The sequence below is a fragment of the Streptomyces sp. NPDC047886 genome, from assembly GCF_043204435.1.
Lineage (GTDB): Bacteria > Actinomycetota > Actinomycetes > Streptomycetales > Streptomycetaceae > Streptomyces.
The window spans coordinates 366155-782095 of the sequence record NZ_JBIDCF010000001.1 but is presented as its reverse complement, the minus strand read 5'-3'; the positions used below and the strand labels follow the sequence as shown (position 1 = coordinate 782095).

The 415941-nt window shown below is 72.8% G+C and carries 363 protein-coding genes, 4 tRNA genes, 1 other RNA gene, 5 pseudogenes and 2 riboswitches (1 of these 375 running past the window's edge); of the genes and pseudogenes, 187 read left to right on the top strand and 186 right to left on the bottom strand.

Translation table 11 applies throughout. The annotated features are described in order from the left end of the window. Window positions 1–250: 250 nt before the first annotated feature. The 3 genes from ACGF5U_RS03500 to era are packed head-to-tail and all read left to right on the top strand — an operon-like array spanning window position 251 to window position 3538. On the top strand, window positions 251–1576 hold the full coding sequence (locus ACGF5U_RS03500) for a beta-xylosidase (protein ID WP_392714727.1): 1326 nt from the start codon (window positions 251–253) through the stop codon (window positions 1574–1576). Window positions 1577–1632: 56 nt separating this feature from the next. Then, a complete protein-coding gene (locus ACGF5U_RS03495; protein WP_392714728.1) occupies window positions 1633–2610 on the top strand; it encodes a WxL protein peptidoglycan domain-containing protein in 978 nt (325 codons plus the stop codon). Then, window positions 2588–3538: a GTPase Era gene (gene era / locus ACGF5U_RS03490; protein ID WP_392714729.1), complete on the top strand. Its 951-nt coding sequence runs from the start codon at window positions 2588–2590 to the stop codon at window positions 3536–3538. The genes ACGF5U_RS03495 and era overlap by 23 nt, the downstream gene beginning before the upstream one ends. Before the next feature lie 292 nt (window positions 3539–3830). Here the strand turns inward: era and ACGF5U_RS03485 are convergent, their stop codons facing one another. Next, entirely contained in the window at window positions 3831–4097 is a 267-nt protein-coding gene (locus ACGF5U_RS03485; RefSeq protein WP_392714730.1) for a protealysin inhibitor emfourin, read from the bottom strand. Between the two features lie 9 nt (window positions 4098–4106). After that, on the bottom strand, window positions 4107–5210 hold the full coding sequence (locus tag ACGF5U_RS03480; protein WP_392714975.1) for a M4 family metallopeptidase: 1104 nt from the start codon (window positions 5208–5210) through the stop codon (window positions 4107–4109). A gap of 313 nt (window positions 5211–5523) precedes the next feature. On the opposite strand from ACGF5U_RS03480, the gene leuA reads away from it, so the two are divergent. Together leuA and ACGF5U_RS03470 are read left to right on the top strand one after the other, a co-directional pair. Next, entirely contained in the window at window positions 5524–7281 is a 1758-nt protein-coding gene (gene leuA / locus ACGF5U_RS03475; protein ID WP_392714731.1) for a 2-isopropylmalate synthase, read from the top strand. 199 nt (window positions 7282–7480) lie between these two features. After that, window positions 7481–8176 carry a TerB family tellurite resistance protein gene (locus ACGF5U_RS03470; RefSeq protein WP_392714732.1) on the top strand — a complete coding sequence of 232 codons (696 nt, stop codon included), beginning with the start codon at window positions 7481–7483 and terminating at the stop codon, window positions 8174–8176. Between the two features lie 163 nt (window positions 8177–8339). Here ACGF5U_RS03470 and ACGF5U_RS03465 read toward each other — a convergent pair whose 3' ends face one another. Both ACGF5U_RS03465 and ACGF5U_RS03460 read right to left on the bottom strand, forming a co-directional pair. Next, window positions 8340–9707, bottom strand: coding sequence for an FAD-dependent oxidoreductase (locus tag ACGF5U_RS03465; RefSeq protein WP_392714733.1), 1368 nt, complete (start codon window positions 9705–9707; stop codon window positions 8340–8342). A gap of 140 nt (window positions 9708–9847) precedes the next feature. Further along, the gene (locus ACGF5U_RS03460) at window positions 9848–10210 is read right to left on the bottom strand and encodes a DUF1304 domain-containing protein (protein WP_392714734.1); all 363 of its coding nucleotides are present in this window, start codon (window positions 10208–10210) and stop codon (window positions 9848–9850) included. 131 nt (window positions 10211–10341) lie between these two features. Between ACGF5U_RS03460 and recO the strand changes: the two genes are divergently transcribed. The 3 genes from recO to ACGF5U_RS03445 all read left to right on the top strand — a co-directional run bounded on the left by recO (window position 10342) and on the right by ACGF5U_RS03445 (window position 12564). Beyond that, window positions 10342–11088: a DNA repair protein RecO gene (recO, locus tag ACGF5U_RS03455; protein ID WP_392714735.1), complete on the top strand. Its 747-nt coding sequence runs from the start codon at window positions 10342–10344 to the stop codon at window positions 11086–11088. Window positions 11089–11116: 28 nt separating this feature from the next. Then, window positions 11117–11974: an isoprenyl transferase gene (locus ACGF5U_RS03450; protein WP_392714976.1), complete on the top strand. Its 858-nt coding sequence runs from the start codon at window positions 11117–11119 to the stop codon at window positions 11972–11974. A gap of 116 nt (window positions 11975–12090) precedes the next feature. Then, complete coding sequence (locus ACGF5U_RS03445) at window positions 12091–12564, top strand: YcxB family protein (RefSeq protein ID WP_392714736.1); 474 nt, start codon at window positions 12091–12093, stop codon at window positions 12562–12564. Between the two features lie 31 nt (window positions 12565–12595). On the opposite strand, the gene ACGF5U_RS03440 is transcribed toward ACGF5U_RS03445, so the two are convergent. The 4 genes from ACGF5U_RS03440 to ACGF5U_RS03425 all read right to left on the bottom strand — a co-directional run bounded on the left by ACGF5U_RS03440 (window position 12596) and on the right by ACGF5U_RS03425 (window position 15793). Further along, window positions 12596–13018 carry a Fur family transcriptional regulator gene (locus tag ACGF5U_RS03440; RefSeq protein ID WP_392714737.1) on the bottom strand — a complete coding sequence of 141 codons (423 nt, stop codon included), beginning with the start codon at window positions 13016–13018 and terminating at the stop codon, window positions 12596–12598. Window positions 13019–13101: 83 nt separating this feature from the next. Continuing rightward, window positions 13102–13992, bottom strand: a complete 891-nt coding sequence (locus tag ACGF5U_RS03435; RefSeq protein WP_392714738.1) for a metal ABC transporter permease — start codon at window positions 13990–13992, stop codon at window positions 13102–13104. Between the two features lie 2 nt (window positions 13993–13994). After that, window positions 13995–14804, bottom strand: a complete 810-nt coding sequence (locus tag ACGF5U_RS03430; protein ID WP_392818314.1) for a metal ABC transporter ATP-binding protein — start codon at window positions 14802–14804, stop codon at window positions 13995–13997. Next, the gene (locus tag ACGF5U_RS03425; RefSeq protein WP_392714739.1) at window positions 14801–15793 is read right to left on the bottom strand and encodes a metal ABC transporter substrate-binding protein; all 993 of its coding nucleotides are present in this window, start codon (window positions 15791–15793) and stop codon (window positions 14801–14803) included. Before ACGF5U_RS03425 ends, ACGF5U_RS03430 begins: the two co-directional genes overlap by 4 nt. A gap of 230 nt (window positions 15794–16023) precedes the next feature. Between ACGF5U_RS03425 and ACGF5U_RS03420 the strand changes: the two genes are divergently transcribed. Next, on the top strand, window positions 16024–17406 hold the full coding sequence (locus ACGF5U_RS03420; RefSeq protein WP_392714740.1) for a glycine--tRNA ligase: 1383 nt from the start codon (window positions 16024–16026) through the stop codon (window positions 17404–17406). 254 nt (window positions 17407–17660) lie between these two features. Here the strand turns inward: ACGF5U_RS03420 and ACGF5U_RS03415 are convergent, their stop codons facing one another. Then, window positions 17661–18245 carry a TetR family transcriptional regulator gene (locus ACGF5U_RS03415; RefSeq protein WP_392714741.1) on the bottom strand — a complete coding sequence of 195 codons (585 nt, stop codon included), beginning with the start codon at window positions 18243–18245 and terminating at the stop codon, window positions 17661–17663. 32 nt (window positions 18246–18277) lie between these two features. After that, window positions 18278–19297 (bottom strand): aldo/keto reductase, encoded by a 1020-nt coding sequence (locus ACGF5U_RS03410; RefSeq protein ID WP_392714978.1) that lies wholly within the window; start codon window positions 19295–19297, stop codon window positions 18278–18280. A 244-nt stretch (window positions 19298–19541) separates the two neighbouring features. Between ACGF5U_RS03410 and ACGF5U_RS03405 the strand changes: the two genes are divergently transcribed. From ACGF5U_RS03405 to ACGF5U_RS03390, 4 genes are all read left to right on the top strand, one after another. Continuing rightward, the gene (locus tag ACGF5U_RS03405; RefSeq protein WP_392714742.1) at window positions 19542–19736 is read left to right on the top strand and encodes a DUF6243 family protein; all 195 of its coding nucleotides are present in this window, start codon (window positions 19542–19544) and stop codon (window positions 19734–19736) included. Window positions 19737–19886: 150 nt separating this feature from the next. Beyond that, entirely contained in the window at window positions 19887–21071 is a 1185-nt protein-coding gene (gene dusB, locus ACGF5U_RS03400) for a tRNA dihydrouridine synthase DusB (RefSeq protein WP_392714743.1), read from the top strand. Window positions 21072–21470: 399 nt separating this feature from the next. After that, window positions 21471–24182, top strand: coding sequence for a pyruvate, phosphate dikinase (gene ppdK / locus ACGF5U_RS03395; RefSeq protein WP_392714744.1), 2712 nt, complete (start codon window positions 21471–21473; stop codon window positions 24180–24182). A gap of 712 nt (window positions 24183–24894) precedes the next feature. Further along, on the top strand, window positions 24895–25914 hold the full coding sequence (locus ACGF5U_RS03390; RefSeq protein ID WP_392714745.1) for an ArsR/SmtB family transcription factor: 1020 nt from the start codon (window positions 24895–24897) through the stop codon (window positions 25912–25914). Here the strand turns inward: ACGF5U_RS03390 and ACGF5U_RS03385 are convergent. Further along, window positions 25884–27044, bottom strand: coding sequence for an alkaline phosphatase PhoX (locus ACGF5U_RS03385; RefSeq protein WP_392714746.1), 1161 nt, complete (start codon window positions 27042–27044; stop codon window positions 25884–25886). The genes ACGF5U_RS03390 and ACGF5U_RS03385 overlap by 31 nt on opposite strands. Window positions 27045–27428: 384 nt before the next feature. Here ACGF5U_RS03385 and ACGF5U_RS03380 point away from each other — a divergent pair, with 384 nt between their 5' ends. Then, entirely contained in the window at window positions 27429–27836 is a 408-nt protein-coding gene (locus ACGF5U_RS03380) for a VOC family protein (protein WP_392714747.1), read from the top strand. A 268-nt stretch (window positions 27837–28104) separates the two neighbouring features. Here ACGF5U_RS03380 and nirD read toward each other — a convergent pair whose 3' ends face one another. From nirD to ACGF5U_RS03365, 3 genes are all read right to left on the bottom strand, one after another. Beyond that, window positions 28105–28395: a nitrite reductase small subunit NirD gene (gene nirD, locus ACGF5U_RS03375; RefSeq protein WP_392714979.1), complete on the bottom strand. Its 291-nt coding sequence runs from the start codon at window positions 28393–28395 to the stop codon at window positions 28105–28107. Window positions 28396–28466: 71 nt separating this feature from the next. Beyond that, on the bottom strand, window positions 28467–30989 hold the full coding sequence (gene nirB / locus ACGF5U_RS03370) for a nitrite reductase large subunit NirB (RefSeq protein WP_392714748.1): 2523 nt from the start codon (window positions 30987–30989) through the stop codon (window positions 28467–28469). Window position 30990: 1 nt separating this feature from the next. Continuing rightward, window positions 30991–32262, bottom strand: coding sequence for an NAD(P)/FAD-dependent oxidoreductase (locus ACGF5U_RS03365; RefSeq protein ID WP_392714749.1), 1272 nt, complete (start codon window positions 32260–32262; stop codon window positions 30991–30993). A 236-nt stretch (window positions 32263–32498) separates the two neighbouring features. Between ACGF5U_RS03365 and ACGF5U_RS03360 the strand changes: the two genes are divergently transcribed. The 4 genes from ACGF5U_RS03360 to ACGF5U_RS03345 all read left to right on the top strand — a co-directional run bounded on the left by ACGF5U_RS03360 (window position 32499) and on the right by ACGF5U_RS03345 (window position 35714). Next, the gene (locus ACGF5U_RS03360) at window positions 32499–32969 is read left to right on the top strand and encodes a hypothetical protein (RefSeq protein ID WP_392714750.1); all 471 of its coding nucleotides are present in this window, start codon (window positions 32499–32501) and stop codon (window positions 32967–32969) included. Window positions 32970–32979: 10 nt separating this feature from the next. Next, on the top strand, window positions 32980–34188 hold the full coding sequence (locus ACGF5U_RS03355; protein WP_392714751.1) for a sensor histidine kinase: 1209 nt from the start codon (window positions 32980–32982) through the stop codon (window positions 34186–34188). A gap of 11 nt (window positions 34189–34199) precedes the next feature. Continuing rightward, on the top strand, window positions 34200–34871 hold the full coding sequence (locus ACGF5U_RS03350) for a response regulator transcription factor (protein WP_392714752.1): 672 nt from the start codon (window positions 34200–34202) through the stop codon (window positions 34869–34871). 63 nt (window positions 34872–34934) lie between these two features. After that, window positions 34935–35714 carry a TSUP family transporter gene (locus ACGF5U_RS03345; RefSeq protein WP_392714753.1) on the top strand — a complete coding sequence of 260 codons (780 nt, stop codon included), beginning with the start codon at window positions 34935–34937 and terminating at the stop codon, window positions 35712–35714. Between the two features lie 15 nt (window positions 35715–35729). Here ACGF5U_RS03345 and ACGF5U_RS03340 read toward each other — a convergent pair whose 3' ends face one another. Continuing rightward, window positions 35730–36377, bottom strand: a complete 648-nt coding sequence (locus tag ACGF5U_RS03340) for a class F sortase (RefSeq protein WP_392714754.1) — start codon at window positions 36375–36377, stop codon at window positions 35730–35732. 168 nt (window positions 36378–36545) lie between these two features. Next, the gene (locus ACGF5U_RS03335) at window positions 36546–37076 is read right to left on the bottom strand and encodes a hypothetical protein (RefSeq protein WP_392714755.1); all 531 of its coding nucleotides are present in this window, start codon (window positions 37074–37076) and stop codon (window positions 36546–36548) included. Window positions 37077–37325: 249 nt separating this feature from the next. Here ACGF5U_RS03335 and ACGF5U_RS03330 point away from each other — a divergent pair, with 249 nt between their 5' ends. The 4 genes from ACGF5U_RS03330 (at window position 37326) to ACGF5U_RS03315 (ending at window position 40899) form a co-directional block, all read left to right on the top strand. After that, a complete protein-coding gene (locus ACGF5U_RS03330) occupies window positions 37326–37934 on the top strand; it encodes an NADPH-dependent FMN reductase (RefSeq protein ID WP_392714756.1) in 609 nt (202 codons plus the stop codon). A gap of 226 nt (window positions 37935–38160) precedes the next feature. Further along, window positions 38161–40062, top strand: a complete 1902-nt coding sequence (locus tag ACGF5U_RS03325; RefSeq protein ID WP_392714757.1) for an FHA domain-containing protein — start codon at window positions 38161–38163, stop codon at window positions 40060–40062. A 106-nt stretch (window positions 40063–40168) separates the two neighbouring features. Next, window positions 40169–40474: a divalent-cation tolerance protein CutA gene (gene cutA, locus ACGF5U_RS03320; protein WP_392714980.1), complete on the top strand. Its 306-nt coding sequence runs from the start codon at window positions 40169–40171 to the stop codon at window positions 40472–40474. Then, complete coding sequence (locus ACGF5U_RS03315) at window positions 40474–40899, top strand: gamma-glutamylcyclotransferase family protein (RefSeq protein WP_392714981.1); 426 nt, start codon at window positions 40474–40476, stop codon at window positions 40897–40899. Before cutA ends, ACGF5U_RS03315 begins: the two co-directional genes overlap by 1 nt. On the opposite strand, the gene ACGF5U_RS03310 is transcribed toward ACGF5U_RS03315, so the two are convergent. From ACGF5U_RS03310 to ACGF5U_RS03300, 3 genes are all read right to left on the bottom strand, one after another. Beyond that, entirely contained in the window at window positions 40859–42955 is a 2097-nt protein-coding gene (locus ACGF5U_RS03310) for a molybdopterin oxidoreductase family protein (RefSeq protein ID WP_392714758.1), read from the bottom strand. The two genes, ACGF5U_RS03315 and ACGF5U_RS03310, sit on opposite strands and share 41 nt — an antisense overlap. A gap of 164 nt (window positions 42956–43119) precedes the next feature. Beyond that, the gene (locus ACGF5U_RS03305; RefSeq protein WP_392714759.1) at window positions 43120–43809 is read right to left on the bottom strand and encodes a vancomycin high temperature exclusion protein; all 690 of its coding nucleotides are present in this window, start codon (window positions 43807–43809) and stop codon (window positions 43120–43122) included. A gap of 60 nt (window positions 43810–43869) precedes the next feature. Then, window positions 43870–44586 (bottom strand): aquaporin, encoded by a 717-nt coding sequence (locus tag ACGF5U_RS03300; protein ID WP_392714760.1) that lies wholly within the window; start codon window positions 44584–44586, stop codon window positions 43870–43872. A 179-nt stretch (window positions 44587–44765) separates the two neighbouring features. Between ACGF5U_RS03300 and ACGF5U_RS03295 the strand changes: the two genes are divergently transcribed. The 4 genes from ACGF5U_RS03295 to dnaG all read left to right on the top strand — a co-directional run bounded on the left by ACGF5U_RS03295 (window position 44766) and on the right by dnaG (window position 50471). Next, window positions 44766–45674: a sirohydrochlorin chelatase gene (locus ACGF5U_RS03295; RefSeq protein ID WP_392714761.1), complete on the top strand. Its 909-nt coding sequence runs from the start codon at window positions 44766–44768 to the stop codon at window positions 45672–45674. 45 nt (window positions 45675–45719) lie between these two features. Beyond that, window positions 45720–47057 (top strand): deoxyguanosinetriphosphate triphosphohydrolase, encoded by a 1338-nt coding sequence (locus ACGF5U_RS03290; RefSeq protein ID WP_392714763.1) that lies wholly within the window; start codon window positions 45720–45722, stop codon window positions 47055–47057. A 213-nt stretch (window positions 47058–47270) separates the two neighbouring features. After that, window positions 47271–48539 (top strand): NAD(P)/FAD-dependent oxidoreductase, encoded by a 1269-nt coding sequence (locus ACGF5U_RS03285; protein ID WP_392714764.1) that lies wholly within the window; start codon window positions 47271–47273, stop codon window positions 48537–48539. Between the two features lie 18 nt (window positions 48540–48557). Beyond that, entirely contained in the window at window positions 48558–50471 is a 1914-nt protein-coding gene (dnaG, locus tag ACGF5U_RS03280; protein WP_392714765.1) for a DNA primase, read from the top strand. 31 nt (window positions 50472–50502) lie between these two features. On the opposite strand, the gene ACGF5U_RS03275 is transcribed toward dnaG, so the two are convergent. After that, window positions 50503–51570, bottom strand: coding sequence for a hypothetical protein (locus tag ACGF5U_RS03275; protein WP_392714766.1), 1068 nt, complete (start codon window positions 51568–51570; stop codon window positions 50503–50505). Between the two features lie 294 nt (window positions 51571–51864). Here ACGF5U_RS03275 and ACGF5U_RS03270 point away from each other — a divergent pair, with 294 nt between their 5' ends. Next, the gene (locus ACGF5U_RS03270) at window positions 51865–53049 is read left to right on the top strand and encodes an RNA polymerase sigma factor (protein WP_392714982.1); all 1185 of its coding nucleotides are present in this window, start codon (window positions 51865–51867) and stop codon (window positions 53047–53049) included. 375 nt (window positions 53050–53424) lie between these two features. Here ACGF5U_RS03270 and ACGF5U_RS03265 read toward each other — a convergent pair whose 3' ends face one another. From ACGF5U_RS03265 to ACGF5U_RS03250, 4 genes are all read right to left on the bottom strand, one after another. Next, window positions 53425–55356 carry an ABC transporter ATP-binding protein gene (locus ACGF5U_RS03265; protein ID WP_392714768.1) on the bottom strand — a complete coding sequence of 644 codons (1932 nt, stop codon included), beginning with the start codon at window positions 55354–55356 and terminating at the stop codon, window positions 53425–53427. Further along, window positions 55356–57089, bottom strand: a complete 1734-nt coding sequence (locus tag ACGF5U_RS03260) for an ABC transporter ATP-binding protein (protein ID WP_392714769.1) — start codon at window positions 57087–57089, stop codon at window positions 55356–55358. Before ACGF5U_RS03260 ends, ACGF5U_RS03265 begins: the two co-directional genes overlap by 1 nt. A 67-nt stretch (window positions 57090–57156) precedes the next feature. After that, window positions 57157–58596 (bottom strand): FGGY family carbohydrate kinase, encoded by a 1440-nt coding sequence (locus tag ACGF5U_RS03255; protein WP_392714770.1) that lies wholly within the window; start codon window positions 58594–58596, stop codon window positions 57157–57159. A gap of 145 nt (window positions 58597–58741) precedes the next feature. Further along, window positions 58742–59041: a YtxH domain-containing protein gene (locus ACGF5U_RS03250; RefSeq protein ID WP_392714771.1), complete on the bottom strand. Its 300-nt coding sequence runs from the start codon at window positions 59039–59041 to the stop codon at window positions 58742–58744. A gap of 192 nt (window positions 59042–59233) precedes the next feature. On the opposite strand from ACGF5U_RS03250, the gene ACGF5U_RS03245 reads away from it, so the two are divergent. The 5 genes from ACGF5U_RS03245 to istB all read left to right on the top strand — a co-directional run bounded on the left by ACGF5U_RS03245 (window position 59234) and on the right by istB (window position 62697). Further along, window positions 59234–59306, top strand: a tRNA-Asn gene (locus tag ACGF5U_RS03245). A 5-nt stretch (window positions 59307–59311) separates the two neighbouring features. Next, window positions 59312–59384 (top strand) — tRNA-Asn (locus ACGF5U_RS03240). Window positions 59385–59559: 175 nt separating this feature from the next. Next, a tRNA-Ile gene (locus ACGF5U_RS03235) sits at window positions 59560–59633 on the top strand. A 361-nt stretch (window positions 59634–59994) separates the two neighbouring features. Continuing rightward, on the top strand, window positions 59995–61218 hold the full coding sequence (locus ACGF5U_RS03230; protein WP_392714772.1) for a cytochrome P450: 1224 nt from the start codon (window positions 59995–59997) through the stop codon (window positions 61216–61218). 267 nt (window positions 61219–61485) lie between these two features. Beyond that, entirely contained in the window at window positions 61486–62697 is a 1212-nt protein-coding gene (gene istB, locus ACGF5U_RS03225; RefSeq protein WP_392714773.1) for an IS21-like element helper ATPase IstB, read from the top strand. A 280-nt stretch (window positions 62698–62977) separates the two neighbouring features. Here the strand turns inward: istB and ACGF5U_RS03220 are convergent, their stop codons facing one another. Further along, on the bottom strand, window positions 62978–63391 hold the full coding sequence (locus ACGF5U_RS03220; RefSeq protein WP_392714774.1) for an organic hydroperoxide resistance protein: 414 nt from the start codon (window positions 63389–63391) through the stop codon (window positions 62978–62980). A 114-nt stretch (window positions 63392–63505) separates the two neighbouring features. Here ACGF5U_RS03220 and ACGF5U_RS03215 point away from each other — a divergent pair, with 114 nt between their 5' ends. After that, entirely contained in the window at window positions 63506–64015 is a 510-nt protein-coding gene (locus tag ACGF5U_RS03215; protein WP_392714775.1) for a MarR family winged helix-turn-helix transcriptional regulator, read from the top strand. Between the two features lie 52 nt (window positions 64016–64067). On the opposite strand, the gene ACGF5U_RS03210 is transcribed toward ACGF5U_RS03215, so the two are convergent. From ACGF5U_RS03210 to ACGF5U_RS03195, 4 genes are all read right to left on the bottom strand, one after another. After that, complete coding sequence (locus tag ACGF5U_RS03210) at window positions 64068–65381, bottom strand: carboxyl transferase domain-containing protein (RefSeq protein WP_392714983.1); 1314 nt, start codon at window positions 65379–65381, stop codon at window positions 64068–64070. Between the two features lie 25 nt (window positions 65382–65406). Continuing rightward, window positions 65407–66885, bottom strand: a complete 1479-nt coding sequence (locus ACGF5U_RS03205; protein ID WP_392714777.1) for an acyl-CoA synthetase — start codon at window positions 66883–66885, stop codon at window positions 65407–65409. Between the two features lie 221 nt (window positions 66886–67106). Then, window positions 67107–67730 carry a lysine transporter LysE gene (locus ACGF5U_RS03200; protein ID WP_392714778.1) on the bottom strand — a complete coding sequence of 208 codons (624 nt, stop codon included), beginning with the start codon at window positions 67728–67730 and terminating at the stop codon, window positions 67107–67109. Window positions 67731–68086: 356 nt separating this feature from the next. Continuing rightward, the gene (locus ACGF5U_RS03195) at window positions 68087–69130 is read right to left on the bottom strand and encodes a rod shape-determining protein (protein WP_392714779.1); all 1044 of its coding nucleotides are present in this window, start codon (window positions 69128–69130) and stop codon (window positions 68087–68089) included. 250 nt (window positions 69131–69380) lie between these two features. On the opposite strand from ACGF5U_RS03195, the gene ACGF5U_RS03190 reads away from it, so the two are divergent. Further along, window positions 69381–69629 (top strand): SCO4226 family nickel-binding protein, encoded by a 249-nt coding sequence (locus ACGF5U_RS03190; RefSeq protein ID WP_392714780.1) that lies wholly within the window; start codon window positions 69381–69383, stop codon window positions 69627–69629. 167 nt (window positions 69630–69796) lie between these two features. On the opposite strand, the gene ACGF5U_RS03185 is transcribed toward ACGF5U_RS03190, so the two are convergent. Beyond that, window positions 69797–70372 (bottom strand): hypothetical protein, encoded by a 576-nt coding sequence (locus tag ACGF5U_RS03185; protein ID WP_392714781.1) that lies wholly within the window; start codon window positions 70370–70372, stop codon window positions 69797–69799. 165 nt (window positions 70373–70537) lie between these two features. Between ACGF5U_RS03185 and ACGF5U_RS03180 the strand changes: the two genes are divergently transcribed. Continuing rightward, the gene (locus tag ACGF5U_RS03180; RefSeq protein ID WP_392714782.1) at window positions 70538–71314 is read left to right on the top strand and encodes a hypothetical protein; all 777 of its coding nucleotides are present in this window, start codon (window positions 70538–70540) and stop codon (window positions 71312–71314) included. Between the two features lie 401 nt (window positions 71315–71715). Here the strand turns inward: ACGF5U_RS03180 and ACGF5U_RS03175 are convergent, their stop codons facing one another. Next, the gene (locus tag ACGF5U_RS03175) at window positions 71716–72162 is read right to left on the bottom strand and encodes a MarR family winged helix-turn-helix transcriptional regulator (protein ID WP_392714784.1); all 447 of its coding nucleotides are present in this window, start codon (window positions 72160–72162) and stop codon (window positions 71716–71718) included. A 108-nt stretch (window positions 72163–72270) separates the two neighbouring features. Here ACGF5U_RS03175 and ACGF5U_RS03170 point away from each other — a divergent pair, with 108 nt between their 5' ends. Both ACGF5U_RS03170 and ACGF5U_RS03165 read left to right on the top strand, forming a co-directional pair. Then, a complete protein-coding gene (locus ACGF5U_RS03170) occupies window positions 72271–73290 on the top strand; it encodes an NADP-dependent oxidoreductase (protein ID WP_392714786.1) in 1020 nt (339 codons plus the stop codon). 64 nt (window positions 73291–73354) lie between these two features. Then, on the top strand, window positions 73355–73777 hold the full coding sequence (locus ACGF5U_RS03165; RefSeq protein WP_392714788.1) for an organic hydroperoxide resistance protein: 423 nt from the start codon (window positions 73355–73357) through the stop codon (window positions 73775–73777). 267 nt (window positions 73778–74044) lie between these two features. Here ACGF5U_RS03165 and ACGF5U_RS03160 read toward each other — a convergent pair whose 3' ends face one another. After that, window positions 74045–75184 carry a serine hydrolase domain-containing protein gene (locus tag ACGF5U_RS03160; RefSeq protein ID WP_392714984.1) on the bottom strand — a complete coding sequence of 380 codons (1140 nt, stop codon included), beginning with the start codon at window positions 75182–75184 and terminating at the stop codon, window positions 74045–74047. A gap of 84 nt (window positions 75185–75268) precedes the next feature. On the opposite strand from ACGF5U_RS03160, the gene ACGF5U_RS03155 reads away from it, so the two are divergent. Then, window positions 75269–76042 (top strand): EI24 domain-containing protein, encoded by a 774-nt coding sequence (locus ACGF5U_RS03155; RefSeq protein ID WP_392714789.1) that lies wholly within the window; start codon window positions 75269–75271, stop codon window positions 76040–76042. 20 nt (window positions 76043–76062) lie between these two features. Here the strand turns inward: ACGF5U_RS03155 and ACGF5U_RS03150 are convergent, their stop codons facing one another. After that, window positions 76063–76824 (bottom strand): carbon-nitrogen hydrolase family protein, encoded by a 762-nt coding sequence (locus ACGF5U_RS03150; protein WP_392714790.1) that lies wholly within the window; start codon window positions 76822–76824, stop codon window positions 76063–76065. Between the two features lie 49 nt (window positions 76825–76873). Between ACGF5U_RS03150 and ACGF5U_RS03145 the strand changes: the two genes are divergently transcribed. Continuing rightward, window positions 76874–77485 (top strand): LysE family transporter, encoded by a 612-nt coding sequence (locus ACGF5U_RS03145; protein WP_392714791.1) that lies wholly within the window; start codon window positions 76874–76876, stop codon window positions 77483–77485. 3 nt (window positions 77486–77488) lie between these two features. Here ACGF5U_RS03145 and ACGF5U_RS03140 read toward each other — a convergent pair whose 3' ends face one another. Next, window positions 77489–78793 carry a pyroglutamyl peptidase gene (locus tag ACGF5U_RS03140; RefSeq protein ID WP_392714792.1) on the bottom strand — a complete coding sequence of 435 codons (1305 nt, stop codon included), beginning with the start codon at window positions 78791–78793 and terminating at the stop codon, window positions 77489–77491. 82 nt (window positions 78794–78875) lie between these two features. Next, window positions 78876–79481, bottom strand: coding sequence for a TetR/AcrR family transcriptional regulator (locus ACGF5U_RS03135; RefSeq protein ID WP_392714793.1), 606 nt, complete (start codon window positions 79479–79481; stop codon window positions 78876–78878). Window positions 79482–79585: 104 nt separating this feature from the next. Between ACGF5U_RS03135 and ACGF5U_RS03130 the strand changes: the two genes are divergently transcribed. Continuing rightward, entirely contained in the window at window positions 79586–82156 is a 2571-nt protein-coding gene (locus ACGF5U_RS03130; protein WP_392714794.1) for a beta-glucosidase, read from the top strand. On the opposite strand, the gene ACGF5U_RS03125 is transcribed toward ACGF5U_RS03130, so the two are convergent. The 4 genes from ACGF5U_RS03125 to ACGF5U_RS03110 form a co-directional block, all read right to left on the bottom strand. After that, window positions 82136–84991: an AAA family ATPase gene (locus tag ACGF5U_RS03125; RefSeq protein WP_392714985.1), complete on the bottom strand. Its 2856-nt coding sequence runs from the start codon at window positions 84989–84991 to the stop codon at window positions 82136–82138. The two genes, ACGF5U_RS03130 and ACGF5U_RS03125, sit on opposite strands and share 21 nt — an antisense overlap. Before the next feature lie 229 nt (window positions 84992–85220). Beyond that, window positions 85221–87035 (bottom strand): S8 family serine peptidase, encoded by a 1815-nt coding sequence (locus ACGF5U_RS03120; protein ID WP_392714986.1) that lies wholly within the window; start codon window positions 87033–87035, stop codon window positions 85221–85223. Between the two features lie 520 nt (window positions 87036–87555). Then, entirely contained in the window at window positions 87556–88500 is a 945-nt protein-coding gene (locus ACGF5U_RS03115; protein WP_392714795.1) for an aldose epimerase family protein, read from the bottom strand. An 11-nt stretch (window positions 88501–88511) separates the two neighbouring features. Next, the gene (locus ACGF5U_RS03110) at window positions 88512–89426 is read right to left on the bottom strand and encodes an SGNH/GDSL hydrolase family protein (RefSeq protein ID WP_392714796.1); all 915 of its coding nucleotides are present in this window, start codon (window positions 89424–89426) and stop codon (window positions 88512–88514) included. Window positions 89427–89679: 253 nt separating this feature from the next. On the opposite strand from ACGF5U_RS03110, the gene ACGF5U_RS03105 reads away from it, so the two are divergent. After that, the gene (locus tag ACGF5U_RS03105; protein WP_392714797.1) at window positions 89680–90174 is read left to right on the top strand and encodes a DUF3145 domain-containing protein; all 495 of its coding nucleotides are present in this window, start codon (window positions 89680–89682) and stop codon (window positions 90172–90174) included. A gap of 126 nt (window positions 90175–90300) precedes the next feature. On the opposite strand, the gene fabF is transcribed toward ACGF5U_RS03105, so the two are convergent. The 5 genes from fabF to ACGF5U_RS03080 all read right to left on the bottom strand — a co-directional run bounded on the left by fabF (window position 90301) and on the right by ACGF5U_RS03080 (window position 95159). Beyond that, window positions 90301–91563 (bottom strand): beta-ketoacyl-ACP synthase II, encoded by a 1263-nt coding sequence (gene fabF / locus ACGF5U_RS03100; protein ID WP_392714798.1) that lies wholly within the window; start codon window positions 91561–91563, stop codon window positions 90301–90303. 67 nt (window positions 91564–91630) lie between these two features. Next, window positions 91631–91879, bottom strand: coding sequence for an acyl carrier protein (locus ACGF5U_RS03095; protein ID WP_392714799.1), 249 nt, complete (start codon window positions 91877–91879; stop codon window positions 91631–91633). 67 nt (window positions 91880–91946) lie between these two features. Then, window positions 91947–92948, bottom strand: a complete 1002-nt coding sequence (locus ACGF5U_RS03090; protein WP_392714800.1) for a ketoacyl-ACP synthase III — start codon at window positions 92946–92948, stop codon at window positions 91947–91949. A gap of 16 nt (window positions 92949–92964) precedes the next feature. Continuing rightward, complete coding sequence (locus ACGF5U_RS03085; protein WP_392714801.1) at window positions 92965–93882, bottom strand: ACP S-malonyltransferase; 918 nt, start codon at window positions 93880–93882, stop codon at window positions 92965–92967. An 89-nt stretch (window positions 93883–93971) separates the two neighbouring features. Further along, a complete protein-coding gene (locus tag ACGF5U_RS03080; RefSeq protein WP_392714802.1) occupies window positions 93972–95159 on the bottom strand; it encodes a PucR family transcriptional regulator in 1188 nt (395 codons plus the stop codon). Window positions 95160–95236: 77 nt separating this feature from the next. On the opposite strand from ACGF5U_RS03080, the gene ACGF5U_RS03075 reads away from it, so the two are divergent. Continuing rightward, window positions 95237–95893 (top strand): pirin family protein, encoded by a 657-nt coding sequence (locus ACGF5U_RS03075; RefSeq protein WP_392714803.1) that lies wholly within the window; start codon window positions 95237–95239, stop codon window positions 95891–95893. A gap of 168 nt (window positions 95894–96061) precedes the next feature. On the opposite strand, the gene ACGF5U_RS03070 is transcribed toward ACGF5U_RS03075, so the two are convergent. After that, window positions 96062–97309 carry an Ig-like domain-containing protein gene (locus ACGF5U_RS03070; protein WP_392714987.1) on the bottom strand — a complete coding sequence of 416 codons (1248 nt, stop codon included), beginning with the start codon at window positions 97307–97309 and terminating at the stop codon, window positions 96062–96064. Window positions 97310–97537: 228 nt separating this feature from the next. On the opposite strand from ACGF5U_RS03070, the gene ACGF5U_RS03065 reads away from it, so the two are divergent. Genes ACGF5U_RS03065 through ACGF5U_RS03045 form a run of 5 tightly spaced genes read left to right on the top strand, consistent with a single transcriptional unit; the run spans window position 97538 to window position 103789 of the window. Beyond that, window positions 97538–98830 carry a lipid II:glycine glycyltransferase FemX gene (locus ACGF5U_RS03065; RefSeq protein ID WP_392714804.1) on the top strand — a complete coding sequence of 431 codons (1293 nt, stop codon included), beginning with the start codon at window positions 97538–97540 and terminating at the stop codon, window positions 98828–98830. After that, window positions 98827–100770 carry a murein biosynthesis integral membrane protein MurJ gene (gene murJ / locus ACGF5U_RS03060; RefSeq protein WP_392714805.1) on the top strand — a complete coding sequence of 648 codons (1944 nt, stop codon included), beginning with the start codon at window positions 98827–98829 and terminating at the stop codon, window positions 100768–100770. The genes ACGF5U_RS03065 and murJ overlap by 4 nt, the downstream gene beginning before the upstream one ends. Window positions 100771–100794: 24 nt before the next feature. Next, window positions 100795–101475: a response regulator gene (locus ACGF5U_RS03055; protein WP_392714806.1), complete on the top strand. Its 681-nt coding sequence runs from the start codon at window positions 100795–100797 to the stop codon at window positions 101473–101475. Between the two features lie 47 nt (window positions 101476–101522). After that, a complete protein-coding gene (locus ACGF5U_RS03050) occupies window positions 101523–103085 on the top strand; it encodes an ATP-binding protein (protein WP_392714807.1) in 1563 nt (520 codons plus the stop codon). Continuing rightward, on the top strand, window positions 103082–103789 hold the full coding sequence (locus ACGF5U_RS03045) for a hypothetical protein (protein WP_392714808.1): 708 nt from the start codon (window positions 103082–103084) through the stop codon (window positions 103787–103789). Before ACGF5U_RS03050 ends, ACGF5U_RS03045 begins: the two co-directional genes overlap by 4 nt. A gap of 50 nt (window positions 103790–103839) precedes the next feature. Here ACGF5U_RS03045 and ACGF5U_RS03040 read toward each other — a convergent pair whose 3' ends face one another. Beyond that, complete coding sequence (locus tag ACGF5U_RS03040; protein WP_392714809.1) at window positions 103840–104655, bottom strand: serine hydrolase domain-containing protein; 816 nt, start codon at window positions 104653–104655, stop codon at window positions 103840–103842. Between the two features lie 70 nt (window positions 104656–104725). Between ACGF5U_RS03040 and ACGF5U_RS03035 the strand changes: the two genes are divergently transcribed. Both ACGF5U_RS03035 and ACGF5U_RS03030 read left to right on the top strand, forming a co-directional pair. Continuing rightward, window positions 104726–105205: a MerR family transcriptional regulator gene (locus ACGF5U_RS03035; RefSeq protein ID WP_392714810.1), complete on the top strand. Its 480-nt coding sequence runs from the start codon at window positions 104726–104728 to the stop codon at window positions 105203–105205. Window positions 105206–105212: 7 nt separating this feature from the next. Beyond that, on the top strand, window positions 105213–106328 hold the full coding sequence (locus ACGF5U_RS03030; protein WP_392714811.1) for an aldo/keto reductase: 1116 nt from the start codon (window positions 105213–105215) through the stop codon (window positions 106326–106328). A 211-nt stretch (window positions 106329–106539) separates the two neighbouring features. On the opposite strand, the gene ACGF5U_RS03025 is transcribed toward ACGF5U_RS03030, so the two are convergent. From ACGF5U_RS03025 to ACGF5U_RS03015, 3 genes are all read right to left on the bottom strand, one after another. Next, a complete protein-coding gene (locus tag ACGF5U_RS03025; protein ID WP_392714812.1) occupies window positions 106540–107400 on the bottom strand; it encodes a DUF4429 domain-containing protein in 861 nt (286 codons plus the stop codon). An 86-nt stretch (window positions 107401–107486) separates the two neighbouring features. Beyond that, window positions 107487–108698, bottom strand: a complete 1212-nt coding sequence (locus ACGF5U_RS03020) for an alpha/beta hydrolase (protein WP_392714813.1) — start codon at window positions 108696–108698, stop codon at window positions 107487–107489. A 107-nt stretch (window positions 108699–108805) separates the two neighbouring features. Then, on the bottom strand, window positions 108806–109453 hold the full coding sequence (locus ACGF5U_RS03015) for a TetR/AcrR family transcriptional regulator (protein ID WP_392714988.1): 648 nt from the start codon (window positions 109451–109453) through the stop codon (window positions 108806–108808). 336 nt (window positions 109454–109789) lie between these two features. Here ACGF5U_RS03015 and ACGF5U_RS03010 point away from each other — a divergent pair, with 336 nt between their 5' ends. Further along, on the top strand, window positions 109790–111283 hold the full coding sequence (locus ACGF5U_RS03010; RefSeq protein ID WP_392714989.1) for an MFS transporter: 1494 nt from the start codon (window positions 109790–109792) through the stop codon (window positions 111281–111283). 313 nt (window positions 111284–111596) lie between these two features. Continuing rightward, window positions 111597–111998, top strand: coding sequence for a peptidase inhibitor family I36 protein (locus ACGF5U_RS03005; RefSeq protein WP_392714990.1), 402 nt, complete (start codon window positions 111597–111599; stop codon window positions 111996–111998). Here ACGF5U_RS03005 and ACGF5U_RS03000 read toward each other — a convergent pair. After that, window positions 111979–112809 (bottom strand): potassium channel family protein, encoded by an 831-nt coding sequence (locus tag ACGF5U_RS03000; protein WP_392714814.1) that lies wholly within the window; start codon window positions 112807–112809, stop codon window positions 111979–111981. The genes ACGF5U_RS03005 and ACGF5U_RS03000 overlap by 20 nt on opposite strands. Window positions 112810–112883: 74 nt before the next feature. Beyond that, window positions 112884–115631 carry a pyruvate dehydrogenase (acetyl-transferring), homodimeric type gene (gene aceE / locus ACGF5U_RS02995; protein WP_392714815.1) on the bottom strand — a complete coding sequence of 916 codons (2748 nt, stop codon included), beginning with the start codon at window positions 115629–115631 and terminating at the stop codon, window positions 112884–112886. Between the two features lie 517 nt (window positions 115632–116148). Here aceE (ACGF5U_RS02995) and ACGF5U_RS02990 point away from each other — a divergent pair. The 6 genes from ACGF5U_RS02990 (at window position 116149) to ACGF5U_RS02965 (ending at window position 120749) form a co-directional block, all read left to right on the top strand. After that, entirely contained in the window at window positions 116149–116586 is a 438-nt protein-coding gene (locus tag ACGF5U_RS02990) for a DUF3052 domain-containing protein (protein WP_392714816.1), read from the top strand. 141 nt (window positions 116587–116727) lie between these two features. Beyond that, on the top strand, window positions 116728–117186 hold the full coding sequence (locus tag ACGF5U_RS02985) for a peroxiredoxin (protein ID WP_392714817.1): 459 nt from the start codon (window positions 116728–116730) through the stop codon (window positions 117184–117186). Between the two features lie 181 nt (window positions 117187–117367). Beyond that, a complete protein-coding gene (locus tag ACGF5U_RS02980; RefSeq protein ID WP_392714818.1) occupies window positions 117368–117943 on the top strand; it encodes a TerD family protein in 576 nt (191 codons plus the stop codon). A gap of 118 nt (window positions 117944–118061) precedes the next feature. After that, window positions 118062–118637, top strand: coding sequence for a TerD family protein (locus ACGF5U_RS02975; RefSeq protein ID WP_392714819.1), 576 nt, complete (start codon window positions 118062–118064; stop codon window positions 118635–118637). Between the two features lie 100 nt (window positions 118638–118737). After that, window positions 118738–119883 (top strand): DUF475 domain-containing protein, encoded by a 1146-nt coding sequence (locus ACGF5U_RS02970; protein ID WP_392714820.1) that lies wholly within the window; start codon window positions 118738–118740, stop codon window positions 119881–119883. A 125-nt stretch (window positions 119884–120008) separates the two neighbouring features. Further along, the gene (locus tag ACGF5U_RS02965; protein ID WP_392714991.1) at window positions 120009–120749 is read left to right on the top strand and encodes a Tellurium resistance; all 741 of its coding nucleotides are present in this window, start codon (window positions 120009–120011) and stop codon (window positions 120747–120749) included. A gap of 4 nt (window positions 120750–120753) precedes the next feature. Here ACGF5U_RS02965 and ACGF5U_RS02960 read toward each other — a convergent pair whose 3' ends face one another. Next, window positions 120754–121866, bottom strand: a complete 1113-nt coding sequence (locus tag ACGF5U_RS02960; RefSeq protein ID WP_392714821.1) for a TerD family protein — start codon at window positions 121864–121866, stop codon at window positions 120754–120756. A gap of 185 nt (window positions 121867–122051) precedes the next feature. Here ACGF5U_RS02960 and ACGF5U_RS02955 point away from each other — a divergent pair, with 185 nt between their 5' ends. The 3 genes from ACGF5U_RS02955 (at window position 122052) to ACGF5U_RS02945 (ending at window position 127107) form a co-directional block, all read left to right on the top strand. Continuing rightward, window positions 122052–123251: an HpcH/HpaI aldolase/citrate lyase family protein gene (locus ACGF5U_RS02955; protein ID WP_392714822.1), complete on the top strand. Its 1200-nt coding sequence runs from the start codon at window positions 122052–122054 to the stop codon at window positions 123249–123251. A 323-nt stretch (window positions 123252–123574) separates the two neighbouring features. After that, window positions 123575–126247, top strand: a complete 2673-nt coding sequence (locus tag ACGF5U_RS02950) for a phosphoribosyltransferase (protein WP_392714992.1) — start codon at window positions 123575–123577, stop codon at window positions 126245–126247. Continuing rightward, a complete protein-coding gene (locus ACGF5U_RS02945; protein WP_392714823.1) occupies window positions 126244–127107 on the top strand; it encodes an HAD family hydrolase in 864 nt (287 codons plus the stop codon). The genes ACGF5U_RS02950 and ACGF5U_RS02945 overlap by 4 nt, the downstream gene beginning before the upstream one ends. 34 nt (window positions 127108–127141) lie before the next feature. On the opposite strand, the gene ACGF5U_RS02940 is transcribed toward ACGF5U_RS02945, so the two are convergent. The 4 genes from ACGF5U_RS02940 to ACGF5U_RS02925 form a co-directional block, all read right to left on the bottom strand. Beyond that, window positions 127142–127363: a zinc ribbon domain-containing protein gene (locus tag ACGF5U_RS02940; protein ID WP_392714824.1), complete on the bottom strand. Its 222-nt coding sequence runs from the start codon at window positions 127361–127363 to the stop codon at window positions 127142–127144. Between the two features lie 9 nt (window positions 127364–127372). Continuing rightward, on the bottom strand, window positions 127373–127813 hold the full coding sequence (locus ACGF5U_RS02935) for a DUF4383 domain-containing protein (protein ID WP_392714825.1): 441 nt from the start codon (window positions 127811–127813) through the stop codon (window positions 127373–127375). 225 nt (window positions 127814–128038) lie between these two features. Next, complete coding sequence (locus tag ACGF5U_RS02930; RefSeq protein WP_392714826.1) at window positions 128039–129394, bottom strand: hypothetical protein; 1356 nt, start codon at window positions 129392–129394, stop codon at window positions 128039–128041. Between the two features lie 72 nt (window positions 129395–129466). Beyond that, window positions 129467–130258, bottom strand: coding sequence for a DUF4097 family beta strand repeat-containing protein (locus ACGF5U_RS02925; protein ID WP_392714827.1), 792 nt, complete (start codon window positions 130256–130258; stop codon window positions 129467–129469). A 167-nt stretch (window positions 130259–130425) separates the two neighbouring features. Here ACGF5U_RS02925 and ACGF5U_RS02920 point away from each other — a divergent pair. Further along, window positions 130426–130500: transfer RNA gene (locus ACGF5U_RS02920), tRNA-Val, on the top strand. Between the two features lie 63 nt (window positions 130501–130563). On the opposite strand, the pseudogene ACGF5U_RS02915 reads toward ACGF5U_RS02920, so the two are convergent. Continuing rightward, window positions 130564–131164 (bottom strand): annotated as a pseudogene (locus ACGF5U_RS02915) (tyrosine-type recombinase/integrase); the annotation flags it as partial. A gap of 310 nt (window positions 131165–131474) precedes the next feature. On the opposite strand from ACGF5U_RS02915, the gene ACGF5U_RS02910 reads away from it, so the two are divergent. The 5 genes from ACGF5U_RS02910 (at window position 131475) to ACGF5U_RS02890 (ending at window position 134740) form a co-directional block, all read left to right on the top strand. Next, the gene (locus tag ACGF5U_RS02910) at window positions 131475–131723 is read left to right on the top strand and encodes a hypothetical protein (protein ID WP_392714828.1); all 249 of its coding nucleotides are present in this window, start codon (window positions 131475–131477) and stop codon (window positions 131721–131723) included. Then, window positions 131720–132121, top strand: coding sequence for a DNA-binding protein (locus tag ACGF5U_RS02905; protein ID WP_392714829.1), 402 nt, complete (start codon window positions 131720–131722; stop codon window positions 132119–132121). The genes ACGF5U_RS02910 and ACGF5U_RS02905 overlap by 4 nt, the downstream gene beginning before the upstream one ends. Before the next feature lie 285 nt (window positions 132122–132406). Beyond that, on the top strand, window positions 132407–132841 hold the full coding sequence (locus ACGF5U_RS02900; protein ID WP_392714830.1) for a hypothetical protein: 435 nt from the start codon (window positions 132407–132409) through the stop codon (window positions 132839–132841). Window positions 132842–133154: 313 nt separating this feature from the next. Then, the gene (locus tag ACGF5U_RS02895; protein ID WP_392714831.1) at window positions 133155–133442 is read left to right on the top strand and encodes a hypothetical protein; all 288 of its coding nucleotides are present in this window, start codon (window positions 133155–133157) and stop codon (window positions 133440–133442) included. A gap of 266 nt (window positions 133443–133708) precedes the next feature. Beyond that, window positions 133709–134740, top strand: coding sequence for a hypothetical protein (locus tag ACGF5U_RS02890; RefSeq protein ID WP_392818311.1), 1032 nt, complete (start codon window positions 133709–133711; stop codon window positions 134738–134740). A 15-nt stretch (window positions 134741–134755) separates the two neighbouring features. On the opposite strand, the gene ACGF5U_RS02885 is transcribed toward ACGF5U_RS02890, so the two are convergent. Together ACGF5U_RS02885 and ACGF5U_RS02880 are read right to left on the bottom strand one after the other, a co-directional pair. Beyond that, window positions 134756–135106: a winged helix-turn-helix domain-containing protein gene (locus tag ACGF5U_RS02885; protein WP_392714833.1), complete on the bottom strand. Its 351-nt coding sequence runs from the start codon at window positions 135104–135106 to the stop codon at window positions 134756–134758. Beyond that, window positions 135103–136095: a hypothetical protein gene (locus ACGF5U_RS02880; RefSeq protein WP_392714834.1), complete on the bottom strand. Its 993-nt coding sequence runs from the start codon at window positions 136093–136095 to the stop codon at window positions 135103–135105. Before ACGF5U_RS02880 ends, ACGF5U_RS02885 begins: the two co-directional genes overlap by 4 nt. A 234-nt stretch (window positions 136096–136329) precedes the next feature. Here ACGF5U_RS02880 and ACGF5U_RS02875 point away from each other — a divergent pair, with 234 nt between their 5' ends. Continuing rightward, entirely contained in the window at window positions 136330–136926 is a 597-nt protein-coding gene (locus ACGF5U_RS02875) for a dihydrofolate reductase family protein (RefSeq protein WP_392714835.1), read from the top strand. Window positions 136927–137070: 144 nt separating this feature from the next. Here the strand turns inward: ACGF5U_RS02875 and ACGF5U_RS02870 are convergent, their stop codons facing one another. Beyond that, on the bottom strand, window positions 137071–137703 hold the full coding sequence (locus tag ACGF5U_RS02870; protein ID WP_392714836.1) for a DUF4232 domain-containing protein: 633 nt from the start codon (window positions 137701–137703) through the stop codon (window positions 137071–137073). A gap of 203 nt (window positions 137704–137906) precedes the next feature. On the opposite strand from ACGF5U_RS02870, the gene ACGF5U_RS02865 reads away from it, so the two are divergent. Next, complete coding sequence (locus ACGF5U_RS02865) at window positions 137907–138128, top strand: hypothetical protein (RefSeq protein WP_392714837.1); 222 nt, start codon at window positions 137907–137909, stop codon at window positions 138126–138128. Between the two features lie 112 nt (window positions 138129–138240). Here the strand turns inward: ACGF5U_RS02865 and ACGF5U_RS02860 are convergent. Beyond that, window positions 138241–138339, bottom strand: a pseudogene (locus ACGF5U_RS02860) (DUF2087 domain-containing protein); the annotation flags it as partial. Between the two features lie 17 nt (window positions 138340–138356). After that, on the bottom strand, window positions 138357–138989 hold the full coding sequence (locus ACGF5U_RS02855; protein WP_392714838.1) for a hypothetical protein: 633 nt from the start codon (window positions 138987–138989) through the stop codon (window positions 138357–138359). A gap of 457 nt (window positions 138990–139446) precedes the next feature. Here ACGF5U_RS02855 and ACGF5U_RS02850 point away from each other — a divergent pair, with 457 nt between their 5' ends. Then, window positions 139447–139701, top strand: a complete 255-nt coding sequence (locus ACGF5U_RS02850) for a DUF2277 domain-containing protein (protein ID WP_392714839.1) — start codon at window positions 139447–139449, stop codon at window positions 139699–139701. On the opposite strand, the gene ACGF5U_RS02845 is transcribed toward ACGF5U_RS02850, so the two are convergent. From ACGF5U_RS02845 to ACGF5U_RS02825, 5 genes are all read right to left on the bottom strand, one after another. Continuing rightward, on the bottom strand, window positions 139658–140269 hold the full coding sequence (locus ACGF5U_RS02845; RefSeq protein ID WP_392714840.1) for a DedA family protein: 612 nt from the start codon (window positions 140267–140269) through the stop codon (window positions 139658–139660). The genes ACGF5U_RS02850 and ACGF5U_RS02845 overlap by 44 nt on opposite strands. Before the next feature lie 366 nt (window positions 140270–140635). Beyond that, window positions 140636–141091: a DoxX family protein gene (locus tag ACGF5U_RS02840; protein ID WP_392714841.1), complete on the bottom strand. Its 456-nt coding sequence runs from the start codon at window positions 141089–141091 to the stop codon at window positions 140636–140638. A gap of 41 nt (window positions 141092–141132) precedes the next feature. Further along, entirely contained in the window at window positions 141133–143163 is a 2031-nt protein-coding gene (locus ACGF5U_RS02835; RefSeq protein ID WP_392714842.1) for an FAD/NAD(P)-binding protein, read from the bottom strand. A gap of 271 nt (window positions 143164–143434) precedes the next feature. Continuing rightward, window positions 143435–145174, bottom strand: a complete 1740-nt coding sequence (locus tag ACGF5U_RS02830) for an alkaline phosphatase D family protein (protein ID WP_392714843.1) — start codon at window positions 145172–145174, stop codon at window positions 143435–143437. Window positions 145175–145275: 101 nt separating this feature from the next. Next, complete coding sequence (locus tag ACGF5U_RS02825; RefSeq protein ID WP_392714844.1) at window positions 145276–145932, bottom strand: HNH endonuclease family protein; 657 nt, start codon at window positions 145930–145932, stop codon at window positions 145276–145278. 189 nt (window positions 145933–146121) lie between these two features. On the opposite strand from ACGF5U_RS02825, the gene ACGF5U_RS02820 reads away from it, so the two are divergent. Together ACGF5U_RS02820 and ACGF5U_RS02815 are read left to right on the top strand one after the other, a co-directional pair. Further along, a complete protein-coding gene (locus ACGF5U_RS02820; protein ID WP_392714845.1) occupies window positions 146122–146913 on the top strand; it encodes an ABC transporter permease in 792 nt (263 codons plus the stop codon). Window positions 146914–147146: 233 nt separating this feature from the next. Then, window positions 147147–147731: a TMEM165/GDT1 family protein gene (locus tag ACGF5U_RS02815; RefSeq protein ID WP_392714846.1), complete on the top strand. Its 585-nt coding sequence runs from the start codon at window positions 147147–147149 to the stop codon at window positions 147729–147731. Window positions 147732–147854: 123 nt separating this feature from the next. Here the strand turns inward: ACGF5U_RS02815 and ACGF5U_RS02810 are convergent, their stop codons facing one another. Both ACGF5U_RS02810 and ACGF5U_RS02805 read right to left on the bottom strand, forming a co-directional pair. Then, window positions 147855–148529 (bottom strand): HAD-IA family hydrolase, encoded by a 675-nt coding sequence (locus ACGF5U_RS02810; RefSeq protein WP_392714847.1) that lies wholly within the window; start codon window positions 148527–148529, stop codon window positions 147855–147857. A gap of 302 nt (window positions 148530–148831) precedes the next feature. Then, complete coding sequence (locus ACGF5U_RS02805; RefSeq protein WP_392714848.1) at window positions 148832–149911, bottom strand: peptidoglycan-binding protein; 1080 nt, start codon at window positions 149909–149911, stop codon at window positions 148832–148834. Window positions 149912–150131: 220 nt separating this feature from the next. Here ACGF5U_RS02805 and ACGF5U_RS02800 point away from each other — a divergent pair, with 220 nt between their 5' ends. Continuing rightward, window positions 150132–152180: a DHA2 family efflux MFS transporter permease subunit gene (locus ACGF5U_RS02800; protein ID WP_392714849.1), complete on the top strand. Its 2049-nt coding sequence runs from the start codon at window positions 150132–150134 to the stop codon at window positions 152178–152180. A gap of 96 nt (window positions 152181–152276) precedes the next feature. Here ACGF5U_RS02800 and ACGF5U_RS02795 read toward each other — a convergent pair whose 3' ends face one another. The 3 genes from ACGF5U_RS02795 to ACGF5U_RS02785 are packed head-to-tail and all read right to left on the bottom strand — an operon-like array spanning window position 152277 to window position 154768. Further along, the gene (locus tag ACGF5U_RS02795; protein ID WP_392714850.1) at window positions 152277–152768 is read right to left on the bottom strand and encodes a GNAT family N-acetyltransferase; all 492 of its coding nucleotides are present in this window, start codon (window positions 152766–152768) and stop codon (window positions 152277–152279) included. 47 nt (window positions 152769–152815) lie between these two features. After that, window positions 152816–153484 carry an O-methyltransferase gene (locus ACGF5U_RS02790; protein WP_392714851.1) on the bottom strand — a complete coding sequence of 223 codons (669 nt, stop codon included), beginning with the start codon at window positions 153482–153484 and terminating at the stop codon, window positions 152816–152818. Between the two features lie 24 nt (window positions 153485–153508). Beyond that, window positions 153509–154768, bottom strand: a complete 1260-nt coding sequence (locus ACGF5U_RS02785; RefSeq protein WP_392714852.1) for a cytochrome P450 — start codon at window positions 154766–154768, stop codon at window positions 153509–153511. Between the two features lie 305 nt (window positions 154769–155073). Here ACGF5U_RS02785 and ACGF5U_RS02780 point away from each other — a divergent pair, with 305 nt between their 5' ends. Next, the gene (locus tag ACGF5U_RS02780; RefSeq protein ID WP_392714853.1) at window positions 155074–156243 is read left to right on the top strand and encodes a steroid 3-ketoacyl-CoA thiolase; all 1170 of its coding nucleotides are present in this window, start codon (window positions 155074–155076) and stop codon (window positions 156241–156243) included. 186 nt (window positions 156244–156429) lie between these two features. On the opposite strand, the gene ACGF5U_RS02775 is transcribed toward ACGF5U_RS02780, so the two are convergent. From ACGF5U_RS02775 to ACGF5U_RS02745, 7 genes are all read right to left on the bottom strand, one after another. Then, complete coding sequence (locus tag ACGF5U_RS02775; protein WP_392714854.1) at window positions 156430–156873, bottom strand: transglycosylase SLT domain-containing protein; 444 nt, start codon at window positions 156871–156873, stop codon at window positions 156430–156432. Between the two features lie 170 nt (window positions 156874–157043). Further along, window positions 157044–157979, bottom strand: coding sequence for an ECF transporter S component (locus ACGF5U_RS02770; RefSeq protein ID WP_392714855.1), 936 nt, complete (start codon window positions 157977–157979; stop codon window positions 157044–157046). Further along, a complete protein-coding gene (locus ACGF5U_RS02765) occupies window positions 157976–159952 on the bottom strand; it encodes an ABC transporter ATP-binding protein (RefSeq protein ID WP_392714856.1) in 1977 nt (658 codons plus the stop codon). Before ACGF5U_RS02765 ends, ACGF5U_RS02770 begins: the two co-directional genes overlap by 4 nt. Next, window positions 159949–161067, bottom strand: a complete 1119-nt coding sequence (locus ACGF5U_RS02760) for an energy-coupling factor transporter transmembrane component T (protein ID WP_392714857.1) — start codon at window positions 161065–161067, stop codon at window positions 159949–159951. Before ACGF5U_RS02760 ends, ACGF5U_RS02765 begins: the two co-directional genes overlap by 4 nt. Continuing rightward, window positions 161064–161834 carry an SCO2322 family protein gene (locus ACGF5U_RS02755; RefSeq protein WP_392714858.1) on the bottom strand — a complete coding sequence of 257 codons (771 nt, stop codon included), beginning with the start codon at window positions 161832–161834 and terminating at the stop codon, window positions 161064–161066. Before ACGF5U_RS02755 ends, ACGF5U_RS02760 begins: the two co-directional genes overlap by 4 nt. Continuing rightward, window positions 161831–163135, bottom strand: a complete 1305-nt coding sequence (locus ACGF5U_RS02750) for a prenyltransferase/squalene oxidase repeat-containing protein (protein WP_392714859.1) — start codon at window positions 163133–163135, stop codon at window positions 161831–161833. The genes ACGF5U_RS02755 and ACGF5U_RS02750 overlap by 4 nt, the downstream gene beginning before the upstream one ends. 107 nt (window positions 163136–163242) lie before the next feature. Beyond that, window positions 163243–163372: riboswitch (cobalamin riboswitch) on the bottom strand. 49 nt (window positions 163373–163421) lie between these two features. Further along, window positions 163422–164513, bottom strand: coding sequence for an MBL fold metallo-hydrolase (locus ACGF5U_RS02745; RefSeq protein WP_392714860.1), 1092 nt, complete (start codon window positions 164511–164513; stop codon window positions 163422–163424). A gap of 142 nt (window positions 164514–164655) precedes the next feature. On the opposite strand from ACGF5U_RS02745, the gene ACGF5U_RS02740 reads away from it, so the two are divergent. Together ACGF5U_RS02740 and ACGF5U_RS02735 are read left to right on the top strand one after the other, a co-directional pair. Beyond that, window positions 164656–166128 carry an aldehyde dehydrogenase gene (locus ACGF5U_RS02740; RefSeq protein ID WP_392714861.1) on the top strand — a complete coding sequence of 491 codons (1473 nt, stop codon included), beginning with the start codon at window positions 164656–164658 and terminating at the stop codon, window positions 166126–166128. Further along, a complete protein-coding gene (locus tag ACGF5U_RS02735) occupies window positions 166128–166361 on the top strand; it encodes a ferredoxin (RefSeq protein ID WP_392714862.1) in 234 nt (77 codons plus the stop codon). Before ACGF5U_RS02740 ends, ACGF5U_RS02735 begins: the two co-directional genes overlap by 1 nt. Window positions 166362–166878: 517 nt before the next feature. On the opposite strand, the gene ACGF5U_RS02730 is transcribed toward ACGF5U_RS02735, so the two are convergent. Then, window positions 166879–167496: a TetR family transcriptional regulator gene (locus ACGF5U_RS02730; RefSeq protein ID WP_392714863.1), complete on the bottom strand. Its 618-nt coding sequence runs from the start codon at window positions 167494–167496 to the stop codon at window positions 166879–166881. A gap of 300 nt (window positions 167497–167796) precedes the next feature. Here ACGF5U_RS02730 and ACGF5U_RS02725 point away from each other — a divergent pair, with 300 nt between their 5' ends. The 3 genes from ACGF5U_RS02725 to ACGF5U_RS02715 all read left to right on the top strand — a co-directional run bounded on the left by ACGF5U_RS02725 (window position 167797) and on the right by ACGF5U_RS02715 (window position 171213). Next, complete coding sequence (locus tag ACGF5U_RS02725; protein WP_392714864.1) at window positions 167797–169146, top strand: glycosyltransferase family 4 protein; 1350 nt, start codon at window positions 167797–167799, stop codon at window positions 169144–169146. A 229-nt stretch (window positions 169147–169375) separates the two neighbouring features. Then, window positions 169376–170116 (top strand): class I SAM-dependent methyltransferase, encoded by a 741-nt coding sequence (locus ACGF5U_RS02720; protein WP_392714865.1) that lies wholly within the window; start codon window positions 169376–169378, stop codon window positions 170114–170116. Beyond that, window positions 170113–171213 carry a prenyltransferase gene (locus ACGF5U_RS02715; protein WP_392714866.1) on the top strand — a complete coding sequence of 367 codons (1101 nt, stop codon included), beginning with the start codon at window positions 170113–170115 and terminating at the stop codon, window positions 171211–171213. The genes ACGF5U_RS02720 and ACGF5U_RS02715 overlap by 4 nt, the downstream gene beginning before the upstream one ends. Window positions 171214–171250: 37 nt before the next feature. Here ACGF5U_RS02715 and ACGF5U_RS02710 read toward each other — a convergent pair whose 3' ends face one another. From ACGF5U_RS02710 to ACGF5U_RS02695, 4 genes are all read right to left on the bottom strand, one after another. After that, window positions 171251–172261: an LLM class F420-dependent oxidoreductase gene (locus ACGF5U_RS02710; RefSeq protein ID WP_392714867.1), complete on the bottom strand. Its 1011-nt coding sequence runs from the start codon at window positions 172259–172261 to the stop codon at window positions 171251–171253. 108 nt (window positions 172262–172369) lie between these two features. Beyond that, entirely contained in the window at window positions 172370–173191 is an 822-nt protein-coding gene (locus tag ACGF5U_RS02705; protein ID WP_392714868.1) for a DUF5336 domain-containing protein, read from the bottom strand. Window positions 173192–173285: 94 nt separating this feature from the next. After that, window positions 173286–174125, bottom strand: coding sequence for an N-acetylmuramoyl-L-alanine amidase (locus tag ACGF5U_RS02700; protein ID WP_392714993.1), 840 nt, complete (start codon window positions 174123–174125; stop codon window positions 173286–173288). 136 nt (window positions 174126–174261) lie between these two features. Next, the gene (locus ACGF5U_RS02695) at window positions 174262–174915 is read right to left on the bottom strand and encodes a class I SAM-dependent methyltransferase (RefSeq protein WP_392714869.1); all 654 of its coding nucleotides are present in this window, start codon (window positions 174913–174915) and stop codon (window positions 174262–174264) included. A gap of 161 nt (window positions 174916–175076) precedes the next feature. On the opposite strand from ACGF5U_RS02695, the gene ACGF5U_RS02690 reads away from it, so the two are divergent. Next, window positions 175077–175292 (top strand): hypothetical protein, encoded by a 216-nt coding sequence (locus ACGF5U_RS02690; RefSeq protein ID WP_392714870.1) that lies wholly within the window; start codon window positions 175077–175079, stop codon window positions 175290–175292. Between the two features lie 32 nt (window positions 175293–175324). Here ACGF5U_RS02690 and ACGF5U_RS02685 read toward each other — a convergent pair whose 3' ends face one another. After that, window positions 175325–175744 carry an ATP-binding protein gene (locus ACGF5U_RS02685; protein ID WP_392714871.1) on the bottom strand — a complete coding sequence of 140 codons (420 nt, stop codon included), beginning with the start codon at window positions 175742–175744 and terminating at the stop codon, window positions 175325–175327. Window positions 175745–175828: 84 nt separating this feature from the next. Between ACGF5U_RS02685 and ACGF5U_RS02680 the strand changes: the two genes are divergently transcribed. Both ACGF5U_RS02680 and ACGF5U_RS02675 read left to right on the top strand, forming a co-directional pair. After that, a complete protein-coding gene (locus tag ACGF5U_RS02680; RefSeq protein ID WP_392714872.1) occupies window positions 175829–176677 on the top strand; it encodes a helix-turn-helix domain-containing protein in 849 nt (282 codons plus the stop codon). Next, complete coding sequence (locus ACGF5U_RS02675; protein ID WP_392714873.1) at window positions 176637–176918, top strand: DUF397 domain-containing protein; 282 nt, start codon at window positions 176637–176639, stop codon at window positions 176916–176918. The genes ACGF5U_RS02680 and ACGF5U_RS02675 overlap by 41 nt, the downstream gene beginning before the upstream one ends. A 98-nt stretch (window positions 176919–177016) precedes the next feature. Here the strand turns inward: ACGF5U_RS02675 and ACGF5U_RS02670 are convergent, their stop codons facing one another. Further along, the gene (locus ACGF5U_RS02670) at window positions 177017–177358 is read right to left on the bottom strand and encodes a hypothetical protein (protein ID WP_392714874.1); all 342 of its coding nucleotides are present in this window, start codon (window positions 177356–177358) and stop codon (window positions 177017–177019) included. 188 nt (window positions 177359–177546) lie between these two features. Here ACGF5U_RS02670 and ACGF5U_RS02665 point away from each other — a divergent pair, with 188 nt between their 5' ends. The 7 genes from ACGF5U_RS02665 to ACGF5U_RS02635 all read left to right on the top strand — a co-directional run bounded on the left by ACGF5U_RS02665 (window position 177547) and on the right by ACGF5U_RS02635 (window position 186071). Further along, window positions 177547–178584: a hypothetical protein gene (locus ACGF5U_RS02665; RefSeq protein WP_392714875.1), complete on the top strand. Its 1038-nt coding sequence runs from the start codon at window positions 177547–177549 to the stop codon at window positions 178582–178584. Continuing rightward, the gene (locus tag ACGF5U_RS02660; RefSeq protein WP_392714876.1) at window positions 178584–179996 is read left to right on the top strand and encodes a hypothetical protein; all 1413 of its coding nucleotides are present in this window, start codon (window positions 178584–178586) and stop codon (window positions 179994–179996) included. Before ACGF5U_RS02665 ends, ACGF5U_RS02660 begins: the two co-directional genes overlap by 1 nt. A gap of 79 nt (window positions 179997–180075) precedes the next feature. Next, entirely contained in the window at window positions 180076–181287 is a 1212-nt protein-coding gene (locus ACGF5U_RS02655; protein ID WP_392714877.1) for a beta-ketoacyl synthase N-terminal-like domain-containing protein, read from the top strand. A 94-nt stretch (window positions 181288–181381) separates the two neighbouring features. Then, a complete protein-coding gene (locus ACGF5U_RS02650; RefSeq protein ID WP_392714878.1) occupies window positions 181382–182866 on the top strand; it encodes an MFS transporter in 1485 nt (494 codons plus the stop codon). A 168-nt stretch (window positions 182867–183034) separates the two neighbouring features. Continuing rightward, window positions 183035–183889: a MaoC/PaaZ C-terminal domain-containing protein gene (locus tag ACGF5U_RS02645; protein WP_392714994.1), complete on the top strand. Its 855-nt coding sequence runs from the start codon at window positions 183035–183037 to the stop codon at window positions 183887–183889. Window positions 183890–184055: 166 nt separating this feature from the next. Beyond that, window positions 184056–185132, top strand: a complete 1077-nt coding sequence (locus ACGF5U_RS02640; RefSeq protein WP_392714879.1) for a Zn-dependent alcohol dehydrogenase — start codon at window positions 184056–184058, stop codon at window positions 185130–185132. A gap of 18 nt (window positions 185133–185150) precedes the next feature. Further along, window positions 185151–186071: a 3-oxoacyl-ACP reductase gene (locus tag ACGF5U_RS02635; RefSeq protein WP_392714880.1), complete on the top strand. Its 921-nt coding sequence runs from the start codon at window positions 185151–185153 to the stop codon at window positions 186069–186071. A 293-nt stretch (window positions 186072–186364) separates the two neighbouring features. Here ACGF5U_RS02635 and ACGF5U_RS02630 read toward each other — a convergent pair whose 3' ends face one another. Next, window positions 186365–187522, bottom strand: coding sequence for a hypothetical protein (locus ACGF5U_RS02630; protein ID WP_392714881.1), 1158 nt, complete (start codon window positions 187520–187522; stop codon window positions 186365–186367). Between the two features lie 217 nt (window positions 187523–187739). On the opposite strand from ACGF5U_RS02630, the gene ACGF5U_RS02625 reads away from it, so the two are divergent. The 4 genes from ACGF5U_RS02625 (at window position 187740) to ACGF5U_RS02610 (ending at window position 192116) form a co-directional block, all read left to right on the top strand. After that, a complete protein-coding gene (locus tag ACGF5U_RS02625) occupies window positions 187740–188771 on the top strand; it encodes an ABC transporter substrate-binding protein (protein ID WP_392714882.1) in 1032 nt (343 codons plus the stop codon). A gap of 464 nt (window positions 188772–189235) precedes the next feature. Next, the gene (locus tag ACGF5U_RS02620; RefSeq protein WP_392714883.1) at window positions 189236–190075 is read left to right on the top strand and encodes a Nif3-like dinuclear metal center hexameric protein; all 840 of its coding nucleotides are present in this window, start codon (window positions 189236–189238) and stop codon (window positions 190073–190075) included. Beyond that, the gene (locus tag ACGF5U_RS02615) at window positions 190072–190815 is read left to right on the top strand and encodes a zinc ribbon domain-containing protein (RefSeq protein WP_392714995.1); all 744 of its coding nucleotides are present in this window, start codon (window positions 190072–190074) and stop codon (window positions 190813–190815) included. The genes ACGF5U_RS02620 and ACGF5U_RS02615 overlap by 4 nt, the downstream gene beginning before the upstream one ends. Continuing rightward, window positions 190815–192116: a bifunctional RNase H/acid phosphatase gene (locus ACGF5U_RS02610; RefSeq protein WP_392714884.1), complete on the top strand. Its 1302-nt coding sequence runs from the start codon at window positions 190815–190817 to the stop codon at window positions 192114–192116. The genes ACGF5U_RS02615 and ACGF5U_RS02610 overlap by 1 nt, the downstream gene beginning before the upstream one ends. A 212-nt stretch (window positions 192117–192328) precedes the next feature. Here ACGF5U_RS02610 and eda read toward each other — a convergent pair whose 3' ends face one another. The 3 genes and pseudogenes from eda to yaaA all read right to left on the bottom strand — a co-directional run bounded on the left by eda (window position 192329) and on the right by yaaA (window position 193848). Next, window positions 192329–192979: a bifunctional 4-hydroxy-2-oxoglutarate aldolase/2-dehydro-3-deoxy-phosphogluconate aldolase gene (gene eda / locus ACGF5U_RS02605; RefSeq protein ID WP_392714885.1), complete on the bottom strand. Its 651-nt coding sequence runs from the start codon at window positions 192977–192979 to the stop codon at window positions 192329–192331. A gap of 26 nt (window positions 192980–193005) precedes the next feature. Next, a pseudogene (locus tag ACGF5U_RS02600) lies at window positions 193006–193059 on the bottom strand (hypothetical protein); the annotation flags it as partial. Window positions 193060–193065: 6 nt separating this feature from the next. Continuing rightward, window positions 193066–193848 carry a peroxide stress protein YaaA gene (gene yaaA, locus ACGF5U_RS02595; RefSeq protein WP_392714886.1) on the bottom strand — a complete coding sequence of 261 codons (783 nt, stop codon included), beginning with the start codon at window positions 193846–193848 and terminating at the stop codon, window positions 193066–193068. A 290-nt stretch (window positions 193849–194138) separates the two neighbouring features. On the opposite strand from yaaA, the gene ACGF5U_RS02590 reads away from it, so the two are divergent. Continuing rightward, a complete protein-coding gene (locus ACGF5U_RS02590) occupies window positions 194139–195584 on the top strand; it encodes an RNB domain-containing ribonuclease (RefSeq protein WP_392714887.1) in 1446 nt (481 codons plus the stop codon). Here the strand turns inward: ACGF5U_RS02590 and ACGF5U_RS02585 are convergent. Together ACGF5U_RS02585 and ACGF5U_RS02580 are read right to left on the bottom strand one after the other, a co-directional pair. Next, window positions 195535–196356 (bottom strand): hypothetical protein, encoded by an 822-nt coding sequence (locus tag ACGF5U_RS02585; RefSeq protein WP_392714888.1) that lies wholly within the window; start codon window positions 196354–196356, stop codon window positions 195535–195537. The two genes, ACGF5U_RS02590 and ACGF5U_RS02585, sit on opposite strands and share 50 nt — an antisense overlap. After that, window positions 196353–197135, bottom strand: a complete 783-nt coding sequence (locus ACGF5U_RS02580) for a MerR family transcriptional regulator (protein WP_392714889.1) — start codon at window positions 197133–197135, stop codon at window positions 196353–196355. Before ACGF5U_RS02580 ends, ACGF5U_RS02585 begins: the two co-directional genes overlap by 4 nt. A 303-nt stretch (window positions 197136–197438) precedes the next feature. Here ACGF5U_RS02580 and rnpB point away from each other — a divergent pair. Beyond that, window positions 197439–197839: RNase P RNA component class A (gene rnpB / locus ACGF5U_RS02575), an RNA gene on the top strand. Between the two features lie 95 nt (window positions 197840–197934). Here rnpB and ACGF5U_RS02570 read toward each other — a convergent pair. The 5 genes from ACGF5U_RS02570 to tgmA form a co-directional block, all read right to left on the bottom strand. Continuing rightward, complete coding sequence (locus ACGF5U_RS02570; protein WP_392714890.1) at window positions 197935–198429, bottom strand: hypothetical protein; 495 nt, start codon at window positions 198427–198429, stop codon at window positions 197935–197937. An 81-nt stretch (window positions 198430–198510) separates the two neighbouring features. Continuing rightward, complete coding sequence (locus ACGF5U_RS02565) at window positions 198511–198804, bottom strand: DUF6087 family protein (protein ID WP_392714891.1); 294 nt, start codon at window positions 198802–198804, stop codon at window positions 198511–198513. A gap of 17 nt (window positions 198805–198821) precedes the next feature. Next, window positions 198822–199985: an ATP-grasp peptide maturase system methyltransferase gene (tgmC, locus tag ACGF5U_RS02560; RefSeq protein ID WP_392714892.1), complete on the bottom strand. Its 1164-nt coding sequence runs from the start codon at window positions 199983–199985 to the stop codon at window positions 198822–198824. Continuing rightward, entirely contained in the window at window positions 199982–200947 is a 966-nt protein-coding gene (gene tgmB / locus ACGF5U_RS02555; RefSeq protein WP_392714893.1) for an ATP-grasp ribosomal peptide maturase, read from the bottom strand. Before tgmB ends, tgmC begins: the two co-directional genes overlap by 4 nt. Further along, window positions 200947–201204, bottom strand: coding sequence for a putative ATP-grasp-modified RiPP (gene tgmA, locus ACGF5U_RS02550; protein WP_392714894.1), 258 nt, complete (start codon window positions 201202–201204; stop codon window positions 200947–200949). Before tgmA ends, tgmB begins: the two co-directional genes overlap by 1 nt. A gap of 414 nt (window positions 201205–201618) precedes the next feature. Here tgmA and ACGF5U_RS02545 point away from each other — a divergent pair, with 414 nt between their 5' ends. From ACGF5U_RS02545 to ACGF5U_RS02535, 3 genes are all read left to right on the top strand, one after another. Further along, entirely contained in the window at window positions 201619–202875 is a 1257-nt protein-coding gene (locus ACGF5U_RS02545; protein WP_392714895.1) for a multiprotein-bridging factor 1 family protein, read from the top strand. A 16-nt stretch (window positions 202876–202891) separates the two neighbouring features. Beyond that, window positions 202892–203245, top strand: coding sequence for a hypothetical protein (locus ACGF5U_RS02540; RefSeq protein WP_392714896.1), 354 nt, complete (start codon window positions 202892–202894; stop codon window positions 203243–203245). A gap of 271 nt (window positions 203246–203516) precedes the next feature. Further along, on the top strand, window positions 203517–203840 hold the full coding sequence (locus ACGF5U_RS02535; protein ID WP_392714897.1) for a nuclear transport factor 2 family protein: 324 nt from the start codon (window positions 203517–203519) through the stop codon (window positions 203838–203840). Between the two features lie 85 nt (window positions 203841–203925). On the opposite strand, the gene ACGF5U_RS02530 is transcribed toward ACGF5U_RS02535, so the two are convergent. The 3 genes from ACGF5U_RS02530 to ACGF5U_RS02520 form a co-directional block, all read right to left on the bottom strand. Continuing rightward, window positions 203926–204801, bottom strand: a complete 876-nt coding sequence (locus ACGF5U_RS02530) for a PhzF family phenazine biosynthesis protein (RefSeq protein WP_392714898.1) — start codon at window positions 204799–204801, stop codon at window positions 203926–203928. 76 nt (window positions 204802–204877) lie between these two features. Further along, a complete protein-coding gene (locus ACGF5U_RS02525) occupies window positions 204878–205675 on the bottom strand; it encodes an SDR family oxidoreductase (protein WP_392714899.1) in 798 nt (265 codons plus the stop codon). Between the two features lie 178 nt (window positions 205676–205853). After that, window positions 205854–206837 carry a Gfo/Idh/MocA family protein gene (locus tag ACGF5U_RS02520; protein ID WP_392714900.1) on the bottom strand — a complete coding sequence of 328 codons (984 nt, stop codon included), beginning with the start codon at window positions 206835–206837 and terminating at the stop codon, window positions 205854–205856. A gap of 102 nt (window positions 206838–206939) precedes the next feature. On the opposite strand from ACGF5U_RS02520, the gene ACGF5U_RS02515 reads away from it, so the two are divergent. Beyond that, window positions 206940–208424 (top strand): Bcr/CflA family multidrug efflux MFS transporter, encoded by a 1485-nt coding sequence (locus ACGF5U_RS02515; RefSeq protein WP_392714901.1) that lies wholly within the window; start codon window positions 206940–206942, stop codon window positions 208422–208424. Here the strand turns inward: ACGF5U_RS02515 and ACGF5U_RS02510 are convergent. Beyond that, a complete protein-coding gene (locus tag ACGF5U_RS02510; RefSeq protein ID WP_392714902.1) occupies window positions 208421–209770 on the bottom strand; it encodes a hypothetical protein in 1350 nt (449 codons plus the stop codon). The two genes, ACGF5U_RS02515 and ACGF5U_RS02510, sit on opposite strands and share 4 nt — an antisense overlap. A 193-nt stretch (window positions 209771–209963) precedes the next feature. Here ACGF5U_RS02510 and ACGF5U_RS02505 point away from each other — a divergent pair, with 193 nt between their 5' ends. Together ACGF5U_RS02505 and ACGF5U_RS02500 are read left to right on the top strand one after the other, a co-directional pair. After that, window positions 209964–210962: a small ribosomal subunit Rsm22 family protein gene (locus ACGF5U_RS02505; RefSeq protein ID WP_392714903.1), complete on the top strand. Its 999-nt coding sequence runs from the start codon at window positions 209964–209966 to the stop codon at window positions 210960–210962. 508 nt (window positions 210963–211470) lie between these two features. After that, window positions 211471–211971, top strand: coding sequence for a hypothetical protein (locus ACGF5U_RS02500; protein WP_392714904.1), 501 nt, complete (start codon window positions 211471–211473; stop codon window positions 211969–211971). 55 nt (window positions 211972–212026) lie between these two features. Here ACGF5U_RS02500 and ddaH read toward each other — a convergent pair whose 3' ends face one another. Continuing rightward, window positions 212027–212872, bottom strand: a complete 846-nt coding sequence (gene ddaH / locus ACGF5U_RS02495; protein ID WP_392714905.1) for a dimethylargininase — start codon at window positions 212870–212872, stop codon at window positions 212027–212029. 174 nt (window positions 212873–213046) lie between these two features. Between ddaH and ACGF5U_RS02490 the strand changes: the two genes are divergently transcribed. Next, the gene (locus ACGF5U_RS02490; RefSeq protein WP_392714906.1) at window positions 213047–213667 is read left to right on the top strand and encodes a TetR/AcrR family transcriptional regulator; all 621 of its coding nucleotides are present in this window, start codon (window positions 213047–213049) and stop codon (window positions 213665–213667) included. 216 nt (window positions 213668–213883) lie between these two features. After that, the gene (locus tag ACGF5U_RS02485) at window positions 213884–214633 is read left to right on the top strand and encodes a bifunctional DNA primase/polymerase (RefSeq protein WP_392714907.1); all 750 of its coding nucleotides are present in this window, start codon (window positions 213884–213886) and stop codon (window positions 214631–214633) included. Between the two features lie 34 nt (window positions 214634–214667). Here ACGF5U_RS02485 and ACGF5U_RS02480 read toward each other — a convergent pair whose 3' ends face one another. The 5 genes from ACGF5U_RS02480 to ACGF5U_RS02460 all read right to left on the bottom strand — a co-directional run bounded on the left by ACGF5U_RS02480 (window position 214668) and on the right by ACGF5U_RS02460 (window position 219651). Continuing rightward, a complete protein-coding gene (locus ACGF5U_RS02480; RefSeq protein WP_392714908.1) occupies window positions 214668–215648 on the bottom strand; it encodes a hypothetical protein in 981 nt (326 codons plus the stop codon). Continuing rightward, window positions 215536–216504 (bottom strand): FTR1 family protein, encoded by a 969-nt coding sequence (locus tag ACGF5U_RS02475; RefSeq protein ID WP_392714909.1) that lies wholly within the window; start codon window positions 216502–216504, stop codon window positions 215536–215538. The genes ACGF5U_RS02480 and ACGF5U_RS02475 overlap by 113 nt, the downstream gene beginning before the upstream one ends. A 33-nt stretch (window positions 216505–216537) precedes the next feature. Next, a complete protein-coding gene (locus ACGF5U_RS02470; protein WP_392714996.1) occupies window positions 216538–217425 on the bottom strand; it encodes a heme ABC transporter ATP-binding protein in 888 nt (295 codons plus the stop codon). A gap of 160 nt (window positions 217426–217585) precedes the next feature. Then, window positions 217586–218617, bottom strand: coding sequence for a FecCD family ABC transporter permease (locus tag ACGF5U_RS02465; RefSeq protein WP_392714910.1), 1032 nt, complete (start codon window positions 218615–218617; stop codon window positions 217586–217588). Continuing rightward, window positions 218614–219651 (bottom strand): hemin ABC transporter substrate-binding protein, encoded by a 1038-nt coding sequence (locus ACGF5U_RS02460; RefSeq protein ID WP_392714911.1) that lies wholly within the window; start codon window positions 219649–219651, stop codon window positions 218614–218616. Before ACGF5U_RS02460 ends, ACGF5U_RS02465 begins: the two co-directional genes overlap by 4 nt. Before the next feature lie 122 nt (window positions 219652–219773). Here ACGF5U_RS02460 and ACGF5U_RS02455 point away from each other — a divergent pair, with 122 nt between their 5' ends. The 4 genes from ACGF5U_RS02455 to ACGF5U_RS02440 all read left to right on the top strand — a co-directional run bounded on the left by ACGF5U_RS02455 (window position 219774) and on the right by ACGF5U_RS02440 (window position 224143). Further along, the gene (locus ACGF5U_RS02455) at window positions 219774–221234 is read left to right on the top strand and encodes an HtaA domain-containing protein (RefSeq protein WP_392714912.1); all 1461 of its coding nucleotides are present in this window, start codon (window positions 219774–219776) and stop codon (window positions 221232–221234) included. Window positions 221235–221305: 71 nt separating this feature from the next. After that, window positions 221306–222883, top strand: a complete 1578-nt coding sequence (locus tag ACGF5U_RS02450) for an HtaA domain-containing protein (RefSeq protein ID WP_392714913.1) — start codon at window positions 221306–221308, stop codon at window positions 222881–222883. Window positions 222884–222992: 109 nt separating this feature from the next. Continuing rightward, window positions 222993–223409 (top strand): hypothetical protein, encoded by a 417-nt coding sequence (locus ACGF5U_RS02445; protein WP_392714914.1) that lies wholly within the window; start codon window positions 222993–222995, stop codon window positions 223407–223409. Window positions 223410–223453: 44 nt separating this feature from the next. Beyond that, a complete protein-coding gene (locus tag ACGF5U_RS02440) occupies window positions 223454–224143 on the top strand; it encodes a PhzF family phenazine biosynthesis protein (protein ID WP_392714915.1) in 690 nt (229 codons plus the stop codon). A 61-nt stretch (window positions 224144–224204) separates the two neighbouring features. Here the strand turns inward: ACGF5U_RS02440 and ACGF5U_RS02435 are convergent, their stop codons facing one another. Beyond that, complete coding sequence (locus ACGF5U_RS02435) at window positions 224205–224870, bottom strand: heme oxygenase (biliverdin-producing) (RefSeq protein ID WP_392714916.1); 666 nt, start codon at window positions 224868–224870, stop codon at window positions 224205–224207. Between the two features lie 144 nt (window positions 224871–225014). After that, window positions 225015–225872: a type I methionyl aminopeptidase gene (gene map / locus ACGF5U_RS02430; protein WP_392714917.1), complete on the bottom strand. Its 858-nt coding sequence runs from the start codon at window positions 225870–225872 to the stop codon at window positions 225015–225017. Between the two features lie 58 nt (window positions 225873–225930). Between map and ACGF5U_RS02425 the strand changes: the two genes are divergently transcribed. Next, complete coding sequence (locus tag ACGF5U_RS02425) at window positions 225931–226173, top strand: hypothetical protein (RefSeq protein WP_392714918.1); 243 nt, start codon at window positions 225931–225933, stop codon at window positions 226171–226173. A 111-nt stretch (window positions 226174–226284) separates the two neighbouring features. Here ACGF5U_RS02425 and ACGF5U_RS02420 read toward each other — a convergent pair whose 3' ends face one another. Beyond that, window positions 226285–226932 (bottom strand): hypothetical protein, encoded by a 648-nt coding sequence (locus ACGF5U_RS02420; RefSeq protein WP_392714919.1) that lies wholly within the window; start codon window positions 226930–226932, stop codon window positions 226285–226287. Window positions 226933–227022: 90 nt separating this feature from the next. Between ACGF5U_RS02420 and npdG the strand changes: the two genes are divergently transcribed. Continuing rightward, window positions 227023–227724, top strand: a complete 702-nt coding sequence (gene npdG / locus ACGF5U_RS02415; protein ID WP_392714920.1) for an NADPH-dependent F420 reductase — start codon at window positions 227023–227025, stop codon at window positions 227722–227724. 65 nt (window positions 227725–227789) lie between these two features. After that, window positions 227790–227981 (top strand): hypothetical protein, encoded by a 192-nt coding sequence (locus ACGF5U_RS02410; protein ID WP_392714921.1) that lies wholly within the window; start codon window positions 227790–227792, stop codon window positions 227979–227981. A gap of 67 nt (window positions 227982–228048) precedes the next feature. Here ACGF5U_RS02410 and ACGF5U_RS02405 read toward each other — a convergent pair whose 3' ends face one another. Continuing rightward, on the bottom strand, window positions 228049–228861 hold the full coding sequence (locus ACGF5U_RS02405; protein WP_392714922.1) for a site-2 protease family protein: 813 nt from the start codon (window positions 228859–228861) through the stop codon (window positions 228049–228051). 235 nt (window positions 228862–229096) lie between these two features. Here ACGF5U_RS02405 and ACGF5U_RS02400 point away from each other — a divergent pair, with 235 nt between their 5' ends. Beyond that, the gene (locus ACGF5U_RS02400; RefSeq protein WP_392714923.1) at window positions 229097–232663 is read left to right on the top strand and encodes a BTAD domain-containing putative transcriptional regulator; all 3567 of its coding nucleotides are present in this window, start codon (window positions 229097–229099) and stop codon (window positions 232661–232663) included. Here the strand turns inward: ACGF5U_RS02400 and ACGF5U_RS02395 are convergent. From ACGF5U_RS02395 to panB, 3 genes are all read right to left on the bottom strand, one after another. Further along, window positions 232620–233390 (bottom strand): ABC transporter permease, encoded by a 771-nt coding sequence (locus ACGF5U_RS02395; protein ID WP_392714997.1) that lies wholly within the window; start codon window positions 233388–233390, stop codon window positions 232620–232622. The genes ACGF5U_RS02400 and ACGF5U_RS02395 overlap by 44 nt on opposite strands. Before the next feature lie 158 nt (window positions 233391–233548). Then, window positions 233549–234541, bottom strand: coding sequence for an ATP-binding cassette domain-containing protein (locus tag ACGF5U_RS02390; protein WP_392714924.1), 993 nt, complete (start codon window positions 234539–234541; stop codon window positions 233549–233551). Window positions 234542–234773: 232 nt separating this feature from the next. Beyond that, window positions 234774–235637, bottom strand: coding sequence for a 3-methyl-2-oxobutanoate hydroxymethyltransferase (gene panB, locus ACGF5U_RS02385; protein WP_392714925.1), 864 nt, complete (start codon window positions 235635–235637; stop codon window positions 234774–234776). A gap of 170 nt (window positions 235638–235807) precedes the next feature. Here panB and ACGF5U_RS02380 point away from each other — a divergent pair, with 170 nt between their 5' ends. The 3 genes from ACGF5U_RS02380 to ACGF5U_RS02370 all read left to right on the top strand — a co-directional run bounded on the left by ACGF5U_RS02380 (window position 235808) and on the right by ACGF5U_RS02370 (window position 239288). Then, entirely contained in the window at window positions 235808–237424 is a 1617-nt protein-coding gene (locus ACGF5U_RS02380) for an MFS transporter (RefSeq protein WP_392714926.1), read from the top strand. Next, window positions 237421–238104 (top strand): TetR/AcrR family transcriptional regulator, encoded by a 684-nt coding sequence (locus ACGF5U_RS02375; protein ID WP_392714927.1) that lies wholly within the window; start codon window positions 237421–237423, stop codon window positions 238102–238104. The genes ACGF5U_RS02380 and ACGF5U_RS02375 overlap by 4 nt, the downstream gene beginning before the upstream one ends. A gap of 158 nt (window positions 238105–238262) precedes the next feature. Beyond that, window positions 238263–239288 (top strand): endonuclease/exonuclease/phosphatase family protein, encoded by a 1026-nt coding sequence (locus ACGF5U_RS02370; RefSeq protein ID WP_392714928.1) that lies wholly within the window; start codon window positions 238263–238265, stop codon window positions 239286–239288. A 110-nt stretch (window positions 239289–239398) separates the two neighbouring features. Here the strand turns inward: ACGF5U_RS02370 and ACGF5U_RS02365 are convergent, their stop codons facing one another. From ACGF5U_RS02365 to ACGF5U_RS02350, 4 genes are all read right to left on the bottom strand, one after another. Next, a complete protein-coding gene (locus tag ACGF5U_RS02365; protein WP_392714929.1) occupies window positions 239399–241171 on the bottom strand; it encodes an NAD+ synthase in 1773 nt (590 codons plus the stop codon). Window positions 241172–241326: 155 nt separating this feature from the next. Then, entirely contained in the window at window positions 241327–242211 is an 885-nt protein-coding gene (locus tag ACGF5U_RS02360) for a DUF4352 domain-containing protein (protein ID WP_392714930.1), read from the bottom strand. Window positions 242212–242346: 135 nt separating this feature from the next. After that, window positions 242347–243942, bottom strand: a complete 1596-nt coding sequence (locus tag ACGF5U_RS02355; RefSeq protein ID WP_392714931.1) for a multicopper oxidase family protein — start codon at window positions 243940–243942, stop codon at window positions 242347–242349. 84 nt (window positions 243943–244026) lie between these two features. Next, entirely contained in the window at window positions 244027–244617 is a 591-nt protein-coding gene (locus ACGF5U_RS02350; protein ID WP_392714932.1) for a hypothetical protein, read from the bottom strand. Window positions 244618–244683: 66 nt separating this feature from the next. Here ACGF5U_RS02350 and ACGF5U_RS02345 point away from each other — a divergent pair, with 66 nt between their 5' ends. Beyond that, window positions 244684–245472 carry a DUF998 domain-containing protein gene (locus ACGF5U_RS02345; protein WP_392714933.1) on the top strand — a complete coding sequence of 263 codons (789 nt, stop codon included), beginning with the start codon at window positions 244684–244686 and terminating at the stop codon, window positions 245470–245472. Further along, entirely contained in the window at window positions 245469–246302 is an 834-nt protein-coding gene (locus ACGF5U_RS02340) for an alpha/beta fold hydrolase (RefSeq protein ID WP_392714934.1), read from the top strand. The genes ACGF5U_RS02345 and ACGF5U_RS02340 overlap by 4 nt, the downstream gene beginning before the upstream one ends. A gap of 424 nt (window positions 246303–246726) precedes the next feature. Here the strand turns inward: ACGF5U_RS02340 and ACGF5U_RS02335 are convergent, their stop codons facing one another. The 5 genes from ACGF5U_RS02335 to ACGF5U_RS02315 all read right to left on the bottom strand — a co-directional run bounded on the left by ACGF5U_RS02335 (window position 246727) and on the right by ACGF5U_RS02315 (window position 250400). After that, window positions 246727–247146, bottom strand: a complete 420-nt coding sequence (locus ACGF5U_RS02335) for a CBS domain-containing protein (protein WP_392714935.1) — start codon at window positions 247144–247146, stop codon at window positions 246727–246729. A 146-nt stretch (window positions 247147–247292) separates the two neighbouring features. Then, window positions 247293–248057: a DUF305 domain-containing protein gene (locus tag ACGF5U_RS02330; protein WP_392714936.1), complete on the bottom strand. Its 765-nt coding sequence runs from the start codon at window positions 248055–248057 to the stop codon at window positions 247293–247295. Beyond that, entirely contained in the window at window positions 248057–248704 is a 648-nt protein-coding gene (locus ACGF5U_RS02325) for a DUF3105 domain-containing protein (protein ID WP_392714937.1), read from the bottom strand. Before ACGF5U_RS02325 ends, ACGF5U_RS02330 begins: the two co-directional genes overlap by 1 nt. Window positions 248705–248774: 70 nt before the next feature. Next, the gene (locus tag ACGF5U_RS02320) at window positions 248775–249107 is read right to left on the bottom strand and encodes a hypothetical protein (protein ID WP_392714938.1); all 333 of its coding nucleotides are present in this window, start codon (window positions 249105–249107) and stop codon (window positions 248775–248777) included. Between the two features lie 135 nt (window positions 249108–249242). Next, window positions 249243–250400, bottom strand: a complete 1158-nt coding sequence (locus tag ACGF5U_RS02315) for a PP2C family protein-serine/threonine phosphatase (protein ID WP_392714939.1) — start codon at window positions 250398–250400, stop codon at window positions 249243–249245. Window positions 250401–250548: 148 nt separating this feature from the next. On the opposite strand from ACGF5U_RS02315, the gene ACGF5U_RS02310 reads away from it, so the two are divergent. From ACGF5U_RS02310 to ACGF5U_RS02295, 4 genes are all read left to right on the top strand, one after another. After that, window positions 250549–251910, top strand: a complete 1362-nt coding sequence (locus ACGF5U_RS02310; protein ID WP_392714940.1) for a glutamine synthetase family protein — start codon at window positions 250549–250551, stop codon at window positions 251908–251910. 293 nt (window positions 251911–252203) lie between these two features. Beyond that, entirely contained in the window at window positions 252204–258491 is a 6288-nt protein-coding gene (locus ACGF5U_RS02305) for a DNRLRE domain-containing protein (protein WP_392714941.1), read from the top strand. Beyond that, window positions 258491–258931 carry a hypothetical protein gene (locus tag ACGF5U_RS02300; protein ID WP_392714942.1) on the top strand — a complete coding sequence of 147 codons (441 nt, stop codon included), beginning with the start codon at window positions 258491–258493 and terminating at the stop codon, window positions 258929–258931. The genes ACGF5U_RS02305 and ACGF5U_RS02300 overlap by 1 nt, the downstream gene beginning before the upstream one ends. Before the next feature lie 179 nt (window positions 258932–259110). Further along, window positions 259111–259728: a dihydrofolate reductase family protein gene (locus ACGF5U_RS02295; protein ID WP_392714943.1), complete on the top strand. Its 618-nt coding sequence runs from the start codon at window positions 259111–259113 to the stop codon at window positions 259726–259728. Window positions 259729–259741: 13 nt separating this feature from the next. Here ACGF5U_RS02295 and ACGF5U_RS02290 read toward each other — a convergent pair whose 3' ends face one another. Together ACGF5U_RS02290 and ACGF5U_RS02285 are read right to left on the bottom strand one after the other, a co-directional pair. After that, on the bottom strand, window positions 259742–260173 hold the full coding sequence (locus ACGF5U_RS02290; protein ID WP_392714944.1) for a VOC family protein: 432 nt from the start codon (window positions 260171–260173) through the stop codon (window positions 259742–259744). Between the two features lie 45 nt (window positions 260174–260218). Next, window positions 260219–262219: a PIG-L family deacetylase gene (locus ACGF5U_RS02285; protein ID WP_392714945.1), complete on the bottom strand. Its 2001-nt coding sequence runs from the start codon at window positions 262217–262219 to the stop codon at window positions 260219–260221. A gap of 298 nt (window positions 262220–262517) precedes the next feature. Between ACGF5U_RS02285 and ACGF5U_RS02280 the strand changes: the two genes are divergently transcribed. Continuing rightward, on the top strand, window positions 262518–265511 hold the full coding sequence (locus ACGF5U_RS02280) for a bifunctional [glutamine synthetase] adenylyltransferase/[glutamine synthetase]-adenylyl-L-tyrosine phosphorylase (RefSeq protein ID WP_392714946.1): 2994 nt from the start codon (window positions 262518–262520) through the stop codon (window positions 265509–265511). Window positions 265512–265552: 41 nt separating this feature from the next. Here ACGF5U_RS02280 and ACGF5U_RS02275 read toward each other — a convergent pair whose 3' ends face one another. The 3 genes from ACGF5U_RS02275 to ACGF5U_RS02265 are packed head-to-tail and all read right to left on the bottom strand — an operon-like array spanning window position 265553 to window position 269498. Continuing rightward, complete coding sequence (locus ACGF5U_RS02275) at window positions 265553–266473, bottom strand: phosphatase PAP2 family protein (RefSeq protein WP_392714947.1); 921 nt, start codon at window positions 266471–266473, stop codon at window positions 265553–265555. Between the two features lie 36 nt (window positions 266474–266509). Continuing rightward, complete coding sequence (locus ACGF5U_RS02270; protein ID WP_392714948.1) at window positions 266510–267580, bottom strand: LacI family DNA-binding transcriptional regulator; 1071 nt, start codon at window positions 267578–267580, stop codon at window positions 266510–266512. A gap of 25 nt (window positions 267581–267605) precedes the next feature. Further along, on the bottom strand, window positions 267606–269498 hold the full coding sequence (locus tag ACGF5U_RS02265) for an alpha-amylase family glycosyl hydrolase (protein WP_392714949.1): 1893 nt from the start codon (window positions 269496–269498) through the stop codon (window positions 267606–267608). Between the two features lie 337 nt (window positions 269499–269835). Between ACGF5U_RS02265 and ACGF5U_RS02260 the strand changes: the two genes are divergently transcribed. The 8 genes from ACGF5U_RS02260 (at window position 269836) to ACGF5U_RS02225 (ending at window position 284169) form a co-directional block, all read left to right on the top strand. After that, window positions 269836–271107 carry an extracellular solute-binding protein gene (locus tag ACGF5U_RS02260; protein ID WP_392714950.1) on the top strand — a complete coding sequence of 424 codons (1272 nt, stop codon included), beginning with the start codon at window positions 269836–269838 and terminating at the stop codon, window positions 271105–271107. Window positions 271108–271131: 24 nt separating this feature from the next. Beyond that, window positions 271132–272145, top strand: coding sequence for a carbohydrate ABC transporter permease (locus ACGF5U_RS02255; RefSeq protein WP_392714951.1), 1014 nt, complete (start codon window positions 271132–271134; stop codon window positions 272143–272145). Then, window positions 272139–273056, top strand: coding sequence for a sugar ABC transporter permease (locus ACGF5U_RS02250; protein WP_392714952.1), 918 nt, complete (start codon window positions 272139–272141; stop codon window positions 273054–273056). Before ACGF5U_RS02255 ends, ACGF5U_RS02250 begins: the two co-directional genes overlap by 7 nt. 176 nt (window positions 273057–273232) lie before the next feature. After that, window positions 273233–274900: a glycoside hydrolase family 13 protein gene (locus tag ACGF5U_RS02245; RefSeq protein WP_392714953.1), complete on the top strand. Its 1668-nt coding sequence runs from the start codon at window positions 273233–273235 to the stop codon at window positions 274898–274900. Then, window positions 274888–275961 (top strand): LacI family DNA-binding transcriptional regulator, encoded by a 1074-nt coding sequence (locus ACGF5U_RS02240; RefSeq protein WP_392714954.1) that lies wholly within the window; start codon window positions 274888–274890, stop codon window positions 275959–275961. The genes ACGF5U_RS02245 and ACGF5U_RS02240 overlap by 13 nt, the downstream gene beginning before the upstream one ends. 557 nt (window positions 275962–276518) lie before the next feature. Continuing rightward, on the top strand, window positions 276519–278219 hold the full coding sequence (locus ACGF5U_RS02235; RefSeq protein ID WP_392714955.1) for a carbohydrate-binding module family 20 domain-containing protein: 1701 nt from the start codon (window positions 276519–276521) through the stop codon (window positions 278217–278219). Between the two features lie 78 nt (window positions 278220–278297). Continuing rightward, complete coding sequence (gene pulA / locus ACGF5U_RS02230; RefSeq protein ID WP_392714956.1) at window positions 278298–283694, top strand: pullulanase-type alpha-1,6-glucosidase; 5397 nt, start codon at window positions 278298–278300, stop codon at window positions 283692–283694. A gap of 124 nt (window positions 283695–283818) precedes the next feature. Then, window positions 283819–284169 (top strand): 5-carboxymethyl-2-hydroxymuconate Delta-isomerase, encoded by a 351-nt coding sequence (locus ACGF5U_RS02225; RefSeq protein ID WP_392714957.1) that lies wholly within the window; start codon window positions 283819–283821, stop codon window positions 284167–284169. Here the strand turns inward: ACGF5U_RS02225 and ACGF5U_RS02220 are convergent. Continuing rightward, the gene (locus ACGF5U_RS02220; protein ID WP_392714958.1) at window positions 284154–284876 is read right to left on the bottom strand and encodes a TetR/AcrR family transcriptional regulator; all 723 of its coding nucleotides are present in this window, start codon (window positions 284874–284876) and stop codon (window positions 284154–284156) included. The two genes, ACGF5U_RS02225 and ACGF5U_RS02220, sit on opposite strands and share 16 nt — an antisense overlap. A gap of 64 nt (window positions 284877–284940) precedes the next feature. Between ACGF5U_RS02220 and ACGF5U_RS02215 the strand changes: the two genes are divergently transcribed. Then, window positions 284941–285351, top strand: coding sequence for a hypothetical protein (locus ACGF5U_RS02215; RefSeq protein ID WP_392714959.1), 411 nt, complete (start codon window positions 284941–284943; stop codon window positions 285349–285351). Window positions 285352–285399: 48 nt separating this feature from the next. Here the strand turns inward: ACGF5U_RS02215 and ACGF5U_RS02210 are convergent, their stop codons facing one another. The 4 genes from ACGF5U_RS02210 to ACGF5U_RS02195 all read right to left on the bottom strand — a co-directional run bounded on the left by ACGF5U_RS02210 (window position 285400) and on the right by ACGF5U_RS02195 (window position 292661). After that, the gene (locus tag ACGF5U_RS02210) at window positions 285400–286476 is read right to left on the bottom strand and encodes a PDR/VanB family oxidoreductase (RefSeq protein WP_392714960.1); all 1077 of its coding nucleotides are present in this window, start codon (window positions 286474–286476) and stop codon (window positions 285400–285402) included. A gap of 2 nt (window positions 286477–286478) precedes the next feature. Further along, window positions 286479–287363 (bottom strand): metal-dependent hydrolase, encoded by an 885-nt coding sequence (locus ACGF5U_RS02205; RefSeq protein WP_392714961.1) that lies wholly within the window; start codon window positions 287361–287363, stop codon window positions 286479–286481. 145 nt (window positions 287364–287508) lie between these two features. Next, complete coding sequence (locus ACGF5U_RS02200) at window positions 287509–289485, bottom strand: hypothetical protein (protein WP_392714998.1); 1977 nt, start codon at window positions 289483–289485, stop codon at window positions 287509–287511. A 59-nt stretch (window positions 289486–289544) separates the two neighbouring features. Next, the gene (locus tag ACGF5U_RS02195; protein WP_392714962.1) at window positions 289545–292661 is read right to left on the bottom strand and encodes an alpha-N-acetylglucosaminidase; all 3117 of its coding nucleotides are present in this window, start codon (window positions 292659–292661) and stop codon (window positions 289545–289547) included. A gap of 61 nt (window positions 292662–292722) precedes the next feature. On the opposite strand from ACGF5U_RS02195, the gene ACGF5U_RS02190 reads away from it, so the two are divergent. Beyond that, on the top strand, window positions 292723–293187 hold the full coding sequence (locus ACGF5U_RS02190; RefSeq protein WP_392714963.1) for a hypothetical protein: 465 nt from the start codon (window positions 292723–292725) through the stop codon (window positions 293185–293187). 77 nt (window positions 293188–293264) lie between these two features. Here the strand turns inward: ACGF5U_RS02190 and ACGF5U_RS02185 are convergent, their stop codons facing one another. Both ACGF5U_RS02185 and ACGF5U_RS02180 read right to left on the bottom strand, forming a co-directional pair. Beyond that, the gene (locus ACGF5U_RS02185) at window positions 293265–294782 is read right to left on the bottom strand and encodes a DUF1996 domain-containing protein (protein ID WP_392714964.1); all 1518 of its coding nucleotides are present in this window, start codon (window positions 294780–294782) and stop codon (window positions 293265–293267) included. A gap of 88 nt (window positions 294783–294870) precedes the next feature. Further along, the gene (locus tag ACGF5U_RS02180; protein ID WP_392714965.1) at window positions 294871–295887 is read right to left on the bottom strand and encodes an NAD-dependent epimerase/dehydratase family protein; all 1017 of its coding nucleotides are present in this window, start codon (window positions 295885–295887) and stop codon (window positions 294871–294873) included. A gap of 206 nt (window positions 295888–296093) precedes the next feature. Here ACGF5U_RS02180 and ACGF5U_RS02175 point away from each other — a divergent pair, with 206 nt between their 5' ends. Continuing rightward, window positions 296094–296669, top strand: a complete 576-nt coding sequence (locus ACGF5U_RS02175; RefSeq protein ID WP_392714966.1) for a hypothetical protein — start codon at window positions 296094–296096, stop codon at window positions 296667–296669. A 75-nt stretch (window positions 296670–296744) separates the two neighbouring features. Beyond that, entirely contained in the window at window positions 296745–298148 is a 1404-nt protein-coding gene (locus ACGF5U_RS02170) for a PepSY-associated TM helix domain-containing protein (RefSeq protein ID WP_392714967.1), read from the top strand. 145 nt (window positions 298149–298293) lie between these two features. Here ACGF5U_RS02170 and glnII read toward each other — a convergent pair whose 3' ends face one another. Beyond that, window positions 298294–299328: a glutamine synthetase gene (gene glnII / locus ACGF5U_RS02165; protein WP_392714968.1), complete on the bottom strand. Its 1035-nt coding sequence runs from the start codon at window positions 299326–299328 to the stop codon at window positions 298294–298296. A 420-nt stretch (window positions 299329–299748) separates the two neighbouring features. Here glnII and ACGF5U_RS02160 point away from each other — a divergent pair, with 420 nt between their 5' ends. Further along, entirely contained in the window at window positions 299749–300672 is a 924-nt protein-coding gene (locus tag ACGF5U_RS02160) for a Gfo/Idh/MocA family protein (protein ID WP_392714999.1), read from the top strand. 33 nt (window positions 300673–300705) lie between these two features. On the opposite strand, the gene ACGF5U_RS02155 is transcribed toward ACGF5U_RS02160, so the two are convergent. After that, window positions 300706–301404, bottom strand: coding sequence for a hypothetical protein (locus tag ACGF5U_RS02155; RefSeq protein WP_392714969.1), 699 nt, complete (start codon window positions 301402–301404; stop codon window positions 300706–300708). Window positions 301405–301527: 123 nt separating this feature from the next. After that, entirely contained in the window at window positions 301528–301890 is a 363-nt protein-coding gene (locus ACGF5U_RS02150; RefSeq protein WP_392714970.1) for an arsenate reductase family protein, read from the bottom strand. Between the two features lie 133 nt (window positions 301891–302023). Here ACGF5U_RS02150 and ACGF5U_RS02145 point away from each other — a divergent pair, with 133 nt between their 5' ends. Continuing rightward, on the top strand, window positions 302024–302293 hold the full coding sequence (locus ACGF5U_RS02145; protein WP_392714971.1) for a hypothetical protein: 270 nt from the start codon (window positions 302024–302026) through the stop codon (window positions 302291–302293). Between the two features lie 225 nt (window positions 302294–302518). Further along, window positions 302519–303685 carry a winged helix DNA-binding domain-containing protein gene (locus ACGF5U_RS02140; protein ID WP_392715000.1) on the top strand — a complete coding sequence of 389 codons (1167 nt, stop codon included), beginning with the start codon at window positions 302519–302521 and terminating at the stop codon, window positions 303683–303685. Between the two features lie 215 nt (window positions 303686–303900). Here the strand turns inward: ACGF5U_RS02140 and ACGF5U_RS02135 are convergent, their stop codons facing one another. The 3 genes from ACGF5U_RS02135 to ACGF5U_RS02125 all read right to left on the bottom strand — a co-directional run bounded on the left by ACGF5U_RS02135 (window position 303901) and on the right by ACGF5U_RS02125 (window position 306454). Then, window positions 303901–305241, bottom strand: coding sequence for a hypothetical protein (locus ACGF5U_RS02135; RefSeq protein WP_392714972.1), 1341 nt, complete (start codon window positions 305239–305241; stop codon window positions 303901–303903). 99 nt (window positions 305242–305340) lie between these two features. Continuing rightward, window positions 305341–305847: a GNAT family N-acetyltransferase gene (locus tag ACGF5U_RS02130; protein ID WP_392714973.1), complete on the bottom strand. Its 507-nt coding sequence runs from the start codon at window positions 305845–305847 to the stop codon at window positions 305341–305343. A gap of 139 nt (window positions 305848–305986) precedes the next feature. Further along, the gene (locus ACGF5U_RS02125; RefSeq protein ID WP_392714974.1) at window positions 305987–306454 is read right to left on the bottom strand and encodes a hypothetical protein; all 468 of its coding nucleotides are present in this window, start codon (window positions 306452–306454) and stop codon (window positions 305987–305989) included. Window positions 306455–307230: 776 nt separating this feature from the next. On the opposite strand from ACGF5U_RS02125, the gene ACGF5U_RS02120 reads away from it, so the two are divergent. Together ACGF5U_RS02120 and ACGF5U_RS02115 are read left to right on the top strand one after the other, a co-directional pair. Then, window positions 307231–307776, top strand: coding sequence for a hypothetical protein (locus ACGF5U_RS02120; protein WP_392718984.1), 546 nt, complete (start codon window positions 307231–307233; stop codon window positions 307774–307776). Continuing rightward, the gene (locus tag ACGF5U_RS02115; protein ID WP_392718982.1) at window positions 307776–308018 is read left to right on the top strand and encodes a hypothetical protein; all 243 of its coding nucleotides are present in this window, start codon (window positions 307776–307778) and stop codon (window positions 308016–308018) included. Before ACGF5U_RS02120 ends, ACGF5U_RS02115 begins: the two co-directional genes overlap by 1 nt. Window positions 308019–308450: 432 nt before the next feature. Here the strand turns inward: ACGF5U_RS02115 and ACGF5U_RS02110 are convergent, their stop codons facing one another. Both ACGF5U_RS02110 and ACGF5U_RS02105 read right to left on the bottom strand, forming a co-directional pair. Continuing rightward, window positions 308451–308720, bottom strand: coding sequence for a hypothetical protein (locus ACGF5U_RS02110; protein WP_392718980.1), 270 nt, complete (start codon window positions 308718–308720; stop codon window positions 308451–308453). Between the two features lie 117 nt (window positions 308721–308837). After that, the gene (locus tag ACGF5U_RS02105; RefSeq protein ID WP_392718978.1) at window positions 308838–309176 is read right to left on the bottom strand and encodes a hypothetical protein; all 339 of its coding nucleotides are present in this window, start codon (window positions 309174–309176) and stop codon (window positions 308838–308840) included. Window positions 309177–309315: 139 nt separating this feature from the next. Between ACGF5U_RS02105 and ACGF5U_RS02100 the strand changes: the two genes are divergently transcribed. Then, window positions 309316–310572: a helix-turn-helix domain-containing protein gene (locus tag ACGF5U_RS02100; protein WP_392718976.1), complete on the top strand. Its 1257-nt coding sequence runs from the start codon at window positions 309316–309318 to the stop codon at window positions 310570–310572. 232 nt (window positions 310573–310804) lie between these two features. Here ACGF5U_RS02100 and glnA read toward each other — a convergent pair whose 3' ends face one another. After that, window positions 310805–312214 carry a type I glutamate--ammonia ligase gene (gene glnA, locus ACGF5U_RS02095; protein WP_392718974.1) on the bottom strand — a complete coding sequence of 470 codons (1410 nt, stop codon included), beginning with the start codon at window positions 312212–312214 and terminating at the stop codon, window positions 310805–310807. Window positions 312215–312436: 222 nt separating this feature from the next. On the opposite strand from glnA, the gene ACGF5U_RS02090 reads away from it, so the two are divergent. Beyond that, window positions 312437–312904, top strand: a complete 468-nt coding sequence (locus tag ACGF5U_RS02090) for an RDD family protein (RefSeq protein WP_392718971.1) — start codon at window positions 312437–312439, stop codon at window positions 312902–312904. Between the two features lie 233 nt (window positions 312905–313137). On the opposite strand, the gene ACGF5U_RS02085 is transcribed toward ACGF5U_RS02090, so the two are convergent. The 4 genes and pseudogenes from ACGF5U_RS02085 to lipB all read right to left on the bottom strand — a co-directional run. Then, the gene (locus ACGF5U_RS02085) at window positions 313138–313845 is read right to left on the bottom strand and encodes a DUF4191 domain-containing protein (protein WP_392713758.1); all 708 of its coding nucleotides are present in this window, start codon (window positions 313843–313845) and stop codon (window positions 313138–313140) included. A gap of 9 nt (window positions 313846–313854) precedes the next feature. Then, window positions 313855–314070, bottom strand: coding sequence for a hypothetical protein (locus ACGF5U_RS02080; protein WP_392713760.1), 216 nt, complete (start codon window positions 314068–314070; stop codon window positions 313855–313857). Window positions 314071–314350: 280 nt separating this feature from the next. After that, window positions 314351–315322 (bottom strand): lipoyl synthase, encoded by a 972-nt coding sequence (lipA, locus tag ACGF5U_RS02075; protein WP_392713762.1) that lies wholly within the window; start codon window positions 315320–315322, stop codon window positions 314351–314353. Window positions 315323–315637: 315 nt separating this feature from the next. Beyond that, window positions 315638–316444, bottom strand: a pseudogene (gene lipB / locus ACGF5U_RS02070) (lipoyl(octanoyl) transferase LipB); the annotation flags it as partial. 243 nt (window positions 316445–316687) lie between these two features. Between lipB and ACGF5U_RS02065 the strand changes: the two are divergent. Then, window positions 316688–318208: a regulator gene (locus ACGF5U_RS02065; RefSeq protein WP_392713764.1), complete on the top strand. Its 1521-nt coding sequence runs from the start codon at window positions 316688–316690 to the stop codon at window positions 318206–318208. 425 nt (window positions 318209–318633) lie between these two features. Here the strand turns inward: ACGF5U_RS02065 and ACGF5U_RS02060 are convergent, their stop codons facing one another. Together ACGF5U_RS02060 and ACGF5U_RS02055 are read right to left on the bottom strand one after the other, a co-directional pair. Beyond that, complete coding sequence (locus ACGF5U_RS02060) at window positions 318634–319923, bottom strand: NAD(P)/FAD-dependent oxidoreductase (RefSeq protein ID WP_392713766.1); 1290 nt, start codon at window positions 319921–319923, stop codon at window positions 318634–318636. Window positions 319924–320492: 569 nt separating this feature from the next. Continuing rightward, a complete protein-coding gene (locus ACGF5U_RS02055) occupies window positions 320493–321461 on the bottom strand; it encodes a TIGR01777 family oxidoreductase (protein ID WP_392713768.1) in 969 nt (322 codons plus the stop codon). Window positions 321462–321496: 35 nt separating this feature from the next. Here ACGF5U_RS02055 and ACGF5U_RS02050 point away from each other — a divergent pair, with 35 nt between their 5' ends. Continuing rightward, on the top strand, window positions 321497–322045 hold the full coding sequence (locus ACGF5U_RS02050) for a GNAT family N-acetyltransferase (protein WP_392713770.1): 549 nt from the start codon (window positions 321497–321499) through the stop codon (window positions 322043–322045). Here ACGF5U_RS02050 and ACGF5U_RS02045 read toward each other — a convergent pair. Then, window positions 321984–322658, bottom strand: coding sequence for a TetR family transcriptional regulator (locus tag ACGF5U_RS02045; protein ID WP_392713772.1), 675 nt, complete (start codon window positions 322656–322658; stop codon window positions 321984–321986). The two genes, ACGF5U_RS02050 and ACGF5U_RS02045, sit on opposite strands and share 62 nt — an antisense overlap. A gap of 91 nt (window positions 322659–322749) precedes the next feature. Between ACGF5U_RS02045 and ACGF5U_RS02040 the strand changes: the two genes are divergently transcribed. Beyond that, complete coding sequence (locus ACGF5U_RS02040; RefSeq protein ID WP_392713774.1) at window positions 322750–323535, top strand: SDR family NAD(P)-dependent oxidoreductase; 786 nt, start codon at window positions 322750–322752, stop codon at window positions 323533–323535. An 85-nt stretch (window positions 323536–323620) separates the two neighbouring features. Here ACGF5U_RS02040 and ACGF5U_RS02035 read toward each other — a convergent pair whose 3' ends face one another. Next, window positions 323621–324139 carry a DUF4240 domain-containing protein gene (locus ACGF5U_RS02035; RefSeq protein WP_392714388.1) on the bottom strand — a complete coding sequence of 173 codons (519 nt, stop codon included), beginning with the start codon at window positions 324137–324139 and terminating at the stop codon, window positions 323621–323623. A 98-nt stretch (window positions 324140–324237) separates the two neighbouring features. Between ACGF5U_RS02035 and ACGF5U_RS02030 the strand changes: the two genes are divergently transcribed. Beyond that, a complete protein-coding gene (locus tag ACGF5U_RS02030; RefSeq protein ID WP_392713776.1) occupies window positions 324238–325332 on the top strand; it encodes an SDR family oxidoreductase in 1095 nt (364 codons plus the stop codon). Here the strand turns inward: ACGF5U_RS02030 and ACGF5U_RS02025 are convergent. The 6 genes from ACGF5U_RS02025 to ACGF5U_RS02000 form a co-directional block, all read right to left on the bottom strand. Further along, on the bottom strand, window positions 325323–326303 hold the full coding sequence (locus ACGF5U_RS02025) for a helix-turn-helix transcriptional regulator (protein WP_392713778.1): 981 nt from the start codon (window positions 326301–326303) through the stop codon (window positions 325323–325325). The two genes, ACGF5U_RS02030 and ACGF5U_RS02025, sit on opposite strands and share 10 nt — an antisense overlap. A gap of 80 nt (window positions 326304–326383) precedes the next feature. Further along, window positions 326384–329071, bottom strand: a complete 2688-nt coding sequence (gene aceE, locus ACGF5U_RS02020) for a pyruvate dehydrogenase (acetyl-transferring), homodimeric type (RefSeq protein WP_392713780.1) — start codon at window positions 329069–329071, stop codon at window positions 326384–326386. Between the two features lie 611 nt (window positions 329072–329682). Then, window positions 329683–330309, bottom strand: coding sequence for a GntR family transcriptional regulator (locus ACGF5U_RS02015; RefSeq protein ID WP_392713782.1), 627 nt, complete (start codon window positions 330307–330309; stop codon window positions 329683–329685). A 130-nt stretch (window positions 330310–330439) separates the two neighbouring features. After that, window positions 330440–332275, bottom strand: a complete 1836-nt coding sequence (gene sucB, locus ACGF5U_RS02010) for a 2-oxoglutarate dehydrogenase, E2 component, dihydrolipoamide succinyltransferase (protein WP_392713784.1) — start codon at window positions 332273–332275, stop codon at window positions 330440–330442. 54 nt (window positions 332276–332329) lie between these two features. Next, window positions 332330–333718, bottom strand: a complete 1389-nt coding sequence (gene lpdA / locus ACGF5U_RS02005) for a dihydrolipoyl dehydrogenase (RefSeq protein ID WP_392713786.1) — start codon at window positions 333716–333718, stop codon at window positions 332330–332332. Between the two features lie 301 nt (window positions 333719–334019). Beyond that, window positions 334020–335540 (bottom strand): leucyl aminopeptidase, encoded by a 1521-nt coding sequence (locus ACGF5U_RS02000; protein ID WP_392713788.1) that lies wholly within the window; start codon window positions 335538–335540, stop codon window positions 334020–334022. A 313-nt stretch (window positions 335541–335853) separates the two neighbouring features. On the opposite strand from ACGF5U_RS02000, the gene ACGF5U_RS01995 reads away from it, so the two are divergent. The 5 genes from ACGF5U_RS01995 to ACGF5U_RS01975 all read left to right on the top strand — a co-directional run bounded on the left by ACGF5U_RS01995 (window position 335854) and on the right by ACGF5U_RS01975 (window position 343019). Continuing rightward, entirely contained in the window at window positions 335854–337893 is a 2040-nt protein-coding gene (locus ACGF5U_RS01995; RefSeq protein ID WP_392713790.1) for a hypothetical protein, read from the top strand. Between the two features lie 105 nt (window positions 337894–337998). After that, entirely contained in the window at window positions 337999–339540 is a 1542-nt protein-coding gene (gene pelF, locus ACGF5U_RS01990) for a GT4 family glycosyltransferase PelF (RefSeq protein ID WP_392713791.1), read from the top strand. After that, window positions 339540–341423 (top strand): hypothetical protein, encoded by a 1884-nt coding sequence (locus tag ACGF5U_RS01985; protein WP_392713793.1) that lies wholly within the window; start codon window positions 339540–339542, stop codon window positions 341421–341423. Before pelF ends, ACGF5U_RS01985 begins: the two co-directional genes overlap by 1 nt. 112 nt (window positions 341424–341535) lie before the next feature. After that, the gene (locus ACGF5U_RS01980; protein ID WP_392713795.1) at window positions 341536–342189 is read left to right on the top strand and encodes a spherulation-specific family 4 protein; all 654 of its coding nucleotides are present in this window, start codon (window positions 341536–341538) and stop codon (window positions 342187–342189) included. Next, complete coding sequence (locus ACGF5U_RS01975) at window positions 342189–343019, top strand: endo alpha-1,4 polygalactosaminidase (RefSeq protein WP_392713796.1); 831 nt, start codon at window positions 342189–342191, stop codon at window positions 343017–343019. Before ACGF5U_RS01980 ends, ACGF5U_RS01975 begins: the two co-directional genes overlap by 1 nt. Before the next feature lie 45 nt (window positions 343020–343064). Here the strand turns inward: ACGF5U_RS01975 and ACGF5U_RS01970 are convergent, their stop codons facing one another. After that, a complete protein-coding gene (locus ACGF5U_RS01970) occupies window positions 343065–343868 on the bottom strand; it encodes an adenosylcobinamide-GDP ribazoletransferase (protein ID WP_392713798.1) in 804 nt (267 codons plus the stop codon). Between the two features lie 70 nt (window positions 343869–343938). Between ACGF5U_RS01970 and ACGF5U_RS01965 the strand changes: the two genes are divergently transcribed. Beyond that, window positions 343939–344715 (top strand): hypothetical protein, encoded by a 777-nt coding sequence (locus ACGF5U_RS01965; protein ID WP_392713799.1) that lies wholly within the window; start codon window positions 343939–343941, stop codon window positions 344713–344715. Here the strand turns inward: ACGF5U_RS01965 and ACGF5U_RS01960 are convergent. The 4 genes from ACGF5U_RS01960 to ACGF5U_RS01945 all read right to left on the bottom strand — a co-directional run bounded on the left by ACGF5U_RS01960 (window position 344643) and on the right by ACGF5U_RS01945 (window position 349726). Next, on the bottom strand, window positions 344643–345440 hold the full coding sequence (locus tag ACGF5U_RS01960) for a hypothetical protein (protein ID WP_392713801.1): 798 nt from the start codon (window positions 345438–345440) through the stop codon (window positions 344643–344645). The genes ACGF5U_RS01965 and ACGF5U_RS01960 overlap by 73 nt on opposite strands. Then, window positions 345437–347242 carry a phosphatidylglycerol lysyltransferase domain-containing protein gene (locus ACGF5U_RS01955; protein WP_392713803.1) on the bottom strand — a complete coding sequence of 602 codons (1806 nt, stop codon included), beginning with the start codon at window positions 347240–347242 and terminating at the stop codon, window positions 345437–345439. Before ACGF5U_RS01955 ends, ACGF5U_RS01960 begins: the two co-directional genes overlap by 4 nt. An 84-nt stretch (window positions 347243–347326) precedes the next feature. Beyond that, the gene (gene cobT / locus ACGF5U_RS01950; RefSeq protein WP_392713805.1) at window positions 347327–348409 is read right to left on the bottom strand and encodes a nicotinate-nucleotide--dimethylbenzimidazole phosphoribosyltransferase; all 1083 of its coding nucleotides are present in this window, start codon (window positions 348407–348409) and stop codon (window positions 347327–347329) included. Between the two features lie 117 nt (window positions 348410–348526). Then, window positions 348527–349726, bottom strand: a complete 1200-nt coding sequence (locus ACGF5U_RS01945; RefSeq protein WP_392713806.1) for a bifunctional adenosylcobinamide kinase/adenosylcobinamide-phosphate guanylyltransferase — start codon at window positions 349724–349726, stop codon at window positions 348527–348529. Between the two features lie 92 nt (window positions 349727–349818). Between ACGF5U_RS01945 and ACGF5U_RS01940 the strand changes: the two genes are divergently transcribed. Next, a complete protein-coding gene (locus ACGF5U_RS01940; RefSeq protein ID WP_392713807.1) occupies window positions 349819–350028 on the top strand; it encodes a hypothetical protein in 210 nt (69 codons plus the stop codon). Between the two features lie 352 nt (window positions 350029–350380). On the opposite strand, the gene ACGF5U_RS01935 is transcribed toward ACGF5U_RS01940, so the two are convergent. The 4 genes from ACGF5U_RS01935 to ACGF5U_RS01920 form a co-directional block, all read right to left on the bottom strand. After that, the gene (locus ACGF5U_RS01935; protein WP_392713808.1) at window positions 350381–351481 is read right to left on the bottom strand and encodes a S1C family serine protease; all 1101 of its coding nucleotides are present in this window, start codon (window positions 351479–351481) and stop codon (window positions 350381–350383) included. Window positions 351482–351532: 51 nt separating this feature from the next. Further along, window positions 351533–353296, bottom strand: coding sequence for an ABC transporter ATP-binding protein (locus ACGF5U_RS01930; RefSeq protein ID WP_392713810.1), 1764 nt, complete (start codon window positions 353294–353296; stop codon window positions 351533–351535). Between the two features lie 80 nt (window positions 353297–353376). Then, on the bottom strand, window positions 353377–354120 hold the full coding sequence (locus ACGF5U_RS01925; protein ID WP_392714390.1) for a class I SAM-dependent methyltransferase: 744 nt from the start codon (window positions 354118–354120) through the stop codon (window positions 353377–353379). Window positions 354121–354170: 50 nt separating this feature from the next. Beyond that, window positions 354171–354767: a DUF3043 domain-containing protein gene (locus tag ACGF5U_RS01920; RefSeq protein ID WP_392713811.1), complete on the bottom strand. Its 597-nt coding sequence runs from the start codon at window positions 354765–354767 to the stop codon at window positions 354171–354173. A gap of 261 nt (window positions 354768–355028) precedes the next feature. Between ACGF5U_RS01920 and ACGF5U_RS01915 the strand changes: the two genes are divergently transcribed. From ACGF5U_RS01915 to ACGF5U_RS01895, 5 genes are all read left to right on the top strand, one after another. Beyond that, the gene (locus ACGF5U_RS01915) at window positions 355029–355817 is read left to right on the top strand and encodes a PspA/IM30 family protein (RefSeq protein WP_392713813.1); all 789 of its coding nucleotides are present in this window, start codon (window positions 355029–355031) and stop codon (window positions 355815–355817) included. A gap of 7 nt (window positions 355818–355824) precedes the next feature. Further along, window positions 355825–356106, top strand: coding sequence for a hypothetical protein (locus ACGF5U_RS01910; protein ID WP_392713814.1), 282 nt, complete (start codon window positions 355825–355827; stop codon window positions 356104–356106). Window positions 356107–356364: 258 nt separating this feature from the next. Continuing rightward, window positions 356365–357744, top strand: coding sequence for a sensor histidine kinase (locus ACGF5U_RS01905; protein WP_392713816.1), 1380 nt, complete (start codon window positions 356365–356367; stop codon window positions 357742–357744). Further along, the gene (locus ACGF5U_RS01900; RefSeq protein ID WP_392713818.1) at window positions 357741–358445 is read left to right on the top strand and encodes a response regulator; all 705 of its coding nucleotides are present in this window, start codon (window positions 357741–357743) and stop codon (window positions 358443–358445) included. Before ACGF5U_RS01905 ends, ACGF5U_RS01900 begins: the two co-directional genes overlap by 4 nt. 149 nt (window positions 358446–358594) lie before the next feature. Beyond that, window positions 358595–361783, top strand: coding sequence for an efflux RND transporter permease subunit (locus tag ACGF5U_RS01895; RefSeq protein WP_392713820.1), 3189 nt, complete (start codon window positions 358595–358597; stop codon window positions 361781–361783). Between the two features lie 86 nt (window positions 361784–361869). On the opposite strand, the gene nadA is transcribed toward ACGF5U_RS01895, so the two are convergent. After that, on the bottom strand, window positions 361870–363057 hold the full coding sequence (gene nadA, locus ACGF5U_RS01890; protein WP_392713821.1) for a quinolinate synthase NadA: 1188 nt from the start codon (window positions 363055–363057) through the stop codon (window positions 361870–361872). Window positions 363058–363310: 253 nt separating this feature from the next. On the opposite strand from nadA, the gene ACGF5U_RS01885 reads away from it, so the two are divergent. After that, window positions 363311–363667, top strand: coding sequence for an iron-sulfur cluster assembly accessory protein (locus ACGF5U_RS01885; RefSeq protein WP_019885637.1), 357 nt, complete (start codon window positions 363311–363313; stop codon window positions 363665–363667). 290 nt (window positions 363668–363957) lie between these two features. Here ACGF5U_RS01885 and ACGF5U_RS01880 read toward each other — a convergent pair whose 3' ends face one another. Further along, entirely contained in the window at window positions 363958–365427 is a 1470-nt protein-coding gene (locus tag ACGF5U_RS01880) for a hypothetical protein (protein WP_392713822.1), read from the bottom strand. A gap of 108 nt (window positions 365428–365535) precedes the next feature. After that, window positions 365536–365742, bottom strand: coding sequence for a hypothetical protein (locus ACGF5U_RS01875; RefSeq protein WP_392713823.1), 207 nt, complete (start codon window positions 365740–365742; stop codon window positions 365536–365538). 130 nt (window positions 365743–365872) lie between these two features. Here ACGF5U_RS01875 and ACGF5U_RS01870 point away from each other — a divergent pair, with 130 nt between their 5' ends. After that, window positions 365873–366847: a carbohydrate kinase family protein gene (locus ACGF5U_RS01870; protein WP_392713824.1), complete on the top strand. Its 975-nt coding sequence runs from the start codon at window positions 365873–365875 to the stop codon at window positions 366845–366847. 179 nt (window positions 366848–367026) lie between these two features. Here ACGF5U_RS01870 and ACGF5U_RS01865 read toward each other — a convergent pair whose 3' ends face one another. Beyond that, a complete protein-coding gene (locus tag ACGF5U_RS01865; RefSeq protein WP_392713825.1) occupies window positions 367027–368412 on the bottom strand; it encodes a cysteine desulfurase/sulfurtransferase TusA family protein in 1386 nt (461 codons plus the stop codon). Between the two features lie 315 nt (window positions 368413–368727). Between ACGF5U_RS01865 and coxB the strand changes: the two genes are divergently transcribed. From coxB to ACGF5U_RS01845, 4 genes are all read left to right on the top strand, one after another. Continuing rightward, on the top strand, window positions 368728–369699 hold the full coding sequence (gene coxB / locus ACGF5U_RS01860; protein ID WP_392713827.1) for a cytochrome c oxidase subunit II: 972 nt from the start codon (window positions 368728–368730) through the stop codon (window positions 369697–369699). Further along, entirely contained in the window at window positions 369696–371444 is a 1749-nt protein-coding gene (ctaD, locus tag ACGF5U_RS01855) for a cytochrome c oxidase subunit I (protein ID WP_392713829.1), read from the top strand. The genes coxB and ctaD overlap by 4 nt, the downstream gene beginning before the upstream one ends. After that, window positions 371441–371839 (top strand): cytochrome c oxidase subunit 4, encoded by a 399-nt coding sequence (locus tag ACGF5U_RS01850; RefSeq protein WP_392713830.1) that lies wholly within the window; start codon window positions 371441–371443, stop codon window positions 371837–371839. Before ctaD ends, ACGF5U_RS01850 begins: the two co-directional genes overlap by 4 nt. A gap of 110 nt (window positions 371840–371949) precedes the next feature. Further along, window positions 371950–373203 carry an Ig-like domain-containing protein gene (locus ACGF5U_RS01845; RefSeq protein ID WP_392713832.1) on the top strand — a complete coding sequence of 418 codons (1254 nt, stop codon included), beginning with the start codon at window positions 371950–371952 and terminating at the stop codon, window positions 373201–373203. A gap of 24 nt (window positions 373204–373227) precedes the next feature. Here the strand turns inward: ACGF5U_RS01845 and ACGF5U_RS01840 are convergent, their stop codons facing one another. Then, window positions 373228–373629 carry a hypothetical protein gene (locus ACGF5U_RS01840; RefSeq protein ID WP_392713834.1) on the bottom strand — a complete coding sequence of 134 codons (402 nt, stop codon included), beginning with the start codon at window positions 373627–373629 and terminating at the stop codon, window positions 373228–373230. 191 nt (window positions 373630–373820) lie between these two features. Between ACGF5U_RS01840 and ACGF5U_RS01835 the strand changes: the two genes are divergently transcribed. The 6 genes from ACGF5U_RS01835 (at window position 373821) to ACGF5U_RS01810 (ending at window position 381100) form a co-directional block, all read left to right on the top strand. Further along, window positions 373821–374441: a heme-copper oxidase subunit III gene (locus tag ACGF5U_RS01835; RefSeq protein ID WP_392713836.1), complete on the top strand. Its 621-nt coding sequence runs from the start codon at window positions 373821–373823 to the stop codon at window positions 374439–374441. A 63-nt stretch (window positions 374442–374504) separates the two neighbouring features. After that, window positions 374505–375314 (top strand): c-type cytochrome, encoded by an 810-nt coding sequence (locus tag ACGF5U_RS01830; protein WP_392713838.1) that lies wholly within the window; start codon window positions 374505–374507, stop codon window positions 375312–375314. Beyond that, on the top strand, window positions 375311–376360 hold the full coding sequence (locus ACGF5U_RS01825) for a Rieske 2Fe-2S domain-containing protein (RefSeq protein WP_392713839.1): 1050 nt from the start codon (window positions 375311–375313) through the stop codon (window positions 376358–376360). Before ACGF5U_RS01830 ends, ACGF5U_RS01825 begins: the two co-directional genes overlap by 4 nt. Then, on the top strand, window positions 376357–377988 hold the full coding sequence (locus ACGF5U_RS01820) for a cytochrome bc complex cytochrome b subunit (protein ID WP_392713841.1): 1632 nt from the start codon (window positions 376357–376359) through the stop codon (window positions 377986–377988). Before ACGF5U_RS01825 ends, ACGF5U_RS01820 begins: the two co-directional genes overlap by 4 nt. Before the next feature lie 121 nt (window positions 377989–378109). After that, window positions 378110–379174, top strand: a complete 1065-nt coding sequence (trpD, locus tag ACGF5U_RS01815) for an anthranilate phosphoribosyltransferase (RefSeq protein ID WP_392713843.1) — start codon at window positions 378110–378112, stop codon at window positions 379172–379174. Between the two features lie 84 nt (window positions 379175–379258). Next, window positions 379259–379376, top strand: a riboswitch (SAM riboswitch). Window positions 379377–379597: 221 nt separating this feature from the next. Next, on the top strand, window positions 379598–381100 hold the full coding sequence (locus ACGF5U_RS01810; protein WP_392713845.1) for an aminotransferase class V-fold PLP-dependent enzyme: 1503 nt from the start codon (window positions 379598–379600) through the stop codon (window positions 381098–381100). On the opposite strand, the pseudogene ACGF5U_RS01805 reads toward ACGF5U_RS01810, so the two are convergent. The 7 genes and pseudogenes from ACGF5U_RS01805 to ACGF5U_RS01775 all read right to left on the bottom strand — a co-directional run. Then, window positions 381084–382268: pseudogene (locus tag ACGF5U_RS01805) on the bottom strand (glycerate kinase); the annotation flags it as partial. The gene ACGF5U_RS01810 and the pseudogene ACGF5U_RS01805 overlap by 17 nt on opposite strands. Then, window positions 382265–383695 (bottom strand): SLC13 family permease, encoded by a 1431-nt coding sequence (locus tag ACGF5U_RS01800; protein WP_392713846.1) that lies wholly within the window; start codon window positions 383693–383695, stop codon window positions 382265–382267. The gene ACGF5U_RS01800 and the pseudogene ACGF5U_RS01805, both read right to left, overlap by 4 nt. Window positions 383696–383917: 222 nt before the next feature. Further along, window positions 383918–384577 carry a response regulator transcription factor gene (locus tag ACGF5U_RS01795; protein WP_392713848.1) on the bottom strand — a complete coding sequence of 220 codons (660 nt, stop codon included), beginning with the start codon at window positions 384575–384577 and terminating at the stop codon, window positions 383918–383920. Beyond that, on the bottom strand, window positions 384574–386025 hold the full coding sequence (locus ACGF5U_RS01790; protein WP_392713850.1) for a sensor histidine kinase: 1452 nt from the start codon (window positions 386023–386025) through the stop codon (window positions 384574–384576). The genes ACGF5U_RS01795 and ACGF5U_RS01790 overlap by 4 nt, the downstream gene beginning before the upstream one ends. Next, window positions 386006–386437, bottom strand: a complete 432-nt coding sequence (locus ACGF5U_RS01785) for a small hydrophilic protein (protein WP_392713852.1) — start codon at window positions 386435–386437, stop codon at window positions 386006–386008. The genes ACGF5U_RS01790 and ACGF5U_RS01785 overlap by 20 nt, the downstream gene beginning before the upstream one ends. Before the next feature lie 143 nt (window positions 386438–386580). Beyond that, a complete protein-coding gene (locus ACGF5U_RS01780; protein ID WP_126882976.1) occupies window positions 386581–386862 on the bottom strand; it encodes an Lrp/AsnC family transcriptional regulator in 282 nt (93 codons plus the stop codon). Window positions 386863–386926: 64 nt separating this feature from the next. Continuing rightward, the gene (locus ACGF5U_RS01775; RefSeq protein ID WP_392713854.1) at window positions 386927–387622 is read right to left on the bottom strand and encodes a rhomboid family intramembrane serine protease; all 696 of its coding nucleotides are present in this window, start codon (window positions 387620–387622) and stop codon (window positions 386927–386929) included. Window positions 387623–387824: 202 nt separating this feature from the next. Between ACGF5U_RS01775 and ACGF5U_RS01770 the strand changes: the two genes are divergently transcribed. The 5 genes from ACGF5U_RS01770 (at window position 387825) to ACGF5U_RS01750 (ending at window position 393460) form a co-directional block, all read left to right on the top strand. Further along, entirely contained in the window at window positions 387825–388067 is a 243-nt protein-coding gene (locus ACGF5U_RS01770) for a hypothetical protein (protein ID WP_392713855.1), read from the top strand. A 50-nt stretch (window positions 388068–388117) separates the two neighbouring features. After that, window positions 388118–389482, top strand: coding sequence for an NYN domain-containing protein (locus ACGF5U_RS01765; RefSeq protein ID WP_392713857.1), 1365 nt, complete (start codon window positions 388118–388120; stop codon window positions 389480–389482). Window positions 389483–389804: 322 nt separating this feature from the next. After that, entirely contained in the window at window positions 389805–390830 is a 1026-nt protein-coding gene (locus tag ACGF5U_RS01760; RefSeq protein ID WP_392713859.1) for an NlpC/P60 family protein, read from the top strand. A 261-nt stretch (window positions 390831–391091) separates the two neighbouring features. Continuing rightward, the gene (locus ACGF5U_RS01755) at window positions 391092–392126 is read left to right on the top strand and encodes an NlpC/P60 family protein (RefSeq protein ID WP_392713861.1); all 1035 of its coding nucleotides are present in this window, start codon (window positions 391092–391094) and stop codon (window positions 392124–392126) included. 56 nt (window positions 392127–392182) lie between these two features. Continuing rightward, entirely contained in the window at window positions 392183–393460 is a 1278-nt protein-coding gene (locus ACGF5U_RS01750) for a hypothetical protein (protein ID WP_392713862.1), read from the top strand. Here the strand turns inward: ACGF5U_RS01750 and ACGF5U_RS01745 are convergent. Beyond that, entirely contained in the window at window positions 393417–394718 is a 1302-nt protein-coding gene (locus tag ACGF5U_RS01745) for a glycosyltransferase 87 family protein (protein WP_392713864.1), read from the bottom strand. The genes ACGF5U_RS01750 and ACGF5U_RS01745 overlap by 44 nt on opposite strands. A gap of 122 nt (window positions 394719–394840) precedes the next feature. Between ACGF5U_RS01745 and ACGF5U_RS01740 the strand changes: the two genes are divergently transcribed. Further along, on the top strand, window positions 394841–395983 hold the full coding sequence (locus ACGF5U_RS01740; RefSeq protein ID WP_392713865.1) for a glycosyltransferase family 4 protein: 1143 nt from the start codon (window positions 394841–394843) through the stop codon (window positions 395981–395983). Window positions 395984–396184: 201 nt separating this feature from the next. Then, entirely contained in the window at window positions 396185–397849 is a 1665-nt protein-coding gene (locus ACGF5U_RS01735; protein WP_392713866.1) for a GMC oxidoreductase, read from the top strand. Between the two features lie 121 nt (window positions 397850–397970). On the opposite strand, the gene ACGF5U_RS01730 is transcribed toward ACGF5U_RS01735, so the two are convergent. Continuing rightward, window positions 397971–399767, bottom strand: a complete 1797-nt coding sequence (locus ACGF5U_RS01730) for an AMP-dependent synthetase/ligase (protein WP_392713867.1) — start codon at window positions 399765–399767, stop codon at window positions 397971–397973. Between the two features lie 281 nt (window positions 399768–400048). Here ACGF5U_RS01730 and ACGF5U_RS01725 point away from each other — a divergent pair, with 281 nt between their 5' ends. From ACGF5U_RS01725 to ACGF5U_RS01700, 6 genes are all read left to right on the top strand, one after another. Next, window positions 400049–400825 carry a metallophosphoesterase gene (locus tag ACGF5U_RS01725; RefSeq protein WP_392713868.1) on the top strand — a complete coding sequence of 259 codons (777 nt, stop codon included), beginning with the start codon at window positions 400049–400051 and terminating at the stop codon, window positions 400823–400825. A gap of 59 nt (window positions 400826–400884) precedes the next feature. Then, a complete protein-coding gene (locus ACGF5U_RS01720) occupies window positions 400885–401331 on the top strand; it encodes an SRPBCC family protein (RefSeq protein WP_392713869.1) in 447 nt (148 codons plus the stop codon). Between the two features lie 486 nt (window positions 401332–401817). Then, window positions 401818–402945 (top strand): ArsA family ATPase, encoded by a 1128-nt coding sequence (locus ACGF5U_RS01715; protein WP_392713870.1) that lies wholly within the window; start codon window positions 401818–401820, stop codon window positions 402943–402945. A gap of 32 nt (window positions 402946–402977) precedes the next feature. Beyond that, complete coding sequence (locus ACGF5U_RS01710; RefSeq protein WP_392713871.1) at window positions 402978–403403, top strand: DUF5304 domain-containing protein; 426 nt, start codon at window positions 402978–402980, stop codon at window positions 403401–403403. A gap of 75 nt (window positions 403404–403478) precedes the next feature. Further along, window positions 403479–404420, top strand: coding sequence for an ROK family glucokinase (locus tag ACGF5U_RS01705; RefSeq protein ID WP_392713873.1), 942 nt, complete (start codon window positions 403479–403481; stop codon window positions 404418–404420). A gap of 66 nt (window positions 404421–404486) precedes the next feature. Next, window positions 404487–405239: an endonuclease/exonuclease/phosphatase family protein gene (locus tag ACGF5U_RS01700; RefSeq protein ID WP_392713874.1), complete on the top strand. Its 753-nt coding sequence runs from the start codon at window positions 404487–404489 to the stop codon at window positions 405237–405239. 9 nt (window positions 405240–405248) lie between these two features. On the opposite strand, the gene ACGF5U_RS01695 is transcribed toward ACGF5U_RS01700, so the two are convergent. Both ACGF5U_RS01695 and ACGF5U_RS01690 read right to left on the bottom strand, forming a co-directional pair. Beyond that, the gene (locus ACGF5U_RS01695) at window positions 405249–406058 is read right to left on the bottom strand and encodes a hypothetical protein (protein WP_392713876.1); all 810 of its coding nucleotides are present in this window, start codon (window positions 406056–406058) and stop codon (window positions 405249–405251) included. Continuing rightward, window positions 406051–406830 (bottom strand): alpha/beta hydrolase, encoded by a 780-nt coding sequence (locus ACGF5U_RS01690; RefSeq protein WP_392713878.1) that lies wholly within the window; start codon window positions 406828–406830, stop codon window positions 406051–406053. The genes ACGF5U_RS01695 and ACGF5U_RS01690 overlap by 8 nt, the downstream gene beginning before the upstream one ends. A 183-nt stretch (window positions 406831–407013) precedes the next feature. Here ACGF5U_RS01690 and ACGF5U_RS01685 point away from each other — a divergent pair, with 183 nt between their 5' ends. From ACGF5U_RS01685 to ACGF5U_RS01670, 4 genes are all read left to right on the top strand, one after another. Continuing rightward, window positions 407014–407766, top strand: a complete 753-nt coding sequence (locus tag ACGF5U_RS01685; protein ID WP_392714392.1) for a lysophospholipid acyltransferase family protein — start codon at window positions 407014–407016, stop codon at window positions 407764–407766. A gap of 27 nt (window positions 407767–407793) precedes the next feature. After that, window positions 407794–409020, top strand: a complete 1227-nt coding sequence (macS, locus tag ACGF5U_RS01680) for a MacS family sensor histidine kinase (RefSeq protein ID WP_392713880.1) — start codon at window positions 407794–407796, stop codon at window positions 409018–409020. Then, on the top strand, window positions 409017–409688 hold the full coding sequence (locus ACGF5U_RS01675) for a response regulator (protein WP_392713882.1): 672 nt from the start codon (window positions 409017–409019) through the stop codon (window positions 409686–409688). Before macS ends, ACGF5U_RS01675 begins: the two co-directional genes overlap by 4 nt. A 131-nt stretch (window positions 409689–409819) precedes the next feature. Next, window positions 409820–410842 (top strand): 2-hydroxyacid dehydrogenase, encoded by a 1023-nt coding sequence (locus ACGF5U_RS01670; protein ID WP_392713884.1) that lies wholly within the window; start codon window positions 409820–409822, stop codon window positions 410840–410842. Here ACGF5U_RS01670 and ACGF5U_RS01665 read toward each other — a convergent pair. After that, on the bottom strand, window positions 410767–412815 hold the full coding sequence (locus ACGF5U_RS01665) for an anthranilate synthase family protein (protein WP_392713885.1): 2049 nt from the start codon (window positions 412813–412815) through the stop codon (window positions 410767–410769). The two genes, ACGF5U_RS01670 and ACGF5U_RS01665, sit on opposite strands and share 76 nt — an antisense overlap. 110 nt (window positions 412816–412925) lie before the next feature. Continuing rightward, window positions 412926–412982, bottom strand: a complete 57-nt coding sequence (locus ACGF5U_RS01660; RefSeq protein WP_392714394.1) for a trp operon leader peptide — start codon at window positions 412980–412982, stop codon at window positions 412926–412928. A gap of 118 nt (window positions 412983–413100) precedes the next feature. On the opposite strand from ACGF5U_RS01660, the gene ACGF5U_RS01655 reads away from it, so the two are divergent. Both ACGF5U_RS01655 and ACGF5U_RS01650 read left to right on the top strand, forming a co-directional pair. Then, window positions 413101–414456 (top strand): class II 3-deoxy-7-phosphoheptulonate synthase, encoded by a 1356-nt coding sequence (locus tag ACGF5U_RS01655; protein WP_392713886.1) that lies wholly within the window; start codon window positions 413101–413103, stop codon window positions 414454–414456. Window positions 414457–414671: 215 nt separating this feature from the next. After that, window positions 414672–414905 (top strand): bacterioferritin-associated ferredoxin, encoded by a 234-nt coding sequence (locus ACGF5U_RS01650; RefSeq protein WP_392713888.1) that lies wholly within the window; start codon window positions 414672–414674, stop codon window positions 414903–414905. Window positions 414906–415064: 159 nt separating this feature from the next. Here ACGF5U_RS01650 and bfr read toward each other — a convergent pair whose 3' ends face one another. After that, window positions 415065–415544, bottom strand: a complete 480-nt coding sequence (bfr, locus tag ACGF5U_RS01645) for a bacterioferritin (protein ID WP_392713890.1) — start codon at window positions 415542–415544, stop codon at window positions 415065–415067. Window positions 415545–415699: 155 nt separating this feature from the next. Here bfr and ACGF5U_RS01640 point away from each other — a divergent pair, with 155 nt between their 5' ends. After that, window positions 415700–415941 carry the 5' end (the start) of a sulfite oxidase-like oxidoreductase gene (locus ACGF5U_RS01640; RefSeq protein ID WP_392713892.1) on the top strand. Its footprint extends 391 nt past the window's final position, so only the first 242 of its 633 coding nucleotides appear in the window; its start codon is at window positions 415700–415702; its stop codon lies beyond the right edge, outside the window.

The following is a 415941-nucleotide window of genomic DNA, read 5'->3' as shown; positions in this document are numbered from 1 at the left end:
CGCGCCCGCGGGCGCGGCGCCGCCCCCCGCCCCCCCCCCGCCCGGGGGGCGGCGCCCCCCCCCCCCCCCCCCCGCGCCCCCCCCCCGGCCCCGTGCTGCTGCCCGCGCCCGTTCGTATGGCGTCCGACCTGCGGAAACGAGATCTTGCCAGTACCTGATGGGTCATCAGGCGGCGTCGTCCACCGTCCTTGACTTCTCTTCCCGACCGCTCGTCAATGGCGCCCTCCCGACACCCTCAGGAGGGGCACACATGGCATCCCTGCGAAGACGACACCGGGCGGCACTCGCCGGTGTCACCGTCCTCGTGGTCGCCGCCGGGGGCATGTCCGCCGCCCCGGCCGGCGCCGTCTCCACCGCCTCCCAGGCAGTGGACTTCCCCACCCACTGCGTACCGCCGCCGATCGCGGGCATCCCGCCCATCGACGGCACGACCACCGCCGAGATCACCGTCGACAACGCGGCGCCCAGGGTCGGAGACACCGTCACCGTCACCTACACCGTCACCAAGCCCGCCGCGAGCAACCCCGTCGACCTCGCGCTCCCCGCCGACATCATGACCCCCAGCGGCAAGGTCGCCCTCGGCGGCGCCCAGACCGGCGCCGTCACGGTCACCGGCCCCAGGAAGAACCCGCCCGTCCCCGGCAAGGGCGTCTTCCCGCCCTTCTCCATGACGGGCACCTTCACCGTCACCGCCGCCGGCGCGATCACCCTCTCGCCCGGCGACTACAACATCCACACCAGCTACCTCATGGAGCTGGACACCCCCTGTACGGTCACGAACCCGCCGGCACCCGTCTCCGAGACGGTCACCGCGACCGACCAGCCGGGCGCCAACGAGCGGACCGTCCAGCTCGCCACCGCCTCCGGCAAACCCGGCGACCGCGTCGTGGCCACCGGCAGCCGGTTCACCCCGCTCGCCGACATCACCGTCGCCGGACGGGCCGGAGCCGCCGAGACCGCCGACCGCATGACCCTCAAGGCGAACAGCTCCGGAGGCTTCACCGCGGCCCTCCGCGTCAACGACCCGGCGACCACCGGCATCGTCGCGTACGAGGGCGACGCCTGGAGCACCGACAAGGGCGCGGGACCCGCCGCATACACCGTCGTCGACGACACCCCACTCCCCGAGGGCAGCCAGCGGATCAGCACCACCGTCGCGGCCGGCACCCTCTCCATGAGCCAGGCCGGGGACGCCGTCGCGCTGACGTCCGTCGACTTCGGCAGGGGCGGCGCCGCGACGGGCGACCTGCGCACGGTCACCGTCAAGGACTTCCGGGGCGGCCCCGCCGGCTGGTCGCTGACCGGCAGGGTCACCGACTTCACCGGACCCGGCGGCACCATCGACGCCGGCCGGCTCGCCTGGACGCCCGCCTGCGCCACCAGGCCCGGAAGCCCCAGCACCTGCGCGGCCGGCTCGCCGGGCCCCGTCGGCGCCGCCGGCGCCACCCTGGCGTCCACACCCGGCGGAACGGTCACCGGCGGTGAGTTCACCGTCGACGCGAAGGTCTCGCTGGACGTCCCCGCGTTCACCGCGCCCGGCACGTACGCAGGAGTGCTCACCCTCACCCTGACCTGACCACCGGCGGGCCGGGCGCGCACCCGGCCGGCCCGCCCCGACCCTCCGGAGGCCCGGTGCGCACGCTGTACGTCCTCCTCCTCACGGCCCTGACCCTCCTGGCCGCACCGGTGGCGGGCGCCGGGACCGCGTACGCCGCCGAGAACGGCGAGTGGGCCGTCCAGCCCGCCGCGTCCCGCCTCGGCGGCAGGCCGTACTTCTACCTGTCCGCCGACCCCGGCGCCACGCTCACCGACCGGGTCGTCATCACCAACAAGACTTCGGCGCCGCTCACCTTCCGTCTCTACGCCGCCGACGCGTACAACACGGCACGCGACGGCGGTTTCGCCGTACGCACCGCCGACGAGCCCCAGCACGGCGTCGGCGCCTGGGCCAGGCCCGACCGGACACGCGTCACCGTCCCGCCGCACGGCCGGGTCACCGTCCCGTACACCCTCACCGTCCCGGACGACGCCGAACCCGGCGACCACGCGGGCGCCCTGGTCGCCCTCGACGAACGCGTCGCCCCCGCGCCCGGCGGCGGACCGGTCGCGATGGGCGTCCAGCGGGCCGTGGGCGCCCGCGTCCACCTGCGCGTCACGGGACCCGCCGCGCCCGCGCTGGCCGTCGACGACCTCACGCTCACCCACGACCGGCCCCTGGTGCCCGGCACCGGCGAGAGCACCGCACGCGTCTCGTACACCCTGCACAACCAGGGCAACGTGACCCTCCACCCCAAGGTCGCCCTCCGTGCCGACGGCCTCTTCGGGCGCACCCTGCTCGCCCGCGACCTGGACCACGTCCCCTCCGTGCTGCTGCCCCGCCAGAAGATCCGCCTGACCGAGACCTGGACCGGCGCACCCCAGCTGGAGTGGGGCGACATCACCGTGACCGCGACCGCCGGGGCCGTCGAGGAGACGGCCCGCGCGCCCTTCCTCGCCCTGCCGTGGCTCCCGCTCGCCGTGCTCCTCGCGGCGTGCGCGGCCGCCACCGCGCGACTGCGGTACGTCAGGCGCGCCCGCATCGGGGAGAATGGCCCCCATGAGCGCTCGTAACCCAGAATCCGAAGCCGTCCACCGGGCCGGTTTCGCCTGCTTCGTCGGCCGCCCCAACGCGGGCAAGTCCACCCTCACGAACGCTCTGGTCGGACAGAAGGTGGCCATCACCTCCAACCGTCCCCAGACCACTCGGCACACGGTCCGCGGCATCGTGCACCGCGCGGACGCCCAGCTGATCCTGGTCGACACCCCCGGCCTGCACAAACCGCGCACCCTGCTCGGCGAGCGGCTCAACGACGTCGTACGGACGACCTGGGCCGAGGTCGACGTCATCGGCTTCTGCCTGCCCGCCAACGAGAAGCTGGGCCCCGGCGACCGGTTCATCGCCAAGGAACTCGCCGAGATCAAGAAGACCCCGAAGGTCGCCATCGTCACCAAGACGGACCTGGTGGACTCCAAGACCCTCGCCGAGCAGCTCATCGCCATCGACCGGCTCGGCCGGGAGCTCGGCATCGAGTGGGCCGAGATCGTCCCGGTCTCGGCGGTCGGCGACAAGCAGGTACGGCTGGTCGCGGACCTGCTCATCCCGCTCCTGCCCGAGGGCCCGCCGCTCTACCCGGAGGGCGACCTCACCGACGAGCCGGAGCAGGTCATGGTCGCCGAGCTGATCCGCGAGGCCGCGCTGGAAGGCGTACGGGACGAGCTGCCGCACTCGATCGCGGTGGTCGTGGAGGAGATGCTGCCCCGCGAGAACCGCCCCGCCGACCGGCCGCTGCTGGACATCCACGCCAACGTCTACATCGAGCGCCCCAGCCAGAAGGGCATCATCATCGGCCCCAAGGGCAAGCGCCTGAAGGAGGTCGGCATCAAGTCCCGCAAGCACATCGAGGCCCTGCTCGGCACGCCGGTCTTCCTCGACCTCCATGTGAAGGTCGCCAAGGACTGGCAGCGCGACCCCAAGCAGCTCCGCAAGCTCGGCTTCTGACCCCCGCCCCCGGGCTGTCCCGCCCCGGCACAGAGCGCCCCGGCGCGGGCCACCGGGTCGGCGGCGGGGCCGCCGCAGCCGGTCGACGCCGGTGAGGCCCCCAGGGGCCGAGGCGTGCGAGGGCGGCGGTGGGAAGGGGTCCCGAAGCAGCTCCGCGAGCTCGGCTTCCGACCCCCGCCCCCCGGGCCGTCCGGCCCCGGGCTGTCCCGCCCCGGCACAGAGCGCCCCGGCGCGGGCCCGTACCCGGACCGGCGGGCGGGGCCGCCGCAGCGGGCGTGCGGGATCGTCGCCGTCAGGCGCCCTCCTTCAGCACCCGGGCGATCAGGTCGCGCTGGGCCTGGGTGAGGCGGGGGTCGGCGCAGTAGACCGTGCGCCCGTCGACGGTGATCTCGTAGCTGAACCCGTCCGGGACGCCGGGCGGGGGAGTGCCCCGGGCATCGGCGACGGCCGCCTCGGCCAGGGCCCGCCACGCGGCGGCGTCCGGCAGCCCCGAGGTGTCGACCTCGGCCCGGCGCCGGATGCCCCCGAACCCGCCCGTACGTGTCACGCGAATACGCATGACGCCTGTCTACTCCGTCGGCACCCCCACCGTCGACCAGCCCTTCACCACCGCCTCCACCTCCGGGCCCGACTCGCCGAACCGCTCGCGGGCCGCGGCGACCGTGAGCCGGGCGAAGGCCGCGAAGTCGGCCGTCTCGGTGAGCTCGCCGCCGGTCAGCACGTCGTACCAGATCTGCCCTGCCCGCTCCCAGGCGTGCCCGCCGAGCGCGGTGGCCGCCAGGTAGAACGCGTGGTTCGGGATGCCCGAGTTGATGTGCACGCCGCCGTTGTCGCTGCCCGTCTGGACGTAGTCGTCCATCGTCGCGGGCTGCGGGTCCTTGCCGAGGACGTCGTCGTCGTACGCCGTGCCCGGTGCCTTCATGGAGCGCAGGGCCACCCCTTGGACCTCGTCCGTCAGGAGGCCCGCGCCGATCAGCCAGTCGGCCTGGTCGGCGGTCTGGCCCAGCGCGTACTGCTTGACCAGCGAGCCGAAGACGTCGGACATCGACTCGTTGAGCGCGCCCGGCTGGCTGAAGTAGGCGAGGTTGGCCGTGTACTGGGTGACGCCGTGCGCCAGTTCGTGCCCGATGACGTCGACCGGGATCGTGAAGTCGCGGAAGACCTGGCCGTCACCGTCGCCGAACACCATCCGCTCGCCGTCCCAGAACGCGTTGCCGTAGTCCCGGTCGTAGTGGACCGTCGCGTCCAGCGGCAGCCCCGACCCGTCGATGGAGTCACGGCCGTAGACCTCGTGGAACAGCGCGAACGTCGCGCCGAGCCCCGCGTACGCGCGGTTGACCGTGGCGTCCCGGGTCGGCTCGTCGCCCTCGGCGCGGACCTTCCTGCCCGGCAGCCGCCGCTTGTGCTCGGCGTCGTGGATCGTCCGGTTCGGCCGGCCCGCGGCGGCCTCCGGCGCCCCCGCCGCCACCGTGCGCACACCGGTGACCGTGGTGAGCCGGCGGCCGGTGCGGTGGGCGGCGTCCGCGACGAGGGTGCGGCGCGCTGCCTCGGCGATCGCCGGGTCGGCCGACCGGGCCAGCCGGTCGAGGAGGTGGGGCGGCACGATCGCGCAGAACACGGGAGGGGAGGAGGGCACGGAGGAGGAGAAGGGCCCGGGAGAGGAGAAGGGCATGGGAGAGGAGAAGGCCGTCATGGCAGCAATGTGGCACTGGGTCATCACGGTGTCACCCCCTGCGACCATGATTGACGAAAAGGAGTGACACATCACTTTTCGGGGGTTACCGGTCAGGAATCCCGCATACTGAAACGGCACCCGCGCTCCCCTGTGACTGGGCTACGCTGCTGCGCATCATGCGTTTCGGGCTGCTTCTCCTTAGCTGCCGCGGCGAGGGCCTGTAGTCGTAGGCCGACCCCCTCCCCGCGGAGTCTGGTGCTGCTTCGACTCAGTCGGCCTCCCCCCTGTCGGACCCGAGGAGCCCTACGCAATGTCTCAGCCCGTTGGCCGCCCCACCCCGATCACCAACGCGACGCACACGCAGCAGGCGTCCGGGATGCCCCTCCACAAGTACGGCCAGTACGAGGCCGTCGACATCCCCGACCGCACCTGGCCCGACGCCCGTATCACCAAGGCGCCGCGCTGGCTGTCCACCGATCTGAGGGACGGCAACCAGGCCCTGATCGACCCGATGTCCCCCGCCCGCAAGCGCGCGATGTTCGACCTGCTGGTGCGCATGGGCTACAAGGAGATCGAGGTCGGCTTCCCGTCGTCCGGCGAGACCGACTTCGCGTTCGTGCGCTCGATCATCGAAGAGGGCGCGATCCCCGAGGACGTCACCATCTCCGTGCTGACCCAGGCCCGCGAGGACCTGATCGAGCGGACCGTGGAGTCCCTGCGCGGCGCGCACCGGGCGACCGTGCACATGTACAACGCGACGGCGCCGGTCTTCCGCCGGGTCGTCTTCCGCGGCTCCAAGGACGACATCAAGCAGATCGCCGTCGACGGCACCCGCCTGGTGATGGAGTACGCGGACAAGATCCTGGGCGACGAGACGGCCTTCGGCTACCAGTACAGCCCCGAGATCTTCACCGACACCGAGCTGGACTTCGCACTGGAGGTCTGCGAGGGCGTCATGGACGTCTGGCAGCCGGAGGCCGGCCGGGAGATCATCCTCAACCTGCCCGCGACAGTGGAGCGTTCGACGCCGTCGACCCACGCGGACCGGTTCGAGTGGATGTCCCGCAACCTGTCCCGCAGGGAGCACGTCTGCCTGTCCGTCCACCCGCACAACGACCGGGGGACGGCGGTGGCCGCCGCCGAACTGGCGATCATGGCGGGTGCCGACCGGATCGAGGGCTGCCTGTTCGGGCAGGGCGAGCGCACCGGCAACGTCGACCTGGTGACCCTGGGCATGAACCTGTTCAGCCAGGGCGTCGACCCGCAGATCGACTTCTCGCAGATCGACGAGGTCCGCAGGACGTCCGAGTACTGCAACCAGATGGAGGTCCACCCTCGGCACCCGTACGCGGGCGACCTCGTCTACACCGCCTTCTCCGGCTCCCACCAGGACGCCATCAAGAAGGGCTTCGACGCGATGGAGGCCGACGCGGCCGCCGCCGGCAAGACCGTCGACGACATCGAGTGGGCCGTGCCGTACCTGCCGATCGACCCGAAGGACGTCGGCCGGTCGTACGAGGCGGTCATCCGGGTCAACTCGCAGTCCGGCAAGGGCGGTGTCGCGTACGTCCTGAAGAACGACCACAAGCTGGACCTGCCGCGCCGGATGCAGATCGAGTTCTCGCGGATCATCCAGGCGAAGACCGACGCCGAGGGCGGCGAGGTCACCCCGAAGGACATCTGGGCGGTCTTCCAGGACGAGTACCTGCCGAACCCGGAGAACCCGTGGGGACGGATCCAGTTGCGTTCCGGCCAGACCACCACCGACAAGGACGGCACGGACACGCTGACCGTCGAAGCGGTCGTGGACGGCTCCGAGACCGTGCTGACCGGCGTCGGCAACGGTCCGATCTCGGCGTTCTTCGACGCGCTGAACACCATCGGTGTCGACGCCCGGCTGCTGGACTACCAGGAGCACACGATGAGCGAGGGCGCGTCCGCGCAGGCCGCGTCGTACATCGAGTGCGCCATCGACGGAAAGGTGCTGTGGGGCATCGGCATCGACGCCAACACCACCCGCGCCTCGCTGAAGGCCGTCATCTCGGCGGTCAACCGCTCCGCACGCTGAGCCACCCGGCCGGACCGACCGGAACCGGCCGCGACCGGTGGCCGGAACCGGCCGAAAGGCGACGAACCCCGCCCGTCTCGCGCGGGCGGGGTTCGGCCATGTCGTGGCGTTCTCACGACGGAGTGCTGACGCCACATCACGGATGTGGCTAACATCACGTGAACGCGGCAAGGTGGCCGAGGCGTCATGGAGGTGCGACGTGCAGCCAGCACGAGGATCACGCGGCCGAAAACTCCGCTTCTGTTCCGTTCACACCTCGTGGACCACCATCGGCGACGGTGAGTTCTTCTGTCCGGATTGCGGTGGTGACCGCAACTACCGCCGCCGTACCGGCCGTCGCCGCTTCACCCTTTTCGGTGTTCCGCTGCTGCCGCGCGGAGTGACCGGTCCGGTCGTCGCCTGCTCCGCCTGCCACGGCCACTTCGGCGCGGACGTCCTCGACCACCCGACGACCGCGCGGTTCTCCGCGATGCTCCGCGACGCCGTGCACACGGTCGCGCTCGCCGTCCTCGCCGCCGGCGGTACCTCCTCGCACACGGTCGTGAGGACCGCCGTCAGCACGGTGCGCGCCGCTGGGTACGAGGAGTGCACCGCCGACAGCCTCACCACCCTGATCGAGGCGCTCGCCGCAGACACCGGCCGGTTCGTCGCCGACACCGGCGGTCCCTGCGGCGCCGCCCTCGCCATCGAGCTGCACGAGGCCCTGGAGCCGCTCACGCCGCACCTGGCGCCCGCAGGGCGGGAATCGATCCTGTTCCAGGGCGCCCGCATCGCGCTCGCGGACGGGGGGTACACACAGGCCGAGCGCGAGGTGCTCACGACGGTGGGCGCCGCGCTCCAGCTATGCGCGGACGACACGGTCCGGCTGATGGAAGCGGCGCGCGCGCCGTTCTGATAGCCGAACGGTCACCCGGTTCTGAGAAGGGTCACCCCGTTCTGAGCGGAACGGTCACCCTGAGCGGAACGGTCACCCCGTTCTGAGTGGGTCACCTGAGCAGAACGGGGTGACCCTGAGCAGAGCGGTCACGCGCGCCGGAATCCGGGGGCGGGGCCGCCGGTCAGATCTCGACGCCGCTCGCGCGCAGCATCTCCGCACGCTCCACGATCTTCACCCGCTCGCGGCCCTCCGCCTCGCCGAGCGCCCGCTCCGCCGCGTCCAGCCGGTACCAGCCGTCCCAGGTCGTGTACGCGACGCCCCTGCTCTCCAGGAACTCCACCACGGCGTCCGCGCCGGGCGCCGACGGCGTGCTCAGCCGGCCCTCGCGGTGGTCCTCCAGGAGGTTCGCGACGGTCTCGTTGGCATCGCCCTTGGTGTGGCCGATGAGGCCGACGGGGCCGCGCCTGATCCAGCCCGTCACATACGTGGAGCGCAGGTGCTCGTCGCCCTGCATGACCCGGCCGCCCTCGTCGGGGACGGTGCCGGAGGCGGTGTCCCAGGGCAGCTTGGGGAGCTCGTCCGACAGATAGCCGACGGCCCGGTACACGGCCTGGACGTCCCAGTCCGTGGTCTCGCCGGTGCTCTCGACGTTGCCGGTGCCGTCGAGGCGGGTGCGCTCGGTGCGGAGCCCGACGACCTTGCCGTCCTCGCCGATGATCTCGACCGGCGACTCGAAGAAGTGCAGGAACAGCTTGTGCGGCCGGTCGCCGACGTCCCGGATCGCCCAGTTCTCCAACGTCTTGGCGACCATGTCGACCTGCTTGTTGGAGCGCCGCGCGTCGATCGAGCCGTCGTCGTAGTCGATGTCCTCGGGGTTGACGATGACCTCGATGTTCGGCGAGTGGTCGAGTTCGCGCAGCTCCATGGGGCTGAACTTCGCCTGCGCGGGGCCGCGCCGGCCGAACACATGGATCTCCAGGGCCTTGTTGGCCTTGAGGCCCTCGTACACGTTCGCCGGGATCTCCGTCGGCAGCAGCTCGTCCGCCGTCTTGGCGAGGACGCGGGCCACGTCGAGTGCCACGTTGCCGACGCCCAGCACCGCCACCTTCTCGGCGTGCAGGGGCCAGGTGCGCGGCACGTCCGGGTGACCGTCGTACCAGGAGACGAAGTCGGCGGCGCCGTAGGAGCCGTCCAGCTCGATGCCGGGGATGCTCAGCGCCCGGTCGGCCGTCGCGCCCGTGGAGAAGATCACCGCGTCGTAGAACGCGTGCAGATCGTCCAGCGTGATGTCGGACGGGTAGTCGACGTTGCCGAAGAGGCGTATCTGCGGCTTGTCCAGGACCTGGTGGAGCGCCGTGACGATGCCCTTGATGCGCGGGTGGTCCGGGGCGACGCCGTAGCGGATCAGCCCGAACGGCGCCGGCATCCGCTCGAAGAGGTCGATGGAGACCCCCGGGTCGGTGGCGGTCTCGGACTTCAGCAGCGCGTCGGCGGCGTAGATCCCGGCCGGACCGGCACCGACGATCGCGACCCGGAGGGGGCGGGGCATGGTGGGTTCCCTTCGACAGGCACTCTGGCGACACTCGTCTTGTTAGGTCACCCTTACAAGATCTCTCGCGCTACGGTACCCGGTCCCGATCTATGACCTCATAAGCTTGCCTTATGGGCTGTCGAAGCGGGTGCTGGGGTTCAGTGCGCCGCCAGCACGAACGCCAGGGCGATTGCGGCGGGCGCGGTCTGTACGAAGACGATCTTGCGGCTCGCGGTCGCCGCACCGTACACGCCCGCCACCGCGACGCACACCAGGAAGAAGACCTTCGCCTGGAACCCGACCGGGTCGTCCGCCACCGCGCCCCACACCAGGCCGGCCGCGAGGAAGCCGTTGTAGAGCCCCTGGTTCCCGGCGAGCGCCTTCGTCTGCTCCGCGAACTCCGGCGTCGTGCCGAAGGCGCCGCGGGCCCTCGGGCCGGTCCACAGGAACATCTCCAGGACCAGGATGTACAGGTGCAGCGCGGCGATGAGGAGGACCAGAACGGTCGCGGTGATCGACATGGCACCAAGGATGGCAGCAACCGCTGTCGCACCCGGAGGCCCACCGGGTGTGCCGCGCCCCTGGAACCGGCGTCGGACCGCGACCCCGGAACCGGCGCCGAGCCCGCCGCGCCGTACGGGAGAATGGCCGCATGAGTCTGTTCCGTGACGACGGCGTCGTGCTGCGCACCCAGAAGCTGGGTGAGGCCGACCGCATCATCACGATCCTCACCCGCGGCCACGGACGGGTGCGCGCCGTCGCCCGCGGGGTGCGGCGGACCAAGTCCAAGTTCGGCGCGCGCCTCGAACCGTTCTCCCACGTGGACGTGCAGTTCTTCGCCCGGGGCGCGGATCTGGTCGGGCGCGGCCTGCCACTGTGCACGCAGAGCGAGACCATCGCCGCCTACGGCAGCGGCATCGTCACCGACTACGCCCGCTACACCGCCGGTACGGCCATGCTGGAGACCGCCGAGCGGTTCACCGACCACGAGGGCGAACCGGCCGTACAGCAGTACCTGCTGCTCGTCGGCGGACTGCGCACCCTCGCGCGCGGGGAGCACGCCCCGAACCTGGTCCTCGACGCCTTCCTGCTGCGGTCGCTCGCCGTCAACGGCTACGCGCCCTCCTTCGAGGACTGCGCCCGCTGCGGCATCCACGGGCCGAACCGGTTCTTCTCGGTCGCGGCGGGCGGCGTCATATGCGCCGACTGCCGGGTGCCCGGTAGCGTCGTACCCTCTGCGGAGGCCGTCGGTCTGCTCAGCGCGCTGCTGACCGGCGACTGGGAGACGGCGGACGCGTGCGAAGCGCGCCACGTCAGGGAGGGCAGCGGACTGGTGTCCGCCTATCTGCACTGGCATCTGGAGCGCGGCCTGCGCTCGCTCCGGTACGTAGAGAAGTAGACACATGGGAGATGTGAGCCGCATGGCCATGGCACGACGCGGAATCCTCGGACGGTCCAGGCGCGAGTACCAGGACCCCGAACCGCACCCGTCCGGCGCGCGTCCGCCGAAGCTCCCGGGCGAGATGGTGCCGAACCACGTGGCGATCGTCATGGACGGCAACGGCCGCTGGGCCAAGGACCGCGGTCTGCCCCGCACCGAGGGCCACAAGGTCGGCGCCGAGCGGGTGCTGGACGTTCTGCAGGGCGCGATCGAGATGGGCGTCGGCAGCATCTCCCTGTACGCCTTCTCCACCGAGAACTGGCGGCGCTCGCCGGACGAGGTGCGCTTCCTGATGAACTTCAACCGGGACTTCATCCGCAAGACCCGTGACCAGCTCGACGAACTGGGCATCCGGGTGCGCTGGGTGGGCCGGATGCCCAAGCTGTGGAAGTCGGTCGCCCAGGAGCTCCAGGTCGCCCAGGAGCAGACCAAGGACAACGACCGGCTCACCCTGTACTTCTGCATGAACTACGGCGGCCGCGCCGAGATCGCGGACGCCGCGCAGGCCCTGGCCGAGGACGTCAGAGCGGGGAAGCTGGACCCGGCGAAGGTCACCGAGAAGACCTTCGCCAAGTACCTGTACTACGCGGACATGCCGGACGTGGACCTGTTCCTGCGGCCGAGCGGCGAGCAGCGCACCTCCAACTACCTGCTCTGGCAGAGCGCCTACGCCGAGATGGTGTTCCAGGACGTGCTGTGGCCCGACTTCGACCGCCGCGACCTGTGGCGGGCCTGCCTGGAGTACGCCCAGCGCGACCGCCGCTTCGGCGGCGCCGTGCCCAACGAGCGGCTCCTCGAGATGGAGGCCGCGATGAAGGGCCGTCCCGACGCCACCGCGGACTGATCACCGCGGACTCGTCGTCGCGGACCGATCACCGCGGACCGATCACCGCGTGCTGATCATCGCGTCATGCCCACCCCGTTACGATCACGGCTGGTTTTTCGTCACCGGGAGGGGTCATGACAACCGAGGCGCGTACGGACGGCCGGGCGGTGGAGCGGGTCGAGCTGGTGTACCTGCCCACCGCCACCGATATGCGCACCGCCCTGCGCGCCCGGATGCGCGGCACGCCGTCCGGCCGCAGGACACGGCGGCTGCTCCTGGCGGGCGGCACGCTGGGCGTCCTCCTGCTCGCGGTCCTGCTCGCACTCCCCGGGGAGCCCCGTACGTCGTCCCTGCTGCTCACCGGCGGGCTGGCCGTCTGGTCCTACGCGGCCCCGCCGCTCATCGTCCGGGTCCAGGCCCGCCAGGTGCAGCGGATGGTCGAGCCGCAGGGCGAGCACCGGGCGGTAGCGGACGACTCCGGCGTGCGCTGGACGACCCGGGACCAGGACGTGTCGATCACCTGGCGGGCGCTGCCCCGGTTCATCGAGACGCCCGGACTCTTCGTTCTGCTCACCCGCTGCCTCGACCGCGACAGGGGCGTCCGCTAGCCGAGCCGAGCCGCACCGCTCGGCCGGCCCGTCAGTCCCCGGCCGCCGCCGCGCACTCCGCGCACGTACCGAAGATCTCCACGGTGTGCGCCACGTTCACGAACCCGTGCTCCGCCGCGATGGTCTCGGCCCACTGTTCGACCGCCGGGCCCTCGACCTCGACCGCCTTGCCGCAGGCACGGCACACCAGGTGGTGGTGGTGCTCGCCCGTGGAGCAGCGGCGGTAGACCGCCTCGCCGTCGCTGGTGCGCAGCACGTCCACCTCGCCGGCGTCGGCCAGCGACTGGAGCGTCCGGTAGACCGTCGTCAGCCCCACCGAGTCACCCCGGTGCTTGAGCATGTCGTGCAGTTCCTGCGCGCTGCGGAACTCGTCCACCTCGTTCAGCGCCGCCGACACGGCGGCGCGCTGCCGCGTCGACCGGCCGCGTACGCCGGGGGGTCCAGCCGTCGCCACAGGTGCCTCCTCGCCCTCGGCCCGCTCACATGTACGTCGGGCCATTCTGCCAGGCCGTTCCCGCGGCCCCGGCAGCCGTTCCCTCAGACCTTCACGTCGTCCGCCGGGCCGTGGGCGCCCCGGGCGTCGACGCCGCGTGCCATCGCCGCCTCCGCCACCCGGGCACGGCGCCGGGCCAGCGGCGCGGCGAGCGCGGCCAGCACGATGAACACCGCGATCGCCAGCAGCACGATCGTCGCGCCGGGCGGTACCTCGTAGTAGTACGTCGTGACGGTGCCGGCCAGGGTCACCCCCGTGCCGATCAGCACGGCGACCGCGAACGTCGCGCGGAAGCTCCGCGACAGCTGCTGCGCCGCCGCGACCGGCACCACCATCAGCGCGCTGACCAGCAGCAGACCGACGACCCGCATCGCGACCGTCACGGTCACGGCCGCGGTCACCGAGACGAGCAGGTTCAGCGCGCGCACCGGCAGACCGGTCACCCGCGCGAACTCCTCGTCCTGGCTGATCGCGAACAGCTGGCGGCGCAGCCCCAGGGTGACCAGCAGCACGAACGCGGCCAGCACGCAGATCGCGGTGATGTCCTCGTCCGAGACCGTCGACAGCGAACCGAAGAGGTAGGAGGTGAGGTTGGCGTTGGAGCCGGTCGGCGACAGGTTGATCAGCATCACGCCGCCCGCCATGCCGCCGTAGAACAGCAGCGCCAGCGCGATGTCGCCGCGCGCGCGGCCCGACGACCGGATGAGTTCCATCGCGATGGCGCCGACGATCGCGACCAGCGTGGCCATCCACACCGGGTTGGTGGACATCAGGAAGCCGAGCCCGACACCGGTCAGCGCCACGTGTCCGATGCCGTCGCCCATCAGGGCCTGCCTGCGCTGCACCAGGTGGATGCCGACGGCGGGCGCCGTGACACCGACCAGAAGGGCCGCGAGGAGCGCCCGCTGCATGAACGCTTGGTCGAGGATTTCCATGATCAGGTCAGCAGTCCCGTGCGGAGCGGCTCGTCCGCCGCGTGCGGATGTACGTGGTCGTGGCCCGGCAGCGCGTGCTGCCCGACGGCCTCCGGCGGCGGCCCGTCATGGACGACGCACCCGTCGCGCAGGACGACCGCGCGGTCGATCAGCGGCTCCAGCGGGCCCAGCTCGTGCAGGACGAGCAGCACGGTCGTCCCGCCCGCTACCTGCTCCCGCAGCGTGGCCGCCAGGACCTCCTGGCTGGCCAGGTCGACGCCCGCCATCGGCTCGTCCATGATCAGCAGTTCGGGGTCCGAGGCGAGCGCGCGGGCGATCAGCACCCGCTGGTGCTGCCCGCCGGAGAGCGCCTCGACGGCGTCCTTGGCCCGGTCGGCGAGCCCGACGAGCTCGATGGCCCGCTCCACGGCGGCGCGGTCGGCCCGCGACGGCCACCTCAGCTTCGTACGGGACAGCCGGCCCGACGCCACGACCTCGCGGACCGTGGCGGGCACCCCGCTGGCGGCGGTCGTGCGCTGCGGTACGTAGCCGACGCGCGCCCAGTCGCGGAAGCGCCGCAGCTCCGTGCCGAACAGGGATATCTCGCCGCCGGTCAGCGGCACCTGCCCGATCACGGAGCGTACGGCGGTCGACTTGCCCGAGCCGTTGGCGCCGAGCAGGGCGACGACCTCACCGCGGTGCACGGTGAGGTCGATGCCCCGGAGCACGGGGCGTGAGCCGAGCGCGGCGGTCGCCGCTCGGACGGATATGACGGGCTCGCTGCTCACGCTCACCAGTGCCTCCAGGGGATCGTTCCCGGTGAAGAGCGTCACCGGGCGCCGAGGGCCTTCTTCAGCGCGTCGAGGTTCGCTGTCATGACCTCGATGTAGTCAGCGCCCCGGGACTTGTCCGTGATTCCCTCCAGCGGGTCCAGGACGTCCGTCTTGAGGCCGGTGTCCTTCGCCAGGGTCTTCGCGGTCTTGTCGCTGGCCAGGGTCTCGAAGAAGACGGTGGTGACCTTCTCCCTCTTCGCGGTGTCCTGGAGCTCCTTGATCCGGGCCGGGCTGGGCTCGGACTCGGGGTCCATGCCGGCGATGCCCTCCTGGTCCAGCCCGTACCGCTCGGCGAGATAGCCGAACGCGGTGTGGGTGGTGATGAAGGTCTTGGTGGCGGTGTTCTTCAGGCCCTGCTGGAACGAGGTATCGAGGGCGGAGAGCTTCTTCACCAGCTCGTCGGTGTTCTTCGCGTAGTCCGCGGCGTTGTCGGGGTCGGCCTTGGTGAGGGAGGCGCCGACGCCCTTGGCGACCTCGGCGTACTTCACCGGGTCCAGCCAGATGTGCGGGTCGGCGCCGGACTCCTCCGCGCCGTGCTCGTCCGCGTGTTCGCCGCCGTGCTCGTCCCCGTGCTCCTCCTCGCCGTGGCCGTGCTCGGTCCCGGAACCGAACGCCTGGAGGGTGGTGAGGGTGGCGGCGTCGACCGTGTTCTCGACGTTCGCCTGCTGGATCGCGTCGTCGACGGCGGGCTGGATACCCTTGAGGTAGAGGATGTAGTCCGCCTCGCCGAGTTCGCCGATCTGCTTCGGCTTCAGCTCCAGGTCGTGCGGCTCGACGCCCGGCGCCGTGAGGGTGTTGACCGAGACATGGTCCCGGCCGATGTTCTCGACCAGGAACTGCATCGGGTAGAACGACGCCACCACGTCCAGTTTGCCGTCCTTGTTCTTCTCCTTGGCGCCGGTGGAGCCCGCGCAGGCGGAGAGCGTGACCAGGCCGAGGACAGCGGCACCGGCGACGGCGGTGGTGGATATGGAGCGTCGTACGTTCATGACACTCATTTTCAACAATGCTGGAAACGATTGTCAACAAAGCGTCTCAGTGGCCCCTGTCACCCACCGATTTGATCCCAGGGGTGCGCGCGCCGCTAATCTGAAGCATTGGCCCGCCCATCACCTGAGCACCACCTCGTTTCGAGGCGCTGTGCGCCGCCGCAGTTCCACCCCGCGAGGCGCCTCGCGCCGCCCCACGTCCCATTCGTCGTCGTAATGAAGAGAGCACCGTGGCCGCCGACAAGATCGACACCATCGTCAACCTGAGCAAGCGCCGTGGCTTTGTCTACCCGTGCAGCGAGATCTACGGCGGACAGCGTGCCGCCTGGGACTACGGGCCGCTGGGTGTCGAGCTCAAGGAGAACATCAAGCGCCAGTGGTGGCGCTACATGGTCACCTCGCGCGAGGACGTCGTCGGTATCGACTCGTCGGTGATCCTGGCGACCGAGGTCTGGGAGGCCTCCGGCCACGTCGCGACGTTCACGGACCCGCTCACCGAGTGCACCTCCTGCCACAAGCGGTTCCGCGCGGACCACCTGGAGGAGGCATACGAGGAGAAGCACGGCCGGCTCCCCGAGAACGGCCTCGCCGACCTGAACTGCCCCAACTGCGGCAACAAGGGCCAGTTCACCGAGCCCAAGCAGTTCTCGGGCCTGCTCTCGACCCACCTCGGCCCCACCCAGGACTCCGGCTCCGTCGCCTACCTGCGCCCGGAGACCGCCCAGGGCATCTTCACCAACTTCGGCCAGGTGCAGCAGACTTCGCGCAAGAAGCCGCCGTTCGGTATCGCCCAGATGGGCAAGTCGTTCCGGAACGAGATCACCCCGGGCAACTTCATCTTCCGCACCCGCGAGTTCGAGCAGATGGAGATGGAGTTCTTCGTCAAGCCGGGCGAGGACGAGCAGTGGCACGAGTACTGGATGGAGCAGCGCTGGAACTGGTACCGCGACCTTGGTCTCCGTGAGGAGAACATGCGCTGGTACGAGCACCCGAAGGAGAAGCTCTCCCACTACTCGAAGCGCACGGCGGACATCGAGTACCGCTTCCAGTTCGGCGGCAGCGAGTGGGGCGAGCTGGAGGGCGTCGCCAACCGCACCGACTACGACCTCTCGGCGCACGCCAAGGCGTCCGGCACCGACCTGTCGTACTTCGACCAGGAGGCCGGCGAGCGCTGGACCCCGTTCGTCATCGAGCCGGCCGCCGGTGTCGGCCGCACCATGCTGGCGTTCCTGCTCGACGCGTACAACGAGGACGAGGCGCCCAACGCCAAGGGCGTCATGGAGAAGCGCACCGTGATGCGCCTCGACCCGCGCCTCGCGCCGGTCAAGGTCGCGGTGCTCCCGCTGTCCCGCAACCCGCAGCTGTCGCCGAAGGCCAAGGGGCTCGCCGCCGACCTGCGCAAGAACTGGAACATCGAGTTCGACGACGCCGGCGCCATCGGCCGCCGCTACCGCCGCCAGGACGAGATCGGCACGCCGTTCTGTGTCACCGTCGACTTCGACACCCTGGACGACAACGCGGTGACCGTGCGCGAGCGCGACACCATGAAGCAGGAGCGCGTCTCCCTGGACCAGATCCAGGGCTACCTGGGCAGCCGTCTGCTCGGCTGCTGACGCTCGGCTCGGCACGCACACGCGGAAGCCCCCGGTTCCTCATGGGGACCGGGGGCTTCGGCGTACTGTCCCCAGGCGCGCCCGATGCGCCCGATGCGCCCGGCCGCCTGACGCGCCCGCGGCCTGCTCACCGGCCCGCATGCCTGCCTGCGCGCCTGTGTGGGCCGGGCCGGATCGGACCGGACCGGGGTGGCCGGGGTGGCCGGGCGGAGGGTCGGGTCGGGGACGGGGTGGCGGAGCGGAGGGTCGGGGGTTCAGGCGCGCAGGCCGCGCAGGACCAGGTCCACGACCGCGTCGAACTCGGCGTCGATCGTGGGGCGCCGCCACTCCGACGCGTGGACCGGGTCATGGAAGCGGGACATCGCGTCGAAGAGCGCGCGGGCCGTCGACGCGGGGTCGGGGGCGGTGAACTCGCCCTCCCGGACGCCCTCCTCGACGATCGTGCGGATCTGATCGACCAGTACGTCGAGATGGTGCTCGACCACGCCGCTGCTGCCCTCGATCAGCACCCCGAAGGTGGCGAACAGCTCCGGGTCGTCCCCCGCCTTGCGCCGCTTGGCGTCGAACAGATCGGTGAACCAGGCGCGGAGCTTCCGCGGCGCGGGCTCGTCCGAAGCCGCGATCATCTCCGCGAGGGCGACCTCCGCCCGCGACAGCCAGCGCTGCGTGACCGCCTCGCGCAGCGCGGCCTTCGTACGGAAGTGGCGGTAGACGCTGCCGTGGCTGACGCCCAGCACCCGGGCCACGTCGACGACCGTCGCCTTCGCCGGCCCGTAGCGCCGCAGCACCTCCTCGGTGGCTTCGAGGATGCGCTCTGCTGTCAGGGTCTCGGTCGGCATGGAATGACAGTACCTGTCATCCGATCACCGGTTCAGTGCTCGCTGTCCAGGTGCGCCATCTGCGCCTCCGGGTAGCGCGCGCCGGCCGCCGCGTCGGCGGGGACGGCCTTCTCGATGGCGGCGAGGTCGTCGGCGTCCAGAGTCACGTCGACCGCGCCGAGCGCCTCGGCCAGCCGGTCACGGCGGCGCGCGCCGACCAGCGGGACGATGTCGTCGCCGCGCGAGAGCACCCACGCGATCGCGATCTGGGCGACCGTGACGCCCTTCTCCTCGGCGACCTCGCGCAGCCGCTCCACCAGCCGCAGGTTGTGGTCGAGGTTCTCGCCCCGGAAGCGCGGGCTCATGCCCCGGAAGTCGTCGGCGGCCAGCTCCCGGTCCCGGCTGAAGTGGCCGCTGATGAGGCCCCGGGACAGCACGCCGTACGCGGTGACGCCGATGCCGAGCTCGCGCGCGGTCGGCAGGATCTCGTCCTCGATGGAGCGCGATATCAGCGAGTACTCGATCTGGAGGTCGGCGATCGGGGCGACCGCCGCCGCCCGGCGCAGGGTGTCCGCGCCGACCTCGGAGAGCCCGATGTGCCGCACGTGCCCGGCCCGTACCAGATCGGCGATCGCGCCGACCGTCTCCTCGATCGGTACGTCCGGGTCGACGCGGGCGATCCGGTAGATGTCGATGTGGTCGGTGCCGAGACGCCGCAGCGAGTACGCGGCGAAGTTCCGCACCGCTTCCGGACGGCCGTCGTAGCCGGTGAAGTCGCCCTCCACCGTGCGCAGCGCGCCGAACTTCACGCTGGTCAGCACCTGCTCGCGGACAGCGGCCGGGGCCGTGCGCAGCGCCTCCTCGATCAGCAGCTCGTTGTGGCCCATGCCGTAGAAGTCGCCGGTGTCGAGCAGCGTGACGCCCGCGTCGAGCGCGGCGTGGAGGGTGGCGATGGACTCGGCGCGGTCGGCTTCGCCGTACAGCGCGGACATGCCCATGCAGCCGAGACCGAGCGCGGACACCCGGGGGCCGGTCGCGCCGAGCGTGCGGGTGGGGAACGGGGTGGTGGTCATGGAGGTCATGCGGACAACTATGGCATGACGGATGACAGATTTCAATATCTGTCAGCTGTTCGGCTGGTCGGTCGTCCAGGGCTGGTGTGCTGGGAAAAGGCGGTGCCGGGGCTCCGTGCGGGCCGGTACCTTTACCCGCATGTCTTCTTTCCTCCCGATCTACGAGTGAGAGTGCGGTCGGCCCCGCGCCGCCGCCCCACCAGACACATTCCGGATCACTTCTCACCTCGCATGGGAGGCCCTCGTGGCCAAGAGTCGAAACAACCTGCTCGGCGTCGGCGGACAGCGCAAGAAGCTGTCCCGCGCGGACCAGCAGGCCTCAGCCCCCGCCCGTGCCGCACACCGCAAGGCCGCGGCCGACCAGAAGCAGGAACTGGTCCGCAAGATGCGCGAGCGCGCACAGGGCGGTGCCGCTGCCCAGGACGACACACAGAGCTGACCCCCTGACGCGCACGGTGGACCGGGCCACAGCACGTGGCCCGGTCCTCTGTGTCCCGGCCCCCGCATCGGGCCGGCCCCCGCATCGGGCCCGGACGGCGATTCCCGGATGCCGGAGGAGTCCGGCGCGCGGTACGGGACAATGGGGGGCATGACCGCGTTCAGCCCCCTCGCCATCGGCCCGCACACCGTGCGGCCGCCGGTGGTGCTCGCCCCGATGGCCGGCATCACCAACGCCCCGTTCCGCACCCTCTGCCGCGAATTCGCCAACGGCGAGCGGGGCTTCGGGGGCCGCCCCCCGAGGGCCGCGGACGGTGAAGGCAAGGGGCTGTTCGTCAGCGAGATGATCACCACCCGGGCGCTGGTCGAACGCAACGAGAAGACCATGCAGCTCATCCACTTCGACGCGACCGAGACGCCGCGCTCGATCCAGCTGTACGGAGTGGACCCGGTCACCGTCGGCAAGGCGGTCCGCATGATCGTGGACGAGGACCTCGCCGACCACATCGACCTGAACTTCGGCTGCCCGGTCCCCAAGGTCACCCGCAAGGGCGGCGGCTCCGCCCTCCCGTACAAGCGGCCGCTGCTGCGGGCGATCCTGAACGAGGCGGTCTCCAACGCCGGCGACCTGCCGGTCACGATGAAGATGCGCAAGGGCATCGACGACGACCACATCACCTACCTCGACGCCGGGCGGATAGCGGTCGAGGAGGGCGTGACGGCGATCGCCCTGCACGGTCGCACCGCCGCCCAGCACTACGGCGGCACGGCCGACTGGGACGCCATCGCCCGTCTCAAGGAGCACGTCCCGGAGATCCCCGTACTCGGCAACGGCGACATCTGGTCGGCGGACGACGCGGTGCGGATGATGCGCGAGACCGGCTGCGACGGTGTGGTCGTGGGCCGTGGCTGCCTCGGCCGCCCCTGGCTCTTCGGCGACCTGGTGGCCGCCTTCGAGGGCACCGGTACGGCCGCGACGCCGACGCTGCGCGAGGTCGCGGACGTCATGGTGCGGCACGCCCGGCTGCTGGGCGAGTGGATCGGCGACGAGACGCGCGGGGTCATCGACTTCCGTAAGCACGTCGCCTGGTACCTGAAGGGCTTCGCGGTCGGTTCGGAGATGCGGAAGCGGCTGGCGGTCACCTCGTCCCTGGACGAGCTGAGCGCTCAGCTGAGCGAGCTCGACCTGGACCAGTCGTGGCCGGCCGGCGCGGACGGACCGCGTGGGCGCACGTCGGGCAACAACCGCGTGGTGCTGCCCGACGGCTGGCTGAAGGACCCCTACGACTGCGCTTCGGTCGCCGCGGAGGCCGAACTCGACACGTCCGGCGGGTGAACGAACGGCGTCGCGGGACCGTCCGGATCGTGGGATCAAGGGTGGTCCGGAGGCGTGATTCTCGCCACCCCTGATAGGGGTTGCGCTCAGATGAGCGCGTTAACGCTGGCTGTACTTCTCAAAGGGTGGCACTGAGTGCCACCCTTTGTGTGTTCAAGACTTGAAGTCAGATGTTCTGGTCGCCGCTCACCTGAGCTCCTTTTCGCTCATCGTGGGGGGGAACGCTTCAAGGGGTGAATCTTCTCGGGTTAACGAGGCAACCCAGCCGTAACTTTCGATCTGCTGGCGGACGGGTGGTTAAGGCCGTACGACGGGTAGGCGTACCTCCCCAGAAGCCTTCGATCTGGGTATGTTCCTCGCCGTCAGGGCAGCCACCGCGTCCTCGAGGAGTCGAGACCCGTGTCGGAAAACAAAGATCAGAAGTTCGTGTACGACTTCACCGAGGGCAACAAGGACCTGAAGGACCTCCTCGGTGGCAAGGGCGCGAACCTCGCCGAGATGACCAACCTCGGCCTGCCGGTTCCTCCCGGCTTCACGATCACCACCGAGGCGTGCAAGGTCTACCTCGACAGCGGCGACGAGCCGGCCGCGCTCCGCGACGAGGTGAGTGCGCACCTCGACGCGCTCGAGCAGAAGATGGGCAAGAAGCTCGGCCAGGCCGACAACCCGCTGCTCGTCTCGGTCCGTTCCGGCGCCAAGTTCTCCATGCCGGGCATGATGGACACGGTCCTCAACATCGGCCTCTCCGACAAGTCCGTCGACGGCCTGGCCAAGCAGGCCGGGGACGAGCGGTTCGCGTGGGACTCCTACCGCCGGCTCATCCAGATGTTCGGCAAGACCGTCCTCGGCGTCGACGGCGAGCTCTTCGAAGAGGCCCTGGACGAGGCCAAGGCCGCCAAGAAGATCACGGTCGACACCGACCTCGAGGCCGCCGACCTCAAGAAGCTCGTCCGGCAGTTCAAGAAGATCGTCAAGGCCCAGGCGGGCCGCGACTTCCCGCAGGACCCGCGCGAGCAGATGGACCTGGCCATCAAGGCCGTCTTCGACTCCTGGAACGGCGACCGCGCCAAGCTGTACCGCCGTCAGGAGCGCATCCCGCACGACCTCGGCACCGCCGTCAACGTCTGCTCGATGGTCTTCGGCAACCTCGGACCGGACTCGGGCACCGGCGTCGCCTTCACCCGCGACCCCGCCTCCGGCCACCAGGGCGTCTACGGCGACTACCTCCAGAACGCGCAGGGCGAGGACGTCGTCGCCGGCATCCGTAACACCGTGCCGCTCGCCGACCTGGAGTCGATCGACAAGAAGTCGTACGACCAGCTGATGCAGATCATGGAGACGCTGGAGAACCACTACAAGGACCTCTGCGACATCGAGTTCACGATCGAGCGCGGTCAGCTGTGGATGCTCCAGACCCGGGTCGGCAAGCGCACCGCCGCCGCGGCGTTCCGGATCGCCACCCAGCTGGTCGACCAGGGCCTCATCGACGAGGCCGAGGCGCTCCAGCGGGTCAACGGCGCGCAGCTGGCGCAGCTGATGTTCCCGAGGTTCGACACCGACGCCGAGGTGAAGCAGGTCGGCCGCGGTATCGCCGCGTCGCCGGGCGCGGCGGTCGGCAAGGCCGTCTTCGACTCGTACACCGCGGTCAAGTGGTCCCGGTCCGGTGAGAAGGTCATCCTCATCCGCCGCGAGACCAACCCCGACGACCTGGACGGCATGATCGCCGCCGAGGGCATCCTCACCTCGCGCGGCGGCAAGACCTCGCACGCCGCCGTCGTCGCGCGCGGCATGGGCAAGACCTGTGTCTGCGGCGCCGAGGAGCTGGAGGTCGACACCAAGCGCCGCCGGATGACCGTGCCCGGCGGGCACGTGGTCGAGGAGGGCGACGTCGTCTCCATCGACGGCTCCACCGGCAAGGTGTACCTGGGCGAGGTGCCCGTCGTACCGTCCCCGGTCGTCGAGTACTTCGAGGGCCGGATGCACGCCGGCGCCGACGACGCCGACGAGCTGGTCGAGTCCGTGCACCGCATGATGGCCTACGCCGACCGGCGCCGCCGCCTGCGCGTGAGGGCCAACGCCGACAACGCCGAGGACGCGCTGCGCGCCCGCCGCTTCGGCGCCCAGGGCATCGGCCTGTGCCGCACCGAGCACATGTTCCTCGGTGACCGCCGCCAGTACGTCGAGCGGCTCATCCTCGCCGACACCGACGAGGAGCGCGAGGAGTCCCTCAAGGCGCTGCTGCCGCTCCAGAAGAAGGACTTCATCGAGCTGTTCGAGGCGATGGACGGCCTGCCCGTCACCGTCCGTCTGCTCGACCCGCCGCTGCACGAGTTCCTGCCCGACATCACCGAGCTGTCGGTGCGCGTCGCCCTCGCCGAGGCCCGCAAGGACCACAACGAGAACGATCTGCGCCTGCTGCAGGCCGTGCACCGGCTGCACGAGCAGAACCCGATGCTGGGTCTGCGCGGCGTACGCCTCGGGCTGGTCATCCCGGGCCTGTTCACCATGCAGGTACGGGCGATCGCCGAGGCCGCGGCCGAGCGCGTCGAGGCCAAGGGCGACCCGCGCGCCGAGATCATGATCCCGCTGGTCGGCACGGTGCAGGAGCTGGAGCTCGTCCGCGACGAGGCCGAGCAGGTCATCGCCGAGGTACGGCAGAGGACCGGCGTGGACCTGAAGCTGGCGCTGGGCACGATGATCGAGCTGCCGCGCGCCGCCGTGACCGCCGGCCAGATCGCCGAGGCCGCCGAGTTCTTCTCGTTCGGCACGAACGACCTCACCCAGACGGTGTGGGGCTTCTCCCGGGACGACGTGGAGGCCAGCTTCTTCACCGCGTACCTGGAGAAGGGCATCTTCGGGGTGTCGCCGTTCGAGACGATCGACAAGGACGGCGTGGGCTCGCTCGTACGGAGCGCCGTGGAGGCCGGCCGGGCCACCCGCCCGGACATCAAGCTCGGCGTGTGCGGTGAGCACGGCGGCGACCCGGAGTCGGTGCACTTCTTCCACGAGGTGGGCCTGGACTACGTCTCCTGCTCGCCGTTCCGTATCCCCGTCGCCCGGCTTGAGGCGGGACGCGCGGCGGCTCAGTCCTCCGGGAGCGACAGCCGCTGACGCCATGACCCCCTGAACCGCCGGAGCCGCCGTCTGTCACCCGACCCTCACCGATCGGCGGCGGCTCCGGCATCCAAGAGGCAGGGCCGGACACCTTGTGCGGAGGTGTCCGGCCCTGTCGTATGTCCGCGCCACGGGCGCTCCGTGTGCCCCGGTGCTCTGTGCGTGTGTGCGCTCCGTGCGCTCCGGCGCTCCGTGCGGTGCGTGCCGGGTGGGTGTGGCGTCCCCTGGGCGGCGTGGGCCGCCGTGGGTCGTGTGGGGCGGGTGGTGCAAACGCCGGCATGTCGACGGGGAGAAAAGTGTGTTCCTGTTGCATTGCGGCCGGTTGAATTCCGGTCGGTTGAAGTCCGGTCAGTTGAAGTCCGGACCTTTATGGCGGTTTGACATCGGGTCAATTTCCGCCATTCGCCCCGCAAAGAACGGGCGGAGCGCGGCCACCGGATCCCCACCCGCCGACCGCGCCCCATTACCCCTGCCAGACAGGAGAGCCGCAACCTTTCAGGTCCGCCGCCGGACGTGCGAAGCCCCCCACGGTCTTCTGCCACGCCACCTCGGTCCTGAAGGTTTCCTGCCCGACGCCGTACAGCTTTTCGGTTCGACCCCACCCCTGGCGATGCGTTTCAAGTGTGGCTGAAATGCCGTGGTGACGTGCTGTGATGGTATGCATACTCATTGGTGGGGGGTGATTGCGGATGCAACAGGTGGGGGTTCAGTGCTGCGTATTCATTTCAACGGGGCAGATCTTGCCGGGGTGCGGATGGCCGCCCGGCCGGACGTGCTGTGGGAAACGATTCTCAGCTTTCACCGTTTGCGGGACCGGCGCGGCGCCCTCCTCTACGGGGAATGGCGCTCGGAAACCCGGACCCGCCTGAACGGCGAAACGCGCCTCCTGGGCGCGCTCGTCCCGCCGAGGGGGTATTTCCCCGACTTCCTGACCCCTCCCGAGGGGCTCCACGGCCTCGACACGGCCCTGGAGGCCGTCCGGGGCACTCCACCCGCCCGGCTCCACACCGAACTCGCCCTGCTGGGCTCCTCGCGCTCAGCGGCGGCTCCGCTGCCCGGCTGGGCGGCCCAGCTCGCCGAGGGGCGGCCGGCACCCTTCGGCAAGCTCATCGGGGCGCTGCGCGCCTACCACCGGGCGGCCGTCGAACCGTACTGGACGTACGTACAGGCCCGGGTGGAGGCCGACCGCGCCGTGCGGGGCAGGGCCCTGCTGGACGGCGGCGCCGACGAACTGCTCGCCTCGCTGCCGCCGATGCTCCGCTGGCGCTCGCCCGTGCTGGAGGCCGACTACCCCGTCGACCGGGACGTCCACCTGGGCGGGCGGGGGCTGCTGCTGCAGCCGTCGTACTTCTGCCGGGGCACCGCGGTCATGTACCGCGACCCGGACCTCCCGCCGGTCCTCGTCTACCCCGTGACGCACACGGACGCCCCGGCGTCCGGCGACCCCGGCGGCCCGTCCCTCGGCCGGCTGGTCGGCCATACGCGCTCCGCCGTCCTGAAGGCCATAGGGCACGGCGGTACGACCAGTGAACTCGCCCGCAGGGCCGGGGTGTCCCTGGCGTCCGCGAGCCAGCACGCGGGCGTGCTGCGCGAGGCCGGCCTCGTGGTGACCCTGCGCCAGGGCAGCTCCGTGCTGCACACCCTGACGCCACTGGGCGCCGCCCTGCTGCACGGCGGCGCCCAGCCGGAGAGGCGTCGTTACGCCCGGAAGGGGCCCGTCACCTCGTAGGTGATGCCGCCGGACGAGCTGCCGCTCGTACCGCGCTGGCTGGAGAAGTAGAAGCGCCGGCCGTTCGGGGAGAAGGCCGGGCCGCAGATCTCGGAGCCGGAGTGGCCGTTGATCCGCAGGAACGGCGCCACCACGTCGTCGGGGGTGATGACGCAGATCTCCATGTTGCCGCCGTCCTCCGCGACGAACAGGTCGCCGGAGGACGCGCCGGTGATGTTGTCGACGCCGGTCAGCGGGGCGCCGCCGCCCGCCACGAGCGAGTCGTCGTAGGCCAGCTCGTACGTGTTGGCGACGAGGTTCAGCTGCCACACGCGGCCGTCGCCCTTGGTGGTGAACCACACGGTGTCGTTGGCGTAGTGGCAGCCCTCGCCGCCGTTGAACCGCTTCGCGCCCGACACCTGGTTGCGGGTCGCGGTGGGGGAGCCGTCGGGGTCGGGCACGGTGGCCCAGGTGAAGCCGCCGGAGGTGGCGGTACCGGCCTTGAGGACCTGGAGCGTGCCCGAGGACAGGTTGCCCCAGGTGTTCGGGACGAACCGGTAGAAGCAGCCGTCCGACGCGTCCTCCGTCAGATAGACGACCTTGCGGACCGGGTCGGCGGCGGCGGCCTCGTGGTTGAACCGGCCCATCGCGGCGCGGCGGACGGCGGCGTTCACGCCCCACGGGTCGGTCTCGTAGACGTAGCCGGTGCTGACCTCCTCGCAGGACAGCCAGGTGTTCCACGGGGTGGCGCCGCCCGCGCAGTTGCGGTTGGTGTTGGACAGGATGCGGTACGCCCCGGTGATCGTGCCCGAGGAGTCGAACTTCACCGCGCCGGCGCCGCCCGTGGTGGATATCTCCGAGTTGGAGACGTAGATCCAGCCGGTGCCGTCGGCGAAGCAGGCACCGCCGTCGGGGGCGTTGTGCCAGGTGTAGGAGGTGGAGCCGACCTTCTGCCCGGAGCGGGCGATGACCCGGCTCGTGAAGCCGCTGGGCAGCTGGATGCCGTTGGCGTCCGCCGGGCCGAGCGGCCCGTAGGGGCCGGGTCCGGGCTGGGCCGGAGCCGCGTAGGCGGCGCCCTGCATCAGCGTGTATCCGAAGGCCGCTGCGGTGCCGCCGGCGACCGCTCCGCGCAGGAAACTGCGACGTTCCACTTGTCACTCCAGGGGGATCGTGACCGCCCCGCCGCACCGGTCGGGCGGCGGGTTCACGCGCTTCGGGAACCTAGAAGTCCTGGATTGACGGTGCATCAACAACTGATGAAGCGGAAGCGTCGGGTGTCGGTTCGGTCAGCGGCTCGCGGCTCGGGGCCCGGGGCTCGCAGTTCGCAGTTCGTGGTTCGCGGCTCGCCGCGGCGGCTCGCGGTCCGTCGCCGGGGTGGCGCTCCGTCCCCGCGCGGGAAGATCCGGAAAAAATTCGCCCGACGGCGATGAGTTCCGCCGGGACCCCCGGTCTACCCCTTCGAAAGCGACGCACCCGTCACCACAGACACCAGAGACACCACAGACAAAGGGAGAGACCGGACCATGGCCGCTCAGATGATCTTTGTGAACCTGCCCGTGAAGGACCTGGAGGCGTCCAAGGCCTTCTGGACCAAGCTCGGCTACTCCTTCAACCCGCAGTTCACCGACGAGAACGCCGCCTGCCTGGTCTTCAGCGACACGATCTTCGCGATGCTGCTGACCGAGCCGCGCTTCAAGGACTTCACGAAGAAGGAGATCGCCGACGCGTCGACCAGCATCGAGGCCATCCTCGCGCTGAGCGCCGAGAGCCGTGCCAAGGTCGACGAGCTGGTGGACACCGCCCTGGCCTCCGGCGGCTCCCCGGCCAACGAGACGCAGGAGATGGGCGACTTCATGTACGGCCGTTCGTTCCAGGACCCGGACCACCACACCTGGGAGGTCGTCTGGATGGACGTCGAGAAGATGGAGCAGTCCGAGGGCTGAGCCACGCCGAAGGGGTCCGTGGTCACCACGGACCCCGCGTCGGCCCCGCATCGCCTCCGTACGAGGCCGCACCGGACCGCACGGGGCTGCACAGGCGGTTGTACGCGGCCGTACAGGCGGTTGTACGAGGCCGTACAGGGCCGTACGAGGCCGTACGGCGTCGTACCAGGCCATGGGCGTGACGACCCCGGCGGCGGCCGGGCCGCACCGCCCGCCAGCGGCCGGGACCGCCCGCGTGCGGCCGGGTAGGGCCGGGTACGGCCCGTCGTCAGGCCGTACGGACCGGGTACACCGCCACCGACACGTCGTCGTCGTCCAGGCAGCGGCCCGTCTCCAGGTCGAACCGCTGCTTCAGCAGCGGCGACGCCACGAAGGTCCGGCCGCCCGCCGAGCCGACCAGGCCCCGCGACAGGACCTGCGCGCCCGTGAACGGGTCCCGGTTGTCGATCGCGTACAGCCGCCCGGCCCTGTCCCGGAACAGCGCCGCCTGCCGGCCGTCCGGCAGGAGGGCCGCCATGCCGCGGCCCGGTGTCAGCACCGAGAGGTCGCAGACCGTCATCCAGTCGCCGTCACCTTCGGCGCCCCTGTTTTCCGCGCCTTCGCCGTGGCCCACGGGGGAGAGTTCGAGCTTCATCGGGCGGTCACACCTTCCAGGGTCAGGACCGTCAGGTCCGGCTTGATCTGGTCCCGCTCCGGCACGAACCGCACCGACGGGTCCGGCGCGTCCGGGGCGTTCACGAAGGAGACGAACCGGTTCAGCCGCTCCGGGTCCTGGAGCGTCTCGGCCCACTCGTCCCGGTAGTTCGACACATGGCGGGCCATCAGCGCGTCCAGCTCGTCGCCGATGCCCAGCGAGTCCTCGACCACGACCTCGCGCACATGGTCGAGTCCGATCCGCTCCACCCACGGCGCCGTGCGCTCCAGCCGCTCGGCCGTGCGGATGTAGTACATGAGGAACCGGTCGATCAGCCTGATCAGTTCGGCGTCGGACAGGTCCTTGGCCAGCAGGTCCGCGTGGCGCGGCGTCGCACCGCCGTTGCCGCCGACGTACAGGTTCCAGCCGTTGGCGGTGGCGATGACGCCGAAGTCCTTCGACTGGGCCTCCGCGCACTCCCGCTGGCAGCCGGACACCGCCGACTTCAGCTTGTGCGGCGCCCGCAGGCCCCGGTAGCGCAGCTCCAGGTCGATCGCCATGCGCACCGAGTCCTGGACGCCGTAGCGGCACCAGGTCTGCCCCACACAGGACTTCACCGTCCGCAGCGCCTTGCCGTACGCGTGCCCCGACTCGAAGCCCGCGTCCACCAGCCGTGCCCAGATCACCGGGAGCTGTTCCACGCGCGCCCCGAACAGGTCGATGCGCTGGCCGCCCGTGATCTTCGTGTAGAGCCCGAAGTCCCGGGCGACCTCACCGATGACGATCAGCTTCTCCGGGGTGATCTCGCCCCCCGGGATGCGCGGCACGATCGAGTACGAGCCGTTGCGCTGCATGTTGGCGAGGAAGTGGTCGTTGGTGTCCTGGAGGGCGGCCTGCTCGCCGTCGAGGATGTAGCCGTTGGACAGGGAGGCCAGGATCGAGCCCACGACCGGCTTGCAGATCTCGCAGCCGTCGCCGCCCTTCGCCTCCTCGCGCCCGTACCGGTCGAGGAGATCGGCGAACGAGGCGATCCGCAGCACCTGCACGATCTCGTACAGCTCCTGGCGGGTCTTCCCGAAGCAGCCGCACAGACCCCCGTCACCGGTCTTCGGCAGCAGCTGCTGGAGGACCTTCACGCAACTGCCGCAGCCCGTGCCCGCCTTGGTGCACTTCTTCACCTCCGGCAGGGTCGTGTGCTCGCAGATCGCGCCCTTGGAGACGTTGTGGCAGGAGCAGATCACCGCGTCGTCCGGCAGCGACTCCGGGCCCAGCGCGACCGGCGCGCCCGCCCCGGCCGGCAGGACCAGCTGCTCGGGCGGGACCGGCGGCACCGAACCGGTCAGCGGCCGCAGCATCCCGTACGCGTCGGCGTCGCCGACGAGGATGCCGCCCAGCAGCACACCGTCGGACGACACCACCAGCTTCTTGTAGACCCCGGAGCGCGAGTCGGAGTAGACGACGTCCAGGCAGTCGTCCGCCGTGCCGTGTGCGTCACCGAACGACGCCACGTCCACACCGAGCAGCTTCAGCTTGGTCGACAGGTCCGCCCCGGTGAACGCCGACTGCCGCTCCGTGATCGCGTCGGCGGCCGTCAGCGCCATCTCGTAGCCGGGCGCGACGAGCCCGTACACCCGGCCGTCCGCCGCGAGCGCGCACTCGCCGATCGCGAACACGGCCGGGTCGGAGGTACGGCACTGCTCGTCGACCGTGATGCCGCCGCGCTCGCCGACCGTCAGCCCGCACTCCCGGGCGAGCTGGTCGCGGGGGCGGACACCGGCCGAGAACACCACCAGGTCGGTGGCGAGTTCGGAGCCGTCCGACAGCTTCATCCCGGTGACGGTGCCGTCGGCGCCGGCGACGACCTCCTGGGTGCCGACGCCCGTGTGGACGCCGAGCCCCATGCCCTCGATCGTGCGCAGCAGCGCCGCGCCGCCGCCCTCGTCCACCTGCACCGGCATCAGCCGGGGCGCGAACTCCACGATGTGGGTGTCCAGGCCGAGGCCCTTGAGCGCGCCGGCCGCCTCCAGGCCCAGCAGACCGCCGCCGACGACCGCGCCGGTCCTCGCCGTCTTCGCGTACTCCTCGATCGCGAGCAGGTCCTCGATGGTGCGGTAGACGAAGCAGCCCGTCGCGTCCTTCCCGGGGACCGGCGGCACGAACGGGTACGAGCCGGTGGCCAGGACCAGCGTGTCGTACGTGACGGTCATCCCGGACCGGGCGGTGACCGTGCGGGTCTCCCGGTCGACGGAGACCGCCGGGTCGTCGGTGTGCAGCTCGATGCCGTGCTCCGCCATGAAGCCCTCGGGGACCATCGACAGGTCGTCGGGCGTCTTGCCGGAGAAGTACGAGGTCAGCTGGACCCGGTCGTACGCGGGGCGGGGCTCCTCGCACAGGACGACCACGCGGGACCGCCCGGTCACACCGCGCTCGGCGAGCGCCTCCAGGAAGCGCTGGCCGACCATGCCGTGGCCGACGAGGACGATGGTGGGCGTGTTCGCAGCCCCGGGCGTGTTCGGCATGTCAGGAGCCTCCGTCATGGGTGAGCAGGTGGAGCAGGGGCGCGTCCGGAAGGGCCTCGTCGCCCTCCCACGCCCGGGCGAGGGTGCCGACCGCGCCCAGATCGCCGAGCAGGACGCCACCGACCAGCCGGTCGCCGCGCACGACGACCTTCCGGTAGGCGCTGCGGGTGGCGTCGGTCAGCCGCACGGTGTCGTCGCCGGGCTGCGGGACCGCCTCGCCGAACGCCGCCAGTTCGAGGGCGTCCATGCTGAGCCGGGTCAGCGCGCGGGTGCCCCGGTAGGCGGCGGTGACGGTTCCGGTGGCGGCCGTGCTGCCGGTGGTGCTGATGTTTCCGGTGCCGCCGGTGCCGCCGGTGGCTTCGGTGGCTTCGGTGGCTTCGGTGGTGCCGGTGAGCACGTCCGTGAGGACGTCGGCCTGTTCCAGGGCCGCCCCGGCCAGGCCGTAGATCCGGCCGTCGTGCTCGGCGCAGTCGCCGATGGCGTGGATGTACGGGTCGGACGTGCGCAGCTGGTCGTCCACGACGATCCCGCGCCGCACGTCAAGGCCGGCCTCGACGGCGAGGCCGATACGCGGCCGGACCCCGCAGGCCAGCACCACGACGTCCGCGTCCAGCACGAACCCGTCCGCCAGCTCCACCGCGTCCACCGCCCCGGAGGCGACCCGCAGACCGCGCACCCGGCACTCGGTGTGGACCTCCACACCCAGCGACACCAGATGATCGCGCAGCAGCTCCGAGGCCTCGGCGTCCAGCTGGCGCTCCATGAGGTGCTCGCCCTGCTGGGCCAGCATCACCTCCGCGCCCCTGGCGGCCAGCGCCCGGGCCGCCGAGACGCCCAGCAGCCCACCCCCGATCACCACGGCCCGTACGCCGGGGCGGACCAGGCCGTCCAGCGCCAGGCAGTCGTCGAGCGTCCGGAACGCGTGGACGCCGGCCGGCAGCCGGCCGTTGCCCAGGCCGCGCAGCGGCGGCAGCACCGGGTTGGAGCCGGTCGCCAGGACCAGCCGGTCGTATGCGACCGTGCTGCCGTCGTCGCAGCGCACCAGCCGGGCCGCCCGGTCGATGCCGGTCACCCGCACCCCCCGCCGTACCGGCTCGCCCGCCGGCTGCGGCAGGGCGATCACCTCGGGCCCGTACCGGCCGGCCAGGACGTCCGCCAGCAGCACCCGGTTGTACGGGGTGTGCGGCTCCTCGCCGAGCAGGGTGACGGGCAGCCGCTCGGCGAGGCGTGCCCCCGCCGTACCACCGCCGACCACCACGATCCGTGAACTCATGCTCAGCAGCGTGCGTCGGCGGTGTTTCCCGGCCGCATCCCGTTTGTTTCACGCGCGGAAAGCTGACCTCAGCGGCACCGCGCCCCGGCCGTGAGGCCACGCGCCCTCAGCCCCGGGGGAAAGTCCGGCGTGGGGACGGGACGGGACGGTGGGGTACAGGGGGTGGGGGAAACCGAACCCTCCGCCTCCGTGCCCGCACGGTCGTGCCGGGCCGGGCCCGCCGGGAGGCTGGAGGCATGGACACCGCACCGGCGACCGTACGCACGGTCCTCACCGAGCCGTTCCGCGCCTCGACCTGGAAACGGGTCGCCCACCTGCTGCTCGCCCCGGCCGCCGCGCTGCTGGGCGTTCCGCACCGCCTCGCCCGGCGACTGCTCGGCGTGGAGATCGCCGACCCCGCCCCCGTACGGCTCCTGCTGTACGCCGTCCTGGCCACGCCGCTGAACCTGCTCGCGGCCTTCATCACCGTCTACGGCTGGTCGGTCGTCCCCATGAACCTCGGGTGGCCCCTGCGGGCCTCCGACCCGGCCGGAGCCTGGGGCGGACCGACCTTCGCCGGGGCGTGGGCCTTCCACGCCGTCGTGGGCGGCGTCGGCTTCCTCCTGCTGATGCCGTGGATCGGCCGGGGCCTCACCGCCCTGCAGACGCGGCTGGCCGGCCGGCTCCTGCGGGACGCGTCCCAGGACCGACCGGCCCACACCACCTAGGTTCGGGGCCATGATCCTGCTCCGTACCGTGCTGTGCGCGGCGCTGTACGCGGTCGTCGCCCTCCCGCTCGCGGTGGCCGGGTTCGTCCTGGTCGTCGTCGGTCTCGTCGTCGGCGGAGTCCTGTCGGTGACCCCGCTCGGCCCGTGGCTGATCGCCCTGACCGTGCGCGGCGCCCTCGCGCTCGGCGCGCTCCACCGCCTGCTCGCCCGCGTCCTGCTCGGCCTGTCGGTGGAGCCGCCGGTGCGGCGCACCCGCCCCGGCGCCTTCGGGTGGCGGCGCGCCGTGCTCGGCGACCGGGCCGGGTGGCGCGCCGTCGGCTGGGCGCTGGCGGCCCCGCTCACCGCCGTCCCGCCGCTGGGAGCGGTGCTGGCCGGTGGTGTGTACGGAACGCTGTTCACCCTGCATCCCGTGCTGGGGCGCTGGAACTCGCTGCAGGTCGCGGGCGTCCGGTTCGACACCTGGCCCCGCTGGACGGTGCCGTTCGCGCTCGGGCTGGTCCTCCTCGCCCTCACACCGGGGCTGCTGCGCCGGGCCCTCGTACCGCACCGGGCACTGCTGGCCGCGCTGCTCGGCGAGAGCGCCGCCGACCGGCGCATCCGGACGCTGGAGGAGACCCGGGCGCTGGCGGTCGAGGACGCGGCCGCCACCCTGCGGCGCATCGAACGCGATCTGCACGACGGCACCCAGGCCCGGCTGGTGGCCCTCGGCATGCACCTCACGCTCATCCGCGAGCTGATCGCGGCGGACGCGGGCCGGGACCGGCTGCTCACCGTCGTGGAGACCGCGCGGGGCAACGCCACACAGGCCGTCGCCGAACTGCGCGCCCTGGTCAAGGGCATCCACCCGCCCGCGCTCGACCAGGGCCTCTCCACCGCCCTCGCCACGCTCGCCTCGGACACGGCACTGCCCGTCGCGGCGACGGTGGAGCTGACCCGCCGCCCGCCCCCGGCGGTCGAGGCCATCGCGTACTTCTGCGCCGCCGAGCTCCTCGCCAACGCGGCCAAGCACAGTGGCGCCCCCGCTGCCCGCGTGGACGTCCGCGACCTGGACGGCGCCCTGTGGCTGACCGTCTCGGACGACGGCCGGGGCGGCGCCGCCGTGGGCTCCGGCAGCGGGCTGACCGGCCTGCTGGCCCGCGTCCGTGCCGTGGACGGGACGCTCACCTGCGACAGCCCGCCCGGGGGCCCTACGGTGGTCACCGTCGTTCTCCCGTACTGAAGGGCCCGTGGATGCGTGTCGTCATCGCCGAGGACTCCGTGATCCTGCGTGAGGGCCTGGTCCAGCTCCTCGCCCTGCGCGGCGTCGAGGTCTGCGCGGCCGTCGGTGACGCGCGGGCCCTGCTCGCCGCCGTCGCCGAGCACCGCCCGGACGCCGCCGTCATCGACATCCGGCTGCCGCCGACGCACACCGACGAGGGGCTGCGGGCGGCCGTCGCCCTGCGCCGCGCCGCGCCCGCGCCCGGCGTGCTGATCTTCTCCCAGTACGTGGAGACCCGGTACGCCGAGCAGCTGCTCGGCGACGGCGGCGCGGGCGTCGGCTATCTGCTGAAGGAGCGGGTCGTCGACATCGCCGAGTTCGTGTCGGCGCTGGAACGGGTCGCGGCCGGCGGAACGGCCCTCGACCCCGAGGTGGTGCGCCGGCTGTTCGGCGCGAGCCGCCGCACCTCCGCCCTCGACCGGCTCACGCCCCGCGAGCGCGAGGTGCTGGGCCTGATGGCGGAGGGCCGCACCAACCAGTCGATCGCCGAGCGGTTCGTCGTCTCCGAGCGGGCGGTCGAGAAGCACGTCGCGAACATCTTCACCAAGCTCGACCTGCCCGTGGGGGAGGGCGGACACCGCCGCGTCCTGGCCGTGCTCCGGTATCTGGAGGCCCCGGACCCGCACCCGGGCCCGAACCTCTGAGGAAGCTCAAGAGTTCCGTGATCGATGGGCAGGCCATCTACCGGTCTTTGTACAGTCGAACTCATGCCCGACATCTCGATGACCACCGTTGTCTTCCTCTGCGCGGCCGCGCTCGTGGCCGGGTGGATCGACGCCGTGGTCGGCGGTGGCGGCCTGCTGCTCCTGCCGGCCCTCCTGATCGGGCTGCCCCACCTCCCGGCACCGCAGAGCCTGGGCACCAACAAGGCGGTCGCCATCGTCGGCACGACGGGCGCCGCGCTCACCTACGTACGCAAGGCGCCCGTCAACGTGAAGACGGCCGTACGGGTCGGCCTGGCCGCGCTCGCGGGCTCGGCGGGCGGGGCGTCGTTCGCCAAGGCCATCGACAGCGACGTGCTGCGGCCCGTCATCCTGGTCGTGCTGGTCGCCGTCGCGGCGTTCGTGATCCTCCGCCCGTCCTTCGGGACGACCGACGCCCCCGCGGGCCCGGTGCGGCGGGCCCGGGTCGTCACCGCGATCGTGCTCGTCGGCGGCGGCATCGGGTTCTACGACGGGCTCTTCGGGCCGGGCACGGGCACGTTCCTGGTGCTGGCGCTGACCGCCGTCCTCCATCTCGACCTGGTGACCGCGTCCGCGACCGCCAAGATCGTCAACGTCTGCACCAACGCCGGGGCGCTCGCCATGTTCGCCTACCAGGGGAACGTGCTGTGGCGGCTCGCGGCGCTCATGGCCGTGTTCAACCTGGCCGGCGCGATGCTGGGTGCCCGGATGGCCCTGCGGAAGGGCGCGGAGTTCGTCCGTGGAGTGCTGCTGGTCGTGGTGTTCTCGCTGGTCGCGAAGTTGGCGTTCGACCAGTGGGGCTGACCCGGGCCGCGCGGCTCAGCGCACGCCGATCAGGTGCGCGTACGCCACCACGTTCCCCCGGTAGCCGGTCCGCTGGGAGAAGCCGCCACCGCAGGTGATGACGCGTAGCTCGGCACGGTCCGCCCGCCCGTACACCTTGCGGTCGGGGAAGGCGTCGTTGTCGTACACCTCGATGGCGTCGACCGTGAACACGGCGGTCCGCCCGTCCATCCGGTCCACCTCCACGCGATGGCCCTTCTTCAGCGCGCCGAGCGCGTAGAAGACAGCGGGGCCGTGCGCGTTGTCCACATGGCCCGCCATGATCGCGGTGCCCTCGGCGCCGGGCGGGGTGCCGTCCTTGAACCAGCCGGCCACATTGCGGTTCCCCGCCGGCGGTACGTCCAGGCTGCCGTCCGGGCCGAGACCGAGGCGCATCACGGGCGCGTCGACGTCGATGGCCGGGATCCGGACGCGGACCGGGGCGGACGGGGGCAGCGGCTCGGCGGCCGCGTCGGTGTGCCGGTGCGGGCCCGCCGCGAACGCCTCGGCGGCGGACGGGAGCGGCGGGGTCACGTCCGCGGAGCCGTTCTGGACGAGCCACAGCCCGACGCAGACCGCGACCGCGACGCCCCATGCCTTGCCCTTGGCGGGCCCCTGGCCCGTCGTGGCGGTGGGGCTGCTCATGCGGTGGGTCCTCCGGTGACGGACCCCCCGTCCCCGCCGCGGTCTCGGGGCCACGCGGCAGGGACGGGGAGACTGGGGGTGGGGCGGTGTCCGGTGCGGACGTCCGTTTCCGGGTGGTGGCCGGATCGCGCCGTAGTGGTCGGTTCGCGCTGGTTCGCGGCTCGTTCCTCAGGCCCCTCGGCGGCGCAGGAGCCAGAGGCCCGCGCCCGCGGCGGCCGTGAGCACCGCGACGCCCGCCGCGATCTGCGGGGTGTCCGGGCCGACGCTGCCGCCCACGCCTGTGCGCACATGGCCGCTGGGGGCCGTGTGGTGGTCGGACGGCGGGGTGTGGTGGTCGGTCGGGCCGCCGCCGTGCGTGACGGTCACGTTCCCCGTGGCGGTCTTGCCGTTGTCGCAGGCGACACCGATGCCGTAGGTACCCGGCTTGGCGTGGGCGGGGATCCTGAACTGGCCCACCACGACCTCCTTGTGGGTGCCGGGGGACAGCTTGAACTCACCGGCGCCCAGCGACTGCGCGTCGCCCACGCCCCGGCCGTTCGGGCCGCAGGCGGTCGTGTTCACCGTGACGGTCGCGCCCGGGGCCGCCGTCGACGGGTTCACCTCCAGCCGCTCGAAGTCCCCGGCGTACGCGGGGGAGGCGACGCCGAGGGCGAGGACCGCCAGCGCGGTACCAGTGAGCAGGCGGGCAGTGGTGCGCATGGGGGTCCTCCGGGCAGCGCTACGGGCGGGTGTCCTGTTCTTCGAGGTAAGGCCCCGCGCGTCGGCGGCGCATGCTGATGGGGTATCAGTTTTCCTCCGTTCGTGTCGGCGTGCCGCCCTGGACGGTGGGTGTCATCGCAGGTCAGTGGCTTGTTGGTGGTCTTGTGGGAGGAGGTGTGTCGAACGGGTGACGGGCCGTCGGCTGCGAGGCTTGACCTCAATCAAGGTTGAGGTACCACGCTTCTCGGTATGGAACTCACCACGCGGGAAAACCCGTCCCTGTCCACGCTCCGCCTCGCGCTCATCGTCGGCAGCGATCGTGAGGGCCGCTTCGGCCCGGTCGTCGCCGACTGGTTCCTCTCCCTCGCCCGCGAGCGGACCGACTTCACCGTCGACGTCGTGGACGTCGCCGACTCCCGGCTGCCGACCGCCCTGTCGTTCAACCCCGGCCCCGACGTCCGTACCGAACTGGACAAGGTCAGCCCCCGGCTCGCCGAGGCCGACGCGTTCGCCGTCCTCACGCCCGAGTACAACCACTCCTACCCGGCCTCGCTGAAGCGCCTGATCGACTGGCACTACGCCGAATGGCAGGCCAAGCCGGTCGGGTTCCTCTCCTACGGCGGAGTCTCCGGCGGCCTGCGCGCCGTGGAGCACCTGCGGCAGGTCTTCGCCGAACTGCACGCGGTCACCGTCCGCGACACGGTCTCCTTCCACCACGCGCACGGCCTCTTCGACGACGAGGGCGCGCCCAAGGACCCGGCCGGGCCGGAAGCCGCCGTGAAGAAGATGCTGGACCAGCTCGCCTGGTGGGCGCACGCCCTCCGGGACGCCAAGGCCGTCCGCCCCTACACGGCCTGACGTCAAGAGCGCGAGGGGGCGAAAGGGGCGGGTACGTAGGGCCGTCGGCGCGTGTGATGGCATATTCCCTGATTCACCGCCTGTGTGATGACAGGTCAGGACGAATGTCTTCTCATCGCACCTGGGGGCGCCCTAAGATTGCGGTCCGTGCCGGTCGGCTCGCACCCTGTGACGCGGTGCGGGCCGCTCGGCGCCCGTATCCGTGGTTCAGGGAAATGGGTGACCCATGCCTCCTCGCCTCGTCGGCCAGCAAGGCTCTCTCGCGGGAAAGCAGTTCCCGATCGGCGCCACCCCGGTGACCCTGGGCCGCAACAGTGACAACGACGTGGTCATCACCCGGGAGAACGTCTCCCGCTTTCACGCCGAGGTGCGCCGCGAGGGCCACGGATTCGTGTTGTACGACAGTGGCAGCAGCAATGGGACCATGGTCAACGGGCAGCGGGTGACCTCGCACGTACTGCAACCCGGAGACCTCATCGAGATCGGGGGCGAAACCCTTCGTTTCGAGGCGGCCGACGCGCTGGAGACCATCATCGACCTCTCCGTGCTGCGGCCCCTCGGTCCTACGGCGACGACGGTCACGACGGGGCCGGTACTGCGCGTCACGGTCTCCGGCGGCGGCCCTGTCGGACTCGCCTTCGCCCTGCTCCTCGAACACCTCATGGGGCGGCGCGTGGCCGTCACGGTGTACGACGGCCGCTGGACACAGGAGGGGACGAGGGTCGTATGGCGCGACGAAGGACAGGGCAACGTCCGGCGGCAGCAGGTCGTCACGGTGCAGAGCCGCCAGTACCTCAACCTGCCCGACGAGGTGCGGCGACGGCTGTTCCGGGGTGACGCGTACTCCGAGATGTGGCCGGTCGGCCCCGACTCGATCGGGGGCCACAACCCGAGGAACCTCCGCATCGCCTACATCGAGGACACCCTGCTGGAGCTGGCCAACGAGAAGGCGGACCGCATCCGGCTCGTCCCCGCCGCCTTCGACCCGGCGGAGCAGCGGGAGGCGGTGGCCAAGGACCATGTGCTCGCCGTGTGCGAGGGCGGCCGCTCCCGGACCCGGGAGTACTTCACCGACAAATTCGGCAACGCCGACAAGTCCATCTACTCACTGCACGGTCAGCACGTCCAGGACGTGGTTCTGGGACTGCGCGTGAAGTCCACCCTGACCGATCCCATGACCGTCCTGCTGACCGTCGCGCAGAACCGCTTCCTGCTGAATTCCCTGCGCGGTCAGGGATTCCTGAACATGCGGCTCACCGACGCGGAGGCCGCGGAAGTGGTCGGAATCGACCCGGTCCGGCATGTGTTCGAGGAGTGCATCGCCTCACGGCCGTGCGTGATGGGCCGCGACGACCACGGCGATTTCCAGTGCTCGACACACAGCACCCTTTTCCTGCCGGCCATGGTCAAGGGTTCGGTGCTGTGGAAAAGGGTGCTGGAGGGGCTGGTGCTCTTCGGGGTCGCCGAACGCGATCTGAGGGCGGTCACCGCGTTCCGTCTCGACATGGTGCAGCGGCCCCGGTTCACCACCCGGCTCTACTCCGCCACGTCGACCACCCAGGGCACCTACGGGTTCCTGCTCGGTGACGCCGCCAACGCCATCCACTTCTGGCCGGGCCGCGGCCTCAACAGCGGGCTGGCGTCCGCGATCTCGCTGGCCAGGTCCCTCGACGGCGCCTGGACGGGCAGGCCGTTCCGGGACGCCGACTTCGCCCGCCACGAGGCGGCCATGTCGATGCTCCAGTACCGCCACAAGAGCCGCGCCTGGAACACGATGATCACCACCGACGAGGACGGCGTCAGCCGGCCGATCAAGGAGAAGATCGCCCAGAGCATCGAGGAGTCGGCGGACAAGGGCACGGACAGGGAGGCCGACACCGAGGCGCTGCTGGAACGACTGCGGCAGATCCGCGGCCGTCTGGCGTCCCGCGTCCCCGGCATGCCCGACGACGCGACGCTCCGGGACCACCTGCGGGCCCTGCGCCCCGAGACCCTGCACACCCTGCTGGAGAGCGGGGCGTGGGACACGCTGATCGTCGGCGGTGAAGAGGTGGACATCGACATCTTCTACCGGCAGGGAGGGAAGCCCGCCGCGCCCGATCCCAGGACCGCGCGGGCCGCCACCTGACCCCGCGCCCCCCGTTCCGCGATCCGGGCTCCGGATGTGATCCTGGCGTCGAGGGGGCCGTCCGTCACCGGCCCCGTGACGAAGGAGCGCGCGCGTGACCCCGGCCATGACCGTCCTGACCACCACCGACAGCGCGGCGAAGGCCGAGGAGCTGGCCCGTGGCGCGGTGGAGGCGCGGCTCGCCGCCTGCGCCCAGATCTCCGGTCCCGTGACCTCGGTGTACCGCTGGCAGGGCGCGGTCGAGACCGCCCCGGAGTGGCAGGTGCTGTTCAAGACGGCGGAGACGACGTACGACGCGCTGGAGGCGTACATCCTGCGGGTCCACGACTACGACACGCCGGAGATCATCGCCACGCCGGTGGTGCGGGGCAGCGCCGCCTACCTGGAGTGGGTCGCCCGGGAGACCGCGTGATCGAGCTGCCGTTCTTCGTGTACGGGACGCTGCGGCCCGGCGCGCACAACCACGCCCTGTACCTCCGGGGACGCACGGCGGTCGAGGAGCCCGCCCGGCTGCCGGGCGCCGTCCTCCGGGAAGGGCCCGGCTACCCGTACGCGGTGCGCGGCCCGGGTGACGTGGTCGGCGACCTGGTGCACGCCGTGCCCGGCGCGTACCGCGCGCTGCTGTCCGTGCTCGACCGGTTGGAGGGGTTCTACGGGCCCGGCCATCCGCTGAACCTGTACGAGCGGGAGCCGTGCGACGTCGTCCGGGGACGGGACGGGGCCTTCGTACGGGCCTGGGTGTACGTCGCCGCGGCCCGCACCGAGCCGGGCCCGCCGATCGAGGGCGGCGACTGGTTCAGTCGCGGGCCGGCTCCAGACGTACCGCGCACACCTTGAACTCGGGCATCCGGGACGTCGGGTCGAGGGCCGGGTTGGTCAGCGTGTTGGCCCGGCCCTCGCCCGGCCAGTGGAACGGCATGAACACGGTGTCCGGCCGGATGGCCGTCGTGATGCGGGCCGGGGCGACCGCGCGCCCGCGCCGTGACACCACCGCGACCGGCTCGCCCTCCGCGACGCCCACCCTCTCGGCGAGCCTCGGGTGCAGCTCCACGAAGGGTCCCGGCGCCGCGGCGTTCAGCTCGGCCACCCGACGCGTCTGCGCGCCCGACTGGTACTGGGCCACGACCCGCCCCGTCGTCAGGACGACCGGATACGCCTCGTCCGTCTCCTCGGCCGCCGCCCGGTGCGTGACCGGGACGAACCTGGCCCGCCCGTCCGGGGTCGCGAACCCGTCGAGGAAGAGGCGGGGCGTGCCCGGGTGTTCGGGGTCGGGGCAGGGCCAGAAGACGCCGTCCTCCTCCGCGATCCGCCGGTAGCTGATGCCGGAGTAGTCGGCGGCGCCGCCGGCCGACGCGCGGCGCAGCTCGTCGAAGACCTCCTCCGGGTCGGTGGCGAAGCCCTTCTCCCAGCCGAGCAGCCCGGCGAGCCCGTTCAGGACCTCCAGGTCGGTGCGGACGCCGTCCGGCGGGGTGATCGCCCGGCGGCGGAGCAGGACCCGTCCTTCCAGGTTGGTGGTGGTGCCGGTCTCCTCGGCCCACTGCGTCACGGGCAGGACGACATCGGCGAGCGCCGCCGTCTCGGACAGCACGACATCGGCGACGGCCAGGAAGTCCAGGGACCGGATCCGCTCCTCGACGTGCGCGGCCCGGGGTGCCGACACCACCGGGTTGGACCCCATCAGCAGCAGCGCCTTCACGTCCTGGCCGAGCGCGTCGAGGAGTTCGTAGGCGCTGCGCCCGGGGCCGGGCAGGATGTCGGGGTCGACGCCCCACACCCCGGCGACATGGGCGCGGGCCGCCGGGTCGTCCAGCTTGCGGTAGCCGGGCAGCTGGTCGGCCTTCTGGCCGTGCTCGCGGCCGCCCTGGCCGTTGCCCTGGCCGGTGAGGCAGCCGTACCCGGAGAGCGGGCGGCCGGCCCGGCCGGTGGCGAGGCACAGGTTGATCCAGGCGCCGACCGTGTCGGTGCCCTTGGACTGCTGCTCGGGCCCGCGCGCGGTGAGGACCATGGAGTTCTCGGCGTCGCAGAACAGCCGGACGGTCTCGCGCAGTTGCGGCACGGGCACGCCGGTGATCCGCTCCACGAGCGCCGGCCAGTGCGACATGGCGGCGGCACGGGCGTCGGCCCAGCCGGTCGTACGGCTCTCGATGAAGTCCTGGTCGGTACGGCCCTCGGCGACCACCAGGTGCAGCAGCCCGAGCGCGAGGGCGAGGTCGGTGCCGGGGCGCGGCGCCAGGTGCAGATCGGCCTGTTCGGCGGTGCGGGTGCGGCGCGGGTCGACGACGATCAGCTTGCCGCCGTTCTCCCGCAGCTCCGTGAGGTAGCGCAGCGCGGGCGGCATGGTCTCCGCGATGTTGGAGCCGACCAGGATGACGCAGCCGGTGCGCGGGATGTCCTCCAGCGGGAACGGCAGGCCCCGGTCCACGCCGAACGCCCTGATGTGCGCGGCGGCGGCCGACGACATGCAGAAGCGGCCGTTGTAGTCGATCTGGGAGGTGCCGAGGACGAGCCGGGCGAACTTGCCGAGTGTGTACGCCTTCTCGTTGGTGAGCCCGCCGCCGCCGAAGACGCCCACGCCGTCGGGGCCGTGGCTCTCGCGGGTGCGCCGCAGTCCGTCCGCGACGGCCCGCAGGGCCTCCTCCCAGGTCGCGGGTGTGAGCCTGCCTGTGGCGGGGCGTCGGATCAGCGGCCCGGTCAGCCGTACCCGGGAGGAGAGCACCGCCGGCGCGGTGCGTCCCTTGCCGCACAGAGCGCCCCGGTTGACGGGGAAGTCGGTGCGCTCCACGACGTCGACGACCGGGGCGTCGTCGGCGGTGCCGTCGGCGGCCCGGAGGTTCATCCCGCACTGAAGGGCGCAGTACGGGCAGTGCGTGGAGGTGGTGGTGGCGGCGAGCATGCCATCGAGCGTGCGACGGCCGTGTTACGTCGGCCGTCCTGCGGTGTAACGCACGCGGTACGTCGCGCTCCGGCCGTGGCCGGCCGTGCGGTGAGGGCCGCGGTCCGGGGTGACGGGCCGCGCGTGCCGGAGGGGCCGCGTGTGCGCCCGGTGCCCGGCCGGGGTCAGCCCGCCGACGCCAGCGCCTCGGTGACCCCGGTCTCCTGGCGGCCGAGGAACGTCGGATCGGGCTGGAAGGCCGCGTCCAGCGCGGCCTTCCCGGCCGCCGCGAGCTCCCGTACACCGCCGTAGTACCAGACCGAGTCGTGCGGCTCGGCGACCCCGACACCGTACGACTCGACCCCGGCCGCCTGGCAGAGGGCGACGGCCCGGCGGATGTGGAAGCCCTGGGTCACCAGCACGGCCCGGTCGACGCCGAAGATCTTCCTCGCCCTGACGCAGGAGTCCCAGGTGTCGAACCCGGCGTAGTCGCTGACGATCCGGGTGTCCGGCACGCCGCGCTCGGTCAGGTACGCGCGCATGGCGTCGGGCTCGTCGTATTCGACCCGGCTGTTGTCCCCCGTGACGAGGACGACCTTCACCTTCCCGTCCCGGTACAGCGCGGCGGCCGTGTCGAGCCGGTGCGCCAGGTACGGCGTGGGGCGGCCGTTCCACAGTCCGGCGCCGAAGACGACGGCGACGTCCCGGGCGGGCACGTCGGCGACGGTACGCAGCCGGCTGTCGGCGGCGGCGTGCATCCAGGTCGCGGGCGCGAGGGCCAGGACGCAGCCGAGCATCACGCCCTGCACCAGCCGCCGCTGCCCGCGCCGCCCCCGTAGGCCCGCCGGTACCAGCCGTCGTATCCCGCCCCGCATCGATGGACCTCCTCGTAACGTCGTCTCCGTTCCCTTCGACGCCGTCGGCGGGTGCGCGGTTCAGCGGGACGGCTGTGACGTACGGGACGGGGGCCCGCCGTACAGGAGGGCGGCGAGGCCCGCGCCGACGGCGGCACCGAGGAGCTGGGCGGCGATGAAGCCCGGCAGTGAGACGGGCGCGATCCCGGTGAACGAGTCGGTGAACGACCGGCCGACCGTGGCGGCCGGATTGGCGAACGAGCCCGACGAGGTGAACCAGATCGCGGCGGCGATGTAGGCGGCGACCGCGAGCGGCGTCAGCCCGGCCCGTCCGGCGCGTTCCAGGCCGACGATCAGCAGGACCAGCCCGGCGGTGGCGACCGTCTCGCCGAGCAGCAGATGGCCGTCCGACCTGACCTGCGTGGACCACCCGCCGGCGGTCCGGCCGAACATCGCCTCGGCGAGCAGTGCCCCGGCCACCGCCCCGGCGAGCTGGGCGCCGATGTAGCAGGCGACGTCGCGCGCGGGGGTCCGGCCGCCGGCGCGGCGCCTGGCCCACCACGCGCACAGCGTGACGACCGGGTTGATGTGGCCGCCCGAGACCGGCCCGAGCAGGGCGATCAGCAGTCCGAGGCCGATCGCGGACGCCAGCGAGTTCGCCAGTAGCCGGACGCCGACGTCGTCGCTGAGCCCGGCGGCCTGGATGCCGGAGCCGACGACCACGGCGACCAGGGCCGCCGTGCCGACGAACTCGGCGACGACCCTGCGCGGCAGCGGCCCTTCCACAGCCGGAGCCATGGCCCTCCCCACATGATCCACCCGATGACGATGCTGCAACGGAAAATATATTCCGTGTTTCGGAAAGTTGGTACCGGGTAGGAGCGCGCACTTTGGCGTGAACCGTTCCGTGAGCCGCCGGAAAACACCCGTCACCCTCATGCAACGGCCCGGCAACCTGCGCCCGGCAGGATCGCTCCATGACGGAGCCGTACCCGAAACGCCCGAGCGAGCCCCCCGCCGTGGACGGCGGCTTCCCCACGACCGCCCAGCTGCTCACCCGCATCACCGCACAGCTCGGCACCCAGCTCGACCACCTCCACCTCGACGGAACGCGCAGGCCGCCCATGACCGCACCCGACCGGCCCACCCTCGTCGCCGTCGCCCACGGCAGCCGGGACCCCCGGGCCGTGCCCGCCGTGACCGCGCTGCTCGACCGGGTGCGCGAGCTGCGCCCCGGCCTGCCCGTCCGGCTCGGCCACATAGAACTGAACGCGCCCCTCCTCACCGACACCCTCGACGCCCTGCCCGACGGCGGCGACGCCATCGCCGTACCCCTCCTCTTCGGGCGCGGCTACCACGTCAAGCACGACCTGCCCGCCGCGGCCGCCGCCGCCGCGCCCCGGCTGCGCGTCCGCGTCGCCGACCCGCTCGGCCCGCACCCGCTGCTGGTCGAAGCGCTCCACGACCGGCTCGCCGAGGCCGGCTGGCGCCCCGGCCACGCCGCGCGCCCCGGCACCGGCGTCGTCCTCGCCGCCGCCGGCTCCCGCGACCCCGACTCCGCCGCCGGCACCCGCCGGCTGGCCGCCCTGCTCTCCGCACGGCTCGGCGGGGTCCCCGTCGTCGCCGCCTACGCGTCCGCCGCCACGCCCACCGTCCCCGAAGCCGTCCGCGCGCTCGCCGCCCGGGGCCGCCACCGGGTCGCCGTCGCCTCCTGCTTCACCGCGCCCGGCCTGTTCGCCACCCGCGCCGCGGCCGCCGCGCCCTGGATCGCCGCCGCCCCCATCGGCCCCCACCCGGCCCTCGCCCGGCTCGTCCTGCACCGCTACGACCGGGCCGTCGCCGCCCTCGCCGGCACCGGCCGGGCACGGGAGTTCGCCCCCGTCTGACGCACCCCGTGCTTCACCGCGGTCGCCTGCGGTTACCTTCAGTGCATGAACGGCATGGAAGGTACGCATTCCGCCTACGACGAGACGGCGACCGAACGGTGGGCCGGCGAGCCCGACAAACGGCCGGGCCGCACCGCCTTCCAGCGGGACCGCGCCCGGGTCCTGCACTCGGCCGCGCTGCGCCGCCTGGCCGGCAAGACCCAGGTCGTCACGCCCGGCACCATCCCCCACGCCCCCGAGTCCGGTCGAGCGGGGGCGACCTCCGTCCCCGCGTGGGACGCCAGCCCCCGCACCCGGCTCACCCACTCCCTGGAGTGCGCCCAGGTCGGCCGCGAACTGGGCGCCGCACTCGGCTGCGACCCCGACCTCGTCGAAGCCGCCTGCCTCTCCCACGACATGGGCCACCCGCCGTTCGGCCACAACGGCGAACAGGCACTCAACGAGTTCGCCAAGGACTGCGGCGGCTTCGAGGGCAACGCCCAGTCGCTGCGCCTGCTCACCCGGATCGAACCCAAGCGGTTCGTCCAGGACCCCGGGACCGGCGAACTCGTCAGCGTCGGCCTCAACCTCACCCGCGCCGCCCTCGACGCCGCCACCAAGTACCCCTGGCCGCGCGGCGCCCACCCCACCGACCCGCACTCGCCCAAGTTCGGCGTGTACGAGGACGACCTGCCCGTCTTCGAGTGGGCCCGCCAGGGCGCACCCGCGCACCGCAAGTGCTTCGAGGCGCAGGTCATGGACTGGTCCGACGACGTGGCGTACTCGGTGCACGACTTCGAGGACGGCCTGCACGCCGGCCACCTCGACCCCAACGTGCTCCTCGCCGAACCCGAACGCGCCGAGGTCTTCGCCGTCGCCATCGGCCGGTACGTCCCCCACGACACCGACCCGCAGGAGCTCGCCGACGCCCTCGACCGGCTCATCGACCAGGACTGGTGGCCGCACGGCTACGACGGAACGGCCCTCGCCCAGGCCAGGTTGAAGGACGCCACCAGCCAGCTCATCGGCCGGTTCTGCCTCGCCGCCGAGGGCGCGACCCGCCAGGCGTACGGATCGGGCCGCCTCACCCGGTACGGCGCCGAACTCGTCGTACCCCGCGAGACCCGCAACGAGTGCGCGGTGCTCAAGGCCGTCGCCGACCGCTACGTCATACAGCGCGCCGAGCAGGAGGCCCTCCGCGCCGACCAGCGCGTCGTCATCGCCGAACTCGCCGAGGCCATGATGAACCAGGCCCCCTACGGCCTCGACCCGCAGTTCCGCGCCCTGTTCGACACGGCACCCGACGACCGCGCCCGGCAGCGTGTCGTCGTCGACCAGATCGCCTCCTTCACCGACGCGTCCGCCCGCACCCTGCACGCCCGGCTCACCGGCCGGTGCGGCTGAGCAGCCGACCACCCACCGTGGGCGCGGGTTCACCGGCGTCCGCCGTCCGGCCGCCCACCCCGCCCCGCCCGCACCGGACCGCGCCCGGCCGTCCCTCTTCCGCGACCACGCTCCGTGCGGGACCCTCCCTCAATGGCGCCGCGACCGGGAGCGCGGCGGCGCGGCGTAGCGTGGACATGGACGTACTGTGTCTTTCCGGGTAGGAGGCAACAAGTGGTCGACGCAGATCAGACCTTCGTCATCGTCGGCGGGGGACTGGCCGGGGCAAAGGCGGCGGAGACGCTCCGCTCCGAGGGGTTCAACGGCCGTGTGATCCTCATCGGTGACGAACGCGACCACCCCTACGAACGCCCGCCGCTGTCCAAGGGCTACCTGTCCGGCAAGGAGGAACGCGACAGCGTCTTCGTGCACGAACCCGCCTGGTACGCCCAGGCCGACATCGAGCTCCACCTCGGGCAGCCCGTCACCTCCGTCGACCGCGAGAGCCGGACGGTACACCTCGGCGACGGCACCACCATCCGCTACGACAAGCTGCTCCTCGCGACCGGTGCCGAACCGCGCCGCCTCGACGTCCCCGGCACCGACCTGGCCGGAGTGCACCATCTGCGCAGGCTCGCCCACGCCGACCGGCTCCAGGGCGTCCTCGCGGCCCTCGGCCGCGACAACGGCCACCTGGTCATCGCCGGAGCCGGCTGGATCGGCCTGGAGGTCGCCGCCGCCGCCCGCGGATACGGCGCCGAGGTCACCGTCGTGGAGCCCGAGCCCACCCCGCTCCACCAGGTGCTCGGCCCCGAGCTCGGCCAGCTCTTCACCGACCTGCACACCGAGCACGGCGTCCGCTTCCGGTTCGGCACCCGCCTCACCGAGATCGTCGGCCAGGACGGCATGGTCCTCGCCGCCCGCACCGACGACGGCGACGAGCACCCCGCGCACGCCGTGCTCGCCGCGGTCGGCGCCGCCCCGCGCACCACGCTCGCCGAGACCGCGGGACTCGCCCTCGTCGACCGCGCCCACGGCGGCGGTGTCGCCGTCGACGCCTCCCTGCGCACCTCCGACCCCGACATCTACGCGGCCGGTGACGTGGCCGCCGCCCACCACCCGCTCCTCGGCGTCCGGCTGCGCGTCGAGCACTGGGCCAACGCCCTCAACGGCGGGCCCGCCGCCGCCCGCGCCATGCTCGGCCGGGACGTCTCGTACGACCGGATCCCGTACTTCTTCTCCGACCAGTACGACCTGGGCATGGAGTACTCCGGCTGGGCGCCGCCCGGCACGTACGACCAGGTCGTGCTGCGCGGCGACGCGGGCAAGCGGCAGTTCATCGCCTTCTGGCTGAAGGAGCGGCGCGTGCTCGCCGGGATGAACGTCAATGTGTGGGACGTCACAGGCCCGATCCAGGACCTCATCCGCTCCGGCGCCCCCGTGGACACCGACGCCCTGGCGGACCCGTCGACCCCGCTCACCGAGGTCCTGCCGCGCGGCTGACCGCCGTAGACTCGCTGCGTGGCAGGCAGGATCAACGATGACGACGTGAAGGCGGTACGGGACGCTGTCCCGATCGATGCCGTCGTGTCCGAGTACCTCCAGCTGCGCAACGCCGGCGGCGGCAACCTCAAGGGCCTGTGCCCCTTCCACGACGAGAAGTCCCCCTCCTTCCAGGTCAGCCCCAGCAAGGGCCTCTTCCACTGCTTCGGCTGCCAGGAAGGCGGGGACACCATCGCCTTCGTGATGAAGATCGACCACCTCTCCTTCTCGGAGACGGTCGAACGCCTCGCCGCCAAGGCGGGCATCACCCTGCGGTACGAGGAGGGCGGCTACAACCCGTCCCACCAGCGCGGCGAGCGGATCCGGCTGATCGAGGCCCACCAGGCGGCCGCCCTGTTCTACGTCGACCAGCTCGACAGCGCCGAGGCCGAGATCGGCCGGAAGTTCCTCGCCGAGCGCGGCTTCGACCAGGGCGCCGCCCAGCACTTCGGCGTCGGCTACGCCCCGGCGGGCTGGGACCACCTCACCCGCTTCCTGCGCGGCAAGGGCTTCTCCGACAGGGAGCTCATCGTCTCCGGCCTCTCCCAGGACGGCCGCCGCGGCCCCATCGACCGCTTCCGAGGCCGGCTGATGTGGCCCATCCGCGATGTCGGCGGCGACGTCGTCGGCTTCGGCGCGCGCAAGCTCCGCGACGACGACAACGGGCCCAAGTACCTGAACACGCCCGAGACCCCCGTCTACAAGAAGTCGCAGGTGCTGTACGGCATCGACCTGGCCAAGAAGGACATCGCCAAGTCCAGCCGGGCCGTCGTCGTCGAGGGCTACACCGACGTGATGGCCTGCCACCTCGCCGGGGTCACCACCGCCATCGCCACCTGTGGCACCGCCTTCGGCGGCGATCACATCAAGATCCTGCGCCGGCTGCTGATGGACAACGGCTCCGCCCGGGTGATCTTCACCTTCGACGGTGACGCCGCCGGCCAGAAAGCCGCGCTCCGCGCCTTCGAGGACGACCAGAAGTTCGCCGCCGAGACGTACATCGCCATCGCCCCGGACGGCATGGACCCCTGCGAGCTGCGCCTCGCCAAGGGCGACGAGGCCGTGCGGGAGCTGGTCGAGCCCCGCACCCCGCTGTTCGAGTTCGCCCTGCGACAGATCGTGCGGCGCTACGACCTGGAGACCCCGGCCGGACGCGCCGCCGCGCTGGACGAGGCGGCGCCGGTCGTCGCCCGCATCAAGAACGTCGCGTCACAGCACGAGGTGGCCGTCGAACTCGCGGGCATGCTCGGCATCCTCGACACGCAGTTCGTCGTCCGGCGCGTCGCCCAGGTCGCCCGCTGGGCCAAGGAGCGCGGCGGCCGGGGCCCGGCACCGGCACGGCCGGGCGGCCCGGCGTACCACGAGCAGCAGCACCAGCGGTCGCAGGCCACGGCCCCGTCCGGTCCGGCGCTCAACCTGCGCAGCCCGGCGCACCGCACGGAACGGGAGCTGCTGAAGCTGGCGCTGCAGTACCCCGCCCTGGTGTCACCGGCGTTCGACGCGTACGGCGCCGACGAGTTCACGGCCCCGCCGTACGCCGCCGTGCGCCAGACCATCGCCCAGGCGGGCGGCGCCGAGCAGGGTGTCCGGGACGCCGCCGACTATCTGGCCCGCGTCCGGGAAGCCGCACCCGACGACACGGTGCGTGCCCTGATCACCGAACTCGCCGTCGAGGCCGTCCACGCCCGCACGGTCGACGAGGCGTACGCGGGCGACCAGCTCGTCCAGGTCAGACTGCGCGCCGTCGACCGCCGCGTCCGCGACGTCCAGGGGTCCCTGGCACGCCTCGGCGCACACGGCGACCCCGAGCACCTCGCGGCCGTCCAGAACGAGCTGTGGGTGCTCCAGCAGTACGGCCAGTCGCTCCGCAACCACGGGGCCGCCGCGCTGTGACGTGCCACGGGGCCGCCGCGCTGTGACGCGGTCACGCCCGGGGGGCGGGTCGCGGCTCGGCTTCCGGTTCGCGCCCCGGCCCGGCGAGGTCCCGCGCCCTGCGGCGCACCAGCACCGCCCCGCTCAGCACGGCGCAGATCGCCGCGGTGGTCAGCGCCACGCCGACGGGCCCGGTCAGGGCGGGACCCGAACGGCTCACCAGCCCGTCGAGCGCGCCGGCCCCGGCCAGCAGCTGCAGCGCGACGACGCCGACGCCCGTGGCGGCGGCGGCCGTCCAGACACGCACACTGTCCCGTACGGCCAGCCAGACGCCCATGACGCAGCACAGCGCCGTGACCGCCAGGGCCAGCACGTCGACATAGCCGCCGGCCCTGTAGCCGCCGAGGCCCCCGGGCAGATGCACGAACCCGCAGATCAGCAGGGTGAGGGCGACGGGCAGGCGCAGGGGGGAGCGCAGCGGCGCGGTCGTGCCGGCGCCGCCACCGGACGATCCGCCGTCCGGTTCCAGGACGGGCGCCGGGCCGCGAGCGGCCTTCGCACCGCCGGAGCCGGAGCCGGAGCCGGAGCCGGTACCGGTACCGGTTCCCGAACCCGCGCCGGTGCCCGCCCCGGGGGGCGTCACGGGGCTGGTGTCGGGCCCGGCGCTGGGCCAGCTCTGCGCGCCGTCGGCGCCGAGGATGTCCACGAGTTGGGCGACGTCCTCGATCGGCCGTCCCACGGCGGCCGCCCGCAGTGCGGTGTCGGCCTCCTCCAGCTTGTGACCCGACTCGGTCAGCAGGGTGACGAGCTGCCGTACCTCTTCCAGCGGCCGGGCCACGGCCGCCGCGCGCAGTGCCTCGTCCCCCGGGTTGTGGACGGCCTTGGTCTGCTTGAGCAGGGTGACGAGCGCGGCCACCTCCTCCAGCGGTCGGTGCGTGGCCGCGGTCCAGAGCAAGGTGCGTATCGTCTGCTCGTTCAGGTCGGAGGGGTCGGAGGGAAGGGCATCGGCCACGGGCCCCGGCTCGGCCGTGCGGGGGGCGAGGGTCGCGGTGTCCTCCGCCGGCCCCGGCGCGTTGTGGAGGTCGATGCCGGGGGAGCTGGTCTGGTCGTCCGTTGTCATGGCACGGCTCCGTTCGCCGAAGGGGGATCGGCACACACGGTGTCGGTCGTCGTGCGTCGGCGCGACGCACCTGTGTCCTCATCTAATCGGCGGACCGCCGGAGCGGCCATTCGGATTGGGCGAAACGGGGACTGCGCGTCACGTGCCGGACGCAAAAAGTGGCCGCACGCCCCTCGTGGCGGTGATGTGTCGTACCCCACACTGGGGGGCGGTGTCCGAGCCCGGGACGGAGTACATCGGTCGCGTGCGCCGCCGTCCCGCTGCCGCCATGCCCCCGTAACCGGCAGCGATCACCTGGAGGTCGCCCCCGTGCAGACCCAGACCGTGAGTGACGTCGTCCCCGTGCAGGGCCTGCCCCCGCGCCACCCGGAGGCCCTGCCCGACCCGGCCGTCCTGGACGCCCTGTCCGAGCCGCCGGACACACCCGAGGCCCCGGAGTCCCTGGAGGCCCCGTTGTCGCTCGAGCTCCCGGAGCCCCCGGAGGTGCCTGACGTCCCTGAGGCGCCCGAGGCCCAGGAGTCGCCCGAGCCGTCCGTGCCGCGCGCCGGGCGTGCGGACACCGGGGCCGGCCCCTCGTCGGACCTGTTCCGCCAGTACCTGCGGGAGATCGGCCGGATACCGCTGCTCACCGCCGCCGAGGAGGTCGAACTGGCCCGCCGGGTGGAGGCCGGCCTGTTCGCCGAGGAGAAACTCGCCCGCACCCCCGACCTCGACACCCAGCTCGCCGTCGACCTCGACAGGCTCGTCGTCATGGGCCGGATGGCCAAGCGCCGTCTCATCGAGGCGAACCTGCGGCTCGTGGTCTCGGTCGCCAAGCGGTACGTCGGCCGGGGCCTGACCATGCTGGACCTGGTCCAGGAGGGCAATCTCGGCCTGATCCGGGCCGTGGAGAAGTTCGACTACGCGCGCGGCTACAAGTTCTCGACGTACGCCACCTGGTGGATCCGCCAGGCGATGTCCCGGGCCCTCGCCGACCAGGCCCGGACCATCCGCGTCCCCGTGCACGTCGTCGAGCTGATCAACCGGGTCGTACGGGTCCAGCGCCGGATGCTCCAGGAACGCGGCCAGGAACCGACGGCCGAGGAGGTCGCGGCCCAGCTGGAGCTGCCGCCCGAGCGGGTCGGCGAGGTGCTGCGCCTGGCGCAGGAGCCGGTGTCCCTGCACGCCCCGGTCGGTGAGGAGGACGATGTCGCGCTCGGCGACCTCATCGAGGACGGCGACGCCGCGTCGCCCGTCGAGTCGGCCGCGTTCCTGCTGCTGCGCGAGCACCTGGACGCGGTCCTGTCCACGCTCGGCGAGCGCGAACGCAAGGTGGTCCAGCTCCGTTACGGCCTGGACGACGGCAGGCCCCGCACCCTGGAGGAGATCGGACGTCTCTTCGGCGTGACGCGCGAACGCATCCGCCAGATCGAGTCCAAGACCCTCGGCAAGCTGCGGGACCATGCCTTCGCGGACCAGCTCCGCGGCTACCTGGACTGATCGCCGCCGCGCCGCCTGCCGTAGGCGGCACCGAGCGCGACACCGATGCCCGTGCCCAGCGCGACGCCCGCGGCCAGGTCGCCGAGCAGCGGGCCGGTCGAGGCGCCCGGCGTCAGTCCGAGCGACAGGCCGAGCGCGATGCCCCGGCCGCCCCGTCCCGCCGCGCCCCGCCCGGCGGTCGTCCCGCCGTCCCCCGCGTCCCCCGCGTCCCCCGTGCTCCCGCGTCCCCCGTGCTCCCGCTGTTCCCCGTGTTCCCGAGTCGCCCGTACCGGCCGGGCACCCCGCGTCGTCCGTGTTCCCGCTGTTCCGCCTGTTCGCCGTGTTCCCCGTGTTCCCCCTGTTCCCCGTCATGTCTTCCCCTCGTCTCCCCGTGGGTCAGTCGACCTCGGCGACGGCCTGCGCGAACTGCGCCGCGTACAGGCGCGCGTAGGCGCCCTCGGCCGCCAACAGCTCGTCGTGCGTGCCCTGTTCGACGATCGAACCGTCCTCCATCACCAGGATCACATCGGCGTCGCGGATCGTGGACAGCCGGTGCGCGATGACGAAGCTCGTCCGACCGTGGGCCAGCCGCGCCATCGCCTTCTGGATCAGGACCTCGGTCCTCGTGTCGACCGAGCTGGTCGCCTCGTCCAGGACCAGGATCACCGGGTCCGAGAGGAACGCCCGCGCGATGGTGATGAGCTGCTTCTCACCGGCGCTGACGCCCGCGCCCTCGTCGTCGATGACGGTGTCGTAGCCGTCGGGCAGCGTACGGATGAACCGGTCGGCGTGCGCCGCCCGTGCCGCCTCCTCGATCTCCGCCCGCGTCACCTCGCGCGTCGCGGCCGCGCCGTACGCGATGTTGTCGGCGATCGTGCCGCCGAACAGCCAGGTGTCCTGGAGGACCATGCCGATCGAGGACCGCAGCTCCTCGCGGGACATCCGGGCCACATCGACTCCGTCCAGCAGGATCCGACCGCCCGTCACCTCGTAGAACCGCATCAGCAGATTCACGAGCGTCGTCTTGCCGGCGCCCGTCGGGCCGACGATGGCGACCGTCTGGCCGGGCTCCACCGCCAGTGACAGGCCCTCGATGAGCGGCTTCTCCGGCTCGTAGCGGAAGGACACCTTCTCCAGCGAGACGGCGCCCCGCACCCGCTCCGGCCGCTCCAGGGCGGGGGAGCCCGGCTGTTCGTCGGCGTCCAGCAGTTCGAAGATCCGCTCGGCGGACGCGACACCGGACTGCACCAGGTTCGCCATCGACGCCACCTGCGTCAGCGGCATCGAGAACTGCCGCGAGTACTGGATGAACGCCTGGACGTCACCGATCGACAGCGTGCCGGACGCGACCCGCAGTCCACCGACGACCGCCACCAGCACATAGTTCAGGTTGGAGACGAAGAACATCAGCGGCTGCATGATCCCGCTGTTGAACTGCGCCTTGAAACCGGCCTCGTACAGCGCCTCGTTCTGCTCGTGGAAGTCCCGTGCCGACTCCTCCTGCCGGCCGAAGACCTTCACCAGGGCGTGCCCCGAGTACATCTCCTCGACATGCGCGTTGAGTCTGCCCGTCGCACGCCACTGCCGCACGAACTGCGGCTGCGACCGCTTGCCGACCCGGGTCGCGACGACCACCGACAGCGGTACCGTCACCAGCGCGACCAGCGCCAGCAGCGGCGAGATCCAGAACATCATCACGAGCACACCGATGATGGTCAGCGCCGAGTTGATCAGCTGCCCCATCGTCTGCTGCATGGTCTGCCCGATGTTGTCGATGTCGTTCGTCGCCCGGCTCAGCACCTCTCCGCGCTTGGCCCGGTCGAAGTACGACAGCGGCAGCCGCTCCAGTTTCGCCTGGATGTCCTCCCGCATCCGGTACACGGTCCGGTTGATCACCCGGATCGACAACCGCGTCGACACCAGCATCAGCAGCCCCGCCGCCACGTACACCGCGAGCACCAGCAGCAGGACGTCGCCGACGGCACCGAAGTCGATGCCGTGCCCCGGCGTGAAGTCGACCCCGGACAGCATGTCCGCGAGCCCGTCGTCGCCCTTGGCGCGCAGCGCGTCGACGGCCTGCTCCTTCGACGTGCCCTCCGGCATGCCGCGGCCGACGACACCCGCGAACACGAGGTCCGTCGCCCAGCCGAGGATCATCGGCCCGACGACGGACAGGGCGACGCTCAGCACACCGGCCGCGAGCATCACCCACAGCGTCGCCTTCTCCGGCGCGAGCTGCCGCAGCAGCCGCTTGCCCGAGCCCTTGAAGTCCATCGACCGTTCGTCGGGGCCGCCACCGGCCATCATCCGTCCACCAGGACCGGCCATCAGGCAGCCTCCGCCTCGGTCAGCTGGGAGAGCACGATCTCCCGGTACGTCTCGTTGCCCGCCATGAGTTCGTGGTGGCGCCCGGTCCCCACGACCCGTCCCTCGTCCAGGACCACGATCCGGTCGGCGTCGCGGATGGTCGACACCCGCTGGGCGACGATCACCACGGTCGCCGCGGCCGTCTCACGGGCCAGCGCCGCGCGCAGCATGGCGTCGGTCGTGTAGTCCAGCGCGGAGAACGAGTCGTCGAAGAGGTAGATCTCCGGCTGCCGCACCAGCGTCCGGGCGATCGCCAGCCGCTGCCGCTGACCGCCGGACACGTTGGTGCCGCCCTGCGCGATCGGCGCGTCCAGCCCGCCGTCCAGCTCCCGTACGAACTCGGCGGCCTGGGCCACCTCCAGGGCGTGCCACAGCTCCTCGTCGGTCGCGTCGGGCCGCCCGTACCGCAGGTTCGTGGCGACCGTCCCGGAGAACAGGTACGGCTTCTGCGGGACGAGGCCGACCGTCCGCGCCATCAGGTCGGGGTCCAGCTCCCGTACGTCCACGCCGTCGACCAGCACCTGTCCGCCCGTCGCGTCGAACAGCCGTGGCACGAGGCCGAGCAGCGTCGACTTGCCGCTGCCCGTCGAGCCGATGACCGCCGTGGTCTCGCCCGGCCGGGCCACCAGGTCGACGCCGCGCAGCACCGGCTCCTCGGCGCCCGGGTAGCGGAAGTCCGCGCCGCGGATCTCCAGATGGCCGTGACGGGTCAGTTCCCGCACCGGCGCCGCGGGCGGCAGCACGCTCGTCTCGGTACGCAGCACCTCTTCGATGCGCTCGGCGCACACCTCGGCGCGCGGCACCATCATGAACATGAACGTGGCCATCATCACGGCCATCACGATCTGCATCAGATACGCCAGGAACGCCGTCAGCGCCCCGATCTGCATGGCGCCGCTGTCGATCCGGTGCGCGCCGAACCAGACGACGGCGACGCTGGACACGTTCACGACGGTCATCACCGTCGGGAACATCAGCGCCATCAGCCGGCCGGTCGCCATCGACACATCGGTCAGTTCCGTGTTGGCGCCCTTGAAGCGCTCCCGCTCGTAGCCGTCCCGGACGAACGCCCGGATGACCCGGTTTCCGGTGATCTGCTCGCGCAGCACCCGGTTCACCGTGTCCAGCCGCTCCTGCATCGTGCGGAACAGCGGCCGCATCCGCTTCACGATCAGCGAGACGGAGATCCCGAGCACCGGCACGACGGCCAGCAGCACCGCCGACAGCGGTACGTCCAGACCGAGCGCCATGACGATCCCGCCGACGCACATGATCGGCGCCGACACCATCAGCGTGAACGCCATCAGCACCAGCATCTGGACCTGCTGGACGTCATTGGTGGTCCGCGTGATCAGGGACGGCGCCCCGAACTGGCCGACCTCACGCGCCGAGAACGACTGCACCCGCGCGAAGACGGCCGCCCGGACGTCCCGCCCGAGCGCCGCCGCGGTCCGCGCGCCGTAGTAGACGGCGCCGATGTTGCCCGCGACCTGCACCACGGACACGGCGATCATCAGAGCGCCGAACCGCAGGATGTAACCGGTGTCACCGGTGACGACACCGTTGTCAATGATGTCCGCGTTCAGCGTGGGCAGATAAAGGGTGGCGCAGGTCTGCAGGAGTTGGAGCGCCACCAGCAAGGCTATGGGCCGTTTGTACGGCCCCAGATAATTCCGTAGAAGTTGTCTGAGCACGGTCTCCACTATCGCCCGCGCCCGCCGGACGTTACGACCGAGTTTCCGATCGCCCCGCCGCCCTCCGCTACGAGCTGAACGCCCCCGGGTGCAACTGCTCGCGCGTCGCCGCGTACTGCTGGCGCACGGCCTGCCCCACCGCGGTCTCCTCGCCCGGCTCCAGCACCTGCGCCGCCGCACCCCGCCACGCCGGCGGCGCCTGCGGCGACAGCGTGCCCTGGCTCACGCCCAGCGCCCACGCGGCCTGCCGGGCCGCGCCCAGCGCCGCGTAGTCCGCCGGCTGCGGTACGACGACCTGCGCGCCGAACACCGCGGGCGCCACCGCCTGTACGGCCGCCAGCTCGGCCGCCGCGCCCAGCAGGAACACCCGGCGCACCTCGACGCCCCGCCCGCGCAGCACGTCCATCGCGTCGGCCAGCGAGCACAGCATGCCCTCGAACGCCGCCCGCGCCAGGTGCTCCGGCTTCATCGACTCGCGCCGCAGTCCGCTCAGCGTCCCGGCCGTGTGCGGCAGCCGAGGCGTCCGCTCGCCCTCCAGGTACGGCAGCAGCACCAGCCCGGACGCGCCGGGCGTCGACTTCAGCGCCAGCGCGGAGAGCTCCTCCAGGCTGTCCACGCCCAGCATCTCGGCGGTGCCGCGCAGCGCCCGGACCGCGTTCGACGTGTGGACGACCGGCAGGTGCATCCCGGTCGCGTCGGCCAGCGAGGTGATCATGCCGTGCGGGTCGGCCAGCGCCCCGTGGTGGACCGCCATCACCGAGCCGGACGCCCCGAGCGACACCACCGCGTCGCCGGCGCCGAGGCCGAGGCCCAGCGCGGCGGCCATGGTCTCGCCGGTCCCGGCCGAGATCAGCAGCCCCTCGGGCGTCGTCCCGGCGGCCTCGGACGGCGCCAGCACCTCCGGCAGCGCGGCCGGATGCCCCAGCGCCAGCTCCACCAGGTCGGGCCGGTACGCCCCGGTGGCCGCCGACCAGTACCCCGTGCCCGACGCGCCGCCCCGGTCGGTGGTCCGGCGGACCGGGCGGCCCAGCAGCTGCCACACCAGCCAGTCGTGCGGCTGCATCAGCACCGCCACGTGCCGCGCCGCCTCCGGTTCGGCCCGCGCGAGCCAGCGCAGCTTCGCCACCGGCTGCGCCGCCTGCGGGACGCACCCGACCGCCTCGGCCCAGGCGTGCCGGCCGCCGAGCGCCTCGATCAGGTCCGCGGCGGCGACCTGTGCCCGCCGGTCGTTGCCGACCAGCGCCGCCCGTACCGGGGAGCCCTGCCGGTCCAGCGGCACCAGCGCCTGCTGCTGGGCGGACACCCCGATGGCCTGGACGCCTTCGAGCAGCCCGCCGGACGCGGCCTCGCCGAGCGACAGCAGCCACGCCTGCGGATCGACCTCCGTCGCCTTCGGGTCGACGGGATGCGCGGCGTAGCCCTGCCGCAGTACGGCACCCGTGTCCGTGTCGCAGACGACGATGCGCGTGAAACCAGACGAACTGTCCAACCCGGCGACTATCCCCATGCAGACGATTCTGCCGCACTCGGGCCGGAAGCCGCCCCGTCCGGACGCCCCGGTTCAGGACGGCCACCAGGTCACCGGCCACCAGGTCACCGGCGCCGGGGGCGAACCCGGTCACCGGTGCCGGGCGGCGAGCCGGGCCGTCGGCTCAGGTGTTGCTGGTGCCCCAGTCGTCCTCGCCGCCCTGCCCGCGCTCCCGCAGCGAACGCACCCGTTCGGCGACGGCCTCGGGCATCCGGTCGCCCATCTTGTCGCTCACCACGTGGTACGCGCGGCCCGCCACCTCCCGGCCGGTCTGGGCCGCCGACTCGGCGGCGTTGCGCACGGCCGGGTTCTGCGAGAACTGGCGCGCCGACTGCCGCAGCTGCTCGTACCGCTCACGGCCTGCCCGGGTCCCGAGGACGTACCCGAGGGCCAGTCCCAGCATGAACGAGACCTTGTAGCGCATGGCTGCCACCTTCCGTAGCGTCGGTGTCGGCCGCCTACCCGTGACGGCCGCAGATCACCCGGGCATGCGTGGCCGGGCCCCGGGGCGATACCGATTGGCGGAGCACCCCCCTGCTTGCGCTAATGTATGTGTCGCAGCGAGCGCGCGCCGCCCGGAACATCCCCGGTAGGTACGTTCGGTGCAACGCAGCAATCCCCTGTAGCTCAATTGGCAGAGCAGCCGGCTGTTAACCGGCAGGTTACTGGTTCGAGTCCAGTCGGGGGAGCGCGATCCCCTGTAGCTCAATTGGCAGAGCATTCGGCTGTTAACCGGAGGGTTGCTGGTTCGAGTCCAGCCGGGGGAGCGGACGAAAGAGGACCCTCCGGGTCCTCTTTCTTGTTTATCCGACCTGTTCCGGAACCGCGCAGGCCCCAGCGCAGTCCTCAAGGACGTGCGTTGCCGACCATCCGGAGCAGGAGATCGTATGAGCGGCTATGCTGCGGCAGACGGCGCGCACAAATGTGCGCGACGCGCCGTAAGGGGCGGTAGCTCAGCCGGTTAGAGCAGCGGACTCATAATCCGTCGGCCGTGGGTTCGAGTCCCACCCGCCCCACTCCGCGCCAAGCACGCAGAAACGTTACGACCGGCGTCTTCGCTGGTCGAACCGAGTACGCGGCCGTATGCGGCCCTTCATCCGGTCCCCTGGAGAGCACTCCGGGGGACCGTCGCGCAGGCGGGCACGGACATCCGTATGGACGGTCACCCGCTCGGCGCGTTTCGGCACCGGCGGCGAACCGGGTGGTGTCCGTCACGGCCGATTCCTTGGGGCTTCTTGGAGTAGTCCGGCGCGAGCTCCCGCCGCGGGCGGGCGATCGTGAGGTCGACCGGCATCCGCCACGGCGGCCGGTGTCTGCCCACGACGGCAGGCGCACCGGCCGCGACGACCGGCACCCGCCATCGAAAGGGACCGCCGCATGATCGAGGACACCACGACCCGGACCCCCCTGGAACCGCCGCCCGTACGGGACTGGCCCGCGCAGGACCTGACCGGCACGGAGTTCGACCCCGTCCTGGCCGAGCTGATGCGCGCCGGGCCCGTCACCCGGATCCGGCTCCCGCACGGCGAGGGCTGGGCCTGGCTGATCACCCGCTACGACGACGTCAAGGCGGTCACGAACGACCCCCGGTTCAGCCGCGCGCCCGTCGTGGACCGGCAGGTCACCCGGGTCGCCCCGCACTTCGCGCCCCGCCCCGGCTCGCTGGCCTTCGCCGAGCAGCCCGACCACAACCGGCTGCGGCGCGCCGTGGCCGCCGCGTTCACCGCGCCCGGCATGGAGCGGTTGCGCGGCAGGGCGCGGGCGATGCTGGACGAGCGGGTCGACGCCCTGCTGCGGGACGGCCCGCCCGCGGACCTCACCGCACGCGTCCTCGGGCCGTTCCCCACGGCCGTCATCTGCGAGGTGATGGGCGTGCCGACCGCCGACCGGCCCCGGCTGCTGGACTGGACGCACCGGATCGTCTTCCCCGAGCGTGGCGCAGGAGACACGGCGGAGGCCAAGGACGGTCTGTACGGCTGGCTCCGGGAGGCCGTCAGGGAGCGCGCAGGCTCCCCGGGCGAGGACGTCCTCTCGCTGCTGGGCGCCGCCGTCGGCAGGGGGGACGTCAGCGAGGACGAGGCCGTCGGTGTCGCGGGACCCCTCCAGATCGGCGGCGAGGCCGTCACCAACAACGTGGGCAACATGCTCTACACCCTGCTGACCCGCCCGGAGCTGTTCGAGCGGATGCGGGACGAGCCGGCGATCCGGCCACGGGCCGTCGAGGAGCTGCTGCGCTGGATCCCGCACCGCAGCTCGGTCGGGCTGGCCAGGATCGCCCTGGAGGACGTGGAGATCCGCGGCTTCCGGATCGCCGCGGGCGACGCCGTCTACGTCTCGTACCTGGCCGCCAACCGCGACCCGGACGTGTTCCCCGACCCGGACCGGATCGACTTCGACCGGCACCCCAATCCGCATGTGTCCCTCGGGCACGGCACGCACTACTGCGCCGGGGGACTGCTCGCCCGGCTGCAGATCGACCTGCTGGTCGACACGCTCCTCGACCGGCTCCCCGGGATGCGCCTCGCCGTCCCCGCCGGGGACATCCCCTGGCGCCGGGCCGCGCTGATCCGGGGACCGGAGGCGCTGCCCGTCACCTGGTGACCCACGGCACGCCACGGCACCCGTGCCCGGCACGCCACGGCCGGGTGGGCGGCACGGGGTGCGACCGGTGGCGCGGGGCCGGTGGCGCGGGGCCGGACGGATCACGTGTCCGTCCGCTCCGGCGCCCCTGCCACCCCCTGTGCTACAGGAATTCTATTCATCCCAACGGGTGGCGCGAATTCAGATTTTCGGCGGCGGCGCACAAGAATGACGAATCCCCTGTCGCCGGAGGTTCCGTTGTCCCGCTCCGACCCGTCCGCCTCGACCATGACGACTCTCGGGTACGCGCTGTTCGCCACCCGGTGGCTCCAAGCCCCGCTGTATTTCGGGCTGGTGGCCGCGCAGGGCGTGTACGTCTACAAGTTCTTCAATGAGTTGTGGAAGCTCATCGACCACGTCATCAGCGGGCAGGCGGACGAGACGCACGTCATGCTCGCGGTGCTCAAGCTGGTCGATGTGGTGATGATCGCCAATCTGCTGATCATGGTGATCGTCGGCGGGTACGAGACGTTCGTCTCGCGCATCGGCCTCCAGGGCCACCGCGACCAGCCGGAGTGGCTCTCGCACGTCAACTCCAACGTGCTGAAGGTGAAACTGGCCACCGCCATCGTGGGCATCTCGTCCGTGCACCTGCTCCAGATGTTCGTCGACGTCCACCACACGCCCCGGCACGACCTGCTCTGGGGCACGGTGATCCACATGGCGTTCATCGTCTCCGCCGCGATCCTCGCCTACATGTCGGGGCCCATGGCGGCCCACGCCGACAGGGACCCCGCCGAGCCGGCCGCTCCGCATGCCGTCCTGCCCAGCCAGCGGACGGGCGGTGACTCCGTCGCGGGAGGCGGGCAGACCGGGCCGGACGAGGCGGACACGGGCGCCGAGTACCGCATCACGGCCGCCGGGTTCCCGTCGCGCAAGCGGCTTGAGGCGTTCGACGCGGGTCGTCTGCGGGCGCCCGACCCGCAGACCCTCCACCAGCTCGGGAAGCTGGACTTCCTGCACCGCGGCGGCAACGTGGTCTTCCTGGGCGGCCCCGGAACCGGCAAGACGCACCTGGCGGTCGCGCTCGGCGTACGGGCCTGCCAGGACGGGCACGCGGTGCTCTTCGCCACGGCCGCCGAGTGGGCCGTACGGCTCGGTGAGGCCAAGGCCGCGGGGCGGCTGACACAGGAGCTGGCCGCCCTCGACGCGTATCCGCTGCTGATCGTGGACGAGCTCGGCTACGTGCCGTTCGACGCCGAGGTGGCGAACCTGTTCTTCCGACTGGTCTCGCACCGCTACGAACGGGCCTCGCTGGTCGTCACCAGCGACCGGCCGTTCGCGCGCTGGGCGGAGATCTTCGGCGACGGCGGCATCGCGTCGGCGACGGTCGACCGGCTCGTCCACCACGCGGAGGTCGTCACCCTGGAGGGTGAGAGTTATCGCAGCCGCAGGCTGGAGGGCGCCGCCGTCACGGGGTGGGACACCCCGGCTTTCTGACACGGCCGAAAGGGGGCCTCGGACTGATGTCCGAGGCCCCCTTCTCCGTATATCCGGTTCCCGTATCCCCGTATCCCCGTATCCCCGTATCCCGGATCGCCGGATCCCGTAGTCCCGGGTCGCCGGTTCCCGTATCCCGGTTCCCGCTTCTCCGTGCGTTTCGCGCGTTCAGCTTCCGGTGTTCTCAGTGTTGCGGGTGCTTCCGGGGTGTCGGGTGTTCCCGGTGTTCCTGGTGTGCGCGTCGGCGCGTTTCGCCGTCGGTCGCCCGACCGCGACCCCGTTACTCGACGACGATCTCCACGGCTATGTTGCCGCGGGTCGCCTTGGAGTACGGGCAGTACGCGTGGGTCTTCTCCAGCAGCTCGCGGCCCGCCTCGCCCTGGAGGTGCTCCGGGAGCTCGACGCGCATGACGACCGCCAGGCCGAAGCCGCCGTCGGTGTCCTTGCCGATGCTCACCTCGGCGGTGACCGAGGCGTCCTTGACGTCGATCTTCTCCTGCCGGCCGATGGCGCCCATGGCGCTGGCGAAGCACGCGGCGTAGCCGGCGGCGAAGAGCTGCTCGGGGTTGGTGCCCTGGCCGTTGCCGCCGAGTGCCTGGGGGTGCGCGAGCGGCAGGTCGATCCGGCCGTCGGAGCTGACGGCGCGGCCCTCGCGGCCGTTGGCGGTGGCGACGGCGGTGTACAGCGCGTTCATGGGTTGACAGGTCCTCTCGTCGGTTCGTCCGTCGGACGTGACTCCATTTGTAGCGCACTATTCAGTTGTGCACAACTTAATGGCGTCACGGGCAGGTCGCGCTAGCCTGGAGCCATGGACACGCTCGACACGGTGAGGGACGAGGACTTCCTCCGCCTCGACCACCAGATCTGCTTCTCGCTGCACGCCGCCACCCGCGCGTTCAACGGGGTGTACCGCCTCGTGCTGAAGGATCTCGGGCTGACCTACCCCCAGTACCTGGTCATGCTGGTGCTCTGGGAGCACGGGGAACTGCCCGTCAAACGGATCGGAGAACACCTGCGGCTCGACTCGGGCACCCTGTCGCCGCTGCTCAAGCGGCTGGAGGCGGCCGGATACATCGAGCGGCGGCGCAGCGCCGAGGACGAGCGGTCCGTCACCGCCCGGCCCACCCCGGAGGGCCTGGCCCTGCGCGAGCGGGCACGCGGGGTGCCGCGCAGGATCGCCGCCGCGACCGGTATGCCCCTGGACGAGCTGCGCGAGCTGCGCGCCCGCCTCAACGCCCTGACCACCGTGCTCGACGGGGTGGACGCCACCCTCGTGGACGACGTGCCGGGGGCCGGCCAGGACCACACGGCCCGGTAGGAGCGGGATCGAGCCGGCGCAGCCCGGTGAGGGGCGGGCGCCGGCCGGTCGGTCAGGAGCTGACGACGCCCCGTACGACGCCGAGTTCCACCAGGTCCTGCGGGCGGAGCCGCAGCTGTTCCGCCGTGTGCGGGGCGTCGTCCGGCGGGCGCTTGAGTATCGCGGCGGCGAGCTCAGGGGCGATCACCGAGAAGTAACTGTCCGGTGTGGCCCACGTGTTGTCCGGCGCAGCCAGCGCCAGCGCCCCGCCCGAGCCGCCCTCGCCGATCAGCAGCGATGTCACCGGCACCCGCGCCGCCGCGACCGCCGCGAAGACCTCCGCGATCGCGGGGCCCGCGCCCGCCCGCTCGGCCTCGGCGTCATTGGCCGCGCCCGGCGTGTCGATGAGCGTCAGCACCGGGATGCCGAGCCGGTCGGCGAGCCGGATCACGCGCGCCGCCGTACGGAACCCGGCGGGGCGGGTCGCGGTGCCGCACTGCGCCGCGTACACGACGGGCCGCCCGTCGCGCAGCCCCACCCCGCACAGCATGCCGGGGTCCGTGCCGCCGCAGCGATCGCCGCTGAGCGGCAGCCGCCGCGTGAAGTACCGGTCGAGATACGCCTCGGCGCGCGGCCGCCCAGGGGCGCGGGCCTGCCGTACCGCGTCCCAGCCGGTCTCCGGCAGCGGCGTGTCCGACAGGGCGCCCGGCGGCGGCACGGGCTCGGCCGCGCCGGGCCCGCCCAGCGCGGCCACCCACCGCGTGAGCGTCTCCCGCAGCTCCCCGCGGGCCACGACCGCGTCGATGTGCCCTGCCGCCAGCTGGCCTTCGGCCGTGTACGCCGAGGGGTCCGCGTCCGCCGGCCGCACCCGCGACCCGGCGAACCCGATCTGTGCCCCGGGCAGCGCCAGGATCACATCGGCGCCCGCGCCGACCGTCGCCCAGCCGCCGCCCGTCGCCGGGTCGCGCAGCACCGCGAGGTGCGCCACGCCCGCCTCCCGCAGCAGCACCGACTCACGGGCCACCCGCTGGAGCTGGGTCAGCGCGACCATGCCCTCCTGCATCCGGCTGCCGCCCGTCGCCACCAGCGACACCAGCGGGTACCGGTGTTCCCGCGCCAGCCGGTAGGCCGCCTCCAGCCGGTCGCCGGTGCGCTCGCCCAGGGATCCGCCGAGGAACCCGAACTCGAAGGCCAGCAGCGCGCACCGGCGGCCGCCGAGCGACGCGACGCCGTACACGACGGACTCGTCCTCGCCGGTGCGCTCCGCGGCACGGGCGCGGGAGGCGCCGTACCCCTCCCACGACAGCGGACCGTCGGCCGAGCCGTCGCCGGGGGGCGGCCCGTGGCCCGTCGCGTCGGCGAAGTCGTCGGTGACCAGGGCGATCATCTCGCGGGCGGTCGCCCTCGGCGTGTCAGTCACGCAGGGCCCGCTTCATGATCTTCCCCATGTCGTTGCGGGGCAGCACGTCGACGTAGCGGACGGCGCGCGGCCGCTTGTGCGGGGCGAGCTGCGCCGCCACATGGTCCGCGAGCTCGTCCGCGCGCGGCGGCGCGCCGGGATCGGCGGGCACCACCCAGGCCACGATCCGTTCCCCGAGGTCGGGGTCCGGTTCCCCGGTCACGGCGGCCTCCCGCACCCCGGGGTGGTCGAGCAGCGCGTTCTCGATCTCCCCGGCGCCGATCTTGTACCCGCCGCTCTTGATCAGGTCGGTGGCCTTGCGCCCCACGATCCGCACCGAACCGTCCTCCTCCCTGATCGCCATGTCGCCGGTACGGAACCAGTCGCCGTCGAACGCGGCGGCCGTGGCGTCGGGACGGTTCAGATACGCGGTGAACAGGTTCGGGCCGCGCACCTGGATCTCGCCGACCGTCTCCCCGTCGTACGCGGTGATCGGCGTCCCGTCCTCCTCGACCAGGCGCAGTTCGACGCCGGGCAGCGGGACCCCGACCGTGCCGGGCCGCTCCTGGCCCGCGTCCGGCCGGACGCTGTCGGGGGCGAGGGGGTGTACCCGCACCGAGCACAGCATCAGGGTCTCGGTCATGCCGTACCGCTCGATCACCCGCCGCCCGGTCGCCGCGGCGATGCGCTCGTGGTCGTGGAGCGGCAGCGCCGCCGAGCCGGAGACCAGCAGCCGCGCGCCCGCCAGCGCCTTCGCCGACTCCGCGTCCCCGTCCAGGACTTCGGCCAGCCGGTGGTACATGGTCGGCACGCCGAACAGCATCGTCCCGCCGGAGGCGAGCTCGCGCGTCACGCCCTCCACCGAGAACCTGCCCAGGTGGCGGACGGAGCCGCCCCGGCGCAGCGGGCCGAGGACGCCCAGGACCAGGCCGTGGACGTGGAACAGCGGCAGGGCGTGCACCAGCACGTCGTCGGCGGTCCAGGCCCAGGCGTCCGCCACGGCGTCGAGGGTCGCGGCGACCGCCCGGCGGGGGAGGACGGCGCCCTTGGGCGGGCCCGTCGTACCGGACGTGTAGACGATGAGAGCCGGCGCCTCGGGGCCGGGCTCCTCCGGCCGGCCGGTCAGCGGGCCGGTGCCCCTGGCCGGGACGTCGAGGCGCGCCACCCCGGCCAGGGGCGCGGGCAGTTCGTCGCCGGGCGCGGCCAGCACCAGGTCGGGCCGGCTGTCGCCGACGATGTGGGCGAGCTCGCGCTCGCCCGTCCTCGGGTTGAGCGGCACGGCCGGGACGCCCGCGAGGAGGGCCGCGACCACCGCGACGGCCGTCTCCGGGGTGGGCGTGGCCCAGACGGCGACCCGCCCGGCGCCCGCGAGCCGTCCGGCCAGGTGCCCGGCGACGGCGCGCAGTTCGCCGTAGGTGAGGGAACGCTCGCCGAAGCGCAGCGCGGGCCGGTCGTCCGATCCGGCGGCCAGGGCCGGAAAGAGGGCACTCACGGTCGTCCTCCTCGCATCCCCGTGGGTACGGGGCCGTTCATCCGCGGGCTCGGGCCCCACCATTCTCCCCACCGCGACCGCCGGAGGGGCCCACCGTGCCGTTTCACGCGGTGAGACGCGTACCACTCCCCAGTCAAGGCCTGGCCACGGCGGGCGGCGCGGGGGAGTGAGCCGTACGGCGTAGCTCCGCCGCAGGGGTGCGTGGGCGCGCGTCCGGGGCTTCAGGGAAGGGGCAGCGCGACCTTCACCGCGTACACCGCCACCAGCCCGTAGCCCACCCGGAACGTCCACCTGCGGGCGGTGTCGGAGATCCGCGCCCCGGCGAAGCCGCTCGCCGCCACCAGGAACTGCTGCCAGCCGAGCGACGCCAGGAACACCGCGCCCACGAACACCGCCCCGGCCGTCCCGCCGCCGAGCGCGGCACCCTGCGCGGTGGTGAGTGCCGCGAAGTACAGCGCCGTCGTCGGATTGACGAGCGTCAGCGCCGCGAACCGTACGAACGTGCGCGCCGCACCCCCGCCGACCCGTGCGCCCGGGTGCGCGGGAGCCTGCTCCCGGCGCGACCGCCACAACCCGTGCCCCGCGATGGCCAGCAGCACCGACGCCGCCACCAGCCGCACCCATGCCTCGACCCCGGACAGCGCGGCCGCGACCAGGGGGCCGAGCGCCGTCGCCACCGCCGCGTACGCCCCGTCCACCACGGCGACCGCGGCCCCGGCCGCCATCGCGCCACGCCGGTTCCGCATACCTTCCTGGACCAGCAGCACACCGATCGCGCCGACCGGCACGGCGACCCCGAGACCGGCGGCGGCCCCGGCCAGCGCGGTCGTCCACATCTCGCTCATCCGCCCACTGTGGTGGCCGCCCGGCCCGTGCCGCGACCGGTTTTCGCCGTACCCGGGGCTCCCCGCCCCGGGCCCGCCACGACGGCCCTCACGGGGCGAGTCCAGGTCAGCGCCGTACCCCGGGCGCCGTGCGGGCCGGGTCCCCCGGGGGAAGCGGGTCCCTCGCCCGTCCGCCGCCCGGCCCCGCCCGCGTCGGGCGCGTGCGTGGTGCCGCCGCCACCCGCGCCGAGCGCGTGCGTGGTGTCCTCGCCGCCGCCCGCGTACCTCTCGCCCGCCGTGGACAGCCCGCCGCACGTGCCGTTGCCGGTGCCGGGACGGAGCCGCCGGCGCCCGTACCGGACCGTGTCGCCCCCGTGTCAGTCCGCCTCGGCCAGCGGGTTCAGCGTCAGCGGCTGGATCCGGCCCTCCAGCATCTCGCCGAGCCCCAGCACCGCGCAGATGTCGGGGCGTTCCGCGATGTGCACCGGCATTCCCGTCGCGTCGCGCAGCATCTGGTCGAGCCCCGGCAGCCGGGCGCTGCCGCCGACCATCATGACCCCGCGGTCGACCAGGTCGGCCACCAGATCGGGCGGGCAGTCCCGCAGCACCTTGCCGATGCCGTCCAGGACGGCCGTCAGCGGCGTGTGGATCGCCTGGCGCACGGCGGCGGTGTCCACGAGCACCGAACGGGCCAGTCCCGTCGCGACGTCCCGGCCGTGGATCTCCGTGGCGGCCGGGCCCTTCGTCGTCAGGCCGTTGCCGTGCAGCGCCAGTTGGAGGGGGCGTACCGACTGGCTGGGCAGCATCAGTTCGTGCTGGTGGCGCAGGTACTGGATGACCGCGTGGTCGATGGCGTTGCCCCCGACGGGGATGCGCTCGGCCGTGACGATCGACCCCAGGGACAGCACGGCCACCTGGGTCGTGGCCGCCCCGCACACCAGGATCATCGTGGCGGTCGGCTGCTCCACGGGCAGGCCGCAGCCCACGGCCGCCGCGATCAGCGTGTCGACCAGTTCCACACGGCGGGCGCCGAGACCGACCATCGTCTCGATGGTGGCGCGCTGCGCCAGCGGGTCGCTGCCGTGCGGGGTGCAGGCGGCCGCCCGCAGCATCGGCTTGCGGCGCAGCTGGCGGCGGAGCTTCTCGCCGAGGAGGTGACGCAGCATGCGCTGGGCCATGTCGATGTCGACCACGCTGCCGCCCGAGATGGGCCGGGCGACCCGGATGTAGTCCGGGGTGCGGCCGGTCATCTTCTCGGCGAACTCGCCGACGGCGATGAGCGCGCCGGTGCGGATGTTGACGGCGGCGACGCTCGGCTCGTCCACGACGAGCCCGACACCCTTGACGAAGACCCGGGTCCTGGCGGCCCCCAGATCGACGGCGACGTGGCAGCGGCGCAACTGCTCAAGACTGACGGTCACGGCGGATCCTCCCGAGAGCGGTACGTCTTCGCATCGTGCGATCGCCGCACGCGCGGCGCGCGCCGGACTGCGCCGGTCGGGGGGTGGCGGCTGACGGGGTGCCAGCCGATGGGTGAACGGGTCGCGGCCGCGCGGGATCGGTACCCCAGGGCGGTACGGGCCCCGCCCGCCCCCGGTTCACCATGCCGCCGGGCTGTCCCGGGCGCACCATGGAGGAGGGGCACACAGAACACCCCGGAGGTGTGGAGTCATGGCGACGTTCATGGATGTCCACCACGGTATGAAGGGCATCACGACGGAGAAGCTCCGCGAGGCGCACGAGGCGGACCTCGCCCTGGAGAAGGAGGAAGGGGTCCACTTCGAGCGGGCGTGGGCCGACCCCGAGTCCGGCACCGTGTACTGCCTGTCGGAGGGGCCGTCCGCCGATGCGGTGCAGCGGGTGCACGAGAAGGCCGGGCACCTGGCCGACGAGATCCACCCGGTACCGGTCACCGTCTGACCGGTCACTGTTTCACCGGTTGCCGTCTGACCGGTTGCCGTCTGACCGGTCACCGTCTGACCGGTCACCGTCTGACCGGTCACTGTTTGACCGGTCACCGTCCGACCGGTTGCCTTCCGACGGCCACGGTCCGGTCGTCCGGCCGCGTCACTGTCCGTCTGGCCGCGTCACGGTCCGTCCGGCGCCTGGACGAGCCGCTGGAGCAGCCCCCAGGTGAACTCCGCGACCGCCGAGCCCCCGCCGGGCGGCGTGAACGCCAGGCGCCACCGGGTGGGCGCGCTGCCCTCCAGCGGCCTGGCCGGCGGGAAGGCGCGGGCCACCTCGTCGACGGTGCAGGCCCAGGGCCGCAGGTCGGCGACCGTACGCAGATCCGGCCTGGTGGCCCCGACCGCCCTGACCAGCCACTCGTTCCACACCGAGCGCCCGTCGGGTGCGGTCAGCACCTCGAAGCGGAGGTCGGGCCAGAGCGGTACGGGCCACTGGACGGCCTCGCAGTCCAGGTCGCCGATGCGGCGGCGGACGCGCGACTCGGGCTCGCCGAGCACGGAGCGGTAACGCGCGAGGGCCCCGCGCGCCCGTGGGGAGCGGACCATGGCCTGCCAGCGGCGGTTCGCCTCGCGCATGTCGCCGATCGAGACGCCCAGCTCACGGCGGGCGTCCTCCACGAGCCCCGGCTGGTGATCGGCCATGCGGCGCAGCAGGACGAGCTGGAAGTCGAGCGGACCGAACGGCGCGGAGTTCATGCCGTCATCCTGCCCCTGTTCGGCCCGATGGGTTCCGGGCGTACCCGTTCACCGGGTTCCGTGGGGTATGGGCGAGGCGCCACACGGGTTTGAGCGTTTTCTGCACAAGATCCTCACAGTGCCGCCTGTCTCGCGTGCGTCACCGCCGCATAACCTGCGGGCGCCATGGATTACTGCCACCAGTGCCGACGGCACCTCAACGGGGCGCTCGCCTGTGCCGGGTGCGGCACCCCCGCCGAGGAACTCCGGCACGACGCCCCCCACGCGGCGGCGGAGTTCGTCGTCGAGCTGTCCCGGGACGAGGACCAGCCGGCCGCGGGTCACCGCCGCGCCCAGCCCGCGCCACGACGGGCCGCCCGGTCGGGTCGGCGCGCCCGCAGGCGCCGGGGGCGCAAGGTGCTGATCGGGATCGGCGCACTGGTACTGGCGGCCGGCGCACTGAGCCTGGCCGAGCTGGCGAGCGAGTTCCCGGGTGACGGGGACGCGGCCGGTGTCGTACGCGAGGACCTCTCCGCTTCGGTGCCCGCGCCGCTGCCGACGGGCGGCACGGAGCTGCCGGATAACCCGGACGCCGTGGACGAGCCCACCGCCTCCGCCTCCGTGACGGGCGACCCTTCGCCCTCGTCCGACGACCCCGCACCGGGTGCGTCGGGGGAGCCCGCGGCGACGGCTCCCGGCGACGGCTCGGGCTCGGGCCCGGGTGGCGGCGCCACGGCGTCCGTCCCGGCCTCCTACAGCGGCGGCACCCGCCCGGGCAACGGCAACGGGGGCGGCAGCGGCGGCGGTGGCGGCGACGACAAGCCGGACGAGCCCGGGTCGGGCGACCCCAGCGCCATCCCGTCGCCGTCCGCGTCGGTGTCGGACGGGCCCACGCCTTCGGCGCCCGCCCCGGAGCCCTCGCCGACGCAGACCTGCACCCCGTGGCTGTGGTGGTGCTTCTAGGCCGTGTCCGGCGGGCCGTGCTGGGGCCGTCTGCTCCGGCACGCGCGACTGCGGCGTTGTCGTCGGTCGCCGGTGCGCTGCGGTGGCTCGCTCCTCCGCCGTGCGTCCGCACGCACCGGACCCCGTTCACCAGCGGGAGAGCGCATCCGGCTCCGATGCGACCCTGATCCGCCGGACACCCCCTGGCGGAGCCCACGCCCGCGTTTCCACCGGCCGATCCGGTGCCCGTGCGCCGACCGGTCCGCCAGTCTGCGGGTCGACCGGTTCGCCAGTCTGCGGGCCGACCGGTTCGAGAGCCTGTGCGCCGACCCGTCCGCGAGTCCGTGCGTCCGCCCGGGCTGCGAGCCCGCCCGGCCGCGCCGGCCGTGAGTCCGTTCGGCCGCCCCGGTCGGCGGGAGGGCTCAGCCCTCGGCCGGGGGCCGCTCCTCGCCCAGCATCCGCAGGAGCAGATCCCGCAGTACGGCGCGCTCGGCGACCGAGAGGCCGGCCAGCGGCTCGCGGGCGAAGTCCAGCGCGTCACCGAGGCGTCGTGCCGTCGCGCGGCCCTCCTCGGTCGGGGCGGCCAGCTTCACCCGGCGGTCCGCCGGGTCGGGGCGCCGCTCCACCAGGCCGCGCGCCTCCAGCCGGTCCACGATGCCCGTCACGTTGGACGGCTCGCAGCGCAGCGAGCGGGCGATCCGGCGCATCGGCAGCGGATCCAGGGTGAGCAGGCTGAGGACCCTGGCCTGCGCGCCGGTCAGCGAGTGCTGGGCGGCGGCCTGCTCGTACTCCGCGTGGTAGCGGGCCACCACCGTGCCGATGAGCTCCACGACTTCGAGGGTGAGCGCGTCTGTACGTCTGCTGGCCATGGCCTCAGGATACCCGTTTACTTGACAACCTGAAATATCGAGGCGCATGGTTGTTTCAGGTCATGAAACATTGTCCGGCCCATGGAACGTCTCAGGAGGCACCGCACCATGTCCGCTCTTCCCTCGTCCGGCCGTGAATGGCACCTCGTCGCCCGCCCGCACGGCTGGCCCAAGCCGGAGGACTTCGCCCTGCGCGAGGTTCCCGTCGCGGCGCCGGGCGAGGGCCGGATCCTGGTCCGCAACCTGCACTTCTCCGTCGACCCGTACATGCGCGGCCGGATGAACGACGTCAAGTCGTACGTGGCGCCGTTCGCGCTCGACCGGCCCATGGACGGCGGCGCGGTCGGTGAGGTCATCGCCTCCGGCGCCGAGGGCTTCGCGGTGGGCGACCACGTCCTGCACGGGCTCGGCTGGCGGGAGTACGCCGACCTGGACGCGAAGCACGCGACCAAGGTGGACGCCTCTCTCGCCCCGCTCTCCGCGTACCTCGGCGTGCTCGGCATGACGGGCCTCACGGCCTACGCGGGCCTCTTCGAGACCGCCTCCTTCAAGGAGGGCGACACGGTCTTCGTCTCCGGTGCCGCCGGTGCCGTCGGCAGCCAGGTCGGCCAGCTGGCCAGGCTCCGGGGCGCCTCGCGGGTGATCGGCTCCGCCGGCTCCGACGAGAAGGTCGAGCTGCTGACCGGGAAGTACGGTTTCGACGCCGCCTTCAACTACAAGAACGGCCCCGTGGCCGAGCAGCTGAAGGCCGCCGCCCCCGACGGCGTCGACGTCTACTTCGACAACGTCGGCGGCGAGCACCTCGAAGCGGCGATCTCGCGGATGAACGTGCACGGCCGCATCGCGATCTGCGGCATGATCGCCGGCTACAACGACACCGAGCCCGCGCCCGGCCCGCGCAACATGGCCATGATCATCGGCAAGCGGCTCCGCCTGGAGGGCCTGATGGTCCGCGACCACGCGGCGCTCCAGCCCCGGTTCGTCCAGGACGTCGCCGGCTGGCTGCGCTCCGGCGAGCTGACGTACGACGAGACCGTCGTCGAGGGCGTCGAGAACGGCGTCGAGGCGTTCCTCGGCATGCTGCGCGGTGAGAACACCGGAAAGATGATCGTTTCACTCACCCGCTAGGCTCACCTCCAGGCCGTCGCGATCGTGGGCGCGAGTCGCGGCGCATCACAGGAGGAACCCCTACATGTCCATCCAGCAGTCCGACGTCCTGTACACCGCCGTCGCCACCGCCGAGAACGGCCGGGACGGGCGGGTCGCCACGGACGACGGCGCGCTCGACGTGGTCGTCAACCCGCCCAAGGCCATGGGCGGCTCCGGCGCGGGCACCAACCCGGAGCAGCTCTTCGCCGCCGGTTACAGCGCCTGCTTCCAGGGCGCGCTCGGTGTGGTGAGCCGCCAGGAGAACGCCGACATCTCCGGCTCGAAGGTCACCGCCGAGGTCGGCATAGGCAAGAACGACGACGGTTTCGGGATCATCGTCAGGATCTCGGCGCACATCCCGAACGTGGACGTCGAGACGGCCAAGAGCCTGATCGAGAAGGCGCACCAGGTCTGCCCGTACTCCAAGGCGACCCGGGGCAACATCACGGTCGAGCTGGCCGTCTGACCGGTCGACCCGACCGGCACCACGAGGGCCGTACCCCGGCGGGGTGCGGCCCTTCGCCGTGCCCGGCGCGGCGGCTCGGGGCATCATTCCCCGCCGTGAGCCGCCTCGCCGCGTGAGCCGCCTCGCCGCGTGACCCGCCCCGCCGCCGTGACCCGCCCCGCCGCCGTGACCCGTCTCGCCGTGAGCCGCCCCGCCGCGCCCCGTCCCGCCGCCGTGACCCGCCCCTATGTGACCCGCCCCGCCGGAGCCGCCCCGGCGGCTCGCGGCTCAGCGGGTCGCCGCGCGGTGTGCCGCCAGCACCAGCCGCTCGTTCTCCGGCGCCGCCCCACCGGGGAACGCGAACCGGCGGCGCGTGTACCCGTAGGCCAGCCCCGCCCTCGGATCGGCGAACGCCTGCGAGCCGCCCGCCCCGCTGTGCCCGAACGACCCCGCGCCCAGCCACGGGTAGACGTCGGCGGTGTTCTGGAAGCCGAGCGCCAGCGACTTGTGCGCGCGGGCCACCAGATCCATGCCGTGCGAGTGGATCTGCCCGAACTCGGCGACCGTGTCCGGCTTCAGCAGCGGCGCGTGGCCCTCCAGCGCTCCGATGGCCGCCGCGTACAGCCCCGCCAGCCCGCGCGCCGACGCGACCCCGCCCACCGAAGCGGGGCCCTTGGCGCGGACCCGCCGCGTGTTGGGCAGGGACTCCAGATCGGTCGGGTGCTCCCCGTTCCTGTTGAAGGCGATCACCCCGAGGGACCCGGTCCCGTCCGCCGGCCCGGCGTCCAGCAGCGCACGCTGCTCCGGTGTCGGGTCCATGGGAAGCACGGAACGGAACCGCGGCTCGTGCTCCTCCGGCAGGCCCAGGTGGAAGTCGAGCCCGTACGGGGCGCGCACCCGCGTCTCGTACACCTCGTGCAGGGTGTGGCCGGTCGCCCGGAACACCACCTCGCCGGTCAGCGCGCCGATGTTCAGCGCGTGGTAGCCGAAGGCGGTGCCGGGGCGCCAGTACGGGCGCTGCCCGGCCACCCGCTCGGCGACGACCCGGTCGTCGGCGAGCTCTTCGGGCGTCAGCCCGGCGTCGGCGCCCACCACGCCCGCTCGATGGGCGAGCAGATCCCGCAGGGTCACACCGCCCTTGCCGCCCGCCGCGAACTCCGGCCAGTAGTGCGCCACGGCCCGGTCCAGTTCCAGGACGCCGTCCTGCACGAGCAGGGCGACGACCAGATGTGCGGCGCCCTTGGTGGAGGAGTAGACGCCGAACAGGGTGTCGCCGTCCGTGTCCGGCCCCGCCCACAGGTCCACGACGTTCCGCCCGTGCGCATGGACGGCCAACTGGCCCGCGTAGTCAGGCCGTTCCCCCGCCACCACGGCGGCGAACTCGTCCCGTACCTCCTCGAACCCCGCGGCGACGAAGCCTCGCACCATGTTCGATATCCCGGTCACGCGTGTTCCCTCCCAACCGACGACGTGGCCCGAGACTAGCGACCGTCCCTCGATAGGGTGACCTCCATGCGTGATCTCGGCAGGGGCTTCGGCTACCTCGTGAAAGGCCAGCGGTGGGTCGGCCGGCACGGCCGCTGGTTCGGCTTCGGGCTGCTGCCCGGCCTCGTCACCCTGGTCCTGTACGCCGGTGCCCTGGTCGGCCTCGGATACGGCGCTGACGACCTGACCGCCTGGGCCACGCCGTTCGCCGACGACTGGACCTCGCCGTGGCAGGGCCTGTTCCGCGGCTTCCTCACCGCGCTCGTCTTCGCCCTCGGGCTGTTCCTGGCGGTGGTCACCTTCACCGCCGTGACGCTGCTGATCGGCCAGCCCTTCTACGAGGCGCTCTCCGCGGAGGTCGAGCGCTCCGAAGGCGGTGACATCCCCACGTCCGGGCTGCCGCTCTGGCGTGAGCTGTGGATCTCCGCCTGCGACAGCCTGCGGATCCTGGGGCGGGTGGTCCTGTACGGGGTGCTGCTCTTCGCGCTCGGCTTCGTCCCCGTCCTGGGCCAGACCGTCGTCCCCGTGCTCGGCCTGTGCGTCTCCGGCTTCTTCCTGACCGAGGAGCTCACGGCGGTGGCGCTCCAGCGGCGCCGCGTCCCCCTCAAGAGCCGGCTCGCCCTGCTGCGCGGCAGCCGCATGCTGACGCTCGGCTTCGGCGCCCCGCTGGCGCTGTCCTTCCTGGTTCCGTTCGTCGCCGTCTTCCTGATGCCGGGTGCGGTCGCGGGCGCGACCCTCATGGCCCGTGAACTGGCCCCGCGTCCCGAGCAGGCCCCGCCCCTCGCCTTCCGGAAGGACTGAGGCGCGCCCACCCGAGGGTGCTACGGGATCTCGGCGCGCGCGAGCCCCGGCTCGGCCGGGCCCGCCTCCGCCAGCAGTTCGCCGTCCGGGCCCCACACCGCGCTGCGTCCGCAGCCCGTCCAGGGCCCTGCGGGACCCACGTGGTTGGCCAGCACGACGAACAGTCCTTCGCGGCGGGCGATGGCCGGATACACCGTCGCCCGCTCCTGGACGCCGCCCCCGGTCCCGTACAGCGAACTGGCCAGATGGACCCGGCAGCCGTCCGCCGCCGCGCGCTCGCCGAGTTCCGCGAAGTGGTTGTCGAAGCAGGTGGCCAGCGAGAAGCGGTGGCCGTCGAGCGTGAAACGGCCGTCCCGGTCACCGGCCGCGAAGACCTCCGCCTCCGCCTCGTACAGATGCCGCTTGTCGTACCGGGTGAGGGTCTGCCCGTCGGGGCCGATCACGTACGAGGTGATGAACGGCCGTCCTCCGCCGGGCCGTCGCTCGCCGGGCCGTCCTCCGCCGCCGGGCCGTCCTCCCGGCCGGGGCGGGCCCGGCGCGTTCACGACGGCCGCGCTGCCGGCCGCCCGGCACGCCTCGCGCAGCGGGTCGAGCCGAGGGTCGTCCGCCGCGACCCACAGGCCCGGGTCCCGGGCTATGCGGTCCGGTTCGTAGCCGGTCAGGGCGAGTTCGGCGAAGACGACGAGCCGCGCCCCCGCCTCGCGCACGAGCGCGCCCATGGTGCGGACGTTGGTGTCGATCCGGGCGGGCACGGAGCCGAACTGGGCCGCTGCGACGATCATGAGTCGATTCTGCCTTGTCATGACCGCCGCCCGTGGTGAGCATGGGCGGATGACCGAAGTGATCGCCGTCGCCGTCATCACCGTCCTGGCCGTCATCAGCCCGGGCGCCGACTTCGCCATGACCGTACGCAACAGCTATCTGTACGGCCGTACGACCGGCCTGCTCGCCGCCGTCGGCGTCGCCGCCGGCGTCCTCGTGCACGTCGCCTACACGATGCTCGGCGTCGGCCTGCTGATCGCCGCGAACACGGCGCTGTTCACGGCGATCAAGCTCGCGGGCGCGGCGTACCTCGTCTACATCGGGCTGCGCACGTTCTTCGCCCGCGCGGACCTGACCGTGGACCTGGAGTCCGGCCCCGGGCTGACGCCGTGGGGCGCGCTGCGCGCCGGTTTCCTCACCAACGTCCTCAACCCCAAGACGACCCTGTTCGTCGTCTCCACCTTCACCCAGGTCGTCGGCCCTGACACCGTGCTGTGGCAGCAGGCGGGCTACGGACTGTTCATGTCCTTCGCCCACCTGGCCTGGTTCGGTCTCGTGGCGCTGTTCTTCTCCCACGCCCGGCTGCGCGACGCGATGCTCCGCGCCCAGAAGGCCCTGAACCGGGTCATCGGCGGAACGCTGGTCGGACTGGGGGCGGCACTCGGCGTCAGCTCGGCCTGACCGTCAGCCCCGCGCGGCGGACCCGGGCGACGCGGTCGCGGCGACCGCGATGATCGCGCGGACCTGCGCCGTGATCGCCGCCCTGTTCCGCAGGTACTCCGGGTCCTGCACCGCGTCCGTGTTGCCGTCGCCGAAGCGCAGTACGGGCGTGTGCACATGACCGCCGGGCAGCCCGGACAGCCCCAGCCGGTCCCGCAGCAGGGTGGCCCGGTAGGCGATCTCGTTGGACAGGTAGTCGCCGCCGCCGCCCGCGCGGGCCGCCGAACCGGGCGTCGGCCCGTCCGGCCGGACCACCGGGTCCGCCGCGCCCGCCGGGACCTCGGTCACCCGCGTGTTGTCGTACACCGGGAAGCCGCCCGTGTCCGCGGCGACGATCTCCCGGTACGGCAGCGTCGTCGCCGTCCACTGCGGCTGCCCCGCCGGGTCGTCGACGGGCACGGTCCCGGTCACGGAGACGTTCTCGTTGTCCGGGAACCCGCCCCGCCACGCCCCGTTGAACCGCTCGATGTCGAAGCGCCCCACCCGGCCCTGGCTCACCGTGGTGAAGAGGTCCACGCGGGGCAGCTGCCGGCGCAGGGTCCGCTCCACCGTGCCGTCGGCGAAGTCCTGCCAGCGCACCGGGAAGACGGCCGCCTCGACCCGGGCCAGGGAGCCGTCCGCCGTCCGGATCAGCGTCCCGTCCAGCGCGAGCGCCGCCGCGCCCGACGGGTTGCCGATCCGGATGTCCCGGTCCAGCGTGAACGGGTCGAAGCCGGTCATCAGCACGCGCTTGATCCCCCGGCCCGCCGGGAACCGGAGGGAGTCCTGGCCGCGCGACGCCGACTCCAGCCGGCCGAGCAGCCGCGCCCGCGCCTCGTCCGTCAGCCCGAACCCCGGCTTCCAGCCGCGCAGTTCCCGCGTCATGGCCAGGCGGGCCCAGTACAGCGGCCGGTCGTCGTCACGGGCCAGGTCCCCGGGCGCGGCGCCCCGCCCCTGCGCCCGGTCCACGGCCCGCTGCCACACCCGCGACCCGTGCCGTACGACGGCATGCTCGGCCCGCGCGTACGATCCGGCCGCCGCGAGCGCCGACGCGAACTCCGGTGCCACCGTGTCGAATCCGCTGCGACGCAGGATCTCCCGGGGCACCTCCCGGTCGAGCCGCGCCTCCTCCACGGTGGGCCCGGCCGCCGTCGGCGCGGGACCGGCGGCGGACGAGGGACCGGCGGCGGACGAGGGACCGGCGGCGGACGCCGGAGCGGTGCCGAGTGCGGCGAGTGCGGCGGTGGTGAGGGCGAGAGCGAGGCCGAGCGTGGTGCGTATCGGTGACACGGGAGTCCTTCCGTCCGTCAGGTCTCGTCAGGCCCCGGAAGTATCCCGGCACACCCGCAACTCCCGCCACGGGGCGTCCGGTTCAGTCGGACGGCGGCGCGGTGCCCAGCAGACGCAGGAAGTCGCGGAAAGCCGCCGGCATGTCCACCGACTCCGGGTCCAGCAGCCACTGGTACTGCAGCCCGTCCAGGACGGCGGTCAGCAGCGGTGCCGCCCGCTCGGGTGTCAGACCGCCCGGCAGCCGGTCGCCGTACTCGGCCCGCAGCAGCGCCGCCAGGTCCTCCCGCACCTGTGTGTAGCGCCGGGTGAAGAACGCGCGGGCCGGATGCCCGTCCGTGACGCTCTCGCCGAGCAGGGCGGAGAAGGTCTGCACGACGCCGGGCCGCATGGCGTTGTACTCGACCAGGAGCGGCAGCAGGCCGAGCCTGCGGTCATCCGGGCCCCCGCTGCCCGCGCCACCCGTGTCCCACTGGTCCCGTTCCTCCAGGACCGCGACGAGCAGCGCCTCCTTGTTGGGGAAGTGGTGCAGCAGCCCCTGCTGGGTGAGGCCGACGCGCTCGGCGACCGCCGCCAGGGAGGCGCCCCGGTAGCCGCGCTCGGCGATCACGTCAAGGGCCGCGCGCACGATCTCCGCTCGCCGCCGCTCGCCGCGCGCCCTCCCGGTCGCCCGCACGCCGGACGCCTCCATCGCACCCTCCCGCAATCATCACGAACACATAACGAAGCCGACCTGTCGCTCGGCGGTGGGGTCAGTATGGACCCCCTCTCCCGACGACGACGAGGAGGTCCGCCGTGGCGGACGACGCGAAAGCCGTGGAGGCCGCGCTCCACGCACTCGACCTGGACACCAAGACCCGGCTCCTCGCCGGGCAGGACCTCTGGACCCTGCCGGCCGTCCCGGAGATCGGCCTGCGCTCCCTGGTCATGTCCGACGGGCCGGTAGGGGTGCGCGGAGTGCGCTGGACCGCCGACGACCCGTCCGTCGCGCTGCCCTCCCCGACCGCGCTCGCCGCGAGCTGGGACCCCGGACTCGCCCGCCGCGCGGGCCGCCTGCTCGCCCAGGAGGCGCGCCGCAAGGGCGTCCACGTCCTGCTGGCCCCCACGGTCAACCTGCACCGGTCCCCGCTCGGCGGCCGGCACTTCGAGGCGTACAGCGAGGACCCGTACCTCACCGGCGTGATCGGCACCGGCTATGTGCGCGGCGTCCAGGACGGCGGCGTCGCGGCCACGGTGAAGCACTTCGTCGCCAACGACGCGGAGACCGACCGCTTCACCGTCGACAACATCGTCGCCCCGCGCCCGCTGCGCGAGCTCTACCTCGCCCCCTTCGAGGCGATCGTCGAAGGCGCCGGCCCCTGGGCCGTCATGGCCGCCTACAACCAGGTCAACGGCGTCACCATGACCGCCCACGACCACCTCCAGAACGGTGTCCTGCGCGGCGAGTGGGGCTTCGACGGCGTCATCGTCTCCGACTGGCTGGCCGCCCGCGACACCAGGGCCGCCATCGAGGGCGGCCTCGACCTCGCCATGCCCGGCCCCGCCACCGTGTACGGCGAGGCGCTCGCCGCCGCCGTACGCTCCGGCGAGGTCGCGGAGCCCGCCGTGGACGAGGCCGTACGGCGGGTGCTGCGCCTCGCGGCGCGCGTCGGCGCCCTGGACGGCGTCCCGCCCGCCGTCCCCGAACCGCCCGCCAACGTGGACGGCCGGGCGCTGGCCCGCGAGATCGCCCGGCGCTCCTTCGTGCTCGTACGCAACGAACCGGTACGGGTCCGCACCGGGCCCACCGGACCCGCACGCGCCGATGCCTCCGCCCTGCCGTTCGCCGATGCCTCCGCCCGGCCGTTCGCCGACGCCCCCGCCCTGCCGCTCGACCCCGCACGCGTCCGTACGGTCGCCCTCGTCGGCGCGGCCGCCCGTGACGCCCGGATCCTCGGCGGCGGCTCCGCCCACGTCTTCCCCGACCGGGTGGTCTCCCCGCTGGACGGGCTCACCGCGGCGCTGCCGCCCGGTTCCGTCACGTACGCGGTCGGCGCCGACCCGAGCGACGAACCCGCTCCCGCCGCGCAGGGGTTCGCCCTGCGCGCGATCTGCCGCGACGGCGCGGGGCGGGTCGTCGGGGAGGCCGCCCTGCCGAGCGGTCAGGTCCAGTGGATCGGCGACGACCTGCCCGCCGGCGTCACCCACGAGAGCCTGCGGAGCGTCGAGGTGACCGGCACGTTCACCCCGCGCGAGAGCGGCGCCCATGTCTTCGGCACCCGGGGCGTCGGCCGCTTCACGCTCACCGTCGCGGGCGTCACCCTGTACGACGGCGTCCAGGAGACGGGCGACGAGACCGACCCGTTCGAGGCGTTCTTCGGAGCCCCCGCCGAGCGCGGCACCGCGCACCTGGAGGAGGGCGTCCCCGTCGAGGTGTCCCTGCTCCACCCGGTCGCCGCGGCGGCCGCCGCGCCGCTGCCCGCGGTCGCGTTCGCGCTGCTGCACCTGGGCCCGCGCCGCGATCCCGACGCGCTCATCGCGGAGGCCGCCGACACGGCCCGCGCCGCCGACGCCGCCGTCGTCGTGGTCGCCACCACCGAACGCGTCGAGTCCGAGGGGTTCGACCGCGCCGACCTGAGGCTGCCCGGCCGCCAGGACGACCTCGTCCGGGCCGTCGCCGCCGCCAACCCGCGCACGGTCGTGGTCGTCAACGCCGGGGCGCCCGTCGAGATGCCCTGGCGCGACGACGTCGCCGCCGTCCTGCTCGGCTGGTTCCCCGGCCAGGAGGGCGGCGCCGCGCTCGCCGACGTCCTCATCGGCGCCGACGAGCCGGGCGGGCGGCTGCCCACCACCTGGCCGGCCCGGCTCGCCGACGCCCCGGTCACCGACGTCACCCCCACGAACGGGAAACTCCCCTACGACGAGGGCCTGTTCGTCGGCTACCGCGCCTGGGACAGGACCGCGACCGCCCCCGCGTACCCCTTCGGGCACGGCCTCGGCTACACCACCTGGGAGTACGAGTCCCTGGAGGTCACCCCGACGGCCGCCAGGGTCCGCGTCCGCAACACCGGGTCCCGGGCGGGCCGCGAGGTCGTCCAGGTGTACCTGGCCCCGACCCCGGAGCTCGCCGCCGACACCGTGGAACGCCCCGCGCGGATCCTCGCCGGGTTCGCGAGCGTGGCCGCCGGCCCCGGCGAGGCCGTCGACGCCGACATCGTGCTGCCGCGCCGGGCGTTCGAGGTCTGGGACGAGGCCGCCCACAGCTGGACGGCCGTCCCCGGCGCGTACGAGATCAGGGCGGGCCGCTCGCTGACCGACTGCCGCCTGAGCGTGACACTGGACTGGTCGGCCCCCGGCACCCCGGCGTCACCCCGGGGCGGGGCGTGACGCGTTGAGGGCCGTCGCCAGCTGCGACCGGGAGCGGACGTCGAGCTTCTGGTAGATCCGGGTCAGCCGCGCCTCGACCGTCTTCACGCTCAGGAACAGCCGGGCCGCCGCCTCCTGGTTGCTCGCGCCCTGCCCCACGAGCCGGGCCAGCCGCAGCTCCGCGTCCGTGAGCCGGGCCAGCGCACCGCCCCCGGCCGGTGCCGGCTCGGCCCGCGACGGGCTCTCCGCGGCGAGTTCCAGCCATGGCAGGGCACCCGCCCGTTCGAACACGCCGGCCGCCGCCTGGAGCGCCTGCTGCGCGGCCGACCGCCTGCGCCGCCGGCGCTCCACCCTGGCCAGCGCGATCAGACAGCGCCCCTGCTCCAGGACGAGCCCGTGCCCGGCGAACCGGTCGGCGGTCTCCACGAGCAGGGCCACCGCCTCGTCGACCTTGCCGCCCGCCGCGAGGCACAGCGCGTACACGCGGTCGCAGCCGAGGAGGACCGTGGCGCGGCCGAGCCGCTCCGCCACCGGGCCGACATCGGCGAGGAGCTCCTCCGCCTCCTCGCGGGCGTCCCCGGCGAGCAGCGCCTCGGCCAGCTCCTCGTGCCAGCGCAGCATGGACGGGTCGACGGCGCACTGCGCGTTCTCCTCGTCCTGGACGCGGCGCAGCGTCTCCAGCGCCCCGGCCACGTCGCCGGTGATCAGCTGGACCCGGCCGAGGGCGTACAGGCTGCGGGCGAGGAAGACGTGGTCGCCCTCCTCCTCCGACGCCTGGACGCTGCGCCGGGCGTAGCTGACGGCCCGCGCGAAGCTGCCGCCCGCCGTCTCGGCCAGCGCGAGCGCGAACCAGGCGGGTCCTGGCGACAGCCCCGCCTCCAGGGTCAGGGCGAGCGACCGCCCCGCGTGCGCGAGGGCGGCGGCGCACTGGCCGCGCCGGGACTCGATCTCGGCGAGCGTACGGAACAGCTCGATGGCGTCCTCGACGGGCCCGCGCCGCTCGACCAGCGGGAGCAGCGCGTGGAGCTGGTCCCGGGCCTCGGTGAGCCGGTCGTCGAACAGGGCGTGCCGGATCGTCAGTATCTGGGCCGCGTTGTGGACACCCAGCGGCCGGTCGGCCATCTCCAGGGCACGGGCCTCGGTGAGGACCCGCTCGGCGTCCGGCGAGCCCAGCACCCGGTCCATCCGGGCCTGCTGGGTGAGCGCCTGTGCCGCCGTGTGCCGGTCGCCCACGGACGAGGCGAGCGCGGCGGACTCGACGGCCGCGGTCCTGGACCGTACCGGGTCGCCGTCCGCGAGGACGTACTTCACGGCGAGCCTCAGCTGCACGGCCGCGCGCAGCGCCGGTTCGCCCTCGGAGTCCTCCATGGCGTGCACGTACAGCTCGTCGAGGTCGGTGAGCCCCTGCCCCGCGGTGTCCAGCACGGCGAGCCTGGCCCGTACCCGCTGGGCGGGTGTGGCGTCCCGGGCGAGCAGGTCGGCGGCGGCGCGCACCGCGAGGTCGGCGCGGGCCGCGCGGGCGGCCTCCTCGGCGGCGTCCACCAGCCGGGCGGGCCGCCGTTCCGCCGGCGCGGCGGGCTCGGGGGGCGTCGACTCGGCGGCCAGCAGGGCCAGTTCGGCGGCGAGGGCGCTGTCGCCGCGCCTGCGGGCGGTCTCGGCGGCCGACGCGACCTCGGCGGCGAGCGCCTCGTCGGGCACGTCGGTGGCGAGCGCCCGGTGCCGTACCGCCTCGACGGGGTCGTCCGCGACCCGGGCGAGCGCGGCGTGGCCCCGGCTCCGCTCGGTCCAGCAGGTGTCGTGGACGAGCGTGGAGGGCAGCAGTCCGGCCGTGAACGCGACCGTGCCGTCCTCGCCGAGCGAGATGAGGCCCGCGCGTTCGGCGGCGGCGAGGTCGGCCTCGGCGGCGGGCCGCCCGGCGCGGCGGATCAGCGCGGCCGTCGGGCGCAGGGCCAGCGCCGCGAGCAGCAGCGTGGCGCGTACGGCGGGCGAGGCAGGCGCGAGCATGCGGCGGGCCAGGTCGCGGGCCCGGCCGGACAGGGGCAGGGCCTCCGTGTGGTGGACGGGGACGCGCGCGTCGGCGAGGGTGCGGCCGACCGCGAGCGCGAGCCGGGGGTTGCCGCCGCTGGCGCGGTGGATGCGCCCGGCCATCCGGGACGGCAGCCGGTGGTGGACGAGGAGCTCGGCTATCTCGTCGGCGTGCAGGGGCGGTACGAGCAGCACGTCGGCCTCGGACGCCACCCACAGGGACCGGGCGGCGGTGTCGCCCGCCTCCCCGTCGCCGCGGTCGCCGTCGGGGCCGTCGCCCGGCCCGTAGGGGGCGGGGGTCTCCACGGCGAGGACCCGCAGCGCGGCCGGGGCGAGGTGGAGCGCGAAGCGGAGCAGGTCGGCGCTGTCGGCGTCGATGCGCTGGGCGTCGTCGACGACGAGGAGGACGGGTTCCCGCTCGGCGAGGGTGCGCAGGATCCGGGCGACGCCAAGCCGGAGGGCGATCGGGTCCCAGCCGGCCTCGGGGGCCGCGGCCTCGCGGCAGAGCACCGCGACGGCGCTCCGCTGCGGGCCGGGGAGCCCCTCCAGGGCGTGGGCGGGCACGGACGCGACGAGCGCCGCGGCGGCCGCCCCCGCCATGTCGCGGTCCGAGGGCTGCGGGGCGAGCCAGAGGACGGTCTCGCCGCGGGCCGCTGCCCGCGCGGCGGCCGCCTGCGCGACCTCGGTCTTGCCGATGCCCGCGGGGCCGGTGAGCAGGGCGCGGCCCCGGGTGCCCAGGACCCGGTCGAGCCGGGCGAGGAGATCGGCGCGGCCGACGGGCGCTGTGCCGCCGCCCGGCGGGACGAGACCGGTGGGCGCTGGCCCGTCCACCGGCGTGGAGAGGTACGGCGTCGACCTCACGTGCCACCACCCTCCGGCGTGCGAGCGGACCCCCTGCCCGCGAGCAGAGAATACGAACTCGGCCACCGGAGTCCATGCCCCTTGTCCGGCATGTGGACGGTACAGCGGCGGGGCGTGCCCCCGGCAGGTTGCCGCGAGCACGCCCCATTTTCCCCTGCTAACCGCTTTGACCTGCGGTTATGTGAGTAAAGCCGTTGTTTCAGAAGGTCAGGCCCCAGGAGTCGATGTAGCCGGTGTCACCAGCGGCCACATCGCGGACCTGAAGCTTCCAGACGCCGTTGGCCGATTCAGACGAGGCGTCGACCGTGTACGTGGCGAGGACGTTGTCGGCGGAGTCGCTGCCGCTGGAGTTCTTCAGCCGGTAGGCGGTGCCGTCCGGGGCGATCAGGTCGATGACCAGGTCGCCGCGCCAGGTGTGCTTGATGTCGACGTTCACCTTGAGGGCGGACGGCGCGTTGCCCGTGAGGCCGGTGACCGAGATGGACGAGGTGACGGTCGTGTTGTCCGAGATCGTCACGTTGTTCGTGTTGGTGAAGGTGCCGGCGCCGGGCGTGGTGGGCGTGCCGCCGGTGACGGCCGCGACCGTCTTGGCCGCGTCGGCGATGCCGGCGCCGCAGCCGCCGGAGCAGGTGCCGGGCAGCGGACGGGCGTTGGCCTTGATGGCGGCCTCGATGTCGGCCGGGGTCAGGGTCGACTTGGCGGCCTTCATCAGCGCGGCGAGACCGGCGATGTGGGGGGCGGCCATCGAGGTGCCCTGGTACGGCTTGTAGTTCTCCGTCGACTGGACGGTGGAGCCCGAGTTCAGCGTGGAGAGGATGCCGTTCTCGGGGGTGGTGACGGTGCCCGGCGTGTCGGTGGCGCGGCGGGTCTCACCACCGGGGGCCGAGACGTCGATGATGCTGCCGTAGTTCGAGTAGTACGAGCGGTTGCCCTCGCGGCTGGTCGACGCGACGGTGATGACGCCCGCGCAGTTGGCGGGGGTGAAGCCGGACGCGTTGGCGTTGCTGTTGCCCGCCGCCACGACGACGGTGCTGCCGCGCGAGACGGCGCCGTTGATGGCGTTGCGGTACACGGTCGGGCAGGTCGAGCTGGCGCCGCCGAGGCTCATGTTGATGACCTTGGCCGGGTTCGGGTTCGCCGGGATGCCCGGGACGCTGCCGCCGGAGGCCCAGGTGATCGCGTCGGCGATGTCGGCGGACGAGCCGCCGCACTTGCCGAGCACCCGGACGTGCTGGACCTTCGAGCCGTACGCGATGCCCGCGATGCCCTTGGTGTTGTGCGTGGCAGCGGCGATGGTGCCCGCGACGTGCGTGCCGTGCCAGGACGAACTGCTCGCCCGGGAGCCGGTGCCGCACTCGCCGTCGGTGGCGTTCCAGTCGCCCTCGTCCTTGGGGTCGCTGTCGCGGCCGTTGCCGTCGCGGGCGTCGGCGGATGAGGAGATGAAGTCGTAGCCGGCGATGGTGTTCGCGGCGAGGTCCGAGTGGGCGGCGTAGCCCGTGTCGATGACGGCGACGGTGACGCCGCTGCCGGTGGTGGTGTCCCAGGCGCCCGGTACGTTCATGCCGCCGGTGGCCTCGAAGAGGTCCCACTGCTTGGCGTAGTCGGTGTCGTTGGGGGTGACCGCCATGGCGTAGGCGCGGACGTCGGGCTCGACGGACGCGACGGCCGGGTCGGCGCGGAAGGCGGCCATGACCTCGGTGACGTCCTGCCCGGTGGCGGCGGAGCCGAGGTCCACGAGGGCGGCGCCGTCGGCGAGGCGGCGCTCGAAGGAGAGCTTCTCACCGGTCTGGGCGGCCTTGTCGGCCGCGTCGCTCTTCGCGGCGGCGTTCGAGGTGGCCTCGGCGGTGCGCGCCTTGTAGGTCACGATGACCTTCTCGACGGGCGCGGTCGGCGTGGCGTTGGCGGTCATGGCCTGCGAAGCCGGACCGGCCGGCTTCGGGGAGGGGGTGGCCTGAGCGGCGAGGGCCACCGAGGAGGTGGCCGCGACGCCGAGGATCGTGGCGCTCGCCGCCACGATCGATATCAGTCTCCGCCTGGAACCGTTCAAGGTGTTCCCTTTCAGGGCGGCTCCGGCGACTCCCGGAGCGCTGACAGTGCGGAGCGCGGGCGGGCGGCGCCGGGAGCGCGGGCGGGTGTGGGGTCCGTCCGCGCTCCCTGTGGGTTGGGTAAGCCCGTGCGCCGCCGCCGGCGCGCCGGCCCCTGGGGAGGGGCCGACATCGGCGGACCTCAGACGTCCCGCGGCAGGGGGGTGAGCATGTGAGTTACATGCACCTGACAGGGACGGGGCTGAGAACCACCGGTGCGGCAGACAGTAGGGAAACCCCGGATGAACCCGATACGGGGAAAACCCTTGTCACCCCCCGTGCGGAGCCCCCGCACGGCAGGGGCGCACCGCGCCGGAACGCGAACGGCCGGGCGCCGCACGGAGGTACGGCGTCATAGAGCCGTACGTACCGGATGATGACGCCCCATCATGGACAAGTCACACCCAACCACCCCCGAGGCCGAGCCCCGGACGCCCCGCGCGGACGGCGTCAGCGCGCCGGACGGAGCCCGAAGCCGTACCGCGTCCACGACGCGTACACCTCGCCCGGCCGGAGCACCGTGCTCGGAAACGCCGGCCGGTTGGGCGAGTCGGGGAACGCCTGCGTCTCCAGCGCCACCCCGCCGATACGGTCGTCCGCGTACACCTGGAGCCCCGGCTCCGACGTCGACACCGTCAGCAGCCGCCCGCTCTCCGGCGCGTACAGCTCGGCCGCCGGGCCGCTCCCCCCGCCGTCCAGGACGAAGTTGTGGTCCAGGCCCGTGCCCACCGGGCGCGCCGTGCGGAAGTCCAGCCGCGTGCCGTCCACCGGATCGATCGCCCCGGTCGGGATCCCGGTGCCATCCACCGGCGTGTAACGCCCCGCGGCCAGCCGCAGTTCCTGCGCGCCGCCGAGGTCCCAGTACGCGTGGTTCGTCAGGCTCACCACGGTCGGCGCGTCCGTCACCGCCTCGTACGCGATCCGCAGCGCCCCCCGCTCGTCCAGGGTGTACGTCGCGGAGACCTCCAGGCGCCCCGGGAACCCCTCCTCGCCGTCCGGGCTGACCCGGGACAGCCGCACGCCGTCCGCGGTCTCCCGCGCCTCCCACACCCGCTTGTCGAAACCGAGTTCGCCGCCGTGCAGACTGTGCGGCCCGCCGTTGCGCGCCAGCCGGTACGTCCGGCCGTCCAGCGCGAACACCCCGCCCGCGATCCGGTTCGCGTACCGCCCCACCAGCGCGCCGTGGTACGGCCCCGGACGGGCGACGTACCCGTCGAGCGAGCCGTGGCCGAGCACCACGTTCGCCACGGTCCCGTCCCGGTCGGGTATCTCCACCGACTGCACGATGCCGCCGTACGTCAGGACGGCCACGCGCGTACCCGCGCGCTCCAGCGTCCAGCGGTGCACCGCGCGGCCCTCGGCCGTACGGCCCCACTCCTCCACCTTGGTGATCATGATCGCCGAGCCTACGCGGGCGGCCGCCGCGCCGTCACCGTGCGGTAGGCGATCTCCGCCAGCCGCTCCTGCCCGTTCAGACTCGGATGGAACAGGTCCCACGGGCTCAACTGCGCCCCGGTGAACCGGTACGCGAACACCGCCCCGCCGTCGTACCGGCACAGCGCGTCCTTCGCGCACACGTCCCTGAGCGTGTCGTTGTACGCCACCACCCGCTCGTGCACCAGCGCCCGCCGCCGCTCGGCCGCCTCGCCCAGGTCCTGCGCGTCGGCCAGCATCGACGCGCAGATCCCGAGCTGCCACACCTGCTGGCCCAGCGGATGATCACGCCCCGTGGACCACAGCCGCTTCAGGTCCGGCACGCTCGACACGTACACCTGCGCCTTCGGCGCCCTCTCGCGCAGCCGTGCCATCGCCGCCTCGAACGACGCCCGGAAGTCGGCGACCGGCGTCATCAGCGCGGTCGTGTCGCGGCACGCGTCGTTGGCGCCCACCATCACCGTCACGAGGCCCGGCTCGTGCGCGGCCGCACGCGCCATCTGTTCCGGCAGCTCCGCCATCCTGGCCCCGGACCTGGCCAGGTTCCAGCTCCGCGACGGCAGCGCGGAAGGCCCGAGCAGCCGCAGCGCCAGACTCTTCACGCGGGTGTCCGAGCCGGTCGCCCACGACACCTCGGGGCAGTCCTCCAGCACCCCGCACGCGTCGAACCCGCGCGTCACCGAGTCGCCCACGGCCGCGACCGACGCGGGGCGCGGGTTCCACACCGGGCCCCGCGAAGGGCTCGGGCTCGCCGCCGGCCGCCGTGCCGCGTCCTCCCCGGGGCCGTCCCCCGACGAAGAGGCCACGCAGCCGGAGAGTACGGCGCCCGACAGCACGGCCGCCGCCGTCCAGAGGGCGACGGCGGCACGTCGGTGAACCCCGCGCATCCTGTCGGGCCTCCTGTCGGCGTCCTGGCGAGTGAAAGCTTCGTGTCGACGGCCCACGGGACCGACCGTACGTCATCCCAAGCGCCCCGGCGCACGGTAGCTTTTTCCCCGTCGAACCGTCAGGCGCCTACGCCCATCGGCTCCGGTAAATTACATCACGTCACAAGCTGTCCGTTTTGCGGAGTTTCGCTCCCGATGCTGTTTACTGAGGCCGCTGGGAAAAGGCGAACCTCGTCCCACACTGGAGGTCCCGGTGACGACACGTGGAGTCCTGTACGTACACTCCGCACCGCGCGCGCTGTGTCCGCACGTCGAATGGGCGGTGGCGGGAGTGCTCGGTGCGAGGGTCCAGCTCGACTGGATCCGGCAGCCGGCCTCGCCGGGCACCTGGAGAGCGGAGTTCTCCTGGCAGGGCGAACCGGGCACCGCGTCCAAGCTGGCCTCCGCGCTGCGCGGCTGGCAGCTCCTCCGCTTCGAGGTGACCGCCGAACCCTGCCCCACGGCCGAGGGCGAGCGCTACAGCGCCACGCCCGAGCTGGGCATCTTCCACGCGGTCATCGGCATCCACGGCGACATCATGATCCCCGAGGACCGGCTCCGCGCCGCCCTGGCCCGCTCGGCGCAGGGTGAGACCGACCTGGAGGCCGAGATCGCCAAGCTGCTCGGCAAGCCGTGGGACGATGAACTGGAACCCTTCCGCTACGCGGGCGAAGGCGCGCCCGTCCGCTGGCTCCACCAGGTGGTCTAGCGGTACAGCGGTGCAGCGGTTCGATGGGGGCGACGTGCCCGACGGGTTCGACACGCCGTACGTACGGGAAGGCCCCCACCGCCTGGTGGGGGCCTTCCCGTACGAGCGACGCTACGCGCCCGGCCGTCAGACCGTGCGGAACGCGAGCACCACGTTGTGGCCGCCGAAGCCGAACGAGTTGTTGATCGCCGCGATGGTGCCCTCGGGCAGCGCGCGGGGCTCGTCGCGGACGACGTCCGCGTCGACCTCCTCGTCCAGGTCCTCGACGTTGATGGTCGGCGGGGCCATGCGGTGGTGCAGCGCCAGGACCGTCGCGACGGTCTCGATACCGCCCGCGCCGCCCAGCAGGTGACCCGTCATCGACTTGGTGGCCGAGATGGCGACGTGGTCGAGGTCGTCACCGAGCACCTTCCGCAGCGCCTTCACCTCGGCGACGTCGCCCTGCGGCGTCGACGTGGCGTGCGCGTTCAGGTGCACGACCTCCGACGGCTTCAGGTCCGTGCCGTCCAGCAGGTTCTGCAGGGCGGCGGCGATGCCGCGGCCGGTCGGCTCGGGCTGCGCGATGTGGTGGCTGTCGGCGGACAGGCCCTGGCCGAGCGCCTCGCAGTACACGCGGGCGCCGCGCGCGGCGGCGTGCTCCGCGGACTCCAGGACGACGACACCGGCGCCCTCACCGAGGACGAAGCCGTCACGGCCCTTGTCGTACGGCCGGGACGCCTTCTCCGGCTCGTCGTTGTTCTTGGACATCGCCATCATGTTGGCGAACGCGGCGATGGGCAGCGGGTGGATGGCCGCCTCGGTGCCGCCCGCGACGACCACGTCGGCGCGGCCGGTGCGGATCATCTCGATGGCGTAGCCGATCGCCTCGGCGCCCGACGCGCACGCCGACACCGGGGTGTGGACGCCCGCCTGGGCGTTCACCTCCAGGCCGACGTTGGCGGAGGGGCTGTTGGGCATGAGCATGGGCACGGTGTGCGGGGAGACCCGCCGCGCGCCCTTGTCCTTCAGTACGTCGTACTGGTCGAGCAGGGTGGTCACGCCGCCGATGCCGGAGGCGATGACCGAGCCGAGCCGCTCCGGGCGGATCTTCTCGTCCTCACCGGCCGGACCGGTGTAACCGGCGTCCGCCCACGCCTCACGCGCCGCGACGACCGCGAACTGGGCCGAGCGGTCCAGCTTGCGGGCCAGCGGCCGGGGCAGGACCTCGCCCGGGTCGACGGCCACGGGCGCGGCGATCTGGACGGACAGTTCGGCGAAGCGTTCGCCTTCGAGGGGCTTCACCCCGGAACGTCCCGCCATCAGACCCTCCCAGGTCGAGGCGGAGTCGCCACCCAGCGGTGTGGTTGCGCCGATACCGGTGACGACCACGGTGCGATTGGTCGAGCTCACAGGAATTCTTTCTCCACGTGTATGAGGAATGCGTGAATGCGGCGCCACCGCCGGGTGGCGAACCGGATCAGGCCTGGTGCTTGAGGATGTAGTCGGCAGCGTCGCCGACCGTCTTGAGGCCCTTGACGTCCTCGTCCGGGATCTTCACGTCGAAACGCTCTTCGGCGGCGACGACGACCTCGACCATGGACAGCGAGTCGACGTCCAGGTCGTCGGTGAAGGACTTGTCCAGCTGGACGTCCTCGGCCGGGATACCGGCGATCTCGTTCACGATCTCCGCGAGACCTGCGACGATGTCTTCCTGCGTGGCGGCCATGTCGGCGCTCCTTCGGTATGTGTCTGAGAGGGTGTGCGGCTTGTCGTCCGGAGGATTCCGTACGTGCCTAGGGGAGGGTAACGACCGTCGCGGCGTAGACGAGACCCGCCCCGAAGCCGATGACGAGCGCGGTGTCGCCGCTCTTCGCCTGACCGGTCGCCAGAAGCCGCTCCATAGCGAGCGGAATCGAGGCGGCCGAGGTGTTGCCGGTGGTTTCGACGTCACGGGCGACCGTGACGTGCTCCGGCAGCTTCAGCGTCTTCACCATCGAGTCGATGATCCGCATGTTCGCCTGGTGCGGAATGAAGACGTCCAGGTCGGCCGCGCTGATGCCGGCGGCGTCCAGCGCCTGCTGGGCGACCTTCGCCATCTCGAAGACGGCCCAGCGGAACACCGCCTGGCCCTCCTGCGTGATGGCCGGAAACTTGTCGACCTCGCCGTCACGGTAGTCCGTCCACGGCACGGTCTGCTTGATCGTCTCGGACTTGTCGCCCTCGGAGCCCCACACGGTCGGGCCGATCGCCGGCTCCTTGGCCGGGCCGACGACGACGGCGCCCGCGCCGTCACCGAACAGGAAGGCCGTCGCGCGGTCCTCCAGGTCGGTCAGGTCGCTGAGCCGCTCCACCCCGATCACGAGGACGTACTCGGCGGAGCCCTCGACGATCATGCCCTTGGCGAGGGTGAGGCCGTAGCCGAAGCCCGCGCAGCCCGCGGAGATGTCGAACGCGGCCGGCTTCGTCGCGCCGATCTTGTCCGCGATCTCGGTGGCGACGGCCGGGGTCTGCTTGAAGTGCGACACCGTGGAGACGATCACGCCACCGATCTGCTGCGGGGTGATCCCGGCGTCCGCGATGGCCTTGCCCGCCGCCTCGACCGACATCGCGGTGACGGTCTCCTCGGGCGACGCCCAGTGCCGGGTGGCGATGCCGGAGCGGGAGCGGATCCACTCGTCGGACGAGTCGATCGTCTCCAGGATGACGTCGTTCGGCACGACACGGGTCGGCCGGTAGCCGCCCACGCCCATGATGCGCGCGTACGGGGCACCCTGGCTGGGCTTGATCTTCGCCATGCTCTACGGCTCCTTGTCAGGCGGCAGCGTGCTCGGCGATGAGCGCGCGAGCCGCCTCGAGGTCGTCGGGGGTCTTCAGAGCGAGCGTCGTGACCCCGGGAAGGGCGCGCTTGGCGATACCGGTCAGGGTGCCGCCCGGGCACACCTCGACCAGGGCGGTCGCGCCGAGCCGCTGGAACGTCTCCATGCACAGGTCCCAGCGGACGGGGTTGGCGACCTGGCCCACCAGCCGGGCGACGACATCGGCGCCGGTGGCGACGGTCCGGCCGTCCTTGTTGGACACGTACGGCACGGCCGGGTCGGCGACGGTGAGCGCCTCGGCGGCCTCCTGGAGCTTCGCCACGGCGGGCGCCATGTGGCGCGTGTGGAACGCGCCCGCCACCTTGAGCGGCACCACGCGGCGTACGCCATCGGGCTTGTCCGCCTCCAGCGCGGCCAGCTCCTCCATCGTGCCGGCGGCGACGATCTGCCCCGCGCCGTTCACGTTCGCCGGGGTCAGCCCCAGCTTCTCCAGATGCGGAACGGTGACCTCGGGGTCGCCGCCCAGCAGCGCCGACATACCGGTCTCGGTGACGGCGGCGGCCTCGGCCATCGCCAGTCCGCGCGTGCGGACGAAACCGAGCGCCGCCGTGTCGTCGAGGACACCCGCGAACGCGGCGGCGGTGATCTCGCCGACACTGTGACCGGCGACGGCGCCGGGCGTCACGTCACCGAGCGCGGCGGCGGACAGCAGGCCCGCCGCGACGAGCAGGGGCTGGGCGACCGCCGTGTCGCGGATCTCCTCCGCGTCGGCCTTCGTGCCGTAGTGGACAAGGTCGAGCCCGATGGCCTCGGACCACGCGCCGACGCGCTCGGAGGCGCCGGGAAGGTCGAGCCAGGGGGTCAGGAAGCCGGGCGTCTGAGCGCCTTGGCCGGGAGCGACGAGTACGAGCACCCTCACACTCTCTCTTGTGGACGGTTCCAAGCGCCCGTGGGGACAAGGACGAAGAACCGTCGGGGGAATTGTTGGTGTTCCACAAAAGCCTAGGACGGGGAGTCCATGTCGGCCAGACGCCCGAGGATCAGCGCGATCCGCAGCGTGAACGCCGAGCGGACATCCGACGGCGACCAGCCGGTGACGTCCGTCACACGTCGGAGCCGGTAGCGCACGGTGTTGGGATGCACGAACAGCATCCGGGCCGCGCCCTCCAGACTGCTCGCCTGCTCCAGATACACACTCAGCGTCTCCAGGAGCGCCGAGCCCGCCTCCTCCAGTGGTCTGTAGATCTCCTCCACCAGCTGTTCGCGCGCCGACGGGTCACCGGCGATCGCGCGCTCCGGCAGGAGATCGTCCGCGAGGACCGGCCGGGGCGCGTCCTGCCAGGCGAGGCAGGCCTTCAGACCGGCCGCCGCCGCCTGCGCGGACCGGGTCGCCGCCAGCAGGTCCGGCACGATCGGCCCCGCCACGACCGGGCCCGCCGCATACGGGCCGATCAGCGACTTCGCGACGGCCAGCGGATTGTCGCTGCCGCCCGCGATCACCACGAGCCGGTCGCCGAGCACCCCGGTCAGCACCTGGAGCTTGGCGTGCCGGGCCGCCCGCCTGATCGCCTCCACCGTCAGCTCGCTGTCCCCGTCGGGGGCGGTGCCGAGGAGCACGCAGACGTGCTCGGGTGAGTTCCAGCCGAGCGCCGCCGCCCGGGACACGGCGCCCTCGTCGGCCTCGCCGGACAGCACGGCGTTCACGACCAGGGACTCCAGCCGGGCGTCCCACGCGCCGCGTGCCTCGGCGGCCTGCGCGTACACCTGCGCCGTGGCGAAGGCGATCTCCCGGGCGTAGACGAGCAGCGCCTCACGGAGCACCGACTCGTCACCGGGCGCGGCGACCTCCTCGATCGCCGACTCCATCACCTCGATGGTGGTGCGCACCATCTCGACGGTCTGGCGCAGGGTGATCGCCCGGGTCAGCTCGCGCGGAGCCGTGCCGAAGACGTCCGTGGAGATCGCCTGCGGCGCCTCCGGGTGCCGGAACCACTCCGTGAACGCGGCGATGCCCGCCTGCGCGACCAGCCCGATCCACGACCGGTTCTCCGGGGGCATCGCCCGGTACCAGGGCAGCGTCTCGTCCATGCGGGCGATGGCACTCGCGGCGAGCCGCCCGGAGGACTGCTCCAGGCGCTTCAGGGTCGCTGTGTGCGGATGGGGCCGGTTCGCTGCTGCTGGTTCAGGCACGGGGACAAGAGTGCCTTATCGGGACGGGGGCATGGCCAGCCGGGCCGGTTTCCCGCCGCGCACCCTAGGGTGGACACGTGATCGATGTACGGCGGTCGGGCGACCGCTATCGCGGCGGTGATCCCGCCACCGGGATCGAAACCCTGCACGCCTTCTCCTTCGGGAGCCACTACGACCCGGACAACGTCCGGTTCGGCGCGCTCATCGCGTGCAACGAGGAGCGGTTGGAGCCCGGTGCCGGGTTCGACGAGCACCCGCACAGCCATACCGAGATCGTCACCTGGGTCGTGGAGGGCGAGCTGACGCACCGCGACTCCGCCGGGCACGCCACCGTCGTCCGCCCCGGCGACGTTCAGCGGCTCGGCTCGGCGGCCGGGGTGCGGCACAGCGAGCGCAACGAGGGCACCGTACCGCTGCGGTTCGTGCAGATGTGGCTGGCCCCGGCCGAGCCCGGCGGCGAGCCGTCGTACGAGCTCGTCCAGGGCATCGCCGACGCGACGCCGTTCGCGGTGCCGGCCGCCGGGGCGCTGCTGCACGTCCGGCGTGCGGGACCGGGCGACCGCACCGCCGTCCCCGACGCGCCCTTCGTCCACGCGCACGTCGTACGCGGCCGGGTCAGGCTCGGCGACCACGAGCTGGGACCCGGCGACGCGGCCAGGATCACCGACACGAAGGGGCTCGACCTCACCGCCGTCACGGCGGCCGAGGTCCTGGTCTGGGAGATGTCCGGCTGACCCGCGCGGGGTCGTGACGTGCCCCGGGTCGTGACGTGCTCCGGGCTGTGACGTGCTCCGGGCTGTGACGTGCTCCGGGCTGTGACGTGCTCCGGGCCGTGACGTACTCCGGGTGCTCCGCGGTACGACGCCCTACGCGGTGCCACGCGCTCCGGACGCGCGCGGGGGTCAGGCGGCCGGTCCGCTCCCGCCCCCGGCCAGCGCGCTCTTCGCCCGCCACTGCTCCCACGGCACGTTCCACGCCCCGTACCCGTTGCCGGGGGCGACCGTGCCCTTGGTGTCGGCCCCCTTGATCTCGAAGGGGTCGCCGACCCGCACCTGGCGGTAGAAGTCCGCCGCGTCGGCGTCGCTCATCCCGATGCAGCCTGAGCTCATGTTGGCCCTGCCGAACCAGCGGGCGTTCCACGGCGCCGCGTGCGCGTACATCCCGGACCAGGTCAGCCGCATCGAGTGGTCGACCATCTTGTCGTAGGCGTCACGCAGGCCCACGGTCTCGGAGTTCATGCGGATCGTGCCCTCCTTCGACATCAGCACGGCGGTGCCGCGCCAGGACCGCTTCTCGCCGCCGGGCGTACCGCCGGAGACGGCGACCCGCCGGATCTCGCGCCCGTCCCGTTCCAGGGTGAGCCGCTTGGCGTCGAGGTCGACCCGGACGATCTGCCGCGCCCCGACGGTGAACGTGGTGCGGTAGTCCCGGACGAACCAGCCGCCGTCCCCGGAGTCCGTGCCGTTCAGCGCGGCGTCGAGGGTCACCTTCGTGCCGGGCTTCCAGTACTCCCGGGGCCGCCAGTCGGCCCTGTCGTTGCCCGACCAGTCCTTCAGCCAGCCCCACGACCCTTCCGTGGGCCGCGACGTGGTCACCTTCAGCTGCCTCTCGACCGCCGCCTTGTCGGTGACCGGGTGGTCGAAGACGATCGACAGCGGCTGGGCCACGCCCACCGTGGTGTCCTTGCCCGGCGCCAGCGTCAGCTTGTTCACCCGGTCCGCCGCCTCGGTGGTGAACGACGTCCGCGTGCCCGCCTCACGGCCGCCGGCGTCACGGGTCTTCGTCACGACCGTGTACGCGGTGCCTGGCGCGGCCTTCCGGTCCGACGTCCAGGACCTGCCGTCGGCCGATACCCGTCCGGTGAGGACGCCGCCGTCCGGTGCGGTGACCGTCACCGCGACCAGGGTGCCGCCCGTCGCGGTCACCACGACCGGGCGGCCCGCGGCGGCCTTCGCGCCGCTCGGCGTCACGGAGACGGAGACGGCGCGGACCGCAGCCCCGCCCTTCGCGTCCGGGGTCGCGGACGCCCGCCCGGCCGGGCCGTCCTGGGCGCCGGAACAGGCGCCGAGCGCGGTGCTGAGCAGGGCGGCGGCCACGGCGGCGGGAACGGCCGCACGGATGCCGGGACGCGTACGCGGGGCACGTATCAGGGGCACGGAAACCTCCGGAAGGTGGTGGGATGCCCGGACTCTAGGCCGGGCGCCGCCCCCTGGAACGGCCTTCCGGCGCATGTGACGGCGGCTGCGCCGGAACGGTCATCGTCCGGTCACATTCACCGCGCGGCACGGTCACGGACGCTTGTGAACCTCCTGAGTGCCCCACCGGAGAGCCACCGGAGAGACCTCCGGCCGAGCGGGGCGGAACAGGAGGCGCACACCGTGTCAGCGCTGCTCGCGACAGCCGCTCCCCCCGGCGGGGACATCTGGCTGGGTCCCGTCCGGCCCGAGGCGTACCGGGGGTTCCTCACGTCCCGCGCCGCCCTCCCCGACGGACCGAGCTTCCTCCAGTGCCCGTCCTGGGCCGACGTCAAGGAGGGGTGGCGTTCCGAACTCATCGGCTGGTACTCCCCGTCCACCGGGCCCGGCTCGCCGTCCCCGTCCCCGTCCCCGTCCTCGTCCCCGTTCCCGTCCTCGTCCCCGTCCTCGCCCTCGTCCTCCTCCCCGCCCCCTTCCGCGTCGGGCGGCGGGCTGGAGGGTGTCGCCCTGGTGCTGCTGCGCCCCTTCCCCGGCACCCGGAAGTTCTTCGCGTACCTGCCCGAGGGCCCCGTCGCCGACTGGACCGACCCGGACCTGGACCGCTGGCTCACCCCGCTGCTGCGCCATCTGCGCCGGGCGGGGGCCTTCGCCGTACGGATCGGTCCCTCGCCCGCGTACCGGCGGTGGGACGCCGCCCGGCTGAAGGCTGCCACCGGGCCCGGCCGCCGCGTCGGCGACGTGATCGCGACCGAGGCGGACCCCGTCGGCACCGCCGTCGCCGAACGGCTCAGGGCACGCGGCTGGCGGCGCTGCGGCGGTGACGGCGCGGCCGGCGGCGGGGACGGCGACGCACAGCCGCGCCTGGTGTTCCGGGTGCCGCTCGCCGGGCGCACCCCCGACGACCTGTGGAGCGGCCTCAACCAGGAATGGCGCCGCAATGTCCGCCGCGCCCGCAAGGAGGGCGTCGAGGTCGTCGTCGGCAGCGCCGCCGACCTGCCCGACTTCCACCGGCTGCTGCGGATCACCGAAGAGCGCGACGGGTTCCGGCTCGGCCGCTCCCTGGCGTACTACCAGCGGCAGTACGAGGCCCTCAACGCCGAGGAGCCGGGCCGGATGAAGCTGTACCTGGCGCGCCACGGGGGCGAGACCCTGGCCGCGCACACCATGGTCACGGTCGGCCGCCGCGTCTGGTACCAGACCGGTGCCTCCGCCGACCACCGCCGTGAGGTGCGGCCCTCCAACGCCCTCCAGTGGCGGATGCTGCTCGACGCCCACGCGATCGGCGCCGACGTCTACGACATGCGCGGGGTACCCTCCACTCTCGATCCCGGTGACCGCGCGCACGGCCTCCTGCGCTGGAAGCTGGGGACCGGGGGAGACGTCGTAGAAACGCTGGGGGAGTGGGAAACACCCATGAGCGGCACCGCCAACCACGCGCTGTACCGGGCGTTCCAGACGTATCTGGCCCGCCGATGAGCCGTTCAGCGACGGCGACGGCGACGGCGACGGCAACGGCGACGGCGACGGCGACGGCAACGGCGACTGCGACGGCCGGGCCGCCCGTCCCCACCGAGGGGCCGTCGGCGCCGCGCTCCCCGTCCGTGCTGCGCGGCGGCGCCGTCATGGCCGCCGGGTCGCTGGTCTCACGGGCGACCGGTTTCATCAGGTCCGCCATGGTCGCGGCGGCGCTCGGCACCGGACTCGTCGCCGACGGGTACGCCGTCGGCAACTCCGTCCCCACCATCGTCTACATGCTGCTGATCGGCGGCGCCCTCAACGCCGTCTTCGTCCCCGAGCTGGTCAAGGCGGCCAAGGAGCACGACGACGGCGGCGCCGCCTACACCGACCGGCTCCTGACGGTGTGCGCGCTGGCCCTTCTGGCGCTCACCGCCGGTGCCGTCCTGGGCGCGCCCGCGCTCGTCGACGCGTACACCGACTACACCGGTGAACAGGCCGCCATGACGGTCGCCTTCGCCCGCTACTGCCTGCCGCAGATCTTCTTCCTCGGGCTGTTCACGCTGCTGGGCCAGGTGCTCAACGCACGCGGCCGGTTCGGCGCCATGATGTGGACGCCGGTCCTCAACAACCTCGTCGTCATCGCCGTGTTCGGTGTCTACCTCACGGTGGCCGCCACCCACACCGGCGCCCTCACCGCCCGTGAGACCGCCCTGCTCGGCTGGGGCACGACGGCCGGTATCGCCGTCCAGGCCCTCGCCCTCGTCCCGTCGCTGCGCGCCGCCGGATTCCGCTGGCGGCCCCGCCTCGACGTACGGGGCAGCGGACTGGGCGCACCCCTGCGCTCGGCCGGCTGGCTCGTCCTGCTCGTCCTCACGAACCAGCTCGCGTACTGGGTCGTGACCTGGCTCGCCACGGCGGCAGGCGCCCGCGCGGCCGCCCAGGGCGTCGACGGCGGCGCCGGGTTCAGCGCGTACAACAACGCCTATCTGCTGTGGGCCGTTCCGCACGGCATCGTCACCGTCTCCCTGGTCACCGCCCTGATGCCCCGCATGAGCGGGGCGGCCGCCGACGGCGACACGGCCGGTGTGCGCCGCGACGTCTCGTACGCGCTGCGCGCGAGCGCGTCCGCCGTCGTACCCGCGGCCTGCGCGCTCCTCGCGCTCGCCGTGCCGCTGATGGCCCTGGTGTTCCAGTACGGCAGGACCGACGCGGACGACATCGCGGGGATGGCCGCGATCCTGATGGCGTTCGCGCCCGGACTCGTCGCGTTCTCCGGGCAGTACGTGCTGACGCGCGGCTTCTACGCGCTGCGCGACACCCGCACCCCGTTCCTGCTGAACCTGGTGATCGTCGCGCTGAACGCGGGCCTGTCCACCGCCGCGTACCTCCTGCTGCCCGCCCGCTGGGCGGTCACGGGCATGGCCGGGGCGTACTCGGTGGCCCTGTGGGCGGGCTGGGCGCTCACCGCGTACGCCCTGGCGCGGCGCCTGCCCCGCGAGGGCGGGGCGGCGGCGCCTCCCGCGACGTCCCCGCCGACGCCGACCGCCGGGACGGCCACCGCGGTGACGCCGACCGTCGGGGCGGCCACTGCCGTGACGCCGACCGTCGGGGCGGCCACTGCCGTGACGCCGACCGTCGGGGCGGCCAGCGCCTCGACGGCCACGCCCGCCAGGTCCGTCTCGACTGCCACGCCCGCCGGGTCCGCCGGGGCGCCCACGGCGCCCACGGCGACCGCGCGGCCCGCCGTCGCCCGGCTGCTGCTCGCCGCGCTGCCCGCAGGCGCGCTGGGCCACGCGGCCGGCGCCTGGGCGACGGGCGGCGCGGGGCCCCTGGGCGGCGCGGCCGCGGGCGGCGCGGTCATCCTCGCCGTGTTCGCGCTGCTGGCCAGGCCCCTGCGGCTGACCGAGCTCGACGCCCTGCTCACCGGTGCGCTGCGGCGGCTGCGCCGCCGCCCCTGACGGCTCTGCGAAGGGTTTCCACCGATGCCACGCGTCCTGTTGATCGAGGACGACCCGTCCGTACGCGAAGGGGTCGCCCTCGGCCTGCGCCGTCGCGGCCACGACGTCCGCACGGCGCCCACGGGCGAGGAGGGGCTCGCCGCGCTCACCGCGTTCCGCCCCGACCTGCTCCTGCTGGACCTGATGCTGCCGGGCATGACCGGCGTCCAGGTGTGCCGCCGCGTCCGCGAGCGCAGCCAGCTGCCGGTCATCATGCTCACCGCCAGGGGCGACGACTTCGACGTCGTCATCGGGCTGGAGGCGGGCGCCGACGACTACATCGTCAAACCGGCCCGTACCGACGTCATCGACGCACGCATCCGGGCCGTCCTGCGCCGCATCGACGTACCCGGCGGTCGGCCGGACATCGAGCTCCACGGCGAACTGGCCGTCGACCGGGCCGGACTGACCGTCGCCAAGAACGGCGACCCGATCGCGCTCGCCCCCTCCGAACTCAAGCTGCTGCTCCATCTCTCCGCCTCGCCCGAGCAGGTCTTCAGCCGTCAGCAGCTCCTGGAGCACGTGTGGGAGCACAGCTACCACGGTGACGCGCGGCTGGTCGACGCCTGTGTGCGGCGCCTGCGCAACAAGATCGAGGACGTGCCAGGCAGCCCCCGCTACGTCCAGACCCTGCGCGGCTTCGGCTACCGGTTCGGCCCGCTGTGACCGGCGGAACGCCCGGGATCACGGGGGCAACGGAGGCCACGGGGGCAATGGGGGCAGCGGATGCCACGGGGGCAGCGGATGCCACGGGGGCCACCCGGGCCACGGGAGCCACGGGCGCCGCCGGCGCGAGGCCCGCGCGTCGCAGGCGGTTCGCCCGGTTCGGGCTGCGCACCCGCCTCGTGCTCGCCTTCCTCCTCGTCGCCGCCGTCAGCGCCGGAGCCACCGCGACCCTGACCTACCGCGAGGCCCGCAACGCGATCCTGGAACAGACCCAGAACACCGCTGTCACCGCCTTCCGCGACCAGGTCCGCCTCCTCGGAATGTCCCTGCCCGTGCGGCACGAGGGGCTCCAGGACCTGCTGCGCGACATCGCCCGCCAGGGCCGCCCCCGACCCTGGCACGTCTTCGCCGAGTACGGAACGGTCCGCGCCTCGTCCGGCACCCGCGACACGTCCACCGTCATCACCCCCGAACTGCGCCGCGCCGCCCACACCGACCCGCACGGCAGCTTCCAGCGGGTCGTCCAGGGCGACAGGGTCTGGCTGACCATCGCCGTCCCGGCCGTCTTCAAGCTGGGCGACCACACCCGCCCCACGGGGCTCGTCCTGTACGCGGTGATGCCGCTGGAGGAGGAAGAGGCCAACATCCAGGCCATGGTCGTCGCCGCCCGCGACGGCGCCGTGCCCGCGCTCGGCGTCGCCCTCGTCCCCGCGCTGCTGGCCTCCCGCAGCGTGCTGCGCCCGGTACGCGACCTGCGGCGCGCCGCCCGCAGCATGGGCCGGGGCAGGCTGGACACCCGCATCCAGGTCAAGGGCGGGGACGAACTCGCCGACCTGGCCCGTACGTTCAACGAGTCGGCGAGCGCGCTCGAACGGTCCGTACAGGAGCTGCGTGCCGCCGAGGCACGGGCCCGCCGTTTCGCCTCCGACGTCTCCCACGAGCTGCGCACCCCGCTCGCCGGGATGCTCGCGGTCACCGAGGTGCTCGACGAGGACGCGTCCGGCCTCGACCCCGACACGGCCGCGGCCGTCCGGCTCATCAGCGCCGAGACCGGAAAGCTCGCCGTGCTGGTCGAGGACCTGATGGAGATCTCCCGCTTCGACGCCCGCGCGGCCGCGCTGAACACCGACGAGGTCGACGTGGCCGAGACCGTGCGCCGCACGCTCCAGTCCCGGCGGTGGACGGATACCGGCCAGGTCGTCACCGCGCTGCCCGACGGGATCCGGGCCCGGCTCGACCCCCGGCGCTTCGACGTCGTCGTGGCCAACCTCGTCGGCAACGCCCTGCGGCACGGCCGCCCTCCGGTCCGCGTCGGCCTTCGCGCCGAGACCCGCGAGGACGGCGCCGAACGGCTCGTCATGGAGGTCGCCGACAGCGGCCCGGGCATCCGGCCCGAGGCGCTCCCGCACATCTTCGACCGCTTCTACAAGGCCGACGAGGCCCGCACCCGCTCGGCGGGCAGCGGCCTCGGCCTCGCCATCACGCTGGAGAACGTACGGCTGCACGGCGGCACCGTCCGCGCCGACGCCCACGGCCCCGACGGCGGTGCCCTGTTCACCGTCGACCTGCCGCTGACCACCGAAGAGCCGGCCCCGGGGGTGGACCGATGAGGCGCGCGTGGGCCCTAACGGCGCTCCCCCTGGTCACGGCGCTGCCGCTGCTCGCGGGCTGCGGTGTCCGCGAGACCGGGGTCATCGGGGCCGGCGGCCCCGCGACCGTCGACGTCTTCCCGGGGCGCGACGCCCGCATGCTGCTCTTCTTCGTGTCCCCGGAGGGCGAACCGCTGCCGGTGGCACGGCCGTTCGAGGCTCAGCCGCCACCCGTCCAGAGCTCGGGGAACGGTACGACGGACACCCGGCCGACCGGCCCCGGGGTCGCGAAGACCGTCGCCGCGCTGCTGGCGGGGCCCTCGAACGACGAGCGGTCGGCCGGTGTCACCACCGAACTGCCCACCATCGGACGCGACCGGTCCGGCACACCCGTGAGCGTCCGCCAGGGTCGGGACCGGGTGGACGTCACCGTCGGTCTCGCGGTCGGGGAACTGTCACCGGCGGCCGTCAGGCAACTGGTGTGCACGATCGCGTACGCCGCCGACATCAACGGCGCTGTGGAGGTCGCCGTCTCCGGGGCAGGGGCCACGCTGCCTGCCGTCCGCTGCGACCGGGACGCGCCGACGCCGACGTGGGCGCCCGACGGCCAGGCACAGAGCACCACACCGGCACCGGGCGGCAGCACACCAGCACCGGCTACCACAGCAGCACGGGGCACCACACCGGCACCGGCCACCACACCGGCACCCGGTGTCACTCCCTGATCCGGTGACCGGCCGACCGGCCGACCGGCCGACCTGGCCGACCGCCCCGCCTACCGGCGCAGTTCGGCGAGCACCGCGTCCGTGAACGGCGGCCACGCGTCGATCGCCCAGGGCCCGAAGGCCCGGTCGGTCAGCGCCACGCACGCCGCGCCCGCCTCCGGATCGACCCACAGGAACGTTCCCGACTGCCCGAAGTGCCCGAACGCGCGCGGCGACGACGCGGCGCCCGTCCAGTGCGGCGACTTGCCGTCCCGGATCTCGAACCCGAGACCCCAGTCGTTGGGCCGCTGGTGCCCGTACCCCGGCAGGATGCCGGTCAGCCCCGGGTGCACGACCGTCATGGCCGCCAGCACCGTGCGCGGGTCGAGCAGCCGGGGCGCCTGCACCTCCGCCGCGAACCGCACGAGGTCGTCCACCGTCGACACCGCGTCCTTCGCGGGCGAACCGTCCAGGGCCGTCGCCGTCATGCCCAGCGGTTCGAGGACCGCCTGGCGCAGATACTCCGCGAACGGGATGCCCGTGGCCTTCGTGACATGGTCGCCCAGCGCCTCGAACCCGGCGTTGGAGTAGATCCGCCGCGTGCCGGGCGCCGCCATCACGCGCGGCTCGTCGAAGGCGAGCCCCGACGTGTGGGCCAGCAGGTGCCGCACCGTGGAGCCCTCGGGCCCGGCCGGCTCGTCCAGCTCGACCGCGCCCTCCTCGTACGCGACGAGCACGGCGTACGCGGCGAGCGGCTTCGTCACCGACGCGAGCGGGAACCGCAGGTCGGTGGGGCCGTGGGACCCGGCCAGGGTGCCGTCCGCGCGGACGACGGCGGCCGCCGAGGTCGGGACGGGCCAGTTCTCGATCATCGCCAGGCTCTGCATGCGAACGAGCGTACTTCGTCGCCCGGCGGCCCTTGCCTGGAGTGCACTCCAACCTCTTAGCGTGGGGGCCATGACGGTGATCGAGAGCACGACCGTACGGAACGGGACGGTACGGACCGAGGGCACCGACGTCTGCACGGCGGCGCCGCCCGCACACCCCCGCCCCGACGGGCAGGACCGCTACACGATCAGCGAGGTGGCCGACTGGAGCGGGCTCTCCGCCCACACCCTGCGCTGGTACGAGCGGATCGGGCTGATGCCGCACGTCGACCGGTCGGCGACCGGCCAGCGCCGGTTCACCAACCGGGACCTGGACTGGCTGGCGTTCGTCGGGAAGCTGCGGCTGACCGGGATGCCGGTCGCCGACATGGTGCGCTACGCCGAGCTGGTGCGCGAGGGCGAGCACACCTTCGAGGAGCGGCAGGAACTGCTGGAGCGGACCCGCAGGGACGTACGGGCCCGGATCGCCGAGCTCCAGGAGACGCTGGCCGTCCTCGACTTCAAGATCGACTTCTACGGGGGCGCCCGCCGGGCGTCGGAGAGGGCCTGAACGCCACATGACCACGGAACAGCAGACCACCGGACAGCAGACCACCGCACAGCAGATCGACACAGAGCGAATCGACACAGAGCGAATCGGCGCGGAGCGGGTCGCCGCCCCGGTCGAGCGGATAGCGACGGTACGCCTCGGCACGGACGGCCCGCTCGTCGGCGTCCAGGGCTTCGGCGCCATGGGCATCAGCGAGTTCTACGGCGACACCGACGAGGCCGCGGCCCGCGACACCCTCGACGCCGCGCTGGAGGCGGGCGTCACCCTGATCGACACGGCGGACATGTACGGGCAGGGCGCCAACGAGGAGTTCCTCGCCCCGTTCGTCGCCGCCCACCGCGACGAGATCACCCTCGCGACGAAGTTCGCCATCGACCGCGGCGCGGACCCGAACACCCGGACCGTCCGCAACGACCCCGCGTACATCAGGTCGGCGGTCGAGCACAGCCTGCGCCGCCTCGGCGTCGACACCATCGACCTGTACTACATGCACCGGCGCGACCCGGCGGTCCCGCTCGCCGAGTCCGTCGGCGCGATGGCCGAGCTGGTACGGGAGGGCAAGGTCAGGCACCTGGGCCTGAGCGAGGTGACGGGCCCCGAGCTGCGCGAGGCGCACGCGGTGCACCCGATCGCCGCGCTCCAGTCCGAGTGGTCGCTGTTCTCCCGGGACGTGGAGCGCAGCGCCGTCGGCGCGGCCGCCGAGCTGGGCGTGGCGTTCGTGCCGTACTCGCCGCTCGGCCGCGGCTTCCTGACCGGCGCCTTCGCCGACGCGGCCAAGGACCTCCCGGACGACGACTTCCGGCGCCACCAGCCGCGCTTCTCCGGCGACAACGCCCGGCGCAACGCCGCGCTCCTGGAGCCGGTCCACACCGTCGCGGCCGCCCACGGGGCCACCGCCGCGCAGGTCGCCCTGGCCTGGGTGCACCAGCGGGCGGCCGTGCACGGCCTGGCCGTCGTCCCGATCCCGGGCACCCGCAAGCGGGCCCGGCTGATGGAGAACGCCGCAGCGACCCGGCTGACGCTCACCCCCGAGGACCTGGCCCTGCTGGAGCCCATCGCCGACCGGGTGACCGGCGACCGCTACCCGGACATGTCCCACACCTCGGCCGCCCGCGAGGCGTGACCCGCGCCTGTCCGGCCCGACATGTCCGGGCGCGACATGACCGGGCGGGACGTGTCCGGGCGCGACATGACCGGGCGTGACGTGTCCGGGCGCGACATGACAGGCGTGACGTGTCCGGGCGTGACGTGTCCGGGCGCCGCCCGTGCGACAGCCGCCCGTCCGGGCGACGCGTGGCCGAGCGCGCCCCGGGGCGCCGCGGCCTGTCGCGGGGTCAGAGTTCGGCCAGCAGCTCGGCCTTCTTCGCCGTGAACTCCTCGTCCGTCACCAGGCCCGCCTGGTGCAGCTCGCCCAGGTGACGGATCCGATCCGCGATGTCCGCCGGGTCGCGGCGCCCGGCCGCGACGGGCACCGCGACCGGCGCCCCGGCCGCCGCCCGTACGGCGTGCAGCACGGCCGCCGCGAACGGCAGCGACTCGTGGACCGGCCCGTAGCCGAGACCGAAGACGACGGCCGCCGGGTCCTGGTCGGCCTGGGCCGGCTGCGGTTCGCCGCCGCCGCGCCGCAGCAGCCGCAGGTAGCCGTCCAGCACGTCGGGCGAGCGCCACTCGACACCGCTCAGCTCGCGCACCGGGAACGTCTGGTCGCCCGCCTTCCACTTGGCGGACGACGCACCGGTCCAGAACCAGCGGAACGACACCTGGCCGCCGTCGAAGGACGCCTTGGCGTCGTACGCCTTGAAGTGCAGCGGCGCCTCAGGGGCGGCCACGAGGAACCGCTCCGCCGGTTCGCGCGCCTCGGGCCCGAGCAGCGCCCGCAGCTCGTCCGCGTAGTACTCGGCGAGCGTCTCGCGCTCGACGGGCAGCACCAGCCGATAGGGGTCGTTGCCCTCCTTCAACTGGCCCGAGGCAGCCTCCATCAGCGGATCGGCCCCCGCGCGCGGCCGCGCGTGCAGCACCACCGTTCCCCGCTTCCCCGGGGAGAGCGTCACCGACGCCAACGCCTCGTAGGGCACGCGTCTTTCGCGCAGCGCCTGGAAGAGCTTCGGCGCACGGATCCCCCGTTCGAAGCGGATGAGCACGGCGTCGGGTTCGAACTCCCAGGTGGCATGAATTCCGGCCAGCACATCACCCATGCGCCTCATCGTATGCGGCGTGCGCCCGCGCGTCGCCCCTGGAAGAGGTGCGGAACCGGACGTACCCTTGCGCGCCTCTACGCGCGTCAGAGCGCCGACGGGCCGGAGATTCCGCTGCGGCAAGCGCTTGTTCCATCCGCACAGCGCACGCTCCGGTACGAACCGACACCTATTTCGGCGAAGTTGGTGAGGCTCTCCGTCCCCGGTTCGAAGTACCCGCCGTGCCCCGCCGCGCCCGCCGCCGACAGCAGCCGCGCCCCGAACTCGGGGGCCACCGGGTCCGCTCCGTGCCCGACTCCGGCCACGTCCAGGTACGGCACGTCCGCGATCCAGTCCTCGGCGTCCCGCATGGCCCACACCCGGGCCCCGGTGCCCAGCGCGGCCGCCGTCTCGGCCCGCATGCCGGGGCTGCCCGCCACCGCGATGTCGGTCACCCGCGCGGGCAGGGCGTGCGCCGCGAGCCCGCACACCACGGAGCCGTAGCTGTGGCAGAACAGCGACACCCGGGAGTCGCCGGGCAGCGCACGGGCCAGCGCGGTGAGCCGCGTGGCGCCCTCGGCCGCGAGCCGCCCGGTCGCCGCGTCCATGCCGACCCCGTCCGGCGCGGTGTAGTCCGCCCAGGCGATGACGGCGGTACGGGTGCCGGGCGCGGCGGAGCGCTCGGCGGCGTACAGGGATTCGGCCATGCCGACGGGCGCCGTGTACCTGCGGGCGGTCTTCTGGAAGCTCAGCACGTCGGTGTCGACGCCCGGCACGACGACCGAGACGCGCTGCGCCCGGTCCAGGTCGCCGAACACCTCCGCCACGCGGCCGGTGCCCGACGGGTCGAAGGCGAGGATCTGCCGGTGTCCGCGCATCAGCGACGAGAACCGGTGCGTCCTGCGGAGGGCCTCCCGCCGGCCATCGGCGGTCAGCCGCGGATCGTTCACCCGCCGCCGTTCGGTGTCCAGCGCGCGCGCCAGCCCATGCCGGTTGGCGCGGTAGCGGAGCGTGACGGGCACCCCGTCGAGGTTGCCGACGACGAGCGGGTGCTCGGCGGCGAGGCGGTGGCGCTGGTGGGCGCCGAGCGACGCGAAGAACGCCGCGATGACGGTCGGCGGCGATGCCGGATCGGGCAGCTCCCGCATGCCTGTCCGGCCATCCCGCCATGCGGTCAGCGCGGCCTGGCGCGGCTCCTGTGAGCCGCGTCTGTCCTGCAGGGAGGTCCATCCGGTGGTCGCGAGGAGGACGAAGACGACCGCCAGGGCGAGCAGAGCGCGCCATACGGTGAGCGTGGGGGTGAGGGCGGGAGAAGTCACTACGAGACACCCTAGGAGACGCCCGGGGCGGCTCGCGCGCAGGGTGGCGCACGTCACGCGTCAAACGGGGAATACGGGGAAGGGGCCGCCGGGTCCGCCCGGCCCTGTCACGCTCCGTGTGCGCCGGGCGTACGCTGCGGCGCGGGACGCCAGTCTGCGGCGAGGGCCGGCCCGAGGTGGTCGAGATATGTCTCGGTGATCGCCCGGATCGATTCCAGGGTCGGGTCGTCGCCCCGGACCCACAGCTGTCCGGTGATCCGCATGACCCCGCTGAACGCGGCCACGGCGACGCGCGGCCGGGGATCGGTGTCGACGTCGAGGCCCTCGCGGTCGGCGATCAGCCGGGCGATGTTCTCCTCCATCTCGATGGAGCGGCGCAGATGGACGGCGAGGAGCGCCGGGGTCGATTCGATGACCTGGAACATCCGCAGGTACAGCTCGACCGGCACCAGCTCCATGACGGCCTCGCCGATGGTGTCCCAGGCGCCCAGCACGGCGTTCCGCATGGCGTCGAACGGACCCTCGCCGGCCGGGCGCGCCCGGAGCGCGACCACAAAGTGCTCCTCCACCATCTGCTGGACGGCGAAGGCGACGTCCTCCTTGCTGGCGAAGTAGCGGAAGAACGTGCGCTGCGAGACGTCGACGGTGTCGGCGATCTCGTCGACGGTCGTCCGCTCGTACCCCTGTGTGGTGAAGAGCTCCAGCGCGGACCGCAGCAGGGCGTCACGGGTGCGCCGCTTCTTCCGCTCGCGCAACCCGGTGGCCTGCCCGGCGCCGGTGGGGGAGCCACCGGACGGGCTCGTGGGGGAGCCCGGGGTGGTCGGCTGCTCAACCGTCACTTCTTGGTCCTCTTGTTGGTGCTTTCGGCCTGTTCCGGCGGCTCAGGGTACTTGTGAGCGACGTGACAGTTACCGTCGTGTGAATTGCTTTGTCAATTGTCAGTCGCTGACACTAGCCTCGACGTCATGACTGGTCAGACCACCATCGAAAAGGCGTCGCAGGGCGGCCCCGAGCCCGAGCCCCTGCCCGCACCGGCCGGGGGCCTGCGCGGCCACCCCTGGCTGACGCTCTTCGCCGTGGCCGTCGGCGTGATGATGGTCGCGCTCGACGGCACGATCGTCGCCATCGCCAACCCCGCGATCCAGCGGGACCTCGGCGCGTCGCTCGCCGACGTCCAGTGGATCACCAACGGCTATCTGCTCGCCCTCGCCGTCTCGCTGATCACGGCCGGCAAGCTCGGTGACCGCTTCGGTCATCGCCAGACCTTCCTGATAGGCATCGCCGGCTTCGCCGGCGCCTCCGCAGCGATCGGCCTGTCCGACTCGATCGCCCTCGTCATCGCCTTCCGGGTGCTCCAGGGCCTCTTCGGCGCCCTGCTGATGCCCGCGGCGCTCGGCCTGCTGCGGGCCACCTTCCCCGCCGAGAAGCTGAACATGGCCATCGGCATCTGGGGCATGGTCATCGGCGCGTCGACGGCCGGCGGCCCGATCGTCGGCGGTCTGCTCGTGGAGCACGTCAGCTGGCAGTCCGTCTTCTTCATCAACGTGCCGGTCGGCATCCTGGCGCTCGTCATGGGCCTGGTCATCCTGAAGGACCACCGCGCGGAGAACGCGCCGCGCTCCTTCGACCTCGTCGGCATCCTGCTGCTCTCCGCCGCCATGGCCTCGCTGATCTGGGGCATCATCAAGGCCGGCGAGAGCTGGGGCTGGGGCAGCGGCAAGACCTGGGCCTTCATCCTCGGCGCGGTCGTCCTCTTCGCCGTCTTCGCCATCTGGGAGACCAAGGTCCGCGAACCGCTCATCCCGCTGGGCATGTTCCGCTCCGTGCCGCTCTCCGCGGGCGTGGTCCTCATGGTGCTCATGGCGTTCGCCTTCATGGGCGGCCTGTTCTTCGTGACGTTCTACCTCCAGGGCGTGAAGGGGCTCAGCCCCGTCGACAGCGGCCTGCACCTGCTGCCGCTGACGGCGATGATGATCGTCTCCTCGCCGCTGGCCGGTGCTCTCATCACCAGGTTCGGACCCCGCATCCCGCTGGTGGGCGGCATGGTGTGCACGGCCTCCGCCATGTTCGGCATGCTCTCGCTCACGCCCGCCACCGGCACGCTGGCGATGTCCCTGTGGTTCGCCCTGCTGGGCCTGGGCCTCGCCCCGGTCATGGTCGGTGCCACCGAGGTCATCGTCGGCAACGCCCCGCTGGAGCTCTCCGGGGTCGCCGGCGGACTCCAGCAGGCCGCGATGCAGGTCGGCGGCGCGCTCGGTACGGCCGTGCTGGGCGCGGTCATGTCCTCCACGGTCAGCTCCGAGTTCGGCGGCAACTGGAAGGACGCGGGCATCCCGGTACCGCCCGCGCCCGGCCTGGAGCAGGCGGCCGAGTTCGGCATGGTGCCGGAGGAGCTCGCCAAGGCGCCGGGGATGACCCCGGACCTGCTGAGCACGATCTCGGGTGTCATCCACGACACGTTCATGTCCGGGATGGGCATGGCCTTCACGGTCGCGGGCGTGGTCGCGGTCGTCGCGGCCCTGGTCGCCACGCTCACCAAGCGCGGCGCGAACGCGGAGGCGGGTGCGGGCGGCGCCCACATCTGACCCGCGCGTCCGGACCGTTCCGGGCCTGCGCGGCCCACTGCGGCCCACTGGCCCCTGCGCGGCCCACTGCGGGCCGGCACGGCCCCGTCACAGCGGAGGCTCCGGCACACCTGTGCCGGGGCCTCCGCCCTTCCCCGTACTCCTGCCCCCCGCCGCCGGTCACCGCCGTCACCCGTCCGGGTGGATCACGCTCCGCACCCTTCCCCGCAATGGTCACGGAGAGTCACCATTGGGTGAGGGGATCGGACCAGGTCCCTGTGAAACGGGGGTTCTCATCATGCGTACGACCATGCCTACGACCGTGCCCACGGCCATGCCCACGACCGTGCCCAGGACCGGGTCGCTGCTCGGCGTCGGCCTGCTCGCCGTCGTCCTGTTCGCCGTCACGGCCCTCCAGGCCGGGAGTCCGGCCACCGCCGCGCCACCGGCCGGCCTCGGCCCCTGCGGAGCGGGACAGCTGTGTCTGTGGCCGAAGGAGGGATTCAAGGGGGCCAGGCAGACGTACGAGCTGACCGGCGTCGACATCGACAGCTGCGTCCCGCTGCCCGACGGCACCACCGCCACCGCACTCGCCAACCGCACCGGGCGGCCGGTCACCACGTACCAGTCGGCGACGTGCGGCGAGACAGGCGAGTTCGAGACCTACCCGGGCAGCGGCACATGGGTGCCGCGCTCGCCCTACCAGGTGCGGGCCTTCAAGATCTGGGAGAACTGATCCCGGGCCCCGTGGTCTGCCCCGGAACCGCCGAAGCCGGAGCCGAAGCCGCCGGAGCCGCAGCCGGTGGCGACGAGAGCCGGGCGACCTCCGCGCGCAGCTCCCTCACCTCATGGGTGAGGGCCTCCAGCAGGGCCGTCCGGCGGCGCTCCTCGGCGTCGTCCCGCTCGAAGCGGGAGATGAACCAGGCCGCGATGTTCGCCGTCACCACACCCAGCAGCGCGATACCCGACAGCATCAGGCCCACCGCCAGCAGCCGGCCGAGACCGGTCGTCGGCGCGTGGTCCCCGTACCCCACGGTGGTCATCGTGGTGAACGACCACCACACCGCGTCACCCAGCGTCTTGATGTTGCCGCCGGGTGCGTCCCGCTCCACATGCAGGACGGCCAGCGAGCCGAACATCATCAGGCCCGCGACGGACCCGGTCACATAGGTCGTCAGCGTGACCTGCGACGCCATCCGGGCCCGCCGCCCGACCAGCAGCAGGGTCGCCACGAGCCGCAGCAGCCGCAGCGGCTGGATCAGCGGCAGCGCCACCGCCAGCAGATCCAGCGGATGGCTGCGGACGAACAGCCAGCGGGAGGGAGCCAGAACCAGCCGGACGGTGTAGTCCGCGGCGAACGCCGCCCACACGATCCACTCCACGGCCATGCAGAGCGTATGCACCCACGGGTCCACACCCGTGGCCACGATCGACACGGCGTAGGCGACGGCGAACGCGACGGCCAGCGCCAGCAGTGGCTTGTGGGTCCGCTGTTCCCAGCGGATCTGTGCGGTCGGTTCCTTCAACGTCGCCCTCATAGGGCGCATCGTAAAGAACCGGTAAGGGCGGTGGGGCCACCCGGCCCCACCGCCCCGCGACCAACGACCCTGATATCGGGTTCCTAGGCGTCGCCGCCCGCGGCGCCCGGGTCGGCCGCCGACACGTCCAGCAGCTGATAGCGGTCCACCGCCTGCTTCAGCACCGAGCGGTCCACCTTGCCGTCCCGCGCGAGCTCGGTCAGCACGGCCACCACGATCGACTGCGCGTCGATGTGGAACCAGCGCCGGGCCGCGCCGCGCGTGTCCGCGAAGCCGAAGCCGTCCGCGCCCAGCGAGGTGTAGCGGCCCGGCACCCAGCGCGAGATCTGGTCCGGGACCGCCCGCATCCAGTCGGACACGGCCACGAACGGCCCCTGCGCCCCGGACAGCTTCCGCGTGACGAACGGGACGCGCTGCTCCTCCTCGGGGTGGAGCAGGTTGTACTCCTCGGCCTCGACGGCGTCGCGGCGCAGCTCGTTCCAGGAGGTCGCGGACCACACGTCGGCCTTGACGTTCCAGTCGGCGGCGAGGATCCGCTGCGCCTCCACGGCCCACGGCACGGCGACACCGGACGCCAGGATCTGCGCCGGGATCGCCCCCGCCTCTCCGGCCCTGAAGCGGTGGATGCCCTTGACGATGCCCTCCACGTCCACGTCCGCGGGTTCGGCCGGGTGCTGGATGGGCTCGTTGTAGACGGTCAGGTAGTAGAAGACGTCCTCGCCGTGCGGGTGCTCCTCGCTCGCCCCGTACATGCGGCGCAGGCCGTCCTTGACGATGTGCGCGATCTCGTAGCCGAACGCGGGGTCGTACGCGACGCAGCCCGGGTTCGTGGAGGCCAGCAGCTGCGAATGGCCGTCCGCGTGCTGGAGACCCTCACCGGTCAGCGTCGTACGCCCGGCGGTCGCGCCCAGCACGAAACCGCGCGCGAGCTGGTCGGCCATCTGCCAGAACTGGTCGCCGGTCCGCTGAAAACCGAACATCGAATAGAAGACGTACACCGGGATCAGCGGCTGGCCGTGCGTCGCGTACGCGGAACCCGCCGCGATCAGCGACGCCGTGCAGCCCGCCTCCGAGATGCCGTCGTGCAGCATCTGCCCGGTCGGCGACTCCTTGTACGCGAGCAGCAGCTCACGGTCCACGGCCTCGTACTGCTGGCCCAGCGGGTTGTAGATCTTGGCGCTCGGGAAGAACGAGTCCATACCGAACGTGCGGTACTCGTCCGGCGCGATCAGCACGAACCGCTTGCCGATCTCCTTGTCCCGCATCAGGTCCTTCAGCAGCCGGACGAACGCCATCGTGGTGGCGATCGACTGCTGCCCGGACCCCTTCTTGACCGCCGCGTACGTCTTGTCGTCCGGCAGCGCCAGGGGCTTGGACCGCACGACCCGGGTCGGGACGTACCCGCCCAGCGCCTGCCGCCGGTCGTGCATGTACTGGATCTCCTCCGAGTCCCGGCCCGGGTGGTAGTACGGCGGCAGGCCGGACTCCAGCTCCTTGTCGGCGATCGGCAGGTGCAGCCGGTCCCGGAACCGCTTCAGGTCGTCGACCGTCAGCTTCTTCATCTGGTGGGTGGCGTTGCGGCCCTCGAAGTTCGGGCCGAGCGTCCAGCCCTTCACCGTCTGCGCCAGGATCACCGTCGGCTGGCCCTTGTGGGCCTTGGCCGCCGCGTACGCCGCGTAGATCTTCTTGTGGTCGTGGCCGCCGCGCCCCAGGTGCAGCAGCTGCTGGTCGGTCATGCCCTCGACCATGGCGCGCAGCCGGTGGTCGTCGCCGAAGAAGTGCCGGCGGATGTACTCGCCGGTCTCCGTCGCGTACGTCTGGAACTGGCCGTCCGGCGTCGTATTCATCTTGTTGACCAGGATGCCGTCGCGGTCCTGGGCCAGCAGCGGGTCCCAGGAGCGGTCCCAGATCAGCTTGATCACATTCCAGCCGGCACCCCGGAACTGCGACTCCAGCTCCTGGATGATCTTGCCGTTGCCGCGCACGGGACCGTCGAGCCGCTGCAGGTTGCAGTTCACGACGAAGGTCAGGTTGTCCAGTCCCTCACGGGCGGCGATCGACAGCTGACCCAGCGACTCCGGCTCGTCCATCTCGCCGTCGCCGAGGAACGCCCACACGTGCGACTTCGACGTGTCGGCGATGCCGCGCGCCTCCATGTAGCGGTTCATCCGCGCCTGATAGATCGCGCTGAGCGGGCCGAGGCCCATGGAGACCGTCGGGAACTCCCAGAAGCCCGGCATCAGCCGCGGGTGCGGATACGACGACAGGCCGTCGGGGTACTTCGACTTCTCCTGGCGGAAGGCGTCGAGCTGCGTCTCGTTCAGCCGGTCCAGGAGGAAGGCGCGGGCGTAGATGCCCGGCGACGCATGGCCCTGGAAGAAGATCTGGTCGCCGCCGTCGCCCTCCTCCTTGCCCCGGAAGAAGTGGTTGAAGCCGACGTCGTAGAGGGACGCGGACGAGGCGAACGTGGCGATGTGGCCGCCGACGCCGATCCCGGGGCGCTGCGCCCGCGAGACCATCACGGCGGCGTTCCAGCGGGTCGCGTTGAGGACCTTCCGCTCGATCTCCTCGTTGCCGGGGAAGAACGGCTCGTCCTTGGTGGCGATGGTGTTCACATAGTCCGTGCTGCGCATCTCGGGCACGGCGACGCGCTTCTCCCGGGCGCGCTCGATCAGTCGGAGCATCAGGTAGCGGGCGCGCTCACGGCCCCGCTCGTCCACGGCGGCGTCGAGCGAGTCGAGCCACTCCTGGGTCTCCTCGGGATCGAAGTCCGGGACCTGGCTGGGAAGGCCGCCAATGATGATCGGGTTGCGATCGGATCCGGAAGCCACGCTGTTCCTTCGCTGTTCGGTGGTGCCTACGGGATGAGGGAAGGTGGGGGAGTGACGGAGGGTGACGGAGGTGGACGGAGAGAGCCGTGTGCGGAGTGTCAGCAGACGAGGTCGCGCCGCCACCATCGTGTACCCCGTGGCCGCAAACGTCATCTCTACCGAGAGGTAACCCCCCGCCGGTCGGGCATCCCGGCCGCCCCCGGTGCGAGGTCGGCCAAATCGCAACCTTACGCCCAAGCCGTCCAGGCGTTTCGTCCGGTTGTTCGGCACCCGCCCACTCGCAGAAGGTGCGGAAACCCCTAAAGTGGGTCACAGGGCTCGGTGTCCACCGCGAGTCCGGACGGATCGCCACGGAGAGGTGCCTGGAGTTGCGGCAAGACAGCCCCAAAAGTCACCGTTTCGGCGGTCTCGGTCGCCGGGTACTTGCGCGATCCGCCCAGCACGTGTGGACTACGGCCCATGCCACGCGTACGCGCGCGGCCCGAGCACTTTCCAAAACACGATCAGGAGGCAAGCCGTGAGCGCGACCGCGGACCACGCGGAGGAGCGGACCAACCCGGCCACCAGGCTGGGGTTCGAGCCCGATCAGGTGGTCCAGGAGATCGGCTACGACGACGACGTCGAGCAGGAGCTCCGTGAAGGCATCGAGGCCATCATCGGCCAGGATCTCGTGGACGAGGACTACGACGACGTCGCCGACGTCGTGCTGCTGTGGTTCCGTGACGAGGACGGCGACCTCACGGACGCGCTGGTCGACGCCATCGGCCTGATCGAGGAGGGCGGTCAGATCTGGCTGATGACGCCCAAGACCGGCCGTCCCGGCTACATCGAGCCCAGCGACATCAACGAGGCCGCCCAGACGGCCGGCCTCTCCCAGACCCGGAGCATCAACGCGGGCAAGGACTGGGTCGGCAGCCGGCTCGTCACCCCGAAGACAGCCAAGTCCAAGCGCTGACCTTCCGGCGCGCGGCGGGCACCGGCCCGCCGCGGGCACCGAGAGGCCGCAGCAGTCAGGAGCCCCCGCCGACATCGTCGGCGGGGGCTCCTTGCGTAGGGTGGGACCCCACCGGTTGGCCCACTGAAGGGAAGCGTGAACATGGCGATCGAGGTCGGACACAAGGCCCCGGACTTCGAACTGAAGGACAACCACGGCCGCACCGTGCGCCTCGGCGACTACCGCGGCGAGAAGAACGTGGTGCTGCTCTTCTACCCCTTCGCCTTCACCGGCGTCTGCACGGGCGAGCTGTGCGCCCTGCGCGACCAGCTGCCCCGCTTCGTCAACGAGGACACCCAGCTGCTGGCCGTCTCCAACGACTCCATCCACACCCTGCGCGTCTTCGCCGAGCAGGAGGGCCTGGAGTACCCGCTGCTGTCCGACTTCTGGCCGCACGGCGAGACCTCGCGGGCGTACGGCGTCTTCGACGAGGAGAAGGGCTGCGCCGTGCGCGGCACCTTCATCATCGACAAGGACGGCATCGTCCGCTGGACCGTCGTGAACGACCTGCCCGACGCCCGTGACCTCGGCGACTACGTCAAGGCGCTCGACGCGCTCTGAGCCGCTCCCGCGCCGCCCGGACCGCGAGCGGATCAGGGCGGCGATCGCGAGCGGGCCGACACCGGCGGCGGATCGGCGCAAGAGCCTGCTCCCGCCGGGAACCGGTCACTAGGATCCAGTCGTTGATTCCGATGCCAACGCACGACGGGGGCGCTGCCCCTGGAAACCAATGGAGGGACTCGTGGGAGTCAGCCTCAGCAAGGGCGGCAACGTCTCGCTGACCAAGGCCGCGCCCAATCTGACCGCGATCACCGTCGGTCTGGGCTGGGACGTCCGCACCACCACCGGTACGGACTTCGACCTCGACGCCAGCGCGCTGCTGACGAACGCCGAGGGCAAGGTCGCCACCGATGGCAACTTCGTGTTCTTCAACAATCTGAAGAGCCCCGACGGTTCCGTCGAGCACACCGGTGACAACCTCACCGGTGAGGGCGAGGGCGACGACGAGCAGATCAAGGTCAACCTCGCCACCGTCCCGGTCGACGTCGAGAAGATCGTCTTCCCGGTCTCGATCTACGAGGCCGAAAGCCGCCAGCAGTCCTTCGGCCAGGTGCGCAACGCCTTCATCCGCGTCGTGAACCAGGCCGACAACCAGGAGCTCGCCCGCTACGACCTCAGCGAGGACGCCTCGACCGAGACCGCCATGGTCTTCGGCGAGCTGTACCGCCACGGCGCGGAGTGGAAGTTCCGTGCCATCGGCCAGGGTTACGCCTCCGGCCTGCGTGGCATCGCGCAGGACTTCGGCGTGAACGTCTGAGTCCGGCCCACGTCGCTCCGTCCGACGCCGCACGCTGCCGTGCGGCGTCGGACGCGCCCTTTCAGGGCAGGCTCACGCAGTACGTCACACAGCAGCACACCGGGGAGGACTCATCGTCATGGGCGTCACGCTCGCCAAGGGAGGCAATGTCTCCCTCTCCAAGGCCGCACCCAATCTGACCCAGGTGCTGGTCGGACTCGGCTGGGACGCGCGCTCCACCACCGGAGCGCCCTTCGACCTCGACGCCAGCGCACTGCTCTGCCAGACGGGCAGGGTGCTCGGCGACGAGTGGTTCATCTTCTACAACAACCTCACCAGCCCCGACGGTTCCGTCGAGCACACCGGTGACAATCTCACCGGCGAGGGCGACGGCGACGACGAGTCCCTCATCGTGGACCTCTCCAAGGTCCCCGCCCACTGCGACAAGATCGTCTTTCCGGTCTCCATTCACGAGGCCGACAACCGGGGCCAGACGTTCGGCCAGGTCAGCAATGCCTTCATCCGTGTCGTGAACCAGGCGGACGGCCAGGAGCTCGCCCGTTACGACCTCAGCGAGGACGCCTCGACCGAGACGGCGATGATCTTCGGTGAGCTGTACAGGTACGGCGCGGAATGGAAATTCCGTGCGGTCGGACAGGGGTACGCATCAGGGCTGCGGGGCATCGCTCTAGACTTCGGGGTCAATGTTTCCTAAAGCTCGTCTCCGGGTTCCTTCAAGACCCGGCGCGCTCGGCGTGGGGGAGGTCTTCCCCCATGCTTCGCCCGGGGGGACCCTCATCACGATTGGGTAGCCAGTGGTTCTGAAAACCTTCGGGTGGTCGTTCGCCGTCACGGCGGGCGGCCTCGCGTTCGCCGCCTGGCAGTGGGGGTGGGAGGCGTTCGGGATCGTACTGATCCTGTCGATCCTCGAAATCTCGCTGTCCTTCGACAACGCGGTCGTCAACGCCGGAATCCTCAAGAAGATGAATGCCTTCTGGCAGCGGATCTTCCTGACGATCGGCATTCTGATCGCGGTCTTCGGCATGCGACTGGTCTTCCCTGTCGTCATCGTCGCCATCAGTGCCAAGGTCGGACCGATCGAGGCGGTGGAACTGGCCGTCAGGAACCCCGGCCAGTACGAGGACCTGGTCACCGACGCGCACGCGGCCATCGCCTCGTTCGGTGGCATGTTCCTGCTGATGATCTTCCTCGACTTCGTCTTCGAGGAGCGCGAGATCAAGTGGCTGGCCTGGCTGGAGCGCCCGCTCGCCAAGCTCGGCAAGGTCGACATGCTGTCGGTCTGCACCGCCCTGATCGTCCTGCTCGTCACCGCGGTCACCTTCGCCACCCAGGCGCACACGAGCACCGGGCATATGGACAAGTCCGCGACCGTGCTGCTCTCCGGCGTCGCCGGCCTCATCACGTACCTGGTCGTCGGCGGTCTCTCCGGCTTCTTCGAGGACAAGCTCGAAGAAGAGGAGGAGCGCGAGCACGAGGAGGAGGAGAAGGCCAAGAAGGAGGGCAAGCAGGTCTCCGCCGTCGGCCTGGCCGGCAAGGCCGCCTTCTTCCTCTTCCTGTACCTGGAGGTCCTCGACGCCTCCTTCTCCTTCGACGGAGTGATCGGCGCCTTCGCCATCACCAACCACATCTTCTGGATGGCGCTCGGCCTCGGCATCGGCGCGATGTACGTCCGGTCGCTCACCGTCTACCTGGTCCGCCAGGGCACCCTGGACGACTACGTCTACCTGGAGCACGGCGCGCACTACGCGATCGGCGCACTCGCGGGCATCCTGCTCATCACCATCCGGTACGAGATCAGCGAGATCATCACCGGCCTCATCGGTGTGTTCCTGATCGCGGCCTCCTTCCTCTCCTCCCTCCGCCGCAACAAGCTGCTCGCGGCCGAGGAGGGCGACGCCGGAGGCTCCAGCGACAAGACCGAGGTCACCTCCGGAGTGTGACGACCACGGCATGAGACCGGGGTGTGACCACTCCGGCGATGCGGAACGCTTCTGAGCGGGGCGGCCGGGTGCTCCCGGCCGCCCCCTGGCGTACCCGAGCGACACCGGACAACTGGGGGTGGGGCATGGCCTTCTGGGACAACCTGTGGCAGAACAAGGCGGCGCAGTTCGACTCGGGCAGCGCCTCGAGCAACTCCATCGACCTGACCAAGCGGCGACCGACCGTCTCCCTCAGCAAACAGGGCGCGGCCAACGGCAACCTCCGCGTCAACCTCTCCTGGCAGATGCGGACGTCCGACATCGAGGGCAGGTCCCGGCAGAGCGGCCGGCTGCTCCGCCATCCGCTCAAGGTGTTCCGGCCGGAACCCGTCCAGGCCCACACGCAGGGCGTGGTCAACGTCGACCTCGACATCGGCTGCCTGTACGAGCTCAAGGACGGCACCAAGGGCGTCGTCCAGCCGCTGGGCGGGTTCTTCGGCGACCTCAACTCGCCGCCGTACGTGAAGCTCAGCGGCGACGACCGGTTCGGCGCCCCGTCCGGCGAGACGATCTTCGTCAATCTGGACCACTGCGACGACATCAAGCGGCTGCTGTTCTTCGTCTACATCTACGACCAGACGCCGGCGTTCGACCGTACGCACGCCAAGATGACGCTCTACCCCAGCAACGGCCCGCGCATCGAGATAGAACTGGACGAGCGCGCCCCGCAGGCCCGCTCCTGCGCCGTGTTCCTGCTGGAGAACGTCAAGGGCGAACTGGTCGTGCGCCGCGAGGTGAAGTTCGTGTACGGCTTCCAGGGCGAGCTGGACCGGATGTACGGCTGGGGCCTGCAGTGGGGCAGGGGCTTCAAGGAGAGCAAGCTCTGACGGCTCACACCCGCAGGAACTGCGGGCCCATGGGCGGCAGCCGGAAGTTGGGGTCGGGGGCGGGCGCCGCCGCCGGAGACGGCTGCGGATAGCCGTACGCAGGGCCGGAGGAGCCGGTGGGCGCCGACGCGGGCTGCGGATAGCCGTACGCGGGCTGCGGCGCCCCCGGATGCGGGTAGCCGTACGCGGGCGGCCCGGTCTGCCCGGGGACCGGAGGGGCGACGGGCGGCCCGGCCGGGGGCGGCGGTGCCGTGGGCGGCGCGGGGATCGCGGAGGTCGGCGCGGACGCCGAGCCGGGGGACGGCTCGGGCTCCGCCGTACCGGTGGCGCCGCGGGCCTCGTCGTGCTCCGAGGCACCGGCACCGGCCTGCCCGGTCTCGTCGTCCGCCGAGTCCGCCGTCGCCGCCGAGGCCGCCGTGTCCGGGCGGTCGGCCGCGTCCGTGCGGTCGGCTGTGTCGGCGGCGTTCGCCCCGTCCGCGTCCCGGGGTCCTTCGGCCTCGCCGGAGCCCCCGACGGCCCCCGCCCCGGCCCCGGCCCCGGCCCCGGCCTCGGTCTCGGTCTCGTCGACCGAGATGCCGAACGCCGTGGCGAGTCCGATCAGCCCCGTCGGATAGCCCTGGGCGACCGCGCGGAACTTCCAGCCCTCCCCGCGCCGGTACAGCTCGCCGCAGATGATGGCCGTCTCCTCGCCCGTCTCCGGCCGCACATCGAACAGCGCCAGCGGCTCGGCCGACTCCGAAGCCCCGGCCGAGGCGTCGTACAGCAGGATGCGCAGGTCCGGTACGCGGTCGAAGGCGTCGCCGTCCGACGACGCGGCGAGCACCACCTGCTCCACCGACGGGTCCAGCGCCCCGAGATCTGCCTCGACCGTATCGGTCAGGCCCTCCGGCACGCGCTTCTTCGGCAGCCGGCGCACCAGCCCTGAGGGGTGCCGTGGCTGGTTGTAGAAGACGAAGTCCTCGTCGGAACGCACCCGCCCGTCGGCGCCGAGCAGCAGGGCCGAGGCGTCGACGTCGGGGACCCCGGGGCCGGGGGTCCAGCACAGTACGGCCCGTACCGCCGCGGTATCGAGCGGGACGTTCGAGCCCTTCAGCATCTCGTGCGTCATGCCCGTCATCCTGCCTGGCCGTCCGCCGTTCGGACAACGCGGGTCCCGGCATGGGCGCGCCGGTGGCCGGGCATGGACGAGATGCGGCCGGGTTACCTGAAGTTCATGCTGGCGGGGAACCGACGACATCGGTCTCTACGTACTATTACCGGCCACATGTCATCAGGCCGTAACGGCAGTACTGGGGAATCCATATGCGTCATTTCGGGCATATCTCGCCCGCTGCCCGGGCTGGGCTGTTCCACCAGGAGCCGTGCGCCTTCGGTACCGGCTCACCCGCCCGGGTCCTCTCGGCCGCCCTCGGCGCCACCCTCTACAGCCCCGCCACCCGGCCCCGGCTCGCCGACGACGTGCTCAAGCAGGTGTCGCGCGGCGTCGTCTCGATGGTGCTGTGCCTGGAGGATTCCATCGGCGACGGCGACGTCCAGGCCGCGGAGGACAACCTCGTCCGCCAGTTCGCCGAGCTCGACGCGCGCGGCGGAGAACCGCCCCTGCTGTTCATCCGGGTCCGGGAGCCCGGCCAGATCCCGGACCTCGTCCGCCGGCTCGGCCCGACCGTGCGCCTGCTGTCCGGATTCGTACTGCCCAAGTTCACCGAGCGGCGCGGCACCCCGTTCCTGGAGGCCCTCACCGAGGCCGAGGCCGGGATCGAGGCCGGGATCGAGGCCGATGGTGAGACGCCGGGCGGTCGGCGACTGTTCGCCATGCCCGTCCTGGAGTCGCCGGAGCTGCTCCACCTGGAGACCAGGCAGGAGACCCTGGGCGGCATCGCCCGCACCGTGGACAAGTACCGCGACCGGGTCCTCGCGCTGCGCCTCGGCGTCACCGACTTCTGCTCCGCGTACGGGCTGCGCCGCACGCCCGACATGACGGCGTACGACGTGCAGATCGTCGCCGGCGTCATCGCCGACGTCGTCAACGTCCTCGGCCGCGCGGACGGCACCGGCTTCACCATCACCGGACCCGTCTGGGAGTACTTCCGCCTCCAGGAGCGCATGTTCAAGCCACAACTGCGCCGCAGCCCCTTCATGGAGGGCCGCGCCGAGGAACTGCGCACCGCCCTCATCGAACACGACCTGGACGGACTGCTGCGGGAGATCGAACTGGACCGCGCCAACGGGCTGCTCGGCAAGACGTGCATCCACCCGTCGCACGTCCAGCCCGTGCACGCGCTGTCCGTCGTCAGCCACGAGGAGTTCAGCGACGCCCAGGACATCCTGCGGCCCGAGCGGGACGGCGGCGGCGTGCTGCGCTCGGCGTACACGAACAAGATGAACGAGGTGAAGCCGCACCGCGCCTGGGCCGAGCGGACCCTCCAGCGGGCCGAGGTGTTCGGCGTCGCGAAGGAGGACGTCGGGTTCGTGGACCTGCTGGCGGCGGGACTGTCCGGTTGACGCCCCCGGAGGCCGGCCACGGGATGGAGCCGGGGCAGGCTTACGCCCACGGGCCGGGGCCCGGGGACGACGACGGACACACGCACGGGGACGCGGACGGACACACGCACGTGGACAACGACGGACACACGCACGCGGACGGACACAGGCACGGGGACGCGGACGGACACACGCACGCGGACGACGACGGACACGCGCACGCGGACAACGACGGACACACGCATGCGGACGACGACGGACACGCGCACGCGGACGACGACGGACACGCGCACGCGGATGACGACGGACACGCGCACGCGGACGGCAGCGAGGAGAACGAGAACGTGGTCTGGTCGGGAACGTGGGTCGCGGAGCGGCTCGGCGTCGAGCTGTCCGGCGACGCGGAGCTGCACGGCCTGCTGGGCCTGGCCCTGCGCCGCAACCCCAAGCGGGCGCACCTGCTCGTCTCCAACGTGCTGGGCAAGCACGTCCCGCAGAGCCCCGGGGTGGTGCGGCGCTCCGGGTACGACCTCGGGGTGCGCGTGCGCGAGCTGCTGGGCGACACCGAGGCCCGCCGCGCCGTCGTGCTCGGGTACGCGGAGACGGCGACCGGGCTCGGCCACTGCGTCGCCGACGGGCTCGCCCTCGCCCCGTATCTGCACTCCACCCGCCGTCCCGTGGCGGGCGTCGCACCGGCGGGCGGGTTCGAGGAGTCCCACTCGCACCACACGTCGCATCTGCTGCTGCCCGAGGACCCGGAGCTGCTGGCCGGGCGGGGGCCGCTGGTCCTGGTGGACGACGAGTTCTCCACCGGCAACACGGTGCTCAACACGGTCCGCGCGCTCCATGGGCGCTACCCGCGCGACCGGTACGTGGTGGTGGCGCTGGTCGACATGCGGTCGCCGGGGGACCGGGGCCGGCTGGCGGACTTCGCGACGGAGATCGGCGCGCGCGTGGACCTCGTGACGCTCGCCGCGGGCACGGTACGGCTGCCGGACGGGGTACTGGAGCGCGGCCGGGCCCTGGTGGCCGCGCACGAGACGGCGGAGGGGGCCTCGGACGAGGCCGCGCGGACCGTACGGTCCCGGGAGCCGGTACCGTCCCCCGCGCCCGCGCCCGCCGCCGTGCGCCGCGTGGACCTGAGCTGGCCCGCCGGGGTGCCCGACGGCGGCCGCCACGGCTTCACCCCGGAACACCGCGCCCGCCTGGACGCAGCGCTCCCGGGCCTGGCCGGCCGCGTCGCCGCCGCGCTGGACCTGGACGGCGCCCCCGCGAAGACCGGCCCGGAGCGGCCCGGCTCGCGCCCCCGCGTGCTGGTGCTCGGCTGCGAGGAACTGATGTACGCGCCGCTCGCCCTGGGTGCCGCCCTGGAGGCCCGCCTGCCGCACGCCGAGGTGCGGTACTCCACCACCACCCGGTCGCCGGTCCTCGCGGTGGACGACCCCGGCTACGCGATCCGTACCCGGCTGGTCTTCCCCGCCCACGACGACCCCGCCGACGGCCCGGGCGACCGGTACGCCTACAACGTCGCGGGCGCCGGCTTCGACGCGGTCGTCGCCGTCGTCGACTCGGCCGCCGACACCCCGGCCCTGCACGCCCCGGACGGCCTGCTCGCCCGGCTCGCCGAGCACATACCGGACGTCGTGCTCGCAGTGATCCCCTCGTACACACCGGACGCACGCGCCGCAGGCACCGCACGCGCCGCAGGCACCACAGCCGAGCCGGCCCCCGCATCCCACCGGCGCCACGTGACCCACCAGCCCCGTGCGCCCCACATGACCTCCCACCTGACCCACCCGCCCCACGCGACCCACGCGACCCACCCACCCCACGTGACCGACGTGACCGACGTGCCCGAAAGGCAACCCGAACCCATGCTCCCCGAGCCGCTGCGCGGCCCCGCCTTCTCCTCCTACGCCCCCGACGAGGTCGGCTGGCTCCTCCAGGACCTGTCCGACGTCGAACTGGAGGCGCCGACGGAGGAGCGCGAGGAGGCCATCCAGCGCGGCGGCGCGCACTACGCGGAGTCGTTGCCCGTCGAGTACCAACCCAGCGACCGGTACCAGCGGCTGTTCCGGGCCGCCCTGGACACCTCCGCCGCCCGGATCGCCCGCGCCGTCGGCACCGTCACCGACACCGTCCTCGCCGAGCGGTCCCCGCGCCCCGTCCTGGTGTCGCTGGCCCGGGCCGGCACGCCTGTCGGCGTCCTGATGCGCCGCTGGGCGCGGCACCGCCACGGCCTGGACCTGCCGCACTACGCGGTGTCCATCGTGCGCGGCCGGGGCATCGACACCAACGCCCTGCGCTGGCTGCGCGCCCACCACGACCCGGCCGACGTCGTGTTCGTGGACGGCTGGACCGGGAAGGGCGCCATCACCCGCGAACTCGCCGCCGCCCTGGAGGACTTCCCGGAGTTCGACCCGGAGATCGCCGTCCTCGCCGACCCGGGCTCCTGCGTCCGCACCTACGGGACCCGCGAGGACTTCCTCATCCCCTCCGCCTGCCTCAACTCGACGGTCTCGGGCCTGATATCCCGTACGGTCCTCCGCGCCGACCTCGTCGGGCCCGACGACTTCCACGGCGCCAAGTTCTACCGCGAGCTCGCCGCCGCCGATGTGTCCCGCGACTTCCTCGACACCGTGGCCGCCCGGTTCGACGAGGTCGCCGCCGCCGTCGATGCGGACGTCAAGGAGCTGCTGGCCGGGGACCGCGCACCGACCTGGGAGGGGTGGGCCGCGGTCGAGCGGATCAGCGAGGAGCACGGCATCCACGACGTCAACCTGGTCAAGCCGGGCGTCGGCGAGACCACCCGCGTCCTGCTGCGCCGCGTCCCGTGGAAGATCCTCGCCCAGCGCGGCGCGGGCGCCGACCTGGACCATGTGCGCCTGCTCGCCGAGCAGCGCGGCGTACCGGTGGAGGAGGTCGACGGACTTCCGTACACCTGCGTCGGGCTGATCCACCCGAAGTTCACCCGAGGGGCCACCGGCGCCGACGGCCGGGCGGTGACGGCCCCGTGACCGCGACCACGCCGGTCCCCGGCCCCGCGTCCGGCCTGCCGGGCGGCCCGCCCGCCCTGATCGCCAGCGACCTCGACCGCACGCTGATCTACTCGACGGCCGCGCTGGCGCTCACCGCGGCCGACGCCGAGGCGCCCCGGCTGCTGTGCGTCGAGGTGTACCAGGGCAAGCCCCTGTCGTACGTCACCGAGGCCGCCGCCACGATCCTGGAGGAGCTCGCCCGTACCGCGGCGTTCGTGCCGGTCACGACCCGCACGCGCGAGCAGTACCAGCGCATCCAGCTGCCGTGCCCGCAGCCCCGGTACGCGATCTGCGCCAACGGCGGCCACCTGCTGGTCGACGGCGTCTCCGACCCCGGCTGGCGGGCGGCCGTCGAGGCCCGGCTCGCGGACGAGTGCGCCTCGCTCGCCGAGGTGCGCGCGCACCTGCTCGCCGCCGCCGACCCGGCCTGGCTGCTGAAGGAGCGGGTCGCCGAGGACCTCTTCGCGTACCTGGTCGTGGAGCGCGCCCTGCTGCCCGACGGCTGGACGGACGAGCTCGCCGAGTGGGCCGACGCCTGCGGCTGGACGGTCTCGCTGCAGGGCCGCAAGGTGTACGCGGTGCCCAAGCCGCTCACCAAGAGCGCGGCGGTACGGGAGGTGGCCCGGCGCACCGGAGCGGAGACCGTCCTCGCCGCCGGCGACTCGCTGCTCGACGCCGACCTGCTGCTGGCCGCCGACCGGGCGTGGCGGCCGGGCCACGGCGAACTCGCCGACACGGGCTGGACGGCCGGGAACGTCGAGGTGCTGGACGACCGTGGTGTCGCGGCGGGCGAGGAGATCCTGCGCCGCTTCCTGGCGGCGGCGCGCCGAACCCCCTGACCGGCCAGGGGGCGGGCGGGCCGCCGGGCCTGTGCTAGCCGCAGCAGCCGCCGCCGCAGCACCCGCCTCCGCCGCCGGTGGCGGAGGGCGGGGGCCCGGCCTTGGCCGCCGTACCGCCGACCGCGACGGCGGAGAGCAGCTTGACCGTGTCGTCGTGCCCGGCCGGGCAGGCGGCCGGGTCTCCCGATCGGGCCATGGGACGGTTCAGCTCGAAGGTGTCGCCGCAGGTGCGGCAGCGGAATTCATAACGGGGCATGGCCACAGGTTAACGGCGCGGGTGCCGGAGCCGGCGGCCCTTCTCGTACCCGCCGAGCGCCATCAGCAGTACCCCGACGGCAAAGCTGACCAGCACGTTCGGCAGCCGGAACGCCAGCAGGTTCAGACCCGTGCCCAGCAGGGCGAGGTTGACGAACCCGCTGACCAGGAACGCGACGCCGACGACGAGGTCGATCTGCGGCGCGAACGGGCCGCCGATCGCCGCGCCCGCGAGGAGCAGCAGCCCCGCGCACAGGGACAGTGTGCCGAGCGCCCCGTTGGTGCCGAGACCGGCGACGGTGTCGCCCCGGGAGTCGAAGAAGTCGACCTGCGAGAGCAGCCCGAGGACGCCGAAGAGCAGCAGGACGAGCCCGGTCAGGGCGGTGCCGGCGCGCTGGACGCGACCGAGGCGGCGGGGGTGGCGAGGGGCGTCGTCGTGGTGCGTGGCCATGACGGCCTCCCGGGTTCCGTACGCCTCACGTACCGCATAAGCCCAGGATAAAGGCGCCGAGCCGCCCGGCCCGAACCACGCCCCGCTTCGGGCTCCCCAGGGCTGCCGACCACGAGCCCTGCTTCGGGCTCCCCAGGGCTGCCGACCACGAGCCCTGCTTCGGGCTCCCCAGGGCTGCCGACCACGCACCCTCACACGGGCCCCTGCCACGCCCGGCGTGCGGAGCTAGTGCCCGGCGGCTCCGCGCTGGTCGCGGATCTGCTCGACGACCCGCGCGACCGCGCCCCGAACGGCTTCCGTCTCCGCCAGGAAGTGCCAGTAGTCGGGGTGGCGCCCCTCCAGACCGGTGACCGCCCGCTCCAGGCGCGCCACCGCGTCGTCCAGCGGCCCCGCGTGGCGCGGGTCGGGGGTGTGACGGCCCGCCATGGCGAGCCGCTGCGCGTCGCGGATGGCGAACCGGGTGCGCTCGATCTCCTGCTGCGGGTCCTTCGCCACCGCGTTCAGCCGCTGGAGCCGGTCACCGGCCGCGGACACGGCCTCGTCGGTGGCGTTCAGCAACGCCCGCACGGTCGTGAGCAGGGCCGTGGCATCGGCCCAGCGCTGCTCGTCCCGGGCCTGCCCGGCCTCCTTCAGCCTCTCCTCGGCGCGCCGCACGTTGTCGGCGGCCTGCGCCGGGACGGGCTGGAGGTCCTGCCAGCAGGCGGCGCTGAACCGGCGGCGCAGCTCGCTGAGCACCGGCTCGACGGACCCGGCCCGGTGCGCGAGCGCCTGCGCGCGGGTACGGAGGGACACCAGGCGCCGGTCGGTCTCGGCGGCCCGCTCCGGGAGCCGCTCCGCCTCGGCGCGTACGGCTTCCGCGTCACGCAGGACACGGTCGGCGCGCTGGAGGGTCTCGGGTACGCCGTGCCGGCCGGCGCCCTGGTTCAGCTTGGTCAGCTCGGGGGCGAGGGCGGCGAGCCGCGCCGCGAGACCGTCGGCGGTGAACCCCGCGTCCCGCACCCCGTCGAGCGCGTTGCTCGCGGACAGGAGCGCCGCTCTGGCCCGTTCGACGGCGGGCGCCAGCCGGGCCAGCTGCGTCTCCGCCTTGTCCAGCAACGGCGCGAGCTGCCGCTCGAACCGGTCGAGCTCGCCCTTGACCCGTACGAGATCGTCCTTGGCGCGGGTCAGTTCACCGCGCGCCCGCACGGCGGCGGACGCCTCCAGCTCCGGCCGGTCCAGGTCGTAGGAGTCCACGACGGCGATGTACGCGTGGCTCACCTCGTCGATCCGCCGCCCCAGCGCGGCGAAGTCGTCCTCCGCCCGGCGCGCGGCCGGTGAACCGTCCACGGCGGTGATCGTCTCGATGGAGATCCGCAGGTCCCGCTGAGCGGTGTCCAGCTCGTAGAACGCCGCGGCCGCCTCGTCCTTCGCCGCCTGCGCGTCGGCACGCTGACTCTCGCCGCGCCCCCCGAACCAACGGCGCCCGCCGGCACCCCCGGCCCCGGCGAACGCGGCGGGAAGCAGGGCGACGGCCAACGGCAGAGGCAGCAACACCAGCGCGACCACATCGCTCCACCGCCGCCGCGCGCGTGTCACCGTCACATCCCGCTCCCGTGCTGGGTCCGCCCCTGTCCGGTCATTCTCCCACCAGGTAAGGACGAACACACGGGCCCATTAGTTCGCGGCGCGCACCGACACGTCCCCGTTGTCGCTCCGCGCCTCCACCACATGCCGGCTGGCCGCGTCGATGGGCACGGCCACGTCGACGGTGCCGTTGTCGCTGCGCGCGTCCACGGCGTACTGCGGCGTCGCGCCACGACCGCCGGCGCGCGGCAGCTCGACGGTCACCGAGCCGTTGTCGCTGACGGCCTCCACCCGGTCGGGCACGGCGACCGGGGCCAGCCGGACGTCCCCGTTGTCGCTGTACGCCACGAGGCGCCGCCCCGCGAACCGCTCCACGCGGACGTCCCCGTTGTCGCTCCGCACCTCCAGCGGCCCGCCGGAGCCCCGTACGGTCAGGTCGCCGTTGTCCGCCCGTACCGCCAGCGCGCCGGCGAACCCGTCGGCCGTCACGTCCCCGTCGCCGCTCTCCACCGTCACGGCGACACCGCGCGGCACCCTCACCTCGTGCCGGGCACCGCAGGCATCCACCAGCGCGTCGCACGACACCCGCAGGGTGAGCCGCCCGGCCTCCAGCCGCCAGCTCGGCGACGGCCCTTCGCCGAACACCACCCACCCGTCGACCTGCCGGGTCACCTCCACCCCGTCGACATCGGCAGGCACGAGCACCAGGTCAGAGCCGTCGGAATCCACCACCAACGACTCGCCCCGGAACGGGAACACCTTGCTCTCCGCAGGCGCCGCCCCCGCGTCCACACCCCCACACCCCGCGACCCCCACCACCCCGACGAGAACGCCCGCCGCGACCCCGAACGCACGGCCGAGCCGCTTCACCGACACACCCACGACGATCCCCCGACAACCCGACGACGACGACTCCCCTCACGCTACGTACGGACCCCGCCCCCCACGATCCAGCCCTCCACCGTCTCGAAGGTAGGGCTACCCCCCGGGCCCGATGACCGGTTTGCGAGACCCACCCATGCGCCATGTACGCTGTTGCCTCACTCCACGGGTGCGTAGCTCAGGGGTAGAGCGCTGCTCTTACAAAGCAGATGTCGGCGGTTCGAAACCGTCCGCGCCCACCAGCCGAAATGCCCCCGCAGCGAGCCGCTGCGGGGGCGTTGACGGTAGGAATTGACGGCAGTCCCTCAGTCTGACCGGCGGCGACGTCGCAAGAGCCGGTCCATGTGATCTATCGCCTCACGCCGATTGTCGTCCGGCACGTGGGTGTAGATGTTCATCGTGACGGCGATCTGCGAGTGCCCCAGGATCTCCATCACCACGCGCGCCGGCACCCCGGCCGCGAACAGCAGGGTGGCGCATCCGTGCCGGGCGTCGTGCAGCCGGATGCGGGGGAGCCCTGCGTCACCTGAGATGCGCTCGAACGATCGGCTGAGGTTCCTCGCCTCCACAGGGCGTCCGGTGCGCGTCCGGCGCTCCAGGTCGATGTCCGACCTGCGCAGTCCGAGACCTCTCCCCGTCGCAGCCCGAGAGCGACTGCCAGGACGAATGCGGGTACAGAAGATCCTTCCTCGCGGCCTCCAGGAAGGTTGTCGTCTGCTCCAGGTCCCACGGCTTGAGTTCCCGCGGCTGCGCATGGGGCGCGGGGACCAGCTTGACCACGTTCCTACTGATCAATTCCTCTCGGCACGCGGCCGTCAACGCGCTTCGCAGGACCCGGTGGGACTCCTTGGCCGTGGCCGCTGACGTCGTGGCGGTTGCAGCGGTGAGCATGCGCCGTACATCTGCCGCCGGACGTGCGTCTCGTACTTGGCGTACGTCGTCTTCATACGCACGAGGCTTAGCGTGAAAGCGGGTCGGCGCACTCTCACGTGCGACCGGCCCGGAAGGGCGGCCCCGGTGTGTATACGCCGGGGTCGTTGCGTCGGCGTCGTCGCTCCGCTCCCGCAGGAAGCAGGGGCATCACCCGCACTCCAAGGGGCTGGTGAAGAAGGCCCCGCGATCGGCGCGGACGACATCCTGCCCACCGAGGGCACCTGGTCGGAGCTCAGGGCGCCGATCGCGGACGACTTCACGCATACTCCAGTATGCTCCGAGTATGTCATCGACTACGCGCATCACCGTCACACTGCCCACCGACCAGGTGGCGGAGCTCCGTAGGCTCACGGACAACGTCTCCGGCTACGTGGCAGAAGCCGTAGCCCGCCAGATCCGGCACCAGCTCCTGGGCAGCGACCTCCGCCGCCACGAGGAGGAGCACGGATCCTTCAGCGACGAGGAGCTTGCCGAGGCCCGCGCGAAGATCTTCGGCTCCACCGGCTCCTCTAAGGGCGCGGACGCCGCGTGAGCGAGCGTATCGAGACCGTCGTCCTGGACTCGGAAGGGCTGTCCGCCTGGATCGCGCAGGACCGCAAGCTCCTCGCCATGCTGCAGGTGTTCCACGACATGGGAGCCGACCTCGTCATCGGGGCAGACACCATCGTGGAAGTCAGCCACTCCCGAACCAACATGCCTTGCCTGAACTGGGCTCTGTCCCGCGTCAAGGTGGAGCCGGTCACCGAACAAGCGGCGAAAGCGGCAGCGGAACTCCTCAAAGACGCCGGGCTGCACGGGCATAAATACGCCATCGACGCCACGGTCGCCGAGGTCGCGCTTCGCCAGCCGAAACCCGTCGCTCTGCTGACGTCCGACAGCGACGACATGACCAAACTCTGCGGCAGCCAGATCCGCATCATTCCTCTTTGACCCGCCAACCCCCCGGGCTCTGTCGCACTGCCGCCACCCGTGCCCCATCCGTGCCCAGCGGAGCGGACAACAGCGGTCAGGTACGGCTCCCAGGGACCGTAGCCAACCATCCCGTCCAACACGAAAAGCACAGGTCAGAGCCCGTCCAGCAGTCCAGACCGCCGGTGATTCCCAAGCTCATGCCCTTGGACGCCCTACCGTGCCTCGTCATAGGGCGCGCATCAGGGGGATGCGATGGGATCTCTCACGATCACGTGGAGTCCGCATAGTCACGGGTGGGCCGTCGTGAAGGTGGGTGACGATCAAGGCGAGGCGGAGGTCATCGCTTCATACATCACCGACGGGCCTGAGCAATTCCTGTACGCCGTGGCCAGGCTGGTGCTGGGTGACGAGGACACACGCGCCGAGTTGGAGGGCGAACCGCAGGGGTACCGGTGGTTCTTTCATCGGGATGGTTCGGGGGTCGATGTTCGACTCGTGAGGGCCGACGACGGCCTTGCGCCGGACAGCTCGGGGACGGTCCTCTGGTCAGGACGCCACGCGATCGCGGCACTCGCGCGGTCGGCCGTCCGAGCCTTCGACCGGATTGACCACGAACTGGGCGAGGAGGCCTACGAGGCTCAATGGGGCCGGCCGTTTCCCCGAACCGAACTCGAAGCCCTGCGAACGGCGATGCGGCGGCACCTCAAGACCACACCCAGTCCTGACATCACCAGGTGACATCAACGACAGCGGACGAGGGCAGCCCAACACGGTCGCGCGCGAGGCGTGGACGCGAGGACGAGAGCTCCCGACGGCTGGGGCGATCGAACTTACCAAGCAGATGTCGGCGGTTCGAAACCGTCCGCGCCCACCACCACGAAGGCCCCCAGCCGATCATGGCTGGGGGCCTTCGACATCTCTGCGCCGGCCCCAACGGCAACGTTGACGGCCTCAGCACCAGGTGCGGATGCGGGGACGCGGCCTGCGAGGGGCACCATGCTCACCAAGCGTCAAGGCCCCGGTCGGCGCGTAGGGCGGCATGATGGTTTCCATGAGTCCGGATGACAGCGTGTCCAAGGAGCGCACCCGCGCCACGGTTGTGGCGGATGGTGCCGCGATGGTGTTCACGTGGGACGAGGACGCGCGGATCGAGGTGCGCCACCTCGGCGGAGAGGTCGTCGTCGAAGCGAATGCCGCAGGCCTCAGAACGCTTGCCGGGCATCTGCTCGTCCTCGCCCGGGACGGCGTGCCCGCCGGGAGCCATCTGCACCTCGAAGACGGCAACGGTCTGGAGGGCGGGTCGGTCGGCTTGGTTCTGGAACGTGGCGACGAGGAGTGAGCCGACACGGCAGACAGATCGAGGCGAACCTGTCGGCGCGGGCCGTGTGTCCGACGGCCCATGGGGGCGGTCGAGCAGGGTGGTGCCGGCCTCCCGTCCGTCATGGCGGTGGGAGCGCATGGGCGGGGGCTTCGGGCCGTCGGTGACGGGCCCTGACGCTTCGTCGGGGTGGGGAAGGGGAGGCGGGCGATATGGGCGGGGTGGGGGACGCGGTGGCGTTCCTTCGGGATTTCAAGAGGCGGATGCCGGGGGCTCGTAAGGATGAGGTGCGGGCGGCGTTCGTCGAGGCGTTCCGTCCTCTGCGGGCGCGGAGCGTGTTCGTGGGGGACGGGTACGGGGTGCGGTTCTCGGAGGCCCGGACGGGTTCGTTCTCGAACACCGTCCTGTCGCTGTCCGCTCTCAGGAGCCATGACGCGCGGCCGTTCGTCGTCGTGGTCGTCCGTGACACCGGCCTGGAGTTCCTGCTGGCCAACTCGACGTTCCTGAAGAAGGCCAGCCACAGTTCGCACCGGCTGACCGTCGACAACGTCCGGGGCAGCTTCAACGGCGGCGACATCCTGCGGGAGTACCAGGGGCTGCGGAACAGCCCGGAGAACTTCGACGCCCTCTTCGCGTCGCACGCGGCGTTCACCTGGGAGGAGAACCTCGAGCGGCTCGTCGGCGCCACGAACGACGTCGCCGGGAGGGATCTCCGGTTCCGGCCCACCGAAGAGCAGACGGCCCAGATCCTGCGCGGCCCGGAGCGGGCCGCGCGGGTCATGGGGGCGCGGGCGTTCCGGCAGGTCGGTGAGGAGCTCGCCGACATCGTCCGGGCCCGCTCCGACGCGATCCTGCGCTCCGCCCGGGTCGAGAACGTGAACGTCCGGGGCAACGACATCGAGCGGCACATCACGGGCCTCGGCGGAGGCCACGGCCACCGGCTCGACGACCTCGTCAGGGAGTTCCCGGGCGGGGTCCTCTCGATCGACGTGAAGACGAAACTGCTCGACCGCGCGTCGGCACCGAAGGCGTACAACATCGACAAGACGCTCGCCTTCCTCGCCACCCCGGACAGCGTTCCGGCCTTCCTGATGGTCGGGATCGATCTCCGGCGGGCGACGGTGTCAGCCGTACTGCTGCCGATCTTCGAGGTCACCCTGCTCCGGGCGACGCGCGTGCAGCACCATTGGGCGGGCCGGAACTCCCGGGGTGTGACGCAGCTGACCGGCCGGTTCTCGGAGGTCTTCGACGCGGGCTACCGGCCGGCCGTCGGTGTGGACGAGGCCGACGCCTTCGTGTCGTCGTTGCTGCGCCTCTGACCCTGCTCGTGGTGATCACGTGCCGGGTGGTTCGGGGGTGGCGCGCGGGGTCTCCAGGCGGTGGACGAGGGCGCGCAGGGCGCGGAGTTCGCCTTCCAGGGCGTGCGCGCCTGCGCGGGTGAGGGTGATCCAGGTGCGGGGGCGCCGGCCCGCGTACCCCTTCTCCACGGTGATCAGGCCCGATTCCTCCAGCACCTTCAGGTGCCGGGAGAGGTTGCCGTCGGTGACGGCCAGTTGCTTCTTCAGGAAGGCGAAGTCCACCCGGTCCGCTTCGTGGGCGACGGTGAGGATGCCGAGCCGTACGCGCTGGTGGACCGTGTCGTCCAGCGCCTGGGTCGGGTGCGGTTCTTCATGGTCGTCGCTCATGAGGCGACCGTACGCGGACGTGCGGCGCCCTCGGTGGCCCGGCGGCGGACCCTCGCCCACTCGGCCAGACCTGCCACGAGCAGGATGGCGGCGAGCAGGACCGCCTTGGCCTGCGGCCCGTCGACCCAACCCGGCTGGGCGGGGTGTGTCCAGGGAAGCAGGCCGCTGCCCCACTCGGCGCCCAGGTATCCGGTCAGCAGCAGGGCGTGGGCGGCGCCGGCCGCCGCCGTGGTCCAGCCGCGTTCGGCCACGCCGAGTACGAGGAGCCCGACGCCGACCAGATACCAGGGGGAGGCGTACCTGTTCTCCAGCAGCGCGACCTGCCATGGCTGGCCGCCGTAGAAGAGGAGCGCCAGCAGGGCCGTCGTGACCACCGCCGTGGCCACGACGGTGGCGCGGATCCACGCTCCGCGGCGGGGGACGATGCCCCGGGACTCGCCGCGCAGGCGGTACCAGCGGGCGAGGGCGAACCACGCCAGCGGGAGCAGCGCGAACCACACGCCCCAGGCCGCGAAGCGCAGCACGGCGCCGTCGAACTCGCCCTCCAGACAGGGCGTTCCGGGTTCGTGTACGACGCACAGACCGGTCAACTCGGCGTACGCGAAGGTCGGATAGGACCCGACGTTGCGCCCGTGCGCCCCGAAGTTGAAGGCGTACCGGGCGATCGGCGCCGCCGCCAGCGCGAGTACGCCGAAGCCGAGGAGCGGGACCCACGAGCCGTTCAGTTGCGTACGGGTCCTGGCCCGTAGGCCCTGTGTCGCGGCCAGCAGCCCGGCCGCGTCCGTCTTCGGGCTGGTGGTCGCGTGCGGTTCGGGGGTCGCGTGCGGTTCGGGGGCCGCCTTCGGTTCGGTGGTCGTCTTCGGTCGGGATGTCCTCGCCGGCGGGCCAGGTGTCTCCGGTGCCGGTTCGGATGACGTCGGTTCGAATGCCGTCGGTTCGAATGCCGTCGGTTCGGATGCGTCCGCGCCGGTCGGTGTGGGTGTCCCCATGGTGTTCCCCCAGTGGTCGCGCTTGGGTGGCGTCGGCCAGCGGACGCCGTGCGGCCGCCCGCCGCGTTCGCTTGTACTTTGCCACGCAAAGTACATGGCGGTCGAGAGTTCCTAGCGGCTCCCCGCGGGGTGTGTCGTGGATCACAGGGGGGGGGGTGACGTGGATGCGATGAGTTTCGGGTCGCCCGGCCGTCTGTATTGCCGTAAGCCCGAGCGAAGAAGAGGATCAGGCCCATGCGCATCGTGATCAGCGAGTTCATCAGCCTTGACGGCGTCGTGCAGGCCCCCGGTGGGCCCGACGAGGACACCGACGGCGGCTTCGCCCACGGCGGCTGGACGCACCCGTTCTTCGACCCCGAGGTGGTCGGCGGTGCCTTCGACGACGCGTTGGGCAAGGCCGAGGCGCTGCTGTTCGGGCGTCGTACGTGGAAGACGATGGCCGGGGCGTGGCCCGAGCGGGCGGGCGACCCGTTCGCCGACCGCATGAACTCCATCCCGAAGTACGTCGTGTCGCGGACGCTCGGCGACGCGGAGCTGACGTGGGCGAACACGACGCTCATCGTCGGTGACGGCGCCGTCGACCGCATCCGCGAACTGCGCGAGGCCGAAGGCGGCGACCTGCTGGTCATGGGCAGCCCCACGCTGGCTCGCACCCTGCTGGCCGAGGGTCTGGTGGACGAACTCCGGCTCATGATCATGCCGGTGCTCCTCGGCGGTGGAAAGACGATCTTCCCCGACGACGGCGGGAAGCACACGCTGGAGCTGGTGTCGACGGTCACCAGCGGCGCGGGCGTCAACGTGTGCACCTACCGGCCGGCCGCCCAGGCCTAGGTGCCCGCGTCGCCCACCGCGTGCCGGGACGCCTGTGGCGGCCCGGCGGCAGGCGATCCCGGGGCCGCCGAGACCCGGCCTGGGGTGGTTGGGGTCGTGGGGGGCGAGGGGCAGGGGCGAGGCCGGGAGCCGGGGCCGGGCGGGCTACAGGCTGAGCGCGTCCTCCACGTTGCCGACCCAGGCCGTGACCGATGCGTCGGGGGAGACGTACAGGCCCGGGGTGCTCGCGGTGAGCGGGGTCTGCTCCAGGTCGCTCTCGGTCTCCATCGTCATCGCGATCGAGTTCACCGTCTTGCCCTTCCCGTCGTGACGACCGCCCATCAGGCCCGCGTACGCCGACTCGCCCGGGGCGAGGGTGAGATCCGTGCCCGGGTGCGTCTCCTCGCGGTGCGTGGCCGCGCCGTCCAGGTCGCCGAAGGTCACGACCGGGTAGCCGTGGGCGAGGCAGGGCTTGCCCGTCTTGTTGGTGACCTTCAGGAGGTACGAGCTGGTCGTGGGCTCGGCGAGGGTCGCCGTGAAGGTGACGTCGGCAGTGCCGCACAGCTGCGTGGCCCCCGGCGGAGTGGCCGTGGGCGTCGTCGGCGTCGGGGCGCCGTCCGTGCCGCCCTTGTCGCCCGGCGTCGGGGCGGCGGTCGCCGTCGGCGGCGCGGACACGGACGGGCTGCCGTCGTACGACGGGTCCTCCGGACCGCACGCCGTCAGGGAGAGGGCCAGGGCCAGGGCCGGGACGGCGGCGATGACGGACGTGGCGGTGCGGCGGGTCCGGATGATCGGCATGATGGATGTCCCCCGAGTGATGGGCGCGTTCGCGCCGGTGTTCTTCGAGAGTGGCCGATTTCCTTCACAGCTTCGTGACGGCGACTTGCCGAAATCACCACGGAGAAGGGGGCGCGGGGTGCGTCGGGCACCTCGGGCTCACCGGGTACGCCCTTCGGGGGCCTCGGGATGCGATGCCGGTGGACCACGGGGAGGCTGGGGGCATGTCCGCACACCCGCCTGTCATCGTCTACCCGCCGTCCGAGACCGGTGGGCGGCGTGTGCGTGCCGACGGGACGATCCTCGGGCTCGCACACAGCATCGCCGAGTTGGCGGACATGCTGGCGGGTGTCGGGCTGGAACTGGGGCCCGACGAGGTGGCCGCGTCACGGCTGGTCGAGTGGCGGGGCGGCGGCCCCGGGGTGTGGGGCGAATCCCCGCCGTGACCGGGCGGCCGCGCCGTCACCGTGCCCGGCCACCAGCGTGCCACTGCCGTGCCGTGCCGCGCCTGCACGACCGCGCCGCGCCGCCGAGCGCGCGGAGCCGTGCCGTCGGCGGTCAGGCGGCCCTGCGGTAGTTGCTGCCGTCCTTCGTACGGTGCATCAGCCCGGCCACGACCAGGTAGCGGCGCAGCGCCGAGCAGTCGTCGTGGACCGTCGACGGCCGAACGCCCGTCAGCAGCTCTCGTCGAACTTCACCGTGTCGATCCTGATCGGGCTGCCGTCGAGCGTGGCGCCGGCTGCCGGAGTGGTGCGGCAGACCCGCCAGTTGGACTCCACCAGCACGGCCCGCCCCTTGCCGCTCGCGTCCCGTACGTCGATGCTGCTGTTCGACGGCAGCACCTGTCGGGCGACCTTCACGGACCTGCCGACGAGGTCGGGCATCGTGCCGTCCGCCGGGTCCGGCGTACCGGCGTCCTTCGCCGGGCACTCCTCCGTCAGCTTCACCGTGCCGAAGTCGACCTTCACGGTGGTCGCGTGCGTTCCGGGCGCCGGGTTCTGCGTGCAGACCTTCCAGTTGCGGTCCAGGACCTGTTCGCGTCCCCGGCCCAGGGCGTCATGGGATGTCAGGAGCAGGAACCCGGCGGCCTGGGCCTCGTCCTGCGCGTACTGGAGGCCCTTGCCGACGAGGTCTGGCAGCACGCCCGTAGTCCGGGGCTTGTCGGCGCCGCCCGGCGACGGAGACGTCGCGGGAGTGTTCGCCGGCGGCTGGGGTGAGGTGGGGGCGGTCGTGTCCTGGCAGCCGGTCAGGGTGAGCAGCAGTACCAGGGCCGCGGCCGTCGTCGTCGATGTGCCGGTGCGTCGCATGGTTCCCCCTCGGTCGAACGACGGGTTCATCATGCGACAGCGGGGCCCGAGTCCGCCCCCGGTTCGCCCCGGAGCGCACCCGTACGGGGCGGACTGCGCCTTCCCCGGGCGGCGGCGCAACCCGCACCCTGCTGGTCAGGGGGCCGCTCGGGGCCCGGAGGGACAGGGGGTGGTTCGGATGGCTCGTACGCAGTCCAAGTGCGGGGCACGCACCAAGCAGGGGCGCCGCTGCCGGCGGCTGGCCATGGTGGGGGCCTCCCGGTGCAATCTCCACCGGGCCGACTGGGCCACGTACCTCGTGGAGCGGCTGCGGGGTGAGGGCCCGGCGAGGGAGTCGGAACGTACGAGGGGCTGGCGACGCGCGACGGCGTGGTGAAGCGGGACGGCGTGGTGAAGCGGGACGGGCGGGCAACGGGAACAGGTGCCGCGATCGTGGGGGATCGCGGACACTGGAGGCATGTGCCGCAGCATCAAGACGCTTCGACCGCCCGCCCTCCCCGAGAAGGCCACCGAGGAGGAGATCCGCGCGGCGGCCCTCCAGTACGTACGCAAGGTCTCCGGCTTCCGGGTGCCCGCCGCGCACAACCGGGAGGTGTTCGAGCGGGCCGTGGACGAGATCGCCCACGCCACGCAGGCCCTGCTGGCGGGGATCGAGGTCCGCGGCCAGGCTAGGCCGCAGGTGTCGGAGCCGGAGCCGTCGGGCGCCGCATGACGTACGAGGCGAGGCTGCCCGCCAGGAAGAGGGCCAGCACGGACACCCCCGCGCTGATCCAGGTCGCGCCCAGCCACTGCCCGCCGAAGTAGCCGAGGCCCACGCTGTAGACCGCCCACGCCACGGCGGCCAGCGCCGACCAGGGCAGGAACTCCCGGGCCGTGCGCCGCGCCGCGCCCGCGCCGAGCGACACGACGGAGCGCCCCGCCGGGGCGAACCTGGCGATGACGACGAGGGCGCCGCCGCCCCGGCTGAGCGCCGTGCCGAGACGTTCCTGCGCGGTGGTCAGGCGGCGTGACCTGGCGATCGCCCGGTCCAGGCGGGGGCCGCCGCGCCACGCCAGCCGGTAGGCGACGAGGTCGCCGAGCACCGACGCGCCGGCCGCGCAGAGGGCGAGGGTGACGAGGGAGACGTCGGTCGGGGCGTTGCTCGCGGCGGCGGCCGTGGCGGCCGTGATGACGAGGACGCCGCTCGGCAGTACGGGGAGGAACACGTCGAGCAGGACCGACACGGCGACAGCCGCGTATACCCATGGGCTTCCGGCCAGCCACCCCACGCTCTCCAGCACCTTGACTCCCCGGGTTCGGCCGCAAGAACGCGGAACAGCGTACGCCCGGCTCCCGGCGTCATCGCACGCGGAGGGGCGTGAGGCCGTTCGCCTCACGCCCCTCGGCCGCGTCGCCCGGTGCGCGCCCGTCGACCGCGTCGCCCGGTGCGCACCCGTCGACCGCGTCGCCCGGTGCGCGCTCCTCGACCGCGCGTCACCCGGTGCGCGTCGCACTGCCGTCGTATGGCCGGTCACGTCGCATGGCGGGTCCATCTCGCACGGCCGGGCACGTCGCACGGCGGATCCATCTCGCATGGCGGGTCACGCCGCACAGCCGTCGACGCGGGTGGGGTGGGGTGGGTGGGGTGCGTCGCGGTACCGCCGGTGTCAGGCCGTGACCGTCTCGGCCCGCTGTCCCGCGTCCTGCGGCGCCCGGGACTTGAACAGGCCGTCGAGCGCCAGCGCGCCTGGTCCGGTGAAGACGAGCAGCAGCAGGGCCCAGCAGTACAGGGCCGCGCCCTCGCCGCCGTTCTCCATCGGGAACAGGCCCTGCGGCTGGTGCATCTTGAAGTACGCGTACGCCATGGCGCCGGACGAGACGAAGGCGGCGGTACGGGTGCCCAGGCCGATCAGGATGAGCGCGCCGCCGACCAGCTCGATCACGGCCGCGTACCAGAACGGCCAGGTGCCCGACGGGACCGTGCCGCCGCTGCCGTCGGCGCCGCCGAGGACGCCGAACAGCTTCGAGGCGCCGTGGGTGAGGAACAGCAGGCCGATGACGACGCGGAACAGTCCGAGCGCGTACGGCCGGGCCTGATCGAGACGTTCGGAGATCTTGGACATGGGGGGTTGCTCCTTCGGCTGGGGACGTACCGATGAGAGCCCTAGGTTAGGGAGTCCTCATAAATACTTGCAAGTTCAACATTCGGTCGTGTCGCGGAGTGGCCGGATGCTTGCGGGGCCGCTCGGACCGCCGCCCGCAGGGCCGCCCTGGCGACCGCGTCCGCGTCCGCGAGCGTCACCGAACCGACCCCGGGCCGGGCTCCCGCCGCCGTCACCCAGTGCACGCCCTCCGTCGGCACGCCGAGAGCGAACCTCCGCCTGTGCACAGCACCTTGACGATCGATCAGGTTATACGGGCCCGCTGTGACGTCCAGGCCGCCCGTCTCGTGGCCGTCGCTCACATGGGGCCTGCAGCCACCTGTCCTGAGCAGCTCGCCGAGCAGCTCGTCACCCGTGCGCCGCACGTCCGGCTCGGGCAGCCGCGCCTCGATGAGCGTGGTCGCCGTCACACCGGATCCCGGCACGACCGGTGAAGCGGCGACGAACGCGCCGCCCTCCGCCCGCACCTCCATGCGCGGCCCGACGACCTCCAGCACGCCCGCCTCGATCAGGGCGACCATCTCCTCGATACGGCGACGCGGCGGGCCGATGGACAGGAACGCGTTCAGCGGCGTGTACCAGCGGTCCAGATGGTCGCGGCGCGAGCTGCCCGACAATCCCGCGTGGTCCACGATCTGCCGCAGCTCGTTGCGGATGTCCCGCAGGACGTCCAGCGCCGCCTTCAGGGGCCCCGCCCTGTTGCCGAGCGCCGCCTCTGCCACGTCCGCGCGCAGCCGGGCCAGCAGCCAGGCCCGGTGCCCCGCCGCCGAAGGGAACGTTTCGCCCGTGTGGGGGCGGGCCAGCCGCTCCCACGACCAGCGCGCGTGTGACGGCACCCCGAAGGCGTCCAGTACGACGGCCGGCGGCTCGTCGCCCAGGAAACGGGCGCGGAACCCCGCCACCCCCGCCCCGGCCGCGTACGGGTACGCGGGCGTGTGCCCTGTCCTGGGACTGCGGGGCCTGTGCCGTTGCCCGTGCGCGAGGAGCGTCTCGTAGTAGACCGTCTCCACCTCCCGCGCCACCAGTGGCCAGACCTCGCTCAGGAAGTCCGGCGGGTCGCCCGCGCGCGCCCGCGCGCGGAACGCCTCGATCACGTCAGGGGTCAGCACCGCCGGCTCGTGCCGTTCCGACGCGCCCTTCGCGTTGTCCCCGCGCGCGTGGTACGGCACGCCGCGCCGCGATCCCGCGTACAACCGGGGCTCCCGGCCCGAAGGGCGGTACACCAGCCCGTCGCCGTTCCCCGCCGGTACGAACCGGCCGCCGCGCCCCTGCGTGAGGAGCGCCATGTGGTCGAAGAAGTTCAGGCCCAGGCCCCGCAGCAGCACCGGCTCGCCGGGGCCGATCGGCGTCAGGTCGAGGTCGGCCGGGTTGGCGGGCGGCAGGTACCGCAGCCCGTGCGCGTCGGCGTACGCGGCGAGGCGGGCCTGTGCCGCGTCCGCGACCGCCGGGAGGTGCCCCTGTGCCAGGACGACCGCCCCCAGGCCGCCGAGCACCGTGCCGTCGTCCAGGGTGAGGACCTGGGTGGGCGTCGCCGCTCCCTCGACGGCCTGCCGGTCGTGTGCGTCCGGTTCGCCGTGCCGGTCGCACCCGTGCTCGTCCGCCAGGCGCACGGCACGCGCCCGGTGCACCCGTACCGTCACCTCGGGCGGCGCGTCGCGCACCGTGCGGGCGAACGCCCACTCCAGGTAGCGCCCGTAACAGGCGCGTGTCGGGTAGTCGTCGGGCCCGAGTGCGTACGCGCGGGTGGCGGCCCACTCGTACAGGCTCGGGCCCTCGCGTACCGGGCCCTCGCAGACCACGCTCGTGTCGGTGAACACCGTCACCTGGGACGCCACGGTGTTCATCAGCAGCTCGGCCGGCTGATCCGTACGCCACACCCGCCCGGGACCGGGCGGCGACGGGTCGACGACATGGACGGTCAGGGGCGTCCCCGACGCCAGCTCCGGGGCGGAGGCGCAGAGTCTCTCCAGCACCGATGTGCCGCGTGGACCTGCGCCGACCAGGGCTATGGCGGGGGGAACGGCGTTCGACAAGACGAAGGACTCCCGGAACGTGCGTGCGGGCGGCGCGTAAGCAGGACGTCCGGCCCATCATGCCGACGCGGACCCCGCAAGCGAACCTCTGGGCGGAGGCTCACCCTCCGCTGTTGGCAGGATCACGGAAGGGATCACGGCATGGGGAAGGAGGCTGTGAAGAGTGGGGAGGGATTGAGTGAACGGGGGTGCGCGGTGTCAGAGCCCCAGGTGCCCAGGTGCCCAGGTGCCCGGGTGCCCAGGTGCCCAGGTGTCCAGGTGCCCGGGAGCATCAGGGCGTCAGGGACGTGTCCTCGACCCGTACCAGCGCCGCGCCCCCGGCACGCGGCCGTCGCGCGCGGTCCAGACGCAGCTGTGCCGTACGGCTCTTGAGCGTCAGCGTCATCAGCTGGTTGCCGAACCACGGGCCGCCCGTCCTGCGCCACTCGACCCGGGGGCGCCCCACGCGTCCGTGCCGGACCAGCACGCGCCCGAGCCGCCGCCCCGCGCCGCTCCAGCCGAACCGGAACGCGAGCCGCAGGGCGTACGGGATCCGGTTGTGCAGCGGCGAGCAGGTCAGCTGGAGCACCCGGGCGGCACCGCCCGGCGTGCCGAGCCGTGCCTCGGCCACGTACGCGTGGTGCACGTCCCCCGACAGGACGGCCACCGTCGCCGGGGCGTGCGGCCCGCCGGCCGCCTCCGCGAGCAGCTCCGTCAGCGACCCGAACGATTCGGGGAACGCCGCCCAGTGCTCCAGGTCCGAGCGGCGGCGCGCCAGTTCGGCGAACCTGGCCCAGCGGTCGCCCCGTTCGCCCCGGCACAGCGCGGCGTTCCAGCCCTCCGCGTCGTGGACGAGCGGCGGCAGCAGCCATGGCAGCGAACTCCCGATCAGCAGATGGTCACGCTCCTCGGGGTCGGCCAGCGCCTGGTCTCGCAGCCAGCGGGCGTCCTCGCCGCCGAGCATGGCCCGCTTCTGCTCGTCCAGCACGCGGCCCGCGCGGGTGTCGAGCATCAGCAGTCGCGTACGGCCGAGGTCACGCCGGTAGCTCCACCGGGCCGTGCCCGGATCGGTGTCCGCCTCGGCGGCGAACCGGCGCAGGTGCTCGGTGCCGTCGGGGTCGGCGCGCACCGCCGCGTACAGGGGGTCCGCCGCCAGTTCGGCGGGGGAGAGGTTCCCCAGGTGCTGGTGCACCCAGTACGACATGAGCCCGCTCAGCAGCCGCTCACGCCACCACGGCTTCGCGCGCATCCCGGCGAGCCAGGCCGCGCTGGTGTTCCAGTCGTCGATGACGTCGTGGTCGTCGAAGATCATGAGGCTCGGGACGGTGGAGAGCAGCCACCGTACGTCGGGGTCGAGCCACGATTCGTGGTAGAGCCGCGTGTACTCCTCGTAGTCCGCGACCTGGGCGCCCGGAGGCTCCCGCAGATCGCGGCGGGCCGCGAGCCAACGACGGGTCGCCCGCGAGGTCTTGTCCGCGTACACCTGGTCGCCGAGGAGCAGCAGGGCGTCGGGGCGCGGTGCGGCGGGGTCGGCGGCCAGGCGGGCGGCGAGCGCGCCGAGCGCGTCCGCGCCGACCGGGTCGCGCGCGTCGGCGGGCGGTGCGGCCCACCGGCACGACCCGAACGCGATACGGACCTCCGTGGCCGCAGGCGCGGGCACGGTGACGGTGGAGGCGGGCAGCCGCGAGCCCTCGGGCGGCCAGACCCGACGGCCGTCCAGCAGTACGTCGTACGCCGTCGTCGTGCCGGGTGTCAGACCGGTGACGGTGACGAGGGCGTAGTGGTGTCCGGCGATCTGGAACGTCCGGGTGGACCCGCCCGCGCCGTCCGCGCACCGGACCTCGGCCGTGCACGGCCGGTCCGCCTCGACCCAGACCGTGGCCGCCGCGCCCGCCGTTCCCGCCGCGCCCGCCGTTCCCGTCGCGCCCGCCGTTCCCGTCGCGTCCGCCGCGTTCGACGGCTCCCGGCCGCCGGTGGCCGCCTCTCGGCCGACGTACCGCAGCAGCGGTCCCAGCCGCAGACCGGCGCCCATGTGTGCTCCCCTCCATCGCCCCGCCCGTACGGTACGGAACGCTGGAGGGAAGCGGGCCGTTCCACCCCGGCCGATTCCGGCCAACCCTGACGCGGGGTCGGTCAGCAGCCGTTGAGGACCGACTGCAGGGCGCTCTTCTCGGCGGAGTCCACGCTCAGGTTCCAGTAGTGCTTCGTGTGCACCCACATCCGGGCGTACACGCAGTGGTACGCGGTGCGCGGCGGCATCCACTCGGCCGGGTCCTTGTCGCCCTTGGCCTGGTTCACGTTGTCGGTGACCGCGATGAGCTGGGGGCGCGTCAGGTCGTTGGCGAAGGAACGGCGCTGGGTGGTGGTCCAGGAGCTGGCGCCCGAACGCCATGCCTCGGCGAGCGGGACGATGTGGTCGATGTCCACGTCGGACGCGGCGTACCAGGTGGCGCCGTCGAACTCGGAGTACCAGCGGCCGCTGACCGCCGCGCACGTATCGCTCTGGACGACGTTCACGCCGTCGCGCTCCAGGACGACCTCACGCGTGTTGCAGGTGCCGTACTGGGTGATCCAGTGCGGGAACAGGTCGCGGCTGTAACCGGTGGAGGAACCTTCCGCCTTGACGGTCAGCTGGCTCAGGTACGTACGGGCGGTGGACGCGCTGACCGGGGTGGGCGGGGCCGCCTGGGCGGTGGGCGCGGTGGTCAGGAGGGTGGTCAGGGTGAGGGCTGCGGTGGAGGCGAGGACTGCGGCGCGACGCATGGTTCGACGCGCGTAGACACGGGACATGCGAACTCCCTTGAGGTGGGGGGCCTTGGCCGATCGCCCCCTCGGGGGCGGCCCGGTCAGCGTGGCGGCGCCAGGTTGCGTGGGGATGGGCGCCAGGTAACAGGGTGACGACATGCACACGTCACATCAAGGGTTGTGTCTACTTCTTGACATCCCGCCAGGTTCCCTGGCGCCGCCTAGGGTTGGGCTGTGCTACTGCCCGTGAACCTCGCCTTCGGGGCCGTTCTCGCCGTCCTGCTCGCCGTCACCGCCTGTGTCGCCGCCCTCGCGCGGCTCCGCCCGGCCCGCGAGATCCTCACCGCCGGCGTCCGCGCGGCCGTCCAGCTCGCCGCCGTCTCGCTCGTCATCGGATGGGTCGTCAGCGCCGTACCGCTGCTGCTGCTCTTCCTGCTGGTGATGTACGGGGTCGCGGTACGGACCGCCGGGCGCCGCGTCACCCCCAACGGCACCTGGTGGTGGGCCGCCGCGCCCATCGCCGCCGGGGTCGTCCCCGTCGTGGGGGCGCTGCTGCTCACCGGGCTCGTCCCGCTGAAGGGGATCGCCCTCGTCCCGGTCGGAGGCATCCTCATCGGCGGCGCGCTCACCGCCACCGTGCTCGGCGGCAGGCGCGCGCTGGACGAGCTCGCCGTACGGCACGGCGAGGTGGAGGCGGGCATGGCGCTCGGCCTCCTCGACCGGGACGCCCGGCTGGAGGTGGCGCGGGAAGCGGCGTCGGACGCGCTGCTGCCGGGGCTCGACCAGACCAGGACCGTGGGTCTCGTCACACTGCCCGGCGCCTTCGTCGGGATGCTGCTGGGCGGGGCGTCACCGCTGCTGGCGGCGGCCGTGCAGCTGTTCGTGCTGGTAGGGCTCATGGCCGTGCAGGCGATCGCGGTCGCGGTGGTGCTGGAGCTGGTGGCACGCGGGCGGCTGCACCGGGCGGAGCCGGCCGGCACGGGAACGGGCCGAGCGGCCGGCCGTCCGGGCGGTCACGTACCCTGAACGGAGCAGAAGGGGAGTAGCTCTTCGCCGGACCGTCGACATACTGCTGGGCCTCGTGCCCGGCCGGCGCCCGGAGGCGGAGCCCGCGTGCCGGGCACCGCCAGCGAGACCTTCGGCAGCAGCAGTGTCATGTCATGTGCATCCATGGCCCTGCCGTGCCGGAGCGACCCCTGAAACGGAAGTTCACGCAGGTCTCTCGGTATGGCGGAGTCCGACCGATTGAGGAACCACTCGTGCTCAGCCTGACCATCATGGCGATCACCTTCGGCGTCGTCTTCCTCGCCGAGCTCCCCGACAAGACCGCCCTCGCGGGCCTCATGCTGGGCACCCGCTACCGCGCGTCCTACGTCTTCGCGGGCGTCGCCGCTGCCTTCGCCGTCCATGTCGCGCTGGCCGTCGCGGCCGGCAGCGTACTGACCCTGCTCCCGCACCGGCTGGTGCAGGCGATGGTCGGCGTCCTGTTCCTGGCGGGCGCGGTGATGCTCCTGCTGAAGAAGCACGACGACGATGACGAGACGGTCAAGGCCCCGGCCGACCAGTCCTTCTGGAAGGTCTCCGGAGCCGGTTTCATGCTGATCCTGGTCGCCGAGTTCGGCGACCTGACGCAGATCATGACCGCGAACCTGGCCGCCCGCTACGACGACCCGCTGTCGGTCGGCCTCGGGGCGGTGCTCGCCCTCTGGGCGGTCGCCGGGATCGGCATCCTCGGCGGGCGGACGCTGATGAAGTACGTACCGCTCCGGCTGATCACAAGGGTCGCGGCCGGCCTGATGCTCGCGCTCGCCGGATTCAGCCTGTACGAGGCACTCGCGGCGTAGCCGATGCGGCGCGGCGCGCGGGGCGCGCGGTGCCGGGCGCGGGAGCGGTGTGCGGGGCCGGGGCCCTCGGGTCGTGGTCCTCAGCCCGTGAGTCCTCAGCCCGTGGTCCTCAGGCCGTGGTCCTCAGGCCGTGATGTGGAGGCGGATCGTGCCGTCGCCGGCCGCCTCCACCCGTACCCGCGTCAGGTCCTGGACGTGGACGTCCGGGGCGAAGGCCGCGGCGCGGGGGCCGATGCCCACCACGCGCATCCCGGCGGCCCGGCCGGCGGTGATGCCCGCCTCGGAGTCCTCGAACGCGATGCACTCCTCCGGGGTGAACCCCAGTTCGGCGGCGCCCTTCAGGAATCCCTCCGGGTCCGGCTTGCTGGCGCCCACCCGCTCGGCGGTGACCCGCACCTCGGGCATCCGCAGGCCGGCCGCGCCCATCCGGGCCCGGGCGAGCGGCTCGTCGGCGGAGGTGACCAGGGCGTGCGGGAGGGCGGCTATGGCCGCCATGAAGGCGGGGGCGCCGGGAACGGGGACCACGCCGTCGAGGTCGGCGGTCTCCTCGGCGAGCATCGCGCGGTTGTCGGCGTGGTTCTCCGCCATGGGCCGGTCCGGGAGGAGTACGGCCATCGTGGCGTACCCCTGGCGGCCGTGGACCACCTTCAGCGCCTCTTCCGGGTCCAGCCCGTGGCGCACGGCCCACCGGCGCCAGCAGCGCTCCACCACCGCGTCCGAGTTCACGAGCGTGCCGTCCATGTCCAGGAGCAGAGCCCCGGCGGTCAGGACGACGGGGGCGGAAGCGGTGGCCGTCATGGGCGGGCTCCAGGGGCTCCGGGGCAAGGTGAAGGGAGGGTGAGGCAGGGCGAAGGAGTACGAAGGAGTACGAAGTGGCCCGCCCGCCGGTCAGGGAGTACGGGCGGAGCCACTTTGTTCCTCCACGATACAAAACGAGGTGCCCGAGCGCCACTCGCCCTGGTCCCGCGATGGTCCCGAGCCGGCCCGCGCTGGTCCCGGGCAGGTCGGCAATGGTCCCGGGAGGGCCGACCTGCCGGCTCCCGGCCTCCCGGCGCCCCGGTTGCGGCCCTGCTCCCGGCCGGCCTCGCGGTTCGTCCGGGTCAGCGGCCTGCCGTCTCGCCCTCCAGGGAGCCTCGTGTGGTGGAGCCGTACACGCCCCTGGGGTCGGCCGTGATGCCCCGGCGTGCCTGGTACGCGGCCACCGCCTTCTCCACGTTCTTGTCGTAGCGCCCGTGCATCGGCCCGTCGTACAGGCCGAGCTCCCGGAGCCGGTGCTGGAGGTCCGTGACCCCCTGGCCCCGGTCGCCCCGGCTCAGACTGGTGCCGGCCGTGGGCGCCTTGGTGCGGGTCTCGGCCCGGGTGGGCGTCGATCCGGTGTCGGTCGCCGACCCGCCCGTACCGTCGGACGGCCTCGGGGCCGGTGGGGTGGAGGATGCCGACGGGGACGGCGTCGCCGACGGGGACGCCAGCGTCGAACCCGACGCCTCCGTGGACGGTGGCTCCGGCTGGTCGCTGGGCCACGCGGGGGCGCTCGGGTCCGGCATCACGCGGTCCGCCTCGTCGCCGCCGAACAGGCCCCCGGCGAACGCCGCCGTGCCGATCACGGCCACCACGGCCGCGGCGACCCCGAGCACCACGATCGAGGGACGACGGCCCGCGTGGCGCGGATCGGGGGCGCGGCGCCGGGAGCGGCGCGGTCCGGGCGCGACGTCGGGGGTGACGTCGGGCGCGGCATCCGGGGCGAAGCCGGAGGTGGCGTCCGGGTGCTCGTCGTACGGCGGCAGGGCGGCGTGCGGGTCGGCGTGCGGGTCGGTGAGCGGGACGGCGTGGGGGCGCGTGGGCGGGCCGTTGAGCGGGTCGGCCTCCGGCGGCGGCGTGCGCTCCGGCGGCAGCGGCCCCGGAGGCACGCCGGGACCGCCGGGACCGCCGGGACCGGCCCCCGGGTCGTGGCCCTGCGGGAGGAACAGCGGCATCGTCGACGCCGGGTCACCGAACTGCTCCGCCGACAGCGCGTCCGCCGACAGCGCTTCCGGCGGAACAGCGTCCGGAGGGGGCGCGTCGGCGGCCGCGCCCACCGGCGCCGCCAGGTGCACGTACGGGCGAATCCGGAGCGGCTCGAAATCCTCCCCGTACGGTCCGGCCGCCGGCGCCGTCGGCATGCCCGGCGTCGCCGCCCTCATGTCCCGTACCGGCCCGGCGCAGGCGCAGCCCACGCCCGGCGGTGTGCCGCACGCAGGACAGACCTTTTCAGCCACTGTGGTGCCCCTCCCCTGTGAACTGCCAGCGATTATGCAGCCCCATACGGGCCCGCCCAACGCCGCGTTCCTCGCTCGGCAGGCCATAACCGGCCAGAACACCCACGATGGAGGAGGAAAGAGTGAGGGAGGCGAGGGAGATTCCATGGCGCAGGAAGTGAGCACCCCGGACACCAGCCCGTCGCCGGAGCCCGGGAGCGGGGACAGACGCACTGTCCTGGTCGCCATCGGCGCGCTCCTCCTCGGCATGCTGCTCGCCGCGCTCGACCAGACCATCGTCTCCACCGCCCTTCCCACGATCGTCAGCGAACTCGGCGGCATGGACCATCTGTCATGGGTCGTCACCGCCTACATGCTGGCGGCGACCGCCGCCACGCCGCTCTGGGGCAAACTGGGCGACCAGTACGGCCGCAAGAAGCTGTTCCAGACCGCGATCGTCATCTTCCTCGTCGGCTCCGCGCTGTGCGGCATCGCGCAGAACATGCCGCAGCTCATCGCCTTCCGCGCCGTCCAGGGGCTGGGTGGCGGCGGTCTGATGGTGCTGTCCATGGCGATCGTCGGCGACATCGTCCCGCCCCGGGAGCGAGGCAGGTACCAGGGCCTGTTCGGCGCGGTGTTCGGCGCCACCAGCGTCCTCGGTCCGCTGCTCGGCGGGCTGTTCACCGAACACCTGAGCTGGCGCTGGGTGTTCTACATCAACCTGCCGATCGGCGTCGTGGCCCTGCTCGTGATCGCCGCCGTCCTGCACATCCCGGTGCGCCGCACCCGCCACACCATCGACTACCTCGGCACGTTCCTCATCGCGTCGGTCGCCACCTGCCTGGTCCTCGTGGCGTCGCTCGGCGGCACCACCTGGGCCTGGGGCTCGACGCAGATCATCGCGCTCGCCGTCCTCGGCCTGGTGCTGCTGGTGTGGTTCGTGTCCGTGGAGCGCCGCGCCGCCGAACCCGTCCTGCCCCTGAAGCTGTTCCGGATCCGCACCTTCACGCTGGTGTCCGTCATCAGCTTCGTCATCGGCTTCGCCATGTTCGGCGCGATGACCTACCTGCCGACGTTCCTCCAGGTCGTCCAGCGCGTCAGCCCCACCATGTCCGGGGTGCACATGCTGCCCATGGTGCTCGGCATGCTCATCACCTCGACCGCCTCGGGGCAGATCGTGAGCCGTACCGGCCGCTGGAAGGTGTTCCCCGTGGCCGGCACCGCCGTCACCGCCGTCGGCCTGCTCCTGCTGCACCGGATGGAGCCCGCCAGCGCCACCTGGGTGATGAGCCTGTACTTCTTCGTCTTCGGCGCCGGTCTCGGTCTGGTCATGCAGGTCCTGGTGCTGGTGGTGCAGAACGCCGTCTCGTACGAGGACCTGGGCGTCGCCACGTCCGGCGCCACGTTCTTCCGGTCGATCGGCGCGTCGTTCGGTGTCGCCGTCTTCGGCACCGTCTTCACCAACCGGCTCACCGACAAGCTCGCCGAGGCGCTCGCGGGCCGGGAGGTGCCGCCGGGGGCCGACGCCCACGCGATCTCCGCCGACCCGCGCGCCATCGGTGAACTCCCCCCGGACCTGCGGCCGCGGGCGATCTCCGCGTACGCGACCTCCATCACGGACGTCTTCCTGTACGCGGTGCCGGTGGTCGTCCTCGCCTTCCTCATCGCCTGGTTCCTCAAGGAGGACCGGCTGCGGGGTTCCGTCACCGCGCCCGACCCGAGCCAGACCATCGCCTCCAACCCGGTCGAGCGCTCCTCGTACGACGAGTGCGCCCGTGCCCTGTCCGTGCTCGGCTCCCGGGAGGGCCGCAAGGCGGTCTACGAGAAGATCACCGCCCGCGCCGGACTCGACCTGCTGCCCGCGTCGAGCTGGCTGCTGCTGCGCATCCGGCGCCACGGCACGGTGGAGCCCGCCCGGCTCGCCGAGACCACGCCCGTGCCGATCAGGGCCATCACGGAGGCGTCCCGGCAGGTCGAGGAGCGGGGCCTGGCCCGCCGCGAGGGGCTCCAGCTGATGCTGACCGACCGGGGCGTGGAGGCGGCGACCGCGCTGGCCCACGCCCGGGAGGACTCCCTCGCTGAGCTGCTCGGCGACTGGTGGGGTCCCGACCGGCCGACCGACCTGATCAAACTGGTCGAGGAGCTGACGGCGGAGCTGAGCGGTTCGGACCGGGAACGCCCCATGCGCGAACCGCCCCCCGACCACCACCTCTAGCGCCTGGACCCGCGCCCGCCGACCAGCACCCGCACCGGCGCCCGCTCCGGCCGCCGCAGCTAGCGCCTGGACCCGCGCCCGCTCCGGCCGCCGCCGTTAGCGGGCGGCGAGCTCCTTGCCGTACCAGATCTCCATGTACGGGCCCTCGCAGTACGCGGGGATCTCCCGGTAGCCGCCGCGCGTGTACACGGCCCGCGCCTCCACCAGGTCCAGGCGTGTGTTGAGGACGACACGGGAGGCGCCCAGGGCGGCGGCGGCCTCCTCCAGGGCGGCCATCAGCAGGGTGGCGCCGCCGGTGCCCCGGAACTCGGGCCGGACGTAGACGCGGGTGAGCTCCGCCCGGTCGGCGTCGAGCAGCAGGACGCCGCCGCACGCCGCCGGTGCCCCGTCGTACCGGCCGACGAGGAACCGGCCGGTGGGCGGGGCCAGTGCCTCGACCCCGTCGTTCGTGAGCCCCTCGTCGACCTCGGCGGTGGTGGCGGGGCGGCGCCAGTAGCGGCCGGCGACCTCCGCGTAGTAATCGCGGCGCAGGGCGGTGGCGTCGGCCGTGTCGTAATGCTCGGGGCGCACGGCCCAGTTCGTGGTCATGCCCCCTGCCTAACCCGCCGGTCACCCTTCCCGCCAGCGGTTTTCCTTCAGGACACCACCCGGGCCACCAGCAGCCCGTCGTAGCCCTTCACGCCGACCGTCTGGATCGCCGTGGCGTCCAGCCTCGGTTCCCGCGCGACCAGTTCGAACATCTCGCGGGTCGCGAGGACCGCCTCGTCCTCGGTGTCCGCGTCGGCGACCGCCCCGCCGCGCACCACGTTGTCCACGACGATGACACCGCCCGGCCGGCTCAGTTTCAGCGCCCACCGCACGTACCGCGGGTTGTTGCGCTTGTCGGCGTCGATGAAGACCAGGTCGAAGGGGCCCGCGCCCTCGGCCTCCAGCGCCGGCAGGGTGTCGAGGGCCGCGCCGGTGCGCACCTCTGCGACGGCGTCGAGTCCGGCGGCGGCGAGGTTGCCGCGCGCGACGTCGGCGTGGGCGGGGTCGTACTCCAGGGAGATCAGCCTGCCGTCCTTCGGCAGCGCCCTGGCCAGCCAGATGGTGCTGTAGCCGCCGAGCGTGCCGATCTCCAGGATGGTGCGGGCACCCTGGATACGGGCCAGGAGGTGCAGCAGCTTGCCCTGGTTCGGCGCCACGGCGATCTGCGGCAGCCCCGCGCTGTCGCTGGCCGCGAGTGCGCCGGTCAGGGCCTCGTCGGCGGGGGCGAGCAGGTCGGTGAGGTAGGTGTCGACAGCGGTCCATCGTTCCTGGGTCATGCTCGGGAAACTACCCGAGGCGGCCTACCGGGGCCCGGGATTCCCGACGGCGACCCGTAGTTCCTTGATGCCGTTGATCCAGGCGGAGCGCAGCCGGCGCGGTTCGCCCGCCCGGCGGATGCCGGGGAGGGTGTCGGCGACGGCCTGGAAGATGAGGTCGATCTCCAGGACGGCGAGGGATTTGCCGAGGCAGAAGTGCGGTCCTCCGCCGCCGAACCCGAGGTGGGGGTTGGGGTCGCGGGTGATGTCGAACCGGTCGGGGTCGGTGAACACCTCGGGGTCGTGGTTGGCGGAGGAGTAGAAGACGCCCACGCGGTCGCCCGCCCTGATCTTCTGTCCGCCGAGCTCCAGGTCCCGGGTGGCGGTGCGCTGGAACGACACGACCGGGGTCGCCCAGCGGACGATCTCCTCGGCGGTGGTCGCCGGCCGTTCCCGCTTGTACAGCTCCCACTGGTCGGGGTGGTCGAGGAAGGCGTGCATGCCGTGGCTGATGGCGTTGCGGGTGGTCTCGTTGCCCGCGACGGCCAGCAGGATCACGAAGAACCCGAACTCGTCGTTGGAGAGGTTGCCCTCGTCCTCCGCGGCGACCAGCCGCGACACGATGTCCTCGGCCGGGCACTCCTTGCGGGCGGCGGCGAGGTTCATCGCGTACGCGACGATCTCCATGGCCGCCTCGGTGCTGACCTCCTCGGTGAGGGCGTACTCGGGGTCGTCGTACGCGGCCATCTTGTTGGACCAGTCGAAGATCCGGGTGCGGTCCTCCTGGGGGATGCCGACGAGTTCGGCGATGGCCTGGAGGGGCAGTTCGACGGCGATGTCCGTGACGAAGTCGAACGTCCCGTCCGCGCCCGCCGCGTCGCGCGCGGTGTCCACGATGGACCGCGCCCGGTGGCGCAGGGCGTCCTCCAGGGACCGTATCGCCCGGGGGGTGAAGCCCCGCTGGACGATCTGCCGGACCCGGGTGTGCTCGGGCGGGTCCATGTTCAGCATGATCAGCCGCTGGGCGTCGATCTGTTCGCGGTGGATGGACTCGTTGAAGCGGATGATGGCCGTGTTGGTGGACGAGGAGAACAGCTCGGGGTGCGTGGACACGTACTTGACGTCGGCGTGCCGGGTCACCGCCCAGTAGCCCTCGTCGTCGAACCCGGCGATGCCGCGCCGCTGGGGGCACCACTGGACCGGGGCGGTCCGCCGTGCCTCGGCGAACTCGGGATAGGGGATACGGGCCTGGAGGAGGTCCGGGTCCGTGAAGTCGAATCCTCCGGAGAGGTGGGGGCAGGACATCGGCGGCTCCATGGCTGGCGGTGAGCAGCACGTCTGGCGAGGCGTCTGACGACATCGGCACAAACGATCTGACGGCCCATCAGACAGGGTGCCCGCAAGGTAGTAACGAGTTCTACAAGTCGCAAGGGCCGCGGCGGCCCGGTTCGCGCCCGCGCGGGCGGGCGGCCCGTGCACGACCCTTGCGTACCCGGGGTAGCACCTCCCAGACTGCAAGGTAACTAGAACGCGTACTAGTCGTGTTGGTTCCCCCAGATCCGCCCCGCAGGGCGCCGGGACGCCCGTGGGCGCGACGAGAGGACGAGCTCATGGCCGCGGAACCCGTCATCGTGGAAGCCGTACGCACCCCCATCGGCAGGCGCGCGGGCGCGCTCGCCAATCTGCACCCGGCGTACCTGCTGGGCGAGACCTACCGCGAACTCCTCGGCCGCACCGGCATACCCGCCGACTGCGTCGAGCAGATCGTCAGCGGTACGGTCACCCACGCCGGTGAGCAGTCGATGAACCCCGCCCGCACCGCCTGGCTCGCCATGGGACTGCCGTACGAGACCGCCGCCACGACCGTGGACTGCCAGTGCGGCTCCTCCCAGCAGGCCGCCCACATGGTGGCCAACATGATCTCCTCGGGCGTGATCGACGTCGGCATCAGCTCCGGCGTCGAGGCGATGTCCCGCGTACCGCTCGGCAGCGGCTCCAAGCACGGTCCGGGCAAGCCGTTCCCCGACGAGTGGAACGTCGACCTGCCCAACCAGTTCCACGCGGCCGAACGCATCGCCGCCCACCGGGGCCTCAGCCGCGAACGCGTCGACGCGCTGGGGCTGCTGTCCCAGGAGCGCGCCGCGACCGCCTGGGCGGAGGAGCGGTTCAAACGCGAGACGTTCGCCGTGCAGGTGCCGACCACCGAGGCGGAGCAGGCCGCGGGGCAGGGCATGTGGCGGCTCGTCGACCGCGACGAGGGGTTGCGCGACACCAGCGCGGAGGCGCTCGCCGGACTCAAACCGGTGATGCCGACCGCCGTGCACACCGCGGGCAACTCCTCACAGATATCCGACGGCGCCGCCGCCCTCATGTGGGCGTCCAAGCGCATGGCGCGGGCCCTGAAGCTGAGGCCGCGCGCCCGGATCGTCGCGCAGGCGGCCGTCGGCGCCGACCCGCACTTCCATCTCGACGGGCCGATCGACGCCACCCGCGCGGTCCTCGGCAAGGCCGGGATGTCCCTGCGGGACATCGATCTGGTCGAGGTCAACGAGGCGTTCGCGGCCGTCGTGCTGAGCTGGGCCCAGGTCTTCGAGCAGGACCTCGACAAGGTGAACGTGAACGGCGGCGCGATCGCGCTCGGCCACCCCGTCGGGGCGACCGGCGCACGGCTGATCGCCACGGCCCTGCACGAACTGGAGCGGAGCGACAAGGAGTTCGCACTGATCACCATGTGCGCGGGCGGCGCGCTCGCCACCGGCACCATCATCCAGCGGCTGTAGCGGCTGTAGCGGCTGTAGCGGCTGTAGCGGGGGCCGGCGGGGGCCGGCGCGCGCGGGTACGGGAAAGGCCCCGGTGAGTTCGCTCACCGGGGCCCTCACGCGAAGGCGGCGCTATGACGCGCGCTATGACGCGCGGCGGGGCGTGACGCGCCCTATGACGCGGCGCTACGAGACCGCAACCGCGGCTCAGTACCAGCCGTTGGACTGCCAGAAGGACCAGGCGTCGCACGGGCTGCCGTAGCGGTCGTTCATGTAGTCCAGGCCCCACTCGATCTGGGTGGCCGGGTTCGTCTTCCAGTCCGAGCCCGCGGACGACATCTTCGACGCGGGCAGGGCCTGGACCAGGCCGTAGGCGCCGGACGAGGCGTTGGTGGCGGTGTGGTTCCAGCCGGACTCATGCTCCACGATCTTGCTGAAGCACTGGTACTGGCCGGCCGGGACCATCTTCTTGGCGATCTCCTGCGCGGAGGTCGCGGCCGAAGCCGGAGCCGTCGCTCCCATGACAGCGCCCGAGGCACCCAGCAGCACGGCTGCGGCGGCGACGGCGGACTTCTGGCGGGCGGAGAAACGGCTGGCGATGGAGCGGAACACGAAGCGACCTAACGTCGGGGACAAGGGCGTCTCAGGCATGCCGGAACCAGAGCCAGGGGCTTGGGGAGTGGCCTGCCAGGGGGCGTTCCGATGCGATCGGTGCCCGGCGACATCACCAGAGAAGCAGCCGGGACGCACCGACGCAACGACCCCCCTGTACGAGGCGGGGCCGGAGACGCGGCCCCGTGCGCACCGCCGGCGCCGACCGGTCAGCGCAGGTCGCCACGGGCGGACCGGGGGTCCGCCGAGACGCCATCGGGGCTACTAACCCGGCTCGTATGTGACGTGGGTCGCGTGGGGCGCCTCACCCCGAAAGGTGCCCTATGCGGCTTCTGGGGGCCTTCGAATGTGACCTGGGCCTCGAACGCGGCCCGCCGAGTCGCCCGCCGCAGCGCCTTCAGAACCGTCGATCCGATGGTCAGGACGAGGACCACGGTGAGCGCCGCGCGGCCCGCGTCCCACCCCAGGGAGGTCGCCGCGCAGTACGCCACGAACCGCACCAGGTTCTCGCGCAGCGGGTCACCGGCCTGGAAGGAGATGCCGCTGCCCATGCCCTGGAGCAGCACCCAGCCCTGCAGGTTCATGATCGTGCCGTACGCGAACGCCGCCACCGCCCCGTACAGCGCCAGCGTCAGCAGCTCGGCCCGGCCCCCGATCCTCCGGGGCAGCAGTCCAGCGCCCATCGTGAACCAGGCCATCGACAGCATCTGGTACGGCATCCACGGCCCCACCCCGCCCGTGAGCAGGGCCGACGCGAACATGGTGACCGCGCCCAGCACGAACCCGAACCCGGGGCCCAGCACCCGGCCGCTCAGCACCATCAGGAAGAACATCGGCTCAAGACCGGCCGTACCCGCGCCCAGCGGGCGCAGCGCCGCCCCGACAGCGGCCAGCACCCCCAGCATCGCCACCGCCTTGGCGTCCATGCCCTGGTCGGCGATGGTCGCCACGACCACCCCGACCAGCAGCGGCAGCAGCGCCGCGAACAGCCACGGCGCGCTCCCCGACCGGTCCGCGAGGCTCGACGCGCCGTCCGCCAGCAGCGGCCAGCCGAACGCGACCACCCCGACGGCGCTGACCAGGACCAGGGCGACGACCGACCGGGGCCCGAGCCGTACCGGCCGCACCGTGCCGTGGCCGGTCACAGCGCCGCCCCCACCTGGGCGACGGTCAGCCACGGCTGCGGCGCGAGGATCTTCGTGACCTGCGGCGCGAACGCCGGCGACGACACCACCACCTCGGGTGTCGGCCCGTCCGCGACGACCTCGCCGTCGGCGAGGATCACCACCCGGTGCGCCAGGTCCGCCGCCAGCTCCACGTCGTGCGTCGCCATGACGATGGCGTGCCCCCGCGCGGCGAGACCCTTCAGGACCTCCACCAGCCGGGCCTTGGCGGCGTAGTCCAGGCCCCGGGTCGGCTCGTCGAGGAGCAGCACCGATGGCCGCCCGGTCAGGACGACGGCCAGCGCGAGCGCGAGCCGCTGCCCCTCGGACAGGTCGCGGGGATGCGCGTCGTCCGGGACGCCGGGCAGCAGCTCGGACACCAGCGCCCGGCAGGCGCCGGGAGCGGCGCCCGCGTCGGCGTCGGCCGCCGCGCACTCGGCGGCCACGGTGTCCGCGTACAGCAGGTCGCGCGGCTCCTGCGGGACCAGACCGACGTGCCGGATCAGGGTGCGCGGAGGGGTGCGGTACGGGGCCAGGCCCGCCACGAGGACGGTGCCCGACGCGGGCTCGACCATGCCCACCAGCGCCCCGAGCAGGGTCGACTTGCCGGCGCCGTTGCGCCCCATGAGGGCCACCGTCTCACCGGCGCGTACGTCCAGGTCGACGCGGCGCAGCGCCTCGACGCGGCCGTGCCGCACAGCAAGCCGGTCCACGTGGACGACGCCCTCGTCCGCGACGCCCCGGGCGGACGCGCCCCCGGGCGGGCACGGAGCCGTTCCGGCGGCGCGCCGCCGGAACGGCCACCACGAGCGACCCTCCGCCGAGGGCGGCCGCTCCTCCGCCGAGGACGCCGTACGGGACTGAGCGGCGAGCCCCGCCACAGCGGACCCACCGGCCTGGACCGCCCCGCCGGACCCCACCGACCCGCCAGCCTGCACCGCCCCGCCGGACTCCACCGACCCACCGACCCCGCCGGACCCACCAGCCCGGACCGCCTCACCGGACCCACCGGCCTGGCCCGCCCCGCCGGACCCCCCAGCCTGGACCGCCCCGCCGGACCCCCCAGCCCGGCCCGACCCGCCAGCCCGGCCCGACCCGCCAGCCCGCGCCGGCCCGCCGGGGTCGGCCTCGCCCATCGCGTCGGCCAGGCGCTCCCGCAGAGCGCCCGCGCGGCGGCGGGCGTCGCGGACCGTGAGCGCGGGCGGTGACCAGCCGGCCAGCCGGGACAGTCCCACCACCGGCGGGTACACGGGGGAGACCGCCATCACATCGGCGGGCGCGCCGACGACCAGCGGCGTGCCCGGTGACCGCAGCAGGGCGACCCGGTCCGCGTACTGCACCACCCGTTCCAGCCGGTGCTCGGCCATCAGCACCGTCGTCCCCAGGTCGTGGACCAGCCGTTGCAGCACCGCGAGCACCTCTTCGGCGGCCGCCGGGTCCAGCGCCGACGTCGGCTCGTCGAGGACCAGCACCTTCGGGTGCGGGGTGAGCACCGAGCCGATCGCGAGCCGCTGCCGCTGGCCGCCGGACAGCGTCGCGATGGGCCGGTCCCGCAGGTCGGCGAGGCCCAGCAGGTCGAGGGTCTCCTCGACCCGGCGGCGCATCACGGCGGGCGCGAGGCCCAGCGACTCCATGCCGTACGCGAGTTCGTCCTCGACGGTGTCGGTGACGCAGTGGGCCAGCGGGTCCTGGCCCACGGTGCCGACCAGGTCCGCCAGCTCGCGCGGCCGGTGGGTGCGGGTGTCGCGGCCGTCGACGGTGACCCGTCCGCGCAGTGTGCCGCCGGTGAAATGCGGGACGAGCCCCGACACGGCACCCAGCAGGGTCGACTTGCCGACCCCGGACGGGCCGACCAACAGGACGAGTTCGCCCTCGGGGACGGTCAGGTCCACGTCCCGCAGGGCGGGCGCGGCCGCGCCGTCGTAGGTCACCGACACGTTCTCGAACCGGATCACCGGGACTCCTCGGGGGCAGGGGCGACGGGCACCGGCGCGACGACCGCCGGCACCAGGCCCACCAGGACGGACAGCGCGGGCAACAGCGGCAGTTCGGGCGCGGCGAGCGGTACGACACCGGGCCGCAGCGCGTCCGTGGCGTACCCGGTGGCCCAGATCATCAGGCCCGCGACGGCGATCCCGGACGCGGCGACCAGCCAGGTGCGCACGCCCCACCGGTCGGGCCGGTAGCGGGTGCGCGGCGAGCGGCGCCCGCCCAGCCACAGCCCGACGAGCGCGGCGGCGAGCCCGGCGGCGGCCAACGGCAGCCCGTACCGGGCGCCTTCCGCGGCGAGCAGCCCGTACGATCCGGCCGCGACGCCGAGCAGCCCGCCGAGGGTGAGCACGGTGGTGGTGTGCCGTACGGCCGCCGGCACCTCGGCCGTACGGCCGTAGCCCCGCGCGTCCATGGAGGCGGCCAGCGCGATCGACCGCTCCAGCGCGCCCTCCAGGACCGGAAGACCGATCTGGAGCACCGCACCGATCCCGCCGGTCGCGCGGCCGCGCAGCCGCCGCGCGGTGCGCAGCCGCACCACGTCGGCGACCAGGTTCGGGGCGAACGTCATCGCGACGACGACGGCGACCCCGATCTCGTACAGCGCGCCCGGCAGCGACTTCAGCAGCCGCGCCGGGTTCGCGAGCGCGTTCGCCGCGCCCACGCAGATCAGCAGGGTCGCCAGCCTCGCCCCGTCGTACAGCGCGAACACCAGTTGCTCGGCGGTGACCCGGCCGCCGATCCGCACGCCCTGCGCCCAGTCGGGCAGCGGCACCTCGGGCAGCGTGAACAGGGGATGCGTCCCGGGGATCGGCGAACCGAGCAGGGTCGAGAAGACCAGCCGGATGGCCACGACGGCGAGACCCAGCTTGATGAACGCCCCGTACGAGCGGGCCCACGGCGCGTCGGTGCGCCGTGCCGCCACCACGTAGCCGGCGACGCCGACGATCAGCCCGAGCAGCAGCGGGTTCGTGGTGCGGGACGCCGCCGTGGCCAGGCCGATGGCCCACAGCCACCACGCGCCCGCGTGCACGGCGTTACCCCGGTGCGCCTCGGGCGCCCGCCATGTCGTCCGGCTCATCGGCGACGGCGGCGGGCCTGTACGACGGCGGCGGCACCGAGGGCGACGACGGCCGCGAGACCGGCGACGACACCCAGCGAAGGACCGCCGTCGACCTGCCGCTCCGCCGACCCGGTCTCCGACGCGGCGGGGGAGGCGGGGGAAGCGGAGGGCGCCGTGGTCGCGGGGCCGGACGCCGCGCCGGACGGCTCGGTCGCCACCCTCTCCCCGCACCCCTTCTCCGGGTAGCCGGTGATCGCGCACAGCAGCGCCTGGTTGTTGTAGCGCAGCGGCGCGGCGACGGCGGCCAGCGCCTCCGCGCTGGTCGCGTCGGTACGGACCTGCGCGCAGGCGGTGCGCCGGGCGGGCGGGGTCTCGCCGTCGGGGGCGTGGTCGGGGACGCCGAAGTCGACCACGACCCCGACCCGCTTGGTGCCGTCCTTGGCGGGCACGGTGCCGCAGACCGCGTCGAAGGAGGGCTGCTGGCGCGGTCGCGCCGCGTCCCCCGAGTCGGCGCTCACCGCGAACCGGTAGCCGTCGACCGTGCCGTCGGCCGGCCGTGCGGTCGCCGGGCCCTGCGTGGCGTAGCTCCAGGTGCCGTCCGTCCCGGACTGCCAGAACGACCAGTACCGGTATCCGGCCGCCTGCGCGGGGCCCGCCGCGAGCAGCAGCACAGCGGCGAGCCCGGCCAGCACGGCGGTCAGCCGGGTGGACACGGCGGTCGGCCGCGCGGCGCGCGTCGTGACGGGCGGCGGGCCGCCGGCCCGCCCGCGTACCGCAGCGGTCACGGCTGCCGGTTCTTGTTGCGGCCGCTGAGCAGGAAGCCGATGCCCATGCCGGCGACGAGGAAGATCCCGATCATCAGCCAGACGTTGATGCCCTCGTCCTCGCCCCGCTCCTCGTCCTTCTTCGGCTCGACGGCGGTCGGAGTGGCCTCCGGTGTCGACTCCGGCGTGGGGCCGGTCGCGTTGAGGCGCGCCACGAGGTCGACGCCGCCGAAGTCGCGGGGGTCGGCCTCCATCGCGTGCGCGGCGAAGATCAGCTGTGCGTACGCGGCGGGGCCGCCGTCCTTCGCCCAGGCGGCGGAGTTCCGGGTGAGCCACTTCAGGGCCCCGGCGGCCTTGTCGCCGTGCCCGGCCGCCGCCACGGCCACGACGGCGTCGGCGGTGTTGCCGATGTCGGGCTGCGGGGCGGTGGGGGACGCGGCGCCCGGCATGGGCGGCAGGTCGAGGTGGCCCTTCGCGGCCAGCACGGCCGCCAGGTGCGCGGCCCCGTTGCGGGCGGCCCGCTCGGCGCTCGGCTTGGCGGTGTCCTCGCAGGTCGGTGCCTGGTACGGCGTCACGCCCTTGGCGGGGACGCGCTTGCCGAGACCGGCGAGCACGGCGGCGGCGGTGGCGTCGTCGTTGGCGACGAGCGTGCCGTCCTGGGCGGGCTGGTAGGCGAAGGCGCCGGGGCCCGCCTTGGCGTCGCACGGCAGCGCGAACGTGAGGAGCGCGTCGTAGGGGTTCTTGCCGCTCGCCGAGCGCATGTCGCCGGGCTTGACGCCCACCACGGACAGGGCGCCGGTGACGAGGGACGTGGAGTTGGCGTCACTGGGGCCGCCCGGGTTGTAGCTCCAGCCGCCGTCCTTGTTCTGGGCGTTCTTCAGCCAGGAGGTGGCCGCGCGCATGGCCTTGGTGACGGGGTCGGTCTCGCCGTCCGCCGTCTCCGGCTTGTCGAGCCCGGCGAGTGCCTGGACGGCGACGGCGGTCGCGTTCGTGTCGAGCGGGGTCGTCGCGTCGCAGGGCTTGGCCGGGTCGGGGCGGTAGGAGGGGAAGCCGCCGCTCGCGCACTGCTGCCCGAGCAGCCAGTCCACGGACTTCTGGGCGGGCTTCACCTGGGTGAGCTTCTGCGCCACGAAGGCCAGCGACTGCCGCCACACACCGTCGTACGTGGGGTCCTTCGTGCCGTAGAGGCCGGAGGGGACGACGACGGGCGCGGGGCTCGGCGTCGGTGCGGCGTGGGCAGCGGGGGCGACGGCCGCGCCCCCGGTGAGCAGTACGGCGGTGGCCGCGGCGAGCGCCGCGGGGCCGCGGCGAGCGGTGGTCATGACGGGTGGCCCTCCTGTGGGGCCGGGGGCCGGGCACGCGAGGGCACCGGGCTCCGGCTCCGTATTCCTCGACGGTGCCGGCCACCGGGTGGCCCCCGGTGACACGAGCCGGTCACGCGCCCGTACGGGGCATTCCGGCTCGCCACCTGAGGTGGGTCACGGTTGCGGGTCAGCGCCGGATTTGCACCGGCTTCCCCCCGTACGGGCATGGACGACTCGCACACTCTACCGGCCCGTACTCCGGCCGGTGCGGGACGCCCGGCCCGCACTCGGCACCCGGTCGGCACTACCCCCCGGCTGTCTCCAGGCCACCCCCCGCGGTCCGTCCGGCCGCCCGCCCGGTGTCCCCGCGCGCCAGGTACGCGACCGGGTCGCTGCCCGGCACCGGCTCGGCGCGGCCGCGCTCGACCAGGTGCCGGATGTGGGCCTCGGCCTCCGCGACGGCGATGTTCCGCGAGCCGTACGGGATCCGGGCCCACGGCCGGTTCCACTCCATGCGCTCGGCGAGCTGCCAGGGTGTGCGGGGGGCGGAGAGCAGGCCGAGCAGGGCGGTGAGCCGGGCCTCGTGGTGGGCGAGCAGCTCCCGTACGCGGGCGGCGGCGCCGGTGAAGGCGTGCTGGTGCGCGGGGAGCACCTCGGCGGCCCCGAGGCGCCCGATCCGCTCCAGCGAGTCGAGGTAGTCCCCGAGGGGGTCGGTGGCGGTGGTGTCGTCGGGGTCCTCGTACAGACCGATGTGCGGGGAGATGCCGGGCAGGAGATGGTCCCCGGAGAAGAGCCGCCCGTGGCCGGGCAGCATGGCCGGGTGCTCCTCCTCCAGGTGCAGGCACACATGGCCGGGGGTGTGGCCGGGTGTCCATACGGCACGGAGTCTGCGGCCCGCGAGGTCGAGCCGCTCGCCGGGGACGATGTCCCGGTCGGGCAGGGCGGGGCGCAGGCCGGGCAGGGTGGCGGCGTCCGCGCCGGCCGCCAGCAGCGGCGCGGTGTGGTGTGCGGGGGCGCCGGCGGCGGTCAGCTTGGCGGCCAGGTAGGCGAGCCAGGTGCCGGGCGGTGCCGACCGGGTGCGGCGTACGACGGCGGTGTCGGCGGGGTGCATGGCGATCCACGCGCCGGACGCCTCCCGTACCTGGCCGGACAGGCCGTGGTGGTCGGGGTGGTGGTGGGTGATGACGACGCCGTGGACGTCCGCGACGGAGGTGCCGAGCGCGGTGAGCCCGGCGGCCAGGACGTCCCGGGAGCCGGGGTCGTCCCAGCCGGTGTCGATCAGGACCGGCCCGCGATCGGTGTCGAGGACGTGGACGAGGGTGTGGCCGAGGGGGTTGTCCGGGATGGGGACCGCGATGCTCCAGACGCCTCCGCCGTGCTCGGTCACCCGCGCCATGAGACCCCCTCGTCGCCACCGCCGTACGGTCGGCCATTGCCCACTATAACGAGAACTGGTATCAGTTCTGAAACAGCGTCAGAAACAGACTCGCAGAACTGACGCAGTATCAGAAGACGTGCCGGAAGACGGGTGGTCGACGATGACCGAGCTGGTCGAACACGGGGAACTGTTCATCGGCGGCAGGTGGACCGCCCCTCTGGGCGAGGCCGTCATCGAGGTGGTCTCGCCGCACACGGAGGAGGTCATCGGCCGGGTCCCGCACGCCTCCGAAGCGGATGTGGACCGGGCGGTCGCGGCCGCGCGCCGCGCCTTCGACGAGGGGCCCTGGCCCAGGATGCCGCTGGAGGAGCGGATCGCCGTCGTCACCCGCGTCAAGGACGCCGTCGCCGTGCGGCACGAGGAGATCGCCCGGTCGGTCAGCGCGCAGAACGGCTCACCGTACTCCTGGAGCGTCCTCGCGCAGGCGCTGGGCGCGATGATGGTGTGGGACGCGGCGATCACCGTCGCCCGGGACTTCCCGCACGAGGAACGGCGGTCCGGTGTCCTCGGGCCGATCCTGGTGCGCCGGGAGCCGGTCGGTGTCGTCGCGGCCGTCGTGCCGTGGAACGTGCCGCAGTTCACCGCCGCCGCGAAGCTCGGTCCCGCCCTGCTCGCGGGCTGCACCGCGATCCTCAAGCCGTCGCCCGAGACGCCGCTCGACGCGTACATCCTGGCCGCGATCGCCGAGGAGGCGGGCCTGCCGGAGGGCGTGCTGTCGATCCTGCCCGCCGACCGGGAGGTCAGCGAGTACCTGGTCGGGCACCCCGGCGTCGACAAGGTCTCCTTCACCGGGTCGGTCGCGGCGGGCCGCCGCGTCATGGAGGTCGCCTCCCGCAACCTCACCCGGGTCACCCTGGAGCTGGGCGGCAAGTCGGCGGCGGTGATCCTGCCGGACGCGGACCGCGAAGCGGCGGTCGCCGGGATCGTCCCGGCCGCGTGGATGAACAACGGCCAGGCGTGCGTGGCGCAGACCCGGATCCTCGCGCCGCGCGCCCGGTACGAGGAGTTCGCCGACGCGTTCGCGGCGGCGGCCGGAGCCCTGGTGGTCGGCGACCCGCTCGACCCGGCGACCCAGGTCGGCCCGCTCGTCGCCCGGCGCCAGCGGCAGCGCTCCCTCGACTACATCGGCATCGGCCAGAAGGAGGGCGCCAAGGTCCTCACCGGCGGCGGCCGCCCCGCCGGGCGGTCCACCGGCTGGTACGTGGAGCCGACGCTCTTCGGCGAGGTGCACAACGGGATGCGGATCGCCCGCGAGGAGATCTTCGGCCCGGTCGTCTGCCTCATCCCGTACGGCGACGAGGACGAGGCCCTGCGTATCGCGAACGACTCCGACTACGGCCTGAGCGGCAGTGTCTGGACGGCCGGCACCGAGGCGGGCGTCGCGCGCGGGATCGACTTCGCCCGGCGCGTGCGCACCGGCACCTTCAACGTCGACACCTTCAGCCTGGACATGCTGGGCCCGTTCGGCGGCTACAAGAACTCCGGCCTCGGCCGCGAGTTCGGCCCCGAGGGGTACGCCGAGTACCTGGAGCACAAGATGATCCACCTCCCGGCGGGCCACGGAGCCGAGTGATGGGCGACCGCTGGCACGTGGAGGTCGACCGCACGGTGTGCGTCGGCTCCGCCCAGTGCCTCCACCACGCCCCGGGCGCCTTCCGCCTCGACGCGGGCCGCCAGGCCCACCCCGTCGAGGCGGAGACCGACGCGGCCGAGGAGATCCTCACCGCCGCCGAGAGCTGCCCCGTGGAGGCCATCGCCCTGAAACTGCTGGGCAGCGGGGAGCCGATTTTCCCGTCGGAGGACTAGCGCACGACCACCGGTGCGATTTATCCTGTTTATAGGCCTACGAGACGAGTGAGGGAGTTCGACCGGAGTAGCCGACTCTGGCGAGACGCCGATGTAGCAGTCGGCATCCGCTGGTGCCGACGTCGACGGTCGGGCTGAGAGGCCGGAAGGACGTGGGGCCGAGAGGCCGTACGCCTGGAAGGCGACCCCCAGACACCTGATCCGGACAATACCGGCGAAGGGAACCCGCCTCGTAGGTCGTCGGCATGCGCGCCCAGGGGCGCGGGCCGCCCGAGGTCATACGGGCTGCCCCGAGTCGCGCGGACCGCCGCACGGCGCACGAACGCCCCGCATCGCACGAGCTGCCCCACGCCGCGCGAACTGCCTGCCCCACGTCAGCGGGCTGCCCACGCCGCGCGAGCTGCCTGCCCCACGTCATGCGGGCTGCCCCGAGTCGCGCGAACCGCCCTGTGTCGTAAGGGCTCTGGGGCCGTCGGCGTACGCGCCCCAGGCCGCGCGGGCGGTGGTGGGGCGCTCGTCAGTCCCGTTCCGCGCCCGGCGGCGCCGTCAGGTCGATCAGCCGGCAGACCGTCTCGATGTCGATCTTCACCTGGGCGATGGACGCCCGGCCGGACAGCCAGGTGATCAGGGCCGAGTGCCAGGTGTGCTCGATCACCCGGACCGCCGAGAGCTGCTCCGGGGTCGGGCGGTCGATGCCCGTCGCGTCCAGGATGATCGCCGTCGTCTGCCGCGAGACCGTGTCCACCTCGGGGCTGACGCTGCGGTCGGCGAAGGTCAGGGCCCGCACCATCGCGTCCGCGAGGTGCGGCTCGCGCTGGAGCGCCCGGAAGGCCCGCATCAGGGTCTCGGCGACCCGCTCGGCCGCCGTGTCGCCGGCCGGGGGGTGCTTGCGCAGCGTGCCGTGCAGATGCTGGAGCTGGTCCTGCATGGTGGCGACGAGCAGGTGGATCTTGGAGGGGAAGTACCGGTACAGCGTGCCGAGCGCGACCCCGGCCGCCTCGGCCACCTCGCGCATCTGCACCGCGTCGAAGCCGCCCCGGCCCGCGAGCTGCGCGCTGGCGTGCAGGATGCGGCGGCGGCGCGCCTCCTGGCGTTCGGTCAGCGGCGGCGAGGCCGGTCTGTCGTCCGCTGTCATCGATCCCGTCGCCCCCGTCGTGCCTTCACTGCCCTCATGCCGTGCTCATCGCGTCCGGGGCGCCTCCCGCATGCGTCCCGCGACGTACGCGTCCCGCACCCGCGCGACGCTCGCGTGCGCGACAGTATGGCCGCCGCCCCGCCGTGGCGCGAATCACCTGATCCGCCCCTCACACGCGCGCTACCTGCCGGTAGATTCGAAGCTCCTTGAACGATCAAGAACGATCAAGTCTGGAACTTGTTCTAGATTAGCGCGACCGGTTACGCTCCGCCGAACACGCAGGGATGAAGGGGGCCGCGAGTGACCGCAGAGGCCATAGACGCAGGCCCCCGTGCGGGCACGGGCGCCGCACCGGCCGCCGACGGGAGCCGCCCGCTGCGCATCGCTCTCCTCACCTACAAGGGGAACCCGTTCTGCGGCGGCCAGGGCGTCTACGTACGCCATCTGTCCCGCGAGCTCGCCCGCCTGGGGCACAGCGTCGAGGTGATCGGCTCGCAGCCGTACCCGGTCCTGGACGAGGGCGTGCCGCTCACCGAGCTGCCCAGCCTCGACCTGTACCGGCAGCCCGACCCGTTCCGCACCCCCCGGCGCGGCGAGTACCGGGACTGGGTCGACGCCCTGGAGGTCGCGACCATGTGGACGGGCGGCTTCCCCGAGCCGCTGACGTTCTCCCTCCGGGCCCGCCGCCACCTGGCCGCCCGCCGAGGCGACTTCGACGTCGTCCACGACAACCAGACGCTCGGCTACGGCCTGCTCGGCGGCCCCGGGGCGATCGGCGCCCCCCTCGTCACGACGATCCACCACCCCATCACCGTCGACCGGCAGCTGGAGCTGGACGCCGCGCCGGACTGGAAGCGCCGCGCCTCGGTACGCCGCTGGTACGCGTTCACCCGTATGCAGAAGCGGGTCGCCCGCCGCCTGCCCTCCGTGCTCACCGTGTCCGGCTCGTCCCGGCAGGAGATCGTCGACCACCTGGGTGTGCGGCCCGAGCGCGTCCGGGTCGTCCACATCGGCGCCGACACCGGCCTGTGGTCCCCCGACCCGTCGGTCGCCGAGGTGCCCGGCCGGATCGTCACCACGTCCAGCGCGGACGTCCCCCTCAAGGGCCTCGTCCATCTCGTCGAGGCGCTCGCCAAGCTGCGCACCGACATCCCGGCCGCCCACCTCGTCGTCGTCGGCAAGCGGGCCGAGGACGGCCCGGTCGCCCAGGCCATCGAACGGTACGGGCTCCAGGACGCCGTCGAGTTCGTCAAGGGCATCAGCGACGCCGAGCTCGTGAACCTGGTTCGCGGCGCCCAGGTCGCCTGTGTGCCGTCCCTGTACGAGGGCTTCTCGCTGCCGGCCGCCGAGGCCATGGCCACCGGGACGCCCCTCGTCGCCACCACGGGCGGCGCCATCCCGGAGGTCGCGGGCCCGGACGGTGAGACGTGCCTGGCCGTCCCGCCCGGTGACGCCGGAGCCCTGGCGGCCGCGCTCGCGCGGCTGCTCGGCCCCGGCGGCGATGAGCTGCGCCCGCGCCTCGGCGCGGCGGGCCGCGCCCGGGTCCTGGACCGCTTCACCTGGGCCCGCGCGGCCGAGGGCACGGCGGAACTGTACCGGGAGGCCGTCGCGGCGAGCGGAACGGCCCGCAGGCCCGCCACCGCCCGCTGACCCCGCCCCGGGCGTGCGGCCCGCAGCACCGCCCAGGCCCGCACCTCCCGCCACCTCGCCCGCACCCCCCCTCCACTCCGCTCCCACCTCGCCCCACTCCGCTCCCACCTCGCCCCACCCCGCTCCCACCTCGCCCCACCCCGCTCCCACCTCGCCCCACCCCGCTCCCACCTCGCCCCGCCTCGACCCCCCACCTCGACCCCCTCGACCGCGAAAGCAGGCCGCACTCGTGCTGACCGTCGACTTCACCCGCTTCCCGCTCGCCCCCGGCGACCGCGTGCTCGACCTGGGCTGCGGAGCCGGACGGCACGCCTTCGAGTGCTACCGGCGCGGCGCGCACGTGGTCGCGCTGGACCAGAACGGCGAGGAGATCCGCGAGGTCGCCAAGTGGTTCGCCGCCATGAAGGAGGCCGGGGAGGCCCCGGCCGGCGCGACGGCCACCGCGATGGAGGGCGACGCGCTGAACCTGCCGTTCCCCGACGCGTCCTTCGACGTCGTGATCATCTCCGAGGTGATGGAGCACATCCCCGACGACAAGGGGGTGCTCGCCGAGATGGTCCGCGTCCTGAAGCCGGGCGGCCGCATCGCCGTCACCGTCCCGCGCTACGGCCCCGAGAAGGTCTGCTGGGCGCTCTCCGACGCCTACCACGAGGTCGAGGGCGGCCACATCCGCATCTACAAGGCCGACGAACTCCTGGGCAGGATCCGGCAGGCCGGCCTCAAGCCGTACGGCACCCATCACGCGCACGCCCTGCACTCGCCCTACTGGTGGCTGAAGTGCGCGTTCGGCGTCGACAACGACAAGGCGCTGCCGGTCCGCGCGTACCACAAGCTGCTGGTCTGGGACATCATGAAGAAGCCCGCCCTGACCCGCGTCGCCGAGCAGCTGCTCAACCCGGTCGTCGGCAAGAGCTTCGTCGTGTACGCGACCAAGCCCCACCTTCCCAGGGACGAGGCCGAGACCGCGTGACGAGCCCCGACGCGAGCCCCGAGAGGACCGAACACCTCGTCCTGCCCGGTGTCCTGACCGCCGAGCAGGCCGCCGAGACCGTCGCCGGGATCCTGGCGGCCCAGCGGGACAGCGGCGCCATCCCCTGGTTCCGGGGCCACCACCTGGACCCGTGGGACCACACCGAGGCCGCCATGGCGCTGGACGCCGCGGGCGAGCACGCCGCGGCCGCCCGCGCCTACGAGTGGCTGGCCCGGCACCAGAACGAGGACGGCTCCTGGTACGCCGCGTACCACGACGGCGACGCCGAGCAGGTCACCGACCGGAGCCGGGAGACCAACTTCTGCGCGTACGTCGCGGTCGGCGTCTGGCACCACTACCTGGCCACCGGCGACGACACGTTCCTCGACCGGATGTGGCCCGTGGTGTACGCGGCCGTGGAGTTCGTCCTCCGGCTCCAGCAGCCGGGCGGCCAGATCGGCTGGAAGCGCGAGCCGGACGGCACCCCCGTCACGGACGCGCTGCTGACCGGCAGCTCCTCCATCCACCAGGCGCTGCGCTGCGCCCTCGCGATCGCCGACGAGCGGGAGGAGCCGCAGCCCGACTGGGAGCTCGCGACGGGAGCCCTGGCCCACGCCGTCGCCCACCACCCCGAGCGGTTCCTCGACAAGGACCGCTATTCGATGGACTGGTACTACCCGGTCCTCGGCGGCGCCGTCACCGGTGTGGCCGCCAAGGAGCGCGTCGAGAGCCGCTGGGACGAGTTCGTCGTGCCCGGTCTCGGGGTGCGCTGCGTCCTGCCGAACCCGTGGGTGACGGGCGGCGAGAGCTGCGAACTCGCGCTCGCGCTGTGGGCGATGGGGGAGTCCGACCGGGCGCTGGAGATCCTCCGGTCCATCGGCCACCTCCGCGCCGACGGCGGCATGTACTGGACGGGGTACGTCTTCGAGGCCGACGGCGACAACGCCCCGGCCGTGTGGCCGGAGGAGCTCACCACCTGGACGGCGGGCGCCCTGCTCCTGGCGGTGGCCGCGCTGGGCGGCGACGAGGCGACGACGGCGGTCTTCGGCGCCGAACGCCTCCCGCGCGGTCTCGCCCCGGACTGCTGCGGCCGGTAGGGCGGCGGTTCGGGGGCTGCGGCTCGGGGGGCTGGGTTCAGCGGTTCAGCTCGGCCAGTACGCGCAGGGTCGCGGGGTCGGGGGCCGTCACCAGCAGGTCCGTGACGGGCCCCGCCCGCCACAGTGCCAGACGCTCGGCGATCCGGCCGCGCGGGCCGACGAGGGAGATCTCGTCGGCGAACGCGTCCGGCACGGCGAGCACGGCCTCGTCGCGCCGCCCCGCCAGGAACAGCTCCCGGACACGGCGGGCCGCGTCCCCGTACCCCATCCTGGCCATCAGGTCGGCGTGGAAATTGCGGGCGGCGTGGCCCATGCCGCCGATGTAGAACCCGAGCATCGCCTTCACCGGCAGCAGGCCATCGGCGACGTCGTCGCAGACCCGGGCCCGCACCAGCGGCGCGACCATGAAGCCCGGGGCGGCCCCGGCGAGCGCGTCCGTGTACGCGCCGGTCCGGAACGGCGACCAGTACAGGGGCAGCCACCCGTCGGCGATACGGGTCGTCTGCGCGATGTTCTTCGGCCCCTCGGCGCCCAGCAGCACCGGCAGGCCGGCCCGCAGCGGGTGGGTGATCGGCCGCAGGGCCCTGCCGAGCCCGGTGGCGTCCGCCCCGGCGTACGGGTGCGGATGGAACCGCCCGTCGAGCGCCACCGGCGCCTCGCGGCGCAGCACCTGGCGGACCACGTCCACGTACTCCCGCGTCGCGGTGAGCGGCGAGCGGGGGAACGGCCGCCCGTACCAGCCCTCGACCACCTGCGGACCTGAGAGACCGAGCCCCAGCAGCATCCGCCCGCCCGACAGGTGGTCCAGCGTCAGCGCGTGCATCGCGGTGGCCGTCGGCGCCCGCGCGGCCATCTGCGCGACGGCGGTACCCAGCCGGATCCGGGACGTGTGCGCGGCGATCCAGGTGAGCGGTGTGAACGCGTCCGACCCCCACGCCTCGGCCGTCCACACCGAGTCGTACCCGAGCCGCTCCGCCTCCCGGGCGAGACCGAGGTGCGCGGGGTCGGGGCGCCGCCCCCAGTACCCGAGGGCCAGTCCGAGCCGCATGGGCGAACCTTCCTGACGGTACGTCAGTCACGGGCGTCGGACGGGACTGTACGCCAACGGCCCCCCACCCGGAAGGGCGAGGGGCCGTCGTGCTGTGCGGTCGTGCGGTCAGCCGCGCTGGATGCCCGTCGTGTCCTGGAGCACACCGCGCCGGCCGTCCTGCGTCTGCGCCACGAGGGCCGCGCCGCGCTGCTCCACCGCCAGGTACCAGGTACCCGGGGCGAGTTCGGCGATCGGCGACGGCGAACCGTCCTCCGCGTACAGCGGCCGGGCCACCGGCACCGCGAACCAGAACGGCGAGAAGTCCGATGCGGGCGCGGGCGTGTGCTGCGCCTGCTGCTCGGCCTGCGGGTGACCGCCGCCCTGCGAGGGCTGCGCCCCGTAAGGCTGCGGCTGCCCGCCCTGACCCGGCTGCCCGCCGTAGGGCTGCGCGCCCGGGTAGCCGTAACCACCGGGGGGCATGGCCTGCTGGCCCGGCTGCCCGCCGTACGGCTGCGGGGTCTGCGGACGCGGCGCACCCATCAGCGGCGCCTTGAGCGCGGGCACCAGCGGCGAGGCGACGGCCCCGGCGGCCAGCAGCAGGGAAGCGATCAGGCCGAGGATGAGCGCGGCTCCGGCGTTCTCCGCCTCGAAGATCCACATGAGCATGGACCATGCGGCGGCGACGGTGAGGACGACACCGGCCTGCCCCAGGTCGAGCCCGGCGACCTTGCGCGGCTGGGGCAGCAGGTGGCTCACCACGACCAGGGCGGCACCGGCGACGCCGGTGAAGAAGACGCCCCAGCCCAGGTAGGAGAGTTCCCAGGGGCTCGGCACCGCGTCGCAGAAGGAGCCCGAGCATTCGGCGATGTTCAGGAACGAGGCGATGAACAGCACCACCGCTGCTCCGATCACCACGCCATCGCCTCGAGTGAGGGAGCGGATGTTCACGTGTAGAAGTCCTTCGTCGGTTCGTCTCGTCGTCGGGTGGCGCGAAGCACGGGGGCGGCCCCCATCGTACGGACGAATGTATCGTCCGCTGTCCCTACCCGTTCAGGTAGGTGCTGATGCCGTCCGCGATTCCCCGCGCCGCTTTCTGCCGCCAGGAGCCGTCCTTGAGCAGCGCGGCGTCCTTCGGATCACGCATGTTGCCGCATTCGACGAACACCTTGGGCACGGCCGACAGGTTCAGCCCGCCCAGATCGTCGCGCACGTCCAACCCCGTACCGCCCCCGATGTAGTTGGCGGGGGCGCTGCCCGTCGCCAGGGCGAACGTCCTGGCGATGTGCTCGCCGAGCGTACGCGAAGGACCGACGATTTTTGTCGTGTCCGCAGCACCTCCACGGACCTTCGCGGGCAGGATCACATGGAAGCCCCGGTTCCCGGCCGCCGAGCCGTCCGCGTGGACGGAGACCACCGCGTCCGCCCGTGCCGCGTTGCCGACGCGGGCCCGTTCGTCGATACACGGCCCGAACGGACGATCGGCGTCATGGGTGAACACGACCGTCGCGCCCTGCTCGCGGAGCAGGGTGCGCAGACGGTGTGAGACGTCGAGGGTGAATTCCGCCTCCGTGTAGCCGTCGGCGGTCGCGGTGCCGGTGGTGTCGCATTCCTTGCGATGCGTACCGACGTCGACGAGAGCGTTGATTTCCTTCGGGTGATCGAAATTGCCTGGATTGTGGCCAGGGTCGATCACGACCGTCTTCCCGGACAGGGGAAGGGTGGCACCCTCGGGCGCGGCAGACGGGGAAGGCGACACCGCCGCCGCGCCCGCCGTCGGTACCGCATCCGGCGGCGCGCCACCCGCCCGCCGCCCGGTGTCGTCGGCCGCCGCCCGCACCAGCCAGCCCACCGCCACGGTCGTCAGCAGCGCGGCCGCCGCCACGGCCAGCCCGGCGCGCGCCCGCCGCCGGCGCACGGACGCGGACGCGGGAACGGGGACGGGGACAGGGGCGGGGACGGGTTTCGGGATGTCGTCGTCGTGCACGTGCGCGAGCCTAGGCGCTCCCCGCGCGGGACGCTCAGATTCCCGCGCCCGTGCGCCGCAGCACCCGCAGCGAGTCCGTCGCCGACACCTCCGTGAACGCGCCCGACTCCAGCGCCCGCAGGTACACCCGGTACGGGGCCTGGCCGGTGAACTCGTCCACCGGGTCGGGGAACACGTCGTGGATCACCAGCAGCCCGCCCTCCGCGACGCGCGGCGCCCAGCCCTCGTAGTCGCCGTTCGCGTGCTCGTCCGTGTGCCCGCCGTCGATGAACACGAGCCCGACCTCGCCCGCCCACACCCGCGCCGCCTGCGGCGACCGCCCGACGACCGCGATGACGTGGTCCTCCAGGCCGGCGGCGTGCAGGGTCCGGCGGAACGTCGGCAGGGTGTCCATCAGGCCGACCTCCGGGTCCACCACCGTCGGGTCGTGGTACTCCCACCCCGGCTGCTGCTCCTCGCTGCCCCGGTGGTGGTCCACGGTCACGGCGACGGTCCCGGCCGCCCGCGCCGCGTCGGCCAGCAGGATCGTGGACCGCCCGCAGTACGTCCCGACCTCGAGCAGCGGCAGCCCGAGCCGCCCGGCCTCGACGGCCGCCGCGTACAGGGCCAGGCCCTCCCGTACGGGCATGAAGCCCTTGGCCGCCTCGAAGGCGGCGAGCGTCGCGGGCTCGGGCGTGGCGGCTGCCATGGATCGGGTCCTCCCGGTCGTACGTGCGTGTGAGCAGCCATTAGGCCACAGAGGCCAGCCGGTCACCAGATCGGTGGGCCGCCGGGCCGCCCGGGTCGCCCGCCCAGGCGTTCCGCGATCACCTGGGAGCGCCGGTCACCGTACTCACGGGAGGAGTGAAGATGACAGCGCAACCAGATCAGGTGCTGCACACGGTCGCGGAGAAGGTGCGTGCGTTGCTCCTGGCGGGCGAGCCCTCGATGGAGAGGGCCATCGAGAAGGCACGGGCGGAGACCCCCGGCGGCCGGAACGTGAGCGAGGGAGAGGTCTCCGAGTACATCGACACCCTCCGGTCCAGCCCCGACGGCATCAGCGCCCTCGACGAGGGGCCCCAGTAGGAGCTCTCGTCGCCCCTCCGTCCTCTCACTCCTCAGCCCTCTTCGGTGTCGCACTCGAACCAGACCGTCTTGCCGTCGGGCAGCCGCGTCACCCCCCACCGGTCGGTCACCGCGTCCACCAGCAGGAGCCCGCGCCCGCCCTCCCCGAGCCGGTCCACCGGCCGCACCGGGAGGGCGGGCCGCTCGGACCCGTCCGAGACCTCCACCCGCAGCACGCCCTGCCCCCGCAGGATGACCGTCGTGGCCCACCGGCCCGGCACGTGACGGACGACATTGGTGGCCAGCTCGGTCAGCGCGAGCTCGGCGGCCTCGGCGACGCCGGTCATGCCCCAGCTCCCCAGCAACATCCGTAGCACGCGCCGCAGATGCCGCACGGAATGCTCACCGAGCGTGAACCCCAACTGGTAGCTGTCGCCGAATTCGCCTGGAGCGGGGCGAGTTACGTGATTCATGTCACCAGCGTGGAGCGATGTGGTTACGCTCGGCTACGGACCGAAAGGAACGCCGCGAGGCGTTGGCTTGGGGGTGACCGCCGCATGGTCAACATCCGTGATCTCGATCCCAGCGCTTCTCCGCTGGACTACTACGGCTCCGAACTCCGCCGCCTGAGAGAGGCGGCCAAGCTCAGGCAGGGGCAGCTGGGCGGAGTCATCTTCTGCACGGGTTCGCTGATCGGGCAGATCGAAACGGCGAAGAAGGTGCCGACACGGGAGTTCTCGGAACGCCTGGACGCCGCGCTCGGCACGGACGGCACGTTCTCACGACTGGTGGGGCTGGTGTTGCGGAGCCAACTGCCGACGTGGTTCCAGGCGTACGCGGAGATGGAGGCGAAGGCGGCGTACATCTCCACGTACCAGGCGCAGCTGGTGTACGGGCTGCTCCAGACGGAGGAGTACGCGCGGGCGGTACTGGGCGCGCGGACCGACGAGAACATCGACGCCCGTGTGGCGGCCCGAATGGAACGGCAGCGGATACTGGACCGCGACCGGCCGCCGCTCATCTGGGTCGTGTTGAGCGAGGCGGTCCTCCATCAGGAGATCGGCGGCCGGGAGGTCATGCGGGCCCAACTTGCCCACCTGTTGAGCCTGCGGGGGCGGGAGTGGGTCAAGGTGCAGGTTCTGCCCTTCGTGGCTGGCGCGCACACCGGACTGATGGGTTCCTTCAACATCCTGCGGTTCGAGGACGACCCGGACATCGTCTACACCGAGGACTTCGTGCAGGGCCATATGACGGCCAATCCGGACGCTGTCAGGGAAGGTTCGCTCCGTTACGATCACTTGCAGGCCGCCGCGCTCTCCGTGGAGGATTCGGCGGCACTGATCGCCCGCGTAATGGAGGAACGCTATGGAGAGCATCCAGACTCTGACGGGCGCACGGTGGCGTAAGTCGTCGTACAGCTCGGACACTGGTGGCGAGTGCGTCGAGTGCGCGCCGCTCGGCGCCGCCGCCTGGCAGAAGTCGTCGCACAGCGGAGACACCGGCGGTGATTGCGTCGAGGTCGCCGCACGGCCCTGCCGTATCGCCGTCCGTGACTCCAAGAACCCCGACGGTCCCGTTTTCGCCGTCGCCCCCGCCGCCTTCGCGGCCTTCGTCACGGCCGCCGCCGGGGGAGACTTCGGCGTCTGAGGAACGTAGCGAAACGACTCCGCCCCGGTACGGGTCCGTACCGGGGCGGAGCTGTTGGTCGACACGACGATGCCGACCGACCGTCATGAACCTGCCGCTCAGGAGAAGACCACCGACCGCAGCTTCAGCCGCTCGCTCGCGCTGCCGCCCGGCCGGAGCACGTAGAAGAGGCCTTCGCAGTCCACGTCCGTGAAGACGGTCGCCGTCGACGTGGTGCGGTTCTTCGGGGTGTGCGCGGGCGGGAACGCGTAACTCTCGACCTCGGGCAGGGTGATGCACCGGCCGCTGTCGGGGTCGGTCAGCCTGCCGGTCTCCGGGTCGCCGTTCTCGGTGTAGTACGTGTAGCTGAACTCGCCCGTGGCCGCGCCGGCCGAGGTGGGCAACGTCAGGACGAGCGCGAACGCGCCGACGGCGGCGGCGAGCGTGGTGCGAAGTCGCATGAGAAATCCCGTCATCCAAGGTATTGATGCCTTGTGGGCGCTGCCCACGGGGTTGTCCGGATATGCGGGCGTCACTCGAACCGGTGGAGCGGGATCGTTCCTTCGACCCCCGTGAGGCCGTGTCGGTGCCGGCCCGTACCATCGGCGCGTTTGCTCGATCTTCGATGCCGGTTCGCAAGGGGGAACACATGGCGGGGCAGGACAGAGGCGGGGGCAGGCGGCGCGGGCGGATACGCGCGGCCGTCCTGGCCGTGGTGGTGCTCGCGTCCGCGACGGGAGTGCTGGCGGCCACGGACAGCTGGCCGTTCCGCGACAGCTACTGCTGGGGCGCCTGGCAGCAGAACAGTGGACCGTACTTCCTCGGGGACGAGCCGCTGGACCAGGGCGCGAAGCGGACCGGTACGCAGTCCGCACCGCCGTCCGCCGGACAGCCCGAGGCGCTGTGCGAGGTCCTGGTGCTCAGGGAGGTTCCGAGCGACGACCCGAGCAGCAAGACCGTCACCGCGGAGTACGGCCGGGTCCCGGCCGATGCGGAGGAGCGCCGCGAGTGGCTGGCCCACTTCCTGAGCGGCTCCGCCACGCTCCTGCCCGACGGGCTCGACGGAGTCGTGGCCGAAGACCGGGCGATGCTGGTCCTGCCGGAGGCGTGCGATGTGGACGGCAAGCCGTCGACGGTGACGATCCGGACCGACGGCGGCTCCATCGGCGAGCTGGACGAGGTCACGGGCATGCTGCTGAACCTCGCCGACAAGACGATGAAGGCGGCGAGTTGCGCGCCGGACACGCCGCTGCGCGTGCGGTCGCCGATGGTGGCGGTCGCCGAGAGCGAGGAGAGCGAGTACGCCCTCGACCCGCTCTGCCGGATCCCCGGGATGCGGTTCGACTACGTGAAGGAGTACGACTACGAGCAGCAGGTGGGCGTGGTGGACGACCGGCTGCGGACCTGCTCCGTGCTGTGGGAGACGCGCTACACGCCCCGGGAACCCGCGGGTCAGTACGTGATGGCCGGTACACCGAGGTTCGCCGCCCTGTTCGCGGGTCTCCCGGAGGGCGTCGACCACGGGCTGGTGCGCACCACCTGCAAGGGGCGGCCGACGGTCTACTACGGCAGCACGGGGGAGGGCCTGCGCGGCCTCAGCGTGCCTGACGATCGGACGGTGTTCAGGAACTTCGTGCAGTCCGTGAGCGCGTACATGGGGTGCGAGAACAAGGGAACGGTGGCGTGATGGCGGAATCCGAGACCGAGCGGGGGAACGGCACCGAGCGAGGGAACGGGACCGAGCGAGGGAACGGCACCGAGCCCGCCGCGACCGAGACGCCGACCGAGACGCCGACCAGGGCCGCAGCCGCGCCGGAAGCCGCCGCGACCGAGACCGACACCGCCGCCGGGACTGCGGCCGCGGCCGCGCCGGAAGCCGCCGCCGAGTCCGAGTCCGGGTCCGCGCCCGCCGCCGAGACCGACACCGCAGCCACGCCGGAAGCCGCCGCCGAGTCCGGGACCGAGCCCGCCGCCGCGACCGAGCCCGCGCCCGCGCGGCGGTCGCCGCTGGGGCGGTTCCTGCGTCACCGCACGGTCCGTACCGCCGTCGTCGCCGGGCTCGTCGGCGCGCTGCTCGGCGCGGGCGTCGTCGGCTGGCGGACCGACACGCTCCCGCTGGTCGGGCCCAAGCCGTGCTGGGACTCCCTCGACGACTCCGCCGTGGCCGCGCTCTTCGGCGACCGCAGGATCGAGGCCGAGGAGCAGAAGCTCCAGCCCGACCCGCGCGGCGACCGGCTCATGTACGGCCAGTGCCGGATCACGAGCTACCGCGAGGAGCGCGGCGAGGAGCGGGCCGCCCGGCAGGTGACCGTCCACGTCCGCAGGCTGGACTCGCTGTACGGCACCGACAGCCGCAAGTGGCCCGCCGAGTTCCTCGCGGCGACCATGTCGCCGCTCGGGGAGGGGCTGCCCGGCATGGCGTCGGGGGCCCGCGCCTGGATCGCGCTGCCGCAGAGCTGCACCGGGTCCGGCGACGGGGGCCCGGCCGTGGTCGACGCGGGCATGGGGCAGGCGGGGCTGGAGGTCGACTCCGTGTACGACCCGGCGGAGCGGGCCGCGCTCGCCCGTACGGTGGTGGCGGTGGCCAACGGCGTCCTGCGCGACTTCGACTGCGCCGGTGCCTACCCGGCCCCCCGCGAACTGGCCGCGCCGGTCGACTGGACCGCCGCGAACCATCAGGCGTTCTGCGGGATCAAGGGGTTCGTCCTGCCCGCCGCCCACCGCAAGCTCCTGAGCACCGTGCGCTTCGTCGCCGGTGGCGAAGGCCCCGCCAGGGTCTGCGAGGCGTCCTACGACCGGGGCAGGCCGACCGTGCGGTTCACGACCGTCGTCGAACCGCTCACCGCGCACGTCTTCGCGCGGGACCTCCTGAACGGGGGGCCGCACTTCGACGGCGACAGGGGCCGGGGAACGCTCAACGCCACCCGCGCCGTGTACGAGGTGAACTGCCAGTCCGGGCCGGTGGTGTTCATGGTGGAGCAGCTGAAGAACGCGGAGCGCGGGTTCCGGTACACCCGTGACCTGCTGCCCCCGTACGTCGCAGCCGAGGCCGAGCGGATCGGCTGCGGCTCCGTGAAGGTGGTCGCGCCGAAGGGGTGACCCGGGGCCCGCGTCGCGCCCCTTCCGTCCTACTGGAACGCGTTCTACTCTGCGGGCCGGCCACGGAAGGGGCGCAGCCATGAAGACGAGGGCGTACATCGTCGGCGTCGGCACGACCAGGTTCGAGAAGCCCGAGACCCGCGACTGGCAGTACTGGGACATGGCCCGGGAGGCCGGCACCGCCGCCCTCGCCGACGCGGGCATCGGATACGAGGCCGTGGAACAGGTCCCCGTCGGCTTCTGCCACCAGGCGTCGACGGCCGGGCAGCGCGCCGCGTACGAACTCGGCCTCACCGGCGTACCCGTCTACAACGTCAACAACAACTGCGCCACCGGCGCGACCGCGTTGATGCTGGCCCGCCAGTTCGTGGAGGGCGGTGCGAGCGACTGCGTCCTCGCCCTCGGCTTCGAGAAGATGACGCGCGGCGCGCTCGGCGCGGGCGCCGGGGCGGGGGACTTCCGTACGTCGCCCGTCGCCCGGCACTACGGGATCATGGCCGCCGCCCACGGCTTCGCCGAGGCCCCGCCCACCGCCCAGCTCTTCGGCAACGCCGCCCGCGAGCACATGGACCGGTACGGCACGACCGAGGCCCAGCTCGCGGCCGTCGGCGCCAAGAACCACCGGCACTCCGCCCACAACCCCGACGCGCAGTTCCGCACCGTGTACTCGGTCGCCGATGTGCTCGCCGCACCGACCGTGCACCACCCGCTGACCAGGCTCCAGTGCTCACCCACCTCCGACGGCGCCGCGGCGGCCGTCGTCGCCTCCGAGCGGTTCGTGGCACGGCACGGGCTCGCCGGCCGGGCCGTCGAGATCGTCGCGCAGGCGATGACCACCGACACCGAGGCGTCGTTCGCCTCCGGAACCTGCGTCGACGCCGTCGGGGCGCCCATGACCCGGGCGGCCGCGCTGCAGGCGTACGACGCGGCCGGGCTCGGCATCGAGGACGTCGACGTCATCGAACTCCACGACTGCTTCTCCATCAACGAACTGCTGACCTACGAGGCGCTCGGCATGTGCGCGGTGGGGGAGTCCGGCAAGCTCGTCGAGTCCGGCGCCACCACCTACGGCGGCCGCTGGGTGGTGAACCCGTCCGGCGGGCTGATCTCCAAGGGCCACCCGCTGGGCGCCACCGGCCTCGCCCAGGCCGCCGAACTCGTACGGCAGCTGCGCGGCGAGGCCGGCGCCCGCCAGGTCGCCGGGGCACGCACCGGCCTCGCCCACAACATCGGCCTCGGCGGCGCCGCCGTCGTCACCCTGCTACGGGCCGCTACGCACGGCACGGAGTGACCCGGGCGAGGTGAGCGCGCCGGGCGCGGGGTACCCGCTCCCCGGACCGATGCCACCATGTACGGACCGGAAGGCAGCTGCGACCATGACACGTATGGCCCAGCCCCGGACAGACGCCGCAGCCACCGCAGCCGCCGCTCCCGCCCGCTTCCGCCCCCGCCTCACTCCCCGCTCACGTCCCCGCACCCCGCGTCCCGTCAGGACCTGGCTGGTGCTCACGACCGCCTGCGCCGGCCAGTTCCTGGTCGTCCTCGACGTGTCCGTCGTCAATGTGGCCCTGCCCTCCATGCGCGCCGACCTGGGACTGTCGGCGCTCGGCCTGCAGTGGGTGCTCAACACGTACTCGATCGCGTTCGCCGGGTTCATGCTGCTCGGCGGGCGCGCCGCCGACCTGTTCGGCCGGAAGCGGATGTTCCTCGTCGGGCTCGGCCTGTTCACCGCCGCGTCCGTCGCGGGCGGGCTCGCCCAGGAGGGCTGGCAGCTGCTCGCCGCCCGCGCCGTCCAGGGGCTCGGCGCGGCGGTCCTCGCGCCCGCCACGCTCACCATCGTGACCGGCGCCGTACCGGAAGGGCACGCCCGCACCCGGGCCATCGGGACCTGGGCGGCGGTCGGGGCGGGCGGCGGCGCGGCGGGCGGGCTCGTCGGCGGACTCCTGACCGACCTGCTGTCCTGGCGCTGGGTGCTCCTGATCAACGTGCCGGTGGGCGCCCTCGTCCTGATCGCCGCCGTCGTGTGGGTCCGCGAACACCGCACCGGCGCCGGGCGGCGGCTCGACCTGCCCGGCGCGGTGCTGGTCACGGGCGGCCTCGCGGCCCTCGCGTACGGCGTCGTCCAGACCGAGCAGGCCGGCTGGGGCGCCCGGGAGACCCTCGTGCCCCTCCTCGGCGGGCTCGCGCTGCTCGCCGCCTTCGTCGCGGTGGAGGCCCGCGCCCGGCAGCCGCTCATGCCACTGAAGGTGTTCCGGTCCCGGGCGGTGGCGGCCGCGAACGTGGCCATGCTGGTCACCGGCTCGGCGTCGTTCGCCATGTGGTTCTTCATGACGGTGTACGCGCAGAACGTGCTCGGCTACAGCCCGCTGGAGGCCGGGCTCGCCCTCGTACCCAGCTCGATCAGCATCGTCGTCGGCTCGAAGATCGCGCCCCGGCTCATGCCGCTCACCGGCGCGGGCAACCTCGCGGTGATCGGCGCGCTGCTCGGCGCCGTCGGCTTCGCCTGGCAGTCGCTGATGGACGCGGACGGCACGTTCACGACGGCCATCCTGGGGCCCGGCATCCTGATGATGACCGGTGTCGGGCTCGTCATCACCCCGCTGGCCACGCTCGCCACCACGGGCGCCGCCCCCGGCGACGCCGGCCTCGTCTCGGGGCTCGTCAACACCTCCCGCACGATGGGCGGCGCCCTGGGCCTCGCGGTGCTGTCCACGGTCGCCGCGTCCCGCACGGAGGGCGCCACGGACCCCGGGACGCTGACGGCCGGATACGCCCTGGCGTTCCGCACGGGCGCGGGCATCCTCGTCGCCAGCGCCCTGATGATGTACCTCTGGCTGCCCCGCCGGAGCAATCCGGCCCAGGGTGTCTGACGAGGCGTCAGGAGCCTTCCCAAGCCACCCGGCACGCGCTATACAGGAGGCCGCCGGCCCCTAGAACACGTTCTCGTGCGGTCGGCACCCGCACGCCTCGGTGTGGCCGACGGTGCGGACGGTCGCACCGAGGTCCTCTCCGCCCACGACCCCCGGGAGCAGCGCCCCATGCCGATCGACGTCCCCCAGGCACTCGCCGCCGAGCCGCGCTCCGCCGAGATCGGCTGGGACCACAAGGACATCCAGCTCTACCACCTCGGCCTCGGCGCCGGAACGCCCGCCACCGACCCCGACGAGCTGCGCTACACCCTGGAGTCCCGGCTGCACGTCCTGCCCAGCTTCGCCACCGTCGCGGGCGCCGGCATGGGCATGCTCGGCGGGCTGGCCGCGCCCGGTATCGACGTCGACCTGGCCGCCGTCCTGCACGCCGGGCAGCGCGTCGACCTGCACCGCCCCATCCCGGTACGCGGCCGGGCCGTCACTACCTCACGCGTCGCCGCCGTGTACGACAAGGGCAAGGCCGCCCTCATCGTCCTGCGCTCCGAGACCGCCGACGACGACGGGCCGCTCTGGACGAGCGACGCCGAGATCTTCGTACGGGGCGAAGGCGGCTTCGGCGGTGAGCGCGGCCCCTCCGCCCGCGCCGAAGCCCCGGACCGCGCCCCCGACCGGACCGTCGAGCGCCCCGTCCGCGAAGAGCAGGCGCTGCTGTACCGGCTGTCCGGGGACTGGAACCCGCTGCACGCCGACCCCGAGTTCGCCAAGCTCGCCGGATTCGACCGGCCGATCCTGCACGGGCTGTGCACGTACGGGATGACCCTGAAGGCCGTCGTGGACACGGTCCTCGACGGCGACGTCACCCGGGTCCGCTCGTACCGCACCCGCTTCGCCGGGGTCGCCTTCCCCGGCGAGACCCTGCGCGTACGCCTCTGGGAGGAGCCCGGACAGGTCCGCGCGGCGGTCACGGCCGCCGAGCGGGACGACGCGCCCGTCCTCGCCGACACGGTCGTGGAGACCGTCTGAACGCACCCGCCCGCCCGCACCGCCCATCCGCACCGCCCTGCAGCGCCGCCCCCACCGATCTCCCCTGCCTAACCGATCTCCCCGACCCCACCGATCTCCCCGACCCCACCGCCCCTCACCGCCCGTCACGCCCCTCACGCCCGCACGGACCGAAGGGAGCCGCGCCATGCGCGCAGCCGTACTGCACGAGACCGGCCAGGACAAGCTGGAGGTCCACGACGACGTCGAGGCGGTGGGATTCGGCCCCGGCAGGGTGCGGATCCGTGTCCGGGCCACCGGGCTGTGCCACTCGGACGTCTCCGCGATGAGCGGCGTCCTGCCGCAGCCCGCCCCGTTCGTCCCCGGCCACGAGGGCGCCGGTGAGGTCGTGGACGTCGGCGAAGGCGTCACCTCGGTCAAGCCCGGCGACCGGGTCGTCCTGTGCTGGCTCCCCGCCTGCGGAACCTGCCAGGCGTGCCGGCGCGGCCAGACCCAGCTGTGCCTGGCCGGGTTCCTCAACGCCGGGACCCCCAACTTCAAGCGGCCCGGCGGCGACGTCTTCGGCTTCGCCGGCACCGGCACCTTCGCCGAGGAGGTCGTGGTCGACGCGGGCTGCGCCGTCCCCATCCCCGACGACGTCCCCTTCGACATCGCCGCGCTCATCGGCTGCGGCGTCACCACGGGACTCGGCGCGGCCATCAACACCGCCCGGGTCGAAGCCGGTTCGTCGGTCGCGGTCATCGGCTGCGGAGGCGTCGGCATCTCCGCCGTGCAGGGCGCCAAGCTGCGGGGCGCCGCCGAGATCGTCGCCGTCGACCCGGTGGAGTCCCGCAGAGAGGCCGCCCTCCGGTTCGGCGCGACGGAGGCGGTCGCCCCGGACGGGCTCGCCGACGCGAAGCAGCGCGTCACCGGCGGCGAGGGCTTCGACTACGTCTTCGAGGTCGTCGGCCGCTCGGCCACCGCCCGTACCGCCTACGAGACCACCCGGCGCGGCGGCACCCTCTGCATCGTCGGCGCGGGCGCCATGGACGACTTCCTGCGGCTCAACATGTTCGAGCTGTTCTTCGACGAGAAGAGGATCCTGCCGTCGATGTACGGCGGCGGTGACGTCCTCCGCTCGTACGAACGGTCCATCGCCCTCTGGCGGGCAGGCCGCGTCGACCTGGCCGGCCTGATCACACACCGGGTCCGGCTCGCCGACGTCAACGAGGCCCTGACGCAGATGCGGACCGGCGAGGCCCTGCGCACCTGCATCGAACTCTGACGACGGGAGGAACGGACCATGTCACTGCCTCTGGAGGGGCTCACGGCCGTCGTCACCGGCGCCGCGCGCGGGCTGGGCCGCGCGGAGGCGCTGGAACTGGCGCGGCTGGGCGCGGCGGTCGTCGTCAACGACCACGGCGAGACGTCCGCGGGACCCGCCGCCGAGACCGTCGCCGAGATCCGCGCGGCGGGCGGCCGTGCCGTCGCCCACCTGGGCGACGTCTCCGACCACACCGCCGCCCGCGCCCTCGTGGACCTGGCCGTCGACACGTACGGACGGCTCGACGTCCTCGTCAACAACGCGGGCATCCTGCGCGACCGGATGGTCTTCTCGATGACCGAGGACGAGTGGGACGCGGTCATCCGCGTCCACCTCAAGGGCCACTTCAACACCACCCGCTTCGCGGCGGCCCACTGGCGCCACCGCTCCAAGGCGGCGGGCGGCGCCCCCGTCCACGGCAGGATCGTCAACACCTCCTCCGAGGCGTTCCTCGCCGGCTCGGCCGGCCAGCCCAACTACGCGGCCGCCAAGGGCGGCATCGTGGGCCTCACCACATCGACCGCGCACGCCCTCGCCAAGTACGGCGTGACGTGCAACGCGATCTGCCCGCGCGCCCGCACCGGCATGACGGCCGACGTCTTCGCGGGCGTCGCCGAACCGGCACCCGGCGAGACGGACCGGCTGGCCCCGGAACACGTCGCCCCGCTCGTCGGCTACCTCGCCTCCCCGGCCGCCGCCCGCGTCAACGGCCAGCTCCTGGTGGTGCACGGCGGTCTGGTCGCCGTCATGGAACGCCCGCGCGTGGCCGCCACGTTCGGCACCCGGAAGGAGACCTACTCGTACGACGAGCTGGACGCCCAGCTCACCCCGTACTACGCGGAGCGGCCCCCGGGCGAGACGTTCGCGGCGACGGAGGTGCTGTCGCTCACCCGCCCCTGAGACGCCGGCCTCCGGCGCACCGGGAGACGACGAGGGCCGCCCCGGGATCACCGGGAACGGCCCTCGAAACGACAACTGACCTACCGTCAGACCGCGTGGGAACCGTGGTTCGGCTCCCTGCGGTGACGGCCGTGCGGCTGGGACGCCATGTCCTCCGACGCCGCCGCGCCCCCTCGGTGCTTTCCGGAGCCGCCGTCGTCCCCCTGCGGTCGCCCGTGGGTCAGGTCGGTGCTGGCTTCAGACATCTGGGAATTCACCCCGTAGTGATCGCTGATGATGTGCGGCCCGAGAGTCTAACGAGGCATCGCGCGCCCCGTGAGAGGCGCCTGCTGCAACGGCACGGGCTTGCACATCACAGGACCGCTCGGCGGCCCCGAACATTCCTCACCTGCGGATTCCGCTTGTGCGGATGTCGTGAGCCGATCCGGTACGAGCACCTCCGGTGCCACCTCGATCCGCGCGAGACCGCACGGCACCGCGGGGGTCGTGTACGGCAGCCGCAGCTCCCCCTCCGCCGTCCACAGCCCCGTACCCGCCAGCCACCCGTCCGGCACCGGCAGTTGCACCAACCGCCGGCCCGCCGGCCGCCACACCCCCACCCAACTGCCCGCAGCGCAGTCGATCCGCAGCGCCACCGAACAGTTCTCCGGCATCAGCACCTGCCCCGGCTGCACCGCGAACGGGGTCACCGCCGCGTCCGACGGCCGCAGGCAGTCCGGGAACCGCACCGGCCGCGTGGAGCCGAGCACGCCCCAGCCGAGCCGCGCGTGCCCCGGTGACGGCGCGTCGGAACGGATCAGCAGCAGCCCGCTGTCCGCGTCCGCCAGCAGCAGCCGGTCGTCACTCTCATCCGTGATCTGGAGCAGCGGAGTCACCTCACCGCCCCGCCCCAGGTCGACGGCGACCGCCTTCACCGGCCCGCCGTCGAGCCGCCGGTCCAGTGCCAGTAGCCGCCCCGCCCGGTCCAGCCACACGCCACCCGAGCAGGCCCCCTTCACTTCGGCGACCCGTTCAGGACCGAAGGCGCCGCCCGCCACCAGCCACACCGCCGTGGAGTGCTCGCCCACCGCCAGCGCGTACGCGCTACGGCCGTCCGGCGACGGCGGCAGCAGCCGCAGCGACGCCGACTCGACGGCACCCAAAGGCAGTTCACCGGTCCCCGGCCCGGTCGGATACAGCAGCGAGAACGCGTACCGCTCGCCCATTCGGCGCGCTATCAGCACCCGTCCGTCCGTCAGCGGCAGCAGTTGCGCGTCCCGTTCCTCCGGCTGGCCGAGCGGCAGCGGTACGGCGTACGGCTCCGGCCCGTCCAGCGTCCACCGCTCGGGGAACAGCGCATCGCCGTCACCGGCCAGCCGCGCCGCGTAGGCGCCGTCCGCCGCGATCGCGAACCCCGCACGCCGGACCGCGCCGTCGTTCCCCGCGTCGGTCTCGATGGCACAGGCAGTCATCGACTGTCACCTCCGGCCACCGAAGCTAGTTTTCGCACTTCCACCCGAACAACGCGAGCCCCGCCGCTTCACACATAAGGGTGGCGGTCCCCGGGTTCACCTGAGCGGGAAGGGGCCGCTGTGCTGACGCCACCCGGGACGCAGTAAGGTAAGGCAGCCCTAAGTGGAGTCCGGCACTCCGGTCTCCGCCGCACCATCCGTCCCCAGGAGCGACACCATGTCCGTACGCCGACGCGGCACAGCCGCCGTCATCGCCCTCGCCGCAGCCCTGTCCCTCACCGCCTGCGGCGACAGCGGCTCCGACGCGAAGCCGGGCGACTCCGGTGACAGCGGCAAGAAGGCCGTCGCCCAGGGAGGCCAGGACTTCGCCACCGCCCGGCAGAAGACCGCCGCGATGGGCACGGACGCCAAGCCCGGCCAGTTCCCCCGCACCCTCACCCACGCCATGGGCAAGACCGAGCTCAAGGCCGCCCCCCAGCGGGTCGTCGTCCTCGACGTCGGCGAGCTCGACAACGTCGTCTCCCTCGGCGTCAAGCCCGTCGGCTACGCCCCCGCCGAAGGCGACCCCGACCTGCCGAGCTACCTCGCCAAGGACGGCGGCGACCCCAAGAACATCGGCACCATCAACAACCTCAACCTCGAAGCCATCGAGGCCCTGAAGCCGGACCTGATCCTCGGCAGCCAGCTCCGCGCCGCCGACAAGTACAAGGAACTGTCCCAGATCGCCCCGACGGTCTTCTCCCTCCGCCCCGGCTTCACCTGGAAGGAGAACTACCTCCTCAACGCCGCCGCGCTGGACAAGACCGCCGAGGCCAAGGCGAAGCTCGCCGCCTACGAGACGAAGGCGAAGAAGCTCGGCACGGACATCGGCGCCGACAAGCCGACCATCTCCATGGTCCGCTACCTCCCGGACCGCATCCGCCTCTACGCCCGCGCCTCCTTCATCGGCACGATCCTGGAGGACACCGGCCTGCCCCGCCCGAAGAACCAGCAGGTCGAGGACCTCGCCACCGAGGTCAGCCCGGAGAACATCGACCAGGCCGACGCCGACTGGATCTTCACGGGCGTCTACGGCGACCCCAAGAAGACCAAGCGTGACACCGCGCAGGCCAACCCCCTGTGGAAGAACCTGAAGGCCGTCAAGTCCGGCCAGGCCATCGACGTCCCGGACGAGACCTGGTACCTCGGCCTCGGCGTCACGGCCGCGGACAAGATCCTCGACGACCTCCGCGGCCACCTGGTCAAGTAACCCGCACCCCCTTCCGCCGCGCCGGAAGGACGACGGGAGGGGGTGTGGAGGGTCGCCTGACCTCCGCGGCCACCTGGTCAAGTAACCGGCCCCCCCTTCCGCCGCGCCGGAAGGACGGCGGGAGGGGGTGTGGAGGGTCGCCCCCGCAGGGGATCGGCGGCGTCGGCCGGGCTCCCCGTACCGGCGCCCAAGGCCGCCGACCCCGAGGAGGTGAGCCCGGAACACCCCCGACCCCACGACGACCCAGACCGCGACGGACCGGACAGCGACGGACCGGACAGCGACGGACCGGACAGCGACGGACCGGACAGCGACCGACCGGACCGCACCCACCCCACCCCCCAACGCACCCACCCCACCCACCCCACCCCCAAGCCACGCACCCACCCCACCCGCCCTCACCCCCACACCGTGACGGCGGCGGCGATTCGGGCCCGAAGACCCGTACGGGTAGCCTTGCCCCCGTGCCCCGTCTGTCTGAAGTCCTCGCCGAGCTCGACGCCCTCTGGCCCCCCGAGCGGGCCGAGCAGTGGGACGCCGTAGGCACCGTCTGCGGCGACCCCGACGCCGAGGTGAACCGGGTCCTGTTCGCGGTCGACCCCGTCCAGGAGATCGCCGACGAGGCGATCGATCTCGGCGCCCAGCTCATCGTCACCCACCACCCGCTCTATCTGCGCGGCACGACCACCGTCGCGGCCTCCCACTTCAAGGGCCGCGTCGTGCACACGCTCATCAAGCACGACATCGCCCTGCACGTCGCGCACACCAACGCCGACACCGCCGACCCCGGCGTCTCCGACGCCCTCGCGGGCGCGCTCGACCTGCGCGTGCTCGGCCCCCTCGTACCGGAGAACGGCCTCGGCCGGATCTGCGCGGTAGACCCCCCGGAGACGCTCCGCGACTTCGCCGCACGCGCCGCCAAGCGGCTGCCGGCCACCGCGCAGGGCATCCGGGTCGCGGGCGACCTCGACGCGACGGTCCACACCGTCGCCGTCAGCGGCGGCTCCGGCGACAGCCTGTTCGACGCGGTCCGCGCCGCGGGCGTCGACGCGTTCCTGACGGCCGACCTGCGCCACCACCCCGCCTCCGAGGCGGCCCAGCAGAGCGCGCTCGGTCTCGTCGACGCCGCCCACTGGGCCACCGAGTGGCCCTGGTGCGAGCAGGCGGCCGCCCAGCTCGACGAGATTTCCGACCGCCACGGCTGGAACCTGCGGGTCCACGTCTCCAAGACGGTCACCGACCCGTGGTCCGCCCACCACACGTCCCCCTCCGCTCATCACACCTCTCCTGGAGCCCCCAACTGAACGCCGCGCCCGCCGACCAGATCCGACTCCTCGACGTCCAGGCCCTCGACGTACGCCTGTCCCAGCTCGCCCACAAGCGGAAGTCGCTGCCCGAGCACGCCGAGATCGAGTCGCTGAACAAGGACCTCACGCAGCTGCGGGACCTGCTGGTCGCCGCGCAGACCGAGGAGAGCGACTGCGCCCGCGAGCAGACGAAGGCCGAGCAGGACGTGGACCAGGTGCGCCAGCGTGCCGTCCGCGACCAGCAGCGGCTGGACTCCGGGGCCGTCACGTCCCCGAAGGACCTGGAGAACCTCCAGAAGGAGATCGTCTCGCTGGCCAAGCGCCAGGGTGACCTGGAGGACGTCGTCCTGGAGGTCATGGAGCGCCGCGAGTCCGCGCAGGAGCGGGTGGCCGAGCTGACCGAGCGCGTCTCCTCCGTCCAGGCGAAGGCGGACGACGCGACGGCCCGCCGCGACCGGACGACCGGCGAGCTGGACGCGGAGGCCGCGTCCGTGACCAAGGAGCGGGAGGTCGTGGCGGGTTCCGTCCCGGCGGACCTGCTAAAGCTGTACGAGAAGATCCGCGGCCAGCAGGGCGGTGTCGGCGCGGCCCGCCTGTACCAGCGCCGCTGCGAGGGCTGCCACATCGAGCTGAACATCACCGAGCTGAACGACGTGCGGGCGGCAGCCCCCGACACCGTCGTGCGGTGCGAGAACTGCCGCCGCATCCTGGTCCGTACGTCGGAGTCCGGCCTGTAATGACCGCGGTACGCGAACTGATCGTCGAGGCCGACGGCGGCTCCCGGGGCAACCCGGGCCCCGCCGGCTACGGCGCCGTCGTCCTGGACCCGGGGTCCGGGGAGGCGCTGGCGGAGACGGCCGAGTACATCGGCGTCGCCACGAACAACGTCGCCGAGTACAAGGGCCTCGTCGCCGGACTGCGGGCGGCACGCGACCTCGCGCCGGACGCGACGATCCGCGTGCGGATGGACTCCAAGCTCGTCGTCGAGCAGATGTCGGGCCGCTGGAAGATCAAGCACCCGGACATGAAGCCGCTGGCGGCGGAGGCCGCGCGGGTCTTTCCGGCCTCGCAGGTCACGTACGAGTGGATCCCGCGCGAGCGGAACAAGCACGCGGACCGGCTCGCCAACGAGGCGATGGACGCGGGCCGGCAGGGCAGGCAGTGGCAGCCTTCCGCGTCGAAGGCGGCGCTCGACGCGGGCGCGGCCCGCGTGGTCGGTGACGCGACGGCGGGCGCGGCGAAGGCCCGCCAGGCGCTGGCTGAAGCGGCGGCGATGACGACCCGTACGGGCGCGGTGGCACCGACCGCCCCGGCCACTGCGTTCGGCGCCGGGACGGTCCCCGCGGCCACCGAGGCGAGCGCGGAGGCGACGGCGACGGCGGCGGAGGCGCAGGTCGGCTGGGGAGCAGCGGACCTCGGCGCTCCGGCGACGTTCGTGCTGCTGCGGCACGGCGAGACCGCGCTCACGCCGCAGAAGCGCTTCTCCGGCAGCGGCGGCACCGACCCCGAGCTGTCCCCGGCCGGGCTGCGCCAGGCCGAGGCCGTCGCGTCGGCGCTCGCCGCGCGCGGCACCGTCCAGGACATCGTGTCGTCGCCGCTGCGGCGCTGCCGCCAGACCGCCGAGGCCGTGGCCGCCCGTCTGGGCCTGGACGTCCAGATCGAGGACGGGCTGCGGGAGACGGACTTCGGTGCCTGGGAGGGCCTGACGTTCGGCGAGGTCCAGGAGCGGTACCCGGACGACCTGGAGGCGTGGCTGGCCTCGCCGAAGGCGGCGCCGCCGGGCGGCGAGTCGTTCGCGACGGTCGCGCGCCGGGTCGCGGCGGCCCGCGACCGGCTGACGGCGCGTCACGCGGGGCGTACCGTGCTGCTGGTCACGCACGTCACGCCGATCAAGACGCTGATCCGCCTGGCGCTGGGTGCCCCGCCGGAGTCGCTGTTCCGGATGGAGCTCTCGGCGGCGTCGCTCTCGGCGGTGGCCTACTACAAGGACGGCAACGCGTCGGTGCGGCTGCTCAACGACACGTCGCACCTCCGCTGACCGACGGCGTCGAAGCCGAAGCCACTCCGCAGCCGAAGCCCCATCCGCAGCCACACCCGAAGCCAAAGCCACACCCGAAGCCAAAGCCACACCCGAAGCCACTCCGCAGCCAAAGCCCCATCCGCAGCCACACCCGAAGCGGCAGCCGCACCCGCCACACCCGAAGCGGCAGCCGCACCCGCCACACCCGAAGCCACACCCGAAGCCTCCGACTAGGCGGGCGCCCGCAGCGCCGGGGCCGCCCGCAGCGCCGACGCCGCCCGCGCCAGGGACTCGACCCGCGTCCAGTCCCGGGCGGCGAGCGCGTCGGCGGGCAGCATCCACGTACCGCCGACGCAGGCCACGTTCGGCAACGCCAGATAGGCGGGCGCCGAGGCCGCCGAGATGCCGCCCGTGGGGCAGAACCGGGCCTGCGGCAGCGGACCGGCCAGTGACCTCAGGTACGCCGTGCCGCCCGCCGCCTCCGCCGGGAAGAACTTCATCTCCGGCACCCCGCGCTCCAGCAGTGCCACGACGTCCGACGCGGTCGAGACGCCTGGCAGATAGGGCACGCCCGAGGCGGCCATGGCGTCGACGAGCGTGCCCGTCCACCCGGGACTCACCAGGAAGCGGGCCCCGGCGGCGACCGCCGCCGCCACGGATCCCGGCGACACGACGGTGCCGGCGCCGACCACGGCGTCCGGCACCTCGGCGGCGACCGCCCGGATCGCGTCGAGCGCAGCCGGGGTGCGCAGGGTCACCTCCACCGCCGGGAGCCCGCCCGCGACCAGGGCGCGCGCCAGCGGTACGGCGTCGGCGGCGTCGTCGATCACGACGACCGGCACGACGGGCACGGCGCCGACGAGGCCCAGTACGGAGGTCATGCCGCCCATCCTGCCGAGCCGCACCACTACCCGCAACGAGCGTTGCACACGCTGCAACGCCAGTGCCGGGCACCCCGCGGACGCGTCTAATGGACCTCGTCCACCAGCACGTCGAGCGACCACGCCTTGCCGGCCTTCTCCGGCGCGTCGGCCTCCACGACGTACCCGAGGTCCCGCAGCGCCTCGACCAGCTCGCCCGGCGAAGCGGGTGCCGTGCCCGCCTCCAGCAGGCTCCGTACGATCCGGCCCTTCGTGGCCTTGTTGAAGTGGCTGACCACCTTCCGGGTCGGCGCGTGCAGCACCCGGACGGTCGCCGTCCGCTCCGCGACCTCGCCCTTCGGCTTCCAGGCCGCCGCGTAGGCCGCCGACCGCAGGTCGAGCACGAGCCCGTCCCCGGCGGCGTCCGGCATGACGTCCGCCATGGGGCGGCGCCAGTACGCGCCCAGCGCGCCGAGCCCCGGCAGCTTCACCCCCATCGAGCAGCGGTACGACGGGATGCGGTCGTCCACCCGTACCGCGCCCCACAGCCCGGAGAAGACCAGCAGCGAGGCCCGTGCCCGCCGCCGGGCGGCCGCGTCCAGCGTCGCCAGGCCCAGCGCGTCGTACAGCACCCCGGTGTAGATCTCCCCGGCGGGCCGGGCACCGGCCGTCCGCAGCCCGGCGTTCTTCGCGACCTCGCCGCGCAGGCCCTCGCTCAGCCCGAGCACCTCGCGGGCCTTGTCCTCGTCGGCCGCGCACAGCTCCACCAGCTCGTCCAGCACGGCGGCCCGCGCCTCGGCGAGCCCCGGCAGCGACAGCGCCTCCGGCTTCAGCGGCGCGCCGCGCCCCGAAGCGGCCTTGCCTTCCGAGGGCGGCAACAGCACGAGCACGGTGGTTCTCCTTCGTACGTACGGAAAGAGGGGGTGCGGCCCCTCGACGGCCCGAGGACCGCCAGCCAGCGTACAAACCCCGCCCCGCACCCCACCGCACCCCGCCCCACCGCACCCCGCCTCACCGCACCCCGCCTCACCGAACCCCGCCCCACCGCACTCCGCCCCACCGCTCTCCACTCCACCCCACCGCTCCCCACCCCCCCGCTCCCCGCCCCACCCCACCGCGCCCATCCGCGTACCGCCGCTGCCGACGTGCCGGGGCGCGTCCGGCGCCATAGGCTCGGAACATGCCCCGCCGCCAGCTGCATGTGACCGGCGCGACCGAGGCTCCGTTGCGGGTCGCCCTGCGCGCGCTGCGCACCGAACTCGGCATTCCCGACGCCTTCCCGGCCGCGGTCCTCGCCGAGGCGGAGGCCGCCGCCAAGTCACCTCGCCTGCCCGGCCGGGACGCCACGGACATCCCGCTGTTCACCATCGACCCGCCGGGCTCCGCCGACCTCGACCAGGCCATGCACCTCGCCCGCCGGGCCGACGGCGGCTACCGCGTGCACTACGCCATCGCCGATGTCGCCGCGTTCGTCACGCCCGGCGGCGCCGTCGACACCGAGGCGCACCGGCGCGTCCAGACCCTGTACTTCCCCGACGGGCGGGTGCCCCTCCACCCCGCCGCCCTGTCCGAGGACGCCGCGAGCCTGCTGCCGGGGCACACCGCGCCCGCCCTCCTGTGGCGCGTCGACCTCGACCCGTACGGCCGCCGGGTCGCCACCGAGGTGCGCCGCGCCCTCGTCCGCAGCCGGCTCAGGCTCGACTACGCGGGCGTGCAGCAGCAGCTCGACGCGGGCACGGCCGAGGAGCCGCTCACGCTCCTGCGTGACATCGGCAGGCTGCGCGAGGAGCTGGAGGTGGCCAGGGGCGGCATCTCGCTCGGCGTACCGGAGCAGGAGATCGTCGAACGGGACGGCTCGTACCAGCTGGTGTATCGCGCCCCGCGCCCCGCCGACGGCTGGAACGCGCAGATCTCCCTGCTCACCGGCATGGCGGCGGCCGACCTCATGACGGCGGCGGGCACCGGCATCCTGCGTACGCTGCCGACCGCGCCGGACGGTGCCGTCGCCCGGCTGCGGCGCTCCGCGAAGGCGCTCGGCGTCGACTGGCCGCACCACGTCTCGTACGCGGCGCTCGTCCGCTCCCTGGATCCGGACAATCCGCGCCACGCCGCGTTCCTCCAGGACTGCACGGCCCTGCTGCGCGGCGCGGGCTACACCGTCTTCACCGACGGGAACCTCCCGTCACCCGCGTTGCACGCGGCCGTCGCCGACGAGTACACGCACTGCACCGCGCCGCTGCGCAGACTGGTCGACCGTTACGCGGGCGAGCTGTGCGTGGCGGCCGTCGAGGGCCACGAACCGCCGGACTGGGTGCGCGACGCGCTCGCCGCGCTCCCGCAGGAGATGGCCGACGGCACCCGCCGGGCGAACGGCGTCGAGCGGGAGTGCGTCGACCTGGTGGAGGCCGCGCTGCTCATGGACCGGGTGGGCGAGGTCTTCGACGCCGTGGTCGTGGACGTCAAGGAGCAGAACCCGAAGGTCGGCACCGTCCACCTGTCGGCGCCGCACCCCGCGGTGGTGGCGCGGGTGGAGAGCCCGGCCCCGCTCCCGCTGGGGGAGCGGCTCCGGGTGCGGCTCACCCAGGCGTTCCCAGGCAGGGAGAAGGCCCTGTTCGCGCCCGCCTGAGCGCTGCGAGCAGGGCCCGCGCGTCATCGGCGTGGAACCGTACGGTGTGGACGGGCCGCCGCCTGCCGAGGAGCCCCACGACCTCGACCGGCGGGGCCAGCTCCACGGTGACCGACGTCTGTGCGCCGACCGCCAGGTTCAGCACCCCGTCCTCCTTGGTGTGCGAGAACAGCGGCTCGTGGCGTACGGCGGTGATCCGGTCGAGCGGTACCGCCAGGTCCACATGGGCGGCGTGGCGCAGCCGCAGCACCCCGCCGCCCAGCAGGTGCGGCCGGGTCGCGGACGCGGCGTGCAGCCCGAGCACGAACACCACGGTGTAGACGTCGAGGAGGAGCACGACGGCGTGCACGAGCGGCCACTCGGCCAGCAGGTACGACATCCCCACCGTCTCCACCACGCACACGAACGCGAACCCGTACATCAGCGCCGCCTGGTCCCGGGCGTGCCCGAACGCCTCGACCCCCGGCCCCGGCCCGTGCGGCCGGCGCGCCACCCACCGCACGAGGCTCGCCAGCAGCCGCAGCTCATGCCGTACGAGCCGCACCACACCCTCGGGCACCAGCTCGTACAGCGCCGCCCGAGCCCCGAGCCGCCGCCGCAGCCACAGGAACGCCCCGGCCTCCGCGAGCAGCAGAACGATCACGGCGACCTCGGCCGCCGCGAGCACCCGGTACGGAATCCGCACCCCTCCCACCAGGCAGCCGACGATCACCGCCTCCCCGGGCAGCACCGCACAGGCGGCACCGCGCAGCAGCCGTCGCGGCGCCCTCACCGGGCACGCTCGGCGGCGATGCGCATGGCCCGCCGGATCGCGGCGGCCTGCGCGGGCGCGAAGTCCGCGAAGAACGCGCTCTCGAACGTGCCCGCGGCGGGGTCCACGTCCCCGAGGTGCCCCACCACCTCGTCGGGCAGCAGACCGGCCAGCGCCCGCGCGGCCTCCTCCACCCGCACGTCGTCCGGCGCGGCGCCGACGAGCGCGTCGAGCCGCTCGTACACCGCGTACGCCCGCTCCATGGCCGCCGGGTGCTCCGTCATGGTCCGCATGGCCTCCATCAGCCGCGCTCCCTCCTCCTCCGGCGCCACCGTCTCCAGCAGTGCCAGCAGCTCCCGGTCCCGCACGGCCATGGCCGGCTCGGGCCCGGGACGGCCGGCCGCCGCCCGCGCCATGTCCGCGAACAGTGCGGCCAGCCGAGGTGACACCGGCCCTTCGGCGGGCAGCCGCCCGGCCCGTGCCTCCGCCAGCAGCGCCCCCAGCCGTTCACGCCGCCCGCGCAACGCGGCCTCCTGCCGCGCAAGGTCGGCGTCCAGCTCCTCCAGCACGTCGACCAGTTCCCGCCCCGCGTCGTCGGTCAGCACGTCCCGTACCTCGTCGAGCCCGAGCCCCAGCTCGGTCAGCCGCCGCACCCGTGCGAGCAGCACGGCGTCCCGCACGGTGTAGTCCCGGTATCCGTTGGCCAGCCGCCGTGGCTCGGGCAGCAGCCCCAGCTGGTGATAGTGACGCACGGCCCGTGTACTGATCCCGACGAGCCCGGCGATCTCTCCGATCCTCATGACCCCAGTACAAACGTTGCCGCTACGACAAGGTCAAGCCCGCTCCGGCGGGGCTCCTCGGCCATGTGCCACGGTCGGGGGAAACGACCCCGGGCACAGGGACGGCGTCAGGGACGGCGGGTTCCGCCGCTGACCTGGCGCCGTTCGGCAAGGCCCGCGCCCTCCCCGAGCCCTTCGGCTTCGACCCGGAGACGGCTTCGACCCCGAGACGGCTTCGACCCGGACGGCTTCGACCCGGAGACGGCCGACTCCCTCTGAGACCGGGCGGGTGTGACGGCCGGGTACCATGGTCGGCACGGCAGACGAGCCGGGCGGACGGCCGCGTGGGGATCCTCGGATCTCCCCGAGGAACGTCCGGGCTCCACAGGGCAGGGTGGTGGGTAACGCCCACCCGGGGTGACCCGCGGGACAGTGCCACAGAAAGCAGACCGCCGGGGGCCTCGGCCCTCGGTAAGGGTGAAACGGTGGTGTAAGAGACCACCAGCGCCTGGGGTGACCCAGGCGGCTAGGTAAACCCCACCTGGAGCAAGGTCAAGAGGAGCCGTCGCAAGACGGCCCTGCGCGGACGTTCGAGGGCTGCCCGCCCGAGTCCGCGGGTAGACCGCACGAGGCCGGCGGCAACGCCGGCCCTAGATGGATGGCCGTCGCCCCGACGACCGCGAGGTCCCGGGGCACAGAACCCGGCGTACAGCCCGACTCGTCTGCCCCTCAGGGCTTCTGACCAGCGAAATAGCAGGTCAGGGTCTCTTATCCGTGGACGGTCGGCTGTAGCCGTACCGGTCCGAACCGGACCTCGCCGCTACGAAAGTAGCCACGCTCGGTGGCTTGGCGTGGGCGTCGGGTGAGCCGGGGAGGGGCCTTCCCTGCCACGTCTTTGCCTGGGCCTGGCGCCCGTCTGCCAGTGCTCGACGGTGGAGAGAGACAGGCTGACGATCCACTCGTCAAGGCGCTCATCGAAGTGCTCGCTTCCGGTACGGACCTCGCGCGCCTTCAGGGGGGACGAGTCCTCCACCTCAAGAATCTTGCGTAGAAACGGACCTCGCTTCGTTCGCCACTCCAGGCCCTCGTCGGTCCCGTTCGGGCCCTTCCCTAGGGCAGGCCACAGAGTCCGGGAGACCTTTCCGAGGAAGGAAAGGAAGTCCTCGAAGCAGATCCAGGCGGCTGGCGGGACCGGAGTGGTCCGCGCATAGCCCATCAGCGCGGCCAGGGCTGCCAGAGCGTAGCGAGTGTCGCGGTCCAGCCACGTCAAGTACACCCGCTGGGCCCACGGGTCATCGGATATGCCGTTGCTCACGGGCGGCAGTGTGCCGCAGGTGGTCAACCAGGGGGAGTCGGCTTCATAGGCATGGCATGGGCCGGCACTCCAGCAGAGTTATCAGGGCGCTTGCGGTTTCCGATGTCTGCCGGTCCCGGGGCCGAGCTTCGGTGTTGCCTCAGGTGTGGGGGCGGCCTCGACTTGGGGAAACAGGATGCGCCTCGCTTCCGCGAGATTCGCCGCGAAGCCGTGCGGCTCCCACAGATGGCCATTCCACCGCTGGATCGCGCGCGGCGCATCGGGGTTCAGATGCGATGCCCTCGGGCCGTCGCCGGTCACGAGGGGTACGGCGCGAAGCTGCCCGATCCTCGCGTGCCGGCGCTCGGCCCACTCGGCGAGCGGTTCGTCGTCCATGCCCGGAGCGTAGTGGGTCAGGTGATCCGGTGTTCCCAGCGCAGGGAAGGGGCCCGGTCGATCCAGTACCAGTGGGAAGCGGGTGTCACGCGGAGCCGTACGGAGTCGATCTCCGGTGCTCCGGCGTCCCGCCAGGCGACGAGAGAACGTTCCACGTCGTCCCACAGTGCTACCGGGCCGCCTTGACGGACGGTCCAGCTTTCCCCGTTGACGAGAAACTCGGCGAACGACTCCCTCTCCGGATCGAACAGGTACAGCAAGGGTGAGCCGTCACCGTTCGTCGCGCGGACGAGCTGAGCGCCGGGTGCGGCCAACTGCGCGAGGAAAGCGGGCATCCACTCCTCCAGGACGAGAGGGGACACCCGAACGTGCCGCTCGCTGTCGGTGTATGAGGTGCGGGCGGAGAGGTCGCCCGCCAGGGGGGCCACCGCCTGGGCCCGTGCCTGCATGAAGGAGGAGCGCCCGACGATCGCGCCCTCTGCGGTCCCATCATCGCCGACGGTGAGTTTCGCCAGGCCGGTTCCCCGCGGCCATGAACCGACCGTGCCGAGGACGATACCTCCAGGCTTCGTCTGCCGGATCCAGGCGTAGGGGATGCGGCGGACCGCGCAGGTGGCGATGACGCGGTCGTACGGCGCCCGGTACGGGTGGCCGAGGAGCCCGTCGCCCGTCACCGTCCACGTTGAGAAGCCGACGGCTTCGAGAGCGGTGTCGGCGCGTGCGGCCACCTGTGCGTCGACCTCGACCGTGGTGACGTTGTCCTCGCCGAGGTAGTGACACATCAGGGCGGTGGAGTAGCCGGTGCCCGTGCCGATCTCCATGACCCGGTGGCCCGCCGCAAGGTCCAGGGCCTCGATCATGCCGACGACGGTGGCCGGGTCGGTCGAGGAGGACGTGGGCACGCCCACGACGGGCTCGTCGGCCTGGTCGGCGGTGAGGTGGCCGTCGAGTTGGGTGGTGAGCGTGTCGACGCTGTATGCGATCTTCAGCCACTCGTCCGGGTCCATGTCGGCGGCGATGACGGGCTGCCAGGTCCGCCCCTCATCCAGGAAGACTCCCGGGTGGAGGAACTGCTCACGAGAGATTGACTCGACGGCGGTGCGCAACCAGGGGGACCTCAGGACACCTTTGATCACGAGCACGGCCGCCATACGACGTCGCTCAGATGCCGGGTCGGTCATGGGCGGTCTCCTTGTGCGAGTAGGTCGGCGAAGGCGGCGGACATCGGGAGGCCGGTCTCGGTCTCCAGCCACGCCCACTGTCCGTTGGGATTGAGTTCCAGCCACCAGTAGTTCCCCGCCTGGTCGACCGCGAGGTCGAAGCTTCCCGAAACCAGCGCCAGTCGATCCAGATAGGCATGGAGCGCCTTGCCCACCGGGTCGGGCAGGTGCTCCACGGTGTAGGTCAGGGCGCTGTAGTCCTTGCGCCAGTCCAGCAGTTCGGACTCAATGCGTACGGCGAACGTGTGCCGGCCCACGATCAGTACGCGAACGTCGGCGATCTTGTCCACGCGGGCCTGGAACAGATGGGGCGCGATTCGAACGCTGTCGTCGATATCGTCAGGGGTGACGGGGTCGGCCCATCCGGTCACCGGCACGCCGTCACAGATGTAGGGAGTCCACCGCAGAGTCTTGAAGATCGCATCGCCTTGGACACGGATGAACTCGCGCGCCTCGACTGGATCGTTAGTGACGAGGGTACGCGGGACGGTAAAGCCGAGCCGCTGGGCGAGAGCGAGTTGGGCGGGCTTGTAGTCGGCTGCAGCGATGCGCAGTGGATGGTTGACCCAGAATGGGCCGTCCAAGGCGTAGAGCGTGCCCCCGAGCCCGTAGCGGACCTGAGCCGCCGCGAAACGGGAGTCGTCCAGTGACAGATGGGGGAATGACGGCCACTCCGGGCGGCGCCAGTACACCGACCGGACCTGGGTCAGGTCGACGGTTCTCGACGGGGTGCGCACCTGCCCGACCACAGGGGCCGGGCAGGTGCCGAACCAAGACGAGACCGTGAGGTCCCCTCCGATGTCGGCGGGGTTGAACCGGACCACCGGCACACCGCGCCGGTTGAGCTCGCCGATCACCATGTCGGCGGTGATGTCATCCGCCTCCGTGGCCACCAGAACCGGCCTCTTCTCGGTCACGGTCATCAGTCCTGGCTGCTGTCCTGGTCGTAACCCTGGTCGTTCCGGGAGTCCGAGTTCGTCGTCGTGGAGGTCTCGGTGCCGGAGCTGGTGCCGTGCTTGCCCATCTCGACCACCTGTCCGGCACGGTCACGGAACACCCCCAGCTGAGTCGCGGGGTCGACGGTGACGGTGGCGTGCGGCCGACGAACGGTGGTCGGGTAAGGCGCGAGTCGGCTCGTGCCCCACGGTCGGGTGGGAGTGAGTGAAGCGGAGGTGGTCATGGGACTCCTCGGAAGACAGAGAAGAGGCGTCTGCCTCAGGAAAGGGAGGGTTGAACGTTGCCGGCGGCCGACGTCCACTCGATTCCGGACGAGGGCCGGATGTGCGCGAGTCGTACCGTGCCGTCGCTGTGGAGTTCGTAAGTGACAGCGACGAGCACACCTTCTCTGCGCGATGCGACGTCTCGGACGGTCGTGTTCAGGAGCGGGTGCCGCTCGTAGCCGGCGAGGGATGTCGTCACGCTCTACTCCTCTCTTCGACAAGCCACCAGAAGGGTTCCTGACCCACGAGCGGCGTGTGACCAGTGAACGACGATCCGTTACGGTCTCCCAGAGCGGACCTCAGGCGATGCACAGGCGTTTCCCAGGCGTTGCCAGGCCTCGCGTCTGGGAGGGCGTACTCGTAAGGAGCGGACGATGGCATCGAGGCGTGAGCGCTTCGCCGAGCAACGCGTGGCACAGGGCTATTCCCAGGAAGATTTCGCAGAAGCGCTTGCGGTGGCCGCGTCCACCGTGGTCCGTTGGGAAAGCGGTCGTGCCACCCCGCGACCGCACCAACGACCGAAGATTGCAGGGCTGCTAGGAGTGACCCTCCCCGAGTTGGAAGCCCTCCTCTTCGAAGAACCGCCGGCTGTGACTGCGGCGCTTCCCGACACTCCGCCCCTCCTCCCTGGTGATGATGACGAGATGAAGCGTCGCGAAGTCCTGGGCCTGCTCGCCGTCACAGGCGCGCTGGTCATGCTCCCCGGCCCCGACGGGATCTCCCGGGGGCGCACGGCGTCGGTACTCCTGAAGGCGGGGGGCGATCTGCATCGCAGCCTCTGGCAGGTCTACGCGCTCTCGGATTCCAAGCAGGTTGTCTTCCCTGCGGTCCGTGGGCAGCTCGACGTGATGGCGAAGGCGCTGGCCGAGGTTCATACGCCGACCCAGCGGGCCAAGCTGTGCCGAATGACGGCCGACCTCTACCAGCTCGTCGGCGAGCTGTTCTTCGATGCCAACCGGTACACCGACGCAGCCCAGTGCTACACACTGGCCGCCCACGCCGCTCATGCCGGCGGGGACCACGACCTCTGGGCGTGTGCCATGACCCGCCACGCGTACGTCGAGCTGTACGCGGGCTGCGCGCCCGCCGCCCAGCCCTTGCTGGCGGCGGCCACCCGGGTCGCTCAGCGGGGCGATAGCGCGCTCTCCACCCGCCACTGGGTCGCCGCCGTCCAAGCGCAGGTGTACGCGGCGATGGGCGAACTCGATGCCTGCAACCGGGCTCTGGACGAAGCCGAGAAGGTGTACGCCCTCGATGGCAGGCATTCCCACAACGGCGGCTGGCTCCGCTTCGACGGCTCGCGTCTCGCCGAGGAACGAGGGGCCTGCTACCTCCGATTGGGCCGTCCCGACCTTGCGGAGGATGCGCTGACCGCGGCACTCGCCCAGTCCTTGTCGCTGCGTCGCCGAGCCGCCGTTCTGAGCGACCTCGCCGCCCTCGGGGCGTGTCGGCGGGACACCGACCAGGTCGTGCACTACGCGGAGCAGGCTCTCGGACTGGCCGACCGGTCTCACTCGGGATTCATCGGCAGGAAGTTGGACGGGCTTCGAGGGTCTCTTGCCCCGCTCATGGCCGATGACCGAGTCTCGGATCTGGATCACCGAATCGCGGCGCTTCCGCGTACCGAATGACGAGAGGGACACGCGCATGAGTGACGGCCGGATTTTCCGCGAGGCGTGGATCGCCGGTGTGAACAAGCACTATCCCGGCGAACCGAAGCCCGGCTACATCACGCCCTGGGACGAGACGCCCGAGTGGGAGCGCGAGGCTGCCGCGGCGGTGTACGGACAGGTTCGCGACTTCATCAAGGTCAGCGAAGGGCACGCCACACGGCTCTCCCGCGAGCAGAAAGGCCGCTTCGTGGCGATCTGCTGGACCGCCCAGATGTTCAAGCACTTCGAGGACCCGAAGCCCGGATACGTCGCCGACTGGGCCGCCCTTCCCGCCTGGCAGCAGGAGACGGACTCGGACATTTTCGAACACATCGCGCAGACCGTCTGAACTCCGAGGACGACGAAGCTCCGTCTGGACCGCTCCCGGGCGGAGCCGTCTCCTTACCCAGCCACCAAGGTAGCCACCGAAGCACCCTCCTTGCGCGTTTATACAGGTCATAGCGATGTGGTGACTCTCCCCGGCGTACAGCCCGACTCGTCTGCCTCACCCACCGAGGGCACGCCGTCGGCGTTTCCGGCGGGCACGGGCACGGCGGTGACGCGCCACGGGTGGCTCAAGGTCCGGCCCCGGTCCGCTCGGCTGGTGTATCCGGTGGGCCATGACGATTCCTGTGGAACGGATCAGCGACCCCGCCGTACGTGCCTTCGTCACGGCCGTGAACGCGCACGACCGTGACGCGTTCCGGGCCGTGCTCACGCCCGACGCGACCATGTCCGACGACGGCTCCGACCGTGACCTGACCGAGTGGACCGACCGCGAGGTCTTCACCACGCGCGGGCACATGGACGTGGAGTCCGTGGCGGACGACGGGCGGGCGCTCGTCGCCCGCTACCGCAACGACACGTGGGGCGAGATGCGCACCAGGTGGGCGTTCACCGTCACGGACGGGAAGATCAGCCGGTTCGAGACGGGGCAGGCCTGAGCCTCCCCGGCCCGGCCTGGCCCGGCCCGTCTCGGCCCCGGCCCCGGGCCCGGACCCGGCCCGGGGGCTCATGCCGTACGGCGGGTCAGGCCGGGATCCGGGTGGCCGTGCCGCTCACCCGGATCCGCCGGTCGTCCGGGCGGAGCTCCACCGTCAGTTCGCCCGGGCGGCCCATGTCCTCGCCCTGGTGCAGGGTGAGCACCGCCGTCTCCGGTACGAGGCCCAGCTCACGGGCGTACGCGCCGAAGGCGGCCGCCGCCGCGCCCGTCGCCGGGTCCTCGACCACGCCGCCGACCGGGAACGGGTCACGGACGTGGAACACCGTCTCCGACGCCCGCCACACCAGCTGGACCGTCGTCAGCTCCAGGCGCCGCATCAGCGCCTCCAGCCGGGCGAAGTCGTACGACAGGTCCGCGAGCCGCTCACGGGTCGCCGCCGCCAGCACCAGGTGGCGGTTGCCCGCGAAGGCGATCCTCGGGGGCAGGGCGTCGTCCAGGTCGGCGGCCGGCCAGTCCAGCGCGGCCAGCGCCTCCGTCACGTCGGCCTCGGCGATCCCGTCGACGTGCGGCTCCACGCTGGTCAGCGTCGCCCGCGGCGCGCCGTCCCGCTCGGTCACCGTCACCGGCACCGGGCCGACGGGCGTCACGAACAGCAGGTCGCCGGGGCCGATCCGCTCGCCGAGCGCGACGGCCGTCGCGACCGTGGCGTGTCCGCAGAACGGCACCTCGGCCTTGGGGCTGAAGAAGCGGATGGTGAAGGAGCGGCCGGGGGTGGCGTCCAGGCCCTCGGGCGGGGCGGTCAGGAACGCCGTCTCGCTGTAGCCGAGTTCGGCGGCTATCGCGAGCTGGTCGTCGTCGCTGAGCCCGGCCGCGTCGAGGACGACTCCGGCGGGGTTGCCGCCGGCCGGGTCGCCGGAGAACGCGGTGTAGTGCAGGACCTCGGGGGAACGCATGATCGTCATGCCGGTTCCAACGGCCGCGGGGGTACCTGGTGTTCCCCGGCCGGGCCGCCGTCCGCGAGCGGTGTCGGCGGGGCGGTCAGCCCCGGCCGATGTACGGCATCGTCGTGGCCATCACCGTCGCGAACTGGACGTTCGCCTCCAGCGGCAGCGACGCCATGTGGACCACCGTCCGCGCCACGTCCGCCGCGTCCATCACCGGCTCGGGGGCCAGGGTGCCGTTCGCCTGGAGGATGCCCGTCTCCATGCGCCGCGTCATCTCCGTCGCCGCGTTGCCGATGTCGATCTGGCCGCAGGCGATGCGGTACGGGCGGCCGTCCAGCGACAGCGACTTCGTCAGGCCCGTCATGGCGTGCTTGGTCGCCGTGTACGCGACCGAGTGCGGGCGCGGCACATGCGCCGAGATGGAGCCGTTGTTGATGATCCGGCCGCCCTGCGGTGACTGTTCCCTCATGCGGCGGAACGCGGCCTGCGCGCACAGGAACGATCCCGTCAGGTTGACGTCGACCACCTGCCGCCATGTCTCGTAGGGCAGGTCCTCGACCGGGGTGCCGCCGCCCGCGAACGTGCCCGCGTTGTTGAACAGCAGGTCCACCCGGCCGTACCGGTCGGTGACCGCCGCGAACAGCGCGTCCACCGCGTCCGGCGAGGTGACGTCCGTCGGTACGCACAGGGCGTCGGCACCGGCCGGGGCGGCCGTCTCCGCCGGCGCCGCCGTCTCCGCCGTCTTCGCCAGCGCCGCCGTCTCCGCGAGCGGCTCGGCGCGGCGCCCCGCCAGGGCGAGCGACCAGCCCGCCTCCGCCAGCGCGAGCGCCACGCTCCGGCCGATGCCCGAGCCCGCCCCGGTCACCACCGCGATCCTCCGTACAGCGTCCATGGGGCCGCAGCGTACGGGACCCGTCCGGTACCTGGACGCACATGACCGGCATGTGGATGCCATGCGGCCGCGCGCCCACTCCCGGGGCCCATCCCGCAGGCACCCACTCGCCGGGGCGCCCACCTCCCGGGGCGCCCACCTCCCGGGGTGCCCGCTCCCCGGGGTGCCCCCGGCGCGGCTACTCCCCGGGGTAGCGGACGCCGACGCGGTCCCGTACCGCGTCCAGCGTCCGCATCACCGCGAGCGTCCCGTCCAGCGGCACCAGCGGCGACTCCGTCTCGCCCGCCCGCAGGCACCGCATCACCTCGATCGCCTCATGCCGCATCGACTCGCGCCGCCCCGGCACCCGGAACTCCTCCGGGTCGCGGCCCTCCCGGAACAGGGTGAAGCCCTCCGGGTAGAAGAACCCGCGCGGGAACTCGATCCGGCCCGCCGTCCCCGTCACCGACGCGGTCAGCGGCGTGTCCGCCACGATCGAACAGGACAGCAGCGCCGTCGCCCCGGAGTCCCAGCCCAGCAGCATCCCGGTGTTCAGGTCGACGCCCTCCGGCGACAGCAGCGCCTCCGCCTGTACGCGGTCGGGCTCACCCAGCAGGAGCTGCGCGAACGACACCGGGTACACCCCCAGGTCCAGCAGCGCCCCGCCGCCCGCCGCCGGGTCCCGCAGCCGGTGCCCCGGATCGTCGGGGCCGACGAGGCCGAAGTCCGCGTGGATCGTGCGGATCTCTCCGATCGCACCGTCCCGCACGACCTCCACCAGCCGCCGGACGACCGGGCCGCAGTACATCCACATGGCCTCCATCAGGAACGTCCCGCGCTCCCTGGCCAGGCCCACCAGTTCCTCCGCCTCCGCCGTGTTCAGCGTGAACGGCTTCTCGCAGAGCACCGCCTTCCCCGCCTCCAGGAGCAGCCCGGCCGCCGACCGGTGGGCGGCGTGCGGTGTGGCGACGTACACCACGTCCACGTCGTCGTCGGCCGCGAGCTCCGCCCACGTGCCGTACGCGCGCGGTATCCCGAACCGTTCCGCGAACGCCTTCGCCGACTCGGTCGACCGGGACGCCACCGCCACCACATCGGCGTCCGGCAGCTCCAGCAGATCCCGCGTGAACGACGCGGCGATGCCGCCCGTCGCCAGCACGCCCCACCGCACGGTCTCGCTCATCCCGACCCCCACCTTCCGGCACACCGGCCAAACTTTTTGAGGTTTCAACCACTCTGGTCGAGCTGAGAGCATAGGGGGCGCACCCCCGGAACAGGAGATGAGATGCCGGAGAGCGGCCCGAGGACGACGCGAGCCCCCATACCTGACGCCGAACCCGCCGGAGCGGAGTCGACAGCCCCACCCCCGGGCCGTACCGGGCCCACCGCGTCCCCCACAGCCGCGCCTTCCGCGTCCGCCGTGCCTTCCGCGTCCCCCACAGCCGCGCCTTCCGCGTCCGCCGTGCCTTCCGCGTCCCCCACAGCCGTGCCTTCCGCGTCCGCCACGTCCGCCAAGGCCACGCACGCCCGGCCCGCCGGCCCCGCCGCCCGCCGTGCGGGGCTTCTCGTCACCCTCGTCCTCGGCGGGCTCACCGCGCTGCCGCCGCTCTCCATGGACATGTACCTCCCGGCCCTGCCGGAGGTCACCCGGTCGCTGAGCGCACCGGCCGCCACCGTCCAGCTCACGCTGACCGCCTGCCTCGCCGGCATGGCGCTCGGCCAGCTGGTCGTCGGACCGATGAGCGACAGGTGGGGCCGCCGCCGTCCGCTGCTCATCGGCATGGTCGTGTACGTCGCCGCCACCGCCGTCTGCGCCCTCGCCCCCAGCGCCGAGCTCCTCATCGCGTTCCGGCTGCTCCAGGGCCTCGCGGGCGCCGCCGGCATCGTCATCTCCCGCGCGGTCGTCCGGGACCTCTACGACGGCGTCGAGATGGCCCGGTTCTTCTCCACCCTCATGCTGATCTCCGGCGTCGCCCCGGTCATCGCCCCGCTGATCGGCGGGCAGGTGCTCCGGGTCACCGACTGGCGCGGTGTCTTCCACGTCCTGACCGTGGTCGGCCTCCTCCTCACCGTCGTCGTCTGGAGGTGGCTGCGCGAGACCCTGCCGCCCGAGCGGCGGCACAGCGGCGGCGTCGGCGAGGCGCTGCGTACGATGCGCGGACTCCTCGCCGACCGGGTGTTCACCGGTTACACGCTCACCGGCGGCCTCGCCTTCGCCGCGCTCTTCGCGTACATCTCCGCGTCGCCGTTCGTGGTCCAGGAGATCTACGGGGCGTCCCCGCAGACCTTCAGCCTGCTCTTCGGCCTGAACTCGGTCGGTCTGGTCGCGGTCGGTCAGATCAACGGGAAGCTGCTCGTCGGCCGGGTCAGCCTGGACAAGGTGCTCGGGCTCGGACTGGCCGTGATCACGCTGGCGGCGGTGGCGCTGCTGCTGATGACGAGTGGCGTCTTCGGAGGGGTCGGCCTGGTGCCGGTCGCCGCCGGGCTGTTCGTCCTCATGTCGGCGATGGGTCTCACACTGCCGAACACCAACGCCCTGGCGCTGATGCGCACCCCGCACGCGGCGGGTTCGGCGTCGGCGCTGCTCGGCACGTCGTCGTTCCTCGTCGGCGCGGTGGCGTCGCCGCTCGTCGGCATCGCGGGCGAGGACACGGCCGTACCGATGGCCGTGGTCCAGCTGGTGTGCGCGCTCGGCTCGCTGGTCTGCTTCCTGGCCCTGTGCCGCCGCCCCCGGAACGCCGTGGAGCGGGGGGCGGCCGAAGCCGGCTAGCCGTGCCGCCGGTAGGCGATCAGATACGGCCGGTCCCGGGCGTCCGTCCAGCGGAAAAGCCCCACCCCGGCCACGTCCGCCGCCGGCAGCCGTACGTTCGGGGCGAGGGCCTCCACCGTGCCCGTGGCCGGCCGGACCAGGACCGGGCTGCCGCCGCCGGCGAGCGCGTCCGGCACGTCACGGGCGCCGGCCGCCCCGTACACGACGCCCTCGTCGGTGACCGTGGTGAGGGTGAGCGGCCTGCCGCCGTCCCGGTCCTCGAAGCAGCGGCCGGCCGACTCGTCGAGGTCGAAGGCGAGCCGTCCCGCGATCAGGTACCGGCCGCCGGGGGAGACCACCGCCTCCGGGTGGGCGCCCGGTTCCAGTGCCGGGCGATGGCACTCCACCCGCACCAGCGGTCGGCCCGTCACGACGTCGTGCACCGCCCAGACATCGTGCGTGGCCGCCCGCCGGGAGCCCTTCTCCGGCTGCCACCGGGCCAGCACATGGCCCGGGGTCACCGACACGGGCCTGCCGCTCGCGGGGTCGGCGCCCGCCGGGGCGCGGTTGCCGCTGAACCAGGCGCCCGGCACCCAGAACCCCCGCGCGCCGCTCACCAGCAGCCCCTTCGGGGTCACCGCCCGGACCTCGGTCAGCCGCCCGCAGTCGGCGCACTTCGCCGGCCGGCCGAGCCGCGCGGGCGGCACCCTCGTCACGGCGCCGGTCACCGGGTCGACGACCGCCGTGGTGGTGCGGCCGTCACCGATCAGTACGCCGGGGCCCGTGCCGGTCACCGTCGGCACGGCAGGCCACGGCACCTCGACGCGCCGCCGGACGCCGTCGGCCGCGTCGTACACGTCGAGCGAGACGAACGGCTCGGTGGCCGTCAGCGGGCCGTCGCCCGTCCGGCCGTATGACCAGGTGACGAAGAACTCCCGGTCGTCCTTGGCGACCGTCAGCAGCCGGGGCGCCACGCCGGAACCGTCGCCTGACGTGCCCAGCGGCCGCCACGCCCGGCCCGTCCAGGCCGCCGTGCCGGTCGCGGCGTCGACGGTCCGCAGCCGGTACCTGGCCGCGCCGACCGGCTCCAGCCACGCGATCCGCCCGGCGGCGCGGGCGACGACGTAGGAGTCCGGGACGTCCGGCAGCTCCCAGCCGCGACCGGTGTCGTACGCGGCGGGCACGGGCAGCCTGGTGGCGGGCGCCGCCGCCGTGCCGGGCGCGGCAGGGGCGGAGGTGTCACCGGGGCGGCGGTCCACGTCACCGCCCGCGGCCTCCTCGGGCCCGCCGCAGGTGGCCAGCGCCAGCAGCAGGACCAGCACCGCCACCCCGCCCACCAGGGCCGTCCGCACGAGCCTCTGTCTCATGGTCGCCTCACGGTCCCCCCGTGCACCCGCCCGCTGAAGGGGCGCCAGCCTAGCAACCGGCGCGGCCCGGAAGGCGGTTCACGTCACCCCGGTCACTCCTGGGGGGTGCTGCGGGAGCCCCGTGCGGAGGCGGACGCCCCCCAGGGCCCGGCGGGCGGCGGAGGGGCCCGCGCGGGGTGCCTACCATTGTTCGGTGAACGCCTCCTTCTCCACCGCGGAAGTCCTGCGCGGCGCCCTCGCCGGGGTGCTCGACGGGCTGCCGCCGACCCAGGCCGCCGGGGCCGTCGACCGGCTGATCGCCAACTACCGGGGCACCACCCCCACCGACGCGCCCGTCCTGCGCGACCGCTCCGACGTGGCCGCCTACGCCGCGTACCGGATGCCGGCCACGTTCGAGGCCGTACGGTCCGCGCTGGGCGCCCTGCGGGACGCGGCCCCGGAGTGGGTGCCGGGCACGCACACCGACATCGGGGGCGGCACGGGCGCGGCGAGCTGGGCGGTGGCCGAGGCGTGGGAGGAGGCGGCGCCCCGCACCACCGTCCTGGACTGGGCCGAGCCCGCCCTCGCGCTCGGCCGTGAGCTGGCCGTCGCGTCGGGGATGCCGTCCCTGGCGGGCGCCAGCTGGCAGCGCTCCCGGATCAGCGGCGCGCTGCGGATCGAGAGCACCGATCTCGTGACGGTGTCGTACGTCCTCAAGGAGCTCACCCCCGCCGACCGCGACGCCGTCGTCACCGAGGCCGCCCGCGCCGCTCGGGCCGTCGTGATCGTCGAGCCCGGCACCCCGGACGGCTACGAGCGCGTCCTCGCCGCCCGGGAGCTGCTCATCGCCGCCGGGATGCGGATCGCCGCGCCCTGTCCGCACAGCGCCGCCTGCCCCATCGAGCCCGGCACCGACTGGTGCCACTTCGCCGCCCGGGTCAGCCGCTCGTCCCTGCACCGCCAGGTCAAGGGCGGCTCCCTCGCGTACGAGGACGAGAAGTTCGGCTACGTCGTGGCGACCCGGTTCCCCGTGGCGCCCGCCCCCGCCCGGGTGACCCGCAGGCCGCAGATCCGCAAGGGCCAGGTCCTGCTGGACCTGTGCACCGAGGGTGAGGGGCTGCGCCGCGACACGGTGACCAAGCGGCACGGCCCGCTCTACAAGGCGGCCCGGGACGCGGACTGGGGCGACGCCTGGCCGCCGGACGCCGACTGAGCCGCCGGTCGCCGACCGAGCCGCCGGACGCGGGGTGGGCCACGGGTGGACGCTGGACCGCCCGGCACCGACCGACCCACCCGAAGTCCCTGAGCCGCCGGTCGCCGACTGAGCCGCCGGTCGCCGACTGAGCCGCCGGTCGCCGACCGAGCCGCCGGACGCGGAGTGGGCCACGGTGGACGCTGGACCGCCCGGCACCGACCGACCCACCCGAAGTCCCTGAGCCGCCGGACGCGGCCTGGGCCGCCGGTCGCCGACCGAACCGCCGGTCGCCGACCGAACCGCGGGGCGACGCTTGAGCGCCCGGGACCGGCCGAGCCGCCCGGGACCGGCCGAGCCGCCCGGGACCGGCCGAGCCGCCCGGGACCGGCCGAGCCGCCCGGGACCGGCCGAGCCCGCCCCCGCGAGGGTGTTCGCCCACCGGACGGGTGAGAACGGGCGCCCGGCCGGGTGAGGCGGCGTTGTCGGTGGTGGCCCGCGGCTCCGGCGACGCGTTGATCTGGGACGCATGATCCGACTGCGTATCCGACATCTCGCGGCGGCCGGTGTCATCACCGCCCTCGCCCTCGCCCCGACCGCTCAGGCCGCCGCCTCCGTACCGGCGGCCGCGCCCAAGCCGAAGGAGGAGACCAAGGTCCTCGACTGGCTGGCGACCCTGGAGAGCACCACCCGCCCCGACCGTGTCCGCCAGGGCGACGACTGGTCCGTCTACACGCACCTGTACGAGCACACCGACGGCAAGCGCGGGAAGAAGATCGGCGACGGGACGGCGCACTGCGTCGCCGTCCTCGTCACCCGCGAGGGAGCCGTCGTCCAGTGCGAACGCGTGCTGCGCACGGACGCCGGTCACCTGTCCCTCAGCGACACCATGGACCGCTTCGGCCGCGGGCCGCACACCGCGCCCTCGGCCGTCACCGGCGGCACCGGCGACTACGCGGACGCGGAGGGCGAGGCCAGGATCGTGCTGCACGACCGGCACGCCACGTTCCGTATCACCCTGGACGACTAGCCACGCCCGGTGCGCCCGGTCGCCCGACGCGTGGGTGACCGGGCGCACCGGTGTCTCAGGGGCGCAGCTCCTGGGTGCAGCACTTCACGCTGCCACCGCCCTTGAGGAGTTCGCCCAGGTCCATTCCGATCGGTTCGAAACCGCGCCGCCGCAGCGGCTCGAACAGTCCCACCGCCGCCTGCGGCAGCAGAACGTGCCGTCCGTCGCTGACGGCGTTGAGACCGAGCGCGGCCGCGTCCGGTTCGTCGGCGATCAGCGCGCCGGGGAACAGCCGGGCGAGCACGGCCCGGCTGCCGGGGGAGAACGCGCCGGGGTAGTACATGATCTCGTCGGCCGCGTCGTCCAGGACGCACAGCGCCGTGTCGAGGTGGTAGTAGCGGGGGTCGACCAGGTCCAGGCCGATGACGGGGCGGCCGAAGAACTCCTGCGCCTCGTCGTGGGACAGGGGGCTGGAGCGGAAGCCGCGTCCCGCGAGCAGGTAGGTGGCGGTGACCGCGAAGTCGCCCTCGCCCTCGTTGACGTGGTCCGGCTCGCGTACGTCGGTGAAGCCGTGGGCCTGGAACCAGGCCCGGTGCGCCTCGGCCTCGGCGGCCCGCTCGGCATGTGCGAACCGGGCGCCGAGCACCCGGCCGTCCACGACGGTGGCGCCGTTGGCGGCGAACACCATGTCGGGCAGGTCGGGGCGTGGTTCCAGCAGTTCGACGGTGTGGCCGAGCGCGCGGTAGCGGGTCAGCAGGTCCTCCCACTGGGCCAGGGCGAGGGGCAGGTCGACCGGTTTCGCCGGGTCCATCCAGGGGTTGATGGAGTACGTCACCCTGAAGTGCGCGGGTGGGCACATCAGGTAGCGGCGGGGTGATGCGTCACGAGGCAAAGAAGGCTCCTCACGGACGGCAGGGCGCACGGTGTGTGCGTGGAGCCATGGTGCGCCGTGAGGAGGCTGCGCGCAGTGGACCGTACGGGTGGTTCACGATGACGCTCCTGGGGCGTCGTGCGCCGTACGACCCTCGTTCTCGTCGAGACGTGTCGGCTTATCGAGACGATACGTCTCGCCTCGCTCCGCTGTTAGATTGAGGCCATGGCTGAAACCAAGGCACCCGACTCGGGCCGTCGCAGCGAACGCTCCCGGCGCGCGATCTACGACGCCGCCCTCGCCCTCGTCGGCGAGGTCGGCTACACGAAGACCACCATCGAGGGGATCGCCGCCCGCGCGGGCGTCGGCAAGCAGACCATCTACCGCTGGTGGCCCTCCAAGGCCGCCGTGCTCCTGGACGCCTTCCTCGACCTCGGCGGGCAGGCCGACGAGGCGCTCGGCGGCGACGGGCAGAGCGAGATCCCCGACACCGGCGACCTCGAAGCCGACCTCAAGTACGTCCTGCGGGCCACCGTCGACGAGTTGAACAACCCCGTGTACGACGCGCCGTCGCGCGCCCTCGCCGCCGAGGGCGTCGTCAACCCGGAGCTGGGCGCCCAGTTCGTGGAGCGGCTCCTCGAACCCCAGCTCCAGCTGTACGTCAGGCGCCTGGACGCCGCCCGGGACGCGGGCGCCGTACGCGCCGACGTCGACCCGCGCGTCGCCCTGGAGCTCTTCGTCGGCCCGCTCGCCCACCGCTGGCTGCTGCGCACCCTGCCGCTCACGCACGCCTACGCGGACGAGATCGTGGAGTACGCCCTGTACGGCATCGCCGGCCGCCGCTGACCCGGGGCCCGCCGACTCCGTCGATCACGTGTACCTGCTCACGGTGAACAGAGACTGAACGGCGGGCATATCCCGACAAAATCCGGCAACTCGACCGGCTCACCCCCGTTCAGGAACCGGCCACCGAACCCCGGTTGGGGAGTCCGGTCACCCGAGGCGCAGGATGGTGGGACCATGGCAAGGACCGCAGGGCTTGCATGAGGTGTGAGGGGATAGATGGGCGACGGTATCGGCCGCTACCGCGGCACGGAGAGCAGACTCGCGCACTGGCTGCGCCGGCGCCCGAAGAAATCCGATGCCGAGGCCCCGAGCCGCGAGGACCTGCTTCTGGCCACCGCCGCCGCGGGACTGCCGCTCGCCCCCGCCGCCCATCCCGCCGGCTACCGCTGCTCCTGTGAGCGCATCGGCTGTCCCACCCCCGCGCGCCATCCGCTCTCCTTCGCCTGGCAGACGCAGTCCACGACCGACCGCGCCCAGATCGAACGCTGGGCGCTCAACCAGCCGCAGGCCAACTTCATCACCGCGACCGGCATGGTCCACGACGTACTCGACGTACCTCTGGACGCCGGTCGCGCCGCGTTGGAGCGGCTGCTCGCCGCGTCCGTCGACGTCGGGCCGGTCGCCGAGGCGGGAGACGCCCTCGGCGACGGGCGCATGCTGTTCTTCACCGCCACCCGGGGCACGCCCGAGGACGAGGACGAGTGGTGGCCCTGCGAGCTGGACTGCCACCCCGAGACCATGGACGAGCACCCGGGCCTGCGCTGGCACTGCCGGGGCAGCTACGTCCTCGTACCGCCCGCGCGGCTCCCCGGTGACCTCGGCGTCGTCTGGGTGCGCGGCCCGGAGCATCCGCTGCCGGACCCGCTGACGCTGCTGGAGGCGCTCACCGACGCCTGTGCCCGTCACGCCGACCGGCTCGCCGAGCGTGACGAGCCGCACGCCGTGGCCTGGCCCCTCACCCGCTGACCGGCCGCCGCACGGCGCGTCCGCCGGACAGGAGCTAGGAGCCGGTCGCGGCCACCACGCCCTGGAGGCGGCTGAGCACCGTCACCTGGTCCGCGCCCGCGCCGGCCGGCTTCACCAGCGCCGCCTGGCTCGACACCCACTCCTTGGTGAGCGTGTTCTTCACCTCGCCGGTCAGCAGGGGCCGTACGTCCTCGCTGACCTTCGGCCGGTACCCGGGCGCGGCCGTCTGGCGGTCGTAGAAGCGGGTCGCGAAGAACACCAGACCGTGACCGTCCTGGGTGGTCAGGCCCAGCGGCGCGTAGTCGCCGCCGTCCAGCGGCTCGTCCACGAACTGGGTCGACAGGCCCGGCCGGCTGGCGAGCCGCTTGCGGCTGTCCCGCCACTGCGTCGTGTGCGGACCCGCGGCGAAGTGCTCCGGCTTCCCGTCGCGCAGATAGGCGGCGTACTCCTCGCTCAGGTTCCCCGGAGCGACCGCCAGTTCGGCGCTGTCGGCGGGGACGGGCTTCCCCCAGCCGTCCCCGTCCGTCGCGAACCTCGGTACGTCGGTGGCGGCCAGGATCGTCAGGTAGGCCACCTCCCACAGCTGGTCGGAGCCGTTGCGCACGAAGACGAGCAGCCAGCGGCTGTCGCCGTCCCCCTTGTCGGAGTCCCGGTTGGAGTCGGCGTCCGCGAGGAACCAGCGCGGCCAGCCCGCCTTCTTCGGGATCGTGAACGCGGCGTCCGTCAGCTCCAGCGGCTCGTGCTTCGGGTTGCCGTTCGGGCTGGTGACACTGTGCGACTTCAGCCCGGCCTGGTTGATCGCCCCGAGCGCGCCGGTGACCCGGCCCGCGTCGAGCGCCGGATCGTACGCCTTGTCGGCCTTGTTGTACGCGTCGGTGAAGTCCTTCAGCGCCTGCTCGGCCTCAGCCGGTGTCGCCGTCGGTACGACCTCCAGCTCGCCGTGCACCGTCACACAGCCGCTCGCCGTCAGTGCCAGCACCGTCACCGCCACGAGCGCCCGACCCAGCCTTCTCATCGGTTGCCTTCTGCTCCTCGACCCCGACCCGTACCGACCCACTTGACCGTCCGAACCCTACCGGGGCGAGGAACAGCGCGAGCGCCGGGACCAGATACAGGAGCCACACCGTGACCTGGAGCGGCGAAGGGTCCGGCCGGAAGCCGATGAGGCCCGCCGCCAGCGCGCCGTACCAACTGTCCGCCGGGAGCGCCCCGGACACGTCGAACGCCGTACCGGCGGGACCCCAGCCGCCCGGACCCGGTCCGCCGGGAACGGACCCGCCGAACGGCCCGGCGTCCTGCAGCGCGCGGACACCGTACGCGAGCACCCCCGCCGCCCCGACGACGAGCAGCCCGCCGGTCCAGCCGACGGACCGGTCAGGCGACGGGATGCGCGCCGCCGCCCGGTACGCCGCCCAGCCCAGCAGGACCGCCGTGGCGATGCCCAGCAGCACCACGGCCAGCGGGGCGGGGGAGCCCGCCACGTCGTCGCCCGCCGCCCGCACCGTCGCCCACACGAACACCGCGGCGTCCACCCCGTCCCGCGCCACCGCGAGGAACCCCACGGCAGCCCAGGTCGCCGCGCCCGGACCCGTACCGCGCCGCACACGGAACACCATCGAGGTCACCAGGGCGGCGGTGAGCACCGACAGGGTGCCGGTGAGCAGCCGCCCCGCCTCCGGCGTCAGCTCGCGCGAGCCGAACTCCAGCAGGTGACCGACCGTCAGGGACAGCGCCAGCGCCGCCCCGGCACCGGCCGCGACCGGTTTCGCCGCGCCGCGCCGCCCGCTCCCCACCAGGTACGCGGCGACGAGGCCGATGACGACGCTCGCCTCCAGCCCGTCCCGCAGCCCCGTCACAAAGTCGCCGTACACGCCCCGCCCCTCTCCTGGACCCGCCGCCCATGGTCACCCGGAAGGGGCGGGGCCGGGCGGCCGGGTACCGGTACCGTCCCGTTCGGGGACGATGAGCGGGGCGCCGGTACGGGGGTGCGGCAGCACCTCGACCGTCTGCCGGTACACCCTGCTGAGCAGCGCGCCGTCCAGGGTCGCGGCGGGCGGCCCGTCCGCCGCGACGCGCCCGTCGTGCAGGACGGCGACCCGGTCGGCGTACGCGGCGGCCAGGCCCAGGTCGTGCAGGACGACCACGACGGCGTCCCCGGCGGCCGCCCGTTCCCGGCAGATCCGGCCGACCAGTTCCTGGTGGCGCAGGTCGAGGGCGGCGGTCGGTTCGTCGAGCAGCAGCAGCGGCGCCCGCTGGGCGAGCACCCGGGCGAGCGCCACCCTGGCCCGCTCGCCGCCGGACAGCGCGGAGAACGGCCGCGCGGCGAACCCGGCGACCTCCGTCGCGGCCATCGCACCGGCGACGACCGCCTCGTCGTGGTCCTCTTGCCCGGTGCCGGCCCAGGGCGCCCGCCCCATCCGTACGACCTCCTCGGCGCGGAACGGGAACGCCAGCGCCGCCGACTGCGGCAGCACCGCCCGGCGCAGCGCGAGTTCCGCCGCGCTCCAGCCGCCGACGGCCCGGCCGGTGACCCGCACCTCGCCTGCCGCGCACTCCAGGTCCCCGGCGAGCGCGGCCAACAGGGTGGACTTGCCGGCCCCGTTGGGGCCGACCAGCGCCAGCACCTCACCGGCCCTGACCTCCAGGTCCACCCCGGCCAGCACGTCCCGCCCGCCGAGCCGCACCCGCGCCCCGTCGACGGCGGCCATGACCTCACCGGCCGCCGTGGGAGCGGGCGGCCGAGGCCCCCGCCCCGTACCGAGCCCCCGCCCCGTACCGAGCCCCCGCTCCATACCCAGTGCCCGCCCCGTACCGAGCGCCCGCCCCGTGATCAGCGTGTGCAGCACCGACTTGACGGGCCTCACGCCCAACCTCCCTGCCTGCGCCGCGTCCTGCGCAGCAACCAGCTGTGCTTGCCCGGGGGGCGACCCCCGGACCCCCGGCAGTACGGCCTCACGCCCAACCTCCCTGCCTGCGCCGCGTCCTGCGCAGCAACCAGAAGAAGAACGGGCTGCCGACCAGGGCTGTCAGCACCCCGAGCGGCAGTTCCGCCGGTGCGGCGGCGGTTCGCGCCGCCAGGTCGGCCGCGAGCAGCACCACCGCACCGCCCAGCGCGCTTCCCGGGACCAGGAACCGGTGGCCGGGTCCGTTCGCCATGCGCAACAGGTGCGGGACGACGAGCCCGACGAACGACACGATCCCGGCCACCGCGACCGCCGCCGCCGTCAGCAGCGCGACCACCACGACGAGGACCATCCGCAGCCGTTCGACGTCCACGCCCAGGTGCCTGGCCGGGCGTTCGCCGAGCGCCAGCAGGTCCAGCCTGCGGGCGTACAGCGGGGCGACGAGGAGTCCGGCGGCCGCGCACGGCAGCACCGCCAGCACCTTGGGCCAGGTGGCCTGCGCCAGCGAACCCAGCTGCCAGAACGTGATCTGGGTGAGCTGCGCGTTGTCCGCGAAGAACACGAACAGCCCGATCAGCGCCCCCGCGAACGCGTTCACCGCGATCCCGGTGAGGATCAGCGTCACGACCTCCGTACGGCCGCCCGACCGCGACATCACGTACACCAGGAGCACCGTGGCGAGCCCCGACGCGAACGCGCAGGCCGTCACGGTCCACGTGCCGAGGAACGACAGGCCCAGCGTGATCGCGCCGACGGCGCCGACCGCCGCGCCCGCCGAGACGCCGATGACGCCCGGCTCGGCGAGCGGATTGCCGAACACGCCCTGCATCAGCGCGCCCGCGCAGCCGAGCGAGCCGCCGACCAGCGCCGCCAGGACCACGCGGGGCAGGCGGATGTTCCACAGGACGCTCTCCGCCGACCGTTCCAGGGCGTGTCCGCCGAGGCCCACCCGGGCCTGGAGCGAGGCGACGACGTCTCCGAGCGGTATCCGGTACGCCCCGAGGCCCGTCGACAGCACGGCGAGCGTCAGCAGCGCGGCCGCCAGCGCCGCGGTGAGCGCCCAGGTTCCGCGTGCCGTCACTTCCGCGTCCCGTACAACTGCTCCACCAGGGCGTCGAGGACCTGGTCGGTGCGGGGCCCGTAGTTGAGGAGGACGCCGTCGTCGATGGCGACGATCCTGCGGTCCCGGCCCGCCGGGGTCTCGGCGACCCCGGGGATCCCGGTCAGCCCGTCGGCGCCGCCCACCGACGCGAGGCCCTTGGTCATCACCAGGATGGCGTCGGGCGCGGCCTGTGCCAGGGCCTCGCTGGTGATCGGGGTGAAGTCCCTGGTGAGTCCGGAGGCCGTACCGGCGTCGACCGCGCCGGCCGCCTCCAGCAGGGGGCCGGCGCCGGAGTCGCGGCCGCCGATGAGGTACACGGACGAGGAGCCGCGCAGGTAGAGGAAGGCGACGCGGGGCGCCGGGCGGTCGCCCCTGCGGGCGGGGATCTCCTTCCGTACGGCGGCGACGCGCTGCCGCGTACGGGCCGTCAGTTCCGTGCCCGCCTCCGGTACGCCGAGGGCTTCGGCGACCGCCCCGATCCGGGTGCCGATGCCGTCGAGCGAGGTCGCGGGGGCCACGACGACCAGCGGGACGCCGGCGTCCCGGATCTGGTCGACGGCCTCGGCGGGCCCCGTGGTGGTGTCGGCGAGGACGACGGTCGGCTTCAGCGACAGCACGCCCTCGGCGGAGACGTCGTGGCCCCGGGTCACCAGGGGCAGGCCCGCGGCCTGTTCGAAGGTGGCGCCGATGTCGCGGGCGACCACGCGCGGGCCGAGTCCGAGGGTGAACACGATCTCGCTGAGCGATCCGGTGAGCGGCACGATCCGGTCCGCCGACGTGATGGTCACCCGGGTCCCGTCGGCCGACGGGACGGTGACCGGCAGCCGGGGCCGGTGGGCGGTGGCGAGCGGTTCGACGCGGTCCGGCGCGGCGGCCGGCGAGGCGGCGGTCCCGGGGGCCCGGTGGGCCGGGTCGGCGGCTCCCGGCGCCTCCGTACCGCCGCCGCAGCCGGTGAGGGCCAGGGGGAGGGCGAGTACCGCCGCGAGGGCACCGGCCAGGCGGAATCTGCGCACCGAGGCACCGTCCTGTCGTTCGGGGTGGGGGAGTTGGGGCCGCCGGGCCGGAGGGGTTCCGACCCGGACCCGATGTAGCTTAGGTTAGCCTTGCCTTACTCGCTAGTCGTTGGAGGGGTTCCATGCCGTCGCCGTTCCCGCCCGACCGGCTGCCCGCGCCGCACCGCACACGCGTCGGCGCCGCCCTGCTCGCGATCCTGTCGGTCGCCCTGCTCGCGGCGCTGCTCCCGGGCGCCGCGACGGCACAGGCCGCCGACCGCACGGTGCGCGGCGGACGGCTCGACTGGGGCATCAAGGCGTCCTTCCAGAGCTATGTCACCGGCCCGGTCGCCCAGGGGAGTTGGAGCCTGACGGGCGGCGCCGCCACCACCGGCGGCAGCCAGTTCCGGTTCCACTCCGCCCAGGGCACCTACGACCCGGACACCGGAGCCTTCGACGCCGCGTTCTCCGGAGGCGTCCGCTTCCTCGGCCACCGCACGGCCGACGGCTCCCACCGGCTCGACCTCACCGTGGCGCGGCCCCGCGTCACCGTCCGGGGCGGCACCGGCACCCTCTACGCCGACGTCACCTCACGGGCCGAGGACACCGGGCGGACCACCACGACCACCCGTGTGCCGCTCGCCGCACTGAACCTGACGGGCATCGACACGCGGGGCGGCGGCACCCCGATCGCGCTGATCACCGTCCCCGCGACGCTCACCGCCCAGGGCGCGCGCGCCTTCGCCGGCTACTACGCGGCGGGCACGCCCCTGGACCCGGTGACCCTGTCGGTGGACGTCCACGCGCCCGCCGCCCCGCAGCCGAGCGCCGACCCGGACCCGGGCCCGGCCGCGACGGCGGCCCCGTCGAGCACGACGGCGCCCGCCGCCCCCGGCTCGTTCCGGGACGCCGCCGTCGACTGGGGCGTACGGCGCACCTTCCGCGAGTACGTCACCGGGCCCGTCGCACGCGGCCGCTGGACGCTCGGCGGCGGCGCCCAGGACGGCGGCGCCCTGTTCCGCTTCCCGAAGGGCACCGGCACGTACGACCCGGAGGGCGGCACCCTGGACGCCCGGTTCGCGGGCAGCGTCCGCTTCACCGGCGCCCACCTCGACCTCACCCTCGCCGGGATCACCGTCCGCGTGAAGAACGGCACCGGCACCCTCGCCGCCGATGTGACCGCCTCGCCGGGACGCACCGACAAGGCCGTACCGCTCGTCACCTTCGACGCCGGGACCCTCACCGCCCGCGCCGGACTCGCCGCGATCAGCGAGGCACCGGCCGTCCTCACCGCACCCGGGGCCAAGGTCTTCGGCTCCCTCTACACGCCGGGCACCGCCATGGACCCGGTGTCGCTCGCCGTCGCCGTCGACTCCACGGCACGGCTCCCCGCCCTGCCCGACCTGGGCAGCGACCCGGCATCCGCCGCACCGGCCACCGCGACCGCGACGACCCCCGCACCGGACGACCCCCGCACTACGACCGGCACCGGCACCGGCACCGGACTCGGAACCGGGGCGTACGCGGCGATCGGCGGCGGCATGCTCGTCGTCCTCGTCCTCGCCACCGGCTACGCGCTGCGCCGCCGCCGGGCCTCGCCCTGACCGCACCCCACCTCACACCGCGTCACACCGCGCCACACCGCCACCCCCCTATCCCGAGGAGACCGACCATCATGCGTCCCACCGCCCTCGCCGTCTCGGTCGCCACGGCTGCCGCCGTCGGCGCGACCGCCCTCGCCCTCCCCGCCATGGCCGCCGCGCCCCCCGGGACGGCCGCCGCTCCCGCGGTGACGCTCAAGGACGGCACCCTGGAGTGGGGCTTCAAGGAGTCCTTCCGCACGTACCTCGCCTCGCCGTTCGCGCACGGCTCGATCACCGCCGCGGACGGCGCGTCCCAGGCCCCCGGCAACGGCGTGTTCCGCTTCACCGACGGCACCGGAACGTACGACCCCGCCACGCACGCCACCGGCACCGCGTTCCGTGGCAGCGTCCGCTTCCAGGCGCACGGCGGCGTCCTCGACATCACGCTCTCCGACCTCAGACTGACCACCAAGGGCTCGGCCGCCCCGACCGGGGAGATCTCCGCCGACGTCGTCACCAGGAACAAGGACGGCGCGTACGAGTCGATGGACGACCTCGCGATCGCCGCGCTCGACATGACCGGCGTACGCCCCGGCCGGGGCCAGGACGGGGCCATGGTCTTCCCGGACATACCGGCGACCCTGACCGAGGGAGGGGAGCGGGCGTTCGCGGGCTACTACAAGGAGGGTGCCGCGCTGGACCCGGCGAGCCTCTCCGTGCGGCCGGTGAGCCCCACGCCGACCCCCACCCCCACCCCGACCCCGACTCCCACTCCCACTCCCACCCCGACCTCCACCCCGAATCCCACGGCCACGGCCACGGCCACGGCCACCGCCACCGCCACGGCGACGCCGAGCCCGACGGTGGCCCCGACCGGGACACCGGCGCCCACGGACTCCCCCCGGGTGGTGGACGCCCGACTCACCTGGGGCGTCAAGGAGTCCTGGCGGTCGTACGTCACCGGCGCCTGCGGCGGCACCGTCACCGCCACGGGCGGCGCGACCCGCAACGGCGCCGTGTACGACTTCCGCTCCACCACGGCCACCGCCGACCCGAAGGCCCGTACGGTGAACACCGCCTTCGCCGGCGGCCTCCGGTTCGTGTGCGCCGCCCACGGCATCGACTGGACCGTCACCGACATCAAGGTCCGGACGTCCGGGACCCGGGGCACCCTCGTCGCCGACGTCACCAGCTCCAAGGGCACCGGCGGCGACGTGACCTTCGCCGAACTCGACCTGAGCGGCGCCGACTACACCGCCACGAACGGCATCGTCACCCTCAAGGACGTGCCCGCGACCCTCACGGCCGAGGGCGCCGCCCAGTTCGCGGGGCCCAACGGGGAGGCGTTCTACCAGCCGGGCACCGCGATCGACCCGGTCACCGTGGTGCTCTCGCTCGACGAGGACGCCGAACTCCCGGCCACCGGCGGCACGTCCACGGGCTCCGGCCCGTCCGGTGGCACGACGGACACCGGCGGCGCAGCGACCACCGGGGGCACCTTCGGCGGCGGCACCTTCGGCGGCGGCACCGTCGGCGGAGCGTCGGCCACCGGGGCGCTCGCCGCCACCGGCAGCGGTCTGCCCACCGGTCTCGCCCTCGCCGCCGCCGGTGCCACCGCAGCGGCCGGAGCGGCCGTCGTCCACGCGGTCCGCCGCCGCACCACCGCCTGACCGGCCCTCCCCGCACCACACCCCTCGCACCACCCCCCCACACCAGCGCCACGGGGGCCCGTACCGCAACCGCCGTGTACGGCCCCGTGGTTGTGGTTACGCTGGCGCCATGGATCCGATCGTGGCGGCAGCGGGAACGGCCCTCGTGGGCGCGATGGCGACCGACGCCTGGCGGCAGGCGAGGACGGCGGTGGTCGCGCTGTGGCAGCGCGTCCACCCGGAGCGCGTCCCCGCCGTCGAGGCCGAGCTGGAGGAGACCCGCGACGACGTCCTCGCCGCCCGCGCCGACGGCGACACCGACGCCGAGCGCGACCTCGCGGGCGACTGGGAGCGGCGGCTGCGCCGACTCCTGCGCGAGGACCCGTCACTCGGCGACGAACTCCGCCGCGTCCTGGACGAGGAGCTCACCCCGCTGCTCCCGGCGCCGCAGACGACCGGGCCCACCAGCGTCCACATGAACGCCACCGCGTCCGGCAGCGCGCGCGTCTACCAGTCGGGCCGGGACCAGACGATCAACGAGCGCTGACCGCCGCAGGCGTCTTCCCCGGGCCCGCGTGTTTGAATGCCCGGGTGAACATCGCACACGACGTCCTCGCCGTCTTCTGCGGCCCGGACGGGCTCCACGGCAATCTGCTCGGCGTCGTACGGGACGGCCGCACCGTCCCCGACGAGGCGTCGCGTCAGGCGCTCGCCAAGCGACTCGGCTACAGCGAGACCGTGTTCGTGGACGATCCCGAGCGGGGCGTCGTGGACATCTACACCCCCGGGGTGCGGCTGCCGTTCGCCGGCCACCCCCTGGTCGGTACGGCCTGGCTGCTCGACCTGGAGGTGCTCAACCCGCCGGCGGGCGAGGTGTGGGCCCGCCAGGACGGCGAGTTCACCTGGATCGAGGCGCGCGCGGAGTGGGCGCCTCCGAGGACGCTGCGGCAGTACGGCTCCGCCGGCGAGGTCGACGCGCTCGACGTTCCGCCGCCGGGCGACTGGATCTACGCCTGGGCGTGGGAGGACGAGGCCGCGGGACGGGTACGGGCGCGGGCCTTCCCGGGGCGCGGCGAGGGCGTCGACGAGGACGAGGCGACGGGTGCGGCGGCGCTGCTGCTCACCGCGCGGCTCGGCCGGGCGCTGAACATCACGCAGGGCCGGGGATCGCAGATCCTGACGGCTCCCGGCCCCGACGGTCTGATCGAGGTCGGCGGCCGTGTCCGTCCCGTCGCGTCCGGCGCCACGGGACGCCGCGATCCGGAGACCGCCAGGCGCTGAGCGGGAAGACCCGTCAGGCGCTGAGCGGGAAAGCCCGTCAGGCGCTGAGCGGGAAAGCCCGTCAGGCGCTGAGCGGGAACTCGGCGCCCAGCTCGCGGAAGACGGCGGTGTTGAACGCGAACGCCCGCTTGCACTCCTCGACGATCCGCTGCTTCTCCAGGTCGTCCACGTCCACCCGGTCGAGCAGCTCGCGGTAGCCGCGCTTGAACGCGGCCGGGTTCGCGATCTCCTCGAAGACGTAGAAGCGGACGCCGTCGCCCTTGCGGGCGAAGCCCCAGGTGCGCTCGGCCTTGTCGCGGATGATCTGGCCGCCGGAGAGGTCGCCCAGGTAGCGCGTGTAGTGGTGGGCGATGTACCCGGCGGGCCAGGTGCGGGCGCACTCCGCGACCCGGGCGGCGTACGCGGCGGTCGCGGGCAGCGGCGTGAGCCCGGTCCGCCAGTCCGCCCCGCGCAGATGGGCCAGGTCCCGCTCCAGCTGCGGGGTGCGGAACAGCTCCGGCTGTATGAAGGGGCCCGCGACCGGGTCGTCGCGCAGGTCCGCCGCGGCGCTCTCCAGGGCCTCGTACACGAACCAGAGCTGTTCGGTGTAGCGGGCGTAGGCGTCGACGCCGAGCCGCCCGCCGAGCAGGTCGCTCATGAAGGTCGAGGTCTCCGCCTCGGTGTGCTGCTCGTGCGAGGCGGTGCGGATGAGCGTCGAGAAGGGGGTGACGGTGGCGCTTGCATCCAAGGCGGGCCTCCGGGGACCGAGTGGGCACGGGACGGTGGCGACGCCGGGCATGCCGGGTGCCACCACCGCCGATCTTCCTACTTAGGCTTACCTAAGTCAACCGCTTGCCGACGTCCTGTCGGTAACACCGTACCCCTGTTCGCGTCAGGGCAGCGTAAGGATCTCCGCGCCCGTCTCCGTCACCACGAGCGTGTGCTCGAACTGCGCGGTCCGCTTCCGGTCCTTCGTCACCACGGTCCAGCCGTCCTCCCACATGTCGTACTCGTGGGTGCCGAGCGTCAGCATCGGCTCGATGGTGAACGTCATGCCGGGCTGCATCACCGTGGTGGCGTGCGGCGAGTCGTAGTGCGGGATGATCAGGCCCGAGTGGAAGGACGTGCTGATCCCGTGGCCGGTGAAGTCCCGCACGACGCCGTAGCCGAACCGCTTCGCGTACGACTCGATGACCCGGCCGATGACGTTGATCTGGCGGCCGGGCCTGACCGCCTTGATGGCGCGGTTGAGGGACTCGCGAGTCCGCTCCACCAGCAGCCGCGACTCCTCGTCCACGTCACCGCACAGATAGGTGGCGTTGTTGTCGCCGTGGACGCCGTTGATGTACGCCGTGACGTCCAGGTTCACGATGTCGCCGTCGCGCAGGACGGTGGAGTCCGGGATGCCGTGGCAGATGACCTCGTTGACCGACGCGCACAGCGACTTCGGGAAGCCCCGGTAGCCGAGGGTCGACGGATAGGCGCCGTGGTCGCACATGTACTCGTGGGCGACCCGGTCCAGTTCGTCGGTCGTGACGCCGGGCGAGATGTGTTTCGCGGCCTCCTCCATCGCCTGCGCGGCGATGCGGCCCGCGACACGCATCCGCTCGACGGTGTCGGAATCCTGGATCTCCGGGCCGTCGTACGGCTTCGGCGCCGGCTTCCCGACGTACTCGGGGCGGCGGATGGAACCGGGGACGGAACGGGTGGGAGAGAGCTCTCCGGGAACGAGCAGCGACTGGCCAGACATGCCAGCGAGTCTAACCAGGGCCGGTGGGGCAGCATGGCGACAGAGGAAGGAGCCGGACATGGCCCTGTTCAAGAAGCGCACGGTCGGCAAACCGGGCGAGTGGTACTACTGCCTGCAGCACAAGAAGGTCGAGGAGGGACCGGAATGCCCGGCGAAGAACCGCTTCGGCCCGTACCCCTCCCGTAAGGCCGCAGAGCACGCGATGGAGACGGCCCGCGAACGCAACCTCCAGTGGGAGAACGACCCCAAGTGGCACGACGCCCCCACCGACCCCGACCGGGGCAACCTGGACACCCCGTAACCCCCCGTAAACCCTGAGCGGGCGCCCCGGTCGCGGCCCACCCGGTGACCGTCCCTCCGGTCGCCGCCCCGGTGACCGTCCTTCCGGGCGGCCGCGCGGCCCGCCGCCGCCTCACCAGGGGGCCGGCGGCGGGGAGGTGAGGTGGTCGGCCAGACGGGACAGGCGGTCGCGGAAGCGGCGGCGGCCGCGCGGTGCCGGGAGGCTGTTCTCGCCGGCCGCCGCGCTCACCAGGTGCTGCACCGTGTCCAGGTCGACGCCCTCCAGGCCCTCCCCGGCCCGCCCGGCATCCCGGGCCTCACCGTTCAAGGAGCCGGGCACACTGAGCGCCTCGTGCGCCAGACCGTGGACCTCCGGGTCGCCGGCGTCCAGGGACAGCACCGTCGCACCCGCCCGCCGGGCGTCGTGCACCCGCTCCAGCAGCGTGTCCTCCGGCCGCCGCGGCGCCACGACCAGCAGCGTCGCACCCCGCCCCGCCGCCTCCAGTCGGCCGAGCCCGACCGCGAGGTGCGCCGGGTCGGCGGGCCGCACCCGGTGCCGTACCAGCGTCGGCGCCAGTTCCGGCTGCCCGGACCACGCCGCCTCGTCCACCAGGTGCGCGGCCAGGTGCCACGGCTCGTACTCCGCCGTGCCCACCAGCAGCAGCCCGCCGCCCTGCGGCACGACGGACGACCGCAGCACCCCGGCGAACCTGCGGGTCGCCTCCGGCCACTCGGTCCCGGCGAGCACCTCGCGCAGCAGCGCGACACGTACGGCATCCATGGCGCCGCATCCTGCCCCGGCGGGCACCGGCCGCGCGGGCCGTCGGTGCCACATCACCCGGACGGGGCACCGGCACGTAATGTCGGGACCATGACTACTCCCGAAACCCCTCAGAAGGCGGCCAAGGACCCCTGGGACCTGCCCGACGTGTCCGGCCTTGTCGTCGGTGTGCTCGGCGGCACCGGCGACCAGGGGCGCGGCCTCGCCTACCGGCTGGCCCGCGCCGGCCAGAAGGTGATCATCGGCTCACGGGCCGCCGAGCGGGCCCACGCCGCCGCCGCCGAGCTGGGTCTCGGCGTCGAGGGCGCCGACAACACCGAGTGCGCCCGCCGCAGCGACATCGTGATCGTCGCCGTCCCGTGGGACGGCCACGCCGCGACCCTTCAGGCGCTCCGCGAGCCGCTGCGCGGCAAGCTCGTCGTCGACTGTGTGAACCCCCTCGGCTTCGACAAGCAGGGCGCCTACGCCCTGAAGCCCGAGGAGGGCAGCGCCGCCCAGCAGGCCGCCGCGCTGCTGCCGGAGTCCCGGGTGACCGCCGCGTTCCACCACCTGTCCGCCGTACTGCTCCAGGACGAGTCCGTCGAGGAGATCGACACGGATGTGATGGTGCTCGGCGAGAAGCGAGCCGACACGGACATCGTGCAGGCGCTCGCCGCCCGCATCCCCGGCATGCGGGGCGTCTTCGCGGGCCGGCTGCGCGGTGCCCACCAGGTGGAGTCGCTCGTCGCCAACCTGATCTCGGTCAACCGGCGCTACAAGGCCCACGCCGGGCTGCGCGTGACCGACGTCTGACGCGTATCGGGCATGGGGGACACTGGACGGGCACCGTCAGCCGTACCCGGACAGGAGCCGACCCCATGCCCCGCCTCGCTCTGTACGCCCTCGTGGTCTGTGTGCTCGCCATCGCCGCGGCCGTCGTCTCCTTCGCCCAGGGCAGCTGGCTCGGCATCGTCTGGGTGCTGCTCGTCGGTATCTCGTCCAACATGAGCTGGTACTACTGGCGCCGCGCCCGCCTCGCCGAGGCCGCCGCGTCGCCTGACGCCGCCTGACGCCGCGCCTGACGCCCACGGGACGCCGCCGCGCGCCCCGCCGGTGCCGCCCGCGGCGGCACGCGGGTCAGCGGGCGAGGCCGAGCAGCAGCTCGCAGTTCGGGTTCGTCTCCTGCCAGAACCGGTAGAGGTCGCGCCCGCAGTACGTTTCGCCGTCCGTGATGCCGAGCCCGCCCAGGATCGCGTAGACCATGTCGAAGAACGCGCGGTTCACCTCGGGCACGAACAGGAACACGAACACCGCCAGCAGCCCGAACGGCGCGAACGGCTCCACCTGGCGCCGCACGCGGTACGACAGCCAGGGCTCGATCACCCCGTACCCGTCCAGGCCCGGCACCGGCAGGAAGTTCAGGATCGCGGCGGTCACCTGGAGCAGCGCCAGGAACGCCAGCGCGAACCGGAACGGCATCGGCACGCCCTCCAGGGCGTCCAGCCAGAACGGCGCCGTGCACACGAGCGCGAACAGCACGTTCGTCAGCGGGCCCGCCGCCGAGATCAGGCTGTGCTTCCAGCGGCCGCTGATCCGGTGCCGCTCGATGAACACGGCGCCGCCCGGCAGACCGATCCCGCCCATGATCACGAACAGCACCGGCAGGATGATGCTGAGCACGGCGTGCGTGTACTTCAGCGGGTTGAGCGTCAGATAGCCCTTCGCCCCGATGGAGATGTCACCGCCGTGCAGCGCGGTGCGGGCGTGCGCGTACTCGTGCAGGCAGAGGGAGACGACCCACGCCGAGGTGACGAAGAGGAACACGGCCAGGCCGAGGCTCTGCGAGAAGCCCGTCCACACCGCCCACCCGGTGACCGCCATCACGGCGGCGATCGCCAGGAAGACGGGGCTGACCCGCCGGTCGCTGTGGCGGGAGGCGGTGGCGGCCATACGCGGCGCTCCTAGGCTCGTCTGATACGGGTCGTGCGGGACGGACGGGTGGTGCGGGTCGTGCGGGACGGACGGGTCGTGCGGGTGGGGCGGGACGGACGGGTCGTGCGGGTCGTGCGGGGCTTCACCGGTGTACGGGACGCGCGGGTGTGCGGACCGACGACGGTACCCGTGCGGAGGGAGAACGCGCCCGGCCGCCGGGGGAGTTCCGGCGGACCGGCGGCCGTCACGGACAATGGGGCCCGTGCAGATCTTCGTACTCGGCCCCACGCAGGTCCACCGCCCGGACGGCACACCCGTCCCGGTCGGCGGGGCACGGCTGCGCGCGCTGCTCACCGTGCTCGCCCTGCGGGCGGGCCGCACCGTACCCGTCGCGCTGCTCGTGGACGAGGTGTGGGACGGCGCCCCGCCCGCCGACGCGGTCGCCGCGCTCCAGGCCCTGGTCGGCCGGCTGCGCCGGGCGCTCGGCGCGGACGCGGTGGTGTCCGCCGACGGCGGCTACCGGCTCGGCGCCGACCCCGACGACGTGGACCTGCACCGGTTCGAACGGTTCACCGCCGAAGGGGTACGCGCCCTGGAGACCGGCGACCCCGAGAAGGCCCTGGCCCTCCTGGACGACGCGCTCGCCCTGTGGCGCGGCCCCGCGCTCGCCGACCTCCCCGACCGGGCGGCCGAAGCCGCCCGCTGGGAGGCCCGCCGGGGCGCCGCCCGCCGTACGCGACTGGCCGCGCTTGTCGCGCGGGGCCGCGCCGAGGAGGCCCTGACCGAGCTGGCCGCCCTGTGCGAGGCGGCCCCGCTGGACGAGCCGCTGCACGCCCTGCGCATCCGGGCCCTGCGCGCCGCCGGCCGCACGGCCGAGGCGCTCGCGGCCTACGAGGGCGTACGCCGGGACCTGGCCGCCCGCCTCGGCGCCGACCCGGGTCCCGGGCTGCGGGCCCTCCACGCGGACCTGCTCGCCACCCCGCCCCCGGTCCCCGCCCGGTCCGCCGCGCCGACGGCGACCGCCGGCCCGCCCCCGGCTGCCGGGGCGGCCGGCCCCATACCGGCGGGCCCGCCACCGGCGCGGCCGGAGACGGCCGCGGGTTCCGGCTCCGGGCCCGCCACGGGTTCCGGCCCCGGGTCCGCCACGGGGCCCGCGCCTGGGGCCGTCGGGGCCGCCGCCGAGTCCGCCGGGACCGGCATCGGGGTCATCGGGACCGGCATCGGGGTCATCGGGACCGGCGCCGGGGCCGTCGGGGGCGGCGCCGGGGCGGGCAACCTGCGGGCCAGGCTGACCAGTTTCGTGGGGCGCGAGGAGGACATCGGGGTCATCCTCGGCGACCTCGGCCGGGGCCGGCTCGTCACGCTGCTCGGGCCCGGCGGCGCGGGGAAGACCCGGCTGTCGCAGGAGGCCGCCGAGCGCGGCGCCGCGCGGTGGCCCGACGGGGTGTGGCTGGCCGAACTCGCGCCGGTGGGCGACCCCGACGCCGTACCCGACACCGTGCTCACCGCGCTCGGCGCCCGCGAGACCGTCCTGCGCGGCGCCGGGGCCGAGGAGCTGCGGGCCGCCGAGGCGCGCGGCGACGACCCCCTCGCCCGCCTCACCGAGCACTGCGCGCCGCGCCGCATGCTGATCCTGCTCGACAACTGCGAGCACGTCGTCGACGCCGCGGCCGCGCTCGCCGAGACCGTGCTGACCGCCTGCCCTGGCGTCACCGTCCTCGCCACCAGCCGCGAGCCGCTCGGCGTTCCCGGCGAACTGGTCCGGCCCGTGGGCCCGTTGCCCGATCCGGCCGCGCTGCGGCTGCTCGCCGAGCGCGGGGCGGCCGCCCTGCCCGGGTTCCGTACCGACGACGACCCCGACGCGTGCGCGGAGATCTGCCGCCGCCTCGACGGCCTGCCGCTCGCCATCGAACTCGCCGCCGCCCGCATGCGGTCGCTCACCCCGCGCCAGATCGCCGACCGGCTGGACGACCGCTTCCGGCTGCTCACCGGCGGCAGCCGCACCCTGCTGCCCCGGCAGCAGACACTCCGTGCCGTGGTCGACTGGTCGTGGGAGCTGCTGGAGGAACGGGAGCGCACCGCGCTGCGCCGGCTGTCCGTGTTCTCCGGCGGCTGCGACCTGGACGCCGCCGAAGCGGTCTGCGGCGCTCCCGACACGGTCGACCTGCTCGGCTCCCTGGTCGACAAGTCCCTGGTCGTCGCCGCGCCCGTCGCGGACGGCGGGATGCGCTACCGGCTCCTGGAGACCGTCGCCGAGTACAGTGCCGAACGCCTCGACGAGGCCGGTGACCGCGCCGACGCCGAGCGCCGCCACCTCCTCCACTACCGGGAGCTCGCCCGCACCACCGACCCCGAACTGCGCGGCGCGGGCCAGCGGGCGGCCCTCGACCGGCTCCAGCGCGAGTACGAGAACCTGCGCGGCGCGCTGCGCGGGGCGATCGCCGCCGGGGCGGAGCAGGAGGCGCTCTACCTGGTCCTGTCCCTCGTCTGGTACTGGATGCTGCGGGATCTGCGCTCCGAGGCACGCCACTGGGCGGGGGCCGTCGCCGAGCTCGGCCCCGACCCGTTCGCGCCGCCCGTCACTCCGGCGCCGCCGCTCACCGGCCGGAGCACCGACGCGCCGCCGCCGATGGACGAGGAACAGCTGTGGGAGGCGCGCCGCGCCGTCCGGCTGTGCCAACTGGCCAGCATGGACCACGAGGTGGCCGAGTGGACGACGACCCGGCTCGACGAGCTGCACCGGATCTCGCGGGCGTACCGCCCCGGGCTGCCGCAGACCTGCCGGATGCCCGGCATGTTCTGGACGTATGCCGTCCTCATGACCGGTGACGCCGAGCAGGTGCGGGTCCTGCTGGACCGGACCGTCGACACCTGCCGGGAGCTGGGGTGGGAATGGGAGCTGGCGTACGCGCTGCAGGTGCGCGCCAACATCCTCGCCAACCGCAGCGACTGGGCGGGTGACGCGGCGCGGGACGCCGACGAGAGCCTGGAGCTTTTCGTACGGCTCGGTGACGCCTGGGGCGCGGCCGAGGCGCTGTCCTCGCGGGCCGAGGCCCGTGAGCGCGGCGGCGCGTTCGAGGGCGCGGCCGAGGACTTCCAGGCCGCCATCGGGTACGCGGAACGGCTCGGCGCGCAGTCGCAGGTGTCGCTGCTGCGCGCCCGGTACGCGGGCACGCTGACCGAGCTGGGCCGGGGCGAGGAGGGCGAGCGGATCCTCCGCGCGGTCCTCGCCGAGGGCGGTGCCGTCGGCTACGAGGCCGTACCCGCGGCCCGGCTGTATCTGGCGCTGCAGCTCGGCAGGACCGGTCGCACCGAGGAGGCCCGGCGTGAACTGGAGGCGCTGCGCGAGCAGTTCAGGTCGACGACGCTGTCGTTGTTCGACGGTTTCACGCTCGGCACGCTCGCCTGGCTGGACAACCTGGACGGCCGGTACGGCGATGCGCTGGACCGGGCGGCGCGGGCGCTGGAGCGGTCGCGGGAGCCGCTGTCGATGATGGTCGCGCCGCACATGCCCGCCGTACACCTGGCCAACGCCGCCTGGGCGATGGCCGGTCTCGGGGGGTCCGGCGCCCGGACGGCGGCCCTGCTCCTGGGCGCGCACCAGGCGCAGCTGCCGCCGGGCCACGTGCCGACGCCGATGGAACGGGCGAACTGGGAGCAGTCCCTCACCCTGACCCGCGCCGTCCTGGGCGGCGAGGAGTTCGCCGCGGCGTACGCGGAGGGCGGCCGCCTCACCCTGGACGAGGCGGCCGCCCTGTTCGACCCGCCGCCGGACGTCAGGTCTTCTTGCGGAACCTGGCCACCGCCAGCGGCGCCGTGACCAGCGTGATGGCCGCCGCCCAGCCGAGCGTCATCAGCGCCGACCCGGCGACCGGGCCGCCGTTCATCAGGTTGCGGGCGGCGTCCGCCAGGTTCGACAGCGGGTTGTAGTCGGTGAACGTCCGCAGCCAGTCGGGCATCGACTCCGGCGGGGCGAAGATCGAGGAGCCGAACTGCAGCGGCATCAGGACGATCATGGCGACCCCCTGGACGGCCTGGGCCGTGTTCAGCGACAGGCCCAGCAGGATGAAGATCCACATCAGGGACGCGCCGAAGACCAGCGACAGGGCCACGGCCGCGAGCAGCTCCGGCACGGAGGTCCTGATCTCCATGCCCAGCAGGAAGCCCATGCCCAGGAGGATGACGGTGGCGACCACCATTCGGCCGATCTCCACGACGATCTTCGCGATGAGGACGGACGACCGGGCGATCGGCATCGTCCGGAACCGGTCCATGACCCCCTTCTTGAAGTCGTCGTTGACGCCGGTGCCGACGGCCATCGCGATGTTGATGCCCATCATCGCCATCAGGCCGGGGATCAGGTAGTTGACGTAGTCCTGCTGGTTGCCCTTGCCGGAGATCGCGCCGCCGAAGACGTACACGAACAGCAGCGTGAAGATGATCGGCATGAACAGGACGTCGAACATGGCCTCCGGGTTCTGCTTGATCTGCAGGGCGTTGCGGCGCACCAGCGCGCCGATGTGACGCAGGTTCGCCCGCAGACCTATCCGGCCGTCGTCCCGGCCGGCCCCGCCCGCTCCGCCGGTCCCGCCCGTCCTGCCGGTACCGTCCGTCCTGCCGGTACCGTCCGTCCTGCCGGTCCCGTGGGGCGCGCCGGTCCCCCCGGGGCGAACAGGGCCTGACGTCGTGGCGGTTGTCGTCGTGCTCACGCGGCGACCTCCTCGGAAGTCGTGTCGATGCCCGGCGTGCGCTCGCCGGTGATGGCCAGGAACACCTCGTCCAGGCTGGGCAGATGGGTGCCGATGTGGGCGATGCCGTAGCCGCGTGCGGCCAGCAGTCCGACCACGGCGGTCAGTTGCTCGTCGCTGAGGATCGGTACGTACAGCAGTCCCTCGTCCGTGGCGGCCGTGGCCCCCGCGATGCCCGCGAGCCCGCTCTCGGAGAGGGCCCGTGCCATCGCGGGCAGCTGCTCCGGGTCGACGGGGCGTACCTGGAGGGTGCGGCCGCCGACCTTCGCCTTGAGCTCGTCGACCTCGCCGCTCGCGATGATCCGGCCGCGGTCGATGACCGTGAGCTCGTTGGCGAGCTGTTCGGCCTCCTCCATGTACTGGGTGGTGAGCAGGACGGTCGCGCCCTCGGCGACCATCCGCTGGACCTCGTCCCAGACCTCGTTGCGGGTCCTCGGGTCGAGGCCGGTCGTCGGCTCGTCCAGGTAGAGCACCGCGGGCCTGCCGATCATGGAGGCGGCCAGGTCGAGACGGCGGCGCATACCGCCGGAGTAGGTCATCGCGGGCCGCTTGGCGGCCTCCGTCAGCGAGAACCGCTCCAGCATCTCGTCCGCGCGGGACCGCGCCTCCCTGCGGGAGAGATCGAGCAGCCGCCCGATCATGTAGAGGTTCTCCCAGCCGGACAGCCGCTCGTCGACGGACGCGTACTGCCCGGTCAGGCCGATGGTGCGGCGCAGCTGCCGGGGCTGGCGCACCACGTCGTACCCGGCGACGGTGGCGGTCCCGGCGTCCGGGACGATCAGGGTGGACAGGCAGCGGACGAGGGTCGTCTTGCCGGCGCCGTTGGGGCCGAGCACACCGAGGACGGTGCCCTCGCGTACGTCGAGGTCCACTCCGTCCAGCGCCTTCGTCTCGCCGTAGTGCTTCACGAGGCCTCGTACCTCGACGGCGTTGGTGTCGGATCGTGTCATGGCCCCAGGGGACCAGCGCTCACCGACAGACCACCGACAGACCACCGACAGGCCACCGACATATCGCCGACAGGCGGACGGCAGGGGGACGGCAGGCGGACGGCAGGGGGACGGCAGGGGGACGGCAGGGCGGACGGCAGGGGGCCGACCGACGGCCGACAGCCCGCCGATGGGGGAAGTCGGCGGGCTGTCGTTGGTGCCGGATGTGGTCAGGTGGTGGTGCGGCGGGCGATCAGTGGAAGGTGTGCTCCTCGGCCGGGAACGCCCCGCCCGTGACATCCTCCGCGAACGCCTGCGCCGCGTCGCCGAGCGTGCGGCGCAGATCGGCGTACTGCTTGGTGAAGCGCGGCACCTTGCCGCCGGTCAGCCCGGCCATGTCGGTCCAGACGAGGACCTGCGCGTCGGTGTCGGGGCCCGCCCCGATGCCGATGGTCGGGATGTGCAGCGAGCGGGTGACCTCGGCGGCCAGTTCCGCCGGGACCAGCTCCAGCACGACGGCGAACGCGCCCGCGTCCTGCGCCGCCTTCGCGTCGCGCAGCAGCCGGTGCGCGTCCTCGTCGGCCCGGCCCTGCACCCGGTAGCCCATGGTGTTCACGGACTGCGGCGTCAGGCCCAGGTGCGACATGACGGGGATACCGGCCTGGACGAGCATCTCGGTCTGCGGCAGCGAGCGCTCGCCGCCCTCCAGCTTGACCGCCCCGACGCCGGACTCCTTGACCAGCCGGGTCGCGGAGCGCAGCGCCTGGACGGGGCCCTCCTGGTACGAGCCGAACGGCAGGTCGCCGACGACGAGGGCGCGACTGGTGCCCCGGACGACGGCGGCGGACAGGATGGCGACCTCGTCGAGTGTGACGGGGACGGTGGTCTCGTAGCCGAGGTGGCAGTTGCCCATGGAGTCGCCGACCAGCAGGACCGGGATCCCGGCCTCGTCGAAGACGGAGGCGGTCATCGCGTCGTACGCGGTCAGCATGGGCCACTTCTCGCCCCGCTCCTTGGCGGCGGCGATGTCATGGACGGTGATGCGCCGAGTGCCCTTTCCGCCGTACAGCGCCTTGCTGCTGTCGGCGGGCTGCTTGCGGGCAGCCTGAAGCGTCATGTGAAACGGCTCCTTCGTCATCTCGAGGCGCCCTTACGGCGTCCCCGGACCACATCCATGGTGGCACTTCGTGCCGCGCGGGGGGAAGTGGGCTTGCACACGTGCGCGAACGGCCCAAGGAACGGGGTTACGAGACGGTGTCGTATCGGAATGTGTGCCACGCTCGTGGAATGTCGCCGTCGTCGTCGCCGCCGCCGTCCGCCCGGCCCGATCCCGCGCCGCGCGTGCCGGAAGCCGTGCACCGCAGGCGCTGGGCGATCCTCGCCGTGCTGATGTTCAGCCTGCTCATCGTCGTCCTGGACAACTCGATCCTCAACGTGGCGGTCAAGACGATCGCCTCGCCCGCACCCACCGGCATCGGCGCCACCCAGGGCCAGCTGGAATGGGCGATCAACTCCTACGCGCTGGTCTTCGCCGGCCTGCTCTTCACGGCGGGCCTCCTCGGCGACCGGCTCGGCCGACGGCGGACGCTGCTCTTCGGGCTCGTCGTGTTCGGCGTGGGCTCGGCACTCGCCGCGATGTCCGGCTCGCCGGTCGAGCTCATCGCCTACCGGGCGCTGATGGGTCTGGGCGCCGCGTTCGTCATGCCCGCCACACTCGCCATCCTGATGAACGTCTTCGAGCGGCGCGAGCAGCCGAAGGCCATCGGCATCTGGGTCGGGGCCGTCGGCCTCGCCATCGCGGTCGGCCCGGTCACCGGCGGCTTCCTGCTGGAGCACTTCTGGTGGGGGTCGATCTTCCTGGTCAACGTCCCCGTGGTGGTCGTCGCCGTGGTCGCGATGGTGCTGCTGGTGCCCGAATCCCGGGATCCCGCCCCCGGCCGGATCGACCCGGCGGGCGTGGCACTGTCCGTCGTCGGCCTCGTGCTGCTGGTGTACGGGATCATCCGCGGCGGCGAACTCGCCGACTTCACCGACGTCACCGTGGTGCTCCCGGTGCTCGGCGGGCTCGCGGTGCTGGCCGGGTTCGTGCTCCACGAGAAGCGCAGCGACCACCCGGCGCTCGACATCGCGTACTTCCGCCGGCCCGCGTTCTCGGCCGCCGTCGCCGCCATCGCGCTGATCTTCTTCGCGCTGATGGGCGTGACGTTCTTCGCGGCGTTCTACCTCCAGAGCGTGCGCGGCTACAGCCCCCTCCAGGCGGGCCTGCTGCTGCTGCCGCTCGCGGTCACCCAACTGCTGTTCGCCCCGCGCTCGCGGCTGGTCGTCGACCGGTTCGGGGTGCGGGCCGTGTGCGCGGGCGGTCTGCTGCTGGTCGCCGGGTGCATGGCGGCGTTCGCCGGGTTCGACGCCGAGACCCCGGTATGGGTGCTGGAACTGGTCCTCTTCGCGCAGGGCGCCGGCATGGCGCACGTCATGCCGCCCGTGACGGTCTCCGTGATGCAGTCGCTGCCCCGCGAGAAGGCCGGCTCCGGCTCGGCGATCAACAACACGTTCCGGCAGGTCGGCGGCTCACTGGGGGTCGCCGTGCTCGGCTCGGTGCTGTCCGCCGTGTACCGGGGCGGTGTCGAGGGACACCTCGGTGCCGTTCCGGCCGCCGCCCGGGAGGCGGCGGGGGAGTCCATCGAGGCGACCCGCGCCGCCGCCGGCCGGCTGGGCCCGGCGGGCGACGCGCTGATCGCCAGGGCGGACGCGGCGTTCCTCGACGCGATGCACGTCACCGCCCTGTGCTCGGCGGCCGTCGCCGTCGTCGGCGCCGTGGTGGTCGCCCTGTTCCTGCCGGGCCGACGGGCCCGGGACGAGCGGCACGCCACCGCCGACGACACCCGAGAGCCGGTACGGCGGTGACGGCGCAGCACCCCGTGCCCCGGCGCGGCCGGCCCCGCAGCGAGGCCGTCGAACGGGCCATCCTGCGCGGGGCGATGGCACTCCTGGAGGAGGGCGTACCGCTCGCCGACGTGTCCATCGAGCGGATCGCCAGGACCGCCGGGGTCGGCAAGGCCGCCGTCTACCGCCGCTGGCCGGGCAAGGAGGCGCTCTTCGTCGACCTGCTCAGGTCCGTCGAGCCACCGGACCCCGAGCTGCCCGGCACCTCCGTGCGGGACGACCTGATCGCCCTGCTGGAGGCGGTGCGCCGGCGCGGCGTCGCCAAGCGCTCCTCCGTCCTCCCGCACGACCTGTTCGCGCAGGTGCGCGGCTACCCGCGGCTCTGGGAGGCGTACCGGGCGACCGTCATCGAGCCGCGCCACCGGCTCGCCGTCGATGTGCTGCGGCGCGGCGTCGAACGGGGGGAGATCCGCTCCGACGTCGACATCGAGCTGATCAACGACCTGTTCGTCGGCCCCCTGCTGCTGCGGACGGTCATGCGGCCCGACGCGCCGCTCGACCCGGATCTGCCCGCCCGGATCGTGGACACGGTCCTCGCCGGAGCACGACCACCGGCCCCGCCCACCCCGACCGACGGGACGACCGAGACCACCGACCGGACGACTGATGTGAGGACCGGCACCGCGGCGGAGCACACATGATCAGAAGTGTGCGCGTTCTGTCACAGATGCCCCGGCGGCCGCATCCCACAGGAACCCGCTCCCGCACAGCGTCGTCCTCGTGGCAGTACGGCCGTCCCCTGATCGCCTAGTGTCGGAACCCGGGGCCGGCAGAGCACGGCGGCAAGTGAGGGCAGGTAATGGCGCAGGTGGACGACGTGACGGGGGCGGGAAACGGCGCTGCGGAGGAGCTGCGCACGGGATCCCGGCTCCGGTCGGCGATCGACCGCTGGCGCCGCGACCCCGGCATCTGGCGCCGGGGCCTCGTCCTCGCAGCCTGCGCCGTCGTCCTCGCGCTCGTGATGATGGTCCATGCCCACGTCCCGAACGCCATCGGCAACCTGGGCAGCCTCATCGAGACCTTCCTCCCCTGGTTCGGGATCTTCGTCCCGCTGCTCCTGGCCGGCGCGCTGCTGCGCCGCTCGGCCACCGCGCTGATCGCCCTGCTGCTGCCCGCCGTCGTCTGGAGCAGCCTCTTCGGCGGGCTCATGACGGACAAGACCGGGGGCGGCGGCGACCTCATGGTCGTCTCGCACAACGTGAACGCCGACAACCCCGACCCCGAGGGCACCGCCCGCGACATCGCCGCGTCCGGCGCGGACGTCGTGGCGCTGGAGGAGCTCAAGCCCGGCATGGTCCCGGTGTACGAGAAGGCGCTCGCCGACACCTACCCGTACCACTCGGTGCAGGGCACGGTCGGGCTGTGGAGCAGGTACCCGCTGGCCGACAGCCGCCCGGTCGACATCCGGATGGGCTGGACCCGCGCGATGCGCGCCACCGTCGCCGTGCCTGGAGGCTCCGTCGCCGTCTACGTCGCCCACCTGCCGTCCGTGCGGGTCAAGCTGAAGGCCGGGTTCACGGCCAACCAGCGCGACAACAGCGCCGACGAACTCGGCGAGGCCATCGCCCGCGAGCCCCTGCGCAAGGTGATCCTGCTCGGCGACCTCAACGGCACGATGAACGACCGCTCCCTGAACGCGGTCACCTCCCAGATGCGGTCCACCCAGGGCGCCGCGGGCGACGGCATGGGCTTCAGCTGGCCCGCCGCGTTCCCGATGGCCCGGATCGACCAGATCCTCGTCAGGGGCGTCGAACCCGTCGCCTCCTGGACGCTGCCCGCGACCGACAGCGACCATCTGCCGATCGCCGCGCGCGTCACGCTCTGACGCCCGGCCCCGTGGGCGGGCGGTACGGGGAGGGGGCTCCCGCGTGGTCGCGGGAGCCCCCTCCGTACGCTGCTTCCGGCTGCTTCCGGCTGCTTCCGGCTCCGCTCGGCTTACGCCGGCTGATCCGTCGTGGTCGTCTCGCGCCAGCGGTTGGTGATCGGCAGACGCCGGTCCTTGCCGAAGCCCTTCGCCGAGATCTTCGTACCCGGCGGGTACTGGCGCCGCTTGTACTCCGCCGTGTCCACCAGCCGCAGCGTCCGCGCCACCAGCTCCACGTCGAAGCCGGCGGCGACGATCGCGTCCTTGCCCTGGTCCCGGTCCACGTACAGCTCCAGGATCCGGTCCAGGACGTCGTAGTCCGGCAGCGAGTCGGTGTCGACCTGGCCGGGGCGCAGCTCGGCGCTGGGCGGCTTGGAGATGGAGCTCTCCGGGATCGGAGGCGTCTGGCCGCGCTCCTCGGCGGCGCGGTTGCGCCACTTCGCGAGCCGGAAGATCGAGGTCTTGTAGACGTCCTTGATCGGCCCGTACGCGCCGACCGAGTCGCCGTAGAGCGTCGAGTAACCGACCGCCAGCTCGGACTTGTTGCCCGGAGCCAGGACGATGTGGCCCTCCTGGTTGGAGATGGCCATCAGCATCGTGCCGCGCAGCCGCGACTGGAGGTTCTCCTCGGCGAGGCCGGTCAGCCCCAGCGAACCCATGTAGGCGTCGAACATCGGCTCGATCGGTACGGTGCGGAGGTTCAGCCCGGTGCGGCGGGCCAGCTCGGCCGCGTCGTCCTTGGAGTGCTCCGACGAGTACTTGGACGGCATCGAGACGCCGTACACGTTCTGCGCGCCGAGCGCGTCACAGGCGATCGCGGCGACCAGCGCCGAGTCGATGCCGCCGGACAGGCCGATCAGGACGGAACGGAAGCCGTTCTTCGCGGCGTACGCGCGCAGGCCCACGACCAGCGCCGAGTACACCTCCTCGTCGTCGTCCAACCGGTCCGCGTAGCCGCCGGTGAGCTCCGGCTCGTACGCGGGCAGCGGCTCCTCGGACAGCACGACCCGCTCGATGCGCAGCCCGTCGTCCACGACACCGTTCACGGGTTCGGCGGCCGCGGCCGGCAGGTCGAGGTCGAGGATCACGCTGCCCTCGGCGAACTGCGGTGCCCGTGCGATCACCTCGCCGTTCGGGTCGATGACGATGGAGTCGCCGTCGAAGACCAGCTCGTCCTGGCCGCCGATCATCGCCAGGTACGCGGTCGTGCAGCCGGCTTCCTGGGCGCGCTTGCGCACCAGCTCCAGCCGGGTGTCGTCCTTGTTCTGCTCGTACGGCGAGGCGTTGATCGAGAGCAGCAGCCCGGCGCCCGCGCTGCGGGTCGCGGGGACACGGCCGCCGTCCTGCCACAGGTCCTCGCAGATGGCGAGGGCGACGTCGACGCCGTGGACCCGGATCACCGGCATGGTGTCGCCGGGCACGAAGTACCGGAACTCGTCGAAGACGCCGTAGTTCGGCAGATGGTGCTTGGCGTACGTCAGCACCACCTCGCCGCCGTACAGCACGGCCCCGGCGTTCTGCGGCGCCCCGGCGGGCTGCCCGAACCGGGGCTGGGCCTTCTCGGACCGGTCCAGGTAGCCGACGACCACCGGCAGCTCGCCGAAGCCCTCGTCGGCGAGACGGGCGGCCAGCGCGCGCAGGGCGCTCCGGGAGGCCTCGACGAACGACGACCGCAGGGCGAGGTCCTCGACGGGGTAGCCGGTCAGCACCATCTCGGGGAACGCGACGAGGTGCGCCCCCTGTTCGGCGGCGTGCCGGGTCCAGTGCACGATCGACTCGGAGTTCCCGGCGAGGTCGCCGACCGTCGAGTCGATCTGATTCAGAGCGAGGCGAAGTTGAGGCACGGGCCCAGTGTAATCGTCAGAGCGACGCGATGTCCCGGTGCCCGCGTGTGGGGCGCCCCACGTGCCCATGCCCGCGCGGTGGTGCCCCGCGTGCCCCTGCCCGCGCGGCGGGGCCGTGCCCATGCCCGCGCGGTGGTGCGCCCCGCTGCGTCCGCCTACTTGGCGGCGCCGGTCCAGATGCCGTCGTCGTACTCGATGACGGAAGGCGAGACCTCCAGCTGGATCTCGTTCGCGGCGTCCGCCGGGACCGAGAACGCGAAGTCGGCCTCGGCCTGCTTGCCGGGGAGCAGGGTGCCCTGGAAGGGGTTGGTCGCGTTGCTGCCGTCGAAGATCATCTCGACTTCGCGCCCCTTGGCGTCCTTCAGCGTCGGCAGGGCCGTGCCGATGGACAGGCTCTTCTTGCCGCCGTTCTTGATCGTGATCTGCAGCTGGATCGCGACGTCGCCCTTCTTGTGGCCCTGGGCGTACTGGTCCGGCGTGTACGAGGAGGGCTTGCCGACGGTGATCTCGACGCCGTCGTCGTACCGGAGGGTCTCGCCGAGGGCGAGCGGCTCCGTCGTGCCCTCCTCGTCCGGCTCCCCGGCGCCGGGTCCGCCGGCGCCGGGTCCGCCGGCGCCGGGTCCGCCGGTGCCGGGCTCGGCCGGGTTCGCCGGGGCGGACGGCAGCGACGCGATGTCCTTCTTCGCCTGGTCGACCGCCTCGGTGATCACGAAGGCGAGTGCGATCACCCAGACGATCGCCAGGACCATGGCGACGCTTCCGGTGATGACGCCGGTGAGCGCCATGCCCTTGTTCGTCGCCTCGCCCTTGCGGGCCCGGCCGATGCCGATGACGCCGAATATCAGGCCCAGCAGGCCGAGGACGCCGCCGAGCCAGAAGGTGGGCGGCAGGATGCCGAAGACCACGCCGACGATGCCGACCACCAGGGCGGCGACCCCGAGGCCGTTGCGGGGCTGCTGCGGCGGCATCGGCGGCACGGGGTAGCCGTCGGGTGACGGCCACGCGGGCTGCTGCTGCGGACCGGGCGGAGGCATGGTCATGCGGAGTCCTTCGAACCGTGGGAATTTCGCTCACACTAACAGTGCGTTCACAGTTCCTTCACGGTGTTTCCCGGCCGGGGGTGACGACCCGTCAGCGGGGGTGCGACCCCCGGCCGGTGCGAACGCGCCGGGCGATCAGCGGCGGTAGCCGAGGATCGTCATCATGCCCGCCTCGGCGTGGTAGACGTTGTGGCAGTGCAGCATCCACAGCCCCGGGTTGTCGGCGTCGAAGTCCACCGTCAGCGTCCCGTTGGGCAGGATGGCCGCCGTGTCCTTGCGCGGGCCGCCCGCGGTGTTCGCCAGGGCGAAGGTGTGGCCGTGCAGATGCAGCGGGTGCCACATTGTGGTGCCGTTGGAGAACTCAAGCCGGACCCGTTCGCCCGCCTTCACCGGATGCCGCCGGTCGGCGGCGTACGGCCGACCGTCGAACCCCCAGTCGTACGCCCCCATCCCGCCGGTGAGCCGGATCTTGATCGTCCGGTCGGGCTTCCGGTCGGCGAGCGCCACCGACGGGTCCGCCTTCAGCCGGTCGGCGGTCATGACCCGGCCCGTCAGCTCCTTCGGCCGTACGGAGGCCGTCGGCGCCGCGCCCGCGCCGGTCCGCAGCACCGCCAGCGCCGTCGCCCGCTTGCCCTCGGCGGCCGCCACCAGCGGGAAGACGCCGTCGCCCACGGTGACCAGCACGTCGTACCGCTCACCCATGCCGAGCAGCAGTGCGTCGGTCTCCGCGTGCCGGACCGGGAAGCCGTCCGTGTGCGTCACCGTCATCCGGTGGCCGCCGAGCGCGACCCGGAAGGCGGTGTCGCCGCCCGCGTTGATGATCCGCAGCCGCACGCGGTCGCCCGGCTTGGCGCGGAACTCCGAAGGCGCCTCGGCCGTACGCCCGTTGACCAGGTAGTACGGGTACGCCACGTCACCGGCGTCATCGCCCAGCAGATCACTGCGGGCGCCCATCATCATCCGGGAGGGACCGCCGCCGGTCCCCGTGGGCGACGGCATGGAGTGCCCGCCGTGGCCACCCCCGTGGCCGCCGCCGTGACCGTCGCCGTGGCCGCCGTCGCCTTCGCCCATCCCCTCGCCCATGCCCTTGCGCAGCTCGGCGAGTACGGCGTCCGGGGTCGAGCCGTCCACCCCGTCGACCCAGTCGTCCAGGACGACGACCCACTCCTTGTCGTACTTCAGGGGCTCCTTCGGGTCCTCGACGATCAGCGGCGCGTACAGCCCGCGGTCCTGCTGTACGCCCGTGTGCGGATGGAACCAGTACGTGCCGGGGTGCGGCACCGCGAACCGGTACGCGAACTCCGCGCCCGGCTTGATGTCCTGCTGGGTCAGTCCCGGCACGCCGTCCATGTCGTTGCGCAGGGCGAGCCCGTGCCAGTGCAGGGACGTCGGCTGCGGCAGGTGGTTGGCCAGGGTCAGCGCCAGGGTGTCGCCCGCGGTGACCCGCACCTCCTTGCCGGGCAACTCGTCGCCGTACGCCCACGACTTGACCGTCCGGCCCGCGCCGAGGTCGAGGGTGGTCGGCGTGGCCGTGAGCGTGACGGTGCGGACCGGTCCCGAGCCGCGCGCGGCCTCGGCGGCGGCGACCTCCTTGCCGTCCGGGGTGACGAAGCCGTCCGGGCCCTTGGCGCCTCCGGAGGAGGAGCCGCCGGAGCAGGCGGAGAGCGCCGCCGTACCGGCGACGGCGACACCGGCGCCGAGCACGGCGCGGCGCGAGAGAGACATACGCATGGGTGCACCTCATGGGGTGGTCGAGTATCGGATGCCGAACGTGCGCGGACACGCGCTCCCGGGAGCGCGGCCCATGGCGCGCTCCTAGATCCGCAACACCGACAACTCGGCGAGGGCCACCCGAAGGGGCGGGGGGTGGGGCCAGAGCGCCCGCAGGGCCCGCCCGGCCGCGCGGACGCGGGACGGCGATCCGGCCCGGCGCCGCCGGACCCACGCCAGCAGCCCGGCGCCCAGGGCGAATCCGAGCGAACCGAGCACGGCGAGGCACACGGCTGCCGGATCCAGGCCGTCGTGCCGCGCCCCGCCGCCGTCGGACCCCTCGCTCCCGTGGCCGTGCGCCGCCTGCGACACGGGGGAGTGCGCGGCCACCGGTACGGGGGAGTGCGCGGCCGCCATGAGCGGCGCGTCGTTCGCGGCCACCGACGCGGGGGAGCGCGCGGCCACACCGCCGTGTCCCGTCGGGCTGTGTCCCGTCGGGCCGCGTCCCGTCTGGCCGTGTCCCGTCTGGCCGTGTTCCGCCGCCACGGGGGGCGGCGCCGCCACCGTGTACGTGGCCGAGTGCTCCGACGCGTGACCCCACGCGTGCATGGTGACGATGCCGAGCAGCAGCGCCGCGAGCAGCAGCAGCCGCCCGAAACGCCCGCCCGGACGGCATCGCGTCGTCACCTTGGCCATGTGGGCAGCCTACCCCCACCCGGTATGGACCTTGCGGTCGGGCGCGGAGCCGCCGATCATGGGTCCATGACGCCGACGCACCGCGGCAGGCACACCACGCGGTGGTCCGTCGCCGTCCTCATCGCACTCGGAGCGCTCGCCTACACCACCTGGGTCCTCGAAGTCGTCCTGGAGACGGGCCTCGACCCCATACAGGCGTACGTGAGCGAACTCGCCGCCAGCGACCAGCCCTTCGGCGGCCTGTTCCGCGCCACCGACCTCACAGCGGGTCTGCTGGTGCTGGCCGGCTCCGTGTGGGCGCTCGCCGGTCTCGAACGCCGCCCCTGGGCGGTGGCCGGCTGGGCCGCGCTCGCCCTGTTCGGCGCCGCCACCGCCGCCGACTCGCAGCTGCCGCTCAGCTGCGCGCCGACCACCGACCCCGCGTGCGCCGCCCGGGAGACGGCCGGGCTCGTCCCGGCCACCCACACCGCGCACGCCGTCAGCTCCGGGCTCGCGATGACGGGCGCCGTCGCGGGCATCGTGGCGCTGACCGTCGCCGCCCGCCGGTACGGCTGGTGGCGGCCGCTCGCCCGCACGGGCCCGGCCCTCGTCGTGCTCGAACTGGCCGCCACGGCCTGGACGCTGGCCGCCGTCGCGGCGTTCGAGGCGGACAGGGGACTGTGGGCGCTCGGCGGCGGCCAGCGGCTCCAAGTGCTGCTCGTGGCGGTCTGGCTGGCCGTCCTCGCCCTGTCCGTGGCGCGCGGCACCGGCCATGACGAGCCGGGCACAGCGGGGCGAGCGGACGGCCGGGAGGGCCGGGAGGGCCGGGAGGGCCAGGAGGGTCGGGAGGGTCAGGAAGAAGGGACGGGCCGATGAGCTTCGTACGAGTCGGGGGAGTGCCCCACCATGTGACCGTCGACGGCACGGGGCCCGTGTGCGTGCTCAGCGCGGGCCTCGCCATGAGCTGGTTCGACTGGGACCCCGTCGTACCGCTGCTCGCCCCGCACCGCACCGTCGTCCGCTTCGACCGGCCGGGGCACGGGCTGAGCGGCCCGGCCGCGCACCCGCCGACCGCCACGGGCGAGGCCGACCGCGTCGCGGGCGTGCTGGACGCGCTCGGCGTGACCGAGCCGGTCACGGTCGTCGGCCACTCCATCGCCGGGTTCCACGCGGAGGCGTTCGCGCGGCTGCACCCGGCGCGCACGGGGGCGGTCGTGCTCGTGGACTCGTCCGTCGAGGAGCACGCGCGCGTGCCCGCCGCGCCTGCGGTACGGACCGCCGTGGCCCGCGCCGCCGGTGCCGTGCTGACGGCCGTCGGCGTCCCCGCGGCGCTCGGCCCGGCCGCCCGCCGCGCCATGGTCCGGCTGAGCCGCGCGGGCTACGCCCCCGACCCTGCCCCCGCCGCGCTCGTACGCCGCTGCTACGGCACCGGCCGGGTGTTCGGAGGCGCCCTTCTGGAGAACACGCACTACCGGGCGGTCGCCGCCGAGCTCCGCGCGCTGCGCGACCGGCACCCGCTGCCGGCCGGGGTTCCGGTGACCGTACTGGCCGCACCGGGCCGCCCGGACGGCACGGACAGCTGGACGCGCCGCCAACGGGCCCTCGCCGACCTGCTGGGCGCCCGCTTCGAGGCGGTCCCGGACGCGGGCCACCTCCTCATGCTGGACCGCCCGGACGCGGTGGCGGCGGCGGTCCTGAAGCCCTGACGGAGCCTGCGGCCGCCCCCCGGCCTCCGGGTCCCCGGCCTCCGGCCCCTGGGCCTCCAGCCCCCGGGGCCTCCGGCCTCCGCCGCCACACGGAGAACAGCGGCCTCCCTCCGCCACGGGGACAACAGTGGCCTCCCTCCGCCACGGGGACAACAGTGGCCTCCCTCCGCCACGGGGACAACAGTGGCCGCCAGCCACACGGACAGGAGAAGACTTCTGCCGCCACCGGGACACCAGTGGCCTCCGCCGCCACCGGGCCGACAGCCGCCTCCACCACCGCGCGTCACGACAGCCGCCTCCACCACCGCACGTCACGGCGGCGAACGCCGCCACCGCGCGTCACGGCGGCGAACGAAACCGGCCCGGGACGGGCGCGTCCACGCCGTACCGGACCGGTCCGCGGCCGGAGAGGGCCGCCGGGGGCTCAGCCCCGTGCGTACACCTCGTGCGCCCATGCCGCGACCTGCTCGTCGGAGAGCTGGCGGGCCAGGTCGGCCTCGCTGATCATGCCCACGAGGCGCTTGTTCTCGATCACCGGCAGCCGTCGGATCTGATGTCCCTGCATCTCCGCCAGCACCTCGCTGACGTCCGCGTTCGCGTCGATCCAGCGTGGTGTGCCCTTCGCCATGTCACCGCAGGTGACACGCGACGGGTCATGGCCCTCGGCCACACATCCGACCACGATGTCCCGGTCGGTGATGATGCCGCAGAGCCGCTCGTTCTCATCGGAGATGGGCAGTGCGCCCACATTGAGCTCGCGCATCAGCTGCGCCGCCCGGTCGAGGGTCTCGTGTGCGGGGATCCACTGGGCCCCCGGATGCATGATGTCTTTCGCGGTGGTCATGGGGTGCGTACCTCCACAGGACGCGTACGTCGTCCCCGAGCCCCTCCATTGTCGTCGTGGGCCCCGGCCCCCGCGACCGCTGCGGCCGCCCGCCCCGGGGTGACCCCGGAGAGGACGGCCGCGCTACGACGTCGAGCGGGCGCCGCTCAGCCGCGAGGTTTCGCGCCGCGCCGCGCCAGCAGGTCCGCCATCAGCGCCAGCTCCGACTGCTGGGCGTCGACCATGCCCTGGGCAAGCTGCCGCTGGACCCCCACCCGGCAGGTGTCGGCGCAGCCCTGCGCCATATGGACACCGCCCTTGTGGTGGTCGGTCATCAGCTGGAGGTAGAGGATCTCCGCCTGCCTGCCGTCGGCCTCGGCGAGCTGCTTGAGCTCGGCCTTGGTGGCCATCCCGGGCATGAGGCGTCCCTCGCCCCCGGGGGCCCCGCCGCCGGCGGATCCGCCGTGCGAGGCACCGTGAGAGCCCCCATGGGAACCCCCGGAGGAGCCACCGGCGGAATCCCCGCCCGCATCCCCATCCGAGTTTCCGTCCGAGTGTCCGTCCGGGACACCGCCCGTGGACGGGCTCATCCACGCCATCGGCTCACGGTCGGGCGCCGTCTTGGGCAGCCCCCACAGGTCGAGCCAGCCCAGCATCATGCCGCGCTGGTTCGCCTGCGTGTTGGCGATGTCGTACGCCAGCCGGCGCACCTCCTCGTCCCGCGTGCGGTCCCGCACGATGAACGACATCTCCACGGCCTGCTGGTGGTGCACGGCCATGTCCCGGGCGAACCCGGCGTCCGCCGAGTCCGTCGCCGGGGTGGCCGGGACGCCGCCGCCGTCGGGGCCGCCCGCCGTGGCGACCGTGGCCGCCCCGGCGAACAGCAGTGCCAGTACGACCGCCGTCAGGGCGGCCCACTGCGTACGGTTCACTACTGCCCCATCCCGCCGGTGCAGGCGGCACCGGGCTCGGGGGTCTGCGCGCCCTGCACGTACTTGCTGAAGAACTGGTTCACGCGCGGGTCGTCGGCGCTGTCCACGGTGACCTGCTTGCCCCAGGCGCTCAGCATGATCGCGCCGGCCTGGTCGTCGACCGGGCTCATGAACGAGTACGGCGTCTTGCCGACCTTCTTCTCCAGCTCCTTCACGTCGGCCTCGGCGGCCTTGGCGCTGTAGGTCACCCACACGGCGCCGTGCTCCAGCGAGTGGACGGCGTTGACCTCGGGGATCGGCTTCTTGTAGACGTCGCCGTCGCAGTTCATCCACACCTGGTGGTGGTCGCCGCCGACCGGCGGCTTCATCGGGTACGTGACGGCCTTGGTCACGTGGTTGCGGCCCAGGTCCTTGGCCTCCCAGGACTTCTCGTCCTTGATCGGCGCCTTGGCGGCGGCCTCCGCCTGCTTCTTCTCCTCGTTCTCCTTTTTGAGCACGTAGCCGCCGAAGCCGACGAGACCGGCGACGACGACGGCGCTCAGGCTGATCGTGATGATGCGGTTACGGCGATCGCGGGCCTTCTCGGCGCGGCGCATCTCCTCTATTCGCGCCCGGCGGTCCGCGGTGGACGAACGGTTCGCAGCCATGGTGATCGATGTCCTTCTTCACAAGTTCCGGCAGGTGACAAACGGGTACGGCGGGACGGACCGGGGCGGTCTAGGTCCGCAGGACCTGAAGGACATGGAGGTCGGGTGCGCGCGGCCGCGCCTGCGACGCGGTGGCGCCGACGACCCCGGGCCCCGGAGCGGTGCGCGCGAGCCCGTCGGCGTGCGGAGGCGGATCGAGGGGCGGTGCGGTGAGCACGGCGGGGCTGAGGGACGGGAAGAGCCGGCAGTCGTCCCTGTCGTACGGGCAGCTGTACTCGCCGACCACGGCGGAGTCCGCGAACGGCACGCGCGGCTCGGGCCGGGGCGCCTCCTGGCGCCCGGTCATCCCGAAGCAGACGAAGAGCGCGGCGAGGAGCGTCGCCATGGCACTCAGCAGAGCCATGGGACGCGTGGCCCGCGCCGGTCGCGCGGTACGTATGAGCCGCAGGCTCTCCATGGGCGCCGATCGTAATGGGCCCACCCCCCGGGTGCGCCAGACGGGTGAGTCGATTCAGCGCGTGGCGTCACCGCGCGGCCGTCACCGCGCGGCGCTACCGCCCCCGCTCACCTTCCCGCCACCGCCACCGCCACCGCCACCGTCGCCGCTCCCGCTGCCGTCGCCGCTACCGCCGTCGTCGTCGGCCGCGGCCAGCGCCAGCAGCGCCACGTCGTCGGCGACGACACCCGCGTACGAGGACAGATCGCGCCACACGGACCGCACCAGCGCCCGCGGATCGACGTCCGGCGTAATCCGCTCCAGCAGCGGATAGAACACTCCGCCGGCGTCCCGGGCCTCCGTCACCCCGTCCGTGTGCGCGAACAGCACGTCCGCCGAGGCGAGCGACACCGTCACCGGCGCGGGCGGCCGGAACTCGGCGAGCCCGAGCCCGAGCGGCGGGCCCGGTTCCAGCGCCACCTCCCGCACCCCGCCGTCCCGTACCAGGAGCGGCGCCGGATGTCCGCAGCTGAGCACCCGTACGACATCGCACGGCCGCTCGGGGAACTCCATGAGCACCGCCGTGGCGAACAGCTCGACGTCACCCTGCCGCAGCGAGTCGACGACGAGCCGCCGGTCCAGCCTGGCCGCCACGCCCGCGAGCCCCGGCTCGTCGAGCACGGCCTCCCGGAACGTGCCGAGGAGCGCCGCGACCGTGGCGACCGCCGACAGCCCGTGCCCCTGCACGTCCGCCACCACGGCCCGCACCCCGTAAGGACCCGGCTGTACGTCGTACAGGTCGCCGCCGACCAGGGCCGGCCCCGTCGCCGCCCGGTACAGCGCCCCGCACCGCACGCGGCCCACCCGCTCCGGCAGCGGCGGCAGCACCGCCAGCTGCGCGGCCTCCGCGACCGTCCGCACCGACACGAGCTGGGCGTCCCGCCGGGCCCGTACCCAGGCCAGGAAGGCGCTGACCACCCCGATCAGCGCGAACGCGAGCAGGTCGCCGCCCGACACGTGATCGGCGCGGACGTCGGGCACGGCCAGCAGCCCCATCATGGCCACCGCCACCAGGGACGTTCCCAGCACCCCGTAGACGAGCGACGTCAGCGGTGCCACGACCGCGAACGCGAACGCCAGCTGCACCGTCTCCGGAGTGACCATCTGCGCCGTGAAGATGCCGAGGAGCAGCGACCAGGGCAGCAGCCGCAGCCAGCCCGGCGGCCGGGCGCCGGGCAGCCGCTGCGCTCCTCGGTCCATGGCCCCAGTCTGCGCGTGACCGGGACCCGCCGCCCTCCGCGCGACCTCGCGTTACCTGGACCACACCCCGGCAATGCACTATGGGTTCGCAACGTGCTCGAAACCGTACGGTGGCATGCTGGCCTGATCAGCGAGGATGGGTGTGGAAATGGACAAGCAGCAGGAATTCGTGCTCCGTACGCTCGAGGAGCGCGACATCCGCTTCGTGCGCCTGTGGTTCACCGACGTGCTCGGCTTCCTCAAGTCGGTCGCGGTGGCACCCGCCGAGCTCGAACAGGCCTTTGACGAGGGCATCGGCTTCGACGGCTCGGCGATCGAGGGCTTCGCCCGCGTCTACGAGTCCGACATGATCGCCAAGCCGGACCCGGCGACGTTCCAGATCCTGCCCTGGCGCGCGGAGGCCCCCGGCACCGCCCGGATGTTCTGCGACATCCTCATGCCCGACGGCTCGCCCTCCTTCGCCGACCCGCGCTTCGTCCTCAAGCGGATCCTCGCCAAGACCTCCGATCTGGGTTTCACCTTCTACACGCACCCCGAGATCGAGTTCTTCCTGCTCAAGGACAAGCCGGTCGACGGCACCCGCCCGACCCCCGCCGACAGCTCCGGCTACTTCGACCACACCCCGCAGAACGTCGGCATGGACTTCCGCCGGCAGGCGATCACCATGCTGGAGTCCATGGGCATCTCGGTGGAGTTCTCCCACCACGAGGGCGCCCCCGGCCAGCAGGAGATCGACCTCCGCTACGCCGACGCCCTCTCCACGGCGGACAACATCATGACGTTCCGCCTGGTCATGAAGCAGGTGGCGCTGGAGCAGGGCGTGCAGGCCACGTTCATGCCGAAGCCGTTCTCGGAGTACCCCGGCTCCGGTATGCACACCCACCTGTCCCTCTTCGAGGGCGACCGCAACGCCTTCTACGAGTCCGGCGCCGAGTACCAGCTCTCCAAGGTCGGCCGCTCCTTCATCGCGGGCCTGCTGAAGCACGCCGCCGAGATCTCGGCCGTCACCAACCAGTGGGTCAACTCCTACAAGCGGATCTGGGGCGGTTCCACCCGCACGGCCGGCTCCGGCGGCGAAGCCCCCTCGTACATCTGCTGGGGCCACAACAACCGCTCGGCCCTGATCCGCGTCCCCATGTACAAGCCCGGCAAGACCGGCTCGTCCCGCGTCGAGGTCCGCTCCATCGACTCGGGCGCCAACCCGTACCTGACCTACGCCGTCCTCCTCGCCGCGGGCCTGAAGGGCATCGAGGAGGGCTACGAACTCCCCGCCGGCGCCGACGACGACGTCTGGGCCCTCTCCGACGCGGAACGCCGCGCCATGGGCATCGAACCGCTCCCGCAGAACCTCGGCGAGGCGATCTCCCTGATGGAGCGCAGCGAACTGGTCGCCGAGACGCTCGGCGAGCACGTCTTCGACTTCTTCCTCCGCAACAAGAAGCAGGAGTGGGAGGAGTACCGCTCCGAGGTCACCGCCTTCGAGCTGCGCAAGAACCTGCCGGTGCTGTAACCCCAGGTCACACCTGATTTCCCCGCTGTACCGCACCCCGGGCCGCCGGTCGCCGACCGCCGGTCCGGAGCCGTGTCGCCATGCCGGGGCGGTCTGTCGGCCGTCGGGCGTGGTCTGCGGCCGCGGTGCGGCCGGCCCGGCACGGGTTGCGATGTGCCGCACATCACGTGAATTCTCGTCACCGCACGCGATCAATGTGTCGCATTGCGGAGTTTTTTGAGGGTTTGATCATCGGTATTTTCACAGGTGCGCCACAGGGGGTGGCGCGTGTGAAAAGAAGAGACCGAGGAATCATGACGATTCACATACCTGCGCCGGAGGAGCGCGGGCGGCTCTGGACGGGGAAGAGCCTTCGCTACATAGCGGGGGGACTTTCGCTCGCCTTGGCCGTGGGGCTGATCGAGGGCAGTATCGCGGTGGCCGCGACGCCCGTGACGGTCGGCGAAGAGGTGAAGGCCGCAGTGACCCAGGCGGCGGACATCCGGTCGGCGCGTGTCGCGGCCCGGCTGTCGGGTAAGCGGGTGGAAGCCCTCTCGGAGCGTACGGAGACGTCCACGACGTGGGTGAACAAGGACGGTTCGCTCACCACCGAGATCGCCGCCGGGCCGGTCCGGTTCCAGGATGAGGCGACGGGTCAGTGGCGGGATGTCGACCTGGACCTGGTCGCGGGTCCGGACGGTTCGGTGGAGCCGGTGGCTCACCCGGAGGGGTTGAGGCTGGCGGGCGAGTCGGGTGGCCCGGCGAAGTCGCTGCGCGCCGGCCAGCGGGGCAAGGCGGTGGATCTGGTCACCCTGGGGGAGGGTGACGAGCAGATCACGCTGCAGTGGAAGGGCGGGCTGCCCGCGCCGAAGCTGGAGGGCACGCGGGCGGAGTACGTCAACGCGGTGCCGGGCGCCGACGTGGTGGTCGAGGCGACGCGTACGGGTTTCGAGCAGTTCGTCGAGATCAAGCGGAAGCCGGCCGACACGGACTACACGTACACGCTGCCGCTGAAGGCCAAGGGGCTGAAGGCGGTTCAGCAGGCGGACGGCAGTGTGCTGTTCACCGACAAGAAGAACAAGAAGCGGGCGTTGATGCCCGCTCCGGTGATGTGGGACTCCACCGTCGATCCGGCGTCGGGTGAGCACACCCGCAAGGTGCCGGTGGCGATGAAGGTCGTCCGCAGGGGCTCGGCCATCGATCTGGTGGTGACCCCGGACGCGGAGTTCCTCGCGGACCCGGCCACGAAGTACCCGGTCGTCGTGGACCCGTCGACGTCGTCGCTGGGCAACCTCTTCGACACCTACGTGCAGCAGGGCGTGACGTACGACCAGTCCGCCGACACGGAGCTGGACTTCGGCAACCCGGGCACGAAGAACGCCGACGGCACGCCGCGCACCGCGCAGACGTACATCACCTGGAGCACCGCGGCGATCGCGGACTCGCTGGTCTCCAGCGCGAAGCTGAGCCTGTGGAACTTCCACTCCGGCAACAACGCGGACTGCGGCGGCAAGTCGTGGGAGGTGTGGTCGGCGAACAACGCCAGCACCTCCTCCCGCTGGACGAACCGTCCCGCCATGTCGGCCAAGTACGCCACCTCGACGGAGACGCGCGGCAACGCCAGCTGCACCACGCAGCCGGACGGCTGGATCAACGCGGACGTCACCAATCTGGTCCAGCACTGGTCCAACAACAAGTGGTCGCGCTCCGGCATGGGCATCAAGGCCACCGACGAGACCACGGTGGCCGGCTGGAAGCGGGTGAACTCCGCCAACGCCGCGACCAACCCGCCGAAGCTGGTCGTCACCTACAACTACCGGCCGCGCACCGGTACCAGGCAGGAGGCGGGTCCGCCGTACTTCTCCTACGGCGGCGCGTACATGGTCAACACGGTGACGCCGACGCTGCGCGACACCTTCGTCGACGTCAACGGTGACAAGGTCCAGGGCGCGTACCAGATCTTCGACACCGCCACGAACACGCAGGTCGGTGCCGTGCTGCGGTCGGCGTTCGTGCCGTCGGGCCAGCCGGCTCCGGTGACCGTGCCGGCGGGTGTGCTGACCAACGGCAAGACGTACCAGTTCCGCAGCTCCCCGTATGACGGGACGCACTACAACCTGGGCTGGTCGGAGTGGAAGACGTTCACCGTCGACACCGCGGCCCCGTCCGCCCCGACGAAGATCGTCTCCACGGACTACCCGACCGGGCAGTGGGTCAAGGGCGCAGGCCAGGCCGGCACGTTCACCGTCACCCCGGCATCGGCGGACCTGAACTGGCTCGAATGGTCCCTCGACGGCGTCACCTGGACCAAGGTGCCCACCGGCGCCTCCACCACGCCCAAGGCGATCTCGGTCACCCCGCCGAAGAACGGCACCCACACCCTCCAGGTACGGGCCGTCGACAAGGCCGACAACAAGTCCGAGGCGATCAGCCACACCTTCCACGCGGGCCCCGGCGGCTTCCAGCAGCCGGCCGAGGACGAGCGCACCGCACGCCGGCTGCCCCTGGTCGCCGAGGCGGACGCGGCCAAGTACAACGCCGTCTCGTTCTCCTGGCGCCGCTCCGAGGCCGACCCCTGGGTCCGGATCCCGGCCGGGCACGTCACCGCGGGCGGTACGCCGCTGACCGCCTGGCCCGTCGCTCTGACGGGGGGCAAGAACGCGCCCCTCGTCTGGAACGCCACCGACACCGTCAACCCCGACGGCACCGTCCAGCTCAAGGCCGACTTCACCGGCCCGAACAGCGCCACCGGCAGCACCCAGCCCCTGACCGTCGTCGTCGACCGCAACGCCAGCGGCGCCGCCACCGACGAGGTGGGCCCGGGCACGCTCAACCTGCTCACCGGTGACTACACCCTGTCCGACACGGACGCCTCGGCGTTCGACCTGTCCGTGACGCGTACCGCCTCCTCCCGCACCCCCGACAAGGGCGCCAAGCAAGAGGGCCAGGCGGCGATCTTCGGCAAGGAGTGGGTCTCCGGCACCACGGCCGAGATGACCGAGTCCGACTACAGCCACATCAGGAGGATCTCGGACACGGCGGTCGCCGTCGTGGACGCCGACGACAACGAGACCTTCTTCTCCGCTAACACGGCCAAGTCCGCCTGGATCCCCGAGGCCGGCTACGAGGATCTGGCCCTCACCGGTTCGACCGCGGGCACGTTCACCCTGACCGACAGCGCGGGCACCGTCACCACGTTCGCCAAGGCCGACCCCGCGGCGACGACCTGGCAGGTCACCAGCACCCTGCTGGACGGACTGGCCAACTCCGCCACCACCGTCGTCTCCGAAGCCGTCACGGTCGACGGCAAGAAGCTGGCACGTCCCAAGCGGATCATCGCGCCCACCTCGGCGGTGTCCGCGGCCACCTGTGAGGCGGGCCCCTCTGCCAAGGGGTGCCGCGTGCTGGAATTCGTGTACGCCACGGCCACCACGGCCACCGGCACCGCCTTCGGCGACTTCGCCGGCCAGGTGAAGGAGATCCGCCTCTGGTCCACCGAGCCGGGCGCCGCGCAGGCCACCGCCAAGACGGTGTCCACGTACCGCTACGACACGGACGGACGCCTGCGTCAGCAGTGGAACCCGAACCTGGCCCAGGCGAGCCAGACCCAGTACTCCTATGACGCCGCGGGCCGCGTGACCCAGCTGACGACGGGGACCGACCTGCCGTGGAACTTCACCTACGGCAAGGCCGGCAACGCGGAGACCGCCGGTGACGGCATGCTGCTCAAGGCACACCGTTCGGGTCTCGCGCAGGGCAGTGCGGACGTAGCGGAGGGAACCGCGGCGATCAGCGTCGTCTACGACGTCCCGCTGACCGGTGCCAACGCCCCCTACCCCATGGGTCCGAGCAATGTGCGCGCCTGGGGCCAGACGGACGTGCCCACCGACGCGACCGCCGTCCTCCCCGCCGACGCCGTACCGGCGAACCACACCGGTACCGCCCTCGGCTCCAGCGCCTACCGGCGCGCCGAGGTGCACTACCTGGGCGTCTCCGGTCGCACGGTGAACAACGCCACCCCCGGTGGCCACATCAGCACCACCGAGTACGACAACGCGGGCAACACGGTCCGGGAACTCACGGCCGCCAACCGCGCCATCGCCCTGGGCCTGACCGCGCGAGACCGCGCGGCCCAGGCCGAACTCGGCCTGGAAGGGCTCAGCACCTCCGACCGCGCCGAACTGCTCTCCACCCGGTCCGTCTACGACGCCACCGGCACCCGAGAGATGGAGGAGCTCGCCCCGCTGCGCCGGATCGACCTGACCGAGGACCTGAAGTCGGGCGCCACGGTGCTCGTCTCCGCGGGCACCTCCGTCACGGCCCGCGGCTGGACGGTCAACCAGTACGACCAGGGCCGTCCGACCGACGGCACGGCCAAGGTGAGGGACCAGGTCACCCGTGCCACGGCAGGTGCGCAGGTCCGTGAGCACCCGGGTGTCCACGCGGAGACCCGGACGACCGAGACCACGTACGACTGGGTCAAGGGGCTGCCCACCCGGACCGTCGTGGACCCCGGCGGGCTGGCGCTCACCACACTGAAGGAGTACGACGCCCAGGGCCGCGAGACGAAGGTGGTCATGCCCGGCGGCACCAGCACGTCGGCGACCACCCACGTGACCACCTACTGGTCGGCCACGGGTACCGGCGCCTGTCAGGGGCGTCCCGAGTGGGCCGACCTGGTGTGCTCGACGGGACCGGCGGGCGCGATCACCGGAGGCGGCTCCAACCCCGCGCAGCTGCCCACGACCACCACCGAGTACGACTGGTGGGGCAACGCGGCCAAGGTGGTCAAGTCGTCCGGCTCCGCCACCCTGACCACCACGACCACCTACGACGCGGCGGGGCGTGCTGTCCGCAGCGTCACCACCGGTGGGACCGGGCCCGTGGTCCCGGAGACGACGACCGAGTACGACCCGGCGAGCGGCCGGGTCGTCAAGACGTCCTCCCCGACCGGCGGCACGATCACGGAGGTCTACGACCGGCTCGGCCGGCAGATCGCCTACACCGACGCCGACGGCGCGACGACAAGGACCGAGTACGACCTGCTCGACCGGCCCGTCAAGGTCACCGACACGGTTCCGTCGACGGTGACCTACCACTACGACCACACAGCCGAACCGCGGGGCTTGGTCACCTCGACCACGGACTCCGTCGCCGGTACCTTCCGCACCTCCTACGACGCGGACGGATCCGTCAGCGAGGAGAAGCTGCCGGGCGGCTACACCCTGACCGTGGAGGAGGACACCACCGGAGCCCCGCTGCGCCGCGCCTACACCCGTGACAGCGACTCGACACTGATCTACAGCGACACCGTCACCGAGTCCGCGCACGGCCAGATCACCACGCACACCGGTTGGTCGGAGCAGTCGTACGCGTACGACAGGAGCGGCCGGATGACGGAGGTCCAGGACACCACCGAAACGGTCTGCACCCGCCGGACCTACGCGTTCAGCGCGTCCACCAACCGCACCTCGCTCACCTCCGCGGTGGGCGCCCCCGGTGCCGACTGCCCGACCACGGGCGGCAGCACCACCACCCACGCCTACGACAGCGCCGACCGCCTGGTCGACGCCGGGTACGCGTACGACGCGTTCGGTCGCACCACGGCCCTGCCCGGCAGCACCCTCAGCTACTGGTCCAACGACCTGGTGCACCAGCAGACCAGCGGTTCCAAGCGTCAGACGTGGACGCTGGACGCGGCCCACCGCACCCGCGGCTGGAAGACGGAGACCGGCAGCGGGACCACGTGGACCCAGGACGGATCCAAGCGGCACCACTACGACGGCGACGGGGACAACCCGCGCTGGACGGTGGAGGACACCGCGTCGGGTGCTCTGACCCGCAACGTCGACTCCGCGTCCGGGGACCTCGGCGCCACCACCTCCAAGACGGGTGACGTGGTCCTGCAGCTGGCGAACATCCACGGTGACATCGCCCTGCAGCTCCCGCTGGCCGCCGACCGGGCCCCGGTCGCGCTCGACAACGACGAGTACGGCAACCCGCGCGCCGGCCAGCAGGCGGTCAGGTACAACTGGCTGGGTGCCAAGCAGCGTTCGGCCGAGACCCTCACCGGTCTGGTGCTCATGGGCGCCCGTCTGTACAACCCGGCGACGGGCCGCTTCCTCTCCATCGACCCGGTACGCGGCGGCACAGCCAACGCGTACGAGTTCTCCTTCGCGGACCCGGTCAACCGCCCCGACGTCAGCGGGCGCCTCGTTCCGGCGCTCATCCTGGGGGCTCGGGCCGCGTGGGCCTGCTGGAGGCACTGCGGCAAGATCGTCCGGGCTGCGAAGACCGGATACCGCGCCTACCGCACGTTCAAGAAGCGCAACAAGGTGGAGAAGTTCTACAAGTCGCGTGCCCGGTTCGGCACGTGGGCGCAGAACAACCGGTTCATCGGCAACAACAGCCGCTGGTTCGGCAACGGTGGCATCCAGGGCAACCGGATGGGCAAGTTCAACGTCCGGGGCAACCGCTTCAGGGCCGGCTGGAGCGCCTACGGATTCCGGAAGACGCACCTCAAGGTGAAGAAGGCACGGCAGGTCTTCCGGGTCGGCATCGGTAAGCGACACTGGGACCTGTGGGTCGGAAGGTGGTTCTGATGACGAACGACATGTCAGGTCACGCGCAGGTGCAGGAAGCGATCGAGCGCGCCGTGCTCTCGGTCGGTGCCACGGAGTCCTCGTTCGAGCACCGGCCCACGGAGGAGGGCGACGGCTGGGTCGTCGACTGGGAGGGAAAGGTCGACGGAGTCGCGGCCGATCTCTCCGTCATCGGCTACGACGGCACAGAGGAGGTCACCTTCTTCGTGGACGCCTGGCTTCTGGAAGGCGTGGCCAAGGCGGACATCCCCGCCGTGATCGAGGCCTGCCTCGGCCGCGGCGCACGGATCAAGAAGTCCGGCCGACTGTTCTGGAGCGGTGTGGAACTCACCGTGCCGCTCCCCGCAGGGCAGTACACGTCGTCGGTGCGCAACCCCTCGGACGCCCCCCTCTCCCCGTGGGAGAAGCGGGCCGGTGAGGAACAGCGGCTGTCGGCCTGAGTGAACAGGGCCGGTCGCGCTTCCCGCGCGGCCGGCCACCTCCGCAGCCCGCGACGAACAGGCCGTCCGGCCCGGCCCAGCCGCCGGGCCGGACGGCCCCGGCATGTGCACGGGCCGCCCCGGCATGTGCACGGGCCACGGACATGCGGACGGGTCCTCGCCGGGCGAGCATGGTGCGTATGAGCGGCAAGGTGTTCGCGAGCCTCGCGGTGTCCCTGGACGGTTTCGTCGCCGGGCCGCACGGGGGGCCGGGGAATCCGCTGGGCGACGGGGGCGAGCGGCTGCACGCCTGGCTGTACGGCGTCGAGGCGTGGCGGGCCCGGCACGGGATGCGCGGTGGGGAGGAGGGGCGGTCGGGGCTGGTCGTCGCGGAGAACTTCGACCGGGCCGGGGCGTACGTCATGGGGCGGCGCATGTTCGACGAGGGCGAGGCCGCCTGGCCCGATCCGCCGCCGTTCCGGGCGCCCGTCTTCGTACTGACGACCACCGCCCGGGACCCCTGGGTACGGCGGGGCGGCACCGTCTTCAGCTACGTCACCGACGGCATCGACGCCGCGCTCGCGCAGGCCCGGGCCGTGGCCGGGGACAAGGACGTGCACGTCTCCGGCGGGGCCTCCACCGTGCGGCAGTATCTGAACGCCGGGCTCCTGGACGACCTGGAGCTCCATCTGGCACCCCTGCTGCTCGGCGGAGGCGTCCGCCTGTTCGACGGGGTCGACCCGGACATCCGGTTCTCGGTGGACCGGGTCGTCGACGCCCCCGACGTCACCCACGTCCGCTACCGGATCGTCCACTGACCGGCCGGGCGCGTTACCGCTCCGAGAGCTCCGACGGCGCCTCCTGCACCGTCCAGCCGTTGCCGTCGGGGTCCCTGAAGAACATGAACGAGTTCCAGACGCCGCCCTTGCCCTCCTCCCAGCCCGAGGCGCCGACATGCTGGATCGGGCCGACATCCACGCCGCGCGCCACCAGCTCCGCGCGTGCCGCCTCGATGTCCACCACGCACAGCTGGAGGCCCTGGAGCGTGCCCGGCGCCATCGCGCTCTGGCCCGGCGCCATCGGCAGACCGCTCTCCAAGGCGATCGAGCAGCGCGAGCCCGGCGGCGTCAGCTGGACGATCCTGACGCCCGGAGCCACCTCCGAGTCCAGGTCCACCTTGAAGCCGCACTTGTCGCCGTAGAAGTCCTTCGCACGGTCCACGTCCGCCACCGGGACGGTGACCACTTCGAGAGTCCAGTTCATGAGCCGATTCTGGTCCGGAACACGGCCCGTCGCCCGGTGTTCGGGTCAGTCGGCCGCGTTCCACAGCAGCCGGCCGTCCAGCCCGACCACCGCCACACCGCCCGCCGCCCCGGCCGGAGCACCGGCGAACAGCGGCCGGTCCACCGCCCACTCGGGCCGGGCGCCGAACGGCGCCGTCGCCAGCCCGCCGGAACGCGACCGCAGCGCCAGCCGGCCGCCGCCCCCGCTCACCGACCCGTACCCGGCCACGCCCGGCACCCGCTCCACGGCCGACGCGTGGCCGCTGCCCGAGAACCGGGCCGTCCGCACCTCGCCCGAGCCGGGCGCGCGGAACCACAGCCGCACCCCGTCGCCGTCGGCGGACGCGCTCAGCGCCACCGTCGTCGGGGCAAGCCCCGTCGCCGCCGGGCCGGCGACCCGCCCGCCCGGCTTCTTCTGCGCCCACGCCAGCACCGTCTTCGGGGTGGCCGCGAACACATAGCCGCGCCCCGAAGCGTCCGTCGCCGCGACCGGGTCGCCGTGCAGCCTGCCGCCGCCCGCGTCCCGCCAGCCCGTCCAGCCGCCGTCCGCGCCCTGCGCGGTCACGCTCAGCCGGTCACGGCTGTCCCGTACGTACGCCGTCATGCGGCCCGATCCGTCGGTCAGCACCGCCGGCAGGCTGATGTCGGACGTGCCCGCCTCGTCGTCCCGCTCCGGCGTACCCAGCGACCGCCACGCGTCGAAGGACCCGCCCGGCGCCGACTGCACCGTGGCGACGACCTCCCGGCGGTACTCGGCGGCGGCGCGGCCGACCACCGTACGCGTGGCGAACACGGCGATCCGCCCGTCCGGCAGCCTGACCGATGTCACACCGGTGTCCAGACCGCCGCCGCCCGGCAGGTACCTCGGCCCCACCCAGGGCCGGGCCGCCTTCTTCTCCCACACCGCGAGCCGCCCGTCCAGCACCGCGAACGCGTACAGCCCGTCGGGGCCCTCCCGCAGCCACGACGTGGACTCGCCCCGGGTGTAGCGGATGGACTGCGCCCACCCGTGGCCCGCCGGACGGGCCGCCACCTTGCGGTCGCCGCAGCCCGCCGGATCGGCGCAGTAGTCGGTGTGGTCCGTCCACGCGTACGTCTTGAGCGTGCGCAGCTTGGCGGCCGCGCTCTTCGCGTCGAGGCTGTGCGGCAGCCCACCCGTCGCGTACCCGAGGTAGTTCTGCACGGTGAACGGCGGATGGCCGGGCGACTCGGCGTACGCGGCGAGCGCCGCCTGCGCGAACCGGGCCCCGTACATGTGGTCCTGGTGGTCGGAGAGCCTGCCGTCGCCCTTCCGGCCCGGCGTCGGGTCCTGCGTCCGCACGAACGTCGGCTGGAACCGCACCAGCAGCGCGGACACCGTGTCGACGACCTGCTGCCTGGTGTACGAGAAGTCCTCCCGCACCGGCGAACCCGCGGCGAGCTGGGACTCCAGCGCCTCGACCCGTCCGTCCCACAGCCCGCGCAGACTCTCCGGCCGGTCACCGGTGATGCTGCCCGCCTCCCGCAACTGCAGCCACACCAGGCTGATCTGCGGCTTCGCCCGCAACGTGTCCAGCTCGGCACGGCCGCCGCCCGCGGTGGCGACGGACGTACGGTCCCACGGGCTCGTCCGGTTGCCGGTCGCCATCTCCGCGTACGCCGCGCGGATCCCGTTCTGCCGCGCCTCCGCGTACGCCGCCTTGTCCGGCTCCGGCTGCGGGTCCTGTCGCCTGGCGTTGCGCCCGTCGGACTCGCCGGCCGTCAGATAGACCGACGTCAGGCTGCGCCCCGAGGCTATGGACTGGCTGGTGTCCGGGTTCATGAAGAACAGGTCGTCGTCCGGGTGCGCCACGATCTGCACGACAGAGCCCCCGCCGGTCAGGACCGGCTTCATGGCCCGCTCCTCCGGCACGCCCCGGCTCGGTACGTCAGAAGCGTCCGACGACCCCGCGGTCAGCGCCAGCGTCCCGCCGGTGACGGTCAGCAGCGCGACGAGCGACGCGGCGACGAGCGGACGGCGACGCGACAAGGGGGCGAACCGGGGCATGGGCGACGGCTTCCGTGATGCGGGCAGGGCGGACGAACCGGCAGGGAAGAGGGTGTTTCCTGAAAAGCGGTTCATCGCCGGTGCTGGGCGTCGTGTGTGGAACGGCTCACATGGCGGCCCGGTCGGGCACCGGTCGGGTGCGCGGTGTCGGACGAGCACCGGTCGGTCGGCCCTGGGGCACCGGTCGGGGCGGCGGGTCGGGCGCCTCCGGTGCGGCGAGCCGCGCCGGGCCGGAAGGTCAGTCACCTGGGCGGCCGATAGGCTCGGTGCGCAGGACCGGAGCGGAGGGAGACCGGACATGACCGTGCCGGCGCCAGGGCGCAGGAGCAGTACGTTCAGCCGACTCCTGCGGCACGGTTTCACCGACCCGTCCGCCGCTGAGCGGTTCCTCGGGCTGCCCGTGCTGTCGGCCGTGCGCGCCGACCCCGTGCTGCTGGACGCCCTCGGGGCGACCGCCGACCCCGACCTGGCCCTGCGCGGGCTCGTCCGGCTGGCCGAGGCGCAGCCCGACGACGGGCACCAGGCCCTGCTGGCGACGCTCATCGCGGCCAAGCCGCTGCGGGACCGGCTGCTCGGCGTGCTCGGCGCCTCCGAGGCGCTCGGCGACCACCTGGCCCGGCACCCGCGTGACTGGCAGGCCCTCGTCACGTACGAGTCGGCGGACCTCCACCCGGGCGTCGCGGAGTTCGAGCGGGGGCTCGCCGACGCGACCGACCCGCTGTCCCTGCGGATCGCCTACCGCCGCTGCCTGCTGTCGATCGCCGCCCGCGACGTGTGCGGCACCACGGACGTCGCCGAGGCGGCCGCCGAACTCGCCGACCTGGCGACGGCCACGCTCCGCGCGGCGCTCGCGATCGCCCGCACGGCCGCGCCCGCCGACGCCGCGCTGTGCCGGCTCGCGGTCATCGCGATGGGCAAGTGCGGCGGCAACGAGCTGAACTACGTCTCCGACGTCGACGTGATCTTCGTGGGCGAGCCCCTGGAGGGCGCCGACGAGGGCAAGGCGCTCCAGGCCGCGACCCGCCTCGCCTCCCACCTGATGCGGATCTGCTCCGAGACGACGGTCGAGGGCGCCATCTGGCCCGTGGACGCCAACCTCCGCCCCGAGGGCCGCAACGGCCCCCTGGTCCGTACGCTCTCCAGCCACCTCGCCTACTACCAGCGCTGGGCCAAGACCTGGGAGTTCCAGGCCCTGCTGAAGGCCCGCGCGGTCGCCGGCGACCCGGAGCTCGGCGCCGAGTACATCGACGCCGTCTCACCGCTCGTCTGGCAGGCGGCCGAGCGCGACAACTTCGTCACCGACGTGCAGAGGATGCGCCGCCGCGTGGTGGACAACATCCCGGTCGCGCACGTCGAACGCGAGCTGAAGCTCGGACCCGGCGGCCTCAGGGACGTCGAATTCGCCGTTCAGCTCCTGCAGTTGGTGCACGGCCGCAGCGACGCGGCACTGCGCAGCGGTACGACGCTTGAGGCACTGCGGGCGCTCGCCGACGGCGGCTACGTGGGCCGCGCCGACGCGGCGCAGCTCGACGAGGCGTACCGGTTCCTGCGCGGCATGGAGCACCGCATCCAGCTGCACCGGCTGCGCCGGACGCACCTCGTGCCGGAGAGCGAGTCGGACCAGCGCCGCCTGGGGCGCTCACTGGGGCTGCGCACCGACCCGGTCACCGAGCTGAACCGGGAGTGGCGGCGGCACGCCTCGGTGGTGCGGCGGCTGCACGAGAAGCTGTTCTACCGGCCGCTGCTGGACGCCGTCGCGCAGCTGGCGCCGGGTGAGATCCGGCTCAGCCCCAAGGCGGCCGGCCAGCGCCTCGAGGCGCTCGGCTACGCCGACCCGGCGGCCGCCCTGCGCCACCTGGAGGCCCTGTCCTCCGGGGTCACGCGGAAGGCCGCGATCCAGCGCACCCTGCTGCCGGTGCTCCTCGGCTGGTTCGCGGACTCGGCGGACCCGGACGCGGGACTCCTGGGCTTCCGCAAGGTGTCCGACGCGCTCGGCAAGACGCCCTGGTACCTGCGGCTCCTCCGCGACGAGGGCGCCGCGGCGGAGAACCTGGCCCGGGTGCTGTCGGCCGGCCGCCTCGCCCCCGACCTGCTGCTCCGGGCCCCGGAGGCGGTGGCGATCCTGGGCGCGCCCGAGGGCCTGGAGCCGCGTGGCCGCGATCACCTGGAGCCGGAGATCCTGGCGGCGGTGGGCCGCGCGGACGACGCCGAGCAGGCGGTCGCCGCGGCCCGCGGCGTACGGCGCAGGGAACTGTTCCGGACGGCCGCGGCCGACATCGTCGCCTCGTACGGCACCGAGGAGGTCCCCGCCCACGCGGACGCCGGTGCCCTGGTCGACCGCGTCGGGCAGGCCGTCACGGACCTGAACGCGGCCACGCTCGCGGGCGCCCTGCGCGCCGCGGTGCGCGCCGAGTGGGGTGACACGCTGCCCACCCGGTTCACGGTCATCGGCATGGGCCGGTTCGGCGGTCACGAGCTGGGGTACGGCTCCGACGCGGACGTGCTGTTCGTGCACGAGCCGCGCGACGGCGTGGACGAACAGGAGGCGGCCCGCGCCGCGAACACGGTCGTCGCCGAGATGCGCAGGCTGCTCCAGCTGCCGACGACGGACCCGCCGCTGCTCATCGACGCGGACCTGCGGCCCGAGGGCAGGAGCGGCCCGCTCGTCCGGACCCTCAAGTCGTACGAGGCGTACTACCGGCGCTGGTCGCTCGGCTGGGAGAGCCAGGCACTGCTGCGGGCCGAGCCGATGGCCGGCGACGCCGACCTCGGGCGCCGTTTCGTCGAGCTGGTCGACCCGCTGCGGTATCCGGCGAAAGGGCTCGACGAGGCGGCCGTACGGGAGATCCGCCGGCTCAAGGCGCGGATGGAGTCGGAGCGGCTGCCGCGCGGCAGCGACCCGACGCTCCACACCAAGCTGGGCAGGGGCGGCCTGTCGGACGTGGAGTGGACGGTGCAGCTGCTGCAGATGCGGCACGCCCACGAGGTGCCGGGGCTGCGCACCACCCGGACCCGGGCCGCCCTCGCGGCGGCGCTTGAGGCGGGCCTGATCGGTGAGCGGGACGCCCGGACGCTGGACGTCGCCTGGGTGCTGGCCACCAGGGTCCGCAACGGCGTGATGCTGGTACGGGGCCGGGCCGGGGACACCTTCCCGTCGGACAGCCGGGAGCTGGCGGCCGTCGGCCGTTACCTGGGGTACGTGCCGGGGCGGGCCGGCGAGATGGTCGAGGACTACCGCCGTATGACCCGCCGGGCGCGGGCCGTGGTGGACCGGCTGTTCTACGGGGCCTGAGCCCTTCTGCGGGCCTGCGCCTCTCTACGGAGCCGGAGCCTCTACGGGGCCTGAGCCCGTGAAGCGGCGGGGGCCTCCACGGGGTGCACCGCCGCCGCGGGTTCGCCGGACGACCGGGACAGGACCCGGCGCGGCAGCCGGTAGCAGGCGCGGCCGTACCAGGCGTACGTCAGGGCGAAGCCGAACGACAGGCAGAGGATGCCGCCGACCGCGTCCAGCCAGAAGTGGTTGGCCGTGGCGACGATGACGACGAGCGTGAGCGTCGGGTAGAGCACCCCGAGGATCTTCGCCCAGGGCGCCTTGGCGAGGGCGAAGATGGTGACCCCGCACCACAGGGACCAGCCGATGTGCATCGACGGCATCGCGGCGTACTGGTTCGACATGTGCTTGAGGTCGCCGGAGGCCATCGAGCCCCAGGTGTGGTGGACCAGCACCGTGTCGATGAACTTCTCGCTCTCCATCAGGCGGGGCGGCGCCAGCGGATACAGGTAGTAGCCGAGCAGCGCGACGGCGGTGGTGGAGAAGAGCACGAGCCGGGTCGCCGCGTACCGCCCGGGATGCCACCGGTACAGCCACACCAGGACGCCGATCGTCACGACGAAGTGCAGCGTGGCGTAGTAGTAGTTCATCGTCACGATCAGCCACGTCACGGAATCCGCCGCGTGGTTGACCGCCTTCTCGAAGGCGAGACCGAGGGACTGCTCCGTCCGCCAGATCCAGTCGGCGTTGCGCAGCGCCTCGGCCTTCTGCTCCGGAACGGCGTTGCGGATCAGCGAGTAGATCCAGTAACTGACCGCGATCAGCAGGATCTCGAAGCGGATCCGGGGATGCCGGGGAGCGCGCATGCGCTGCCACGCGGTCCGGTTCGCGGTCACCGCCGGACGGTGCGGACCGTCGTCTCCGATGGGTGAGGGAGGGGCCGCCGTACGGCCTTCCAACGTCGTCACAGTCCTGTCACCCATGGGCCAAGAGTCTGCCAGATATGTCCACTGGTTCGATCATCCGCCAGTCGGGTTCTCTGCGCTATCGCTCCGCCTTTCGGAGGACCTCTGACCCTGAGGACCCGAAGCGGTTGAACCGCGAACCACCAGTTCCGGCATGAACACGAACTCGCTGTGCGGGGCGGGTGTACCGCCGATCTCCTCCAGCAGTGCCCGGACCGCGGCCTGGCCCATCGCCTGTACGGGCTGGCGGATGGTGGTGAGCGGCGGGTCGGTGAACGCTATGAGCGGAGAGTCGTCGAAACCGACGACCGAGACGTCCCGGGGCACGTGCAGCCCCTGCTGCCGCGCGGCCCTGATGGCACCGAGGGCCATCATGTCGCTGGCGCAGACGACGGCGGTGCAGCCCCGCTCGATCAGCGCCGTCGCGGCGGCCATGCCGCCCTCCAGCGTGTACAGGGAGTGCTGGATCAGCTCCTCCGCCTCGTCGGGCGACAGCCCGAGCCGCTCCCGCATCCCCAGCCGGAAGCCCTCGATCTTGCGGAGGACCGGCACGAACCGCTTGGGGCCCACCGCGAGGCCGATCCTGGTGTGTCCGAGCGACGCGAGATGCGTGACGGCGAGCTTCATCGCGGCCCGGTCGTCGGGCGAGACGAACGGCGCCTGGATGAGCGGCGAGAACCCGTTGATCAGTACGAACGGCACGCCCTTGCCGCGCAGCTGGTCGTAGCGCTGGGTGTCGGCCGTGGTGTCGGCGTGCAGACCGGAGACGAAGATGATCCCCGAGACGCCGCGCTCCACGAGCATCTCGGTGAGCTCGTCCTCGGTGGATCCGCCGGGCGTCTGGGTGGCGAGGACCGGCGTGTACCCCTGGCGGGTCAGGGCCTGGCCGATCACCTGGGCCAGCGCCGGGAAGATGGGGTTGTCCAGTTCGGGGGTTATCAGCCCGATGAGGCCGGCGCTGCGCTGACGCAGCCGTACGGGCCGTTCGTAACCGAGGACGTCGAGCGCGGCCAGCACGGACTGACGGGTGGCCGCGGCCACACCGGGCTTGCCGTTGAGCACGCGGCTGACTGTGGCTTCGCTGACCCCCGCCTGGGCTGCGATGTCGGCAAGCCGCGCGGTCATGTGGTGGGACTGTACCGGGCGCACGTCAGATTGCCCACCAGGTACAGGAATCGGCGGCAATGAGCACAGTGTCGCCGTCGGCCTCGCGAGCGGGCCAGGGCACCCCCGGAGCACCCGCCGGAGCACTCCCCGAAGCACCCCCCGGCGCAGCCGTCCCGGTGGCAGCCGTCCCGTCGGCCGGAGCAGCGGGCGCGCGCACCGGGCCGCCGGTCGCCGCCGCCTCGTCCGCCGCCCCCTCCGGGACGCTGGTCAGCAGCAGACGGCCCGTACGGCCACCCGGCGTCCGCATCCGCACCGGCCGGTCCGTGGTGTTGACCACGCACACGACCGCCGCACCGCCATCCGCCGCACCACCACTCGCACCGCCGCCACTCGCAGCACCACCAGCCGCCGCACCACCACTCGCAGCACCGCCGCCTGCCGCGCCTCCACCCGGGCGGCGGCGGAACGCCAGCACCCCCTCGGGCGCGGGCAGCCACTCCACCGCGTCGCCCGCGCCGAGCGCCGGGTGCTCGCGGCGCAGGGCCAGCGCACTCCGGTACAGCTCCAGCGTGGACGCCGGGTCGCCGGTCTGGGCGGCGACGCTCAGCGCGCCCCACCCGGCGGGCTGTGGCAGCCAGCTGCCGCCGGGGCCGAACCCGTAAGAGGAGCCCTCCTCGCTCCACGGGATCGGCACCCGGCAGCCGTCGCGCAGCCCGTCCTGGCCCTCGCCCCGGTGGAAGGCGGGGTCCTGGCGGGCCTCGTCGGGGAGGTCGGTGACCTCGGGCAGTCCGAGCTCCTCCCCCTGGTAGAGGTAGGCCGACCCGGGCAGCGCGAGCATCAGCAGCGCCGCCGCGCGGGCCCGGCGCAGGCTCCCGTACCTGGTGGTGTGCCGGACGACGTCGTGGTTGGACAGCACCCAGGTGGTGGGCGCCCCCACCGACGTGGTCGCCCTCAGTGAGTCGTCGATGACCCTGTGCAGGGCGTCGGCGTCCCAGGGACAGTTCAGGTACTGGAAGTTGAACGCCTGGTGCAGCTCGTCGGGGCGCACGTACAGCGCCAGCCGCTCCGCCGTCGGCGCCCAGGCCTCGGCGACGCCGATGCGCTCGCCGTCATAGGAGTCGAGCAGCGCCCGCCAGGTGCGGTGGATCTCGTGGACGCCGTCCTGGTCGAAGAAGGGCAGCTGCTGCGTGCCGATCAGCCGGACCTGCTCGCGGTGGCCGATGTCGGGCAGCCCGGCGGCCTTGACCATGCCGTGGGCGACGTCGATCCGGAAGCCGTCGACGCCCAGATCCAGCCAGAACCGCATGACGGACGCGAACTCGGCGCTCACCTCCGGGTTGTCCCAGTTGAGATCCGGCTGCTCGGGCGCGAAGAGGTGCAGGTACCACTGGCCGTCGGCGACCCGGGTCCAGGCGGGGCCGCCGAAGACGGACTCCCAGTCGTTGGGCGGCAGGGCGCCGTCCGGCCCCTTGCCGGGGCGGAAGTGGTAGCGGTCGCGGCCGGTGCCGGCCAGCGCGGCCTGGAACCAGGGGTGCCGGTCGGAGGTGTGGTTCGGGACGATGTCGACGATGACCCGCAGGCCGAGCCGGTGCGCGGTGCGCACCAGGTCGTCGGCGTCGGACAGGTCGCCGAAGACGGGGTCGACCGCCCGGTAGTCGGCGACGTCGTAGCCGCCGTCGGCCTGGGGCGAGGCGTAGAAGGGGGTGAGCCACACGGCGTCCGCGCCCAGCCGGGCCAGGTGCGGCAGCCGTTCCCGGGCGCCGCGCAGATCGCCGACGCCGTCCCCGTCGCTGTCGGCGAAGGAGCGGATGTACACCTGGTAGATGACGGCGTCGCGCCACCACTCCTGGCGGCCGCGGTCGCGGTGGTCGCCGGCGGAGCGCGCGCGGGGCGAACGGTGAGGTGCCTGGACGGGCGAGGTGAGCTCATGGGCCATGTGCGGTGTCCCTCTCGGGTGGGCCGTGATGGCGGCTGCGGGCGACTACCCGTGACCAACGACGGTCGAGGCCGGTATGCAACGCTCGTGCAAGCAGTTGTGAAAACACTTGCAGAGCCTTCTGTCCCTGCGCAACCCCTCCGGGTGACCGCTGGCACCCGTGTGTCAAGCGATGCGACGGCAACCTTAGGGACACGCGAATGTAACGATCAGACCGGCTTGCAGAAATTTGCCGCAAGGTCTTTCGGCTCGTTTTCATCCCTGTTACGTTCCTGGCAACCCGGCGCGCCGCGAAGGAGCGGCCGGTTCTGGCCCGGGTTCAGTTGAAGGAGTTCACATGCGGCGTGGCATAGCGGCCACCGCGCTGGTCGCGGCCCTGGCCCTGACGACGGCAGCGTGCGGTGGCGACGGCGACAGTGGTGCCAAGAAGAGCTCGGGCGAGCTCTCCGGCACCGTCACCTTCTGGGACACCTCGAACGAGGCCGAGAAGGTCACCTATCAGAAGCTGGCCGAGGGCTTCACCAAGCTGCACCCGAAGGTCAAGGTCAAGTACGTCAACGTCCCCTTCGGCGAGGCCAACGCCAAGTTCAAGAACGCCGCGGGCGGCAACTCCGGCGCCCCCGACGTCATGCGTACCGAGGTCGCGTGGGTCGCCGACTTCGCCAACCTGGGCTACCTCGCCCCGCTGGACGGCACGCCGGCCATCGAGAACCAGGTCGACTGGCTGCCGCAGGCCGCCGCGAGCACCAAGTTCAACGACAAGACCTACGCGGTGCCGCAGGTCATCGACACCATGGCGCTCTTCTACAACAAGAAGATGCTCAAGGACGCCGGTGTCGAGGTGCCCGGCACCCTGGAGGAGCTGAAGGCCGCCTCCGCCAAGATCAGCAAGAAGTGGCCCGACAAGACCGGCCTCTACCTGCGCGGCGACGACCCGTACTGGTTCCTCTCCTTCCTGTACGGCGAGGGCGGCGACATGGTCGACGCCAAGGGCCAGAAGATCACCATCGACAACGAGGCCGGCGTCAAGGCGTTCAAGACCATCAAGGACCTGGTCGACTCGAAGGCGGCGATCACCGACGCCTCCGACGGCTGGAACAACATGCAGAACGCGTTCAAGTCCGGCAAGGTCGCGATGATGATCAACGGCCCGTGGGCGATCGCCGACTCGCGCGCCGGTGCCGAGTTCAAGGACCCGAAGAACCTGGGCATCGCCCCCGTCCCGGCCGGCAGCGTCGCCCAGGGCGCCCCGCAGGGCGGCTGGAACCTCTCCGTCTACGCGGGCTCCAAGAACCTCGACGCCTCCTACGAGTTCGCCAAGTACATGAGCTCGGCCAAGGTTCAGCAGCAGACCACCGAGGAGCTGAGCCTGCTCCCGACGCGCCTGTCGGTCTACGCCCAGCCGTCCGTGTCGGGCAACGAGATGGTCCAGTTCTTCAAGCCGGCCGTCGACAAGGCCGTCGAGCGCCCGTGGATCCCCGAGGGCAACTCCCTCTTCGAGCCGATCAAGCTCCAGATGGCCAACGTCCTGGGCGGCAAGACCACCCCGGAGAAGGCCGCCGAGGACGCCGGCGCGGCGTACCGGAAGCTGCTCAAGGACTACAAGTAAGTAGTGGGAAGGGCTGACCGACAAATGGCTGTCGAGACGAGCAGCCAGTCGGTGGCACAGGCCGCGGGCGCGCACAGCGCCCGCGGCCGCGGCCGCCGCACTGACAAGAAGCCGGGCAGGCTGCGCAGGGCGCTGTCGACCCACTGGTACGCGTGGAGCATGATCGCTCCTGTGGTGATCGTGATCGGCGTGATCATCGGTTATCCGCTGGCACGCGGTCTCTATCTGTCGCTGACCGACGCCAACGAGGCCAACGTCGAGCGCACCATCGGCGTCAACCACATCCCCGCGACGTACGAGTTCGTCGGTCTCGACAACTACACGGCCGTCCTCACCGACCAGGTCTTCTGGGACCGGCTCGGCTGGACCCTGGTGTGGACCGTCACCTGTGTCGCCCTCTCCTTCGGCCTGGGACTCGTCCTGGCCAACATGCTCAACCGCAAGATCGTGGGCCGCGGCTTCTACCGGATGGCCCTGATCCTGCCCTGGGCCGTGCCGGCCTTCGTCTCCGTCTTCACCTGGAAGCTGCTGTTCAACGAGCGCAGCGGGGTCTTCAACCAGCTGCTCGCGGGCGGCGGCATCGACGCGATTCCGTGGCTGAACGACCCCACCTGGGCCAAGATCTCCGTCATCGCGGTGAACGTCTGGCTCGGCGTGCCGTTCATGCTCGTCGCGATGCTCGGCGGACTGCAGTCCATCCCCGGTGAGCTCTACGAGGCCGCCGAGATGGACGGTGCCACGGCGTGGCAGCGGTTCCGCCACATCACGCTGCCCGGGCTGCGCCCCGTCTCCGCCACGGTGATCCTGCTCAGCTCCATCTGGACCTTCAACATGTTCCCGGTGATCTTCCTGCTCACCCGGGGCGGCCCCGGCGACGCCACCGAGATCCTCGTGACGTACGCCTACCGGCTCTCCTTCATCAACAGCCCGCGCGACTTCGCCGGATCCGCTGCCTGGGGCGTGGTGATCCTGCTGATCCTGTCGCTGTTCGCGGTGGTCTACCGCCGCGCGCTCCGCAAGCAGGGAGACATGTGGTGACCACGCACGCGCCCACCTCGAACCGCGCCGACGCCCGTACCGGTACGCGCGCGGGCGCCCGTACCGGCCGCGGCAAGCCCCGCGCCCGGGGCGAGCGTTCACCGCTCGCCTCGCTCGGTCTGCACCTGACCCTGCTGATCGCCACCGTCGTCGCGGTCTTCCCGCCGCTGTGGCTGGTGATCACCTCGTTCAAGCCGAAGACCGACGCGTTCGACACCTCGCTGGTCAAGAACTTCACCTTCGACAACTACAGCCACGTCGTCTCCGACACGCTGTTCCTGACCTGGTTCGGCAACTCGCTGATCGTCGTCGGCCTCACCACGGTCATCGGCGTGTTCATCTCCGCCACCACCGGCTACGCCGTCAGCCGCTTCCGCTTCCCCGGGCTGCGCCCGCTGATGTGGATGCTGCTGATCACCCAGATGTTCCCGGTCGCGGTGCTGATCGTGCCCCTGTACAACCTGCTCGCCAGCCTCGGGATGCTCAACCAGCCGGTCGGCCTGGTCGTCACGTACCTGACCATCGCCGTGCCGTTCTGCGCGTGGATGATGAAGGGCTACTTCGACGGCATCCCCGCCGAGATCGACGAGGCCGGCCGGGTGGACGGACTCAGCCCGTTCGGCACCTTCTGGCGGCTGATCATGCCGCTGGCGAAGCCGGGCCTCGCCGTGACCGCGTTCTACACCTTCATCACCGGCTGGGCCGAGGTCGCCTACGCGTCCGCGTTCATGACGGGCGAGGAGAACCTCACCCTGCCGGGCGGTCTGCAGTCCTTCGTCAACCAGTACACCGCCGACTGGGGTTCGCTGACCTCCGCGGCCGTCCTCATCGCGACACCCGCCGCGATCGTGTTCGCCCTCGTCCAGCGCCACCTCGTCTCCGGCCTGACCGCCGGCGCCACCAAGTCCTGACCCGCACCGCACCGCACCGCCTCGCGGGGATCCTCCCGGACCCCCGTTGACCCGGGTCCTCCGGAACCCGCCCCGGGGGCCCGGGGGCCACCGCACAGGTCCGTGGCGTCGGTTCGGTGCGACAGCCTCTGTCACGGACCTGGCGCCGCCTCCATTCCTCTCCGATCAGGGAAGACATGACCCAGTACCTTGCCGCCCCCGCCGCCCCGACCACCGGCACGGACACCGGCTGGTGGAGAGACGCGGTGATCTACCAGGTCTACCCGCGCAGTTTCGCCGACGGCAACGGCGACGGCATGGGCGACCTGGAGGGCATCCGCAGCCGGCTCCCGTATCTGAAGGACCTCGGCGTCGACGCCGTCTGGCTCAGTCCGTTCTACGCGTCGCCGCAGGCCGACGCCGGATACGACGTCGCCGACTACCGTGCCATCGACCCCATGTTCGGCAGCCTGCTGGACGCCGACGCGCTGATCCGCGAAGCCCATGAACTGGGCCTGCGCATCATCGTCGACCTGGTGCCCAACCACTCGTCCGACCAGCACGAGTGGTTCCAGCGCGCCCTGCGCGAAGGCCCCGGATCGCCGCTGCGCGAGCGCTACCACTTCCGCCCCGGCAAGGGGGCCGACGGCGAACTCCCGCCCAACGACTGGGAGTCCATCTTCGGCGGGCCCGCCTGGACCCGGATCACCGAGCCCGACGGACGCCCCGGTGAGTGGTACCTCCACCTGTTCGCCCCCGAGCAGCCCGACTTCAACTGGGAACACCCCGCCGTACGCGACGAGTTCCGCTCCATCCTGCGCTTCTGGCTCGACATGGGCGTCGACGGCTTCCGGGTCGACGTCGCCCATGGCCTCGTGAAGGCCGACGGGCTGCCCGACATCGGCGCCCACGACCAGCTGAAGCTGCTCGGCAACGACGTCATGCCGTTCTTCGACCAGGACGGCGTCCACGAGATCTACCGCAGCTGGCGCGAGGTCCTCGCGGAGTATGACGGTGAGCGCGTCCTCGTCGCCGAGGCATGGACCCCGACCGTCGAGCGCACCGCCAACTACGTGCGCCCCGACGAGATGCACCAGGCGTTCAACTTCCAGTACCTGGGCACCCACTGGGACGCCGACGAGCTGCGCAAGGTCATCGACGCCTCGCTCGCCGCGATGAAGCCCGTCGGCGCCCCCACCACCTGGGTGCTGTCCAACCACGACGTCACCCGGCACGCCACCCGGTTCGCCAACCCGCCGGGCCTCGGCACCCAGCTCCGCGAGGCCGGCGACCGCCGGCTCGGGCTGCGCCGCGCCCGCGCCGCCACCCTGCTGATGCTGGCCCTGCCCGGCTCCGCCTACGTCTACCAGGGCGAGGAGCTCGGCCTGCCGGACGTCACCGACCTGCCGGACGAGGTGCGCCAGGACCCGTCGTTCTTCCGGGCGACCGGGCAGGACGGCTTCCGCGACGGCTGCCGCGTGCCCATCCCGTGGACCGTCTCGGGCTCCTCCTACGGCTTCGGCTCCGGCGGCAGCTGGCTGCCGCAGCCCGCCACGTGGGGCGAGCTCAGCGTGGAGGCCCAGACCGGCGACCCCGGCTCGACCCTGGAGCTGTACCGCAGCGCGCTCCTCGTGCGCCGCGAGCAGCCGGGCCTCGGCGCGGGCGACGCGGTGGAGTGGCTGGACGCGCCCGACGGTCTCCTCGTCTTCCGCCGGGACGGCTTCGTGTGCACGGCCAACACCACCGGCGAGACGGTCCGCATCGAGGTGCCCGGCCGGATGCTGCTGGCCAGCGAGCAGGTCCGTACGAGCGTGGACGGCACGGCCGCCCTGCCCGCCGACAGCACCGTCTGGTGGGCGGTGTGACCCTTCCGCAGCCGCGCGGCGAGGCGCCCGGGGGGCTCACCCCGGGCGCCCCGCGGCTCGCGGACATCGCGGCGCAGGCCGGGGTGAGCGAGGCCACCGTCAGCCGGGTCCTCAACGGCAAGGCGGGGGTGGCCGCCGCCACCCGGCACCGGGTGCTGGCCGCGCTCGACGTCCTGGGCTACGAGCGTCCCGTACGGCTCAAACGCCGCAGCGCCGGGCTGATCGGGCTGGTCATCCCGGAGCTCACCAACCCCATCTTCCCGGCGTTCGCGCAGGTCATCGAGCAGGTGCTGGCCGGCTACGGCTACACCCCTGTGCTGTGCACCCAGATGCCGGGCGGTGCCACCGAGGACGAGCTGGTCGAGCAGCTGGAGGAGCGCGGTGTCACCGGCGTCGTGTTCCTGTCCGGCCTGCACGCCGACACCAGCGCCGACCCGGCGCGCTATGTGAGACTCGCGGCCAGGGGCGTGCCGTTCGTCCTCATCAACGGCTTCAACGAGCACATCGACGCCCACTTCGTGTCGCCCGACGACCGGTCGGCGGCGCGGATGGCCGTACGCCATCTCGTGGACCTCGGCCATGAACGCATCGGGCTCGCGGTCGGCCCGACCCGCTACGTACCGTCCCGGCGCAAGGCCGAGGGGTTCACGGCGGCGCTGCACGCGCTGCTGGGGGTGGACCGCGACGAGGCCGAGACCTGGGTGCGGCCGACCCTGTTCGGTGTCGAGGGCGGTCACGCGGCCGCCGGTCTCCTGCTCGACCAGGGCTGTACGGGGATCGTGTGCGGCAGCGACCTGATGGCGCTCGGCGCGATCCGCGCGGTGCGGGCGCGGGGTCTCGACGTACCGGGGGACGTGTCGGTCGTCGGCTTCGACGACTCGCCGCTGATCGCGTTCACGGATCCGCCGTTGACGACGGTGCGCCAGCCAGTACAGGCCATGGCGACGGCGGCGGTGGACGCGCTGCTGGAGGAGATCGACGGCAACCCGGTGCAGCGGACGGAGTTCGTCTTCCAGCCGGAGCTGGTGGTACGCGGCTCGACGGCGGCGCCTCCGCGCTGAGCCGCGCGGCCGCCGTGTGGCCGCCGAGTGGCCGAGCCGCCGGTCGGCCGGGTCGTGGCGTCGTCATGCCGGGGAGTGCCGTCATGCCGGGGACGGCTGCCGGGGACGGTGGGGGCATGCCGGGGACGGTGGGGCACGCCGAAAAGTCCCGTCATGCCGAGGAGGCCCGGGGCTGCCCTGTTCGGGGCGGCGGGGTCTTCTCGGTGCCCCGGGCCTCCCGGTCGGTGACCGGCCCGGCCGGCCGGGCGCGTGGGGACGGCCTTGCGGCCGAAACCCTCGGCCGACCGGACCGGAGTCATGGTTGAACGTAACACTGCTGCAACCTCTTGCGAAAGGTCTTGCAGGCCCTTGATTCCGCTGGATTTCCGGGGCGTGACAGGGATGTGAGCGGAGTGTGTCCCAGGGGTTGACCGCGCGCCGACGGGCTCGTACGGTCACGTCCGAAAAGTGTTGCTGACTTCTTGCAGAAAGAAGCTTCAACCGGCCTTGCGGGCATGGCGCGTTGCCGTACGAGGCTGCCCCCACCGCATCCGCACCTCCCTTCCCCAGGAGGAAACATGGCCAGAAGAACCGTGGCCGCTGCACTCGCCGTCGTGGCGGGAGCCGCTGTGGCCGTCACGGCCCCGAGCCAGGCGCAGGCCGTACCGCCCGGCGACAAGGACGTCACCGCGGTGATGTTCGAGTGGAACTTCGCCTCGGTCGCCCAGGCGTGCACCAGCACCCTCGGCCCCGCCGGCTACGGCTACGTCCAGGTCTCCCCGCCCCAGGAGCACATCCAGGGCTCCCAGTGGTGGACCTCGTACCAGCCCGTCAGCTACCGGATCGCCGGACGCCTCGGCGACCGCACCGCCTTCAAGAACATGATCGACACCTGTCACGCGGCAGGCGTCAAGGTCGTCGCCGACACCGTCATCAACCACATGGCGGCTGGAAACGGCACCGGTACCGGCGGATCCTCGTACACCAAGTACGGCTACCCGGGCATCTACTCGGGCGCCGACATGGACGACTGCCGCACCACCATCGGCACCAACTACGGCGACCGGGGCAACGTCCAGAACTGCGAACTCGTGGGCCTCGCCGACCTCGACACCGGCGAGGAGTACGTACGCTCCCGCATCGCCGCCTACCTGAACGACCTGCTGTCGCTCGGCGTCGACGGCTTCCGGATCGACGCGGCCAAGCACATGCCCGCCGGCGACCTCGCCAACATCAAGTCGCGGCTCTCCAACCCCGGCGCGTACTGGAAGCAGGAGGCGATCTACGGAGCGGGCGAGGCCGTCTCGCCCAGCGAGTACCTCGGCAACGGCGACGTCCAGGAGTTCCGCTACGCCCGGAGCCTGAAGCAGGTCTTCCAGAACGAGAACCTCGCCCACCTCAAGAACTTCGGCACGGGCTGGGGCTTCATGGAGTCCGGCAAGTCCGCCGTCTTCGTGGACAACCACGACACCGAGCGCGGCGGCGACACGCTGAACTACAAGAACGGCTCCGCCTACACCCTCGCCAACGTCTTCATGCTGGCCTGGCCGTACGGCTCCCCGGACGTCCACTCCGGCTACGAGTGGTCCGACCACGACGCCGGACCGCCCGCGGGCGGACAGGTGAACGCCTGCTACAGCAACGGCTGGAAGTGCCAGCACGACTGGACCGAGATCAAGTCCATGGTCGCCTTCCGCAACGTGGCCCGCGGTCAGGGCGTCACGAACTGGTGGGACAACGGCGGCGACCAGATCGCGTTCGGCCGCGGCGACAAGGCGTACCTCGCCATCAACCACGAGGGCTCCTCGCTCACCCGCACCTTCCAGACGTCGCTGCCCGCCGGCACCTACTGCGACGTGCAGAAGAACACACCCGTGACGGTGGACTCCGCCGGCCGGTTCACCGCGACGCTCGGCGCGGGCACCGCCGTCGCCCTGCACGCGGGCGCCAGGAACTGCGGCGGCTCCACCACCCCGACGCCCGTCGCCACCGGCGCGTCGTTCCACGTCAACGCCACCACCGTCGTCGGCCAGAACATCTACGTCACCGGCAACCAGTCCGCACTCGGCAACTGGAACCCGGGCAGCGCCCTCAAGCTGGACCCGGCCTCCTACCCGGTCTGGAAGCTGGACGTGAACCTGCCGGCCGGTACGGCCTTCGAGTACAAGTACATCCGCAAGGACGGCGCCGGAAACGTCACCTGGGAGAGCGGCGCCAACCGCGTCGCGACCGTCCCCGCCTCCGGCAAGGTGACGCTCGACGACACCTGGCGCAACTGACCCAGCCAGCCGTGCCCCGCACCCGCCCCCGGGTGCGGGGCCTCCTCTCCGAAACACCCTCACCGAGGAGAACCCGCCTTGATACGCCCCCGCCCCCCGTGGCGCAGAACCGCGGCCGTCGTGGCCGCGGCGACGGTCGCGGCACTCGTCCCGGTCGTCGCACCGGCGTCCGCCGCGCCCCGGCCCCCGGCGCCGCCGTCCGACAAGAAGCTGGCGGCCGAGCCCGCCCGGCACGACCTGACGCGCGAGCAGTTCTACTTCGTCCTGCCGGACCGGTTCGCCAACGGCGACCGGAAGAACGACCGCGGCGGACTGACCGGCTCCCGCCTCGCCACCGGCTACGACCCCACCGACAAGGGCTTCTACCAGGGCGGCGACCTCAAGGGCCTCACCCAGCGGCTCGACTACATCAAGGGCCTCGGCACCACCGCCATCTGGCTCGCGCCGATCTTCAAGAACCAGCCCGTACAGGGCGAGGGCGACTCGGCGTCCGCCGGCTACCACGGCTACTGGATCACCGACTTCACCCAGGTCGACCCGCACTTCGGCACCAACGCCGACCTGGAGAGGCTGATCGACAAGGCCCACGCCAAGGGCATGAAGGTCTTCTTCGACGTCATCACCAACCACACCGCCGACGTCGTCGACTACAAGGAGAAGTCGTACGGCTACCTCTCCCAGGGCGCCTTCCCGTACCTGACGAAGGACGGCCGCCCGTTCGACGACGGCGACTACGCCGACGGAACCCGCCCGTTCCCGAAGACCGACACGGACTCCTTCCCGCGCACCCCCGTCGTCGCGCCCGACAAGAAGAACCTCAAGGTCCCGTCGTGGCTCAACGACCCGACGATGTACCACAACCGGGGCGACTCCACCTTCGCCGGCGAGTCCGCCGAACACGGTGACTTCTTCGGCCTCGACGACCTGTGGACCGAGCGTCCCGAGGTGGTCGCCGGCATGGAGAAGATCTACCAGCGCTGGGTCCGCGACTTCGGCATCGACGGCTTCCGCATCGACACGGTCAAGCACGTCAACACCGAGTTCTGGACCCAGTGGGCCACCGCACTCGACGCGTACGCGGCCAAGCGCGGCCGCGACGACTTCTTCATGTTCGGCGAGGTCTACTCCGCCGACACCTCCGTCACCTCGCACTACGTACGCGAGGGCCGGCTCGACGCGACGCTCGACTTCCCGTTCCAGGAAGCCGCCCGCCAGTACGCCTCCCAGGGCGGCTCGGCCGCGAAGCTCGCGTCGCTGTTCGCGGACGACCACAAGTACACGACCGACAAGGCCAACGCCTACGAGTCGGTCAACTTCCTCGGCAACCACGACATGGGCCGCTTCGGCACGTTCCTCAAGCAGGACAACGCCGACGCCGACGACGCCGAGCTGCTCCGCCGCTACCGGCTCGCCAACGAGCTGATGTTCCTCAGCCGGGGCAACCCGGTCGTCTACTACGGCGACGAGCAGGGCTACACCGGCGCCGGCGGCGACAAGGACGCCCGCCAGACCCTGTTCGCGTCGAAGACCGCCGACTACCTGGACGACGACCAGCTCGGCACGGCCCGCACCCACGCCGCCGACGCGTACGACCCCGCGCACCCGCTCTACCGGCAGATCGCCGCGCTCGCCAAGCTCCGCAAGGCCCACCCGGCGCTCGCCGACGGCATCCAGACCGAGCGCTACGCCGCCGACGGCGCCGGCGTGTACGCCTTCTCGCGTACGGACGCCACGACGAGGACCGAGTACGTCGTCGCCGTCAACAACGCCGACCGGCCGCAGACCGTCGAGATCCCGACCGGATCCGCGGCGATGGACTTCCGCACCGTCCACGGCGGTTCGGCCACCGTCACCAGCGGCGCCGACATGAAGATCACCGTGACGGTCCCGGCCCTGTCCTCCGTCGTCCTCAAGGCCGCGGGCCCGCTCGCCGCCCCCGCCAGCGCGCCCACCGTCGACCTGAAGGCCCCGGCCGCCGGTGCCACCGGCACCGTCGACGTCACCGCCGACGTCGACGGCGGACAGCTGAACCGGGTCGTCTTCGCCGCCCAGCAGGGCAACGGCAAGTGGCAGGTCCTCGGCTCCGCCGACCACGCCCCGTACACCGTCAAGCACAAGATCACCGCACCGGCCGGCACCGCCGTCCGCTACAAGGCCGTGGTCGTCGACTCCCGGGGCCGCACCGCGAGCGACCTCGCCAAGACCGTCGCGGGCCGTGCCCCGGCCGCCGAGGTGCCCACCGCCACCCAGCGGGACTACGCGATCGTCCACTACAAGCGCGCCGACGGCGACTACACCGACTGGCGCCTCTACGCCTGGGGCGACATCGCCGACGGCGAGGCCACCGAATGGCCGGCGGGCCACGCCTTCACCGGCCGTGACGCGTACGGCGCCTTCGCCTACGTCAAGCTGAAGCCGGGCGCCTCCAGCGTCGGCTACCTCGTCATCGACAAGGACGGCAACAAGGACGTCTCAGCCGACCGCGCCATCGACCTGTCCAAGACGGGCGAGGTGTGGGTCGAGCAGGGCAAGGAGCAGGCCCTGAACCAGGCGCCCGACGGCGCCTACCCGCCGCAGGACAAGAGCAAGGCCGTCCTGCACTACCAGCGCACCGACGGGAACTACGACGGCTGGGGCCTGCACGTCTGGACCGGCGCGGCGAACCCCACCGACTGGTCCAAGCCCCTCATGCCGGCCCGCACCGACGCGTACGGCGCCGTGTTCGAGGTGCCGCTCGCCCAGGGCGCCACGTCCCTCAGCTACATCCTCCACAAGGGCGACGAGAAGGACCTGCCGTCCGACCAGTCCCTGGACCTCGGCGGCCTCGGCCACGAGGTGTGGATGCTCGGCGGCCAGGAGAAGTACCTGCTGCCGCAGCCCAAGGGCGGCGGCGCCGCCCTGGACCTCGCCAAGTCCCAGGCCGTCTGGATCGACGCGAACACCGTCGCCTGGAACGCCGCCGACACGGCCGCCTCCAGCCAGCTGGTGTACTCGCCCACCGGGTCCCTCGCCGTCAAGGACGGCGCCCTCACCGGTGAGGACCGCGCGCACTGGCTCCGGCTGACCAGGACCGCGCTGACCGACGCCCAGAAGGCCGCGTTCCCGCACCTGGCGAAGTACACCGCGTACACCGTCGACCCGCGCGACCGCGACCGGGCGCGCCAGGCCCTGCGCGGCCAGCTCGTCGCCACCCAGCGCGCCGCCAACGGGGCCCTGCTGTCGGCGACCGGTGTGCAGATCGCGGGCGTCCTCGACACCCTCTACGGCGAGCGGGCGAAGGCCAGGGCCCTCGGCCCGGTCTTCAGGAACGGCACCCCCACCCTGTCCGTGTGGGCGCCGACCGCGCAGTCCGTCGCCCTGGAACTCGACGGCAGGACCGTCCCGATGAAGCGGGACGACACCTCCGGCGTCTGGTCGGTCACGGGCGCCGCGTCCTGGACCGGCAAGCCCTACCGGTACGTCGTGAAGGTCTGGGCGCCCACCGTCCAGAAGATCGTCACCAACCGGGTCACCGACCCGTACTCCACGGCCCTCACCACCGACTCCGCCCGGAGCCTCGTCGTCGACCTCACCGACCCGAAGCTCGCCCCCCGCGGCTGGGACACGCTGAAGAAGCCCGCGGCGGTACCGCTGCGGGACGCCCAGATCCAGGAGCTGCACGTCCGTGACTTCTCCGTCGCGGACCCGACGTCCCGGCACCCCGGCGGCTACCTCGCCTTCACGGACACCACGTCCGACGGCATGAAGCACCTGACGAAGCTGGCCCGCAGCGGCACCTCGTACGTGCACCTGCTGCCCGCGTTCGACATCGGCACCATCCCCGAGAAGAAGTCCGGCCAGACCGGGCCCGACTGCGACCTGACGTCCTTCGCGCCCGACTCCGACGAGCAGCAGAAGTGCGTCGCGGCGGCCGCCGGCAAGGACGCCTACAACTGGGGCTACGACCCGCTGCACTACACCGTGCCCGAGGGCTCGTACGCCTCCGACCCCGAAGGGACCCGCCGCACCGTCGAGTTCCGGCGGATGGTCCAGTCCCTCAACGGCGCCGGCCTGCGCACCGTCATGGACGTGGTCTACAACCACACCGTGGCGAGCGGCCAGGACGACAAGTCGGTCCTCGACAGGATCGTGCCCGGCTACTACCAGCGGCTCCTCGCCGACGGCTCCGTGGCCACCAGCACCTGCTGCGCCAACACCGCGCCCGAGAACACCATGATGGGCAAGCTCGTCGTGGACTCCATCGTTACCTGGGCGAAGGAGTACAAGGTCGACGGCTTCCGCTTCGACCTGATGGGCCACCACCCCAAGGACAACATCCTCGCCGTCCGCGCGGCGCTCGACTCCCTCACCGTGGCGAAGGACGGCGTCGACGGCAAGAAGATCATCCTGTACGGCGAGGGCTGGAACTTCGGCGAGGTCGCCGACGACGCCCGGTTCGTCCAGGCCACCCAGAAGAACATGGCCGGAACCGGCATCGCCACCTTCTCCGACCGGGCCCGGGACGCCGTACGCGGCGGCGGCCCCTTCGACGCCGACCCCGGCGTCCAGGGCTTCGCCTCCGGCCTGTTCACCGAGCCCAACGGCTCGGCGGCCAACGGCACCCCGGCCGAGCAGAAGGCCCGGCTCCTGCACTACCAGGACCTGATCAAGGTCGGTCTCTCCGGCAACCTGTCCGGCTACACCTTCACCGACACATCGGGCCGTACGGTCAAGGGCTCGGACGTCGACTACAACGGCCAGCCCGCCGGCTACGCCGCCGCCCCCGGCGAGGCCCTCGCCTACGCGGACGCCCACGACAACGAGACCCTGTACGACGCGCTGGCCTTCAAGCTGCCGGCCGGCACGGCGCCCACCGACCGGGCCAGGATGCAGGTCCTCGCCATGGCGACCGCCGCGCTCTCGCAGGGCCCCGCCCTGTCCCAGGCCGGTTCCGACCTGCTGCGCTCCAAGTCCCTGGACCGCAACTCGTACGACAGCGGCGACTGGTTCAACCCGCTCCACTGGGACTGCAGCCTCGGCAACGGGTTCGGGCGCGGCCTGCCGCCCGCCGCCGACAACCAGGACAAGTGGTCGTTCGCCAAGCCGCTGCTGTCGTCGCCTTCGCTCACCGTCGGCTGCCCCCAGATCGACGGCGCGTCCGCCGCGTACCGGGACCTGCTGAAGATCCGTACGACGGAGAAGGACTTCAGCCTGGCCACGGCCGACCAGGTCCAGTCCGCCCTGTCCTTCCCGCTGTCCGGCAAGGACGAGACCCCGGGCGTGATCACCATGCGCCTCGGCGACCTGGTCGTGGTCTTCAACGCCACGCCCGAGCGGCAGGAGCAGACCGTCACCGGCCTGGCCGGCCGGGGGTACGCCCTGCACCCGGTCCAGGCGAACGGCGCCGACGCCACCGTCAAGGCGTCGTCGTACGAGGCGGCGTCCGGCACCTTCACGGTCCCGGCCCGCTCCGTGGCGGTCTTCACCGCCCGCTGACCGGCCAAGCCGGGACCCGCACGGCCGTGGCGCCCCGCTCCCTCGCCGGGAGTGGGGCGCCACGGCCGTCCCGGCATCCGGGCGGCGGTTGTGCGACCGCGACGGGCCGGGTGAAGGTAGGGGCATGCCGCAGATCACCGTCGACTACTCCGCCCGCCTCGACCAGTCCTTCGACCGGCAGGGCTACGCGCGCGCCCTGCACCCCGTGGTCGTCGAGACCGTCGCCGCCAGGACGGCGGCCTGCAAGACCCGCACGCGCCGCGCCGATGACGTCGTGGTCGGCGACGGCACGGGCGACGACGCCCTCGTGCACGTGGACATCGCGCTGCTGGCCGGCCGCACCGACGAGGCGAAGGCACGCCTCGGCGAGGCCGCCGCGGCCCTCGTACGGGACTTCCTCAAGCCCGTCGACGGACTCACCGTGCACGTCTCCGCCGAGGTACGGGACCTCGACGCGTCCTACCGCAGCGCCTGACCCGGCACCGCCGCGACGGCGGACAGCAGCGTCCCCAGCCGGGCGACGAGGTCGCCGAACGGCCCGTCCAGCGGCTCGTCGGCGAGGATTCCGGCCACGATTCCGGCCATCTCCGCGTCGTACGCGGCGCTGACCGCCATCAGCGCCGCGAAGTCGTGCACGAGCTGCAACTCCAGCTCGGCGCGCGGTATCCGGCGCCCGTCCAGCCAGATCAGCGCCGTCGACTCGGCGAGCGACACCCAGGAGCGGACCACCAGCTCAAGCCGGGCGGGCGGGGTCCGCACCCCGAGGTGGGCGAGGATCTGCTCGTACGCGGCCTGCCGCACCTCGGCGATCATCGCGTTCGTCGCCGAACTGCCGGCCGCCGGGCCGCCGCGCATCAGCGCCGAGAAACCCGGCCCGTGCTCGTCCACGAAGTCGAAGAACCGGCCCATCACCCGCAGCAGCCGCGCCCCGAGCGGTCCCTCGTGCGGTTCCATGAACCGGCCGGCCAGCTCGTCCGCCGCCCGGCGCAGCGCCGCCTCGTACAGGCTCTGCTTGCCCGGGAAGTAGTGGTAGACGAGCGGCCGTGAGATCCCCGCCGCAGCGGCGATCTCGTCGATGGACACCTCGTCGGGGGAGCGGTGGCTGAACAGTTCCAGCGCCACCCCGATCAGTTGCCGCCTGCGCTCCTCGACGCCCATCCTGCGGCGCACCCCGGTCGTCATGCGAACAGCCTAACCGTCGCCCTTCGAACGGCGGCGGCCACAGCGTCCGTTACGCTCCGGGAACATGAGCACACCGGACCAGGACACGCAGGTCACCGAGGGCGCCGACCGGGCCGCCGACGAGGCGCCCCGGGGCGCCGTGGACGCCGCCGCCCGTGACACCGAGGCCGCTGCCGAGAACGGCGCCGAGGACGGCGACGGCACCGACGCGTCCCAGGACGGCCTCACCCCGCGCCAGGCGCGGCGGCTGCGGGTCGTCGTCGCGACCGTGCTGCTGGTCACCCTGGCCGTCGTGCTGGCGCTCCGGCTGGCCAGCCGTACCTCCGTCCTCGTGGTCGGCGTGTACGGGCTGGCCATGATCCTGTGCGGAGTCGTCATCGAGCTCAGCAGGAACGGCCGCACCCGGCTGGGCACCTGGCTGCTCGCCACCGGACTGGCCGCCGCGCTGGCGGCCGACTGGCTGCTGCTGCCGTAGACCGGGCCCGCGGATCCCGCCGGCCCGGTCCACGGCTCTCGCCGCCCGTCACAGATCCAGGACGAGCCGTTCGCCACGGCAGCGGGAGACGCAGATCAGCATCGAGTCATGCCGCTCGTCGTCCGTGAGCAGCTCGTCGCGGTGGTCGATCTCGCCTTCCAGGACGCGCTGTTGGCAGGTGCCGCAGAACCCCTGCTCGCACGAGTAGGAGACGTGCGGGACCTCGGCCCGTACCGCCGCCAGCACCGACTGGCCGGCCGCGACCGCGACGGTACGGCCGGAGCGGCGCAGCTCGACGTCGAAGGCGCCGCCGCCCTCCTGCGCGGCCGCCGCGAAGCGTTCCAGGCGGGGCGCACGGCCCAGCGCCCCGGCCACCGCGTCCATCAGCCCGTCGGGTCCGCAGCAGTAGACCTCGGTCTCGTCCGGCAGCGCCGTGAGGAAGCCGAGGTCCGGCAGCCCGTCCTCGTCCTCCGCCACCACGGTGAGCGCGCTCCGCTCGCCGTCCGCGGCCAGCTTCTCCAGCTCGCCCAGGAACGGCATGGTGGCCCGGGTGCGCCCGCAGTACAGCAGCCGCCAGTCCGCGCCGGCCGCGTGGGCGGCCCTGACCATGGGCAGTACGGGCGTGATGCCGATGCCGCCCGCGACGAAGACGTACGCGGGGGCGTCGACCAGCGGGAACCGGTTGCGGGGCCCGCGGATCTCGACCTCCTCGCCCTCGTGCAGCTGTTCCCGCACCTCCAGCGAGCCGCCCCGTCCGTCCTCCAGGACGCGGGTGGCGATGGTGTAGGTGCCGGTGTCGGCCGGGTCGCCGCAGAGCGAGTACTGGCGGACGAGGCCGGACGGCAGGACCAGGTCGAGGTGGGCGCCCGGCTCCCAGGGCGGCAGTTCGTCGCCCTCCAGGCGGAGTTGGACGACGCCGTCGGCGGGGGAGGTGCGTTCGGTGATCAGGACGCGCCGGCGTGTGGTGGACGCGCGCCGGCCCTGCCCGGAGACGGGCTCGTCCAGCGCGGGCATCGGCCACAGCGGGGCGGCCTGGACGCGCCGCCGCAGCGCGCGCCTGACGAGGAGGGCCGCTCCGGCGGCGAGGACGACGGTACGCGGCCGGGGCGGGAAGAGTCGCGGCATGCTCAGGCACCTCCACGTGCGCCGGGCGACGAGGCGAGATAGGCGACGGCCTGGGCCGTACTGCCCTCCTGCGAGGGGTGGTAGGCGCGGCTCAGGTAGCGGGGGACGGAGCGCAGCATGTCCGGTGTCGACGGCAGGACGCCCTCACGGCCCTTGCGGACGAACTGCCCGACGCTGGGTTTGCCCGCGAGCAGCGTCGGGTCGTTCTCCATGAAGAACCGGACGCCGCGCTGCCAGAGGAACACGAGCGCCGAGAACGCCAGCGCCCAGGTCCGCACCCGGCGCCGGTAGCCGCCGTCGACGTGGCGGAACACCTCGAACGCGACCGACCGGTGCTCGACCTCCTCGGCGCCGTGCCAGCGCAGCAGGTCCAGCATCACCGGGTCGGCGCCGCGCCGGTCCAGCTCCTCGGCGTTGAGCACCCAGTCGCCGAGGAACGCGGTGTAGTGCTCGATCGCCGCGATCAGCGCCACCCGCTCCATCAGCCACCACCGGCGGGCCCTGCCGGGCGGCAGGGTGCGGTCCCCGAGCAGCTTCTCGAAGAACCAGTCGACCTGCGCGGTGTACGGGGTCGGGTCCAGGCCCAGCTTCCTGAGGTGCGGCAGCACGTCGTCATGGGCCTGGGAGTGCACGGCCTCCTGGCCGATGAAGCCGATGACGTCCGCACGCAGCCGGTCGTCGTGGATGTAGGGCAGCACCTGGCGGTAGACGTGGATGAACCAGCGTTCGCCCGCGGGCAGCAGCAGGTGCAGCACATTGATGGTGTGGGTGGTGAACGGGTCGCCGGGAACCCAGTGGAGCGGGGTCTCCTCCCAGTCGAAGGAGACCTTGCGGGCCTTGAGCTCTGTCCGCTCCGACGTGACCTCTATCGGCTGCGTATTAGACATGGCGTCAATGTACTGATGGGTACGCCGATGCGACAGAGGTGTGCGACCGGTATTTACGCGGGAGTCAGCAACGATCCACGAGGCACGCTCCACCCCGTCGCGCGGCCGCCGGCGGGCCCACCCGGAGCCACCGGCCGCCGCACCCTCACCGCAGCCCCTCGACCTTCGTCCCGTCATCCAGACGACCGGTCAGCTCGGCCCGCGCGCCCTGCTCGGCCTTCACGGCCAGCAGCCGGCCCTCCGCGCTGCCCGTCACCCCGCCGGACGCCGCCAGCGAGACGACCCCCGGGCTGCCGGCCGCGAGCACGTACCACTGCGCGCCCTTCTTCGCCTGCCACAGCACCCCCGCCAGGACGTGCGGGCTGCGCGCCCCGCACGCCGGCGAGTTCTCCGCCTTCGCCACGACCGCGCCCGGCGCGCCCGCCGCACCACCCGGCGCCTGGAACTGCGCCAGCACCCTGCTGCCCGGACCCCGCCACGTCTCCGCACGGGTGCACAGCCAGGCGGCCGTCCCGGTGCCCTCACCCGGCAGCTCCTGTTCGGCGAACCGCCACGAGTTCACCGACCGCACGCCCAGCCCCCGCACCGACGGCAGCAGGCACGCCGTACGCGCCCACTCCGCACGCGACCCGCCGTCCGCCACGTCGACCGGCGCCGACGGCGGCCCGGAGGTCAGCCGGGCCGGGGTGAGCTCACCGAGATCGGTCAGCACCCGCGTCCCGACCCCGTCGCTCAGCTCCACCGTGTCCCACGAACGGCAGTCGCTCGCCGCCGCCGGGCTCTGCATCGGCGCCGTCACCCCGTGCGCGTCCCGCTCCAGCGGACGCGGCTTCGCGGCCGGGTCCAGCAGGTTCCGTACCGCCGTACCCCGCACCCAGGGCGCCGTCAGATACCGCACGTTCGCATGGGTGCGGCCCACGACCAGCGCGCCCGAGGCCGCGGTGTCCGCGCCGTCCGTCCGCGCGAAGTCCAGCGCCGCGCCCTCCGTACCGTCCACCGGCTCCGCGTACCGCACCGCCCGCAGACCGTCGTGGAACAGCACCACGCGCGCGTTGTCCACCTCACCGGCGAACAGCAGCTGCGGCGGGCCCATCGGCGGCCCCGGCAGCGTCCCAGGAGTGGCCGACGCCTGCACCCGCGGACCCGGCCGCGCCCACACGGCCAACGCCCGCCGCAGCAGCGCCTCGTCGTCGACGAGCCCGCCCCTGGCCGGCCACACCGAGAAGTCCGTACGGGCCGAGCGCTGCCACGCCACCGGCGCCACCCGCATCAGCTTCCCCGGGTCCAGGGCCGCCTCCGACGCGGGATTGCGCGCGTACGGCGGCGCCGCCGCGCCGTCACGGCCCCAGCCGTCACCCGGCAGCCCCAGCAGCGCCCCGCACACCACCGCGGCGGCGGCCGCCGCGAGCGCCGCCTTCGTGTGCTGGCGGCGCCGCATCAGATCCGTCGGCCTGGCCTGCAGGGAACACGGGTCGAACTCCGCCGACTCCAGCAGCGAGGCGCCGCCGACGCCGCCCGGCGCCTCCACCCCGTCCGCCTCGGCGAGCGCCGCCTTCGGGTCGGCGACCCCGGCCGCGGCGAGCACCCGCCGCACCTCCGCGTCGCCCTGCCGTTCGAGGCCGCGCAGCACGTACGCCGCCCGGCCGGGCCCGGACAGCGCCGACAGCCGCTGGTCCATGGCCAGTTCGTCGGCGCCACCGGAACGCGGGAACAGCCGCAGGCCCCACACATGCGGCAGCACCGGCGGCAGCTGCGCCCGCTTCGGCCACGCGGCCCGCTTCAACGGCAGCCCCGCGTCCAGGGCCTGGCGCAGCACCCGGCCGCGCACGAACGCGTACCCCGGGTCGACGGCGTCCTCCGGGCGGCGCTGCACGGGCATCGCGGCGGCCTCGGCGGAGGTGCGGCGCCGGGGCAGCGCGCGCTGCACGAGCGCGTGCGCCGTCAGGACCCGCCGGTTGCGGCCGAGGGACGGCGGCAGCACCAGATAGGCGATGCGGACGAGCCGGGGGTAGTGCTCGACGAGCGCCGCCTCTGCCTGCTCCACGTCGATGGGCGCGGTGGCGGAGGCCGGCTCCGGGGCTTCCTTGGCGTGCTGGGCTTCCTGGGTGCTCACGTTCAGCAGAACGAGCGAATCCGGTCAGGGTCACCCGCCCGCCGTCCCCCGAACGGTCACCCGCCCGGTCACGCCCAGCCCGTCACCCCGCTGAACAGGACCGTTCCGCGGGCTCCGCCTCCGCCGTTCGCCGCGGTCATGAACAGGCCCGCGTCCGAGGCGGCCGCCGTGCCCGGCACACGGACCGTGGCGACCGTACGCCATGTCGTTCCGCCGTCCGTGGAGCAGGCGCCGGTGAACGCCCCGCCGGCCCTGGACAACCGCAGCAGCACCGGAGCGGTCACGCCCCGCAGCCGCCGGTAGTCGTCGATCATGCCGTCGCCGTCCCCGTCGTACGACAGGGCCACCCCGTACGACGGGGTCACGGCCAGGTTCAGGAAACCGCCCGAGCCGGGCTCGGCGAGCGCGTTCCCGACGATGATCCCGGCCCGCGCCCAGCCGGCCGTGGCGTCCTGCGCGTCCACCCGCACGGTCAGCGTCCCGCCGTCCGCGAGGGCGGCTTTCCGGTAGAGCGCCCCGAACTCGCTGTGCGCCTTCCACAGGTCGTGACCGCCGCCGTTGACGGCGTACCGGTCGCCGAGCCGCCCGAACACGGCACCGCTGTTGGTGTACGTGCGCCACGCCCCGCCCACCGGTCCCGCGACGTACAGCTCGCCCCGCAGGACGGTGGTCACCGGAGGCTCGCCCACCGGCCCGTACGTGGCCCGCAGCGTGTACGGACGCGGCTCCACCGGGTCGGCCAGGGGACGGCCGGGGACGGTGACGTGCCAGTCGGCGGTGACGGAACCGGCCGCCGGGACGGGACCCGGGCGGCGCACCGGCCCGTCGTCCAGGGCCAGTTCCACCGGGCCCGTCGCCCGCAGGCCGTTGACGTTCCGGAACGTGGCGGTGACGCGGGCGGTGCCGCCGGGCGGCACGGCGGCGGGCTCGCAGGAGACGCTGACGGCGCCCTGGTAGGGGGCGCGGGCGAGGACGTCATGGACGCGGCGGGCCGTGCGGTACGGATCGTGCGGCGGCCGCAGCGGATACGCCCGGGTCTCCCGCGTCCACGCCTCCTCACCGGCGTACCAGTCGATCGGTTCCGGTTCCCGGCCCTGGACGAGCGCGTCCTCCAGCTCGTCCAGGTACGCCCGCCACTGCGGCAGGTGCACGTCCGCGATGAGCCCCGACCAGTCCCGGTTGGCGTAGTTCGCGAGCCGCCCCGCGTCCGCCGTCGGCCGGTCGGCCCAGGTCGTGACCAGGGCACGCGCGGTGCGCTCCAGGCCCTCCCCGCGCGCGTCCGCCAGCCACGGCCCCAGCAGGAACGCGCGGTGCGAACCCGCCATCTCGTCGCTCAGCCGCATCAGCCGCAGCCACAGCCGCGACAGCGCCCGGAACGTCGCCAGGTCCCGCCGGCCGTAGGCGTCCTCCAGCTGCCCGATCAGCTGCCACGACCGGTTGGCGAGCGCCTGCCGCCCCAGGTCGGTGAGGTCGTGCCGGTACGCGTCCGAGCGGCGCAGCGACTCCCGGACGCCGAGCAGCGCCGCGAACGCCCGGTCGAAGCGTGCCGGGTCGAAGGCGGGGGAGTGCGTCGCGTAGTGCGCGCCGGAGCGGGCGGCCAGGCTCGGCCGGGCGGCGAACACCGAGTCGTGCGGACGGCCGTCACGGCTGGTGATCCGGTACGCGGTGTCCCGCAGGACCGCGAACGCCTCGCGCGCGCTGTCGTCCCGGCCGCCGAACCGCAGGTCGGCGTAGTCGGCGAACCAGCGGTCGCGGTCGACGGGCTCCCCGCGCCAGGCCAGTTCGGAGAACAGCTCGAACGCCGCCGGGTCGCGCTCGGCCGCCTCCGGCATGTACGCGGTGCCGACGAGCGCCGAACCGGGCTTGTCGCGCCACGCGGGGAACCGCTCGGCCCACACATGGGTCTTCGCGCCGATCGTCGTACGGCCGCCGAAGTTCGGGATCGTGCCGAACGCGTACGGGGCGCCGCCCCAGTCCCGCTCCCGGTCGGTGACCGCCTCCAGGTCGGACAGCCCGTCCACCACGAGGAGCCTGCTCCTGTCCAGCGCGTCCAGCAGCTCGCGGCGCGGGTTGCCCTGCCAGCCCAGGATCACCCACGTGGCGTCGGGCCGCGCCGCCCGCAGGGTGGACTCGACGGCGCGGGCCGCGTCGGCGACCGGCACGTCACCGGCCGAGCCGCCCTCGTGCAGCAGGTCCATCTTGACGTGCCGCACCTCACCGAACAGCTCCGTCTGGTACCGGTAGAACGCGGCTCCCACCTCGGCGAACACCGGCGTGCGCGGGTCCAGCCAGTCGGGCCTGCGCAGCTGAGCCCACCGGCCCTGCGGGACGGTACGGGCCCCGGGGTTGCGCTCGGCGAAGCCGTCGGGGACGGTACCGAACCAGCCGGGCAGCACCGGGTGCATGCCGAGCTCGCGGAGCCGGTCGGTGACGCGGCGGCCGAGCGCGGCACGGCGGGCGATGAGCCCGGCGTCGACGGGCCCGCCGTAGCCGCTCATGTTCTGCAGCAGCCACCAGGGCTGGTGGGAGGGCGCGGGCAGCCACGCGCGGGCCTCGGCGTCCGTGTACCCGAAGTCCCGCAGCACCCGGTGGTAGACGGCCTCCTGGCCGACGGTGACCAGCACCTCGTTGCAGCCGTGCAGGGCCAGGACGTCGATCAGCCGCTCCCAGCGCGGCCAGTCGGCGTACGGGGCGGTGTAGCCGTCGTGCGTGTCGTTGAACGCGAACCGGTGCGGGACGGTGGCCTCGCGGGCGAGCGGCGCGGCCGGCGCGGGCAGCCGGCGCGGCAGCCGCAGCTGGGAGCCCGACCAGGAGACGTGCGCCCCGCACACGTACTTCAGGTACCAGTGGACACCCGTGAGGAGCGCGGCCGCCCCGGTGGCGGCGACCTCGACGCGCCCGGTGGAGCCCGAGACCCGGAACCGCTCGGGCCCGTCCGGCAGCAGTGTCAGCCGGAACTGGTCGGCGTGCGCGGGCAGCAGCCGTACGAGCGCGTCCCGGGCGGCGCGCGTGGCGTGAGCGGCACGGGCGGGACGGGCGGGACGGGCGCTCGCGGCGGGTGCGGCGGCGGGGGACGCGGGCCCCGCGGGCGCCGCCGTGGCGGACGTACGCCCCGAGACGGCGGCACCCGCGCCGAGCGCCCCGGCGGTACCCAACAACGTACGGCGCGACCATGGTGTGAGCACGGGGCGCACGTTACCCACGGTTCTCACCCGGAACAGGGGTACGAAACGGCACCATGGCCAGATGCGCACGGAGCGAACTCGTATGGCCGCGTCGATGGTTCCCCTGCTGGCCGTCTTCGCCCTGGCGGGCTGCACGGCGGACGGCGGGGAGCGCCGCGCCGACACCGTCCCGCCCACGGCGGCCGGCACCCTGGAGGAGCTGGCCGACCGGGCGGAATGCCGGCCGGACATCCAGACCGAGGCGGCGGAGATCCGTCAGGCGAACTGCGCCACGGCGTACGGGACGTACGTCCTGACCACCTTCGCCACCGACCGGGGGCAGCGTGAGTGGATCAACGGCGCCAAGGACTACGGCGGTGTGTACCTGGTCGGCCGGAAGTGGGCGGCGGTCGGCGAGCCCGAGGTGATCACAGCACTGCGCGGCCGGCTCGGTGGCGACGTGGAGACCGCCTCGCCGCACCACTCGGGGAACAGTGGTGGTGATGGGGGGAGCGAGGAGGACCACTCGGGTCACCACGGGAGCTGACCGCGCAGTCGGGGGTGGGGCTGTGGGGGGAGGGTTTCCCTCCGGGCCCTTCCGGGCCCGAAGGGGGCTTTCAAGGGTCAGGTGCACCGTCGTCCGGTGTTGATGCAGTCCACCATCCGTGCCATCAGACCGCTGTCGAAGACATTGATGAAGTCACCGTGATCGGTGATGGGTTTGTGGAGCTGCTCCGGGAACGAGTCCACGGCGAACACGGACCCCGGCGGAACGTCGTAGACGATCCGCTGCACGAGCTGGGGGATGGCCCGGAAGCCCTCGGGGCAGCGGCCGTCGTCGTCGGCGAACGCCACATGTGTCCGGTGGTTGGCGCTGTCGACGTTCTGGCCGTCCCAGCAGCTCTGGAAGTCGAAGGTACGCACCACCTGACTGCCCTGCGGGCAGATCGGGTACTTGTCCTTCAGCTGCCGGTCCTCGAATCCGGTACAGCTCCATGACGCGTTGGCGTTGGCGTCGCCGTTGGTGAACGCCTTCGCGTCACCCGTGATGATCCGCAGGAAGCGCGGCATCTGCGTCACCTTGGAGACGGGGCTGCCGACGAAGTTCAGCGTCACCTCGGACGGCGTCTGGATGACACCGACGTTCTGGTCCTTGCCGCCGCCGTCCTCCCCCGCGTCCTTGTCGTTCTGCCCGTTCTGCACCCGCAGGACGGGCCAGTAGTACGTGGACCGGTCACCCTGGTTGCGGCACGTCGTCCGGCCCTTGGCGAGGATCCGGTTGTTGGCGAAGGCGTTGTTGGCCTGGTTGCCGACGTAGTCGTGCATGTGGTGGGCGCCGTTGCGCACACCGGGCGCGACGATGACGTTGTCCGGGTTGAACTTGCCGTTCTCGTTCCGGCCGCAGTCGGTGGTGAAGGTGCCGCGCGACGCGCCGCGCAGCTGACGCGGTGTCCGGACGTTCGGCTGGACGGACTGGATGTCGACGAAGTCGGCGGCGACGGGCCCGTTCCCGGCCTGGCCCTGTCCCTGGCCCTGACCTTGGCCCTGACCTTGACCTTGACCTTGGTCCTGGTCTTGCCCCTGGTCCTGGCCTTGATCGTCACCCTGGCCCTGGTTCTGGCCCTGGTCCTGTCCTTGGCCCTGGTCCTGGTCCTGTCCCTGGCTGTCGTCGGCGCGCAGGGTGCAGGGCGCCAGGCTCTCCATGCCCTGGGGGCGCTCGGCGACACGGCCGATCGCGATGGCGATGCGCTCGATGCTCGCCCGCCGCTCCTCCTTCAGCGGATTGAGGATGGCGTTCTCGGCCAGCGACGGATCGCGCTGGATCTCGTCCCGCTGGTTCACGAGCCGCTGGTACGCGTCCGTGATCCGGTTGTCCATCCTCGCCAGTTCCAGGTCCACTTCGCCCCGTGCCTGGTCGGGCACCTCTTCGGGCAGACCGTTGGCGACCTCGGGGCAGTCGATGGTGGAGTACCGCTGCCCCGAGCTCCTCAGTTCCTGCTGCTGTCGCGACGGGTCGGACCAGCCTTGCCCCGCCGATGCGTAGACATTGACCGCCAGCAGTCCGCCGCCGCCCAGCAGGAGGGCGGCCGAGGCGGCGATGGCCCGGTTGGCCAGTGTCGAGCGTTTTCGTGTGCGTCCCATGGAACTCCAATCCCGGCAGGGAACCAGCGCTCCTTTCCATACGGACGCACCGCCCCTCGTGTTCAACCGGAACCGGAATCGCCGTAGTTCACCCGCCGAGCGCCTTCGCCTCCTGCTCCGGCGACACCCCCTTGGTGCTCCGGTCGCCGCGCTGCGGCGCCACCCCGCCGATCGACCGCAGCCACGCCCAGGTGTCGGCGACCGTCTCGCCGACCGGGCGGCACCGCAGGCCCGCCGCGAGGGCCTTCGACACATCGGCGGTGTGCATCGCGTCGTACACCTCGCCCGGCGGTATCCAGACGGGCAGTCCCGTCCACGGCTCGATGCCCGCGTCGGCGATCGCCTCCGGCGACGTCCACCGCAGGGTCGCGTCGGCACCGGTGACCCGCACACAGCTGTCGAGGAGCTCGCCCATCGTCGCGAACCCGGGCGGGCTCACCAGGTTGTACGGGCCGGAAAGCCCCGCCTCCGCCGCGTCCAGCAGCCAGTCGGCCATGTCCCGTACGTCGATGTACTGGATCGGCAGTTCGCGCGGCCCCGGCGCGAGGACGTCGCCGCCCCGGGCGATCCGGTTCAGCCACCACGGCAGCCGCCCGACGTTCTCCCAGGGGCCGATGATCAGACCGGCGCGGCCCAGCAGGGCGCGTTCGTCGCCGAACGCCTGGAGCGCCGCCAGTTCGCCGCCCCGCTTCGCCTCCGCGTACGGCACCTCGTCCCCGGCGCCGCCGTCCGCGCCGGCGCCGCCCGCGTCCGGCGAGCCCGCCACGAGCGGCCCGTCCTCGGCGAGCCCCGCCGCCGGAGGCCAGGCGTACACGGAGCGGGACGACACGTACACGTACCGGCCCGCCCGGTCCGCGAGCAGCCGGGCGGTGTCCCGTACGGCCGCGGGCGCGGCCGACCAGGTGTCCACGACCACGTCCCACTCGCCCCCGGCCAGCGCGCGGAGCCCGCCCGGTGCCGTGCGGTCGCCGCGCAGCGACACCGCGCCGGCGGGCGCCGCGTGCCGGCCCCGATGGAAGACCGTCACGTCCCAGCCCCGGCCGACCGCCGCCTCCGTCACGGCCCGCCCCGCGAATTCCGTACCACCCAGGATCAGAAGTCTCATGAGACGAACCATGCCTGCGGGAGCCGCCCGTCACGCCCGACTTCCGCTGCGAGAGGAACACTTCCGCTGTCAGGGGAACGGTTCCGCCGTCCAGGGAACGGTTCCGCCGTCAGGGGAACCCTGCCGCTGCCTGGGGAACAGTTCCGCCAGTCAAGGGAACACTTCCGCTGCCAGGAGGAACACCGGGATGGCAGCATGTCCTCACCATGACGGACGCCCGCTCGCCGCTACGCGCCCTGCGCGCCGCGCTCTTCGCCGCGATCTGCGTCGTCCTGGCCGCTGTGGGGCATTCGTCCCTGTCCGCGCACCATGTCCCGGCGAGCTCCCTGCTCCTCGCGTTCGGCGCGACCGGCACGCTCGGCTGGCTGGCCGGCGGTCGCCGCCGGGGCACGGCGTTCATCGGCACGGGCGTCCTCGCCGTACAGGGCGTCCTGCACCTGACGTTCTCCGGCGCGGCCCCGCAGCACCACGCGCATGAGGCGGCGGGCCCCATGGGCGCGTCGGCAGGCATGCTCGCCGTGCACGCGCTGGCCGCCGGGGCGTGCGCGCTGTGGCTGTCCCGGGGCGAGGCCGCCTTCTTCCGGCTCGCCCGCACGGCCTTCGTACCGCTGCGGCCGCCGCTGACCGCCGTGGCGCTGCCGCACGCGCCGAGCCCGCCGCGTGCGCGGCCCCGTACCGCCGACCGCCGCCGTCCCGGCGTCGTCCTCGCCCACAGCCTGTCCCGGCGCGGCCCGCCCTTCCTGTCCGCACCCCGCGCCACGGCCCCCGGCACCCACGTCTGACCGACCGTCCGCCGGAGGCCGCTTCCTGCGTACCCGCAGACGCCGACATCCGAGAACAGGACAGGACGGACAGCCATGCCCGCCGACACCACCACAAGAACCACGACGGCACCCGCCGACGATCCGACCGCCCCCGCGTCCGGAACCACCTGGAGCGCCCTGCGCCCGCTGGTCCTGCGCGTCCACTTCTACGCCGGGATGCTGATAGCCCCGCTCCTGCTCGTCGCCGCGGTCAGCGGACTGCTGTACGCGCTCTCCTTCCAGGCCGAGCGGATCGTCTACCGGCAGGAGCTGGAAGTCCCCGTCGGGGACAGCGTCCTGCCCCTCTCCGAGCAGGTCGCCTCCGCGCGGCGCGCCCACCCCGACGGCACCGTGACGGCCGTGTGGCCTTCGGCCGAGGACGGCGCCACGACCCGCGTGCTGATGACCGCCCCCGGCGTCGACGAGGGCAAGTCCCTCGCGGTCTTCGTCGACCCGTACACCGGGCAGGTACGGGGAGACCTGCCCAGCTACGGCAGCTCGGGCGCCCTGCCACTGCGCACCTGGCTGGACGAGCTCCACCGGGACCTGCACCTCGGCGAACCGGGCCGCGTCTACAGCGAACTCGCCGCGAGCTGGCTGTGGGTCGTCGCGCTCGGCGGCCTGCTGCTGTGGCTGGGTCGCAGGCGCCGCACGAAGCGCGCGCTGTTCCTCCCGGAGGGCGGCCCCCGCTCCCGCCGCCGCACCCTGTCGTGGCACGGCTCCGTCGGACTGTGGGCCGTCACCGGACTGGTGGCGCTCTCCGTCACCGGCCTGACCTGGTCGACGTACGCGGGCGAGAACATCGGCTCCCTCCGCGAGCGGCTCGGCGGTGCCACACCCGCCATCTCGGCCGCGGTCGGCGGCACGGCGGCGGGCGCGGGCGGGCACGAGGGCCACGGCGCAGGCCACCCCGGCCCGTCCGCGCCCACCGGCACGGACGTCGGCATCGACACGGCGGTCGCGGCGGCGAAGGAGGCCGGGATCGACGGCCGCATCTCCGTCACCCTGCCCACCGACGGCAAGGGCTACGTCGTCAAGGAGACCGACACCCAGTACCCCGTCCATCTGGACTCGGCGGCCGTCGACCCGGCCACCGGGCAGGTCATGGACACGCTCCGGTTCGCCGACTACCCGCTGCTCGCCAAGCTGACCCGGTTCGGCATCGACGCCCACATGGGCGTCTTCCTCGGCCTCGCCAACCAGCTGGCACTCGCCGCGCTCGCGCTCGCCCTCGTCCTGCTGGTCGTGTGGGGCTACCGCATGTGGTGGCAGCGCAGGCCCGGCCGCCCCGTCCCGGCCGGGGCCTGGCGGAAGGTGCCGGTGACCCTGCTGCTGCCGCTCGCCGCGGCGACCGCGCTGGTCGGCTGGTTCGTCCCGCTGCTGGGCCTGAGCCTGCTGGCGTTCCTGGCCGTCGACGCGACCCGCTCCCTGGTGGCGCGCCGCCGCCAGGGCGCGTAGCCGCACCCGGCCGGCCCGCCGCACGGCCCGCGCGCGGGATCCGTACCGTGCGGCGAAGGCGGGTCCGGGTACGGCGAAGGGGGCGCCCCACCGGAGGACCGGTGGGGCGCCCCCTTTCGGTGAGCGCGGCGTGGCCGGGCGTCGATCAGACCTGGCCGGCCTTCTCCAGGGCGGAGCAGCAGGTGTCCACCAGCAGACGGGTCACGACGTACGGGTCGACGTTGGCGTTCGGGCGGCGGTCCTCGATGTAGCCCTTGCCGTCCTTCTCGACCTGCCACGGGATGCGGACCGACGCGCCGCGGTTCGAGACGCCGTAGCTGTACTCGTTCCACGGGGCCGTCTCGTGCAGACCGGTCAGACGGTCGTCGATGCCCGCGCCGTAGTTCTTGACGTGGTCGAGCGGCTTCGAGCCCTCGCCGAGCGACTCGCACGCGGTGATGATCGCGTCGTAGCCCTCGCGCATCGCCTTGGTGGAGAAGTTGGTGTGCGCGCCCGCGCCGTTCCAGTCGCCCTTGACCGGCTTCGGGTCGAGCGTCGCGGAGATCTTGAAGTCCTCGGCGGTGCGGTAGAGCAGCCAGCGCGCGACCCACAGCTGGTCGGAGACCTCCAGCGGGGCCAGCGGGCCCACCTGGAACTCCCACTGGCCGGGCATGACCTCGGCGTTGATGCCGGAGATGCCCAGACCCGCCTTCAGGCAGTTCTCCAGGTGCGCCTCGACGACGTCACGGCCGAAGATCTCGTCGGCGCCGACACCGCAGTAGTAGCCGCCCTGCGGGGCGGGGAAGCCGCCGGCCGGGAAGCCGAGCGGGCGCTCGCCGTCGAAGAACGTGTACTCCTGCTCGATGCCGAAGATCGGCTCCTGCGCGGCGAACCTCTCCGCGACCTCGGCCAGCGCGGCGCGCGTGTTGGAGGAGTGCGGGGTCATGTCCGTGTTGAGCACCTCGCACAGGACGAGGATGTCGTCACCGCCGCGGATCGGGTCCGGGCAGGAGAACACCGGCTTCAGGACGCGGTCGGACGCGTGCCCTTCGGCCTGGTTGGTGCTGGACCCGTCGAAGCCCCAGATGGGCAGCTCGGCGACGTTCGCGGCGGAGGAGCCCGTCATTATCTTCGTCTTCGAGCGAAGCTTGGCGGTCGGCTCAGTGCCGTCGATCCAGATGTACTCAGCCTTGAAGGTCACGGGGCCTCATCCTTTGCGGGTGCAGCGGTATGCCGCGCAGCTTGGCAACAGGGGATTTCCCGGCCGTTGCCCGTTTGTGAACCCCGTGTTACTCGGGTTTCCCGTGTTTCACGCGACCGCTGTGCGGTGGTGTGGGCCTACGGGAACGGGCCGGAGCGCCGGGGCGGCGGCGGGTGGTGGCCCCGGATCCGACCGGTCCGGCCGCGCGCTCGCGAGGGAGGCACACTGGCCGTCATGACGACACCGCCGCCGCAGCAACCGCACCCGGCCACCGCCACGGCCGCCACGGCCGTCGGCTCGGCCGCCACCACCACCGGTACGGCCGCGACCGGCTCGGCTGCCACCGCGACCGCCGGCTCGGCCGCCGCCACCATCGCGACTGGCTCGGCCGCCGCCACCACCGGCTCGGTCGCCGCCACCATCGCGACCGGCTCGGCCACGGCCACCTCCGAGCCGGGGCGACTCCCGCGCGTCGGGCTCCTGGGCACCGGCCCGTGGGCCGCGCGCACCCACGCCCCGGCCCTGGCGGCGCATCCCGGCGTCACGTTCTCCGGCGTGTGGGGCAGGCGCCCCGACGCGGCCGCCGCACTGGCCGGGGCCCACGGCACCCGCGCGTACGACGACGTGGACGCCCTGTTCGCGGCGAGCGACGCGGTCGCGTTCGCGCTCCCGCCCGACATCCAGGCGCCGCTGGCCGCGCGGGCGGCGGCCGCCGGCTGCCATCTGCTCCTCGACAAGCCGGTCGCGACCGACGTGGGCGGCGCCCGTGAGGCGGCCCTCGCGGCCGAGAAGGCAGGCGTGGCGTCCGTCGTCTTCTGCACCCTGCGGTTCGCCGCCGCCACGGCGCCCTGGGTGGCGGAGCAGACGGCCGCGGGCGGCTGGTTCCTGGGGCGGGCGCACTGGCTGGGGGCGCTGTTCTCGCCCGGCTCGACCAGCGCGTACGCGGCGTCGCCGTGGCGGCGGGAGAAGGGCGCCCTATGGGACGTGGGCCCGCACGTGCTGTCGGTGCTCCTCCCCGTACTCGGCGACGTGACGGAGGTCGCCGCCCTGGCGGGCCCCGGCGACCTGCGGCACCTGACCCTGCGTCACGCGTCCGGCGCGAGCAGCACGGCGACGCTGACCCTGAGCGCTCCGGTCGCCGCGGCGGACGCCGGCGTCACCCTGTTCGGCGACCGCGGCCGGGCGGTCATGCCCGGCTGGGCCGACGCGGCGGGCGCCTTCGGGTCGGCGGTGGACGCGCTGCTGGCCTCGGCACGCGGCGGGGTGCCGCACGACTGCGACATACGGTTCGGGCTGCGCCTGACGGAGATCCTGGCGGAGGCGGAGGCCCTGGTGGCCGACTGAGCCCCCGCCAGGCGCCACGCGGCCGTACACCTGCTAGCCGACGCGTTCGATCCGGGCGTTGCGGATCAGGAACTTGCCCGGTTCGCGGACCTGCTCGAACGCGGCGTCGTTCAGCAGGACGCAGCTCCCGGAGACGGAGGTGACCTCGACGGTCGTGGACTTGGCGTTGTCGAGGTTGGTCACCTTCAGCAGGGTCCCCGCCGGGAACTGGCCGCTGGAGGCGGCCGGAGCGCCGCCCTCGCCGGACAGCGTGACGGTGGACCCGGCGCACACCACGTCCCCGGCGGCGGCCGGCGGCTGCGCGGCGGGGGGCTGCCGGTCGGCGGGCGGCTGGGCGTCCGCGTTCCCGTCGGCCCCGGCGCCGGCGCCCGGCGCTTGCGCACCCGCCCCGGCGCCCGGTGCCTCCGCACCCGCCCCGGCCTGCGCATCCGCCCCGGCGCCCGGTGCCTCCGAACCGGCGCCGACGGCGCATCCGGAGGCGGCCTGTTTCCGCTTGATCTCCTCGATCACCGCCTGCCGGTTGGCGATCCGCGCCTCGGACTGCGCGTCCGGGTTGGCCCGCTGTCCGGCGATGAACCGTTCGTTGTTGCCCAGAGCCGTGGCCAGCCCGTCGCAGGCCACCGACGCCTGACTGGTGCCGGTCATGGCCACCGCCGTACCGCCGGCCACCACGGCCGCGCCGACGAACAGGGCGAGCTTCTTCCTACCGCTGAGGGTCTTCTTGCGAGACACCTGGGACTCCTGTCCCCGGCCGCACGGGGGACGGCGGCCGGATCGGTTCCGTGTGTCCCTACGTACGAGTAACAGGACGCCGGTGTTCAGCCGTCGGCCAGGCCGGTCCGTCCCGCCGGGCGGTCACGACCGGGAGAGCGCGTCCCTGACCGCCTCGTCCGTCCGGGCCACCACGGCCGTACCGTCGTCGGCGGTGATGATGGGCCGCTGGATCAGCTTCGGGTGCTCCACGAGCGCGGCGATCCAGCGGTCGCGGGCCGCGGCCTCCCTCGGCCACTCCTTCAGCCCGAGCTCCTTCGCGGCGGCCTCCTGGGTACGGGTGATGTCCCACGGCTCCAGCTCCAGCCGGTCCAGTACCTCCCGGATCTCCGCCGCGGACGGCACGTCCTCCAGGTAGCGGCGGACCGTGTACTCCGCGCCTTCCTCGTCGAGCAGCTTCAGTGCGCCACGGCACTTGGAACACGCGGGATTGATCCAGATCTCCATGCCCGTCACCGTACCGCCCGACCCCCTCAAAGCCCTGCTGGCCAGGGCCGATTGTCAGTGGTGGCCGGTAAAATCGAAGTAGTTCGTGAGGGCCCGGGGGAGGGTCCCCACACCACGCACCAGGAGGTCGCCGATGGCTGTTGCCGCGATCACGACACTGCCCCTCGAACCCTGGAAGCCCCTTCGCAAGAAGCCACTGCCGGCGGGCCAGCCCCGCGAGTGGTACGTGAGCCACAACCGCCGCCTCAAGGCCATGCGCCTGGCCATCGCCCTGCTCGACTCGGGCGTGTACGTCCCGTCGAAGGCCGACAACCGGACGATACGGAGCACGGCGGAGCGCATCGGTGTCCACCCGCCGTCCGACCTGACGTGCCGGATGGTCAGGACCCTGATCCGCCGCTGACGGACCGTACGGAGCCCTTGCCCTTGCCCCGGCGCGGCCCCGCACGGCCGATGAGCCGGGGCAAGGGTCCGGCGTTCCGCGCGCCGGGCCCTACCCCCCACACACACCGCGACGAGGTTTCCCATGAGCGCACAGCCCGCGACCCACCCCGACCCGGAGCCCGCCCCGGACCCGGACCCTGGGCGCGGGCCCGGCTCCCGCCCCCTGGGCCGGGCCCGGCCCAGGATGCGCGACGACGAGCGGCGGGCCCGGACCGGTGTGCGTCACCACCTGGCGCCCGCCGCCCGCGCGACGACCGTCGAGGAGGTCGCGGCATCGCTCACCGCCCTCCACGGCACCGACCCGGCGACCGTGCACCTGGCCGTGGGAGCCCGCCTCACCGACGAGGCGGCCCCGGCGGGCCCGGTCCCGGCCATGGAACACGCGCTGTACGAGGACCGCAGCCTCATCCGTATGCACGGCATGCGCCACACGGTGTTCGTGCTCCCTGCCGCGCTGGCGCCCGTCGTCCAGTCCTCCACCACACACGCCGTCGCAGCCCGCGAGCGTGCCGGGCTCATCAAGCAGCTCAAGGCGGGCAGCTCGCTGGACGAGACATGGCTGGCGGAAGTGGAGCAGTCCACGCTCGCCGCCCTGGAGAGACGCGGCGAGGCCACCGCCGCCGAACTGGCCGAGGACGAACCACGCCTGCGCGAACAGTTCCTGTACGGCCCCGGCACCGGCTACGAGCAGCGGCAGACCGTGTCGTCCCGGCTGCTGCGCCTGCTCGGCACCGAGGCACGTGTCGTACGCGGCAGACCGCTCGGCTCCTGGACGTCCAGCCGGTTCCGCTGGGCCGTCGCGCCCGCCCTGCCCGAACTCCCCGCCGCCGAGGCCCAGGCGACGCTCACCCGCCACTGGCTCGGCTCCCACGGCCCGGCCACCGAGGCCGACCTCACATGGTGGACCGGCTGGCGGGTCACCGAGGTGCGCAAGGCACTCCGAACGGTGGGCGCGGTGGAGGTGGACCTCGACGAGGGCGCCACCGGCTACGTCCTGCCTGACGACACGGCCCCCGTCGAGCGCCCCGCCCCGTGGGCCGCCTTCCTCCCCGCGCTGGACCCCACGCCCATGGGCTGGCGGGGGCGCGCCTGGTACCTCACGTCCGAGCACCGCGCGGAACTCTTCGACCGCAGCGGCAACATCGGCCCCACCGTCTGGTGGGACGGGCGGATCATCGGCGGCTGGGCCCAGCGCCCGGACGGTGAACCGGTCTGGCGCCTGCTCACCGACCCGGGCCGGGAGGCGGCCGCCGCGATCGAGGCGGAAGCCGCCCGCCTGCACGCCTGGCTGAACGGCACCCGTGTCACCCCGCGCTTCCGTACGCCCCTGGAGCGCACCCTGTCCGCGTGAGCCACAGGGCGACCGGCGGCGCGGGGCACGGGACAGGGCGTCCCACGTACCCGTGTCGGTCTCGCTGTATACGACGTCGACGGTGCGCCCGGCCGCCGCGAGCGCCCGCAGCTCGTCGGCGACAGCAGGACATGGCGGCTGAACAGATGCGCACAGCGGTCGAGCAGCGCCGCCGCCTCAGCCCCGCCGCGCGGAAAGTCACCGGGCGGCGGCCATCAGCCCTGTAAGGACCGCTCGGCCCAGCCGCGCAGTTTCGGGTCCGGGTCGTCCAGGAGGCGGACCGACGCCCGCAGCCGGACCATGCCGCCCTGGCCGACGAGCAGCCGGAACGCGGCCAGCCGCGTGTGCCGTGGCCACTCCGGGGCCAGGCGCGGCGTCAGCCAGTCCTCGGGCAGCGGCCGCGCCGACCCGGCGAGCGCCAGGGTCGCTTCGCGGGCGACGGCCGGGGCGTCGTCGATGAGCGGCCGCAGCCGCTCCACGTCCACGTGGCCCAGCGTGCGCAGCCCGGCCACGGCACGGGCCCGGACCGTCGGGACGGGGTGCCGCAGCAGTGGACCGAGCAGCGCGGCGTCCGCGCGCGTGCCGCACTCGGCGAGGCCGATGGGCGCACCCGGCGGCAGCGCCTCGTCGGCCGGGTCCGCGCACCACGCCTGGTACAGGGGGAGCGGGTCCGTGCCGCCCTGGCGCAGGACGTAACGAGCGCACGCCCGCACCAGCGCGGAGCGATCGGTCAGGAACGGCCGCGCGGCCTCCGGCCGCCCCGCGCGCCGCAGCGCGGTGACCCCGGCCGAGCGGGCCCGCGGGTTACGGGCGGAGAGGAGCGGCCGCAGCACCTCGTCCACGCCGTCGCCGTCCGCGCCGTCGGCGTCCGCTTCGGCCAGGCCCGCGAGCGCGGCCTCGGCACACACGTCCTGCACGACGGCGTCGTCGTCACCGGCGGCGGCCCGAGCCCACTGGGCGGGGGAGAGCACCTGCTGCTCCAGGGCGACCCCGTATGCCAGGCGCCGCACGGCGCGGTCCCGGTCGGTGAACAGGGGCACGAAACGTTCGCTCGGGCCCCGGCGCAGGGTGTCGCTCAGCAACTCGACGCCGAACCCGCCGCGCTCACGGCGGCCGACGCGCACCAGGAGCCGCGCGAGCACGGCGGTCTCCTCCGCCCCGAGCTGGGGCAGAGCGTCCCGCAGCAGCACCCGCGCCCGCTCGCACACCGGCTCGGCCCAGTCGGCACCGCGGATGACCACCAGCGGCAGCAGACCCGTCCGCGTCGCCGCGCGGCCTGACTGTCCCAGTGGCCTCAGGTGCTCCACCACCCGCCCGAGCGCGGCCTCGCGGACCCTGCCGTCGGGATGGCACAGGGCGACGGCGAGCCGCCCCTCGGTGAGCGCATCGGCACGCCTCCGGAACGCCTCCGCCCGCTGCCGCGATCCCCCCGCTGCCGGGCCCTCGACCTCTTCCCGCGCCGGCAGCGACGTCCGGTGCCGCCACCCCGCCTCGCGTACGGCGGCGTCCAGCGCGAGCCAGGTACCGGGATCGGCGACGTCCATCACGTCCCGCACGGACGCTCCTCGAAGGAGCCGTGCGACTACTGCCGCACCGTCTCCGCCGTAGCGGGTCTCAACCGTCACCGTCCCGCCCCTCGCTCGCCTCGCCGCGCGTCACAGCGCATAGCAACGGACGGACACGGTCCGCGCCGGGGTCCATCGCTGCTCGGCCGTGCCCAGCAGCTCCCAGCCCAGCCGTTCGTACAACGCCACCGCCGCGGTGTCGGACGCGACGACGTCGAGCACCGGGCGCAGGGCGCGCTCCCGCGCTTCGGCGACCGCCCGGGCCATCAGGGCCGCGCCGATTCCGCGGCCGTGTGCCGACGGAGCGACGAACAGCCGGCTGACCACGGCGGTCGCCTCGATACCGACACCCTCGCGGTCGCTCCACAGCCGGGCCGCCACGTCGCTCCCGTCGGCTCGGCACAGGCCGACATGACCGACGACCCGGCCGTCCCACTCGGCCACCCACGCCGTGAGCAGCGTCGGCGGAGCGAGCCAGTCCGTGGGGCGGGCGGGCCAGTTCACCGGGTAGCCCTCGCGCTCGTGGACCGTCGCGAGCACGTCCGCGCACCCGTCGAGGTCCCGGTCGGTCCGCCGCCGCACACTCCACGTCTCCATCCCGGAACAGAAACACAGCGCGGGGCTACGCAGCCAGCCGATTTCAGCCGTGCTCGCGGTAGAGCCCGCTGAAGGGGCGCGACGGCGGCGTGGGTCGCCGTGACGTCGACCCGCCCCGCGGTCGTCTCGGAGCCGAGGATCAGCGGACCAGGGGCGAGGCACGGGCGACGAACGCTTCGATCGCGTGCCTCGCCTGGGCGTCCAGTGCGTCCCGCCCCGCCCGGTCCTGGGCGGTTGACACGTCCCGTGTGCACTGGTAGGCCCGCTCGGCCGCGAGGGTGACGTCCCGGTCGTCGGTGAGCAACTTGACGCGGTAGAGCGCCTGCCGGGTCGCCGTTCGGAGGCGGTGCGCTTCATCACGTGCCGTGATGAAAGCCTCTCCGTCCGGGTCCTGCCGCTTGCGGTACCAGCGGTCCGCCTGGCCATGGCGGTAGTCCTCCACGGCCGCGGCGAACGAACTGTACGCGGCCATGCGCTCCTGCCGGAGCGCTTCGGACCGCGCGAACAGCTCACCGCGTTCGGACGAGAGGCGCTGGAAGACATGCGTGATCACCGCACCCGTGAGCGTGCCCCCCACCGCTACGACACTTGTCCATATGGCTTCCACGGCATCAGCTGATCACAAAGGAGGCTGTCGTGTTACCGGTTCTGTCGCGCAGGCGGACGCGGTCCTGCGCTCGGTGGAGGCGCTCGGTGGGGGCGACCGGTGGGGGCGACAACGGCCGTCGGCGGCCCGGGGGAGCGGAAACCGCTCCGGCCCGCGGCGATCCTAGATGTCGAAGTACAGCTTCGACCATGCTCTGACCTGTGGTTGAACGCTCGGCCCGCACCCGCATTGCACACCCGTTGCACGAGAAACGTGATCTTGAACCTCATGCCGCGAGCCTGTAGCGCTGCCCGATCGCCTTCCGGGCCCCTCTCTACCGTATCGCCAGGACCACGCGGCGCCCAGCTCCACGCCCTCACTCGCCCGTTCACCGAGGCAGGCGCCGATGCAGCGTAGGACCGTGTCCCCACCGTGTCCCGACTGCGGCCCGGACACGGTCGTGTCCGACCGTAGGACCGTGTCCCAGTGTCCCTATAAAGGACACGGTCATACGGGACACAGTCGCAGCATCCAAGCCGAGCTGGGCCACGGTCACCGTGGCCCAGACACACACGCCCGCTTTTCTGAAAAGCGTCCTTCCCAGCCCCGCGCCCAGCTTTCATTTTTCTCCCCCCGGGCCGAATGCCACGGCGTTGATCTTGTGGCGCGCCTGCTGACCAGCAGCGATACCGGTGGAAGTGTGTGGGAGACGGTATGTGGTCCGCCGCACCACCTGTGCGGGAGAGACGCCGCCCTGCCCGGGCGGTGGGAGGCAGCGAAGCGAGAAGGAGAGGCACGTGAGCGAAGTATTGGTGACGCTGGCGGAGATCAAGGCGGCCACGGGCCGGAAGGCCGACAAAGTGCGCGCCGAGTGCGCCGAACTCGGGTTGCTCGTCGTCGACGACTGGGCGGGACGCCCGGCCGTCACGGTGGTCGACGCCCGGGAACTGGTGTCCGGGGCGATACGGAAGGCCCGGGAGCACGCGGCCGCACAGGATGAGATCCGGGCGGCATGCGCGCGGTGGGAGGCCGAGCGGGCCGCCGTCACCACGGCCGCAGCCGACGAAGCACAGGAGCGGGCGGAGCGGTCGAAGCGGCGACCGTTCCTGCCCGGGGCGTTCGTACGGCAGAGCGGACCGACGTCGGCCGAGATCCACGAGCTCCGCAGGGAGGCGTACCGGCACGCGGGCGCCCAGTTCGAGCGCCGCCACCCGCGTCCGGGCCCGTACGTGAGCCTGATGTTCGTGGACCCGTCGCAGGAGGGCTCGGCGGTAGCGGCGGCGGTGGGCGCGCTGCGCGGACCGGCCAAGCCCAAGGCGCAGCCTGGAATGGAGGTGGCGTGATGGCCGGAACGGAAGAGCAAGCGCAAGTGCGCCGGGGGCTGGGTTCCACCTTCCCCGCTGAGTGGGGCGTGCCGCCGGGGCGGCAGTACTCGGAGGAGCGGGCCCGGTGGATCGTGGAGCGGGTACGGGAGCACCAGGCGCTCACTGCCGTACGGCGCCGGGCACGGGAGGTCTCCCGCACGGGCGGGGAGCACACGCGGCGCGCTCAGCAACTCCTCATGAGGCGCCGGGACATGCTGTAGGGCGGCGCCGGACACCAGAACGGCCCCCAGAGCAGTTGTGGCTGCTCTGGGGGCCGTGGCCTGTCCGCCGCTCTCCTCCCCAGGGTGGACGGACGGGCCGTTGTGGTGCCTCCCGTGCCCGGCCGAAGGGGGCCGTGAAGGCCGGGCACGGGAGGCTGTCAGGGTGGCCGCCCGCCCCTCCGCCTGGGGGACGGAATGCGGGACGGGCGACCGGTCTACACGGTGATGACCTCCTGCCGGACGGAGCGGCCGTAGTGGCAGGCGCACGTGCACCGGATCGAGATGACCGGTGGGCCGATGAGCGGCCCACGCCCCTGGACGTACACATCCTGCGGCGGGGTGCAGTAGCCGCACTCACCGATGACGCACGCCCGGACTTCCCGGTCCGCTCCATCTCCGCCAACGCTTCCGTGATCGCCAGGCGTCGCCCGCTCACAGGGTCCCGTCCGGGTTCCCGGGCCAGCCGGGCTGGCGCTCCGGGTGCGCGAAGTAGTATCGGGCGCACTTCGGGCAGCAGTAGACCGTGAACCCGGGACCGGTCGCCTGGTCGATCTCGGAGACGACCATGGGCGTGTCCGTGATGCGGTGGCAGCGCACGCACATGCGGACCGGCTTGCGCACCGCCGGGCGCTCGGCACGAGGCATCGGCTCGACCGGAGCCGTCCACGTCTGCGTGAACGCGTCCCGGCGCTTCACCCTCATGCCCGCTCGGCAGCACGCACTGGAGGTGGTGACGCCCCGGACGCGGACGCTCCCACTCCGGGTGCCGCGCCCCGCACGGCTCCGTGCTCAGCGGCTCGACCCGCTTCAGGCGCGCGCTCACCGGGCCGCCCCCGCTCGGTGCTGGACCAGCGTGGCGAGGTCGATGCTGAAGTCCGCCGCGAGCACGAGCGTGCGGCGCCGCTGGATGCGCAGCCGTTCCTGCCGCCGCTCGTGAGCGATCAGGTACGGGCGGACGAGGGTGATCGTGGCGCTGTCGAACGTCTCGTACTGCCCGTACGGGGACCGATGAGCCGGGAGCGGCCGGGCGGCGCGATGGGTGGTCTGGGGACGCGCGGCGGGGGCCGGCCGGGTCCGACGGGATACGGCTCGTCGTCGGCCGGAGCCGGGCGCGAACGCGCCCAGGAAGAAGTGGAGGAAGGCATGGATAACGCCCACTGTCGACGCTCCTAGTCAGCGTTGGCCATGCCCCGGGGCCGGTCGCTCGGCCGCCGGGGTCCTTCGTGCCCGAGACCCTGGCGTCGACGTGGGTTTACACCCATCCCATGGCCCTATAGCGCCGCCCTATATTGGGGATATGGGGGCACCTTCCGAGGACCTGTGGTCCTGTCACCCGGACTTGGCGGCGGCAGTCACGAACGAGGACTGGGGCGCCGTCTTCCGCGCGTACCGGAAGCTCACCGGGCTGAGTCAGACGAAGCTCGGTGAGCGCGTCGGCCTGGTCCAGCCGGACGTGTCCGACATCGAACGCGGGCGCCGCAAGGTCACGTCCGTGGAAGTGCGTCAGCGCATCGTGTCCGGGCTCGGTATCCCTTCCGACCTGCAAGCGGTGGCCGCACATCTGGCCAGCAGCGTGGCGCCGGTTCCGCGGCTGATGCTTCCCGGGGCAGCGCCGGACGAGGACCTGTTGGCCCGCGTGACGAGCGTCGTCGACGCCTCGAACCACGTGGACGCCGCGACGCTGGACTGGCTTGACCGGCTGCTTGCCGAGCATCGCCGGGCGGAGGACCGCATCGGGTCACGGCCGCTCGTCAGCGTGGTGCACCAGCAGCTCCGGACCGTGGTGGACCTGCACGGGGGAGCGCGCCGCGCGCTGGCGGACCGGGTGGTGCGTCTCGCCGCCGAGCACGCGCAGTTCCTGGCGTGGATGGCGCAGGACCAGGCGCAGACCGCTTCGGCGCTCGCGTGGTACGACCGGGCCCACGAATGGGCGCTGGAGGCCGGAGACGCCAACATGGCCGCCACGACGCTCAGCATGAAGGCCCACATGGCGTGGTCCGGCGGGCGCGGCACCCGGTGCGTACGGTTGGCGCAAGCCGCCCGCTGGTCCGCGCCGGGCACATCGCTCGGCGTACAGGGCATGGCCGCCCAGATGGCCGCCCGAGGACACGCGCTGGATCACGAGGCGGACGACGCCCGCCGACTGCTCGACGAAGCGCAGGACCTCATCACCCGCGCGTCCAAGCACCCCGAGGACGAGCCGGTGTGGATGTACTTCTACGACGAGACGTGGTTCACCCTGCAACGCGGCATGGCATCCCTGCACCTGCGGGACTGGAGTACGGCTGCCGACCAGCTCGCGGAAGGGCTGGGCGCGCTGCCGGAGGAGTACCGCAGAGACCGGGCCTGGTACCGCTCGTGCCTGGCGCACGCGCTGGCTGGAGCCGGAGAGGCGGCGCAAGCCGCCGCCGTGGCGGTGGCGACCGTCCCCGACGCTTCCGCCGTCGGGCGCCCGCACTCTTGGAACGAACTGCACTCCACGGCGGCCGTGCTTATGCGCCAGGGAGCCAAGGAGGGGCGGGATCTCGTCGCCGCCCTCCGTGAGTACGACTGAGTGCGCGCTCCCGCGCGCAGTGCGCAGAAACGAGCCTGGCCCCTGCCGCGTCGTCGGACGAGGCGGGGGCCAGACTCGTTTGCTGATGGGGCATCAGCCACCCATGATCATCTTGCACGGGGATTGCACAAGAGGGTGGGAAGCGGCCCTGAAGAACGGGAACTGATGGGAACCGTTCTCACAGGTCAGGGCCGGTTCTGCCGGATCGCCGCCGATGGCGGCCAGCCAGGGTTTAGATGTCGAAGTACAGCTCGAACTCGTGCGGGTGCGGGCGCAGCTGGATCGGGGCGATCTCCTTGGTGCGCTTGTAGTCGATCCACGTCTCGATCAGGTCGGACGTGAAGACGCCACCCGCCTGGAGGTACTCGTTGTCCTCCTCCAGGGCGTTGAGGACGGACGCGAGGTCGGTCGGGACCTGGGGGACGCCCGCGTGCTCCTCGGGGGCGAGCTCGTAGAGGTCCTTGTCGATCGGCTCGGCCGGCTCGATCTTGTTCTTGATGCCGTCCAGGCCGGCCAGCAGCAGGGCCGAGAAGGCCAGGTACGGGTTGGAGGACGGGTCCGGGGCGCGGAACTCGACGCGCTTGGCCTTCGGGTTCGAGCCGGTGATCGGGATACGCATCGCGGCGGAGCGGTTGCGCTGCGAGTACACCAGGTTGACCGGGGCCTCGAAGCCGGGAACCAGGCGGTGGTACGAGTTCACCGTCGGGTTGGTGAAGGCCAGCAGCGACGGGGCGTGCTTGAGGATGCCGCCGATGTAGTAGCGGGCGGTGTCCGACAGGCCGGCGTAGCCCTGCTCGTCGTAGAAGAGCGGCTCGCCGCCCTGCCACAGCGACTGGTGGACGTGCATGCCCGAGCCGTTGTCACCGAAGATCGGCTTCGGCATGAAGGTCGCGGTCTTGCCGTTGCGCCAGGCGACGTTCTTCACGATGTACTTGAAGAGCATCAGGTCGTCGGCCGCGGCGAGCAGCGTGTTGAACTTGTAGTTGATCTCGGCCTGGCCGGCGGTGCCGACCTCGTGGTGCTGGCGCTCGACCTGGAGGCCGGACCGCTCCAGCTCCAGGGAGATCTCGGCGCGCAGGTCGGCGAAGTGGTCGACCGGCGGGGCCGGGAAGTAGCCGCCCTTGTAGCGGACCTTGTAACCGCGGTTGTCCTCGAGCGCACCCGTGTTCCAGGCGCCGGCCTCGGAGTCGATGTGGTAGAAGCCCTCGTTCGCCGTGGTGTTGAAGCGGACGGAGTCGAAGACGTAGAACTCGGCCTCGGGGCCGAAGAACGCGGTGTCCGCGATGCCGGTGGAGGCGAGGTAGGCCTCGGCCTTCTTGGCGATGTTGCGCGGGTCGCGGCTGTACTGCTCACCCGTGATCGGGTCGTGGATGAAGAAGTTGATGTTGAGCGTCTTGTCGCGGCGGAAGGGGTCCACCCGAGCGGTGGAGAGGTCCGCGCGCAGCGCCATGTCGGACTCGTGGATGGCCTGGAAACCGCGGATCGACGAGCCGTCGAAGGCCAGCTCCTCGGCCGGGTCGAAAGCCTTGGCCGGGATCGTGAAGTGCTGCATCACGCCCGGGAGGTCGCAGAAGCGGACGTCGACGAACTTGACGTCCTCGTCCGCGATGAACTTCTGGGCTTCGTCGGCGTTCTGGAACATCCAACTCCTCCTACTCCCACCCGGGGGAGGGCGGGGTTGTAGCTCGGTCGTGCGGCCAGTGCGGTGGCACACGCTGGACCCGACCATAGGCACGCGGGATTTCTCAAGCATGACCCATTTGTTTCGCCCAAGTTAACCGGCACGGGCTCGTCCGGCGGCCCCCGAGGGCCTGCTGCGGACCCGGCGCGGGGTGATCGAAAACGGTCGCAGTACCGTGTACGGGTGGACAACAGGCAAGCAATCGGATCGTGGCTCTCCGGGCCCCGCGCGGCCGCCGAGGAGATGGGCGCCGACCTCGGTTACCGAGGGGAGCGGCTGGGTCTGCCGCAGGAGGGTACGGGCGCCATCGCCCCGCTCGGGCGGCGCTTCGGGGCGCTCTTCGTCGACTGGTTTCTGTGCATGCTGATCGCATACGGCCTGATCGCGCGTGGTGACGGAAACGCGACCGGCAACTGGGCGCTGGGCGTGCTCTTCGTCCTCAGCGTCGTCACCGTCGGTACGGTCGGCAGCACTCCCGGCAAGCGGCTGTTCGGTCTGCGCGTCATCTCGGTCGACGGCGACCGGCTCGGCCTCGGCCGGGTCGTCGTGCGCAGCCTGCTGCTGTGCCTCGCGATCCCGGCCCTCATCTGGGACCGCGACGGTCGCGGGCTGCACGACCGGCTCGCCCGCGCGGTCCAGGTCAGGGCCTGACCCGTCGGGGTCCCGGCCGCCAGGTCCCACCCGGCGGCCGGCGCACGGCGCACGGCGGACGGGTGCGGCATACGGCGGACGAGTGCGCGTACGGCGGCTGGCCACGGCGGACGAAGTGCGCGTACGGCGCACGAGGCGGCGTACGGGCCGGCATACGTGTCGGCATGGGCTTCGGCATACGAGAGGGGCGCCCCGGCGAGCTGCCGGGGCGCCCCTCTCGTGTCGTCGTGAGGTCAGCGCATCTTTCCGCCGCGTGGCATTCGCATGCCCTTCGGCATCGGGCCCTTCGGCAACGGCATGTTGCTCATCAGGTCGCCCATCGCCCGCAGCCGGTCGTTGGCCACCGTCACCTGCGCGGCGGACAGTACGCGCGGCAGTTTCAGCATCGTGGTGCGCACCTTCTTCAGCGGCACCTGGCCCTCGCCGTCACCGACGACGATGTCGTGCACCGGCACGTCCACGACGATGCGGGCCATCCGCTTCTTCTCGGCGGCCAGCAGGGTCTTCACCCGGTTCGGGTTGCCCTCGGCCACCAGCACGATGCCGGCCCTGCCCACCGCCCGGTGGACGACGTCCTGGCTGCGGTTCATCGCCACCGCCGGGGTCGTCGTCCAGCCTCGGCCCACGTTCTGCAGGACGGCGGCCGCCGCGCCGGGCTGGCCCTCCATCTGCCCGAAGGCCGCCCGCTCGGCGCGCCGCCCGAAGACGATCGCCATCGCGAGGAAGGCCAGCAGGAAGCCCAGGATGCCCAGGTAGACCGGGTGCCCGATCAGGAAGCCGATCGCGAGGAGGGCGCCGAAGACGACGATCCCCACACCCGCGAGGACTAGACCGACCTTCGGGTCGGACCGTCGGGTCATCTTGTACGTCAGAGCGATCTGCTTCAGTCGCCCTGGGTTCGCAGCGGCGTCACCGCTGTCTGATTTTGCCTTCCTCGCCATGCTCTGAGTTTACGTGGCCGAGGAAGTGCGACCAGCCGCGGCCTCCAGTACGTGCTGCGTCTCCACCCGGTCCTTGGCGCGGCGCCGGTCCTCCAGGACGGATGTCCAGGCGTTCCGGCGGGCCGTGCGTTGTCCGCTGCCGAGCAGCAGCGCCTCGACGGCGCGCAGGGCATCGGTGACGGACGGAAGGGCGTTGGCGCGTACCTGCTGAGTCGCGGCCTGCATGTCGGTTGTCTCCCTCGGTGCCGGTGGGCGATGAGGTGGGGGGCGTGGTGACGCGAGCCGGGGCGAGCCGGTGGAAGCGGCGCGTCACGGCGCGTGTGCGGCGTGGAACCAGTCTTATCAGCTGGTGTTACCAGGGCGTGACCGACCGGTCAAACACCCATGAAGCCTTGACGCACCTCTCATGGAACCCGAAGCGGCCCGTACGCGCCCCTCACCTGCGGGGAACGGACGGGCCGCGCCGAATCGGCCATTACTGGCCGGTAATGATTTGTGCGTGAATTCACACGGTGGGGGCCGCCGCCGTCGCCGCCGCGCCACGGGCCTCCATGGCCTGCTGGAACAGCCGGCCCGCCCGGTACGAGGAGCGGACCAGGGGGCCCGACATCACACCGGAGAAGCCGATCTCGTCGGCCTCCTCCTTCAGCTCCACGAACTCCTGCGGCTTCACCCAGCGCTCCACCGGGTGGTGGCGCACCGACGGGCGCAGGTACTGCGTGATCGTGATGAGCTCGCAACCCGCCTCGTGCAGGTCCCGCAGCGCCTCACTGACCTCCTCGCGGGTCTCGCCCATGCCGAGGATCAGGTTCGACTTGGTGACGAGACCGGCCTCACGGGCCTTGGTGATCACGTCGAGGGAGCGCTCGTAACGGAAGCCGGGGCGGATCCGCTTGAAGATCCGCGGCACCGTCTCGACGTTGTGCGCCAGCACCTCGGGGCGGGAGGAGAACACCTCGGCGAGCTGCTCGGGGACCGCGTTGAAGTCGGGGATCAGCAGCTCGACCTTGGTGCGGCCGCCCTCGCGGCCGGCCGTCATCGCGTGGATCTGCCGCACGGTCTCCGCGTACAGCCAGGCGCCGCCGTCCTCCAGGTCGTCGCGGGCGACACCGGTGATCGTGGCGTAGTTCAGGTCCATCGTGACGACGGAGTCGCCCACGCGGCGCGGCTCGTCCCGGTCCAGGGCCTGCGGCTTGCCCGTGTCGATCTGGCAGAAGTCACAGCGCCGGGTGCACTGGTCGCCGCCGATGAGGAAGGTCGCCTCGCGGTCCTCCCAGCATTCGAAGATGTTCGGACAGCCCGCTTCCTGGCAGACCGTGTGCAGCCCCTCGCTCTTCACGAGCTTCTGCATCTGGTTGTACTCGGGGCCCATCTTCGCCCGGGTCTTGATCCACTCGGGCTTGCGCTCGATGGGGGTCTGGCTGTTCCGGACCTCCAGGCGCAGCATCTTGCGTCCGTCGGGTGCGACTGCGGACACGGCTGGCTCCTACGGCTTCGATTCCTCGGCGAACACCAGGGTACGCCCGATAAAAGTGTGGCCTCACGCCCGCCCGTCTCTAGGCCACCACCCCCTGCTGGACAGCGCCACGGCGGACAGCGCCACGCGGCGGCGCTGGTGCCAACCCCGGGTCGGCGGGGCGCATTCCCGGGCGGCGCGTTCGCGGGCGCCCTAGACGGTCGCCTTCTCGGCCGGCCGGGCGGTCGTGTTCCCGTCCGGTCCGCCGGTCGTGTTCCCGCCCGGCTCGCCGGTCGTGTTCACGGCCGGGTGCTCCGCCGTCCGCCCTGCCGGGCCGGACGGGGCGGTCTCCGTGTTCCCGGCGACCGGGCGCGGCGTCGGCTCCGCGTTCTCCAGGACCTCCCGCAGGTGCCTCTCCACCACGGGCAGCACCTCCGCGATCGTCACATCGCGCCCCAGCTCGTTCGCGATCGACGTCACACCGGCGTCCCGGATGCCGCACGGCACGATCCGGTCGAACCAGGTGTTGTCCGGGTTCACGTTCAGGGCGAAGCCGTGCATCGTCACGCCCTTGGCCACCCGGATGCCGATGGCCGCCAGCTTGCGGTCCTCCCGGCGCTGCCCCGCGTTCGACGGGGCGTACTCGGGGCCGTTCAGCCGGGGGTCGAACTCCTCGTCGTGCAGGCGCGGGTCGAAGTCCAGGGAGAGCCCGCCCAGCGCCGGCCGCTCCTCCACCGGGTCGCCCAGCACCCACACACCGCTGCGGCCCTCCACCCGGGTGGTCTCCAGGCCGAAGTCCGCGGCCGTCCGGATGAGGGCCTCCTCCAGGCGGCGCACATGCGCCACGACGTCCACGGGGCGGGGCAGCTTCAGGATCGGGTAGCCGACGAGCTGGCCCGGACCGTGCCAGGTGATCTTGCCGCCCCGGTCCACGTCCACGACCGGCGTGCCGTCCAGGGGGCGCTCGCTGTCCTCCGTACGCCGCCCGGCCGTGTAGACCGGCGGGTGCTCCAGCAGCAGGCAGGTGTCCGGGACCTCGTCCGCGAAACGGGCGGCGTGGACCTCGCGCTGCCTGTCCCACGCCTCCCGGTACTCGATGGCGTCCTCACCGAACCCCAGATGGACGAATCGCAGCTCACTCACGGCACCGTCTCCCTAGAAAAGCGCGTATCACGCCACCGCCACTGTACGGCGGCCGCCGGGACACCGGTCGGGCAGGTGCGACCGCCCGCCGGCACACGGTGCGCCCGTCAGCATCGCCCCCAATCCTCACACGATCGGATGAATGTGGGGCGAAGGTGGCGGTATCGATGCCGATGGCGGTTAAATTCGCGCCGTTCCAAGGGGGCTGCACCCCGGCCCGGAAGGCAGGAGACCGCACAGCTGATGACGGATCGACCCCCGCAGCGCAACCCGAATCGCCAGCTCGCCGCGCTTATCGCCGAAGCCGGCTTCTCCAACGCAGGACTTGCCAGACGGGTGGATCAGCTAGGGCTCGAACATGGCCTCGACCTCCGGTACGACAAGACGTCCGTCACGCGCTGGCTGCGCGGGCAACAGCCCCGGGGCACCACCCCGGCCCTGATCGCCGAGGTCTTCACCCGGCGCCTCGGGCGGCGGCTGTCCGCCCAGGACCTCGGCCTGGACGCCTGCGCCCCGGTGTACGCGGGCCTGGAGTTCGCGTCGACCCCGGAAGAGGCGGTCGACATCGTCAGCGGGCTGTGGCGCAAGGACTCCGGCAGCCACGCCGAACTCCGCAAGATCGCCTTCACCCCGGCGGGGCTGGTCGTCCCCAGCCGGGACTGGCTGATCGGACGGGCCGACGAACGGGTCGGACGCGGCGAGCTCCCGCCACCACCCGGCCGCGTCCCCTTCCAGGGCCGCCCCGGCCCGTCCCCGGCCGCCGCGCCCGCCGGGCCCGGGGCCGCCACCCTCCCGGCCCACACGCCGTCGGTGCCGAGACAGCGCGGCGCCGACCGGGGCACCGAGCGGGGCCCGGGACAGCGCGTGTCCGGCGGCGACATCGCGGCGCTGCGCTCCGTCGGCGAACTGTTCCGCACCCTCGACCACGCGTACGGCGGCGGACACGCCCGCCAGGCCCTCGTCCGCTACCTGGAGCACGAGGCCGAGCCGATGCTGCGCGGCACGTACGGCGAGACGACCGGCAGACGGCTGTTCGCCGCGGCCGCCGACCTGACCCGGCTGGCCGGCTGGACGTCGTACGACATCGCCGCCCACGGCCTCGCCCAGCGGTACTTCGTCCAGGCGCTGCGGCTCGCGCAGGCCGCCGGGGACCGGGCGTACGGCTCGTACGTCCTGGTGACCATGAGCCGCCAGGCCGTCTACCTCGGGCACGGCCGTGAGGCCGTGCAGCTGGCGCGCGTCGCCCAGCAGGGCATCGGCTCGTCGGCGCCCCCCGTCGTCCAGGCGCTGCTCCACGCGGTCGAGGCGCGCGGGCACGGCGTGCTGGGGGAGGTGCGGGCGTGCACCGCGTCGCTCGTCCGGGCCGAGCGGGCCCTCGACGCCGCGCGCCCCGGCGACGACGTCCCGTACTGGGCCCGGTTCTTCGACGAGGGCCAGCTCGCCGACGAGTTCGGGCACTGCCACCGGGACCTCCAGCAGTACCGGGCGGCCGCGCAGCACGCGGAGCGCTCGCTCCAGCTGCACTCGCCCGCGTTCGCCCGCAGCCGGCTGTTCTGCCGGGTGGTGCTCGCCACCTCCCGGCTGGGCCTCGGCGAGCTCGACCAGGCGTGCGCCCTGGGTGCGGAGGCGGCCCAGCAGGCGTCGGAGATGCGCTCCGCGCGCGCGGTGGAGTACGTACGGGACTTCGAACGGCGCCTGGAGCCCTACCGGGACGCTGCCGCCGTCCGGAACTACCGTGACCGGGTGGGCGCCACCCTCGGCTGACACCCGGCCCTTCCCCGACCGGAGCCCCGCGAGTGGCGTGCCGCCCCGTACTCGGCACCCCACTCGCGGAGCTCCGGCCCCCGGGCGCCCGCCCTCGGGCTACCCGCCCCCCGGCCCCCCTGCCCTCGGGCGCCCCGCCCCCGGAGTCCGCCGCCCCCGGCAGCCCGCCCCCGGGGCGCCCCCTGCCGCCGGGCTGTCTGCCGCCGGGCCCATCCGCCCGGGCGCCCCGCCCCCGGCCACCCGCCCCCGGGCCCCGCCCCCGGAGTCCGGCCGCCCCCGGTGCCGGGGCATCCCCCCTGCCCCGCACCCGGCCGGACCCCGCCCAGGCCCCCGCCCCCGTCCACGGGTGCTCGTTCGGCGCCCCCCAGCGCCTACCGCCCCAGCACCCGCGCCCCCGCGTCACGCCACGGCGCGCCCCCCCCGCGTTACGCCACGGCGCCCAGGGTGTGGGGGGTGTGGGCCGGCGGGAAGCCCAGGTCGCGGAGGATGGCCTGGGCGGCGCGCCGGCCGGAGTGCAGCGCCCCCTGCGCCGTGCTGATGTCACGGTGGTCGCCGCACACGTACAGGCCGGCCAGCAGGCGCACCGGGCGGCGCAGATCGTGCGGGGGGAGCATGGCGGGGACGGCCTCCGGGTCGTGCCGGACGGCCAGCAGCTCCCAGTCGTCCGTGGGCGTCCCGTACAGCCCCGCCAGGTGCGCCCTGACCCGGCGGTCCAGATCGTCCGGCGGGGCGCCCAGCACCGTCGAGGTGACCAGGACACGGCCGTCCGGGGCGCGGGACGCGTCCACCTCGCTCATCACCGCCGTATGCGACACCGGTCCCGAGCGGTCGGCGTCGAGCACCAGCGACGGGGTCGACAGCGGAGCCGCCGGAGCCGTGTGGTGCAGCACCGTCACCGCGTGGAAGTCCGGCACCCGCAGTCCCGGCAGCAGTTCGGCGGCGGCGCGGGCACCGGTGGCCACCACCAGCGACCGGCAGGACAGTTCGCCGTGCTCGGCGGTGACGACCCGGCTGATCGACGCGTCCTTCACGCGTACCCCCGTCCGTACCGTGCCGGGCGGCAGCGCCGCCGCCAGCCGCTGCGGCAGCGTCGCCGCACCGCCCGCCGGGACGCACAGCCGGCCCCGGGCGTAGGCGCGCAGCGTGAGGTCGGCGCACCGGCTGGACGTGGTCAGCTCCGGGTCGCTGAGCAGGGCAGACAGCAGTGGGCGCAGGAACGTCCTGACCGTACGGGCCGGCAGGCCGCGCCCCAGGAGCGCCTCCAGCGCGGGCCGTTCGGGCCGGGCCAGCAGCCGCGCCGTCGGCATGGCCGCGAGGCGCGAGAACGCCGCGCCCAGCCGGGCCTGGTCCAGCGGCCGCGGCGTGCTCGCCAGCACCCGTGCCCTGGTGAGCGCCCCGCGCGTGCCGCCCAGCTCGCCGGTCCTGTGCAGCCGGCCGGCGCTGTGCACCAGCACGCCCGGCTGGAAGGCCCGCAGGTCCCCGCTGTCGAAGCCGGGCGTGCGGCGCAGTTCGGGATACGAGGTGTTGAGGAGCTGACCGATCCGGTCGAGCCGGAACCCGTCGACGTGGTCGGTGGCCATCCGCCCCCCTACCTGTGGAGCGGCCTCCAGGACGCTGACCGTCAGCCCGGCGCTGGTCAGCTGGTGAGCCGCAGCAAGCCCTGCGAGCCCGGCTCCGACGATGACGACGTCCGCGTGGCGTGCGGTACTGAGCACGTGTCCCTCCCCGGGGTGACGGTTCGGTGCGTGGGTGGCTCATGCCCCCGACGGGGCTCCGGAATGCCCGAGTTCGGGTCGGGTTCGGGTTCTGCTCTCGGGTCTGGTTTCCGGTCTGGTGACGGGTCTGGTTTCGGGTCTGGTGACCGGTCTGGTGACCGGTCTGGACGCGAGTCCGGTGACGGGTCCGGTTTCGGGTCCGGTTTCGGGTCTCCCCGGTCCTCCCGGATGTCTCCGGTCCTCCCGGATGTCTCCGGTCCTCCCGGGTGTCCCCGGTCCTCCCGGGTGTCCCCGGGTGTCTCTGCGGTCGGCTGTACTTCCGTGTCGAGTCGGGTTTCTTCCGGTGGCTCCCAAGCGGCTCCTGAGCGTAGGGGGCCCCGCCACGCCGGGGCAGTCGCGCGCGTGGGGGGTCACCGATGCACGGAGGTCGCACACGCGTGCTGCTCGCTGCCCCGCCATGGCCGGTTACGGACAGGCCGGTGCTCCCGCACACCTCGGTACGCGGCGGTGCGGCATCGCGAGCGCCCGCGCGATCGAGGGGGGTGAAGACGGCGCGGCCCGTCCGGGCCTCAGGCGCGTGCCGCCGCGCGGATCGCCCCGTCGATCGAGGGGAACGCGAACCGGAACCCGGACTCCAACAGCCTCCTGGGCAGCACCCGCTGGCTGCCCAGCACGTCCGACGCGAGGTCGCCGAGGGCGAGGCGCAGCGCGGCCGCCGGGACGGGGAACGGGGTCGGGCGCCTGAGGACGCGCCCCATCGCGGCCGTCACCTCCCGGTTGGTGACCGGTTCCGGGGCCGTCAGGTTCACCGGGCCGGACAGCGACTCGGTGTCGATGATGTGCCGCAGCGCCGCCACCTGGTCGTGCAGCGCGATGAAGCTCCAGTACTGCCGGCCGTCGCCGAGCCGGCCGCCGAGTCCGGCGCGGAACAGCGGGAACAGCCGCCCCCACGCGCCGCCATCGCGCGACACCACAAGCCCGGTGCGGCCGTGCGCGACCCGGACGCCCGCCTCCTCCGCCGCGGCCGTGGCCTCCTCCCACTCCACGCACACCGACGCCAGGAAGCCGTCCCCCGCCGGGGCCGACTCGTCCACGGCCCGTTCGCCGGTGTCGCCGTAGTAGCTGACGCCCGACGCGCACACCAGCACCTTCGGCGGTACGTCGAGGGAAGCGGCGGCCTCCGCGATCGCGGCCGTGCCGAGCACCCTGCTGTCCCGGATGCGCTTCTTGTGCGCCTCGCTCCAGCGGCGGTCCCCGATGCCGGCGCCCGCGAGGTGCACGACGGCGTCGCAGCCCGCGAGGCCGGCCACGTCCACGTACTGCCGCTCCGGGTCCCACTCCACCTCGTGCCGCCCCCGCGCCGGGCGCCGCACGAGCCGCACCACGTCGTGGCCGTCGGCCCGCAGGGAGCGTGCCAGGGCCGAGCCGATGAGCCCGGTGGCACCGCTCACCGCGATACGGGACGTGCCACCGGAGAGGTCCAGGGGCCGGGAAGCGTCCAGGGGCCGGGGAGGGTCCTGCGGCCGGGAAATGTCCATGGGTCCCATCCTGCCCTCATGGCACAGTGACCGGCATGACCTCCCCGCACATACGCCCCGCACGTCACGGCGACGCGGAGGCGCTCGCCGCCCTCGACCGCACGACCTGGTCCCCGCTGCACGCCGTGGTGCCGAAGCCGCAGCCGCCGTACGACCCGTTCTTCGACTCCACGCACCGCCCGGAGGACTATCTCGTCGCCGACGACGGTGCCGGCGTGCCGCTCGGATACGTACGGATCGGTCTGCCGACGCGGCTCGCCTGCAACGCCCACGTCCGGCAGATCCAGGGCCTCGTGGTCGCCGATTCGGCGCGCGGGCGCGGTATCGCGCGGGCGCTGCTGCGCGCGGCGGGCGAGGAGGCGCGCCGCCAGGGGGCGACCCGGCTGACCCTGCGCGTCCTCGGCCACAACGCCCCGGCGCGCACGCTGTACGAGGCGGAGGGGTTCGTGGTGGAGGGGGTGCTGCCCGGCGAGTTCTACCTCGACGGCCGGTACGTCGACGACGTCTTCATGGGCCGCAGCCTCATCGACCCGAGCCGGGGCCCGGGGCGGGGCCGGGAGCCGGGGGCGGCGTCAGCAGGCTGATGCCGCCCGCGAGTTCGCGCAGGCAGCGCACCGCGAGCGGGCCCGCTTCGGCGGCGGGGGCGTCCGTCCCGGCCCAGGTCTCCAGCGCCACCCGGATCGCGGCCGTGGCCGCCGCCGACGCGAGCCGGACGTCCACCGGGTCGGCGTCCGGGCCGGCCAGCGCGGCGACCACGGGCCGCAGCAGCTCCTCCGACTCGTGGTTGACCCTGTACCAGACGGCCCGCAGCGCCGGGTCGCCGTCGGCCGCTCGGAGCAGCCCCCGGGTGCGGCGCAGGCCATCGGCCGCGGTCTCGTCCGGTACGGCCAGGGCCTCGGCGACCGACCGCTCCAGGGCGGCGGCCAGCGGCTCGGCGCCCCGTTCGCCGGCCGGCGCGGCGGCCGCGAGCAGGGCGCGCCACCGGTCGGCGCCCCCGGTGAGGAACGGCGCGACCGCGTCCTGCTTGTTGCGGAAGTACCGGTAGAACGTGCGCAGGGCGACGCCCGCGCGTTCGGCGATGTCCTCGGCCGTCGTCGCGTCCGGGCCCCGGTCGGTGAACAGGTCGGCGGCGGCGCGGGCGATGTCGAGCTGGGTGGCGGCCTTCCGGCGTTCGGTCAGGGAGGGCTTGGTGCTCATCGAAAAGAAGCCTACGCCCGGACAGACCACCCCATACGACCCCTGGTGCCACTATGGCAAAACGTGTCACTCGCGCGTACGGTGTCGCCCCATGGACCGCTACCAGAACCGCCGTGTACTGATCACAGGAGCCGGCTCGGGCATCGGCCGCGCCACCGTCCTCCGGATCCTCGCCGAGGGCGGCCGGGTCGTCGCCGTCGACGTCGACGAGGCGGGGCTGAAGGCCACGTACGAACGAGCGGTGACCGCCGGCGGCACGGCGTCCGACGTCACCGGGCGCCTCACGACCGCGTTCCTCGACGTCTCCGACGAACGGTCCGTCACCGCCGGTGTCGCCGAGGCCGTCGACACCCTCGGCGGCCTGGACGTCCTGGTCAACGCCGCCGGGATCCTGCGCTCCGAGCACACCCACCGCACCACGCTCGACCTCTTCAACCGGGTCGTCGCGGTCAACCTCACCGGCACGTTCCTGATGATCCGCGAGGCCGTCCCCGCGCTGCTGGCCGGCGACCGGCCCGTGATCGTGAACTTCTCCTCCACCTCCGCCGCGTTCGCCCACCCCTATATGTCGGCGTACGCCGCGAGCAAGGGCGGCATCCAGGCGATGACCCACGCCATCGCGAGCGAGTACAGCCGGCAGGGCCTGCGCGCCGTCTGTGTCGCACCGGGCTCGATCGCCTCCGGCATGACCACCGGCTCCGGCCCCGGCCTCCCGGACGACGCCGACATGAGCCTGTTCACGAAGCTCGTGCCCGCCATCGGGCAGGGCTTCGCCGGTCCCGAGACGGTCGCGGGAGTCGTCGCCATGCTCGGCTCGGAGGACGGCGCGTTCATCACGGGCACCGAGATCCGCGTCGACGGCGGCACCCACTTCTGACGCACGCGCCCCGGCACCCCGCCCGGGGCCGCCGACCCCCGTCCAGGGGCCGCCATGGCCCCGGGGCGGTGGCGGCCTCCCCGGGTCAGCCGCCGAACCTCTCCCACAACCGGGGGAAGCGCTCCGCCAGCGCCGCCTCGTCCTCCGGGTCGAACGGGGTGCCCTCCGGCTCAGCGGGCTGACCCGCGATGCCGAGGTCGGGCGCCACGACACCGGTGAGCTGCTCGTACGCCTCGTCCGCCGCGTACCCGAGCTCCTCCCCGTCCCCGTCGATCTCCTCGTCGAAGTCGTCCAGGAGCTCGGCGAGCGCGTCCGGTTCGTGCACCCCGCCCTCGAAGACCTCCCGCCCCTGGCCGATCAGCCAGCAGCGGAAGTAGTCGAAGGCGTCGTCGCTGGCGCCGCCCAGCAGTACGGCCGCCGCACCCCACAGGTCCCAGGTGTACGCACGGTTGTAGCGGGACTCGAAATGCCGGGCGAAGTCCAGCACGGAGTCGGGATCGAGCTGGAGCAGCCGCTCGACCAGCAGGTCGGCATGGTCCTCGGGGTCGCCCTCGGCGGCCTCGCGGGTCGAGTCGACGATCTCCCAGAACTCCGTCTCGTCCATCACGGGACAAGCATCGGGCGTCACGGGGAACGGCGCACGCGGAGCGGCCGAAATGAAACCGGACAGAAGATGTCGGGTTTCCCTGCGACAGTCGGCGTATGACCAACGGGAACACCCACACCCCCACCGCCGGCGCCACCCCGGACACCCCCGACGCGACCCGCCCCACCACCGCCGGAACCACCCCCGGCACCGCCACCGGCAGCTCCCCCGGCACCGCCACCGGCAGCTCCCCCGGCACCGCCCCCACCACTCCCGGCACCGCCCCCGGCGTATCCGTCGAGCGGCCCCTGGCCGGCACGGTCGCCCTGGTCGCGGGTGCCACCCGGGGCGGCGGCCGCGCCATCGCCGTCCAGCTCGGCGCCGTCGGCGCCACCGTGTACGTCACCGGCCGCACCACCCGCGACCACGTCAGCGAGGTCGGCCGCCCCGGCGAGACCATCGAGGAGACCGCCGAACTGGTCACCGCGGCGGGCGGCGAAGGCATCGCCGTCCCCACCGACCACCTCGTACCGGACCAGGTGCGGGCGCTGGTCGCCCGGATCGACCGCGACCACGGCCGCCTCGACACCCTCGTCAACAGCCTCTGGGGCGGCGACCACCTGCTGGAGTTCGGCGTCAAGATGTGGGACACCGACCTGGAGCAGGGCCTGCGCATGCTCGACCTCGGCATCCGCAGCCACGCCATCACCAGCGGCATCGCCCTGCCGCTGCTCGTCCGGCACCCCGGCGGCCTGCTCGTCGAGATGACCGACGGCACGGCCGAGTACAACCAGCGCTTCCGCGAGAACTTCTACTACGACCTCGCCAAGACCACCCCTATCCGGATGGCCTTCGCCCTCGCCCACGACCTGGAGGACACCGGCTGCACCGCCGTCGCGCTGTCCCCCGGCTTCCTGCGCTCCGAGGAGATGCTCGACGCGTTCGGCGTGCGGGAGGAGAACTGGCGCGACGCCTGCGCCCGCGAACCCCACTTCGCCGTCGCCGAGTCACCCGTCTACGTCGGCCGCGCGGTCGCCGCCCTCGCCGCGGACCCCGACCGCTCCCGCTGGAACGGCCAGTCGCTGTCCAGCGCCCAGCTCGCCAAGGAGTACGGCTTCACCGACGCCGACGGCTCCCAGCCGGACGCCTGGAGCTACTTCCGGGACGTCGTCCACGGCGACAAGGACGCACCCGCCGACGACTACCGCTGACCCGGGGCGCCGTACAGGGCCGCCATCCCGGCCGCCGCCCCGGCGAACCGTTCCCGCAGCGTGGCCGGTTCCAGGACCTCCGCCTCCGGGCCGAGCGCCAGGAGCTGGCTGAACGCCACCTCCTCCGACTCCACCGGCAGGGTGACCGTCACCCGGCCGGTGGGGTCCGCCGGCCCCGCCGCAGCCAGCGCCTCCCGCGCGGCGGCCGGATCCGTCAGGTGCGGCAGCCGTCGCGCGCCCGCGTCCGACAGCCGCACCACCACCTCCGTACGCAGGAGCGACCGGGCGAACTCGGCGGCCCGCTCCTCCCAGAACTCCGGCAGGTCGAAGCCCTCGTCCCGCGCGAACCGCTCCGCGCCCGGCGCCACCGCCTCGAACCGGTCCACCCGGTACACCCGGAACGCCTCGTCCGCGCGGGCGCACAGGTACCAGACGCCCGCCTTCAGCACGAGCCCGTACGGCGCCAGCTCGCGTTCCACGACCGTGTCGCCGCGCCGGTAGCGGGCCGACACCAGCCGGTCGTCCCACACCGCGTCGGCGATCGCCGGCAGCAGCTCCGGGGCCTGCGGCTCCTGGTACCAGCCCGGCGCGTCCAGGTGGAACCGCTGCGCCGCCGACTCCGGGGCGCCCCGCAGCGACGGCAGCAGCGCGGCGGACACCTTCAGCCGGGCCGCCGACGCCGCGTCGTCCAGGCCCATGTCCCGCAGCGCACCCGGCACGCCCGACAGGAACAGCGCCTCCGCCTCGCCGCGCGCCAGGCCGGTCAGCCGCGTCCGGTAGCCGCCGACCAGCCGGTACCCGCCGCTCCGCCCCCGGTCCGCGTACACCGGAACGCCCGCCTCCGACAGGGCGAGCGCGTCCCGGGTGATCGTCCGCTCGGACACCTCCAGCTCCCGCGCGAGCTCACCGGCGGTCATCGACGGCCGGGACTGGAGCAACAGCACCATCTTGATCAGGCGGGCGGCACGCATGCGCCCATCATGCCTGTGCCCCCGGACGCGGGGAGGCGGGCCGGGGGCACAGGCAGAACAGCGGGACTCCGGGATACGGGCTACAGGCCGTAGCGCTCCCGGGCGTCCTTCACCGCGGAGGCCGGGACCTCACCGCGCCGGGCCAGCTGGGCCAGGGCGGCGACCACGATCGACGGCGCGTCCACACCGAAGTGGCGGCGCGCGGCCTCACGGGTGTCCGACAGGCCGAAGCCGTCGGCGCCGAGCGAGCTGTAGTCCTGCTCGACCCACTGGGCGATCTGGTCCGGGACCTGGCGCATGTAGTCGCTGACCGCCAGGACGGGGCCCTGCGCGTCGGCCAGCGCCTGACGCACGTACGGCACCCGCTCCTCGCCGCGCAGCAGCGCCGCGTCGGCCTCCAGCGCGTCGCGCCGCAGCTCGGTCCACGAGGTCGCGGACCACACGTCGGCGGTCACGCCCCACTCGTCGGCCAGCATCCGCTGCGCGTCCAGCGCCCAGTGGATGGCCGTGCCCGACGCCAGCAGCTGCAGACGCGGCGCGCCCTCGGCGCCCGAGCCCTCCTTGAACCGGTACAGGCCCTTGACGATGCCCTCGTCGACACCCTCGGGCTTCGCCGGCTGCGGCATCGGCTCGTTGTAGACGGTCAGGTAGTAGAAGACGTTCGGGTCCTCGCCCGGCGCGCCCTCGCCGTACATGCGGCGCAGACCGTCCTTGACGATCACCGCGACCTCGTACGCGAACGCCGGGTCGTACGTCAGGGCCGCCGGGTTCGTCGCCGCGATGACCGGCGAATGCCCGTCGGCGTGCTGGAGCCCCTCACCGGTCAGGGTCGTACGACCGGCCGTCGCGCCCACCAGGAAGCCCCGGCCGAGCTGGTCGCCGAGCTGCCACATCTGGTCGGCGGTCCGCTGCCAGCCGAACATCGAGTAGAAGATGTAGAACGGGATCATCGGCTCGCCGTGCGTCGAGTAGGCGGTCGACGCGGCGATGAAGTCGGCCATGGACCCGGCCTCGGTGATCCCCTCGTTGAGGATCTGGCCGTTGACGGCCTCCTTGTAGTACATCAGCTGGTCGCGGTCGACCGGCTCGTACGTCTGGCCCTTCGGCGAGTAGATGCCGAGCGACGGGAACAGCGACTCCATACCGAACGTACGGGCTTCGTCCGGGACGATCGGAACCCAGCGCCTGCCGGTCTCCTTGTCGCGCACCAGGTCCTTGACGAGCCGCACGAACGCCATGGTCGTGGCGACCGACTGCGCACCGGAGCCCTTGTCGAACGCGGCGAACGCCCTGTCCGCGGGAGCGGGCAGCGGCGCCACCGGGTGCACCCGGCGAGCCGGCGCGGGACCACCCAGCGCGGCACGCCGCTCCTGCAGGTAGCGCACCTCCGCCGAGCCGGCGCCGGGGTGCCCGTAAGGCACCTGGCCGCCCTCGAAGGCGCTGTCCGGGATCGGCAGCTCCAGCAGGTCGCGCATCGCCTTGAACTCGTCCACCGAGAGCTTCTTCATCTGGTGGTTGGCGTTCTTGGACGCGAAGCCCTTGCCGAGCGTGTGACCCTTCACGGTCTGCGCGAGGATGACGGTGGGCGCGCCCGCGTGCGTCAGCGCGGCCCGGTAGGCGGCGAAGACCTTGCGGGACTCGTGGCCGCCGCGCGAGTAGTGGAAGCACTCGAGGATCTTGTCGTCGGACAGCAGCTTCGCCATCTCGACCAGCGCCGGGTCGGCACCGAAGAAGTCCTGGCGGATGTAGGCCGCGTCCCTCGTCTGGTACGTCTGGACCTGAGCGTCCGGCACCTGGCGCAGCCTGCGTACGAGCGCGCCGGTGGTGTCCAGCTGGAACAGCTCGTCCCACGCGGAGCCCCACAGCGTCTTGACGACGTTCCAGCCGGCCCCGCGGAACTGGGCCTCCAGCTCCTGCACGATCTTGAAGTTGGCGCGGACCGGGCCGTCGAGGCGCTGCAGGTTGCAGTTGATGACGAAGGTCAGGTTGTCCAGACCCTCGCGGGCGGCGAGCGCGAGAGCCGCCGTCGACTCGGGCTCGTCCATCTCACCGTCGCCGAGGAACGCCCAGACGTGCGAGTTCGACACGTCCTTGATCCCGCGGTTGGTGAGGTAGCGGTTGAACCGTGCCTGGTAGATCGCCGACAGCGGGCCGAGGCCCATCGACACGGTCGGGAACTCCCACAGCCACGGCAGCCGGCGCGGGTGCGGGTAGGACGGCAGTCCGTTGCCGCCGGACTCCTGCCGGAAGTTGTCCAGGTGCGCCTCGGTCAGGCGCCCGTCCAGGAAGGCCCGCGCGTAGATGCCCGGCGACGCGTGCCCCTGGATGAACAGCTGGTCACCGGAGCCGTCGGCCTCCTTGCCCCGGAAGAAGTGGTTGAACCCGGTCTCGTAGAGCCAGGCGGCGGAGGCGAAGGTGGCGATGTGGCCGCCGACGCCGTACTTGGAGCCGCGGGACACCATGGCGGCGGCGTTCCACCGGTTCCACGCGGTGATCCGCGCCTCCAGCGCCTCGTCGCCGTCGAAGCCGTAGCCGGCCTCGGCGGCGGTGGGGATGGTGTTGACGTAGTCGGTTTCGAGCAGCTTCGGCAGCGCGAGACCGGCGCCCTCGGCGCGCTCCAGGGTGCGTCGCATCAGATACGCGGCGCGGTGCGGCCCCGCCGCTTCGGTGACGGCGTCGAGGGACGCCTGCCACTCGGCGGTCTCCTCGGGGTCGCGATCCGGCAGCTGGTCGAGCTCGCTCGGCTGGATGCGGGTGGGGTCGGTCATAATCGCCGCCTTCCGGAGTCGAAGGGGTGTGGAGCCCTTGGTCTTGGCAGGACAGGGCGAGGGGACCTCTGTTGAAGTCCGCCGACGACTGTACGACCGTGATCGATGATCGATCAAAGGGTGAGCGGCAAAATCTTATGCGCAGCGCCAAAGTCGGCATCGGGTGCCATGAAAACGGGCACCGGGTGCCGTGTTTTCGCAGGTGACGCCCCACGCATGAGCGCCCCCACCCCAGAATGAGCACACGCCGAGGCGGACCCGAAGGCGCCGTCCCCCGCGCGGGAGGGGCCACGCGCGGGGGCCCGCCCTCGGGGAGGGCTAGCGGGGAGGGGGCACGCGGGGGTGGTCGTCGGAGTGAGCCCCGGAGTCGTCGGCCGGGTGGCGGCGGGCTCTCGGGGACGGGCCACGCGCGGGGGCGGACCGCCGAGGACGTGCTACGCGCGGGACGGGTCGGTGGGAGGGCCTACGCGCGGGGCGTGCCCCGGTAGAGGCTACGGGCGGGGACGGACCGGGGGAGGAGGGGTTGCGCGCGGGACGGGCCCCTCCGGGGGCCTCGGGGTGGCGGGCCTTCGGGAAGGGGGTCACGCCCGGGGGCGGAACGCGGGGGAGGGTTACGCGCGGGGGGCGCAGCCCAGGACGTGGGCCTTGACCAGCGCGCCGATCTCAGGGTCCCGGCGGCGGAACGCCTCCATCAGGTCCTGGTGCTCCTGCGCGTACTCCTTCTGCACCGTCCCGAGCCAGCGGATCGACAGGGCCGTGAACACCTCGATGCCGAGCCCCTCCCAGGTGTGCAGCAGCACCGCGTTGTGCGCGGCGCGCACCAGCTCCCGGTGGAAGGCGACCGTGTGCCGCACCTGCGCCGTACCGTCCCCGTGCGCGTCCGCCTCGTACAGCGCCGCCACGTGCGGCTCCAGCGCCGAGCAGTCGGCCGCCAGGCGCTCCGCCGCGAGCTCGGCCGCGATCTGCTCCAGGCCCGCCCGTACCGGGTAGCTCTCCTCCAGGTCCGCCGCCGAGAGGTTCCGCACCCGCACGCCCTTGTTCGGCGCCGACTCGATCAGGCGGAGGCTCTCCAGCTCCCTGAGCGCCTCCCGTACGGGTGTCTGGCTGACCTGGAGCTCGGTCGCGATGCGCCGCTCCACGATCCGCTCGCCCGGCTTCCACCGCCCGCTGACGATGCCCTCCACGATGTGCTCGCGGATCTGTTCGCGCAGCGAGTGGACGACGGGCGGGGTGGTCATGGGGGCTCCTTCGCTGCTGCGGCGGTTGCCGCCATTATTCCGCCCGGGTTCGGTATACGGGACGACGGCGCCCCCGTCCCGGCAACTGCCGGGCGGGGGCGCCGTGTTGGGGCTCCGGGAGCCGGGGGTGTCACAGGCCGAGGTCGACCTCGAACTCGCCGGCCTCCAGGATCGCCTTGACGGCCGTCAGGTAGCGGGCCGCGTCGGCGCCGTCCACCAGGCGGTGGTCGTAGGACAGCGTCAGGTACGTCATGTCACGGATGCCGATGACCGTACCCTCGGCCGTCTCGATGACGGCCGGGCGCTTCACCGTGGCGCCGATGCCCAGGATGGCGACCTGGTTCGGCGGAACGATGATCGTGTCGAACAGCGCACCGCGCGAGCCGGTGTTGCTGATCGTGAACGTGGCGCCCGCGAGCTCATCCGGGGTGATCTTGTTGCCGCGGACCTTGCCCGCCAGCTCGGCGGTGGCCTTGGCGATACCGGCGATGTTCAGGTCGCCCGCGCCCTTGATGACCGGCGTCATCAGACCCTTCTCGGAGTCCACGGCGATGCCGATGTTCTCCGAGTCGAAGTACGTGATGGTGCCCTCGTCCTCGTTGATCCGGGCGTTGATGACCGGGTGGGCCTTCAGCGCCTGGGCGGCGGCCTTGACGAAGAACGGCATCGGGGAGAGCTTGACGCCCTCGCGGGCGGCGAAGGAGTCCTTCGCGCGGCCGCGCAGCTTCATCAGCTTGGTGATGTCGACCTCGACGACCGAGGACAGCTGGGCCTGGCCGTGCAGCGCCTTCATCATGTTGTCGCCGATGACCTTGCGCATGCGGGTCATCTTGACGGTCTGACCGCGCAGCGGGGACACCTCGAGCGCCGGGGCCTTGGCGGCGGCCGGAGCGGCGGCGGCGGGGGCCGGGGCGGCAACGGCGGCCTTGGCGGCCTCGGCGGCGGCCAGGACGTCCTGCTTGCGGATACGGCCACCGACGCCGGTGCCCTTCACGGTCGCGAGGTCGACACCGTTCTCGGCGGCGAGCTTGCGGACCAGCGGGGTCACGTACGCGCCCTCGTCCGTGGGACGGACGGCGGCGGGAGCCGCCGGGGCGACCGGAGCCGGAGCCGGAGCGGCCGGAGCCGGAGCCGGGGCTGCGGCGACCGGGGCCGGGGCGGGTGCCGGAGCGGCCGGAGCCGGGGCGGGTGCCGGAGCGGCCGGAGCCGGGGCGGGCGCCGGAGCCGCGGGGGCGGCCGGGGCGGGCGCCGGAGCCGCAGGGGCCGGAGCAGGGGCGGCCGGGGCCGGGGCCGGGGCGGCCGGAGCCGGGGCGGCGGCCGGAGCCGCACCCGCGGCGCCGATGACGGCCAGCTTGGCGCCGACCTCGGCGGTCTCGTCCTCGCCGACCACGATCTCCAGCAGCACACCGGAGGTGGGGGCGGGGATCTCGGTGTCGACCTTGTCCGTGGAGACCTCGAGCAGCGGCTCGTCGGCCTCGACGGACTCGCCGACCTGCTTCAGCCAGCGGGTCACGGTGCCCTCGGTCACCGACTCGCCCAGGGCGGGCAGGACGACCTCGGTGCCCTCGGCGGCACCGGCGGCCGGGGCGGGGGCGGCGGGAGCCTCGGCGGCGGGCGCCGGGGCGGCCGGGGCCTCGGCCACCGGGGCCTCGGCGGCCGGGGCGGGCGCCGGGGCCGGAGCTGCGGCGGGGGCCTCGGCGGCGGCCGGGGCGGCCGCGGGGGCCCCCGTACCGTCGTCGATGACGGCCAGCTCGGCGCCGACCTCGACGGTCTCGTCCTCGGCGACCTTGATGGAGGCCAGGACGCCGGATGCGGGGGCGGGGATCTCGGTGTCGACCTTGTCCGTGGACACCTCGAGCAGCGGCTCGTCCGCCTCCACGCGCTCACCCTCGGCCTTCAGCCAACGGGTGACAGTTCCCTCGGTGACGCTCTCGCCGAGCGCCGGCAGGGTTACGGAAACCGACATGGTTTCAGTTGCTCCTAACGAATTGCGGTAAGTGGTCGCGCCCGGTCGACCGGATCAGTCGTGGGAGTGGAGGGGCTTGCCGGCCAGGGCCAGGTGGGCCTCGCCGAGCGCCTCGTTCTGCGTCGGGTGCGCGTGGATGAGCTGGGCCACCTCGGCGGGCAGCGCCTCCCAGTTGTAGATGAGCTGCGCTTCGCCGACCTGCTCGCCCATGCGGTCACCGACCATGTGGACGCCGACCACGGCACCGTCCTTGACCTGGACGAGCTTGATCTCGCCCGCGGTCTTCAGGATCTTGCTCTTGCCGTTGCCCGCGAGGTTGTACTTCAGAGCGACGACCTTGTCCGCGCCGTAGACCTCCTTGGCCTTGGCCTCGGTGATGCCCACGGAGGCGACCTCCGGGTGGCAGTACGTCACACGGGGCACGCCGTCGTAGTCGATCGGGACCGGCGTGAGACCGGCCAGACGCTCCGCCACCAGGATGCCCTCGGCGAAGCCGACGTGCGCGAGCTGGAGGGTCGGGACGAGGTCGCCCACGGCCGAGATCGTCGGCACGTTCGTCCGCATGTACTCGTCGACGAGGACGTAGCCGCGGTCCATGGCGACGCCCTGCTCCTCGTACCCCAGCCCGGCGGAGACCGGGCCGCGGCCGATGGCGACGAGCAGCACCTCGGCCTCGAAGGTCTTGCCGTCGGCCAGGGTGACCTTGACGCCGGTGTCGGTGTACTCGGCGCTCTGGAAGAACGTACCAAGGTTGAACTTGATGCCGCGCTTGCGGAAGGCGCGCTCAAGAAGCTTCGAGCTGTTCTCGTCCTCGACCGGGACGAGGTGCTTCATGCCCTCGATGACGGTGACGTCGGTGCCGAAGGACTTCCAGGCGGAGGCGAACTCGACGCCGATGACGCCGCCGCCCAGGATGATCGCGGACTCCGGGACCCGGTCCAGGGTCAGCGCGTGGTCCGAGGAGAGGATGCGGTTGCCGTCGATCTCCAGGCCCGGCAGCGACTTCGGTACGGAACCGGTGGCGAGGAGGACGTGCCGACCCTCGACCCGTCGGCCGCCGACATCGACCGAGGTGGGCGACGACAGCCGGCCCTCACCTTCGATGTAGGTCACCTTGCGGGAGGCGACGAGACCCTGCAGGCCTTTGTACAGGCCGGAGATCACATCGTCCTTGTACTTGTGGACGGCCTTGATGTCGATGCCCTCGAAGGAGGCCCTGACACCGAACTGGTCCGCCTCGCGGGCCTGGTCGGCGACCTCACCGGCGTGGAGCAGAGCCTTGGTGGGAATGCAGCCGTTGTGCAGGCAGGTGCCGCCGAGCTTGTTCTTCTCGATGAGTGCGACGTCCAGGCCCAGCTGCGCACCCCGCAGGGCCGCGGCGTAACCGCCACTGCCACCGCCGAGGATCACTAGGTCGAAAACGGTGCTGGCGTCGTTCGCCACGTCACGTCCTCCATGCATGTGCGCCGGTCGCCGGAACCCATGTCCCCTTCGGGGGGATGACCGGTCGGTCGGCTGGTGTTCGGCCGCTGTCTCTTCGGCCCTGTGGTGGGGGCCCTGTCCTGCCGGGAACCCATCTTCGCACTTGTTGCCGGAGTACGAGACGCGGGGCTGGTTCGTGAGACGGCCGATCATCCGTCGGCGCGGGTCGGCGCCATGGACGAACGTACGGATTTCGTCGTCGGCGAAACCCGTGGCCCCGGGTGTCCGCCACCCGGGGCCACGGCGACCGGATCCGCCCGGGTCAGCCGAGGTCGCCGTCGGCGGTGCGCTCCGCCAGCTTCACCAGCGTCCGCACCGACGAGCCGGTGCCGCCCTTCGGGGTGTAGCCGAAGGGGCCGGACTCGTTGAAGGCCGGGCCCGCGATGTCGAGGTGGGCCCAGGTGATGCCCTCGCCGACGAACTCCTTCAGGAACAGACCGGCGACCAGGCCGCCGCCCATGCGCTCGCCCATGTTGGCGATGTCGGCGGTGGGGGAGTCCATGCCCTTGCGCAGCTCGGCCGGCAGCGGCATCGGCCAGGACTGCTCGCCGACCTCCTCGGCGATCTCGTGGATCGCCGTGCGGAACGCGTCGTCGTTGGCCATGATCCCGAACGTGCGGTTGCCGAGGGCCAGCACCATCGCGCCGGTCAGCGTCGCCACGTCGACGATGGCGTCCGGGTTCTCCTCCGACGCGCGGGTGAGCGCGTCGGCGAGGACGAGACGGCCCTCGGCGTCGGTGTTCAGCACCTCGACGGTCTTGCCGGAGTACATGCGCAGCACGTCGCCGGGGCGGGTGGCGGAGCCCGACGGCATGTTCTCGGCGAGCGCCAGCCAGCCGGTGACGTTGACGGCGAGGCCGAGCCGGGCGACGGCGATGACCGCGGCGAAGACGGCGGCGGCGCCGCTCATGTCGCACTTCATCGTCTCGTTGTGGCCGGCCGGCTTCAGGGAGATGCCGCCCGAGTCGTAGGTGATGCCCTTGCCGATGAGGGCGAGGGTCTTCTCGGCCTTCGGGTGCGTGTAGGCGAGCCTCACCAGCCGCGGCGGGTTCTCGGAGCCGGCGCCGACGCCGAGGATGCCGCCGAAGCCGCCCTTGACGAGCGCCTTCTCGTCGAGGACCTGCACCTTGACGCCGTTCTCCTTGCCGGCCGCGGCGGCGACGGCGGCGAACGCCTCCGGGGTGAGGTCGTTCGGCGGGGTGTTGATCAGGTCGCGGGCGCGGTTGATCTCCTCGGTGAGGGCGACCGCACGCTCGGCGGCGGCCTTGTACGCCTTGTCGCGGGGCTTCGCGCCGAGCAGCGCCACCTCCGCGAGCGGGCCCTTCGCGTCCTTGCCGCGCTCCTGGTACGCGGTGAAGGCGTACGCGCCGAGCAGCGCGCCCTCCGCGATCGCCTCGGCGTCCTCGACGGCCTCGACGGGCAGCGCGAACGCGGCCTTCTTCGTACCGGTCAGGGCACGGGCGGCGGAGCCGGCGGCGCGGCGCAGCGTCTCGGAGCCGTACGTCTCGTCCTTCTCCGGAGCCTTGCCCAGGCCGACCGCCAGCACGACCGGCGCCTTCAGCCCGTCAGGGGACGGCACCTTGGTCACCTCGCCCTCGCCGCCGGAGGCGCCGAGGGTCTCCAGGACCGTGGCGAGCTTTCCGCCGAACGCCTTGTCCACGGCCTCGGCGCCGGGCGCGACGACGAGCCCCTTGCCGCCGTCCGCGGCCTTGGCGACGCCGATGACGAGGGCGTCGGCGCGCAGCGTCGCGGCACCGGCAGTGCTGAGAGTGAGAGCAGTCACGGTGGTGATTTCTCGCTTCCATTGAGTTCTGAGGCGGTCGAGGGATGGGCCGACCGTGCCCGCCGCATCGTAATTCGGCCCGTCCGGCCCGTTGAGCGCCAGGGACGAGCCTACGCGCGCTCCTCGTCTTCGCTCACGGTGGCGGAGGTTCACTCGTCCGTGGCGTCTCTTTCATGTTTTGCGGATCAAATCATGAGAGCTGCGTCACACTCCCTGCAATCACGCAAGGGAGCCTCGTACCCCTTTGCATCATCTCCACAGAACCTCCCGATGCGGGCGCGCCGCTCGGGGGCCCATCAGGGGGGAAAGCCCGATGCACATCCAGGGATTCAGGACCGGCAGAGCCGCCGGCACGTTCGCCGCCGCGGCCCTGCTGGCCACGGCGCTTCCGGCCGGCGGGGTGTCCGCGGCCGAGACCGTGCCCCGTATCGACCTCAAGGTGCTCGTCGTCGACGACGGCGGCGGGGCGGTCGAGGCCATCACATCCGAACTGAGGAGTTCCGGAGTGCCGTACCGCGAGGTCGCGCTCACGGACCCGGGCCGGCCGGTCATCGACGCCGCGTTCCTCTCCGACACGGTCGACGGGCGCCCCCGCGCCAAGTACCAGGGCGTGGTCCTCCCCGACGAGGCGCCGTACGGGCTCGCCGACACCGAACGGGCCGCGCTCGGCACGTACGAGAAGACGTTCGGCATCCCGCAGGTCGACGCCTACACCTGGGCACACCCCGGCGTCGGCCTCGACTACACGAGCGACGGCGGGTTCTCCGGCGTCCTCGACGGCGTCGCCACCAGTGTCACGGCCGCCGGCACCGCAGGACCGTTCCGCTACCTCGACGGGCCCCTGACCTTCGAGGACAACGCCCCCGCGGTGGCCGAGAGCTACGGCTACGCGGGCCGCCCCCGCGAGGGGTACACCAGCTATCTCGACCTCCCCGTCGACGGCGGCGGCCGCGCCAGCCTCATCGGCGAGTACGCCCACGACGGACGGCGCGAACTGGTCGTCACCTTCGCCTACAACCAGTACCAGCGGCAGTTCCGCGTACTGGCCAGGGGCATCGTGGAATGGCTCACCCAGGGCGTCCACCTGGGGCAGAGCCGCAACCACTTCTCCGTCCACGTGGACGACGTCTTCGCGCCCGACTCCCGCTGGGACACCGAACGCAACTGCACCCCGGGCGACTTCGACTGCGTCGGCGGCGACGGCGAGGGCACCGAGCCCATCCGGATGACCGCCGCGGACGCCCAGTACGCCGCCCAGTGGCAGCGCACCGCCGGCTTCACCCTCGACATGGTCTACAACGCGGGCGCCGGCGAGGAGTGGAAGGCCGAGCACGGCGGCAGCGACCCGCTCACCGCCCGGCTCGTCGCCGACCGCGCCCAGTACCGCTGGGTGAACCACACCTACACGCACCCGTTCCTCGGCTGTGTCCAGGACACCTCCACCGTCCCCTGGCAGTGCGCGAAGGACGCCTACGGCAACACCCGGTGGATGAGCCGCGCCGAGATCTCCGCGCAGATCCGCGACAACCACCGCTGGGCCGTGAACAAGGGCATCTCCGTCGACCGCGCCGAACTCGTCACCGGCGAGCACTCCGGTCTCAGGACGCTCCCGCAGCAGCCGCAGGACAACCCGAACCTCGCCGGCGCCCTCGCCGACAACGGCGTCACCTGGGTCGCCAGCGACAACTCGCGCGAGCCCGCGCAGCGCGCCGTCGGCCGCGCCCTCACCGTGCCCCGCCACCCGATGAACGTGTACTACAACGTCGGTACGGCGGCCGAGATGGCCGACGAGTACAACTGGATCTACACCAGCAGGGCCGACGGCGGCAGCGGCGTGTGCGAGACCGACCCGGCCTCCACCTGCCTCGACGAGCCGCTGGACACCGCCACCGGTTACGCCACGCACATCGTCCCGCAGGAGGCCCGGATCGCCCTCGGGCACATCGTCTCCGGCGACCCGCGCCCGCACTACGTCCACCAGTCCAACCTGGCCGAGGACCGCATCCTCTACCCCGTCCTGGACCGGGTGCTCGCCGACTACCGCGGCCTGTTCGCCGACAACACCCCCCTGGTCAACCCCCGCCACCGCGACGTCGGTCTGGAGCTGAGGCGCCGCGCCGCCTGGGACCGCGCCATCGCCGACGGCAGGGTCACCGCGTACCGTGTCGGGAACACCGTCACGATCAAGGCCCCGTCGGGAGTGACCGCCCCCGTCACCGCGCCCGACGGCACCCGCAAGCGGCAGCTGCTCGGCTCGACCGTGTTCGGCACCCCGTACGCGGGCGCGCGTTCGGCGTGGACGGCGCCGGACGGCCTGCAGACCGCGGTCACGCTGACGCTGCCGGCCACCTGACAGGCCGTACGGCCCGACCGACCCGTACGGCCCGGTCGACCGCTCCCGGCCGGCACCGGCCGGGCCGGTCCGTACCGGCCTGACCGTTCACCCGGGGGGAACACCATGCCCAGCACCGGCCGCCATGTCACGCTGCTCACCGAAGGCACCTACCCGCACGTCCACGGCGGCGTGAGCACCTGGTGCGACCAGCTCGTCCGGGGCATGCCGGAGGTCGACTTCCAGGTCCTCGCGCTCACCGGCAGCGGCCGGGAGCCCGTCACCTGGGACCTGCCGCCCAACCTCTACCGGCACACCGCCTTCCCCCTGTGGGGACCGGCACCGGGCCGCTCCCGGCTCCCGCTGTTCGGCCGGGAGCGGCGCCGCTTCACCGACACGTACGAACGCTTCCTGCTGTCGATCCTCGACCCCGACGCACCCGGCTGCGACTTCGGTGACGGCCTGTACGCCCTCGCCGAACTCGCCCGCGCCGGACGCCTGTCGGCGGCCCTGCGCAGCGAATCGGTTCTGCGGTCGCTGATGTGGATCTGGACCATGCCCCATCTGCCGACCGCCGCCGCCCGGCCCACCGTCCACGACGCCCTGACCGCCACCGACCTCCTCGAACACGCCCTGCGCCCGCTCGCCGCCCGCATACCCGACGACTGCGTCGCACACGCCGTCTCCAGCGGCCTCGCCACCCTCCCCGCGCTCACCGCCCAGCACTTCGACGGCGTACCGTTCCTCCTCACCGAGCACGGCATCTACCTCCGCGAGCGCTACCTCGGCTACCGCACCGAGACCCAGACCTGGCCGGTGAAGGCCCTGATGCTCGGCTTCTACCGCGAGCTGAACTCCCTGGGCTACCGCAAGGCCGACCTCATCACGCCCTGCAACCAGTACAACCGGCGCTGGGAGGAGCGCGGCGGCGCACCCGCCGACCGGATCCGCACCGTCTACAACGGCGTCGACCCGCACGCCTTCCCGCTCGCGGGACCCGACCCGGACGTGCCCACGCTCAGCTGGTGCGGCCGGATCGACCCCATCAAGGACCTGGAGACCCTCATCCGGGCGTACGCCATCGCCCGCGCCGAACTCCCCGAGCTGCGGCTGCGGCTGTTCGGCCCGGTCCCGGCGGGCAACGAGGACTACCGCACCCGCCTGGAGAAGCTCGCCGCCGAACTCGGCGTCACCGACGGCATCAGCTACGAGGGCCGGATCAGCGACGTCGCCCGCGCGTACGCGGCCGGCAGCGTCGTCATGCTCTCCTCCATCAGCGAGGGCTTCCCCTTCTCGATCATCGAGGCCATGTCCTGCGGCCGCACCACCGTCTCCACCGACGTCGGAGGCGTACGGGAGGCGGTCGGCGACACCGGGCTCGTCGTACCGCCCCGCGAGCCCGCCGTGATGGCCGAGGCCGCGCTCCGCCTCCTCCGCGACGACGCGCACCGCGCCGAACTGGGCCGGCGCGCCCGGCAGCGCGTCATCGACCAGTTCACGCTGCGCCGCTCCGTCGACGGGTTCCGCCGCATCTACCTCGAACTCGCCGGGCTGCCCGAACCCGAACCCGAACCCGGGCTCAGCGCCGCCGACGCCGACGACTGGACCCTGCAACTGCGGATCACCGACCCCTGGTACCGCGAGCTCGCCACGGAGGGCACCGTCTGATGAGCGGCTCCCTGTGGCTGAGGCCCGGCCCCGACGGCGCCGTCGGCGGCGACACCCTGCCGTGCCTCCCGCGCCCCCGGCCCGCCCCCGCCTGGGCCGCCGCCGACCCGGTCGACGCGCTCGCCGAACGGCTCGAGGACCTGATAGCGGTCGCCGTCCACCCCGACGAGATAGCCGCGCTCCTCGAGTCCGACGGCATGAACGACGAGCACATACGGCTCACCTACGGCCGCCAGGACTCCTTCGCGCTCGCCGAGGAGCTCTACGCGCGCGTGGAACGCCGCCACCCCGGCCACCCCGGCCACGCCCCAGGAACCGGCGCGCCCGAGCCGGTCGACGCCGGTGCCGCGAACCCCGGCACCGGGAACTCCCGCACGCGGAACCCCGGCACCGGGAACTCCCGCACCGCGAAATTCCGCACCGGGACCTTTCGCACCAGGAACTCCCGCATCGGGGACTCCGGGCACGGTGCTCCCGGCTCTGGCGGCCCGCGCTCCGGGGACTCCGGCATCGGGGACTCCCGCATCGGGGACTCCGGCATCGGGGACTCCGGGCACGGTGCTCCCCGCTCTGGCGGCCCGCGCTCCGGGGACTCCGGCATCGGGGACTCCGGGCACGGCGCTCCCCGCTCCGGCGGCCCGCGCTCCGGCGGCCCGCGCTCCGGCGGCCCGCGCTCCGGCGGCCCGCGCTCCGGCGGCCCCCGGCCCGCCGTCGCGTCGCGGCTCGCCGAAACCTGGTCGACCGGGCTCGCCCGCTGCCTCCTGCGCGGGCTCGTCTTCGCGCTTCCCGGCCTCGGCTACGTCCTCGGCGCGCCCCTGTTCGCGGGCCCCGCAGGCACGCTCGGGCTGCCGGCCGGCACGGTGCCGCTCCTCGCGGGCGCCGTCACCGGCTGGATGTGGAACCAGGCGCTGTCCCACCGCGCCTACACCTGGCTGGGCCTCGGCGACCGCCCCGCCGCCGCCCGCGCCCTGCTGACCGGCGCCCCGGCGGGCGCCCTGCTCGGCGCGGTCGTCGCGGCCGTCGCGGCGTCACCCGGCCAGTGGGGCGCGGTCGCGTTCGCCGCCGGCCAGTCCGTGTACCTGGCCGCCGCCACCGTGCTGCTGGTGCTCGACCGGGCGAAGGCCCTGCTCGGCGCGCTGCTCCCGCTGGTGGCGGGCGCGCCGGTCGCGCTCGCGTTCGGTCTGCCGGGGCCGGTGCGCGCCGCCCTGCTGCTGGCCGCGCCGCTCGCCGCTGCCGTACTCGCCGCGCGCACCCTCCTCACCGGGACGGCCCCGCCGCCACCCGGCCGCGGCGGGCCGCCGCTCGCCGCGTCGGCACCGTACGGGCTGTTCGGCCTCGGCACCGGCCTGCTCGTGCTGTACACGGTCATAGGGGACGTCGTCGCCCACGGCCCCGAGGCGGCGGTCGCCGCGCCGTCGGCCGTCGCGCTCACCCTGTCCATGGGCCCCGCCGAATGGCTGCTGCACCGCTTCCGGGTGCGCAGCCGAGCCGGGCTGCGGGCCACCACGGGCGTCGGCGCGTTCCGCCGTGTCGCCGCCGCCGCGTTCGCCCGCTGCCTCACCGGCTACCTCGCGGCCCTGGTGGCCATCGCCGCCGCCGGGACACTGCTGTGGCCGGGCGCGCCCGACCTCGGCGGGGTGCGCCTCGTGACGCTGCTCCTCATCGGTACGGTGCTGTGGTCCGCCCTGCTGCTCCAGTCCTTCGGGGCGGTGACCGGCGCGGCCCTGGTGTGCGGGGCGGCCGCCGCCGCGCACACGGTGGCCCTGGCGGCCGGCACGGGCGACGCGCGGCTCGTCGGCACGACCGTCGCGTGCGCGGCGGCGCTCGCGCTGCTCGCCCTGAGCGGCGTGGTCCTGGGCCGCGTCAGCACCCACCGAGCCTGACGACGAACGCGACCGAGCGACCGAGTGACACCGAACGACACAGCGACCGAGTGACACCGAACGACACAGCGACCGGGCGGCCGAGCGCCGAGCGGCGAACACCGAGCAACCGATGAACGAACAGGGAACCGAGAACGTGAACCTGCTGGTGCCGTACTACGAGCACCCCGCCGTCCGGCCCGCCGAGTGGGACGCGATCGTCGCCGCCGCGCCCCTGCTGTACGGGGTCGTCCTGAACCCGGCGAGCGGCGCGGGAGACACGCCCGACCCGGCGTTCGCCGCGGTCGCCGCCCGGCTCCGCGCGGCGGGCGTACGCGTCCTCGGCTACGCGGACACCGCCTACGGGCGGCGCCCGCACGCCGACGTCGTCCGCGACCTGCTGCGCCACCGCGACTGGTACGGGGCCGACGGCGCGTTCCTCGACCAGGTCGCCACCGGGCCCGAACTGCTGCCGCACCACCAGCGGCTCGCGGTCGCGGCACGCGCGGCGGGCGCCGCCACGCTCGTCCTGAACCACGGGACTGCCCCCCACCCCGGGTACGGCGAAATCGCCGACCTGCTCGTCACGTTCGAGGGCCCCTGGGACACCTACCGCACCCTGGACCTTCCGCCCGCCGCCCAACACTGCCACCTGGTCTACGCGGCACCGCCCGACGCGCGGGTCACCGCACCCGTCCGGTGCGCCGTCCCCGGCACCGGGCACCACCCCTGGGGAACCCTGCCGTACCCCCTGCGGCCCGCCCCGCACGCCCTGGAGCGCCCCTGATGCGACGCCCGTCCCCACTGCTCCTGGTCGGCGCCGTCCTGGCGCTGCTGCTGGCGGGCTGCACCACGGCCGGTGACGACCCGGCGCCCGGCCCCGGCCCCTCGTCGTCCCGTTCCCCGTCGTCCGGCGCGGGAATCTGGCGCCCGGAGCCCGGCGGGCCCTGGCAATGGCAGCTCAGCGGCAGGCTCGACCCGACCGTGGACGTCCCCGTGTACGACATCGACGGCTTCGACCACCCGGCCGCCGCCGTCGCCGATCTGCACCGGCGCGGCCGCAAGGTGATCTGCTACCTGTCCACCGGCGCCTGGGAGGACTTCCGCCCCGACGCCGCGAAGTTCCCGGCGGCGGTCCTCGGCAAGGGCAACGGCTGGGAGGGCGAACGGTGGCTGGACATCCGCCGTACGGATGTCCTCGAACCGCTGATGGCGGCACGCATCGACATGTGCCGGGACAAGGGCTTCGACGCCGTGGAACCCGACAACATGGACGGGTACGCCAACGACACGGGCTTTCCGCTCACGGCCGCCGACCAGCTCCGCTACAACCGGCTCATCGCACGCCTGGCCCACGACCGGGGCCTGTCCGTCGGTCTCAAGAACGACCTGGACCAGATCCCGCAGCTCGTCGGGGACTTCGACTTCGCGGTCAACGAGCAGTGCGCCGAGTACGACGAGTGCGAGGCCCTCACCCCGTTCCTGGACGCGGGCAAGGCGGTGTTCCACGTGGAGTACGAGCTGGGCACAGCGGAGTTCTGTCCGCAGGCCCGGCGCATGGGGATGAGCTCGATACTCAAGAAGTACGAGCTGGGGGTCTGGCGCAAGCCCTGCTAGAAGCCGGGGACCCGGGGGCTCAGGGGACCCGAGGGCTCAGGGGACTCAAGGACCCAGCGTCAGCAGGACCAGCGCCGCCGTCGCCGCCGTCTCCTCCACCGCGCCGAACACATCACCCGTCACCCCGCCCAGGCGGCGCACACAGCGGCGCAGCAGCAGCTCCGCCGCGCCCAGCGCCAGCAGCGCCGCCAGGGCGTGCCGCACCGCTCCGTACCCGCCGGACAGGGCGCCCGCCGCCGCGCAGGCCGCGACCACGAGCACCGTCACCGCGAGGGCCGGCCGCCCGGGTACGGTGCCCGCGACGACCGCGCCGAGCCCCTCGGGCCGGGCCGCCGGGACACCGCCGCGCGCGGCGAGGGTCAGCGCGAGACGGGCCACCGTGCCGGCGACGGCCGCCGCGACCGTGCCGTGCGCCCAGCTCTGCGCGTACAGCTCGTGCAACGCGGCCACCTGGGCGAACAGGGTGAACAGCAGTGTGATGACGCCGAACGGGCCGATGTCCGACTGCTTCATGATCCGCAGGGCGTCGTCGGCGGGTCTGCCGCTGCCCAGGCCGTCCGCCGTGTCGGCGAGCCCGTCCAGGTGCAGGCCCCGCGTCAGGGCCGCCGGTACGGCCGCCGACGCCACGGCGGCGAGCAGCGGGCCCGCGCCCAGCAGCAGGAGCAGCCCGCCGGCCGCCGCCGCGCAGACGCCCACCGCCAGGCCCGCCACAGGGGCGCAGAGCATGCCCGCGCGGGCGGCCTCGCGGTCCCAGCGGGTGACGCGCGCGGGCAGCACGGTGAGGGTGCCGAAGGCGAAACGTACGCCGTCGAGGGGGCGGTGGGGCGCGGAAGTGGTCACCGCGCGCACAGTAGTCGCTGCCCGTGGCCCGTACCGGACGGTAAATTGCGCATAACGCCCGATCCCGGATGGGGGTGGCATGGGTCACTGGTTCTACCGGAACATCGTCGAGCCGGGGAAGCTCCCGCTGCTCGTCGCGCTCGCCTCGTTCGTCCTGACCTTCCTGGTGACGCGGACGGTCACCCGCCTCATCCGGGCGGGCAAGGGGCCGTTCCGGAACATCAGCCCCGGCGGCCTGCACATCCACCATGTGGTGCCCGGGGTGATCCTGACCCTGGTCGGCGGTTTCGGCGCGATCGGCGTCGGCCGGCACGGGGCCGCCGCCATCGTCTGCGCCGCGCTGTTCGGCATGGGCGCGGGCCTCGTCCTGGACGAGTTCGCCCTCATCCTGCACCTGGACGACGTGTACTGGACGGAACAGGGCCGCAAGAGCGTCGAGGTCGTCGTCCTCACCACGGCGCTCGTCCTGCTGGTACTCGGCGGCAACTCGCCGTTCGGCGTGGACTCGTTGACGCCCGCCGAGCGCCAGGACCGGGCCACGCTCGCCCTCTCGCTGGGGCTGAACTTCCTGTTCGTGCTGGTCGCCCTGCTCAAGGGCAAGTTCCGGATGGCGATCATCGGCACGCTCGTGCCGTTCGTCGCCCTGTTCGGCGCGCTCCGGCTGGCCCGCCCCGGCTCCCTGTGGGCCCGCCGGCTCTATGGGCGCAGGCCCCGCGCCCGCGCCAGGGCGGGGCTGCGCGCCTTCCACCACGACCGCCGCTGGGCCAGGCTCAGCCGGGCCTTTCAGGACCTGATCGGCGGCGCCCCCGACCGCGTACCGCCGGCCCCGTCCGACGACGAGCGCTCGCCGCGCTGAGACGCCCCCGCCCCGGCCCGTACGGATCCCGCCCGTACGGATCCCGCCCGTCCGGCTCCCGCCCATGCCGGGATCATCCGTGCCAGTACCGTCCGCACCGCCAGGACCGCCAGCACCCCGGCGATCGCCGCCAGATGCTCCTTGCCCGCCAGGTTCGGCTTGACGATCACCTCGACCACCATCGCCACGATCACCAGCGAGCCCGTCAGCCAGGCCCCGTACCGCCAGCACACGTACACCGCGAGGCCCACGACCGCCGCCGACGGGCCGGTGTCCACGACCCGCAGGTCCGACAGGGGCAGCCCGAGCGGGTGCTCGGGGCCGAGCGCGATGCCGGCCCGCGCGTACATCGTCCCGGCCAGCGTGGCCGCGTACGCGACGAACAGCGTCCGCGCCCGCCCCAGGCAGATCTCCGCGATCCCGAACACCACCAGGATCTGCGCCAGCGCGCCCCACACCGGCAGATCGAGCGCCGGTACGAACAGCGACAGCGGCGTGCGCAGCAGCGCGAGCCACAGCGGGTCCGAGGCCCGCACCGACCCGATGTCCTGCACCGGCTGATAGCCCCACGCCTGGTTCTGGACGACCTGGAACAGCGCGGTCAGGCACACCGCGCCGAGCGTCATCGCGACCGCCCGCCAGCCCCGTTCGGCCAGCGCCGCACGGACGGTCCCGAACAGCGGCCCCCATTCGCGGTGCGCGAAGGCCGTGATCCCCTGCCTCAACGCGTGGCCTCCAGACGACGGGACCGCAGCCGGCGGGGCAGCCCCGGGACCTCCAGGAACCCCTCGGCGCGGCCTGCGGCGATGCTGATGCGCGGCAGGTCGGCGCTCTTCTCGAAGAGCATGAAACGCGGCTCCCAGATCGGTCGGTACTTGGCGTTGGCCCGGTACAGCGACTCGATCTGCCACCAGCGGGAGAAGAAGCTGAGCAGCGAGCGCCACAGCCGCAGGACGGGCCCCGCCCCGAGCTTCGAGCCACGTTCGAAGACTGACCTGAACATCGCGAAGTTCAGCGAGACCTGAGTGATCCCGATCTCTCCCGCGCGCTGCAGCAGTTCGATGACCATGAACTCGATCAGCCCGTTCTCGGTGTCCCGGTCCCGCCGCATCAGATCGAGGGAGAGCCCCTTGGGGCCCCACGGCACGAACGACAGCAGCGCCCTCGGCTCGCCCTGCGCGTCGGCGCACTCCAGCATCACGCAGCGGCCGTCGGCCGGGTCGCCGAGCCGCCCGAGCGCCATCGAGAAGCCCCGCTCGGTCGCCCCGTCGCGCCACGCGTCGGCGCGGAGCAGCAGCGCGGCCATCTCGTCCTCGGGAATGTCCTCGTGGCGGCGGATCCGCACCTGGTACCCGGCGCGCCTGACCCGGTTGTACGCCTGCCGTACGGTACGCATCGCCCGGCCGTCCAGGGTGAAGTCGGGGGTCTCCACGATCGCCTCGTCGCCGAACTCCAGGGCGTCCAGGCCGTGCCGGCCGTAGATCGTGCCGGCCTCCTCGCTCGCGCCCATCACGGCCGGCACCCAGCCGTGCTCGCGGGCCTCGGCCAGCCATGGTTCGATCGCCCCGGGCCACGCCTCCGGGTCGCCGATCGGGTCGCCGGAGGCGAGGGAGACCCCGCCGACGACGCGGTAGGTGACGGCGGCCTTGCCGCTCGGCGACCAGATGACGCTCTTCTCGCGGCGCAGCGCGAAGTAGCCCAGCGAGTCCCGCTCGCCGTGCTGCTCCAGCAGCGCCCGCAGCCGCGCCTCGTCGTCGGCGGTGAGCGGATCGACCGCCCGGCGCGCGCGGAACGCCGCGTACAGCACGGCGGCGAGCAGCAGCACCGCCAGGACGTTGATGACGACGTCGACCCAGCCGGGGGCGGAGACGTTCAGCCGCTCCGGGTCGGGGACGAGCGTGACCAGCCGCATCGCGCCGTAGCGCCAGCGGTCCACGAAGGTGGACGTCCCGGTCGCCGTGTCGGTGACGGTGACCAGCACGGCGGCGATCAGCGACGTGACCAGCAGTCCGCCCACGGCCACGCCCGTGGCCAGCACCGGGTTGGAGCGGTCACCCTTCGCGTAGAACTCCCCGCGGCCGCCCAGCAGCGCCCCCACGAACGCGGCGGTCAGCCCGAGCGACACCCAGTTCTGGGCGTGCCCCCGGACCTCGGGGAAGGCCATGGCCAGCGAGAACAGCAGCAGGAGCAGCACGCTGAGCACGGTGTTGAGGATCCACGCGGCCCGCTTGCGGCGGCGCATCGTGACGGCCAGGAAGAACGTGAAGACGCCGGAGGCGAATCCGGCGGTGAGCATGTACGGGGTGAAGTACTCGTCCGTGTTGTGCCGCCGCAGGTCCTGTCCGAAGGAGACCCAGACGGCGCTCAGCAGATTGACGAACGTGACGGCGCGCAGGTACCAGACGGCGAACGCGGCGCAGCGCCGCGACAGTACGGTGCCGGCGGCGATGTCCCCCGTGCCGCCCGTCCCCGTGTTCCCCGTGGTGCGTGAGGGTGCTCGTTCGGTGGTCAACCGGACCTCTCCCATGAAATGCGATCATAAGGGGCATCGCATGCCATGGAGGGCGGATCGGTGGGGCCGCCCGGTCAGTCGCGGCCACACCGGTACGCCTCAGTCCGCGTCGCTCTCCTCCGCCGCCTTCGGCACCTCCGGCACCTCCGGCAGCTCGGCTGCGAGAGCCGCGGCGGCCTGGACGAGGGGGAGAGCGAGCAATGCCCCGGTTCCTTCTCCCACAGTGACGCCCTGATCGAGCAACGGGTTGAGCGCCATCCGGTCGAACGCCTTCGCCTGCGCCGGCTCGCCGCTCACCTGGCCCGCCAGCCACCAGTCCGGCGCCCGGAACGCGGCCCGCTGCCCGACCAGCGCGCACGCCGCCGACACCACACCGTCCAGGATCACCGGCATCCGCCGCACCGCGCTCTGCAGCAGGAACCCGGTCATCGCCGCCAGATCCGCGCCGCCCACCGTGGCCAGCAGCTCCAGCTGATCGCCAAGGACCGGCCGGGCGCGGCGCAGCGTGTCCCGGATCGCCGCGCACTTGCGCATCCACGCCAGGTCGTCGATACCGGCACCGCCCCGGCCGGTCACCACCGAGGCGTCCGTACCGCACAGCGCGGCGATCAGCGCCGAAGCGGGGGTGGTGCCCCCGACACTCAGATCGCCCAGCACGACCAGGTCGGTGCCCGAGTCGGCCTCCTCGTCGGCGACGGCCATGCCCAGCCGCACGGCCCGCTCGGCCTCCTCGGCGGTCAGGGCGTCCTCGATGTCGATACGGCCGCTCCCGCGCCGCACCCGGTGCCGTACGACGTCATCGGGCAGCAGCGCCGGATCGCAGTCGAGGCCCGCGTCCACCACCCGCACCGGCACGCCCGTCCGGCGGGCCAGCACCGCCACCGGGCTCGCCCCGTCGAGAACGGCACGCACCAGGGTGTGCGCCCCGCCCGCGGGCCGCCCCGACACCCCCAGTGACGCCACCCCGTGGTCACCGGCGAACAGCACCACCCGCGGCCGGTCGATCGGCCTCACCGGAACGGCGCCCTGGGCGGCGGACAGCCACTCGCCCAGCTCGTCCAGACGCCCCAGCGCCCCCGGCGGCACGGCCAGCCGCTCCCGGCGTTCCTCGGCATCGCGCCGCGTGCCGCTGTCCGGGCGCTCGATCAGATCGGAGAAGTCATCGAGATTCAGCCTGCTCATTCGCCGAACAGTACCGGCACGGCAAGGGGACGGCGGAGGGTCGCCCCCGCAGGGTCCGGCGGCTCCGCGACGGCCCTCGATCGCCGGGCCCGAGACCGCCGGCCCCGAAGCCCGGTGTCAGCCGCGCAGCACCAGCGTCTGCCCCGCCACGACCAGCAGCACATGTTCGCACTCGTCCGCGAACGCGGCGTTGAGGCGGCCGAGTTCGTCCCGGAACCTGCGGCCCGCCGCCGTGGCGGGCACGACCCCGGAGCCGACCTCGTTGGTGACCGCGACGACCGTACGGGGCGTGGTCCGTACCGCCGCGACCAGCTCGGCGACCCGGTCCCGGAGCGCCTTCTCGCCGGTGTGCGCCCAGGTGTCGTCGTCCCAGGCGCCGACCCGGTCCATCGCGTCGGTCAACCACAGCGACAGGCAGTCGATCAGCAGCGGCGGGCCGTCCCGGCCCAGCAGCGGCGCCAGTTCGCACGTCTCCTCCGTCCGCCACGAGCCGGGCCGCCGCTCCCGGTGCGCGCCCACCCGCGCCGCCCACTCGGTGTCGCCGTCGCGGGTGCCGCTCGTCGCGACGTACACCACCTCCGGGAAGGACTCCAGGCGCCGCTCCGCCTCCAGGGACTTGCCGGACCGGGCGCCGCCCGTCACCAGGGTGCGCCGCGGCACCACCGGTACCTCCCGGTAGCCGCCCACGGTCAGGGTCGTGCCGTCCGGTACCGCCCGCGCCCCGGCCGCGGCGAGCCGCCGTTCCAGCTCCCGCCCCGGCGGCACGTCATGGTCGAGGTGGACGGCGATCACCTCGGTGTCGGGCCCGACACCGCCGGCGGCCCGGAGCCGGGCCAGCGCGTCCGGGCGCCCTACGACATCGGCGACGACCGTGTCGTAGGGGCGGACCACGTCGGGGACCCCGGCGGGCGCGGCACCGCGCGGCAGGTACAGCAGCCGGGGGCCTTCGAGCGCGGTCACCTCGTAGCCGGTGCCGGGCGAGTCCATCGGCACCGCCCGGACACGGTGCCCGCTGATCAGGGTGAGCTCCCGTCCGTCCGGCACCCGCCCCGCCGCCGGCAGCCCGGCGGGCAGCTCCACGGCCGGCCCGTCGTGCGGATGCGTCAGCAGCACCTGCCGTACGCCGGTGAGCGAGCGCCCCGCACGGGCGGCGGCCAGCGCTGCCCCCGGGGTGAGGTCCAGCAGCAGCGCGCCGTCCACCAGCAGCGCGGTGGCGGCGCGCACGTCCGGGCCCCGGGCGCCGGCGCACGCGGCGCAGGGGCAGTCGGGACGGGGGAGACCACCGGGGGCGCCGGTGCCGAGCAGAGTCAGTTCCACGTGAACGATCCTCCCGCGTCCCCGCGCGGGGTGCGCGCCCGGCTACGCTGCGGGCAGGAAACAGCACAGCTGGTGGGACGCGGGAGGCGCACATGGCATGGACGTGGCGGTTCGAGAAGTCCGACGGTACGGAGGTCCAGCCGGCGGTCCAGCCGGAGGAGTTCACGACCCAGGGGGATGCCGAGTCGTGGATCGGTGAGATCTGGAAGGACCTCAAGGAGGGCGGCGCCGACCAGGTGACGCTGTTCGAGGACGAGACGAAGATCTACGGCCCGATGAGCCTGAGCGCCGAAGGCGAGTAACGCCGCCCGGCGGACGCTCGTCCTCCGGTACGGGGCCGGGACCGGTGCTCCGCGCGGCGGCGCCCCGGCTCCCGGCCCCGACCACAACGCGCCGGCCTCCGGCTCCCCGCCCCCACCGTCACACCGCCGGCCTCTGGCTCCCGGCCCCGACCATCGCACCACCGGCCCCGCCGTCACCGACCACACCGCCGGCCTCCGGCACCCGGCCCCGACCGTCACACCGCCAACCCGACCGTCACACTGCCGGCCTCCGGCACCCGGCCCCAACCACCGCACCACCGGCCCCGACCATCACACCACCGGCCCCGACCACCGCATCACCGATCCCGACCGTCACACCGCCGGTTCCGGCTCACATCTCGCCCAGCGTCACCGTCACCTTCGTCGCCCTGCCGCCCCGGACGAACGTCACCGTCACCTCGTCCCCGGGCTTCCTCGAAGCCAGCGCCTCCAGCAGGGACGTGATCGTGGTGATCTCCTCGTCGCCGAGCCGGGTGATGACGTCGCCGACCCGGATGCCGGCGTCGGCGGCCGCCCCGTTCGGCGCGGTCTTCTCCACGGCGACACCGTTCGGCCGGTACTCGTTGTCCAGGACGGTACGGCCGACGATCCCGAGCGCCGCGCGCCCGGAGTCCCGCACCTTGCCGTACTTCACGATCTGGTCGGCGATCGTCTTCACCATCGACGCCGGGATCGCGAAACCGATACCCGGTGCCGTGCCGCCGCCCAGCTGAGGGTCCGCCGCCGCGAGCGTCGGGATGCCGATGACCTGGCTGTCCAGATCGACCAGCGCGCCGCCGCTGTTGCCCGGGTTGATCGCCGCGGACGTCTGGATCATGTTGCCGATCGTCGCGCCCGTGCCGCCGGTGCCCGGGCCGTTCTCGCTGACGGTGCGGCCGGTCGCCGAGACGATGCCCTGCGTCACGCTGCCGGACAGCCCGAGCGGCGAGCCCATCGCCAGGACGATCTGCCCGACCTCGACCTTCGACGTGTCACCGAAGGTGGCCGGTTTCATGCCCTTGGGCGGGGCGCCCTCCAGCTTGATGACGGCCAGGTCCTGCTCCGGGTAGCTGGACACGAGCCTGGCCCGCACCGCCTGCCCGCCGGTCGCCACCGTCACGGCGAACCGCTTCCCGTCACCGATGACGTGCGCGTTGGTGACGATATGGCCCTGGGTGTCGTAGACGACCCCCGAGCCCAGACTCTCCCCGGCCTCGATCTGCACCACCGACGGCAGCACGTTCCCGATCACGGTCATGTAGTCGGCCTGGAGGTCGTCCGCCTGCCGGGGCGCGGCCGCCCGCGGTGTCGCCTCCGCGGGGGCGGCCGCGCGCGGACGGGCCGCCGATGTCCCCGGCGGCAGGACCGAGCAGCCGCCGACCAGCGCGGACGCGCAGACTCCGGCGGTCACGGGCAGCAGCAGGGCACGCGCACGCGAGGCAAGGGAATCCATGTCCGGAGTATCCCTTTCGCCCCCCTGGTGTGGCTTCCGCAGCGCATCCGATCAGGGGGTCGCCGCCAGGAACTGGGTCGCGGCCAGCTCACCGTACAGGGGGTCCCGCGCCACCAGCTCCGTGTGCGTCCCCACCGCCCGCACCCGGCCCGCGTCCATGACGACGATCCGGTCCGCCAGCGTCACCGTCGACAGCCGGTGCGCCACCACCAGCACCGTCACGTCCCGCGCGACCTCGGTGACCACGTCCCGCAGGGCAAGTTCGTTCACGGCGTCCAGCTGGGAGGTCGCCTCGTCGAGCAGCAGCAGCCGGGGCCCGCGCAGCAGCGCCCGCGCGATCGCCACCCGCTGCCGCTCACCGCCCGACAGCTTCGAGCCCCGGTGTCCGACCACCGTGTCCAAGCCGTCGGGCAGCCGCTCCACGAGCGCGTCGAGCCGCGCCCGCACCAGCACCGAACGGATCTCCTCGTCCGTCGCGTCCGGCGCCGCGAACACGAGGTTCTCGCGGAGCGTCCCCGCCAGCACGGGGGCGTCCTGCTCCACGTACCCGATGGCGCCCCGCAGTTCACCGACCGGCCAGTCCCGTACGTCCCGGCCGTCCACCAGGATCCGCCCGCCGGTCGCCTCGTAGAACCGCTCGATCAGCCCGAACACCGTCGTCTTGCCCGCGCCCGACGGCCCGACGAACGCGGTCATGCCCGCGCCCGGAACCTCGAACGACACCCCGTGGTGGACGTACGGCAGGTCGTCGCGGTACCGGAACCTCACGTCATCGAACACGACGGACGCGGCGCCCGCGCCCACCGGCCGGGAGCCGGACCCGCCCGGGTCCTCGGTCTCCAGCCGCTCCGCCTCCTCGATCCGGGCGATCGCCGCCGAACCGACCTGATACTGCGTCACCGCCTCGACCAGCTCCGACACCGGCTCGATCAGATAGAACAGGTACAGCAGGAAGGCGATCAGCTCCGCGATGGAGATCGCACCCGACGCGACCCGCGCCCCGCCGATGCCGAGCACCGCCAGGAACGACACCTGGATCGCGAGCCCCACCGAAGACCCCGCCAGCGCCTGCCACTTGGCGGCCTTCACACCGTGCCGCCAGGCGTCCAGGGCGGCGGCGTCCACGACCGCCGTCTCCCGCGCCTCCGCACCCGACGCCTTGACGGTACGGAACGCCCCGAAGGCCCGCTCCAGACGGCTGGATATCTCGCCGACCGCCGCCTGGGCCCGCCGCGTGGCCTCCGCGATCTTCGGCATGGCCAGCGCGAACGCGCCGCCGACGAGCACGATCACGCCCAGTGTGACGCCGAGCAGCACGGCGTCCATCAGCGACATCATCACGAGCGTGGCGAGGAAACCGAGGCCGCCGGTCACCGCGGAGACGACCGACCGCGTGGTGACGGCCCGCAGCAGCGTCGTGTCGGAGGTGATCCGGGACATCAGGTCGCCCGGCTGGGTGCGCTCCACCTCCGGCAGCCGCAGCCGCAGCAGCCGGCCGATCAGCGACCGGCGGGCGGCCAGCACCACCGACTCGGCGGTGCGTTCCAGGACGTACGAGCCGACCGCCTGGATCGCGGTGCCGACGACCACCAGCGCGGTGAGCGCCAGCAGGATCCCGGTGATGGACTCGTCCCGGCCGAGCCGCTCGACCAGCACCTTCGCGGCGAGCGGCTGCGCCAGCCCCGCCACGGTGCCGACGAGTGCGAGAAGCGTGCCGAGCCCGACGACCACACGGTGCGGGCGGACGTGCCGGTAGAGCGCCCGCCAGGTATCGCGGGCGGACAGCTTGTCAGTGGCGTTTTCCGTGATGCTCACGTCAGGTGGGACGCGAAAACCCCCGTCCCACCTGCCTGTCGGCGGCCACCGCGCCCTACCGGCCGCCGGGGCCCGTCACGTCAGCCCCGCACACCGCACAGATGGAGCAGGGCGGCGACCCTGCGGTACGGCTCGGTGCGCCCCGCCCGGTCCTCGGCGGCGAGCAGCCGTTCCAGCTCCTCCGCGGCCGGCAGGCCCTCCTCCAGGGGGACGTTGTCGGTGAAGACCCGCACCCCGTACCAGGCCTGGAGCGGCGCCGCGATCCCGGCGAGCGTCGCCGTCAGCGCCTCCAGCCGGTCGGCGCGTACGGTCGTCCCCAGCCGGCTGACATAGGTGTCGGACTCGAACGCGGCCAGGGCGCCCGACCAGTCCCCGGCGAGGCCGGGCCGCATGGCCAGCGCGTCCGCGTTCCGGACGACCAGGGAGATCAGACCGCCGGGTGCCAGCATGCGGGCGAGCCCGGCGAGCATGGCGTCCGGCTCCGCCACGTACATGAGCACACCGTGGCAGAGGACCACGTCGAAGCTGCCGGGCAGGAAGTGCACTCCGGTGTCCCGGCCGTCGCCCTCGACCAGCCTGACCCGCTCACGGATTCCGGCGGGCTCCGAGGCGAGCGCCTCCCGCGCGGCCTTCAGCATCTCCGGGTCGGCTTCGAGACCGGTGATCGTGTGGCCGGCCCGGGCCAGGCGCAGCGCCTGAGTGCCCTGGCCCATGCCCACGTCGAGTATGCGCAGCCGCTGTCCCACCGGGTAGCGGGCGGCTATCTGCTCGTCGAGCTGGCGTGCGACGAGCTCCTGACGGACCGTGTTGCGCAGCCCACCCAGTCCGTCCAGCCAGTCGGCCGATGCGCCTCCGAAGCCGGAGACTTCCGTACTCAGGGCCGCTCTCCCCGTTTGACCTGCGGCTTCGGCAGCCGCAGTCGGCGCATTTGCAGCGTACGCATCAGGCCGTACGCGACGGCGCCGCGCTTCGACTCGTTCGGGAAGCGCTCCCGCAGCTGCTTCTTCAGCCGGATGACCAGACCGATCGAGTCGATCACGATCATCACGATCACACCGAGCCACAGCAGCAGCGAGATGTTCTGCAGCTGCCCCACCTTGATCATCGACAGCACCAGGATGATCACGGCGAGCGGGAGGAACAGCTCCGCGACGAAGAACCGGGAGTCCACGAAGTCGCGCACGAACCGGCGGACGGGCCCCTTGTCACGGACGGGCAGATAGCGCTCGTCACCGCTGGCGAGCGCCTCACGCTGCCGGGCGAGATCCGCACGGCGGGCCTCACGCTGCCGGCGCATGGCCTCCTTGCGGTCGAGCGGCGCGCTGGACGCACGTCGGCGCTGTGACTGGGCCTCACTCCGCTTCGGGGTCGGGCGGCCCTTGGGGGCCTCGGGGTCGCGGGGCTGCTTGGAGAGGTCCGCCGTCACCTTCTCGGTGGGGGCCTTCTCATCCTTCGAACGGCTACGGAACACAAAGCCCAAGGGTACGGGGTCGGTCGCGGGGACCCCACCCCGGTGGGGAACGATCCGGCAACGGCCTGCGTCCGTCATGACACCGGATGCACACTTCCCGGCCCGCCACCTACTCCTTGCGCGGGATCACGGCCGGGCGCAGTCGTTCTTGGGGAGGAGCGCATCGGGGCCCGAACAGTGCGGTAATGGAGACAGGGCCCGTACTGTGGGTTCTGTTGGAGTGCTGGAGCCGAGTCCGTCAGAAGGGGGCGCGCGAAGCCCATGAGCGGTGTGATGAAGCGTATGGGGATGATCTTCCGCGCGAAGGCAAACAAGGCCCTTGACCGGGCCGAGGATCCGCGCGAGACCCTCGATTACTCCTACCAGAAGCAGCTGGAGCTGTTGCAGAAGGTCCGCCGTGGCGTCGCCGACGTGGCGACCTCGCGCAAGCGCCTGGAGCTTCAGCTGAACCAGCTGCAGGGCCAGTCCTCCAAGCTGGAGGACCAGGGCCGCAAGGCGCTGGCGCTGGGCCGCGAGGACCTGGCGCGCGAGGCGCTGTCCCGCCGTGCCGCGCTCCAGCAGCAGGTCACGGACCTTGAGACGCAGCACCAGACCCTCCAGGGCGAGGAGGAGAAGCTGACGCTGGCCGCGCAGCGACTCCAGGCCAAGGTCGACGCCTTCCGTACGAAGAAGGAGACCATCAAGGCCACGTACACCGCCGCCCAGGCCCAGACCCGGATCGCCGAGTCCTTCTCCGGCATCTCGGAGGAGATGAGCGACGTCGGCGTCGCCATCCAGCGCGCCGAGGACAAGACCGCCCAGCTCCAGGCGCGGGCCGGCGCGATCGACGAACTGCTCGCCTCCGGCGCGCTCGACGACCAGTCCGGCCTGGCCAAGGACGACATCCAGGCCGAGCTCGACCGTCTCTCGGGCGGCACGGACGTCGAGCTGGAGCTCCAGCGGATGAAGGCCGAGCTGGCCGGCGGCACCACCCCGCAGCAGGCCATCGAGGGCGGCACGCCGCAGGACCAGGCGCAGCAGCAGCCCCGGACCCGGTTCGACAAGAGTTGAGGACGTCATGATCGTACGGATCATGGGGGAGGGCCAGGTGAAGCTGGCCGACAGCCACTTCGCCGAACTGAACAAGCTCGACGACGAACTGCTCGCCGAGATGGAGACGGGTGACGGCGAAGGCTTCCGCCACACCCTCCACGCGCTGCTGGAGAAGGTCCGGGAACTGGGCACACCGCTCCCGGACGACTCTCTGGAACCGTCCGAACTGATCCTTCCGGCGCCCGACGCGACGCTGGAAGAGGTCCGCGACATGCTCTCCGACACCGGCCTGATCCCTCCGCCGTAACACCACCGGCGGGCAGTCGCCGTACGGCGGGAGGGGACGCGCAGGGTCGCCCCCGCAGGGTCGGCCGGAACGGCACGGCTCCCTGAACCGGGACCCGAGCCCGGCCGACCCGAGGAGGTGAGCCCGGAGCGGCACCGACCCACGCACCGCCCTCCACCCACGCACCGCCCTCCACCCACGCACCGCCCTCCACTCCACCCGCCCCCCGCGGTGAACGTTCCGGGACCGGTGACACGGGCCCTGGCTTACGCTCGCTTCGTGACGGGACTGGGAAACGGGCTGGCGCGCGGGCGCGGATGGCTGCGCGAGCATCCGCTCGCGCTCGACGGCGGCGTCGCGCTCGCCGTACTCGTCTGCATGGTCGTCGGGTCGTTCGCCGACCCGCACGGCAGCCCCAACGGCCCCACCTTCGGCGCCCGCACCCCGGGCCCCGGCAGCGTGCTGCTCATGGCACTGGGCGCGGCCGCGCTCATCCTGCGGCGCCGCCTGCCCCTGCCCGTGCTCGGCTTCACCAGCGCGGTCACGGTCGCGGAACTGCTGCTCGGCGATCCGCCGGCACCGGTCGCGATGAGCGCCGTGATCGCGCTGTACACGGTGGCCTCGCGCACCGACCGCCCCACCACCTGGCGCGTCGGTCTGCTGACGATGACGGTCCTCACCGCGACCGCGATGTTCTTCGGCGACACCCCCTGGTACACGCAGCAGAACGTCGGCATCTTCGCCTGGACCGGCATGGCGGCCGCCGCGGGCGACGCGGTCCGCAGCCGCCGCGCCTTCGTGGACGCCATCCGGGAGCGCGCCGAGCGTGCCGAGCGGACCCGCGAGGAGGAGGCCCGCCGCCGGGTCGCGGAGGAGCGCCTCCGTATCGCGCGCGACCTGCACGACGTGGTCGCGCACCACATCGCGCTGGTCAACGTGCAGGCCGGGGTCGCCGCGCATGTCATGGACAAGCGCCCGGACCAGGCCAAGGAGGCTCTGGCGCACGTCCGCGACGCCAGCCGTTCCGCCCTGGACGAGCTGCGGGCGACGGTCGGGCTGCTCCGCCAGTCCGGCGACCCGGAGGCCCCGACGGAACCGGCGCCCGGCCTGGCCGTCCTGGACGACCTGCTGGACACGTTCCGCAACGCGGGCCTGCCCGTGGAGCTGGCCCGTACCGACCAGGACACGCACCTCCCGGCGGCCGTGGACCTGGCCGCGTACCGCATCATCCAGGAGGCGCTCACCAACGTCCGCAAGCACGCGGGCCCGGCCGCGAGGGCCGAGGTGAGCGTGGTACGGGTGGGCAGGACCATCGAGGTCACGATCCTCGACGACGGCGCGGCGCAAGCCCCCACCCCCACCGCACTCACCCCCACCCCCACCGCACCCACCCCCACCCCCACCTCTTCCCCACCCACCGCAACCTCCCCAGCACCCACCCAACCCACAGCACCCACAGCACCCACAGCACCCACCACCACCCCACCCACGACCCCCACCACCCCCAACGAGGGCGGTGGCCACGGCCTCCTCGGCATGAGGGAACGCGTCACCGCCCTGGGCGGCGCGCTGACGACGGGCCCCCGCTACGGCGGCGGCTTCCGGGTGCAGGCGATACTGCCGCTGACCGTACGCGCAGGGGAGGCCGGGGCCACATGACCATCAGGGTGCTGCTCGCCGACGACCAGGCGCTGCTGCGCAGCGCGTTCAAGGTGCTGGTCGACTCCGAGCCGGACATGGAGGTCGTCGGGGAGGCGGCGGACGGCGCCGAGGCGGTGGCGCTGGCCCGCAGCGCCAAGGCGGACGTGGTGCTCATGGACATCCGCATGCCCGGAACGGACGGTCTCGCCGCGACCCGCATGATCAGTGCCGATCCGGAGCTGGACGGGGTGCGGATCGTCATGCTGACAACGTTCGAGGTGGACGAGTACGTCGTGCAGTCGTTGCGCGCCGGTGCCTCCGGGTTCCTGGGGAAGGGCGCGGAGCCGGAGGAGCTGCTGAACGCGATCAGGATCGCCGCGGCGGGGGAGGCGCTGCTGTCGCCGGCGGCGACGAAGGGGCTCATCGCCACGTTCCTGAAGCAGACGGGCGCGGTCGCGCAGAACGGCGGTCCGGGGGCCGGCGCCCCGGCGGGCGCGCACACGGAGCGGCTCGCCGCGCTGACCGTACGGGAACGGGAGGTTCTGGGGCTGGTCGCGGGCGGGTTGTCCAACGACGAGATCGCGGAGCGTCTGGAGGTCAGCCCGCTGACGGTCAAGACGCATGTGAACCGGGCCATGGCGAAGCTCGGCGCCCGCGACCGAGCGCAACTCGTCGTCGTGGCCTACGAGTCCGGTCTGGTACGTCCAAGGGTGGAGTGACGCGGGGCGGCCGCGTACTCCAGGCGCGGTACGGGCCCGGTGGGGAACGGCACCTGCGACCGACGGAACGCCCGCTTCCATGGCTGATCGTGTCAGTACGGCTCGGTCCGTACCGAGCAGATCACGCCAGAGAGAAGAGACCCAGACCCATGTCCTGGCTGTCCCGGTTCAGCCTCGCACAAAGGGCCCTGATAGGCCTGATGTCGATCATCGCGATCGTCTTCGGGGCGATCGCGATCCCGCAACTGAAGCAGCAGCTGCTGCCCTCCATCGAACTGCCCATGGTGTCGGTGCTGGCGCCGTACCAGGGCGCTTCGCCCGACGTGGTCGAGAAGCAGGTCGTCGAACCCCTGGAGAACGCCCTTGAGGCGGTCGACGGCATCGAGGGCGTGACCTCCACGGCGAGTGAGGGCAACGCCCTCATCATGGCGACGTTCGACTACGGGGACGCGTCCAGCAAGCAGCTCGTCGCCGATGTCCAGCAGGCCGTGAACCGGGCCCGTGCCCAGCTTCCGGCCGGTGTCGACCCGCAGGTCGTGGCCGGTTCGACGGACGACATGCCGACCGTCGTCCTCGCCGTCACGTCCGGGAAGGACCAGCAGGCCCTGGCCGAGCAGCTGGACCGGACGGTGGTTCCGGCGCTGGAGGACATCGAGGGTGTCGGCCGGGTCTCGGTCGACGGCGTGCAGGACCTCCAGGTCTCGGTCACGCCCGACGACCGGAAGATGGCCGCGGCCGGTCTGCACGCCATGGCGTTGGCCGAGGCGTTGAAGGCGGGCGGTGCCACCGTCCCCGCAGGCGCGTTCTCCGAGGCGGGCAAGAGCCGCACGGTCCAGGTCGGTGGCGGGTTCACGTCGCTCGAACAGATCGAGAACCTCCGGATCGCCCCCGTCTCCGCCCCCGCGACAGGCCCCGGCTCCGCCGAAGCACCAGGCTCCGCCCCCGCCCCCCGCAAGGCGGTCCGTCTCGGTGACATCGCCGAGGTGAAGCAGGAGGAGGCCGCCCGGGTCTCGCTGACCCGGACCAACGGCAGGCCGAGTCTCGCCGTGCTGGCGACGATGGACAAGGACGGCAGCGCGGTCGCCATCTCCGACGCGGTCCGGGAGAAGCTGCCGGAGCTCCGCGAGGACCTCGGGTCCGGCGCGGAGCTGACGGTGGTCTCCGACCAGGGTCCCGCCGTCTCCAAGTCGATCTCCGGCCTGACCACGGAGGGCGCGCTCGGCCTGGTCTTCGCGGTCCTCGTCATCCTGGTGTTCCTGGCGTCGCTGCGCTCCACGCTGGTCACGGCGGTGTCCATCCCGCTGTCGGTGGTGCTGACGCTGATCGTGCTCTGGACGCGTGACCTGTCGCTGAACATGCTCACCCTCGGGGCGCTGACCATCGCGATCGGCCGGGTCGTGGACGACTCGATCGTCGTCCTGGAGAACATCAAGCGGCACCTGGGCTACGGAGAGGAGCGCAGGGCGGCGATCCTGACGGCGGTGCGCGAGGTGGCGGGCGCCGTCACGTCCTCGACGCTCACCACCGTGGCCGTGTTCCTGCCGATCGGCCTGGTGGGCGGCATCGTGGGCGAGCTGTTCGGCTCGTTCTCGCTCACGGTCACGGCCGCGCTGCTGGCGTCGCTGCTGGTCTCGCTGACGGTCGTCCCGGTCCTTTCGTACTGGTTCCTGCGAGCGCCCAGGGGCACGTCCGCCGATCCGGAGGAGGCCCGCCGCGCGGCGGAGGAGAAGGAGGCCCGCAGCGTCCTGCAGCGGGCGTACGTGCCGGTGCTGCGGTTCGCCACCCGGCGCCGGCTCACCAGCGTGGCCCTGGCCGTCGTCGTGCTGCTCGGCACGTTCGGCATGATGCCGCTGCTGAAGACGAACTTCTTCGACCAGGGCGAGCAGGAGATCCTGTCGATCAAGCAGAAGCTGGTGGCGGGCACCAGCCTGGAGGCGGCCGACGCCGCCGCGAAGAAGGTCGAGAAGGTGCTCGCTTCGGCCGACGGCGTCGAGGACTACCAGGTCACCGTCGGCTCGTCCGGCTTCCTGGCGGCCTTCGGCGGCGGCACGGGCGCCAACCAGGCGTCGTACCAGGTGAAGCTGGCGGAGTCGGCGTCGTACGAGCAGGTCCGGGAGCACCTTCAGGAGGAGTTCGGCAAGCTCGACGGCATCGGCGAGACGAGCATCGCCGCGGGTGACGGCTTCGCCAACCAGGACCTGAGCGTCGTGGTCAAGGCGGCCGACGCGGACACGCTGAAGAAGGCGTCCGAGGCGGTACGGGCGGAGGTCGCCGCTCTGGACGACGTGACCGACGTCCAGAGCGACCTGGCGCAGTCCGTGCCCCGTATCTCGGTGAAGGCGACCGCGAAGGCGGCGGACGCCGGGTTCACCGACGCCTCGCTCGGCATGGCCGTCGCCCAGGCGGTCCGGGGCACCCCGGCGGGCCGGGCGGTCCTGGACGACGCCGAGCGGGACGTGGTGATCACCTCGGCCGCCCCGGCCAGGACGATGGCGGAGCTCCGGCAGTTGCCGCTGGGTCCTGTGAGGCTCGGTGACGTCGCCGAGGTGAAGCTGGTCCCCGGGCCGGTGTCGATGACCCGTATCGACGGCTCCCGGGCGGCGACGGTCACCGCGAAGCCGGTCGGTGACAACACGGGCGCCGTCAGCGCCGAGCTCCAGTCGAAGATCGCCGCCCTGGACCTGCCGGACGGCGCGACCGCGTCGATCGGCGGTGTCTCGCAGGACCAGCGGGAGGCGTTCGGCAACCTGGGTCTCGCGATGCTGGCCGCGATCGCGATCGTGTTCATGCTGCTGGTGGCCACCTTCCGGAGCCTGGTCCAGCCGCTGATCCTGCTGGTGTCGATTCCGTTCGCGGCGACCGGCGCGATCGGTCTGCTGGTCGCGACGGGCACCGCGATGGGCGTCCCGGCGATGATCGGCATGCTGATGCTGATCGGCATCGTCGTCACCAACGCGATCGTGCTGATCGACCTGATCAACCAGTACCGGGCGCAGGGTCTCGGCGTGATCGAGGCGGTGATCGAGGGCGGCCGCCATCGGCTCCGCCCGATCCTGATGACCGCGCTGGCGACGATCTTCGCCCTGGTGCCGATGGCGCTCGGCATCACCGGCGAGGGCGGCTTCATCGCCCAGCCGCTCGCGGTGGTGGTGATCGGCGGTCTGATCAGTTCGACGCTGCTGACGCTGCTGCTGGTGCCGACGCTGTACGCGATGGTCGAGCTCCGCAAGGACCGCCGCCGTGCGCATCGGGCCGCGAAGCGCGCGGCCGGGCGGGGCGGGGCCCCGGAGGCGGCGGCCGGCGCGCCCGAGCCGCAGCCGGAGGCGGCGAGGGCCTGACCGGACACGGCCGCGCACGCCGAAGGGGCGCCCCCGGCCGGGGGCGCCCCTTCTCACGTGACGAACCGTCGGGCGGCGCGGAACCGTTACGGCAGCGCGAGCATGCGCTCCAGCGCGAGCTTCGCGAAGCTCTCGGTCTCGCGGTCGACCTCGATCCGGTTGACGAGGTTGCCCTCGGCGAGCGACTCCAGCGCCCACACCAGGTGCGGCAGGTCGATGCGGTTCATGGTGGAGCAGAAGCAGACCGTCTTGTCCAGGAAGACGATCTCCTTGCCCTCGCTGGCGAAACGGTTCGCCAGGCGGCGGACGAGGTTCAGCTCGGTGCCGATCGCCCACTTCGAGCCGGCCGGGGCCGCCTCCAGGGTCTTGATGATGTACTCCGTCGAGCCGACGTAGTCCGCGGCGGCCACGACCTCGTGCTTGCACTCGGGGTGGACCAGCACGTTCACGCCGGGGACCCGCTCACGGACGTCGTTGACCGAGTCCAGCGAGAAGCGGCCGTGCACCGAGCAGTGCCCGCGCCACAGGATCATCTTCGCGTCGCGCAGCTGCTCGGCCGTGAGCCCGCCGTTCGGCTTGTGCGGGTTGTAGAGGACGCAGTCGTCCAGGGACATGCCCATGTCCCGGACGGCGGTGTTGCGGCCCAGGTGCTGGTCCGGCAGGAACAGGACCTTCTCGCCCTGCTCGAAGGCCCAGTCCAGGGCGCGCTTGGCGTTGGACGAGGTGCAGATCGTGCCGCCGTGCTTACCGGTGAACGCCTTGATGTCGGCGGAGGAGTTCATGTACGAGACCGGGACGGTCACGTCCGCGATGCCCGCCTCCGTCAGGACGTCCCAGCACTCCGCGACCTGCTCGGCGGTGGCCATGTCGGCCATCGAGCAGCCCGCCGCGAGGTCCGGCAGGACGACCTTCTGGCCGTCGCCGGTCAGGATGTCGGCCGACTCGGCCATGAAGTGCACACCGCAGAAGACGATGTACTCGGCCTCCGGCCGGGCCGCCGCGTCCCGGGCGAGCTTGAACGAGTCGCCGGTGACGTCCGCGAACTGGATGACCTCGTCGCGCTGGTAGTGGTGACCGAGGACGAAGACCTTGTCACCGAGCTTCTCCTTGGCCGCGCGGGCGCGCTCCACCAGGTCCGGGTCGGACGGCGAGGGCAGGTCGCCGGGGCACTCGACGCCCCGCTCGCTCTTCGGGTCGGCCTCGCGACCGAGCAGCAGCAGGGCGAGCGGCGTCGGCTGGACATCCAGGGGCTGGGCGGTGGTCACGTCACGCACCCTTTCTACTGAGCCTTTTCGTCTAATTGACGCTATCTATCATAACCGCTTCACGTCACTTTGACGATGTCCATAGTGTCGATGTGACACATCCCCTCTCCACAGGCCGGTGCTTGCCCGGAGCCGGGTGTGCGAGCATGAAAGGGAAAGACCAGCGCGCGGGGACGCATTCCCCGGGGCCCGGAATGAATCCGGCGTCCCGCGGGTTGCAACCGTCGGCAAGCAGTCTCCGTACAAACCGGGAGAGAAGCAGATGTCCGTATCGGACGAGAAGACCACTGTCAGCGACGGCATTCTCCTGTCGGACGCCGCCGCGGCCAAGGTCAAGGCCCTGCTCGACCAGGAAGGCCGCGACGACCTGGCGCTGCGCGTCGCCGTTCAGCCCGGTGGCTGCTCCGGCCTGCGTTACCAGCTGTTCTTCGACGAGCGTTCCCTCGACGGCGATGTCGTCAAGGACTTCGGCGGCGTCAAGGTCGTGACCGACCGTATGAGCGCCCCGTACCTGGGCGGCGCCTCGATCGACTTCGTCGACACGATCGAGAAGCAGGGCTTCACGATCGACAACCCGAACGCCACCGGTTCCTGCGCCTGCGGCGACTCCTTCAGCTGAGTCGACGGCGCGCGGATGTGACGAAGGCGGCAGCCCCGGAAGCACCCGGGGCCGCCGCCTTCGGCGTACCCGCCTGTCGTCGGCGGCCCGCCGGGCGCACCGGGCCCGCCCGAGGCAGCCGCCCGCCCGACGCAACCGCCCGGTTGACGCACGCGCCCGCCTGACGCACCAGGCCTTCCGCAGCACGCGCCCGCCCGACACGCCAGACCTTCCGCAGCACGCGCCCGCCTGACGCACCGAACAGCCAGAGGCACGCGCCCGCCGCCCGGCCGTCGGCCGCCGCCCCGGCGCTACCGCTTCGCCGGGACCTGTCCGCCGCTCTGGGCGTCCACGACCTTCCGGTCGCCGAGCGGGGCGTCCAGCGTCACCGTGTCGTTCAGCGACACGGCGACCGCGGCGCAGACCCGGTCGCTGTCGATGAGCGTCTCGTACACCGTGACCCTCACCTCACGGGCGTTCTCCTCGGCCCGTACGAGATAGCGGCTGCAGACGCCGCCGGTGAACCACACCTTGAGCTGCCTGCCGTCCGCCTCGTACTGCTCGACGGTCATGGCCGTGCCCTCGCTCGGCCGCTTCGGCTCGGGTGCCAGGTGCTCCGGCGCGACCGCCGGGTAGCTGAAGGTGTACGGGGCGCCGCCCTGCGGCACCGCCTCGAACAGCCAGGAGGGTACGAGCGCGGGGGCGCCCTTCTCCAGCTGCGCCGCCAGGCCGAACACCGCCTTGCGGATGGTCACCACCTGCTTCTCGGGCGACGCGGGGCCGGTCACCGGGTCACAGGGCGCGTTCGGGTCCGTCCCCTCGCTCGCCGTCGCCCCGTCCCCGTCCTGCCTGGCGGCGCCGTCCACCGGGGCCGGGGTGGCGCAGCCGCCGATCGAGGGCCGGGTGTGCCCCACGGAGTCGTTCAGCAGCTTCAGCGCCTCGTCCGCGCCGACCACCGGGTAGTCGGCGCCCCGCACCGGGGCCTTCAGCCGGCCGCTGCCCCCGACGATCTCGCCGTCGGGACCCACCTGGATGCCGGTCGACCAGCCGTGCGTCGGCAGCCCGCCGATCACGGGGTCGGCGTTCACCACCCGGACGGCGCCCGTCACCTGCGTCGTGTCCAGCTTCGCGGTCTCCTGGCCGAGCGCCTTCAGCACCGGCGCGGCGGCCTTCTCGGCGACGTCATCGCTGACGGGTGAGCCCGCGGTCCCGGTGGAGGACGGGCACTCGGCCTTGCCCTTCACACAGTTGTCGCCCGTCCCCGACCGCAGGCCGAACGTCCACATGCCCGGCGCCTGGCGCTCCACGTGGAACACCAGGCCGCCGGAGCCGTCCTTGTCCGGTCCGATCCTCCACGTCCCCCGCTCGAGGCGCGGGGAGCCCGTCACGCCCAGCGCCTTCGCCAGCCGGCTCACCTCGACCGACCCGACGTGCCCGGCGGGCCGGTACACCGGCGCGGCGTCGGGCCCGTCCGGCAGGTCGCCCTCGGCCCGGTACACGGCACCGCCCGGGTCCGGCTCGCCCGGCGCGATCCCGGGGCCCGGGCCCGTACCGTCGTCACCCGGGCCGCCGGTGTGCCCGTCCAGCGCCAGCGGCGGCGGCGCGCCCCGGGACGCCGAGGCGGCATCGCGTTCGCCGCCGCTCCCGTCGCCTTCCGCGGCGGCCAGGGCCAGATACGTACCGCCGCCGCCGGCGAGCAGCACCGCGGCCGCCATCGCGGCGACGGCCAGCCTCGGGCGCCGCCTGCGGGGAGTGTCGTCTGTGGGCTCCGTGCTGCTCACCGCATCGCTCCTTCGTCCGTTGCGTTCCCTTGACGGGAGACACCGATGGGACGGAGCGGACGAGCGCGCGGTTCCCGAACGCGTGCGACGGGCCTTACCCGGCGGGGGTCAGCCCCCGTACTCGGCGGTGCCGGCGATCAGCCGGGCCGCCGACGCCGGTACGCGCACCCCCCGGATCAGGGACGGCGGCACCGGAGCGGGCGTGCCGACCGCCTCGACCGCCCAGTGCGGCGCCATCCGCACGCTGTCCCCGCACAGCTCGGCGAGGGTGATCTCGGTCTCCTGCCGCTCACGCGACGCGGTGTTGTTCGGCATATCGGCACCGTACGCACGCGGCACCGCACCGAGAAAGACCTACTATCGGGTAGTTTCCGCTGTTCGTGACCGCTCCCGGAGCCGGTAGCGTGAAGGGTCAGCCTCCGACCTCCCTCAGGAGCTCCCAGCCGTGCGTATCGCAGTCACCGGCTCCATCGCCACCGACCACCTCATGACCTTCCCCGGCCGATTCGCCGACCAGCTCGTCGCCGATCAGCTGCACACGGTCTCCCTCTCCTTCCTGGTCGACAACCTCGACGTACGCAGGGGCGGCGTCGGCGCGAACATCTGCTTCGGCATGGGCCAGCTCGGCGCCCGCCCGGTCCTGGTCGGTGCCGCCGGGTCCGACTTCGACGAGTACCGCGCGTGGCTCGACCGGCACGGCGTCGACACCGGGTCCGTACGGATCTCCGAGGTCCTGCACACCGCCCGGTTCGTCTGCACCACCGACGCCGATCACAACCAGATCGGCTCCTTCTACACCGGCGCCATGAGCGAGGCCCGCCTCATCGAGCTCAAGTCCGTCGCCGACCGGGTCGGCGGCCTCGACCTCGTCCTCATCGGCGCCGACGACCCCGAGGCGATGCTCCGCCACACCGAGGAGTGCAAGACCCGGGGCATCCCGTTCGCCGCCGACTTCTCCCAGCAGATCGCCCGGATGAACGGCGAGGAGATCCGCACCCTCCTCGAAGGCGCCACCTACCTCTTCTCCAACGAGTACGAGAAGGGCCTCATCGAGACGAAGACCGGCTGGACCGACGAGGAGATCCTCTCCCGGGTCGGCCACCGCGTCACCACGCTCGGCTCGCGCGGCGTGCGCATCGAGCGGGTCGGCGAGCCGGTCATCGAGGTCGGCTGCCCGGACGAGGAGGCCAAGGTCGACCCGACCGGTGTCGGCGACGCGTTCCGCGCGGGCTTCCTCTCCGGCCTGTCCTGGGGCGTCGGCCTGGAGCGCGCCGCACAGGTCGGCTGCATGCTCGCGACCCTGGTGATCGAGACCCTCGGCACCCAGGAGTACACCCTGCGCCGCGCCCACTTCATGGAGCGCTTCACCAAGACGTACGGCGACGAGGCCGCCGCCGAGGTCCAGGCGCACCTCTCCTGAGCGCTCCTCCCCAGCGCTCCACAGAATCGCCGCACGGCCGCTCGGGCTGATCGCGGGCCCCATCGCGGGCCCGCCGCAGGCGCTCCACGGGCCCGCCGCAGGCGCTCCACAGGCCCGTCGCGGGCGCTCAACGGGCCCCTCGCGCTGCCCGCACCGCCCGCGCGGGCAGCGCGAAGGCGCTACGACAGCCGGCGGACCACATAGGCCGAGCCCCGGTCCGCCGGCTCCTCGCCCACGTACTCCTGGCCCCGCATCTCGCACCAGGCCGGGATGTCCAGGCGGGCCGCCGCGTCGTCCGCGAGCACCCGGACCGTCCCGCCGACCGGGACGCCGCCGATGACCTTCGCCAGTTCGATCACCGGTACCGGGCACCGCCGGCCCACCGCGTCCACCACGACCGCCTCCCCGCCCGGAGCGGCGGCGACCGGAGCCGGGGCCGGAGCGCCCAGCCGCTCCCGCACCCGCGCCACCACACCGGGCAGCACCTCCAGGAACCGGTCCACGTCCCCGTCCGGCGTGCCGGGCGGCAGCGACACCCGGACGTTGCCCTCCGACAGCACCCCCATGGCGCGCAGCACATGGCTCGGCGTCAGCGTCGAACTCGTGCACGACGAACCGGACGAGACGGAGAACCCCTCCCGGTCCAGTTCGTGCAGCAGGGTCTCTCCGTCGACATAGAGGCAGGAGAAGGTGACGAGGTGCGGAAGCCGCCGCACCGGATCGCCCACCACCTCCACGTCCGGCACCAGCTCCGGCACCCGCGCCCGGATCCGCTCGACCAGACCCCGCAGCCGCGCCCCCTCGTCCGCCGCCTCCGCCCGTACGGCACGCAGCGAGGCGGCCGCCGCCACGATCGCCGGGATGTTCTCGAACCCGGCCGACCGCCCCGACTCCCGTTCGTCGGCGGGCCCCTGGACGGCGAACCGCACTCCCTTGCGCACCGCCAGCAGCCCGACCCCCGCAGGACCGCCCCATTTGTGGGCACTTGCCGCGAGCAGCGACCAGTCACCCGTCACCGGACCCCAGGCCAGCGACTGCGCCGCGTCCACGAGCAGCGGCACCCCGGCGGCGCGGCACGCCTCGGCGGCCTCGGCCACCGGCTGCTCCGTGCCCACCTCGTGGTTGGCGGACTGCAGACACGCCAGTGCCGTGTCGTCGCGCAGCGCCGCCGCGTACGCGCCGGGGCCGACCCGCCCCGCCCGGTCCACCGGCACCTCGGTCACCGTCCCGCCGGCCGACTCGTGGACCGCCGCCGCGTGCAGCACCGACGAGTGCTCCACCTCCGATACGACCAGATGCCGCCCGGCACGCCGACGCCCCGCGAGCGCCCCGGAGATACCCGTATGGATGGCGGCGGTCCCCGATGGAGTGAACGTCAACTCGTCGGGGCGGCACCCCACCGCCTCCGCCGCGGCCTCCCGGGCGGCGTCCAGGAGCATGCGGGCGCGCCGCCCCTCGCGGTACAGCCGCGCCGGATCGGACCACCCCTCGTCGAGCGACGCCAGCAGGGCCTGCCGGGCGACGGGGTGGAGCGGAGCGGAGGAAGCGGAGTCGAAGTAGGCCACGCCGCCACGCTAACTCGCGCCGTACGGCGACGCGTCGGACGGGCGAGGGCGGGGGGCGTTTCGCGCCGCCGCCGTGCCGCCGGCGGCGGTCTCCGGCGTGTCGGCGCACCCCGCGCACGGGGTTCCCGGGCACGCCCATCCACCCCTTCGGGGTGGATGGCGGCGCGTTGGGCACCCTCCCCGCGCGACCCCAAATAGCGTCCAGTAGGGTTTGGTCCGCATAAACATCCAAACCCCTGCCCGCGTCAGGGCGGCGACCGACCAGCGAGACGGCCGCAGCCGACCCCGCGGGCGAGACTCTCGGGAAGGCGCTACGTGAGTCCCAACGGCTCCGACCGCTCGTCGCGGCGCCCGATGCGGCGGAAGCTGCCGCAGGTGCTGACTGCGGGCCTGATCCTGGCTACCGCCTCCGGTTGCTCGTACAACTGGGAGGACTTCCCCCGCCTCGGTATGCCCACCCCGGTGACCGAAGAGGCCCCGCGGATCCTCTCCCTCTGGCAGGGCTCGTGGGCGGCAGCGCTCGCCACGGGCGTGCTGGTCTGGGGCCTGATCCTGTGGAGCGTTTTCTTCCACCGGCGTAGCCGCACCAAGGTCGAGGTTCCTCCGCAGACCCGGTACAACATGCCCATCGAGGCGCTGTACACGGTGACCCCGCTCATCATCGTCTCGGTGCTCTTCTACTTCACCGCGCGTGACGAGTCCAAGCTTCTGGCCCTCTCCGAGAAGCCGGCCCACACCATCAACGTGGTCGGCTACCAGTGGAGCTGGGGCTTCAACTACATCGAGAACGTGGACGGCGACGCCGCCACGGGCGGTGCCGAGGCTCCCAAGGAGCTCGGCGCGATCCCGGACAGGTTCCAGAAGGAGTTCCCGGCGGGTGCCGAGGGCGTCTACGACGCCGGCATCCCCGGAACGCGGAACCCGCAGAACGGCAACCCGGGCCCGACCCTGTGGCTGCCGAAGGGAGAGAAGGTCCGGTTCATCCTGACCTCTCGTGACGTCATCCACTCCTTCTGGGTGCTTCCCTTCCTGTTCAAGCAGGACGTCATCCCCGGTCACACCAACGTCTTCGAGGTGACCGCGACCGAGGAGGGCACCTTCCGTGGCAAGTGCGCCGAGCTCTGCGGCGTCGACCACTCCCGGATGCTCTTCAACGTCAAGGTGGTCTCCCCGGAGCGCTACCAGCAGCACCTGAAGGAGCTCGCCGAGCAGGGGAAGACCGGCTTCATCCCGTCGGGCATCGAGCAGACGGACCCGGCCAGGAACTCGGAGACGAACCAACTGTGAGCATCCTCAACGAACCTCAGGGTGCCGCCGAGGCAGCCGACGGCTCGAAGGAGCCGTACGAGAACGAGCTGCCGGTCCGGCGCAAGCAGCCCGGCAATGTCGTCGTGAAGTGGCTGACCACCACCGACCACAAGACGATCGGCACGCTTTACCTGGTCACGTCGTTCTTCTTCTTCTGCGTCGGTGGCCTGATGGCGCTCTTCATGCGCGCCGAGCTGGCCCGGCCGGGTACGCAGATCATGTCGAACGAGCAGTTCAACCAGGCGTTCACGATGCACGGCACGATCATGCTGCTGATGTTCGCGACGCCGCTGTTCGCCGGTTTCGCGAACTGGATCATGCCGCTGCAGATCGGCGCGCCCGACGTGGCGTTCCCGCGGCTGAACATGTTCGCGTACTGGCTGTACCTCTTCGGCTCCCTCATCGCGGTGGCGGGCTTCCTCACCCCGCAGGGTGCGGCCGACTTCGGCTGGTTCGCCTACACGCCGCTGTCGGACGCGGTCCGGTCGCCGGGCGTCGGCGCCGACATGTGGATCATGGGTCTGGCCTTCTCCGGCTTCGGCACCATCCTCGGCTCGGTCAACTTCATCACCACGATCATCTGCATGCGCGCTCCCGGCATGACGATGTTCCGGATGCCGATCTTCACCTGGAACGTGCTGCTGACCGGTGTGCTGGTCCTGCTCGCCTTCCCGGTGCTGGCGGCGGCGCTCTTCGCGCTGGAGGCGGACCGCAAGTTCGGTGCGCACGTCTTCGACCCGGCCAACGGCGGCGCGCTGCTGTGGCAGCACCTCTTCTGGTTCTTCGGCCACCCAGAGGTGTACATCATCGCCCTGCCGTTCTTCGGCATCGTCTCCGAGATCATCCCGGTCTTCAGCCGCAAGCCGATGTTCGGCTACATCGGCCTGATCGCCGCGACGATCGCGATCGCGGGCCTGTCGGTGACGGTGTGGGCGCACCACATGTACGTCACCGGTGGTGTGCTGCTGCCGTTCTTCTCCTTCATGACCTTCCTGATCGCGGTACCGACCGGTGTGAAGTTCTTCAACTGGATCGGCACCATGTGGAAGGGCTCGCTGTCCTTCGAGACGCCGATGCTCTGGACGATCGGCTTCCTGGTCACCTTCACCTTCGGTGGTCTGACCGGTGTGATCCTGGCGTCGCCGCCGATGGACTTCCACGTCTCCGACTCGTACTTCGTCGTCGCGCACTTCCACTACGTCGTCTTCGGCACCGTGGTGTTCGCGATGTTCGCCGGCTTCCACTTCTGGTGGCCGAAGTTCACCGGCAAGATGCTGGACGAGCGCCTCGGCAAGATCACCTTCTGGACGCTGTTCATCGGCTTCCACGGCACGTTCCTCGTCCAGCACTGGCTGGGTGCCGAGGGCATGCCGCGCCGGTACGCGGACTACCTCGCGGCCGACGGCTTCACCCTGCTGAACACGATCTCCACGATCAGCTCGTTCCTGCTGGGCCTGTCGATCCTGCCGTTCTTCTACAACATCTGGAAGACGGCCAAGTACGGCCAGAAGATCGAGGTCGACGACCCGTGGGGGTACGGCCGTTCGCTCGAGTGGGCGACGTCCTGCCCGCCGCCGCGGCACAACTTCCTCACGCTGCCGCGCATCCGCAGCGAATCGCCGGCGTTCGACCTGCATCACCCTGAGATCGCCGCCCTCGACCAGCTCGAGAGCCACGGGCAGAAGGAAACCGCCCTCGTCGGTGGCAAGGAGGCCGGCAAGTGAAGATCCAGGGCAAGTTGTTCATCTGGCTGAGCTTCTTCATCCTGGCCATGGCCATCGTGTACGGCCTGTGGTCGAAGGAGCCGGTCGGCACGACGGCGCTGTTCATGGCCTTCGGTCTGGCGATCATGGTCGGCTACTACCTGGCCTTCACGGCCCGGCGGGTCGACGCCATGGCGCAGGACGACAAGGAGGCCGATGTCGCGGACGAAGCCGGTGAGCTGGGCTTCTTCTCCCCGCACAGCTGGCAGCCGCTGGCACTGGGCATCGGTGGAGCGTTCGCCTTCCTGGGCGTGGCGCTCGGCTGGTGGCTGCTCTTCTTCTCCCTGCCGCTGATCCTGATCGGCGTCTGGGGCTGGGTGTTCGAGTACTACCGCGGTGAGAACCAGAACCAGTAGTCGGCCCGCTCCTCACGAGGGGCCCGGCAACCTCCCTTCGGAGGCTGCCGGGCCCCTCTTTTGGCGTCATCCGGCGTGCCGGGGTCGACAGCCGTTCCTACGGTGTGGTTATGAGCCAGACGCCGCGCCCCCGCATAGTCCTCAGCTGCACCCTGCTGGTCGTCGCCGCCGGGGCGAGCGCGACCGCGTGCGGTGGCCCCGACGGCCATCCGCTGTCCGCCCGCCCGTACGACGCGGCCCGCCAGATCTCGTTCAACGGGCCCGGCACCGACCGCAAGGCGGCGCTCGACAAGCCCCTGGAGATCACCGCCAACGGCGGGGACGGGCGCATCACGGACGTCACGGCCGTCGACGAGGCGGGACACCACCTGGCCGGCGAGCTCGCCGCGGACGGCAGCCGCTGGCGCTCCACGGGCTCGCTGACGGCCGGCAGCCGCTACACCGTCAAGGTCGCCACCGAGAACGGCTCGGGCGCCCCCGGCAGCCGTACGCTGACGTTCGAGACGGCACCGGCCAAGAAGGTGCTGAAGGTGGAATTCGGCCCGGAGGCGGGCAAGTACGGCGTCGGACAGCCCATCACGGCGGAACTGAGCGCCCCGGTGACCTCCAAGGCCGCCAGGGCGGTCGTGGAGCGCTCCCTGAAGGTCCGCTCCACGCCGGCGGTGACGGGCTCCTGGTACTGGGTGGACGACAAGAAGCTGCACTTCCGCCCGAAGGAGTACTGGCCCGTCGGCGCGACCGTCACCGCGACCAGCAACCTGGCGGGCGTCAAGGTCGCGCGTGACCTCTACGGCGCGCCCGTGAAGGACCTGAGGCTCACCATCGGCGACCGGGTCGAGGCCATCACCGACGCGGCCGCCTACCGGATGACGGTCAAGCGGAACGGAAAAGTGATCAACACCATTCCGGTGACCACCGGCAAGCCCGGCTTCTCCACCCGCAACGGCGTCAAGGTGGTGCTCGGCAAGGAGTACTTCGTACGGATGCGCAGTACCACCGTCGGCATCGCCGCGGGCAGCAGCGAGTCCTACGACCTGCCCGTGTACTACGCCACCCGGGTCACCTGGAGCGGCGAGTACGTCCACGCGGCACCGTGGTCCGTCGGCTCGCAGGGGTACGCCAACGTCAGCCACGGCTGCGTGGGCATGTCCACCGACAACGCCGCCTGGTTCTACGAGAACGTGCGCCGCGGCGACCTCGTCACCGTCGTCAACAGCATCGGCAACGAGATGGACCCGTTCGGGAACGGCTTCGGCGACTGGAACGTCCCGTGGGACAAGTGGCGCAAGGGCAGCGCCGTCATCGCCGACACCCGCGACGGCGCCGGCCCGGCGGACTCCGCCCGCCTGCGGCCGGCCGTCTAGGGAGTGACTGCCCGGGGCCGCGGGTCAGGCCTCCACGGACAGGCGGGAGCGGATCAGCGCGGCCAGGGCGTCGGCGAACTCGACCGGGTCCACCGGGTGGGTCACCGCGGCGTCCGCCCGGCTCCACGTGGCCAGCCAGGCGTCCTGCGGGCGGCCGATCAGGAGCAGCACCGGCGGGCAGCGGAAGATCTCGTCCTTGATCTGCCGGCACACGCCCATGCCGCCGGCCGGGACCGCCTCGCCGTCCAGCACGCAGACGTCGACACCGCCCTTCTCCAGGGCCGTGAGGACGGCGGGCAGGGTCGCGCACTCGATGAACTCGACCGGGGGAACGTCCGCCGCGGGCCTGCGCCCGGCCGCCAGCCGCACCTGCGCGCGGGTGTTCGCGTCGTCGCTGTAGACCAGTACGGTGGCGCTCGACTGCATGGTTCCTCCGAGTTCGTCAGCGGCAATGCTCGGTAACCGATGCGGCGGATGCTACTCCGTCCGACTCCTTGTCAACACCGGTTCGGACACCCCTTCGATGGGCCGTTCGGCTCAGCTCGTGACCCGTGTGGACACCGCGGACACTCCGAACGGCACCCCCCGGAGTGAGGGCGGGATAAGCGACCGACATAATGTCGGTCGTGGCGACAGCAACGACAGTAGAAACCGGGCACGCGCACCCGTCGGTCAATCGGCCGAACCTCACCAGCGTCGGAACCATCATCTGGCTGAGTTCCGAGCTGATGTTCTTCGCGGCCCTCTTCGCGATGTACTTCACCCTGCGATCGGTAACGGGTGCCGAATACTGGTCCGAGCAGGCGGAACACCTGAACTTCCCGTTCTCGGCGACGAACACCACGATCCTGGTGCTCTCCTCGCTCACCTGTCAGCTCGGCGTGTTCGCCGCCGAGCGCGGTGATGTGAAGAAGCTCCGCACGTGGTTCATCATCACGTTCGTCATGGGTGCGATCTTCATCGGCGGCCAGGTCCTGGAGTACACGGAGCTGGTCAAGGACGCGGGCATGTCCCTGTCCTCCGGCCCGTACGGTTCCGTGTTCTACCTGACCACCGGCTTCCACGGCCTGCACGTGACGGGCGGCCTCATCGCCTTCCTGCTGGTCCTGGGCCGGACGTACGCCGCCAAGCGATTCACTCATGAGCAGGCAACCGCCGCCATCGTCGTGTCCTACTACTGGCACTTCGTCGATGTCGTCTGGATCGGCCTCTTCGCCACGATCTACATGATCAAGTAATCGGGCACCAGGCCCGACATCCAGCAAGCATCGACGCAGAAGATCCTGACACCGGGGTAATCCGTGAAAAAGCTCTCCGCACGACGACGCCATCCGCTGGCGGCGGTCGTCGTCCTACTCCTCGCGCTGGCGGCCACTGGGGGGCTGTACGCCGCGCTCGCGCCCGCGGGCAAGGCGCAGGCCGATGAGACCGCCCAGTCCCTCGCCATCGAGGAGGGCAAGAAGCTCTACACCGTCGGCTGCGCCAGCTGCCACGGAACCGGCGGTCAGGGCACGTCCGACGGTCCGCCGCTGGTCGGCGTCGGCTCGGCCGCCGTGGACTTCCAGGTCGGCACCGGCCGCATGCCCGCGCAGCAGCCGGGCGCCCAGGTGCCGCGCAAGAAGAACATCTACACGCAGGCCGAGATCGACCAGCTCGCCGCGTACGTCGCGTCGCTCGGCGCCGGTCCGATCACGCCGACCGAGAAGCAGTACAGCCCCGAGGGCGCGAACATCGCGCGCGGTGGCGAGCTGTTCCGCAACAACTGCGCCCAGTGCCACAACTTCACCGGTGAGGGCGGTGCCCTGACCAAGGGCAAGTACGCCCCGAGCCTGGAGGGCGTGAGCGAGAAGCACCTCTACGAGGCCATGCAGACCGGCCCGCAGAACATGCCGTCCTTCCCCGACACCACGATGCCGGAGAAGGAGAAGAAGGACATCATCGCGTACATCAAGACCGTCAACGGTGACGAGACGCCCAGCCCCGGCGGCTTCGCGCTCGGCGGTCTGGGACCGGTGAGCGAGGGCCTGTTCGGCTGGATCTTCGGTCTGGGTTCCCTCATCGCTGTCGCCGTCTGGGTCGCGGCCCACACCGCTAAGGCCAAGAAGTCATGAGTAGCCAAGAGATTTCAGAAGAGAGCCTGCCCTCCGAGCAGGACACCGCACACGGCACGGCGGTCGCCGAGAACCCCTTCGCCGACCCGGGGCTGCCGCCCCACAAGCCCCGTGTCCAGGACATCGACGAGCGGGCCGCCAAGCGCTCCGAGCGCACGGTCGCCCTGCTGTTCACCCTGTCGATGCTGGCCACGATCGGCTTCATCGCCTCGTTCGTGATCTTCCCGGTCGACCAGATCGTGTACGTGTGGCCGCTCGGCCACGTCAGCAGCCTGAACCTGTCGCTCGGTCTGACGCTCGGCGTCTCCCTGTTCTGCATCGGCGCCGGCGCGGTCCACTGGGCCCGCACGCTGATGTCGGACGTCGAGGTCGCCGACGACCGGCACGCCATCGAGGCCGCGCCCGAGGTCAAGGCCAAGGTCATGGCCGACTTCGCGGACGGTGCGGCGGAGTCCGCCCTCGGCCGGCGCAAGCTGATCCGCAACACGATGTTCGGCGCGCTGGCCATGGTGCCGCTCTCCGGTGTGGTGCTGCTGCGCGACCTGGGCCCGCTGCCCGAGGACAAGCTCCGCAAGACGTCCTGGGCCAGGGGCAAGCAGCTCATCAACATGAACACCAACGAGCCGCTCCGCCCCGAGGACGTCGCCGTCGGTTCGCTGACCTTCGCCAAGCCCGAGGGCCTGGAGGACGACGACCACGACTTCAACAACAAGATCGCCAAGGACGCCCTGATGATCGTCCGGATCCAGCCGGCCGACATCAAGGACAAGCGCGAGCTCGAGTGGTCCCACGAGGGCATCGTGGCCTTCTCGAAGATCTGCACCCACGTGGGCTGCCCGATCTCCCTGTACGAGCAGCAGACCCACCACGTCCTCTGCCCGTGCCACCAGTCCACCTTCGACCTCTCCGACGGCGCCCGCGTCATCTTCGGCCCGGCCGGTCACGCCCTTCCGCAGCTGCGGATCGGCGTCAATGACGAGGGCTTCCTCGAGGCGCTCGGCGACTTCGACGAGCCCGTCGGTCCTGCATTCTGGGAGCGCGGATGAGCACCACGACCGCAACTGAGACGAACCGGAAGGCGCCCGCCGGTGAGCGGGTGGCCGACTGGGCCGACGGCCGGCTGGGGATCTACTCGCTGGCCAAGGCCAACATGCGGAAGATCTTCCCGGACCACTGGTCCTTCATGCTCGGTGAGATCTGCCTCTACAGCTTCATCATCATCATCCTCACGGGTGTGTACCTGACGCTGTTCTTCCACCCGAGCATGAACGAGATCGAGTACCACGGCTCGTACGTGCCGATGCAGGGCATCCGCATGACCGAGGCGTACGCCTCGACGCTGGACATCAGCTTCGACGTCCGCGGTGGTCTGCTCATCCGGCAGATCCACCACTGGGCCGCGCTGATCTTCCTCGCGGGCATGTTCGTGCACATGATGCGCGTCTTCTTCACGGGCGCGTTCCGCAAGCCGCGTGAGATCAACTGGCTGTTCGGCTTCCTGCTGTTCGTCCTCGGCATGTTCACCGGTTTCACCGGTTACTCGCTCCCGGACGACCTGCTCTCCGGCACCGGTGTCCGCTTCACCCAGGGCGCGATCCTGGCCACGCCGATCGTCGGCACGTACATCTCGATGTTCCTGTTCGGCGGCGAGTTCCCCGGCCACGACATGGTGGCCCGGTTCTACTCGATCCACATCCTGCTGCTGCCGGGCATCATGCTCGGCCTCGTGGTGGCCCACCTGATCCTGGTCTTCTACCACAAGCACACGCAGTTCCCCGGTCCCGGCCGGACCAACAAGAACGTCGTCGGCATGCCGCTGCTGCCGGTCTACATGGCCAAGGCCGGAGGCTTCTTCTTCCTGGTCTTCGGTGTCATCGCGATCATCGCCGCGCTGTTCACCATCAACCCGGTGTGGGCCCTCGGCCCGTACCGCCCCGACATGGTGTCCACCGGCGCCCAGCCCGACTGGTACATGGGCTTCGCCGAGGGTCTGATCCGTGTGATGCCGGGCTGGGAGATCAACATCTGGGGCCACACGCTGGTCCTGGGCGTCTTCATCCCGCTGGTCCTCTTCGGTGTGATGCTCGCGGCGATCGCGGTCTACCCGTTCATCGAGTCCTGGATCACCGGGGACAAGCGCGAGCACCACCTGCTGGACCGCCCGCGCAACGCCCCGACCCGGACCGCCCTCGGTGTCGCCTGGATCACGGCCTACATGATCATGCTGGTCGGTGGTGGCAACGACATCTTCGCCACCCACTTCCACATGTCGATCAACGCGATCACCTGGTTCGTCCGGATCTTCTTCTTCGCCGGACCGGTCATCGCGTTCATCATCACCAAGCGCATCTGCCTCGGCCTCCAGCGCCGGGACCGCGACAAGGTGCTGCACGGTCGCGAGACCGGCATCATCAAGCGGCTGCCGCACGGTGAGTTCGTGGAGGTCCACGAGCCGCTCAGCCAGGCACAGCTGCACGCGCTCACCACGCACGAGCAGTACACGCCCGCCGAGATCGGCCCGACGGTCGACGAGAACGGCGTCGAGCGCAAGCCGACCCGCGGCCAGAAGCTCCGCGCCAAGCTGAGCAAGGGCTACTTCGGCGAGGGGAACCAGATCCCCAAGGCCACGGTCGAGGAGTACAAGGAGATCAGCAGCGGCCACGGCCACCACTGATCCTCCGACCTGCAGGTCGCCACGGCGAGAGCCCCGTCCAATCACCGGACGGGGCTCTTTGCCGTCCTTACGGCTCGATAGGGTGGTGACCGTCTCATTCCGTACGGACCCAGGAGCGACCATGAGCGCTGTGAACCCCGCTGGAGGCCAGACCGCGGCGGGCCGCTCCTGGCCCCTGGTCCTCGACGCCCTGCTGTCCGGGCAGGACCTCGACGCCGACGCGACCGCCTGGGCGATGGAGCGCATCCTCAGCGGCGAGGCCACCGACGCGCAGATCGCCGGCTTCGCCGTCGCCCTGCGGGCCAAGGGCGAGACCGTCGACGAGATCTCCGGCCTCGTACGGACCATGTACGAGCACGCCCGGGTGATCCAGGTCCCAGGACCGTCCGTCGACATCGTCGGCACCGGCGGCGACGGCGCCAAGACCGTCAACATCTCCACCATGTCGGCGATCGTCGTCGCCGGCACGGGCGCGAAGGTCGTCAAGCACGGCAACCGGGCCGCGTCCTCCGCCTCCGGCGCCTCCGACGTCCTGGAGAAGCTCGGCGTCAACCTGGAGCTCACCCCGCGCCGGGTCGCGGAGGTCGCCGAGGAGGCCGGGATCACCTTCTGCTTCGCCGTGAAGTTCCACCCGGCGCTCCGCCATGTCGCGGCCGCCCGCAGGGAACTGGGCATCCGGACCACGTTCAACTTCCTCGGGCCGCTCACCAACCCGGCCAAGGTGCGGGCGCAGGCCACCGGTGTCGCCGACGCCCGGATGGCGCCCATCCTCGCCGGGGTGCTCGCCGACCGCGGCTCGTCGGCGCTGGTGTTCCGCGGTGACGACGGCCTGGACGAGCTGACCACCACGGCCACCTCACACGTCTGGGTGGTTCGTGACGGAGCGGTCCGCGAGGAGACCTTCGACCCGCGGGACGTCGGCGTCGACCTGGTGCCGGTGGAGGCCCTGCGCGGCGCCGACGCCTCGTACAACGCCGATGTGGCGCGCCGGCTGCTGGCCGGTGAGACCGGACCCGTACGGGACGCGGTGCTGCTCAACTCGGCGGCGGCGCTGGTGGCCCTGGAGCCGACGGACGCGCCGCTGGCCGAGCAGATCCGGGCGGGCATCGCCAAGGCCGCCGACTCGATCGACTCGGGTGCGGCCCGGCGGACCCTGGACCGGTGGGTCGCGGCGAGCAACGCCTGACCCGGCGCGGTGCGACGCGGGGCGCGGTCCGGATCGCGGACCGCGCCTTGCGCGTTCCCTGGCATGTGGCAGGATGCTCCTCAAGGTCATGAGTGACAGCGATTACGGCCCCGGCCCGCTGTCCGGCAACCCTCCGTCCGTGGCGGGGTGCCCCGGGTGAAGACCAGGCCGCAGGCAGCGAGGTCTGCGGCAAGCGCGGACCCCTGCCTGCCCTGGGGTCCTGGTCCTCAAGGGAGCAGTCTCGTGAGCAAGCGAATGCGATAGGGCTGACCGGCCCCTTACTTCACCCTCCTCCGCGCGGGCGGCGCTGTGCGTCCCGGCCCGTGCGTCGAGGCACCCCCGTATCCGGAAGCGGCCGCCGACCGGCCCCTGCCGTACGGGTTCACGAAGCCATTCCGCCTTGTCCCGCCGGGAGATACCGCCATGTCCGCGTACCCGAACGCCGCCACCGCCGCCAGCCCCGCCGACCTCGCCACCGCGACCACCACCGCCGTCACCGTGACCGCCGTCGCCCCCGCGACCGCCGCCACCGTCGCCGCCGGCCCCGCAACCCCCGCCGACCACGCCGAACCCGCCGCCACCGACGAGCCCGGGCGCGAAGGCACCCTGCCCGTTCTCGGACGGGACGTCACCGTGCCGCTGGTGACCGGCGGCGAGGTGACCTACGCGGCCCTCGACTACGCGGCCAGCGCCCCCGCCCTCCAGCGCGTGTGGGACGACGTCGCCGCGTACGCGCCCTACTACGGCAGCGTCCACCGGGGCGCCGGGTACCTGTCGCAGCTGTCCACCGACCTGTTCGAGAACAGCCGGACGACCGTCGCCGAGTTCCTCGGCTGCCGCCCCGGCGACCAGGTCGTGTTCACCCGGTCGACCACCGACTCGCTGAACCTGCTCGCCGCCGCCCTGCCGGCCGACTGCCAGGTCTTCGTCTTCGAGACCGAGCACCACGCGTCGCTGCTGCCCTGGCGGGACGCCCGGGTGACCTGCCTCGACGCGCCGCGCACACCCGCCCAGGCGGTCGAGACGCTGGAGCGGGCCCTCGCCGACCGCGAGCCCCACGGCCCCGCGCTGGTCTGTGTCACCGGCGCCTCCAACGTCACCGGCGAGCTGTGGCCCGTGCGGGAGCTGGCCGCGGCCGCCCACGCGCACGGCGCGCGGATCGTGCTGGACGCCGCCCAGCTGGCCCCGCACCACCCGGTGGACATCGCCCGCCTGGACGTGGACTGGGTCGCGTTCTCCGGGCACAAGCTGTACGCCCCGTTCGGCTCCGGGGTGCTGGCCGGCCGTGCGGACTGGCTGACGGCCGCCCCGCCGTACCTCGCCGGTGGCGGTGCGTCGCGGAAGGTCGCGCGGCGCGCGGACGGCGGCGTCGACGTGGAGTGGCACACCACCCCGGCCCGCCACGAGGCCGGTTCGCCGAACGTCATCGGCGCCTACGCGATCGCCTCCGCCTGCAAGGCGCTCACCGAGGCCGGGTTCGACACGCTCGTACGGCGCGAACGGGAGCTGATCGCCCGGGTGCGCGCGGGCCTGGCCCGGGTCCCCGGGGTGCGGGTGCTGTCGCTGTTCGGCGACGCGGCGCCGCGCGTCGGCGTCCTCTCGTTCGTCGTGGAGGGCTGGAACAGCTCGCACTTCGCCGCGGCGCTCTCCGCCGAGTACGGCATCGGCGTCCGCGACGGACTGTTCTGCGCCCATCCGCTGGTGCGGACCCTGTTGGGCGGCACCGCGCGGGAGGTCGGCGAGTGCGGTGCGCCCGAGGCGGCGCCCGGCGAGAAGTCGCTGAACGCGATCCGGGTCAGCTTCGGGGTGGGGACGCCGGACGAGCACGTCGACCGGTTCGTTCGGGCCGTGACGGAGCTCGTACGGGACGGGGCCCGGTGGAACTACCGTACGGAGGACGGGCGCTGCGTGCCCGACCGGGGCTGACCAGCCGGGTGCCCAACAGCACGGTCCGCAGGGCCCGTTCGGCGCCGTCGGTGAGGAACTCGGCGGCCCGCCGCAGTGCCTCGGCCGGCGGCACGGGGCCGGGCACGATCGTCGCGTAGGCGTCGACGCCCGCCCCGCGCGCCTCGTGCGCGCCGTCGCCGATCACTCCCGCGAGGGCGAGCACCGGGACGCCCGCCTCACGGGCGCGGCGCGCGACCTCCGCCGGGATCTTGCCGCGTACGGTCTGCCCGTCGATGGCGCCCTCCCCGGTGATCACGAGGTCGGCGCGGGCGAGCCTGGCGTCCAGGTCCAGGCCGTCCTGCCCGTCCAGCAGCACGTCGAACCGGGGCAGCAGCCGGGCGCCCACCGCCGCGAGGCCGGCGCCCAGCCCGCCCGACGCCCCGGTGCCGGGCGCCCCGCGCAGGTCGACACCCGGGGCGAACGCCTCCGTCAGCGCGGCCGCCCAGTGCTCCAGGGCGGCCGACAACTGCTCCACGCGCTCGGGCGTGGCCCCCTTCTGCGGGCCGAAGACCCGGGCCACGCCGCGCTCACCGCACAGCACGTTGTACGGGTTGCAGGCGACGAGGAGTTCGGTGTCCGCCAGCCGGGGGTCGAGGCCGCCGGGGTCGAGGACGGCGAGCTCCGCCAGCGCCGCCCCGCCGTACGGCAGGTCGCGCCCCGCCCGGTCGTACAGCCCCACCCCGAGGGCCTGCAGGGCGCCCGCGCCGCCGTCCGACGTACCGGAGTCGCCGCAGCCGACGAGGACGCGGCGCGCCCCGGCGTCCAGGGCGGCGCGGATCAGCTCGCCGACGCCGTACGTGGTGGTGGCGCCGGGGTCCCGCAGGTCGGGCGGCACCAGGCGGAGCCCCGCGACGGCGGCCATCTCCACGACGGCGGTCCCGCAGCCGAGGAGCGCGAAGTGACTGTCCACGGGGTCGCCCAGCGGCCCGGTCGCGGTGTGCGGTACGAGCCGCCCGCCGGTCGCGGCGGCCAGCGCCTCGGCCGTGCCCTCGCCGCCGTCGACCAGCGGAAGCAGGTCGAGCTCGGCCGCCGGCAGCACGCGCAGCACCCCTTCGGCGATGGCGTCGGCGGCCTCCCGCGCCGACAGGGACTCCTTGAAGCCGCTGGGGGCGACGGCGATGCGGTACGGCGTACCTGACGGGGTCATGGCTGGGTCTCCAGGAGGACGGGCACGCCGAGCAGCGGCCAGACGGTGAGGGCGAAGAAGAGGACCAGGGCGGCGGTGAGCGGGGCCAGCACGGCGGACAGGCGCAGCAGGTCGCGCGGTGTGTAGGTGGGCACGCCGTCCGGTACGTCGGCGAACAGCGCGACCGGTTTCGCGGACGCGGGCAGGGTGTGGCAGAAGCCCGCGGCGGCGGTGGAGGCCAGCGCGGCGGCCGCCGGGTTGACCCCCGACGCGGCGGCCGCGGCGACGACCAGCGGCACCAGCACCGTCGAGCGGGCGGAGCGGGACTGCAGGACCAGGTGCGCGGCCGTGCTGACGGCCACGACGACCGTCAGGAACAGCCAGGGCGGCGCGTGCGCCGGCAGGGCGCCCACCAGCCAGCCGGCCGCGCCCGAGTCGGCCAGGGCGACGCCCATCGCCATGGTCGCGGCCATGAACAGCAGCAGCGGCCACGGCACGGTCCGCAGCGCGTCCTTGAGCCGTACCGTGCCGAGCGCCGGTGACGCGGCGACCACCGCGCCGATCAGGGCGACCAGCGCGGGCGGCACCCGGTGGACGGGCTCGCTGCACCACAGCGCGACCACCGTCGCGAGCAGCAGGACGCACCGTGCCTCGGCCGGGGACAGGGGCCCGCCGACCGGGGTGGGGGAGTGTCGTGCGACACGCGCGGCGGTGAGCGACACCGGGGCCCGCCGGTCGGCCCGGGTGGTGGTCGTCAACAGGACGACCTCGGCGGCGAGATGGGAGGAGACGACGGCGAGCGGCAGGCCGAGCAGCAGCCACTGGACGAACCCGATCCGTTCGCCGGTCTGCTCGGCCAGCACATGGACGGTGATGAGATGGGCGCCCGCGCCGATCAGGGTCGCGACGGCGGAGAGCAGGACGACCGTCGGGAAGAGCAGCGCGAGCATCACCACCAGGCGCCGGCGCTCCGCCAGCACCTCGGCCAGCGTGAGGAACACGGGCAGGACGAGGGCGGCCCGCCCGGACGTGGCGGGCACGGCGAACGAGGTGACCACGAGCGCGGCCGTGGTGAGGTGGACCAGCTGGCGCACCGTACGGGCACCGCTCAGCAGGAACGCCGCCGCGCGGGTGGCGAGGCCGGTGCCCGCGGTGGCGGAGGCGAGGACGAACGCGCAGATCAGCAGCCAGATCGTGGCGTCGCCGAGGGTGGCGAACAGGGTCTCGCCGCTGATCACCCCGGTGGTGACGAGGACCAGGCTCGCGCCGAGCGCGACGAACGTGTCGTCGACGGGCGCGACGATCCACGCCAGCGTGGCGAGGGTGAACACCCCGAGCGTCAGCCGGGCGTCACCGCCGAGGCCGGGGAAGTTGGACGGCACGGCGAGCAGCGCGCACACGCTCAGGCCCGCGCACAGCCAGACCGCCCGGCTGGGAGAGAGGGACACGACGATCAGTCTGGTCACCCGCCGTGAGCGGTGTATGAGCGCTCGGTGAAAGCCGCTTCATGTACGGGGGCGGTGGGCGACGGGTGGCGGGTGGCGGCGCGGGGCCGCCAGGGCCGGGCGTCGCGGTGTCCGGGTCCGGCGACCGTCGCGGCGTACGGGTCCTGGGACCGTCACGGCGTCAGGGTCCGGGGAGCGTCACGGCCTCCGGCCCGGCACGGCCCGTCACGGCATGCGGTACCCCATGCCCCGTACGGTCTCCAGCCGCCGCGCCCCGAGTTTCCTGCGCAGGGCGCGGACGTACACGTCCACGATGTTGGAGCCGGGGTCGAAGTCGTACCCCCAGACGTGCGACAGGATCTGCTCACGCGACAGCACCTGGCCCGGGTGGCGCAGGAAGAACTCCAGCAGCACGAATTCACGGGCGGTCAGATCGACGGTCCTGTTCTCCACCCGTGCCCGCCGGGTCCGCAGGTCGAGGCCCAGGTCGCCGCTTCGGAGCACCGTCACCTCCGGTGCGCGGGCGGCGGTGCGCAGCCGCAGCCGGACCCGTGCGAGGAGTTCCTCGAACCGGAACGGCTTGGTCATCCAGTCGTCGGCGCCGCCCTCCAGGCCGGCCACGGTGTCCCGTACGGAGTCCCGTGCCGTCAGCACGATCACGGGCACCGTCACCCGGGCCTCGCGCAGCCGGCGCAGTACGGTGAAGCCGTCCCGGCCCGGCAGGCCGATGTCCAGCACCATCAGGTCGAAGCCGCCGGTGACGGCGTGGTCGAGGGCGGTGTCGCCGTCCCTCGCGACGCTCGTCGTGAAGCCGTTGGCGCGCAGGCCCTTCTCCACGAAGGAGGCGATGCGCTCCTCGTCCTCGGCGATCAGGATGCGGTTCACGGGATCTCCTCCGGGACGGGAAGTACGAGTACGAACGTGGCGCCGCCGCCGGGTGTGGGCCGCAGCTCGACCCGGCCCCGCCGGTGGCCCTCGGCGATGGCCCGCACGATGGACAGGCCGAGACCGGCGCCGCTGGTCCCGGCCGGGCGGCGGGTCGTGCCGCGCCGGAACCGCTCGAAGATCAGCTCGGCGTCGGCCGGTGCGACGCCGGGCCCGCTGTCGGCGACGTACAGCTCGACCCGGTCCGGGGCGTCCCGGGAGCCGATCCGTACGGGGTCGCCGGGGGCGGTGTGCTGGACGGCGTTCTGCGCGAGCTGGACCATCGCCTGGGTGACGCGCTGCGGATCGAGCGGCACCTCCCGCTCCGACACCCCGTCCAGGATCCAGGTGCGCTCGCCGAGGGCGCGGGCCTTCACATAGACGTCGGCGGTCAGTTCGGCGACCTGGACCGGCTCGGGGGCCACGAAGTCGGGGCGTTCCGCCTTGGCCAGGAGCAGCAGGTCCTCCACGATGCGGCTCATCCGGTCGAGTTCGTCGGTGACCAGCCGTACGGTCTCGCGCTGCTCGGCCGGGTCGTCGCCCATCAGCTCCAGATGGCCGCGCACGATGGTGATGGGGGTGCGCAGTTCGTGCCCCGCGTCGTCCACGAACTGCCGCTGTACGGCGAACGCCCCCTCCAGCCGGTCCAGCATGGCGTTGAACGTCTCGGCGAGCGCGGCGATGTCGTCGCGGCCCTGCACGGGGATGCGCCGGGTCAGGTCCTGTTCGGTGAGCTCCGCCGCGGCCTTGCGGACCACGCGTACCGGGGCGAGGATGCGGCCCGCGACGGCCCAGCCGATCCCGGTCGTCAGCAGCAGCGCGAGGCCGGAGATGGCGAGCTGGGTACGGAACGCCTCGGCGGCGATGGCCTGTTCGGCGTCCGCGTGGAACGCGACGACGAACGCGCCCGGCGCGCCGGGCCCCGCCGGTTCGATGGCCACCTTGGCCCAGCGCACCTCGCCCTGTGGCCGTAACAGGATGCCCGAGCGGGCGTCGGACGCGAAGATCCGGGCGAGCGCGGACCGGTCGCGGTACAGGGCGAGGCCGCTGCCGCCCGGCAGGTCGCGGGGCTGGCGCAGCACGTCCGGGACGTGGCCCGACGGGGCGCGGGTGAGCCCCAGCAGCTCCTCGTCGGGGTCGGAGTACTGGCGCTGCAGGAACACCTGGAGCAGTCTGCGGGGCTCGGTGAAGCGGTTCCCCGTGCCCGGGTCGACGCCCTGGTCCACGAAGCTCGCGAACTCGCGGGTCTCCTGGGTGAGGATCATGCTGATCCGGTGGTCGACGTCGCGGAGCAGGATCGACCGGGTGATCATGGCGACGGCCGCGAGGGCGGTGCCCATCACCAGCAGCAGCCAGAGCAGGATCCGTACCCGGGCGGAGATGGGGCGCTCAGTCCTCCAGGTCGTCATCGTCGTCGTCCCCGGTGACCGGCGGCGCCGGTACGACCGTGTCCGTGGGCGTCCGTGCCGGTGTCCTGCCGGGCGCGGGTCCCGCCCCGGTGCCGGGGCGGGGGGCCGTCGTGCGGGGGGAGGGGCCGGTCGCGGACGGGCCTGCCGCGGAGGGCACGGCGGCGGACGGTGGCGCGGTGGCCGGTGGCACGGCGGTGGGCGGTGGCGCGGCGGACGGTACGGCGCGCGGCGGGCCGTCGGGGATCACACCGGGCGACGGGCTGCCGGGTGGGCGCGGTGTCGCCTCCAGCCGTACCGGCGGCGGCACCCTGGGCTGCTCGGGCGCCTCGTTCAGGGCGTAACTGGCGGCGGCGATGCCGACCGGGACGGCGACGACCGCGGCGAGGGTCACCATGCGACGGGTGAAGGCCATGGAGCCATCCTGGCGGCCCGGCGGGCCCGCCCGGATGAGCGGAGGATGAGGGCTTCTTCATGAAACCGGGGCCGTGGCCGTGCGCGGTTCCCCCGTGCAGGTGACCTTGGAACGACGGAACGAGAGAGTGACGGAGCGACGGCCTACGCGTCGAGGCCGATCGCGAACGCGGCCTCCAGGTCGTGCTGCGAGTACGTACGGAACGCCACGTGCGTGTCCGTCGCCTCGACGCCCGGGATCTTGCTGATCCGGCCGGGGATGACATCCGCCAGGTCGTCGTGGCGGGCGACCCGGACCATGGCGATCAGGTCGTACGTACCCGTGACGGAGAAGACCTCGCTGACGTTCTCCAGGGAGGCGATCGACTCCGCGATCTCCGGAATGCGGTCCACGCTGGTCTTGATGAGCACGATCGCGGTGATCACGGGCGTCCTTCTTTCTCGGTGGCCGCTGCTGGCGCCTCAAGCCTACTTGCTGGGGGTCCGGGGGTTATCCCCCGGGAATCGCGGCCGCCGTACGGCCGTACCGGGCCCACGCGTAGACGAACCCCACACCGAAGCCCACCAGGTGCGCCAGGTACGCGACGCCCGGCCCGCTGCCCGCTCCCCGCGCGGCCAGCCACTGCAGTACGAACCAGAAGATCAGCACCAGCCACGCGGGGAACCGCAGCGGCAGGAAGAACAGGAACGGGAAGAGGCTGGTGACCCGCGCCCTGGGGAACAGATACAGAAAGGCGCCGAGCACTCCCGAGATCGCCCCCGAAGCGCCCACCAGAGTCTGTTCGCTGCCCGCGTGCGCCGCCGCGTACGCCAGCAGCGCCAGGCAGCCGCAGCCGGCGTAGAAGAGGCCGAACTCCACGTGCCCCATGCGCTCCTCGGCCATCGCGCCGAAGACGAAGAGGAACAGCATGTTGCCCAGCAGATGGAGCCAGTTCCCGTGCACGAACAGCGCGCTGAACGGGCTGAGCAGGGCGTCGGGGGACGCGCTCATCAGCTCCGCGGGCACGATGCCCCAGCGCCGGAAGTACGCGGTCTGCGCCCCGAGCAGCGCGTCACCCGTGCCGTACGAGGCGTTCAGCCCGGACGCCGGCCCGATGACGAAGATGACAAAGCAGACACCGATCACTCCGTACGTCACCGTGGGCCCCGTGACCGCGCCCCGGGCCGCTCCCCGCCAATCGATCACGTACAGATCATGACGTACGGGTCGGGAGCCGGACAGAGCGCCTCGCCGAGGCGCGGAGCGGCCTCACCGGAACCTGCGACTCCACCCGCACAGGGGGTACCCGGGAGGCCGTAGGGTTACGGGCGTACCCCGGGGACCACCGCAGTCCGACGGCGCACCGCGGCACCCGCACCTGGCACGGCACGAGAAAAGGACGCTCACCATGACCACGGTTCCCCTGCCGACCGCCGAGACCCGCTGGCGCTGCACGCTGTGCGGCAACCTGACGCGCTTCGACGTGACACGGTCGTCCAAGGTCGTGGAGTACGTCCATCTGGACCTGGCGGGCGAGCCCAAGGTGGAGGAGCGCGAGGTGGTCAGTGAGACCATCGAGTCCGTCCGCTGCCGGTGGTGCAACGCGGTGGACCAGGTGGAGCTGGTGGACAGGCCGGGCGCCTCTTCCTGACGGAAGCGGTCCGGCGGAGCGAGAACGGACGGGTAGTGGGGTGACGGATCGTGGAGCAGCCCGCGAGCGACGCTGAGTCGGCCGGTGCGGCCGCCGACGCCGCGGAGGCGCTCGACCGCCCGCTCCCCGAAGGGGTGCGGCGCCGGGTCGTCGCCCTCGTCTCCGACGCCTTCGGTGGTCTGACGGTCGCCGAGCTGCCCGCCCCGCTGCGCCAGTACGCCCGGTTCACGCCCAGCAGGCGCGCCAAGTTCGCCGGCAACGCGATGGCCGCCGCCCTGGAGAGCGACCCGCTGTTCCGGCAGCGGATCGGCGAGCGGGTCAGGGACGGGCAGCCGGAGCTGGCCTCGGCCGTCGAGTCCGGTGCTCCGCCGGCCGCCGCCGACCCCGTCGACGTGGCGGCGGCCGCCTATGTGCTGCGTCCCGCTGGCTGGGTCAAGCTGGTCGCCGCCGCCGGTGAGGAGGCCCAGCGGGCGGACGCCGAACGGGCCGACGAGGCGGGGCGGCGCGAGCTGGAGCGGCTGCGCGAGGAGCTCGCCGAGGCACGGGCGCACACCAGGGCCGAGACGGAGCGGCTGCGGGCCGAGCTGGACACGGCGCGCAGGGATGCCGAATCGCTTCAGCGCAAGCTGCGCAGCGCGCAGAGCGATGTGAAGCGCGGTGAAGCGGCCCTGCGCCGTACCCACGCCGACATCGACGCGATCAGGGCCGAGGCGGCCGCCCAGGTCTCCGCCGCGGAGAGCGAGACCCGCCGTCTGAAGGCGCGGCTCGGCGAGACCGAGGCGGCGCTTGAGGCGAGCCGCCGGGCCGCCCGCGAGGGACGCTCGGTGGAGGACATGCGGGTGCGGCTGCTGCTGGACACCGTGCTGGAGTCCGCGCAGGGGCTGCGCCGTGAGCTGGCCCTGCCGCCCGTCTCGGTACGCCCGGCGGACACGGTGGACGCGGTGGAGCCGGGCCGGATGTCGCCCAAGGACATCGCGGCGCGGGCCCTGTCGGAGACCGATCCGGCGCTCCTGGACCAGCTGCTGGCCCTGCCGCAGGCGCATCTGGTGGTGGACGGCTACAACGTCACCAAGACCGGCTATCCGACGATGCCGTTGGAGAAGCAGCGGCTGCGGCTGCTCGGCGGGCTGTCCGCGCTGGCCGCCCGTTCCGGGGCGGAGGTCACCTGCGTCTTCGACGGTGCGGAGCTGGCCGCGCCGGTGCTGCTGGCGCCGCCGCGCGGGGTGCGGGTGCTGTTCTCCAAGCCGGGGGTGACGGCGGACGAGCTGATCCGTCAGCTGGTGCGCGCGGAGCCGCCGGGCCGTCCCGTGGTGGTGGTCTCCACGGACCGCGAGGTCGCCGACGGTGTCGCGAAGTCCGGTGCCAGGCCCGTCGCGTCCGCCTTGCTGCTGAAGCGGCTTTCGCGCGTTTCGTAACCCCTGGGCCTGATGCCCGGATTGAGGGGGCGGTGGTGGGACGTACCGTCAACTGCCCATGACGCAGCGTGGGGCGGCGGGAAAGAAAGTTGCTCCTGGGTGAGAATTTTCCTATGAGGATTTGAACTGATCACAGCTCGGTCACTAAGGTCAGGTCGAACCTTCGCGCGGTTGATCGCCCATCCGGGGCGACAGCGAAGGAACCGCCTAATCCGCGCGGTTCGGACTCGATTTCACGGGGGAGCCGGACGAGAAGCGCGGAGCCGGGGCAGCGACCCCCACAGCCCGGCTGGCGGCTCAGAGGAAGAAGGAGCTCGCCTCCGTGGCGTCCCACCGTCGACCCAAGCAGCCGAGCCGCACCCGTGTGACCGTGCTCACCGCCACCGCCGCCGCGGCCGTGGCCCTCACCTCCCAGACCGCTCAGGCCGATCCGACGCCGAGCAAGAACGAGGTCAAGGCGAAGGTCGACAAGCTCCACCACGAGGCCGAGGAGGCCACGGAGCAGTACAACCTGGCCGAGGAACGCCGGGGCAAGCTCCAGAAGGAGATCAGCGCCCTCCAGGACAAGGTGGCCCGTGGCCAGGAGGAGCTCAACACCCTCCGCGACGGCATCGGTTCGGTGGCCAGCGCCCAGTACCGCTCCGGCGGGATCGACCCGTCCCTCCAGCTCTTCCTCTCCTCCGACCCGGACACCTACCTCGACAAGGCGTCCGCCGTCGACCAGCTCAGCGCCAAGCAGGCCGAGACGCTGGAGGCCATCCAGGCCAAGCAGCGCACCCTGGCCCAGCAGCGCGCCGAGGCGACGACGAAGCTCGCCGACCTGGAGGACGTGCGCAAGACCCTCGGCGAGAAGAAGAAGAAGTTCCAGGGCAAGCTCGCCGAGGCGCAGCGGCTCCTCAACACGCTCACCGCCGAGGAACGGCGGAAGATGCAGGAGGAGGAGCAGCGCGCCAGCCGCGCCGCCGGCGAGCGCGTGAACCTCGGCAACGAGGTCCCGGCCTCCCAGCGCGGCGCCGCCGCCCTCAACGCCGCCGCCACACAGCTCGGCAAGCCGTACGTGTCCGGCGCCGAGGGCCCCAACTCGTACGACTGCTCGGGCCTGACCCAGTGGGCGTACCGCCAGGCCGGTGTGGCCATCTCCCGCACCACCTACACCCAGCAGAACGACGGCACGAAGATCGGCCGCAGCCAGCTCAAGCCGGGCGACCTGGTCTTCTTCAACAGCCTGTCGCACGTGGGCCTGTACGCGGGCAACAACACGATCCTGCACGCCCCGAAGCCGGGCGCGGTCGTCCGCTACGAGTCCATGAACTACATGGGCACCTTCCAGTTCGGCGTGCGCATCTGACCCGCGTTTCCCTCCGAACGCGCCCGACACACCCGGGACGCGCCTCAAGCGCGCCCGTTCGGGCGAATTACCGCCCTCCAGACTGACGCCGCGCCCCGCCGGTGACCTGTGTTCTCCCGGCGGGACGTCATTTCGCGTGCCCCACGGGGTCTTTGGCCCCGCCGTGGTCGCCCGGCTACTGTCTGCCTCCGCAACAGCCTGCGTGCGGCGGCAAAGCCTGCGCACACGCGTACACGCGTACAGCGGAAGGGAGCGCGGTCCGTGGCGTCCCATCGCCGGTCCTCACACCCGGGTCTCACCCACAGCGCGAAGGTCACCGTCCTGTCGGCCGCGGCGGCCACCGCGGCCGCCGCGTTCGGCGCCGCCCCGGTGCACGCCGAACCCGGCGACAGCCTGGAAGCCACCAGGGCGGGCGTCGACCGGCTCTACGCCGAGGCGGAGAAGGCCACCGAGGCGTTCAACGAGGCCGACGAGCGCGCCGACCTCCTCCGCGAGCAGGTCTCCCGCGCCCAGGACAGCGTCGCCCGCGGCCAGGAGCGCATCAACCGGATGCGCGGCGCGCTCGGCTCCGTGGCCGGCGCCCAGTACCGCTCCGGCGGCATCGACCCGGCGCTCGCGCTCATGCTGTCCGAGAACCCCGACACGTACCTCGACAAGGCGGCCGTCCTCGACCGGATCAGCGAGCGGCAGGCCGACGCCCTCGCCGACCTCCAGCGGGCACAGCGCAAGCTGGCCCAGGAACGCGCGGAGGCCACCGGCGCCCTCGCCGAGCTGGAGCGCAGCCGGGCGGCCGTCGCCCGCCACAAGCGCACGGTGGAGAAGAAGCTCGCCGAGGCGCGCGCCCTGCTGAACGCCCTGCCCGACGACGAGCGCGACGCCTTCGACCGGGCCTCCCGCTCCGGGGACCGGAGCGACGGGGCGCTGCCGTCGCTGTCCGGCGAGGCGGCCTCCTCACGGGCGGCCGCCGCCGTGATGGCGGCGCGTTCGGCGGTCGGCAAGCCCTATGTGTGGGGCGCCACGGGGCCGTCCGGGTTCGACTGCTCCGGGCTGATGCAGTGGTCGTACGCGCAGGCGGGCGTGAGCCTGCCGCGCACCTCGCAGGGCCAGCGCAACGCCGGACGGCACGTCCCGCTCTCCCAGGCCCGCCCCGGCGACCTGGTGACCTACCGCTCCGACGCCAGCCATGTCGCGATGTACATGGGCAACGGCCAGGTCGTGCACGCCCCGTACCCGGGCGCCCCCGTGCGCTACGACCCCGTCGGCATGATGCCCGTCTCGGCGGTCACCCGGGTGTGAGGGACCGGGCGTGACGGAGTGGGGGCACCGGCCCGGTCCGACCGTACGATCGGGGGATGGCCGGACAGGGACAGCGGTGTGAACAGCGGGGCGGGACCCTCCGGGGCCGCCGCGCCCGCCGGGTGCCCTCCGGCTCCTTCGGCTCCGTTTTCACCGTCCACGGCGTCCGCCGCGCCCTGGTCGCCCTCGCCGCCGTCGGAGCCGTCCTCCTCACCGGCTGCACGGCCCCGGGCGCCGCGCCGCCCGACGCGGACACCCGCGCCATCCAGTCGGCGCTGGACCGCCGCGCCGCCGCCGTGCTCGCCCATGCCACGTCCCCGCACGACCCGGCCGCCCGCGAGTTCGCGAACCTCGCCGACGTGCCGCTCAGCTCCTGGTCGTACCGGGTGACGTCGGTGCGCCGCACCGGTGACCTGGCCACCGTGCGGGCCGAGCTGTCCCACCGTGTCACCGGCTACGACGAGGGCCCGGTGACCGGCGAACGCGTGCTGGAGCTCGCCCGGCGCGACGGCGAGTGGGCCGTCACCGGCGACCGGCCCGCGGCGGGCGGTGCCCGCCAGCTGTGGCAGCAGGGCGCCGTCGAGGTCGTCCGGGGTCGGCGCAGCCTGGTCCTCGGTGTCGGCCAGGACCAGGAGCGGCTCCGCGCCGTCGCCGCGGTCGCCGACCGGGCGGTGCCCGCCGTCTCGGACGCCTGGCACGAGCGGTGGGCCGGGCGCGTGGTGGTGCTCGTACCGCGGTCCGTGGACGCCATGGGCGAACTGCTCGGCGAACCCGGGGCCGCGTACCGGGGCATCGCCGCGGTCACCACGGGCCGGGTCGGCGGCGGGGCCGGGACACCGGCCGACCGCGTGATCGTCAACCCCGACGCGTACGGCGTGCTCGGCGCGTTCGGGCGGGAAGTCGTCCTCACCCACGAGACCGTCCATGTGGCGACGAGGGCCCACACGTCGGCCGCCACGCCGCTGTGGCTGTCGGAGGGCTTCGCCGACTGGGTGGCGTACCGGGGCACCGAGCGCACCGCCGCGCAGAACGCCCCCGAGCTGCACCGCGCCGTCGTCGCGGGAGACGTGCCGGCCGCGCTGCCCGAGGACGGGGACTTCGCCTTCGGCGGCGACGCCGACGCGCTCGCGCGGGCGTACGAGTCCGGCTGGCTGGCGTGCGACCTGATCGCCGAACGGTGGGGCGAGGCGAAGCTGACGGAGTTCTACCGGGCGGTGGGCGCGCATCCCCGGCGGGAGGGCGCGGTGGAGAAGGCGCTGGGCCAGGTGCTGTCGACCACGCCGGAGGAGTTCAGCCGCGACTGGCGGGACCACCTGCGCCGGGAGCTCGGCTGAGCAGCGCCTCCTCGCGGGGTGCCGCCGAGGCGTGGACGACCGGCGCGGGCGCTCGGTCGGCGGTGGCCCGCAGGCGCGGCTCCGTGACGGTCTGGAGCCACAGCTGCCGGCAGGCGGTCAGGCTCGCCGCGACCAGCAGGCCGTTGCGGGCGAAGAGCAGGAGCAGCCCGCCCGCGTCGCTGTCGACGACGTGCGAGAACCAGACGGGGAACTCCAGCAGCGTCACTCCGGTGGCCACCAGGACGAGCCGGGCCGCCGTCCGCATCCGGCTCGCCCGGAACACCAGGCACACGGCGGCGAGACCGACGAGCCACAGCATGTACTGGGGGCTGATCACCCGGCTCGTCGTGGTGAACAGCAGCACCGCCGCGAAGGCGGCGTCGGCGAGCGTCGACGGGCCGAACTCCCGGGCCCGCAGCCGCCACAGCAGCAGCCAGCCGAAGGCGAGGACGGTCAGCAGCAGGGCGGCCCTGCTGACCAGGGGGACGTACGGGCCGAGGAACTCCACCGAGCCGTAGTTGAGCCGTATCTCGCCCTCCCAGCCCCCGAAGTACCGTGCCACGTGGAAGACGAGCGCGCCCAGCGACTCCACCTCGGTGCCCCGGTCCCGCTGGAAGGTGAGGAACGCGAGCGCGCCCGGCATGGCGGCCATGCACAGGAGGAGCACGCCGACCCCGGCGGCCGCGGCGGCGGCCCAGGAGCGCCGTATGACCCGGCCGCGCGCCGTGCCGACCAGCAGCAGCGCGGGCCACACCTTCAGCAGCGCGCCGAACCCGGCCAGGGCCCCCAGGGCACCCGGGCGGCGCGCCCCGGCCAGCAGGGCGGCGACGGCGACGGCCGTGACCATCACGTCGTAGCGGGCGTACGCCGTGGGGCCGAGCAGTGGGACGCCCGCGATCCACACCCACGCGCCCGCGCGGGTCTTGCCGGGCCGGCCGCCCGCGTACGCCAGCAGGCCGAAGGCCACGGCGTCGCAGGCGAAGGCCAGCAGGAAGAACGCCGACGCGTAGTCCAGGAAGGGCAGCAGACCGGGGGAGAGGATCGCGAGGGCGGCCGCCGGCGGGTACTGCCAGGTGACGTCGTCCAGCGGGTACGTGCCGCCGCTCAGCACGTCGTACCAGCCCCGGTAGATCACCGAGACGTCCGTGGTGACGTCGGGGCCGGGCACGACGACGACCTTGAAGACGAAGAGCAGGAGAAGGGTTCTGGTGAGCAGCCAGGCGGCGATCGCGGGCCGTATACCGCTCAGAAGCTTCATGCCTACCTCGTCCGTGTCCGTGGGCGTACGTCGGTATTCGCTGTCGTTCGCCCGGCGTGGGTGGTGCCGGGCGGGGGCTGTGCCGAGCGGTGCGGCCGTGCCGTTCGGTACTGTCGGCAGCGATGCACAAGACCTTGATCGTAACGAACGACTTTCCGCCCAGGCCCGGCGGGATTCAGGCGTTTCTGCACAACATCGCGCTCAGACTCGACCCCGATCGGGTCGTCGTGTACGCGTCGACCTGGAAGCGGGGCCGGGAGGGCGCCGCCGCGACCGCCGCGTTCGACGCCGATCAGCCCTTCACCGTGGTCCGCGACCGTACGACGATGCTGCTGCCCACGCCCCGCGTCACCGACCGGGCCGTCGCGCTGCTGCGCGAGCACGGTTGCGCGTCGGTGTGGTTCGGCGCCGCCGCCCCGCTCGGGCTGATGGCCCCCGCGCTGCGCCGGGCGGGCGCGCGGCGGCTGGTCGCCACCACGCACGGCCACGAGGCCGGCTGGGCGCAGCTGCCCGGGGCGCGGCGGCTGCTGCGGCGGATCGGCGAGGGCACCGACACGATCACCTACCTCGGCGAGTACACGCGCTCCCGCATCGCCGCGGCGCTCACACCCGAGGCCGCGGGGCGCATGGTCCAGCTGCCGCCGGGCGTCGACGAGAAGACGTTCCACCCCGGTTCGGGCGGCGACGAGATCCGCGGCCGGCTCGGCCTCGCGGACCGCCCGGTCGTCGTCTGCGTCTCCCGGCTGGTGCCGCGCAAGGGCCAGGACACCCTGATCAGGGCCATGCCCGCGATCCTGGCGAAGGTCCCGGACGCCGTCCTGCTGATCGTCGGCGGCGGCCCGTACGAGAAGCAGCTGCGCGCCCTGGCGCGGGACACGGGCGTGGCCGGTTCCGTACGGTTCACCGGCGCGGTCCCCTGGGGCGAGCTCCCCGCGCACTACGGGGCCGGCGACGTCTTCGCGATGCCCTGCAGGACCCGCAGGGGCGGCCTGGACGTCGAGGGGCTCGGCATCGTCTACCTGGAGGCGTCCGCGACCGGTCTGCCGGTGGTCGCGGGCGACTCGGGCGGCGCCCCCGACGCCGTACTGGACGGCGAGACCGGCTGGGTCGTGCGCGGCGGTGTTCCGGAGGAGTCCGCCGACCGGATCGTGACGCTCTTGCAGGACCCGGAGCTGCGCCGCCGCATGGGCGAGCGCGGGCGGGCGTGGGTCGAGGAGAAGTGGCGCTGGGACCTCCTGGCGGACCGGCTCAGGACGCTGCTGTAGCACGGCGCGCGGGCCGGCCGGGCGGCACCGGGTACGGGCGGGGAGCCCCGGGGGCGGGGACAGGGACGGGGGCGGAGGCGGCTCTGGTGGGCGGGTGCGGGCGGGCGGCGCGCCGGCGGCCGGAATCGTGGTCTTGACGGCCCGGGAACCGGTACCCCGCGATGTCTGGGCGGAAGCCCGTAATCCGCGCATGCTGCGGCTATGAACTCACATCTGACGCGCCGTCACCTCCTGGGTCTCGGCGCCCTCCAGACGGCCGCCGCGCTCGGCCTCACCCGTATCGGTCCGTCCGCCGCCGCCCCCGCCAGGGGCACGGCCGACCACAGCCCCGCGCTCGTCGTCGGAACCGGCTACGGCGGCGCCGTGGCCGCCCTCCGGCTCGGCGAGGCGGGCATCCGCACCACCGTCCTGGAGATGGGCGCCCTCTGGGACCGGCCGGGACCGGACGGGCGGGTCTTCTGCTCCACGACCGCCCCCGACCACCGCTCCATGTGGTTCCGCACCCGCACGGAGGCGCCGCTCGCCACCTTCCTCTGGCTGGACGTCGTCAACAAGGACATCAGCCCCTACCCCGGCGTCCTGGACCGCGTACGGCACGGCGACATCAGCGTGTACGTGGGGCGCGGCGTCGGCGGCGGCTCCCTGGTCAACGGCGGCATGGCCGTCACGCCCGACCGCGCCTACCTCTCCCAGGTCCTGCCGTCGCTGGACGCGACCGCCATGTACGGCACGTACCTCCCGCGCGCCCGCGCGATGCTGGGCGTCAACAGCGTCGACCCGGCCTGGTTCGAGTCGACCGACTGGTACCGCTACACCCGTGTCTCCCGCGCGCACGCCGCCCGCACCGGCCTCGCGACCACCTTCGTACCGAACGTGTACGACTTCGGCCACATGCGCCGGGAAGCCGAAGGGACCGCCGTGAGATCCGCGCTGGCGGGCGAGGTCATCTACGGCAACAACCACGGCAAGCGCAGCCTCGACCGCACGTACATCGCCGCCGCGCTCGGCACCGGTAACGTCACCGTCGAGACCCTCCACCGGGCCCGCGCGCTGCGCCGGGAGCCCGACGGCCGCTATGTCGTCACCGCCGACCGCATCGACACCACCGGCAGGGTCGTCGCCACCCGCGAACTCGCCTGCGACCGGCTCTTCCTGGCCGCAGGCAGCCTCGGCACCACCGAACTCCTGCTGCGCGCCCGCGAGACCGGCGCCCTGCCGGACCTCGGCGAGCACATCGGCACCGCCTGGGGCACCAACGGCAACGTCATGACCGGCCGCGCCAACCACCTCTGGGACACCGTCGGCGAGAAGCAGTCGACCATGCCCGTCATGGGCATCGACAACCGGGCCGATCCCGCCAACCCGGTCTTCGCCGAGATCGCCCCGCTGCCCACCGGCCTGGAACACTGGATCAGCCTCTACCTGGCCATCACCCGCAACCCCGAACGCGGCGGCTTCCGCTACGACGCGGCGACCGACACCGTACGGCTGCACTGGACCCGCGAGCAGAGCCAGGTCTCCGTCGCCTCGGCCAAGCGGCTCTTCGACCGTGTCAACGCCAGGAACGGCACGATCTACCGCTACGACCTGTTCGGCGGCAACCGCGCCTTCGCCGACGACTTCACCTACCATCCGCTGGGCGGCTGCCCGCTGGGCCGCGCGACCGACGACTACGGCCGGGTCAGAGGTGCCCCCGGCGTGTACGTCACCGACGGAGCCCTCATCCCGGGCTCCATCGGCGTCAACCCGTTCCTCACGATCACCGCCCTGGCCGAACGCACCATGGACCGCGTGATCGCCGAGGACGGGACGCCGGGCCCGGCGGGGCGGAGGGTCCCGACCGGGCGGCGGGGACCCACGGGATGAGCGGGGCCCGGACGGTGCTCGGAGCGCTGACGGTGAGCGGGGCGCTCACGGCGCACGGGGTCCGGACGGTGAGCGGGGCGCTCACGACGCACGGGGCCCGGACGGTGAACGCGGCGGCGCCTCACGCGCGGTAGATCGCCTCGATCTCGTCGGCGAAGTCCTTCGCCACCACGTTCCGCTTCAGCTTCAGGGACGGGGTGATGTGCCCCGCCTCCTCCGTGAACTGGGAGGTGAGAATGCGGAATTTCCGCACCGATTCCGCCTTGGACACCGCGGCGTTGCCGTCGTCCACGGCCCGCTGCACCTCGGCCAGCAGATCCGGGTCGTCGCGCAGCGCCGCCGCCGTCGAACCCGCCGGCTTGCCGTGCTCGGCGGCCCAGCGCCCCAGGAACTCCTCGTCGATGGTGACCAGCGCGCCCACGAACGGGCGCCCGTCGCCCACCACCATGCACTCCGCGACCAGCGCGTGCCCGCGGATCCGGTCCTCGATCACCGCCGGAGCGACGTTCTTGCCGCCCGCGGTGACCAGGATCTCCTTCTTCCGGCCCGTGATGGCGAGATAGCCGTCCTCGTCCAGCGTGCCGATGTCGCCCGTGTGGAACCAGCCGTCCACCAGCACCTCGGCCGTCGCCGACTCGTTCTTCCAGTAGCCGTTGAAGATGTGCTCGCCGTGGAGCAGCACCTCGCCGTCGTCGGCGATCCGCACCACCGAACCCGGCAGCGGCTGCCCGACCGTGCCGATCTTCTGCCGGTCCCAGGGGCTGAACGCCGTCGCCGCGCACGACTCCGTCAGGCCGTAGCCCTCCAGCACCGTGAAGCCGATGCCCCGGTAGAAGTGGCCGAGGCGCTCGCCCAGCGGTGCGCCGCCCGAGATCGCGTACTCGACGCGACCGCCGAGTACCGCGCGCAGCTTGGAGTAGACGAGCCGGTCGAAGACCGCGCGCTTGATCCGCAGGCCCAGCGGCACGCCCTGCGGGCTGTCCACGGCCCGGCTGTACGCGATGGCCGTCTGCGCCGCCTTGTCGAAGATCTTGCCCTTGCCGTCCGCCTGCGCCTTCGCGCGCGCCGCGTTGTAGACCTTCTCGAAGACGCGCGGCACGCCGAGCACCAGCGAAGGCCGGAACGAGGCCAGTTCGTCGGTGAGGTTCTTGATGTCCGGGACGCAGCCCAGCCGGATCGGGGCCAGCACCGACGCCACCTCGACCATCCGGCCGAAGACATGGGCGGCCGGCAGGAAGAGCAGCACGGACGACTCGCCGGTACGGAACAGCGGCCCCAGCCGCTCGACGAGGTTGCCGCACTCCGTGAAGAAGTTGCGGTGCGTCAGCACACAGCCCTTGGGGCGGCCCGTGGTGCCCGACGTGTAGACGATCGTGGCGATGTCGTCGGCCTTCGCGGCGGCGCTGCGCTCGTCGACCGTCTCCTCGGTGACGTCCACGCCCGCCTCGGTGAGCTCACCGACCGCGTCCGCGTCGATCCGCCAGATGTGCTTCAGCTCCGGCAGCGCGTCCCGTACGGACTCCACGGACGCGGCGTGCGCCCCGGTCTCCACGATCGCCGCGACCGCGCCCGAGTCGCCGAGGATCCACTGGATCTGCTCGGGCGAACTCGTCTCGTACACCGGCACGGTCACCGCGCCGGCGCTCCAGATCGCGAAGTCCAGCTGCACCCACTCGTAGCGGGTACGGGAGATCAGGGCGACCCGGTCGCCCGGGCGGACGCCCCGCGCGATCAGGCCCTTGGCGGCGGCGCGGACCTCTTCGAGGAACCGCGTGGCGGTGACGTCGGCCCAGGCGCCCGCGACCTTGCGGGCCATCACCGCGGCGTCTGGATGCTGAGCGGCGTTGCGGCGGATCAGATCCGTCAGGTTGCCGTCCGCGGGGACCTCGTACAGGGCCGGAAGGCTGAACTCGCGCAAGACTGCTGCTCCTCATCGGGCGCCGACGCCACGGCTCTGTGTGACGCGCCGGCTGCGGTCCAAGACGGGCAGGTGCTCATGTGGGGGTGAGCACGACTGGACTGCCCGGACGTTACCCACCAGTACTCGGTTCCCGATAGGGGGTCCTGGCCAGATGTTCTGTGCGTCACACGTAACGTCACGCGTAATTGGCGGTGCTTCGCGCACAGTAGTCCACTCCCGGGACGACTCGGAAGTAACCGCAGGTCCGGCCCGCGATCGACCGCCTAAGGTGGGGTGACATGCGAGTTCATGTGGTCAGCGACGTGCACGGGAACGCCCGGGACCTCGCCAGAGCCGGGGACGGCGCCGACGCCCTGATATGCCTCGGCGACCTGGTCCTCTTCCTCGACTACGCCGATCACTCGCGCGGAATCTTCCCCGAACTCTTCGGGGCGGCCAGCGCCGGCCGCATCGTCGCCCTGCGCACCGCCCGCCGCTTCGACGAGGCCCGCGCGTTCGCCCGGCGGCTGTGGGCCGAGCTCGCGGAGCGGGGCGTCGACCGGAACAGCGCGATCGAGTCCGCCGTACGCGCCCAGTACGCCGAGCTGTTCGCGGCGTTCCCCACGCCGACGTACGCCACGTACGGCAACGTCGACATCCCCGCCCTGTGGCCCGAGTACGCGGCACCCGGCACCACCGTCCTCGACGGCGAACGCGTCGAGCTCGGCGGCCTCGTCTTCGGGTTCGTGGGCGGCGGGCTGCGCACCCCGATGCGCACGCCGTACGAGATCCCCGACGAGGAGTACGCCGCGAAGGTCGAGGCGCTCGGCGAGGTCGACGTGCTGTGCTCGCACATCCCGCCGGAGGTCCCCGAACTGACCTACGACACCGTGGCCCGCCGCTTCGAGCGCGGCAGCCGCGCGCTGCTCGACGCGATCCACCGCACACGGCCCCGGTACGCCCTGTTCGGCCACGTCCACCAGCCGCTCGCCCGGCGGATGCGCGTGGGCGCGACCGAGTGCGTGAACGTGGGCCATTTCGCGGCGTCGGGGAGGCCCTGGGCCCTGGAGTGGTGACCGGCGGGCACGCGATAGCCTGCACACCACGTACCGAGCCCCCCGGAGGAGCCACAGCGATGGCGGAACACACCAGCTCGAGCATCACGATCGAGGCGGCACCGGCCGAGGTCATGGGGGTGATCGCCGACTTCTCCCGCTACCCGGAGTGGACGGGTGAGGTGAAGGAGGCCGAGGTGCTCTCCAAGGACGCCGCCGGCCGCGCCGAGCAGGTCCGCCTCGTCCTGGACGCCGGGGCGATCAAGGACGACCACACGCTCGCGTACACCTGGACCGGCGACGACGAGGTCAGCTGGACGCTCGTCAAGTCCCAGATGCTGCGCGCCCTGGACGGCTCCTACCAGCTGGCCCCCCTCGGCGCGGGCGACCGCACCGAGGTGACGTACCGGCTCACCGTGGACGTCAAGATCCCGATGCTCGGCATGATCAAGCGCAAGGCCGAGAAGGTCATCATCGACCGGGCGCTGGCGGGCCTCAAGAAGCGCGTCGAGTCCCACCCGGCCTGACCGCCCCGGCCCACCTCCCGGGGGGCTCCCGGGCCTCCTCTTGCCTCCGGGGTGGGTTTCCTCTTACCTGCGTGGTGGGGCTCCTCTTGCTTGCGTGGTGGGTCTCTTCCTGCCTGCGGGTGGGTTTCCTCTTGCCTGCGGGTGGGTCTCTTCCTGCCTGCGGGTGGGTTTCCTCTTGCCTGCGTGGTGGGGTTCCTCCTGCCTCCGTGGTGGGTTCGTGCTGCTCGGTTTCTCCGGGGTGGGGTTCTACCGGTCTGCGGGTTTCTCCCGGTGGGGTTGCGCTGGTTCTGTGGGTTCCTGCCCGGTGGGTTTTGCCGGTCTGTGGGTTTCTGCCCCGAGCGGGTGGGGGTCGGTGCCGTTCCGGGCTCACCTCCTCGGGTCGGCCGGGTTCGGGTCCCGGTCCTGGGAGCCGTGCCGTTCCGGCCGACCCTGCGGGGGCGACCCTCCACGTCCCCTCCCGCCGGTGGGCAGCGGTACGGTTCGGGGATGCGTACCCTCCTCGTCACCGGGCCCGGCGGGGCCGGGCGTACCACCGTCGCCGCAGCGACCGCCGTCCAGGCCGCCCGAGAGGGGCGGCGGGTGCTGCTGGTGACGGGCGACGACATCGCCGAACGGTTCCCGGCCGAGGGCCCCGTCGTGACCCGGGTCGACTCGGGCGCGCACTTCCGCGCCGAGCTGCTCGCCTTCCAGGAGCGGGCCGCCACCGCCCTCGACATGCTCGGCGCCGGGCGGCTGGACGACGAGGAACTCACCGAGCTGCCCGGCAGCGACCGGTTCGCGCTGCTGCGGGCCCTCAGGGACGCCGGGCGGGGCGACTGGGACCTGGTCGTCGTGGACCTTCCGGCCGTCCAGGACGCCGTCCGGCTGCTCGCCCTGCCGCAGCAGCTGCGCCGCTATCTGCGCCGACTGCTGCCGCCCGAGCGGCAGGCGGCCCGTGCGCTGCGGCCCATGCTGGCGCAGCTCGCCGGAGTGCCCATGCCCGCCGACTGGCTCTACCGCACCGCCGCCCGCTGGGAGGCCGAGCTGGCTGCCGTCCAGGAGCTCGTCGAAGCCCCGACGACCAGCGTCCGGCTCGTCCTGGAACCGGGCCCGGCCGCCGCCGACGCGCTGCGCGCGGCCCGCGCCGGCCTGGCGCTGCACCGGCTCGCGCTGGACCCGGTGGTCGCCAACCGGCTGCTGCCCACCACGTCCGCCGACCCGTGGCTCGCCGCGCTCGCCGCGCAGCAGCAGACGCACCTCAAGGCGCTGCGCGACGAGTACGAGGTCGCGGAGGTTCCGCACCTGGGGCGCGACCCCCGCTCGGCCGAGGACCTGGCGCTGCTGGAGGGGCTGTGCCCCGCGCCGCCCCTGGCCGCACCCGGCTGGAGCGTGGACGACCGGCGCGAGGAGGACGGGGTGCTGGTCTGGCGCATCCCCCTGCCCGGCGCCGCCAAGAGCGACCTGGGCCTGGTGCGGCGGGGCGACGAACTCGTCCTGACCGTCGGACCGTTCCGGCGGATCACCCCGCTGCCTTCCGTGCTGCGCCGCTGCACCGTCTCCGGGGCCGGCCTGCAGGACGGGGTGCTGAGCGTCCGTTTCACCCCGGACCCCGGCCTGTGGCCCCGTACCCCCTGAATCCGCGTCCACCGTTCGGGTACCGTCGAGGCATGAGCGATGCCACAGACCGTCCCGACCCGGACGCCTGGGCGCGGGCCTGCGCCGAGGACCTGGCGGCCGAGAAGGCCCGCCGCCGGGGCACCGGTGGCCCGCCGCCCGGCTCGGCCGCCGAAGAGCTGCGCAAACTCGTCGACGCCGTCGCCGACAAGGTCACCTCGCTGGGGAACCCGCTCCTCGGCGCGGGAGCCCAGGGCACGGTCCGGCACCTCGTCGACCAGGCGAAGTCCGCGATAGAGCCGGTGATCGAGCGCAATCCGCAGGTCTTCGACCATCTCGCCGCCGCCGGCGGTGAACTCCTCGCCGCCTACCGCTCCGCCGTCGAGGGCCACGAGCGCCGCTGGACGCACGGCCCCCGGCCGGAAGACGAGAAGAACGACGAGGGTCCGGGCGGTAGCGAGCACATCGACCTCGACTGAACGGACGTAACGGGCCGGGGCCCTCCCTCGGGTACGGTTGGCCGTAGCGGGGCTCGACCGAAAACTGAGGGACACATGGGACTCACCATCGGCGTCGACATCGGCGGCACGAAGATCGCGGCCGGCGTGGTCGACGAAGAGGGCACCATTCTCGACACCCACAAGGTGCCCACCCCGTCGACTCCGGAAGGCATCGTCGACGCGATCTCCGCGGCCGTCTCGGAGGCGGGCAAGGGCCATGACATCGAGGCCGTCGGCATCGGCGCCGCCGGCTACGTGGACGACAAGCGCGCCACGGTCCTCTTCGCACCGAACATCCACTGGCGGCACGAGCCGCTGAAGGACAAGGTCGAGCAGCGCGTCGGACTGCCGGTCGTCGTGGAGAACGACGCCAACGCCGCCGCCTGGGGCGAGTACCGGTTCGGCGCGGGCCAGGGCCACGACGACGTCATCTGCATCACGCTCGGCACGGGCCTCGGCGGCGGCATCATCATCGGCAACAAGTTGCGCCGCGGCCGGTTCGGCGTGGCCGCCGAGTTCGGCCACATCCGGGTCGTCCCGGACGGTCTGCTGTGCGGCTGCGGCAGCCAGGGCTGCTGGGAGCAGTACGCCTCGGGCCGCGCCCTCGTGCGGTACGCGAAGCAGCGCGCCAACGCCACCCCCGAGAACGCCGGCATCCTGCTCTCCCTGGGCGACGGCACCGCCGACGGCATCGAGGGCAAGCACATCAGCGACGCCGCCCGCCGCGGCGACAAGGTGGCCGTCGACTCGTTCCGCGAGCTGGCCCGCTGGGCGGGCGCCGGCCTCGCCGACCTGGCCTCCCTGTTCGACCCGTCCGCGTTCATCGTCGGCGGCGGCGTCTCGGACGAGGGCGAACTCGTCCTCGACCCGATCCGCAAGTCGTTCCGGCGCTGGCTGGTGGGCGGGCAGTACCGCCCGCACGCCCAGGTGCTGGCCGCCCAGCTCGGCGGCAAGGCCGGTCTGGTCGGCGCCGCGGACCTCGCCCGTCAGGGCTGAACCCCGGCGCGTCCCGCCCGCCGCGCCCTCTGGGGATGCGGCGGGCGCTGCCGTATCTTGCTGGTCATGGCGCTCCCCGCTCTGCCCGACTCCCGCACCGAGCCGGACGGTTCGGCCGTGATCCGGGTGCTCTGCTACAACATCCGCTCGATGCGCGACGACGAGGACGCCATCGCCCGGGTGATCAAGGCATGCGCGCCCGACGTCGTCCTCGTGCAGGAGGCGCCGCGCTTCTTCCGCTGGCGCAAGCACGCGGCGCGGCTCGCGGCCAAGAGCGACCTGGTGGTGCTGGGCGGCGGCGCCACCGCGTCGGGCCCGCTGCTGCTGTGCTCGCTGCGCGTCACCGCCGAACGGGCGGAGGACGTGCTGCTGCCGCTCACCCCCGGTCTGCACCGGCGCGGCTTCGCGACCGCGGTCGTACGGATCGGCGGGGCGCGGATCGGCCTGCTGAGCTGCCATCTGAGCCTGCGCGGCGACGAACGGTACGCGCAGGCCGGGATGCTGCTCGACCGGCTGGCCACGATGGACGTGCCGTACGCGATCGCGGCGGGCGACATCAACGAGCGGCCCGACGGCAGGTCCTTCCGGCGGCTGGCCGCCGAGCTGCAGGACTGCTGGACCGTACGGCCGTGGGGCGGCGAGTACACCTCGACCCCCGACGAGCCGCACCAGCGGATCGACGCCGTCTTCGCGACGAAGGGCGTCGAGGTGCTCGGCTGCGGTGTGCCCCGGGGGCTGCCCGGGGTCACGGACGCGGACCTCAGGGCGGCGACGGACCACCTTCCGGTCCTCGCCGCCCTGCGCGTACCCGCCGTCTGAGAACGGCGGTCAGACGACCGCGCCGCGCCCCGGGTCGTCGTCCTCGTCGTCGTCGCCGTGCCGCATCCGGGCCACCAGCGTGACGAAGCCGCCCAGGAAGCCGCCGACGCACAGCGTGGTCAGCCACCAGGTCATGTCCCACTGGAGCACGACGGCGACCAGCATCAGCACCGGTCCGCCGATCACCCCGAGCCAGCCGAACTTGGCCGTCGTGTCGGCCTCCGGCAGCGGCGGCGGCTCCGGCGGTACGAAGTGGCCCTCGTCGCCCGCGTCGGAGTCGTCGTCCTTCGGCTCGGCCACCCGGTAGTCGCGGGGACCGGCCATGCCGACGCCGGGCGCGAAGACGACGGAGCCGCCCAGCGGCCGGGCGGGCGCCGCGCCCGCGTCCCCGTCGGCCTCGGAGGTGTCCGCGCCCTCGCGGTCCTCGGTGGGCTCGGCGCTCTTGCCGAACCCCTTGTCGAGTCCCTTGTCCCCGCCGTCGTCCCCGCTGCTCCCGGCCCGGCCCCGGCCGGTGCTGCGGTCGTCGCCGCCGTCGCCGTCGTCGGAGGGGTTTTCCAGCAGGGCCAGGTCCTCGATCGACCGGAACGGCCTGGCCCCCGGCGGATCGACCGGCTCCTCGCCGTACGCCGCCACGATCGCGGCCCAGGCCGCCTCCTCGTCCAGCGGCTCGGGCCGCTCCCCGCTCACCCGCTCGTCCCGCCGTTCCCCCTGGCCGCCCCCGTCCCCCTGCTGCTGGTCCCGCTGGTCCTGCTGGTCGCGCTGATCCGGCTCGTCCCGGCCGTCCTGACGGCCGTGGTCCGCGTCGTGCTGCTCAGCCACCGGTGGTGCTCCCCTTCTCGCCGACACGCGACGCGAGCCGGCCGATGAACGCGTAGCTCTCCTCGAAGATCCGCTCCGCATCGTGGTCCAACGTCGCCACGTGGTAGCTCTGTTCCAGCAGGATCTCCTTCACGTCCGTCGAGGAGATGCGGCTGAGGATCCGCGCGGAGTCCGCCGGCGGCACCACATGGTCCTGGGGGCTGTGCAGCAGCAGCACCGGCTGGGTGACCTGCGGGAGCTCGCCGTCCACCACCCGGAAGAACTGCCGCAGGGAGTGCGCCGCGTGCAGGGGCACCCGGTCGTACCCGATCTCCTTGACGCCTTCCTTGGCGATGTCGCTGGCGATGCCGTCGGTCGACGGGACGAGGTGGCGGACGACCGGCAGCGCGTGCGCCATCACCCCGTGCACCTTGTTGCCCGGGTTGACGACGACGAGGCCCTTGACGGCGTCACCGTGCTTGGCGGCGAGCCGCAGCGACAGCGCGCCGCCCATGGAGAGTCCGAAGACGAAGACCTCGGAGCACCGCTCAAGCAGCGTGCGCAGCTCGCGGTCCACCTCCGCGTACCAGTCCTGCCAGCTGGTCACCTGCATGTCCTGCCAGCGGGTGCCGTGCCCGGGCAGCAGCGGGAGCGACACCGTCAGACCACGCTCGGCCAGATACTCGGCCCACGGGCGCAGCGACTGCGGGGAACCGGTGAAGCCGTGACAGAGCAGCACGCCGACCTCGCCGCCCTCATGGCGGTACGGCTCGGCTCCAGGGAGGACCGGCACGAAGGTCTCCTGTTCGGATTCGATGGGGCTCGGGAAATGTGTACTTCACCGTACGCGACCGGGCTGACACCGACCAGGTCCGTCACAGCCGCGACCGAGGCCGCGGGGACGGAGGGGGAGCCCCATCCGGGTTAAGGTCTGACCGACGGCACACAGGAGGAATTCGAGTTGATCTACGGCGCAATGAAGTTCTCGATCGGGGGATCGCTGAAGCTCGCCTTCAGGCCCTGGGTGGAGGGCCTCGAGAACATTCCCGCCGAGGGGCCGGCGATCCTCGCGAGCAACCACCTGTCCTTCTCGGACTCGTTCTTCCTGCCGGCGGTGCTGGACCGGAAGGTCACCTTCATCGCCAAGGCCGAGTACTTCACGTCGCCCGGTGTGAAGGGCAGGCTCACGGCCGCCTTCTTCAAGGGCGTCGGCCAGCTGCCGGTGGACAGGTCCGGAGCCCGCGGCGCGGGCGAGGCCGCCGTCAAGAGCGGCATCGAGGTCATCGAGCGCGGTGAGCTCTTCGGTATCTACCCGGAGGGCACCCGCTCCCCGGACGGCCGCCTCTACCGGGGCAAGCCCGGCGGCCTCGCGCGCGTGGCGCTGGCGACCGGCGCCCCGGTGATCCCCGTCGCCATGATCGACACCGAGAAGATCCAGCCGCCCGGCAAGGTCGTCCCCAAGCTCATGCGCCCCGGGATCCGGATCGGCAAGCCGCTGGACTTCAGCCGCTACCACGGCATGGAGGGCGACCGGTTCATCCTGCGTTCGGTCACCGACGAGGTGATGTACGAGATCATGAAGCTCTCGGGCCAGGAGTACGTCGACATCTACGCCACCGCCGCGAAGCGACAGATCGCCGACGCGGAGAAGGCCGCCAAGGAGGCCGCGAAGCAGGCCGCCAAGGCGTCGGCGGAGAAGGACGAGAAGGCCGCGAAGTCCGACGCCTGAGCGCGTCGCAGGTGGTGGGTGGGGGAGATGGCCAAACGCGAACGCGTCGTACGCATGTCCGTGGAGCAGCCGCTGTGGCGCGCGCTGACCGCGTACCGCGTCCTGACGATGGTGTACGCCGTCCTGCTGTTCGTCTCCACCCGCGACCAGTTCGAACGCCCGTGGGTCGCCGTCGGCTTCCTCGCCGTCATGTCGGTCTGGACGCTCGCCACCCTCCCCAAGGTGGCCGGCGCGGCCGGCTGCACCAAGCGGTTCCTCGTCGCCGACCTCACCATCGCCCTCGCCGGAATCCTGCTCACCCCGGTCGCCGACGTCCACGCCCAGCTCCAGGACGGCCCCACCCTGCCGTCGATCTGGACCGCCGGGTCGGTCCTCGCGTACGCCATCAAGGGCGGCTGGCGCTGGGCGGGCTTCGCCTCGTCGCTGGTCGCCGTCGCCAACATCGTCGAGCGCGGCCAGCCGAGCCGCGACACCCTCCACAACGTGCTGCTGGTGTGGGTCGCCTCCATCGCCATCGGCTACGTGGTGGAGGTCGCCCGCGCCTCCGAGCGCACCCTCGCCCGCGCCCTGGAGATCGAGGCGGCCACCCGCGAGCGGGAGCGGCTCGCCCGCGACATCCACGACTCCGTCCTGCAGGTGCTGGCCATGGTCCAGCGCAGGGGCACCGCGCTCGGCGGTGAGGCCGCCGAGCTCGGCCGTATGGCGGGGGAGCAGGAGGTCGCCCTGCGCACCCTGGTGGCCGACGGACTGAGCCGCCCCTCGCACGTGTCGGAGGACGAGTCGCAGGGCGCCGTCGTCCGCGTCGTGGACGAGCCGGACGGCGACGTGCCCGCGGGCCCCGTCGACCTGCGGACCCTGCTGGCCCCGCACGCCGGGTCCCGGGTGACGTTCGCCGAGCCGGGCGCCCCGGTGCTCCTGCCGGAGGACGCGGCACGGGAGCTGGCGGCCGCTGTCGGTGCCGCACTGGACAATGTCCGCAGGCACGCGGGCGCGGACGCCCGGGCGTGGATCCTGGTCGAGGACTGGCCGGACGAGGTGATCGTCACGGTCCGGGACGACGGGCCCGGCATCCCCGAGGGGCGGCTCGCGCAGGCGGAGGGCGAGGGGCGGCTCGGCGTCACCCAGTCCATCCGGGGCCGACTCAGGGACCTCGGCGGCACCGCCGAGCTGGTCTCGGTCCCGGGCCAGGGCACGGAGGTCGAATTGAAGGTTCCACGGGCCGTGCGCGGTCCCCGGGGGAAGGCGGGACGATGAGCGAGCAGCGGATCACGGTGATGGTCGTCGACGACCACCCGATGTGGCGGGACGCGGTCGCCCGCGACCTGGCGGAGGCGGGCTTCGACGTGGTCGCCACCGCCGGGGACGGCGACCAGGCGGTACGCCGCGCCCAGGCCACCTCGCCCGACGTGCTGGTGCTCGACCTGAACCTGCCCGCCAGGCCCGGCGTGCAGGTCTGCAGGGAGCTCGTCGGGGCCCGCCCCGAGCTGCGGGTGCTCGTGCTGTCCGCGAGCGGTGAGCACGCCGACGTCCTGGAGGCGGTGAAGTCCGGGGCGACCGGCTACCTGCTGAAGTCGGCCAGCACCCAGGAGCTGATCGACGCCGTGCGCCGCACGGCCGCCGGTGACCCGGTGTTCACGCCGGGCCTCGCCGGACTGGTACTCGGCGAGTACCGCAGGCTCGCCGCCGAGCCGGCGCCCGCCGCCGGGACGGGCGAGCCGAAGGCCCCGCAGCTCACCGAACGCGAGACGGAGGTGCTGCGGCTGGTCGCCAAGGGCCTGAGCTACAAGCAGATCGCCGAACGCCTCGTCATCTCGCACAGGACCGTGCAGAACCACGTCCAGAACACCCTGGGCAAGCTCCAGTTGCACAACAGGGTCGAGCTCGTGCGGTACGCGATCGAGCGCGGCCTGGACGACGCCTGAGCCGACGGGCGCCCGGGCGCCCGGGACGTCCGGCGGGCCGGACGGCCCCCGATCCGGCGGGCACGGCGGGGGACCGGGCCGTATATTCGCCGTATCCGGCCCTGGCTCTTCCCACCCCTCAGGAGACCGCCGTGGACGTCCTGGCATTCGGCGTGCAGGCCGACGAGAGGCCCCTCATCGAGCGGGCCTTCGCGGGCCGCTTCGACGTGCGCTGCCTCGACGTCTTCCTCACCGAGGACACCGCACCGATCGCCGCGGGCCACGAGACCATCTCGACCAGCGTCAACGCCGACCTCGGGGCCCGGGTGCTGCGCATCCTCGCCGACGGCGGGACGCGGATGATCGCCCAGCGCTCCACCGGGTTCAACAACATCGACCTCGACGTCGCCCGGGAGCTCGGCCTCACCGTGGCCCGGGTCTCGTACTACTCGCCGTACTCCGTCGCCGAGTTCGCCTGGACGCTGGCGATGGCCGTCAACCGCCATGTCGTCCGCGCCTCCAACCGCACCCGCGACTTCGACTTCCGCCTCGACGGACTGCTCGGCCGCGACATGCGCGGCCGTACCGCCGGGGTCCTCGGCACCGGCAAGATCGGCGAGGCGTTCACCCGCATCGCCCACGGGTTCGGCATGAACCTGCTGGGCTGGGACATCGCCCCCAACCCGGCCTGCGTCGACCTCGGCATGCGGTACGTCGACCGGGACGAGCTCCTCGCCGCGTCCGACGTCGTCAGCCTGCACGTGCCGCTGCTGCCGTCCACCCAGCACCTCATCGACGCGGCGGCGCTGAAGTCGATGAAGGACGACGCGATCCTCGTCAACTCCAGTCGTGGCGGCCTCATCGACACCGAGGCGCTCGTCCGGGAGCTCCGCGCGGGCCGCTTCGCCGGGGTGGGTCTCGACGTGTACGAGGCGGAGGCCGGTCTCTTCTTCCTCGACAAGTCCCTGGAAGTGGTCGAGGACGACACCCTGGCCCGGCTGATCACGTTCCCGAACGTGGTCGTCACCTCCCACCAGGCGTACTACACCGTCGACGCGGTGACCGAGATCATCGCGACGACGGTGCGGAACATCACCGACTACGCGGAGGGCAGGCGCAGCGAGAACGTGCTCGTGCCGCCGCCGGACGCCCGGCCGCCGGACGCGGTCGTCTGACGCGTCAGCTCCGCCACGATCGAGGGGCCGCGCAGCGTCAGCACCGACTCGGGGTGGAACTGGACCCCCGCGAACCCCGGTCCGCGCAGCGCGTGCACCTCGCCCGTCACCGGATCGCGGCTCACCTCGACATCGCGCAGCGCCAGCCCGGCGGCCGCCGCGTCGTCGCAGCGGGCCGCGAAGCTGTTGTAGAACCCGACCGTCTCGCGCGTGCCGAACAGATCGACGTCCACCTGCGCGCCCTGGAACGGGGTCCGCTTGCGGACGATGTCCAGGCCCAGCTCCGCCGCGATCAGCTCGTGCCCGAGGCAGACGCCCAGGACGCCGTGCCGGTGGCCGCGCAGCACGTCGGCGGTCAGCGCGCGCAGGAAGCGCATCTTCGGGTCGGTCGTGTCACCCGGGTCGCCGGGGCCCGGCCCCAGCACCACAGGGCCCCGGTGCGTCAGCGCCGCCTCCCGCACGCCCGGATCGTCGAACCGGCGCACGGTGACCGTCAGGCCCGAGGAGCGCAGCACGTGCGCGAGCATCGCGGTGAACGTGTCCTCGGCGTCCACCACCAGCGCGTGCCCGGTGAGCTCGCCGGTGCCCTCCCGCATCCGCAGCCAGAACGGCGCCAGGTCCGCGCGCCGGGCGTCCAGCGCCGCCCGCACCCTCGGGTCGTCGGCGAGCCGGGGCGCTCCGGGCGCCGCATCGGCGCACGGCCGTCCGGGCCGCACGCCCAGGGCGGCCAGGACGCCCGCCGCCTTCGCGTGGGTTTCGGCGACCTCCCCGTCCGGGTCGGAGTGGCGTACCAGCGTCGCGCCGACCGGGACGCGCAGCGCCCCGTCGGCCGCGATGTCGGCGGTACGGATCAGGATGGGCGAGTCCAGGGTCTGCGCCCCGGCCGTGTCGGTGCCCAGCAGGGCCAGCGCCCCCGCGTAGTAGCCGCGCCCGCCCGTCTCATGCCGTTCGATGACCCGGCAGGCGTTCTGCACGGGCGCCCCCGTGACGGTCGCCGCGAACATGGTCTCGCGCAGCACGTCCCGTACGTCGAGCGTCGACCGGCCCCGCAGCTCGTACTCGGTGTGGGCGAGATGGGCCATCTCCTTCAGTCTCGGCCCGACGACGACCCCGCCCCTGTCGCCGACGGTGCACATCATCTTCAGCTCCTCGTCCACCACCATGGAGAGCTCGTCGGTCTCCTTGCGGTCGGCGAGGAACGCCAGCAGGTCCTCCGGTGTCGGGCCGCCGGCCGGATAGCGGTACGTGCCGCTGATCGGGTTCATGACGACCGTCCCGCCCGACATCCGCACGTGCACCTCCGGGCTGGCGCCGACGAGCGTCCGCTCCCCGGTGTGCACCGCGAACGTCCAGTACGCGCCCCGCTCGCCGGCCAGGAGCCGGCGGAACAGCGCCAGCGCGTCGGCCCGCCCGAATCCGGGGATCCGCCCGGTGTACGTACGGCGGATCACGAAGTTGGCGCCCTCGCCGCGCCCGATCTCGTCCCGGACGACCCGGCGCACCGTCGCCGCGTACTCCTCGTCCGGCACGTCGAACCCGCCGTCCTCGACCCGCACGTCGTGCGCGGGCAGCAGCTCCAGCACCTCGCCGAGCGGCACCTCGTACCGCTCCGCCGCGACCAGCACCGTCAGCGGGGTGCCGTCGTCGCGTACGTCGAAGCCCCGCTCCCGCAGCTGCCGGAACGGGACGAGGGCCAGGGCGGGCCGGTCCCCGACGGGGAGGTCGGCGAGCCGTTCCACGTCGTGGACGTCGCCGATCAGGAGCTCGACGGTGTCGTGGTCGCGGCCGGGTGTGCGGCGGCGCAGCAGGGCGAAGGGCGGGCAGGCGTCGTCCAGCAGCCGGGACAGCAGCCCGGGGAGCAGCGGGGCGGGCGGGCCGGACGGCTGCGGGGACAGCGGCCGGGCGGGTGCGCCGGACCGCGGCGGGGCGGGCGGGGTGGACGGCTGCGGGGCGGGTGGGCGGGAGAGATCCATGGGGCGGCGTTCCTTCCGGGTCCTGGGGAGGGGTGGAGCGGAGGAACGGCCCGTACAACGAGAGAAGGCCGCCCCTCGGGCGGCCTTCGCGTGGTCTGTGTGCGCGCGAGTCAGGTGGCCGCCGGATGAGCGGTCCACCACCAGTTCTGGGTCGTCTGCGCGAACATGTGCGGCACCCTAGCGCATGCTCCGGCGGGCGGCCGTCCGATCGGACCGTTCTGTCGGTTCCGTCTCACCAGGCGGGCTCCCTCTCCCGCGACCGCTTCGACCCTTTAGTGTTGAGCCGTGACCGTGAACGCTGATTCCCAAGCCGTCGCCGCCAAGGCGACCTGGCGAGACCTGCCCGCGGCGCAGCAGCCCGAGTACCCCGATGCCGAGGCTCTGCGCGATGTGATCGCGGACCTCGAGTCGTATCCGCCGCTGGTCTTCGCCGGCGAGTGCGACCAGCTGCGCGCCCGGATGGGAGCCGTCGCCCGGGGCGAGGCGTTCCTGCTCCAGGGCGGCGACTGCGCCGAGTCCTTCGACGCCGTCGGCGCGGACGACATCCGCGCGAAGCTGAAGACGCTCCTCCAGATGGGTGCCGTGCTGACGTACGCCGCCTCCGTCCCCGTCGTGAAGGTGGGGCGGATCGCCGGCCAGTACTCGAAGCCGCGCTCCAAGCCGACCGAGACCCGTGACGGGGTGACGCTGCCGACCTACCGGGGCGACTCCGTCAACGGCTTCGCCTTCACGGAGGAGGCCAGGGTCCCGGACCCCGAGCGGCTGAAGCGCCTGTACCAGGCGTCGGCCTCGACGCTGAACCTGGTGCGCGCGTTCACCACCGGCGGCTACGCCGACCTGCGCCAGGTGCACGCCTGGAACCAGGACTTCGTGAAGTCGTCGCCGTCCGGTCAGCGCTACGAGCAGCTGGCGCGCGAGATCGACAACGCGCTGAACTTCATGAAGGCGTGCGGCACCGACCCGGCCGAGTTCCGTACGGTCGAGTTCTACGCCTCGCACGAGGCGCTGCTGCTCGACTACGAGGCGGCGCTGACCCGGATCGACTCCCGCACCGGCGAGCTGTACGACACCTCCGGCCACATGGTCTGGATCGGCGAGCGCACCCGGCAGCTGGACGGCGCGCACATCGAGTTCGCGTCGAAGATCCGCAACCCGATCGGCATCAAGCTGGGCCCGACGACATCGGTGGACGAGGCGCTGACGTACATCGACCGCCTGGACCCGGAGCGTGAGCCGGGTCGGCTGACCTTCATCGTCCGCATGGGTGCCGACAAGGTCCGCGACAAGCTCCCCGAGCTGGTCGAGAAGGTCACGGCGTCCGGTGCGACGGTCGCCTGGGTCACCGACCCGATGCACGGCAACACCTTCGAGGCGGCCTCGGGTCACAAGACGCGTCGCTTCGACGACGTCCTGGACGAGGTCAAGGGCTTCTTCGAGGTCCACAAGGCGCTGGGTACGCACCCGGGCGGTATCCACGTCGAGCTCACCGGTGACGATGTCACCGAGTGCGTCGGCGGCGGCGACGAGATCTTCGTGGACGACCTGCACCAGCGGTACGAGACGGCCTGCGACCCGAGGCTCAACCGCAGCCAGTCCCTGGACCTGGCGTTCCTGGTGGCGGAGATGTACCGCGACCAGTGACCGGGTGGGACCGCCCGGGTGAGTGACCGGGTGAAAGACTGGTGATCTTGGCTGGAAACAGTCTTGACAGCAGTGTGGGGCGTGGATCCATGTGATCCGCGCCCCATCGCTGCTTCCGGGCTCGACAGGGCTTTTGCGTATCCCGCCCGATGGGTAAGGTTAGGTTAGCCTCACCGATCAAGCGGGGGGCGTCGAGCCTTGAGACCTGCAGGGAGGTGACCCGCGTGTACGTCTGCTCGTGCTTCGGTATCACCGAGAAGCAGGTCAAGGAACACGCGGACGCCGGCGCCTGCACGCCCCGCCAGATAGCGTCGGCCTGCAAGGCGGGCACCGACTGCGGCTCCTGCGTGCGCCGCATCCAGGCCATTCTCGGCCGGGGCACCTGCCCGCGGCGCGAGCTGCTGGACCAGGGTGAGCCGGCGCTCACGGACCTCTCCGAGGCGGCCTGACCGGTCCACCCGGCCTGCCGGGCCTGAGCGGTCCGCCGGGTCCACCCGAGCCGCCCGGTCTACCCGAGCCGCCTGGTCTACCCGAGCCGCCTGGTCCACCCGAGCCGTCTGGCGCACCGTATCCGCCCGGTTCGCTCGGCCGGGCGTGGCGGGGCGCGGTCAGCTGTCCGGCTGCTCGATGTGCTGGGCGATGTACAGCGCCTCACCGAGCTTGTCGATCAGTGCCAGATGGGTGTCCAGGTAGTCGATGTGGTGCTCCTCGTCCGCGAGGATCGACTCGAAGATGTTGGCCGACGTGATGTCGCCCTTGTTGCGCATCAGCTCGATGCCCCGCTTGAGGCGGTCGATCGCCTCCACCTCGATCTGCCGGTCCGCCTGGAACATCTCGGTGACCGTCTGGCCGACCCTGACGTGGAACAGCCGCTGGTAGTTCGGCAGGCCGTCCAGGAAAAGGATGCGGTCGGTGAGCACTTCGGCGTGCTTCATCTCGTCGAACGACTCCGCGCGCGTGTATTTCGCGAGCTTCGTCCACCCGAAGTTCTCCTGCATCTTGGCGTGCAGGAAGTACTGGTTGATCGCGGTCAGTTCGGCAGTCAGCTGCTCATTGAGGAACTCGATGACTTCGGGGTCGCCCTGCATCGCAGAGGCTCCTTCCGCGCAGTGAAAGGGGCAGGATGCGCGCATCCTCGCACCACCGTCGAAGGTCGTCCAGTAAGTGCAGGCTTAGTAGGAGTTGCCCGAATCGGGTCGGGTGCTGGTCATGACCACCCCTCCCGGTCTGTCACCATTGAGCCATGGGTCAGCCGGAGAGCGAGGAACATCGGGCGGCGAGGGAGTCCGAGCTTCCGCCGGGACAGCGACTCCAGCGCGGCTGGCCGGTCACCCACTACGGTCCCGTCCCCAAGTTCAAGCCCGACCGCTGGGAGTTCCGGGTCTTCGGCGCCACGGCGGACGGCGACAAGCGCTGCTGGAATCACGAGGAGTTCTCGGCGCTGCCGTTCTCCACCGTCGTGGCCGATCTGCACTGCGTCACGAA

Excerpts from the sequence above, each read along its gene's own strand:
- ACGF5U_RS02515 (WP_392714901.1), top strand. The coding sequence starts at position 206,940 with ATGCCGGAGAGCGGCCCGAGGACGACGCGAGCCCCCATACCTGACGCC.
- ACGF5U_RS02665 (WP_392714875.1), top strand. The coding sequence starts at position 177,547 with ATGGCGGGGCAGGACAGAGGCGGGGGCAGGCGGCGCGGGCGGATACGC.
- ACGF5U_RS02220 (WP_392714958.1), bottom strand. The coding sequence starts at position 284,876 with ATGACGACCGGGGTGCGCCGCAGGATGGGCGTCGAGGAGCGCAGGCGG.
- ACGF5U_RS03050 (WP_392714807.1), top strand. The coding sequence starts at position 101,523 with ATGGGGGCAGCGGATGCCACGGGGGCAGCGGATGCCACGGGGGCCACC.
- era (WP_392714729.1), top strand. The coding sequence starts at position 2,588 with ATGGCCCCCATGAGCGCTCGTAACCCAGAATCCGAAGCCGTCCACCGG.
- ACGF5U_RS02510 (WP_392714902.1), bottom strand. The coding sequence starts at position 209,770 with ATGAGACAGAGGCTCGTGCGGACGGCCCTGGTGGGCGGGGTGGCGGTG.
- ACGF5U_RS03150 (WP_392714790.1), bottom strand. The coding sequence starts at position 76,824 with ATGATCGTCGCAGCGGCCCAGTTCGGCTCCGTGCCCGCCCGGATCGAC.
- ACGF5U_RS02305 (WP_392714941.1), top strand. The coding sequence starts at position 252,204 with ATGACGATTCACATACCTGCGCCGGAGGAGCGCGGGCGGCTCTGGACG.
- ACGF5U_RS02050 (WP_392713770.1), top strand. The coding sequence starts at position 321,497 with ATGACCTCCCCGCACATACGCCCCGCACGTCACGGCGACGCGGAGGCG.
- pelF (WP_392713791.1), top strand. The coding sequence starts at position 337,999 with ATGCCCAGCACCGGCCGCCATGTCACGCTGCTCACCGAAGGCACCTAC.
- ACGF5U_RS02265 (WP_392714949.1), bottom strand. The coding sequence starts at position 269,498 with ATGGCCCATGAGCTCACCTCGCCCGTCCAGGCACCTCACCGTTCGCCC.
- ACGF5U_RS02830 (WP_392714843.1), bottom strand. The coding sequence starts at position 145,174 with ATGGGCGCCGGTCTGCGGCTGGGACCGCTGCTGCGGTACGTCGGCCGA.
- ACGF5U_RS01965 (WP_392713799.1), top strand. The coding sequence starts at position 343,939 with ATGGGTCACTGGTTCTACCGGAACATCGTCGAGCCGGGGAAGCTCCCG.
- ACGF5U_RS02255 (WP_392714951.1), top strand. The coding sequence starts at position 271,132 with ATGGCTGTCGAGACGAGCAGCCAGTCGGTGGCACAGGCCGCGGGCGCG.
- ACGF5U_RS02525 (WP_392714899.1), bottom strand. The coding sequence starts at position 205,675 with ATGGACGCTGTACGGAGGATCGCGGTGGTGACCGGGGCGGGCTCGGGC.
- ACGF5U_RS01720 (WP_392713869.1), top strand. The coding sequence starts at position 400,885 with ATGGCGGAACACACCAGCTCGAGCATCACGATCGAGGCGGCACCGGCC.
- ACGF5U_RS03250 (WP_392714771.1), bottom strand. The coding sequence starts at position 59,041 with ATGCGCTACAAGGTCTCGTTCATGCTGGGACTGGCCCTCGGGTACGTC.
- ACGF5U_RS03310 (WP_392714758.1), bottom strand. The coding sequence starts at position 42,955 with ATGCTCGCCGCCACCACCACCTCCACGCACTGCCCGTACTGCGCCCTT.
- ACGF5U_RS02065 (WP_392713764.1), top strand. The coding sequence starts at position 316,688 with ATGACGGATCGACCCCCGCAGCGCAACCCGAATCGCCAGCTCGCCGCG.
- ACGF5U_RS03175 (WP_392714784.1), bottom strand. The coding sequence starts at position 72,162 with ATGGCCAGCAGACGTACAGACGCGCTCACCCTCGAAGTCGTGGAGCTC.
- ACGF5U_RS02740 (WP_392714861.1), top strand. The coding sequence starts at position 164,656 with ATGACCGAGCTGGTCGAACACGGGGAACTGTTCATCGGCGGCAGGTGG.
- tgmC (WP_392714892.1), bottom strand. The coding sequence starts at position 199,985 with ATGACCGACCCGGCATCTGAGCGACGTCGTATGGCGGCCGTGCTCGTG.
- ACGF5U_RS02405 (WP_392714922.1), bottom strand. The coding sequence starts at position 228,861 with ATGGCCGCCACCGCCTCCCGCCACAGCGACCGGCGGGTCAGCCCCGTC.
- ACGF5U_RS03055 (WP_392714806.1), top strand. The coding sequence starts at position 100,795 with ATGCCACGCGTCCTGTTGATCGAGGACGACCCGTCCGTACGCGAAGGG.
- ACGF5U_RS02485 (WP_392714907.1), top strand. The coding sequence starts at position 213,884 with ATGGGCGACGGTATCGGCCGCTACCGCGGCACGGAGAGCAGACTCGCG.
- ACGF5U_RS01675 (WP_392713882.1), top strand. The coding sequence starts at position 409,017 with ATGAGCGAGCAGCGGATCACGGTGATGGTCGTCGACGACCACCCGATG.
- ACGF5U_RS02035 (WP_392714388.1), bottom strand. The coding sequence starts at position 324,139 with ATGGACGAGACGGAGTTCTGGGAGATCGTCGACTCGACCCGCGAGGCC.
- ACGF5U_RS03165 (WP_392714788.1), top strand. The coding sequence starts at position 73,355 with ATGTCCATCCAGCAGTCCGACGTCCTGTACACCGCCGTCGCCACCGCC.
- ACGF5U_RS02805 (WP_392714848.1), bottom strand. The coding sequence starts at position 149,911 with ATGAGGGCGGCGACGCCGGGCATGCCGACGGCGCCGGCGGCCGGACCG.
- ACGF5U_RS02325 (WP_392714937.1), bottom strand. The coding sequence starts at position 248,704 with ATGGCTGCGAACCGTTCGTCCACCGCGGACCGCCGGGCGCGAATAGAG.
- ACGF5U_RS03090 (WP_392714800.1), bottom strand. The coding sequence starts at position 92,948 with ATGGCGAAGATCAAGCCCAGCCAGGGTGCCCCGTACGCGCGCATCATG.
- ACGF5U_RS02940 (WP_392714824.1), bottom strand. The coding sequence starts at position 127,363 with ATGCCCCGTTATGAATTCCGCTGCCGCACCTGCGGCGACACCTTCGAG.
- ACGF5U_RS02425 (WP_392714918.1), top strand. The coding sequence starts at position 225,931 with ATGGCCCTGTTCAAGAAGCGCACGGTCGGCAAACCGGGCGAGTGGTAC.
- ACGF5U_RS02645 (WP_392714994.1), top strand. The coding sequence starts at position 183,035 with ATGCCGATCGACGTCCCCCAGGCACTCGCCGCCGAGCCGCGCTCCGCC.
- ACGF5U_RS01845 (WP_392713832.1), top strand. The coding sequence starts at position 371,950 with ATGAGCCAGACGCCGCGCCCCCGCATAGTCCTCAGCTGCACCCTGCTG.
- macS (WP_392713880.1), top strand. The coding sequence starts at position 407,794 with ATGGCCAAACGCGAACGCGTCGTACGCATGTCCGTGGAGCAGCCGCTG.
- ACGF5U_RS01735 (WP_392713866.1), top strand. The coding sequence starts at position 396,185 with ATGAACTCACATCTGACGCGCCGTCACCTCCTGGGTCTCGGCGCCCTC.
- ACGF5U_RS02875 (WP_392714835.1), top strand. The coding sequence starts at position 136,330 with ATGCGCATCGTGATCAGCGAGTTCATCAGCCTTGACGGCGTCGTGCAG.
- ACGF5U_RS02185 (WP_392714964.1), bottom strand. The coding sequence starts at position 294,782 with ATGGGACGCACACGAAAACGCTCGACACTGGCCAACCGGGCCATCGCC.
- ACGF5U_RS02520 (WP_392714900.1), bottom strand. The coding sequence starts at position 206,837 with ATGAGCGAGACCGTGCGGTGGGGCGTGCTGGCGACGGGCGGCATCGCC.
- ACGF5U_RS03000 (WP_392714814.1), bottom strand. The coding sequence starts at position 112,809 with ATGCGCCCTATGAGGGCGACGTTGAAGGAACCGACCGCACAGATCCGC.
- ACGF5U_RS02675 (WP_392714873.1), top strand. The coding sequence starts at position 176,637 with ATGGAGAGCATCCAGACTCTGACGGGCGCACGGTGGCGTAAGTCGTCG.
- ACGF5U_RS03295 (WP_392714761.1), top strand. The coding sequence starts at position 44,766 with ATGACGGAGCCGTACCCGAAACGCCCGAGCGAGCCCCCCGCCGTGGAC.
- ACGF5U_RS02370 (WP_392714928.1), top strand. The coding sequence starts at position 238,263 with ATGGCGCAGGTGGACGACGTGACGGGGGCGGGAAACGGCGCTGCGGAG.
- ACGF5U_RS01715 (WP_392713870.1), top strand. The coding sequence starts at position 401,818 with ATGCGTACCCTCCTCGTCACCGGGCCCGGCGGGGCCGGGCGTACCACC.
- istB (WP_392714773.1), top strand. The coding sequence starts at position 61,486 with ATGACGACTCTCGGGTACGCGCTGTTCGCCACCCGGTGGCTCCAAGCC.
- map (WP_392714917.1), bottom strand. The coding sequence starts at position 225,872 with ATGTCTGGCCAGTCGCTGCTCGTTCCCGGAGAGCTCTCTCCCACCCGT.
- ACGF5U_RS02260 (WP_392714950.1), top strand. The coding sequence starts at position 269,836 with ATGCGGCGTGGCATAGCGGCCACCGCGCTGGTCGCGGCCCTGGCCCTG.
- ACGF5U_RS03030 (WP_392714811.1), top strand. The coding sequence starts at position 105,213 with ATGACCACGGAACAGCAGACCACCGGACAGCAGACCACCGCACAGCAG.
- ACGF5U_RS01895 (WP_392713820.1), top strand. The coding sequence starts at position 358,595 with ATGTCCTGGCTGTCCCGGTTCAGCCTCGCACAAAGGGCCCTGATAGGC.
- ACGF5U_RS02300 (WP_392714942.1), top strand. The coding sequence starts at position 258,491 with ATGACGAACGACATGTCAGGTCACGCGCAGGTGCAGGAAGCGATCGAG.
- ACGF5U_RS02670 (WP_392714874.1), bottom strand. The coding sequence starts at position 177,358 with ATGCGACTTCGCACCACGCTCGCCGCCGCCGTCGGCGCGTTCGCGCTC.
- ACGF5U_RS02635 (WP_392714880.1), top strand. The coding sequence starts at position 185,151 with ATGTCACTGCCTCTGGAGGGGCTCACGGCCGTCGTCACCGGCGCCGCG.
- ACGF5U_RS03155 (WP_392714789.1), top strand. The coding sequence starts at position 75,269 with ATGCGTGATCTCGGCAGGGGCTTCGGCTACCTCGTGAAAGGCCAGCGG.
- ACGF5U_RS03480 (WP_392714975.1), bottom strand. The coding sequence starts at position 5,210 with ATGCCCTTCTCCTCTCCCGGGCCCTTCTCCTCCTCCGTGCCCTCCTCC.
- ACGF5U_RS01875 (WP_392713823.1), bottom strand. The coding sequence starts at position 365,742 with ATGCCGAACAACACCGCGTCGCGTGAGCGGCAGGAGACCGAGATCACC.
- cutA (WP_392714980.1), top strand. The coding sequence starts at position 40,169 with ATGACCGTCCTGACCACCACCGACAGCGCGGCGAAGGCCGAGGAGCTG.
- ACGF5U_RS01750 (WP_392713862.1), top strand. The coding sequence starts at position 392,183 with ATGGCCGGACAGGGACAGCGGTGTGAACAGCGGGGCGGGACCCTCCGG.
- ACGF5U_RS03095 (WP_392714799.1), bottom strand. The coding sequence starts at position 91,879 with ATGGCCGCCACGCAGGAAGACATCGTCGCAGGTCTCGCGGAGATCGTG.
- ACGF5U_RS02960 (WP_392714821.1), bottom strand. The coding sequence starts at position 121,866 with ATGACGGGCATGACGCACGAGATGCTGAAGGGCTCGAACGTCCCGCTC.
- ACGF5U_RS01825 (WP_392713839.1), top strand. The coding sequence starts at position 375,311 with ATGAGTAGCCAAGAGATTTCAGAAGAGAGCCTGCCCTCCGAGCAGGAC.
- glnA (WP_392718974.1), bottom strand. The coding sequence starts at position 312,214 with ATGTTCCAGAACGCCGACGAAGCCCAGAAGTTCATCGCGGACGAGGAC.
- ACGF5U_RS02015 (WP_392713782.1), bottom strand. The coding sequence starts at position 330,309 with ATGACCACCCCGCCCGTCGTCCACTCGCTGCGCGAACAGATCCGCGAG.
- ACGF5U_RS02025 (WP_392713778.1), bottom strand. The coding sequence starts at position 326,303 with ATGCGTGCCGCCCGCCTGATCAAGATGGTGCTGTTGCTCCAGTCCCGG.
- ACGF5U_RS03445 (WP_392714736.1), top strand. The coding sequence starts at position 12,091 with ATGACAACCGAGGCGCGTACGGACGGCCGGGCGGTGGAGCGGGTCGAG.
- ACGF5U_RS02540 (WP_392714896.1), top strand. The coding sequence starts at position 202,892 with ATGAGTGACGGCCGGATTTTCCGCGAGGCGTGGATCGCCGGTGTGAAC.
- ACGF5U_RS03330 (WP_392714756.1), top strand. The coding sequence starts at position 37,326 with ATGGAACTCACCACGCGGGAAAACCCGTCCCTGTCCACGCTCCGCCTC.
- ACGF5U_RS03035 (WP_392714810.1), top strand. The coding sequence starts at position 104,726 with ATGACGGTGATCGAGAGCACGACCGTACGGAACGGGACGGTACGGACC.
- ACGF5U_RS02470 (WP_392714996.1), bottom strand. The coding sequence starts at position 217,425 with ATGGAGCGGGGGCTCGGTACGGGGCGGGGGCTCGGTACGGGGCGGGGG.
- ACGF5U_RS03040 (WP_392714809.1), bottom strand. The coding sequence starts at position 104,655 with ATGCAGAGCCTGGCGATGATCGAGAACTGGCCCGTCCCGACCTCGGCG.
- ACGF5U_RS01955 (WP_392713803.1), bottom strand. The coding sequence starts at position 347,242 with ATGGGAGAGGTCCGGTTGACCACCGAACGAGCACCCTCACGCACCACG.
- ACGF5U_RS03410 (WP_392714978.1), bottom strand. The coding sequence starts at position 19,297 with ATGACCACCACCCCGTTCCCCACCCGCACGCTCGGCGCGACCGGCCCC.
- murJ (WP_392714805.1), top strand. The coding sequence starts at position 98,827 with ATGAGCCGTTCAGCGACGGCGACGGCGACGGCGACGGCAACGGCGACG.
- ACGF5U_RS03335 (WP_392714755.1), bottom strand. The coding sequence starts at position 37,076 with ATGCGCACCACTGCCCGCCTGCTCACTGGTACCGCGCTGGCGGTCCTC.
- ACGF5U_RS02340 (WP_392714934.1), top strand. The coding sequence starts at position 245,469 with ATGAGCTTCGTACGAGTCGGGGGAGTGCCCCACCATGTGACCGTCGAC.
- ACGF5U_RS02825 (WP_392714844.1), bottom strand. The coding sequence starts at position 145,932 with ATGTCCCGTGTCTACGCGCGTCGAACCATGCGTCGCGCCGCAGTCCTC.
- ACGF5U_RS02100 (WP_392718976.1), top strand. The coding sequence starts at position 309,316 with ATGGGGGCACCTTCCGAGGACCTGTGGTCCTGTCACCCGGACTTGGCG.
- ACGF5U_RS02640 (WP_392714879.1), top strand. The coding sequence starts at position 184,056 with ATGCGCGCAGCCGTACTGCACGAGACCGGCCAGGACAAGCTGGAGGTC.
- ACGF5U_RS01665 (WP_392713885.1), bottom strand. The coding sequence starts at position 412,815 with ATGGATCTCTCCCGCCCACCCGCCCCGCAGCCGTCCACCCCGCCCGCC.
- ACGF5U_RS02275 (WP_392714947.1), bottom strand. The coding sequence starts at position 266,473 with ATGGGTGACAGGACTGTGACGACGTTGGAAGGCCGTACGGCGGCCCCT.
- ACGF5U_RS02580 (WP_392714889.1), bottom strand. The coding sequence starts at position 197,135 with ATGAGGATCGGAGAGATCGCCGGGCTCGTCGGGATCAGTACACGGGCC.
- ACGF5U_RS03255 (WP_392714770.1), bottom strand. The coding sequence starts at position 58,596 with ATGGGGATAGTCGCCGGGTTGGACAGTTCGTCTGGTTTCACGCGCATC.
- ACGF5U_RS01910 (WP_392713814.1), top strand. The coding sequence starts at position 355,825 with ATGATCGTACGGATCATGGGGGAGGGCCAGGTGAAGCTGGCCGACAGC.
- ACGF5U_RS03005 (WP_392714990.1), top strand. The coding sequence starts at position 111,597 with ATGCCCACGACCGTGCCCAGGACCGGGTCGCTGCTCGGCGTCGGCCTG.
- sucB (WP_392713784.1), bottom strand. The coding sequence starts at position 332,275 with ATGTCGGTTTCCGTAACCCTGCCGGCGCTCGGCGAGAGCGTCACCGAG.
- ACGF5U_RS02910 (WP_392714828.1), top strand. The coding sequence starts at position 131,475 with ATGTCATCGACTACGCGCATCACCGTCACACTGCCCACCGACCAGGTG.
- ACGF5U_RS03325 (WP_392714757.1), top strand. The coding sequence starts at position 38,161 with ATGCCTCCTCGCCTCGTCGGCCAGCAAGGCTCTCTCGCGGGAAAGCAG.
- ACGF5U_RS02285 (WP_392714945.1), bottom strand. The coding sequence starts at position 262,219 with ATGCCCCGGTTCGCCCCCTTGTCGCGTCGCCGTCCGCTCGTCGCCGCG.
- ACGF5U_RS02170 (WP_392714967.1), top strand. The coding sequence starts at position 296,745 with ATGCCCGCCGACACCACCACAAGAACCACGACGGCACCCGCCGACGAT.
- ACGF5U_RS01820 (WP_392713841.1), top strand. The coding sequence starts at position 376,357 with ATGAGCACCACGACCGCAACTGAGACGAACCGGAAGGCGCCCGCCGGT.
- ACGF5U_RS02085 (WP_392713758.1), bottom strand. The coding sequence starts at position 313,845 with ATGGCGAGGAAGGCAAAATCAGACAGCGGTGACGCCGCTGCGAACCCA.
- ACGF5U_RS03355 (WP_392714751.1), top strand. The coding sequence starts at position 32,980 with ATGATCCTGCTCCGTACCGTGCTGTGCGCGGCGCTGTACGCGGTCGTC.
- ACGF5U_RS03275 (WP_392714766.1), bottom strand. The coding sequence starts at position 51,570 with ATGACAACGGACGACCAGACCAGCTCCCCCGGCATCGACCTCCACAAC.
- ACGF5U_RS01745 (WP_392713864.1), bottom strand. The coding sequence starts at position 394,718 with ATGAAGCTTCTGAGCGGTATACGGCCCGCGATCGCCGCCTGGCTGCTC.
- ACGF5U_RS01700 (WP_392713874.1), top strand. The coding sequence starts at position 404,487 with ATGGCGCTCCCCGCTCTGCCCGACTCCCGCACCGAGCCGGACGGTTCG.
- tgmA (WP_392714894.1), bottom strand. The coding sequence starts at position 201,204 with ATGACCACCTCCGCTTCACTCACTCCCACCCGACCGTGGGGCACGAGC.
- ACGF5U_RS03045 (WP_392714808.1), top strand. The coding sequence starts at position 103,082 with ATGAGGCGCGCGTGGGCCCTAACGGCGCTCCCCCTGGTCACGGCGCTG.
- ACGF5U_RS01725 (WP_392713868.1), top strand. The coding sequence starts at position 400,049 with ATGCGAGTTCATGTGGTCAGCGACGTGCACGGGAACGCCCGGGACCTC.
- ACGF5U_RS02885 (WP_392714833.1), bottom strand. The coding sequence starts at position 135,106 with ATGAGCGACGACCATGAAGAACCGCACCCGACCCAGGCGCTGGACGAC.
- ACGF5U_RS01770 (WP_392713855.1), top strand. The coding sequence starts at position 387,825 with ATGACCACGGTTCCCCTGCCGACCGCCGAGACCCGCTGGCGCTGCACG.
- ACGF5U_RS03200 (WP_392714778.1), bottom strand. The coding sequence starts at position 67,730 with ATGAGCGAGATGTGGACGACCGCGCTGGCCGGGGCCGCCGCCGGTCTC.
- recO (WP_392714735.1), top strand. The coding sequence starts at position 10,342 with ATGAGTCTGTTCCGTGACGACGGCGTCGTGCTGCGCACCCAGAAGCTG.
- ACGF5U_RS03340 (WP_392714754.1), bottom strand. The coding sequence starts at position 36,377 with ATGAGCAGCCCCACCGCCACGACGGGCCAGGGGCCCGCCAAGGGCAAG.
- ACGF5U_RS02150 (WP_392714970.1), bottom strand. The coding sequence starts at position 301,890 with ATGGAGATCTGGATCAATCCCGCGTGTTCCAAGTGCCGTGGCGCACTG.
- ACGF5U_RS03435 (WP_392714738.1), bottom strand. The coding sequence starts at position 13,992 with ATGGAAATCCTCGACCAAGCGTTCATGCAGCGGGCGCTCCTCGCGGCC.
- ACGF5U_RS02500 (WP_392714904.1), top strand. The coding sequence starts at position 211,471 with ATGATCCGACTGCGTATCCGACATCTCGCGGCGGCCGGTGTCATCACC.
- ACGF5U_RS02290 (WP_392714944.1), bottom strand. The coding sequence starts at position 260,173 with ATGAACTGGACTCTCGAAGTGGTCACCGTCCCGGTGGCGGACGTGGAC.
- cobT (WP_392713805.1), bottom strand. The coding sequence starts at position 348,409 with ATGAGCAGGCTGAATCTCGATGACTTCTCCGATCTGATCGAGCGCCCG.
- ACGF5U_RS03180 (WP_392714782.1), top strand. The coding sequence starts at position 70,538 with ATGGATTACTGCCACCAGTGCCGACGGCACCTCAACGGGGCGCTCGCC.
- ACGF5U_RS02855 (WP_392714838.1), bottom strand. The coding sequence starts at position 138,989 with ATGCGACGCACCGGCACATCGACGACGACGGCCGCGGCCCTGGTACTG.
- ACGF5U_RS01785 (WP_392713852.1), bottom strand. The coding sequence starts at position 386,437 with ATGGCCTTCACCCGTCGCATGGTGACCCTCGCCGCGGTCGTCGCCGTC.
- ACGF5U_RS02810 (WP_392714847.1), bottom strand. The coding sequence starts at position 148,529 with ATGACGGCCACCGCTTCCGCCCCCGTCGTCCTGACCGCCGGGGCTCTG.
- ACGF5U_RS02055 (WP_392713768.1), bottom strand. The coding sequence starts at position 321,461 with ATGGACATTTCCCGGCCGCAGGACCCTCCCCGGCCCCTGGACGCTTCC.
- ACGF5U_RS02545 (WP_392714895.1), top strand. The coding sequence starts at position 201,619 with ATGGCATCGAGGCGTGAGCGCTTCGCCGAGCAACGCGTGGCACAGGGC.
- ACGF5U_RS01705 (WP_392713873.1), top strand. The coding sequence starts at position 403,479 with ATGGGACTCACCATCGGCGTCGACATCGGCGGCACGAAGATCGCGGCC.
- ACGF5U_RS03415 (WP_392714741.1), bottom strand. The coding sequence starts at position 18,245 with ATGCCGACCGAGACCCTGACAGCAGAGCGCATCCTCGAAGCCACCGAG.
- ACGF5U_RS02790 (WP_392714851.1), bottom strand. The coding sequence starts at position 153,484 with ATGACCCAGGAACGATGGACCGCTGTCGACACCTACCTCACCGACCTG.
- eda (WP_392714885.1), bottom strand. The coding sequence starts at position 192,979 with ATGACCTCCGTACTGGGCCTCGTCGGCGCCGTGCCCGTCGTGCCGGTC.
- ACGF5U_RS02850 (WP_392714839.1), top strand. The coding sequence starts at position 139,447 with ATGTGCCGCAGCATCAAGACGCTTCGACCGCCCGCCCTCCCCGAGAAG.
- ACGF5U_RS02225 (WP_392714957.1), top strand. The coding sequence starts at position 283,819 with ATGCCGCAGATCACCGTCGACTACTCCGCCCGCCTCGACCAGTCCTTC.
- nirD (WP_392714979.1), bottom strand. The coding sequence starts at position 28,395 with ATGACGGTCTGCGACCTCTCGGTGCTGACACCGGGCCGCGGCATGGCG.
- ACGF5U_RS01810 (WP_392713845.1), top strand. The coding sequence starts at position 379,598 with ATGTCCGCGTACCCGAACGCCGCCACCGCCGCCAGCCCCGCCGACCTC.
- ACGF5U_RS02745 (WP_392714860.1), bottom strand. The coding sequence starts at position 164,513 with ATGGCGCGGGTGACCGAGCACGGCGGAGGCGTCTGGAGCATCGCGGTC.
- ACGF5U_RS02710 (WP_392714867.1), bottom strand. The coding sequence starts at position 172,261 with ATGCGGCTCGGACTGGCCCTCGGGTACTGGGGGCGGCGCCCCGACCCC.
- ACGF5U_RS02760 (WP_392714857.1), bottom strand. The coding sequence starts at position 161,067 with ATGAGCCGGACGACATGGCGGGCGCCCGAGGCGCACCGGGGTAACGCC.
- ACGF5U_RS02360 (WP_392714930.1), bottom strand. The coding sequence starts at position 242,211 with ATGACCATGCCTCCGCCCGGTCCGCAGCAGCAGCCCGCGTGGCCGTCA.
- ACGF5U_RS02350 (WP_392714932.1), bottom strand. The coding sequence starts at position 244,617 with ATGGCCAAGGTGACGACGCGATGCCGTCCGGGCGGGCGTTTCGGGCGG.
- ACGF5U_RS02840 (WP_392714841.1), bottom strand. The coding sequence starts at position 141,091 with ATGTCCAAGATCTCCGAACGTCTCGATCAGGCCCGGCCGTACGCGCTC.
- ACGF5U_RS02935 (WP_392714825.1), bottom strand. The coding sequence starts at position 127,813 with ATGGCCACGCACCACGACGACGCCCCTCGCCACCCCCGCCGCCTCGGT.
- ACGF5U_RS01740 (WP_392713865.1), top strand. The coding sequence starts at position 394,841 with ATGCACAAGACCTTGATCGTAACGAACGACTTTCCGCCCAGGCCCGGC.
- ACGF5U_RS02690 (WP_392714870.1), top strand. The coding sequence starts at position 175,077 with ATGACAGCGCAACCAGATCAGGTGCTGCACACGGTCGCGGAGAAGGTG.
- ACGF5U_RS02655 (WP_392714877.1), top strand. The coding sequence starts at position 180,076 with ATGAAGACGAGGGCGTACATCGTCGGCGTCGGCACGACCAGGTTCGAG.
- ACGF5U_RS02315 (WP_392714939.1), bottom strand. The coding sequence starts at position 250,400 with ATGGACCGAGGAGCGCAGCGGCTGCCCGGCGCCCGGCCGCCGGGCTGG.
- ACGF5U_RS01885 (WP_019885637.1), top strand. The coding sequence starts at position 363,311 with ATGTCCGTATCGGACGAGAAGACCACTGTCAGCGACGGCATTCTCCTG.
- ACGF5U_RS02280 (WP_392714946.1), top strand. The coding sequence starts at position 262,518 with ATGACCGTGCCGGCGCCAGGGCGCAGGAGCAGTACGTTCAGCCGACTC.
- ACGF5U_RS02895 (WP_392714831.1), top strand. The coding sequence starts at position 133,155 with ATGAGTCCGGATGACAGCGTGTCCAAGGAGCGCACCCGCGCCACGGTT.
- ACGF5U_RS03185 (WP_392714781.1), bottom strand. The coding sequence starts at position 70,372 with ATGAACTCCGCGCCGTTCGGTCCGCTCGACTTCCAGCTCGTCCTGCTG.
- ACGF5U_RS02345 (WP_392714933.1), top strand. The coding sequence starts at position 244,684 with ATGACGCCGACGCACCGCGGCAGGCACACCACGCGGTGGTCCGTCGCC.
- ACGF5U_RS01980 (WP_392713795.1), top strand. The coding sequence starts at position 341,536 with ATGAACGAACAGGGAACCGAGAACGTGAACCTGCTGGTGCCGTACTAC.
- ACGF5U_RS02660 (WP_392714876.1), top strand. The coding sequence starts at position 178,584 with ATGGCGGAATCCGAGACCGAGCGGGGGAACGGCACCGAGCGAGGGAAC.
- ACGF5U_RS03265 (WP_392714768.1), bottom strand. The coding sequence starts at position 55,356 with ATGGCCGGTCCTGGTGGACGGATGATGGCCGGTGGCGGCCCCGACGAA.
- ACGF5U_RS01985 (WP_392713793.1), top strand. The coding sequence starts at position 339,540 with ATGAGCGGCTCCCTGTGGCTGAGGCCCGGCCCCGACGGCGCCGTCGGC.
- ACGF5U_RS03290 (WP_392714763.1), top strand. The coding sequence starts at position 45,720 with ATGAACGGCATGGAAGGTACGCATTCCGCCTACGACGAGACGGCGACC.
- ACGF5U_RS02175 (WP_392714966.1), top strand. The coding sequence starts at position 296,094 with ATGACGGACGCCCGCTCGCCGCTACGCGCCCTGCGCGCCGCGCTCTTC.
- ACGF5U_RS02205 (WP_392714961.1), bottom strand. The coding sequence starts at position 287,363 with ATGTCTAATACGCAGCCGATAGAGGTCACGTCGGAGCGGACAGAGCTC.
- ACGF5U_RS02955 (WP_392714822.1), top strand. The coding sequence starts at position 122,052 with ATGCGTCATTTCGGGCATATCTCGCCCGCTGCCCGGGCTGGGCTGTTC.
- ACGF5U_RS02145 (WP_392714971.1), top strand. The coding sequence starts at position 302,024 with ATGGCTGTTGCCGCGATCACGACACTGCCCCTCGAACCCTGGAAGCCC.
- ACGF5U_RS03350 (WP_392714752.1), top strand. The coding sequence starts at position 34,200 with ATGCGTGTCGTCATCGCCGAGGACTCCGTGATCCTGCGTGAGGGCCTG.
- ACGF5U_RS02630 (WP_392714881.1), bottom strand. The coding sequence starts at position 187,522 with ATGACTGCCTGTGCCATCGAGACCGACGCGGGGAACGACGGCGCGGTC.
- ACGF5U_RS03135 (WP_392714793.1), bottom strand. The coding sequence starts at position 79,481 with ATGGAGGCGTCCGGCGTGCGGGCGACCGGGAGGGCGCGCGGCGAGCGG.
- ACGF5U_RS03190 (WP_392714780.1), top strand. The coding sequence starts at position 69,381 with ATGGCGACGTTCATGGATGTCCACCACGGTATGAAGGGCATCACGACG.
- ACGF5U_RS03115 (WP_392714795.1), bottom strand. The coding sequence starts at position 88,500 with ATGATCACCAAGGTGGAGGAGTGGGGCCGTACGGCCGAGGGCCGCGCG.
- ACGF5U_RS03220 (WP_392714774.1), bottom strand. The coding sequence starts at position 63,391 with ATGAACGCGCTGTACACCGCCGTCGCCACCGCCAACGGCCGCGAGGGC.
- ACGF5U_RS01995 (WP_392713790.1), top strand. The coding sequence starts at position 335,854 with ATGCACATCCAGGGATTCAGGACCGGCAGAGCCGCCGGCACGTTCGCC.
- ACGF5U_RS03360 (WP_392714750.1), top strand. The coding sequence starts at position 32,499 with ATGGACACCGCACCGGCGACCGTACGCACGGTCCTCACCGAGCCGTTC.
- ACGF5U_RS02335 (WP_392714935.1), bottom strand. The coding sequence starts at position 247,146 with ATGACCACCGCGAAAGACATCATGCATCCGGGGGCCCAGTGGATCCCC.
- ACGF5U_RS02130 (WP_392714973.1), bottom strand. The coding sequence starts at position 305,847 with ATGGAGACGTGGAGTGTGCGGCGGCGGACCGACCGGGACCTCGACGGG.
- ACGF5U_RS03160 (WP_392714984.1), bottom strand. The coding sequence starts at position 75,184 with ATGGTGCGAGGCTTCGTCGCCGCGGGGTTCGAGGAGGTACGGGACGAG.
- ACGF5U_RS02420 (WP_392714919.1), bottom strand. The coding sequence starts at position 226,932 with ATGGATGCCGTACGTGTCGCGCTGCTGCGCGAGGTGCTCGCCGGGACC.
- ACGF5U_RS03025 (WP_392714812.1), bottom strand. The coding sequence starts at position 107,400 with ATGGGTGATGTGCTGGCCGGAATTCATGCCACCTGGGAGTTCGAACCC.
- ACGF5U_RS02975 (WP_392714819.1), top strand. The coding sequence starts at position 118,062 with ATGGGCGTCACGCTCGCCAAGGGAGGCAATGTCTCCCTCTCCAAGGCC.
- ACGF5U_RS02985 (WP_392714817.1), top strand. The coding sequence starts at position 116,728 with ATGGCGATCGAGGTCGGACACAAGGCCCCGGACTTCGAACTGAAGGAC.
- ACGF5U_RS02210 (WP_392714960.1), bottom strand. The coding sequence starts at position 286,476 with ATGCCGCGACTCTTCCCGCCCCGGCCGCGTACCGTCGTCCTCGCCGCC.
- ACGF5U_RS02190 (WP_392714963.1), top strand. The coding sequence starts at position 292,723 with ATGCGCACGGAGCGAACTCGTATGGCCGCGTCGATGGTTCCCCTGCTG.
- ACGF5U_RS01900 (WP_392713818.1), top strand. The coding sequence starts at position 357,741 with ATGACCATCAGGGTGCTGCTCGCCGACGACCAGGCGCTGCTGCGCAGC.
- ACGF5U_RS03380 (WP_392714747.1), top strand. The coding sequence starts at position 27,429 with ATGATCTTTGTGAACCTGCCCGTGAAGGACCTGGAGGCGTCCAAGGCC.
- ACGF5U_RS02695 (WP_392714869.1), bottom strand. The coding sequence starts at position 174,915 with ATGGCAGCCGCCACGCCCGAGCCCGCGACGCTCGCCGCCTTCGAGGCG.
- ACGF5U_RS02795 (WP_392714850.1), bottom strand. The coding sequence starts at position 152,768 with ATGACCACGAACTGGGCCGTGCGCCCCGAGCATTACGACACGGCCGAC.
- ACGF5U_RS01975 (WP_392713796.1), top strand. The coding sequence starts at position 342,189 with ATGCGACGCCCGTCCCCACTGCTCCTGGTCGGCGCCGTCCTGGCGCTG.
- ACGF5U_RS02450 (WP_392714913.1), top strand. The coding sequence starts at position 221,306 with ATGCGTCCCACCGCCCTCGCCGTCTCGGTCGCCACGGCTGCCGCCGTC.
- ACGF5U_RS02685 (WP_392714871.1), bottom strand. The coding sequence starts at position 175,744 with ATGAATCACGTAACTCGCCCCGCTCCAGGCGAATTCGGCGACAGCTAC.
- ACGF5U_RS03500 (WP_392714727.1), top strand. The coding sequence starts at position 251 with ATGGCATCCCTGCGAAGACGACACCGGGCGGCACTCGCCGGTGTCACC.
- ACGF5U_RS02590 (WP_392714887.1), top strand. The coding sequence starts at position 194,139 with ATGCCCCGCCGCCAGCTGCATGTGACCGGCGCGACCGAGGCTCCGTTG.
- ACGF5U_RS01835 (WP_392713836.1), top strand. The coding sequence starts at position 373,821 with ATGTCGGTCGTGGCGACAGCAACGACAGTAGAAACCGGGCACGCGCAC.
- bfr (WP_392713890.1), bottom strand. The coding sequence starts at position 415,544 with ATGCAGGGCGACCCCGAAGTCATCGAGTTCCTCAATGAGCAGCTGACT.
- ACGF5U_RS03460 (WP_392714734.1), bottom strand. The coding sequence starts at position 10,210 with ATGTCGATCACCGCGACCGTTCTGGTCCTCCTCATCGCCGCGCTGCAC.
- ACGF5U_RS03170 (WP_392714786.1), top strand. The coding sequence starts at position 72,271 with ATGTCCGCTCTTCCCTCGTCCGGCCGTGAATGGCACCTCGTCGCCCGC.
- ACGF5U_RS03215 (WP_392714775.1), top strand. The coding sequence starts at position 63,506 with ATGGACACGCTCGACACGGTGAGGGACGAGGACTTCCTCCGCCTCGAC.
- ACGF5U_RS03210 (WP_392714983.1), bottom strand. The coding sequence starts at position 65,381 with ATGATCGCCCTGGTCACCGACGACTTCGCCGACGCGACGGGCCACGGG.
- ACGF5U_RS01685 (WP_392714392.1), top strand. The coding sequence starts at position 407,014 with ATGAAGTTCTCGATCGGGGGATCGCTGAAGCTCGCCTTCAGGCCCTGG.
- ACGF5U_RS02775 (WP_392714854.1), bottom strand. The coding sequence starts at position 156,873 with ATGCCTGAGACGCCCTTGTCCCCGACGTTAGGTCGCTTCGTGTTCCGC.
- ACGF5U_RS02030 (WP_392713776.1), top strand. The coding sequence starts at position 324,238 with ATGACCAACGGGAACACCCACACCCCCACCGCCGGCGCCACCCCGGAC.
- leuA (WP_392714731.1), top strand. The coding sequence starts at position 5,524 with ATGTCTCAGCCCGTTGGCCGCCCCACCCCGATCACCAACGCGACGCAC.
- ACGF5U_RS02445 (WP_392714914.1), top strand. The coding sequence starts at position 222,993 with ATGGATCCGATCGTGGCGGCAGCGGGAACGGCCCTCGTGGGCGCGATG.
- ACGF5U_RS01935 (WP_392713808.1), bottom strand. The coding sequence starts at position 351,481 with ATGGATTCCCTTGCCTCGCGTGCGCGTGCCCTGCTGCTGCCCGTGACC.
- ACGF5U_RS02320 (WP_392714938.1), bottom strand. The coding sequence starts at position 249,107 with ATGGCTCTGCTGAGTGCCATGGCGACGCTCCTCGCCGCGCTCTTCGTC.
- ACGF5U_RS02490 (WP_392714906.1), top strand. The coding sequence starts at position 213,047 with ATGGCTGAAACCAAGGCACCCGACTCGGGCCGTCGCAGCGAACGCTCC.
- aceE (WP_392713780.1), bottom strand. The coding sequence starts at position 329,071 with ATGACCGACCCCACCCGCATCCAGCCGAGCGAGCTCGACCAGCTGCCG.
- ACGF5U_RS02480 (WP_392714908.1), bottom strand. The coding sequence starts at position 215,648 with ATGAGAAGGCTGGGTCGGGCGCTCGTGGCGGTGACGGTGCTGGCACTG.
- ACGF5U_RS03230 (WP_392714772.1), top strand. The coding sequence starts at position 59,995 with ATGATCGAGGACACCACGACCCGGACCCCCCTGGAACCGCCGCCCGTA.
- ACGF5U_RS02650 (WP_392714878.1), top strand. The coding sequence starts at position 181,382 with ATGGCCCAGCCCCGGACAGACGCCGCAGCCACCGCAGCCGCCGCTCCC.
- ACGF5U_RS02565 (WP_392714891.1), bottom strand. The coding sequence starts at position 198,804 with ATGGACGACGAACCGCTCGCCGAGTGGGCCGAGCGCCGGCACGCGAGG.
- ACGF5U_RS03345 (WP_392714753.1), top strand. The coding sequence starts at position 34,935 with ATGCCCGACATCTCGATGACCACCGTTGTCTTCCTCTGCGCGGCCGCG.
- ACGF5U_RS01790 (WP_392713850.1), bottom strand. The coding sequence starts at position 386,025 with ATGACGACCTGGAGGACTGAGCGCCCCATCTCCGCCCGGGTACGGATC.
- ACGF5U_RS03365 (WP_392714749.1), bottom strand. The coding sequence starts at position 32,262 with ATGAGTTCACGGATCGTGGTGGTCGGCGGTGGTACGGCGGGGGCACGC.
- panB (WP_392714925.1), bottom strand. The coding sequence starts at position 235,637 with ATGACGCTTCAGGCTGCCCGCAAGCAGCCCGCCGACAGCAGCAAGGCG.
- tgmB (WP_392714893.1), bottom strand. The coding sequence starts at position 200,947 with ATGACCGTGACCGAGAAGAGGCCGGTTCTGGTGGCCACGGAGGCGGAT.
- ACGF5U_RS02110 (WP_392718980.1), bottom strand. The coding sequence starts at position 308,720 with ATGAGGGTGAAGCGCCGGGACGCGTTCACGCAGACGTGGACGGCTCCG.
- dusB (WP_392714743.1), top strand. The coding sequence starts at position 19,887 with ATGACCGCGTTCAGCCCCCTCGCCATCGGCCCGCACACCGTGCGGCCG.
- ACGF5U_RS03485 (WP_392714730.1), bottom strand. The coding sequence starts at position 4,097 with ATGCGTATTCGCGTGACACGTACGGGCGGGTTCGGGGGCATCCGGCGC.
- ACGF5U_RS02535 (WP_392714897.1), top strand. The coding sequence starts at position 203,517 with ATGACGATTCCTGTGGAACGGATCAGCGACCCCGCCGTACGTGCCTTC.
- ACGF5U_RS01710 (WP_392713871.1), top strand. The coding sequence starts at position 402,978 with ATGAGCGATGCCACAGACCGTCCCGACCCGGACGCCTGGGCGCGGGCC.
- ACGF5U_RS02390 (WP_392714924.1), bottom strand. The coding sequence starts at position 234,541 with ATGACACGATCCGACACCAACGCCGTCGAGGTACGAGGCCTCGTGAAG.
- ACGF5U_RS02750 (WP_392714859.1), bottom strand. The coding sequence starts at position 163,135 with ATGACCACCGCTCGCCGCGGCCCCGCGGCGCTCGCCGCGGCCACCGCC.
- ACGF5U_RS02215 (WP_392714959.1), top strand. The coding sequence starts at position 284,941 with ATGAGCACACCGGACCAGGACACGCAGGTCACCGAGGGCGCCGACCGG.
- ACGF5U_RS03010 (WP_392714989.1), top strand. The coding sequence starts at position 109,790 with ATGATGGTCGCGCTCGACGGCACGATCGTCGCCATCGCCAACCCCGCG.
- npdG (WP_392714920.1), top strand. The coding sequence starts at position 227,023 with ATGACTACTCCCGAAACCCCTCAGAAGGCGGCCAAGGACCCCTGGGAC.
- ACGF5U_RS02625 (WP_392714882.1), top strand. The coding sequence starts at position 187,740 with ATGTCCGTACGCCGACGCGGCACAGCCGCCGTCATCGCCCTCGCCGCA.
- ACGF5U_RS02965 (WP_392714991.1), top strand. The coding sequence starts at position 120,009 with ATGGCCTTCTGGGACAACCTGTGGCAGAACAAGGCGGCGCAGTTCGAC.
- ACGF5U_RS02040 (WP_392713774.1), top strand. The coding sequence starts at position 322,750 with ATGGACCGCTACCAGAACCGCCGTGTACTGATCACAGGAGCCGGCTCG.
- ACGF5U_RS02410 (WP_392714921.1), top strand. The coding sequence starts at position 227,790 with ATGCCCCGCCTCGCTCTGTACGCCCTCGTGGTCTGTGTGCTCGCCATC.
- ACGF5U_RS02270 (WP_392714948.1), bottom strand. The coding sequence starts at position 267,580 with ATGACCGCGCGGCTTGCCGACATCGCAGCCCAGGCGGGGGTCAGCGAA.
- ACGF5U_RS02380 (WP_392714926.1), top strand. The coding sequence starts at position 235,808 with ATGTCGCCGTCGTCGTCGCCGCCGCCGTCCGCCCGGCCCGATCCCGCG.
- ACGF5U_RS02355 (WP_392714931.1), bottom strand. The coding sequence starts at position 243,942 with ATGCGTATGTCTCTCTCGCGCCGCGCCGTGCTCGGCGCCGGTGTCGCC.
- ACGF5U_RS02045 (WP_392713772.1), bottom strand. The coding sequence starts at position 322,658 with ATGAGCACCAAGCCCTCCCTGACCGAACGCCGGAAGGCCGCCACCCAG.
- nirB (WP_392714748.1), bottom strand. The coding sequence starts at position 30,989 with ATGCCGAACACGCCCGGGGCTGCGAACACGCCCACCATCGTCCTCGTC.
- ACGF5U_RS02610 (WP_392714884.1), top strand. The coding sequence starts at position 190,815 with ATGACCGCGGTACGCGAACTGATCGTCGAGGCCGACGGCGGCTCCCGG.
- ACGF5U_RS02115 (WP_392718982.1), top strand. The coding sequence starts at position 307,776 with ATGGCCGGAACGGAAGAGCAAGCGCAAGTGCGCCGGGGGCTGGGTTCC.
- ACGF5U_RS02785 (WP_392714852.1), bottom strand. The coding sequence starts at position 154,768 with ATGTCCTGCCCCCACCTCTCCGGAGGATTCGACTTCACGGACCCGGAC.
- ACGF5U_RS02780 (WP_392714853.1), top strand. The coding sequence starts at position 155,074 with ATGGCCGCGGAACCCGTCATCGTGGAAGCCGTACGCACCCCCATCGGC.
- ACGF5U_RS02080 (WP_392713760.1), bottom strand. The coding sequence starts at position 314,070 with ATGCAGGCCGCGACTCAGCAGGTACGCGCCAACGCCCTTCCGTCCGTC.
- trpD (WP_392713843.1), top strand. The coding sequence starts at position 378,110 with ATGAGCGCTGTGAACCCCGCTGGAGGCCAGACCGCGGCGGGCCGCTCC.
- ACGF5U_RS03110 (WP_392714796.1), bottom strand. The coding sequence starts at position 89,426 with ATGCGCGGGGTTCACCGACGTGCCGCCGTCGCCCTCTGGACGGCGGCG.
- ACGF5U_RS03425 (WP_392714739.1), bottom strand. The coding sequence starts at position 15,793 with ATGAACGTACGACGCTCCATATCCACCACCGCCGTCGCCGGTGCCGCT.
- ACGF5U_RS03145 (WP_392714791.1), top strand. The coding sequence starts at position 76,874 with ATGACCGAAGTGATCGCCGTCGCCGTCATCACCGTCCTGGCCGTCATC.
- ACGF5U_RS02310 (WP_392714940.1), top strand. The coding sequence starts at position 250,549 with ATGGACAAGCAGCAGGAATTCGTGCTCCGTACGCTCGAGGAGCGCGAC.
- ACGF5U_RS02800 (WP_392714849.1), top strand. The coding sequence starts at position 150,132 with ATGGCGCAGGAAGTGAGCACCCCGGACACCAGCCCGTCGCCGGAGCCC.
- ACGF5U_RS01915 (WP_392713813.1), top strand. The coding sequence starts at position 355,029 with ATGAGCGGTGTGATGAAGCGTATGGGGATGATCTTCCGCGCGAAGGCA.
- ACGF5U_RS02870 (WP_392714836.1), bottom strand. The coding sequence starts at position 137,703 with ATGCCGATCATCCGGACCCGCCGCACCGCCACGTCCGTCATCGCCGCC.
- ACGF5U_RS02140 (WP_392715000.1), top strand. The coding sequence starts at position 302,519 with ATGCGCGACGACGAGCGGCGGGCCCGGACCGGTGTGCGTCACCACCTG.
- ACGF5U_RS03450 (WP_392714976.1), top strand. The coding sequence starts at position 11,117 with ATGGCACGACGCGGAATCCTCGGACGGTCCAGGCGCGAGTACCAGGAC.
- ACGF5U_RS02865 (WP_392714837.1), top strand. The coding sequence starts at position 137,907 with ATGTCCGCACACCCGCCTGTCATCGTCTACCCGCCGTCCGAGACCGGT.
- ACGF5U_RS02455 (WP_392714912.1), top strand. The coding sequence starts at position 219,774 with ATGCCGTCGCCGTTCCCGCCCGACCGGCTGCCCGCGCCGCACCGCACA.
- ACGF5U_RS02235 (WP_392714955.1), top strand. The coding sequence starts at position 276,519 with ATGGCCAGAAGAACCGTGGCCGCTGCACTCGCCGTCGTGGCGGGAGCC.
- ACGF5U_RS02295 (WP_392714943.1), top strand. The coding sequence starts at position 259,111 with ATGAGCGGCAAGGTGTTCGCGAGCCTCGCGGTGTCCCTGGACGGTTTC.
- ACGF5U_RS03465 (WP_392714733.1), bottom strand. The coding sequence starts at position 9,707 with ATGCCCCGCCCCCTCCGGGTCGCGATCGTCGGTGCCGGTCCGGCCGGG.
- ACGF5U_RS02530 (WP_392714898.1), bottom strand. The coding sequence starts at position 204,801 with ATGACGATCATGCGTTCCCCCGAGGTCCTGCACTACACCGCGTTCTCC.
- ACGF5U_RS02880 (WP_392714834.1), bottom strand. The coding sequence starts at position 136,095 with ATGGGGACACCCACACCGACCGGCGCGGACGCATCCGAACCGACGGCA.
- ACGF5U_RS01940 (WP_392713807.1), top strand. The coding sequence starts at position 349,819 with ATGGCATGGACGTGGCGGTTCGAGAAGTCCGACGGTACGGAGGTCCAG.
- ACGF5U_RS02180 (WP_392714965.1), bottom strand. The coding sequence starts at position 295,887 with ATGAGACTTCTGATCCTGGGTGGTACGGAATTCGCGGGGCGGGCCGTG.
- ACGF5U_RS02730 (WP_392714863.1), bottom strand. The coding sequence starts at position 167,496 with ATGACAGCGGACGACAGACCGGCCTCGCCGCCGCTGACCGAACGCCAG.
- ACGF5U_RS02680 (WP_392714872.1), top strand. The coding sequence starts at position 175,829 with ATGGTCAACATCCGTGATCTCGATCCCAGCGCTTCTCCGCTGGACTAC.
- ACGF5U_RS02400 (WP_392714923.1), top strand. The coding sequence starts at position 229,097 with ATGGGGCCCGTGCAGATCTTCGTACTCGGCCCCACGCAGGTCCACCGC.
- ACGF5U_RS02735 (WP_392714862.1), top strand. The coding sequence starts at position 166,128 with ATGGGCGACCGCTGGCACGTGGAGGTCGACCGCACGGTGTGCGTCGGC.
- ACGF5U_RS01840 (WP_392713834.1), bottom strand. The coding sequence starts at position 373,629 with ATGCAGTCGAGCGCCACCGTACTGGTCTACAGCGACGACGCGAACACC.
- ACGF5U_RS03305 (WP_392714759.1), bottom strand. The coding sequence starts at position 43,809 with ATGCGGGGCGGGATACGACGGCTGGTACCGGCGGGCCTACGGGGGCGG.
- ACGF5U_RS02245 (WP_392714953.1), top strand. The coding sequence starts at position 273,233 with ATGACCCAGTACCTTGCCGCCCCCGCCGCCCCGACCACCGGCACGGAC.
- ACGF5U_RS03300 (WP_392714760.1), bottom strand. The coding sequence starts at position 44,586 with ATGGCTCCGGCTGTGGAAGGGCCGCTGCCGCGCAGGGTCGTCGCCGAG.